This window comes from Streptomyces sp. NBC_01257 (assembly GCF_035917255.1).
Lineage (GTDB): Bacteria > Actinomycetota > Actinomycetes > Streptomycetales > Streptomycetaceae > Streptomyces.
Window position 1 is genome coordinate 7,131,827 of the sequence record NZ_CP108472.1, and the last position, 457,250, is coordinate 7,589,076.

Annotated in this window: 407 protein-coding genes and 8 pseudogenes (1 of these 415 cut by a window edge); 231 read left to right on the plus strand and 184 right to left on the minus strand. The window is 71.7% G+C overall.

Annotated elements, in window-relative coordinates; all coding sequences use genetic code 11:
- Positions 1-205 precede the first annotated feature (205 nt).
- The gene (locus OG408_RS31090; RefSeq protein WP_285566279.1) at positions 206-952 is read right to left on the minus strand and encodes a peptidyl-tRNA hydrolase; all 747 of its coding nucleotides are present in this window, start codon (positions 950-952) and stop codon (positions 206-208) included.
- A 71-nt stretch (positions 953-1,023) separates the two neighbouring features.
- Here OG408_RS31090 and OG408_RS31095 point away from each other — a divergent pair, with 71 nt between their 5' ends.
- Genes OG408_RS31095 through OG408_RS31110 form a run of 4 tightly spaced genes read left to right on the plus strand, consistent with a single transcriptional unit; the run spans position 1,024 to position 3,465 of the window.
- The gene (locus OG408_RS31095; protein ID WP_266784137.1) at positions 1,024-1,701 is read left to right on the plus strand and encodes an AIM24 family protein; all 678 of its coding nucleotides are present in this window, start codon (positions 1,024-1,026) and stop codon (positions 1,699-1,701) included.
- Between the two features lie 11 nt (positions 1,702-1,712).
- Positions 1,713-2,570: an ABC transporter ATP-binding protein gene (locus OG408_RS31100; protein ID WP_326674622.1), complete on the plus strand. Its 858-nt coding sequence runs from the start codon at positions 1,713-1,715 to the stop codon at positions 2,568-2,570.
- Complete coding sequence (locus OG408_RS31105; protein WP_266784139.1) at positions 2,567-3,238, plus strand: ABC transporter; 672 nt, start codon at positions 2,567-2,569, stop codon at positions 3,236-3,238. Before OG408_RS31100 ends, OG408_RS31105 begins: the two co-directional genes overlap by 4 nt.
- Positions 3,239-3,252: 14 nt before the next feature.
- A complete protein-coding gene (locus OG408_RS31110; protein ID WP_266784141.1) occupies positions 3,253-3,465 on the plus strand; it encodes a hypothetical protein in 213 nt (70 codons plus the stop codon).
- A gap of 7 nt (positions 3,466-3,472) precedes the next feature.
- Here the strand turns inward: OG408_RS31110 and OG408_RS31115 are convergent, their stop codons facing one another.
- The 8 genes from OG408_RS31115 to OG408_RS31150 form a co-directional block, all read right to left on the minus strand.
- The gene (locus OG408_RS31115; protein ID WP_326674623.1) at positions 3,473-4,348 is read right to left on the minus strand and encodes a polysaccharide deacetylase family protein; all 876 of its coding nucleotides are present in this window, start codon (positions 4,346-4,348) and stop codon (positions 3,473-3,475) included.
- Positions 4,349-4,445: 97 nt separating this feature from the next.
- Positions 4,446-5,294, minus strand: a complete 849-nt coding sequence (locus OG408_RS31120) for an NAD-dependent epimerase/dehydratase family protein (RefSeq protein WP_326673180.1) — start codon at positions 5,292-5,294, stop codon at positions 4,446-4,448.
- A gap of 9 nt (positions 5,295-5,303) precedes the next feature.
- A complete protein-coding gene (locus OG408_RS31125; protein ID WP_285566283.1) occupies positions 5,304-7,526 on the minus strand; it encodes an FAD-dependent oxidoreductase in 2,223 nt (740 codons plus the stop codon).
- Between the two features lie 13 nt (positions 7,527-7,539).
- Entirely contained in the window at positions 7,540-9,834 is a 2,295-nt protein-coding gene (locus tag OG408_RS31130; protein ID WP_326673182.1) for a hypothetical protein, read from the minus strand.
- Between the two features lie 56 nt (positions 9,835-9,890).
- A complete protein-coding gene (locus OG408_RS31135) occupies positions 9,891-10,769 on the minus strand; it encodes a carbohydrate ABC transporter permease (RefSeq protein WP_266784149.1) in 879 nt (292 codons plus the stop codon).
- Complete coding sequence (locus OG408_RS31140) at positions 10,766-11,722, minus strand: carbohydrate ABC transporter permease (RefSeq protein ID WP_285566287.1); 957 nt, start codon at positions 11,720-11,722, stop codon at positions 10,766-10,768. Before OG408_RS31140 ends, OG408_RS31135 begins: the two co-directional genes overlap by 4 nt.
- Before the next feature lie 6 nt (positions 11,723-11,728).
- The gene (locus OG408_RS31145; protein WP_266784153.1) at positions 11,729-13,108 is read right to left on the minus strand and encodes an ABC transporter substrate-binding protein; all 1,380 of its coding nucleotides are present in this window, start codon (positions 13,106-13,108) and stop codon (positions 11,729-11,731) included.
- 91 nt (positions 13,109-13,199) lie between these two features.
- On the minus strand, positions 13,200-14,183 hold the full coding sequence (locus OG408_RS31150) for a LacI family DNA-binding transcriptional regulator (protein ID WP_266784155.1): 984 nt from the start codon (positions 14,181-14,183) through the stop codon (positions 13,200-13,202).
- Positions 14,184-14,372: 189 nt separating this feature from the next.
- On the opposite strand from OG408_RS31150, the gene OG408_RS31155 reads away from it, so the two are divergent.
- Positions 14,373-15,515, plus strand: a complete 1,143-nt coding sequence (locus tag OG408_RS31155; RefSeq protein ID WP_266784157.1) for a mandelate racemase/muconate lactonizing enzyme family protein — start codon at positions 14,373-14,375, stop codon at positions 15,513-15,515.
- 54 nt (positions 15,516-15,569) lie between these two features.
- Here the strand turns inward: OG408_RS31155 and OG408_RS31160 are convergent, their stop codons facing one another.
- From OG408_RS31160 to zapE, 3 genes are all read right to left on the minus strand, one after another.
- Positions 15,570-16,943 carry an alkaline phosphatase PhoX gene (locus tag OG408_RS31160; RefSeq protein ID WP_266784159.1) on the minus strand — a complete coding sequence of 458 codons (1,374 nt, stop codon included), beginning with the start codon at positions 16,941-16,943 and terminating at the stop codon, positions 15,570-15,572.
- A gap of 266 nt (positions 16,944-17,209) precedes the next feature.
- Entirely contained in the window at positions 17,210-17,635 is a 426-nt protein-coding gene (locus tag OG408_RS31165; protein ID WP_266784161.1) for an OsmC family protein, read from the minus strand.
- Positions 17,636-17,719: 84 nt separating this feature from the next.
- Entirely contained in the window at positions 17,720-18,814 is a 1,095-nt protein-coding gene (gene zapE, locus OG408_RS31170; protein ID WP_285566292.1) for a cell division protein ZapE, read from the minus strand.
- 36 nt (positions 18,815-18,850) lie between these two features.
- On the opposite strand from zapE, the gene OG408_RS31175 reads away from it, so the two are divergent.
- From OG408_RS31175 to msrB, 4 genes are all read left to right on the plus strand, one after another.
- A complete protein-coding gene (locus OG408_RS31175; protein WP_326673184.1) occupies positions 18,851-19,615 on the plus strand; it encodes a pyrimidine reductase family protein in 765 nt (254 codons plus the stop codon).
- 149 nt (positions 19,616-19,764) lie between these two features.
- Positions 19,765-20,217 carry an indole-3-glycerol phosphate synthase gene (locus tag OG408_RS31180; RefSeq protein WP_266784167.1) on the plus strand — a complete coding sequence of 151 codons (453 nt, stop codon included), beginning with the start codon at positions 19,765-19,767 and terminating at the stop codon, positions 20,215-20,217.
- 40 nt (positions 20,218-20,257) lie between these two features.
- Positions 20,258-21,652, plus strand: coding sequence for a UDP-N-acetylmuramate--L-alanine ligase (gene murC, locus OG408_RS31185; RefSeq protein WP_285566297.1), 1,395 nt, complete (start codon positions 20,258-20,260; stop codon positions 21,650-21,652).
- A gap of 10 nt (positions 21,653-21,662) precedes the next feature.
- Positions 21,663-22,067 (plus strand): peptide-methionine (R)-S-oxide reductase MsrB, encoded by a 405-nt coding sequence (gene msrB, locus OG408_RS31190; protein ID WP_285566299.1) that lies wholly within the window; start codon positions 21,663-21,665, stop codon positions 22,065-22,067.
- 33 nt (positions 22,068-22,100) lie between these two features.
- On the opposite strand, the gene OG408_RS31195 is transcribed toward msrB, so the two are convergent.
- The 5 genes from OG408_RS31195 to OG408_RS31215 all read right to left on the minus strand — a co-directional run bounded on the left by OG408_RS31195 (position 22,101) and on the right by OG408_RS31215 (position 28,326).
- On the minus strand, positions 22,101-22,562 hold the full coding sequence (locus tag OG408_RS31195; RefSeq protein WP_266784173.1) for a hypothetical protein: 462 nt from the start codon (positions 22,560-22,562) through the stop codon (positions 22,101-22,103).
- 116 nt (positions 22,563-22,678) lie between these two features.
- Complete coding sequence (locus OG408_RS31200; protein WP_326673186.1) at positions 22,679-25,126, minus strand: GTPase-associated protein 1-related protein; 2,448 nt, start codon at positions 25,124-25,126, stop codon at positions 22,679-22,681.
- 223 nt (positions 25,127-25,349) lie between these two features.
- On the minus strand, positions 25,350-26,723 hold the full coding sequence (locus OG408_RS31205) for a hypothetical protein (protein WP_326673188.1): 1,374 nt from the start codon (positions 26,721-26,723) through the stop codon (positions 25,350-25,352).
- Between the two features lie 71 nt (positions 26,724-26,794).
- Positions 26,795-27,736: a hypothetical protein gene (locus OG408_RS31210; protein ID WP_326673190.1), complete on the minus strand. Its 942-nt coding sequence runs from the start codon at positions 27,734-27,736 to the stop codon at positions 26,795-26,797.
- Between the two features lie 44 nt (positions 27,737-27,780).
- Positions 27,781-28,326 carry a hypothetical protein gene (locus OG408_RS31215; protein ID WP_326673192.1) on the minus strand — a complete coding sequence of 182 codons (546 nt, stop codon included), beginning with the start codon at positions 28,324-28,326 and terminating at the stop codon, positions 27,781-27,783.
- Positions 28,327-28,807: 481 nt separating this feature from the next.
- Between OG408_RS31215 and OG408_RS31220 the strand changes: the two genes are divergently transcribed.
- A complete protein-coding gene (locus OG408_RS31220; RefSeq protein WP_266784183.1) occupies positions 28,808-30,022 on the plus strand; it encodes an RCC1-like domain-containing protein in 1,215 nt (404 codons plus the stop codon).
- Between the two features lie 23 nt (positions 30,023-30,045).
- Positions 30,046-31,221 carry an RCC1 domain-containing protein gene (locus OG408_RS31225; protein WP_326673194.1) on the plus strand — a complete coding sequence of 392 codons (1,176 nt, stop codon included), beginning with the start codon at positions 30,046-30,048 and terminating at the stop codon, positions 31,219-31,221.
- Between the two features lie 164 nt (positions 31,222-31,385).
- Here the strand turns inward: OG408_RS31225 and OG408_RS31230 are convergent, their stop codons facing one another.
- On the minus strand, positions 31,386-32,006 hold the full coding sequence (locus OG408_RS31230) for an L-threonylcarbamoyladenylate synthase (RefSeq protein WP_266784189.1): 621 nt from the start codon (positions 32,004-32,006) through the stop codon (positions 31,386-31,388).
- Between the two features lie 291 nt (positions 32,007-32,297).
- On the opposite strand from OG408_RS31230, the gene OG408_RS31235 reads away from it, so the two are divergent.
- The 8 genes from OG408_RS31235 to OG408_RS31270 all read left to right on the plus strand — a co-directional run bounded on the left by OG408_RS31235 (position 32,298) and on the right by OG408_RS31270 (position 42,368).
- Positions 32,298-32,744: a MarR family winged helix-turn-helix transcriptional regulator gene (locus tag OG408_RS31235; protein WP_266784191.1), complete on the plus strand. Its 447-nt coding sequence runs from the start codon at positions 32,298-32,300 to the stop codon at positions 32,742-32,744.
- Positions 32,745-32,960: 216 nt separating this feature from the next.
- Positions 32,961-33,737 (plus strand): hypothetical protein, encoded by a 777-nt coding sequence (locus OG408_RS31240; protein WP_326673197.1) that lies wholly within the window; start codon positions 32,961-32,963, stop codon positions 33,735-33,737.
- Positions 33,738-33,753: 16 nt separating this feature from the next.
- Positions 33,754-35,907 carry a bifunctional serine/threonine-protein kinase/ABC transporter substrate-binding protein gene (locus tag OG408_RS31245; protein ID WP_326673199.1) on the plus strand — a complete coding sequence of 718 codons (2,154 nt, stop codon included), beginning with the start codon at positions 33,754-33,756 and terminating at the stop codon, positions 35,905-35,907.
- 6 nt (positions 35,908-35,913) lie between these two features.
- Positions 35,914-38,016, plus strand: coding sequence for a bifunctional serine/threonine-protein kinase/ABC transporter substrate-binding protein (locus OG408_RS31250; RefSeq protein WP_326673201.1), 2,103 nt, complete (start codon positions 35,914-35,916; stop codon positions 38,014-38,016).
- Positions 38,017-38,036: 20 nt separating this feature from the next.
- Positions 38,037-38,873, plus strand: a complete 837-nt coding sequence (locus OG408_RS31255; protein ID WP_266784199.1) for an alpha/beta fold hydrolase — start codon at positions 38,037-38,039, stop codon at positions 38,871-38,873.
- Between the two features lie 271 nt (positions 38,874-39,144).
- Positions 39,145-40,173 (plus strand): L-threonine 3-dehydrogenase, encoded by a 1,029-nt coding sequence (gene tdh / locus OG408_RS31260; RefSeq protein ID WP_285566324.1) that lies wholly within the window; start codon positions 39,145-39,147, stop codon positions 40,171-40,173.
- Between the two features lie 38 nt (positions 40,174-40,211).
- Positions 40,212-41,405, plus strand: coding sequence for a glycine C-acetyltransferase (locus tag OG408_RS31265; protein WP_285566325.1), 1,194 nt, complete (start codon positions 40,212-40,214; stop codon positions 41,403-41,405).
- Positions 41,406-41,447: 42 nt separating this feature from the next.
- On the plus strand, positions 41,448-42,368 hold the full coding sequence (locus OG408_RS31270) for a LysR family transcriptional regulator (protein WP_266784205.1): 921 nt from the start codon (positions 41,448-41,450) through the stop codon (positions 42,366-42,368).
- Positions 42,369-42,553: 185 nt separating this feature from the next.
- Here the strand turns inward: OG408_RS31270 and OG408_RS31275 are convergent, their stop codons facing one another.
- Entirely contained in the window at positions 42,554-42,949 is a 396-nt protein-coding gene (locus OG408_RS31275; protein WP_266784207.1) for a VOC family protein, read from the minus strand.
- Between the two features lie 81 nt (positions 42,950-43,030).
- On the opposite strand from OG408_RS31275, the gene OG408_RS31280 reads away from it, so the two are divergent.
- Positions 43,031-43,672, plus strand: a complete 642-nt coding sequence (locus tag OG408_RS31280; RefSeq protein WP_326673206.1) for a nucleoside/nucleotide kinase family protein — start codon at positions 43,031-43,033, stop codon at positions 43,670-43,672.
- Positions 43,673-43,740: 68 nt separating this feature from the next.
- On the plus strand, positions 43,741-44,871 hold the full coding sequence (locus OG408_RS31285; protein WP_326673208.1) for an aminopeptidase P family protein: 1,131 nt from the start codon (positions 43,741-43,743) through the stop codon (positions 44,869-44,871).
- Positions 44,872-44,885: 14 nt separating this feature from the next.
- Here OG408_RS31285 and OG408_RS31290 read toward each other — a convergent pair whose 3' ends face one another.
- Entirely contained in the window at positions 44,886-45,755 is an 870-nt protein-coding gene (locus tag OG408_RS31290) for a GNAT family N-acetyltransferase (protein ID WP_266784213.1), read from the minus strand.
- Positions 45,756-45,818: 63 nt separating this feature from the next.
- A complete protein-coding gene (gene treZ, locus OG408_RS31295) occupies positions 45,819-47,579 on the minus strand; it encodes a malto-oligosyltrehalose trehalohydrolase (protein ID WP_326673210.1) in 1,761 nt (586 codons plus the stop codon).
- A gap of 164 nt (positions 47,580-47,743) precedes the next feature.
- On the opposite strand from treZ, the gene OG408_RS31300 reads away from it, so the two are divergent.
- Entirely contained in the window at positions 47,744-49,099 is a 1,356-nt protein-coding gene (locus tag OG408_RS31300; protein ID WP_326673212.1) for a GH1 family beta-glucosidase, read from the plus strand.
- A 15-nt stretch (positions 49,100-49,114) separates the two neighbouring features.
- Here OG408_RS31300 and OG408_RS31305 read toward each other — a convergent pair whose 3' ends face one another.
- Positions 49,115-50,071 carry a GNAT family N-acetyltransferase gene (locus OG408_RS31305; protein WP_285566333.1) on the minus strand — a complete coding sequence of 319 codons (957 nt, stop codon included), beginning with the start codon at positions 50,069-50,071 and terminating at the stop codon, positions 49,115-49,117.
- 176 nt (positions 50,072-50,247) lie between these two features.
- Here OG408_RS31305 and OG408_RS31310 point away from each other — a divergent pair, with 176 nt between their 5' ends.
- Positions 50,248-50,814 (plus strand): DUF1707 and FHA domain-containing protein, encoded by a 567-nt coding sequence (locus tag OG408_RS31310; protein ID WP_266784221.1) that lies wholly within the window; start codon positions 50,248-50,250, stop codon positions 50,812-50,814.
- 29 nt (positions 50,815-50,843) lie between these two features.
- On the opposite strand, the gene lpdA is transcribed toward OG408_RS31310, so the two are convergent.
- Positions 50,844-52,283 (minus strand): dihydrolipoyl dehydrogenase, encoded by a 1,440-nt coding sequence (gene lpdA, locus OG408_RS31315; RefSeq protein WP_266784223.1) that lies wholly within the window; start codon positions 52,281-52,283, stop codon positions 50,844-50,846.
- Between the two features lie 96 nt (positions 52,284-52,379).
- Between lpdA and OG408_RS31320 the strand changes: the two genes are divergently transcribed.
- Both OG408_RS31320 and OG408_RS31325 read left to right on the plus strand, forming a co-directional pair.
- Positions 52,380-53,291: a LysR family transcriptional regulator gene (locus OG408_RS31320; protein WP_326673216.1), complete on the plus strand. Its 912-nt coding sequence runs from the start codon at positions 52,380-52,382 to the stop codon at positions 53,289-53,291.
- 110 nt (positions 53,292-53,401) lie between these two features.
- Complete coding sequence (locus tag OG408_RS31325) at positions 53,402-54,421, plus strand: cytochrome P450 (RefSeq protein ID WP_285566341.1); 1,020 nt, start codon at positions 53,402-53,404, stop codon at positions 54,419-54,421.
- Here OG408_RS31325 and treY read toward each other — a convergent pair.
- Both treY and glgX read right to left on the minus strand, forming a co-directional pair.
- Positions 54,381-56,774, minus strand: a complete 2,394-nt coding sequence (treY, locus tag OG408_RS31330; protein ID WP_285566344.1) for a malto-oligosyltrehalose synthase — start codon at positions 56,772-56,774, stop codon at positions 54,381-54,383. The genes OG408_RS31325 and treY overlap by 41 nt on opposite strands.
- 77 nt (positions 56,775-56,851) lie before the next feature.
- Positions 56,852-59,014 (minus strand): glycogen debranching protein GlgX, encoded by a 2,163-nt coding sequence (gene glgX, locus OG408_RS31335; RefSeq protein ID WP_285566346.1) that lies wholly within the window; start codon positions 59,012-59,014, stop codon positions 56,852-56,854.
- Between the two features lie 390 nt (positions 59,015-59,404).
- Between glgX and OG408_RS31340 the strand changes: the two genes are divergently transcribed.
- Positions 59,405-60,637, plus strand: coding sequence for an SAV2148 family HEPN domain-containing protein (locus OG408_RS31340; RefSeq protein WP_266784233.1), 1,233 nt, complete (start codon positions 59,405-59,407; stop codon positions 60,635-60,637).
- A gap of 78 nt (positions 60,638-60,715) precedes the next feature.
- On the plus strand, positions 60,716-61,462 hold the full coding sequence (locus tag OG408_RS31345; protein WP_326673221.1) for a 3'-5' exonuclease: 747 nt from the start codon (positions 60,716-60,718) through the stop codon (positions 61,460-61,462).
- Between the two features lie 11 nt (positions 61,463-61,473).
- Here OG408_RS31345 and OG408_RS31350 read toward each other — a convergent pair whose 3' ends face one another.
- On the minus strand, positions 61,474-62,340 hold the full coding sequence (locus OG408_RS31350) for a phosphotransferase enzyme family protein (RefSeq protein ID WP_266784237.1): 867 nt from the start codon (positions 62,338-62,340) through the stop codon (positions 61,474-61,476).
- 126 nt (positions 62,341-62,466) lie between these two features.
- Here OG408_RS31350 and OG408_RS31355 point away from each other — a divergent pair, with 126 nt between their 5' ends.
- Genes OG408_RS31355 through OG408_RS31365 form a run of 3 tightly spaced genes read left to right on the plus strand, consistent with a single transcriptional unit; the run spans position 62,467 to position 65,545 of the window.
- Positions 62,467-63,417, plus strand: coding sequence for a carbohydrate ABC transporter permease (locus tag OG408_RS31355; protein ID WP_266784239.1), 951 nt, complete (start codon positions 62,467-62,469; stop codon positions 63,415-63,417).
- Positions 63,414-64,253: a carbohydrate ABC transporter permease gene (locus tag OG408_RS31360; protein ID WP_266784241.1), complete on the plus strand. Its 840-nt coding sequence runs from the start codon at positions 63,414-63,416 to the stop codon at positions 64,251-64,253. The genes OG408_RS31355 and OG408_RS31360 overlap by 4 nt, the downstream gene beginning before the upstream one ends.
- Positions 64,253-65,545: an ABC transporter substrate-binding protein gene (locus tag OG408_RS31365; RefSeq protein ID WP_326673224.1), complete on the plus strand. Its 1,293-nt coding sequence runs from the start codon at positions 64,253-64,255 to the stop codon at positions 65,543-65,545. The genes OG408_RS31360 and OG408_RS31365 overlap by 1 nt, the downstream gene beginning before the upstream one ends.
- A 57-nt stretch (positions 65,546-65,602) precedes the next feature.
- Here OG408_RS31365 and OG408_RS31370 read toward each other — a convergent pair whose 3' ends face one another.
- Positions 65,603-67,918: an MMPL family transporter gene (locus tag OG408_RS31370; protein WP_326673226.1), complete on the minus strand. Its 2,316-nt coding sequence runs from the start codon at positions 67,916-67,918 to the stop codon at positions 65,603-65,605.
- Positions 67,919-68,285: 367 nt separating this feature from the next.
- On the opposite strand from OG408_RS31370, the gene OG408_RS31375 reads away from it, so the two are divergent.
- Positions 68,286-69,488: a S8 family peptidase gene (locus OG408_RS31375; protein ID WP_266784247.1), complete on the plus strand. Its 1,203-nt coding sequence runs from the start codon at positions 68,286-68,288 to the stop codon at positions 69,486-69,488.
- Positions 69,489-69,691: 203 nt separating this feature from the next.
- Positions 69,692-70,075 (plus strand): nuclear transport factor 2 family protein, encoded by a 384-nt coding sequence (locus OG408_RS31380; RefSeq protein WP_266784249.1) that lies wholly within the window; start codon positions 69,692-69,694, stop codon positions 70,073-70,075.
- Between the two features lie 7 nt (positions 70,076-70,082).
- Here OG408_RS31380 and OG408_RS31385 read toward each other — a convergent pair whose 3' ends face one another.
- Positions 70,083-70,904: an ABC transporter ATP-binding protein gene (locus tag OG408_RS31385; protein WP_405407093.1), complete on the minus strand. Its 822-nt coding sequence runs from the start codon at positions 70,902-70,904 to the stop codon at positions 70,083-70,085.
- 31 nt (positions 70,905-70,935) lie between these two features.
- Entirely contained in the window at positions 70,936-71,466 is a 531-nt protein-coding gene (locus tag OG408_RS31390) for an aldo/keto reductase (RefSeq protein WP_326673230.1), read from the minus strand.
- Positions 71,467-71,532: 66 nt separating this feature from the next.
- Between OG408_RS31390 and OG408_RS31395 the strand changes: the two genes are divergently transcribed.
- Together OG408_RS31395 and OG408_RS31400 are read left to right on the plus strand one after the other, a co-directional pair.
- Complete coding sequence (locus OG408_RS31395) at positions 71,533-72,117, plus strand: TIGR03086 family metal-binding protein (protein ID WP_266784253.1); 585 nt, start codon at positions 71,533-71,535, stop codon at positions 72,115-72,117.
- Positions 72,118-72,185: 68 nt separating this feature from the next.
- Positions 72,186-72,818 (plus strand): mycothiol-dependent nitroreductase Rv2466c family protein, encoded by a 633-nt coding sequence (locus tag OG408_RS31400; protein WP_285566365.1) that lies wholly within the window; start codon positions 72,186-72,188, stop codon positions 72,816-72,818.
- 32 nt (positions 72,819-72,850) lie between these two features.
- Here OG408_RS31400 and OG408_RS31405 read toward each other — a convergent pair whose 3' ends face one another.
- The 14 genes from OG408_RS31405 to OG408_RS31470 all read right to left on the minus strand — a co-directional run bounded on the left by OG408_RS31405 (position 72,851) and on the right by OG408_RS31470 (position 86,414).
- Complete coding sequence (locus OG408_RS31405) at positions 72,851-73,621, minus strand: sirohydrochlorin chelatase (protein ID WP_285566366.1); 771 nt, start codon at positions 73,619-73,621, stop codon at positions 72,851-72,853.
- Positions 73,622-73,630: 9 nt separating this feature from the next.
- Positions 73,631-74,554, minus strand: coding sequence for an ABC transporter permease (locus OG408_RS31410; protein ID WP_266784259.1), 924 nt, complete (start codon positions 74,552-74,554; stop codon positions 73,631-73,633).
- Positions 74,541-75,329: an ABC transporter ATP-binding protein gene (locus tag OG408_RS31415; RefSeq protein WP_266784261.1), complete on the minus strand. Its 789-nt coding sequence runs from the start codon at positions 75,327-75,329 to the stop codon at positions 74,541-74,543. The genes OG408_RS31410 and OG408_RS31415 overlap by 14 nt, the downstream gene beginning before the upstream one ends.
- A 33-nt stretch (positions 75,330-75,362) precedes the next feature.
- Complete coding sequence (locus OG408_RS31420; protein ID WP_266784262.1) at positions 75,363-76,478, minus strand: aliphatic sulfonate ABC transporter substrate-binding protein; 1,116 nt, start codon at positions 76,476-76,478, stop codon at positions 75,363-75,365.
- 243 nt (positions 76,479-76,721) lie between these two features.
- Positions 76,722-78,065 (minus strand): sulfate adenylyltransferase subunit 1, encoded by a 1,344-nt coding sequence (locus OG408_RS31425; protein ID WP_266784263.1) that lies wholly within the window; start codon positions 78,063-78,065, stop codon positions 76,722-76,724.
- Position 78,066: 1 nt separating this feature from the next.
- Complete coding sequence (gene cysD, locus OG408_RS31430; protein ID WP_266784265.1) at positions 78,067-79,002, minus strand: sulfate adenylyltransferase subunit CysD; 936 nt, start codon at positions 79,000-79,002, stop codon at positions 78,067-78,069.
- The gene (gene cysC / locus OG408_RS31435) at positions 78,999-79,568 is read right to left on the minus strand and encodes an adenylyl-sulfate kinase (RefSeq protein WP_266784267.1); all 570 of its coding nucleotides are present in this window, start codon (positions 79,566-79,568) and stop codon (positions 78,999-79,001) included. The genes cysD and cysC overlap by 4 nt, the downstream gene beginning before the upstream one ends.
- Positions 79,568-80,284 carry a phosphoadenylyl-sulfate reductase gene (locus tag OG408_RS31440; RefSeq protein ID WP_266784269.1) on the minus strand — a complete coding sequence of 239 codons (717 nt, stop codon included), beginning with the start codon at positions 80,282-80,284 and terminating at the stop codon, positions 79,568-79,570. Before OG408_RS31440 ends, cysC begins: the two co-directional genes overlap by 1 nt.
- The gene (locus OG408_RS31445) at positions 80,281-80,460 is read right to left on the minus strand and encodes a hypothetical protein (protein WP_266784271.1); all 180 of its coding nucleotides are present in this window, start codon (positions 80,458-80,460) and stop codon (positions 80,281-80,283) included. Before OG408_RS31445 ends, OG408_RS31440 begins: the two co-directional genes overlap by 4 nt.
- Positions 80,457-82,154: a nitrite/sulfite reductase gene (locus OG408_RS31450; protein WP_266784273.1), complete on the minus strand. Its 1,698-nt coding sequence runs from the start codon at positions 82,152-82,154 to the stop codon at positions 80,457-80,459. The genes OG408_RS31445 and OG408_RS31450 overlap by 4 nt, the downstream gene beginning before the upstream one ends.
- 114 nt (positions 82,155-82,268) lie before the next feature.
- Positions 82,269-82,352 carry a putative leader peptide gene (locus tag OG408_RS31455; protein ID WP_309486338.1) on the minus strand — a complete coding sequence of 28 codons (84 nt, stop codon included), beginning with the start codon at positions 82,350-82,352 and terminating at the stop codon, positions 82,269-82,271.
- Between the two features lie 170 nt (positions 82,353-82,522).
- Positions 82,523-83,131: a GNAT family N-acetyltransferase gene (locus tag OG408_RS31460; protein ID WP_266784275.1), complete on the minus strand. Its 609-nt coding sequence runs from the start codon at positions 83,129-83,131 to the stop codon at positions 82,523-82,525.
- 102 nt (positions 83,132-83,233) lie between these two features.
- The gene (locus OG408_RS31465) at positions 83,234-84,490 is read right to left on the minus strand and encodes a helix-turn-helix domain-containing protein (RefSeq protein WP_326674624.1); all 1,257 of its coding nucleotides are present in this window, start codon (positions 84,488-84,490) and stop codon (positions 83,234-83,236) included.
- A gap of 286 nt (positions 84,491-84,776) precedes the next feature.
- Complete coding sequence (locus OG408_RS31470) at positions 84,777-86,414, minus strand: acyl-CoA dehydrogenase family protein (RefSeq protein WP_326673237.1); 1,638 nt, start codon at positions 86,412-86,414, stop codon at positions 84,777-84,779.
- Between the two features lie 74 nt (positions 86,415-86,488).
- Here OG408_RS31470 and OG408_RS31475 point away from each other — a divergent pair, with 74 nt between their 5' ends.
- The gene (locus OG408_RS31475; RefSeq protein ID WP_266786528.1) at positions 86,489-87,592 is read left to right on the plus strand and encodes a YihY/virulence factor BrkB family protein; all 1,104 of its coding nucleotides are present in this window, start codon (positions 86,489-86,491) and stop codon (positions 87,590-87,592) included.
- 55 nt (positions 87,593-87,647) lie between these two features.
- Positions 87,648-88,349 carry a helix-turn-helix domain-containing protein gene (locus tag OG408_RS31480; protein ID WP_442806082.1) on the plus strand — a complete coding sequence of 234 codons (702 nt, stop codon included), beginning with the start codon at positions 87,648-87,650 and terminating at the stop codon, positions 88,347-88,349.
- A gap of 8 nt (positions 88,350-88,357) precedes the next feature.
- Here OG408_RS31480 and OG408_RS31485 read toward each other — a convergent pair whose 3' ends face one another.
- The 4 genes from OG408_RS31485 to OG408_RS31500 all read right to left on the minus strand — a co-directional run bounded on the left by OG408_RS31485 (position 88,358) and on the right by OG408_RS31500 (position 92,227).
- On the minus strand, positions 88,358-88,750 hold the full coding sequence (locus OG408_RS31485; RefSeq protein ID WP_285566377.1) for a VOC family protein: 393 nt from the start codon (positions 88,748-88,750) through the stop codon (positions 88,358-88,360).
- 66 nt (positions 88,751-88,816) lie between these two features.
- Positions 88,817-90,385 carry a 3-hydroxyacyl-CoA dehydrogenase gene (locus OG408_RS31490; protein WP_326673239.1) on the minus strand — a complete coding sequence of 523 codons (1,569 nt, stop codon included), beginning with the start codon at positions 90,383-90,385 and terminating at the stop codon, positions 88,817-88,819.
- 91 nt (positions 90,386-90,476) lie between these two features.
- Entirely contained in the window at positions 90,477-91,253 is a 777-nt protein-coding gene (locus OG408_RS31495; RefSeq protein WP_266784283.1) for a CoA-transferase subunit beta, read from the minus strand.
- Positions 91,254-91,309: 56 nt separating this feature from the next.
- A complete protein-coding gene (locus OG408_RS31500; protein WP_285566418.1) occupies positions 91,310-92,227 on the minus strand; it encodes a CoA transferase subunit A in 918 nt (305 codons plus the stop codon).
- A gap of 192 nt (positions 92,228-92,419) precedes the next feature.
- Between OG408_RS31500 and OG408_RS31505 the strand changes: the two genes are divergently transcribed.
- The 4 genes from OG408_RS31505 (at position 92,420) to OG408_RS31520 (ending at position 96,772) form a co-directional block, all read left to right on the plus strand.
- Entirely contained in the window at positions 92,420-93,322 is a 903-nt protein-coding gene (locus tag OG408_RS31505) for a LysR family transcriptional regulator (RefSeq protein ID WP_266784285.1), read from the plus strand.
- A 114-nt stretch (positions 93,323-93,436) separates the two neighbouring features.
- On the plus strand, positions 93,437-94,663 hold the full coding sequence (locus OG408_RS31510; protein WP_326673244.1) for an acetyl-CoA C-acetyltransferase: 1,227 nt from the start codon (positions 93,437-93,439) through the stop codon (positions 94,661-94,663).
- Positions 94,664-94,932: 269 nt separating this feature from the next.
- Positions 94,933-96,276: an MFS transporter gene (locus OG408_RS31515; RefSeq protein ID WP_326673245.1), complete on the plus strand. Its 1,344-nt coding sequence runs from the start codon at positions 94,933-94,935 to the stop codon at positions 96,274-96,276.
- A 37-nt stretch (positions 96,277-96,313) separates the two neighbouring features.
- Positions 96,314-96,772 carry a MaoC family dehydratase gene (locus OG408_RS31520; protein WP_326673247.1) on the plus strand — a complete coding sequence of 153 codons (459 nt, stop codon included), beginning with the start codon at positions 96,314-96,316 and terminating at the stop codon, positions 96,770-96,772.
- Here OG408_RS31520 and OG408_RS31525 read toward each other — a convergent pair.
- The 5 genes from OG408_RS31525 to OG408_RS31545 form a co-directional block, all read right to left on the minus strand.
- The gene (locus OG408_RS31525) at positions 96,763-97,527 is read right to left on the minus strand and encodes an SAM-dependent methyltransferase (RefSeq protein WP_326673249.1); all 765 of its coding nucleotides are present in this window, start codon (positions 97,525-97,527) and stop codon (positions 96,763-96,765) included. The two genes, OG408_RS31520 and OG408_RS31525, sit on opposite strands and share 10 nt — an antisense overlap.
- 40 nt (positions 97,528-97,567) lie before the next feature.
- The gene (locus tag OG408_RS31530) at positions 97,568-99,022 is read right to left on the minus strand and encodes a sialate:H+ symport family MFS transporter (protein WP_266784295.1); all 1,455 of its coding nucleotides are present in this window, start codon (positions 99,020-99,022) and stop codon (positions 97,568-97,570) included.
- Positions 99,023-99,085: 63 nt separating this feature from the next.
- Positions 99,086-99,766 (minus strand): N-acetylmannosamine-6-phosphate 2-epimerase, encoded by a 681-nt coding sequence (locus OG408_RS31535; RefSeq protein WP_266784297.1) that lies wholly within the window; start codon positions 99,764-99,766, stop codon positions 99,086-99,088.
- Positions 99,763-100,728 (minus strand): ROK family protein, encoded by a 966-nt coding sequence (locus OG408_RS31540; RefSeq protein WP_326673252.1) that lies wholly within the window; start codon positions 100,726-100,728, stop codon positions 99,763-99,765. Before OG408_RS31540 ends, OG408_RS31535 begins: the two co-directional genes overlap by 4 nt.
- Complete coding sequence (locus OG408_RS31545; RefSeq protein WP_326673254.1) at positions 100,725-101,684, minus strand: dihydrodipicolinate synthase family protein; 960 nt, start codon at positions 101,682-101,684, stop codon at positions 100,725-100,727. The genes OG408_RS31540 and OG408_RS31545 overlap by 4 nt, the downstream gene beginning before the upstream one ends.
- Positions 101,685-101,836: 152 nt before the next feature.
- Here OG408_RS31545 and OG408_RS31550 point away from each other — a divergent pair, with 152 nt between their 5' ends.
- Positions 101,837-102,544, plus strand: coding sequence for a FadR/GntR family transcriptional regulator (locus OG408_RS31550; RefSeq protein WP_266784303.1), 708 nt, complete (start codon positions 101,837-101,839; stop codon positions 102,542-102,544).
- Between the two features lie 16 nt (positions 102,545-102,560).
- Here the strand turns inward: OG408_RS31550 and OG408_RS31555 are convergent, their stop codons facing one another.
- The 5 genes from OG408_RS31555 to OG408_RS31575 form a co-directional block, all read right to left on the minus strand.
- Positions 102,561-103,781: an FAD-dependent monooxygenase gene (locus OG408_RS31555; protein ID WP_326673256.1), complete on the minus strand. Its 1,221-nt coding sequence runs from the start codon at positions 103,779-103,781 to the stop codon at positions 102,561-102,563.
- Positions 103,782-103,849: 68 nt separating this feature from the next.
- Positions 103,850-105,289 (minus strand): exo-alpha-sialidase, encoded by a 1,440-nt coding sequence (locus OG408_RS31560; protein WP_326673258.1) that lies wholly within the window; start codon positions 105,287-105,289, stop codon positions 103,850-103,852.
- A 70-nt stretch (positions 105,290-105,359) separates the two neighbouring features.
- Complete coding sequence (locus OG408_RS31565) at positions 105,360-106,643, minus strand: GDSL-type esterase/lipase family protein (protein ID WP_326673260.1); 1,284 nt, start codon at positions 106,641-106,643, stop codon at positions 105,360-105,362.
- A gap of 30 nt (positions 106,644-106,673) precedes the next feature.
- On the minus strand, positions 106,674-107,675 hold the full coding sequence (locus OG408_RS31570; protein WP_326673262.1) for an acetylxylan esterase: 1,002 nt from the start codon (positions 107,673-107,675) through the stop codon (positions 106,674-106,676).
- Between the two features lie 212 nt (positions 107,676-107,887).
- On the minus strand, positions 107,888-108,607 hold the full coding sequence (locus tag OG408_RS31575) for a FadR/GntR family transcriptional regulator (RefSeq protein ID WP_266784313.1): 720 nt from the start codon (positions 108,605-108,607) through the stop codon (positions 107,888-107,890).
- A 169-nt stretch (positions 108,608-108,776) separates the two neighbouring features.
- On the opposite strand from OG408_RS31575, the gene OG408_RS31580 reads away from it, so the two are divergent.
- From OG408_RS31580 to OG408_RS31600, 5 genes are all read left to right on the plus strand, one after another.
- On the plus strand, positions 108,777-110,372 hold the full coding sequence (locus OG408_RS31580; protein ID WP_326673264.1) for an ABC transporter substrate-binding protein: 1,596 nt from the start codon (positions 108,777-108,779) through the stop codon (positions 110,370-110,372).
- Between the two features lie 168 nt (positions 110,373-110,540).
- Positions 110,541-111,491 (plus strand): ABC transporter permease, encoded by a 951-nt coding sequence (locus OG408_RS31585; protein ID WP_285566404.1) that lies wholly within the window; start codon positions 110,541-110,543, stop codon positions 111,489-111,491.
- Position 111,492: 1 nt separating this feature from the next.
- Positions 111,493-113,466: a dipeptide/oligopeptide/nickel ABC transporter permease/ATP-binding protein gene (locus OG408_RS31590; RefSeq protein ID WP_326673266.1), complete on the plus strand. Its 1,974-nt coding sequence runs from the start codon at positions 111,493-111,495 to the stop codon at positions 113,464-113,466.
- Entirely contained in the window at positions 113,463-114,470 is a 1,008-nt protein-coding gene (locus OG408_RS31595) for an oligopeptide/dipeptide ABC transporter ATP-binding protein (protein WP_266784321.1), read from the plus strand. Before OG408_RS31590 ends, OG408_RS31595 begins: the two co-directional genes overlap by 4 nt.
- On the plus strand, positions 114,467-115,402 hold the full coding sequence (locus OG408_RS31600; RefSeq protein ID WP_326673269.1) for a dihydrodipicolinate synthase family protein: 936 nt from the start codon (positions 114,467-114,469) through the stop codon (positions 115,400-115,402). Before OG408_RS31595 ends, OG408_RS31600 begins: the two co-directional genes overlap by 4 nt.
- 85 nt (positions 115,403-115,487) lie before the next feature.
- Here the strand turns inward: OG408_RS31600 and OG408_RS31605 are convergent, their stop codons facing one another.
- Positions 115,488-116,375 carry a chaplin gene (locus tag OG408_RS31605; protein WP_326673271.1) on the minus strand — a complete coding sequence of 296 codons (888 nt, stop codon included), beginning with the start codon at positions 116,373-116,375 and terminating at the stop codon, positions 115,488-115,490.
- 359 nt (positions 116,376-116,734) lie between these two features.
- On the opposite strand from OG408_RS31605, the gene OG408_RS31610 reads away from it, so the two are divergent.
- From OG408_RS31610 to OG408_RS31635, 6 genes are all read left to right on the plus strand, one after another.
- Positions 116,735-117,136, plus strand: coding sequence for a rodlin (locus OG408_RS31610; RefSeq protein ID WP_266784325.1), 402 nt, complete (start codon positions 116,735-116,737; stop codon positions 117,134-117,136).
- Between the two features lie 256 nt (positions 117,137-117,392).
- Positions 117,393-117,626, plus strand: coding sequence for a chaplin (locus tag OG408_RS31615; protein WP_405406054.1), 234 nt, complete (start codon positions 117,393-117,395; stop codon positions 117,624-117,626).
- Between the two features lie 451 nt (positions 117,627-118,077).
- Entirely contained in the window at positions 118,078-118,368 is a 291-nt protein-coding gene (locus tag OG408_RS31620) for a hypothetical protein (protein ID WP_266784327.1), read from the plus strand.
- 189 nt (positions 118,369-118,557) lie between these two features.
- Entirely contained in the window at positions 118,558-118,968 is a 411-nt protein-coding gene (locus OG408_RS31625) for a rodlin (protein WP_326673273.1), read from the plus strand.
- Positions 118,969-119,169: 201 nt separating this feature from the next.
- On the plus strand, positions 119,170-119,361 hold the full coding sequence (locus tag OG408_RS31630) for a hypothetical protein (protein WP_266784331.1): 192 nt from the start codon (positions 119,170-119,172) through the stop codon (positions 119,359-119,361).
- 119 nt (positions 119,362-119,480) lie between these two features.
- Positions 119,481-119,891 carry a rodlin gene (locus OG408_RS31635; protein WP_285565916.1) on the plus strand — a complete coding sequence of 137 codons (411 nt, stop codon included), beginning with the start codon at positions 119,481-119,483 and terminating at the stop codon, positions 119,889-119,891.
- 142 nt (positions 119,892-120,033) lie between these two features.
- Here the strand turns inward: OG408_RS31635 and OG408_RS31640 are convergent, their stop codons facing one another.
- Complete coding sequence (locus OG408_RS31640; protein WP_266784335.1) at positions 120,034-120,534, minus strand: DUF5949 family protein; 501 nt, start codon at positions 120,532-120,534, stop codon at positions 120,034-120,036.
- Between the two features lie 383 nt (positions 120,535-120,917).
- Between OG408_RS31640 and rsgA the strand changes: the two genes are divergently transcribed.
- Both rsgA and OG408_RS31650 read left to right on the plus strand, forming a co-directional pair.
- A complete protein-coding gene (rsgA, locus tag OG408_RS31645) occupies positions 120,918-122,102 on the plus strand; it encodes a ribosome small subunit-dependent GTPase A (RefSeq protein ID WP_326673277.1) in 1,185 nt (394 codons plus the stop codon).
- Positions 122,103-122,174: 72 nt separating this feature from the next.
- Positions 122,175-123,542, plus strand: coding sequence for a DNA-3-methyladenine glycosylase 2 family protein (locus OG408_RS31650; RefSeq protein ID WP_326673279.1), 1,368 nt, complete (start codon positions 122,175-122,177; stop codon positions 123,540-123,542).
- A gap of 3 nt (positions 123,543-123,545) precedes the next feature.
- On the opposite strand, the gene OG408_RS31655 is transcribed toward OG408_RS31650, so the two are convergent.
- The 3 genes from OG408_RS31655 to OG408_RS31665 all read right to left on the minus strand — a co-directional run bounded on the left by OG408_RS31655 (position 123,546) and on the right by OG408_RS31665 (position 127,662).
- Entirely contained in the window at positions 123,546-125,921 is a 2,376-nt protein-coding gene (locus OG408_RS31655; RefSeq protein ID WP_326673281.1) for a glycosyl hydrolase family 95 catalytic domain-containing protein, read from the minus strand.
- A gap of 165 nt (positions 125,922-126,086) precedes the next feature.
- Entirely contained in the window at positions 126,087-126,569 is a 483-nt protein-coding gene (locus OG408_RS31660; RefSeq protein WP_266784341.1) for a DUF456 domain-containing protein, read from the minus strand.
- 103 nt (positions 126,570-126,672) lie between these two features.
- Positions 126,673-127,662 carry a helix-turn-helix transcriptional regulator gene (locus tag OG408_RS31665; protein ID WP_285565911.1) on the minus strand — a complete coding sequence of 330 codons (990 nt, stop codon included), beginning with the start codon at positions 127,660-127,662 and terminating at the stop codon, positions 126,673-126,675.
- A 209-nt stretch (positions 127,663-127,871) separates the two neighbouring features.
- Here OG408_RS31665 and OG408_RS31670 point away from each other — a divergent pair, with 209 nt between their 5' ends.
- The 3 genes from OG408_RS31670 to OG408_RS31680 all read left to right on the plus strand — a co-directional run bounded on the left by OG408_RS31670 (position 127,872) and on the right by OG408_RS31680 (position 135,249).
- On the plus strand, positions 127,872-131,639 hold the full coding sequence (locus OG408_RS31670) for a S8 family serine peptidase (RefSeq protein ID WP_326673283.1): 3,768 nt from the start codon (positions 127,872-127,874) through the stop codon (positions 131,637-131,639).
- Positions 131,640-131,779: 140 nt separating this feature from the next.
- Positions 131,780-133,393 carry a protein phosphatase 2C domain-containing protein gene (locus tag OG408_RS31675; protein WP_326673284.1) on the plus strand — a complete coding sequence of 538 codons (1,614 nt, stop codon included), beginning with the start codon at positions 131,780-131,782 and terminating at the stop codon, positions 133,391-133,393.
- A 113-nt stretch (positions 133,394-133,506) separates the two neighbouring features.
- Positions 133,507-135,249 (plus strand): pyruvate dehydrogenase, encoded by a 1,743-nt coding sequence (locus OG408_RS31680; RefSeq protein ID WP_266784349.1) that lies wholly within the window; start codon positions 133,507-133,509, stop codon positions 135,247-135,249.
- A gap of 41 nt (positions 135,250-135,290) precedes the next feature.
- On the opposite strand, the gene OG408_RS31685 is transcribed toward OG408_RS31680, so the two are convergent.
- Positions 135,291-138,404 carry an alpha-mannosidase gene (locus tag OG408_RS31685; protein WP_326673285.1) on the minus strand — a complete coding sequence of 1,038 codons (3,114 nt, stop codon included), beginning with the start codon at positions 138,402-138,404 and terminating at the stop codon, positions 135,291-135,293.
- 195 nt (positions 138,405-138,599) lie between these two features.
- On the opposite strand from OG408_RS31685, the gene OG408_RS31690 reads away from it, so the two are divergent.
- The 7 genes from OG408_RS31690 (at position 138,600) to OG408_RS31720 (ending at position 147,149) form a co-directional block, all read left to right on the plus strand.
- Positions 138,600-139,802, plus strand: coding sequence for an NAD(P)/FAD-dependent oxidoreductase (locus OG408_RS31690; RefSeq protein WP_326673287.1), 1,203 nt, complete (start codon positions 138,600-138,602; stop codon positions 139,800-139,802).
- A gap of 12 nt (positions 139,803-139,814) precedes the next feature.
- A complete protein-coding gene (locus OG408_RS31695) occupies positions 139,815-140,153 on the plus strand; it encodes a (2Fe-2S)-binding protein (RefSeq protein WP_326673289.1) in 339 nt (112 codons plus the stop codon).
- Entirely contained in the window at positions 140,134-141,663 is a 1,530-nt protein-coding gene (locus OG408_RS31700) for an NAD(P)/FAD-dependent oxidoreductase (RefSeq protein ID WP_326673291.1), read from the plus strand. Before OG408_RS31695 ends, OG408_RS31700 begins: the two co-directional genes overlap by 20 nt.
- A gap of 73 nt (positions 141,664-141,736) precedes the next feature.
- On the plus strand, positions 141,737-142,648 hold the full coding sequence (locus OG408_RS31705; RefSeq protein WP_266784359.1) for a dihydrodipicolinate synthase family protein: 912 nt from the start codon (positions 141,737-141,739) through the stop codon (positions 142,646-142,648).
- Positions 142,649-142,747: 99 nt separating this feature from the next.
- Positions 142,748-143,749 carry a proline racemase family protein gene (locus OG408_RS31710; protein WP_266784361.1) on the plus strand — a complete coding sequence of 334 codons (1,002 nt, stop codon included), beginning with the start codon at positions 142,748-142,750 and terminating at the stop codon, positions 143,747-143,749.
- A gap of 69 nt (positions 143,750-143,818) precedes the next feature.
- Positions 143,819-144,484 carry a GntR family transcriptional regulator gene (locus OG408_RS31715; RefSeq protein ID WP_266784363.1) on the plus strand — a complete coding sequence of 222 codons (666 nt, stop codon included), beginning with the start codon at positions 143,819-143,821 and terminating at the stop codon, positions 144,482-144,484.
- A gap of 292 nt (positions 144,485-144,776) precedes the next feature.
- Positions 144,777-147,149 (plus strand): M9 family metallopeptidase, encoded by a 2,373-nt coding sequence (locus tag OG408_RS31720; protein WP_326673294.1) that lies wholly within the window; start codon positions 144,777-144,779, stop codon positions 147,147-147,149.
- Between the two features lie 42 nt (positions 147,150-147,191).
- On the opposite strand, the gene OG408_RS31725 is transcribed toward OG408_RS31720, so the two are convergent.
- Together OG408_RS31725 and OG408_RS31730 are read right to left on the minus strand one after the other, a co-directional pair.
- Positions 147,192-147,581, minus strand: coding sequence for a barstar family protein (locus OG408_RS31725; protein ID WP_326673295.1), 390 nt, complete (start codon positions 147,579-147,581; stop codon positions 147,192-147,194).
- An 80-nt stretch (positions 147,582-147,661) separates the two neighbouring features.
- Positions 147,662-148,054: a ribonuclease domain-containing protein gene (locus tag OG408_RS31730; RefSeq protein WP_266784369.1), complete on the minus strand. Its 393-nt coding sequence runs from the start codon at positions 148,052-148,054 to the stop codon at positions 147,662-147,664.
- A gap of 235 nt (positions 148,055-148,289) precedes the next feature.
- Between OG408_RS31730 and OG408_RS31735 the strand changes: the two genes are divergently transcribed.
- A complete protein-coding gene (locus tag OG408_RS31735) occupies positions 148,290-148,688 on the plus strand; it encodes an ATP-binding protein (protein WP_326673297.1) in 399 nt (132 codons plus the stop codon).
- Between the two features lie 51 nt (positions 148,689-148,739).
- Here OG408_RS31735 and OG408_RS31740 read toward each other — a convergent pair whose 3' ends face one another.
- Together OG408_RS31740 and OG408_RS31745 are read right to left on the minus strand one after the other, a co-directional pair.
- The gene (locus OG408_RS31740; RefSeq protein ID WP_326673299.1) at positions 148,740-149,822 is read right to left on the minus strand and encodes a DUF2637 domain-containing protein; all 1,083 of its coding nucleotides are present in this window, start codon (positions 149,820-149,822) and stop codon (positions 148,740-148,742) included.
- Between the two features lie 252 nt (positions 149,823-150,074).
- Entirely contained in the window at positions 150,075-150,923 is an 849-nt protein-coding gene (locus OG408_RS31745; protein WP_266784375.1) for a (2Fe-2S)-binding protein, read from the minus strand.
- Positions 150,924-151,069: 146 nt separating this feature from the next.
- On the opposite strand from OG408_RS31745, the gene OG408_RS31750 reads away from it, so the two are divergent.
- The gene (locus OG408_RS31750; protein ID WP_266784377.1) at positions 151,070-151,831 is read left to right on the plus strand and encodes a GntR family transcriptional regulator; all 762 of its coding nucleotides are present in this window, start codon (positions 151,070-151,072) and stop codon (positions 151,829-151,831) included.
- A 49-nt stretch (positions 151,832-151,880) separates the two neighbouring features.
- On the opposite strand, the gene OG408_RS31755 is transcribed toward OG408_RS31750, so the two are convergent.
- Positions 151,881-152,666, minus strand: coding sequence for a hypothetical protein (locus OG408_RS31755; RefSeq protein WP_266784379.1), 786 nt, complete (start codon positions 152,664-152,666; stop codon positions 151,881-151,883).
- Between the two features lie 197 nt (positions 152,667-152,863).
- Positions 152,864-154,588: a PucR family transcriptional regulator gene (locus OG408_RS31760; protein WP_266784382.1), complete on the minus strand. Its 1,725-nt coding sequence runs from the start codon at positions 154,586-154,588 to the stop codon at positions 152,864-152,866.
- A gap of 260 nt (positions 154,589-154,848) precedes the next feature.
- On the opposite strand from OG408_RS31760, the gene OG408_RS31765 reads away from it, so the two are divergent.
- The 12 genes from OG408_RS31765 (at position 154,849) to OG408_RS31820 (ending at position 170,325) form a co-directional block, all read left to right on the plus strand.
- Complete coding sequence (locus tag OG408_RS31765) at positions 154,849-155,739, plus strand: FAD binding domain-containing protein (RefSeq protein WP_266784384.1); 891 nt, start codon at positions 154,849-154,851, stop codon at positions 155,737-155,739.
- Between the two features lie 2 nt (positions 155,740-155,741).
- Positions 155,742-156,335, plus strand: a complete 594-nt coding sequence (locus OG408_RS31770) for a (2Fe-2S)-binding protein (RefSeq protein ID WP_266784386.1) — start codon at positions 155,742-155,744, stop codon at positions 156,333-156,335.
- 3 nt (positions 156,336-156,338) lie between these two features.
- On the plus strand, positions 156,339-158,723 hold the full coding sequence (locus tag OG408_RS31775; protein ID WP_285565884.1) for a xanthine dehydrogenase family protein molybdopterin-binding subunit: 2,385 nt from the start codon (positions 156,339-156,341) through the stop codon (positions 158,721-158,723).
- A gap of 261 nt (positions 158,724-158,984) precedes the next feature.
- Positions 158,985-160,442, plus strand: coding sequence for an NCS2 family permease (locus tag OG408_RS31780; RefSeq protein ID WP_266784390.1), 1,458 nt, complete (start codon positions 158,985-158,987; stop codon positions 160,440-160,442).
- A gap of 38 nt (positions 160,443-160,480) precedes the next feature.
- Positions 160,481-161,632: an XdhC/CoxI family protein gene (locus OG408_RS31785; RefSeq protein ID WP_326673304.1), complete on the plus strand. Its 1,152-nt coding sequence runs from the start codon at positions 160,481-160,483 to the stop codon at positions 161,630-161,632.
- Between the two features lie 222 nt (positions 161,633-161,854).
- The gene (locus tag OG408_RS31790) at positions 161,855-165,607 is read left to right on the plus strand and encodes a S8 family serine peptidase (RefSeq protein ID WP_326673306.1); all 3,753 of its coding nucleotides are present in this window, start codon (positions 161,855-161,857) and stop codon (positions 165,605-165,607) included.
- 252 nt (positions 165,608-165,859) lie between these two features.
- A complete protein-coding gene (locus OG408_RS31795) occupies positions 165,860-166,162 on the plus strand; it encodes an urease subunit gamma (protein ID WP_266784396.1) in 303 nt (100 codons plus the stop codon).
- Positions 166,159-166,488 carry an urease subunit beta gene (gene ureB, locus OG408_RS31800; protein ID WP_326673309.1) on the plus strand — a complete coding sequence of 110 codons (330 nt, stop codon included), beginning with the start codon at positions 166,159-166,161 and terminating at the stop codon, positions 166,486-166,488. Before OG408_RS31795 ends, ureB begins: the two co-directional genes overlap by 4 nt.
- A gap of 1 nt (position 166,489) precedes the next feature.
- The gene (locus tag OG408_RS31805) at positions 166,490-168,193 is read left to right on the plus strand and encodes an urease subunit alpha (RefSeq protein WP_326673311.1); all 1,704 of its coding nucleotides are present in this window, start codon (positions 166,490-166,492) and stop codon (positions 168,191-168,193) included.
- The gene (locus OG408_RS31810) at positions 168,193-168,858 is read left to right on the plus strand and encodes an urease accessory protein UreF (RefSeq protein WP_285565872.1); all 666 of its coding nucleotides are present in this window, start codon (positions 168,193-168,195) and stop codon (positions 168,856-168,858) included. Before OG408_RS31805 ends, OG408_RS31810 begins: the two co-directional genes overlap by 1 nt.
- Before the next feature lie 97 nt (positions 168,859-168,955).
- Complete coding sequence (ureG, locus tag OG408_RS31815) at positions 168,956-169,612, plus strand: urease accessory protein UreG (protein WP_266786535.1); 657 nt, start codon at positions 168,956-168,958, stop codon at positions 169,610-169,612.
- Positions 169,609-170,325 carry an urease accessory protein UreD gene (locus tag OG408_RS31820; RefSeq protein ID WP_266784404.1) on the plus strand — a complete coding sequence of 239 codons (717 nt, stop codon included), beginning with the start codon at positions 169,609-169,611 and terminating at the stop codon, positions 170,323-170,325. Before ureG ends, OG408_RS31820 begins: the two co-directional genes overlap by 4 nt.
- Positions 170,326-170,350: 25 nt before the next feature.
- On the opposite strand, the gene OG408_RS31825 is transcribed toward OG408_RS31820, so the two are convergent.
- Entirely contained in the window at positions 170,351-171,622 is a 1,272-nt protein-coding gene (locus OG408_RS31825; protein WP_285565868.1) for an MFS transporter, read from the minus strand.
- A gap of 135 nt (positions 171,623-171,757) precedes the next feature.
- Positions 171,758-172,828 (minus strand): hypothetical protein, encoded by a 1,071-nt coding sequence (locus OG408_RS31830; protein WP_326673315.1) that lies wholly within the window; start codon positions 172,826-172,828, stop codon positions 171,758-171,760.
- A gap of 181 nt (positions 172,829-173,009) precedes the next feature.
- Between OG408_RS31830 and OG408_RS31835 the strand changes: the two genes are divergently transcribed.
- Together OG408_RS31835 and OG408_RS31840 are read left to right on the plus strand one after the other, a co-directional pair.
- Entirely contained in the window at positions 173,010-173,588 is a 579-nt protein-coding gene (locus OG408_RS31835) for a dihydrofolate reductase family protein (RefSeq protein WP_266784410.1), read from the plus strand.
- A 49-nt stretch (positions 173,589-173,637) separates the two neighbouring features.
- The gene (locus OG408_RS31840) at positions 173,638-174,042 is read left to right on the plus strand and encodes a nuclear transport factor 2 family protein (protein ID WP_266784412.1); all 405 of its coding nucleotides are present in this window, start codon (positions 173,638-173,640) and stop codon (positions 174,040-174,042) included.
- A 46-nt stretch (positions 174,043-174,088) separates the two neighbouring features.
- Here OG408_RS31840 and OG408_RS31845 read toward each other — a convergent pair whose 3' ends face one another.
- The 3 genes from OG408_RS31845 to OG408_RS31855 form a co-directional block, all read right to left on the minus strand.
- Positions 174,089-175,642, minus strand: coding sequence for a peptidoglycan-binding protein (locus OG408_RS31845; RefSeq protein WP_326673317.1), 1,554 nt, complete (start codon positions 175,640-175,642; stop codon positions 174,089-174,091).
- Positions 175,643-175,862: 220 nt separating this feature from the next.
- Positions 175,863-176,591, minus strand: coding sequence for a nitroreductase family protein (locus OG408_RS31850; protein ID WP_285565861.1), 729 nt, complete (start codon positions 176,589-176,591; stop codon positions 175,863-175,865).
- 47 nt (positions 176,592-176,638) lie between these two features.
- The gene (locus OG408_RS31855) at positions 176,639-177,100 is read right to left on the minus strand and encodes a nitroreductase family deazaflavin-dependent oxidoreductase (RefSeq protein WP_266784418.1); all 462 of its coding nucleotides are present in this window, start codon (positions 177,098-177,100) and stop codon (positions 176,639-176,641) included.
- Positions 177,101-177,326: 226 nt separating this feature from the next.
- Here OG408_RS31855 and OG408_RS31860 point away from each other — a divergent pair, with 226 nt between their 5' ends.
- Genes OG408_RS31860 through OG408_RS31870 form a run of 3 tightly spaced genes read left to right on the plus strand, consistent with a single transcriptional unit; the run spans position 177,327 to position 179,752 of the window.
- Positions 177,327-177,560: an acyl carrier protein gene (locus OG408_RS31860; protein WP_266784420.1), complete on the plus strand. Its 234-nt coding sequence runs from the start codon at positions 177,327-177,329 to the stop codon at positions 177,558-177,560.
- Entirely contained in the window at positions 177,557-178,804 is a 1,248-nt protein-coding gene (locus OG408_RS31865; RefSeq protein ID WP_326673320.1) for a beta-ketoacyl-[acyl-carrier-protein] synthase family protein, read from the plus strand. The genes OG408_RS31860 and OG408_RS31865 overlap by 4 nt, the downstream gene beginning before the upstream one ends.
- 27 nt (positions 178,805-178,831) lie before the next feature.
- Positions 178,832-179,752 (plus strand): alpha/beta fold hydrolase, encoded by a 921-nt coding sequence (locus OG408_RS31870; protein ID WP_266784424.1) that lies wholly within the window; start codon positions 178,832-178,834, stop codon positions 179,750-179,752.
- Between the two features lie 34 nt (positions 179,753-179,786).
- Here OG408_RS31870 and OG408_RS31875 read toward each other — a convergent pair whose 3' ends face one another.
- On the minus strand, positions 179,787-182,195 hold the full coding sequence (locus tag OG408_RS31875) for an endonuclease/exonuclease/phosphatase family protein (protein WP_326673322.1): 2,409 nt from the start codon (positions 182,193-182,195) through the stop codon (positions 179,787-179,789).
- A gap of 562 nt (positions 182,196-182,757) precedes the next feature.
- Between OG408_RS31875 and OG408_RS31880 the strand changes: the two genes are divergently transcribed.
- The 8 genes from OG408_RS31880 (at position 182,758) to OG408_RS31915 (ending at position 193,910) form a co-directional block, all read left to right on the plus strand.
- Complete coding sequence (locus OG408_RS31880; RefSeq protein WP_326673324.1) at positions 182,758-184,026, plus strand: ROK family transcriptional regulator; 1,269 nt, start codon at positions 182,758-182,760, stop codon at positions 184,024-184,026.
- 326 nt (positions 184,027-184,352) lie between these two features.
- Positions 184,353-184,886, plus strand: coding sequence for a flavin reductase family protein (locus OG408_RS31885; RefSeq protein ID WP_405406092.1), 534 nt, complete (start codon positions 184,353-184,355; stop codon positions 184,884-184,886).
- Between the two features lie 39 nt (positions 184,887-184,925).
- The gene (locus OG408_RS31890; protein WP_326673326.1) at positions 184,926-185,993 is read left to right on the plus strand and encodes an ABC transporter substrate-binding protein; all 1,068 of its coding nucleotides are present in this window, start codon (positions 184,926-184,928) and stop codon (positions 185,991-185,993) included.
- Positions 185,990-186,892 (plus strand): ABC transporter permease, encoded by a 903-nt coding sequence (locus OG408_RS31895; RefSeq protein ID WP_266784432.1) that lies wholly within the window; start codon positions 185,990-185,992, stop codon positions 186,890-186,892. The genes OG408_RS31890 and OG408_RS31895 overlap by 4 nt, the downstream gene beginning before the upstream one ends.
- Positions 186,868-187,674, plus strand: coding sequence for an ABC transporter ATP-binding protein (locus OG408_RS31900; protein ID WP_266784434.1), 807 nt, complete (start codon positions 186,868-186,870; stop codon positions 187,672-187,674). The genes OG408_RS31895 and OG408_RS31900 overlap by 25 nt, the downstream gene beginning before the upstream one ends.
- On the plus strand, positions 187,658-189,043 hold the full coding sequence (locus OG408_RS31905; RefSeq protein WP_266784436.1) for an LLM class flavin-dependent oxidoreductase: 1,386 nt from the start codon (positions 187,658-187,660) through the stop codon (positions 189,041-189,043). Before OG408_RS31900 ends, OG408_RS31905 begins: the two co-directional genes overlap by 17 nt.
- Entirely contained in the window at positions 189,040-192,873 is a 3,834-nt protein-coding gene (locus tag OG408_RS31910) for an ABC transporter ATP-binding protein (protein WP_326673329.1), read from the plus strand. Before OG408_RS31905 ends, OG408_RS31910 begins: the two co-directional genes overlap by 4 nt.
- On the plus strand, positions 192,870-193,910 hold the full coding sequence (locus tag OG408_RS31915; RefSeq protein ID WP_266784440.1) for an aldo/keto reductase: 1,041 nt from the start codon (positions 192,870-192,872) through the stop codon (positions 193,908-193,910). The genes OG408_RS31910 and OG408_RS31915 overlap by 4 nt, the downstream gene beginning before the upstream one ends.
- A 1-nt stretch (position 193,911) precedes the next feature.
- Here the strand turns inward: OG408_RS31915 and OG408_RS31920 are convergent, their stop codons facing one another.
- Positions 193,912-194,283 carry a nuclear transport factor 2 family protein gene (locus tag OG408_RS31920; RefSeq protein WP_266784442.1) on the minus strand — a complete coding sequence of 124 codons (372 nt, stop codon included), beginning with the start codon at positions 194,281-194,283 and terminating at the stop codon, positions 193,912-193,914.
- 123 nt (positions 194,284-194,406) lie between these two features.
- Positions 194,407-194,859: a DUF5709 domain-containing protein gene (locus OG408_RS31925; protein ID WP_266784444.1), complete on the minus strand. Its 453-nt coding sequence runs from the start codon at positions 194,857-194,859 to the stop codon at positions 194,407-194,409.
- Positions 194,860-195,133: 274 nt separating this feature from the next.
- Here OG408_RS31925 and OG408_RS31930 point away from each other — a divergent pair, with 274 nt between their 5' ends.
- Positions 195,134-195,364 (plus strand): DUF6296 family protein, encoded by a 231-nt coding sequence (locus tag OG408_RS31930; protein WP_266784446.1) that lies wholly within the window; start codon positions 195,134-195,136, stop codon positions 195,362-195,364.
- A 222-nt stretch (positions 195,365-195,586) separates the two neighbouring features.
- Positions 195,587-196,171 carry a TerD family protein gene (locus OG408_RS31935; protein ID WP_266784448.1) on the plus strand — a complete coding sequence of 195 codons (585 nt, stop codon included), beginning with the start codon at positions 195,587-195,589 and terminating at the stop codon, positions 196,169-196,171.
- A 90-nt stretch (positions 196,172-196,261) separates the two neighbouring features.
- Here the strand turns inward: OG408_RS31935 and OG408_RS31940 are convergent, their stop codons facing one another.
- Complete coding sequence (locus tag OG408_RS31940) at positions 196,262-197,143, minus strand: DMT family transporter (protein ID WP_266784450.1); 882 nt, start codon at positions 197,141-197,143, stop codon at positions 196,262-196,264.
- Positions 197,144-197,274: 131 nt separating this feature from the next.
- Between OG408_RS31940 and OG408_RS31945 the strand changes: the two genes are divergently transcribed.
- Positions 197,275-198,426, plus strand: coding sequence for a winged helix DNA-binding domain-containing protein (locus tag OG408_RS31945; protein WP_326673333.1), 1,152 nt, complete (start codon positions 197,275-197,277; stop codon positions 198,424-198,426).
- A gap of 71 nt (positions 198,427-198,497) precedes the next feature.
- On the opposite strand, the gene OG408_RS31950 is transcribed toward OG408_RS31945, so the two are convergent.
- Complete coding sequence (locus tag OG408_RS31950; RefSeq protein ID WP_266784453.1) at positions 198,498-199,340, minus strand: response regulator transcription factor; 843 nt, start codon at positions 199,338-199,340, stop codon at positions 198,498-198,500.
- A 130-nt stretch (positions 199,341-199,470) separates the two neighbouring features.
- Here OG408_RS31950 and OG408_RS31955 point away from each other — a divergent pair, with 130 nt between their 5' ends.
- Complete coding sequence (locus OG408_RS31955; RefSeq protein WP_285565836.1) at positions 199,471-201,147, plus strand: AMP-binding protein; 1,677 nt, start codon at positions 199,471-199,473, stop codon at positions 201,145-201,147.
- Positions 201,144-202,751, plus strand: coding sequence for an AMP-binding protein (locus tag OG408_RS31960; RefSeq protein ID WP_285565835.1), 1,608 nt, complete (start codon positions 201,144-201,146; stop codon positions 202,749-202,751). The genes OG408_RS31955 and OG408_RS31960 overlap by 4 nt, the downstream gene beginning before the upstream one ends.
- 70 nt (positions 202,752-202,821) lie before the next feature.
- Here OG408_RS31960 and OG408_RS31965 read toward each other — a convergent pair whose 3' ends face one another.
- From OG408_RS31965 to OG408_RS31975, 3 genes are all read right to left on the minus strand, one after another.
- Entirely contained in the window at positions 202,822-203,043 is a 222-nt protein-coding gene (locus OG408_RS31965; RefSeq protein ID WP_405406105.1) for a hypothetical protein, read from the minus strand.
- A gap of 115 nt (positions 203,044-203,158) precedes the next feature.
- Positions 203,159-203,695 carry a GNAT family N-acetyltransferase gene (locus OG408_RS31970; protein WP_266784459.1) on the minus strand — a complete coding sequence of 179 codons (537 nt, stop codon included), beginning with the start codon at positions 203,693-203,695 and terminating at the stop codon, positions 203,159-203,161.
- 46 nt (positions 203,696-203,741) lie between these two features.
- The gene (locus tag OG408_RS31975; RefSeq protein WP_266784461.1) at positions 203,742-204,464 is read right to left on the minus strand and encodes a hypothetical protein; all 723 of its coding nucleotides are present in this window, start codon (positions 204,462-204,464) and stop codon (positions 203,742-203,744) included.
- Between the two features lie 295 nt (positions 204,465-204,759).
- Between OG408_RS31975 and gcl the strand changes: the two genes are divergently transcribed.
- Positions 204,760-206,535, plus strand: coding sequence for a glyoxylate carboligase (gene gcl, locus OG408_RS31980; protein WP_266784463.1), 1,776 nt, complete (start codon positions 204,760-204,762; stop codon positions 206,533-206,535).
- Between the two features lie 530 nt (positions 206,536-207,065).
- On the opposite strand, the gene OG408_RS31985 is transcribed toward gcl, so the two are convergent.
- The 8 genes from OG408_RS31985 to OG408_RS32020 all read right to left on the minus strand — a co-directional run bounded on the left by OG408_RS31985 (position 207,066) and on the right by OG408_RS32020 (position 216,985).
- A complete protein-coding gene (locus tag OG408_RS31985) occupies positions 207,066-208,523 on the minus strand; it encodes a catalase (RefSeq protein WP_266784465.1) in 1,458 nt (485 codons plus the stop codon).
- Positions 208,524-208,792: 269 nt separating this feature from the next.
- Positions 208,793-209,692: a 2-hydroxy-3-oxopropionate reductase gene (locus tag OG408_RS31990; protein ID WP_266784467.1), complete on the minus strand. Its 900-nt coding sequence runs from the start codon at positions 209,690-209,692 to the stop codon at positions 208,793-208,795.
- Between the two features lie 44 nt (positions 209,693-209,736).
- On the minus strand, positions 209,737-210,579 hold the full coding sequence (locus OG408_RS31995) for a TIM barrel protein (RefSeq protein ID WP_326673334.1): 843 nt from the start codon (positions 210,577-210,579) through the stop codon (positions 209,737-209,739).
- Positions 210,580-210,749: 170 nt separating this feature from the next.
- The gene (locus OG408_RS32000) at positions 210,750-212,192 is read right to left on the minus strand and encodes a cellulose binding domain-containing protein (protein WP_326673335.1); all 1,443 of its coding nucleotides are present in this window, start codon (positions 212,190-212,192) and stop codon (positions 210,750-210,752) included.
- 40 nt (positions 212,193-212,232) lie between these two features.
- Positions 212,233-213,825 (minus strand): beta-N-acetylhexosaminidase, encoded by a 1,593-nt coding sequence (locus OG408_RS32005; protein ID WP_285565822.1) that lies wholly within the window; start codon positions 213,823-213,825, stop codon positions 212,233-212,235.
- A gap of 30 nt (positions 213,826-213,855) precedes the next feature.
- Positions 213,856-214,695 (minus strand): carbohydrate ABC transporter permease, encoded by an 840-nt coding sequence (locus OG408_RS32010; protein ID WP_266784475.1) that lies wholly within the window; start codon positions 214,693-214,695, stop codon positions 213,856-213,858.
- Complete coding sequence (locus tag OG408_RS32015) at positions 214,695-215,675, minus strand: carbohydrate ABC transporter permease (protein ID WP_285565819.1); 981 nt, start codon at positions 215,673-215,675, stop codon at positions 214,695-214,697. The genes OG408_RS32010 and OG408_RS32015 overlap by 1 nt, the downstream gene beginning before the upstream one ends.
- A 41-nt stretch (positions 215,676-215,716) precedes the next feature.
- Positions 215,717-216,985, minus strand: coding sequence for an extracellular solute-binding protein (locus tag OG408_RS32020; RefSeq protein WP_266784479.1), 1,269 nt, complete (start codon positions 216,983-216,985; stop codon positions 215,717-215,719).
- 258 nt (positions 216,986-217,243) lie between these two features.
- On the opposite strand from OG408_RS32020, the gene OG408_RS32025 reads away from it, so the two are divergent.
- From OG408_RS32025 to OG408_RS32070, 10 genes are all read left to right on the plus strand, one after another.
- Positions 217,244-218,083 carry a GntR family transcriptional regulator gene (locus OG408_RS32025; protein ID WP_266784481.1) on the plus strand — a complete coding sequence of 280 codons (840 nt, stop codon included), beginning with the start codon at positions 217,244-217,246 and terminating at the stop codon, positions 218,081-218,083.
- A gap of 155 nt (positions 218,084-218,238) precedes the next feature.
- Positions 218,239-219,411: a lactonase family protein gene (locus OG408_RS32030; protein ID WP_326673336.1), complete on the plus strand. Its 1,173-nt coding sequence runs from the start codon at positions 218,239-218,241 to the stop codon at positions 219,409-219,411.
- 72 nt (positions 219,412-219,483) lie between these two features.
- A complete protein-coding gene (locus OG408_RS32035) occupies positions 219,484-219,735 on the plus strand; it encodes a hypothetical protein (protein WP_266784485.1) in 252 nt (83 codons plus the stop codon).
- Entirely contained in the window at positions 219,732-220,109 is a 378-nt protein-coding gene (locus OG408_RS32040) for a helix-turn-helix domain-containing protein (RefSeq protein ID WP_266784487.1), read from the plus strand. Before OG408_RS32035 ends, OG408_RS32040 begins: the two co-directional genes overlap by 4 nt.
- Positions 220,110-220,285: 176 nt before the next feature.
- Positions 220,286-220,795: a 2-oxo-4-hydroxy-4-carboxy-5-ureidoimidazoline decarboxylase gene (gene uraD / locus OG408_RS32045; RefSeq protein ID WP_266784489.1), complete on the plus strand. Its 510-nt coding sequence runs from the start codon at positions 220,286-220,288 to the stop codon at positions 220,793-220,795.
- Between the two features lie 29 nt (positions 220,796-220,824).
- Positions 220,825-221,217, plus strand: coding sequence for a hydroxyisourate hydrolase (gene uraH / locus OG408_RS32050; RefSeq protein WP_326673337.1), 393 nt, complete (start codon positions 220,825-220,827; stop codon positions 221,215-221,217).
- Between the two features lie 7 nt (positions 221,218-221,224).
- A complete protein-coding gene (gene pucL / locus OG408_RS32055) occupies positions 221,225-222,148 on the plus strand; it encodes a factor-independent urate hydroxylase (RefSeq protein WP_266784493.1) in 924 nt (307 codons plus the stop codon).
- Between the two features lie 67 nt (positions 222,149-222,215).
- Positions 222,216-223,613: a nucleobase:cation symporter-2 family protein gene (locus OG408_RS32060; protein ID WP_326673338.1), complete on the plus strand. Its 1,398-nt coding sequence runs from the start codon at positions 222,216-222,218 to the stop codon at positions 223,611-223,613.
- 42 nt (positions 223,614-223,655) lie between these two features.
- A complete protein-coding gene (locus OG408_RS32065) occupies positions 223,656-225,053 on the plus strand; it encodes an 8-oxoguanine deaminase (RefSeq protein ID WP_266784496.1) in 1,398 nt (465 codons plus the stop codon).
- Between the two features lie 227 nt (positions 225,054-225,280).
- Entirely contained in the window at positions 225,281-226,729 is a 1,449-nt protein-coding gene (locus tag OG408_RS32070) for a nucleobase:cation symporter-2 family protein (protein WP_266784497.1), read from the plus strand.
- Between the two features lie 84 nt (positions 226,730-226,813).
- On the opposite strand, the gene OG408_RS32075 is transcribed toward OG408_RS32070, so the two are convergent.
- The 3 genes from OG408_RS32075 to OG408_RS32085 form a co-directional block, all read right to left on the minus strand.
- The gene (locus tag OG408_RS32075) at positions 226,814-227,677 is read right to left on the minus strand and encodes a chitosanase (RefSeq protein WP_266784498.1); all 864 of its coding nucleotides are present in this window, start codon (positions 227,675-227,677) and stop codon (positions 226,814-226,816) included.
- Between the two features lie 172 nt (positions 227,678-227,849).
- Positions 227,850-228,161 carry an SH3 domain-containing protein gene (locus tag OG408_RS32080; RefSeq protein WP_266784500.1) on the minus strand — a complete coding sequence of 104 codons (312 nt, stop codon included), beginning with the start codon at positions 228,159-228,161 and terminating at the stop codon, positions 227,850-227,852.
- A 188-nt stretch (positions 228,162-228,349) separates the two neighbouring features.
- Entirely contained in the window at positions 228,350-229,195 is an 846-nt protein-coding gene (locus OG408_RS32085) for a chitosanase (protein ID WP_326673339.1), read from the minus strand.
- Between the two features lie 60 nt (positions 229,196-229,255).
- Between OG408_RS32085 and OG408_RS32090 the strand changes: the two genes are divergently transcribed.
- Positions 229,256-229,939, plus strand: a complete 684-nt coding sequence (locus OG408_RS32090; RefSeq protein WP_266784502.1) for an alpha/beta fold hydrolase — start codon at positions 229,256-229,258, stop codon at positions 229,937-229,939.
- 19 nt (positions 229,940-229,958) lie between these two features.
- Here the strand turns inward: OG408_RS32090 and OG408_RS32095 are convergent, their stop codons facing one another.
- Both OG408_RS32095 and OG408_RS32100 read right to left on the minus strand, forming a co-directional pair.
- Complete coding sequence (locus OG408_RS32095; protein ID WP_266784504.1) at positions 229,959-230,564, minus strand: TIGR03086 family metal-binding protein; 606 nt, start codon at positions 230,562-230,564, stop codon at positions 229,959-229,961.
- Positions 230,565-230,601: 37 nt separating this feature from the next.
- Positions 230,602-231,663, minus strand: coding sequence for an amidohydrolase family protein (locus tag OG408_RS32100; RefSeq protein WP_326673340.1), 1,062 nt, complete (start codon positions 231,661-231,663; stop codon positions 230,602-230,604).
- Positions 231,664-231,792: 129 nt separating this feature from the next.
- Here OG408_RS32100 and OG408_RS32105 point away from each other — a divergent pair, with 129 nt between their 5' ends.
- Together OG408_RS32105 and OG408_RS32110 are read left to right on the plus strand one after the other, a co-directional pair.
- Positions 231,793-232,785, plus strand: a complete 993-nt coding sequence (locus OG408_RS32105) for a fibronectin type III domain-containing protein (protein ID WP_266784507.1) — start codon at positions 231,793-231,795, stop codon at positions 232,783-232,785.
- Between the two features lie 174 nt (positions 232,786-232,959).
- Positions 232,960-235,248: a glycosyl hydrolase family 18 protein gene (locus OG408_RS32110; RefSeq protein ID WP_326673341.1), complete on the plus strand. Its 2,289-nt coding sequence runs from the start codon at positions 232,960-232,962 to the stop codon at positions 235,246-235,248.
- A 64-nt stretch (positions 235,249-235,312) separates the two neighbouring features.
- Here OG408_RS32110 and aceB read toward each other — a convergent pair whose 3' ends face one another.
- Genes aceB through OG408_RS32125 form a run of 3 tightly spaced genes read right to left on the minus strand, consistent with a single transcriptional unit; the run spans position 235,313 to position 237,799 of the window.
- Positions 235,313-236,932 carry a malate synthase A gene (aceB, locus tag OG408_RS32115; RefSeq protein WP_326673342.1) on the minus strand — a complete coding sequence of 540 codons (1,620 nt, stop codon included), beginning with the start codon at positions 236,930-236,932 and terminating at the stop codon, positions 235,313-235,315.
- 38 nt (positions 236,933-236,970) lie between these two features.
- Positions 236,971-237,174 carry a hypothetical protein gene (locus OG408_RS32120; protein WP_266784521.1) on the minus strand — a complete coding sequence of 68 codons (204 nt, stop codon included), beginning with the start codon at positions 237,172-237,174 and terminating at the stop codon, positions 236,971-236,973.
- Positions 237,167-237,799: a nucleotidyltransferase family protein gene (locus OG408_RS32125; RefSeq protein WP_266784523.1), complete on the minus strand. Its 633-nt coding sequence runs from the start codon at positions 237,797-237,799 to the stop codon at positions 237,167-237,169. The genes OG408_RS32120 and OG408_RS32125 overlap by 8 nt, the downstream gene beginning before the upstream one ends.
- 218 nt (positions 237,800-238,017) lie before the next feature.
- On the opposite strand from OG408_RS32125, the gene OG408_RS32130 reads away from it, so the two are divergent.
- Positions 238,018-238,320 carry a DUF5955 family protein gene (locus OG408_RS32130; RefSeq protein WP_266786543.1) on the plus strand — a complete coding sequence of 101 codons (303 nt, stop codon included), beginning with the start codon at positions 238,018-238,020 and terminating at the stop codon, positions 238,318-238,320.
- Between the two features lie 18 nt (positions 238,321-238,338).
- Here the strand turns inward: OG408_RS32130 and OG408_RS32135 are convergent, their stop codons facing one another.
- Both OG408_RS32135 and OG408_RS32140 read right to left on the minus strand, forming a co-directional pair.
- The gene (locus OG408_RS32135) at positions 238,339-238,983 is read right to left on the minus strand and encodes a response regulator (RefSeq protein WP_266784525.1); all 645 of its coding nucleotides are present in this window, start codon (positions 238,981-238,983) and stop codon (positions 238,339-238,341) included.
- Complete coding sequence (locus OG408_RS32140; RefSeq protein WP_326673343.1) at positions 238,980-240,194, minus strand: sensor histidine kinase; 1,215 nt, start codon at positions 240,192-240,194, stop codon at positions 238,980-238,982. The genes OG408_RS32135 and OG408_RS32140 overlap by 4 nt, the downstream gene beginning before the upstream one ends.
- Before the next feature lie 110 nt (positions 240,195-240,304).
- On the opposite strand from OG408_RS32140, the gene OG408_RS32145 reads away from it, so the two are divergent.
- A complete protein-coding gene (locus OG408_RS32145; protein ID WP_266784529.1) occupies positions 240,305-241,396 on the plus strand; it encodes an ABC transporter permease in 1,092 nt (363 codons plus the stop codon).
- On the plus strand, positions 241,393-242,073 hold the full coding sequence (locus OG408_RS32150) for an ABC transporter ATP-binding protein (protein WP_285565789.1): 681 nt from the start codon (positions 241,393-241,395) through the stop codon (positions 242,071-242,073). The genes OG408_RS32145 and OG408_RS32150 overlap by 4 nt, the downstream gene beginning before the upstream one ends.
- 78 nt (positions 242,074-242,151) lie before the next feature.
- On the opposite strand, the gene OG408_RS32155 is transcribed toward OG408_RS32150, so the two are convergent.
- Positions 242,152-242,952 (minus strand): IclR family transcriptional regulator, encoded by an 801-nt coding sequence (locus OG408_RS32155; RefSeq protein ID WP_266784533.1) that lies wholly within the window; start codon positions 242,950-242,952, stop codon positions 242,152-242,154.
- Positions 242,953-243,278: 326 nt separating this feature from the next.
- On the opposite strand from OG408_RS32155, the gene allB reads away from it, so the two are divergent.
- From allB to OG408_RS32170, 3 genes are all read left to right on the plus strand, one after another.
- Positions 243,279-244,628: an allantoinase AllB gene (allB, locus tag OG408_RS32160; protein ID WP_266786545.1), complete on the plus strand. Its 1,350-nt coding sequence runs from the start codon at positions 243,279-243,281 to the stop codon at positions 244,626-244,628.
- Complete coding sequence (gene alc / locus OG408_RS32165) at positions 244,625-245,740, plus strand: allantoicase (RefSeq protein WP_266784535.1); 1,116 nt, start codon at positions 244,625-244,627, stop codon at positions 245,738-245,740. Before allB ends, alc begins: the two co-directional genes overlap by 4 nt.
- Positions 245,741-245,833: 93 nt before the next feature.
- Positions 245,834-246,163 (plus strand): putative quinol monooxygenase, encoded by a 330-nt coding sequence (locus tag OG408_RS32170; protein WP_326673344.1) that lies wholly within the window; start codon positions 245,834-245,836, stop codon positions 246,161-246,163.
- Positions 246,164-246,194: 31 nt separating this feature from the next.
- Here OG408_RS32170 and OG408_RS32175 read toward each other — a convergent pair whose 3' ends face one another.
- From OG408_RS32175 to OG408_RS32185, 3 genes are all read right to left on the minus strand, one after another.
- Complete coding sequence (locus OG408_RS32175; protein ID WP_266784539.1) at positions 246,195-247,025, minus strand: aldo/keto reductase; 831 nt, start codon at positions 247,023-247,025, stop codon at positions 246,195-246,197.
- A 61-nt stretch (positions 247,026-247,086) separates the two neighbouring features.
- Positions 247,087-247,326, minus strand: a complete 240-nt coding sequence (locus OG408_RS32180) for a hypothetical protein (RefSeq protein WP_285564547.1) — start codon at positions 247,324-247,326, stop codon at positions 247,087-247,089.
- A 53-nt stretch (positions 247,327-247,379) separates the two neighbouring features.
- Positions 247,380-248,126: an SDR family NAD(P)-dependent oxidoreductase gene (locus tag OG408_RS32185; RefSeq protein WP_326673345.1), complete on the minus strand. Its 747-nt coding sequence runs from the start codon at positions 248,124-248,126 to the stop codon at positions 247,380-247,382.
- Between the two features lie 186 nt (positions 248,127-248,312).
- Between OG408_RS32185 and OG408_RS32190 the strand changes: the two genes are divergently transcribed.
- Positions 248,313-248,936: a dihydrofolate reductase family protein gene (locus tag OG408_RS32190; RefSeq protein ID WP_326673346.1), complete on the plus strand. Its 624-nt coding sequence runs from the start codon at positions 248,313-248,315 to the stop codon at positions 248,934-248,936.
- A 25-nt stretch (positions 248,937-248,961) separates the two neighbouring features.
- Here the strand turns inward: OG408_RS32190 and OG408_RS32195 are convergent, their stop codons facing one another.
- The 3 genes from OG408_RS32195 to OG408_RS32205 all read right to left on the minus strand — a co-directional run bounded on the left by OG408_RS32195 (position 248,962) and on the right by OG408_RS32205 (position 250,819).
- Positions 248,962-249,564: a TIGR03086 family metal-binding protein gene (locus OG408_RS32195; RefSeq protein ID WP_326673347.1), complete on the minus strand. Its 603-nt coding sequence runs from the start codon at positions 249,562-249,564 to the stop codon at positions 248,962-248,964.
- Positions 249,565-249,614: 50 nt separating this feature from the next.
- Positions 249,615-250,052: a hypothetical protein gene (locus OG408_RS32200; protein ID WP_326673348.1), complete on the minus strand. Its 438-nt coding sequence runs from the start codon at positions 250,050-250,052 to the stop codon at positions 249,615-249,617.
- Positions 250,053-250,174: 122 nt separating this feature from the next.
- Positions 250,175-250,819, minus strand: coding sequence for a TetR/AcrR family transcriptional regulator (locus OG408_RS32205; protein WP_266784551.1), 645 nt, complete (start codon positions 250,817-250,819; stop codon positions 250,175-250,177).
- 151 nt (positions 250,820-250,970) lie between these two features.
- Here OG408_RS32205 and OG408_RS32210 point away from each other — a divergent pair, with 151 nt between their 5' ends.
- Positions 250,971-251,888, plus strand: a complete 918-nt coding sequence (locus OG408_RS32210) for a DMT family transporter (RefSeq protein WP_266784553.1) — start codon at positions 250,971-250,973, stop codon at positions 251,886-251,888.
- A 5-nt stretch (positions 251,889-251,893) separates the two neighbouring features.
- Here OG408_RS32210 and OG408_RS32215 read toward each other — a convergent pair whose 3' ends face one another.
- A complete protein-coding gene (locus tag OG408_RS32215) occupies positions 251,894-252,097 on the minus strand; it encodes a hypothetical protein (RefSeq protein WP_266784555.1) in 204 nt (67 codons plus the stop codon).
- A 146-nt stretch (positions 252,098-252,243) separates the two neighbouring features.
- Between OG408_RS32215 and OG408_RS32220 the strand changes: the two genes are divergently transcribed.
- From OG408_RS32220 to OG408_RS32235, 4 genes are all read left to right on the plus strand, one after another.
- Positions 252,244-253,467: a sensor histidine kinase gene (locus OG408_RS32220; RefSeq protein WP_266784557.1), complete on the plus strand. Its 1,224-nt coding sequence runs from the start codon at positions 252,244-252,246 to the stop codon at positions 253,465-253,467.
- Positions 253,464-254,195 (plus strand): response regulator, encoded by a 732-nt coding sequence (locus tag OG408_RS32225; protein WP_285564554.1) that lies wholly within the window; start codon positions 253,464-253,466, stop codon positions 254,193-254,195. The genes OG408_RS32220 and OG408_RS32225 overlap by 4 nt, the downstream gene beginning before the upstream one ends.
- Before the next feature lie 86 nt (positions 254,196-254,281).
- A complete protein-coding gene (locus OG408_RS32230) occupies positions 254,282-255,460 on the plus strand; it encodes a cytochrome P450 family protein (protein ID WP_326673349.1) in 1,179 nt (392 codons plus the stop codon).
- 88 nt (positions 255,461-255,548) lie between these two features.
- Complete coding sequence (locus OG408_RS32235) at positions 255,549-255,947, plus strand: PaaI family thioesterase (protein WP_405407094.1); 399 nt, start codon at positions 255,549-255,551, stop codon at positions 255,945-255,947.
- 9 nt (positions 255,948-255,956) lie between these two features.
- Here the strand turns inward: OG408_RS32235 and OG408_RS32240 are convergent, their stop codons facing one another.
- On the minus strand, positions 255,957-256,961 hold the full coding sequence (locus OG408_RS32240) for a Gfo/Idh/MocA family protein (RefSeq protein WP_266784565.1): 1,005 nt from the start codon (positions 256,959-256,961) through the stop codon (positions 255,957-255,959).
- 151 nt (positions 256,962-257,112) lie between these two features.
- Here OG408_RS32240 and OG408_RS32245 point away from each other — a divergent pair, with 151 nt between their 5' ends.
- From OG408_RS32245 to OG408_RS32300, 12 genes are all read left to right on the plus strand, one after another.
- Positions 257,113-257,871, plus strand: coding sequence for a GntR family transcriptional regulator (locus tag OG408_RS32245; protein ID WP_285564558.1), 759 nt, complete (start codon positions 257,113-257,115; stop codon positions 257,869-257,871).
- 231 nt (positions 257,872-258,102) lie between these two features.
- Positions 258,103-259,116 carry a substrate-binding domain-containing protein gene (locus OG408_RS32250; protein WP_442806083.1) on the plus strand — a complete coding sequence of 338 codons (1,014 nt, stop codon included), beginning with the start codon at positions 258,103-258,105 and terminating at the stop codon, positions 259,114-259,116.
- The gene (locus tag OG408_RS32255) at positions 259,113-260,162 is read left to right on the plus strand and encodes an ABC transporter permease (RefSeq protein ID WP_266784571.1); all 1,050 of its coding nucleotides are present in this window, start codon (positions 259,113-259,115) and stop codon (positions 260,160-260,162) included. The genes OG408_RS32250 and OG408_RS32255 overlap by 4 nt, the downstream gene beginning before the upstream one ends.
- Positions 260,159-261,028, plus strand: a complete 870-nt coding sequence (locus OG408_RS32260; protein WP_285564559.1) for an ATP-binding cassette domain-containing protein — start codon at positions 260,159-260,161, stop codon at positions 261,026-261,028. The genes OG408_RS32255 and OG408_RS32260 overlap by 4 nt, the downstream gene beginning before the upstream one ends.
- A gap of 175 nt (positions 261,029-261,203) precedes the next feature.
- Positions 261,204-262,367, plus strand: a complete 1,164-nt coding sequence (locus OG408_RS32265) for an ROK family glucokinase (RefSeq protein ID WP_266784575.1) — start codon at positions 261,204-261,206, stop codon at positions 262,365-262,367.
- Positions 262,368-262,381: 14 nt separating this feature from the next.
- Entirely contained in the window at positions 262,382-262,972 is a 591-nt protein-coding gene (locus tag OG408_RS32270) for a hypothetical protein (RefSeq protein ID WP_266784577.1), read from the plus strand.
- 704 nt (positions 262,973-263,676) lie between these two features.
- Positions 263,677-264,381: a class I SAM-dependent methyltransferase gene (locus tag OG408_RS32275; protein WP_266784579.1), complete on the plus strand. Its 705-nt coding sequence runs from the start codon at positions 263,677-263,679 to the stop codon at positions 264,379-264,381.
- Positions 264,382-264,412: 31 nt separating this feature from the next.
- A complete protein-coding gene (locus OG408_RS32280) occupies positions 264,413-266,146 on the plus strand; it encodes a thiamine pyrophosphate-binding protein (RefSeq protein ID WP_266784581.1) in 1,734 nt (577 codons plus the stop codon).
- 57 nt (positions 266,147-266,203) lie between these two features.
- Positions 266,204-267,244 carry a saccharopine dehydrogenase gene (locus tag OG408_RS32285; RefSeq protein WP_266784583.1) on the plus strand — a complete coding sequence of 347 codons (1,041 nt, stop codon included), beginning with the start codon at positions 266,204-266,206 and terminating at the stop codon, positions 267,242-267,244.
- 6 nt (positions 267,245-267,250) lie between these two features.
- Positions 267,251-268,411 carry a saccharopine dehydrogenase family protein gene (locus OG408_RS32290; RefSeq protein ID WP_266784585.1) on the plus strand — a complete coding sequence of 387 codons (1,161 nt, stop codon included), beginning with the start codon at positions 267,251-267,253 and terminating at the stop codon, positions 268,409-268,411.
- 54 nt (positions 268,412-268,465) lie between these two features.
- Positions 268,466-269,473, plus strand: coding sequence for a DMT family transporter (locus OG408_RS32295; RefSeq protein WP_326673350.1), 1,008 nt, complete (start codon positions 268,466-268,468; stop codon positions 269,471-269,473).
- Complete coding sequence (locus OG408_RS32300) at positions 269,470-270,693, plus strand: ATP-grasp domain-containing protein (protein WP_285564563.1); 1,224 nt, start codon at positions 269,470-269,472, stop codon at positions 270,691-270,693. Before OG408_RS32295 ends, OG408_RS32300 begins: the two co-directional genes overlap by 4 nt.
- A 79-nt stretch (positions 270,694-270,772) precedes the next feature.
- Here OG408_RS32300 and OG408_RS32305 read toward each other — a convergent pair whose 3' ends face one another.
- The 3 genes from OG408_RS32305 to OG408_RS32315 form a co-directional block, all read right to left on the minus strand.
- Positions 270,773-271,078 (minus strand): DUF1330 domain-containing protein, encoded by a 306-nt coding sequence (locus tag OG408_RS32305; RefSeq protein WP_266784591.1) that lies wholly within the window; start codon positions 271,076-271,078, stop codon positions 270,773-270,775.
- Between the two features lie 77 nt (positions 271,079-271,155).
- Positions 271,156-272,502: an MFS transporter gene (locus OG408_RS32310; protein ID WP_326673351.1), complete on the minus strand. Its 1,347-nt coding sequence runs from the start codon at positions 272,500-272,502 to the stop codon at positions 271,156-271,158.
- The gene (locus OG408_RS32315; protein ID WP_326673352.1) at positions 272,499-273,773 is read right to left on the minus strand and encodes an ATP-grasp domain-containing protein; all 1,275 of its coding nucleotides are present in this window, start codon (positions 273,771-273,773) and stop codon (positions 272,499-272,501) included. The genes OG408_RS32310 and OG408_RS32315 overlap by 4 nt, the downstream gene beginning before the upstream one ends.
- Before the next feature lie 573 nt (positions 273,774-274,346).
- Between OG408_RS32315 and OG408_RS32320 the strand changes: the two genes are divergently transcribed.
- From OG408_RS32320 to solA, 11 genes are all read left to right on the plus strand, one after another.
- Positions 274,347-275,546, plus strand: coding sequence for a GNAT family N-acetyltransferase (locus OG408_RS32320; RefSeq protein WP_326673353.1), 1,200 nt, complete (start codon positions 274,347-274,349; stop codon positions 275,544-275,546).
- A 29-nt stretch (positions 275,547-275,575) separates the two neighbouring features.
- Positions 275,576-276,790 (plus strand): ATP-grasp domain-containing protein, encoded by a 1,215-nt coding sequence (locus OG408_RS32325; protein WP_326673354.1) that lies wholly within the window; start codon positions 275,576-275,578, stop codon positions 276,788-276,790.
- Positions 276,787-277,605: a PIG-L deacetylase family protein gene (locus OG408_RS32330; protein ID WP_285564566.1), complete on the plus strand. Its 819-nt coding sequence runs from the start codon at positions 276,787-276,789 to the stop codon at positions 277,603-277,605. Before OG408_RS32325 ends, OG408_RS32330 begins: the two co-directional genes overlap by 4 nt.
- Before the next feature lie 49 nt (positions 277,606-277,654).
- Positions 277,655-278,569: a 4-hydroxy-tetrahydrodipicolinate synthase gene (gene dapA, locus OG408_RS32335; protein WP_266786547.1), complete on the plus strand. Its 915-nt coding sequence runs from the start codon at positions 277,655-277,657 to the stop codon at positions 278,567-278,569.
- Positions 278,566-279,222 carry a cytidylyltransferase domain-containing protein gene (locus OG408_RS32340; RefSeq protein WP_266784603.1) on the plus strand — a complete coding sequence of 219 codons (657 nt, stop codon included), beginning with the start codon at positions 278,566-278,568 and terminating at the stop codon, positions 279,220-279,222. Before dapA ends, OG408_RS32340 begins: the two co-directional genes overlap by 4 nt.
- A 129-nt stretch (positions 279,223-279,351) precedes the next feature.
- Positions 279,352-280,533 (plus strand): M20 family metallopeptidase, encoded by a 1,182-nt coding sequence (locus tag OG408_RS32345; RefSeq protein ID WP_266784605.1) that lies wholly within the window; start codon positions 279,352-279,354, stop codon positions 280,531-280,533.
- Positions 280,534-280,629: 96 nt separating this feature from the next.
- Entirely contained in the window at positions 280,630-281,409 is a 780-nt protein-coding gene (locus OG408_RS32350; RefSeq protein WP_285564568.1) for a helix-turn-helix domain-containing protein, read from the plus strand.
- Between the two features lie 247 nt (positions 281,410-281,656).
- Positions 281,657-282,556 carry a TauD/TfdA dioxygenase family protein gene (locus OG408_RS32355; protein WP_326673355.1) on the plus strand — a complete coding sequence of 300 codons (900 nt, stop codon included), beginning with the start codon at positions 281,657-281,659 and terminating at the stop codon, positions 282,554-282,556.
- A 118-nt stretch (positions 282,557-282,674) separates the two neighbouring features.
- Positions 282,675-283,523 (plus strand): pyrroline-5-carboxylate reductase, encoded by an 849-nt coding sequence (proC, locus tag OG408_RS32360; RefSeq protein WP_326673356.1) that lies wholly within the window; start codon positions 282,675-282,677, stop codon positions 283,521-283,523.
- A 5-nt stretch (positions 283,524-283,528) separates the two neighbouring features.
- A complete protein-coding gene (locus OG408_RS32365) occupies positions 283,529-284,461 on the plus strand; it encodes a class I SAM-dependent methyltransferase (RefSeq protein WP_326673357.1) in 933 nt (310 codons plus the stop codon).
- On the plus strand, positions 284,458-285,630 hold the full coding sequence (gene solA / locus OG408_RS32370) for an N-methyl-L-tryptophan oxidase (RefSeq protein ID WP_326673358.1): 1,173 nt from the start codon (positions 284,458-284,460) through the stop codon (positions 285,628-285,630). Before OG408_RS32365 ends, solA begins: the two co-directional genes overlap by 4 nt.
- Positions 285,631-285,703: 73 nt before the next feature.
- Here solA and ssuE read toward each other — a convergent pair whose 3' ends face one another.
- From ssuE to ispH, 8 genes are all read right to left on the minus strand, one after another.
- Complete coding sequence (gene ssuE, locus OG408_RS32375; protein ID WP_266784617.1) at positions 285,704-286,255, minus strand: NADPH-dependent FMN reductase; 552 nt, start codon at positions 286,253-286,255, stop codon at positions 285,704-285,706.
- An 81-nt stretch (positions 286,256-286,336) separates the two neighbouring features.
- Complete coding sequence (locus OG408_RS32380) at positions 286,337-287,662, minus strand: NtaA/DmoA family FMN-dependent monooxygenase (protein WP_285564573.1); 1,326 nt, start codon at positions 287,660-287,662, stop codon at positions 286,337-286,339.
- Positions 287,659-289,329: an ABC transporter ATP-binding protein gene (locus OG408_RS32385; RefSeq protein ID WP_326673359.1), complete on the minus strand. Its 1,671-nt coding sequence runs from the start codon at positions 289,327-289,329 to the stop codon at positions 287,659-287,661. Before OG408_RS32385 ends, OG408_RS32380 begins: the two co-directional genes overlap by 4 nt.
- Positions 289,326-290,177: an ABC transporter permease gene (locus tag OG408_RS32390; RefSeq protein WP_326673360.1), complete on the minus strand. Its 852-nt coding sequence runs from the start codon at positions 290,175-290,177 to the stop codon at positions 289,326-289,328. The genes OG408_RS32385 and OG408_RS32390 overlap by 4 nt, the downstream gene beginning before the upstream one ends.
- Positions 290,174-291,214, minus strand: a complete 1,041-nt coding sequence (locus OG408_RS32395) for an ABC transporter permease (protein ID WP_326673361.1) — start codon at positions 291,212-291,214, stop codon at positions 290,174-290,176. Before OG408_RS32395 ends, OG408_RS32390 begins: the two co-directional genes overlap by 4 nt.
- Positions 291,211-292,770, minus strand: a complete 1,560-nt coding sequence (locus tag OG408_RS32400) for an ABC transporter substrate-binding protein (RefSeq protein ID WP_266784627.1) — start codon at positions 292,768-292,770, stop codon at positions 291,211-291,213. Before OG408_RS32400 ends, OG408_RS32395 begins: the two co-directional genes overlap by 4 nt.
- Positions 292,771-292,906: 136 nt before the next feature.
- A complete protein-coding gene (locus OG408_RS32405; protein ID WP_266784629.1) occupies positions 292,907-294,151 on the minus strand; it encodes a cytochrome P450 in 1,245 nt (414 codons plus the stop codon).
- Positions 294,152-294,221: 70 nt separating this feature from the next.
- Positions 294,222-295,565, minus strand: a complete 1,344-nt coding sequence (ispH, locus tag OG408_RS32410; protein ID WP_326673363.1) for a 4-hydroxy-3-methylbut-2-enyl diphosphate reductase — start codon at positions 295,563-295,565, stop codon at positions 294,222-294,224.
- 194 nt (positions 295,566-295,759) lie between these two features.
- Between ispH and dxs the strand changes: the two genes are divergently transcribed.
- Complete coding sequence (gene dxs / locus OG408_RS32415; protein ID WP_266784633.1) at positions 295,760-297,721, plus strand: 1-deoxy-D-xylulose-5-phosphate synthase; 1,962 nt, start codon at positions 295,760-295,762, stop codon at positions 297,719-297,721.
- Positions 297,718-298,875, plus strand: a complete 1,158-nt coding sequence (gene ispG / locus OG408_RS32420; RefSeq protein WP_266784635.1) for a flavodoxin-dependent (E)-4-hydroxy-3-methylbut-2-enyl-diphosphate synthase — start codon at positions 297,718-297,720, stop codon at positions 298,873-298,875. The genes dxs and ispG overlap by 4 nt, the downstream gene beginning before the upstream one ends.
- Before the next feature lie 17 nt (positions 298,876-298,892).
- Here the strand turns inward: ispG and OG408_RS32425 are convergent, their stop codons facing one another.
- The 3 genes from OG408_RS32425 to OG408_RS32435 form a co-directional block, all read right to left on the minus strand.
- Complete coding sequence (locus OG408_RS32425) at positions 298,893-299,594, minus strand: IclR family transcriptional regulator (RefSeq protein ID WP_266784637.1); 702 nt, start codon at positions 299,592-299,594, stop codon at positions 298,893-298,895.
- 147 nt (positions 299,595-299,741) lie between these two features.
- The gene (locus OG408_RS32430; RefSeq protein WP_326673366.1) at positions 299,742-300,800 is read right to left on the minus strand and encodes a polyprenyl synthetase family protein; all 1,059 of its coding nucleotides are present in this window, start codon (positions 300,798-300,800) and stop codon (positions 299,742-299,744) included.
- A 566-nt stretch (positions 300,801-301,366) separates the two neighbouring features.
- On the minus strand, positions 301,367-302,803 hold the full coding sequence (locus OG408_RS32435; RefSeq protein ID WP_326673368.1) for an MFS transporter: 1,437 nt from the start codon (positions 302,801-302,803) through the stop codon (positions 301,367-301,369).
- Between the two features lie 269 nt (positions 302,804-303,072).
- On the opposite strand from OG408_RS32435, the gene OG408_RS32440 reads away from it, so the two are divergent.
- The gene (locus OG408_RS32440; protein ID WP_266784641.1) at positions 303,073-303,483 is read left to right on the plus strand and encodes a winged helix-turn-helix transcriptional regulator; all 411 of its coding nucleotides are present in this window, start codon (positions 303,073-303,075) and stop codon (positions 303,481-303,483) included.
- Between the two features lie 2 nt (positions 303,484-303,485).
- On the opposite strand, the gene OG408_RS32445 is transcribed toward OG408_RS32440, so the two are convergent.
- Together OG408_RS32445 and OG408_RS32450 are read right to left on the minus strand one after the other, a co-directional pair.
- Complete coding sequence (locus tag OG408_RS32445) at positions 303,486-304,874, minus strand: serine/threonine-protein kinase (RefSeq protein ID WP_326673370.1); 1,389 nt, start codon at positions 304,872-304,874, stop codon at positions 303,486-303,488.
- A gap of 404 nt (positions 304,875-305,278) precedes the next feature.
- A complete protein-coding gene (locus tag OG408_RS32450; RefSeq protein WP_326673372.1) occupies positions 305,279-305,947 on the minus strand; it encodes a TetR/AcrR family transcriptional regulator in 669 nt (222 codons plus the stop codon).
- A 57-nt stretch (positions 305,948-306,004) separates the two neighbouring features.
- Between OG408_RS32450 and OG408_RS32455 the strand changes: the two genes are divergently transcribed.
- Both OG408_RS32455 and OG408_RS32460 read left to right on the plus strand, forming a co-directional pair.
- Positions 306,005-307,453, plus strand: coding sequence for an MFS transporter (locus tag OG408_RS32455; RefSeq protein ID WP_326673374.1), 1,449 nt, complete (start codon positions 306,005-306,007; stop codon positions 307,451-307,453).
- On the plus strand, positions 307,450-307,845 hold the full coding sequence (locus tag OG408_RS32460) for a cupin (RefSeq protein WP_266784647.1): 396 nt from the start codon (positions 307,450-307,452) through the stop codon (positions 307,843-307,845). The genes OG408_RS32455 and OG408_RS32460 overlap by 4 nt, the downstream gene beginning before the upstream one ends.
- Positions 307,846-307,909: 64 nt before the next feature.
- Here the strand turns inward: OG408_RS32460 and OG408_RS32465 are convergent, their stop codons facing one another.
- The 5 genes from OG408_RS32465 to OG408_RS32485 all read right to left on the minus strand — a co-directional run bounded on the left by OG408_RS32465 (position 307,910) and on the right by OG408_RS32485 (position 316,271).
- Positions 307,910-308,665 (minus strand): SDR family NAD(P)-dependent oxidoreductase, encoded by a 756-nt coding sequence (locus tag OG408_RS32465; protein WP_326673377.1) that lies wholly within the window; start codon positions 308,663-308,665, stop codon positions 307,910-307,912.
- A 63-nt stretch (positions 308,666-308,728) separates the two neighbouring features.
- Positions 308,729-312,391, minus strand: coding sequence for a glycoside hydrolase family 2 protein (locus tag OG408_RS32470; RefSeq protein ID WP_326673379.1), 3,663 nt, complete (start codon positions 312,389-312,391; stop codon positions 308,729-308,731).
- Positions 312,392-312,550: 159 nt separating this feature from the next.
- Entirely contained in the window at positions 312,551-313,585 is a 1,035-nt protein-coding gene (locus OG408_RS32475; RefSeq protein ID WP_326673381.1) for an ABC transporter permease, read from the minus strand.
- Positions 313,582-315,177 (minus strand): sugar ABC transporter ATP-binding protein, encoded by a 1,596-nt coding sequence (locus tag OG408_RS32480; RefSeq protein ID WP_326673383.1) that lies wholly within the window; start codon positions 315,175-315,177, stop codon positions 313,582-313,584. The genes OG408_RS32475 and OG408_RS32480 overlap by 4 nt, the downstream gene beginning before the upstream one ends.
- Before the next feature lie 53 nt (positions 315,178-315,230).
- A complete protein-coding gene (locus tag OG408_RS32485) occupies positions 315,231-316,271 on the minus strand; it encodes a substrate-binding domain-containing protein (RefSeq protein ID WP_326673385.1) in 1,041 nt (346 codons plus the stop codon).
- A gap of 340 nt (positions 316,272-316,611) precedes the next feature.
- Here OG408_RS32485 and OG408_RS32490 point away from each other — a divergent pair, with 340 nt between their 5' ends.
- The 5 genes from OG408_RS32490 to OG408_RS32510 are packed head-to-tail and all read left to right on the plus strand — an operon-like array spanning position 316,612 to position 321,761.
- Positions 316,612-318,390, plus strand: coding sequence for an IlvD/Edd family dehydratase (locus tag OG408_RS32490; RefSeq protein WP_442806084.1), 1,779 nt, complete (start codon positions 316,612-316,614; stop codon positions 318,388-318,390).
- Between the two features lie 9 nt (positions 318,391-318,399).
- Positions 318,400-319,344 carry a dihydrodipicolinate synthase family protein gene (locus OG408_RS32495; protein ID WP_326673389.1) on the plus strand — a complete coding sequence of 315 codons (945 nt, stop codon included), beginning with the start codon at positions 318,400-318,402 and terminating at the stop codon, positions 319,342-319,344.
- Complete coding sequence (locus tag OG408_RS32500) at positions 319,341-320,294, plus strand: sugar kinase (protein WP_326673391.1); 954 nt, start codon at positions 319,341-319,343, stop codon at positions 320,292-320,294. Before OG408_RS32495 ends, OG408_RS32500 begins: the two co-directional genes overlap by 4 nt.
- A 56-nt stretch (positions 320,295-320,350) precedes the next feature.
- Complete coding sequence (locus OG408_RS32505; protein ID WP_326673393.1) at positions 320,351-320,971, plus strand: bifunctional 4-hydroxy-2-oxoglutarate aldolase/2-dehydro-3-deoxy-phosphogluconate aldolase; 621 nt, start codon at positions 320,351-320,353, stop codon at positions 320,969-320,971.
- A gap of 58 nt (positions 320,972-321,029) precedes the next feature.
- Positions 321,030-321,761: a FadR/GntR family transcriptional regulator gene (locus tag OG408_RS32510; RefSeq protein ID WP_326673394.1), complete on the plus strand. Its 732-nt coding sequence runs from the start codon at positions 321,030-321,032 to the stop codon at positions 321,759-321,761.
- 93 nt (positions 321,762-321,854) lie between these two features.
- Here the strand turns inward: OG408_RS32510 and OG408_RS32515 are convergent, their stop codons facing one another.
- The 7 genes and pseudogenes from OG408_RS32515 to OG408_RS32540 all read right to left on the minus strand — a co-directional run.
- Positions 321,855-321,998 carry an NPCBM/NEW2 domain-containing protein gene (locus tag OG408_RS32515; protein ID WP_326673396.1) on the minus strand — a complete coding sequence of 48 codons (144 nt, stop codon included), beginning with the start codon at positions 321,996-321,998 and terminating at the stop codon, positions 321,855-321,857.
- 10 nt (positions 321,999-322,008) lie between these two features.
- A pseudogene (locus OG408_RS32520) lies at positions 322,009-322,293 on the minus strand (extracellular solute-binding protein); the annotation flags it as partial.
- A gap of 124 nt (positions 322,294-322,417) precedes the next feature.
- A complete protein-coding gene (locus OG408_RS32525) occupies positions 322,418-323,551 on the minus strand; it encodes a ricin-type beta-trefoil lectin domain protein (protein ID WP_326673398.1) in 1,134 nt (377 codons plus the stop codon).
- Between the two features lie 47 nt (positions 323,552-323,598).
- Positions 323,599-325,002 carry a glycoside hydrolase family 76 protein gene (locus OG408_RS32530; protein ID WP_326673399.1) on the minus strand — a complete coding sequence of 468 codons (1,404 nt, stop codon included), beginning with the start codon at positions 325,000-325,002 and terminating at the stop codon, positions 323,599-323,601.
- Between the two features lie 253 nt (positions 325,003-325,255).
- Positions 325,256-325,654: a ricin-type beta-trefoil lectin domain protein gene (locus tag OG408_RS40215; protein ID WP_442806085.1), complete on the minus strand. Its 399-nt coding sequence runs from the start codon at positions 325,652-325,654 to the stop codon at positions 325,256-325,258.
- Positions 325,655-325,804: 150 nt separating this feature from the next.
- A pseudogene (locus OG408_RS40220) lies at positions 325,805-326,083 on the minus strand (glycoside hydrolase domain-containing protein); the annotation flags it as partial.
- A 70-nt stretch (positions 326,084-326,153) separates the two neighbouring features.
- A pseudogene (locus OG408_RS32540) lies at positions 326,154-328,247 on the minus strand (GH92 family glycosyl hydrolase); the annotation flags it as partial.
- Between the two features lie 315 nt (positions 328,248-328,562).
- Here OG408_RS32540 and OG408_RS32545 point away from each other — a divergent pair.
- The 3 genes from OG408_RS32545 (at position 328,563) to OG408_RS32555 (ending at position 332,476) form a co-directional block, all read left to right on the plus strand.
- Complete coding sequence (locus OG408_RS32545) at positions 328,563-330,911, plus strand: ricin-type beta-trefoil lectin domain protein (RefSeq protein ID WP_326673400.1); 2,349 nt, start codon at positions 328,563-328,565, stop codon at positions 330,909-330,911.
- 399 nt (positions 330,912-331,310) lie between these two features.
- Complete coding sequence (locus OG408_RS32550; RefSeq protein WP_326673402.1) at positions 331,311-331,877, plus strand: hypothetical protein; 567 nt, start codon at positions 331,311-331,313, stop codon at positions 331,875-331,877.
- A gap of 209 nt (positions 331,878-332,086) precedes the next feature.
- Positions 332,087-332,476 carry a hypothetical protein gene (locus tag OG408_RS32555; RefSeq protein WP_326673404.1) on the plus strand — a complete coding sequence of 130 codons (390 nt, stop codon included), beginning with the start codon at positions 332,087-332,089 and terminating at the stop codon, positions 332,474-332,476.
- Between the two features lie 19 nt (positions 332,477-332,495).
- Here OG408_RS32555 and OG408_RS32560 read toward each other — a convergent pair.
- Positions 332,496-332,828 (minus strand): annotated as a pseudogene (locus tag OG408_RS32560) (transposase); the annotation flags it as partial.
- A gap of 252 nt (positions 332,829-333,080) precedes the next feature.
- Here OG408_RS32560 and OG408_RS32565 point away from each other — a divergent pair.
- A complete protein-coding gene (locus tag OG408_RS32565; RefSeq protein WP_326673406.1) occupies positions 333,081-333,533 on the plus strand; it encodes a hypothetical protein in 453 nt (150 codons plus the stop codon).
- Positions 333,534-334,046: 513 nt separating this feature from the next.
- Here the strand turns inward: OG408_RS32565 and OG408_RS32570 are convergent.
- The 4 genes from OG408_RS32570 to OG408_RS32585 form a co-directional block, all read right to left on the minus strand.
- Positions 334,047-335,156, minus strand: coding sequence for an RES family NAD+ phosphorylase (locus OG408_RS32570; RefSeq protein WP_326673408.1), 1,110 nt, complete (start codon positions 335,154-335,156; stop codon positions 334,047-334,049).
- Entirely contained in the window at positions 335,153-336,643 is a 1,491-nt protein-coding gene (locus OG408_RS32575) for an alpha/beta fold hydrolase (protein ID WP_326673409.1), read from the minus strand. The genes OG408_RS32570 and OG408_RS32575 overlap by 4 nt, the downstream gene beginning before the upstream one ends.
- 146 nt (positions 336,644-336,789) lie before the next feature.
- Entirely contained in the window at positions 336,790-337,641 is an 852-nt protein-coding gene (locus OG408_RS32580; RefSeq protein WP_326673411.1) for a hypothetical protein, read from the minus strand.
- A 696-nt stretch (positions 337,642-338,337) separates the two neighbouring features.
- Entirely contained in the window at positions 338,338-339,360 is a 1,023-nt protein-coding gene (locus tag OG408_RS32585; RefSeq protein ID WP_285573916.1) for a glycosyltransferase 87 family protein, read from the minus strand.
- Positions 339,361-339,932: 572 nt separating this feature from the next.
- Here OG408_RS32585 and OG408_RS32590 point away from each other — a divergent pair.
- Positions 339,933-342,278 carry a helix-turn-helix transcriptional regulator gene (locus tag OG408_RS32590; protein WP_326673414.1) on the plus strand — a complete coding sequence of 782 codons (2,346 nt, stop codon included), beginning with the start codon at positions 339,933-339,935 and terminating at the stop codon, positions 342,276-342,278.
- 145 nt (positions 342,279-342,423) lie between these two features.
- Here the strand turns inward: OG408_RS32590 and OG408_RS32595 are convergent, their stop codons facing one another.
- Complete coding sequence (locus OG408_RS32595; protein WP_285573910.1) at positions 342,424-342,837, minus strand: YcxB family protein; 414 nt, start codon at positions 342,835-342,837, stop codon at positions 342,424-342,426.
- 720 nt (positions 342,838-343,557) lie between these two features.
- On the opposite strand from OG408_RS32595, the gene OG408_RS32600 reads away from it, so the two are divergent.
- From OG408_RS32600 to OG408_RS32630, 7 genes are all read left to right on the plus strand, one after another.
- A complete protein-coding gene (locus OG408_RS32600; protein ID WP_326673417.1) occupies positions 343,558-344,757 on the plus strand; it encodes an ATP-binding protein in 1,200 nt (399 codons plus the stop codon).
- Complete coding sequence (locus OG408_RS32605; RefSeq protein WP_219567465.1) at positions 344,754-345,152, plus strand: roadblock/LC7 domain-containing protein; 399 nt, start codon at positions 344,754-344,756, stop codon at positions 345,150-345,152. Before OG408_RS32600 ends, OG408_RS32605 begins: the two co-directional genes overlap by 4 nt.
- Positions 345,149-345,544, plus strand: a complete 396-nt coding sequence (locus OG408_RS32610; RefSeq protein ID WP_266784672.1) for a DUF742 domain-containing protein — start codon at positions 345,149-345,151, stop codon at positions 345,542-345,544. Before OG408_RS32605 ends, OG408_RS32610 begins: the two co-directional genes overlap by 4 nt.
- Positions 345,519-346,124 (plus strand): GTP-binding protein, encoded by a 606-nt coding sequence (locus OG408_RS32615; protein ID WP_266784674.1) that lies wholly within the window; start codon positions 345,519-345,521, stop codon positions 346,122-346,124. The genes OG408_RS32610 and OG408_RS32615 overlap by 26 nt, the downstream gene beginning before the upstream one ends.
- Complete coding sequence (locus OG408_RS32620) at positions 346,121-347,467, plus strand: cytochrome P450 (RefSeq protein ID WP_266784676.1); 1,347 nt, start codon at positions 346,121-346,123, stop codon at positions 347,465-347,467. The genes OG408_RS32615 and OG408_RS32620 overlap by 4 nt, the downstream gene beginning before the upstream one ends.
- A 352-nt stretch (positions 347,468-347,819) precedes the next feature.
- Positions 347,820-349,076, plus strand: a complete 1,257-nt coding sequence (locus OG408_RS32625) for a tryptophan dimethylallyltransferase family protein (protein WP_326673420.1) — start codon at positions 347,820-347,822, stop codon at positions 349,074-349,076.
- Complete coding sequence (locus tag OG408_RS32630; RefSeq protein ID WP_266784680.1) at positions 349,049-350,425, plus strand: tryptophanase; 1,377 nt, start codon at positions 349,049-349,051, stop codon at positions 350,423-350,425. Before OG408_RS32625 ends, OG408_RS32630 begins: the two co-directional genes overlap by 28 nt.
- A gap of 350 nt (positions 350,426-350,775) precedes the next feature.
- Here the strand turns inward: OG408_RS32630 and OG408_RS32635 are convergent.
- Positions 350,776-351,113: pseudogene (locus OG408_RS32635) on the minus strand (NUDIX domain-containing protein); the annotation flags it as partial.
- A 268-nt stretch (positions 351,114-351,381) separates the two neighbouring features.
- Here OG408_RS32635 and OG408_RS32640 point away from each other — a divergent pair.
- From OG408_RS32640 to OG408_RS32650, 3 genes are read left to right on the plus strand one after another with little or no spacing between them, the layout of a single operon-like run.
- Positions 351,382-352,191: an ABC transporter ATP-binding protein gene (locus tag OG408_RS32640; RefSeq protein ID WP_326674626.1), complete on the plus strand. Its 810-nt coding sequence runs from the start codon at positions 351,382-351,384 to the stop codon at positions 352,189-352,191.
- The gene (locus OG408_RS32645) at positions 352,188-352,949 is read left to right on the plus strand and encodes an ABC transporter permease (protein ID WP_326673423.1); all 762 of its coding nucleotides are present in this window, start codon (positions 352,188-352,190) and stop codon (positions 352,947-352,949) included. The genes OG408_RS32640 and OG408_RS32645 overlap by 4 nt, the downstream gene beginning before the upstream one ends.
- Positions 352,950-352,964: 15 nt before the next feature.
- Entirely contained in the window at positions 352,965-353,759 is a 795-nt protein-coding gene (locus OG408_RS32650; RefSeq protein ID WP_326673425.1) for a MerR family transcriptional regulator, read from the plus strand.
- Between the two features lie 797 nt (positions 353,760-354,556).
- Here the strand turns inward: OG408_RS32650 and OG408_RS32655 are convergent.
- Positions 354,557-354,972: pseudogene (locus OG408_RS32655) on the minus strand (IS21 family transposase); the annotation flags it as partial.
- Positions 354,973-355,113: 141 nt separating this feature from the next.
- On the minus strand, positions 355,114-355,413 hold the full coding sequence (locus tag OG408_RS32660) for a putative quinol monooxygenase (RefSeq protein WP_326673427.1): 300 nt from the start codon (positions 355,411-355,413) through the stop codon (positions 355,114-355,116).
- A gap of 167 nt (positions 355,414-355,580) precedes the next feature.
- Here OG408_RS32660 and OG408_RS32665 point away from each other — a divergent pair, with 167 nt between their 5' ends.
- The 3 genes from OG408_RS32665 to OG408_RS32675 all read left to right on the plus strand — a co-directional run bounded on the left by OG408_RS32665 (position 355,581) and on the right by OG408_RS32675 (position 357,736).
- Positions 355,581-356,456 (plus strand): helix-turn-helix domain-containing protein, encoded by an 876-nt coding sequence (locus OG408_RS32665; protein ID WP_326673429.1) that lies wholly within the window; start codon positions 355,581-355,583, stop codon positions 356,454-356,456.
- 324 nt (positions 356,457-356,780) lie between these two features.
- Positions 356,781-357,155, plus strand: coding sequence for a transposase (locus tag OG408_RS32670; RefSeq protein WP_326673431.1), 375 nt, complete (start codon positions 356,781-356,783; stop codon positions 357,153-357,155).
- Positions 357,156-357,385: 230 nt separating this feature from the next.
- Positions 357,386-357,736, plus strand: coding sequence for a PRC-barrel domain containing protein (locus OG408_RS32675; protein WP_442806148.1), 351 nt, complete (start codon positions 357,386-357,388; stop codon positions 357,734-357,736).
- Between the two features lie 48 nt (positions 357,737-357,784).
- Here OG408_RS32675 and OG408_RS32680 read toward each other — a convergent pair.
- Both OG408_RS32680 and OG408_RS32685 read right to left on the minus strand, forming a co-directional pair.
- A pseudogene (locus OG408_RS32680) lies at positions 357,785-358,066 on the minus strand (STAS domain-containing protein); the annotation flags it as partial.
- A gap of 182 nt (positions 358,067-358,248) precedes the next feature.
- Positions 358,249-358,419: pseudogene (locus OG408_RS32685) on the minus strand (ATP-binding protein); the annotation flags it as partial.
- A 98-nt stretch (positions 358,420-358,517) separates the two neighbouring features.
- Here OG408_RS32685 and OG408_RS32690 point away from each other — a divergent pair.
- The 4 genes from OG408_RS32690 to OG408_RS32705 all read left to right on the plus strand — a co-directional run bounded on the left by OG408_RS32690 (position 358,518) and on the right by OG408_RS32705 (position 362,150).
- Complete coding sequence (locus tag OG408_RS32690) at positions 358,518-359,177, plus strand: hypothetical protein (protein WP_326673433.1); 660 nt, start codon at positions 358,518-358,520, stop codon at positions 359,175-359,177.
- Positions 359,178-359,350: 173 nt separating this feature from the next.
- On the plus strand, positions 359,351-360,646 hold the full coding sequence (gene pcaDC, locus OG408_RS32695; RefSeq protein ID WP_326673435.1) for a bifunctional 3-oxoadipate enol-lactonase/4-carboxymuconolactone decarboxylase PcaDC: 1,296 nt from the start codon (positions 359,351-359,353) through the stop codon (positions 360,644-360,646).
- A 13-nt stretch (positions 360,647-360,659) separates the two neighbouring features.
- Positions 360,660-361,322 (plus strand): MBL fold metallo-hydrolase, encoded by a 663-nt coding sequence (locus OG408_RS32700; RefSeq protein WP_266784766.1) that lies wholly within the window; start codon positions 360,660-360,662, stop codon positions 361,320-361,322.
- Between the two features lie 48 nt (positions 361,323-361,370).
- Complete coding sequence (locus tag OG408_RS32705) at positions 361,371-362,150, plus strand: exodeoxyribonuclease III (RefSeq protein WP_266784768.1); 780 nt, start codon at positions 361,371-361,373, stop codon at positions 362,148-362,150.
- Positions 362,151-362,163: 13 nt separating this feature from the next.
- On the opposite strand, the gene OG408_RS32710 is transcribed toward OG408_RS32705, so the two are convergent.
- Positions 362,164-363,345 carry a Cmx/CmrA family chloramphenicol efflux MFS transporter gene (locus tag OG408_RS32710; RefSeq protein WP_285565158.1) on the minus strand — a complete coding sequence of 394 codons (1,182 nt, stop codon included), beginning with the start codon at positions 363,343-363,345 and terminating at the stop codon, positions 362,164-362,166.
- A 482-nt stretch (positions 363,346-363,827) separates the two neighbouring features.
- Here OG408_RS32710 and OG408_RS32715 point away from each other — a divergent pair, with 482 nt between their 5' ends.
- The 5 genes from OG408_RS32715 (at position 363,828) to OG408_RS32735 (ending at position 367,603) form a co-directional block, all read left to right on the plus strand.
- On the plus strand, positions 363,828-364,268 hold the full coding sequence (locus OG408_RS32715; protein ID WP_266784772.1) for a DUF6278 family protein: 441 nt from the start codon (positions 363,828-363,830) through the stop codon (positions 364,266-364,268).
- Positions 364,269-364,402: 134 nt separating this feature from the next.
- Positions 364,403-365,146: an amino acid ABC transporter ATP-binding protein gene (locus OG408_RS32720; protein ID WP_266784774.1), complete on the plus strand. Its 744-nt coding sequence runs from the start codon at positions 364,403-364,405 to the stop codon at positions 365,144-365,146.
- A 14-nt stretch (positions 365,147-365,160) separates the two neighbouring features.
- On the plus strand, positions 365,161-366,072 hold the full coding sequence (locus OG408_RS32725; RefSeq protein ID WP_266784776.1) for a glutamate ABC transporter substrate-binding protein: 912 nt from the start codon (positions 365,161-365,163) through the stop codon (positions 366,070-366,072).
- 17 nt (positions 366,073-366,089) lie between these two features.
- Positions 366,090-366,734 (plus strand): amino acid ABC transporter permease, encoded by a 645-nt coding sequence (locus OG408_RS32730; protein ID WP_266784778.1) that lies wholly within the window; start codon positions 366,090-366,092, stop codon positions 366,732-366,734.
- On the plus strand, positions 366,731-367,603 hold the full coding sequence (locus OG408_RS32735) for an amino acid ABC transporter permease (RefSeq protein ID WP_266784780.1): 873 nt from the start codon (positions 366,731-366,733) through the stop codon (positions 367,601-367,603). The genes OG408_RS32730 and OG408_RS32735 overlap by 4 nt, the downstream gene beginning before the upstream one ends.
- Before the next feature lie 138 nt (positions 367,604-367,741).
- On the opposite strand, the gene OG408_RS32740 is transcribed toward OG408_RS32735, so the two are convergent.
- Complete coding sequence (locus tag OG408_RS32740) at positions 367,742-368,968, minus strand: Ig-like domain-containing protein (protein ID WP_442806149.1); 1,227 nt, start codon at positions 368,966-368,968, stop codon at positions 367,742-367,744.
- Between the two features lie 255 nt (positions 368,969-369,223).
- Between OG408_RS32740 and OG408_RS32745 the strand changes: the two genes are divergently transcribed.
- The 5 genes from OG408_RS32745 (at position 369,224) to OG408_RS32765 (ending at position 374,800) form a co-directional block, all read left to right on the plus strand.
- Positions 369,224-370,393, plus strand: coding sequence for a lipid II:glycine glycyltransferase FemX (locus OG408_RS32745; protein WP_326673440.1), 1,170 nt, complete (start codon positions 369,224-369,226; stop codon positions 370,391-370,393).
- On the plus strand, positions 370,390-372,081 hold the full coding sequence (murJ, locus tag OG408_RS32750) for a murein biosynthesis integral membrane protein MurJ (RefSeq protein ID WP_326673442.1): 1,692 nt from the start codon (positions 370,390-370,392) through the stop codon (positions 372,079-372,081). The genes OG408_RS32745 and murJ overlap by 4 nt, the downstream gene beginning before the upstream one ends.
- A gap of 63 nt (positions 372,082-372,144) precedes the next feature.
- Positions 372,145-372,828: a response regulator transcription factor gene (locus OG408_RS32755; protein ID WP_266784786.1), complete on the plus strand. Its 684-nt coding sequence runs from the start codon at positions 372,145-372,147 to the stop codon at positions 372,826-372,828.
- Positions 372,825-374,261, plus strand: a complete 1,437-nt coding sequence (locus tag OG408_RS32760; protein WP_266784788.1) for an ATP-binding protein — start codon at positions 372,825-372,827, stop codon at positions 374,259-374,261. The genes OG408_RS32755 and OG408_RS32760 overlap by 4 nt, the downstream gene beginning before the upstream one ends.
- Positions 374,258-374,800 (plus strand): hypothetical protein, encoded by a 543-nt coding sequence (locus OG408_RS32765; protein ID WP_285565154.1) that lies wholly within the window; start codon positions 374,258-374,260, stop codon positions 374,798-374,800. Before OG408_RS32760 ends, OG408_RS32765 begins: the two co-directional genes overlap by 4 nt.
- A 22-nt stretch (positions 374,801-374,822) precedes the next feature.
- On the opposite strand, the gene OG408_RS32770 is transcribed toward OG408_RS32765, so the two are convergent.
- Positions 374,823-375,143: a plasmid stabilization protein gene (locus OG408_RS32770; protein ID WP_266784792.1), complete on the minus strand. Its 321-nt coding sequence runs from the start codon at positions 375,141-375,143 to the stop codon at positions 374,823-374,825.
- Positions 375,144-375,622: 479 nt separating this feature from the next.
- Between OG408_RS32770 and OG408_RS32775 the strand changes: the two genes are divergently transcribed.
- From OG408_RS32775 to OG408_RS32785, 3 genes are read left to right on the plus strand one after another with little or no spacing between them, the layout of a single operon-like run.
- The gene (locus OG408_RS32775; protein ID WP_285565153.1) at positions 375,623-376,327 is read left to right on the plus strand and encodes a HemK2/MTQ2 family protein methyltransferase; all 705 of its coding nucleotides are present in this window, start codon (positions 375,623-375,625) and stop codon (positions 376,325-376,327) included.
- On the plus strand, positions 376,311-376,667 hold the full coding sequence (locus OG408_RS32780) for a CDGSH iron-sulfur domain-containing protein (RefSeq protein WP_326673447.1): 357 nt from the start codon (positions 376,311-376,313) through the stop codon (positions 376,665-376,667). Before OG408_RS32775 ends, OG408_RS32780 begins: the two co-directional genes overlap by 17 nt.
- Positions 376,664-377,695 (plus strand): iron-containing redox enzyme family protein, encoded by a 1,032-nt coding sequence (locus tag OG408_RS32785; RefSeq protein WP_285565151.1) that lies wholly within the window; start codon positions 376,664-376,666, stop codon positions 377,693-377,695. Before OG408_RS32780 ends, OG408_RS32785 begins: the two co-directional genes overlap by 4 nt.
- Positions 377,696-377,776: 81 nt before the next feature.
- Here OG408_RS32785 and OG408_RS32790 read toward each other — a convergent pair whose 3' ends face one another.
- Positions 377,777-378,526, minus strand: coding sequence for a hypothetical protein (locus tag OG408_RS32790; protein WP_326673449.1), 750 nt, complete (start codon positions 378,524-378,526; stop codon positions 377,777-377,779).
- A gap of 104 nt (positions 378,527-378,630) precedes the next feature.
- On the opposite strand from OG408_RS32790, the gene ggt reads away from it, so the two are divergent.
- Together ggt and OG408_RS32800 are read left to right on the plus strand one after the other, a co-directional pair.
- Positions 378,631-380,439, plus strand: coding sequence for a gamma-glutamyltransferase (ggt, locus tag OG408_RS32795; RefSeq protein WP_285565150.1), 1,809 nt, complete (start codon positions 378,631-378,633; stop codon positions 380,437-380,439).
- 150 nt (positions 380,440-380,589) lie between these two features.
- Positions 380,590-381,441, plus strand: coding sequence for a glycoside hydrolase family 75 protein (locus OG408_RS32800; RefSeq protein ID WP_326673451.1), 852 nt, complete (start codon positions 380,590-380,592; stop codon positions 381,439-381,441).
- Between the two features lie 18 nt (positions 381,442-381,459).
- On the opposite strand, the gene map is transcribed toward OG408_RS32800, so the two are convergent.
- Complete coding sequence (gene map, locus OG408_RS32805; protein WP_326673453.1) at positions 381,460-382,227, minus strand: type I methionyl aminopeptidase; 768 nt, start codon at positions 382,225-382,227, stop codon at positions 381,460-381,462.
- A gap of 41 nt (positions 382,228-382,268) precedes the next feature.
- Here map and OG408_RS32810 point away from each other — a divergent pair, with 41 nt between their 5' ends.
- The 5 genes from OG408_RS32810 to OG408_RS32830 all read left to right on the plus strand — a co-directional run bounded on the left by OG408_RS32810 (position 382,269) and on the right by OG408_RS32830 (position 386,729).
- A complete protein-coding gene (locus OG408_RS32810) occupies positions 382,269-382,538 on the plus strand; it encodes a helix-turn-helix domain-containing protein (RefSeq protein WP_326673455.1) in 270 nt (89 codons plus the stop codon).
- Positions 382,539-382,597: 59 nt separating this feature from the next.
- Entirely contained in the window at positions 382,598-382,978 is a 381-nt protein-coding gene (locus OG408_RS32815; protein WP_285565147.1) for a PPOX class F420-dependent oxidoreductase, read from the plus strand.
- Between the two features lie 148 nt (positions 382,979-383,126).
- Positions 383,127-384,428: a hypothetical protein gene (locus tag OG408_RS32820; protein ID WP_266784812.1), complete on the plus strand. Its 1,302-nt coding sequence runs from the start codon at positions 383,127-383,129 to the stop codon at positions 384,426-384,428.
- Between the two features lie 178 nt (positions 384,429-384,606).
- On the plus strand, positions 384,607-385,449 hold the full coding sequence (locus tag OG408_RS32825; protein ID WP_266784814.1) for a nitrilase-related carbon-nitrogen hydrolase: 843 nt from the start codon (positions 384,607-384,609) through the stop codon (positions 385,447-385,449).
- Entirely contained in the window at positions 385,446-386,729 is a 1,284-nt protein-coding gene (locus tag OG408_RS32830) for an aspartate aminotransferase family protein (protein ID WP_326673459.1), read from the plus strand. Before OG408_RS32825 ends, OG408_RS32830 begins: the two co-directional genes overlap by 4 nt.
- A 70-nt stretch (positions 386,730-386,799) precedes the next feature.
- Here OG408_RS32830 and OG408_RS32835 read toward each other — a convergent pair whose 3' ends face one another.
- On the minus strand, positions 386,800-388,680 hold the full coding sequence (locus tag OG408_RS32835; protein ID WP_326673461.1) for an alkaline phosphatase family protein: 1,881 nt from the start codon (positions 388,678-388,680) through the stop codon (positions 386,800-386,802).
- 216 nt (positions 388,681-388,896) lie between these two features.
- On the minus strand, positions 388,897-389,844 hold the full coding sequence (locus OG408_RS32840; protein WP_326673463.1) for a hypothetical protein: 948 nt from the start codon (positions 389,842-389,844) through the stop codon (positions 388,897-388,899).
- A 237-nt stretch (positions 389,845-390,081) separates the two neighbouring features.
- On the opposite strand from OG408_RS32840, the gene hydA reads away from it, so the two are divergent.
- A complete protein-coding gene (gene hydA / locus OG408_RS32845; protein WP_285565144.1) occupies positions 390,082-391,482 on the plus strand; it encodes a dihydropyrimidinase in 1,401 nt (466 codons plus the stop codon).
- 115 nt (positions 391,483-391,597) lie between these two features.
- Here hydA and OG408_RS32850 read toward each other — a convergent pair whose 3' ends face one another.
- From OG408_RS32850 to OG408_RS32875, 6 genes are read right to left on the minus strand one after another with little or no spacing between them, the layout of a single operon-like run.
- Complete coding sequence (locus OG408_RS32850; protein ID WP_266784824.1) at positions 391,598-392,035, minus strand: hypothetical protein; 438 nt, start codon at positions 392,033-392,035, stop codon at positions 391,598-391,600.
- A 47-nt stretch (positions 392,036-392,082) separates the two neighbouring features.
- The gene (locus OG408_RS32855; RefSeq protein WP_266784826.1) at positions 392,083-392,514 is read right to left on the minus strand and encodes a peptidase M23; all 432 of its coding nucleotides are present in this window, start codon (positions 392,512-392,514) and stop codon (positions 392,083-392,085) included.
- A 36-nt stretch (positions 392,515-392,550) separates the two neighbouring features.
- Positions 392,551-393,438 carry a hypothetical protein gene (locus OG408_RS32860; protein ID WP_285565143.1) on the minus strand — a complete coding sequence of 296 codons (888 nt, stop codon included), beginning with the start codon at positions 393,436-393,438 and terminating at the stop codon, positions 392,551-392,553.
- A 35-nt stretch (positions 393,439-393,473) separates the two neighbouring features.
- A complete protein-coding gene (locus tag OG408_RS32865; protein ID WP_442806150.1) occupies positions 393,474-394,712 on the minus strand; it encodes an ABC transporter permease in 1,239 nt (412 codons plus the stop codon).
- A 2-nt stretch (positions 394,713-394,714) separates the two neighbouring features.
- Positions 394,715-395,416, minus strand: a complete 702-nt coding sequence (locus OG408_RS32870; protein ID WP_266784832.1) for an ABC transporter ATP-binding protein — start codon at positions 395,414-395,416, stop codon at positions 394,715-394,717.
- Positions 395,413-396,768 (minus strand): peptidoglycan-binding protein, encoded by a 1,356-nt coding sequence (locus OG408_RS32875; protein WP_326673468.1) that lies wholly within the window; start codon positions 396,766-396,768, stop codon positions 395,413-395,415. The genes OG408_RS32870 and OG408_RS32875 overlap by 4 nt, the downstream gene beginning before the upstream one ends.
- Before the next feature lie 656 nt (positions 396,769-397,424).
- On the opposite strand from OG408_RS32875, the gene OG408_RS32880 reads away from it, so the two are divergent.
- Positions 397,425-398,426: a TIGR03842 family LLM class F420-dependent oxidoreductase gene (locus OG408_RS32880; RefSeq protein ID WP_326673470.1), complete on the plus strand. Its 1,002-nt coding sequence runs from the start codon at positions 397,425-397,427 to the stop codon at positions 398,424-398,426.
- Between the two features lie 81 nt (positions 398,427-398,507).
- Positions 398,508-400,058, plus strand: coding sequence for an NCS1 family nucleobase:cation symporter-1 (locus tag OG408_RS32885; RefSeq protein ID WP_326673472.1), 1,551 nt, complete (start codon positions 398,508-398,510; stop codon positions 400,056-400,058).
- Here the strand turns inward: OG408_RS32885 and OG408_RS32890 are convergent.
- Positions 400,021-400,794 (minus strand): hypothetical protein, encoded by a 774-nt coding sequence (locus tag OG408_RS32890; protein WP_266784840.1) that lies wholly within the window; start codon positions 400,792-400,794, stop codon positions 400,021-400,023. The two genes, OG408_RS32885 and OG408_RS32890, sit on opposite strands and share 38 nt — an antisense overlap.
- Positions 400,795-400,997: 203 nt before the next feature.
- On the opposite strand from OG408_RS32890, the gene OG408_RS32895 reads away from it, so the two are divergent.
- Positions 400,998-401,360 (plus strand): hypothetical protein, encoded by a 363-nt coding sequence (locus OG408_RS32895; RefSeq protein WP_326673474.1) that lies wholly within the window; start codon positions 400,998-401,000, stop codon positions 401,358-401,360.
- Between the two features lie 84 nt (positions 401,361-401,444).
- Here the strand turns inward: OG408_RS32895 and OG408_RS32900 are convergent, their stop codons facing one another.
- A complete protein-coding gene (locus tag OG408_RS32900; RefSeq protein ID WP_326673477.1) occupies positions 401,445-402,167 on the minus strand; it encodes a hypothetical protein in 723 nt (240 codons plus the stop codon).
- A 241-nt stretch (positions 402,168-402,408) separates the two neighbouring features.
- Between OG408_RS32900 and OG408_RS32905 the strand changes: the two genes are divergently transcribed.
- Positions 402,409-403,842, plus strand: a complete 1,434-nt coding sequence (locus tag OG408_RS32905; protein WP_266784845.1) for an amidase — start codon at positions 402,409-402,411, stop codon at positions 403,840-403,842.
- Between the two features lie 6 nt (positions 403,843-403,848).
- On the opposite strand, the gene OG408_RS32910 is transcribed toward OG408_RS32905, so the two are convergent.
- Both OG408_RS32910 and OG408_RS32915 read right to left on the minus strand, forming a co-directional pair.
- Positions 403,849-404,655: a class I SAM-dependent methyltransferase gene (locus OG408_RS32910; RefSeq protein ID WP_326673479.1), complete on the minus strand. Its 807-nt coding sequence runs from the start codon at positions 404,653-404,655 to the stop codon at positions 403,849-403,851.
- Complete coding sequence (locus OG408_RS32915) at positions 404,652-405,635, minus strand: carboxymuconolactone decarboxylase family protein (RefSeq protein ID WP_326673481.1); 984 nt, start codon at positions 405,633-405,635, stop codon at positions 404,652-404,654. The genes OG408_RS32910 and OG408_RS32915 overlap by 4 nt, the downstream gene beginning before the upstream one ends.
- A 169-nt stretch (positions 405,636-405,804) precedes the next feature.
- On the opposite strand from OG408_RS32915, the gene OG408_RS32920 reads away from it, so the two are divergent.
- Both OG408_RS32920 and OG408_RS32925 read left to right on the plus strand, forming a co-directional pair.
- A complete protein-coding gene (locus OG408_RS32920; RefSeq protein WP_266784851.1) occupies positions 405,805-406,953 on the plus strand; it encodes a sensor histidine kinase in 1,149 nt (382 codons plus the stop codon).
- Between the two features lie 53 nt (positions 406,954-407,006).
- On the plus strand, positions 407,007-407,633 hold the full coding sequence (locus tag OG408_RS32925; RefSeq protein WP_442806151.1) for a response regulator: 627 nt from the start codon (positions 407,007-407,009) through the stop codon (positions 407,631-407,633).
- On the opposite strand, the gene OG408_RS32930 is transcribed toward OG408_RS32925, so the two are convergent.
- Entirely contained in the window at positions 407,597-408,079 is a 483-nt protein-coding gene (locus OG408_RS32930; RefSeq protein ID WP_266784855.1) for a MarR family winged helix-turn-helix transcriptional regulator, read from the minus strand. The genes OG408_RS32925 and OG408_RS32930 overlap by 37 nt on opposite strands.
- A gap of 135 nt (positions 408,080-408,214) precedes the next feature.
- Between OG408_RS32930 and OG408_RS32935 the strand changes: the two genes are divergently transcribed.
- Positions 408,215-409,174, plus strand: a complete 960-nt coding sequence (locus OG408_RS32935; RefSeq protein WP_326673484.1) for a quinone oxidoreductase family protein — start codon at positions 408,215-408,217, stop codon at positions 409,172-409,174.
- 23 nt (positions 409,175-409,197) lie between these two features.
- Here OG408_RS32935 and OG408_RS32940 read toward each other — a convergent pair whose 3' ends face one another.
- Positions 409,198-410,262 (minus strand): lipoate--protein ligase family protein, encoded by a 1,065-nt coding sequence (locus OG408_RS32940; RefSeq protein ID WP_326674629.1) that lies wholly within the window; start codon positions 410,260-410,262, stop codon positions 409,198-409,200.
- Between the two features lie 508 nt (positions 410,263-410,770).
- On the opposite strand from OG408_RS32940, the gene OG408_RS32945 reads away from it, so the two are divergent.
- The 11 genes from OG408_RS32945 to OG408_RS32995 all read left to right on the plus strand — a co-directional run bounded on the left by OG408_RS32945 (position 410,771) and on the right by OG408_RS32995 (position 425,727).
- The gene (locus OG408_RS32945; RefSeq protein WP_326673486.1) at positions 410,771-412,054 is read left to right on the plus strand and encodes a ricin-type beta-trefoil lectin domain protein; all 1,284 of its coding nucleotides are present in this window, start codon (positions 410,771-410,773) and stop codon (positions 412,052-412,054) included.
- Entirely contained in the window at positions 412,054-413,451 is a 1,398-nt protein-coding gene (locus OG408_RS32950) for a ricin-type beta-trefoil lectin domain protein (RefSeq protein WP_266784861.1), read from the plus strand. The genes OG408_RS32945 and OG408_RS32950 overlap by 1 nt, the downstream gene beginning before the upstream one ends.
- A gap of 126 nt (positions 413,452-413,577) precedes the next feature.
- Positions 413,578-415,758, plus strand: coding sequence for an RICIN domain-containing protein (locus OG408_RS32955; RefSeq protein WP_442806152.1), 2,181 nt, complete (start codon positions 413,578-413,580; stop codon positions 415,756-415,758).
- Between the two features lie 91 nt (positions 415,759-415,849).
- Positions 415,850-417,157: a ThuA domain-containing protein gene (locus OG408_RS32960; protein WP_326673489.1), complete on the plus strand. Its 1,308-nt coding sequence runs from the start codon at positions 415,850-415,852 to the stop codon at positions 417,155-417,157.
- Positions 417,158-417,343: 186 nt separating this feature from the next.
- Positions 417,344-418,927, plus strand: a complete 1,584-nt coding sequence (locus OG408_RS32965; protein WP_266784865.1) for an ABC transporter substrate-binding protein — start codon at positions 417,344-417,346, stop codon at positions 418,925-418,927.
- The gene (locus OG408_RS32970; protein WP_326673491.1) at positions 418,924-419,877 is read left to right on the plus strand and encodes an ABC transporter permease; all 954 of its coding nucleotides are present in this window, start codon (positions 418,924-418,926) and stop codon (positions 419,875-419,877) included. Before OG408_RS32965 ends, OG408_RS32970 begins: the two co-directional genes overlap by 4 nt.
- Entirely contained in the window at positions 419,874-420,764 is an 891-nt protein-coding gene (locus OG408_RS32975; RefSeq protein WP_442806087.1) for an ABC transporter permease, read from the plus strand. Before OG408_RS32970 ends, OG408_RS32975 begins: the two co-directional genes overlap by 4 nt.
- A complete protein-coding gene (locus OG408_RS32980) occupies positions 420,761-421,846 on the plus strand; it encodes an ABC transporter ATP-binding protein (protein WP_326673493.1) in 1,086 nt (361 codons plus the stop codon). The genes OG408_RS32975 and OG408_RS32980 overlap by 4 nt, the downstream gene beginning before the upstream one ends.
- 83 nt (positions 421,847-421,929) lie before the next feature.
- The gene (locus tag OG408_RS32985; protein ID WP_285565162.1) at positions 421,930-422,886 is read left to right on the plus strand and encodes an ABC transporter ATP-binding protein; all 957 of its coding nucleotides are present in this window, start codon (positions 421,930-421,932) and stop codon (positions 422,884-422,886) included.
- 103 nt (positions 422,887-422,989) lie between these two features.
- Complete coding sequence (locus tag OG408_RS32990; RefSeq protein WP_285565130.1) at positions 422,990-424,825, plus strand: gamma-glutamyltransferase family protein; 1,836 nt, start codon at positions 422,990-422,992, stop codon at positions 424,823-424,825.
- A gap of 74 nt (positions 424,826-424,899) precedes the next feature.
- A complete protein-coding gene (locus OG408_RS32995; protein ID WP_266784873.1) occupies positions 424,900-425,727 on the plus strand; it encodes an inositol monophosphatase family protein in 828 nt (275 codons plus the stop codon).
- Positions 425,728-425,739: 12 nt separating this feature from the next.
- Here OG408_RS32995 and OG408_RS33000 read toward each other — a convergent pair whose 3' ends face one another.
- A complete protein-coding gene (locus tag OG408_RS33000) occupies positions 425,740-426,594 on the minus strand; it encodes an SDR family NAD(P)-dependent oxidoreductase (protein ID WP_285565129.1) in 855 nt (284 codons plus the stop codon).
- 108 nt (positions 426,595-426,702) lie between these two features.
- Here OG408_RS33000 and OG408_RS33005 point away from each other — a divergent pair, with 108 nt between their 5' ends.
- Positions 426,703-427,134, plus strand: a complete 432-nt coding sequence (locus OG408_RS33005) for a MarR family winged helix-turn-helix transcriptional regulator (RefSeq protein ID WP_266784877.1) — start codon at positions 426,703-426,705, stop codon at positions 427,132-427,134.
- Positions 427,135-427,162: 28 nt separating this feature from the next.
- Here OG408_RS33005 and OG408_RS33010 read toward each other — a convergent pair whose 3' ends face one another.
- Together OG408_RS33010 and OG408_RS33015 are read right to left on the minus strand one after the other, a co-directional pair.
- Positions 427,163-427,558, minus strand: coding sequence for a VOC family protein (locus OG408_RS33010; protein WP_326673498.1), 396 nt, complete (start codon positions 427,556-427,558; stop codon positions 427,163-427,165).
- A 94-nt stretch (positions 427,559-427,652) separates the two neighbouring features.
- Positions 427,653-428,438: a nucleotidyltransferase domain-containing protein gene (locus tag OG408_RS33015; protein ID WP_266786569.1), complete on the minus strand. Its 786-nt coding sequence runs from the start codon at positions 428,436-428,438 to the stop codon at positions 427,653-427,655.
- Between the two features lie 185 nt (positions 428,439-428,623).
- On the opposite strand from OG408_RS33015, the gene OG408_RS33020 reads away from it, so the two are divergent.
- Both OG408_RS33020 and OG408_RS33025 read left to right on the plus strand, forming a co-directional pair.
- Complete coding sequence (locus OG408_RS33020) at positions 428,624-430,057, plus strand: phytoene desaturase family protein (protein ID WP_326673500.1); 1,434 nt, start codon at positions 428,624-428,626, stop codon at positions 430,055-430,057.
- A gap of 58 nt (positions 430,058-430,115) precedes the next feature.
- On the plus strand, positions 430,116-430,652 hold the full coding sequence (locus OG408_RS33025) for an O-acetyl-ADP-ribose deacetylase (protein WP_285565127.1): 537 nt from the start codon (positions 430,116-430,118) through the stop codon (positions 430,650-430,652).
- A gap of 16 nt (positions 430,653-430,668) precedes the next feature.
- On the opposite strand, the gene OG408_RS33030 is transcribed toward OG408_RS33025, so the two are convergent.
- Positions 430,669-430,977: a UBP-type zinc finger domain-containing protein gene (locus tag OG408_RS33030; RefSeq protein WP_266784885.1), complete on the minus strand. Its 309-nt coding sequence runs from the start codon at positions 430,975-430,977 to the stop codon at positions 430,669-430,671.
- Positions 430,978-431,156: 179 nt separating this feature from the next.
- Here OG408_RS33030 and OG408_RS33035 point away from each other — a divergent pair, with 179 nt between their 5' ends.
- Both OG408_RS33035 and OG408_RS33040 read left to right on the plus strand, forming a co-directional pair.
- Complete coding sequence (locus tag OG408_RS33035) at positions 431,157-432,644, plus strand: AlkA N-terminal domain-containing protein (RefSeq protein ID WP_326673503.1); 1,488 nt, start codon at positions 431,157-431,159, stop codon at positions 432,642-432,644.
- 5 nt (positions 432,645-432,649) lie between these two features.
- Positions 432,650-433,174 (plus strand): methylated-DNA--[protein]-cysteine S-methyltransferase, encoded by a 525-nt coding sequence (locus tag OG408_RS33040; RefSeq protein WP_266786571.1) that lies wholly within the window; start codon positions 432,650-432,652, stop codon positions 433,172-433,174.
- Positions 433,175-433,251: 77 nt separating this feature from the next.
- On the opposite strand, the gene OG408_RS33045 is transcribed toward OG408_RS33040, so the two are convergent.
- Positions 433,252-433,836, minus strand: coding sequence for a TMEM165/GDT1 family protein (locus OG408_RS33045; RefSeq protein WP_266784888.1), 585 nt, complete (start codon positions 433,834-433,836; stop codon positions 433,252-433,254).
- A gap of 236 nt (positions 433,837-434,072) precedes the next feature.
- The gene (locus OG408_RS33050) at positions 434,073-435,017 is read right to left on the minus strand and encodes an alpha/beta fold hydrolase (RefSeq protein WP_326673504.1); all 945 of its coding nucleotides are present in this window, start codon (positions 435,015-435,017) and stop codon (positions 434,073-434,075) included.
- Between the two features lie 86 nt (positions 435,018-435,103).
- On the opposite strand from OG408_RS33050, the gene OG408_RS33055 reads away from it, so the two are divergent.
- Positions 435,104-435,697 carry a CGNR zinc finger domain-containing protein gene (locus OG408_RS33055; protein WP_326673505.1) on the plus strand — a complete coding sequence of 198 codons (594 nt, stop codon included), beginning with the start codon at positions 435,104-435,106 and terminating at the stop codon, positions 435,695-435,697.
- Positions 435,698-435,735: 38 nt separating this feature from the next.
- On the opposite strand, the gene OG408_RS33060 is transcribed toward OG408_RS33055, so the two are convergent.
- On the minus strand, positions 435,736-436,227 hold the full coding sequence (locus OG408_RS33060; protein ID WP_326673506.1) for an NUDIX hydrolase: 492 nt from the start codon (positions 436,225-436,227) through the stop codon (positions 435,736-435,738).
- 140 nt (positions 436,228-436,367) lie between these two features.
- On the opposite strand from OG408_RS33060, the gene OG408_RS33065 reads away from it, so the two are divergent.
- Complete coding sequence (locus OG408_RS33065) at positions 436,368-437,483, plus strand: glycerate kinase (protein ID WP_266784895.1); 1,116 nt, start codon at positions 436,368-436,370, stop codon at positions 437,481-437,483.
- Positions 437,484-437,542: 59 nt separating this feature from the next.
- Here OG408_RS33065 and OG408_RS33070 read toward each other — a convergent pair whose 3' ends face one another.
- Entirely contained in the window at positions 437,543-438,268 is a 726-nt protein-coding gene (locus OG408_RS33070; protein WP_285565125.1) for a PucR family transcriptional regulator, read from the minus strand.
- A gap of 346 nt (positions 438,269-438,614) precedes the next feature.
- Between OG408_RS33070 and OG408_RS33075 the strand changes: the two genes are divergently transcribed.
- From OG408_RS33075 to OG408_RS33095, 5 genes are read left to right on the plus strand one after another with little or no spacing between them, the layout of a single operon-like run.
- Positions 438,615-439,412, plus strand: a complete 798-nt coding sequence (locus OG408_RS33075) for an ABC transporter ATP-binding protein (protein WP_326673507.1) — start codon at positions 438,615-438,617, stop codon at positions 439,410-439,412.
- Positions 439,409-440,212: an ABC transporter ATP-binding protein gene (locus OG408_RS33080; protein ID WP_266784901.1), complete on the plus strand. Its 804-nt coding sequence runs from the start codon at positions 439,409-439,411 to the stop codon at positions 440,210-440,212. Before OG408_RS33075 ends, OG408_RS33080 begins: the two co-directional genes overlap by 4 nt.
- Positions 440,209-441,099, plus strand: coding sequence for a branched-chain amino acid ABC transporter permease (locus tag OG408_RS33085; protein ID WP_285565123.1), 891 nt, complete (start codon positions 440,209-440,211; stop codon positions 441,097-441,099). The genes OG408_RS33080 and OG408_RS33085 overlap by 4 nt, the downstream gene beginning before the upstream one ends.
- Positions 441,092-442,192, plus strand: a complete 1,101-nt coding sequence (locus tag OG408_RS33090) for a branched-chain amino acid ABC transporter permease (protein WP_266784905.1) — start codon at positions 441,092-441,094, stop codon at positions 442,190-442,192. The genes OG408_RS33085 and OG408_RS33090 overlap by 8 nt, the downstream gene beginning before the upstream one ends.
- Entirely contained in the window at positions 442,189-443,439 is a 1,251-nt protein-coding gene (locus OG408_RS33095) for an ABC transporter substrate-binding protein (protein WP_266784907.1), read from the plus strand. The genes OG408_RS33090 and OG408_RS33095 overlap by 4 nt, the downstream gene beginning before the upstream one ends.
- A 73-nt stretch (positions 443,440-443,512) precedes the next feature.
- On the opposite strand, the gene OG408_RS33100 is transcribed toward OG408_RS33095, so the two are convergent.
- The gene (locus OG408_RS33100; RefSeq protein ID WP_266784909.1) at positions 443,513-445,885 is read right to left on the minus strand and encodes a discoidin domain-containing protein; all 2,373 of its coding nucleotides are present in this window, start codon (positions 445,883-445,885) and stop codon (positions 443,513-443,515) included.
- Positions 445,886-446,112: 227 nt separating this feature from the next.
- Positions 446,113-447,132, minus strand: a complete 1,020-nt coding sequence (locus OG408_RS33105; protein ID WP_326673508.1) for an ABC transporter substrate-binding protein — start codon at positions 447,130-447,132, stop codon at positions 446,113-446,115.
- Positions 447,133-447,479: 347 nt separating this feature from the next.
- Here OG408_RS33105 and OG408_RS33110 point away from each other — a divergent pair, with 347 nt between their 5' ends.
- From OG408_RS33110 to OG408_RS33120, 3 genes are read left to right on the plus strand one after another with little or no spacing between them, the layout of a single operon-like run.
- Positions 447,480-447,902 (plus strand): hypothetical protein, encoded by a 423-nt coding sequence (locus OG408_RS33110; protein ID WP_266784914.1) that lies wholly within the window; start codon positions 447,480-447,482, stop codon positions 447,900-447,902.
- Positions 447,902-448,597, plus strand: coding sequence for a DUF6338 family protein (locus OG408_RS33115; protein WP_326673509.1), 696 nt, complete (start codon positions 447,902-447,904; stop codon positions 448,595-448,597). The genes OG408_RS33110 and OG408_RS33115 overlap by 1 nt, the downstream gene beginning before the upstream one ends.
- Positions 448,594-448,827: a hypothetical protein gene (locus OG408_RS33120; RefSeq protein WP_266784918.1), complete on the plus strand. Its 234-nt coding sequence runs from the start codon at positions 448,594-448,596 to the stop codon at positions 448,825-448,827. The genes OG408_RS33115 and OG408_RS33120 overlap by 4 nt, the downstream gene beginning before the upstream one ends.
- Before the next feature lie 20 nt (positions 448,828-448,847).
- On the opposite strand, the gene OG408_RS33125 is transcribed toward OG408_RS33120, so the two are convergent.
- The 7 genes from OG408_RS33125 to OG408_RS33155 all read right to left on the minus strand — a co-directional run.
- Entirely contained in the window at positions 448,848-451,712 is a 2,865-nt protein-coding gene (locus OG408_RS33125; RefSeq protein WP_326673510.1) for a CHAT domain-containing protein, read from the minus strand.
- Between the two features lie 181 nt (positions 451,713-451,893).
- Entirely contained in the window at positions 451,894-452,712 is an 819-nt protein-coding gene (pssA, locus tag OG408_RS33130) for a CDP-diacylglycerol--serine O-phosphatidyltransferase (protein ID WP_266786573.1), read from the minus strand.
- Between the two features lie 22 nt (positions 452,713-452,734).
- The gene (locus OG408_RS33135; RefSeq protein ID WP_266784922.1) at positions 452,735-453,382 is read right to left on the minus strand and encodes a phosphatidylserine decarboxylase; all 648 of its coding nucleotides are present in this window, start codon (positions 453,380-453,382) and stop codon (positions 452,735-452,737) included.
- A gap of 180 nt (positions 453,383-453,562) precedes the next feature.
- Positions 453,563-454,768 (minus strand): acyl-CoA dehydrogenase family protein, encoded by a 1,206-nt coding sequence (locus tag OG408_RS33140; protein ID WP_266784924.1) that lies wholly within the window; start codon positions 454,766-454,768, stop codon positions 453,563-453,565.
- Between the two features lie 2 nt (positions 454,769-454,770).
- On the minus strand, positions 454,771-455,298 hold the full coding sequence (locus tag OG408_RS33145; RefSeq protein WP_266784926.1) for a MaoC family dehydratase: 528 nt from the start codon (positions 455,296-455,298) through the stop codon (positions 454,771-454,773).
- A gap of 2 nt (positions 455,299-455,300) precedes the next feature.
- Positions 455,301-456,266 (minus strand): HpcH/HpaI aldolase/citrate lyase family protein, encoded by a 966-nt coding sequence (locus tag OG408_RS33150; RefSeq protein WP_219569937.1) that lies wholly within the window; start codon positions 456,264-456,266, stop codon positions 455,301-455,303.
- On the minus strand, positions 456,263-457,250 hold the final stretch of the coding sequence (locus OG408_RS33155) for a protein meaA (RefSeq protein WP_266784929.1). The gene runs 1,025 nt beyond the window's last position; only the last 988 of its 2,013 coding nucleotides appear in the window; its start codon lies off the right edge, out of view; its stop codon occupies positions 456,263-456,265. The genes OG408_RS33150 and OG408_RS33155 overlap by 4 nt, the downstream gene beginning before the upstream one ends.

A 457,250-nucleotide genomic window follows, 5' to 3' on the forward strand; every position in this document is an offset into this window, starting at 1 on the left:
GGCGTCCAAGCAACCGCCGGTCGGAGCGGCCGGGGACTGACCGGCCGTGCGACCTACCGGGCAGTATTGCCAGTGCGGCGGCGTCAGGGGATACGTATCGGCGCACCGGACCGTTCAGCGGACCGGACCGAAACCTGTGTACGGGTGGGACGGCTGAGCACCTGTGTGCGGGTGGGACGGCTCGGCACCGGACGGGTGGGACGGCTCAGCGGCGCAGCGCCGGGTGGTCGGCGACCACCGTGCACGAGCCCGGCGCGATCTCGGTGAACCCGGCGTCCCGCACCACGGGCAGCCCGCTCACCGTGAGTTCCCGCCAGCGGGCCGCGTCCGGGGTGGCGACCGAGAGCGGGAAGCCCGCCTCGCGCCACGCCTTGCGCTCCGTCTCCGACAGCTCCCACCAGGCGAGCTGGGCGCCGTGCCCGGCCTGGGCCATCTCCTTGCCGGCGGACATGCCGAGCTCCGGGTTCAGCCAGAGGACCGGGCCGGTGAGGTCGGGGGCGGCCGGGGGCTCGGGGTCGTCCAGGTCCGTCCCGGAGACCTGGAGCTTCGCCAGCTCCTTGGGCCAGCCGTCGAGCGGCACCGGCGGGTAGACCCGCACCTCGGCCTCCTCGCCAGTGACCGTGATCCCGGGCAGCGCGCAGGCCTTGCGCCACTCCGCGCCGCGAGCCCGCCGCACCACCTTGCGGATCCGGGCGTCCTGCCAGTCCCGCATCACCTGCGCCCACTCGCCCTCGCCCACCGACCGCTCGTCGGACAGCATCACCAGCACCGCCCGGGCTGCCGTGCGCAGCGCGTCGGTACGGGCCGGGGGCGCCGTCTTCTCGATGTGCACCACCAACGGGAGGACGTACTGAGGTGCTTCGTCCCGGTTCGTCCGCTCGGAACGGAAGGGGCTGTCCGCCGGAAGGGCGGCGGGAACGGACGGGGACTCGGGGATGTCGTTGCTGCTCACCCGTCCAGTCTGCCAGCCGCCCCGGCTCACCTTCTTGGCGGAATGAAACCCTCCGGGTGAGGATGCACCGCATGAAGAGCGATCTCTTTTCCAGCGAGCACATGGCACAGCAGGCGACGGCCCCCGGCATGACCCTGCAGAACGCCAAATCCATCAAGTACGCGGTGAACGGCGAGATGCACGCCAGGCAGGGATCGATGGTCGCCTTCCGCGGTGATCTCCAGTTCGAGCGCAAGGGGCAGGGCCTCGGCGGCATGCTCAAGCGCGCCGTGACCGGTGAGGGGCTGCCGCTGATGGCGGTGCGCGGTCAGGGCGAGGCCTGGTTCGCGCACGAGGCGGCCAACTGTTTCATCGTGGAGATGGAGCAGGGCGACGTCCTCACCATCAACGGCCGCAACGTCCTGTGTTTCGACGCCACGCTCGCCTACGAGATCAAGACCGTGAAGGGCGCGGGCATGACCGGCGGCGGCCTCTTCAACAGCGTCTTCACCGGCTACGGCAAGCTCGGCCTGATGTGCGAGGGACACCCCATAGTGATCCCCGTCACCCCGCAGCAGCCGGTCTGTGTCGACACGGACGCGGTCGTCGGCTGGAGCGCCCACCTGAACACGTCGCTGCACCGCTCGCAGAGCGTCGGCTCGATGCTGCGCGGCGGCTCGGGGGAGGCGGTGCAGCTGCGTCTGGACGGCGAGGGGTTCGTGATCGTCCGTCCCAGCGAGCTCAAGACCGAGAAGGCGTCGTCCAACTGAGCACCGAGATCCTGCGGTTGCGCGGGGTGGGGCGGCGGTACGGCCTCGCCGGGCCCTGGGTGCTGCGCGGGGTGGACCTCGGTCTGCCCGCGCGCACCCTCGTCCGCGTCGAAGGTGCCAACGGCACCGGCAAGTCCACCCTGTTGCGCCTCCTCGCCGGGACCGACGCCCCCACCGAGGGCCGGATCACCGGCAGCCGGCCGCGCACGGCGTACGTCCCCGAGCGGTTCCCGGCGGCCCTGCCCTTCACGGCCGCCGGCTATCTCGTCCACCTCGGCCGGATCCACGGGCTGCGCCGGGCCGAGGCGGCCGCGCGGGCGGACGAGTGGCTGACCCGCTTCGGGGCTGCCGGGCACGCCCGCACCCCGCTGGCGGAACTCTCCAAGGGCACCAGCCAGAAGGTCGCCGTCGCCCAGGCGCTCCTGGCCGAGCCGGAGTTGCTGGTACTGGACGAGGCCTGGACCGGCCTGGACACCGCGGCCCGGGACGAGCTGGACCGGGCCGTCGCCGCCCGGGTCGCCGCCGGATCCACCGTCGTCTTCGTCGACCACGACCCGCGCCGGCTCGCGGGCGCCGCCGGCTCCGTCCTGCGCGTCGAGGCGACCGGAGTCGTCGCGGCGTCCCTCGCCCCGTCCGGGACCGCGACCGGGCCCAGGGTGCGGATCGAGGTGTCCGGCCCGCCCGGCACCCCGCTCCCCGACGCCCTGCCCGGCGCCCCCGTGTGCGGCGCCGCCGAGGACGGAACCCTGCGGCTCACCGTCGCGGCCGCCCACTCCGACGCTTTGCTGAGCGCCCTGCTCACGGCCCGCCCGCCCTGGCACATCACCCGGCTGACGGCGCTGTCCCGCACCCCCGACGAGACGCCATGACCGCCCTGATCCGCTATCAGACCGCCCTGCTGCTGCGCTCCCAGCGCTGGCTCGCGCCCGTCCTGCTGTACGTGGCCTTCCTCGGCGTCGGCGTGCGCTCGGGACAGCCCGTCCTGGACTCGCTCGGCTACGCCGCGGCCGGGCTGCTGCCCGTCACCGCCTGGCTCGTACAGGTCTGCGCCACCCAGGAGCCGCCCGCCGCCCGGACGGTCGTCGCCGCGGCGGCGGGCGGCCGGCCACGGGCCCATCTGGCGGCCCTGCTCACGGCGCTGGGGTGCGCCGGGCTGCTGGGCGCTGCCGCCACCGCCGTCGTCCTGCTGATCAGCGAGCCGGCCAGCACCGGTCACACCGTCCGCGTTCCTCTGCCGTCCGCCGGGCTCGCCGGGCTGCTCGCCACCGCCTGCTGCGTCCTGCTCGGGGCGGCGGTGGGGGCGCTGTGCACCCGGCCGCTGCTGCACCGGCGCGGCTGGTCCATCGCGGCGACCGTGCTCGGGGCCCTGCTGGCCCTGGTGACCACCGGCTCGCCCGCGAAGTACGCGGTGACGGGCCTGGTCACCGGCTCCCTGACCGGCACGGTCCATGTGCCGCTCCTCCCGCTGCTCGGTGCGGCGGCCGTGGCGACGGCGGCCGGCGCAGTCGCCTGCGGACTCACCGCGGTACGGGCCTGAGTAGGCTCGTACCCATGGATGAGCGCACGGACGAGGGCGGCGACGCGCCCGGGAGCGAGACCTGTTGCGAGACACCGGCCGCGTCCCCGGACCGGGCCGCCGGGCCCCCGTACGCCGAGTGCGTCCTGTGCCGGAAGCCGACCGAGTACGCGGAGTCGGTCAAGGGCATCACGCTCTGCCCGGTCTGCGAGTGGCAGGAGGCCCAGCGCACGGCCTGTTCGGGCTGAGCGGCGGTCAGGTCCGCCCGGGCCGGCCGGCCATCAGCTGCGACACCCGCACGAAGCGGTATCCGCGCTTGCGCAGCTCCGGGACCACCTGGCGCACCGCCTCACCGGTGACCGGTGCGGCGCTGCGGGTGCAGTGCATGACGACCAGCGACCCGGGCTTCACCCCGTCCAGCACCTGCTGCGCCACCGCGTCCGCGTCCGTCGCGAACGCGTCCCCGCTGACGACGTCCCACTGCACGGCCGTCACCTTCTCCGGCGCGATCGCGCGCAGGGCGGCCTTGTCGTAGCAGCCGCCGGGGAAGCGGAAGTACGGCACCACATGGCGGGCGCCGGCTTTCCGGATCGCGTCGAACGCCCGCTCCACCTCGCCGCGCATCGCGTCCTCCTCCACGGCCGGCAGCCCGTAGCAGGGCGAGGTGAAGGCGTAGTGGCTGTAGGAGTGGCTGGCGATCTCGAAGAGCGGGTCCGTGCCGATGGAACGGGCCTGCCCGGGGTACTCCTCGGCCCACCGGCCGGTCATGAACACCGTCGCCGGCACCTTCAGCCGGCGCAGCAGGGCGATCAGTTCCGGATTGTCGAAGTGCTCGCCCGCGGCCGCGCGCGGTCCCTCGTCCGCCGTCATGTCGGCGTCGAAGGTGAGGGCCACGACCTTGTCCGTGCGGCTCGGCCCGCGCTCCAGGACGGGGGTCAGGCCGCCGGGCCCGGGCGCCAGGACCGGCGGCTTCCCGGCGGCCGGTGAGGCGGTGGCCGAAGGGGAGGCGGCCGACGGGGAGTGGGCCGGGGCGTGCGCGGCGGCCGGGGCGTGGCCGGGAGAGTCCCCCGAACTCCCGCAGCCGACGAGGGCAGCTCCGAGCACCGCCCCCAGAACGGTCATCGCCGTCAGTTTCCGTACAGAGTTGGTCACTCGCGGAAACTAACCGATCATTCGGCGGCGTCGTGCCCACGGCACTCCTGTGCCGGGAAGCGGCCCCCGGATTCACTCACTCGTCGAGCAGATGCTCCGCCGTGAAACCGAACAGCCGCTCGGCCGCCGTGGTGTCCACCGGCGCGGCGCGTCCGGGCAGCGGACGCAGCAGCGGCGTCGCCGGGTGGTAGCGGCGCAGCAGTTCCTCCGTCGGGAACGGGACGAGGGTCTCGGGCGCGCACACATGGACGGAGTGCGCGCCCGGGCCCGGCACGCCGAGAGCCAGCAGGGCGGCCCGCGCCGCGTCCCGCACCTCCAGATACGTCCACAGGTCCCGGGCCCCCGCCGCCGGCTCCGCGGTGAGCCGCGCCGCGTGCGTCCGCAGCCGTTCGTCGAATCCGCCGACGAACGGATAGCGCAGACAGACCACGCTCATCCCGTGCCGCCGCGCCATCGCCGCGGCCGTCAGCTCGTCGACCTGTTTGGACAGCCCGTACGGGTCCGCCACCTGCGAAGGCATCGCCTCGTCGACCGGAACGTAGGCGGGGTGCGGAGACGGATCCGCCGTCCACGGCAGACCCGTGATCCCCCAGGAACTGGCGACCGCGGCCTGTCGCACCCCGGCCAGCCCCGCCTCCTCCAGGACCGTGAACGTGGCCAGGGTGTTCACCGCGAAGAGCTCCTGCGCGGGGGTGCGCTCCGGCGTGGGGATCGCCGCCAGATGGATCACCCCGTCGGCGCCGGCCAGTGCCGCCCGGACCGCCGTCGCGTCGGCGGCGTCCCCGGCGACGACCAGCCGGGCCGGGAGATCGCCCGGATCCTCCAGGACGAGGGCGTTCGCCTCGACGGACCGTTCGGCGAGCAGCGCGAGGACCGCCCGGCCGATCCGTCCCGCCGCCCCCGTGACCAGGACTCGTGTGACCACCTGCTGCTCCTATGCGTAGGCGCGCACCGCGACGACGTGCGCCGACGCGGCCCCGTTGGTTGCCTCGACGACGATTCTCAACGCTGCCGTGGTGACCGGCCCGTCCAGGGTGTGCACCTGTCGCCGGCGCCGGTTGTCCGACGTACGCGCGACGACGTTCCAGCTGCCGTCCGGCTCGCGCGCCTCGACCCGGTAGTCGCGCAGGAGGGTGGGGAGCGTGTCGAACGGGGTCCGGTGGTGGTGCAGATTGATCAGGTCCTCGTTGACGTCGTCGTCGGCGAGCACGTCGATCCGCGACAGCGTGACCGGCCGGGGCCAGGACAGCTCCAGCCACTCCTCCCCGTCCTCCCGCAGCGGCTCCGAGACCCACATGTGCGGTCCCGCGTACGGGCGGGCGTACCCGTCCACGGCCTTGGCCGGGGCGTACGCCGAGGTCGCTCCCGTGCGCAGGCAGAACGTGCGGCGCTGGAGTCCCGCGTCGGTCCACTCCCGAAGGGGCTGCGGAGACTCGTCCTGCGGTCGCAGCGGCACCCGGGTGAGGGCCAGGACTCCCGGGGCCGGTTCGGCGGCGCTGTACAGGGCGAGGTCCTCGTTGGCCCGTACGACGACGAACGCGTTGCGGGAGGTCTCCGGCGACCAGCGCAGCCCGGTGCGCACCCACTGCTTCGGCCCGGCGGCGACCGGGACGGTGACGGAGGTGACGAGGCGGCGCGGGACGTAGTTCTGTCCCAGCTCCGGGTCGTACAGCTCGACCACGAGGTCCGTGTCCCGGCCGGCGTCGACGAGCAGCTCCAGCGCGGTCAGCTCCGGGTCGACGGGCAGTACGAGACCCGCGTCGGCGGTCAGCGGCCAGCGTTCCCCGGGCGTCGGCGCGTCCGGCCCGGCCAGGGCCGACGAGGCCGTGGCCACGGCGGTCAGCGCCAGGTCGTCCGGGTCCGTGGAGCCCAGGCCGATCACCGAGGCGTCCTCGTGCAGCAGCGTCCGCTGCAACGCGGCGGCGGCGAGCTCACGCGGCGCGAGACCGCCCTCGGCGCACAGCGCGGCTGCCGTGCCCGCGGCCTGGCCGATGGTGGCGCAGGTCGCCATGACCCGGGTCGAGCCGAAGGCGACATGACTGGCGGAGATGTTGCGCCCGGCGAACAGCAGATTCGTCGTGTTCACCGAGTAGAGACTGCGGTACGGAATGTGGTAAATGCCGTCCGCGTACCGCTGCCTGGCCCCGTCCTCGGTGGCGTACACCCCCTTCGGCGGGTGCAGGTCGATGGACCAGCCGCCGAACGCCACCCGGTCGGCGAACTCGCTCTGGCCGAGGATGTCGCCCTGGTGGAGGACGTAGTCGCCGAGGAAGCGCCGGTACTCGCGCTTGCCGGGCACCGAACCCACCCACTCCAGCGTCATGTTCGCGGAGTCGAACTCGCCGGAGTTCTTGATGTGGTCCCAGATGCCGTGGATGACCGCCCACAGTTCGTCGCGGATGCGCTCGTTGTCGTGCACCGTGTCGAGCTCGCCGCCGAACTCGATCCACCAGTAGGCGCAGCCGTTGTCACCGGACTTGATGATGCGGCGCTGCGGGATGGTGGTCTCGGCGATGTTCCGGGCGAAGTCCGGCGCGACGAACTTGACGGGGTGCCCGGCGTCCTTGGTGTAGAAGAGCAGCGTCGAGCCGAGCGTGAGGGCGTCGGCCGTCCCCGGGGCCCACGGCTCGTCGTACTCGGCCCGGGACTCCCGCCCGATGCGGTGCCGGGCGCCGGCGAGGTGCCCGATGAGCCCGTCTCCCGAGCAGTCCAGGAACACGTCGCTCTCGAAGCGGATCCGCCGCTCGGACCCCATCATCCAGCCGGTGACGGCGGTGATGCGCCGGGCGTCCTCGGGGCCCCCGGCGTCCACCTCGCGCACATCGGTGTTGAGGTAGAGCGTGATGCCCGGTTCGGCGCGGACCGCGTCCAGCACCACGGCGTCCCAGTAGTACGGGTTGCCTTCGGGGTTGCGGAACTGGTTCTCGACGAACAGTTCGCCCATGATGCCGCCCTCGCGGGCGTAGTGGTTCCTCCCGTGCCCGGTCGCGCCGCACACCCAGACGCGGACCTCGCTGCTCGAATTCCCGCCGAGGACGGGCCTGTTGTTGATCAGGGCGACGGTGCGGCCGAGCCGGGCGGCGGCGATGGCCGCACTCACCCCGGCCAGGCCGCCACCGACGACGGTGATGTCGTGACGTGCGGTTTCGTTCCTCATGGCCCGCGGGCTCCTACTTCCAGTCGGGGTTGGCGGCGAGTCCGTAGAAGATGCGCGGGCCGCCGTCGAGCGTGAGGGTGACCTTTCCGCCGGCGGCGGTGAGCGTGCTCTCCTGCCCGATGCAGTTCAGTACGGTCACGGTGCCCGCGACCGCGCCGGAGTGGGCGACGACCTCGGTCTTCGTCGTCCAGGTCTCGGTCCAGGGATCGGGGGACGCGTACCAGGCGTCGTCGCCGTGGTCGGCGTTGAGGACGTAGCCGTCCTTGCGGCTCCACAGGAACGACACCGGGCCGCGGTCCGGCGTGGTGAAGAGGAGGCCCTTGACGTCGGGGTCCGCGAAGACGAGCGGGCGGACGTAGGTGGCCCGGTCCAGGACGCGGGCGGCGGTCGCGTACGCGAGCAGCGAGGGCTTGGCACTGGTGTCGCGGTTCATCAGGCCGGTGTGGTACTCGACGTTGGTGGGGTCGGCCGACTGCGGGTGGCTGATGACGGAGTCGTGCAGCTGGTACCAGTTGACGCCGCGCACCCCTTCGGACTTGGCCAGTGCGAGCGAGAGCAGCACGTTCTCGGCGGCGTGCCGGTAGGTGTCGTGCCACCAGGAGTTGGGCTTCGTGGGCGCGTACGCCTCGCTGAGCCACAACTCCTTGTTCCCGCCGTACGTGTCGACGATCTCCCTGGCCTTGCGCACCGCCCCGAGGAAGTTCCAGTACGAACCGGTCGACCCCAGCGTCCACTCCTCCACCGGCGGGGCGTAGTCGGCGGTGAAGTTGCCGCGGCCCGGGTGGATGGCGAAGGCGTCGATGAGGTCCCAGCCGCCGGCTGCGTGGAAGTTCGTGGTCCAGACGTGGTCCATGCCGCCGAGGCCGGCGTTCATGACCTTCATCGTCGAACCGGCGGCGGTCAGCCGGTCGGTGACCTGGCGCAGACCGTCCCTGACGTACACATCGGCGCCCCGGCCCGACATCCAGGGGGTGTTGACCTCGTTGGCGACCTCGAAGTACGGGGCCTTCGAGTCGATGGCCTTGGCGACGTTGGTGTCGGCCCAGGCCGCGATCTGCTCGGCGGTGCCGCCGAGGGGGATGGAGCTGAGCTCGACGTTGTGCCCGATGCCGTGGGCGTCGAGGGTCGCGATGTCGATGCCGGGCGCACCGGCGTAGGCGTTGCGGACCCGCTTGATGCCCAGCGTCTTCATCAGCCCGAGGACCGCGTCCTGGCTCGGCTTCAGCAGCCAGGGGTAGTTGGCGATGCCGAACATCGACTCCTCGCCCGCCTGGTAGGCGAAGTCCGGCAGGACGGTGAGGTTGGTGCGGGCGAACGCCGTGTCGCTGCCCGCCACGGCCTCCACCTCCGTGAAGACGATGCCCTGCGACGGGGAGGTGACCGTGAAGGCGGCGTCCCACGCCGTCCCGGCGGCCACCGTACGGGAGACCGTGCCGCCGGCGATCCGGGTGCCGGCGAAGTCGCGCGCCCACCAGTTCAGGGTCACCGCCCGGTCGGCGGCCGCCCCGTTGACCACCTGCGTCTTGAGCGTCATGGTCTGCCCGGCGGCCTTGTACAGGTTGAACGGCTGGTCGGTCCAGACCTCGATGCCCAGGGGCCGGCGCTTCGCGAGGGCCCCCGCACCGCGCGGCCGCATGGTGCCGAGCACGATGTCGGCCTCGGTGACGGCGGTGGTCGTGCCGGTCGGGGTGCCGGGGGCGTGCACCCAGGTGGCGTTGGTGTAGGAGGGGGTGGTGGCGGACAGGCAGACGAAGGCGGTGGCGTCCGGCCAGGTGTCGGTGTAGACGGCGCCCGCGTTGACCTCGTACGGGATGCCGCCCCGCGGGTCCTTCTCCCAGGTGGTCAGTGCTTCGTACGACTCCGTCGCGCCGGTGCCCTGGGCGGCGCGGGCGAACAGGAAGCCGGTCGGTGTCAGCGTGGTGGAGCCGCCGACCTCCCACTTCAGGTGCGCCTTGTGCGCGGTGACGTCGAAGGTGCCGGTCACGGTGATGCCGGGGGCGCCGCCGCCCAGGACGTACGTGATCCGCAGGGCGGGGCGCCCGTCGGGCAGCGTGATCCGCGCCGGGGTGCCGCCGAAGGTGCGCTGCTGGCCCAGCACACTGTCCTTGATCATGAAATGGGTGAGCAGCAGGCGGTCGGTGCCGGCGGCGTCCTGGAGCAGCACACTCCCGTCGCTCCGGCCGACGAGCGTGATGCCCTCGGCGGTGAGGGTGACGGGGTCCGCGGCGTACGCGGCCCCCGCCGGGATGAGGGCCGTGCCCGCGGCGACGGCTGTGCCCTGCAGGAATCTGCGGCGTGCGACTGACATGGCAGTGCCTTTCTCTTGTCCCGAAGAGGAAGTGCAGTGAGAGGGCGGGCTGGGAGTCAGCCCTTGACGCCGGTGAAGCCCAGTCCGGCGACGATGTACTTCTGGCAGACGGCGAAGACGATGACGGGCGGCGCGACGGCGAGCACCATCGCGGCGATGAGCTGGTCCTGCGGCGCCTGGGTGGCGAGCTGCGCGAGCGCGACGCTGATCGGCTGCTTCTCGGGGTCCGTGATCGCGACCAGCGGCCAGATGAAGTCCTTCCAGCTGTGCATGACCGCCAGCAGGCTGATCACGGCGAGCACCGGCCGGCTCATCGGCAGCACGATCTTCGTCAGCAGCTGGCGGGTGCTGACGCCGTCCACCCGGGCCGCGTCGAAGAGCTCCCGGGGCAGCGCGTCGAAGAACTGCTTGGCGAGCAGCACCGTGAAGGCGTTCGTCCCCGCGGGCAGCCAGATCGCCCAGTAGGTGTCACCGAGGTTGAGGTGGAGGAACGGCACGTCGATCACGGTCATGAAGAGGCTGACCATGTTCACGGTGTACGGCACGAACATCGTCGCGAGGATCGCCCCGTAGACCACCTTCCCGAACCGGGGCCGCAGCACCGACAGCGCGAAGCCGGCGGTGGCCGAGACGAACAGCTGGACCAGCCATGAACCGCCCACCACCAGGAGGGTGTTCATCAGGTAGTGACCGACCCCGAGGTCCTTGTACGCGGTGGTGAAGTTGCCCGGCAGCGGCCGGTCAGGCCACAGGGCGAGGGGGTGCGTCGTCAGCTCGGTCGGCGGCGACACCGCGCCCTTGACCATCCAGTAGAGCGGTCCGATGCCGATGAGCAGCAGCAGGAGGAGCGTGAGGACCTGGATAGAGCGCACGGCCGCCCGGGCGCCGGGCCGCTGCCGGTCGTTGACGGAGACGAAGGTGGTGAGGGAGGTCATGACTTGCTCCAGCTGCGGGTGGCCCGCAGATAGACCGCGGAGAGCAGGGCGAGGGCGAGCACCATCAGGAAGGAGAGCGCGGCCGCCTGGCCGTACGCGCCGTCCTGGAAGGCGTACCGGAAGATCAGCAGCAGCACGGTCAGGGTGGAGTTCTCCGGGCCGCCGCCGGTGAAGACGTACGGCTCGGTGAAGACCTGCACCGTGTTGATCAGCTGCACGAGCAGCAGCAGACCGATGACCGGACGCAGTTGCGGAAGCATGATGTGCCAGAGCCGCCGCCGGATCCCGGCCCCGTCCATCTCGGCGGCCTCGTACAGCTCACCCGGGATGCCGACCATGGCCGCGAGATAGATCAGCACGGCGCCGCCCATGCCCGCCCACGTGGCCTCCAGGACCAGGGACAGCATCGCGCTGTCGGAGGACTCCAGCCAGGAGTACGGGCCGAGGCCGATGGTCCCCAGGGCGCTGTTGAAGAGCCCGCTGCCCGGGTCGTAGAACCACTTCCACAGCAGGATCGCCACCACCGGCGGAATGACCACGGGCAGATAGACGAGGAAGCGGAACACTCCGGCGCCGCGCCGCACCGTCGACATGACGGCGGCCAGGAAGAGGGGCGCGGGGAAGCCGATCAGCAGGCCGAGGCCGACGAAGAGCAGGGTGTTGCCGACGGCGGTCCCCAGCAGCGGATCGTCGAAGACCGCCCGGAAGTTGTCGAGGCCCACCCAGACGGCGGGGTCGACGAGATTGGTCCGCTGGAAGCTGATCAGCAGGCTGCGGACGATCGGCCACCAGGCGAAGAGCCCGAAGACCAGCAGCGTCGGGACCAGGAACAGCCAGGCGGTGAACTGCTTGCGCAGCGCCCCGCCGCGCGGGCCGGTCCGCCGGTCCGCGTCCGGTGGCCGCGGCTCCTTGTGTACGGCGGCGGTGCGCCGGGAAGGGGTGAGCAGGCTCATGGCGGGCTACTTCTGGCCGGCGGAGAGCTTGGTGTTGACGTCCTTCTCGGCCGCGGCCAGAAGGGCGTCGACATCGGCGCCGCGCTTGGTGAGCACCGACTGGACGACCGAGTCGAGCGCCGTGTAGAGCTGCTGCGCCTGGTACGGCGGCTCGGGCTTGAGGTCGAGCTTCGCCAGCCCTTCGGTGTACGGCCGGAAGTTCTCCTGCTTCACGTTGGCGTACGGCCTGACCGCCGCGTCGATCTGCTTCTGCCGCCCTGCGTCGAAGACCGGCAGGGTCGGCACGCCGACCGCGGACTTGGGGTCGGCGGCCAGCGCCTTGGCCTGCTGCGCGGCGATCTCGGTGCTGTACTGCGGCTGGGCGTACGCGAACGTCAGCCACTTGACCGCGGCGGCCGCGTGCTTCTTGTCGGCCGACTTCGGGACCATGTAGATGTCGCCGCCGGTCAGCGTGGCGTTGCCGCCGGACTGCGGCATGGCGCCGACCCCGAAGGCGTCGGGATTCTCCATGCCGAACTGCATCTTGGCGAGCCGGAACGTTCCCGGGCTCCCCATGAACATCCCGACCTGCCCGGCCGCGAACTGCTTGACGACGTCGTTCTGGTTGTTGAGCAGGTTCCGGCCGAGCGAGTCGTCCTTCCAGCGCATGTCCTTCAGCAGGCTGAGCGCCTTCTTCGTCTCCGGGCCGGTGAGGGTCGCGGTGTACGTGCCGCCCTGCTGCTTCTCCAGCTCGCCGCCGAAGGCGTACGCCAGCATGGTCAGCTGCCAGCCGCCCTGGTTGTCCTTCGACTCGTGGACGAAGCCCGCCTTGCCGGTCTTCTCGCTGATCCTCTTCGCGGCCGCCCGGACCTCCTCCCACGTCGTCGGCGGCTTGTCGGGATCGAGACCGGCCTTCTCGAAGAGGTCCCGGTTGTAGACGAGGCCCTGGGCGTACGGATTCTGCGGTACGCCGAAGACGTCGCCGGAGCTGTCGCTGACGGGCTGGAGGACCTGCGGGTTGAACTCCTTGAAGTGGTCCCAGGTCTGGAGCTGCCCGGTGATCGGCTGCACCTGCTTCTGCTGGATGAGCCGCTGGGGCTCGGTCAGCGGCACCTTGATGACGTCCTCCACGCTGCCGCCGGACAGTTTGGCGGAGAAGGTCAGCGGGTCGAAGACGGTGGTGGACCCCTTGACCTTGATCCCCGGGTTGGCCTTCTCGAAGTCGGCGACCTGCTGCTTGAACAGGGCCAGGCCCGGCTTGTCGGTGGCCGGGGGCATGCCCTGGACGCGCAGGACGAGGTCTCCGCCCGAGCCGGCCCTGCCCGGGGTGACGGAGGAACAGCCGGTGAGGGTCACGGCCACTGCTATGCAGCCGAGTACGGCCGCACGTCGGGAGGTTCTGGACATTTCTGCTCCAAGGAAGGCAGGAGAGGGTAGGGAGAGGGCTCGGGAGGAGCTCGGGGAACGCGGAGAGGTCCGTACGCGCGGGGGCGGCGGCTCAGTGCGTGGGTGCGGGGCCCGTGGAGGCGCGCGGGACCAGGCGGGAGCCGATCTCCACGCAGGGCGCTTCGCCGCCGCCCGGGCGGCCGGCGATCGTCTCGATGAGCAGGTCGCCGGCCCGGGTGGCGATCTCCTCGGGGTCGATCCTGATGGTGGTCAGGCCCGGGGTGGAGACGGAGGCCAGCAGGGTGTCGTCGATCCCGACGACGCTGACGTCCCCCGGCACGCTGATGCCCAGGTTCGACAACTGGTGCAGCACGCCGAGGGCGACCAGGTCGTTGTGGGCGATCACCGCCGTGGCGCCGTGCGCGCCGACGAGCGTGGCCGCGTGCACCCCGGTCTCGAACCGCGGTTCGTACGGGCCGAGTTCGACCAGTGAGAGGTCCAGGGCCTCGAAGGACTCCTGGATGGACTTGCCGCGGCTGAGCTCGGCGCGCGAGGCGTTGATGAACACGCAGCGGCGGTGGCCGTAGGCGCGCAGATGCTCGACGGTCTGCGCGATTCCGGCCGACAGGGAGATCCGTACCTCGGGAATGCCGGGCACATGGCGGTTCACGACCACCACCGGCATCCGGTCCGACAGCTCCCGCAGCCGGTCCTCGGTGAGCGTGGAGGCCCACAGCACCAGGCCGTCGACCCGCTTGGACACCGCCGCGATCGCCTCCAGCTCATCGGCCTCGCGCTCGTCGCTGTCGGCGACCAGCACCGTGTACCCCAGCCGCCGGGCGCGGGCCTGCATCGCCTTGACGATCGGCGGGAAGAACGGGTTGGCGATGTCCGGGACGATCAGCCCGAGCGTCCCCGTGCCGCCGCCCCGCAGGCTGCGCGCCGCCGGGTTGGGGGAGTAGCCCAGCCTGGCCGCGGCGTCCAGGATGCGCTGCCGCGTCTTCGGCTGGACCTGGTCGGGTGCGGTGAACGCACGGGACACCGTCGACACCGAGACGCCCGCGGCGCTCGCCACCTCCCGGATTGTGACTGCCACAGCCGGCCTCCTCGCCTGATCCCTGCTGGATGCGGTGGATCCTTGCGAACGTTCCCGGACGTGTCAAGAGTGTTTCCACCAGGAAAATCTGCTGTGCGCAAGGGGCTTGTGCCCGGGCGGCATCGATGCCGATGATGCGTTTTCATCAACAGCCATGAAATTGCGGGAACGTTTTCATCGAGGAGTGGCATGAAGATCACCGGCCTGGAAGTGCTGACGCTGCCCGACCACGGCGACAGCATGATGCTCGTGGTGGTCGACACCGACGAAGGCATCCACGGCCTGGGCGAGGTCGGCATCAGATCCCGGCAGCAGGCGGTCGCGGGCGGGCTCGCCCACCTGGCCGAGCTGATCACCGGTGAGGATCCGCGGCGCATCGAGCACTTGTGGCAGGTGATGTTCCGCCGCGGCTTCTTCCCCGCCGACCGGATACTCGGCGCCGCCATCGCCGCCGTGGACGTGGCCCTGTGGGACATCCGGGGCAAGGCGCTCGGCGTACCGGTGCACGAACTCCTCGGCGGCCGGGTCCGCGACCACGTACCCGCCTATGTGCACGTCGGCGACGGGTACCACGACCGGGAGTGGTTCCTCGACCGCTGCCGCGACCTCGTCCGGTCCGGCTGGCGCCATCTGCGCTTCGCCGCACCGCACGACGCCGACGACGTGCTGGACGCCCGCCGCTGCCTGCGCGACACCGTCGAACTCTTCCACCAGGTCCGGGACGCGGTGGGCCACGAGGTGGAGCTCATCCTGGACGTCCACACCCGGCTCGACCCGCCCGAGGCGCTGACCCTGTGCCGGGAGATCGAGGCGGCCCGCCCGTACTTCGTGGAGGACCCGCTGCGCTGCGAGAACCCCGACAGCTACCGGATGCTGCGGGCGCGCACCGGCGTCCCGCTGGCCGCGGGTGAACAGTACGGATCCAAATGGGAGTTCAGGCCCCTGATCGAGGGCGAGCTCATCGACTACGCCCGGGTCGACGTGGGCGTCGCCGCCGGTCTGACCGAGGCGAGGAAGATCGCGGCCATGGCGGAGGCCCACCACATCAAGCTCGCCACCCACAACCCGCTCGGCCCGGTCACCGCGGCCTCCTCGCTCCAGCTCAACCTGGCCTGCCCGAACGTGGCGGTCCAGGAGCACCAGACCGACCCCGAACCGGACATCGCCGCGCTCTTCACCCACCGCCCGGTGGTCGTGCCCGGACGGATCGAGCTCAGCGAACTGCCGGGCATCGGGGTCGACATCGACCGCGACGAGGCTCGCGCGTACCGGGCGACCGCGGCCGAGCGCCCCCATCTGCGCACGTCGGACGGGGCGTTCACCAACTGGTAGGGGGCGCCGGGGCGGTGACGGCCGGACCGTCCGCCGCCCCGGTCGCTCAGCCGGTCAGCGCCAGGGGCCCGTCACCGCGAACGTCGTCCCCGGCGTGTAGCAGTTGACGAACATCGTCCCCTGGTCCGGCGCGAACGTGACCCCGGCGAACTCACCCCACTCCGGCTCCTCGTCCGTCCCGGTGTTCTGCCGGCCGCGCGCCATCGCGTACACCTCGCCGCGCCGCGTCAGACCGAACACGTGCTGTGCCCCGCCGCCGTCCTCGCACACCATGAGCCCGCCGTCGGAGGCCAGACAGATGTTGTCCGGGGACTCGCCGGGAAGCTGGATGTCCGTGTCCGGACCGAAGGCGATGACCAGCGTCAGCCGGCGCCGCTTCGGCTCGTAGCGCCACACCTGTCCGAAGTGGTCGGCCGCCGACCCCTCCGCGCTGTGCGCGAAGCTGGAGACGAAGTACACCGAGGAGCCGCCCCAGTAGCAGCCCTCCAGCTTCTGGCCGTGGGTGACGCCCTTCGGCCCGAAGTCCTGGAAGCGGATGGCCGTTCCGGCGGCCAGCGGATCCGGTACGGGGACCCACTCGATTCCCTCGAAGACCGTTCCGGTCTCCTGGACCGCGGAGAGGTCGGGCACACCCGGCACCCGCATGGCCTCCAGCCGGCCGCCGGCCCGCAGCGAGCCCGTGCCGCCGAGCGGCTTCTCGGGCAGGAAGCGGTAGAAGAGCCCGAACGGCTTCTCGAACGCGTCCTCCGTCTCGTACACGACGCCGCTGCGCGGGTCGATCGCGATCGCCTCGTGCTGGAAGCGGCCCATCGCGGTCAGCGGCACCGCGCCGGTGCGGTGCGGATCGGCGCCGTCCACCTCGAAGATGAAGCCGTGGTCCTTGGTGTAGCCGTTGGTGCCGGCCTTGTCCTCGGTCTCCTCGCAGGTCAGCCAGGTGTCCCAAGGGGTGCGCCCACCGGCGCAGTTGACCGCGGTCCCGGCGATGGCGACGCGTTCGCCGAGGACCTTGTTGCGGCCGTCGAGCTCCAGGGCCGTACAGCCGCCCTTGCCCATCGGGTCGTAGGTGAGCCCCTCGACGGTCGGTACGGGGATCGCGGCGTCGACCCGGTTCTCGTGGTTGCGTACCAGCCGGACGTGGCCGCGCCGGCCCGCGAAGGCGGCCATGCCGTCGCAGTGGCTGGGCACCGGGCCCTCGCCGGAGCGGAGCGGGTCGCCCTCCCGGGACAGCACCCGGTAGCGGAAGCCCTTGGGGAGGTCGAGGAGCCCGTCCGGGTCGGGCACCAGCGGGCCGTAGCCCGCGTGGCCCCGGGCGGCGGCGGTGCCCGCGAAGAGTTCGGAGAAGGCCCCGGTGAAGGCGATCGAGACGGCGGCGCCGCCCGTGGCCAGGACTTGTCGGCGTGTCGCGGAACGTCGAGGTGCGGTTGACATGAGCAACTCCCTGTTGGCGGACAGGTGACATGGCTTCGTCAAAAGCAGGCCTGCCCGTTCGAGGCCTCCGGTGAACGTTGTCACGCCGGAGTGTCCGGTCCCGGCCCGACGCTCCGGGGCGGAGGCGGACGCTGCGCGGACCCCGGGACGGGGAGTGCATCCCCGGGCGCCGGACCGGGACCGGACGGCCGGAGCGGCCGCAGCGGACAGCACTGTCCCCGGGCGGGCAGGTGCCGGCCCGGGGACAGTGGGTGAGCGCGGAACGATCAGGCGAGCGAGGCGCTGAGCGTGATCGTCGTGCCCGTCAGCGCCTGGCTGACCGGGCAGTTCGCCTTCGCGTCCTCGGCCGCCTTGACGAAGCCCGCCTCGTCGAGACCGGGCACCTCGCCCTCGACGGTGAGGTGGATCCCGGTGATGCCGGTGCCCGGCTGGAAGGTGACCTCGGCCTGGGTGTTCAGCCGGGTGGGCGGGGTGCCGGCCGTGGCGAGACCGTTGGAGAGCGCCATCGAGAAGCAGCTGGAGTGTGCCGCGGCGATGAGCTCCTCCGGGCTGGTCTTGCCGTTCGCCTTCTCCGCGCGGGACGGCCAGGAGACCGGGTACTCCCCGATCCCGGAGGAGTCGAGGGTGACGACACCCTTGCCCTCGAGCAGGTTGCCTTCCCAGACCGTGTGCGCCTGACGCGTGGTAGCCATGCTGGTTCCCTTCAAACGGAATGCGCGGTTCTACGGGGGAGGCGGGCCACTTCGTCGTGTCCCGCCGGTGGTACGTCCCCGAACCTACTGCGCCACCAGTCCCTTTGCGTCGCGCGCCAGCGCCGTCAGCCGGGAGATTGCCCGGAAGTACTTCTTCCGGTACCCGCCGTTCAGCATCTCCTCGCTGAACAGCCGGTCGAACGGCATCCCGGAGGCGAGCACCGGCACCTCCCGGTCGTACAGCCGGTCCGCGAGCACCACGAGCCGCAGCGCGGTCGACTGGTCGGGCACCGGCTGCACCTCGGTCAGGCACACCGCCCGGACGCCGTCCGTCAGCGCGCCGTACCGGCTCGGGTGGACGCGGGCCAGGTGCTCCAGGAGCGCGGGGAAGTCGTCCAGGCTCGCGCCCTCGGTCGCGTACGCGGCCCTGGTGACCTGCTCGTCGGAGTACGGCGGCGGGGCGTCGGGCAGCCCGCGGTGGCGGTAGTCCTCGCCGTCGATGCGCAGCGGGCGGAAGTGCGAGGACAGCCCCTGGATCTCCCGGAGGAAGTCGGCCGCGGCGAACCGGCCCTCACCGAGCTTGCCGGGCAGCGTGTTGGAGGTCGCGGCGAGCGCCACGCCCGCCTCGACCAGCCGGCTCAGCAGCGAGGAGACCAGCACGGTGTCGCCCGGGTCGTCGAGCTCGAACTCGTCGATGCACAGCAGCCGGTGCCCGCTCAGCGTCTGCACGGTCTGCTGGAAGCCCAGCGCGCCCACCAGGTTCGTCAGCTCCACGAAGGTGCCGAACGCCTTCAGCGAGGGCGCGGCGGGCGTGGCGTGCCAGAGCGAGGCCAGGAGATGGGTCTTGCCGACGCCGTAGCCGCCGTCGAGATAGACGCCGCGCGGGCCGCTGGGTGCCGCGGGCTTCTTGCCGCCGAACCACTTGCGCTTGCCCGTCCCCGTCGCGTGCGCCCCGCCGAGCCCGGCCGCGAAGGCGTCGAGCACCTTGACGGCCTCGATCTGGCTCGGCTGGGCGGGGTCGGGGACGTAGGTGTCGAAACGCACCGAGTCGAAGCGCGGCGGCGGCACCATCTCGGCGACCAGCCGGTCGGCGGGGACGCGCGGCTCGAGGGCGCACAGGGACAGCGGGGCCGTTTCGGCTATGGGGCGGGACCCCGGCACGGCGGTGGAGGAGGACACAACTGTCTAGCTTACGGCCGTGCCAGACTGCCTGACATGCGACGCCTGTTCCCTGTGACCGACCTGACAGCGGCCGACGACCGTGGCGAGTGGAGTCTGGACGCCCTCGCCGAGGCCTACGCCTATCCCGAGACGGGCGGCCCGTGGCTGCGCGCCAACATGGTGTCGACCCTGGACGGCGCGGCCCAGCACGACGGACGCTCGCAGCCGATCTCCTGCGAGAGCGACATGCGGATCTTCGGGACGCTGCGCGGGCTGGCCGACGTGGTGATCGCGGGCGCGGAGACGGTACGTCTGGAGGGCTACCGGCCCGCGCGCGCCCGGGAGGCCTTCGCCGCCCGGCGGGAGGCCGCCGGACAGGGGCCCGCGCCGGCGATCGCCGTGGTGAGCGGCAGCCTGGACCTGGACTTCTCGCTCCCGCTGTTCACCTCGCCGCTGGTCCCGACCCTGGTCCTGACCGGCGCGGGCGCGCCGCCCGACCGGATCGCGACCGCCCGGAAGGCGGGTGCCGAGGTGGTGATCGCGGGGGAGGGGTCCCGGGTGGATCCCGCCCGGGCGGTGCGGGAGCTGGCCGGACGCGGGCACCGGCGGCTGCTGACGGAGGGCGGGCCCCGGTTGCTCGGCCAGTTCGTGGCGGCGGGGGTGCTGGACGAGATGTGCCTGACCCTGGCGCCCGTGCTGACGGCGGGCGACGCGCAGCGGATCGCGGGGGGCCCTTCGGTCGCCGTGCCGGAACGATTCGCCCTGGCCTCGCTGCTGGAGGAGGCCGGGTTCCTCTTCTCTCGGTACCGTCGGATCTGACAATCGGCGGAATATTCCGTTCCGGTTAGCGTTCGGTGGGCAGAATGGATCTCGCAGACCCCGTGCGAGCACGGGGAAGGATGGTTTCAGCAGCGACCGGTGACGGTCACTGAAGCAGAAGGGCGCCTGTGGTGTTCACCAGCGTTTTGATGATCGAGAAGCCCCTCACTTCCGAGGACGTCGAGTTCGTCACCACCCTGCACGGGGAGGAGCAGATCTCCTTCGTCGTGCTGATGCAGCCGCGTGGTGACCAGGCGGATGTGCTGTTGCGGGCCATCGACGACCTGGCGATGGGCGAACTGAAGGAAGCGGCCCGCGAGAGCGAGGAGCCCGAGGGCAAGAACGCCAGACAGTCCGCCGAACTCGCGCTGGAGGTGTCCCTGGAGGCGCTGCGCCAGGCGGGCTCCGAAGCCGTCGGACAGGTGATCGAGGACCACCCCCTGGACAAGCTCACGTCCGTCGTCGAGGAGGCGGAGGCCGACGAGGTCATCGTCCTGACCGCCCCGCACTACGTCGAGGAGTTCTTCCACCGCGACTGGGCGTCCCGCGCCCGGCACAAGGTCGGCGTACCGGTGCTCAAGCTCTTCGCGCACAGCGAATAGGCTGGGAGCCCCTACCCGTACCACCCTGGGAGACACACGCATGGCACCCGGTATTCCTGCCGCCATGGAACGGCCGCACTTCATCGGCATCGGCGGCGCCGGAATGTCGGGCATCGCGAAGATCCTCACCCAGCGCGGTGCGAAGGTCGCGGGCAGTGACTCCAAGGAGTCCGCCACGGCCGGGGCGCTGCGTGCGCTGGGCGCGACCGTCCACATCGGACACGCCGCCGGACACCTCGCCGACGACGCCACCTGCGTGGTCGTCTCCAGCGCCATCCGCGGCGACAATCCGGAGCTGGTGCGCGCCGGGGAGCTCTCGGTCCCCGTCGTGCACCGCTCCGACGCCCTCGCCTCCCTGATGCGGGGACTGCGCTCCATCGCCGTCGCGGGCACCCACGGCAAGACGACCACCACGTCGATGCTGGCCGTCGCCCTGACCGAGCTGGGCCTCGACCCCTCGTACGCGATCGGCGGCGACCTGGCGGGCCCCGGCACCAACGCCACGCACGGCGAGGGCGCGATCTTCGTCGCCGAGGCCGACGAGAGCGACCGGAGCTTCCAGAAGTACGACCCCGAGGTCGCGATCGTCCTCAACGTCGAGCTGGACCACCACGCGAACTACGCCTCGATGGACGAGATCTACGACTCCTTCGAGACCTTCACCGGCAAGATCGTCCCCGACGGCACCCTGGTGATCTCCGCCGACCAGTCCGGCGCCGTCGAGCTGACCCGCCGGGTGCGCGACCTGTCCACGCTCAAGATCGTCACCTACGGCGAGTCCGAGGACGCGGACGTCCGCGTCCACAAGATCACCCCGCGCGGTCTGACCAGCGAGGTCACCGTCGTACTGAACGGGAAGTACCTCACCTTCACCGTCTCGGTCCCCGGCCGCCACTACGCGCTGAACGCGGTGGCCGCCCTCGCCGCGGGCGTCGCCCTCGGCATCCCCGCCCACAACCTCGCCTCCGCCCTCGGCAAGTACACCGGGGTCAAGCGCCGCCTCCAGCTCAAGGGCGAGGCCGCGGGCGTCCAGGTCATCGACAGCTACGCCCACCACCCCACCGAGATGACCGCCGATCTCGAAGCGATGCGCGGGGCCGCGAGCGACGCCCGGATCCTGGTCGTCTTCCAGCCCCACCTCTTCTCCCGCACCCAGGAGCTCGGCACCGAGATGGGCCAGGCCCTCGCGCTGGCCGACGCCTCCGTGGTCCTGGACATCTACCCGGCCCGCGAGGACCCGATCCCCGGCATCACCAGCACCCTGATCATCGACGCCGCGCGGACCGCGGGCGCCGACGTCACCGCCGTGCACGACAAGGCGACGGTGCCCGAGGTCATCGCGGGAATGGCGAAGCCCGGCGATCTCGTTCTCACCATGGGGGCGGGCGACGTCACGGACCTCGGCCCGCAGATCCTGGACCACCTGTCGAGCTGAGGGAGCCACCGTGCCGTACGACATCGAGAAGCCGGACGAGCAGTGGCGGGAGGAACTGTCCCCCGCCGAGTACGCGGTCCTGCGCAAGGCCGGCACCGAGCCCGCCTTCGTCGGCGAGTACACCGACACCAAGACCACGGGCGTCTACTCCTGCCGCGCCTGTGACGCGGAGCTGTTCCGCTCCGACACCAAGTTCGAGTCGCACTGCGGCTGGCCGTCCTTCTACGACCCGAAGGACACCGACGCGGTCGAACTGATCCAGGACCGCAGCCACGGCATGGTCCGCACCGAGGTCCGCTGCGCACGCTGCGGCTCGCACCTGGGCCACGTCTTCGAGGGCGAGGGCTACCCGACCCCGACGGACCAGCGGTACTGCATCAACTCGATCTCGCTGCGGCTGACCCCCGAGGCCTGAGAACCGGCCCCCGAAGAGGACTGACGCGCCGCGTCAGTCCTCTTCCGGCGTCTCGGGCTTCAGCAGCGGGTGCACCACACCGGGGAAGACCCGGGCCCGCACGACCGACTCGGCCGAACCGCCCTGGATCACGGTCTCCGCGACACCCCAGGGCCGCCCCGCGAGCTCCACGGTCAGCGTGTACGCGGCGGAGCAGCCGGTGCACTCGTAGCGGTCCACCCACGTCTCCACCTCGGTGGTGCTCCCCGGGTACCGCGCCACGTGCCGGTGCCGGGCGTGGCACCGCCCGCACGTCTCGCCGGGCTCGCAGGTGCCGCCACAGGGGCACGGCACGTCGAAGGATTCCGCCGGGCGCCAGCGCTGCGTGAGGACGGCCTCACGCGTGGCACCCATGTCCTTCATCGCCTTGAGATTGCGGGCGGCCACGTTGTACGACTCACCGGTCGCCGCCATCCGGTCGCGGATCACGTCCTTGCGGCCGCGGTTCGTCGTCATCTGTCGTTCCTCCTGGGTGTCACGCAGCCCGCCAGGAGGCCCACGAGATCAGTAGACACCAAAGGTACCCGGCACACCGCACCACCGACGACACGCACGGGAGGGCCCGCGGCCGTTCAGATCCGGCGCACCCGGCCCGCGATCCGCCGGCCCAGCCGCCCCAGGGTGCCCTGGCCCCGGCGGTTCCAGTCGCGGAATGCCTCCGCCCGGCCACTGCTGCCCGAGCGCCCCACGGCCTCCTCCACCGCCGCGACCTCGTCGGCGGAGAACGTCCGCACCGCGGGGCGCAGCACCTCCGTCAGCAGGGCGGCGGACGTCCTGCTCCACTCCGCACCCGCGTGCGGATGGGCGGTCCAGACGGCGAAGCAGTCCGCGGCGTAGGCCGGCTCGGCCGCCAGCCTGGACCGGACACCGGGGCCGCGCGCCGCCCGGTCGTACGCAGCCACGAGATCCGGGTCACCGCTGTGCACGAGGGCGTACAGCTCGGCCTCCGGCCGGTCCGGTGCGAGCAGCCGCTCGGCGAGGGCCCCGAAGGCGTGCCCGAGCACGTCCGGTTCCACCGGCTCGGCGTCCTTGCGCAGCGCCCGGGCCCGTTCCGCCCACTCCGGGGCCGCCGCGTCGGTGCGTATCTCGCGCGCGAAGTCCAGCAGCAGCAGCGCCGCGCGCTCCCGCCCGCCGATCTGCTGCGGGAATCCCCGCAGCAGGTCGTGCGCCAGCGCGGGTGCGTCCTCGTCGCCGGCGGGGGCGCCGAGCGCCGCGGCGACCAGGTACGACCAGGTGCCGGCCGTCCGGTGGGCGTCCGAGGTGGCGGCCTCCAGCAGCATCCGGGCCTCGGCCGCCGTCATCCCGCCCTCCTCCCACACCAGCCCCACGGCCGTCCGCAGCACCAGCGGCTCCGCGAACGGCGACATCCCGGCGGCCCGCAGCACCCGGTGCACCGCGCCCACCCGGTCCTGGCCGCACCCGGCCTTGGCCTCCGGCGCCTCGGCGCACATCCGCAGGTGCGGCAGCAGCTGAGTGCCGGTGAACGGCAGCGGCACCCGCCCCAGCAGCCGCTCCACCCCCGCCGGGTCCTGCGGAGCGATGGCGTCCAGCGCACCGAGCAGAGCCGTACGGACGTCGAACTGCTCGTCCATCAGCTCCAGCAGCGCGGGCGCCCAGCGGGGCTCGCCGTCGGCGTCCGCCAGCAGAGCGGGCGCGAGCCGGCGCACGACCGAGGGCAGCAGTTCCGCACAGTCCACGTCGAGCAGCCGGGCCACCCGCAGCAGCTGCACCGTCCGGGCCACGTCCTGGCCGGCGCCCGCGCCGCTCAGCTCGGTGACGGTCTCCGGACCGAGGACCGCGGCGACGGCCGCGCCCTCCGGACCGCTGAACGCGGTGCGGCCCGGCAGTTCCACGGAGCCGTTGCCGCCGCGCACCGCCTCGGTGACCAGCATCGCGGCCAGCGGCGCCGTGGTCGCCGCGGGGGAGCGGCCGTCGAGTGCGGCGAACAGCCGCCCCGCGGCGTCGAACTCGGGCCCGGTGCGGTCGTCGACCCCGGGCGCGGTCAGCGCCTCGACCAGCTGCCGGGTCCGCTTGGCGTCCAGCGCGTAGGGCCGCTCGGCGGCCCAGCCGGCCGCGGCGGCACGCTCGTTCGGCCCCAGGGCGACGCCCGCGCACAGCGCCGTGACCGCCAGCGGGCCCGCGGCGAGCGGCTCCCCCGGCAGGTCGGCGGCCTCCCGGAACAGCTCGGGGGCCCGGCTCCGCCATATCCGGGCGGCCGTCTCGGCCCAGGCGTCGTCCACGGTCCCTTCGGGGCGCGGACCGGTGCAGGTGTGCACACGGAAAGCGGGGTCCGTCAGCTCGGGCGCGTCCTGCGACAGCACTCCGATGATCTGCTGCGGGGCCCGCTCCGGGTGGCGGGTGTAGGTGGTGAACGTCAGCCGCTCGGCCGACTCGGCGGGGAGGGCGACGCACGCCAGCGCGATCCACCGGGCCACGTCGTCGCTCTGCCGCTCGACGAGCACGACCCGGCCGGAGGCGTCCGCCCCGCTCAGCCGGCGCAGATCGGCCAGGACCCCCGCGAGCCAGGGGCCGCGGGAGACGGCGAAGTCGTTGAGCCCCTCGCGGTCGCGGGCATGGCCGGTGGCGGGAAGCGCGGCCAGCGGGCCGGGCGTCGTACGGTCCGGGGTGGCGGCGGCCCAGCGGGCGGAGCGGCAGGCGGTGACGGGGAGCGCACCGCCGGGCAGCCGGTTTCCGGCCGGGATGTGGACCGCGTGCGCGTGGAAGCCGATGGAGGAGTCCGGGGCGGGGCGGACCGCGACGGTCCGGGCCAGCAGATGACTGCCGTCGGAGAGCACACTGAAGCTGAAGGCCTCGGGCAGGGCGCGCAGCGCGGCGTCCGAGAGCCGGGACGCGGTGCCGGCCGGGGGTTCGTACGCCAGGAGCGGTCCGGCCTCGGTGAGGACGGACGCGGGTATCGCGGCGTCAACTGCGCTGAAACGGCCCCGTATCGGTTCCGCCTCGCCGGTGTCGGGAACGTCCCCGTCGGTTGCGGAGGTGTAGTGCAACTGCGCGAGGCTCATGCGTCGGCTCTCTTCGTCCCTGCCGTGAATGTCCCCCTGCCACCCGCGCTTGCCGTCCCGTGGTGGCAGCGCCGTCCCGGCAGAGCGACGACCCCGGCGGGGAGAGTTCCGCAGTCGCTGGGGCGACGCTATCAAGGACCGGCCCACCGCTGCGGCGAGAAGCCCGAGGGCGGACGAGGAGGGCCGGGGCGGCAGCGCGCCCCGGCCCTCGGTGCGGCAGGGGTCAGTCCAGCGTGCGCACCCCCGGTGCGGTCGGCTGGGGGATGTCCTCCATCCCCTTGTCCGCCGAGCCTGCCGGGGCGTCGGCGCCCACCGGAGTGGTGGTCATCGGCCGGGCGGCGCCGCAACGCTGCTTCTCCGACTCGGACATGGGGCCGGTGCGCTGGAGAATGCGGTCCGGGACCGCGCGCGAGGGGCCGTCGATCACCGCGTGCAGCCGGTAGTCGTCCTTGTTGCTCAGGAACCAGCCCTCGACCCGCTCGCGGCTCGGCTGCAGCTCCACCCAGCTGACCTCGCCGGGCTGGATCCGCTCCACGATCTCCCGCCGGTCGCTGCTGAACCACTGCCATGGCCGCTGCTGGCCCTTCTCGTGGGCGAGGGCGAACTGAGCGGCCATCGGACGCTCCTTGGCGCGCTTCCTGTCCTCCTCGCGGTCCCCGGTGGTGGGCAGCCGTGCCACCTCGGCGAGCGCGAGTCCGGCGTCGGCGTAGGTCTGCGCGATGCTGTCGTGACTGCGCTCCGCGTAGTCGATCACCCGGGTGTGCTCCAGCGGGTTGCGGGTGCAGTTGATGAACGCCTCGCCGACGACCCGCGCCCGGTCGTAGTAGCGGAAGGACATCCGGGCGTCGGGCCGGAAGGTGCAGGCGTTCTCGCCGTTGCAGGCGGCGGCCGCGTTGTGCAGGGTCTTCTCCCGTTCGTTGCCCTTGTACGCCTCCGAGCGCTCCAGGGCGGACTTGTCGACCGTCTTGTCCGGCGCGGTCGGCACCTCCACCGCCCGGACCCTCGCGACCATCGGTGAACAGGTCACGTGCGTACGGGAGTCGGTGACCTTCGAGGTGAAGGTGAGCAGCGGCTCGTTCTCGGACGCGGTGAACTCGTAACTCCGCCCCGTCCAACGGCCGGACCCCGCCTTGCCCTTGACCCGGTCCGGATCACCGGCCGTGGTGATGTCGCGGACCGCGCCCCCGGTGGCCTCCACGGTGTACGGCTGGCCGCCCGCCACCTGCTCGGGGGTGCACTCCTTGGAGACCGCCGGGCTGTCCTCGTAACTGACCGTCACCTTCGCGCCGGTACGGACACCGCGCAGCCGCTGCTGGAGGGTGTTGCCGTCCTTCTGGAGCGCGACGGCGTGGGCACCGTCCGTGCGGCCCGCCGCGGACGGGGAGTAGCGCTGGTTGGCGCCGGTCCAGTGGTCGATGAGGACGGTCGTGGGGCCGTCGCCCCGCACGGCGGGATCGGCGAAGTCGCCGTTGAGCACGGGAACGGTCTGGGCGGCCGCCGCCGCCGCGCCGGCCGGGGTGGCTCCCAGGGCGGCGGGCAGCGCGAGCCCGGCGACGCCGAGCGCGGCCAGGGTGCGGAGTCGGACGGGACGGGGCATGGGCGGGCTCCAGGACGGGGTTCGGGACGGGACCGGGCAGGGGACAGCAGACTTGTGGCGGGTGGCGGAGGTCAGCCCCGGGAGGGCAGGAGGGATTCCTCGCGCTTGGGGAGTGCGCCGGGCGGTACGAGGCCCTGGGACGGGACCTCCTGCGTCCGGCCGGTCGACGCGGGCTTGTTGTCGCCGTCGTCCGCGGTGCCGGGGGCGGGCCGGGTACGGCCGCAGAGGTTGTCCGGGACGGCGTACGTCTGCGCCACGAAGGTGCTGCTGTTGACCATGGACGGGCTGTCGACGGCGATGCCGCTGACCGTGCCGCCCTGGCCGGTGGAGAGCGTGCCGACGACCCGGCGCATCGCCGAACTCGCGCCGAACACCAGCATGTCGTACGGCTTCACGACCGTCTTGTAGGTCGTGGCCTCGGTGTTGTCGACCGTCCACGACTTGGAGTACGTGGCCTTGAACGCGGCCTCGAAGGCCAGCTTGGCGCTCATCGAGCCGGACGCCTTCGCCCCGCCGGAGACATTGGTCTTGTTGCCGTTCTCCGAGGTCGGACCGTCCTTCAGATTCGGCGTCTTGTTGCTCATGCTCGTCTCGTTGCTGAGGTTGGTGGTGACCTCACCACTGGCCGAGACGGTGCCCTCGGCGGTGACCTTGCCGGAGATCTCGCCGCCGATGTTGTCGGTGCTGGAGGTGCGCAGCGTCACCGTGCGGTCCACCGACATCGGGTCCACCGTGCAGTTGACGACCGCGTTCCCGAGCGACTTGACGGCCGTCGCGTACTCACGGGTCTTCGCCGGGTCGATGGAGAACGTGCAGGCGGTCCGCCGGGCACCGCACTGCTTCAGGACGTCCTCGACCTTCGCCGGACGCCTCTCGGCGGTGAACGCGCGGGCGGTGGGCGTCTCCCCGGGGCCCTCCCCGGAGTCGGCGAGCGCGGGTGCCAGGGGCGCGGCCAGACCGAGAGCGAGCAGGGGGAGGAGGAGCGTGCTGCGGCGGAGTGTGCGCTTGGGCATCGTGAATCCCTTCGGGGGTGCGGGGTGACGGGCGGGTGCGGGATTCAGGAACCCAGCAGGGAGCACAGCCGGGACACGGGGAAGGCGGACTGCCCGTCGTTCGCGCCGCCCGGCACGGAGGCCGGGAAGTCGGTGCAGGTGGACTCGACGGCGGAGGCGGCGTTGTCGGACGGGTCCGGCGCGAACGAGTCGATGGTCCCGTCCATGTCCGAGATGCCGCTCTCCTCCCGCTCGCCCTTGCCGGTCAGCTTCTCCATGCAGGAGGCGGAGCCGGGCGGGCACTCCTTCAGCCTCTCGCCCGCCGCCTTGATGTCCTTGTCGGCCTGACCGGCCGCGGCCTGGGTCTTCTCCTGCTCCTTCGCGATCTCGGCGGCCTCCTTGTCGTTGGCCTCGCGGTCCTTGCAGGCCTGGTCGTCCGGCTCGCATTCGGCGGTGGGCAGGAGACGGACGCCGGCGGCGTGCGCGGCGGGGGACTGGGCGTACGCGGCGGAGAGGCAGCCGCTCGCCGGCAGGGCGGCGGCGAGGGCGAAGGCGGACAGGACGGTGGCGGCGCGCAGGGCGGCGCGGCGGGCGGTCGGCAGGGGACGCACGGGGGCTCCAGGCAGCTGTGGGGGCAGGGGAGGGCGGCGCGCGGGACGGGGCGGACCGGGAGACGAGGTGCCGCCACCAAGATCATCAAGCGCAGTGAGAACGTACATAAACCGGACCCGTGGCGGTCCGGGACACACGGGGCCCGCGCCCCGGACGGCAAGCTCACCGCATCGGCGTAGCGCCGCTCAACTCCCCCGTCCGGCAAGGCTCCAGACGGCCCGGGGCCGTGCCGCAACTGGCCTCGCGCCCGGTCGGCGGCGGCCGTCCGCGTGGCCCCGTACCCCGGACGGCGGCCGGTCGCACGGGTGGAAAGACGGCTCTCGGCTCGCGTTAACGATCTTGGACGGTAAGTCTTCGGGAGAGCGCGGCGGCCGTGACCCGGTCCGCCGGGCAGTGCCGCGGGCACCCACACCCGCCGGCCCGTCATGCCCCGGACCCGCCGCCCGCCTCAGTCCCCTTCCCCCACGTCTAAGGACGCCGATGTCCCGTACATCCCGCAGTTCCGCACGCCTGCGCACCCTCGCGGCCGTCGCGGCGACGACTGCAGCCCTGGCCGCCGCACCGGCCCTCGCACCCGCCGCCCACGCGGACGAGGGCAACCCGACCGTGCTCGCCTGGGGCGCCGGCCGCACCGGTCAGCTCGGCAACGGCACCACCACCGACAGCCTCAGCCCGGCCTCCGTCACCAGCCTCTTCCGCGGTGACGTGGACCAGATCTCGGCGGGCGGCACCTCCTCGTCCGACTCGTTCGTGCTCGCCCGTACCGCCAAGACGGTCAAGTCCTGGGGCAACAACTCCATGGGCCAGCTCGGCAACGGCGGCTCCACCAACCAGCCGGTGCCCACCACCGTGCCGCGCCTGACCGACATCAAGGACGTCGCGGCGGGCGGCGGCCACGCCCTCGCCCTCGACACCAGCGGCCAGGTCTACTCCTGGGGCGACAACTCCTACGGCCAGCTCGGCAACAACCGCACGGGCGACTACCGCACGGTCCCCGACCGGGTCCAGGGCATGCCCAAGGTCAAGCAGATTTCGGCCGGCTGCGACTTCAGCCTCGCGCTGCTGGAGAACGGCAAGGTGTACGCCTGGGGCCGCGGGGTCTACGGCCAGCTCGGCAACGGCAGCCGTGCCGTCTCCTCCGTGCCCCGGCAGGTCACCGGCCTGGAGAACATCACCCAGGTCGACGCGGGCTGCCACCACGCGCTCGCCCTGACCGCCGACAGCACGGTCAAGTCGTGGGGCTACAACCTCTACGGCCAGCTCGGCAACTCCTCGACGAAGTCCGCCGTCACCCCGGTCGACGTGGACTGGCTGGAGGACGTCGCGGAGATCGACGCGGGAGCGCACCACAACTACGTGATCACCAGCGACAGCCACGTCTGGGGCTGGGGCAACAACCAGTACGGCCAGCTGCTGGAGTCCGACGAGGCGTACGACTACAACGTCTCGCGCACCAACCGCACCGCGCCCGTCGAGATCCCGCGCCTGGAAGGCGTCCAGCACATCGCGGCCGGGGCGCGCCACGGCGTCGCCGTCACCGCCGACGACGTCTACACCTGGGGCCACAACGGCGAGGGGCAGCTCGGCAACGGCACCACCGTCGCCCGCTACGAGTCCGTGAAGATCCTCGACGAGGGCTCCGCGGTCAAGGACGTCGCCGCCTCCCTGGGCGGCAACACGACGTACGCGTACTGACCGCCCCCGCTCAAGGAGACCCCATGCCCACCCTGCGTACCACTCTCACCGCGGCACTCACCCTCGCCGCCCTGACCACCCCCTGCCTCCCGGCCCACGCCGCCTCCAGCGACCCCTGGGTGCGCGGCTGGGGCAACAACAACCTCGGTCAGCTCGGCAACGGCAGCCTCGTCCTCCAGCCGACCCCGGGCGACGTCCAGGGCCTCGCCCGAGACGACGTGAAGGAGCTGTCCGGCGGCGGCGACATCGACAAGAACACCTTCGCCGTCGCGCTCCTCAAGGACGGCACGGTCAAGTCCTGGGGCGCCAACGTCACCGGCCAGCTCGGCAACGGCACTCTCACCGCCCAGCCGTTCCCCGCGACCGTGGCCGGACTCTCCGGCGTCAGCGCGGTCTCGGCGGGCGGCACCCACGCCCTCGCGGTGCGCGGCGGCCGCGTCCTCTCCTGGGGCAGCAACGCCAAGGGCCAGCTCGGCAACGGCCTGACGGCGGCGGACCCGGGCGGGGTGCAGAAGACCCCCGTCGAGGTGCAGAGCCTCAACAAGGTCAAGGACGTCGGCGCCGGCTGCGACTTCAGCGCGGCCCTGCGCCAGGACGGCACCGTCTGGACCTGGGGCGAGGGCGCCAACGGCCGCCTGGGCACCGGCGACAACACCGTCCGCAACACACCCCAGAAGGTCCGGGACGTCGCCGACATCGTGTCCATCTCCGTCGGCTGCAACCACGTGCTCGCCCTCACCGCGGACGGCATGGTCAAGTCCTGGGGCAAGAACACGGAGGGCGAGTTGGGCAACGACTCGGTCACCGACAGCAATGTCGCGGTCGACGTCGCCCATCTGGACGGCGTGGCCCGCATCTCCGCCAACCAGTACACCAACTTCGCCCTCCTGGACGACGGGAGCGTGAGCGCCTGGGGCTGGAACGCGTTCGGTCAGCTCGGTGACACCACCACCGTCAACCGCACCACACCCGTCCCGGTGGACGCCCTCCAGGGCGTCACGGACATCGTGGGCGGATACGACTACACGGTGGCGTCCCTGGACGACGGCTCGGTCGTCAGCTGGGGCAACAACGCCACCTTCCAGCTCGGCGACGGCACGGTGACGCCGTCGGCCAGGCCCGTGCAGGTCCTTCCGCCCGGCAGCGGCATCGCCCATGTCGCGACGGCGAAGACGGGCCGGTCCAGCTTCGCGTACTGACCCCCGGCGGGCCCTGCCCGCTTGACCCCCGTCCACCCGGCACCGGGTTGCTCCGGTGCCGGGTGCCGGGTGCCGGGTGCCGGGTGCCGGGTGGCGGTGAGGCCGTGAGGCCGTGAGGCCGGCGGCCGGGGAAAGGAAGGCGTTCCGCGCCGCCCGCGCCCCGGCTACTCGAAGCGGGAAGGGTCGCCGGCTCCCCGGCGTACGATCTCCAGCTCGCCGCTGGAGAAGTCGATGACGGTGGTCGGCTCCGTGCCGCAGTCGCCGGAGTCGACGACGACGTCCACCTCGTGGTCGAGGCGCTCCTTGATCTCCCAGCCCTGGGTCATGGGTTCGTCCTCGTCGGGCAGGAGCAGCGTGCTGGAGAGCAGCGGTTCGCCGAGCTCGGACAGCAGGGCCTGGACCACCGCGTGGTCGGGGATGCGGACCCCGACGGTCTTCTTCTTCGGGTGCAGCAGCTGGCGCGGCACCTCCTTCGTCGCCGGAAGGATGAAGGTGTACTGGCCGGGGGTGGCGGCCTTGATCGCGCGGAACACGTCGTTGTCGATCTGCACGAACTGCCCGAGCTGGGCGAAGTTCTGGCACATGAGCGTGAAGTGATGGCGGTCGTCGAGGTTGCGGATCGCGCGGATGCGGGAGATGCCGTCACGGCTGCCGAGCTGACACCCGAGCGCGTAGCAGGAGTCCGTCGGATACGCGACGAGCGACCCTGAGCGGATGCTTTCGGCCACGTTGGTGATGGTGCGCCGCTGGGGATTTTCGGGATGTACGTCGAAATACTTCGCCATCCGGCGAGTCTACGGCCGTGGCGGCAAGCGGTTCGAGGGAAAAGCGGGTTGTCCTGCCCCGCGGAGGGACAGGACAACCTTTTCGGGTGGCGGGCGCGGCTCAAACCTTTTCGGCCATGTCCGGCCTTGGTCCCGGCGATCTCGGGCTCAGGGGACGTCGCGCCTAATGTGCATCATGCATGAGAAGTGCGTGATACACATCGCGTGCATGGTGCATATCTGTGGTATATATGTGCAAAAGAGGTCGCCCGCCCCGCGGGGAGGCGAGCCCGGCAGTCGAAGGAGCCCCGCGTGGACATGCCTGTGGACCGGATCGAGTTCGAGACGATGCTTCTCGGGCGGCACATGAGTCTGCTGACCTCGCGGGGCGGCGGGCGGCTCGACCGGAGCGCCTACATCCTCCTCAGCCGCATCCGGGCCCAGGGTCCGATGTCCATCGGCCAGTTGCGCGACGCCTTCGGCCTCGACACCTCCACGCTGAACCGGCAGACCGCAGCGATGCTCCGCGTCGGAGTCGTCGAGCGCATCCCCGACCCGGACGGCGGGATCGCCCGGAAGTTCGCCATCACGGCCGAGGGCGAACACCGGCTCGACAAGGACCGGGCCGAGAACCGGGAAGGCCTGCAGCGGGTCCTGGCCGAGTGGACCCCGGAGGAGGCGGCCCTGTTCGCGGACGGCCTCGCCCGCCTGAACCGGGACATCGAACGCCTCGACGGGCGGCCCTGGCCGCGGGACTGACCGGACTGGAGGCCGCCCGCGGCGTCACCGGCCAAGGCCCTTCCACCGCAGGGGAGTTGGCGTCACGGAAGGTCGCCGCGACGTCCTGATGACGCAACAGTTTCGCCTCCTCCCGCCTCCCGGACGGCCCGCGATCATAGGATCGGGGCGATCTTCCGGGAGACGGGGTGACCGATCGTGGCGTGCGGCGGGGCGATACGCAGATACGGAATGGTGATGCTGGCACCCCTGGTGCTGGTGGCCTGTTCCGGCGGTGGCGGGAGTCCGGACGGCGCGGGGGAGAGCGCCTCGGCGAGCGGCAGCGCCCGTGCGGAACCCGGCCCCGGACCCGGCCCCGAGGACACCGGCGACATCGACGCGGACCCGGCCAAACTTCCCGCGTCCCGCAAGGAGGCGCTCGACCTCATCGGCCGGGTCATCGCCGAGCCCGCCGCCTTCGGCCCCGGCGTGGTCAAGCGGAGCCCGTACGAGAGCGATCCGGCCACCTGGCCGGTCCTCGGCACCGACTGCGTCTGGCAGCAGAAGAAACCGGCGGCCGGCGTGCTCGCCACCCGCAGCCGCTCCTTCGAGGTGCCCGCGGCGGACGGCAAGGGGCCGATGCGGCTCTCCGCCGTCGTCACCGTGCACCGCACCCGCGACGACGCCCGGTGGGAGATGGCCGAATCGGTGGAGGAGACGATGCGCTGCCCCACCCAGCAACTGCGGCAGGGCGAACTGATCGGGTCGATGATCGCGTCCTCCCTGGGGCAGGGGGAAGCCGGCCAGGTCAGCGCCGAGGACACCCTGCTCGAGTCGGGCCAGTACCGGAACGCCGAGCTCGGCGGCGGTCCCTACCCGTACTCCTGGTACCAGTCGCAGAGCCTTCAGTTCACCGTGGCGGTGACCGGCAAGGGGGCCAGGGGCTGGAGCCAGCAGGAGATCGACGTGCTGACGGACCGGGCGCATTCCGCCATGCTGCTGCGGATCAAGGCCGCGGTCGAGAAGAAGAGCTGAGAGAGCGGAGAGCGTGATGGAGAAGCTGCGCCCCTCCGACCCCCCGCGGATCGGCGGACACCGGCTGCTCGGGCGGCTCGGTGCCGGCGGCATGGGAGTCGTCTACCTCGGCCGCACGGACACCGGCGCCCTGGCCGCGATCAAGGTGATCCTGCCCGAGTACGCCGCCGACGACGACTTCCGGACCCGGTTCAGGCGCGAGGTCGAGGCCGCCCGCCGGGTGGAGAGCCCCTGGGCCGTGCCGGTCACCGGCGCCGAGACGGAGGGCGAACACCCCTGGCTGGCCACCGCGTTCGTGCCCGGCCCCGCGCTGGCGGAGGCCGTCGCCCGCTGCGGCCCGCTGCCCGCGCGCAGCGTCCGGGTGCTCGGGCGGCTGCTCGCCCGCGCCCTGACCGCCGTGCACGCGGCGGGCCTCGTCCACCGCGACGTCAAGCCCGGCAACGTCCTGCTGACCGTCGACGGGCCGCGCCTGATCGACTTCGGCATCGCCCGGGCCGCCGACGCCACCGCGCTCACCGCCACCGGCCTCGTGGTCGGGACCCCGGGCTTCCTCTCGCCGGAACAGGCCACCGGGGACGGCACGGCCGCCGGACCCGCGAGCGACGTCTTCTCCCTCGGCTGCCTCCTGGCGTACGCCGCGACCGGAAGGCCCCCCTACGGCAGCGGGGCCGTCGAGGCACTGCTCTACCGGACCGTCCACGACGAGCCCGATCTCGCGGGGGTCGACGACCCCGGACTCCACGCGCTGCTCACCGCCCTGCTGGCCAAGGACCCCGGCGCACGGCCCACCGCGGCGGAGCTCGACACCCGGATCACCGAGGACGCGCCCCACGGCACCGTCGACTGGCTGCCCGAGGACGTCGTGGCGCTCATCGCCGACCGGTCCGCCGCCATGCTGGAGCTGCCCGGCGTCGACCCCACGCTCGCGGCGGAAGGAACGGCCGCGCCCGCCAACGGTCCCAGCCGGCGCGGGGTCCTGCTGTTCGCCGGCGCCGCGGCGGTGGCGGTGACGGGCGCCGCGTTCGCCGTCCGGGAGTGGCTGGTCGAGGACACGGACATCCACGCCATCGCCAAACCCGGCGAGCGGGCCTGGACCATCGGTGTGCAGGCCGATCTGACGGGGCCGCGGAAAGCCGCGGGACAGGCCCAGGAGCGCGGGGTCCGGCTGGCCGTCGAGCAGTTCAACGCCCGCAAGGACAAACCCTTCACACTCTCCGTCAAGGCGCTCGACGACGGGGGCGACACCGCCCGCGCGGTGAAGGCCGCCGGGCAGTTCGCCCGCGACCGCGATGTGCTCGCCGTCGTCGGCCCGACCGGTGACGCCGCGACGGAGGCCGTCCTCGGCACGTACGACGAGGCGATGCTGCCCCTCATCACCGTGTCCTCGCTCCAGCTCACCTACGCCGCCCGGTCCAGGAAGTCGTTCTTCCAGGCGGCGCCATCCGAAGCGGTCCTGGCCCAGCCGGTCATCAGACGGCTCGTGCTGCGGCCCGATGTCGAACGGCTCGGCGTGCTGCTCGACCGGGCCGGCGGCCAGTCCGCCTACCAGGTCGGCTACCTGACCAATCTGATGACCGGCCAGATCACCACCGGGACCACCTATCCGCGGGTCATCCCGGCCGGCACGCGGGACCTGGCACCCGTGGTCGATGACATGCTCGCGCACGCCAGCGACGCCCTCTTCTACGCCGGGGACACCGCCGGCGCCGCCCGCACCGCACGCGCACTGGCGGCCACCGGCTTCAAGGGCCCCCGGATGGCCATGCACACGGCGATGGACGCACGCTTCCTCGCGGACGCCGGACAGGCCGCCGAGAACTGGGAGTTCACCGCGCCCTACCTCGACGCGACGACACCCGCGGCCGGGGAGTTCGCCGCGGCCCACCGCGCCGCCCACGACACCGCGCCCGCGCACTGGGCCGCCGAGGCGTACGACGCGGCCGGGATCGTGATCGCCGCCGTGACCGCCCTCGCCAAAGGACCGGCAGGTCCGAAGCGCCCGGCCCGCAGCGCGATCGTCACGAGGATCGCCGCATCCTCGTACCGGGGCGTCTCGCGCACGTACGCCTTCGACGAGGACCACCGGCTCAAGGGCGACGACGCCTACCTCTACGGCGTGCGGGACGGGCGCTACGTGTACCTCGGCGCCGCGCCGAAGGCCACGGCCTGATCCGGCATGAAGCCGCTCACCTCGCAGGACCCGCGCACCGTCGGTGAGTTCCGCACCCTCGTCCGGCTCGGCGCCGGCGGCATGGGCGTGGTCTACCTGGCGCGCTCGGCCGGCGGGGCGCTCGCCGCCGTGAAGGTGATCCGCGCCGAGCACGCCGCCGACCCCGGATTCCGGGCCCGGTTCCGGCGCGAGGCCGAGGCCGCGGGCCGGGTCACCGGACCGTGGGTGGTCCCGGTGACCGGAACCGACCCCGAGGCCCGTGAACCCTGGCTGGCCACCGCCTTCGTCCCCGGCCCCTCGCTCGGCGAGGCCGTCGAGGCGCGCGGACCCCTGCCCGTCGCCACGGTCGGGGCGCTCGGCGCCCGCCTCGCCGAGGCGCTCGCCGCCGTCCACGACGCGGGCCTCGTGCACCGCGACGTCAAGCCCGGCAACGTCCTCCTCGCGCTCGACGGCCCCCGCCTCATCGACTTCGGCATCGCCCGCCACGAGGGCGCCACCGCCCTCACCGCCACCGGTGCGGTGATCGGCACCCCCGGCTTCCTGGCCCCGGAACAGGCGTCGGCGGGACCGCTCGGACCCGCCTGCGACGTGTTCTCGCTGGGCTGCGTCCTCGTGTACGCGGCCACCGGGCGGCGGCCGTTCGGAGCCGGCACCCCCGCCGGACTGCTCTTCCGCACCGTCCACGAGGAGCCGGACCTGTCGGCGGTGCCGGCCGGGCTGCTGCCCCTCCTCGCGGACTGTCTGGCCAAGGACCCCGCGGACCGGCCGACGCCCCGGGAGGTCGCGGACCGGCTCACGGGAGGCGGCGCGCACTGGGAGGTGCCGGGGCTGGCCACCGCCGTCGCCGAACGCTCCGCCGCCGCCCTCGCCCTCCCCGACCCCGAACCGCCCACCGTCGTCCAGCAACCCGGACCGCCGCGCCCGACCCGCAGGCGCCTGCTCACCGCGGGAGCCGCCGGCGCCGTCCTCCTCACCGGCGGGGGAGCCGCCGCCTGGGTGACGGCCGCCCGCGGCGACGGCACGGGAGCCGCCCCCCGGGCGCTTCCCGCGTACCGGATCGCCCTGCACGCGGACCTGACAGGACCGGGAAAGGCCGTCGGTCTCGCCCATCAGCGAGGGGCCCGGCTCGCGGTCGACGACCACAACGCCCGCAAGGACAAGGCGTTCACGCTCGTCCTGCACACCGAGGACGACGCGGGTGACGCCGCCCGCGCCAGCCGGGTCGCCGACCGGATCACCGCCGACCCCCGGATGCTCGCCGTCATCGGCCCCACCGGCCCCGTCGCCACCGAGGCCGTCGTCAGCCGCTACGCGAAGGCCGGTCTGGCCCAGGCCGTCGTCGCGGCCGGCTCCACCACGGCGGAGACGTCGACGGCCAAGTCCCTCTTCGTGCTGCGGCCGTTCGACGTATCACTGGCCCTGGGAGTGACCCGCCACCTGGCGTACATCGAGCCCGTCGAGCACGTCGCCGTCATCGAGGACCTCGCGGACCCGGAGGGCAGCTGGGCCATCCGGGACCGGCTGCCGAAGACCCTGAAGGGCACCACGATCACCGTGCACACCGTCGCGGCCACCGCCCGCACCTTCGCCCCGGCAGCCCGGGCCGCGGTCGCCGACGGAGCCGGCGCGGTCGTCTACGCCGGCACGTCCGCCGCCCGGGCCGCCCGCTGCGCCAAGGACCTCGCCGCCGCCGGCTTCACCGGAACCGGCCTGTCCACCGGCCCCGTCCTCACCCCGGCCTTCCTCCGGGACGCCGGCAGGGCCGCCGAGGGCTGGGTCTTCGCCGAGGCGTACACCGACCCGTCGGCCCTGGCGCCGGCGAAGGCCTTCACCGCGGCACACCGCGAACGGTTCGGCTCGCCGCCCGCCACCTGGGCCGCCGAGACGTACGACGCGGTGGGCCTGATCGCGAGGGCCGGCCGCTCCGCTGACCCCGACGCCGCCGCGCGCGACGGGATGGCCGCACGCATCCTCCGTACCGACTACCGGGGCATCACCCGGCGGCTGTCCTTCTACGCGTTCCACCAGGTGCGGTACGAGGACGGCATCTTTCTCTACCGGGTGGACGGCGGACGGGCCCGTTTCCTGGGACCGTACACATCGGTGTGATCGTCGAAGAGGAGTACCGAATGGCCGAGTTGGAGCTTTCCGCGGGCGTCGTGGAGTACGAGGACACCGGCGGTGACGGGCCGGTCGTGGTCCTGCTGCACGGCGTGGCGATGGACGGCTCGCTGTGGCGGCACGTCGTCGCGGATCTGCGGGACGGCCACCGGTGCATCGTGCCGACGCTGCCGCTCGGCGGCCACCGCCGGCCGATGCGGCCGGACGCGGACCTGTCGGTCCTCGGTGTCGCACGGCTGGTCGCGGAGTTCCTCGAAGCGCTCGGTCTCACCGACGTCACCCTGGTCATGAACGACTGGGGCGGCGCCCAGGCCCTGGTCGCGGACGGCCGCGACCAGCGGATCGGCAAGCTGGTCATCACCTCCTGCGAGGCCTTCGACAACTTTCCGCCCGGACTGCCCGGCAGCAATCTCTACGCCTCCGCCCGGATGCCCGGCGGCCTGAAGCTGGCCTTCACCCTGCTGAAGCTCAAGCCGGTGCGGCGGCTGCCGATGACCTGGGGCCGGATGACCAAGCGGCCGGTGCCCGACGCGGTGATGGACGGCTGGTTCCGGCCGCTGTGGACCTCCCGGGAGATCCGCCGGGACCTGCGGAAGTACGTCCTGGGCGTGCCGCCGAAGGCCGAGCTGCTGCGCTGGGCGGAGGCCCTGCGCACCTTCGACCGCCCGGCGCTCGTCGCCTGGGCGTCGGAGGACCGGGTCATGCCGCCGGAACACGGACGCCGGCTGGCCGGACTGCTGCCCCGGGGCGAGCTGGTGGAGATCGCGGACAGCTACACCCTGATCCCGGAGGACCGGCCGGACGTGCTGGCCCGCCACCTCAGGGAGTTCCTGCGGAAGGGGTGACGGGCCGGCGCGTCCCCCGGATGGAGCAGGCGCCCGCGGGGCCCGTACGGCACGGCGTGAAGCCAAGCTGCGGGCGCGCTTAAGAAAACCTCGATGGACCTGGGGCGCGGGGTACGGCAGATTTCTCCGTGACGGCGGAGGATGGTGCGCGGCAGCCGGTCGAGCGCGCTGCCACGCAGTCCCTCTCATACTTCCCCGGGCCGCAGGCTTCCTCTGGCATGCCCCCGGCCCGGGGACATCAACGCCGCACCAGGTACAGGGAGCCGCAGCCGTGAAGGCACTCGTGAAGCAGAAGGCCGAGCCGGGACTCTGGCTGATGGACGTGCCCGAGCCGGAGACCGGCCCCTCGGACGTGCTGATCAAGGTGCTCCGCACCGGCATCTGCGGCACCGACCTGCACATCCGCAACTACGACGGCTGGGCGCAGCAGGCCGTGAGGACGCCGCTCGTCCTCGGCCACGAGTTCGTCGGAGAGGTCGCCGCGATCGGCGCGGACGTCGTCGACATCGCCGTCGGCGACCTGGTCAGCGGCGAGGGCCACCTGGTGTGCGGCAAGTGCCGCAACTGTCTGGCCGGCCGCCGTCACCTCTGCCGCTCCACCGTGGGGCTCGGCGTCGGCCGCGACGGGGCCTTCGCCGAGTACGTCGCGCTGCCCGCGTCCAACGTCTGGGTGCACCGCGTCCCCGTGGACCTGGACGTCGCCGCGATCTTCGACCCGTTCGGCAACGCCGTGCACACCGCACTGTCGTTCCCGCTGGTCGGCGAGGACGTCCTGATCACCGGCGCCGGCCCGATCGGCATCATGGCCGCCGCCGTCGCCAAGCACGCCGGAGCCCGCAACGTCATGATCACCGACGTCAGCGAGGCCCGTCTCGACCTGGCCCGCAAGGTCGGCGTCAGCCTCGCGCTCAACGTCGGTGAGCAGACCATCGCCGACGGCCAGCAGAAGCTGGGCCTGCGCGAGGGCTTCGACATCGGCCTGGAGATGTCCGGCCGCCCCGAGGCGATGCGCGACATGATCGCGAACATGACGCACGGCGGCCGGATCGCGATGCTCGGACTGCCGTCCGACGAGTTCGCCGTCGACTGGTCCCGGATCGTCACCTCCATGATCACGATCAAGGGCATCTACGGCCGCGAGATGTACGAGACCTGGTACGCCATGTCCGTCCTGCTGGAGGGCGGTCTCGACCTCGCCCCCGTGATCACCGGCAGGTACGGCTACCGCGACTTCGAGGCGGCCTTCGACGACGCGGCGAGCGGACGCGGCGGCAAGGTCATCCTCGACTGGACCGTCTGACCTCCTACCGCCTCCGCACCCAGCCGGGAGATTCCCTCATGTTCGACTCCGTACGCGACGACATGCGCACCACCCTCGAAGAGATCGAGGCAGCCGGGCTGCACAAGCCCGAGCGCGTCATCGGCACCCCGCAGTCCGCGACCGTGGCCGTCACCGCCGGTGGCCGCCCCGGCGAGGTGCTGAACTTCTGCGCCAACAACTACCTGGGCCTGGCCGACCACCCCGACGTGATCGCCGCCGCGCACGAGGCGCTGGACCGCTGGGGCTACGGCATGGCTTCGGTCCGTTTCATCTGCGGCACCCAGGAGGTCCACAAGGAGCTGGAGCAGCGGCTCTCCTCCTTCCTGGGCCAGGAGGACACGATCCTCTACTCGTCCTGCTTCGACGCCAACGGCGGAGTCTTCGAGACCGTCCTCGGCCCGGAGGACGCGGTCATCTCCGACGCCCTCAACCACGCCTCGATCATCGACGGCATCCGGCTGTGCAAGGCCAAGCGCTTCCGCTACGCCAACCGCGACATGGCCGACCTGGAGAAGCAGCTCAAGGAGGCGTCCGGGGCCCGGCGCCGGCTCGTCGTCACCGACGGCGTGTTCTCCATGGACGGGTACGTCGCCCCGCTGCGCGAGATCTGCGACCTGGCCGAGCGCTACGACGCCATGGTCATGGTCGACGACTCGCACGCGGTCGGCTTCGTCGGCCCCGGCGGCCGCGGCACTCCCGAACTGCACGACGTGATGGACCGCGTCGACATCATCACCGGCACGCTCGGCAAGGCGCTCGGCGGCGCCTCCGGCGGTTACGTGGCCGCCCGCGCCGAGATCGTCTCCCTGCTGCGCCAGCGCTCGCGCCCGTACCTCTTCTCCAACTCGCTCGCCCCGGTCATCGCGGCGGCCTCGCTGAAGGTCATCGGCCTCCTGGAGTCCGCCGGCGACCTGCGCGAGCAGCTCAACGCCAACACCGCGCTCTTCCGCACCCGGATGACCGAGGAAGGCTTCGACGTCCTGCCCGGCGACCACGCCATCGCCCCCGTGATGATCGGGGACGCGGCGAAGGCAGGCCGGATGGCGGAGCTGCTCCTGGAGCGCGGTGTGTACGTGATCGGGTTCTCGTACCCGGTCGTCCCGCAGGGCGCGGCCCGCATCCGCGTCCAGCTCTCCGCGGCCCACTCCACGGCGGACGTGAACCGCGCGGTCGACGCGTTCGTCGACGCGCGGGCGGCCCTGGAGGCGTAGCCGCGACGGGGGAGCCCTCCGCGACCTGGGACAATAGGGCACATGATCGATGCACGGCGGCTGCGCATCCTGCGGGCGGTGGCGGACCACCGCACGGTGACCGCCGCGGCCGCCGCGCTGTATCTGACCCCGTCCGCCGTCTCCCAGCAGCTCGCCGCGCTGGAGCAGGAGACGGGACACCGGCTGGTCGAGCGGGGCGCGCGCGGCGCCCGGCTCACCCCCGCAGGAGAGATCCTGCTGACCCACACCAACGCGGTCCTGGCCCAGCTGGAGCGGGCGGAGGCCGAGCTCGCCGCCTACGGCGCGGGCGACGCCGGCACGGTCACCGTCGCCGCGTTCGCCACCGGCATCGGCCTGGTCCTCGCCCCCGCGATCGCCGCCCTCGGCCGGACCGCCCCCGGCATCAAGGTCCGGGTGCAGGACGCCGAGGGCGACGCCAGCGTCCCGATGGTCCTGGACCGGCAGGCCGATGTGGCGGTCGCCGTCGAGTACCGGGGCGCACCGGGCGAGGACGACCGGCGGCTGACCCGGGTCGCGCTGTACTCGGAACCCTTCGACGCGGTGCTCCCGGTCGGACACCGGCTGGCGGACCAGGAACAGGTCGCGGTCGCCGACCTCGCCAAGGACGCCTGGATCGGCCCCTACCCGGGCAACCCGTGCCACGACGTGGTCGTGCTGGCCTGCGAGTACGCCGGCTTCGCCCCGAACCTCGAACACTCGTCGGACGACTTCCATGCGGTGGTCGCCCTGGCCGGCGCCGGCGCCGGGGTGGCGCTCGTCCCGCGGTCCGCGCTGCGCGGGATGGCACTGACCGGTGTGGTGGTCCGGCCGGTACGGGGAAGCGCCCCGACACGCCGCGTCTTCGCCGCCGTGCGCCGCGGCGCGGAGGCGCATCCGCTGATCGCCCCGGTGCTGGAGGCACTGGCGGGGGCGGCGGGGGACGACGTCCTCAGGGCGGGCTGAGCCCCTGGACGCACCGCGCTCACGACCCCGCGTCCACCACCGGGGTCTCCGGGGCGAACCCCCCGTCCCGCCGCCGCCGAACAGGGTGACGGCCGTCCACGTACACCGGGGACGTTCCGCTCGCCGGCATGGCCGGATCATGGCAAGGTCCGACGGCCCCCGGGAAGGGCCGGAGTCGTGCGGGGCTACGCCGTCGGCGCGGGCTGGAGCAGGTCCCAGCGGTTGCCGTAGAGATCCTCGAAGACCGCGACCGAGCCGTAGACCTCGTGCCGCGGCTCCTCCAGGAACCGCACCCCGGCCGCCAGCATGCGCGCGTGGTCGCCCGCGAAGTCCTCGGTGTGCAGGAAGAAGCCGACCCGTCCGCCGGTCTGCGCCCCGACGCTCGCCGACTGCGCGCCGTCCTTGGCGCGGGCCAGCAGCAGACCCGTGCCCTGCCCGCCGCGCGGCCGCACCACGACCCAGCGGGAGCCGTCGCCCCGGTCGGTGTCCTCGACCAGTTCGAAGCCGAGGGCCTCGGTGTAGAAGTCACGGGCCTCGTCGTACTCGCGGACGACCAGGGTGACCAGGGCGATGTGGGACATGGGGGATCCTCGGTGCTCGGGGCGGGCGGGGGAGGGGTACGGCCCGGAGGCCGCCGGGCCCGTAGCGGGACACTATCCGGCATGGACACCAAGGACCTCACCGGCCTGACGGCCCGCGCCCGCCGCCTCGCCGCTGCCGGGGACCGCCGCATCCTCGGTATCGCCGGGCCGCCCGGCGCCGGGAAGTCGACCCTGGCCCATCAGCTCGTCGACGCGCTCGGACCGCTCGCCGTCCTCGTCCCGATGGACGGCTTCCACCTGGCCCAGGCCGAACTGGAGCGGCTCGGCCGGGCGGACCGCAAGGGCGCGCCCGACACGTTCGACGCCGCCGGATACGCGGCCCTGCTCCGGCGACTGCGGACCCCCGAACCCGGGACCGTCGTCTACGCCCCCGCCTTAGACCGGTCCCTGGAGGAACCGGTCGCCGGCTCCGTGCCCGTACCGCCGCACGTCCCGCTCGTCGTCACCGAGGGAAACTACCTCCTGTACGGGGAGGGGCCGTGGGCGCCGGTGCGCGGACTGCTGGACGAGGCGTGGTTCCTGGAGCTCGACGACGAGGTGCGCGTCCGCCGGCTCGTCGACCGGCATGTGCGGTACGGAAAGCCGCGGGCCTTCGCGGAACGCTGGGTCGCGGGGTCCGACGAGGCCAACGCGCGGCTCGTCGCCCCGGGCCGCGACCGCGCCGACCTCGTCGTACGGGCGGCGGACGGCACGCCGTCCTGACCACTCGCGGTCCGGAGCCCGGACGGGCAGGATGCAGAGAGCCGTTCCGCGCCGCCAGGAGGTCCCGCATGTCCAGCCCGAACCAGCCCGTGCCGTTCACCGCCGACGACTACCGGGCCCGGATGACGCGCGCCGCCGAGAGCGCCGCGGCCGCCGGACTCGCGGGCGTCCTGGTCGCACCGGGACCCGACCTCGTCCACCTGACCGGCTACCAGCCCACCGCCATCACCGAACGCCTCACGGTCCTCGTCCTGACCGCCGGTCAGGACCCGGTCCTGGTCGTGCCGACGCTGGAGGCCGCCGACGCGGAGAAGGCCGTCGGGGCACCCGCCCTGACCCTGCGCGACTGGACCGACGGCAAGGACCCGTACGCCGTCACCGCGCCGCTGCTCGACGCGAAGGGCCGGTTCGGGATCAGCGACAACGCCTGGGCGATGCATCTGCTCGGCCTCCAGCAGCTGTTGCCCGGCACCTCGTACGCCTCGCTCACCGAGGTCCTGCCGATGCTGCGCGCCGTCAAGGACAGCCATGAGCTGGACCGGCTCGCCGCCGCCGGGGCCGCCGCCGACGCCACGTACGAGGAGATCCTGAAGGTCCGGTTCTCCGGCCGCAGGGAGACCGACGTGGCCGCCGACCTGGCCCGGCTGCTCACCGAGTCCGGCCACTCCCAGGTCGACTTCACCGTGGTCGGCTCCGGACCGAACGGCGCCAACCCGCACCACGAGGCGGGTGACCGCACCATCGAGCGGGGCGACATGGTCGTGCTCGACTTCGGCGGCCTCAAGCACGGTTACGGCTCCGACACCTCCCGTACGGTCCACGTCGGCGAGCCCACGCCCGAGGAACAGCGGGTCCACGACATCGTGCGGGAGGCTCAGGAGGCGGGCTGCAAGGCCGTGCGGCCCGGCGTCGCCTGCCAGGAGATCGACCGGGCGGCCCGCGCCGTCATCACCGAGTTCGGCTACGGGGAACGCTTCATCCACCGCACCGGCCACGGCATCGGTGTCACCACCCACGAACCCCCGTACATGATCGAGGGCGAGGAGCTGCCGCTCGTGCCCGGCATGTGCTTCTCCGTGGAGCCCGGCATCTATCTGCCGGGCCGCTTCGGCGTCCGGATCGAGGACATCGTGACCGTCACCGAGGACGGCGGCCGGCGCCTCAACGCCACCGCGCGCGAACTGGCGATCGTCGAGTAGCACCGCCCCCGCCCCTACGCCTCCCGGCAGCGGTCCCGGACCTCGGGGCGCCGCCGGAAGCCCGCCGCCTCGTAGGTGGCGACGGCGCCCGGGTTGGCGGTGGGGGTGCACACGAGCGCGCTGGACGAGCCCAGTTCCCTGAGCGCGGCGGCCGCGGCGACGGTGATCGCCTCACCGTGGCCGCGGCGGCGGTGGTCCCGGTGCACGCCCATCGGTTCGAGCAGCCCGGGCCTGCCCGGCCCCGCCGACCACACCGTCACCGCCGCCACCGCGTCGCCCCGGCCGTCGTACGCGACCAGGGACCTGGCCTCCGCGTACGGCAGTCCGGCCGCCATCGCGTGCCAGCTCTCGTCCGTGCACCGCGAACCGGCGAAGGCCGCCCGGTGCACCGCGGTGTACACGTGGGCCCGCTCCGGCCCGGTCACCTCGATCCGCACACCCGGGTCGCGCACCGGCTCGGTGAGGTCGCGGCTCAGCGGCGTCCACGGCTCGTCGGTGCCCCAGCCCTCCCCGGCCAGCAGCTCCTGGACCAGCGCATCCGCCGGCGCCTCGATGTTCGCCCTCCCCGCGGGCAGCACACCGCGCGCCGGATCGGTCGCGTCCGCGACCACCTGCCGTGCCAGTGCCTCGTCCTGGCGGGCGTCCGGCGCGATCGTGAGCCGCAGGAGACCGGGGCCGTCCAGCAGCCCGACGGCGAGGATCCGGCCGTCCCCGCTCCACGTCCGGACCGCCGCGGCGGTCGCCTCCGGCCCGGCCCGCCAGAACCAGCCCAGGTCCCCCGGATGCAGTTGCATCGGCGCCCCGTCGTCCTGCCACTCCCGCAGCACGCCCACGGCCTCGGCCAGCCGGCCGGCTCCCGGCGCGTCCGGCATCGTCGTCACCATCCCCCGATGACACACCACGGCGGCTCCCGGCCGCACCTGATTTGCGGGCGAGGGCGCGGGCGGTCAGTCGTCGGCCAGCACCACGCACGACTCCGGCGGCAGATGCAGCGCCCCGTCCGCACCGGGCGGGTCGACGGGCAGCCAGGCGGCCAGCACCCGGCCCCCGCCGCCGCGGTGCCGGCCGCCGCCGAGCGGGATCGTGGCCGGCTTCTCGTCGAGGTTGACCGCGACCCGCAGATCGCCCCGGCGGAACGCCAGCCAGCGTGCCCCGTCGTCGAACGCCGTCCGCACCGTCGCCAGATCCGGGTCGCAGAGGTCGGGCAGCGCGTGGCGCAGGGCGATCAGTTCGCGGTACCAGGCGTGCAGACGGGCGTGCGGTTCGCGCTCGGGCTCGCTCCAGTCCAGACAGGAACGGTCCCGGGTGGCCGGGTCCTGCGGGTCCGGGATGTCCTCCTCGGCCCAGCCGTGCGCCCCGAACTCCCGCCGTCTGCCCGTGCGGACGGCCTCGGCGAGCTCCGGATCGGTGTGGTCGGTGAAGAACTGCCAGGGGGTCCGTGCGCCCCACTCCTCGCCCATGAACAGCATCGGGGTGAACGGGCCGGTCAGCACGAGCGCCGCCGCACAGGCCAGCAGACCGGGGGAGAGGGAGCCGGCCAGCCGGTCGCCGAGCGCCCGGTTGCCGATCTGGTCATGGGTCTGGGCGTAGCCGACGAAGCGGTGGGCGGCGCTGCGGGTGACGTCGACCGGCCGGCCGTGCGTACGGCCCCGGAAGCTGGAGTACGTGCCGTCGTGGAAGAAGGCGCTGGTCATGGTCTTGGCGAGACCGGCCAGCGGGGCGGCCGCGAAGTCCGCGTAGTAACCCTGGGACTCGCCGGTCAGCGCGGTGTGCAGACAGTGGTGGAAGTCGTCGTTCCACTGGGCGTGCAGACCGATGCCGCCGGACTCGCGCGGAGTGGTCGTGCGCGGGTCGCAGAGATCGGACTCGGCGATGAGGGAGAGCGGGCGGCCCAGCTCCGCCGAGAGCGCGTCGGCCGCGGTCGACAGCTCCTCCAGGAAGGTGAGCGCCCGGGTGTCGGCCAGGGCGTGGACCGCGTCGAGCCGCAGTCCGTCCAGCCGGTAGTCGCGCAGCCAGGCGAGCGCGCTGCCCAGCAGGAAGGCCCGCACCTCGTCCGAGCCGGGCGCGTCCAGATTGACGGCCGCACCCCACGGCGTGTGGTGGGTCTCGGTGAAGTACGGGCCGAAGGCGGGGAGGTAATTGCCGGACGGGCCCAGGTGGTTGTGGACCACGTCCAGGACCACGGCGAGCCCGAGCCCGTGCGCCGCGTCGACGAAGCGCTTCAGCCCCTCCGGCCCGCCGTACGGTTCGTGCACCGCCCACAGCGACACCCCCTCGTACCCCCAGCCGTGGACGCCGGGGAAGGGGCAGACGGGCATCAGCGACACATGGGTGACGCCCAGCTCGGCGAGGTGCCCCAGCCGCGCCGCCGCCGCGTCGAAGGTGCCGTCGGCGGTGTACGTACCGATGTGGAGCTCGTACAGGATGGCGCCCGGCAGACCGCGCCCCGTCCAGTCGCTCCGCCACGCGTACCCGCCGTGGTCGACCACCGCGCTCTCGCCGTCCGGACCGTCCGGCTGGCGGCGGGAGCGCGGATCGGGGCGCACCGGTCCGCCGTCGAGGGCGAAGCCGTAACGGTCGCCGTCCGCGGCGTCGGCCTCCGCGGTCCACCAGCCCGCCCGGCCCGGATCACGCTCCATGGTCCGCGGCTCACCCGACAGCCGCAGCACGGCCGATTCCGCATCCGGTGCCCATACCTCGAACAACATGTGGCGCTCCCTCGTCTCCGTGTACCGGCCCATGGTCGGCAGAAGGCGCGATCTTCGACCCGCGACACTGGATCGAGCCCGTTACTGGCCATTAGGTCTGGTCCTGATCATTCCCCTGTCAGGTTCTGTCCTACGCACTCCCTCTTACGGCTGTGGAGGCCGAGATGACCGTGCCGCCCTTCCCGCCCGGTTTCCTCTGGGGAGCCTCCGCCTCCGCCTTCCAGACCGAGGGCGCCGCCGACACCGACGGGAAGGGGCCCTCCGGCTGGGACGCGTTCGCCGCGCAGCCCGGGCGCATCAAGGACGGCACGGACACCACCCGCGGCACCGGCTTCCACCGGCACTACCGCGAGGACGTCGCCCTGCTGGCCGGGCTCGGCGCCGACGCCTTCCGGTTCTCGGTGAGCTGGCCCCGCGTCGTCCCCGGCGGCAGCGGACCGGTCAACCCGCAGGGGCTCGACTTCTACGACCGGCTCGTCGACGAACTCTGCGCCCACGGCATCACCCCGGCCCCCACCCTCTACCACTGGGACACCCCGCTCCCGCTGGACGAGGCGGGCGGCTGGCTCAACCGGGACACGGCCTACCGCTTCGCCGAGTACGCGGGCATCGTCGCGGAACGGCTCGCCGACCGCGTACCCATGTGGATCACCCTCAACGAACCCGCCGAAGTGACCATGCTCGGCTACGCGCTCGGCGAGCACGCGCCGGGCCGCGCCCTCCTCTTCGACGCGCTGCCCGCCGCCCACCACCAGCTCCTGGCCCACGGTCTCGCCGTGCGCGCGCTGCGGGCCGCCGGCGCCGGCAGCATCGGCATCGCGCTGTCGCACACCCCGGTCTGGACCGCCGGTGAGTCCGACGAGGACCGCTTCGCCGCCGAGGTGTACGACACCCTCACCAACTGGCTGTTCGCCGACCCGCTCCTCACCGGCCGCTACCCCGACGAGAACTTCGCCGCACTGATGCCCGGCCCGGTCGAGGACGACCTGCGGACCATCTCGGCCCCGCTCGACTGGTACGGGGTCAACTACTACAACCCCACACTCGTCGGCGCCCCCGGGGCCGACGCCGCCGACAGCTTCGCCGGGTTCGGGATGCCCGCCGAACTCCCCTTCGGGATAAGGGAGATCCAGGGCTACGAGACGACCGACTTCGGCTGGCCGGTCGTCCCCGACGGGCTGCGCGAGACCCTCGTCCAGCTGCGCGACCGCTACGGCGACCGGCTGCCCCCGCTCTACATCACCGAGAACGGCTGCGCCGTCGACGAACCCACCGCGGACACCCGCAGGATCGCCTACCTCGACGGCCACCTCCGGGCGCTGCGGCAGGCCATGGACGCGGGCGTCGACGTACGCGGCTACTTCACCTGGTCGCTCACCGACAACGTCGAGTGGACCGAGGGGGTCAGCAAGCGCTTCGGCCTGGTCCACATCGACTACGAGACGCTGCGCCGCACGCCCAAGGACTCCTACGCCTGGTACCGCGACGTCATCCGGGCGCAGCGCGCCGGCGGGCGCTGACGCGGGGCGGCTCCGTCAGGCGTCCCACACCATGTCGAAGGCGCGCTCGAAGTTGACGTACCCCAGACGCGCGAAGGACTTCGCCATCGGCACGTTGCCGAGGTCCGTCGCGGCCCGGATGCGCTCCACGCCCTCCTGCCCGGCGAGCACCCGGGTGCCCTCGGCGAGGAGTTCGTCGATGTAGCCGTGACCGCGGTGCGCGGGCACCACGCCGATGTACGCGATGATCGGGTTGTAGCTGTTGCGGGCCGGGATCACGAAGCCGGCCGGCTCGCCGTCCGGGAGTTCGGCGACGCGCCACCACTCCTGCGGCGTCGAGTAGTGGGCGAGCTCCTCGTCGTAGTGCTTCTCCGCCGCCTCGCGCGCCGAGAGCCCGGACGCCAGGTCCTGCTGACCGTGGGCGTCGAGGGTGCCCTCCATCACCGGCGTCATCAGGGCGAGGAGATCCTCCCGCCCGGCGACCGGCCGGAACCGCAGCCGTCCGCTGCCGGCGGGCACGGGAGTGCCCGCACGCCACTCCAGGCGCAGCCGCTCCACGAGCAGCCGGGCGCCGGTGCGTTCCATGACCCGGATGCGGGCCTCGACGACGTCACGGGCCACCGGGTCCTCACGCCAGTCCGGCGGGACGTAACGCCCGTACTCGGGACGCGGGGCGCCGGCCGGGACGACCGCCGCGGTCGCCGCCTCCAGCAGCCGCAGCCCGGCCTCGCCGCGTTCGGGCTCGGGCAGGGTGTCGTCCAGGTCGAAGAAGTCGAGGAAGAGCGGCTCCTTGCCGTCCTTGCTCCACCAGGCGATCCGCGCCAGCACCCGGTCGCCCCGCAGCGCCACCCACATCCACTCCGGACGGCGGCGGCCCGTCGCGAGGTCGTCGGCGAGCTCGTGGTCGAGGACGTAGGACAGCCGGCAGAAGAGATCGAGCTCCTCCGGGCCGGTGATCGGGCGGACGGTCGTTTCGAGTGGTGCGCCGGGCACGGATCCCCCACAGGTATACGGGCTCGTCCCGGCGGTCGCCTGGACGGCACGGCCGCCGACAGTAGCAACGACCCGGGCACGCCGCCTGCGGGTATTCCGGGGCCGTGCAGGTCAGCAGGGGCGGAAAACGGGGTTGTTCTGGACACCCCGGGGCCGTCGGCCCGACAATTGGCCGTGTGACGTCCTCCTCCGAGTTCCACACGTATCCCGCGCGGCTCTCCGACGCCCAGCGCGACCGTGTTCTCGGTGTGCTCAGGGAGGGCGCGGCACAGGGCAGGCTCTCGCACGACACCTTCATGCGGCGCATGGAACTGGCCCTGACCGCGAACCGCTCCGAGCAACTGGAGGCGCTCACCGCCGACCTGGAGAGCGAGGGCCGCTGGTCGCGGCAGCTGTTCCGGGTGGTCAGCGGGGTCTCCGGATTCCCCGAGCGGGTACGCAGGGCGTGGCGGTCCGAGCGGCTGCCCAAGCTGCTGCTGCCGGCACCGAGCCCGCACCCCCTGCGCATCGGCCGCGACCCGGGCAACGGACTCCGCCTCAGCCACGAGACGGTCTCCCGGATGCACGCCGAACTCACCGCGCACGCGGGCCGATGGGTGCTGCGCGATCTCGGCTCCACCAACGGCACCTGCGTCAACGGCCAGCGCGTCACCGGCACGGTCTCGGTGCGCGAGGGCGACCAGGTGAGCTTCGGCCGGATGACCTTCCGGCTCTCCGCACCCACGCTCCGGCCGCCCGCCTAGGGGCTGTCCCGTCCGGATCGGGAAGGCGTTCACGCCCGCTGGTGCAGGCCGCGGCCCGCCAGGGTGAGGAAGGCCTCGCCGACCGCCTCCGAGAGCGTCGGGTGCGCGTGGATGTGCCGGGCCACGTCGGACGGTTCGGCGTCCCAGCCGACGATCAGCTGGCTCTCGGCGATCATCTCCGAGACGTGCGGCCCGACCAGGTGCACACCGAGGACCCGGCCGCCCCGCTCCGTGACGACCTTCACCATGCCGCCCTGCCCGTGCACCATCCCCTTGGCGACGGCCGTCAGCGGCATCGTGCCGACCGCGACCTCGTGCCCGGCGTCGCGGGCCTGCGCCTCGGTCAGACCCACCGACGCTGTCTGCGGGGCGGAGTACGTGACCCGGGGCACCGCGGCGTAGTCCACCGGCGCCGGACGGAGGCCGGCCAGCGTCTCGGCCACCAGCAGCCCCTCGGCGAAGGACGCGTGGGCCAGCCCGAGGGACGGCGGCGGGAGCAGGTCCCCGACCACATGGATGCCCGGCACCGCCGTCTCCAGCCGTGACCAGTCCGCCGGCGCCACGTATCCGCGCCGGTCGGGGGCGAGGCCCGCGGCCGCCAGCCCCAGCCCGTCCGTCACCGGGACCCGGCCCACCGCGACGAGCAGCCGTTCCGCCTCCACCGTGCGGACCTCGCCGCGCGGGGTGCGGACCGTGGCGCGGACCCCGCCCCCGAGCACCGTGGCCTCCACCAGCCGGGCCCCTGTCCGCACGTCGATCCCGCGCTTCTTCAGACCCCTGGTCAGATGACGGGACACATCCGCGTCCTCCAGCGGGACGAGCCGGTCGGCGGCCTCCACCAGCGTGACCCGCGCCCCCATCGACCGGTGCAGCGAGGCGTACTCCACCCCGATCGCCCCGCCGCCCAGCACCAGGACCGAGTCCGGCAGCCCGGGTGCGAACAGGGCGTCGTCACTGGTGACCACGCGCGTGCCGTCGGCCGCGAGACCGGGCAGCATCCGCGGTCGTGACCCGGTCGCGAGCACGATGCCGCGCCGGGCGGTGACGTCTCCGTACCCGTCGATCCGGACACTGCGCGGGCCGGTCAACTCCGCACTGCCGTGCACCACTTCGACCGCCGCGTGGGCCAGATGACCCTCCACGCCCCGGTGGTTGCGGGCCACGATGTCGTCGCGGGTGGCGACGAGGGCCTGCCAGTCCACCGACTCCAGGCTCGCCTTCACGCCCCACCGCTCCCGTGCCTCCGCGATGCCGTCGACCAGCTCGGCGGCGTGCAGCATCGCCTTGCTGGGGATGCAGCCCCGGTGCAGACAGGTGCCGCCCACCTTGTCGCGCTCGGCGAGGACCACCTCCAGCCCGAGCGCCGCCGCCCGCAGCGCGGTCGAATAGCCGCCCGTACCGCCGCCGATGATCACGACATCGGTCTCGTCGATGTGTTCCGCCCGGCCCTTGACCTGTGTCTGTGTCATGTCCTCAGCCTCCGCCCAGCCCTTGTCATGAGTCCAAGGCAATGTTTGTGTGGGTTCGATGCACGATGTTCATGGCAGCGAGCGGAAGGCGGAGCGATGAGCCTGCGTCAGATGGAGTACTTCCTCACGGTCGTCGAGGAGGCCTCCTTCACCCGGGCCGCCGAACGCCTCCACGTCACCCAGCCCGCGCTGTCCCACCAGATCAAGGCCCTGGAGCGGGAAACCGGCGGCGCCCTGCTCGAACGGCTGCCGCGCGGTGCCCGGCTGACCCCGATGGGCCGGGCGTTCCTGCCGCACGCCGAACGGTCCGTGCGCAGCGCCGCCCAGGCCCGACGGGCGGCGCGCGCGGCGGCGGGTGCGGAGGGAGGCGAACTGCACATCGCCACCGTGCACGCGATCGCCGTCGGCATCCTCCCCGACGTCTTCGCCCGCTGGCGCGGCACGCACCCCGGGGTCGGTCTCGTCCTGCACGAGTACGCCACCACCGACGCCCTGGAGGAACAGATCGAGCGCGGCACCGCCGACCTCGCCGTCGGGCCGCCGCCCCGGCACTGGCCGGGACCGGTCGTCCCGATCGGTGCGGAGGACATCGTCCTGGTCGTCCCGTTCGACGACCCGCTGGCCGGACGGTCCTCCGTACGTCTCCACGAGCTCGCCGACCGGCCCTGGGTGCGGTGTGCGATGGAGGCGGTCGTGGAGGGCCGCCCGTTCCTGGACTGGGCCTGCGCCCGGGCCGGATTCGAACCCCGCACCGCCGTGCGCACCGAGCACACCTCGACCGCGGTACGGATGGCGGCCGCCGGGGTCGGAGTCGCCACGGCCCCCGCGCACGTCGTCCGCGGAGCGGTCGGCGAGGACTGCGCGGTGCTGACCGCCGACCCGCCGTGGGTCCGGGAGCTCGCCGTGTTCTCCCGCGTCGAGCTGACCGGCGCGGCCGCCGCCTTCACGGCGCTGCTCAGCGCCTCCAGGCCACCCGGCGACCGGGACCGGGACCGCGGCGCACGGTGACCGCGCTGTCACCCGGACGGCCGCACGCCGACTGCGAGGGGCCCGTTCAGGTGATCCCCTGAGGGGGAGAGCGCCGCACACCGGCGCACCTGATGCCCCGGGGGTACGTCATGCAGGCAGACGCGCCCGGTGAGATACCGGCCCCGATGTCCTCGCCCGAACGCCGCACCGTCCGCTCCCCGGCCGCGCGCCGCCGCGCCCGGGCCCGGGCCGGCGGCGGCCCCAGCCTCCTCGCGCCGGGCGCCGCCCACGACCCGTACCGGCTCTACCGGGTGCTCCGCGAGGAGTACCCGCTCAGCTACGACGCGCCGCTGGGCGCCTGGCTGGTCAGCCGGTACGACGACGTGGCCACCGCGCTCACCGACCCGAGGTTCGCCGGCTTCCCTCACGACGGCGCGCCCCGCGGCGGGCCCGCCCCGCTCGGACTCTGCCACGGCAACGCCCGCTGCCTGCCCCGCGACCGGTACGCGGTGGAGACCGGCCGGGTGCCCCCGCACCTGGCCGAGCGCGTCGAGCGCACCGCCTTTGTGCTGGCGCGGCGCCTCGCCGGACGTCCGCAGGCCGACCTCGTCGAGGAGTTCTGCCGCTGGCTGCCCGCCGGTTCGGGCACCGGCGCGGGCACCCGCACCGCGGCCGACGGTCCCTGCACCCGGCACACCGGGCTGCGCGAGACCGCGCTCGCCTCGTTCCTCGCCAACCTGCTGGACGACGCCGACCTGATGGCCGCCCTGCGCATCGAGCCCGCGCTCGCCGGCCGCGCCTGGACGGAGTCGCTGCGCCGCGACCCGCCCGTCCAGATCGTGCTGCGCCGCACCCGCACCGAGGTCACCCTCAGCGGCGGCACCCTCCCGGCGCGGGCGCCCGTCGCCTGCCTGATCGGCTCGGCAGGCCGCGATCCGGAACGGTTCGCCGCACCGGACGTCTTCGACCCCTTCCGCCGCGACCAGGACCGCGACACGCCCGGCCCTGCGGGCTGCCCCGCCGTGGCGCTCGGCCGGCTGGAGGCCGAACAGGGCCTGCGCGCCCTGCTCGACGCGATGCCCGCCCTCCGCTGGGCGGACGGCTTCCGCCCGGCCGCCACCGGCCTGCTCACACGGGGCCCGCGCTCCCTTCTCGTCCGGCCCGGATGAGCAGGGCCACCGGCCGCTCGGCGAACAGCTCCGCCACCGGCACAGCGCCGCCGGAGAACTTCCGGCCCGGCGTCAGCAGATCGCGCCACACCCCGTCGTCCGGCAGCGTCAGCTCCGTACCGCGCCAGCCGCCCGACTCCGCCAGCCGCAACGACAGCCGGGTCACCGCGGTGACGGCCTCACCGGACCGGGAGAAGGCCAGACAGTGCGCCGCCGCCGGACCGGAGACGGCCAGCGGGGCGTACGTACCCGACTCGCCGAACACCTCGGGCCGCTCCCGCCGCAGCCGCAGCGCCGCCACCGTGAGGTCGCCCTTCGCGTCGGCGGGCGCGTCGTCGGCGGGCGGGGCGAACGGCCGCCGGTTGTCCGGGTCGACCAGCGCCAGATACTCCCGCTCCGTGCCCTGGTAGAGATCCGGCACCCCCGGCATCGTCAGCTGCACCAGCGCCGCCCCCAGCACATTGGCCCGCACATGCGGGGCCAGCCCCGCGGCGAAGGCGTCCAGCAGCTCCCGCACCGGACCGGCGCCGGCGGCCGGGCCCGCGGTCACGAAGCCCGTCGCCACCCGCTCGTACACCGGATCGGGTTCGGTCCAGCTCGTGAACAGGCCCGACTCGCGGACCGCCTTCAGCAGCGCCGGCTCCAGCCGGGCGGCCTGCTCCCCGGACGGGAAGCCCACACAGCCGAGCGCGGTCTGCCACGCCTCCCAGGCGAGCTGCGGATCGGGGGCGGCCGGAGCCGCCCGCGTCAGCTCCCCGACCAGCTCCGACCACGGGCCGGGGCACTCGGACAGCACCGCGATGCCCGCCCGGACGTCGGCGCTGCGCTTGGTGTCATGAGTCGTCAGCGCCGTCCCGGTGGCGGGCCAGTCGCGGGCGAGCCGTGCGCAGAAGAGGTGGAACTCCTCCGGGGCCACCGCAGGCCGCCCCGGATCGCCGCCCACCTCGTTCGCCGAGATCAGCGGAACGTACCGGTAGTACGCCGTGTCCTCGACCGCCTTGGCCCGCAGCGCGGACGCGGTCTGGGCGAACCGGGCGCTGAACGCCGCCCGGTCACCGCCCGCGCCGAGCCGCCCCAGCGCCAGCTCCCGCACCACGTCGACCGCCGACGCCTCCTCCCACACCGTGAAAGCCGCCTTGGCGTCGCTGACCGCGACCGCGTCCAGCGTCGCCTCGGCCGTCGCGGAGCAGGGGCTGCCCGCCGTCACGTACGGGCGGTAGACCGGCACCCGGACCAGCAGTTCGCGCACGGCCGTGCGCAGGGCCCAGGGGGCGTGGTCGCGCAGCGCGGGGTCCTCGGCGCAGACCCGGGACGCCAGCCTGGTCAGCAGCTCGGTCTCGGCGGCCAGCTCATGGGTGACCACGCGGTACGCGGCCCGGCGCACGGTCGCCGCCCAGTAGCCGCCGCGGTCGCCGCTCGGGGAGGCGGACTCCCGGTAGTGGCCCAGCAGTTCGGCCGCGCCCGCCGGGTCGACGAAGAGCCCGTCGATCCGGTGCAGCGCGTCGTACCCCGTCGTCCCGGCCACGGCCCAGCCGGCCGGCAGCGGCTCGGGGCCGGTGAGGATCTTCTCCACCACCGTCCACACCCCGCCGCTCGCCGCGGACAGCCGCTCCAGATAGCCGGCCGGGTCGGCGAGCCCGTCCGGATGGTCGATCCGAAGCCCGTCCACGACCCCGTCCCGCACCAGCTCCAGGATCTTCGCGTGGGAGGCCGCGAACACCTCGGGGTCCTCCACCCGCACTCCGATCAGCTCCGAGATGGTGAAGAACCGCCGGTAGTTCAGCTCGGTGCGGGCCAGCCGCCACCAGCCCAGCCGGTAGTGCTGGGCGTCCAGCAGCTCCGGGAGGTCCAGGTGGCCGGTGCCGGCCCGGAGCGGGAACTCCTGCTCGCCGTAGCGCAGCACGTCCCCGTCGACCCGCAGCCGGCCGATCTCCTCGCCCAGCCGCCCGGCGAGCACGGGCAGCAGGACCCGGCCGTCGCCCGCCGCCCAGTCGATGTCGAACCAGCGGGCGTACGGGGAGCCGGGGCCCTCGCGCAGGACCTCCCGCAGGGCGTGGTTGTGCCGGGGATCGGCCGCCATGTGGTTCGGCACGATGTCCAGCACCAGCCCGAGCCCGTGCTCCCGCGCGGTGCGCGCCAGCCGGCGCAGCCCCTCCTCGCCGCCCAGCTCGGCGCGGACCCGGCTGTGGTCGACGACGTCGTAGCCGTGCCGGGAGCCGGGCACGGCTTCCAGCACGGGGGAGAGGTGCAGATGGGAGACGCCGAGCGAGGCGAGGTACGGGACGGCGTCCTCGGCGGCCGAGAACGGGAACTCCGGCTGGAGCTGGAGCCGGTACGTGGCGGAAGGCGTCATGGATACGTTCGTACCCACATCCGGGCCGCCTGTGTCACCCGGCCACGGACGAGTGCCAGCCCCCCGGCCGTCTTCACCTACGCGGGCCGCTGCAGCACCACCATGCTCCGCCCCACCAGCGTCACCCGATCGCCCGCCGCCACCTTCGGCCCCGCACCCGTCAGGACGCCGTCCGGCCGGGCCGTGTCGACCACGGCCAGCCACTGGCGCCCGTGATTGACCGGTACGGCGAATTCCAGCGTCTCGGCGCTCGCGTTGAACATCAGCAGGAACGAGTCGTCGGAGATCCGCTCCCCGCGCGGACCCGGCTCCGAGATCGCGTGTCCGTTCAGAAAGACCGTCAGGGCCTTGGCGTGGGCCGCCTGCCAGTCCCGCTGCGTCATCTCCTCGCCCTCGGGTGTGAACCAGGCGATGTCCGAGAGCTCGTCGTGGGTGCCCTCCACCGGGCGCCCGTGGAAGAACCGGCGGCGCCGGAAGACCGGATGGTCCCGGCGCAGCCACACCATCGCCCGGGTGAACTCCAGCAGACTGCTGCCGAGGCCGCCGTCCTGGGGGTCCGGCTCGCCCTCCTCGTCCCCCGCCGCCCCGGCCGGGTCGGGCCAGTGCACCCAGGACAGTTCGCTGTCCTGGCAGTAGCCGTTGTTGTTGCCCCGCTGGGTACGGCCGAACTCGTCGCCGTGACTCAGCATCGGCACACCCTGCGAGAGCATCAGCGTGGCGATGAAGTTCCGCATCTGCCGCTCGCGCAGCTCCAGCACCTCGGGCCGGTCCGTCTCGCCCTCGACACCGCAGTTCCAGGACCGGTTGTGGCTCTCGCCGTCCCGGTTGCCCTCGCCGTTGGCCTCGTTGTGCTTGTCGTTGTACGAGACCAGGTCGTGCAGGGTGAAACCGTCGTGGCAGGTGGTGAAGTTGATCGAGGCGAGCGGCCGCCGGCCGTCGTCCTGGTACAGGTCCGACGACCCCGTCAGCCGGCCCGCGAACTCGGCCAGCGTGCGCGGCTCGCCGCGCCACAGGTCGCGCACCGTGTCCCGGTACTTCCCGTTCCACTCGGTCCACAGCGGCGGGAAGTTCCCCACCTGGTAGCCGCCCTCGCCCACGTCCCACGGCTCGGCGATCAGCTTCACCTGGCTGACCACCGGGTCCTGCTGCACCAGGTCGAAGAACGACGACAGCCGGTCCACCTCGTGGAACTGGCGGGCCAGCGTGGCCGCCAGGTCGAAGCGGAAGCCGTCCACGTGCATCTCGGTCACCCAGTAGCGCAGCGAGTCCATGATCAGCTGGAGCACGTGCGGGGAGCGCATCAGCAGGGAGTTCCCGGTCCCCGTGGTGTCCATGTAGTAGCGCTGGTCGTCGGCGAGCCGGTAGTACGAGGCGTTGTCCAGCCCCCGGAAGGAGAGCGTGGGGCCCAGGTGGTTGCCCTCCGCCGTGTGGTTGTAGACCACGTCGAGGATCACCTCGATGCCGGCCTGGTGCAGGGCGCGCACGGCCTGCTTGAACTCCAGCACCTGCTCGCCCCGGTCGCCCCAGGAGGCGTAGGCGTTGTGCGGGGCGAAGAAACCGATGGTGTTGTAGCCCCAGTAGTTGGCGAGCCCCGCGTCCGCCAGCCGGTGGTCCTGGACGAACTGGTGCACCGGCATTAATTCGATCGCCGTGACACCGAGCTCCGTCAGGTGCGCGATGACCTCCGGATGCGCCAGCCCGGCATACGTGCCGCGCAGCTCCTTCGGCAGCCCCGGATGGAGCATCGTCAGGCCCTTCACATGGGCCTCGTAGATCACCGTGCGGTGGTAGTCCGTACGGGGGCGCCGGTCGTCGCCCCAGTCGAAGTACGGGTTGACCACCACCGAGCTCATGGTGTGCGGCGCCGAGTCCAGGTCGTTGCGCGTGTCGGGCCGGCCGAACGGATAGCCGTACACCGCCTCGCCCCACTGGATCTGCCCGGCGACCGCCCGCGCGTACGGGTCGAGCAGCAGCTTGGCGGAGTTGCAGCGGGCGCCGCGCTGCGGCTCGTACGGGCCGTGCACCCGGAACCCGTACCGCTGACCGGGCATCACCCCGGGCAGATACGCGTGCCGGACGAAGGCGTCGGTCTCCCTCAGCTCCACCGCCGTCTCGGAACCGTCGTCGTGCAGCAGGCACAACTCGATTCTGTGGGCGGCCTCCGAGAAGACCGCGAAGTTGGTCCCGGCGCCGTCGTACGTGGCACCGAGGGGGTACGCCTGTCCCGGCCAGACCTGCATAGATTCGACTCTTCCACTTCTGATGCGGTTGCCTGGGGATTGCGGGCTCCCTGGGGACAGATCTTCCCCGAAAGAGCGGCCCTTACCTAGGACCGGGCAGGACGTGGCTCGGTCCGCTCGACATCGGGCCCCGGTCCGGTCAACATCGGGCCCCTCCGTGTCGCCCGCAACCGGAATCCGGCGGGGCCACCCGGTGGGCTGTCCGGTATGCGGCTTCGGGTGGGGTGTTTAATCACTATGAATCCGCTCACTCCGGCAGATCTCGCCGCAGGGAACGAGCCTGTCCCATAGGGGAGTTGGGAAAGCAGCCTGTGCATCCGGCTGCACCGGCTCCCGCTCCCGGAGTACCCTTCCTTGATCGTTGGTGGGGGAGTGGAAGGCGGTGCGCGGGTGAGCTCGGGAGGATTCGAGCTGCCCCCAGGTGACACGGGTCACGAGGGGGACGTGGCCGATGTCCCGCCCGGGGCGGTCTCGCTGGCGCAGCCCCTGGAGATCGGTGCGGAACTGGACTGGGGCGCGGACGCCTGGAGCGAGGTGCGCACCCGCGCCCAGCGGGCCGGGCGCGCCTATATCTGGCTGAATCTCGTCGAGCAGCGGCTGCGCGCCGTCGTGGCGGCGGTGCTCCGGCCGATCTACGAACCGGTGCACGGCGAGGACTGGGTGGTGGCCGCGGCCGGCCCCGCCGGCCAGGAGTGGGTGCAGCGGGCCGTCGCGGTGCGCGAGGTCTCCCGCCGCAAGGGCTATCTCCTCGACCCGGCCGACGACAACGTGCTGAGCTTCCTCACGCTGCCGCAGCTGCGTGAGCTGATGGTCCAGCACTGGCCCTGCTTCGAGCCCTACTTCGACGACCGCCGCGACGTCGAGCTGGCGCTGGACGAGCTGGAGGTCGCGCGCAACGTGGTCTCCCGCAACCGCGCGCTGAACGAGGCGGTGCTCGCCCAGGCCGAGCGGGCCTCGGCACGGCTGCTGGAGATCCTGGGCAGCGGGGCCGCCGTCCCGTCCGCCGACCGGCTCCCGGTCGACGCCGTGGAGGAACTCGTCGGCGACCGGTACGCGGACGTGGTCTCCGTCCACCCCGACCGGGTGCGGCTCCAGCGCCAGCTGCCCGCCGAGGACCTGTTCGGCGGTTCGCGCCGGCTGGACGCGATCGGGATAGGCCTCAATCTGCTCGTGCAGAACTTCTCCGGCCGCCGGCTGATCCGGCTCGCCGAGTCGGGCTGCCGGGTCCGGCTGCTCTTCATCAACCCGGCGAGCAGCGCGGTCAAGCGCCGGGAGCGGGAGCTCGGCCTGAAGAAGGGCGAGCTGAGCCGATCGGTGGAGATGAACATCCTCCACATGCGCCGGGTCCGCTCCAAGCTCCGCGATCCGGGCGCCTTCGAGATCCACGTCTTCGACGAGACGCCGCGTTTCACGGCCTATCTGGTGGACGGCGACGGGGCGAACGCGGTGGGCGTCGTCCAGACGTATCTGCGCCGGGCACGCGGCATGGAGGCCCCGGTGCTGGTGCTGCGGGGCGGCGGGCGGGCCGTGGTCCGGGCCGGCCAGGACACCGAGCACGGCCTGTTCGAGACGTACCGCGAGGAGTTCGAGTCCGTGTGGACGGACTCCCGGCCGGTCTCCTGAGGGACCGTCCCCCGGCGTTGTCAGTGGCCCGTGCGAGGGTGGTCGTCATCTGGGGGAGCACCACGAAGGAGGTACGGGATGAGCTGGCACCGGCAGGCGCTGGTCGGCTTCGACCTGGAGACGACGGGTACGGAACCGCTGGAGGCCAGGATCGTGACGGCCGCGGTCGTCCGCGTCGACGGCAGCGAGGGGGAACCGGCGAGCCGGCGCACCTGGCTGGCCGATCCGGGGATCAGGATCCCCGCACAGGCCTCCGCGATCCACGGCATCAGCAGCGAGCGGGCGGCGGCGGAGGGCCGGCCGGTGCGCGAGGTGGCCGACGAGATCGCCGGCGCCCTGGCCGGGTACTGGCGCCGGGGCATCCCGGTGGTGGCGTACAACGCGGCCTTCGACCTGACCCTGCTGACGGCCGAGCTGCACCGCCACGGACTGCCGTCGCTCACCGACCGGCTGGACGGGGCGGGCATCGGCCCGGTGGTCGACCCGTACACGATCGACCGGGCCGTCGACCGCTACCGCAAGGGCAAGCGCAACCTGGAAGCGGTCTGCGTGGAGTACGGCGTGGTCCACGGGGGAGCGCACGACGCGGCGGCGGACGCGCTGGCCGCGGTGCGGGTGGCGTACGCGATAGCCGCGCGGCACCCCTCGGTGGCCGCACTGCCGGCGCCGGAGCTCCACGAGCGCCAGATCGGCTGGTACGCCCAGTGGGCCGCCGACTTCCAGCAGTTCCTGCGCCGCAAGGGCGAGGCGGACGCGGTCATCGACGGCCACTGGCCGGTGCGTGAACTGGCGCTCCAGGTGGAATCGAGCCCATCGGGCGATTGAGGACGAAGCGGTCAGAAGGGGTACCAGCGCACCGACGTGTCCCCGTCGCGCAGCGACGCCACACGGCGGCGGAACTCGGCGAGTGCCTTCGGGTTGGCCGGCGCGTGCTGGGCGACCCAGGCGCAGCTCGCCGTCTCCCGCGCCCCGCGCAGCACCGCGCAGCCGTCCCATGCGCGTACGTCCCAGCCGTACGCCGAGGTGAACGCGTCATAGGCCTCGGCCGGCAGCCCGTACCGGTCACGGGACAGGGCGAGCACCACGAGGTCGTGCTCGCGCAGATCCGTGGAGAAGGTCTCCAGGTCCACCAGGACCGGCCCGTCCGGGCCGACATGGACGTTGCGCGCGAGCGCGTCGCCGTGGATCGGGCCCGGCGGAAGATGGGGGACCAGTGCGGCGGCGGCCGCCGCGAAGCCGTCGCGGCGCTCGCGCAGATATGCGGCGTCGGCCGGATCGACCGCCTCGCCGGCCAGGCCGAGCCACCGCTCGACGCCGCCCAGCAGCTCCCGCCGGGGCAGGGTGAGGCCCTCCGGGGCGGGCAGTGCGTGGACCGCGGTGAGCAGCGGCGCCAGGTCCCTGGGCTCGGCGGGCCGCACCGCGTCCGGCAGCCGGTGCCACAGTGTCACCGGATGGCCCTCGACCAGCCGCGCCCCGGGCTCGGCGGCCCGCACGGCGGGGACGCCGGACGCGGCGAGCCACTGGGCGACGGCCACTTCGCGTTCCGCCCGCTCCCGCAGCTCCGGGCTGCGCACGGCGTCCCGGCCGATCTTGACGACCAGGTCGCCCACGGCGAACACCGCGTTCTCGCCCAGCGCGATCAGCTCCGCGTCCCCGGACAGCCCGGCAGCGGTCAGTACCTCGCGCGCTCGCATCTCGTTCATGGATCCGATTTTCGCATCCGTGCAGGTTGCCTTGACGAACGGACGGGCCGTCAGCACGATGGCGTAGGCCACCTGAGCGGCCAGAACGGTATAAAGCCGGTCGAATGACGCAAGGGGGTCGCATCCATGACATTGGCGAGTGCAACCGTGCAGTCCGGGCGGCACGGCCCCCCGGGCGGCCCCCGCGGCAAGGGGTCCGGAGGCATCAACCGGAACGCCGGGACCTGGTTCCTGGTGCTGCCCGCCCTGATCCCGATCCTGATCCTCAGCGTCGGACCGCTGCTCTACGGCATCGCGCTGGCCTTCACCGACGCCCAGTCCGGCCGCACCCGCTCCACCCAGTGGGTCGGGGTGCTCAACTTCCAGGACCTCCTCCACGACGGACTGTTCTGGGAGTCCTTCCGGATCGGTCTGGTGTGGGCGGTCGGCGTCACCGTCCCGCAGTTCGTGCTGGCCCTCGGCCTGGCCCTGCTGCTCAACGAGAACCTGCGGATGCGCTGGCTGGCCCGCGCCCTGGCGATCATCCCGTGGGCGATGCCCGAGGTCGTCGTCGGCATCATGTGGCGCCTCGTCTACAACCCGGACGCCGGCATCCTCAACGAGACCATCCGCGACCTCGGCCTCGGCGACGGCCGGGACTGGCTGACCGGCCTCGCCACCGCACTGCCCGCGGTGATCCTGGTCGGGGTCTGGGCCGGCATGCCGCAGACCACGGTCGCGCTGCTCGCCGGGCTGCAGAACACCCCGCACGAACTCCACGAGGCCGCCGCCCTGGACGGCGCGGGCGCCTGGCGCCGCTTCCGTACGGTCACCTGGCCCGCGCTGCGCCCGGTCGCCCTCTCGATCACCGCGCTCAACTTCATCTGGAACTTCAACGCCTTCGCCCTGGTCTACGTGCTGACCAACGGCGGACCCGGCGGCCGTACCCGGCTGCCGATGCTCTTCGCCTACGAAGAGGCCTTCCGGTACGGGCAGTTCGGCTACGCCGCCGCGATGGGCTGCGTGATGGTCGCGGTGATCTCCGTGATCCTCGCCGTGTACCTCGCCGGACGGCTGAGGGGAGGCGAGGACCGATGAGTCCGCGCATCAGCAGGCCCGCACGCGCCGGACAGTACGCCGCGCTGTTCTGCTACCTGGTCTTCCTGGCCTTCCCGTTCCTGTGGCTGATCTCCACCGCCTTCAAACCCGCGCCCGAACTGGGCTCGCTGCACCCCACCTGGATCCCCGAGCACCCCACGCTGGACAACTTCCGGCAGGCCTTCGACGAACAGCCGCTGCTCCGGGCCGCGGGCAACTCACTGATCGCCGCGCTCTCGGCCGGTGTCATCGCCGTCGTCATCGCGACCCCGATGGCCTATGTGATGGCCCGCCACCGCTCCCGGCTCTCCGCGGCCGCCACCGGCTGGGTCGTGGTCAGCCAGGCGTTCCCCTTCGTCCTGCTGATCATTCCGCTCTTCCTGGTCCTCAAGCACCTGCATCTGATCAACACCCTGTGGGGGCTGATCATGGTGTACGTGGTCTGGGCGCTGCCCTTCGCGCTGTGGATGCTCGTCGGGTACGTCCGGGCCGTGCCGCCCGAGCTGGAGGAGGCCGCGGCGGTCGACGGTGCCGGCCGGCTGCGGACACTGGTCTCGGTCACCGCCCCGCTGCTGGCCCCCGGGATCGTCGCCACCGCGCTCTTCGCGTTCATCACCGCCTGGAACGAGTTCTTCTTCGCGCTCGTCCTGCTCAAGACACCGGAGAAGCAGACGTTGCCCGTCGTCCTCACGCACTTCATCGGCGCGGAGGGTGCCAGCGACCTCGGACCCCTCGCCGCCGCCGCGTTCCTCGCCACCCTCCCCTCCCTCCTGCTCTTCGCCGTCATCCAGCGGCGGATCACGGGCGGCATGCTCGCCGGGGCGGTGAAGAGCTGATGCGCGCACTCGTACGCACGGCGGCCGCCACGGCGACCGCGCTCGCCCTGCTGCTCACCGGCTGCGGCGGGGACGGCGACGGCGGGACGGACGGGAAGATCAAGCTCCGCTTCCAGTCGCTCGCCTGGCAGAAGGAGTCCGTCGACATCAACAAGCGGCTGGTGAAGGAGTGGAACGCGAGCCATCCCGACGTCGAGGTGCAGTACGTGCAGGGCTCCTGGGACAGTGTCCACGACCAGCTGCTCACCTCCTTCGAGGGGGACGAGGCACCGGACGTCATCCACGACGCGTCCGACGACCTCGCGGACTTCGCGTACGGCGGCTACCTCGCCGATCTGCGCACGCTCCTCCCGGACCGGCTGACCGCCGACATCCCCGCGCAGAGCTGGCAGTCCGCCACCTTCGACGGCGGGATCTACGGCGTGCCCTTCCTCCAGGAGCCGCGGGTCCTGATCGCCAACACCAGGCTGCTCGAGGAGTCCGGGGTCCGCATCCCGACCCCGCGGAAGCCGTGGAGCTGGCCGGAGTTCCGCCAGGTCACCAAGAAGCTCACCGGCAAGGGCCGTTACGGGATCGCGTGGCCGCTCAAGGAACCGGTCTCCGTCACCCTGAACCTGGGCCTGTCGGCGGGCGGCGAGCTGTTCCACCGGGGCGCCGACGGAAAGGTGACCGTCGCCATGGACAAGGGCGACCAGGTCGTGCCGGGCACCATCCACGACCAGGTCAACACCGACCACAGCGCCGCCCGCACCGCGCTCGGCATGGGCGGCGGCGACACCCTGCCCGGCCTCTTCGGCGGCAAGTACGCCATGGTGCCGCTCGGGTTCTCCTACCGCCAGCAGGTGGTCGAACAGGCTCCGAAGGGCTTCGAGTGGACCGTGCTGCCCGCCCCGGCCGGCAGCGGGGGCCTGGCCCAGGGAGTGAGTCCGCAGACCCTGTCCGTCGCCGAGGACAGCCCGCACAAGAAGGAGGCCGTGGAGTTCATCGACTTCCTGCTGCGGCCCGCCAACATGGTGCGCCTGGCCAAGGGCGACTGGATGCTGCCGACCGGCACGGCCGCCCTGGCGGACCCCTCGCTGCACACCGCGGACAAGGGCTGGGCGACCGGCGCCGCCCTCGCGACCGCGTTGCGCCCGGCGCCCGCCCAGTCCGTGCGCGGCTACCCCGAGTGGAAGGACAAGGTCGCCACCCCCGCGCTCCAGGAGTACTACAGCGGTGCGATCGACGCTGACGAGCTGAGGAAGCGTCTGGTGGTGGACGGCAACCGGGTCCTGGCCCGCTACCAGCGCTGACGCGCCCGCCCTCCCCGTGGCGGGAAGGCCGGGGGAGGGCGGGCGCGGCGGGCCGGATCAGACGCCGACCCGCTCCGGCTCGTCGTCCCCGCGCCGCGCGTCCACCGGACTCCCGGCGGCCACCGGGACCGGCACGTCGTCGTACGTCTCGTCGTGGGTCAGATCGGGCAGCCACCGCAGCCACCGGGGGAAGTACCAGTTGCGCTCGTCCAGCAGGGCCATGACGGCCGGGAGCAGGATGCCGCGGATGATCGTCGCGTCGATCAGCACGGCGGCCGCGAGGCCCACCCCCATCTGCTTCATGGACTGCATCGACAGCGTGCCGAAGATCGCGAACACGGCGACCATGATCACGGCCGCGCTGGTCACCACGCCCGCCGTCGTCACCACCCCGTGCGCGATGGCGTCCCGGGTGGTGCGGCCCTGGAGGCGGGCCTCACGGATCCGGGAGACCACGAACACGTGGTAGTCCATCGAGAGTCCGAACAGGATCACGAAGAGGAACAGCGGCAGCCAGGAGATGATCGCGCCGACTCCCTCCGCGCCGACCAGCGAGGCCCCCCAGCCGTGCTGGAAGATCGCGGTGAGGATGCCGTAGGCGGCGGCCACCGACAGCAGGTTGAGCATGATGGAGGTGATCGCGATCGTCAGCGACCGGAAGCAGAGCAGCATCAGCAGGAAGGCGAAGACGACCACGAAGGCGAAGACCGGCACGACCGCGCCGACGATCTGGTCGTTGAAGTCCTTCGACCCCGCGACCTGACCGGTGACCGGCGCCTCGACGCCCTCGACCTTGCCGAGCGTCGCCGGACGGACCGTGTCGCGCAGCAGCTCCAGGCTCTTGACCGCCCGGTCCTGGTCCGAGCCGCCGACCAGGGGCACGTCGATGACCGCGATGTTCTCCGCGTCGTGCGTCACCATGTCGACCGGGCCCTTCGATGCGCCCGATGCGACGGCCTGGCGGCGGAAATCGGCGAGCGCCTGCCGGACCGGCCCGGAGCCGATGTCGTCGGCCCTGACCACCACCTGTGCCGGGTCGGCCCCGCCGGGGAAGGCCTCGTTGAGCCGGTCGTAGGTCCGCACGATCGGCAGCGAGTCGCCGAACTCCTGGTCCAGGGTGAGGTTCTGGGTGTGCATGCCCAGCGCGGGCAGCGCGATCGCGGCCAGTGCGCCGGCGGCGACGAGCAGGGCGGTCCAGGGGCGGCGCAGCACCGAGCCGAGCACGGCCCGCCACACCCTGCTCTCGCCGTCCGCGCCGCCGCGCTCCGAGCGCTTCAGCCGGTTGAGGAAGGGCACCCGGCCCTTCTCGACCCGCTCACCGAGCAGCGAGAGCAGGGCGGGCAGCACGGTGACCGAGCCGACCATGGCGACCGCGACCACCATGAGCGAGGCCAGCCCCATCGCCTGGAACTCGGCGAGGCCGGTGAAGAGCATGCCCGCCATCGCCACACAGACCGTCACACCGGAGACCACGATCGCCCGTCCGCTGGTCGCCGCCGCGATCATCAGCGCGGTGCGCGCGTCGCGCCCCTTGGCCCGCTCCTCGCGCTCGCGGCGCAGATAGAACAGGCAGTAGTCGACGCCGACGGCCAGACCGACCAGCAGCATCACGGAGTCGGCCGTCTCGCTCATCGGCTGGAAGTGGCTGACGAGGCCCATCAGCCCCATGGTCGCGATGATCGCGGTGAGGGCGAGGGCGACCGGCAGCAGCGCGGCGACGAGCGCCCCGAAGGCGATCAGCAGGATGCCGAGCGCGACGGGTACCGCGGAGAGTTCGGCCCGCTGGAAGTCCTTGCCGAAGGCGTCGTCGAAGGTCTTGCCCATGCTGGCGCCGCCGATCTCCTCGATCAGCAGCCCCTCGTGCTCGCCGTCCACCTTCGCCACGGCCTTCAGCACCGGCTCGACGCGCTCGCCCGCCGTCTCGGGGTCACCCCTCATCTCGAACTGCACCAGCGCGCTGTGCCCGTCCGCGGAGATCGTCTTCGTCGTGTACGGCGAACTGACCGCCGTGACCTCGCCGGTGGCCTGGACCGCCTTCATCACGGAGCCGACCGCGGACCGGAAAGCGGGCGAGGTGGCCGTCAGCGAGGCCGCGTCCGGACCCTCGGACTGGATGAGCACGGTCTCGCCCGCCGGGTCCTTGAGCCCCGCGTCCTCGATGATCCGGACGGCCCGTCCCACCTCGCCGGACATCTGGTCGCTCTCCTGCACGTCGACCCGGCCGGCCGCGGAGCCGAGCCCCATGGCCAGGACGACGAACAGCACCCAGACGGTCACCGCCGCCCAGCGGTGCCGGGCACTCCAGCCGCCCGCCCGGGCGGCGATGCCGCGCACCCGTGGCGTCCCCGTGCGCGCCGAATCCACTTTCCCCATGACGGGCTTGCCCCCTCGTGACCCACGCCGGCCCACCGCCGCCGCCTCATTTCCGAAGGTAGGGGCGGAATCAAGCCTTCTCGTCGTGCTTCCTGCCGAGCGGACGGGGCACCTTCTCCGCCTTGCGACGCAGGTGCGTCCCCGAGAAGGACGATCGAAGCCCCTTACACGTAAAGGATGTTGAGGTCAGACGCCCGACTTGGGTACTGCTGGCCGGTTTCTTATTACGAAACCTTGTTGAGTAAGTCACAGGTACATGAAGGTCTTGATCTGAGCGCGTCAATCGGTAAGGGTTCGAGCCAGCCCCCGGAGATCTTCCGGCCGAGGGCCAATCCCCCCACAAAGAATGACGAGGAGACCCCTCTTCATGGCAATTCACAAGCGCGCACGCCGGTTCAAGCTGACCGCCGCCATCACCGCAGTGGCCGCCGCAGCCGGAGTCACCCTGCTGGGCAGCCCCTTCGCCGGAGCGGCACCCGCCCCCGCGACGGGCAAGATCTACGGCGCCGACGCGGCGACCGCCGTGTCCGGCAGCTACATCGTGATGCTGGACCAGAAGGCCGACAAGGCGAAGCTCGCCAAGGAGTACGGCGGCAAGCTGAAGCGCAACTACAGCTCCGCCATCAACGGCTTCTCCGCCAGCGGCCTTTCGCAGACCGAGGCCAAGCGCCTCGCCGCCGACCCGTCCGTCTCCAAGGTCGTCCAGAACAAGAAGTTCCACATCAGCGCCACCCAGGACAACCCGCCGTCGTGGGGCCTTGACCGCATCGACCAGGCGGAGACCGCCGGGGACAACGCGTACACCTACCCGGACAGCGCGGGCGAGGGTGTCACCGCGTACGTCATCGACACCGGTGTCCGCACCACGCACCAGGAGTTCGAGGGCCGGGCCAGCTCGGGCTTCGACGCCGTCGACAACGACGACAGCGCCGACGACGGCAACGGCCACGGCACGCACGTGGCCGGCACCATAGCCGGGGCGACGTACGGCGTCGCCAAGAAGGCCAAGATCGTCGCCGTCCGGGTCCTCGACGACTCCGGCTCGGGCACCACCGAGCAGGTCGTCGCCGGAATCGACTGGGTCACCGAGAACCACGAGGGCCCGTCCGTCGCCAACATGAGCCTGGGCGGCGGCGCGGACGAGGCGCTCGACGCGGCGGTCCAGAAGGCCATCGCCTCCGGGGTCACCTTCGCGGTCGCCGCGGGCAACGAGTCGAGCGACGCGGGCGAGGGGTCGCCCTCGCGCGTCCCCGAGGCGATCACGGTCGCCTCGTCCACGGTGGACGACGAGCAGTCGTCGTTCTCCAACTTCGGCCCGGTCGTGGACATCTACGCCCCGGGTTCGGACATCACCTCGTCGTGGAACGACAGCGACGACGCGTCCAACACCATCTCCGGTACGTCCATGGCGACCCCGCACGTCGTCGGTGCCGCCGCCGTCTACCTGGCGGGACACCCGGACGCCACCCCGGCGGAGGTCTCCACGGCACTGACCGAGGGAGCCACCCCGGACGCCATCGGCAATGCCACCGAGGGCACGGCGAACAAGCTGCTGAAGGTCGTTGAGTAGCACCCGCACCACCTGACCGGCGGCCACCGCGCTCTCCCCCACGGGGCGCGGCGGCCGCACGGCTCGGGAAGATCGTCCTATGGTGTGCCCATGATGATGTGTGCGGCGCGGGTGCCCGCGACCGGCCGGAGCGGTCACCGGCGGCCCGCAGCCCGGTCCCGCCCGCTGCCCGACGGACCCGCGCGGACGGACGGAGGCGGCGCATGAGTGAACCGCCCCCCGGAGTGGCCGCGGCCGTCGAGGGCGAACTCCGCCTCCTCGACCCGGTGGTGCGTGCCTCCACCGAACTCCTCGTCCAGGTCCTGCACCCCGACTTCCACGAGGTCGACACGACCGGCCGGCGCTGGGACCGCGCGATGGTCATCACCTCGCTGATCTCCGACACGGCCCCGCGGCCCGGCCAGCTCACCGCCTCACGGATGCACGGGGTCCAGCTCGCCGATGAGCTCGTCCACATCACCTTCGACACCGAGGCCAAGGGGAAGCGGGCCCACCGCAGTTCGCTGTGGCGGCTCACCGAGTCCGGATGGCTGCTCTACTACCACCAGGCCACCCCGTTCGTCCCCGTGGAGCCCGCCGGCGGATGAGACGCCGTCAGGTACGGGTCACCCGCCGGGCCCGCGCCGTCCACCGGCCGTCCGTACGGGAGATCCGCACCGGATGCCCGAAGCAGTCACTGACCTGATCCGTGGTCAGCACCTCGTCGGCGGGACCCGAGGCGACGCACCGCCCGCCCCGCAGCAGCATCGCGTGCGTGGTGGACGCGGGCAGCTCCTCCAGATGGTGCGTGACCAGCACCGTCGCCAGCTCCGGATGCTCCTCGCGCAACGCGTCCAGGCTGTCCAGCAACTGCTCCCGGGCGGCCAGGTCGAGACCGGTGGCCGGCTCGTCGAGCAGCAGCAGCCGGGGCTCCGGCATCAGTGCGCGGGCGATGAGCGTACGGCCGCGCTCACCCTGCGAGAGCGCCGGCCAGCGCGACCCCGTCTTGCCGCCCATGCCCAGCATCTTCAGCAGCCGCTCCGCCCGGTCGCGCTGCTCCGCCCCGGGCGACCAGCGCGGCACCGGCTCGACGGAGTTCGTCAGACCCGTCAGCACCACCTCGCTCACCGTCAGCGGGGAGCGCAGCGGATGGCGCGGATTGACATGCCCCAGCAGCGTCCGCAGCTCCCGCAGATCGACCCGGCCCAGGGTGCGCCCCAGTACCTCCACCGAACCCCGGGTGGGATGGGTGACCGCGCCCAGGAGCCCGAGCAGGGTGCTCTTGCCCGCCCCGTTGGCGCCGAGCAGCGCCCAGTGCTCCCCGCCGCGCACGGTCAGCGAGACCGAGTCGAGCAGCAGGTTCCCGTCCCGGACGAGCGCGACACGGTCGGCCCGGATCACCGGCACCGGGGCCGTGGGGGCGGGCTGGGCGGGGATGGCGGTGGTACTCACGGGCGGGTGCTCTCCTTCATGCGGATGCGAGCGCCTCCAGGCGGCTCATGTCCTCGGTCGTCAGCTCGATCTCCCGCGCCCCCAGGTTCTCCGCCGGATGGGCGGGCGAACCGGTGCCCGGGGTCGGGCACAGCACGGGGGAGCGGTGCAGCAGCCAGGCGAGGGCGATCTGCCCGCGGGTGGCACCGCGGCTCTCCGCCACGGCGTCGAGCGCGGTGGCCGTGGCGCCGGTCAGGGCGCCGCCGGCCGGCGGGAACCGGGGGAGGAAGGCCGGCCCATGGGCTTCCCACACCTTCAGCACCGCGTCCGACGCGCGGTCGATGAGGTTGAAGCGGTTCTGCACCGAGGCGATCCCGGTCAGGGAGAGCGCCTGCTCCAGCTGCTCGGCGGTGAGGGTGTCCAGGCCGATGTACCGGATCTTACCTTCCCGCCGCAACGCATCCAGAGCGCCCGGCTGGTCGGCCACCGGCATCCGCGGATCCAGCCGGTGCAGCTGGTGCAGATCGGTCCGGTCGGTCCGCAGCCGGCCCAGACTCGCCTCGCGCATCGCCCGGCCGGGCGCTGTCGCGTTTCTTCAAGACCGGTGGCGGCGTCCGCTCCTAGAGTGCCGTGCATGAAGACCGAGCACGCCCACATGACCGAATGCGCCGCCGAGGCGGCCCGGGTGGCCCGCGCCGTCCCGGCCGACCGGCTCGACGCACCCACCACCCCCTGCGCGGGCTGGGACGCCCGCACCCTCATCAACCACTGGGTGCTCTACACCTCCCACGGCATGGAGCACCGCGCCCTGCGCACGGAGCTGCCCGAGGAGCTCGTCGCCCGTGACTTCACCGCCGACGCCGACTGGGCCGAGCAGTACGCCGCCCAGCTGGACCGCGCCGTAGCCGCCTGGTCCGACCCGGCCGCCTGGGAGGGCACCATCGGCACCGGGGCCTCCGCCTCCCCGGCCGCGGACACCGCCGCGATGCTCATCGAGGAGACGGCGCTGCACGGCTGGGACGTGGCCCGGGCCACCGGCCAGGAGTTCCGGCTCTCCGACGCGGCGGCCGCCCACGTCCTGGCCATCGTCGAGAAGACCGCCGCGCTCTACCGGCAGTACGAGGGCTTCGCCGACGAGATCACCGTCGACGCGGGGGCGTCCGACTTCACCCGTGCCCTGGCCCTGAGCGGCCGCGACCCGCAGTGGACCGCCGGGTAGAAGTGGCCCAGTCCCGCGGGTGCCGAATGGCCCGTGGGGGTGAGCCACCGGCTGGTTAGGCTCATTTCATGACCACTCACCGCAGCCCGGGCACGGGCCGGGCCGTCGTCGACTTCTACTTCGACCCGGCCTGCCCGTTCGCCTGGATCACCTCACGCTGGATGCTGGAGGTGGAGCAGCAGCGCGACATCGAGCTCCGCTTCCACGCGATGAGCCTCTACCTGCACAACACGGGCAACGAGCTTCCCGACTGGTACCGCACCCTGGTCGACAAGTCGATCGGACCGGTGCGCGTCGCGGTCGCCGCGGCGGCCCTGCGCGGCGAGGGCGTCCTGCGCGAGCTGTACACGGCCTTCGGGACCCGCATCCACCAGCAGAAGAACGAGGACTTCGACGAGGTGATCGCCCAGGCCCTCGACGAACTCGGCCTGCCCGCCGAACTGGCCGCGGCCGCCCACGACCCGGAGTACGACGAGGCGGTACGGCGCAGCCATGACGCAGGCCGGGACCCGGCGGCCGGGGGTTACGTGGGCACGCCCACCCTGCACGTCGACGGAACGGCCTGGTTCGGCCCCGTCCTGCGGGCGGTGCCGCGCGGCGAGGAGGCGGCGCGGCTGTTCGACAGCTTCCGGGTGCTCGCCGGGTACGACGACTTCTTCGAGCTCAAGCGCACCCGCACGGGCGGTCTGGACGTCGGCTGAGCGAGAGCCCGCAGGATCCGGCCGGAGGGGCTCTACGCGCTGACCCGGGCGGGCCGGACCGCCGGGACGCGGGACTCGTCGTACCGGTCCAGCAGCAGCCGGGCCAGTTCCGGTGACGGCCCCAGCACACCGGCCAGCACGTCCGCCCCGGCCTCGGCCGCCCCCGCCGCGATGCGGTCCGGCAGGCGGCCGGGAGCGATCACGTACGGGGCGACCGCCACCCGGCGCACACCGTCGGCCCGCAGGGCCCGTACCGCGTCCTCGGTACGGGGGATGCCCCCGGGAGTAACAGCGGAGGCGAACGCAGGCCGCACGGAACACCAACCGGTGTGCCGCAGCTCCCGCGCGATTTCAGCGATCACTGCGATCGCCTCCGGGTCTGTGGAGCCCGCCGAGGCCAGGACGAGCCCGGTCGAGCTTCGGTCGCCGGGGCGGACCCCGGCCTCGTGCAGCCGCCGCTCGAGAGCGGAGTTCAGCAGCGGCGAGGGGCCCAGTACCTCGGCCTGCCGCACCCGCAGCCGCGGCAGCCGGGTCCGGGCCTCCCGCAGTACCGCCGGGATGTCGGACTTGGCGTGGAAGGCGTGGGTGAGGAGCAGCGGAAGCGCCACCACCTCACCCGCGCCCTCGGCGTCCAGCCGTTCCAGGACCCGCGGCACCGACGGTGCGTTGAAGTCCAGGAACCCGGTCTCCACCCGCAGCCCGGGCCGCAGCGCCCGGACCCGCGCGGTGAGCGCGTGCACGGTCGCGGCGTGCCGCGGATCGCGGCTGCCGTGGGCGATGACGAGAAGGACCGGAGATGTCATGGCAGTGGCTCAGTTCTTGACGAGGAGACCGCGGCTGCGCAGCACCCACCGCTCCAGGGGACTGAAGATCAGCAGATCGATCGCGATGCCGACGAACAGGATCAGGATGATGGCGAGGAAGATCCCCGGCATGTCCGCGTTGTTGCGGCCGTTCTCCAGCAACTGCCCCAGACCCAGTCCGAGTTCCGGCGACGAGGCGATGATCTCGGCCGCCATCAGCGAGCGCCAGGAGAAGGCCCAGCCCTGCTTCAGACCCGCCAGATAGCCCGGCAGGGCGGCCGGCATGACGATGAACCAGGTACCGCGCAGCCCGGTCGCGCCGAGGGTCCGGCCCGCCCGGAGGAAGAGCGGCGGGACCTGGTCGACGCCGGAGACCAGACCGTTGGCGATCGAGGGCACCGCGCCCAGCAGGATCACCGCGAACATCATCGAGTCGTTCAGGCCGAGCCAGATCACGGCCGGCGCCACCCAGGCGACGGACGGCAGGGACTGCAGCCCGGAGAGGATCGGCCCGATCGCGGCCCGGACGAACTTCACCCGGGCGACCAGCAGACCCAGCGGTGTGCCGATGGCGACCGAGAACACGAAGCCCAGCAGGCCGCGCGAGACGCTGGTCCACACCACCTCCAGCAGGGTCCCCTGGCGCCACATGTCGCCGACGCTGTCCCAGACCGCGGACGGCGAGGGCAGCTTGTAGTCGTCGGTCACCTTGGCCCAGACGAGCACCTGCCACACGACGACGACCAGGGCCACCGCCAGCACCGGCGGCAGCACCTTGCGCACCAGGACCTCGCGCACCGGGGTGCGGTGCACCTGTACGGCGTCCAGCGCGTCCAGACCGGCCTCCAGCCCGGCGAGGTCGTCCGGCTTCACCGCGTCGGGCCCGATCCCGCCGGACCCCGGTGCGTCCGACTTGATATCAGTGCTGGCCATGTCGGCGGATCTCCCCACGCAGTTGTTCGGTGATCTCGACGGACAGCTCCGCCACGGCGGTGTCCTCGATACGGCGCGGCTGCTCGATGTCGACCGTCCACTCGCGGGCGATCCGGCCGGGCCGGGACGAGAGCAGCACCACGCGCTCGGCGAGCCGTACCGCCTCGCGCACGTTGTGTGTGACGAACAGGACCGAGACGTTCGTCTCGCGCCAGATCCGGGTCAGCTCGTCGTGCAGCACGTCCCGGGTGATGGCGTCGAGGGCGGCGAACGGCTCGTCCATCAGCAGCAGTTGACTGTCCTGGGCGAGCGCGCGGGCCATCGCCACCCGCTGCCGCATGCCGCCCGAGAGCTCGTGCACCCGCTTGCCGTACGCCCCGTTCAGGCGCACCAGCTCCAGCAGGCGCTCCGCCTCCGTACGGCGTTCCGCCTTCGGCACGCCGCGCAGCCGCAGCGCCAGTTCGATGTTCTTGCCCGCGGTCAGCCACGGGAACAGGGCGTGCTCCTGGAACATCAGGGCCGGCCGCCCGCCGGGGGTCTCGATGGTCCCCCCGGTCGGGCGGTCGAGTCCGGCCACCAGGTTGAGCAGCGTCGACTTACCGCACCCGGAGGCTCCCAGGAGGGTGACGAACTCGCCCGGGGCGACGTCGAGGGTGATGTCGTCCAGGACCAGCTGCGCTCCCGTGGGTCCGGCGAAGGACTTCGAGACATGTGCGAGACGGGCGGCGTGCCCGACCTCGACACGGTCCTCGGCCTTGGTGAGGGTGTTCGCCATGGTCGTCACCTCCTGGGGTCTTCGAGCGGCTGGTTACTTGACGCCGAGACCGGCGTCGGCGACCTCGGGCTTGCCCGCGGCCTTGAGGATCTTGTTCAGCGGCTTCAGGTCGTAGATGCCCGCGAGGTCGGGCTGCTCCAGCAGACCGGCCTTCACCGCGTGCTCGGCCTGCGCGTCGAGCGTGGCGGCCAGCGGGTCGTCGGTGATCTGGATCGACTTCCAGGCCGGGTCGATGATCTCGGCGGGCAGGTCCTTGCCGGTGAGCTTCTTCAGGGCGGCGTTGGCGGAGGCCTTCGCCTTGTCCGGGTTGGCGTTGATCCACGCGTTGGTGTTCACCGAGCCGCGCAGCACCGCCTCGACGACGTCCGGGTGGTCCTTGAGGAACTTCTGCGACACGATGATGTTCGTGATCACGAACTTGTCGTCGGGCCACAGCGTCGACTCGTTCAGGAGCTCCTTGGCGCCCTCGGCGACCAGCTTGGAGGCGGTCGGCTCGGGGACCCAGGCGCCGTCGATGGAGCCGGACTTGTAGGCGTCCGGGGTCACCTTGTTGTCGGTGCGGACGACGGAGACGTCACCCTTGCCGCTCTGGGCGTCGACCTTCCAGCCCTTCTCGGAGATCCAGTTGAGGAAGGCCACGTCCTGGGTGTTGCCGAGCTGCGGGGTGGCGATCTTCTTGCCCTTGAGGTCGTCCAGGGTCTTGATCTTCTTCGGGTTGACGACGAGCTTCACGCCGCCGGAGGCCGAACCGCCGATGATCCGGAGGTTCTTGCCCTTGGACTTGGTGTAGCCGTTGATCGACGGCGAGGGGCCGATGAAGCCGATGTCGATCGAGTCGGCGTTGAGCGCCTCGATCTCGGACGGGCCCGCGTTGAACGTCGAGGTCTTGAGCTGGGTGCCGCCGAGCTCCTTCTGGAACAGACCCTCCTGGTCGCCCACGAGCGCGGTGGCGTGCGTGAGGTTCGGGAAGTACCCGATCCGCACGGTGTCGGCGGAGAGCTTCTTTCCGTCGGCGGCGGCGTTCGCCTTCTTGGCGTCGTCGTCCTTCGCGTCGGAGCCGTAGCCGCAGGCGGTGAGAGCCACGGCGAGCAGCGGCAGGGCGGCGGCAGCGGCGAGGCTGCGGCGAAGCGTGGTACGGGGGGCAGACACGGGAGGTCTTCCTCTCGGAGGCCCGGTTGTCACGTCCCTCGGTGATCCGGGGGCGCGGCCGGGAGGTCGGCAGGTCTTCGTCTGAACTGGCGGTGCAGGCGGTGCGGTTGGTGCTGCCGGGCGCGCAGGCAGTGCGCGTACGTCATCACGCACATCGCCCGACCCCGCCCTGGCCGCTGCCGAGGGCGCCGCTGCCGACGCGGCCGCCCTCCTTCGCGAAGGTCGAGAAGATGTCGATGCTCATCAGAAGTCCCACTCGGCGTCGTCGTCCGCCGGAACCTCGGCCTGCGTCACGGCGGCGAACGAGGCGCCCGCCATGCCGGCCGAGAGGGTGGTGCCGTCCGCCGGGTCGATCAGCAGGAAGGAACCGGTGCGGCGCGAGTCGGCGTACGCGTCGAGCGCGAGCGGCTCGGCGGTCCGGACCACGACCCGGCCGATGTCGTTGGCGACGAGCTGCCCGGGGGCCGGGTGCTGCGACAGGTCGTCCAGCGTCAGCCGGGACGGGATGTCCTTGACGATCGCCTTGACGGTACGGGTGGTGTGCTTGATCAGCACCCGCTGGCCCACGGTGAGCGGCCGGTCGGCGACGTGGCAGACGGTCGCCTCGACGTCCTGGGTGACCGCGGGCGCGTCGTCGGAGGGCGCGATCAGGTCGCCGCGCGAGACGTCGACGTCGTCGGCGAGCCGGACGGTCACCGACTGCGGGGCCCAGGCGATGTCCACGCTGTCGCCGAGCAGGTCGATCCCGGCGATCGTCGTCGTGCGGCCCGAGGGAAGGACGGTGACGGGCTCGCCGACCCGGAACACACCGGCGGCGATCTGGCCCGCGTAGCCGCGGTAGTCGGGGTGCTCGGCGGTCTGCGGCCGGATCACGTACTGCACGGGGAAGCGGGCGTGGCAGGCGGTGAGGTCGTGGCTGACCGGGACCGTCTCCAGGTGCTCCAGGACGGTCGGGCCGCCGTACCAGTCCATGTTCGCGGAGGGTTCCACGACGTTGTCGCCTGCCAGCGCGGAGATCGGGATCGCGGTGATCTCCGGGACGCCCAGGGAGGCCGCGTACGCGGTGAACTCCTCGGCTATGGCGGCGAACACCGGCTCCGCGTACTCGACCAGGTCCATCTTGTTCACGGCCAGCACCACGTGCGGCACGCGCAGCAGGGCGGCGACGGCGGCGTGCCGGCGGGTCTGCTCGACGACACCGTTGCGCGCGTCGACCAGGACCACGGCCAGCTCGGCCGTGGAGGCGCCCGTCACCATGTTGCGGGTGTACTGCACATGGCCCGGGGTGTCGGCCAGGATGAACCGGCGCCGGGTGGTGGCGAAGTAGCGGTAGGCGACATCGATGGTGATGCCCTGCTCGCGCTCGGCGCGCAGCCCGTCGGTCAGCAGCGCCAGGTCCGGCGCCTCCTGGCCGCGGTTGCGCGACGCGTGCTCGACGGCCTCCAGCTGGTCGGTGAGGACCGACTTGGAGTCGTGGAGCAGCCGGCCCACGAGGGTGGACTTGCCGTCGTCGACGGAGCCCGCGGTGGCGAAGCGCAGCAGGGTGGTGGTCGACAGCTGGTCGGCCAGCTGGGTCGGTGTGGTCATGTTAGAAGTACCCCTCGCGCTTGCGGTCTTCCATCGCGGCCTCGGACATCTTGTCGTCGGCGCGGGTCGCGCCCCGCTCGGTGAGCCGGGAGGCGGCGATCTCGGTGATCACGGCGTCCAGCGTGGTGGCGTCGGAGTCGACGGCGCCGGTGCAGGACATGTCGCCGACCGTGCGGTAGCGCACCTGGCGGGTCTCGACCCGCTCGTGCTCCTTGGGGCCGCCCCAGTCACCCGCGGTCAGCCACATGCCCGAGCGGTTGAAGACCTCGCGCTCATGGGCGAAGTAGATCTCCGGGAGCTCGATGCCCTCGCGCTCGATGTACTGCCACACGTCGAGCTCGGTCCAGTTGGAGATCGGGAAGACCCGGACGTGCTCACCTGCGGCGTGCCGGCCGTTGTACAGCTGCCACAGCTCGGGGCGCTGGCGGCGCGGGTCCCACTGGGAGAACTCGTCGCGCAGCGAGAAGACCCGCTCCTTGGCGCGCGCCTTCTCCTCGTCGCGCCGCCCGCCGCCGAACACCGCGTCGAAGCGGTGCTGCTGGATCGCCTCGGTCAGCGGCACGGTCTGCAGCGGGTTGCGGGTGCCGTCGGGGCGCTCGCGGAGCTTCCCGGCGTCGATGTACTCCTGCACGGAGGCGACGTGGAGGCGCAGCCCGTGCTCGGCGACCGTGCGGTCGCGGTACTCCAGGACCTCGGGGAAGTTGTGCCCGGTGTCCACGTGCAGCAGCGTGAACGGCACCGGCGCGGGCGCGAACGCCTTGAGCGCCAGGTGCAGCATCAGGATCGAGTCCTTGCCGCCGGAGAAAAGGATCACCGGCCGCTCGAACTCCCCCGCCACCTCACGGAAGATGTGCACCGCCTCGGACTCCAGGGAGTCCAGGTGGCTGAGTGCGTACGGATTGGCGGTGCCTTCCGACACAGTCGCGACGGTCGTCACGCTGCACCCCTCTCGCTCAGCAGCGCGTACAGCTCCGCCGCGGACTCCTGCACGGTCTGCCGGTGCGACTCGATCCGCAGATCGGGCGACTCGGGGGCCTCGTAGGGGTCGTCCACCCCGGTCAGCCCGCTGATCTCGCCCGCCGCCTGCCTGGCGTAGAGCCCCTTCACATCGCGTACCGAGCACACCTCGACCGGAGTGGCGACATGCACCTCCAGATAGGCGGTGCCCTCGGCCTGGTGGCGCTTGCGGACCGCGTCGCGGCTGTCCGCGTACGGGGCGATGACCGGGACCAGCACCTTCACGCCGTTGGCCGCCAGCAGTTCGGCGACGAAGCCGATCCGCTGGACGTTGGTGTGCCGGTCCTCGCGCGAGAAGCCGAGGCCCGCGGAGAGGAACTCCCGGATCTCGTCGCCGTCCAGCACCTCCACCCGGTGGCCCTCGCCGCGCAGCCGCCCGGCGAGTTCGTACGCGATGGTGGTCTTGCCCGCGCTCGGCAGACCGGTCAGCCAGACGGTGGCTCCCGTCTCCGTCACGCTCATCGAAGTCTCCTGATCAGTCGTCATCAGTCGTGCAGCCCGCATTCGGTCTTGCCGCGCCCGGCCCAGCGTCCGGCCCGCGCGTCCTCGCCCTCCAGCACCCGCCGGGTGCAGGGGGCGCAGCCCACGGAGGCGTAACCGTCCATCAGCAGCGGGTTGGTGAGCACCCCGTGCTCCGCGACGTACGCGTCGACGTCGTCCTGGGTCCAGCGGGCGATCGGCGAGATCTTGACCTTCTGCCGCTTCTCGTCCCAGCCGACCACCGGGGTGTTCGCCCGGGTGGGGGACTCGTCGCGGCGCAGCCCGGTGGCCCAGGCGGTGTACGAGGTCAGTCCCTCCTGGAGGGGAGTGACCTTGCGCAGCTTGCAGCACAGGTCCGGGTCGCGGTCGTGCAGCTTCGGGCCGTGCTCGGCGTCCTGTTCGGCCACGGTCCGGCGCGGGGTCAGCGTGATGACGTTGACGTCCATCACCGCCTCCACCGCGTCACGGGTCCCGATCGTCTCGGGGAAGTGGTAGCCGGTGTCGAGGAAGACCACGTCCACGCCGGGCAGCGCCCGGGAGGCGAGGTGGGCGACGACGGCGTCCTCCATCGACGACGTCACGCAGAACCGCGGGCCGAAGGTGCGGGTGGCCCACTGGAGGATCTCCAGCGCGGAGGCGTCCTCCAGCTCACGGCCCGCGCGCTCGGCCAGCTCCCGGAGTTCCGCGGCGGTGAGTTCTCCGGTCTGCAGGGTGTCCGTCATATCCCGTCCCCTTCAACGTCGTTGCGCTGCAGTCCCCGGGTCAGCAGACCCAGGAACTTCAGCTGGAACGCCCGGTTGCAGGAGGCGCATTCCCAGGCCCCGTGCCCCGTCTCGTGCGGGCGCAGGTCCTCGTCGCCGCAGTAGGGGCAGTGGAACGGTGCCGCGCGCTCGCTCATGACAGCGACTCCGCACTGGCCCGGGCCGCCCAGGTCGCGAAGCGCTCGTCGCCCTCGCGCTCCTTCTGGAAGTTCCCGAGGACCCGCTCGACGTAGTCGGGCAGTTCGGCCGAAGTGACCTTCAGGCCACGGACCTTGCGGCCGAAGCCGGCCTCCAGGCCGAGCGCGCCGCCCAGGTGCACCTGGTAGCCCTCCACCTGGTTGCCCTCGCCGTCCAGCATGAGCTGGCCCTTGAGGCCGATGTCGGCGGTCTGGATACGGGCGCAGGCGTTGGGGCAGCCGTTGATGTTGATGGTGAGCGGCTCGTCGAACTCCGGCATGCGGCGCTCCAGTTCGTCGATGAGCGAGGCGCCGCGCGCCTTGGTCTCGACGATCGCCAGCTTGCAGTACTCGATGCCGGTGCAGGCCATCGTGCCGCGGCGGAACGGGGACGGCTTCACCTGGAAGCCGAGCTCCTCGAGGCCGGCCACCAGGGAGTCGACCTGGTCCGGCTCCACGTCGAGGATCAGCATCTTCTGCTCGACGGTGGTGCGCAGCCGGTCCGATCCGTGCGCGGCGGCCAGATCGGCGATCTTGGTCAGGGTAGGGCCGTCGACCCGGCCGACGCGGGGCGCGAAGCCGACGTAGAGGCGGCCGTCCTGCTGCTCGTGGACGCCCACGTGATCGCGCCAGCGGCTGCTGGGCTGCTCGGGTGCGGGGCCGTCGAGCAGCGGGCGCTTGAGGTACTCGTCCTCCAGCACCTGACGGAACTTGGCGGGGCCCCAGTCGGCCATCAGGAACTTCAGCCGGGCACGGGTGCGCAGCCGCCGGTAGCCGTAGTCCCGGAAGATCCCGACCACGCCGGCCCAGACATCGGAGACCTCGTGCAACGGGACCCAGGCACCGAGGCGTTCGGCGAGCCGCGGGTTGGTCGAGAGGCCGCCGCCGACCCAGAGGTCGAAGCCGGGGCCGTGTTCGGGGTGGACGACGCCGACGAAGGCGATGTCGTTGATCTCGTGGACCACGTCCTGCACGGGCGAGCCGGAGATCGCGGTCTTGAACTTGCGCGGCAGGTTGGAGAACTCCTTGCTGCCGATGTAACGGTCGTGGATCTCGTCGACCGCCGGGGTCCCGTCGATGATCTCGTCGGCGGCGATCCCCGCCACCGGGGAGCCGATGATCACTCGGGGGCAGTCGCCGCAGGCCTCCGTTGTGGACAGGCCGACGGCCTCCAGCTTCTGCCAGATGGCCGGGACGTCCTCGATGCGGATCCAGTGCAGCTGGATGTTCTGCCGGTCGGTGACGTCGGCGGTGCCCCGCGCGTAGTCCCGGGAGACCTCACCGATCGCCCGCAGCTGCGCGGCGGTCAGCCGGCCGCCGTCGATCCGGACCCGCAGCATGAAGTAGCGGTCGTCCAGCTCCTCCGGCTCCAGCACGGCGGTCTTGCCGCCGTCGATGCCGGGCTTGCGCTGGGTGTACAGCCCCCACCAGCGCATGCGTCCGCGAAGGTCGTTGGGGTCGATCGAGTCGAAGCCGCGCTTGGAGTAGATCGTCTCAATGCGCGTCCGCACGTTGAGACTGTCGTCGTCCTTCTTGAACTGCTCATTGCCGTTGAGTGGGGTGTAGTGCCCCAGGGCCCACTGACCTTCGCCACGGTGGCGTCCTGCCTTGCGGCGGGGCGTGGCGGGCGCAGGCTGTTCCGGGGTAGCGGCCATGACAGTACGTCCTTCGGGACTGCAGGAGGGCGGCTCTGAACTGCACACTCGCGTCGAGGCGCGGCGGTGCGCAGGATTTGCAGAGAAAGGGGGATCGCGGCGGTGCTGGAACTCTCAGCTCGCCGGACAGATGGCGCTGGACATGCGGCCGAGGTCGACGTGGCGTCGACTCACCAAGGCAATTCCAGTTCCAGACATGACGGAAGCGTGTCACGCGGATCTCGGGGCAGTCCACCACTATCCATGATGTGGACGAGACTGTCCCGACAGATGAGACGATGTGGCACCCGTCACGTCGTCGACGGGTGCCGGGTTCCCCGGAAAACCGGACAACCACGTGCATTTCCAGTGCGGGATGTCCCGGATGCCTACGGAAGGAGCGTGCGTCCTGATCCGGGCCACGGACCCGGGGTGGCGACCTCGGACTCCAGCTCCGTGCGGGTGTCGAAGAGCCGGAAGCCGCGGCGCAGATAGTTGTCCATGGCGTGCGGCCCGTCCTTGGAGCAGGTGTGCACCCACACCCGCTTCGTCTCGGGCCGTTCCGGCCACCGCTCCGCCAGGTCCCAGGCGCGGGCCGTCCCGTGGGAGAGGAGATGTCCGCCGATCCGCTGTCCCCGGAAGGCCGGGATGAGGCCGAAGTACATGATCTCGACGACGCCGTCGTCCTGCGGGTCCAGCTCGATGTAGCCGGCCGGCGTCCCGTTCGCGTACGCCACCCAGGTCTCCGCACCCGGCCGGTCCAGCGCCTCCTGCCACTGCGCGTACGTCATCGGCAGCCGGTCCGTCCACTGGATGTCGCCGCCGACGGCCGTATAGAGGAACCGGCTGAACTCGGGCAGCGGCACCTCCGACCGGACGATCCGCACGTCCCGGTCCGGTACGGCCGAGGGGCGCAGCTCGTCGGGGGAGGTCTGCTCCAGGGACCAGACGGTCACCTCGGCGGCGGTCGGGTCGGCGGGGCGCTCGGGGTTGCTCATGGCTGCCAGAAAACCATGCCCCGCTGCCCCGGCCCAACCCGGGACCGCCGAGCCGACGCCCAGGACCTGCGGGAACACCGCGGGGGAGGCGCTGCACACCGCTCAGGAGGCGTTGCGCGCCGCCACCACCACCGGGGCCTTCGACCGCGGCAGCAGATCTCCCGGGTGCTCGGGCCGGATGACCTCCACCTCGACGCCGTCGCCGAAGCGGTACGGGCGGTGCGCCAGCACCTCGGCGAGATGGCGCCGCAGCCGCGAGATCTCGGCCCGGACCGTCACCGTCCTGGTCGGGTCGCCGAACAGGTCCTCCGCCAGCTCGGACGCCGTACGCCCCTCGCGGTGCAGGGCCAGCGCGTACAACAGCTCGGCGTGGCGGGGCGAGAGGCGCTGCGTCCACGTGCCCACCGGGCTGACCACGTTCACCGCGAGGCCGCGCGGCAGGCTCAGATCGAGCACCACCCGGCGCGGCGGGCTGTCCAGCGCACCGTCGGCCACCTGCACCAGCCAGCCGCCCGGCAGCGGCTCCACCCGGCACATCCCGAGCGAGGGCAGCCAGATCCGGCCCGGCTGCACGGACTTCGGCAGCGGCAGCCGGTCCACCGGCGGCATCCCGGTGACGGCGGCCAGCCAGCCGTTGCCGTCCACGGCCAGCGTGCGGCCGCCCAGCCTGCACAGCATCGGCGCCGCCACCGAGCGCAGCCGGTCGATGGACTGCAGATGCCGGTTGCGGATCTCGCTCTCCGCCAGCCGGGCCACCGACCCGACCAGGGCGAGCGTCGTCGGATGGAACGTGTTCGCCGGACCGCTGATGTCGACGATCCCCATCAGCCGGCCGTCCCGCGGATCGCGCACCGGGGCCGCCGCGCACGTCCAGCCGTGGAGGCTGCGCACGAAGTGCTCCGCGGAGTGGACCTGCACCGCGGCGCGGGAGGCGAGCGCCGTACCGATCGCGTTGGTGCCGGTGATCTCCTCCGACCAGGCGGCGCCCTCGGACAGACAGATGTCGTCGGCCCTGCGCAGCACGCCCGTGTTGCCCTGGCGCCACAGCACCCGGCCGTCCACATCGGTGACGACCATGATCTGCTGCGAGGCGTCCGCGATGCTCACCAGACCGTCGCTGAGCAGCGGCATGATCTCGCCCAGCGTGGAACTCCGGCGCCGGTGCTCGATCTCCTCCAGCTCCAGCAGGACGCTCTCGGTGGACTGCTCGGGATCGATGCCGCGGCGCAGCACCCGGTCCCACGAGGCCCCGATCTCGGCCCGCGGCCTGACCGGCATCCGGTCGCCGGCCATCCTCGCCTCCCGGGCCCGGTGGAGGCGGTGCGCGGCCCGCTCGGACCCCTGGTCCGACAGCCGCATCACATCGACAGGACTTGTCTCCACGCCGGATTCCCCCTAGATGCCAGTGCCGGGCCCGTGCCAAGGGTCACCGGACCCATCCTGCCGCCGCCGAAGCCGCGGCACCGCAACTCCACACAATGGTTGCAACCCTCTGCAACTCTGGCGACAGCCCCCCGACCGTACAAGAGTGGCGCTACACCGCACGGCGGGGTTTCGGCCCCGAAGTCCGGTGTGTACAGCATGGGGGGTGGTGCCGTGTCGGCGCAGCACCACCCCCTGTTGCTGTTTCCCCCGCCGCTGCCGGTCAGCGCTCCACGGGCCGGGCCCGTGCCACGACCGATGCCAGGTCCAGGGTGTGCGGCAGCGTCCCGAAGGCCGAACCCCAGTCCCCGCCCAGCCGTGACGCGCAGAACGCGTCGGCCACCTCCGGCGGTGCCCAGCGCACCAGCAGCGAACCCTGGAGCACCAGCGCCATCCGCTCCACGAGCCGGCGGGCCCGTGCCTCGATCCCCTCCAGATCGGCGAGCTCGGTGAGCAGGTCCCTGATCGCCCGGTCGAGCCGGTGGTCGGCGCCGCGCGCCCGGCCCACCTCCTGGAGGAACGCGTTGAGCGCGAGCGGCTCGCGCTGCAGCGCCCGCAGCACGTCGAGCGCCTGGACGTTCCCCGAGCCCTCCCAGATCGAGTTGAGCGGCGCCTCGCGCAGCAGCCGCGGCATGCCCGACTCCTCCACGTAGCCGTTGCCGCCCAGGCATTCGAGCGCCTCGCCCACCAGCGGCGTGCACCGCTTCGTCACCCAGTACTTCGCCGTGGGCACCGCGATGCGCAGGAACGCCGCCTCGTTCTCGGTCCCGGCGTCGTACGCCGCCGCGAGCCGCATCGCCAGCACCGTCGCCGCCTCCGACTCCAGCGCCAGATCGGCCAGCACGTTGCGCATCAGCGGCTTGTCGGCCAGCACCCCGCCGAACGCGCTGCGGTACGTGGCGTGGTGGACCGCCTGGGCCACCGCCTGCCGCATCAGCGCCGCCGAGCCCGTCACGCAGTCCAGCCGGGTCGCCGCCACCATGCCGATGACGGTGCGCACCCCGCGCCCCTCCTCACCGATGCGCCGCACCCACGTACCGTCGAACTCGACCTCGGCCGAGGCGTTGGACCGGTTGCCCAGCTTGTCCTTGAGCCGCTGGATCGCGAACACGTTGCGCGTGCCGTCCGGCAGCACCCGGGGCAGCAGGAAGCACGTCAGCCCGCCGGGGGCCTGCGCCAGCACCAGGAACCCGTCGGACATCGGCGCCGAGCAGAACCACTTGTGCCCGGTGAGCAGGTACTCGCCCTCGGCGGCCAGCGGTTCGGCCCGTGTCGTGCCGGCCCGCAGGTCCGATCCGCCCTGCTTCTCCGTCATGCCCATCCCGAGAAGGGCCCCGGCCTTCTCCGCGACCGGCCGCAGCCCCTCCTCGTACGCGTGCGAGGTCAGCAGCGGCTCCCACTCGGCGGCCACGGCCGGATCGGTGCGCAGCGCGGGCACCGCCGCGTGGGTCATCGAGAGCGGGCAGCCGTGGCCCGCCTCGGCCTGTGTCCACACCAGGAAGCCGGCGGCCCGGCGCACATGGCCGCCCGGCCGGTCCCAGGCGTCGGTCAGCCCCGCGGTGACCCCGTGGCCGAGCAGCCGGTGCCAGGCCGGATGGAACTCCACCTCGTCGACGCGGTTCCCGTAGCGGTCGTGGCTGCGCAGCTTCGGCGGATTCCCGTCGGCCTGCGCCGCCCACTGGGCGGCCTGGGCGGAACCGGCGGACCGGCCGAGCTCGCCGAGCCCGTCCCGCGCCTCGTCGAGGAGGTCCGCCGGGAGGTGTCTCGCCACGGCTTCGGTGAGCACCGCGTCCGCTGCGAACACGTCGTAGCCGAGGAGCGGAGGGGCCTGGTTGGACACGGTGTGGGTGCTGGCTGCCATGCCGATACGGTAAGGACGTGCAGGCAGCAAATGAAACACCCGAGCGGCCACCGGGCCGGCTCCACCGGGCCCGAGTGCTCTACCGCAACGTGTCCAAGCGGCAGCTGGCCTGGCAGTTGCTGAAGGACACCGTCAACTCGTGCATGGAGTACCGCATTCTGGGACTCGCCGCCGAGGCGGCGTTCTTCACCCTGCTGTCCCTGCCGCCGCTCCTGCTCGGACTGATCGGCCTGCTCGGGTACGTCGACGAGTGGACCAGCACCACCACGGTCGCCTCCATCGAGCGCAACATCCTCAGCGCCGCGCAGACGGTGCTCTCCGAGCGGGGCGTCAACGACTTCGCCAAACCGCTCCTGGCGGACGTGACCACCGGGGCCCGGCCCGACGTCATCTCCATCGGTTTCGCGATCGCCCTCTGGTCCGGCTCGCGCGCGGTGAACGTCTTCATCGACACGATCACCGTGATGTACGGGCTCGACGGCCACCGCGGCATCGTGAAGACCAGGATGCTCGCGTTCCTCCTGTACGTGGTGGCGCTGCTGCTGGGTGCGGTCGTGCTGCCGCTGCTGGTCGTCGGCCCCGACCGGGTGGTGGAGTTCATCCCGTGGGGCACCGAGGTCATAAGCGTTCTGTACTGGCCGCTGGTGATCGTGCTGTCGATCGCCTTCCTGACGACGCTCTACCACGTGTCCGTCCCCGTCCGCTCGCCCTGGATCGAGGACATGCCGGGCGCGCTGATGGCGATCGCGATATGGGTGCTCGGCAGTTTCCTGCTGCGGATCTACCTCACCAGTACGGTCGAGGGGCCCACGATCTACGGATCACTGGCCGCCCCCATCGCGGTGCTGCTGTGGATCGGCATCTCCGCGTTCGCGGTGCTGGTGGGCGCCGCGGTCAACGCCGCCATCGACCGGGTGTGGCCCTCGGTGGCGACGGCCGCGGCGCGGGCGGCCACCGACCGGGTGCGCGCGGTCCAGGCGGCCGAGTTCGTGGCCCGCACCCAGGCGGAGGGCCGGTACGACGGTCCGGACGACGACATGGACGAGGGGGACAGCCCCTACATGCCGTCCGAGTTCCCGGAGCGTTGGTCGCGCTTCCTGCCGCCCGACGACGTGAAGTCCCGGCTCCAGCCGAGCCGCGAGAAGGAGACGGACAGGACGCAGCCGCCCCCCGAGTGAGGACGGCCGCCGGGTGAGGACGGCAGCGCCTTCGGCCCTCGGCGAGACTGGTGTCATGGGCGACAGGTACGAGGAACGCACCTCACGGATCGACGGTGCGAAGGTCTGGTCCCTGACCGTGGACCCGGGGTCGGTCCACCCGGTGCTGCCCGACGGCTGCATGGATCTGCTCTGGATCGGCGGCAGGCTGCTCGTCGCGGGCCCGGACACCCACGCGGAACCCCCGTCCGGACCGGGCGGCGGCGGCACGTACACGGGCATCCGCTTCGCCCCCGGCACGGCGCCCGCCCTGCTGGGCGTACCGGCGCACGAGCTGCGGGACCGCCGGGTCGCCCTGGCCGATCTGTGGCCGGCTCCGCTGGTCCGGGAGCTCACCGAACGCGTCGCCGGGTCCGCCGACCCTGGCGCGGCGCTGGAGGACATCGCCGCGCGCCGGGCCGCGGACGTGGAACCGCCCGACCAGGCGATGCGGGCCGTCGCCGCCCAGCTGGACAGCGGCCGCTCCGTCGAGCGGACCGCGCACACGGTCGGCCTCGGCGCACGCCAGCTGCACCGCCGCTCGCTGGCCGCCTTCGGCTACGGCCCCAAGACGCTCGCCCGGGTGCTGCGGCTCCAGCGGGCGCTGGCGCTCGTACGGTCAGGGATGCCGTACGCCGAGGCGGCGCTCGCGGCGGGCTGCGCCGACCAGGCACATCTCGCGCGCGAGATGCGGGACCTGGCGGGCACCACCCTGACCGCGTACTTCGCCGCCCCCTGAGAGCGGCCTCAGCCGGCCGGTGCGAACAGCGAGACCGCGCAGCCGTCCGGGTCGACGACCACGGCGTACCGCTGCCCCCACACCGCGTCCCACGGCTTCAGATGGCCCCGGTACCCGGCGCCGGTCAGCTCGTCGTAGACGGCGTCGACCTCCGCCGGGCCGTCGCAGAGGAAGGCCAGCCCGAGCCGCTCCCCGCCGTTCGCCGGGGTCCACTCCGGGTCGAAGGAGCGGACGACGGCCTCGGTGTCCCAGAGCAGGCGCTGCCCGCCGGGGAGCGCCACCTCCACATGGGGGGCGGACTCCGCACCCTCGGGGATGTCGAGGCCGAGCCGCCGGTAGAAGGCGAGCGAGGCGGGCAGATCCGCCGTCGTGATCGAGATTGCGTCCATGCGTGGAGTCATGTCACGACCGTAGGCCGGGGGCGGGCCGCCGGTCTTGAACGAATCGGTCGTGTCACCCGGCGCCGCTCACACCGCGCCGTCCCCGTCACCGTCCAGACAGTCCCCCGGCGACGTGCCCGGGTCCGTCAGGGCCAGGCCGAGCGCGGCGCGCTCGGTGACCCAGCGGGTCGGGCGGTGGCGCGGGTCGCCCGTCGTGGCGTGCAGCGCCCGCTGCAGCTCCAGCATCCGGGCCGCACCGATCCGGTCGCCCCAGGCCAGTGGGCCGACCGGATAGCCGAGCCCGGTCGTGACCGCCAGGTCGATGTCGGCCGGGGCCGCCAGTCCGTGTTCCGCGATCGACGCCGAGACCGACACGATCGACGCGAGCAGCCGCTGGGCGACCGAGCCCGCGGTGTCGCGCACCACCGACACCGCGAACGGCTCACCGCCGTCCGCCGCCCTGGCCAGCACGGCGCGGGCGTCCCGCGCCGCCGACGGCTCCGCGGCCGGGGTCACGGCCAGCACCCGGCGGCGCCCGGCCGCCGGCAGCGGGTCCACCCCGAAGGTGCGCCCGGCGGGCAGCCCGTGAGCGGCGACCGCAGAGGCGACCGTGGTGCCCCAGACCGGAACCAGCACCAGAGCCCCGGCCGACGGCCGCGCCCCGGCCTCGACCGTGGCGCCCGCCGCCGTCAGCGCCTCCCGCAGCGCGGCGGCGTCGTCGTTCCCGGCCGGGGTCGCGGCGAGGACGTGCACCGGCCGGTCCGGGTCGCCGGTGACCGGGGCCTCCGGCGCGGGGCCTGCCGCCTCGGGGCCGTACCCGAACCAGCCGCGTCCCGTCTTGCGCCCGTGCAGCCCGGCGGCCACCCGGTTCGGTGTCAGGTAGGAGGGGCGGAGCCGCTCCTCGTGGCGGAAGCCCGTCCAGATCGAGTCGATGACCGCGGCGGTCACATCGAGCCCGGTGAGGTCCATCAGCTCGAACGGGCCCATGCGCAGGCCCAGTACGTCCCGGGCGATCCGGTCGATGTCCGCCGGGTCGCCGACCGTCTCCTCCAGCAGGGCGAGCGCCTCCGTCACCAGTCCGCGCCCGGCGTGGTTGACGAGGAAGCCGGGGGTGTCGGCGACCGTGACCGCGCGGTGCCCGCAGCTCTCCACGAGCGCGGTCAGCAGCGGCGGGATCTCCGGGCGGGTGGCCGCGCCGGGCACCACCTCGACGATCCGCATCAGCGGGACCGGGTTGAAGAAGTGCAGCCCGGCCAGGCGCGTCGGGTCCTTCAGCCCGGCGGCGATCCGGGTCACCGACAGCGAGGAGGTGTTGGTCGCGAAGACGGCGGTGGCGGGCAGCGCGGCCTCCAGCCGGCCGAAGACCTCCGTCTTGGTGCCGAGGTCCTCGCGCACGGCCTCGACGACCAGCTCCACGTCCGGGCCCTCGGCCCACGGGTCGTCCAGCGCGATCAGCCGGTCCCCGGCGGCGGCCGCGTCGCCGGCGGACATCCGGCCCTTCTGCACGGCCCGCTCCAGCATGGAGCGTACGAAGCCGGCCGCCTCCGTCACCGCTTCCGTCCGTACGTCGCCGAGCTCGACGGTGTGTCCGGCGGCGGCCGCCCACTGGGCGATTCCGCGGCCCATGGCTCCGGCTCCGACGATCCTGATACGCATGGCAGTTACGGCCCTTTCGAGGTGGTGGACGGACGGGTCCGGCGGACCCCGCGGACCCGGCGGACCCTGTGGTCCGTACGGATCGTGCGGGTCAGCGGAGGTACACGCGGTCCGGGTCGACATCCTCGCGCAGCAGCCGCAGTTCGTCCTCCGTCGGCGGCGGCACCTCGTCGACCGTGCCGGCGACCCGCAGGTCCCAGCCGGTGGCGGCCCGCACCTGATCGACGGTGACGCCGGGCTGGACGGCGACCAGCCGCAGCTCCTCGCCGACGCCCGCGCGGGCCATGATGCCGAGTTCGGTGATGACCCTGGTGACTCCGGCGCCCAGCGGGCGGATTCCCTCGGCGAGCGCACGGTCGGGGCCCGGGGTGGTGCAGAAGTCGAGCTCGGCGGTGAAGGAGCGCGGGTTGTGCCGGCGCATCACCACGAAGACCTCGCGGGAGTTGGCCATCACCTCGACGCCGCCGCCCGAACCGGGCAGCCGCACCGCCGGACTGTCCCAGTCACCGATGACCGAGGTGTTGAGGTTGCCCCAGCGGTCGATCTGCGCGGCGCCGAGGAAGCCGACGTCGATGTGACCGCCCTGGAGCACACAGCCGAAGAGCATCGGCATCGGGATCACCGCCTCCGCACCCGTGATCAGGACCGCGTCGGCGATGGTCTCGGGCAGCTGCGAGGGATGGGCACCGCAGACCCCGGACTCGTAGACCACCTCGATGTCGGGGGCGACCGTCAGATGGGCCAGTTCGGTGGCGAGCGTCGGCAGCCCGATCCCGGCGAACACGGTCCGGCGTGCGGCGAGTTCGCGGGAGGCGACGACGGAGAGCAGTTCGGACGAGGTGATCGTGCCCGGTGCGGTGAGGGTCATGAACCGTTCCTTCTCGTGTCCCGTGTGCGGATCGGCCGTGCGGAGCGGGGCGGAGCTCACAGCCGCCGCCCGTAGTTCACCGGCTCGCTGAGCGCCTCGCCGACGGCGAGCCCCGCCCAGAACTCCTCGCCGAGCCTGTCGACGTACTCCGCGTGGTCCGCCGTCCCCCGCACCCACTCGTCCAGCCAGTCCTGGAGCCGCTGAGGATCCTTGCTGATGTGCGACCAGGCCCGGTAGAAGGCGTTGTCCCGGTCGTAGTACCCCTGGGCGAAGGACGGATGCGCCCCGCGGGGGCAGCAGACGACCGCGTCGACCGCGTGGGCGGGGACGAGCGTGCGGTTGGGGTCGGAGCGGACCACCTCGTCGTCGACGATCTCCTCCACGACGACGACCGCCTTCTCGGCCGCGTACACCGCCTCGGCCTGGACGCCGGTCAGCCCCCACATCTGGGTGTTGCCGCTGCGGTCGGCACGCTGCGCGTGGATGATCGTCACGTCCGGATTGACGGGCGGTACGACGTAGATCTGCTCCGGTTCGCCGTCCGGGCCCGGATACGGCGAAGTGACCTTGCGCAGGTCGCTGTTGACGGACGGCAGATCGCTTCCGCCGTAGGAGCGCAGCGGGTAGAAGGGCAGCCGCTGCGAACCGGCGAGATAGCGGCAGATCATCCCGTAGTGGCTGTACTCCTCGAAGGCCAGGGGCGCGGGGTCGGCGTTCTCCACCCGGCGGCGGAGCTCCCCGAGCGAACCGGCCGATGAGTTGCCGACGAAGGAGGACACCAGCCGCGTCACACAGCCCGCGGCGATCATCTGGTCCACGACGATGTCCGCGGTCATGCGGACGACCGTGAGGTCGCGGCGGCCCTGGCGGATGATCTCGTGGCCGGCGGCGGTCGGGATGAGATGGGTGAAGCCCTCGAGGCAGACGGTGGCGCCGTCGTGGACGAAGGCGGCGATCGCCGCCTTCATCGACATCGTCTTGTCTTTCCGGTTGTCGTTCCGGTCCGTCGTGGCCACGGTGCTCCTCTGCGTGTGCGTGCGCGTCGCCCCACCGTGCCAGCGGCCATTGATTGCTGTCCAATACCAAATTAAGGTCGGATCGAGACGTCTGATTAATCAATGCTGTGACGGTGCCGTTGAAGTGCCGTTGAGAGAGAGGGGACGGGCGTGGAGCTGCGTCATCTGTCCGCGTTCGTCGCCGTGGCCGAGGAGCTGCACTTCGGCCGGGCCGCCAAGCGGCTGCAGATGGCCCAGCCGCCGCTGAGCCAGCAGATCCGCCAGCTGGAGAAGGAGCTGGGAGTCCAGCTCTTCGAACGCAACACCCGCTCGGTGCGGATGACCAGTGCGGGGGAGTCGTTCCTCCAGCCGGTCAGGACCGTGCTCGACGACCTGGACACCGCCGTGCGCGCCGCGAAGGCGGCCGGCCGCGGTGAGTACGGGCGGGTCAGCATCGGCTTCGCGGGTGCCTCCAGCCACGAGACACTGCCCCTGCTCACCCGGGCGGTGCGCGCCGCCCACCCCGCGATCGAGCTCGTCATGACGGGCCAGACCTACGCGAACGTCGCGCTCGCCCGGGTCGCGGACGGTTCGATGGACCTCGGGTTCGTCCGGCTGCCCGTGACGCAGCCGGGCGTGAGCCACCGGGTGATCGACGAGGAGGAGCTGGTGTGCGCGCTGCCCTCCGACCATCCGCTCGCCACCCGGGAGAGCGTCCCGATCGAGGTGCTGGCGGGGGAGCCGTTCGTCTCCTTTCCCGCGAACACCGGCTCCACCGTGCGGGACGCGATGGTCGGCGCCTGCGAGGCGGCCGGGTTCAATCCGCGGGTGGTGCAGGAGGCGCCCGACTCGTACACCATCCTGGCGCTGGTCGCCGCGGGTGTCGGGGTGACGCTGACCGTCACCTCCGTCCAGCACATCCAGCAGAACGGCCTCGTCTACCGGCCCCTCGCCGGACCGCCGATCAGACGGCAGGCGGCGCTCGCCTGGCGCGCCGACAACCCCTCGGCCGCCCTGCGCGCGGTCCTCGCCGTGGCGGAGGACGCGCTGCCGACGCCCCGTCCGAGGGATTGAGACGCACCACGTCTTGAATCAGGGAGAACTGGATATTGGACCGACTCAGTCGGCGGGTGCGAGGGTCGACCCACACCCTTGTCCCCTTCTGCCCTCTCCCGGAAAGGCCCCGCCGTGCCCGACCAGAACGATGTCGTGATCTGCGAACCGCTGCGCACCCCCATCGGCCGCTTCGGCGGAGCGCTCGCCGGGCAGACGCCGGCCTCCCTCGCCGCCCGCGTCATCGCCGAGATCGTCGCCCGCACGGGAATCGAGCCGGACCGGGTGGACGAGGTGATCCTCGGGCAGGCCTACCCCTCCTCCGACGCCCCCGCCATCGGCCGGGTCGCCGCGCTGGACGCCGGGCTCCCGCAGTCCGTCACCGGTGCCCAGATCGACCGTCGCTGCGGCTCCGGACTCCAGGCCGTCCTCGACGCGGCGATGCAGATCAGGGCCGGGTTCAGCGAGGTCGTGATCGCCGGCGGTGTCGACGTGATGAGCGCCGCCCCCTACTACACGCACGAGGGCCGCTGGGGCATCAAGGGCCCGGGCCTCCAGCTCCACGACGCGCTCGCCCGGGGCCGCGTCACCGCCGGCGGCGTCAACCACCCGGTCCCCGGCGGCATGATCGAGACCGCCGAGAACCTCCGCCGCGAGTACGGCATCAGCCGCGCCGACCAGGACGCCCTGGCCCTGCGCTCGCAGCAGCGCGCCGGCCGGGCCGTCGCCGAGGGGCGGTACGAGGCCGAGACCGTCCCCGTCACCGTGCGCACCCGCAAGGGCGAGACGGTGGTCACCGCGGACGAGCACCCCCGTCCCGACACCACCGCCGAACAACTCGCCGCGCTCCGCCCGGTCATGGGCAAGTCCGATCCGGACGCCACGGTCACCGCGGGCAACGCCAGCGGCCAGAACGACGCGGCCGCCGCCTGCCTGGTGACCAGCGCCGCCACCGCCGAGCGCCTCGGTCTCACCCCGCTGGTCCGCCTCGTCTCCTTCGCCCGCGCCGGCGTGCCCGCCGCCACCATGGGCATCGGCCCCGTCCCCGCCACCCGTGCCGCGCTCGCCCGCGCCGGGCTGACGCTCTCCGACCTCGACCTGATCGAGCTCAACGAGGCCTTCGCCGCCCAGGTGCTGGCCTGCACCCGCGAACTGGGTCTCGGCGAGAAGGACCACGAGGAGCGGATCAACGTGAACGGCTCCGGCGTCTCCCTCGGCCACCCGGTCGGCGCCACCGGCGCCCGTATCCTCGCCACCCTCACCAGGGAACTGCACCGCCGCGAGGCCCGCTACGGCCTGGAGACCATGTGCATCGGCGGCGGTCAGGGCCTCGCCGCCGTCTTCGAGCGCATCGCTCCCTGAGCCCGGCCCACATTCGCCCGGAAGTCCAGCGGCGCCGCCACAGGGCGGCGCCGCCATGGGCGTATCCGGCCGCATCCTCGCCCATTGAGACGCAGAGCCTCTCACTGCACCAGTAATTCGGTATTGGACCGTTCAAGGTTCCGGCTGGCACCGTAACGCCATCAGCACCGCCGCCGTCCCCCTTCCCCACGCGGCGTGCCGGGCGTCCCGGGCGACGCCCCTCGCAGTTCCTGCCATCCGCCTGATCAACGACGTTCACGGGAGCCACCATGAGTGCGTCCACCGCCACCGCACGAGAGCGCACCAAAGCCGCCAACCGGGCCGGATTCGGAGCCTTCATCGGCTCGACGATCGAGTGGTTCGACTTCTACATCTACGGCACCGCGGCCGCGCTCGTCTTCGACAAGGTGTTCTTCCCGGAACTCGAAGGCCCCGTGGGCACCCTGGTCGCGTTCGCGACGTTCTGGGTCGGCTTCCTCGCCCGCCCCATCGGCGGCATCATCTTCGGTCACTACGGCGACCGCCTCGGCCGCAAGAAGACGCTCGTCATCACGCTGCTGATGATGGGCGTCTCCACCACGGCGATCGGTCTGCTGCCGAGCTACGCCTCCATCGGAATCGCCGCCCCGATCCTGCTGGTCGCGATCCGCATGGTGCAGGGCATCGGCCTCGGCGGCGAGTGGGGCGGATCGGTCCTGATCGCCTCCGAGCACGCCCCCAAGGGCAAGTCGGTGCTGTACGGGGCGTTCGCCCAGCAGGGCTCGCCCGTCGGCAACACCCTGTCCACCCTGAGCTTCCTCGCCATCAGCCAGCTGCCCGACGCCGCGTTCGTCTCCTGGGGCTGGCGGCTGCCGTTCCTCTTCTCGGCCGCCCTCGTCATCGTCGGCCTCATCGTCCGGCTCAAGGTCGCCGAGTCCCCGGCCATGGCCGCCCTGATCAGCAAGAAGAAGGTCGTCAAGCTCCCGCTGACCGAGGTCCTGCGCACCCAGCCGATGCTCATCGTCCTCGGCATCGGCGCCTGCACCATCGGCCTGTCGGCCACCTACTTCAAGTCGACGTTCGCCCTGTCCTGGGCCACGTCCGCGCTGAGTTTCGACCGCAGTTCGTTCCTGACGATCATTCTGGTCGCCAACATCACCCAGATCGTCGTCCAGCCCTTCGGGGCCCTCATCGCCACCAGGATGAAGAGCTGGTCCCGCGCGGTCACCGTGATGCTGCTGCCGGAACTGATCCTGATGCCGGCGATGTTCCTGCTGATCCGCACCGAGAACTACGGCCTCGCGATGGTCGGCGTCGCCGTCGCGACCATCCCGCACTGCCTCTACTACGCGGCCCTCGCCGGCATGCTCGCCAGCCGCTTCCCGGCCCACCTGCGCTACACCGGCATCTCGCTGTGCTACCAGCTCTGCGGCACGCTCCTGGGCGGTACGACCCCGATCATCGGCCAGTTCCTGCTGAACCGGACCGGCTCCATCACCGCTGTCATCGCCTACGCGATCTTCCAGGTCGTCCTGACCCTGGGCTGCATGCTGCTCCTGCTCCGCCGGCCCGACCACGACGAGCAGGCGGCCGGACCGGTCGCCGCACCCCGTACCGCCCCCGTCACCGCCTGACACGTTCCCGCACACCACGACAGAAGGGCCGGCCCCCATGCCGCTGACCGTGCACGGCATCCCGGAGATCCTCGCGCTGAACGGGCGCGACCTGGGGCACTCCGACTGGAAGGAGATCACCCAGGAACTCATCGACGCGTACGCCGCCGTCTCCGGGGACCGCCAGTGGATCCACACCGACGTGGAGCGCGCCGCCGCCGGCCCGTACGGACGCACCATCGCGCACGGCTACATGGTGCTGAGCTGGGGCATCCCGATGTTCGGTGAGCTGCTCCAGGTGCGCGGCGTGGGCCGGGCCCTCAACTACGGCGTCAACCGGGTCCGCTACCCGGCGCCCGTCCCCGTCGGCAGCCGGGTCCGGCTGCACGCCTCCGTCACCGGAGTCACCGGGGTCGCCCACGGCGGGGTGCGGATGGACCGGTCCTTCACCTTCGAGCTGGAGGGGTCGCCGAAGCCCGCCTGCGTGGCCGAGTCGCTGACCCACTTCTACCCGTGACCCGGGGGTCGGCGCCGCATCAGGGCGAACACACCCCAGCCCAGGTACTCGCGCTGGTAGCGCACGTGCCGTGCCGGCCCTTCGGTCAGCTCCGCCCGCAGCTCGCCGGCCAGTTCGTCGCCGGGGTTCGCGTCCAGCCAGCGCCGGATGTTCAGCCACTGCGCGGCGACGTACCGGTCCCAGCCCCGCTGGTCGGCGAGCACCATCTCGACCACGTCCCAGCCCAGCCCCCCGAAGTGTTCGAGCAGTTCGGGCAGGGCGAAGTAGTCGTCCCGCGCGGTCGCGTGACAGGCCTCGACGGCCGTGAGGTCCGGCGGCTCGCGGCGCCAGTACGGCTCACCGACCAGCAGCAGGCCGCCGGGCCGCACGGAGCGCTCCAGCAGCTCGACCGTGCCCGCCACACCGCCGCCGATCCAGGTGGCGCCGACGCACGCGGCGACGTCGACGGGTGCGCCGGCGACATGACCGGACGCGTCGCCGTGCACGAAGCCGACCCGGTCCGCCACCCCCAGCTCCGCCGCCCGCTCCCGGGCGGCCGCGAGGAAGACGGTGCTGATGTCGACGCCGGTCCCGGTCGTGCCGTGATCGCGCGCCCAGGTGCAGAGCAGCTCACCGCTGCCGCAGGCCAGATCGAGGATCCGGGACCCCGGAGCCAGGCGCAGCGCCCGGCCCAGGGTGGCCAGATCCTCCTCGGTGAACGGGTTGTGCACACGGTGGCCGCTCTCGCGGACGGTGAAGTTTCGGGGAAGGTCCACGCCGGGAAGCTAGGCCGCCCGGACCCGCCCGTCCACCGGATTAACGCTCCACGGCGACGCGCTCGCCGGGCGGCGGCGCCGCCAGGTGGTCGAGCTCGCCGTCCGGGTCCGTCAGCCGGTTCAGCCGCGCCGGTACGTCGAAGCCGACCAGCAGCACCACGATCACCGTGCCCGCGAACGTCAGCACGGCGAGCGCCCGGCCCAGGTCCATCCCGGAGGCGAGATGCGCCCCGAGCACCGGGGCGACCGCCCCGCCGAGCGCGCCCACGTTGTACGTGAAGCCGAGCGCCGCACCCCGGCTCGCGGTCGGGAAGTGCCCGCCGATGTAGCGGGGGAGCAGTCCGGAGATGCCGAAGCTCGTCGCCTGGAGGAGGAAGAGCAGGATGCCCAGCAGCATCAGGTTGTTCCGCACGGCGAAGACCGGATAGACGAAGGCGAGCGAGGCCAGCAGCGTCAGCGCGTACGCCTTCTTCGTGCCGATCCGGTCGCCGAGGAACCCGGCGGTCCAGCAGCCCACCATGGTGCCGAAGCCCGCGAAGTACAGGACGTCGGTGACCTGGCCGGTGCTGTAGCCCAGCTCCGTCTTCAGATACGTGGGCAGCAGGGCCTGGATCGGCCACGAGTACAGGAACGCGAAGAACAGCGTCACGATCATCGACAGGTACAGCACCCAGCCGCGCTTCCCGCCCAGCTGCACGGCGAACGCGGCCAGCGTGAGACCGGCGATCACCGAGAGCACCGGCACCATGCCGGCGCCGCCCGGGGTGAAGACCAGGAACAGCGAGACGGTGGCGACCACGACGAGGACCGTGTTGACGGTGGCCCGGGCGCGGGTGAGGAACAGCGGCCGGAACGGATTGGGCCTGGCGCCCTTGTCCGCCACGGACTCCGTCCACTCCTCGGCCTCCGGCAGCGCGCGCCGCATCCACAGCGCGATGGCGATGGGGATGAGGCCCAGGTAGAACATCCAGCGCCAGCCGAGCGAGGGCACCACCCAGTCGTAGACCTGCGCGGCGAGCACCGAGCCGACCGAGAAGCCGGAGATCAGGAAGCCGCTGGCCCGGTTGCGCAGACCGGCGGGCCAGCTCTCCATCACGTACGTGGAACTGGCGCTGTACTCGCCGGCCATGCCCATTCCGATGGCCAGCCGGGCGGCGAACAGGCTGTGGTAGTCCCATGCGAAACCGCAGGCGAACGTACCCGCGGAGTACAGCAGGATGCTCAGCACCATGGAGAGCTTGCGGCCGTACCGGTCGCCGATGGCGCCGAGCACGGCCCCGCCCAGCCAGCGGGTGATGAACGCGCCGGAGATCAGGCTGGCCGCCTGCACCGTGCTGAGCCCGAAGTCGTCACTGATCTCGGTCAGCACGAGGGTGATCAGCACGAAGTCGAAGCCGTCGAGGACATAGCCGATCCAGGCGGCGAAGAACGACTTCCACTGGGTGCGGCTCACCTGGCGGTACCAGGGGAGCGTGGGGGGTGTTGTGGTCTGCACGGTGACTCCAGGATGCGGGACGGCGCTCGTCCTTGAACAGCCGTCCCGCGTGGTGGGGGCAGGTCAGGTCCGGGTGATGCGCGCGACGAACCGGGCAGTCAGGGCCGTGGGGGCGGTGATGGCGGTGCCGACGACGACGCTGTGGGCGCCGCGGGCCAGGGCCTCGGCCGCTTCCTCGGGGGTGTTGATACGGCCTTCGGCGACCACCGGCACGTCGATCGCGGCGGCGAGTTCCGAGACCAGACCGAGATCGGGGCCGGTCTGCTCCGGTGTGCCGGGCACGTAGCCGGACAGCGTCGTGGAGACGAAGTCCGCCCCGAGCCCGGCCGCCGTGACGCCCTCGGCGAGGGTGGAGACGTCGGCCATGACGAGGGCGCCGGCCGCGTGGACCGCCTCGACGAGCTCGGCGAACGTCGAGCCGTCGGGGCGCGGCCGGTCGGTGGCGTCCGCGGCGACGACCGCGGCGCCCGCCGCGGCCACGGCCAGGGCGTGCCGGACGGTCGGCGTGATGTAGACCCCGGTGTCGCCGTCCTTCCACAGCCCGATGACCGGCAGGCCGACGGCGGCGGTGATCGCGGCGACGACCTCGGGTTCGTTGGCCCGGATCGCGGCGCCGCCCCCGGCGACCGCCGAGAGCGCGAGCCGGACCAGCGTGGACGTCTCGCGCATGGGATCACCCGGAGGTGCCTGACAGGACACGATCAGCTTGCCCTGGAGTGCGGTGGCCAGTTCCTGCGCGCTCATCGGAGAGCTCCCGGGTGGTGGAGGGGAAGGGTGGTGGTGAGGGCGGCCGCGCCGAGCACGGCCGCGTCGTGGCCGAGCAGCGGCGGCCGGGGGACGAGCCCGCGCAGCGGACCCATCAGTTCGGCGGCGAAGGCGGCCCGCAGGGCGTCCTCGTACAGCGGGCCGATGCGCGGGACCCCGCCGCCGACGACGACCCGGTCCGGGCCGAGCGCGTTGGCGAGCCCGCCGAGCACGTGCCCGGCGGCGGCCGCACCCGTGGTGATGGCGGCGACGGCGTGGGAGTCGCCCTGCGCGGCGCGCGCGGCGACGGTCTCCAGCCGGTCCACGGGGGCCCCGGTCAGCCGTTCGTAGTGGGCGGCGATCCCGGGCCCGGACGCGATGACCTCCAGATGACCGGTGGACCCGCAGGTGCAGGGCAGCCCGGCCGCCTCGGGGCTGGGCACATGGCCCAGGTGCCCGGCGATCCCTGCCGAGCCGTGCAGCATCCGTCCGTCGGCGGCGAGCGCGCCGCCGACTCCGGTGCCGATGGCCGCGAAGAGCAGCGAGCCGTGGCCGCCGGTCGACGCGTTCAGTGCGGCCAGTTCCGGTCCGGCGGTGGCGCGGACGTCGTTGTCGCAGGCCACCGCGTATCCGGTCCGGTCGGCGAGGCCGGCGCCCAGCCGGGTGCCCGCCCAGCCGCTGAGGGAGTCGGTGGCGCTGGTGACCATGCCGCTGCGGGGGTCGATCACCCCGGCCGCCGCGATGCCGAGCAGGGCGGCGGCGCGGTCCGGGTCGACCGCGGCGGCGGCCGCGGCGAGCGCGTCGAGGACCGCCGCCGCGCCCTCCCGGGCCGGTGTGGGACGGCTGTGCCGGGCCAGGACCGTACCGTCCGCCGCGAGCAGGGCGGCGGCGATCTTCGTGCCGCCGAGGTCGAGGCCGACGACGGGCCGCCCGGCCGGCGCCGGCGTTGCCGCGGTGGTCATCGGACCGGCGGCAGACCGGCGTCGCGCAGCCGTCCGGAGACGAGCGCGACGGATTCGGCGGAGAGCTGGATCTGCGGGAACGCGGTGTCGCCGCACTCGATGACGCCGAGCAGCCGGAGCGCCGCCTTGAACGAGCCGAGCGCCGATGAGCTGCGGCCCATGTCCGCCTCCGGGCCGGCGTCGACCATGGCGAACAGCTCGATGAGCCGCTCCTGCTCCTTCGCGGCGAGGGTCCAGTCGCCGGCGCGCGCGGCCTCGTAGAGCCGGACGTAGGCGGCCGGGTCCACGTTGCCGATGCCGGGGACGACACCGTCGGCGCCGGCCAGCAGGGCCGCGTCCACGGTCAGTTCGGAGCCGGTGAGGATGCTGAAGTCCGGGACCGGACCGTGCGCGCGGCCCTCGCGGCCGCCGAGCTCGACGACGAGCCGGCGCAGCCCGCCCTCGTCGCCGCTGCTGTCCTTGAGCCCGGCCAGGGTGCCGTCCTCGGCGAGCTCGCGGACCAGGGCGCCGGAGAGCTTGCTGTGCACGGCGACCGGGATGTCGTACGCGAACAGCGGCAGCTCCACCTCGGCGCGCAGCCGGCGGAAGTGCCCGGCGATCTCCCTGGCGTGGGTGCGGGTGTAGAACGGCGCGGTCGCGACCAGCGCGTCGGCGCCCAGCTCGGCGGCCGACCTGGCGTGCTCGACGACCCGGGCCGTGGTGGTGTCGATGACACCGGCCAGGACGGGGACGCGGCCGTCGGTCGCGTTGACGACGGTCTCCAGGACCGTGGCGCGCTGCTCGTCGGTGAGGTAGGCGACCTCACTGGTGGACCCGAGCGCGAAGAGCCCGTGCACGCCCCCGCCGATGAGGTGCTCGACGAGCCGGACGAGGGAAGCGGTGTCGACCTCGCCGCGCGGGTCGAGCGGAGTGCAGACCGGCGGGACGACGCCGTGCAGGGGTGCGGTCAGAGACATGGTGAAGGGCTCCAGCTGATCGGGACACCGATCCGTGGCCTGAGCGGCTACCCGGATCGAGACGTGAGACGTAAGATGTCCTATGTCTGGCTTCACCTTAAACAGATGCTCCTGCGAACGGTCAAGGGGCAACGGCACCTCAGGAGGACGTTGTGGCGCGGCCCACCATGGCTCAGGACATCGAGCGCCGGATCAAGGAACTGATCCTGGAACGACGGCTGGCACCGGGCGACGCCCTGCCCACCGAGACCGAGCTGATGGACCTCTTCGAGTCCGGCCGGGTGTCGGTCCGCGAGGCCCTCAAATCGCTCCAGGCGGTCAACGTCGTCGAGATCCGCCGGGGGTACGGCACCTTCGTCGGCTCGCTCTCGCTGTCACCGTTCGCCGAGGGCCTCGCCTTCCGCGCGGCCGTCCGCCACCGCCAGGGCCTGCCCGGGCTCGCGGAGCTGATGAAGGTGCGGGAGGCGCTGGAGGCGGGGCTCGTCGGTGCCGTCGTGGCCGGCGTCCCGGACGAGGACCTCGACGTGCTGCACGCCCTGGTCGCCACGATGGAGGAGGAGGCCGGGACCGGCCGGGTGGCCCGCGCCACCGACCGGGCCTTCCACCTCGCGCTCTACGCCTCGCTCGACAACCACCTGCTCAGCGAGGTGCTCGACGCGTTCTGGGCCGCCATGGACCGGGTGCGCGAGGACTTCGACGACGGCCACCAGGACCCGGCCGTCACCTGCGCCCAGCACCGCGAGATCGTCGAGGCGGTCGCGGCGGGGGACGGCGAGCGCGCGGTACGGGCGATGCGCACCCACTTCGACGGCATCCGCACCCGGCTGGCCCAGGAGGGCTCCGCCGCGTACGCCCACTGACCCGCGGCCGGGCCCGTCAGCGCCGCGTGCCCCCGTACAGATAACTGGCGGCGCCGTCCAGGGTGGCCCGGCACCAGGACTCCACCTCCGGGGCGTCCATCGCCGCCCAGTCCGGGGTCCGCTCCACCATGGCGTGCCCCAGCCGGCGGCCCAGGGCGACCAGCCGGGCGCCCTCGGCCGACCGTTCGTCGGCGTACCGGCCGAGCGCCTCGTCCGCGGACGACGACGCGCGCAGCACCCGCTCCAGACAGAGCGCGTCCTGCAAGGCCTTCGTCGCGCCGCTCGCGGTGTGCGGACGGGTGATGCTCGCCGCGTCGCCCGCCAGCAGGAAGGGCGGCTCCGCGACCCGGGGCACCTGGACGTCGGCGACGTCGTGGCAGGCCAGGGAGGTGTGCTCGCCCCGGCCGACGATGCCGGCCCAGTCCGCCGGGAAGTGCTCATCGGCGATGCGGCGCACGTACTCCTCGCGCGGGCCGGTCCACGACGCCGGGGGCGGCGGAGCGTAGACGGCGTAGGCCAGCAGCCGGGACCCCGGCGCCGCCCCCGGAATCAGGTAGAACACCCCGTGCCCGCCCCGGAACCCCAGCGTGATCCAGGAGGAGCGCACCAGTTCCAGCTGGTGCGGGCTGCCCGCGAACGCGTCGAGCGGGAGGGTGCCGCGCCACACCGCGTATCCCGCCGGAACCGGCAGCGCCCCCGGCGCGACGGCCGCCCTGGTGACCGAGCGCGGGCCGTCCGCCCCGACGACGATGTCGTACCGCTCCTGCGAGTCCGCCGTACGGATCACCGCGCCGCCCTCCGGATGGCGCAGCACCTCGGTGACGGGCCGCCCCCGGTGATAGCGCGCGGCGCCGGCGTTGGCCCGCAGCGTGCGCCACAGCAGACCCCAGTGACAGGGCGTCACCGCGCTCTCCTGCCGCGCCAGTTCCCGCGCCCGGTGCTGCCCGGGCCGGCGGGTGAGCCAGACCCGCGAGGACACCGGGGCCGTCTCCATGCCGGCGTCCAGATAGCCGGCCGCGACCAGTTCCCGGTGCAGGGGCGGCGGGATGACGATGCCGAACCCCCGGTCCTCCAGCGCCGCTTCGCTCCGCTCGTGGACCGTGACCTCGGCCCCGGCCCTGATTCCGGCGATCGCCATGGCGCAGCCGGCGACACTCCCGCCGACCACCCCGATGCGTAAGCCCGCTCCCGCCACGTCCGCCCCCGCCCTCGCCAAGCCCAGTGTGCGTCGCCCCATTGAACGGTCGCGCGACGGCGTACGTCCAACCGCCGGGCGGCGGTTGGACGCAACACCCCTCGAACCGGTTACGGGGTGACGGTCACCGTCGTGCTGCCCGATGCCTGTTTGCCGTCCGCCCGGTAGACGGCGGTGAGCGCGGCGCTCCCCGACGCGCCCGCGGGCACGGTGACCGGGACCCTGACGTTGGCGCCCTCACCGGGCTTCATCGCGGGGATCGCGGTCCGCGTGGCCGTCCAGCCGCTCGGCACGGTGAGATCGACGGTGCCCGCGCTGCGGCGCACGTCCATCCGGTTGACGACCCGGACGGTGACCTCGGCGCTCGTCCCCGCCCTGAGCGTCGCGGGCGGGGTGAGGGTGACGTCGGCGCAGGTGCCGCCGAGCCACTTCAAGTCGAACGAGGAGTACGTGATGTGCGTGTAGTCGGCGCGCTCGTACAGCAGGCCGAGCCGGCCGTCCGGCAGCCGGGTGAGCGTCGAGTAGGCCGCGGCGCCCGCGTCCACGACCTTCCTGATCGGCCAGGTCCTCCCGTTGTCGCAGGACATCTTGACGGTGAGGTTGCGGCGTGACGCGGTGTCCTCGGTGTTGCTGAACAGCAGCCAGGAGGACTGCGGGTTCGAGGCCGGGGCGTCCGGGGCGTAGCGCATGACCGAGGCGTTGTTCGCCGGGTCGGGCAGCTCGGTGTCCTGGACGAACGGGGTGTAGGTGACCCCGCCGTCCGTGGAGTACGCGATCGTCCGGTACGGCGCCGAGCGGTTGTTGAGCATGACCGTGCCGTCGTTCAGCTCCACGGTCTTGTTCTCGTCGCCGCCGGGTCCGACCGGTGTGCCCGTCTTCCAGGTCGCGCCGTGGTCGTCGCTGTAGGCGCTGACCGCGTAGTTGGCCCCGTTGTCGCGGATGGCGTACTGCTGGATCAGCCGGCCCTTGTGCGCCCCGTTGCGCAGCTGGATGCCCTCACCGGACGCCGCGAACATGCCGCCCCAGGCGGGGTTCTTGATCTGCTTCGTGATCCGGCGGTGGGTCCAGGTCAGCCCGTCGTCGTCGGAGTAGCTGTAGTCGGCCTGAAGGACGTTCGGGTCGGACTCGTCGTTGCCGGTGGCCGAGCCGAAGAAGCCCTGGTTCACCCCGGCCGCGTAGAACAGGAAGATCCGGCCGGTCGTCCGGTCGACGAGCAGGCTCGGGTCGCCGTACCCCTGCGGCGCGGCGTCCTTGCGGACCACCTGCTGCGCCTGCCAGGTCGTACCGCCGTCGGTGCTGCGGCGCAGCACGATGCCGATGTTGGAGGGCAGGTCGGCCAGGGTGGGGCGGGCGTCGAAGGCGGCCAGCACGGTGCCCCTGACCGAGGTGGTCAGGGCCGGGATGCGGTAGTGCGGGGAGCCTGCCCCGTCGACCGTCAGGTCCTGGGAGGTGAGCGTGCCGGGGGCGGGTGCCGCCGCCTGCGCGGTGCCGGTGGTGGCGACCACCAGCAGGGCGGCGCCGAGCAGGGCGACAGGGACTGTTCGCTGCATGGACGATCTCTCTTCTCGGAAGGGGGTGGGTGCTTCGCGAAGGGTGGGAGACAGGGGGGAGGGGCCGGGGCTACGGGATGCGCAGGGAGCAGACCCGGCTGCTCGCGTCGAAGATCCGCAGATCCTTGATCATTCTGAGGACGATGCGGTGATGCCCGTGCTGGTCGGGGTGGAGCCCGTCGCTGAGCAGGGTCAGCGGGACCTGGCCGCCGTTTCCGGCCAGCCAGTCGTTGTAGTGGTCGACGAAGACGGCGTTCTCCTGCGCCGCGACCTCGCCCATGACCCGCGCGTACTGCGAGAGGTTGACCCGGCCCGGCCACTTCGCCGGGTCGACCGGATTGGGTGACTGGAGCACCGGCACGGGGGAGCCGGGCAGGGCCCGTACCGAGCGCACGAGGGAGACCAGGTTGGCGCGGTAGACGTCGGGGCCGAGCCCGGACGTCGCGATGTCGTTCGTACCGATCATGAGCGAGACGACGTCCGGCGAGAACGCGGTGACGCGCTCGCCGAACCGCGCGACGAGTTCGGCGCTGGTCGCACCGCTCACCCCGGAATCGACCACGAAATCGCGGTTCTTCGGCTTGCCCAGCTCCCAGCGGACCCGCTCCGTCCAGTGCTCCGGGTAGCTGCGCCAGCCGTTGGTGTGCAGGGCGCCGTGCGTGATGCTGTCGCCGGTGACGACCCAGGTCGCCGGAGTGCCGCTGTTCAGGACCGTGGAGATCCGGCCCAGGTCGGCGAGGTCGGGGCGGGGGCTCTGCGCGACCAGTTCGGCCTCGCTCAGCACCCGGTCCCAGACCGCGGCCCGCTCGATGGTGCCGGTGCAGAACCACTCACCCCCCGGATGGTCGCTGTCGGTGTTGCGCCCCAGGGCGAGCGCGGCCGGCCTGGAGACACTGCCGAAGAAGGCGTGCTGCGCCGTCTCGAAGACCGTGCGCCCGCCGGCGTGCAGCCTGGTCCCCGAGGCGTCGACGGTGACGGCGACGGTGTGCCGCAGCCCGTCGTCGTAGCGTGTCCGGGTCATGACATTGATGAGGACCGCGCCGTTCTCCCGTACGGAGAACTGAAGGGCGCCGCCGCTCAGGTTCAGGGTGATGTTGGAGGAGGGGACGGCGGGGTCCGAGGCGCTGATCAGCGTCATCGCCTCGTTGTGACTGGTGGTGCGGAAGGTGACGACGATGGTTCCCGCGGTGAGCGGGGCGAGTAGGCCGGCCCGGTCCGACAGGTCGACGTACTCGGTGCCGTCCAGGTCCACGGGGGTGTCGTGGTCCAGGACGGGGCCGCTGCCCGGCGCGGCTGCGAAGGCGGGGCCGCCGAGCCGGGTGCTCAGCGCTGCCGCGCCTGCGGCAAGAAGCATGGATCGTCTGCGCACGGAAGGTGCCTCCGGTCAGGAGTGGCCGGCCTGCCCCGACGGCAGGCCTGCGAACAGGGAGTGCACCCAGGTCAGTTGCTCCCGCTGCTGGTACTCGGCGCCGCCCTCGTGCCCGTTGAACGCGTAGACCGTGACGTCCTTGGGCCCGGCGTAGCCGTTGTAGGCGGTGAAGCAGGTGGAGGGCGGGCAGATGTCGTCCATCATCGCGATGGAGAACAGTGCGGGAGCCGTGGCCCGGGTGGCGTGCAGCGCCGCGTCGAAGTACGCCAGCGTGGCGAAGACGGACTCCGTGCGGTCGCGGTGGAGGTTGAGGTACGCGGCGATCTCGGTGAACGGCGGACGGCCCGAGATCTCGGCCCCGCGGCGGAAGTTGCAGAGGAACGGCACATCCGGCATCACGCCGGCCAGCCCGGGGACCAGCCCCGAGACCGCCAGCGCGATCCCGCCGCCCTGGCTGACACCGGTCACCACGATCCGGTCCGGATCGATCTCAGGGTGGCTGCGCGCGGCGTCGACGCACCGCACCGCGTCGGTGAACAGCCGCCGGTAGTAGTACGTTTCGGGGCTCTCGATGCCCCGGGTGAGGAAGCCCGGTACGACTCCGGGCGCGCCGCCGTCCGGATCGGCGGTGTCGCCGCCGGCCGCCGACCAGCCCTGCCCGCGGGTGTCCATCAGCAGGTGCGCGTACCCGGCCGACGCCCAGAGCAGGTTCTCGTGCGCCAGACCCCGGCCGCGGCCGTACCCCAGGAACTCCACGACACAGCCGAGCGGCCGGTCCGCCCCGGCCGGCGTCCGCAGCCAGCCGCGCACCGGCTGCCCGCCGAAGCCGGGAACCGTCACGTCGTACGTACGGATCCGGGCGAGCCCGTTCTCCACCGCGGTGAACACGGGCTTGTCCGACGCGCAGGACCGGGCCTCGTCCAGGGTCCGCGACCAGAACACGTCGAAGTCCGCGGGAACGGGCAGCGTCGGCCGGTAGTCGCGGCAGTCCGCGAGCGAGAGGTCCGTCAACGGCATGGAGGTGCCCTCCTGGGGGCGCGGCGGGAAGTGCCGGGTGCGAGGTGACGCACCGGTCAGCGGGATGCACCGGGCATCGAGGTGATGCACCGGTCATCAGACGGATGACGTCAGATGTCCTGTCGGCACACGGACCCTAGGCACCCCTGGCGGGGGCCGTCAAGGGTCCGCCGGGCCGGTTCCGCCGCTCCCGGGCGGCCGGGGCGGGAGGTTCAGCCCCGGGCGCGGGCCTCGGAGATCCGCCGCCTGACCGGGGCGTAGTGCTCGCCGAGCGCCTTGATGAACCCGGCGATGTCGTCGGCCCGGGCGGCGTCCACGATGTTCTGGTGGGCCGCGATCGTCGCCGTCTCGTCGGCGTGCGTGAATCCGTCCAGGTGCGGCGCGACGATCGCGTACACGTCCCAGAACGCCATCGACAGCTGGCCGATGAGGTCGTTGCCGAGCGGGGCGACGAGCAGGGCGTGGAAGGCGCGGTCCGCGTCGACGAAACCGTGGCCCTCCTGGGCCCCGGTCTCGCGCATGGTGGCCACCAGGCCGTCCAGGGCGTCCAGCTGGTCCGGGGTGAGCGTCGAGACGATCCGGTCGGCCATCCCGCGCTCGAAGAGCTCGCGCACGTCGACCAGGTCGGCCATCACCTGGAAGTCGTCGTCGGGGGAGAGCAGCCCGCGGAAGGTGAGGCTCTCCACCAGCGCGGACAGGCTCAGCCGGCCCACGTAGGTGCCGTGTCCGTGACGGACCTCGACGATGTCCAGCGCGTTGAGGATCTTGACGGCCTCGCGGACGCTGGAACGGCTGGCGCCCAGTGCCTCGCACAGGGCGGGCTCGGTGGGCAGCGGGTCACCGGGACGAAGCCGTTCCTCGAGGATGTACCGCTTGATGCCGTCGACGACTTCCTGCCGGAGCAGCTGCCGGCCGGGCCTCGTTCCGGACATATGTGAACTCCCCACCTCTTGACCCCTCTCGATTGTCAAGCTACGTTCCCACGCTATCAAGGCATCAGACATCTGACGTCTGATGCTTCAGGTTCCGCGGTTCCCGTGAATCTGAGCCAAACCCCCCGGTTTTACCCACGACGCCCCACCTCAAGTCCCTGGAGGACCCGTGCCCGAGCTGAGATCAGCCGGTGTCGAGCGCCGCACCTTCCTGCGTTACACCAGTGCCGTCGGTGCAGCGGCCGCCATCACCGCGGGCCTCTCCGCGTGCGGCGGACCGTCCTCGACCACCAACGGCTCGACGGACAAGGGCGGCGACAGCGGTCTCATCGAGGCCGGCCTGTCCTACCCGCTGTCGACCGGCTTCGACCCGATGATCACCTCGGGCGCGACCCCGTACGCCGCCAATATGCACATCTTCGAGGGGCTGGTGGATCTCGATCCGGCAACACTCGTGGCGCGGCCCGCGCTCGCCACCGGGATGCCGGAGAAGATCAACGCCACGACGTACCGTGCCACGCTGCGCAAGGGCGCGACCTTCCACGACGGATCCGCCGTCACCGCCGACGACGTCGTGTTCAGCTTCGAACGCATCCTGGCCCCTGAGAACGCCTCCCTGATGGCACAGTTCGTGCCCTTCATCGACACCGTGAAGGCCGTCGACGCCGGCACGGTGGAGTTCAAGCTCAAGTACCCCTTCGCGCTCTTCCCGTCCCGCATCGCCGTGGCCCGGATCGTGCCGAAGAAGATCGTCGAGGCGGACGTCAAGGGATTCGACGCCAGGCCCGTCGGCTCCGGACCGTACAAGTTCGTCTCAGCGACCCGCGAGGACAAGATCGTCTTCGAGAAGTGGGACAAGTACAACGGCGCGCACCCCGCCAAGGCCAAGCAGATGATCTGGCGCCTGATATCGGACCAGTCGGCCCGCGTCAGCGCCATGCAGTCCGGCCGCGTCCAGGCCATCGAGGACGTCCCGTACATCGATGTGAAGGGGCTCTCCGGCACGGCGAAGACCGAGTCCGTGCAGTCCTTCGGCCTGCTCTTCCTGATGTTCAACACCGCCGACAAGCGGTTCGCCGACAAGCGGGTCCGCCAGGCGCTGCACTACGCGCTGGACACCGAGAAGATCATCAAGACCGCCATGGTCGGGAACGCGACGGCCGCCACCGGTTACGTCCCCCCGACGCACCCCGACTACCACAAGGCCGCCACCGTCTACACCCACGACGTGGCCAAGGCGAAGCAGCTGCTCGCCGAAGCGGGCGTGCGGAACCTCAGGTTCACCGTCCTGACGACCGACACCGGCTGGGTCAAGGACATCGCCCCGCTCATCAAGGAGAGCTGGGCCGCCGCCGGCATCGAGGCCACCCTCGGCATCGCCCAGTCCGCCGCCCAGTACGCCAAGGTCGACAGCGGGGACTTCGAGGTCCTCGTCGCCCCCGGCGACCCCTCCGTCTTCGGCAACGACGTGGACCTGCTGATGCGCTGGTTCTACTACGGCTTCTGGCCGGAGAAGCGCTACGGCTGGTCCGGGTCCGCCGAGTACAAGCAGGTCAAGCAGCTGCTCGACAAGGCAGCCCGGGCCGGCGACGAGGCGGCCCGCAAGGAACTGTGGGGACGGATCACCGACCTCGTCGCCGACGAGGTCCCGCTCTACCCGATCCTCCACCGCAAGCTGCCCACCGCCTGGAACGAGAAGGGCCTGACCGGCTTCAAGCCGCTGCCCACCACCGGCCTGTCCTTCCTCGACGTCAGCCGCGCCTGACCGGACCGTGGGCAGCCGCCCGCACCGGCCGCCCACGGCCAGGCCGCGACCCGGCCGCCCCGGTCCCCGCACCGGAGCCCCCGCCGCGCGCCCGACAACCCGGTCCGGGACACCGCACACCCCGGGTGCCCCGGACCGGACGACCGCCCAACCGCAAGGAACCCGACGATGGTTGCTTTTCTCCGGCTCGCGCTGCGCCGCGTCGCGATGATGCCGGTGATGATCCTCGGTATCGCGCTGCTCGTCTTCGTGGTGCTGCAGTTCTCGCCGGTCGACCCGGCCTTCAACGCGCTCGGGGACAGCGCGACACCTGAAGCACGGGAGGCCTTCGCGGAGGCCAACGGGCTCAACGACCCGCTGCCCGTCCGCTACTTCCACTTCCTCGGCCGGCTGCTCCACTTCGATCTCGGGTCGACCGTGCCGCCGAGCCAGCCCGTGACCGACCGGATCACCGCCGCCTTCCCGCTCACCCTTCAGCTCACCGTCCTCGGGCTCGTCATCGCCATCGTCCTCGCCGTCATCGGCGGCGTCCTCGGCGCGATGTACCGCGACCGCTGGCCCGACCAGCTCTTCCGGGTGCTCTCCATGGCCGGGGTCGCCGTCCCGTCGTTCTGGCTCGGCGTCCTGCTCATCCAGCAGTTCGCACTGAACACCCAGCTCTTCCCGACCGGCGGCTACACCAACATCGCCGACTCGTTCAGCGGCTGGCTCCGCACGATGATCCTGCCCGCGGTGTCCCTCGCGGTGCCCGTCGCCGCGTCACTCGCCCGCCTCATCCGCACCGCGATGGTCACCGAACTCGACCGGGACTACGTCCGCACCGCCCAGGGCAACGGCCTGCCCGTCCTCCTGGTCATCCGCTCGGTACTGCGCAACGCACTCGTCACCCCGCTCACCGTGCTCGGGGTCAAGGTCGGCTACCTGCTCAGCGGCGCCGTCGTCATCGAAGCGATCTTCGACCTGCCCGGCATGGGCAAGCTCATCCTCGAAGGTGTCACCGGAGGCGACGTCGCCCTGGTCCAGGGCACCGTACTGACCATCGCCATCGCGTTCCTGGTGGTCAACGTCATCGTCGACCTGCTCTACCTGCTGGTCAACCCGCGCATCAGGACGGTGTGACATGTTCGCCACGGGCCGTCTGGCCACCAAACTCTCCCGACCGGGCGTCGCCTTCCGCGCCCTCCCGGCAACCTCCCGCGTCGCCCTCGGCGTCCTGATCGTCGTCGTCCTCGGCGCCGTACTCGCCCCGCTGCTCACCCAGGACCCGCTCGCCACCGGCAACCCCGTACAGGCCCCGAGCGGCGCGCACTGGTTCGGCACCGACCGCGCGGGCCGCGACGTGTTCGCCCGCGTCGTGCACGGCTCGCGCTACTCGCTGGTCATCGGCCTCGGCGCCACCGCCTGCGCCCTGGTCGCCGGGTCCCTGCTCGGCTCGCTCGCCGCCACCTCGCGCAAACTCGGCGACGAGTCCGTCATGCGCACCCTCGACGTCGTCATGTCGTTCCCGCCGATCGCGCTCGCGGCCGTCCTCGTCGCCGTGTTCGGCACCAGCCTCCCGGTGATCATCTTCACCATCGCCTTCGTGTACACCCCCTCGCTGGCCCGCGTCGTGCGCGCCAACGTGCTCTCGCAGTACGGAGAGGACTACGTCGCCGCCGAGAAGGTCATCGGCGCGCGGCGCGGCTACATCGTGCTCCGGCACGTCGCCGTCAACTGCATGGCCCCGGTCATGGTCTTCGCGACCGTCATGGTCGCCGAGGCCATCATCTTCGAGGCCAGCCTCTCCTTCATCGGCGCCGGTGTGCAGGACCCCGACCCCAGCTGGGGCAGCGTGCTCGCCTACGGCCGGCAGATCCTCCTGGCGGGCGGCTGGTGGGCGACCTTCTTCCCCGGTCTCGCCCTGCTGATCACGGTCCTCGCGCTCAACATCCTCTCCGAAGGCCTCACCGACGCCTCCGCTGCGCCCAGGAACCCCCGAGCCGCGGCCGGTCCCGCGACCGCCACCGCACCGGATCCGGTCGAGGCCGCCGCCACCGTCGACATCGACGCGGCCCTCTCCCGGCTCGCCGCGCACATCAACGCCACCGAGCCCGCCATCACCCCGGTCCGCGCCGACGCCGGCGAACTCCTCGTCGTCCGCGACCTGGCCATCCGCTTCCCCGACCGCTACGGCGACATCCCCGTCGTGGACCGGCTGAACCTCACCGTCCGCGAGGGCGAGACCCTCGGCCTGGTCGGCGAGTCCGGCTGCGGCAAGTCCATCACCAGCCTCGCCGTCATGGGCCTCCTCGCCCGCAACGCCGAGGTCAGCGGCGAGATCCTCTACCGCGGCCGGGACCTGCTGAAGCTGCCGCCCAAGGAACGCCGCGCCCTGATGGGCCCCGAGATCGCGATGGTCTACCAGGACGCGCTCTCCTCCCTCAACCCCTCCGTGCTCGTCGGCACCCAGCTCAGGCAGCTCACCTCGCGCGGCGGTACGAAGACGCCGGCCGAACTCCTGGAACTGGTCGGCCTCGCACCCGAACGCACCCTGCGCAGCTACCCGCACGAGCTCTCCGGCGGCCAGCGCCAGCGCGTGCTCATCGCGATGGCCCTGTCCCGCAGCCCCCGCCTGCTCATCGCGGACGAGCCGACCACCGCACTCGACGTCACCGTCCAGGCCCAGGTCGTCGAACTCCTCATCGGGCTCCGCGACGAACTCGGCTTCGCCATGGTGCTGGTCTCGCACGACCTCGCCCTGGTCGGCGACCTCTCGCACCGGGTCGCCGTCATGTACGCGGGACGGCTCGCCGAGGCCGGCGACACCCGGGAGGTCCTCACCGACCCCGCCCACCACTACAGCCGCGGACTCCTCGGCTCCGTCGTCTCCCTGGAGGCCGGCGCCCAGCGGCTCCACCAGATCCGCGGCGTCGTCCCCGCTCCCCAGGGCTTCGGCGCCGGATGCCGGTTCGCGGGCCGCTGCGGCGCGGCGACCGAGCTCTGCCGCACCACCACCCCCGCACTCACCGGGCGCGGCAGCGCGTCGGATCACGGCTTCGCCTGCCACCACCCGGCCGGTGCCGCCGCGAAGAAGCTGGAAGGGAGTGCCCTGTGATCAGGCTCAACGGCGTGCACGTACGCCACAAGGCACGCAGCGGAGGCCTGTTCAGGCGCGACGCCGTCCACGCGCTCACCGACGCCACGCTGGAGGTCGGGCGCGGCGAGATCGTCGGTCTGGTCGGCGAGTCGGGCTGCGGCAAGTCGACCCTGGCCCGGGTGCTGACCGGACTGCAGAAGCCCACCGAGGGCGAGGTCCTCTTCCACGGGCGCGACCTGTGGGGGATGACGGGCGCCGAGCGGCGCGGCGGCTTCGGCTCCGCCGTCGGCGTCGTCTTCCAGGACCCGTCCACCGCGCTCAACCCGAGGCTCACGGTCCGCCAGATCCTGCGCGACCCGCTCGACGTGCACCGCCGCGGCACCCGGGAGGAGCGCGAGGCCCGGGTCGAGGAACTCCTCGACCTGGTCGGCCTCCCCGGCCACACCCTGGCCGCACTGCCCGGACAGCTCTCCGGCGGCCAGCGCCAGCGCGTCGCCATCGCCCGTGCCCTGGCCCTCGAACCGGAGCTGATCGTCGCCGACGAACCCACCTCCGCGCTCGACGTCTCGGTCCGCGCCCAGGTGCTGAACCTCCTCGTCGACCTGCGCGAACGCCTCGGCCTCGGGATGGTGTTCATCTCGCACGACATCCAGACCGTGCGCTACCTCGCCGACCGCATCGCCGTCCTCTACCTCGGCCGCATCGTCGAGGAAGGGCGCGCGGCCGACGTCGCGGGCGCCCCCTCGCACCCGTACACCGAGGCACTGCTCTCCGCGACGCCCAGCCTGATGGAGACGACCCGGCGCATCGTGCTCACCGGCCCGGTGCCCTCCGCCACCGAGCCGCCGCCCGGCTGCCCGTTCAGCACCCGCTGCTGGAAGGCCGACGCCGAGTGCTCCACGGTCTTCCCCGCGGAGACCATCGGGTCCGGCGAGCACCGCTGGCACTGCGTCCACCCCCAGACCACCGCGTCCCCCTCCGGGGACCCGACCCCCGTACCGTCCGCAAGGAGCACCGCATGACCGCCCGAACCCCCCGCTACTCGGGAGTGATCCCGCCCGTCGTCACTCCGCTCACCGCGGACGGCGAGCTCGACCGCCCGTCCCTGGAGCGGGTCGTGGGGCATCTTCTCGACGGCGGTGTCAGCGGGCTCTTCGCCCTCGGCAGCTCCGGCGAGACCGCCTATCTGACGCCGGGACAGCAGGACGACGTCATCGAGGTCATCACGGCCGCGGCCGCCGGCCAGGTGCCGGTCCTCGTCGGCGCGATCGAGACCACCACCAACCGGGCCGTCGAGCGCGCGAACCGGGCCGCCGAACTCGGCGCGGACGCCGTCGTCGTCACGGCGCCCTTCTACACCCGCACCCACGACCTGGAGATCGACCGGCACTTCAGGGACATCGCCGCCGCCGTGGACCTGCCGCTGCTGGCGTACGACGTGCCGGTCTGCGTGCACAGCAAGCTCGACCCGGAACTGCTGTTGCCGCTCGCCGCCGACGGTGTGCTGGCCGGTGTGAAGGACTCCAGCGGCGACGACGGATCGTTCCGCCGGCTGGTCATCGGCGCCCGGGAGCTGCCGGACTTCTCCGTCCTCACCGGCCATGAGCTGGTCGTCGACGCGATGATGCTGGGCGGCGCCGACGGATCGGTCCCGGGTCTCGGGAACGTCGACCCGCACGGGTACGTACGCCTGCACGAGGCGGCGGTGCGCGGTGACTGGGCGGCGGCCAGGGCCGAACAGGACCGTCTCGTCGCGCTCTTCGACATCATCCGCGCCGCCCGCCCCGGCACCGCGTCCGCCACTGCGGCCGGACTCGGCGCGTTCAAGACCGCCCTGATGCTGCGCGGGCTCATCACCACCAACGTGATGAGCCCGCCGATGCGCCGGCTGGACGCGGCGGAGACCGCGGCCGTCGCCGGCTGCCTGGAGCGCGCCGGGCTCTCCACCGTCTGAGCGGCGCGGACACCGCGCAACGAGAAGGTCCGGCCGGACAGCCTGGGGCTGTCCGGCCGGACCTTCCTGCGCGTGGGGGGGAGCGTCAGCTCTGGGAGGCGCGGCTGCGGCGCATCAGCAGACCGCCACCGAGGACCAGGGCGGCGCTGGCGCCACCGGCGATGCCGAGGTTGTCATTGGCACCGGTGTGCGCCATCTGCGGCGGCTTGTGGTGCTTCGACGGCGTGTGGTGCCAGGTGTGCGTCGGGGGGTTGTGCGGGTGCCAGGTGTGGGTCGGCGGGTTGTGCGGGTGCCAGGTGTGCGTCGGCGGGTTGTGCGTGGGCGGGTTGTGGGTCGGGGGGTTGTGGGTGGGCGGGTTGTGGTGGTGGCTGGGCGGGCAGTTGTGGTCGTGGTGGTGCTTCGGGGGCTTCGGCGGCTTCGGCGGGTTGTGGTGGTGCCCGGGCGGGCACGCGCACTCGTGCTCGTGCTCGTGGTGGTGCTTCGGCGGCTTGTGCGTCTTCGGCGGCTTGTGGTGGTGCGGGGGCTTCGGGGTGTCAACACCACCCGACTCGTTCTCGCACTCGTTGCCGAACGCCGGGTTCAGCGCACCGACCACGTTGACCGTGTTGCCACAGACGTTGACCGGGACGTCGACCGGCGCCTGGATCAGGTTGCCCGACAGCACGCCGGGGGAGTTGGCGGCGACACCGTCGGCGTCCGCGCCCTGGGCGTCGCCGGCCGCGGCGTCACCGCCCTCGTTCTCGCACTCGTTGCCGAACGCCGGGTTCAGCGCACCGATCACGTTGACCGTGTTGCCGCACAGGTTGACGGGAATGTGCACCGGGACCTGGACGGCGTTGCCCGAACCCACCCCGGGCGAACCGACAGCTGCACCGTCGGCCGAGGCGTCGGCGAACGCGTAACCGCCGGAGGCGGTCAGGATGCCTGACGCCGCCGCCATGACGAGCACGCTTTTACTCAAGGCTTTTCGCATGGGTTGCCCTTTCCTAGGACATTTCGCGCGGGCGGTGTTGACCCGCAGTTCATTCATCAGGCGGTGCAGTAACCGGCGGGTCTGCCGGCGCATGTGGCGGCGTCCCGTCGGGGCGAGCTTGACGAACCCATAACGACGCCCGCGTGGGAGGGAAACGTGAAACCAGTGAATTTCCTGTGACCACCCGGACGGACTACGCAAATGCGTTCGCCCGGTGCCTCCGTACGGTATTCCGCGGCCTCTTTCGCACGGCTGTCCGCGCATCCGCGGCATTCGGGTGAATGGAGATAACCAAACGTCCGGAAGCGAGTTGGTCAGTGCGCTCCGGTACGGGGCATCCAGTACGAGAAGGGTTCATCGTGATCAAGAAGGTCCTGGCTACGGGTGCCGTTGCCGCCTCCATCCTCGGTCTCGGCGCCACGCAGGCGATGGCCATCGGCAACGACGGCGGCACGACCTCCGTCAACGGCAACGGTGCTTCGCAGTCGTTCGGCAACGCCGAGACGCACGGCGACGGCAGCCCGCAGTTCGGTCTGGTCCAGGGTTCGCTGAACAAGCCCTGCATCGGCCTGCCGGCCAAGGCCAACGTCGGTTCGCTGATCGGTCTCATCCCGATCGCGGTCCAGGACGTCAACGTCCTGTCCTCCCCGCAGAACCAGCAGTGCACCGAGAACTCCACCCAGGCCAAGGGTGACGAGCCGCTGTCGCACATCCTGGACGGCATTCCGGTTCTCTCCGGTAACGGTGCCGGCAACAGCTGATCCAGCTGTCACCAGGCCCGGGCCGCCGGCGTTCCTCCTCCGTGCGGCCCGGGCCTGCTGCTGTCCTCGGCAGTGACGCCGGGTGACCCGAACTGCATCATTCGGGCGGATTCCCGGAGATCTCTTCGTTGAAGAGTTTCGCTTACCGCCCGAAATCGTTACGAATTACAGCGGCGGAGTTACGAGTGATCAGGACCGCGCTCGTGCGGCACGAAAGTCGTGGCCGCTCCGGACTCCGTCGAAGAAAGGGTTGAACGTGAAGTACACCAAGATCGCCGCCGTCGCCGCCGGAACCCTCATGGCGATGGGTGCCGCTGTCCCGGCCTTCGCCGACTCCGGCGCCGAGGGCGCTGCCCTGAACTCCCCGGGCGTGCTGTCCGGCAACCTCGTCCAGGTCCCGGTCCACGTTCCGGTCAACGTCTGCGGCAACACCGTGAACGTCATCGGCCTGCTGAACCCGGCCTTCGGCAACACCTGCGTCAACGCCTGATTCGCGCGCGCCGAATCCGTTCGGCACCGGTCTGCCCCGGATCGCTTCATGCGATCCGGGGCTTTCCTCTTTCCTGTGTTCCGTTCCGGGAGTTCGCAGCCCTCCTCGATGCGGCGGAGCGTGGAGACGCATTCCACCGGCCCGGGGCGCGGTGCGCCGGCGGCTGGGGGCAGACATCCGGGCGGGCGCGCGGAACGGAGTAACGACAGTGCACCACCGGATGACGCCCGCTGTCCCCCCTCTTACCCGAACCAGTGATTAGTCATGCAATCTTCCGTAGTCACGGGAAGTGGCCGGGGCAGGCGGTCCCGAGAAAAGCGGAACGGCGCAGTTGCCCGGCCGCAATCGGCTCGTTGTCCAAGGTGAAAGCGGCAGAAGTCACAGCTAAAGAAGGCTGGTGCGGCGCGGGGACGCGACCGAAACGGATGCCGCTGCAGAAGGGAACCCGAAAGTGAAGTACGCGAAGACAGCTGCGTTTGTCGCCGGTTCCGTGGTTGCTCTCGGAACGGCTGCTCCCGCCTTCGCCGTTACCAACGCCACGGCCCCCAGCTTCAGCCTCGACGGCGGTGTCAACCAGGTGGTTGCCGCGGCCCCGCAGGCCGTCGACCCGGTCGTCGACACCGTGGGCGGTGCCGCCGAATCGCTGCAGAAGGAGGGCACCGTCACCAAGGTCGCCGGTCAGGCGACCGGTGCGGCCAAGGGTGCGGCCCCGCTCGTGGGCGGCCTTCCGCTCGGCGGCTGATCCGGCCGCCACGGCGGTTCCCGTCCCTCCCCGGGACATGCGCATTTCTCCGGTGCCGCGTCATTCCGTAAGTGCACGGATCGCGAAAGCACCGTTCGAGTGAAGCGCCACAACCATTTCCGTCACCGAGAGTTGATCAGGTCGCTCCGGACAGGCGGGCATACAGAAATCCCCAGAAGGGCTTTTTTCATGATCAAGAAGATTATGGCCTCGGCGACCGTCGCCGCTTCCCTCGTCGGCGTCTCCGCCGCTGTCGCCCCCGCGGCCATGGCGATCGGGAACGACCAGGGCACCACCTCGGTCAACGGCAACGGCGCCGTGCAGTCCTACGGCAACTCCGCCACCCACGGCGACTGGAGCCCGCAGTTCGCGCTCATCCAGGGCTCGCTCAACAAGCCCTGCATCGCCCTGCCGGCCAAGGCCAACATCGGTTCGCTGATCGGTGCCGTCCCGATCGCGGTCCAGGACATCAACGTCCTGTCGTCGCCGCAGAACCAGCAGTGCACCGAGAACTCCACCCAGGCCAAGGGCGACGAGGCCCTCTCGCACATCCTGGACGACATCCCGGTCCTGTCCGGCAACGGTGTCGCCAACGACTAGTCGTACCCGTAGCCCGCAGTTCCTGGATCGCCCGTGGGGCCGACCCGTCCTCGTGGCAGCCGGATTTCCGGCCGCCCGGACGCGTCGGCCCCGCGTCGTGTCCGGGGACGCGGCCGGTGGCTCCCCCGGACGGGCGGCCCCGTTGCGCCGGTTGCCGTAGTGGCGGCAGGGGCTTCCACCCGCACCGGGTAAGGGCTTCTCATGGACCAGTACGACAGTCAGCGACGGCGGGACCCGCACCGGCACCCGCAGGACGGCACACCGATCTACGACCGGCTCCTCGCGGAGTGGCGGGCGGCCCGCGACGACGCCGTACCGGACGAGCCCGCGCCGCCCGCCGCCGGCGGACTCGTCCCCGGAGCGCGCACCTCGGGCGAGAGCGGCCGGGGTTGACGGCGAGACGTCGAACTTACGCCGGATCGAACCCATTTGAGTGGAACCGCGGAACCGAAGCCTCGGTATGAGGTTGATCAGTACGTTCCAGAACGGAACGCTCCGAAAGGTGAAGCGTGATGAAGAAGATGATGGCCGGCGCGGCATTTGCCGTGTCCCTGGTCGGCCTGTCCGCCGCCGCGGCCCCCTCGGCCATGGCGATCGGCAACGACGAGGGAACCACGTCGGTCAACGGCAACGGTGCCGTGGACTCGTTCGGCAACAGCGTGACCCGGGGCGACGGCAGCCCGCAGGTGCAGCTCGTCCAGGGCTCGCTGAACAAGCTCTGCGTCGGCGCCCCGGTCAAGGCCAACGCCGGTTCGCTCGTGGGCATCCTGGTGCCCGTCGCGGTCCAGGACATCAACGTCCTGCACTCGCCGCAGAACCAGCAGTGCGCCGACAACTCCACCCAGGCCAAGGGCGACGAGGCCCTCTCGCACCTGGTCGAGGACATCCCGGTCCTCTCCGGGAACGGCATCGGCAACAACTGAACCGGCGCACACGCCGAGTCAGCACACACCGCGGGCGGTCCGGGAAGCCCCGGGCCGCCCGCGGCGCGTGGCCGGAGCGGCCGGACGCACGGATGCCCACCGCTCCGCGGGGGAGCGGTGGGCATCCGTGCGCCGTGGCTCCTCAGCCCAGGCTGCGTACCGGAAGGACGCAGTGGGCGGAGGTCGCGATGACGTCCGGGTCGCCCGCGAACGCCCGCAGGGTGTCCTCGTCGACCGGGAGCCCCGGGGCGCCCTGCGGCCACGGGCGGGTGGCGAACATGACGTGCACCTCACCCTGCGCGGTGGCGGCGGCCAGCCACTCGGGGGGCACGGGGTACTGCGCCGAGAAGTGAGGGACGGTCAGCACGGCCTGGCCTGCCTGGACGAGGAGCTTCACCGGCAGACCCGGCGTCTCGTCGGCGCGCACCGGGCCGCCGCTGACGGGGAGTCCGCAGCGCTCCAGGGCGATGTGCATGGCGCTCTCGCCGGTCGCCGGTCCTTCCGAGCCGTCGCCCAGTGAGTAGACGAGCAGGAAGGCGACGTCCTCCCCGTTGTGGGGGTGTTCGCCGCTCCAGCCGATGAGGGTGAGCGTGCCCAACTGGGCCCGGGTGTACGTGCCGGAGGCTGTCTGGGGGGAGGTCATGTCCGGCACCCTAACCGTCCGCGACCGGTCGATCTCCATGCGTATCACCCGATCGGGGGAGACTCGTGATATCCCGGGCCCATGAGAGGGCCGATGCCCGGCCCACATCCCTGCGCCGCACCGGAACGGACGGCCGGAATTAATCGGTTGACGCCACCGGGCCACCGCGAGCTATCGTGTGCGGCGAGACGGACGGCGGAACAGACCGCCGGTGCCGGACCGTGCGTGAACCCGGAGGTGAGGACATTGATGACTGTCGCCGCGATGGGCGCTGCCCACAAGCCGAAGAGCATCGATTCCACCCCCGTGGCCGCCGGCTGACCGACCTCAGTACCTCCGCGCCGCAGTGCGCACTGCCGGGGCCACCCTGTGAAGGGTTTCCCTTGTCTGTCCCGTCCTCCTCTTCCCCCACTTCTCTCTCCACCACTCTTCAGAGCTCCTCGACGTCGCACCCCCTGTCCGCCTACGGCTGGGACGACGCCTGGGCCGCCGAGTTCGCCCCGTACGCCGAACAGGGGCTGCTGCCGGGACGCGTGGTGCGCGTCGACCGCGGACAGTGCGACATCGTCACCCCGCACGGCACGGTCCGCGCGGACACCGCGTTCGTCGTCCCCCGTGACCCGATGCGGATCGTCTGCACCGGCGACTGGGCGGCCGTCGACCCCGACGGCGACCCGCAGTTCGTCCGTACGCTGCTGCCGCGGCGCACGGCCTTCGTCCGCTCCACCTCGTCCAAGCGCTCCGAGGGCCAGGTACTCGCCACCAACGTCGACCACATCGCCATCTGTGTCTCCCTGGCGGTCGAACTCGACCTGGGGCGGGTGGAGCGCTTCCTGGCGCTGGCCATGTCCAGCACCGGCGGTGACGCGCTGCTCCGCGACGGGGCGGCGGACGGTGACGGGGCCGCAGAGACCCTCGTCGTCCTGACCAAGGCCGACCTGGTCCCTGACCCCGCCACCCTCGCCCACCTCGTCGAGGACATCGAACGGCTCGCGCCCGGGGTGCAGGTGCTGCCCGTCAGCTCCGCCACCGGGGAGGGAGTCGACGTGTTCGCCGCCATCGTCTCCGGCGGTACGAGCGTGCTCCTCGGCGCGTCCGGCGCGGGCAAGTCCACCCTCGCCAACACCCTTCTCGGCCACGACGCGATGGAGGTGCAGGCCGCCCGTGACGTCGACGGGAAGGGCCGGCACACCACCACGACCCGCAACCTCCTCGTCCTGCCGTCCGGCGGGGTCCTCATCGACACCCCGGGACTGCGCGGGGTCGGCCTGTGGGACGCGGAGACGGGCGTGGGCCAGGTCTTCTCGGAGATCGAGGAACTGGCCGGCCGGTGCCGGTTCCACGACTGTGCCCACGAGGCCGAACCGGGCTGCGCGGTCCTCGCCGCGATCGAGGACGGATCGCTGCCCGAGCGGCGCTTCGACAGCTACCGCAAGCTGCTGCGCGAGAACCAGCGCATCGTCGCCAAGACCGATGCCCGGGTCCGCTCGGAGATCCTCCGCGACTGGAAGCGCAAGGGCGCCGAGGGCCGGGCCGCCATGGACGCGAAGCGCGGCCGGGCCCGGTAGCCGCGGACCCCGTGGTCGGCGTCCGAAAACCGCGAGTCCCGCAGTGCGCGAAGGCGCACACTGGACGATGTGATGGACGAAGAGACCAGGTACGAGGCGGTGAGCAGCCGCGACGCGCGTTTCGACGGGGAGTTCTTCTTCGCCGTCGAGACGACCGGCATCTACTGCCGGCCGAGCTGCCCCGCCGTCACCCCCAAGCGGAAGAACGTCCGCTTCTACCCGACCGCGGCCGCCGCCCAGGGCAACGGCTTCCGGGCGTGCCGACGCTGCCGCCCGGACGCCGTGCCCGGCTCCGCGGACTGGAACATCCGGGCCGACGTCGTCGGCCGCGCCATGCGCATGATCGGCGACGGGGTGGTGGACCGGGAAGGCGTCCCCGGCCTCGCCCACCGGCTCGGCTACAGCACACGGCAGGTCCAGCGGCAGCTCAACGCCGAGCTGGGCGCCGGACCCGTCGCCCTGGCCCGCGCCCAGCGCGCGCACACGGCACGGGTCCTGCTCCAGACCACCGCGCTGCCCGTCACCGAAATTGCCTTCGCGGCCGGATTCGCCAGCCTCAGGCAGTTCAACGACACGGTGCGCCAGATCTACGCCCGCACCCCGAGCGCGCTGCGGACCGAGGCGGGTACCGGGCTCGGCGCGGCGGTGCGGGAGGCGCGCACCACGGGCATCCCGCTCCGGCTCGCGCACCGGGGGCCGTACGCCGCCCGCGAGGTCTTCGACCTGCTGGCGGCCGAGACGGTCGACCGGATCGAGGAGGTCAGCGGGGAGCCCGGCGGCCGGACCTACCGCCGCACCCTGCGCCTGCCGCACGGCACCGGCATCGCCGCGGTGGACGAGCGCTCCGCCGGCGCCTGGCTGGAGGCCCGTATCCACCTCACCGACCTGCGCGATCTGACGACCGCGGTGCAACGGCTGCGCCGGCTGTTCGACCTGGACGCCGATCCGTACGCCGTGGACGAGCTGCTGGCGGCCGATCCGCTGCTCGCACCCGGCGTCGCCGCCCGCCCCGGGCTGCGCTCGCCCGGCACGGCCGACCCCGAGGAGTTCGCCGTCCGGGCGCTGCTGGGCCCGGTGGCGGCCGGCGAGCTGGTCGAGGAGTACGGGAAGGTGCTCGACGTGCCCTGCGGCGGGCTCACCCATGTGTTCCCCGAGCCGGGCGTCCTGGCCGGTGCGGTGTCGGACCCCCGGCTGCGGGCCCTCGCCGCCGCGCTCGCCGACGGTGCCGTACGGCTGGACGCGGGCGCCGACCGGGACGAGGCCGGACAGGCGCTGCTGCGGAGGCCCGGCCTCGCCCCCGCCACGGCGGCGCTGATCCGGATGCGGGCCCTGGGCGACCCCGATGTGGACCCGTACGGCACGCCCGGATCGGACCGGTGGCGGCCCTGGCGCTCCTACGGTGTGCGCCGTGCGGAGCTCCTGGGCAAGGCGTCGGTCTGAGCCTCAGGCGGGCAGGCCCCAGCTCGGCGCGGGCGCGTTCGCGGCGACCGGGCGGACGGTGAGGTCGGGGCGGTCGCCCGCCGCGGTGATCAGCGCCGATTCGCCCTTGCGCAGCCGGATGCGTACCGCACCGCCGGTCAGCTCCTCGTGCGCGAGGGGACGGCCGCGGCCGTCCCGCACCTCGACGCGGCCCTCGATGCCGTGCCGTACGACGCAGGGCGCGCCCGCCTCGCTGCTCAGACGCACCCAGCGGGTCCGGCCGCCCTCCCGCACCGCGCTCAGCAGGAAGGCTCCCTGGGTCCTGAAGTCGTGGACGGTCAGGTCCTGCCAGGCGGCGGGCAGTGCCGGGAAGACCCTGATGGTGTCGCCCCAGGACTGGCAGACCATGTCGTGGAGCGACTGGGCGGCCGACAGCGGGGTCTCGATGACCGGGCCGGACTCCTTGTACATGGTGTTGGCCTGGATGAACCGGCTCATCAGCTGTCCCAGGTACCCGAGCGCGTCCTCGCCCTTGCCGAGGAGCGCGGACATCGAGGCGGCGCCCGTGAAGGTGTAGCCCTGCAGTGCGCCCTCGAAGCCGACCCAGTGGGCGAGGGACTTCTCGATCAGGGCGCGTTCGGTGTCCGTCGCGCCGGTGACCTCGTACAGCGGGTAGACGGCGAGCATGTGCGAGTAGTGGCGGTGGGACTGCGCGAACGGCACCCCGGCACCGATCATGTAGCCGTTCTCGTCGACCGGGTAGGGGGCCAGCCGGGCCAGCACCTCCTGCCAGCGGGCGGTCAGCGGGTCGTGGACGCCCAGTTCCGCGGCCGATTCGAGCAGCGTGCGGCAGCCCCAGCGCAGCAGCATCAGGTCGTAGTTGCAGTCGGGGGCGTTGACGCCGTACTCGGGCGAGAAGGTCGCCGGGAGGTGCAGCTTTCCGTCGGCGCCCGGGGCGAGGAAGTGCAGGTAGTAGTTGACGGCCTTGCGCAGCAGCGGGAACAGCGTGTCGCGCAGGACGGACCGGTCCATCGTGTGGCGGTAGGAGAGCCAGACGTTGTGCAGGGCCCAGGTCAGGTTGCCGACCTCGGGGGTGGGCGGGTCCTGGCCGGGGATGCCGACGCCGTAGCCGCCGTCGGCGACCGCGGCGCCGTTGACCAGCTGCGGGTCGGTGGTGCGGGGGATGCCCGCGGAGTCGGCCCGGTAGGGGGCGGCGACCTCGCGGGAGAGCTGGTCGCGGAACTCGCTCAGGGCCCGGGTGACGGCGTCGAGCTCCAGGTGGTTGGAGCCGTGGATCAGCCAGTACTCCAGCTGCACGTTGAGGTTCCACCAGGTGTTGGGCCACGGGGTGGGCTCCAGCCAGGGGCCCGACGTGGCCATCACGGGGGCGTCCTTGCGCGCCGCCGAAGCGGTCTTGTAGAGCTGGATCCAGTAGAAGCGCTGCAGCCGGGCGTCGGGCAGCGACAGGAAGCTCTTGCGGTAGAAGCGGTCCCACCAGACGCGGTGCGGGGCGGCCAGCAGCGTGTACGGGAGGGCCGAGGCGGCGGTGACCGTACGCAGGGCGCGGTCGCGGGCGGTGTTCTTCGGGTGGGAGTGCGCGACCGTCACGTACAGGGTGCGGGCGGCGCCCCGTGACCGTTCGCGCCAGGCGGTGACGTGCTGCCCGCCGCCCAGCAGCGACTGCACGGCCGCGGACGTGCCGCCGTGCTCCTCGACGGCGGCCGGGGGATTGCCCGTGTAGCCGTCCGGCAGCGGCTTGAAGGCGGCCCGGGGGCTGATCGCCTCCGCCGGATGGAAGACCCAGCGGGCGTCCTTCTCACCGGCGCTCGGGGTCACCTCGACGGCGAGCACGTCGCCGGTGGACTGCACGAAGGCGCGGAGCGCGAGGGTGCCCGCGGTGGTGGTGACGGTGCCCGTCAGCTCGGCGGTGTGCAGCCGCATCCGCCAGTCGACGCCGGTGATCGACCCGGCCGGTTCGAGGGTGAAGTGGCCGATCGGGAGGCGGGCGAGGCCGAAGAGCGAGCCGTACTCGGGGCGGTGGTCCTGGACCTCGGAGTGCTGGACGTTGAAGCGGATCGCGCTGGTCTCGGCGCCGGGCTCCGCGTAGATCCCGGAGCCGAGCCGGCCGTTGCCCAGATAGGGGCCCTCGTACCAGGTCCTCGGCAGCTTCTGCCAGTGCAGGTCGGCGTCGTCGAGGACGGTGTTCCAGCTGTCCGCGGGGGTGTGCACGGCCACGGGGGCGGTGGCGGGCGCGGCGGCCGCCTGGGCGGGGACCGCCGCGCCGCCCGCCACGAGGGCGCCGCCGATGGCGGTCCCGGTGGCGAGAACGGTTCTGCGGGAAGGGGCGGGCGACGAGGGATCGGTCCGGGGTGAGGAGAGGGGATCCGGTGCTGTGGGCAAGGAAACTCCTGGCGACTCGTACGCAAGCGGGCGCATTGATTCATCCGAGCTATCTCCTCACGGAACGTAGACTTGAGCCTTCTGTGCGTCAATAGACCGTGAGAGATCCGATGTGTTTCCCGCTATGTGATCGGGCTCCGCCCATGTGACAGCTGCGGGGCGGTGTCAGCCCCAGATCACGGCGCCCAGCCACGCCCCCGTCACCAGCAGACAGGCGAACAGTTCGACGAGCACGGAGTAGCCGGTCGCCCGCATCACCGAGCGGACGGACGCCCAGCCCGCCCCGCGGCTCCCCAGCCGCAGCCGCTCCGCCCCGTAGATCACGCCCACGTACCCGGCGATCGCGCCGACCACCGGAACCACGAAGAACCCCGCGATCGCGCCGGCCCCGCCGAGCATCAGCGTCCGCCGTGGCGCCCCGGACTCACGCGGCCGGCGCGGCGGCAGGAGCGGTTTCAGTGCCTGGTTCAGGAGCAGCAGCGCCGTCGAGCCGATGAGGACGCCCCAGGCGGCCGGTGTCATGTCCGTCAGCGCCCACCACAGGACGGCCGCCCAGACGATCGCCTGTCCGGGCACACCGGGCACCAGCACACCGATCAGGCCGAGCAGCATGACCAGTCCGACGGCGACGAGCTGCCACACACTCATCTGACCAGCCTGCCGGAGTCCGGCCGGTCCCGCCCGTCGTCACCCCTCACCACCGGAGCCGTCGGCGCAGCTCAGGGGCGTGACGGAGGCGATGCGGGACCGCTCAGGGGCGCGCCTGGCGGGACACCCAGCCCCGTTCGTACGCATGCCAGCCCAGCTGGAGCCGGGTCGACACCCCGGTGAGCTCCATCAGGCCCTTCACGCGGCGCTGCACCGTCCGCAGCCCGAGCTCCAGCTGCTTCGCCACACTGGCGTCGGTCAGCCCGGCCAGCAGCAGGGAGAGGATCTCCAGATCCGTCGGGTCGGGCCCGGTCGTCGCCTCCTGCACCCAGCCGCTCTCGCCGAGCCGCAGCGGCATCGCCTCCCGCCACACCGCCTCGAAGAGGCCCATCAGCGACTCCAGCAGCCCCGACGCGTGCACCACCAGGGCCGCCGGCTCGGCGCCGCGGCCGGTCAGCGGCACCATCGCCAGCGCTCCGTCGGCGACGACCAGCTTCGTCGGGACGCGGTCCACGACCCGGCACTGCTCGTTGCGGCTCAGTGCGGCCGACAGCTCCAGAATCCCCGACGGCAGGCCCAGCACCTCGCGCTCGACCACCACCCGGAACAGCACCCCGCGGGTCGCGGCCTGCTCCTCCGACTCGTTGTCCAGCCCGCTCACCGCGATCGGCTTCCCGGTGACCAGGGCGCACACCTCGCTCGTCGCGCCCAGCTGCAGCTGATGGAAACGGTGCGCCACGGCGCTCGCCCCGGTGACCACCTCGACCAGATCGTGCACGGCGGGCTCGTCGGCGTCGATGCGGTACTCCTCGGCCAGCAGTACCGCCGCCAGCTCCGCCTGCTCCAGCTCGTGGCGCTGCTGCGTCAGCAGCGCCCCCAGCGCGACACCCGGCGGGGCCGCCACCCACCGCCCCGTACGCGCCGACGACTGGGCGGCGAGCCCGTGCTGCTCCAGTCGTCGCAGCGCCCGCTCGGTGTCGCGTTCGGGAAGCGCCAGCCGGTGCGCGAGGTCGGAGACCTCCGCGGCTCCCAGCGCCACGAGCGCGCGGTAGGCCGCCTCCTGTCTCTCGTCGAGACCTATGGCTCCCAGCATCCCCGGACCCCTCCCGGACGCAGTGCTTCGCTGTCCTGCCCCATGGCGTGGCGACCGGCCGTGGCGGAAAGCGGCCACGGCGTAAACCCGCCGTGGCCCATCATCCCTGTACCGCCCGTCACTCTGCCAATGTGGCGCCACCGCAGCACCAACAACCTCCGGAATACGGGCCTTTGCGCCTGTCCATCCGGTTTTACTTGGGGAGAGCGATGCGTCCGATATCGCGTACGGCACTGGGGGCGGCCACCGCCGCCGTCCTCGCCGTCACGGTGATCGCACCGTCCGTGGCAGCGCCACAGGGCGACACGACCGCGAAGAGACCGCTGACCGGCAGCGCGGCAGCCGCCGCCGGGGCGAACAAGCCGGTCACCGTCACCCTGGTCACCGGCGACAAGGTCCTGGTGAGCACCGACGGTTCGGGGAACGCCTCGGCCACCGCGGCGGCGCGCGAGGACGGCCAAGTGCCCCTCGTGCAGACCCGCCGCTCGGGCAAGGACCTGTACGTCTACCCGGACACCGCCGTGAAGGCGCTCGCCGCGGGCACCGTCGACGAGGAGCTCTTCAACGTCACGGGACTGATCCGCCAGGGCTACGACGACGCGCACACGGACTCCGTCCCGCTGATCGCGACCTACGCCGAGGACACCGCCCGCAGCGCGCCCGTCACCCCGCGCGGCGCCGAGCGCGGACTCGCGCTCCCGGCCATCGACGGTGTGGCGCTCAAGGCCGACAAGAAGCGGACCGCCGGTTTCTGGTCCGACGTCACCGGCCCCCGGTCCCGCTCCGCCGCCGGACTGAAGAAGCTCTGGCTGGACCGCAAGGTCGAGGCCAGCCTCGACCGGTCCACCAAGCAGATCGGCGCCGACCTCGCCTGGGCCGCCGGCTACGACGGCAAGGGCACCAAGGTCGCCGTCCTGGACACCGGCGCCGACGCCGAACACCCCGACCTCAAGGGCCGGATCACCGAGTCGGAGAACTTCACCGACTCCGACACCACCGACGACCGCCAGGGCCACGGCACCCACACGCTCTCCACCGTGGGCGGCTCGGGCGCGGCGAGCGACGGGAAGAAGAAGGGCGTCGCCCCCGGCGCCGACCTGCTCGTCGGCAAGGTGCTCAACGACAGCGGCTCCGGCGACTCCTCCTGGATCATCGCGGGCATGCAGTGGGCCGTCGACCGGAAGGCCGACGTCGTCTCCATGAGCCTCGGCAGCCAGACCCCCACCGACTGCACCGACCCCATGAGCCTTGCAGCCGAGGAGCTCGGCAAGAGCAAGGACACCCTGTTCGTCATCGCGGCCGGCAACTCGGGCCCGACGCTCAACACCGTCTCCTCGCCCGGCTGCGCTCCCAGCGTGCTGACCGTCGGCGCCGTCGACCGCGACGACTCCACCGCCCAGTTCTCCAGCCGCGGTCCGGCGATCGGGGCGCACACCCTCAAGCCCGAGATCGCGGCCCCCGGCGTCAACATCTCCGCCGCCGCGGCAGGCGGCCGAGGCGTCTACGCCTACCAGTCGATGTCCGGTACGTCGATGGCCACCCCGCACGTCGCGGGCGCCGCCGCCATCGTCAAGGAACGCCACCCCGACTGGACGGCCCAGCAGGTCAAGGCGGCCCTCGTGTCGTCCGCGAAGAGCGACATCCCCGGGGACGTACGCGAGACCGGCGGCGGCCGGCTCGACGTCAAGGCCGCCATCGACACCAAGGTGACCGGCGCGCCCGCCGTCCAGGGCGGCACCTTCAACTGGCCGCAGGACAAGTCGGACCGCACCACCGTGCAGATCCCGTACACCAACACCGGCGACAAGGCCGTGAAGCTGTCGCTCAAGGTCCAGGGCGTCACCGGCAACAACGGCTCGGCCGTCGGCTCCTCCGTCGCCGCCCTCGGGTCGAAGAGCGTCACCGTGCCGGCCGGCGCGACCGTCCAGGTCCCGCTGAGGATCGACCCGACCGCGCACCTCGAGGCGGCCCAGTACGGCGACGTCACCGGCCGGGTCCTCGCGACCGCGCCCGGCGGTGTCAAGGTCTCCACCCCGTTCTCGCTGTACGTCGGGGCCGAGACCGTCACCCTGCGGGTCAAGCTGATCGACGGCAACGGCAGGCCCGCCGCGGGCTCGTCCTCGCTCGACGTCATCGGCACCGACACCGCCACCGGCGAGCGCCGCTTCAACGACGGCTCGGCCGACCAGGTCTACGAGGTGCGCCCCGGCGCCTACTTCGTCTCCAGCTTCGTCGTCTCGGCCGACCCCGAGGACGCCACCGGCACCCTCGCCGAGTCGGTCGGCTACCTGGCCAGGCCACAGCTGAACGTCACCAAGGACACCGTCCTGGTGCTCGACGCACGCAAGGCACACCGGATCAAGCTCAAGACCGAGGACCGGGTCAGCGAGACCCGCAGCGCCACCCTCGCCTTCGGACGCACCTGGGACGGCAACTGGCTGCACTCGGGGTCCATCGCCGGTGGCACCGTCATCAAGGACTACCTGGTCGACATCCGGGGCAAGGCCGGTGACGGCGACTTCGAGTTCGACAGCTTCTGGCGTGCGTACGCCCCGCAGATCGAGAAGCTCTCGGTCGTCGGCGGCGCCACCCTCCACCCCACGCCCGCGTCCAACGGCTCCGTCAACCTCGACGGCACCGGCAGGGCCGCACTCGTCGACGCCGGCAGCGGCAGCCCCGAGGAGCTGAAGGCCGCCGGAGTTTCCGGCAGGATCGCCCTGGTCGCGGTTCCGGACACCGGCACCGTCGTCACCCAGGCGCGTGACGCCAAGGCCGCCGGAGCCGTGGCGATCATCACGCACCGCCCGTCCGCCGGCCCGTGGAAGCCGTCCGTCGGATACGGCTCGGCGCCCCTGCCCGCGCTCGGCATCCAGGCCGACGAGGCGAAGGCCCTGACCGAGGCACTGGCCGCCGGACCGGTGAAGCTGAGCTGGAAGGCCACCGCCGTCAGCCCGTTCGTCTACAACCTGGCCTTCTCCGAGACGGGCGACGTCACCTCGGACCGCACCTACCAGGTCAGGGACAAGGCGCTCGGCGCGGTCGAGTCCACCTACGAGTCGATGGGCGTCAGGACCGACTTCGTCGACACGCTGCTCGTGACCCGCCCCTACGGCGCCACCTTCGGCATCGGCGGGTTCGACACCGTCGCCGCACCGGGCAAGCGCACCGAGTACTACTCGGCGGGCGACACCGCCTGGCAGCAGGCGCTCTCCTCCAGCTTCCCCTGGGGCGAGTTCATGATCGACAAGTACCGTACCTACAAGCCGGGTTCGAAGCGCACCTCGGAGTGGTACCGGGGCGTCGTCGTCCCGTCCGCACCCCGCGACGACGACGGTGTGGAGCAGCTCGCCGCCGAACGGCAGGACAACCTGATCGGCGTCGCCCCGGGCTTCTGGAGCGACAGCGAACACGGGTGCATCCAGGGTTCCTTCGGTGACATGGGCAACATGCGGCTCACCAGCGGTGGCACGGTGCTCGGTGAGTCCGGCTGGCCGTCCGGGGTGTTCACGGTCCCGGCCGGGGACGCCGCCTACGAACTCACCATGATGACGATGAAGTCGGGGCAGCCGGCGGCCGTGTGGAAGCGGTCCACCATGACCGAGACCACCTGGAAGTTCCGTTCGCACCGGGACGAGAACGTCTACTCGCAGGGCATCCCGCTGCTCTTCCCGGGCTACGACCTGCCGTCGGACGGCATGAAGACCCTCGCGGCGAGGGACGGTCAGCGGATCGGACTGAGCGTCACGGGTCACGCCGGCTACACGCCCGGCAAGGTGACCGCCGCGAAGGTCTCCTACTCGTACGACGGCGGCAAGAGCTGGACCGACGCCACCACCGCACAGCGGGGCGGCCGTTGGACCGCGACCGTGAACCACGCGGACGCGGCCGGCAAGCCGGTCACCCTGCGCACCGAACTGACGGACTCCAACGGCAACTCCGTCGTCCAGACCGTGACCGACGCCTACGCCGTGCGCTGACGCCGGATCACCCGACCGGTCCGCCGGGCGTCCTTCCCGTGGGGGGTGGGGCCGCCCGGCGGACCCATTCCGTGACGGGCCTCGGCCACTATTTCCGGATGCCCCGTTTTCGCACGCCCTTCGCGGTGGACAATAAGGGCATGAGTCAGCAGGGGGAGAGGCCCGCCGCCCACGAGGACGACTGGTGGCGCAGGCTGTACGACGAATCCGCCCCGGACGCCGGGGCGAGCCAGGCGGCCGACAGTCTCGACGACCGCTTCGACTCGGCGTCGGGAGCCGTGGGGGCCGTTGGCGGTGAGGCGTACGAGGCCGCCGCAGCGGTGCCCGAACCAAGGGTGGCGACGTCCGCCGTCACCCGGACGGCGGACACCCCGCCGGACGCGCTGCCCGAGGTGAGCACGCGCGCCCCGTGGGAGCCACCGTCCGGCCCACCACGCCCCCGCACCTTCACGACCCCGACGCCGGCATCCACCCCTACGCCGGCACCTGCGCCTCTGCCGCCTGCGCCGCCCGCACCGGTCGTGCCGCCCGAACCCGTCCTGCCGCCCGAGCCGCCGGCGCCCCCGCGCCCCGGCGCCGATCCCCGCATCGCCCAGAGCCTCCCGCCCGCACCGGCCGCCGCACCATCGGCCGCACCGGACGGCGTGGTGCCCCCGCTGCCCCGGCGGCCGGTCGTCGAGCAGCCGCAGGCCGGGCCCTCCGACGACGTCGCTCCCGCCGGTCCGGCGCCCGCCGCCGACCCACCGCCCGCCGCCGGGGAGGCCGCGCCGCGTCCCCCCGTCGGCCATGTGGGCGCCCGGCCGCCCACGTACGACGCCGAACCCACCGCGCTGCCCGCGTGCGACCCGTACGCACTGGACGGCCTCGCCGCCGACACCGTGCTCGACGGCGCCCGGTACGGCACGTACACCCTGCGGGCCGCGTCCGTGCGCGGCGACTCCGCCCGGTTCCGGGGCGAGCCGCGGCGCGACGCGCTGCTCACCGTCCGGTTCGGGACCGGGGAGAGCGCCCTCGTCCTGGTCGCCGTCGCCGGCGGCGCCCGGTCGTCCGAGAGCGCGCACCTGGCCGCGGCCGACGCCTGCCGCTGGATCGGCGAAGCCGTCGGACGCAGCCACGCGCGCCTCTCCGACGACATAAGGGCGGGCCGCCGCGGCGACCTCAAATCGGGGCTGCACCGGCTCGCCGACCGCAGCTACGGCAAGCTGCGCGCCCGCGCCGCCGAACTCGGGCTGGAACCCCACGCGTACACGGCGGGGCTGCGCTGCCTCCTGCTGTCCGCCGACCCCGCCTGCCGCACCCGGGTCTTCTTCGGAGTGGGCGGCGGCGGGCTCTTCCGGCTGCGCGACGGCCACTGGCAGGACCTCGAACCGCTGCTGCCGCAGACCGACGCGCTCACCGGTGAACCCGTGGTCGGCTTCGGTTCCTCCGTACCCGAGAGCGGGCCGGACGACGAGCGGCTGACCATGGACCTGGGGATCACCACCGCCCCGGCCCCGTACATCGAGGCTCCCGTCCCGCCGCCCGCCGAGCCGTTCCGCTTCCGGGCCTCGGTCGCCCGGCCGGGCGACACCCTGCTGCTGTGCAGCACGGGTCTGGCCGAGCCGCTGCGCGGCGAGCCGGCGCTCGCCGGGGAGCTGGCCGAGCGCTGGGCACCCGCCGAGGCACCCGGCCTCGGCGCGTTCCTCGCCGACACCCAGCTCAGGGTGGCCGGATACGCCGACGACCGGACGGCGGTCGGCGTCTGGGAGGCGTAACCCCGCGCGCCATGGGTTGATGGACTCCGGAGAACCCGTCCGGCCGGGGTTTCGCGCCCCGGCATCGGGACAGCCGGACGTGCACGGAGCACAGGCAGAGGGAGCGCGCACCCATGGCCAAGCAGAACGTGTCGGAGCAGTTCGTCGACATCCTCGCCCGGGCGGGCGTCAAACGCCTGTACGGGGTGGTCGGCGACAGCCTCAACCCGGTGGTCGACGCCATCCGGCGCAACCCGGACGTCGACTGGATCCAGGTCAGACACGAGGAGACGGCCGCGTTCGCCGCCGGAGCCGAGGCACAGGTCACCGGCGAGCTGGCGGCCTGCGCCGGCTCGTGCGGCCCCGGCAATCTGCACCTCATCAACGGCCTCTACGACGCGCACCGGTCCATGGCCCCCGTGCTGGCCCTCGCCTCGCACATCCCGTCGAGCGAGATCGGCCTCGGCTACTTCCAGGAGACCCATCCGGAGCTGCTCTTCCAGGAGTGCAGCCACTACAACGAGATGATCTCCAACCCGCAGCAGATGCCGCGGCTGCTCCAGACGGCCATTCAGCACGCGATCGGCCGGGGCGGGGTCGCGGTCGTCTCGATGCCCGGCGACGTGGCCTCGCAGCCCGCACCGGAGAAGTCCGTCGAGCACGCCCTGGTCACCTCGCGGCCCTCGGTGCGGCCCGGTGACGCGGAGATCGAGAAGCTCTGCCGGATGGTCGACGAGGCCAAACGGGTGACGCTGTTCTGCGGCAGTGGCACGGCCGGCGCGCACGCCGAGGTCATGGAGTTCGCCGAGCGGGTGAAGGCCCCCGTCGGCCACGCGCTGCGCGGCAAGGAGTGGATCCAGTACGACAACCCGTACGACGTCGGCATGAGCGGGCTGCTTGGCTACGGCGCCGCGTACGAGGCCACCAACGAGTGCGATCTGCTGATCCTGCTCGGCACGGACTTCCCGTACAACGCCTTCCTGCCCACCGACGTGAAGATCGTCCAGGTCGATGTGCGCCCCGAACACCTGGGCCGCCGCTCCAAGCTCGATCTGGCGGTCTGGGGCGATGTCCGCGAGACCCTGCGCTGTCTCACCCCGCGGGTGAAGGCCAAGAGCGACCGCAAGTTCCTCGACCGGATGCTGAAGAAGCACGCGGACGCGCTGGAGGGTGTGATCAGCGCGTACACCCGCAAGGTCGACAAGCACGTCCCGATCCACCCGGAGTACGTGGCGTCGGTCCTGGACGACATCGCGGACGACGACGCGGTGTTCACCGTCGACACCGGCATGTGCAACGTGTGGGCGGCCCGCTATCTGACACCGAACGGCAAACGCCGGGTGATCGGTTCGTTCAGCCACGGCTCGATGGCGAACGCGCTGCCGCAGGCCATCGGCGCCCAGTTCACCGACCGGAACCGCCAGGTCGTGTCGATGTCCGGGGACGGCGGATTCACCATGCTGATGGGGGACTTCCTGACCCTCGTCCAGTACGACCTGCCGGTGAAGGTCGTCCTGTTCAACAACTCCTCGCTGGGCATGGTCGAGCTGGAGATGCTGGTGGCGGGGCTGCCCTCGTTCGGGACGACCAACAAGAACCCGGACTTCGCCGCCGTCGCGCGGGCCTCGGGGGCGTACGGCGTGCGGGTCGAGAAGCCCAAGCAGCTGGAGAGCGCCCTGAAGGACGCCTTCAAGCACAAGGGTCCGGCCCTCGTCGACATCGTCACCGACCCGAACGCGCTCTCCATCCCGCCGCGGATCAGCGCGGACATGGTGACCGGCTTCGCGCTCTCCGCCAGCAAGATCGTGCTGGACGGCGGCGTGGGCCGGATGGTGCAGATGGCCCGGTCCAACCTGCGCAACGTGCCCCGCCCGTAGGGCCTTTGCCTGCTCCGGGCGGGGCGGGGTGCGGTGCCCGCCTAGGCCGGGGTGAGCCGCAGCGTCAGGATCTGGAACGGCCGCAGCGTCAGGACGAGTCCGTGCGCATCGGTCGTCGCCGCGTGCAGCGGCCGTTCCAGCAGGTCGGTGATCTGCGCCGCCACGACGGGGAACGAGACCCGGAGCGTCGTGTCCGCGCGGCCGCCCGCCGACTCGTAGAGCCGGACGATCACATCGCCGCCGCCGTCCTCGGCGAGCTTCACCGACTCCACGGTGACCGCCGGATGCCCCGTCGCCACCAGTGACGGGACCACGGGGGCGACCGCCGCCCGCAGCGGCAGATTGAGCGCCAGGCCCTCGCGCACCGCATCGGTGATCTCCGCGCCGGGCGCGAGCGCGTAGCTGAAGCGGTGCGTGCCGAGGTCCGTCTCCGGGTCCGGGCTGTGCGGGGCGCGCAGCAGCGTCAGCCGTACGGTGGTGCCGAGACCGGCCTCGTGCGGGGTGCGGGTCACCTCGTGCCCGTACGTCGAGTCGTTCAGCAGCGCGACGCCGTACCCCGGCTCCGCGACCCGCAGCCAGCGGTGTGCGCAGATCTCGAAGCGGGCCGCGTCCCAGCCGGTGTTGTCATGGGTGGCCCGGTGGACGTGGCCGAACTGGATCTCGGCCGTGGACCGTTCGGCGTGCACATCGAGCGGGAATGTCGCCTTCAGGACCTTCTCCGACTCCTGCCAGTCCACCTCGGTCTCGATGTCGACCTGCCGGCTGCCCGCCGCCAGCCGGATCTCCTGCACGAGCCGGGACGAGCCGAACACCCGCACCACCCGCACGGCCGCGCGCAGCGGCCCGTCCTCCACCGTCTCGACCGACTCCGCCGCCGTCAGGTCGGTCCGGGAGCGGCGGTAGTGGCGGTCGATGTCCCAGGCGTCCCAGTTGTTGGGGTGGTCCGGGTGCAGCTGGAGGAGGTTGGCCCGGTGCCCGGGGGCCAGCACCTCGCGGCCGGCCGTCAGATCGCGGACCGAGCCGATCAGCCCGTCCCGGTCGACGGTGACGCGCAGCAGGCCGTTGTCGAGCACGGTCCCGCCGTCCCCCGCCCCGTCGACGGTCACCTCCCGCTCCGGAGCCGCCGCACCGTCCAGCAGTCCCGCGCCGAGACCCGGCGACACCGCCAGCACCGCCGTGCGTCCCTCGCCCAGCTGCTGCACCCGCGCCCCGGACGGCAGCACGCCGCTCGCCTCCGCGTCCAGCTCGATCACCTGACTGCGGTCGTACGGAGCCGAGTTGAGGGCGACCAGACCCTGTGCGGCGCCCAGTGCCGTGACCGCGCCCGCCACCAGATCGGCGAGCTCCGCACGGACCTGCTCGTAGGTGTCGCGGGCCTCGCGGTGGACCCAGGCGATCGACGAACCCGGCAGGATGTCGTGGAACTGGTGGAGCAGCACCGTCTTCCAGATCCGGTCCAGCGCCTCGTACGGATAGCGGTAGCCGGGCGCCCTGAGGGCAGCCGTCGTCGCCCACAACTCCGCCTCGCGGAGCAGGTGTTCACTGCGCCGGTTGCCCTGCTTCGTCTTGGCCTGGGTGGTGTACGTGGCCCGGTGCAGCTCCAGGTAGAGCTCACCCGACCAGACCGGTGCCTGGGATCCGTACTCCTCCTCGGCCGCGGCGAAGAACGCGGACGGCCTCTCGATCTCGACCCGCGGCGACCCCTCCAGGTCGGCCAGCCTGCGGGCCTTCTCCAGCATCTCCCGGGTCGGCCCCCCGCCGCCGTCGCCCCAGCCGAACGGCACCAGGGAGCGGGTGGCCCGCCCCTTGTCGCGGAAGTTCCGTTCCGCATGGGCGAGTTCACGGGCGTGGAAGTGTGCGTTGTAGGTGTCGACGGGCGGGAAGTGGGTGAAGACGCGGGTGCCGTCGATCCCCTCCCACCAGAAGGTGTGGTGCGGCATCTCGTTCGTCTGGTTCCACGACAGCTTCTGCGTCAGGAACCACCGGATGCCCGCCAGCCGTGCCAGCTGGGGGAACGCGGCGGTGTAGCCGAAGGAGTCCGGCAGCCAGATCTCCTCGGTCTCCACCCCCAGCTCCTGCTCGAAGAACCGCTTCCCGTGCACGATCTGCCGGGCCAGCGCCTCGCCGCCCGGCATGTTGGCATCGGACTCCACCCACATCGAGCCCACGGGCTCCCACTGGCCGTCCGCCACCGCCCGCACGATCCGCTCCCAGATGTGCGGCTGGTGCTCCTTCACCCAGGCGTACTGCTGGGCCTGCGAACAGGCGAAGACCAGCTCCGGGTAGTCGCGGGCCAGCGCGGTCACGTTGGCGAAGGTGCGCGAGGCCTTGCGCACCGTCTCGCGCAGCGGCCACAGCCACGCCGAATCGATGTGGGCGTGCCCGGCGGCCGAGATCCGGTGCGCGCTCGCCGACGCCGGGCGCGACAGGGCCTCGGCCAGCTCGGCCCGGCCGGCGGCCGCGGTGCCGGACACGTCGTGCAGGTCCAGGGCGTCGAGCATGCGCTCCAGCGCCCGCAGGATCTCGTGGCGCCGCGACCGGTCGGCGGGCAGCTCCCGCATCAGCTCGGACAGCACCTCGATGTCCAGGACCAGGTGCCACACCTCCTCGTCCAGCACCGCGAGGTCCGCGGACGCGAACCGGTACAGCGGTGCGTCGCCCGCCGTGAGGACGTCCCCGAGCGGCGTCGGCACGAAGCCGTGTTCCAGGACGGCGGGGTTGGCCGCCGCCTCCAGCAGCAGGGCGACGGGCTCGCCGCCCGCGGCGGGAGCGCCGACCGTCAGGTGCCGGTTGCGCGGGTGGATCCCCTTGAGCGGCACGCCCTCGGCGTCGTACAGCATCCCCTCCGCCTGGAAGCCGGGCGCCTGACCGGAGAAGCCGGGGTCGACGACCACCTCGACCCGGCGGCCGGCCCACTCGCCGGGCACCGTCCCCTCCAGCCGGAACCAGCTGGTGGACCACGGACCTCCCCACTCCGTGCCCGCGGTGAACGGCTCGTACCGCGCGGCCAGCGCCTCCGTCACCGGAACGGGCTCGCCCGGCGCGTGCCAGACGGTCAGGGCGAGCGGGGTCCGCGCCGCGTACTCGGCGGGGCGGATGAACTGGCGCAGGGCCCGCTCCAGCCGGCCCTCCACCAGTGCGCTGTCGTCGTGCATCGCTGCTCCTCGGGTCGGCACTTGCGCATGGTCAAGGGCTTGCCTTCCCCAGCGGTCCGCGTCCACCCCTCACCGACCGCCGACGACAACCCCGTCGGCCCTGTTCGAAGCGTTGGCGGTGGACGTGACGCATCGTCATATCAATGGTCCGGACGACCTCTTGGCGCCATCAGAGCCATGTGACATATTACTGACGTGTTCACGAAACAGCCTTGGGACGTGGTCGTCGTCGGGGCCGGGGTGGTCGGCGCGGCCTGTGCCCATGACGCCGCCCGGTCCGGACTCTCGGTCGCGGTGGTGGACCGGGGACCGGTCGCCGGCGGCACCACGGGGGCGGGGGAGGGGAACCTCCTGGTCTCCGACAAGCTGCCGGGACCGGAGCTCGACCTGGCTCTCCTCTCCGCCGCGCTCTGGCGCGAGCTGGCCGAACTGCTCCCGACAGCAGTGGAGTTCGAGCAGAAGGGTGGCCTGGTCGTCGCGGCCGGACCCGAGTCGCTGGCCGGACTGACCGCGACCGCGGCCCGTCAGGCGGCGGCAGGGGTGCAGGCCTCGGCGGTCGCTCCGCACGAGCTGCCCGCACTCGAACCGCATCTGGCTCCCGGACTGGCCGGCGGCTTCCTCTACCCGCAGGACGCCCAGGTCCAGCCGGCCCTGGCTGCGGCGCACCTGCTCCGCGCGGCCCGCGACGCCGGCGCGAGCCTGCACCTGGGCCATGCGGTCACCGCCGTGCTGACGGGGCCGAACGGGGCGGTGCGCGGGGTGCGGACCGGTGCGGGCGACCTGCTCGCCCCGGCCGTGGTCAACGCGACGGGCGTCAGGGGCGGGGAACTGGCCGCACTGGCGGGCGTGGAGCTGCCGGTCCTGCCCCGGCGCGGCTTCGTCCTGGTCACCGAGCCGCTGCCGCCCCTGATCAGGCACAAGGTGTACGCCGCGGAGTACGTGGCCGATGTGTCGAGCGCGTCCGCCGCCCTGCAGACCTCGCCCGTGGTGGAGGGCACGCCGTCCGGCCCGGTCCTCATCGGCGCCAGCCGCGAACGGGTCGGATTCGACCGCACGGTGTCCGTCCCGGTGATCAGCCGGCTCGCCGCGGCGGCGGCCGCGCTCTTCCCGGTCCTCGCGGACACCAGCGTCCTGCGGGCGTACCACGGCTTCCGCCCCTATCTGCCCGACCACCTCCCCGCGATCGGCCCCGACCGCCGGGTGCCGGGCCTCTTCCACGCGTGCGGCCACGAGGGCGCGGGGATCGGGCTCGCACCGGCGACGGCGGCGCTGATCACCGCGGCGATCCGCGGGGAGAAGCCCGAGGTCGACCCCGAACCCTTCCGGCCGGACCGCTTCGACGCGGATTTCCGGTCGTCCCCCCGCCCGCAGCCTCCGAACCCTCCGACCGCCGACTGAGCAGGAGTTCCGGTGAGACGTCTCCGCACCCGTACCACCGCACGCACCCCGGCCGGCCTGGCCGGCGCCGAGCCCGGCCCCGGTTTCGAGATCACCTTCGACGGCCGTCCCGTCCGCGCCCTCCCGGGCCAGAGCATCGCGGCCGCACTCTGGGCCGCCTCCATCCTGACCTGGCGCACCACCCGCGTGAACGGGCGGCCGCGCGGCGCCTTCTGCGGGATCGGGTCCTGCTTCGACTGCCTGGCCACGGTCAACGGACGCCCCGGTCAGCGCGCCTGCCTGCTGCCGGCCCGTCCCGGGGACGCCGTCACGACGCAGGAGGGGGACGGGCATGCCGGACTCCACCGCTGAGACACCCGAGACAGCCAGGACAGCCGGGGTATCCGGAACAGGTGAGATCGCCGAGGCCGCAGAGGCTGTTGACGCGGCCGCCCCACACCCCGTCGCCGGGCTCGCCGTGGTGGGAGCCGGCCCCGCCGGGCTGGCAGCGGCCGTCACCGCGGCCGACGCCGGACTCGACGTGCTCCTCCTCGACGCGGCGGACGCACCCGGCGGTCAGTACTACCGCGCTCCCGCCGCCGGCCTCGGCGCCACCCGGCCCGAGGCGCTGCACCACGGCTGGGCCGCGTTCGCCGGACTCACCGCCCGGCTCGGCCGGCACCGCGCGACAGGCCGGATCCGCCACCTCGCCGGACACCAGGTCTGGACCGTCGTACGGACCGGAACGGACTGGACCCTGCACGCCGTCACCGGTACCGAAGGGCGGACAGGGGCCGCACTCCGTGCGCGCCGGCTGCTGATCGCGACCGGTGCCACCGAACGCCAGCTCCCCTTCCCCGGCTGGACCCTGCCGGGAGTCGTCGGCGCGGCCGGGGCGCAGGCCATGCTGAAGTCGGGGCTGGTGCTGCCGGGCCGGCGCGTCGTCGTCGCGGGCAGCGGACCGCTGCTGCAGGCGGTCGCGGTCTCCCTGGCCAGGGCGGGCGCCCGGGTGCCCGCCCTGGTGGAGGCTTCCGGCTATCCGGCCTACGCACGCGCACCTCTGGTGCTCGCCGCCAACCCCGGGCGGCTCCGGGAAGGGCTGCGGCACGGTGCGGCGCTGGCCAGGCACCGGGTGCGGCCGCTGACGCACCGGGCGGTCACCGCCGTCCACGGCACCGACCGGGTGGAAGGTGTCACGGTCAGCCGGCTCGACCGCGACTGGCGTCCGCTGCCGGGGACCGGTCGCCGCATCGACTGCGACACCCTGGCCGTGGGCCACGGCCTGGTGCCCCAGCTCGACCTCGCCGTCGGTCTCGGCTGCGCGACCCGCGGCGGTGCTGACGGCTCGCCCGCGCTGGAGCTCGACGCGGAACTGCGCACCACCGTGCCCGGCGTCTGGGCGGCAGGTGAGACCGGCGGCATCGGAGGGGTTCATCTCGCGTTGATCGAGGGTGAGTTGGCCGCCCTCTCGGTGATCGAGGAGGTCCGGGGTATCCGTGGCGGCCGGGGTGCGGACCGTACGGGCGCGTTGCGCCGGTCCCGGCGCCGGATGCGTGCGTTCGCCGAGCTGATGGGGGCGGTGCACCGGCCGGGACCCGGCTGGACCGCCTGGGCGGACGCGGACACCGAGGTCTGCCGCTGCGAGGAGGTCACCGCCGGTGCGATCCGCACGGCGGTCGGTGAGCTGGGCGCCGGGGACCACCGCACCGTCAAGCTCCTCACCCGCGCCGGGATGGGCTGGTGCCAGGGCCGGACGTGCGGCTTCGCCGTACGGGAACTCGCAGGCGGCGGGAGCGGGTCCGACACCCCGGACCGCCGCGCGCTCGCCTGCCCGGTCCCCCTGTCCGTACTCGCCCGGGCCGCGGACCCCGAGAACACCTGAACACACCCGCCACGTCCCTTTCCACCAGCCCTTTTCTGCTTCCCCTTCCCCTGCCATATCCGAAGGAGCCCTCATGACGACGACGAACGACGCGGTACGCATCAGCCCCTGGCGGGGCGTCATGGTCGCCACCCCGCTGACCCTGCGCGAGGACCGGACGATCGACTTCGACGCGTACGCCGCCCATGTGCGCGACCTGATCGCGGCGGGCTGCGACGGGGTGGTGCCCAACGGCTCGCTGGGGGAGTACCAGACCCTCACGGACCAGGAGCGCGACCAGATCGTACGGGTGGCCGTCGAGGCGGCCGGGGACGGTGCCAGGGTGATGCCCGGCGTCTCCTCGTACGACAGCGCGCAGTCGCGGCGCCGCGCCGAGCAGGCCGCCGAGGCCGGCGCCGGGTCCGTCCTGCTGCTGCCGCCCAACGGATACCCCTGCGAGGACGAGGCGGTTCGCGCGCACTACGCCGAGGTCGCCTCGGTGGGGCTGCCGGTCGTCGCGTACAACAACCCCTTCGACACCAAGGTCGACCTGACGCCGCGGCTGCTGGCCCGGCTCCACGCCGACGGTTCCGTGGTCGCCGTCAAGGAGTTCAGCGGTGACGTCCGCAGGGCCTACGAGATCGCCGAGGAGGCGCCGGGCCTCGACCTGCTCGTCGGGGCCGACGACGTCCTGCTGGAGCTTGCCCTGGCCGGGGCCGTCGGCTGGATCGCCGGCTGCCCCAACATGCTGCCCGCCGGCTGCGTCGCGCTCTACCGGGCCGCCGTGTCCGGCGACATGGACACGGCCCTGCCGCTGTACCGGCGGCTGCACCCGCTGCTGCGCTGGGACTCCAGGCCCGAGTTCGTCCAGGCCATCAAGGCGTCGATGGACATCGTCGGCCGGCACGGCGGGCCCACCCGGCCGCCCCGTCTGCCGCTCGGCGCGGACGCCCTGGCCGCCGTGCGCGCCGCCACCGAGAAGGCGCTCGCCGAAGGACTGGACTGAACCGCCTGCCGTACCGGCCCTGCCCTTGGGCCCTGACCGCACCAGAGACCCGCCGGACGGGATGTCGTCCCGTACCGGCAGGACGACCGAGGGGGACACTTGCGCACGCGTCACATCTTCCACGCCGTCGACTCGCACACCGAGGGCATGCCCACCCGGGTGATCACCGGCGGCATCGGCACGCTCCCCGGGGCCACCATGGCCGAGCGCCGCACGTACTTCATGGCGCACCGGGACGCGGTGCGCACCCTGCTGATGTACGAGCCGCGCGGCCACTCCGCGATGAGCGGGGCCGTCCTGCAGCCGCCCACCCGCCCCGACGCCGACTTCGGGGTCCTGTTCATGGAGGTCTCCGGCTGCCTGCCGATGTGCGGGCACGGCACCATCGGGGTGGCCACCGTCCTGGTGGAGACCGGCATGGTGGAGGTCACCGAACCCGTCACCACGGTGCGGCTGGACACCCCGGCCGGACTGGTGAGCGTCGACGTCCGGGTCGAGGACGGCGCCGCCACCTCCGTCACCCTCACCAACGTCCCCGCATTCAGCGCCGGACTCGGCCTCACGGCGAAGGTTCCCGGCCACGGCCTCGTGCCGTACGACCTCGCGTACGGCGGCAACTTCTACGCGATGGTCCAACTGGACGATCTGGGGCTGCCGTTCGACCGGTCCCGCAAGGACGAGCTGCTGGCCGCCGGACTCGCGCTGATGGACGCCGTCAACGCCACCGACCGCCCGGTACACCCGCTCGACCCCGCGATCCACGGGCTCAAGCACGTCCAGCTGATCGCCCCCGGCTCCGACGCGGTCCGCTCCCGGCACGCCATGGCCATCCACCCCGGCTGGTTCGACCGCTCCCCGTGCGGCACCGGCACCTCCGCGCGCATGGCACAGCTCCACGCCCGGGGCGAACTCGCCCTGGACACCGACTTCGTCAACGAGTCCTTCATCGGCACGGAGTTCACCGGCCGGCTGGTCGCCGAGACCACCGTGGGGCCGCTGCCCGCCGTCGTCCCCACCGTCACCGGCCGCGCCTGGATCACCGGGACCGCACAGTACTTCCTCGACCCGGCGGACCCGTTCCCCGAGGGATTCCTGCTGTGACCCGGGGCCTGCGTCACGGGCAACGTCACATTGTATTCTTGGGCTCCGCACGGTCCTGGAGGAACAGACATGGCCCGCCTGACGTCCCTCAACGTGATCTCGGCGCAGGAGCATCTGCGTGACCAGGTGGCGCACGCGCTGCGGGCCGCACTGATCTCCGGCGAGCTGAAGCCCGGGACCGTCTACTCCGCACCGGCGCTGGCCTCCGAGTTCGGTGTCTCCGCGACACCCGTCCGCGAGGCCATGCTCGACCTGGCCCGGGAGGGCCTGGTCGAGGCGGTCCGTAACAAGGGCTTCCGGATCACCGAGCTGACCGAACAGGACCTCGACGACTTCACCGAACTCCGCGCCATGATCGAGGTCCCCACCGTCGGCAGGATCGCGCGGATGGGTCTCACCCACGAGCTGGAGGCGCTGCGGCCCGTGGCGCTCGAGATCGTCGAGGCGGCGCGCCGGCAGGACATCCTGGGCTATCTGGAGGCGGACCGCCGCTTCCACCTCGCCCTGCTGGCGCTGGCCGGCAACCGCAGGCTGGTCGAGGAGGTCGGCGAACTGCGCAAGCGCTCCCGGTTGTTCGGCCTGAACAGGCTGGCCGAGTCGGGGCAGTTGGTCGCCTCGGCGCAGGAGCACGTACAGCTGCTGGATCTGGTGGTGGCCGGTGACGCCCCCGGGGCAGAGGCCTGCATGCTGGCCCACATGTCCCACGTCCGGTCCCTGTGGGCCGACCGCGCCTGAGACCGGCAGCCGCACAACGGCGCAGGCCGCCGCCCCGCTCGGGGTGGCGGCCTGCGCCGTTGTGACGTCATGTCATCCAGCCGTTGTGGCGTCACCCCATCCGCACCGAAACCTGAATGTGCGCACAGCGCCTTCCTAAGGACATGTGACATGTGCCATTGTACTGACGGTCGCGATTGAGGTCGTGCTCATGTCATGAGCGGTACGCGGATCACCCCGCCCGCCTGCCTCGGCCGCGCCATCCCCCACGCCGCGCAACGTCGCGCGGCACCACACCGCTGGGAGGCGGCACGTGAAGAACCGATCGGTTCGACAGAGATTCACCGGGCTATCCACCGTGGTCCTGGCGGCCTGCCTGGGCGTCGGCCTACTCGCCGCACCGGCCGGGGCCGCCGAACCCCGGCCCACCGCACCGGCGAGCGCATCCGCAAATACCGGAGCCAGTAAGTCCGTTGACACAGGAGGGCCCGCCGCACAGGCCCTCACCGCACCCGTCCAGGACGCCCAGCACATAGGCGGCGCGTCCCGGGACCCCGCCGACCGGGCGCCGCGCACCGCGTCGAAGGACGCGCTGAAGCGCGACTACGACGACCCGGCCTCCGCCGCACCGAGCCACCCGGCCCCCTCGATGAAGGCCAAGGCCCGCTCGGCAGCGAAGGCCGCCGGAATCGCCCCGGCCGCCGCCTGCTCCGTCGCCGACTTCACCAGCCGCACCGGCAGCGCCCTGGTCCAGCAGATCAAGTCCTCGACGACGGACTGCGTCAACACCCTCTTCACGGTCAAGGGCAACGACGGCTACCTCGCCTTCCGCGAGGCCCAGATGGTCTCCGTCGCCGACGCCCTGCGTGCCGGATCGGCCGCGTACCCGGGTGACAGCAGCACCGGAATGCCGCAACTGGTGCTGTTCCTCAGGGCCGGCTACTACGTGCAGTACTACGACCCCGCCACCGTCGGCGACTACGGCGACGCACTCCGCACCGCCATCCAGGGCGGGCTCGACGCCTTCTTCGCCTCCGCTCACGCCTACGACGTCACGGACGCCAACGGGGAAACCCTCTCCGAAGCCGTCATCCTCATCGACAGCGCCGTGCAGAACGCCCGCTACCTGAACGTCGTCAAGCGCCTGCTCGCCGACTACGACTCCTCGTACGACAGCTCCTGGTACATGCTCAACGCCGTCAACAGCGTCTACACGGTGACTTTCCGGGGCCATCAAGTACCCGAGTTCATCAGCGCAGTCGAGGCCGACCCGAGCCTGCTCGACGCGCTCGCCGGCTTCGCCCGCGACCACCTCGGGCTGCTGGGCACGGACCGTTCCTACCTCGCCTCCAACGCCGGACGCGAACTCGGACGCTTCCTCCAGGAGGAGTCGCTGCGGCCCCACGCCCGCCCGCTCGTCGTCGACCTCCTCGGCCGGAGCTCACTGACCGGACCGACCGCACCGCTCTGGGTCGGGCTCGCGGAGATGGCCGACTACTACGACCGGGCCGACTGTGCCACGTACGCCACCTGCGACCTCGCCGCACGGATCAAGAGCGCCGTGCTGCCCGTCACGTACACCTGCAGTGACAGCATCCGCATCCTCGCCCAGCAGATGTCGTCGTCCGACCTCGCGGCGGCCTGCACCAGCCTGAAGGGCCAGGACGCCTACTTCCACGAGGTGGCCCGGGACGGCGGACCCGTCGCCGACGACCACAACACCACCATCGAGGTGGTCGTCTTCGACTCCAGCACCGACTACCAGACGTACGCCGGAGCCATCTACGGCATCGACACCAACAACGGCGGCATGTACCTGGAGGGGGACCCCTCGGCGGCCGGCAACCAGCCGCGGTTCATCGCCTACGAGGCCGAGTGGGTGCGCCCCGAGTTCCAGATCTGGAACCTCAACCACGAGTACACGCACTACCTCGACGGCCGGTTCGACATGGCGGGCGATTTCGAGGACGGCCTCACCACACCGACCATCTGGTGGGTCGAGGGCTTCGCGGAGTTCGTCTCCTACTCCTATCGGGACGTCACCTACGACGACGCCGTCACCCAGGCCGCCGCGCACACCTACACCCTGAGCTCCCTGTTCGACACCACCTACGAGAACGCCGACCAGACCCGCATCTACAACTGGGGCTATCTGGCCGTCCGTTACATGCTCCAGTCGCACCGCGCCGATGTGGACACCCTGCTGGGTCTCTACCGCTCGGGCGACTGGAACGGTGCCCGCACCCTGCTCACCTCGACGATCGGCAGCCGCTACGACGCCGACTGGAACACCTGGCTGACGGCGTGCGCGGCCGGCAGCTGCGGCACCACCACCACCGAGCCGACCGAGCCGTCCGCGGAGTGCACCGCCGCCGACATCCGTGAACTCGGCCAGGACTGCGCCCGCAGCGGACGGACGGCCACCCGGGGCAACTACTCCTACCTGTACATCGACGTCCCCGCCGGAACCGCCCGGCTCACCATCACCACCAGCGGCGGCACGGGCGACGCCGACCTCTACTACAACGCCGACAGCTGGGCCACCACCGGTTCCTACACCGCCAGGGCCACGGGCAGCGGAACCGCCCACACGCTCACGATCGACAACCCGGCGGCAGGGTTCCACTACATCAGTCTGTACGCCGTGCAGGACTTCGGCGGCGCGAAGGTCTCCGTCCGGTACTGACCGGAAGCGGGCCACGGATGCGGCCGACCGCGTCCGTGGCCCTCACAGCAGGCGCAGCGTGCCCGGGTCGGTCTCCTCCCGGACGATCTCCAGCAGCCGGTCGAAGAGCGTCGGCCCCCGGCCCTCCTCCGCCCGGGCCAGCTCCTCGCGGAGCCGCGGCAGACTGCTGACATGGGCACGGGGGAACAGGCCGCGGAGGTAGCGCGCGGTCTCCTCGTGTCCGAGTGCCCGCGCCGACATCTCGTGGTCGCGCCACTCGATGACGAAGTCGTCGTCGTCCGGCGTGCCCATTCCGCCCCGCAGACAGTCCGCGAAGGCGTCGAGCCCCCGGCCGAAGTAGCCGCCGGGCCCGTTCACCGCCTCGCCGATCACGACCCAGAAACTGTCCAGGCCGGTGACCCCGGAGCCGTCGATCACATAGGTCACGGTCATGGGGCGAGCGTACAAGCCGCCGGTCCGGTGATCCGCGCCGCAGGTGGGGGGCTGCGGCGCGGACCGGACCGGGGGGCGGTTCAGCAGCCGTGGTCGACGAGGTCGAACGTCTCGTAGTGGTCGGCGGTGTAGTAGTCCTCCTGGCTCTCCTCACCCGTGACGATGCGCCGCGCACCACGGGTCGGGGAGCCGGGGGTGATCACGGTGTACTCGTGGTAGTAGCCGGTGCTCTGCCCCGGCAGCACACCTTCACGGTTCTGGAAGACGGTGCCGTCCTGGTCGTACGGGAACGGCCCGCCGGCCTCGATGAGATCGAGGGTGTCGTGCGCCTGGGACGGCAGCGCGGAGTAACAGATGCTGCCGACCGAGGTGGTGGCGGCGGTCGCGGTCGCCGCGACGGGGCCGCCGACGAAGAGGACGGACAGGAGGGCGGCGATGCCGCCGAGCGTGGTGATCCGTGGGGGGATTCGCATGCCCACCATGATGACGCGCGTAGATGCGGCCCCGTCAACGCCAAGTCGCAGGAATTTTCGTGAAGTTCACCGGATCGGCGCAGTGCCCGGGTCCCGTGTGGCGGAACGGCCCCCATAGGGGAGGTTTCGCGCTTATTGATGCGTCCGCAAGCGTGACGGGCTGTGGGGTGGGGCATGCATTGCGTGAGGAAGTCCGAGCAGAAGGGGGCGATTCACTGTGTGGGCGGGGGAGACGATGGAGCGTCAGGAACTGGCCAGACTGCATCGCAGACTCGGCCGTGCCGATCTGGCGGCGGTCGCCGAAGTGCGATGTGCGATGCGGGAGTTACTCCGGTACCGATGGAAGGAGGAGCCCGCACAGGTGGCCGAGCTGCTGCTCAGTGAGCTGGTGACCAACGCGCTGGTGCACACGGAGGACGGCGCGGTCGTCGCCGTGAGCGTGGCCCCGCGCAGGCTGCGGGTGGAGGTGCGGGACTTCGTCCCGGGTATGCCCGTGTCGCACGTACCGAACGCCGACGACGGTACGCACGGCCGGGGGCTGATCCTGGTGGAGAGCCTCGCGGACTCCTGGGGGGTCAGCGCGCACGGTCTGGGCAAGGTGGTCTGGTTCGAGCTGGACGGCGAACGGCCCTGACGGTCGGTCTGACCGTCAGGGCCGTATCCCGCAGGATCGTGTGACGATCCATCAGCCGAACTGCTGCTCCAGGTCCTTCAGCTTCTGCTCCAGCGAGTCGAGCCGGGGCAGTGCCTGGGTGTCGTCGTCGTGAGTGAGGTCGACTGCTCTCGGATCAGTCGAGCTCAGCTCCGGAACGTCCCTGGATTTCGGGCCGTTCACGGCTTGCAGGGATGGCCGGGGTCGCAGGGGCAGCTGACCCGGCTCGGATATGGCGGGCTCCGCGACGGACTGTGCGGAGCCCGTCGCGGGGGAGATGGCCTGGACGTCCACCTGGGCGCCGCCCCGGCCGACGCGTCCCCAGGCCCGGTTCTGCCGGTTCAGGGCCTTGATGTGCGCCCGGTCCAGCTTCTCCTGGTCCTTCCTGCGGAGACGGTTCTGCTCCTTCTCCCGGCGGTCCTCGCGAACCTCGTCGACCGCCTCGTCCAGCGTGCGTACGCCTTCCAGGAGCATCAGCGACCAGGCGCCGAAGGTCTCCCGGGGTGCGCGCAGCCAACGCACGATCCGGATCTGCGGCAACGGACGGGGCACCAGGCCCTGTTCGCGCAGCGCGGCCACCCGGGTCTGCTTCAGGGCCCGGTCGAAGAGCACGGCCGCCGAGAGCGACATCCCCGCGAAGAAGTGCGGAGCGCCCGCGTGGTTGAGGCCGCGCGGTGCGTGCACCCAGTTGAACCAGGCGGCGGCCCCGGCGAAGGTCCACACCAGCAGGCGTGAGCCGAGCGCCGCGTCCCCGTGGCTGGCCTCCCGCACCGCCAGGACGGAGCAGAACATCGCGGCCCCGTCGAGGCCGAACGGCACCAGATACTCCCAGCCGTTGGAGAGGCCGAGATTCTGCTGCCCGAAGCCGACGAGCCCGTGGAAGGAGAGGGCGGCGGCGACCGCGGCACAGCAGAACAGCAGAATGTACGAAGCGGTGGCGTAGAGCCCTTCCTTGCGTCTACGCCGTTCCTCGCTGCGTTCCCAGGAGTCGTCGGCTGCCGCGGATGTGTCAGCAGCGCGCTTGCCGCGTGCGACCACCGCCACCGCCGCCATGACCCCCGCGAGCAGCACGGCGGCCGGAAGCAGCCAGTCAAGCGATATGTCGGTCAGTCTCATGCGCGGTCCCTTGCGTCGCGATAGGGCGTTTCGGCCGCCATCGTGCCGGGAATCGGAACACGTCCAGGCCGTTTCGGGGCAAGAGAACGCCAATGGGGTGGCAGAGCCGCCGGATAACCGCGATCTGGTCGAATGCCCGTATGTCGCAGGGGAGTTGTGTTCGATTCGCGCCACTCGTGCGAGCGGCCTCGGTTCTGCGCCGGAGCCAGGGCTGTCCCGCCAGGAATTGTGGGACAGCCCTCAGGGCGCGGGCTACGGCGCGGGCGTCAGCTTCCGGACCCGGTCCGCGTCGCAGGTGCGCGGGCAGGTGACACAGGTGTCCTCGGGCCGCAGCGTGTAGAACATGCAGCAGCTCGCACGGTCGCGGGTGGGCAGTGACTCGCCGTCCGGGCCGGTCAGCTCCCGGAAGCCCGCCGTCCCGACGTACGGCTTCGTGGTGCCCGGCAGGAGCGCCTCCAGCTCCGCCATCGCGCGCCGCTCCTCACCGAGGAGATGGGCGACGTACCAGAGGCCCTCGACGATCTCGTCCGTCGCCATGCCCCACAGGGCCCGCTTGCCGCGCCGCATCCGCGGGCGGAAGCCGTCGAGCACCGGGCCGAGGTGTTCGGCCACGGACGCGAGCACCTCGGCGCGCAGCGCGGCCTCGTCGGCCACCACCCGCGCGCCCGGCAGCCCGGCCGCCGGATCGTCCGGCAGGCAGGCGAATTCCCGCACCCGCACGGTCAGATGGCCCAGTGCCCGCTGGAACGCGACGTCCTCGACCGGGATCCGGGGCACCCGCCGGTGCAGGAACCACGGCACGGTCACCAGCAGGCAGGCCGGCCAGGCGTAGCGGTGCAGTCCGAAGCCGGCGATCACATCGGGCCTGGCCTGCTGCCCGTAGTCCCGGAGCACCTGCGCCTCGTCCCAGGAGAGGAAGGTGTCCAGCGCGCTGCCGCCGGCCGCGAGCTCGTGCGCGCCCACCCAGCCGGAGCCGTCGGGGGAGGGCTCGCCGTCGTCGAGCACCTCGGCACGCAGGCCGGGAAAGACCTCGGCGAGGCGCGCGTACGCGTCGGTGACCGCCGAGGTCGTGGCGCCGGGAAGCAGTGTGGGCAGGGTCATGCAGGGACCACCGAATCGCGATCGTTTGCAGGTAAGCCTTACCTTACCCGAACGGATCGATGTTTGAACTGCAGCCCTGTCCGCCTATCGTGCACACGGGGCGCGGTACTCGCGAGCCGCGCCCGCGACCGGTCGAGGAGGTATCCGTGGAGCAGGGCAGAGCGCGTGAGAGCGCGTGGGCACCGTACGGGCCCGCCGCATCCGTGACCCCCTCCTCGTCCGTCCGGGTGCCCGAACAGGCCCGTGGAGAGCACACCCACAGCGAGCCGCCCGCCCCCCGGGCCCCGGTGCAGCGGCACTCCGTGCGCGGCCAGATCCTGGACGCCCTGCGCGCCGCCCTCGTCGACGGCGAGCTGGTTCCCGGACAGGTCTACTCCGCACCGGCGCTCGGCGCCCGCTTCGGCGTCTCGGCCACCCCGGTGCGCGAGGCGATGCAGCAGCTGGCCGTCGAGGGGGCCGTGGAGGTCGTGCCGAACCGCGGTTTCCGGGTCGCCGAGCGCGGCGCCGGTGAACTGGCGGAGCTGGCCGAGGTGCGGGCACTGATCGAGGTCCCCGTCATGCTGCGGCTCGCCCGCACCGTCCCGCCGGCCGGCTGGTGCGCCCTGCGCCCGCTGGCCGACGCCACCGTCGCCGCGGCCGCCGTGGGGGACCGGGCGAGCTACGCCGAGGCCGACCGGGCCTTCCACGGTGCGGTGCTGGCCCTCGCCGGCAACGCCCAGCTGGTGCTGGTCGCCGACGAGCTGCACCGCCGCTCCCAGTGGCCGCTGGAGGGCAACCCCGTCACCCGGCGCGCCGACCTGCTGGCGGACGCCTCCGAGCACACGGCACTGCTGGACGCGCTGATCGCCCAGGACGTCACCGTCGTCCAGTCACTCGTCCGGGAGCACTTCGCCGGTTCCGGGGGCTGACACCCGGCCCGGGGCCGCCCCCCCCAGGCGCCCCCAGGCCGTCGTCGTCTCAGTTCGCCTCGGCCGTCTCCGGACCCGGCGGGTCCAGGTGCGGTGCCAGCCAGGTCGGCACACCGCCGAGCAGCCGGAACAGCCGGCCCGCCTCGGCCCGCAGCCGGGTCGCCGCCTCCGGCTCGGGCTCCGCGTCGGCCAGGGCGATGAGCGCCGGGGCCGTACCCACCAGGTAGCCGAGCTCCTCCCTTATCCGCAGGGACTCCGCGAAGCCGTGCCGGGCCTCGGCGAGCTCGCCCTCGCGCAGCGCGATCAGGGCCAGGTGGCGCCAGGTGGAGGAGAGCAGCAGCGCGTCGCCCTGGGCGGTCGCGCCCGCGTGGGCCCTGCGGTACGCGGCCCGGGCGGCCTGCGGCGAGTCGGCGATGTTCTGCGCGATCAGGCCCCGCCGGAAGTCCAGCAGCGGACGGCCCGCCGCGGCCGGGGAGAGGAGGGCCGCGGCCCGGCTCAGCGCCACCCGGGCCTCGTCGGCCCGGTCCCGTACCCCGAGCAGCGTCGACGCGTAGGCCAGATAGCCGCGCTCGCAGGCGGCGGCCCCGCGCTCGGCGTCGTCGTGGGCCATGGCCTCGGCGGTGCGCAGCGCGTCCTCCGCCTCCGTCCAGCCCTGTCCGGTGTAGAGACAGCGCTCCGTCAGCAGGGCCGTCCGCTGGAGCGCGGCGGCCGGATCGGTGGCGGCGTCGTGTTCGAGCAGAGCCGCGGCGTCCGTCCAGCAGGCGCGTGAGCGCAACCGCCATACGGCTGTCTGGAGCGGCGGATCGTCATCTGCTGTCGTTCCGGAACCAGACATGGCGGTATACGCCACATTGCCCTCCCCGAGCGCGCCATCGAGCTGTGGAGAGTGTCCGGCCGTCGAGAGGGCGGACGCTCTGAGTCTGGCCGCATCACAGCACGGAATGGCACGCCGGGCCAAGAGGTCGAGACAATGTCAGGTGAAACTTTTCACAATCGACCGGGACCCGCGGGGACGGCCGGGACCCCCGGGAGTCAGCTCATCCGCAGGGCGAGGAAGAAGTCGAGCTTGTCCTCGAGCCGCGAAAGGTCACGCCCCGTCAACTGCTCGATTCGCCCGACCCGGTAGCGCAGCGTGTTGACGTGGAGATGCAGCCGGGCCGCGCAGCGGGTCCAGGAACCGTCGCAGTCCAGGAACGACTCCAGGGTCGGGATCAGCTCCGCGCGGTGCCGCCGGTCGTAGTCCCGCAGCGGGTCGAGCAGGCGTGCGGTGAACGCGCGGCGCACGTCGTCGGGGACGAACGGCAGCAGCAGGACGTGCGAGGCCAGTTCGTGGTGACCGGCCGCGCAGACCCTCCCCGGCCGGGCCGCAGCCACCCGCCGGGCGTGCCGGGCCTCCTCCAGGGCGCCGCGCAGCCCCTCGGGCGAATGCACCGAAGCACTGACACCCAGTGTCAGGCGGCCGTCGTCGGCGAGACCCGCGGAGAGCGGGGTGCGGACTGCGGCCAGCAGGGCGTCGGCGTGCAGCGCGGGATCGTCGGCCCCGGCGTCGTCGGCGGCGCCGTCGTCCGCGTCCGCCGGCGGCGCCGGCGCGGCGGGCAGCGGCACGAGCGCGATGGCCTCGTCACCCGTATGGGCGACCGCGATCCGGTCGGCCGAATCCGGCCCGGTCACGGCCGGGTCGACCAGGATCTCCTCCAGCAGCGCCTGGGCGACCGGGCCGCCCGCGATCCCGGAACCGCTGCCGCCGGGCGCGCCGTCCTCGTCCCACTCGACCCGGGCCACCACGACCTGCCAGTGCGGAGCGGTGCCGAGACCCGGCAGCAGCACCGGGGCGGCGACCCGCAGCCGGGCGGCGATCTCGGCGGGCGGGGCACCGGCCTGGACCAGCTCCAGGACCTCCTGGGCGAGCCTGCGGCGCACCGTACGGGCCGCGTCGCGCCGGTCCCGCTCGACCGCGATCAGCTGGGTGACCCCCTGGAGGAGGTCGAGCCGGGCCGCCGGCCAGTCGCCCGCGTCGGCCTCGACGGCCAGCAGCCAGTCGGAGAGCACCGACTCCCGGACATCACGGGAGGCCGGCACGGCTCCCCGGCCGTTGTTCCGGATCGGGAAGAGCGAATACGTCACCCCGCCGATCGTCGCCCGGTGCGGGGCGCGGCGGCCGGAGCGGACCGCGGCCAGGTGCAGCCCGGCCAGTTCCGCACCCAGCGGGCCGGGCAGCGGCGCGCCGGCGCCCGCGATCTGCCGGCCGGTGGGCGAGAGCACCCAGGCGTGCAGGTCCAGGTCGGAGCCGAGCAGATCGAGGACGACTTCCGGCCCGCCGCCCGCCGGACCCGAGGTCATCAGCCTGCGGTGCCGGTCGACGACCGCCGCCAGGTCACCGGCCCGCTCGCCGGACACCTGCCGCACCACATGCTCGGTGATCGTTGCGAACGCGACGGTCTCATGGACGGCGAAGAGCGGCAGCCGGTGGTGGCGGCACGCCTCCACCAGATCGTCCGGAATGGCACCGAGCTCCGCCTCGCCCGCCGCGAGCCCGGCCACCCCGGCGCCGGAGAGGATTCGTACGAACGGCTCCGAGTCCGTCGCGTCCCGGTGCCAGGCCAGGCCGGTCAGGACCAGCTCACCGCCCGTGAGGTAGCGGCTGGGGTCCCGCAGGTCGGTGGTCATCACGCCACGGACCGTCCGGTCCAACTCCTCGTCGTCGCCGAGCAGCCGCAGGCCCAGCGCGTCGGTCTCCAGCAGTGCGCGCAGCCGCATCTCGTCGCCGCCGTTCTCTTTCGTTGGTGCGGGGGAAAACTGGGTATTGCGGCGAGGTAACCGTTCCCCGCCATTCGTTCGAATCTACAAGACGAGGGCGAAGACCAGCCAACTCCTTCATGGTTTCGGTGACTGCACCAGGTGGAGCAGGGCTTGTGTACTGGGCCACACACCGCGTTAACAACACATGAACGACCAGTCGAGGGCCGGCCGTCTCCAGCCCCCAGTGAACGACCCGATTGAGAAGAAGAGAGCCACTCATGGACTTCCTTCGCCCCGCCAGCTGGGAGGAGGCGCTCGCCGCCAAGGCCGAGCACCCTACGGCTGTGCCCATCGCGGGCGGCACCGATGTGATGGTCGAGATCAATTTCGACCACCGGCGGCCCGAGTACCTCCTGGACCTGAACCGCATCGGTGACCTGTCCGAGTGGGAGGTGGGCCAGGAGAGCGTACGGCTCGGCGCCTCTGTCCCGTACAGCGCCATCATGGAGCACCTGCGCACCGAGCTGCCCGGACTGGCGCTCGCCTCGCACACCGTCGCCTCGCCGCAGATCCGCAACCGCGGCGGCGTCGGCGGCAACCTCGGCACCGCGTCACCCGCCGGTGACGCCCACCCGGCCCTGCTCGCCGCGGGCGCCGAGGTCGAGGCCGAGTCCGTCCGCGGCATCCGGATGATCCCCATCGACGCCTTCTACACCGGCGTCAAGCGCAACGCCCTGGAGCCGGACGAGCTGATCCGGGCCGTGCACATCAAGAAGGCCGACGGGCCGCAGCAGTACTCCAAGGTCGGCACCCGCAACGCGATGGTCATCGCCGTCTGCGCCTTCGGCCTGGCACTGCACCCGGAGACCCGCACCGTCCGCACCGGCATCGGATCCGCCGCCCCGACACCCGTACGGGCGAAGGAGGCGGAGGAGTTCCTGAACGCCGCGCTGGAAGAGGGCGGGTTCTGGGACAGCCGCACGATCATCACGCCGTCCGTCGCCAAGCAGTTCGCCACGCTCGCCGCGGCCGCCTGCAACCCGATCGACGACGTGCGCGGCACCGCGAGCTACCGCCGGCACGCGGTCGGGATCATGGCCCGCCGGACCCTCGGCTGGACCTGGGAGTCGTACCGCGGCAACGGCCGCAGCACCGAAGGAGCTGCCTGATCATGCGCGTCAATTTCACGGTCAACGGCCGACGTCACGAGGCCGACGACGTCTGGGAGGGCGAGTCCCTCCTGTACGTCCTGCGTGAGCGGATGGGCCTGCCCGGCTCCAAGAACGCCTGCGAGCAGGGCGAGTGCGGCTCCTGCACGGTCCGCCTCGACGGGGTCCCGGTCTGTTCCTGTCTGGTCGCGGCCGGCCAGGTCGAGGGCCGCGACGTCGTCACCGTCGAAGGCCTCGCCGACTTCGCCGCCCACCGCACCGAGGCCCACCCCGGCACCGGCTGCGCGTCGGGCGCCTGCGGCACCACGGTCGACAAGGCACAGCGGTGGAAGGCCAAGCCGTCCGCCGAGGAGACCCGCGACACCGGTGAACTCTCCCCGATCCAGCAGGCGTTCATCGACGCCGGAGCCGTCCAGTGCGGTTTCTGCACCCCCGGACTGCTGGTCGCCGCCGACGAGCTGCTCGAGCGCACCCCGGAGCCGTCCGACGCGGACATCCGCGAGGCGCTCTCCGGCAACCTCTGCCGCTGCACCGGCTACGAGAAGATCCTCGACGCGGTCCGCCTCGCGGCCGCCCGCGCGGAAGAAACGGTCTAGACGATGGGCGTTACCGGTTCCCCCACCAATATCAACCAGGGCACCCGCACCAAGGGCGGCATCGGCGAGTCCACGCTGCGCCCGGACGGAATCCTGAAGGTCACCGGCGAGTTCGCGTACTCCTCGGACATGTGGCACGAGGACATGCTCTGGGGCCACACCCTGCGCTCCACCGTCGCGCACGCCGAGATCGTCTCGATCGACACCTCCGAGGCGCTCGCCACCTCGGGCGTCTACGCCGTGCTCACCTACGACGACCTGCCGACCGCGGTGAAGAACTACGGCCTGGAGTACCAGGACACCCCCGTCCTCGCCAACGGCAGGGTCCGCCACCACGGCGAGCCGGTGGCGATCGTCGCCGCCGACCACCCGGAGACGGCCCGCCGGGCCGCGGCGAAGATCAGGATCGACTACCGCGAGCTCCCGGTCATCACCGACGAGGCCTCCGCGACCGCCCCCGACGCGATCGTCCTCCACGAGGGCCGCGACGACCACCACGCCGGCGAGGTGCCGCACCCCAACATCGTGCACCGGCAGCCGATCGTCCGCGGCGACGCGGAGGCCGCGAAGGCCCGTGCCGACGTCGTGGTCAGCGGCGAGTACGTCTTCGGCATGCAGGACCAGGCCTTCCTCGGCCCCGAGTCCGGTCTCGCCGTGCCCTCCGAGGACGGCGGCGTCGACCTGTACGTCGCCACCCAGTGGCTGCACTCCGACCTCCGCCAGATCGCCCCCGTCCTCGGCCTGCCCGAGGACAAGGTCCGCATGACGCTCTCCGGCGTCGGCGGTGCCTTCGGCGGCCGCGAGGACCTGTCGATGCAGATCCACGCCTGCCTGCTGGCGCTGCGCACCGGCAAGCCGGTCAAGATCGTCTACAACCGTTTCGAGTCCTTCTTCGGGCACGTCCACCGCCACCCCGCCAAGCTCTGGTACGAGCACGGCGCCACCCGTGACGGCAAGCTCACCCACATGAAGTGCCGCATCGTGCTGGACGGCGGGGCCTACGCCTCCGCCTCCCCGGCCGTCGTCGGCAACGCCTCCTCGCTGGCGGTCGGCCCGTACGTCATCGAGGACGTCGACATCGAGGCGCTCGCGCTCTACACCAACAACCCGCCGTGCGGGGCGATGCGTGGCTTCGGCGCCGTCCAGGCCTGCTTCGCCTACGAGGCGCAGATGGACAAGGTCGCCGCCGAACTCGGCATGGACCCCGTCGAGTTCAGGCAGCTCAACGCCATGGAGCAGGGCACCCTGCTGCCGACCGGCCAGGTGGTCGACTCGCCCGCCCCGGTCGCCGAGCTGCTGCGCCGGGTCAAGGCCAGGCCGCTGCCGCCCGAGCGCCAGTGGGAGACCGCCGGCGAGCACGCCGACGTCCGCGCGCTGCCCGGCGGACTCTCCAACACCACCCACGGCGAGGGCGTCGTGCGCGGTGTCGGCTACGCGGTCGGCCTGAAGAACGTCGGCTTCTCCGAGGGCTTCGACGACTACTCCACCGCCCGGGTGCGCATGGAGGTCATCGGCGGCGAACCCGTCGCGACCGTGCACACCGCGATGGCGGAGGTCGGCCAGGGCGGCGTCACCGTGCACGCCCAGATCGCCCGGACCGAACTCGGCGTCTCCCAGGTCACCATCCACCCGGCCGACACCCGCGTCGGCTCGGCGGGCTCCACCTCGGCCTCCCGGCAGACGTACGTCACCGGCGGCGCCGTGAAGAACTCCTGCGAGGCCGTCCGGGAACAGGTCCTGGAGATCGGCCGCCGCAAGTTCGGTACGTACCACCCCGCCTGGGCCACCGCCGAACTCCTCCTGGAGGGCGGCAAGGTCGTCACCGACGGCGGCGAGGTGCTGGCCGATCTGGTCGACGTACTGGAGGAGGAGGCGGTCGACGTCGAGCTGGAGTGGCGCCACCGGCCCACCGAGGCCTTCGACCTGCGCACCGGACAGGGCAACGGCCACGTCCAGTACTCCTTCGCCGCGCACCGCGCGGTCGTCGAGGTCGACACCGAACTCGGCCTGGTCAAGGTCATCGAACTGGCCTGCGCCCAGGACGTCGGGAAGGCGCTCAACCCGCTCTCCGTCCTCGGCCAGATCCAGGGCGGCACCCTCCAGGGCATGGGCGTCGCCGTGATGGAGGAGATCATCGTCGACCCGAAGACCGCGAAGGTGCGCAACCCGTCCTTCACGGACTACCTGCTGCCCACCATCCTCGACACCCCGACCATCCCGGTCGACGTGCTCGAACTCGCCGACGAACACGCCCCGTACGGGCTCCGTGGCATCGGCGAGGCCCCCACCCTGTCGTCCACCCCGGCCGTCCTCGCGGCGATCCGGAACGCGACGGGACTGGAGCTCAACAGGACGCCGGTACGACCCGAGCACCTCACCGGCACCTGACCGGAGCTCCTCCACAGCTCTCCGGGCGGTGCGCGCCTCCAGGGAACGTCACACTTCCTCCGCCCGCACCGCCCGGAGAACCCAAGTTCCGCACCGCTCGCGGCCCTTGAACAGTCCCACCGCTGTACCCGTTCTCTCCACTCCGCATGAACAGTTCGTCTCGGGCCGTCCCCCGGGTCGTGCCGCCAGCGCAGTCATCCCAAATCCCGCATTTCGATTCTCCATCGCGGGTGCCCCTGTGAACCTTGGGAGTCAGGCATCATGACCCAGCAGTCAGTGGAACCGAAGACCGGCGCGGAGGACGCGGGCCCCGGCTCGCGCGTCCCCGCCGGAAGATCTTGGCTCGACCGGTACTTTCACATATCCGAGCGCGGATCCACCGTCGCGACCGAAGTGCGCGGCGGCGTCACGACCTTCATGGCCATGGCGTACATCCTCCTGCTCAACCCGCTGATCCTCGGCGGCAAGGACGTCGACGGCAACCTCCTCAGCCAGCCCGGGCTGATCACCGCCACCGCGCTCGCGGCCGCGGCGACCACCCTGCTGATGGGATTCGTCGGCAAGGTCCCCCTCGCGCTCGCCGCGGGACTCAGCGTCTCCGGCGTCCTGTCCTCACAGGTCGCCCCGGAGATGTCCTGGCCGCAGGCCATGGGCATGTGCGTGATGTACGGCCTGGTGATCTGCCTCCTGGTGGTCACCGGTCTGCGTGAGCTGATCATGAACGCGATCCCGCTCCCGCTGAAGCACGGCATCACCATGGGCATCGGGCTCTTCATCGCCCTGATCGGCCTCTACAAGGCCGGGTTCGTGGGGAAGGGCACCGCCACTCCGGTGTCCCTCGGCCCCACCGGTGAGCTGGCCGGCTGGCCCGTTCTCGTCTTCGCGGTGACCCTGCTGCTGATCTTCATGCTGCAGGCCCGCAACATCCCCGGCGCGATCCTCATCGGCATCGTGGTCGGCACCGTCGTCGCCGTGGTGATCAACAAGGTCGCCGACGTCGACCCGAAGATCTGGAGCAGCGGCCCGCCCGAGCTCAGCGGCTCGGCGGTCTCGTCACCCGACTTCTCGCTCTTCGGGGACGTCGAGTTCGGCGGCTGGGGCGACGTCGGCGCGATGACCGTCGGCTTCATCGTCTTCACCCTGGTGCTGGCCGGCTTCTTCGACGCGATGGCCACCATCATCGGTGTCGGTACCGAGGCCAAGCTGGCCGACGACAAGGGCCGCATGCCCGGCCTGTCCAAGGCGCTGTTCATCGACGGCGCGGGCGGTGCGATCGGCGGTGTCGCCGGCGGCTCCGGCCAGACGGTCTTCGTCGAGTCCGCGACCGGCGTCGGGGAGGGGGCCCGGACCGGGCTCGCCTCCGTCGTCACCGGGCTCTTCTTCGCAGCCTGTCTCTTCTTCACCCCGCTCACGGCGATCGTGCCGGCCGAGGTGGCCTCCGCCGCCCTGGTCGTCATCGGCGCCATGATGATGCAGAACGCCCGGCACGTGGACTGGAGCGACCGCGCGGTCGCCATCCCGGTCTTCCTGACCGTGGTCCTGATGCCGTTCACCTACACCATCACCACCGGTGTGGCGGCAGGTGTCATCTCCTGGGTCGCGATCAAGGTCGCCCAGGGCCGGGCCCGCGAGGTCGGGGCCTTCATGTGGGGGCTGACGGTGATCTTCGTCGTCTACTTCGCCCTCCACCCGATCGAGAGCTGGCTGGGCGTCAGCTGACGCACACCCCTCCACACACATCCGTCAAGGAGACCGAGATGCTGGACATCGCCGAGGAGCTCGACCGATGGGCCGGGCAGGGACGCGACTTCGCCGTGGCCACCGTCGTCGCCGTCGGCGGCAGCGCGCCCCGGCAGCCGGGTGCCGCGCTGGCCGTCGACCGTGACGGAACGGCGATCGGCTCGGTCTCCGGCGGGTGTGTGGAGGGCGCGGTGTACGAGCTGTGCCAACAGGCCCTCGAAGACGGCACGACCGTACGGGAGCGGTTCGGCTACAGCGACGAGACGGCCTTCGCGGTCGGTCTCACCTGCGGCGGCGTCATCGACATCCTGGTGACGCCGGTCCGGGCGGACGACCCCGCCCGCCCGGTGTTCGCCGCCGCGCTCGCCGCCGCGGCGCGGGGGGAGGCGGCGGCGGTCGCCCGGATCACGGAGGGTCCCGCCGACCTCCTCGGCCGGCCCCTGCTGGTCCGTCCCGACGGCAGTTACGAGGGCGGGCTCGGCGGGCACCCGGAGCTGGACCGCACCGCGGCGGCCGAGACCCGCGCGATGCTCGACGCGGGCCGCACCGGCACCCTCACCATCGGCGCGGACGGCTCGCAGTGCGGACAGCCGCTCACCCTGCTCGTCGAGTCCAGCGTCCCGCCGCCCCGGATGATCGTGTTCGGGGCCATCGACTTCGCCGCCGCGCTGGTACGGGCCGGGAAGTTCCTCGGCTACCACGTCACGGTGTGCGACGCCCGGCCCGTCTTCGCCACGAGGACGCGGTTCCCGGAAGCCGACGAACTCGTCGTCGACTGGCCGCACCGCTACCTGGCCGGGGCCGAGGTCGACGCCCGCAGCGTCCTGTGCGTCCTCACGCACGACGCCAAGTTCGACGTCCCCCTGCTGGAGGCGGCGCTGAAGCTGCCCGTCGCCTACGTCGGCGCGATGGGCTCGCGCCGCACGCACCTGGAGCGCAACGACCGGCTGCGCGAAGCCGGCGTCACCGAACTCGAACTGGCCAGGCTGCACTCGCCGATCGGCCTCGACCTCGGAGCCCGTACCCCCGAGGAGACGGCCCTGTCGATCGCCGCCGAGATAGTCGCCGACCGACGCGGCGGCAGCGGGGTCCCGCTGACCGGCGCACACACCCCGATCCACCCCAGCCGCGCCCTGGAACCGGCCGGGCGGATCGGCTCCGTGGCCTGACCGGGCTTCATCAATACGGCCCGAAGCAGCCCCCCCCCGCCGACCGGGAACGGGCGGTCCCGCACCCCTCCGGCAAGGGGTGCGGGACCGGCCTTCCGCCGTCTCCGGGCGTTGTGGCGCAGGACGTCATCCGCCCTGATCAGACGGCGGTTCTCCGCCGCGGCGGCTTTCCGCCACCGATAGTCCATGACGAACCGGTGCGTTAACCGGTAGATCAGCTGCATGACATCCACACCCTCCACCGCCGCACGCCGGGCGAGACCCGCCCGCGCGCGGCGCCGAGCCCTCCTCATAGCGACCTCCGTCGCCCTGGTGAGCGGCGCGCTGCTGCCCGTCACGGGTTCCGCCACCGCCGCCGAGGGGCCCGCCCCGGCCGGGGGCCGGAGCAATCCGGTCCACCAGTACGACATCACCCTGGTCACCGGGGACGTGGTCCACTACGCCGACGGCGCCGGCAACCAGGACACCGTCACGGTGGACCGCCCCGACGGTGCGACGGGCGGGGTCCACGTCCAGCAGGCCGGGGACGACATCTACGTCCTGCCCGACGAGGCCGGCAGCCTGATCGCCGCCGGCAGGCTGGACCGCCGCCTGTTCAACATCTCCGCGCTCGCGAAGATGGGGTACGACGACGCGAAGTCCGCCGGCATCCCGCTGATCGCCACCTATCCGGCGGGCAAGGCCCGTTCGCTGCCCGCGGCCCCGCGCGGCAGCCGGACCGTCCGCGCGCTGGAGTCCATCCACGGCGTGGCGCTGAAGGCGGGCAAGGACACCGCGCGGGCGTTCTGGGACGACATCGCGAAGACGCCCGCCGCCCGTTCGCTGGACGACGGCATCGCGAAGCTGTGGCTCGACGGCCGGGTCGAGGCGGCGCTCAAGGACTCCGTCCCGCAAATCAACGCCCCGCAGGCCTGGGCCGACGGCTTCGACGGCAAGGGCACCAAGGTCGCCGTCCTGGACACCGGCATCGACGCCGACCACCCGGACGTCAAGGACCGCGTCCTGGAGTCCAGGAGCTTCGTGCCGGGCCAGGAGGTCGACGACAAGAACGGCCACGGCACGCACGTCGCGTCCACCATCGCGGGCTCCGGTGCCGCGTCGGACGGCGTCAACAAGGGCGTCGCCCCGGCCGCGGACCTGATCATCGGCAAGGTCCTCAGCGACGAGGGCTCCGGCGCGGACTCGGGCATCATCGAGGCGATGGAGTGGGCGAAGGCGGAGGGCGCCGACGTCGTCTCCATGAGCCTCGGCTCCAGCATCCCGGACGACGGTTCCGATCCGATGGCCCAGGCCGTCGACGCCCTTTCGGCGGACGGCGGTCCGCTCTTCGTGATCGCCGCGGGCAACGCGTACGGCGCCGGCACGATCGGCTCGCCCGGCTCCGCCGACAAGGCGCTCACGATCGCCGCCGTCGACAAGCAGGACGGCCGGGCCGACTTCTCCTCCATGGGCCCGCTGACCCGCTCGTACGGCCTGAAGCCGGACCTCTCCGCCCCGGGCGTCGACATCAACGCGGCCGCATCGCAGTCGGTCCCCGGCATCGAGGGCATGTACCAGTCGATGTCGGGTACGTCGATGGCGACCCCGCACGTCGCGGGTGCCGCTGCCATCCTGAAGGAGCGTCACCCCGACTGGTCCGGTCAGCGCATCAAGGACGCGCTGATGACCTCGTCGAAGGTGCTCCCCGCCTACACCCCGTACGAGCAGGGCACCGGCCGGGTCGACGTGAAGGCCGCCATCGACACGAAGATCGAGGCCACGGGCTCCGTCGCGGTCGCTTCGTACGACTGGCCGCACAGCGCGTCCGATCCGGTGGCCGAGCGGACGATCACGTACCGCAACACCGGTACCGAGGACGTGACGCTGGATCTGGCGACGGACAGCGACGCGGACGCGTACACGCTGTCGGCGAAGCAGCTGACCGTGCCGGCCGGTTCGACCGCCGAGGCCGTCCTCTCGCTCGACCCGTCGAAGGTCCCGGTCAACACCACGTTCTCCGGGCAGGTGATCGCCAAGGACGCCTCGGGCGCCACCGTCGCGCACACCGGGTTCGCGCTGAACAAGGAGCAGGAGCTCTACGACCTGAAGCTCCAGCTGCGCGGCCGTGACGGGAAGCCGATGGACGGCCAGGTCGTCATCGCCGCCCTCGGCGACGAGAACCTGGGCGTCGTCGGCGTGGCCGGCGACACCACCCTGCGGCTGCCCCCGGGCAACTACACCGCCTGGGCCGCCGCTGACATCAAGGGCGACACGGCCGACTCCAGGGCCCTCGCCTTCCTGGCCGCACCGGAGATCATCCTCGACAGGCCGAAGACCGTGTCGCTCGACGCCTCCGAGGCCCACAAGGTCGCCGTGAAGACGCCGCAGGAGACGGAGACCCGTCAGCTGCGCTACGACATGGCACGCACAGCGCCGGACGGCACCGTCCAGCGCGACGCCTACCAGATCCCGCTGACGTACGACCAGTTGTGGGCCAGTCCCACGAAGAAGGTCACCCAGGGCAGCTTCTCCTTCCTGACCCGCTGGCGGCAGGGCGAGAAGCTGGTCGACCTGACGGCCGACGGCCGCGACGTGCCGGTCACCGTGCAGGGCGGTTCGCCCGTCGCCGAGGACAGCCGGAAGCGGCTCGACACGGTCTTCGCGGGCAACGGTGCCACCGCCGACTACCGGGGCCTGAACGCCAGGGGCAAGGCGGTCGTGATCCGCAGCAGTGACACGGTGGCACCCGCCGACCGGGCCGCTGCCGCGATCGCCGCCGGCGCCAAGGCGCTGTTCGTCGTCAACAGCGGCGACGGCGTGCTGATGGAGTCCTACGCCGACTACGGCACCACGCTCCCCATCCCGGTCGCCTCCGTCCGGCGCCTCGCCGGCGAGGATCTCGTCAGGGCCGCCCGGCGCGGCAGCAAGGTGACCGTCGAGGAGCGGAAGTTCACGCGGTACGTGTACGACCTGGTCGACCGTCACGACGGCACCATCCCGGACCGTTCGCTGGCCTTCGCCCCGTCCACCCGTCAGCTGGCGAAGGTGGAGAACACCTTCTACGGCGACCGGGCCCGGCTCGGCGGCGGCTACCGCTACGACATCCCCGACTACGGCTTCGGCATCGGCTTCGCCGAGTACGAGAAGTACCCCGCCGTCCGCACCGAGTGGGTCAACCCGCTGCCGGGCGACTCGTTCTGGTACGAGGACCACTCGGTGTACAACGAGGCCGGTACGGACACCTCGCTGGAGCAGCGCGGCACCGACATGGACTACCGGGCCGGCAGCACCACCAGGGCGGACTGGTTCGCGCCGGTCAGCCGGCCGCGTCTGGGCACCGGCTACTGGGGCCCGTTCCGGTCGGCGTACGGCGACATCCAGTACAACCTCACGCCGTGGACGGACGCGGGCGCCGGTCACTCCGGCTCCATGCCGGACAAGGAGTACGACACCGGCACGGTCGCCGTCTACCAGGGCGACACGCTGATCGACGAGGGACCGGGCCGGGCGGGTTACGTGGGGGACCTCGCACCCGAGAAGCTTCCGTACCGACTGGTCCTCGACGCCTCGCGCGACGCGGAGACCTGGAAGTCCTCGGTCCGGACGCACACCGAGTGGAACTTCGTCTCGGGCGCCCTCGACCCGCAAGGGCCGGCGCAGGCCGATATCCCGCTCCTCCAGCTGGACTACGCGGTCGACACCGACCTGGCCGGTGACGTGAAGGCCGGGAAGTGGACCGAGATCGGTCTCTCGTCCGCCACGCAGGAGTGGCTGGCGGGCGCCGTGAAGGCGTCGAAGGCCTCGCTGTCGGTCAGCTACGACGACGGGAAGTCCTGGAGCGCGGTCCAGCTGAAGAAGGACTCGGCCGGTTCGTGGACCGCCCGGTTCAAGACCCCGGAGAGGGGCGCCACGGCCGTGTCGCTCAAGGCGCACACGGAGGCCGGTGGCGGTCTCGCCGTGGACCAGGAGATCATCAGGGCCTTCGGTCTGAAGTGACCTGCTGAGCGTCGCGACCCAGGCGGCCGCGCACCCCGTTCCCGGGGTGCGCGGCCGCTTTCGCGTGTCCGCCGCGTCCTTCTTCGATCATCAAAATTTGTCTGCTTTGCCCGTATATGGCAGGTGATAACGGCAGAAAGGGACTTTTTGCGGTGCGACGGAAGTTGCCACGGCGCCGCCCGGAGGTTTATAAGAGGAACGTGGCCGAGGCGATTCCGGGAATTCCGGGGACTGCCGCCATGGAGGTTTCCCATGTTTCTGACTCCGTCCGACACGGAGAAATTGCTGCTGAGTGTTGCCGGAATGGTTGCCCGTGACCGCCGGGCGCGGGGCGTCCGCCTCAACTACCCGGAGGCCGTCGCGCTGCTCGCCTGCTGGGCGATGGAACGGGCCCGCGAAGGCGCCCGCGTCGCCGATCTCATGACCGCGGGCCGATCCGTCCTCACCCGTGCTGACGTGCTGGAAGGCGTCCCCGAGATGCTGCACGACGTCCAGGTCGAGGCCACCTTCCCCGACGGGCGCAAGCTCGTCACGATCACCGCGCCGATCCCGTGATCCCCGGCGAGGTGCGGACCGGATCCGGCATCGTGGACATCAATTCCGGCCGCCCGAAGATTCAGCTCACGGTGGTGAACGACGGGGACCGGCCCATTCAGATCGGCTCCCATTTCCATTTCTCCGACGTGAATCCCTCGCTTTCCTTCGACCGCCCGTCGGCAAAGGGATTCCGGCTCGATATTCCCTCCGGTACGTCGCTGCGCTTCGAGCCCGGCGTCGGCGCGGAGATCACCCTCGTCGCACTCGGCGGACGCGGAACGGTGCCCGGCATCGTCGTCCCCGCCGCGCCGGGGGCCGGCACCGGCGCAGAGGAGGCCGACTGACATGGCACAACTGACCCGCGCCGCGTACGCGGCGCTCTACGGACCCACCACCGGCGACCGCATCAGGCTCGCCGACACCGACCTCTGGATCGAGGTCGAGGAGGACCGCTGCTTCGGCGGCGAGGAGGCCGTCTTCGGCGGCGGCAAGTCGATCCGCGAATCCATGGGCCAGGCCACCGCCTCGCGGGCCGAGGGCGCCCTCGACCTCGTCATCACCAACGTGGTGGTCCTCGACCACTGGGGCATCGTCAAGACGGACATCGGCATCCGGGCCGGCCGGATCGTCGCCCTCGGCCGCTCAGGCAACCCCGACATCGCCGACGGCGTCCACCCGGACCTCGTCATCGGGCCCGGCACCGACGTCGTCTCCGGCGAGGGCCGCGTCCTCACCGCCGGGGCCGTCGACACCCACGTCCACTTCCTCATGCCGGAGACCCTCCACGAGGCGCTGGCCACCGGCACCACGACCGTCATCGGCGGCGGCACCGGAGCCACCGAGGGATCCAAGGCCACCACGGTCACCCCCGGCGCCTGGAACCTCGCGATGATGCACCGGTCCCTGGACCACGTCCCCCTCAACATCATGCTGTTCGGCAAGGGCTCCACCGTCGGCGAGGAGGGGCTGCGCGAGGCCGCGCTCGGCGGCGCCGGCGGCTACAAGGTCCACGAGGACTGGGGCGCCACGCCCGCCGCCATCGACGCCGCCCTGAAGGCGGCCGACGCCTACGGACTCCAGGTCGCCCTGCACGGCGACAGCCTCAACGAGGCCGGGTACGTCGAGGGGACCCTCGACGCCATCGCCGGACGCGGCATCCACGTCTTCCACGCCGAAGGCGCCGGCGGCGGCCACGCACCCGACATCATCACCGTCGCCTCCCACCCCCACATCCTTCCGGCGTCCACCAACCCGACGCTCCCGCACACCGTCAACACCGTCGACGAACACCTCGACATGCTGATGGTCTGTCACCACCTCAACCCGCGCGTCCCCGAGGACCTGGCCTTCGCCGAGTCCCGCATCCGCGCCACCACCATCGCGGCCGAGGACGTCCTCCACGACATCGGCGCCCTCTCCATCACCTCGTCCGACGCCCAGGCGATGGGCCGGATCGGTGAGGTCGTCTGCCGCACCTGGCAGGTCGCCCACGTCATGAAGCAGCGCTTCGGGGACCGCGGCAGCGCCCTGCCCGCCGACAACGAACGGGCCCGCCGCTACGTCGCCAAGTACACGATCTGCCCCGCCGTCGCCCACGGCATCGACCACGTCGTCGGCTCCGTCGAGCCGGGCAAGCTCGCCGACCTGGTGCTCTGGGACCCCGCGTTCTTCGGCATCCGCCCCGCAGCCGTCATCAAGGGCGGCATGGTCGTGTACGCACCCCTCGGCGACGCCAACGCCGCGATCCCCACCACCCAGCCCGTGCTGCTGCGCCCCACCGCCGCCGCCGGAGCCGCCCCGCACCTCTCCGTCAGCTTCGTCGCCCCGGCCGCCCTCGCCGACGGTCTCGCCGAACGCCTCGGACTCGACCGCGAACTGGTCGCCGTGCGCCCCACCCGCCACCTGACCAAGGCCGATCTGCCGAACAACACCGCGCTCCCGGCCATCGACGTCGACCCGGAGACCTTCGCCATCCGCATCGACGGGGAGCTCGTCGAGCCGTCGCCCGCCACCGAACTGCCGCTGACCCAGCGGTACTCCATGTTCTGATGGCGTCCCTGGCCTCGCTCCTGCTCGGCGACGGACGGCTCCCGGTCGGCGCGTACACCTACAGCGCGGGACTGGAGCCGGCCGTCGCCGCGGGCCTCACCCGCGACCGGATCCCCGCGCTCCTCAGGTCCCGGCTGCACACCACCGCCGTCACCGAGGCGGCCGCCGCCGTCCTCGCCCTGCGGGCCGCCGGGCGGGACCCGGCCGACTACCGGCCCGTGCAGGACGCGCTCGCCGCCCGGACGCCCGCCGCCCCGCAGCGGGAGGCGTCGGCGACACTCGGCCGGGGCGTGCGGCGGCTCGCCCGGCGGCTGGCCCCGGACCATCCGGCGGTCGCCGCACTCGCGGCCCTGGACTCCCGTCCCCTGCGGCCGGTCGCACTCGGCGCCCTCGGAGCCGTACTCCGGGTCACCGATGAGGAACTGGCGCACGCCGTCGTCTACGACGAGCTCCAGACCATCGCGTCGGCCGCACTGAAACTCCTGCCCGGCGACCCGCTCGACTCGGCCGCCTGGATCCTCGCCGCCGCACCCGACGCGGCCCGGGCGGTGACCACCGCCCTCGCCGTACGGAGCCCGGACCGGCTGCCCGCCCGTACGGCCCCGCTCACCGAACAGTGGGCGCTCGAACACGCACGACGCGAACGGAGACTCTTCCTTGCCTGACAACTCCCTGCCCCACAACTCCTCGCCCGACAACGGCACCACCCCCGCCCCGCAGCCCAACCCCCACTTCCACGAGCCGCTCAACCAGCCCCGCGCCCTGCGCCTCGGTGTCGCGGGACCGGTCGGCACCGGCAAGAGCTCCATCCTGGCCACCCTGTGCCGCGAGCTCGCCGGCGAACTGTCCATGGCCGTCGTCACCAACGACATCTACACCGACGAGGACGCCCGCTTCCTGCGCTCGGCGGGCGTCCTGCCCACCGAACGCATCCGCGCGGTCGAGACCGGCGCCTGCCCGCACACCGCGATCCGCGACGACGTCAGCGCCAACCTGGACGCCGTCGAGGACCTGGAGGAGGCGTACGGGCCGCTGGACCTGGTCCTCGTCGAGAGCGGCGGCGACAACCTCACCGCCACCTTCAGCCCCGCCCTCGCCGACGCGCAGCTGTTCTGCATCGATGTCGCGGGCGGCGGCGACGTCGCCCGCAAGGGCGGACCCGGCATCGCCCGCGCCGACCTCCTGATCATCAACAAGACGGACCTCGCGCCCTATGTGGAGGTGGACGTGGCCGCCATGGTCGCCGACGCCGGGGCGGCCCGCGGCGGGCTCCCCGTCCTCGCCCTGTCCAGGAAGGACCCGGCCTCCGTCGCCGAACTCGCCGACTGGGTGCGGGCCCTGCTCGCCCGCCACCGTTCGGGCAGCCATGTCCCCACCGATCCCGGCCCGATGGCGCCCCACAGCCACAGCCACTCGTGAACGAACCGGTGGCCGTCGGCGTCGAGCGCGACGCCACGGGCCGTCATCTGGCGCGCGAACTGCGGCCCGGTGCCTTCCTCGCCCCGCGCCCGCTGCTGCCGGCGGCCGACCGGATCCGGATCGCCCTCGTCGGCACCCGGGCCGGACTGCTCGCGGGCGACGAGCTCGGGCTGCGGATCTCGGTCGGCCCCGGCGCCCGCCTGGAGCTCGTCGAACCGGCCGGGCTCGTCGCCTACGACCACCGGGGCGGCAGCTCCCGCTGGCAGGCCCGGGTGGATGTCGCCGAGGGCGGCGAACTCCTGTGGTGCGGACTGCCGTTCGTGGTCTCCGCCGGGGCGGACGTCGAGCGCGACATGGACGTCCGGCTCGCCGCCGGCGCCCGGATGCTGTGGCGCGACACCCTGGTGCTCGGCCGCTCCGGCGAACGCGGCGGAAGCGTGCGGGCGACGACCCGGGTGACGTACGACGGCCGGGAACTCCTCGTCGAGGACCTCGACCTGACCGACCCGGAACTGCGCGAACTGCCCGGCGTTCTCGGCCCCCACCGCGTCATCGGCGCCGTCACCGCACTCGGCAGGACTCCGCCGGGGCCGCCGCACCCCTACCGCACCGACCTGGCGGGCCCCGGCGCACAGGTCCGGCTGCTGGACACGGTCGCCCCGGCCGTGGACGCGGAACTGACCGCGGTCTGGGAGTCCTGGGCCGGCGGCTGAGACGCGGAGCCCCGGCGCGGCCCGGTCAGACTCCGCCCACCGCGTCCGGGGCCTTTGATCCCGAGGGCTTCGCGGTCCGGCGGCGGCGGGCACCGCCCCGGGCCACCGCCGCCGCGCACAGCAGTGCCGGAGCCGCCGCCAGGGCGAAGCACAGGGCGAGCGGCAGCCGGTCGACCAGCAGACCGACCGCGGCGGTGCCGCCCGCCGACCCGGCGTTGAACGCGGTGTTCACCCAGGCGCCCGCCTGGGTGCGCCGGGCCGCGTCCACCGACTCGTCGGCGATCAGATACGCGGTCGTGAGCGCGGGCGCGACGAAGAGCCCGGCGACCGCGACCAGCGCGGCCAGCACGTACAGATGCGGTGACATCCCGGCCGCCAGCAGCGCCGCGCCCAGCGCGGCGGCCACCACCGGCAGCCGTGCCCGGCTCGACGACCGCCACCGGACCGCCCCGTAGGCCAGCCCGCCGACGGCGCTTCCGGCCGAGAGCGCGGCCAGCACCCAGGACACGGCCGCCGCCTGGTGGAGCCGCTCGGTGAACGCCACCACCAGCAGATCGAGCGCGCCGAGGCAGAGCCCCACGCCGGCCGTCACCAGTACCGCGTTCCGCAGGTCGACGATGCCGTGCAGGCGCAGCCGGGGCGCGCCGGGTGCGCCGGCCCGGGGCTGTCCGGTGCGCGCACGGGGCACCGCCGGGGACGTCGCCAGCCCCGCCGCGCCCACGAACACGAGCACCGCACCGGCCAGCACCCCGGCCGCCGGCACGGTGAACGTCACCACGATCCCCACCAGCAACGGGGCGGTGACGTACATCAGTTCCTCGGCGACCCCGTCCAGGCTGTACGCGCGCTGCAACAGCTCCCGGTCGGGGACGAGGCTGCTCCACAGCGCCCGCATGACCGGACCGAGCGGCGGGGTGCAGGCGCCCGCCGCCGTGCTGAGCCCGCCCAGGAGGAGCGCCGGGGCGCCGGGATTCCAGGTGGCCAGGGCGATCACGGCGAGCAGCGCCGCGTACAGCCCCGCCATGGGCGGCAGGACCCGGCGCGGCCCGTACCGGTCGATCAGGGCCGCACGGGCGGGCGAGAGGGAGACGCTCGCGACGCCGAACAGGGCCATGGCGCCGCCGGCCACGGAGTACGAACCCGTGGCGGCCTTGAGCGCGAGCAGGAGGGAGAGAGGGGCGATGCCGTACGACAGCCGCCCCAGCAGGGCGGCGGCGAAGGGGCGCGCGGCGTGGGGGGTTCGGAGCACGGCGGCGTACGAGGGCGCGCGCGAAGGCGCGGGAGAAGACGTGAGCACGATGACATTCCTCGTGAGGGCAGCGCGGAGAACCTGCGCTGCGGGCATGCGGGGACACCGGAGTGCCGCACCCGTGGCAACGGGTGCGGTCGGCGCGGGGTCCTACGCACGAGGAGATGACATGCGGGCAAATTATCAGAGCGGGAGCCGCGGCGGCAGTGGGCGCTGTCCGGCGATGTCCGGGTTGGCCGCCAGAACGTTCTCCACGGCCTCGTCCAGCCGAGGCAGGAACCGGAGGACCTCGTCGCGCCGCTCCAGCAGACCGGCGGTACCGGTGATCCCGGTCAGGTCGGCCACCGCCGCCCGGAACGCCGGGAGCCGTTCGGCGTGCAGCGCGGGGTCGTCCACGGCCAGCACCGTGTGGCAGCGGGCGAGGGTCGCGACGATCCAGAAGACGGCCTCGCGGTGCTCGCCCCGGCCGATCAGCTCCAGACTGCCGTCGACCGCGATGGGCCGGGCCTGCTCGGTGAGGTCGCTGCTGAAGAAGAACGGCGTGCGCGCCACCGGGACCGTGGCGTCGAACGTCCGGGTCAGCTCGCCCGCATGGTGCCGCACCAGCTCCGCGGACACGTCGGCGCAGCCGAGCAGCTCCAGCAGTTCCCGGTACAGGTGAGGCTGCCCGTACGCGGTGAGGACGTCGCGCGCGGCCCGGTACCGCAGCCGGACGGTGGGGTTGCGCAACGCCGCGACCAGCAGGACGTGGGTGGTGACCCCGGTGGGGAACATCCAGGCCGGCACCTGCTCGTGAAAGGGGACGGTCCCGTCGAACGCGGCGAGGCGGCCCTCGACGCGCCGGCGGGCGTCCAGGCAGCGCCGCCGGACCCAGTCCGGCTCGGCGAACCGGGGCGCGACGGCCGCGTACAGGGCACGCAGCCCGCCGGTGGGGTCGTCGATGACGGTGTCGACCCGGAAACTGCCCGCCAGATGGTACGAGGAGAGCACCGTCCCGGCGTCGCGCAGCTCCGCCCACGGCACGTAGGTGATCTCCAGCAGGGCGCCCTCGTAACGGAGTTTGCCGGGCTTCGCGGGCGGGTCGTCCTCCTCCGTGACGACCACGACGTCGACGTCCGACGACGGCGCCAGCCGGGCGTCGTCCGCCCGGCCGACCGTCGACCCGCTGAAGTACGCCCCGCGGTATCCGGGGGCCGAGCGGGCGTGGCCGGCCACCCAGCGGACCGCGGCGGCGCGTGCCGCTCCGACTCTCACGTGCGCAACTCCTCGGGGACGGTGGCGGGCGGCTCCGGGCACCGCGCCTTCCCCGACTCCTACGGGGTGCGCCCGCCGTTCGTCAAGGCCTTCCCCGAGTTCCCGTGTCCGTGCGCCGCTGCCGGGTATGGTCGGTTTCGTTCCGCAGACCCGTCCCTGACGCTCCATGGTGAGGTTCGCGATGAGGAAGATCATCTACTCCATGTCCATGTCCCTCGACGGCTTCATCGAGGGTCCGGACCGGGACATCAGCTGGCACCTGGTCGACGAGGAACTGCACCGCTACTTCAACGAACGGATCGCCGCGATGGGCGGGTTCCTGGACGGCCGGGTCGTCCACGAACTGATGGCGGACTTCTGGCCCACCGCCGACCAGGACCCCGCCAACGCCGGGCCGATGGCCGATTTCGCCGTCATCTGGCGGAACATGCCGAAGTACGTCTACTCCCGGACACTGGAGCGGGCGGACTGGAACACCACGGTCGTCCACGAGGTCGTGCGCGAAGAGGTCATGGCGCTGAAGGAACAGCCCGGCGGAGACCTGTCGGTCGGCGGCGCCGGCCTCGCCGCGTCCTTCGCGGAGCTCGACCTGATCGACGAGTACTGGGTCTACGTCCACCCGGTCCTCATCGGCCGCGGCAAGCCCATGTTCCCCTCGGCGGACACCCTGACCGCGCTGCGGCTCACGGGGACCCGGACCTTCGGCAACGGGGTGGTGGAGCTGCGGTACGAACGCGCCGGAACGCCGTCGCGGGACTGAGCGCCGCGGGCGTACCGTCGGGGCCGTCCGTACCGGCGAAGGGAAGCACATGGCACTGGAGACCGATGACCGCCTGGCGGTCATGGAACTGATCGCCCTGCACGGGCACCTGGTCGACGACGGTGAACTCCACCGGCTGGAGGAGCTGTTCACCGACGACGTCGTCTACGACATCACGGACCTCGGGCACGGTTCACTGATCGGCGTGGACGCCTTCCGGGACGCGGCGCTCGCCATGGGCGCGCTCAACCCGGTCGGGCACCACGTCACGAACATCGTGCTCACCGACCTCGGCGACGGCCGGGTGGCCGCCCGCTCCAAGGGCATCGGCGTCAACGCCGACGGCACCAGCGGCAGCGTCACCTACGAGGACCTGGTCGTGCGGGGCGAGCGCGGCTGGCGCATCAGCTACCGCAAGGTCATCGCCCGGCGCACGCCGCTCAGCGCCTCGTGAGGCGCCCGCCGGGCGGCGGGGCGCCTCACGAGGGGCGTTCAGGCCGTCAGCGGCCCGCCTGAAGCGCCGCCCAGGTGTCCGGCCCCGCGATCCCGTCGGCCGTCAGCCCCCGCCCCGTCTGGTAGCCGCGCAGCGCGGTCGCCGTCGCGGGTCCGAAGCTCCCGTCCACGCCGACCGTCGAGCCGAGCGCCGCGGTCAGCGCCCGCTGGAGCCGCTTCACACCGTCGCCCGACGCGCCCTCGGCGAGGGTGGAGGTGTCTCCGGCCGACAGCAGCGCGGTCCAGGTCCTGGCGCCCACGACGCCGTCGGACTCCAGCCCGTGCGCCGCCTGGAACGCCGTCACCGCCGCCTGGGTGGCGGGGCCGAAGCTGCCGTCCGCCTCGCCCGCCGGGTAGCCCTGCGCGTTCAGCAGCGTCTGGACGGCCGTGACCTGGGTGTTCGTCGAACCGCTGCGCTGGGTGCCGTACGCGGCGAAGCTCAGCCCGTCCGCGCCGGGGGAGCCGCCGGTGCTCCCGGCGACCAGCTCCATGTAGCGGGTCCAGTCCCAGTACGGGCCGGGGTCGGTGTGGTCGTTGCCCGGCGCCTCGCTGTGCCCGATGATGTGCGCCCGGTCCTTCGGGATGCCGTACCGCCCGCACAGGTACGCGGTCAGGGCGGCCGAGGACCGGTACATCGAGTCGGTGAACCAGGACGGGTCGTCGATGAACCCCTCGTGCTCGATGCCGAGCGCCGAGGCGTTGGCGCTCCGCGCGTGGTACGCGGTGTCGCTGTCGCGCACCATCTGGGTGATCTGGCCGTCCGACGAGCGCACCACGTAGTGGGAGCTGACCTCGGACGCCGGGTCCTGGAACCAGCTGATCGAGCCCGCGTACGAGCCCTGCGTGACATGGATGACCACCTTGTCGATGGCCGCCGTGCGCCCCGTGGCGAAGTTGTTCGGATCGGCCGGGACCCACAGGGCCGAGGGGTAGTCGGCGCTCCGGGTGCTCGTGTCCGCCGCGGTGAGCGCGCCCTTGTGCGGGGACACCGGACGTCCCGTCACCGAGACGTGCTCGCCGTCCGGGGTGACGGCGTCGAGCCCGTCCGCCAGGAAGGTGTAGACGGTGTCGGCGTAGAGGGCGGCGGCCGGTCCCTCGCTGCCGCCGTACCGGGCGACGGCCGGGTACCAGGCGCCGAGGTCGTCGCGGTCCCGGGCGTCGAGCCCGAGCTTGTCCGCGTAACCGCGCAGCACCGCGGCCCCGCCCAGGATGTTGGCCGCGGTGTCGGTGCGGAGCGCGGCAAGGGGTTCGCCGGTGAGGCCGGCGGCCCGCTCCAGCGTGCGGTTCTCGGGGTTGCTGACCAGGTGCATCACGCCGAAGCCGTTGGCCTGGCTGGGGCGCCCGGAGTGGCCGTCGAGCCGGGTCTCGCCGTAGCCGACGGCGGCGAGCAGATCGCGCGGCACGTCGTACTGCGCGGCGGCCCGTTCGAACGCCCGGTTCATCGGGTGCCCGGGGTCCGTCGAGGCGAGGGCCGGGGTGCCGGTCGCGGCCAGGACGGTGGCGGTGAGGGCCGCCAGCACGGAGGCGCGGGCCTTGGTGTGGGCGGCGGCGCGTGTGGGCATACCTGCTCCTGCTCTGTGGGGGAGAAGAACGGCCCCCGGGCCCGGGTGGGGTGGGCGCAGGGGTCGCGAAGCCCGCTCAGGGTAACCATCTGTTCAGGGCATGACAATGAACGCCCCGCGTGTCGAACTCCCTTTCACTCCAATGGAGTTGAGCTCGGAACGGGAGAGGCGTCGGACCGTCCGGACCCCGCCGCGCCGGGCGGGGTCCGGACGGCGGGTGCTACCAGCGGTCGCGGTGGATGACCTCGGCCACCGGGCGGCGGCGGATCGGTCCGAAGTTGCCCTGCGGCCATCCGACGGGAATCGCGGCGAAGGTCTCCATGTCCTCGGGGATGCCCAGCGCCTCCTTCCACTCCTGCTCCAGCATCAGGTGCCAGATGGTGACGTTCGCCGCGAGGCCCAGCGCGCGGGCGGCGAGCAGGATGTTCTGGACACCGGGATACACGCAGGAGCCCTCGGCGAGCGCCTGGAAGCGGGTCTGCGTGCTCATCATGTGCTCGACACCCGCAGGACCGAGCGCCTGCGCGTACGCGGCCAGGCCCTCCTCCTCCATCCGGGGCTCAGGGAACCGGTAGCAGGGCACGATCAGCGCCGGCGTGTCGGCGAAGTGGTCGCGCTGGTACTCGATGGCGGCGACCATCCGGCCGTACGCCGCGTCGTCCATACCCTTGGGCGCGTACTTCCCGGTCGTCGCCAGATAGGCGTCCACGCACCGCTTCCACAGCGGCGCCAGACGCGCCATCACCTCGCGGTCGGTCACCACCACGTACTCGTAACACTGCATGTTGCCGCCGCTGGGACCCCAGACGGCGGCCTGTATCAGCTGCTCGATCGTCTCGTCCGGCACGGGCTCCGGCTTGAGGCGGCGCATCGCGCGCATCGTGGACATGGTGGAGAACAGGGCCTCGGCCTCGGCGGTCATGCCGGCCTGAGTCGTTTCGATCGTCATGATCTTGGAGTTTACGGGCGGACCGGCGCCGTGGGGAGGCCCGTTGATCAGCTCTCGGCCGACGGGGTCCGGCGCAGCCGGACCACCGGGATGTCGCGGTCGGTGCCGGCCCGGTACTGCGCGTACCGGGGGAAGACCTCGACCAGATGCGGCCACACCCGCTCCTTCTCGTCGGAGGTCAGCGTCTGTGCGACCGCCGGGAACCGTTCGGTGCCGACCCGCAGTTCGACCGAAGGGTTCGCGAGCAGGTTCAGATACCAGAGCGGGTGACTGTCCGAGCCCCCGTTCGAGCCCACGATCAGGTAGTCGTCGCCGTCGCGGCCGTACATCAGCACCGTGCGCCGCAGCGCGCCGCTGCGCCGGCCGACGTAGTCCAGCAGCAGGCAGGGGACCCCGAGCTGCGTGGTGCCCTTGGTGCCGCCCGACGACTCGTACAGCTCGGCCTGCTTCGCCACCCAGGCGCTCGGGCTGACCTGCGCGGGTCCCTCGTTGCCGTTCTCCACTGCCATCCCGGATTCTCCCTCTCTCGTACCGTGCGCCCCATCGTCGCACCCCGGCGTGCGCACCAGCGGATTCGCACACCTGGACAACCCCCCACCGCACGGGGGAACGCGGACCGGACCCGCGGCCGGCAGGGCGTATAAAAGGTTCCTCCGGACCAGCCGGCGTCCCCCGACGGCACTCACACCTTCACGCGGCAAGGCGTCACCGCGTACGACAGCGGAGGAGTGCCCCATGAGCACGGCAGACGAGATCAGCACCTTGCTGGTGGTGAACTTCGGGACCGATCCGGTGGCGATCCGCCCCGAGGCGTCGCTCCGTCAGCTCCGGCTCGATTCCCTGGCCCTGGAGGAACTGCGGCTCCTCATCGAGGACCGCATGGGCGTCGACCTCGAAGACGTCCAGCTGACCTCGCGCGACACCGTCGGGCAGCTGGTCGACGCCGTGCACCGCAAGGCCGCGGCATGACGGCCCGGTACCGCCCCGAGCCGTTCGCCGCCGCCGTCACCGGGATCGGGCTCGTCACCGCGGCGGGCGTGGGCACCGCCGCCACCTGGCGCGGGGTGTCCGAGGCCGCCGACGCGCCCTCCGTCCCGCACCGGCCCGAACTCCAGGGCCTGCCCTGCGACTTCATGTACACCGTCACCGGCCTCGACACGCGGACCGTGCTCGGGGTCGCCACCCAGCGGCTCATGGACCGCTTCTCGCAGCTCGCCGTCATCGCCGCCCGCGAGGCCGTCGCCGACGCCGGGCTCGACCCCGCCGTCTGGGACAGCGGCCGCGTCGCCGTCGTCATCGGCTCCGCCCACGGCGGACTGCCCTTCTACGACGAGCAGCACACCGCCCTCACCGAGCGCGGCGCCCGCCGGGTCTCCCCGAAGCTCGCCCCGCTCACCGTCGTCAACGGCGCCGCCAGCAGCGTCGCCACGGACCTCGGCGCGCACGGCCCCAGCCAGGCCGTCTCCACCGCCTGCTCCTCCGGCACCGTCGCCATCGGCACCGCCCACCAGATGCTGCGCACCGGCGCCTGCGACATCGTCGTCGCGGGCGGCGCCGAGTCCGTCTGCTCCCGGCTGCTGATCGCCAGCGCCTGCCAGCTGAAGGCCGTCTCCACCCGGCGTGACGACCCCGCGGCGGCCTGCCGCCCGTTCGACACCCACCGCGACGGCTTCGTCGTCGGCGAGGGAGCCGGACTCCTCGTCATAGAACGCCCCGAACACGCGGCGGCCCGCGGCGCCACCGTCCGCGCCCACGTCGCCGGCTACGGCGCCTCCAGCGACGCGTACTCCGCCGTCGCCCCGGACCCCGACGGGCGCGGCATCGAACGGGCCCTGCGCACCGCCCTCGCCGACGCCGGGGTGTCCGCGGCCGACATCGGCCACGTCAACGCCCACGGCACCTCGACCGTGTCCAACGACCTGATCGAGGCGACGATGCTCCGCCGCGTCCTGGGCGACCACCCCCTCGTCACCTCGACGAAGGCCATGACCGGGCACACGCTCGGCGCCGCGGGCGGCATCGAGACCGCGCTGACCGTGCTCGCCCTCCAGCACCAGCTCGTCCCGCCCACCGTCAACCTCGACGCCCCCGACCCGGAGATCCCGGTCGACGTGGTGAGCAAGGAGGCCCGGCCGGGCGTGTTCGACGCGGCCGTCAAGACCTCGCTCGGCTTCGGCGGGCACAACGCCGCCCTCGTCCTCACCCGGGCCTGACCGCAGCGGACACAAGGACCGATGACCATGCCCGACGAGATCGTCCGGAACCTGACGGTGCAGGGACTGCGCTACAGCTACCGCCTCCTGCCGCAGCCGGCGCCCCGCACCGAACCGGTCGTCGTCATCGGCGGCGCGCTCCAGGGGATGTACGGCTGGCCGCAGATGGACGAGCACCTGGGCCCGCACGCCCAGGTCGTCACCGCCGACCTGCCCGGCATGGGCGGCGCCGACCCGCTGCCGCCCGGCACCGGCGACGAGGTCCTGCACACCGCCGTCACCCGGATCATCGACGACCTCGGCGCGGACCGGGTCAACCTCTTCGGGTTCTCCTACGGCACGGCGATCGCGTTCGGCTGCGCCCGCCGGAACCCCGGCCGGATCGCCCGGCTGGTCCTCGGGGGCGTGCCGGCGCACATCAGTGAGGCCCAGCGCACCCAGTGGGGCGGCGCGGTCGACCGGCTGGGGACCGGCGACATGGAGGGACTCGCCACCATCACCGCCGAGGCGCTGCTGTGCCTGGACCCGCGGCGCCGGGTCCACCGCAGGGAGCTCGCCCGCCGCTACGTCCGGCGGTCGTTCGTCCACGCGCTCACCCATTCCCCGCACGCGGCGCAGTCGCTGCGCCGGGCACTGGGCCACCGGCCGGACTTCTCCGGCGGGCTGAGCGGGGTGCCCGCGCTCGTCTTCGCGGGCGAGCACGACACCGTGACCTCGCCGGAACGGCAGCGCGCCTTCGCGGCGACGATCGAGGGCAGCCGGTTCCTGACGATCGGGGACTCCGACCACTGGGTGGTGCTGGAGCGGCCCGACGACGTGGCGGACCTGGTCGCCCGCTTCTTCACCGACCGCCCCCTGGAGGCCGCGCCCGCCCTGCGGCCGCTCGCCTCGCTGCCGCGCCCGCGGGCGGGCGCGGCAGGTCCGGTCCTGCCACGGCCGGGCAGCTGAGACCCCTCGAAGGAGCGCTGCCCGGCCGGCCGGATCAGTGCCGGCCGTCGACCCGGACCCGCACGATCTGCGGGTCGTGGTCGCTCGCCTGGTCGGCGAACTCGGCGTTGATGTGCACCACGTCGTAGTCGAACCGGCGGATGCCGGGGCTCGTCAGGATGTGGTCCAGCGTCTGCGAGTTGCCCTCGTACACATAGCTGTACTGCTCGTTCGCCGGCAGGGTGGTGATGAGCGGCTTGAGCGCCTTCCCCGCGGTCAGCGCGGACATCGTCGGCGAGAACGCGAAGTCGTTGAGGTCGCCGAGCGTGACCACCCGCGCCGACTTGTCCGCCGCCAGCAGCGACTTGACGAAGGTGTTGACCTCCGCCGCCTGCTGGATCCGCTTCGTCTCCGAACTGCGCGTCGGCTCCTGGTAGCGGCCGTGCAGCGGCTGGTCGCCGCCCTTGGACGCGAAGTGGTTGCCGATGACGAACACCGGCTTCCCGTGGAAGCGGAACTCGCCGACCAGCGGCTTGCGGCTGTCCGACCAGGCCTCACTGGCCGGGTCGATCCGGCCGGGAGACACCGACAGGGTGACGCCCTTGCGCGTCGGCACCGCCGTCACCGCGGTCGTCGCGTCGCCGCCCGCCCGGTCCACGAAGGAGACCCGGTGCGGGTTGAACAGGAAGACGTTGCGGATGTTGCCGCCGGGCTCGCCGCCGTCCTTGCCGTCCTGCGGGGCGACATAGCGCCACGCGTACCGGGGGCCGCCCGCCGCGACGATCGCGTCGGTGAACCGCTTCAGTGTCGCCTCGGAGCCGACCGTGCCGTCGCTGACCGCGCCGTTGTCGTCCTGGATCTCCTCCAGCGAGACGATGTCGGGGGAGGAGAGGCTGACCGCGACACCCTTGGCGAGCGTGTCGAACTTGGCCTGCTCGTCCAGCGCGTCGAGGTTCTCCACGTTGTACGTGGCGACGGCGAGTTCGCCGCCCTTCTGCCTCCTGGTGACCTCACGCTTCAGGTGCCGGTCGGTGAGCGTGCCGAGCCGGGTGGCCTGGAGGCTATAGCCGCCGAAGGAGTCGTAGTCCAGCACGCCGGTGGTGGTGCCGGACAGCACGTCGCCGACGTCTGCCACCGGGACGGGACGGGTGGTGTCGAGCGACATCACCTTGATCCGGCCGGTGTTCTGGTCCCGGTAGGAGGAGTACAGGGTGCCGCCGCGGCGCGTCGGGTTCTGCTTCGGCTCGACGGTCACCCAGACCTCGCCGTACGAGGTCGTGGCACCGGTGACCCGGGTGTCGGACGTCTGGACCCGGGTGCCTTCGAGCGACTCGTAGAGGTCGAGCGCGTACCTCGCCGGCTCCAGGGGCAGCGGGTCGATCGATCCGCCGTCCGCCGAGGGGAGGTAGCCGCGGGGCACCGAGGCCGCGTCGACCGTCACCGGCGCGGGCAGCGCGTTGCCCGACGAGAGGACCGTGATCCTGGGGGCGGTGATCTCGGTGACCGACTGCGTGGTGGCCGACGGGTAGTACTCGTCCACCGTGCCGCTCACCAGCACCGAGTCGCCGACCGCGACCGTCGGGGCGGTGGAGCCGGTGTACACGAGGACGCCTTCGGACGTCCGGGGGTCCGCGTCCGGCGAGGGGTCCTGGATCCAGAAGCCGCGCGAACCCGTGGTGCGGACCGCGGTGACGATGCCGGGTACCCCGGTCACCGCCTTGCCGTCCAGCGGGGAGACCCGGGTGGTGCCCTGGACGTCGTGCACGCGCACGGTGCCGGGCTCGGTCGGGTTGCCCGGGTCGCCGGGGTCCTCGCCGCCGCCGGACGTCTCGCCGGCCGCGTTGACCGGGGTGGCGGCCGCGGCGGTGAGGTCCGCGGCGTTGTCGTCGGTGTCGGCGAGGGAGGCCGCGCGCGCCACGGAGGCGGTGGCGGAGGCGCCCGTGGCCGGTCCGGTGCCTTCCCGGACGACCGCGGAGCCGTAACCCACCAGGTCCACGATGCGGGTGTCGGCGGCGCAGTCCGCCGCCGTCCTGCAGGTCAGCGGCGTGGTTCCGGAGACGAGGGCGACGGTGCCGCTCGCGGCGGACATGGCGACGGTGCCGGTGGCGTCCGGGGCGGGCAGCGCCACGGTGCCGCCGGTGCCCGCGGCCTGGGCGACCAGATAGCGGCCGCCGGGCGCGACGGAGCCGGTCAGCGCCGAGACCTGCCACAGCGACCCCGCGGACGGGGCCCCGGGAAGGTACTGGACGCTGAATCCGGACAGGTCGTACGCGGCGGAGCCGGCGTTCGCCAGCTCGATGAAGTCGCGGGTGAGCGTCGCTCCCGAGTTCCCGCCGCCCCCGTACACCTCGGAGATCACTGCGGTCGACGACGGGACGGCGAAGGCGGCGGGCAGCGCGGTCGCCGAGAGGGTCACGGCGACCGCGCCGGCCAGCAGGACGGAACGGGGTCTGGATATGCGCACGGAGACTGCCCCTCAGAGTGTGGTGAGGGAGCACAAGCTATGCGCGTAGAACCGGCGATGACAAGGCATCAGAGGTTAATTCCAGAAAACGCCCGGCCGTCCGGGGAGGGTCCCGCCGCCGGCCCCGCCCGTGCCCGCCGCGCCGCCCGGCCCCCGGCCCCTGTTCACATGCCCGCCGTACGCCCGCCATGCCGCCGCAATACGGGGGCAACACCCGTACCGCACAAGGGTGTCCATGATGCGGCAATGGTTTGACCGGCTTGCGCCGGTCCGGCTACGTTGCGCGGCATGCAGCGATCCGCACACCTGACGACGCGAGGTCATATCGACCTGAAGCGCGTGTGCTCCGCCGTGTGTCACCGGGCCTGAGAGCACCACGCCCGCGCCGACCCGGCCGCAGGGGCCGCACCCGCCCCGCACCACCGTCCCGGTTCCTCGCAGGGTGTCTCTCCACGGGAGAGGCAGCGCCGCTTCGGCCGTACGCCGGCGGCGGTCTGCCCCGCGCTCCGCACCCGGAGCACGCACCGCGTCAACCGCTGCCACCGAGGACCTGGAAGACACTGTGAAGAGTCTGTCCGCACCCGTCCGCCGCCCGTCCGGGCCCCACCCCACCCCGCTGCGCCGCTCCGACATCCCCGCCGCGAGGCCGGGCCGCCGGCCCGCGGGCACCGGCGCCGTCTTCGGGGCGATCCTCGACCACGGTCCGGTGGCCCGCTCCACCGTCGCCCGCCTCACCGGCCTCTCGCCCGCCTCCGTGAGCGGACACGTCGGCCAGCTGCTCGCCCGCGGTCTCGTCCGGGAGAGCGCGGAGACGGCGGGGCCCAAGGGGCTCGGCCGGCCGCACATCCCCGTCGAGATCGACACCGGCCGCTTCCTCGTGGCCGGGGCGCACATCGCCGTCGCCCACTCCACCGTCTCCCTGATGGATCTGCGCGGCCGGATCATCGCCGAGGACCGGCAGCCGCACCGCACCACCGAACCCCGCCGGATGCTCACCGAACTCGCCGGCCGGCTGCCCCGGCTGGTGGCCGCGCACGCGGGCGGGCGGACCGTGCTCGCCCTGGGCCTGGCCACCGGACACCGGGTCGACCCCGACACCGGTGTGGTCGTGGCTCACCCGCACCTCGGCTGGCGGGACGTGCCGGCCCGCGACATCCTCTCCGCCGCGACCGGACTGCCGGTCCACGTGGACAGCCACTCCCGGGCGCTGGCCCGGGCGGAGCAACTGTTCGGCGAGGAGTCGACCCGCAGCAGCACCGTCCTGCTGTTCGTCGGCGCCGTCGTGGACGCGGCGTTCGCCACCGAGGGGGCCATGCACCGGGGCCCGCGCTCCGGCGCCGGCAGCGTGGCGCACCTCCCGCTCGGCGCCGGCGGCACGGGTGGGGCAGAGCCCTGTTCCTGCGGACGGACCGGCTGCCTCCAGTCGGAGGTGTCCGAGCGTGCCATGGTGCGGCGTGCCGCCGCGCAGGGGCTGGTCGTCGGCTCGTTCCCGGAACTCCTGGAACAGGCGCTGGCCGGGGAGGCGCGGGCGGTGGCGCTGTTCCGCCGGCGGGCCCGGCTGGTCGGCCGGGCCGCCGCCCTGCTGCTGGACATGTTCGACCCCGAGGTGCTCGTGGTCGTCGAGCCGGGGGCGGGCCGGATTCCGGAGTGTCTGGCCGATCTGCGTGCGGAGGTGGCGGAGCGCTCCTGGGTCTGCGACGACCCGGAGCGGGCCGTGGTGCCGAGCAGCTTCACCGGCTCGGTGCTGGCCACCGCGGGGGGTGCGGTGGCGCTCGGTGCGCTGTACGTGGACCCGCTCGGCCCCTGGCCGGCGCTGCCCGCGGTCTCCTGACGCCGTTTCGGCACCCGCGCCCATCCCCGTACCGGACTTAATTCAGGCAGTTGCATTGTTGACCGGGCGCGAAGCGGAACGGGATGATGGATTCATGACCAGCCGACAGCGGAATTCAGGGAGCGCGTCCTCGGCGACGCGCACCTTCCGCGCGGCCGCGCCGGTCCGCGATTTCGCCCGGCGCCTGTGTTGTCGCCCCTGTCCGGGCTGCCGGTAAACACCCGCTGAATTCCGGCGAGAGCTCCGCTCCGCCGTGCGCCCCGCCCTGCCCGCGTGCGCACCCGCCGCATTTCCCTTTTCCCCTGCCCTTTTTCCGACTTTCCATCATGGGAGAGACGTTGACCGTCACCGTGCCCTCATACCCGGCGCAGGCCGCGCCCGCCGCCGGAGGCATAGCCCCGGACCGCTTCAGGCAGGCGTTCCGCCGCCACCCCGCCGGAGTCGTCGTCGTCACCGCCGACGCGGGCCACGGCCCGATCGGCTTCACCGCGACCTCGCTCAGCTCCCTCTCCCTCGACCCGCCGCTGGTCTCGTTCGGCATCGGGACCGGCACCTCGTCCTGGCCGCACATCGAACGGGCCGGTTCGGCCGTCGTGAACTTCCTCGGCGCCGGACAGCGGGACGTGGCCACCACCTTCGCCACCAGCGGCATCGACCGGTTCGCCGCCCCCACCCGCTGGCGCCGCCTGCCGGAGGGCGAGCCGGTGCTCGACGGCGTGGCCGGCTGGCTGCGGCTGGAGACCGAGCAGATCGTCCCGGCCGGCGACCACCGCATCGTCATCGCCCGGGTGGTGGACGCCCGGCTCGACGAGGGACACCGCCCGCTGCTCTTCCACGACGGCGCCTACCACACCCTCTGAGCGCCGCCCCTCCCCATGACTACGGATCAGGAACCCACCATGGCACACCACGACACGTACCGGACCGTCGGCCGCAGGTCCTTCCTCGCCCTCGCGGGCGGAACGCTCATCGGCACGCTCGCCGCCTGCTCGCCCCAGGCGAAGACCGCGGCGAGCGCCGAGCCCGCCGGGAAACTCCCCTCGGGAGCGCCGCCGCCGGGGACGAAACTCTCCATAGCCGTCCGCACCACCCGGCTCCAGCTGAAACCCGCGGGACTGGAGAAGGACCTTTCCTTCGACGTTTCGCAATGGCCCAACCTGAACGCGGGTCCCGATATCATCCAGGGATTCCGGGCCCATTCCATCGATCTCGCGGTCAATGCCGGAATTCCGCCGATCCAGGCCCACGCCATCGGCGTCGGAGCGAAGATCGTCGCCGTGCAGGTGCGGAACCATCCCTCGTACGTCTTCGCCACCGCGCCCGGCTCCGACATCAGGTCCGTGGCCGACTTCCGCGGCAAGAAGATCGGCTTCTCCCAGGGGCAGGCCCAGGGCGTCGTCGTCCTGCGCGCCCTGAAGCAGGCCGGCCTCGCCAACGACGACGTCGAACTGGTCGCCCTGCCCAGCACCCAGTTCCTCACCGCCCTGCAGTCCAAGCAGGTCGACGTGGCGCCGCTGGGCGAACCGACCGTCACCAAGTACCTCACCCAGTACGGCAAGGACGGGGCGCGCGGGCTGAAGACGGACGTCGTGGACCTGCTCTCCGTCCTCTGGGCGCCCAACGAGGTGCTCAACGACCCGGCCAAGGCCGCCGCCGTCCGCAGCTTCATCCCGCTCTGGGCCCGCGGTCTGACCTGGGCCTGGGAGAACACCGACGAGTGGATCGACACGTACTACGTCAAGGACCAGGGCGTCTCCGCCGAGGACGGCAAGCGCATCGTCGCCTCGCTCCACAAGCCGCAGTTCCCGGCCAACTGGGACAAGGCGATCGCATGGGAGCAGGAGACCGCGGACCTGATGGCCGAGGGCGGCTTCGTACCGAAGCAGGACGTCTCCGGCCTGTTCGACCGCCGATTCGAGGGGCTCGCCGCCAAGGCCGTGGCCGCTCAGTACCGGGAGACGTCATGACCGAGCTGCTGACGAACACCCGCACCCCGGGCCGGCCGAAGACGGCCGTCGCGCCCGGCGGGAGCGGCGAACCGGCGGACGGGGCGTCGCCGGCCACCGAGTCCGCCGCACCCCGTACCACCCGCAGGCGGCTCGGCCCCGGCCGCGCCCTGCCCTTCGGACGGCTGATCGGCCCGGTGCTGGTCATCGCCCTGTGGTGGTTCGCCTCCGCCATCGGCTACCTCGACCCGCGGATCCTGTCCGGACCCGGCACGGTCCTGTCCACCGCGTCCGACCTCGTCGCCAGCGGCCGGCTCCAGGACAACGTCCTCATCTCGCTCCAGCGCGCCGGACTCGGCCTGTTCTTCGGCGTGACCTCCGGGGTCCTCCTCGCCATCGCCGCCGGGCTCAGCCGCACCGGCGAATACCTCCTGGACGGGCCGCTCCAGATCAAGCGCGCCATCCCCTCCCTGGCCATGCTCCCGCTGCTGATCCTCTGGCTCGGCATCGGCGAACAGATGAAGGTCACCGTCATCGCGCTCGGCGTCGCGGTGAACATGTACATCAACACGTACGCCTCGCTCACCGGCATCGACAGCCGCTACGTCGAGCTGGCCGAGGGACTCGACCTGAGCCGGGCGCAGTTCGTCCGCAAGGTCGTCGTCCCCGGTTCGCTGCCCGGTTTCTTCGTCGGACTGCGCCTGGGCGTCACCGCCTCCTGGCTCGGCCTGATCGTCGTCGAGCAGATCAACGCCACCAGCGGCATCGGCTACATGATGTTCCAGGCCCAGCAGTACGCCCAGTCCGACGTGATCATCGTGGGCCTGGTGGCCTACGGGATCTTCGGCTTCGCATCGGACGCGGCGGTCCGCGCCGTCGAGAGGAAGGTCCTGTCATGGCGACGCACTCTGGCGGGCTGAACCCCGCCCACCGGCCCGGCACGACGGCCGTGGCGGAACGCCCCGCCATCCGCACCCGGAAACTGGTCCGGCGCTTCGGCGACCGGGACGTGCTCAAGGAACTCGATCTCACCGTCGCACCCGGCGAGTTCACCGCACTGCTCGGCCGCAGCGGCTCCGGCAAGTCCACCCTGCTGCGGGCCGTCGCCCGCCTCGACCACACCGTCGACGGTTCCGGTGAACTCACCGTCCCCGACCGGGTGTCGCTCTCCTTCCAGGACTCCCGGCTGCTGCCCTGGCTCCGGATCATCGACAACGTGATCCTCGGCCTGCGCGGCCCGGGTGCCCGCGAACGCGGCCTCACCGCACTGGCCGAGGTCGGCCTGGAGGGCCGCGACCGGTCCTGGCCGCACGAGCTGTCCGGCGGTGAGCAGCAGCGCGCCGCCCTGGCCCGCGCACTGGTCCGCGACCCCGAACTGCTCCTCGCCGACGAACCGTTCGGCGCCCTGGACGCCCTCACCCGGATCAAGATGCACGGCCTGCTGCGCGAGCTCTACGAGCGCCACCGCCCCGCGGTCCTGCTCGTCACCCACGACGTCGACGAGGCCGTCGAACTCGCCGACCGGGTGCTCGTCCTGGAGGACGGCCGGATCTCCGTCGACCTCACCGTCGACCTGCCCACCCCGCGCTCCCGCCGCGACCCCCGCTTCCAGGAGTACCGCGACACGCTGCTCACCGCGCTCGGCGTGGCGCAGACCCCGCCCCCCTCCCAGCAGAAGGAAACCCATGTCCCGCACGCCTGACCGCAAGCAGCTCCACCTCAACGCCTTCCTCATGTCCACCGGTCACCACGAGGCGTCCTGGCGGCTGCCCGGCAGCCCGGCCGAGGCCAACTCCGACATCGAGCACTACAAGAACCTGGCCCGGATAGCGGAGCGCGGCCGGCTGGACTCGCTGTTCCTCGCGGACAGCCCCGTCCTGATGGGCGACCCCGGCCGGCGGCCCGCCGCCAAGCTGGAGCCCACCGTCCTGCTCACCGCGCTCGCCGGGGCCACCCACCACATCGGCCTGATCGCCACCGCGTCGACCAGCTACAACGAGCCGTACAACCTGGCCCGCAGGTTCGCCTCGCTCGACCATGTCTCGGGCGGCCGGGCGGGCTGGAACATCGTCACCACCGCGGGCGCCGACGCGGCCCGCAACTTCGGCCTTGACGACACCCCGCTGCACCACGAGCGCTACCGGCGCGCCGGTGAGTTCGTCGAGGTGTCCACCAAGCTCTGGGACAGCTGGGCGGACGACGCGGTGATCGCCGACAAGGAGCGCGGCGTCCACGCCCTGGCCGAACGCGTACGCAGGATCGGGCACGACGGCGAGTTCTTCCGCGTCGACGGGCCGCTGAACGTACAACGCCCGCCGCAGGGGTATCCCTTGCTCGTACAGGCCGGGTCGAGCGAGGACGGCAAGGACTTCGCCGCCCGGTACGCGGAGGCGGTGTTCACCGCCCAGCAGACCCTGGAGGAGGGCATCGCCTTCTACAAGGACGTCAAGCAGCGCGCGGAGGCCCTCGGACGCAACCCCGACGGCATCAAGATCCTGCCCGGCATCGTGCCCGTCATCGGCGACACCGAGGCCGAGGCGCTGGCCCTGGACGCCGAACTGGAGAGCCTCATCGTCCCCGAGTACGCCAAGCGGCAGCTCGCCCAGCGGCTGAGGATCGCCCCCGACGACCTGGACCTCGACGCCCAGCTCCCCGAGGACATCCCGACCGAGGACGAGATCGAGGGCGCCAAGAGCCGCTACACCCTCATCGTGGAGCTCGCCAGGCGGGAGAAGCTGACCGTGCGCCAGCTCATCGGGCGGCTCGGCGGCGGACGCGGCCACCGCACCTTCGCCGGCACCGCCGAGCAGGTCGCCGACACCATCGAGCACTGGTACGACAGCGGGGCCGCCGACGGCTTCAACATCATGCCCGCCGTCCTGCCCTCCGGACTGGAGGTCTTCGTGGACCGGGTGGTGCCGATCCTCCAGGAACGCGGCCTGTTCCGCACCGAGTACACCGCGCGCACCCTGCGCGGGCACTACGGTCTGCCGCGCCCCGCCAACCGGCTCTTCGAGGAAGTCGACCGCAGCGAGGGCCACTTCGGCATCGGTCTGGCGGAGGCCCGGTGACGGACTGTCCGAACCCGGAAACCGGTACGCCCCGGCAGCCGCCGCCCGGATGGGCGCGGCGGCTGCTGGGCTACTGCCTGCGGCACCGCACCGACCTGCTCATGGCCTTCGGTGCCGCCGTGGTCGCCGCCGTCGCCACCGCCACCCTGCCGCTCGTGCTGCGGCACGTGGTGGACGGGGTGGCGGCCGGTACCACCGCGTCGCTCGCCCCCTGGACCGTCCTGCTCGCCGCGCTCGGCGCCGTCCGCTTCGGCGCGAGCTTCACCCGGCGCTACCGCTCGGGCCGGCTCTCCCTCGGGGTCCAGTACGACCTGCGCAACGACGCCTTCGCCGCCCTGCTCCGGCTCGGCGGCGCCCAGCAGGACGACCTGCGCACCGGACAGGTGGTGAGCCGGTCCATCTCCGACATCACCCTCATCCAGACCCTGCTGCAGTTCCTGCCCAACCTCACCGGCAACGCGCTGATGTTCCTGTTCTCGCTGGTCTTCATGGCGGTGCTGTCACCCCTGCTGACCGTCGTGGCCCTGGTCGTCGGCCCGCTGCTCTGGCTGATCGCGCTGCGCAGCCGCCGCGACCTCTTCCCCGCCAACTGGCACGCCCAGCAGGAGGCCGCCGAGGTCGCCTCCACCGTCGAGGCGACCGTCACCGGGGTCCGCGTGGTCAAGGGCTTCGGCCAGGAGCAGCGGGAGCTGGCCGGACTCGAACAGCGCGCCCGCCATCTCTTCGCCTCCCGGCTGCGCGTCGTCCGCTTCACCAGCCGCTACAACCCGGCACTCCAGGCCGTCCCCGCGCTCGGCCAGGTCGCCGTCCTCGCCCTCGGCGGCTGGATGGCCCTGCACGGCCGGATCTCGCTCGGCACCTTCCTCGCCTTCACCACCTACCTCGGCTCGTTCGTCACCCCGGTCCGCCAGGTGGCGACCCTGCTCACCGTCTGGCAGCAGGCCCGGGCCGGCGCCGAACGCGTCCTGGAGGTCGTGGACGAGGCCCCGGTGATCACGGACGCGCCCGGGGCCCGCGCACTGCCGGACGAGCCCCCGGCGATCGGCTGGCACGACGTCACCTTCGGGTACGGCGACGGCGCACCCCTCCTGAACGGCTTCACCCTCGACATCCGCCCCGGCGAGACCCTCGCCCTGATCGGCCCGGCCGGCTCCGGCAAGTCCACCGCCGCGGCTCTGCTGCCCCGGTTCTACGACGTACCGTCCGGCTCGGTCCGGGTGGGCGGCAGCGACGTCCGCGACCTCACCCTCGCCTCCCTGCGCTCCCGCATCGGCTACGTCTTCGAGGAGAGCCTGCTGCTCTCCGACACCGTGCGCGCCAACATCGCCTACGGGGTACCGGACGCCACCGACGAACAGGTCCGGGCGGCCGCCCGCATCGCCCGTGCCGACGAGTTCATCGAACGGCTCCCGCAGGGGTACGACACCGTCGTCGGCGAACAGGGACTCACCCTCTCCGGCGGCCAGCGCCAGCGCATGGCCCTGGCCCGCGCCCTGATCGGCGACCCGGCCGTGCTCGTCCTGGACGACGCCACCTCGGCCATCGACGCCCGGGTGGAGGCGGAGATCCACCACCGGCTCCGGGAGGACGACCGCCGCCGCACCACACTGATCGTCGCCCACCGCAGATCGACGCTGGAACTCGCCGACCGCGTCGCGATCCTCGACGGCGGCCGGATCACGGACACCGGGACCCCGGCCGAACTCGGCGCCAGGTCCGCCCTGTTCCGCAGCCTCCTGTCGGCGGAACAGGACGCCGCCCCGGGCGTCACGACCGGCCCGGCCCCCGCCACGGCCGCCGGCTGCCCCACCCCGCACCTGTGGCTGCGCCCCGAAGGAAGCGACGACGAACAACTGGAGGGCACCGCCGTGCGGGCCGCCCAGGCGCTCGCCGAGGCGGCCGCCACCTCGGGACCCGGCCGCGCGGGCCCCGGCGGCGGGGTGCTCGGCTCCGCCCCGCCGAGTCCCGAACTCATCGCCGCACTGGCCCGGATCCCGCTGCCCGCCGCCGACCCCGAGGTGCCCACCGGCCAGGCCGTCGCCGCCGAGGCGGACTTCGGACTCGCCGCCCTGCTGCGGCCCTTCCGGCTGCCGCTCCTCCTCGGTCTGCTGCTCGTCGCCCTCGACGCCGCCGCCCAGATCACCGTCCCGGTGCTGGTCCGGCACGGCGTGGACCAAGGGGTGGCCCACCACGCCGGGCACGTCCTGCTCGCCGCGGCGGCCGCCGCCGCGCTGGTGGTCGCCGCGAACTGGCTGATCGGCGTCGCCCAGGTCCGCACCACCGGACGCACCGGCGAACGCCTCCTCTACACCCTGCGCGTGAAAACGTTCGCCCAGCTCCAGCGCCTCGGCCTCGACTACTACGAACGCGAGCTCGGCGGCCGGATCATGACCCGGATGACCACCGACGTCGACGCCCTGTCGAACTTCCTGCAGACCGGCCTGATCACCGCCGTGGTGAGCCTGCTGACGGTCCTCGGCGTCCTGGTCAGCCTGCTGGTGATCGACGCGGAACTGGCCCTGGTGCTCCTCGCCGCCCTTCCGCTGCTGGTCGTGGCCACCGCCGTGTTCCGTCACTACTCCGTGCCCGCGTACCGCGAGGCCCGGGAACGGATCAGCGCCGTCAACGCCTGCCTCCAGGAGAACGTCACCGCGATCCGGGTCACCCAGGCCTTCCGCCGGGAGTCCCGCAACGCCGCCGACTTCGCGGAACTGGCCTGGTCCTTCCGGGACTCCCGGCTGCGCGCCCAGCGCTACATGGGCACGTTCTTCCCGTTCGTCGAGTTCCTCGGCACGCTCTCCTCAGCGGCCGTGCTCACCGTCGGCGCCGGACAGGTCCGCTCGGGCGAGCTGAGCGCGGGAACGCTCATCGCGTTCCTCCTCTACGTCGAGCTGTTCTTCTCGCCGATCCAGCAGCTCTCCCAGGTCTTCGACGGCTATCAGCAGGCCGTCGTCGGCCTCGGCCGGCTCCGCGGCCTGATGCGCACCCCCACGGGCACCCCGCCCGCGAAGGACGCCCGCCCGGTCCCCGCCCTGCGCGGCGAGGTCGAGTTCGACTCGGTCTCCTTCGGCTACGCGGGAGGCGGCGGCCAGGAGGTCCTGCACGGGGTCTCCCTGCGCATCGCGCCGGGCGAGACCGTCGCCCTGGTCGGCGCGACCGGGGCGGGCAAGTCGACCGTCGTGAAACTCCTCGCCCGCTTCTACGACCCGTCCGCGGGCGCGGTCCGGGTGGACGGGCACGATCTGCGCGAGCTCGACCTGCCCGGATTCCGCCGCAGACTGGGCGTGGTCCCGCAGGAGGCCCATCTGTTCAGCGGTACGGTCCGCGACGCCATCGCCTACGGCCGCCCCGACGCCACCGACGCCGAGGTGGAGCAGGCCGCCCGCGCCGTCGGGGCGCACGAGATGGTCGCCGGGCTGCGGCTCGGCTACCTCCAGCCGGTGGGGGAGCGGGGCCGCAACCTCTCCGCCGGACAGCGCCAGCTGCTCGCCCTGGCCCGCGCCGAACTCGTCGACCCGGACGTGCTGCTGCTCGACGAGGCCACCGCGTCCCTGGACCTCGCGACCGAACGCCGGGTGGCCGCGGCGACCGAGGTGCTCGCCCGAAGGCGTACGACCGTCGTCGTCGCCCACCGGCTCACCACGGCCGTCCGCGCCGACCGGGTGGTGGTGCTCGACGCGGGAACCGTCGTCGAGACCGGCACCCACACCGAACTGCTCGCCGCCCACGGCCCCTACCGCCGGCTGTGGGACGCCTTCCGGGAGACCGGCCATGCCGCGCCGGTCGACCATCTGCACGCAAGTGAACTCGTCAAGGAGACCGCAGGATGACGGAGTACCGCGATTTCGGCCGCACGGGCGTCAAGGTCAGCCCCTTGTGCCTCGGCACCATGATGTTCGGCGCCCGGGGCAACCCGGACCACGACGACAGCATCCGGATCATCCACCACGCCCTGGACGCGGGCATCAACTTCGTCGACACCGCCGACGTCTACTCCGCCGGCGAGTCCGAGACCATCGTCGGCAAGGCGCTGGCCGGCGGGCGCCGCGACGACGTCGTGCTCGCCACCAAGTTCCACGGAAGCCTCGGCAGCGACCCCAACGAGCAGGGCAACTCCCGCCGTTGGATCATCCGGGAGGTGGAGAACAGCCTGCGCCGCCTCGGCACCGACTGGATCGACCTCTACCAGGTGCACCGCCCCGAACCCGGCACCGACTTCGACGAGACCCTCGGCGCGCTCTCCGACCTGGTGCACCAGGGCAAGATCCGCTACATCGGCACGTCGACGTTCGAACCGTCGGCCATCGTCGAGGGCCAGTGGACCGCGGAGCGCCGCGGCCGCGAACGCGTCGTCGCCGAGCAGCCCCCGTACTCGATCCTCGCCCGCGGCATCGAGCGCGAGGTCCTGCCCACGGCCCGGCGGTACGGACTCGGGGTCCTCTCCTGGAGCCCGCTGGCCGGCGGCTGGCTGTCCGGCCGCTACCGCAAGGGAGCCGATCAGCCCGCCTCCAGCCGTGCCGAGCGGCAGGCCGAGCGGTTCGACATCGGAGCCGCCGAGAACGCCGCCAAGCTCGACGCCGCCGAGGCGCTCGCCCAGCTCGCCGACGAGGCCGGGCTGACCCTCGTCCAACTGGCCCTGGCCTTCGTGCTGGAGCACCCGGCGGTCACGTCCGCGATCATCGGGCCGCGGACCCTCGAACAGCTGACGAGCCAGCTCGGCGCGGACCGGGTGCGGCTGAGCCAGGACGTGCTGGACCGGATCGACAAGATCGTCCCGCCGGGCACCAACCTCTCGTCCCGGGACGCCGGTTACCAGCCGCCGTCGCTCACCGACCCCGCGCTGCGCCGCCGTTCGCAGCCCGCGTAGATCAGGACGACGCCGGTACGCGGTCCAGGAAACCGCTGACCGAGCTGATCCGGCCGTCGCCGGCGAGGGCGATCACGTCCGAACCGGCGACGGGCGCCGATCCGTCGGCGGCGGCGACCAGTTCCCAGCCGAACCGGGCGAGGGAGTGGTGCCCGTCCACCGCCCCGGCCGGCCGGAAGGCGAATCCGGGGAACTGCTGCTGCGCACCGCTGATCGCGGCGGCCAGCGCCTCGTGCCCCCGTACGTCGGCCAGCGGGTCGGTGTACGTGGCGTCCTCGGTGAACGCCGCGGCGACGGCCTCGGCCAGCTCCTCGGGAGTGGCGGCGTTCCAGGCGGCGAAGTAGCGCTGGACGGCCTCGTCGTATGCGGTCATCGTGCGGTCCTCTCGTCGGCTCCGGCCGGTGGGCCGGGAGCGCTGTGCTCGTGAGGAACACGATGTCCGACGCGGCGGAAGGCGTCGATTACCTCCGGGGTAAGGACGCGATCACCCGGGGCCTCACCCCTGGGCGTCGGGAATGACGTGCATGGCCGCTTCCTCGGCGGACGCCGCCGCGCCGTCGATGCCGACGTCCTCGCCCGCCATGCTGTCCGGCTCGTTCAGATCCAGCTCCCGGGTCAGCCGGCCGGCCCGGACGTCCCCGACCTCCCCGTCCAGGGGCTCGCCGTCCCCGTCCGACACGTCACCCACGCCGTCGCCGGGCGGACCGGCGTGCTCGGGCAGCTCCCGGGCCAGCCTGCCGTCCAGCGTCTCCCCGCTCAGCTGCTCGGACGCCGTGGTGCCCCGGTCCTCCACGGCCCACGGCCGCTCGGGAGGGGAGTACCCCTCGTCGAGTACGTCGGTGAGATCCCGGTCGTCGAGGGTGTCCGCCGTGTCGAGCTGTTCGACAGGATCGGACGCCTCCGGCTGCTGGGGCTGGTAGACATCGTCGCCCCGGTCGGCACCTTCCATGACGATTCCCTTCCGGTGTCGGGGATCCCGGTCATGCCTGCCGTACGACGCGGGAGCGAGGGGCTCGGCGGCCCGGTCGCCTTCGGACTTCCCGTACCCCTTCAGGATAGGCGGCAGGGGCCGGGGGCCGCACCGTGCGGGCCTGCGACGGGCGGGGACGGCCCGGCTGCGAGACGATGGAGGGTGCAGGCCGGAACGGGTGCGCCCCGCACCCGAGCGCTCGCGGAGACCGGCCCGCGCAGGCCGTAGGGAAGGCCGTCGTGGAGAGGCCGTCATGGATTATCCGGAGAGCTACCAGCTGGTGTTTCAGTCGTCCGCCGTGGAGGACGACACGGTGACCGTCCGGCGGACCGCACGGTCCGGGGCGGGCGGATACCCGGTCTACGAGGACGAGACCGGGATCGTCCGTGCGGAGATCAGCGAACGCGGAGAGGTGCGCATGCTCGCCAGCGGCGGGCACCAGCTCCTCGGGACGCCGCTGGTCGTACCGGAGCCGGCCGGCTGAGGAACCGTGGGCCGGCACGCCGGCCGCCCGCCCCGCTCCCGTGGTCACCACCGCGGGAGCTTTTCCGTATCACGGGGCCGGCACCTTCGCCATCCTGCCGGCGCAGGACAATTCGGTCCGAGCCGTCAAACACTTGGTCGAAATTTTGCCCCTGACGGGCTGCACGGGGAGGACACCAGGCACACTCAACCTGTAGGAATCTCGCCACGAAGAGGATCACGCATGATCACGTTGAAGAAGGAAGACGGCCCGGCGGATCTGGACGGGGTCACCCACCTGTCCATCGGGGTGTCCTGGGACCCCACGGTCGGCGCCAGTGGCGGGCTGATGGGGAAGCTCCGTCAGAAGAAGGGCACCGACCTCGACCTCATCGCCATCGCGATGCAGGGTGCGGAGCCGGTGCGGCTGGCCGGCCTGGACTCCCTGGACCCGCTGGGCAACGGCTCGCTGCAGCACAGCGGCGACAACCAGACCGGGCACGGCGACGGTGACGACGAGACCGTGACCGTCGACTTCGCCCGGGTACCGGCCAACATCACCTCGATCGTCTTCATCGCCGCCGCGTACAAGAAGCACAGCTCCTTCCAGAGCGCGCGCAACATCAGCTTCAAGGTGTACGACGCGACGGGCGGCAGCAGCCAGCAGGTCGCCGACATCTGGCCGAGCCTGCTCAGCAACGACAACGGCTGCGCCGTGGCCAAGGCCATGCGGGCCGGTGCGAGCTGGAAGCTCGAGGTGATCAACGAGACGGGGAAGATCAAGCAGGGCGACGAGCAGGCCCTCATGCGCTTCGCGGTCAGCAAGTAGTACGCAGACGGCGGCCACCGGCCACGAACAGGCGGCAGGCAGCAGCGGCACGGTGCGAGTGCATCCGCCCCGGCCCGTACGCGCGGCGTTTCAGTCGACCCGCCGCGTACGGCCCGGGGCCGTCGCGTTCCCGGACGCCAGCGGCGAACGCGCCAGCTCCACGCACCCCACGGCGATCAGCCCGAGCGCCAGCAGTTCGGGGAGCAGCCACCAGCCGGTGCGCAGACCCTCGCCGAACAGGGTCACCCCGTACAGGACGCTGATCAGCGCGTCGCCCAGGGTCAGACAGGGCTGGACCGCGACCAGCGTGCCTGCCTGGAGGGCGTTCTGAAGGAGGAACAGGGCGCCGACGCCCGCCGCCGCGGTGGCGTACAGCTGCCAGGACGTGAAGAGCGCCACCACACCGTGGCCGTCGCTCAGCCGGGCCATCGCGTCCTTCATCAGGGCGGCCGTGAGCGCGTACGCGCAGGCCGCCGCGAGCCCCAGCAGCGCCGCACGCGGATTGCCGCGGGTGGCCAGCGCGCCCGCGATCAGGGCCGCCTCGAACAGGGCCGTCAGGATCAGGGCCGGAATCCACGCCGCCCCCCGCACCATGTCGCTGCCGCCGCCCGGCGCGGCCGAAGCCATCCCGAGGGCCAGGCCGGCCGTCACCGCGGCCACCCCGAACCAGACCGGCCGCGGCAGCCGCACCCGCATCACGAACCCGGCCATCAGCAACGTCGCCGGAAGCTCGATGACGAAGATCGGCTGCACCACGGCGATCGGCCCGGTGGCCAGCGCCACGGCCTGGCAGACGGCCGCGACGATCACCAGGCCGATCCCGGCCAGCCACACCTTCTGGCGCAGCAGATGAGCGATCAGTGACGGCCGCATCGCCTTGCTGTCGGGCACGGTGAGGGCCGCGCGGCGCTGGAGGACGGAGGCGGCGCCGTTGCTGAGAGCGGTCAGGACGGCGAACAGGACGCTGATCACCGGTCCATGATGCGGGCGGCCGGTGCGTAGTCCCGGGTCCCGCCGCCCGACGGCATGGCGTCGGCGGACGGGCCGCGGCAATCGTCCCGTCAGGATCGATGCCGGCCGCACGGCCGCGTAGCGTGCCGTCCATGGCCGTGAAGAAGAAGACCTCCGCCGCCGCACCGCCGGCCGTGCTCTCGCCGCGCGCACTGGGCCGCGCGACCCTGGAGCGCCAACTCCTGCTCCGCCGCGCGGAGATGAGCGCCGGGGACGCCGTCAGGCACCTCGTCGGCCTCCAGGCGCAGAACACCAAGCCGCCGTACTACCAGCTCCTCGCGCGGCTGGAGGGCTTCGAACCGGCCGAGCTCGCCGGGCTGATGGAGTCGCGCGAGGTCGTCCGCATCGTCACCCTGCGCTCCACGATCCACACCCACACGGCGGACGACGCCCTCACCCTGCGCCCCCTCGTCCAGGAGGCCCGCGACCGGGAACTCAGGATCTTCCGCAAGGGCCTCGTGGGCGTGGACCTGGACCGGCTCAGGGACGTCAGCAGGGCGTACGTCGAGGAGGAGCCCCGCACCCCGAAGGAGATCCGCGAACGGCTGCTCACCGAATGGCCCGACGCGGACCCGCAGGCGCTGGGCACGGCCGCCCGCTGTCTGCTGCCGCTGGTCCAGGTCACCCCGCGCGGCGTGTGGGGACGGAGCGGCCAGGTCGCGCTGACCACCGCGGAGCACTGGCTCGGCAGACCCTCGGCGCAGGTCCCCGCACCCGACGCGACGGTGCTGCGCTACCTCGCCGCCTTCGGCCCCGCGTCGGTCAAGGACCTTCAGGCGTGGGCCGGGCTGACCCGGATGCGGGAGGTCTTCGACCGGCTGCGCCCGCGGCTGCTCACCTTCCGCGACGAGAACGGCGTCGAGCTCTTCGACCTGCCCGACGCCCCGCGCCCCGACGAGGACACCCCCGCACCGCCGCGCTTCCTGCCCGAGTTCGACAACGTCCTGCTCGGCCACGCGGACCGCACCCGGGTCATCCCGCCACGGTTCAAGGGGCGCAACGGGGTGGGCAACCAGGCGTACGGATCCGTCCTGGTCGACGGATTCCTCGCCGCGGTCTGGCGGCTGGAGACCGCGCGCGGCGGCGGCCCGACGACGGTCACCGTGCAGGGGCTGCGCCCGCTCATCCGGGCGGAGCGGGACGCGGTGACGGACGAGGCGTCGGCCCTGCTCGCCGTGATGACGGAGGAGGCCGCCGACGGCCACGACGTCAGGTTCGCCGCGTTCATCGACTTCGACAGCTGAAGGGCCCGCACGCCCCGGAAGGGCCGGGTACGGGTACGCCCCACCCGTGACCCGTGACCCGTGACCCGCGACTACGGCAGCAGCCCCGCCCGCCGGGCCGCGACGACGGCCTCCAGCCGGGTGTGGGCACCGAGCTTGCGCATCGCGGAGCGCAGATAGCCCTTCACGGTCTCCGGCCGCAGCCCCAGCCGGTCCGCCGCCACCGCGTTCGTGGCGCCCGCCGCCACACACGCGAGGACGTCCAGCTCACGCGGGGCGAGCTGGACCCCGCGGTCCCGGGGCACCCGCGCACCGGCCGCCGCGGCGAGCCGCCCGCACACCGCGAGCAGCTCGTCGCGCAACGCCGGATCGACGACCTTCGGCGCCAGGGCGCGCAGCTCGCGGTGCGCCTCCCGGACGTCCTCCCACGCCCCGGGCACGGCCCGGGGGTCGGTGACCTCCTCCCGGGTCACGGCGAGCAGTTGCTGCACCTCGTCCCGGACGGCCAGGGCCTGCTCCACGTCCCGGGCCGCGGCGACCGCCGCGTCGAACGTGCGGTCCCCGAGCGTGAGCGGCTCCCGCAGCGCCCCGTACAGCACGCCCCGGACCTTGCGGCGGACGACGACGGGCACGGCGACCACCGAGCGCAGGCCCTCCGCCGCCACGGCCGTGTCGTACTCGTGGCTGATGTGGCGCGAGGAGTGGTAGTCGGTCACCGCGCACGGCCGGGACAGGGCGATCGACTTGCCGCCGAGACCGCTGCCGGCCGAGATCACGAGGCCGCGCAGGGCCGTGGTGTGCGCCCCGTTCAGCTCGGCGATCCTGGCGTGCCGGGTGTCGGAGAGCAGTCCCCCGAACGCCACGGGCAGCCCGCTCGTCCGGCGCAGCCGCAGCAGCGCCGCTTGCATCTCGACCGCATCGACCGATTCCGGCACGCTGACGCCTCTCCGCCCGGCTCCGCGGAACACGGCATTCCCCGCATCACCCCCGTTCGGGGGTGGTGAGAGCTGGGTCACTGTTTACATCATGTTAAGAGACCGGTCCGGTCCGCAATGAGGAGGGCACATGTCGGCATCCAGTGCGACGGAGACGTTCCGGGCCGCCCGGGACTTCCTGCTGCAGCACCGCGAGGACTACACCGCGGCCTACGAGGGCTTCCGCTGGCCCCGGAGCGCCCACTTCAACTGGGCGCTCGACTGGTTCGACGTCATCGCGGAGAACAACGACCGCACCGCCCTGCACATCGTGGAGGAGGACGGCGGGCGCACCGAGGTGTCCTTCGCCCGGATGTCCGCCCGCTCGAACCAGGCCGCGAACTGGCTCCGCGCCCAGGGCGTACGGGAGGGCGACCGCATCCTCGTGATGCTCGGCAACCAGACCGAGCTCTGGGAGACCGCCCTGGCCGCGATGAAACTGCGGGCCGTCGTCATCCCCGCGACCCCGCTGCTGGGCCCCGCCGACCTGCGGGACCGGGTCGAGCGCGGCCGGGTCCGGCACGTCCTGGTCCGGGACACCGACACCGCCAAGTTCGACGAGGTGCCCGGCCGCTACACCCGGATCTCGGTCGGCGCCGAGACCGACGGCTGGCTCTCCTACTCCGGGGCCGACGAGCAGCCGGAGACCTTCACCGCGGACCGTGAGACCGACGCCGACGAACCCCTGATGCTCTACTTCACCTCGGGCACCACCGCCAGCCCGAAGCTCGTCGAGCACACCCATGTCTCCTACCCCGTGGGCCACTTGTCGACGATGTACTGGATCGGGCTCAAGCCCGGCGACGTCCACCTCAACATCTCGTCGCCCGGCTGGGCCAAGCACGCCTGGTCCAACCTCTTCGCCCCGTGGAGCGCCGAGGCGACGGTCTTCATCTTCAACTACACCCGCTTCGACGCCGGCCGGCTCATGACCGAGATGGAGCGCTCGGGCATCACCAGCTTCTGCGCCCCGCCCACCGTGTGGCGCATGCTCATCCAGGCAGACCTGTCCCAGCTGAAGACCCCGCCGCGCGAGGTCGTCGCGGCCGGCGAACCGCTCAACCCCGAGGTCATCGAGACCGTCAGGCGCGCCTGGGGCGTCACCATCCGCGACGGCTTCGGCCAGACGGAGACCGCCGTGCAGGTCGCGAACACCCCCGGCCAGGTGCTGAAGACCGGTTCGATGGGCCGCCCCAGCCCCGGCTTCCAGGTGGTCCTGCTGGACCCCGTCAGCGGCGAGCCCGGCGCGGTCGAGGGCGAGATCTCGCTCGACCTGTCCGGCCACCCGGTCGGTCTGATGACCGGCTACCACGGCGATCCGGAACGCACCGCCGAGGCCATGGCGGGCGGCTACTACCGCACCGGCGACATCGGATCCCTCGACGAGGACGGCTACATCACCTACGTCGGCCGCGCCGACGACGTCTTCAAGGCCTCCGACTACAAGATCTCGCCCTTCGAGCTGGAGAGCGCCCTGCTGGAGCACGAGGCCGTCGCCGAGGCGGCGGTCGTGCCGGCCCCCGACCCGGTGCGGCTCGCCGTCCCGAAGGCGTACATCGTGCTCGCCGAGGGCTGGGAGCCGGGACCGGACACCGCGAAGGTGCTCTTCGCCCACTCCCGGGCCGTGCTCGCCCCGTACAAGCGGGTCCGCAGGCTGGAGTTCGCCGAGCTGCCCAAGACCGTCTCGGGGAAGATCCGCCGCATCGAGCTCCGCGAGCGCACCGCCCGGGGCACCGGCACCGAGTACAGCGAGGGGGACCTGACATGACCGAGCCGTCCTACGCCCACGGCACCGGCACCACCCCGCTCCTCGGCGACACCATCGGCCGCAACCTCGACCGGGCGGTCCAGGCGTACCCGGACCGCGAGGCGCTCGTCGACGTGCCGTCCGGGCGGCGCTGGACGTACGCGGAGTTCGGCGCGGACGTCGGGGAACTGGCCCGCGCGCTGATGGCATCGGGCGTGGCCAAGGGCGACCGGGTCGGCATCTGGGCGGTCAACTGCCCCGAGTGGGTGCTCGTCCAGTACGCCACGGCGCGCATCGGCGCCGTGATGGTCAACATCAACCCCGCCTACCGGGCGCACGAGCTGGAGTACGTGCTCAAGCAGGCCGGGATCTCGCTGCTGGTCGCCTCGCTCGCGCACCGCACCAGCGACTACCGCGCCCTGGTCGACCAGGTCCGGGCCGACTGCCCCGCCCTGCGGGCCGTCCACTACATCGGCGACCGCTCCTGGGACGAGCTGCTCGCCGCCGCCGGACCGGTGACCGCCGCCGAACTCGACGCCCGCGAGGCCGGGTTGTCCTGCGACGACCCGATCAACATCCAGTACACCTCCGGCACCACCGGCTTCCCCAAGGGAGCCACCCTCTCCCACCACAACATCCTCAACAACGGCTACTTCGTGGGCGAGCTGGTCGCGTACACGGAACAGGACCGGGTCTGCCTGCCGGTGCCCTTCTACCACTGCTTCGGCATGGTCATGGGCAACCTCGGCATCACCTCGCACGGCGCCTGCATCGTGATCCCGGCCCCCGCCTTCGAACCCGCCGCGGTGCTCGCCGCCGTCCAGCGGGAACGCTGCACCTCGCTGTACGGCGTCCCCACCATGTTCATCGCGGAGCTGAACCTCCCCGCCTTCGCCTCGTACGACCTGTCCTCGCTGCGCACCGGCATCATGGCCGGATCACCCTGCCCGGTCGAGGTGATGAAGCGGGTCGTCGCCGAGATGCACATGGACGAGGTGTCCATCTGCTACGGCATGACGGAGACCTCACCCGTCTCCACCCAGACCCGCCGCGACGACGACCTGGAGCGCCGTACCGGCACCGCCGGCCGGGTGCTTCCGCACCTGGAGGTCAAGGTCGTCGACCCGGCGACGGGGGTGACGCTGGAGCGCGGCACCTCGGGCGAACTGTGCACCCGTGGCTACAGCGTGATGCTCGGTTACTGGGACCAGCCGGAGCGGACCGCGGAGGTCATCGACGCGGGGCGCTGGATGCACACCGGGGACCTCGCGGTGATGCGCGAGGACGGCTACGTGCAGATCGTCGGCCGGATCAAGGACGTGATCATCCGCGGTGGCGAGAACGTGTACCCGCGGGAGGTCGAGGAGTTCCTCTACCGGCACCCCAAGATCGCGGACGTGCAGGTGGTGGGGGTGGCGGACGAGCGGTACGGCGAGGAGATCCTGGCCTGCGTCATCCCGGCCGACCCCGCGGACCCGCCGAGCCTGGAGGAGGTCCGGGCGTTCTGCCACGAGCAGCTCGCGCACTACAAGGTCCCGCGCCTGCTGCGGATCATGGAGACGTTCCCGATGACGGTCAGCGGCAAGGTCCGGAAGATCGAACTGCGGGAGACCTACGCCCGGTAGGCGAAGATCCCCCGCGGGGAACGAGCGAAGAGGTCCGGCGAGGACGAAGGAGACGGGCGCCGGGGCGCTGTCAGGCGGCTTCGATGATGTCGCCGGCGGTGCCCTGGGTCGCGGCCGCCCACTCGATCAGCAGGACCTCGTACGCGGCGGACTCGGTCGGGGACCAGTCCTGGCCGGCGCGCGCGTCCACGAGTGCGCGGATGGCCTCGTTCGCCGAGACGGCCGCGGGGTGGGCCGGCTGGGCGGGAATGCTGTGCGACGCGGAGACGGTCGCGGATGCTGCGGGTGCCACAGGTGTCGGGGGTGGAGAAAGCCGTGGAGTTAAGACCATGCGCCCCACTCTAGGCCCCGCCACTGACAAGGGACCGAACATCTGTGGCCCCTGGCTCGAACGTGACCGATACCACTCACTGTGGCCGGACGGTTTCTGTGAGGTGCGGCACGTCGCGGCGCATACAGACCCGCGGCCACCGGTCCAGGCCGTGCTGCGCCTCCTCGGCGCGAATCCTGCGCAGCCCGTCGGTGAGCCCTGAATCCGTCAGCACCTGGAAGCCGAGCCGGGTGTAGTACGGGGCGTTCCACGGGACCTGCGAGAACGTCGTCAGGGTCAGCGAGGTCAGCCCTTCGCGCGCGGCCCAGCGGTCTACGTGGTCGATGAGCGCGCTGCCCAGTCCGCGCCGGGCAGCCGACGGATGGACGGAGACCTGCTCGATGTGGGCGGCGCCGTCGACCGGATCGGCGATCAGATAGCCGAGCGGCCGGTCGTCGGGGCCGGCGGCCACCCAGGCCCGGCCGGCCCCGCGGTAGCCGTCCAGGAGCTCCAGGGGCGGTGGGTCGTCGTCGGCCACGCAGTTCATGCCGAGGGTGCGGAAGGGTTCGCCTGCGGCGCGCTCGATGTCCTGGAGCAGCGGAAGATCCGAGCGGCGGGCGGGACGGATACGCATAGCTCAGTATGCCGCGCTCCGCCCGTCCCGGGGCGGGCCGGTGGGGTCAGGCGCCGGTGCTGATCAGCTCGTTCGCCGGGCTGTTCACCGGCTGCGGGGTGCCGGTGAGGTCCATGACGAACAGCGGGATGCCGAGTCCGTCGGCCCGCTCCCTGGCGTCCCGCGCGTAGCCCGCGAGCGAGAAGAACACGCTCGCCACCGAGGCGCTGAGCGCGTTGAGCCACAGGCATTCGACGTCGCGCAGGCTGGTCGGGCGGGTGGTGGAGTCGACCTGGGCGATCAGCCCGGCCGCCCGCAGGTCGATCCGGGACGCGGGGCGTTCGGCGGGCTGCACGACCTCGCGGTAGCCCAGCCACTTCAGGTAGAGGGCGGCGGCGGCGACCGCGTCGCGCGCGGTGCGGATCGTCAGCGGCCGGAACGCCGGCCGCGGCACCGCCGCGGTCCGCGGCAGCGGTATGTGCGCCGGGCGCACCGGCCGGGACGCCGGTCCGGCCGCGCGGCCGGACGCCGTCACGGGGCGGACCGGGATGCGCAGCACGGCCCCGCACGGGCAGCACAGCTCGGGCTGCGGCCACTGGTCGTGCCGGCCGCAGCCGCGGCAGCGCACGGTCACCCAGTCGTCGTTCCAGGTGCGGTGGGTGATCGGCACGACCGGGGCGCCGCGCAGCAGCGGCGGGGCCGTCGGGGCGCCGCAGGGGCACGGGTAGACGGGCGTGACGTACGCGTGGTCGCGGCGGCAGGCCGGGCACCGTACCGGCACTGACTCCACCTCGGACTCCTTCCGGCCCACCGGGATGCGGCCGCCCCTGTTCACCGGGCCGACTCCGCTCCGTACCCCCATGCTCCACCAAGAGCGAGGCCAGGGGGAGCGACTTGGGGTACTTCGGGGTTTCCCCTCCGCTTGTTCCGCCCCCGGGACCGCCTCTCTTGACGGCTGTCCGGCCGCACTTTAGATTTGCTTCCGTATAGCAGAATCAATTTTCCGCAATACGGAATTGGTGCTCTCAGGTGGCGCGACAGAGCCCGACTCCTCCAGGTTCGAGCAGGAGCACTCAATGCCTCGTATGACCGCTGCCCGAGCGGCAGTTGAGATCCTCAAGCGCGAAGGCGTCAGCAACGCGTTCGGTGTGCCGGGCGCGGCGATCAACCCCTTCTACGCGGCCCTCAAGGCCGCCGGCGGGGTTCATCACACGCTCGCCCGCCACGTCGAGGGCGCCTCCCACATGGCGGAGGGCTACACCCGGGCCACCCCCGGGAACATCGGCGTCTGCATCGGTACGTCCGGCCCGGCCGGCACCGACATGATCACCGGCCTGTACTCGGCCATCGCGGACTCGATCCCGATCCTGTGCATCACCGGCCAGGCGCCCACCGCGGCCCTCCACAAGGAGGACTTCCAGGCCGTCGACATCTCGTCGATCGCCAAGCCGGTCACCAAGGCGGCCACCACCGTGCTGGAGGCCGCGCAGGTCCCCGGCGTCTTCCAGCAGGCCTTCCACCTGATGCGCACCGGCCGTCCCGGCCCGGTCCTCATCGACCTGCCGATCGACGTGCAGCTCACCGAGATCGAGTTCGACCCGGAGCTGTACGAGCCGCTGCCGGTGCACAAGCCCGCCGCGAGCCGCAAGCAGATCGAACGCGCCGTGGAGATGCTGAACGCCTCCGAGCGGCCGCTGCTGGTCGCGGGCGGCGGCATCCTCAACGCCGACGCCTCGGACCTCCTGGTGGAGTTCGCCGAGCTGACCGGCGTCCCGGTCGTCCCGACCCTGATGGGCTGGGGCATCATCGCCGACGACCACGAGCTGAACGCCGGCATGGTGGGCCTGCAGACCTCGCACCGCTACGGCAACGCGACGTTCCTGGAGTCCGACTTCGTCCTCGGCATCGGCAACCGCTGGGCCAACCGTCACACCGGCAAGCTCGACGTCTACACCCAGGGCCGTAAGTTCGTCCACGTCGACATCGAGCCCACACAGCTGGGCAAGATCTTCGCCCCCGACCTCGGCATCGCCTCCGACGCCAAGGCCGCGCTGGAGCTGTTCGTCGAGGTGGCGCGCGAGCTGAAGGACGCCGGCAAGCTGAAGGACCGCTCGCAGTGGGCCGCGTCCGCGCAGGAGCGCAAGGCGAAGCTCCAGCGCCGTACGCACTTCGACAACGTGCCGCTGAAGCCGCAGCGGGTGTACGAGGAGATGAACCGGGCGTTCGGCCCGGAGACCCGCTACGTCACCACGATCGGCCTCTCCCAGATCGCGGGCGCGCAGATGCTGCACGTCTACCGGCCGCGCCACTGGATCAACGCCGGTCAGGCGGGCCCGCTCGGCTGGACCATCCCGGCCGCGCTGGGTGTCGCCACGGCCGACCCCGAGGGCTCGGTCGTCGCCCTGTCCGGCGACTACGACTTCCAGTTCATGCTGGAGGAGCTCGCGGTCGGTGCGCAGCACCGCATCCCGTACGTGCACGTCCTGGTGAACAACTCCTACCTGGGGCTGATCCGCCAGGCGCAGCGCAACTTCGACATCGACTTCCAGGTCAACCTGGAGTTCGAGAACATCAACTCCCCGGAGCTGGGCGTCTACGGCGTGGACCACGTCAAGGTCGTCGAGGGCCTGGGCTGCAAGGCGATCCGGGTCACCGAGCCGGACCAGCTGCTGCCGGCCTTCGAGGAGGCCAAGAAGCTGGCGGCGGAGTTCCGGGTGCCGGTGGTGGTCGAGGCGATCCTGGAGCGGGTCACGAACATCTCGATGAGCGGTTCGGACATCGCGTCGGTCAACGAGTTCGAGGACATCGCCTCGGACCCGTCCCACGCCCCGACGGCGATCCGCCCGTTCACGTCGGCCTGACCCCCCGGGCCCACGGCCCCGGCCCCCGTCTCCCGTTCAACGGGGGGCGGGGGCCGGGTCGTTGTGCGTCAGGGTGTGCCGAGGTGAGGGCGTCCTCAATCGCCGGACGGGCTCGGATGTGCGCCCGCCCTGGCAACCCCAGCCCGTCCGGCGTTTGAGGACGGAACCCTCAGGGTGGGGGTCCGGAACCGGGAAGGGCCGGCTTCGGGCAATCCCAGCCCGTCCGGCGTTTGAGGACGGAAGCGGGCGCCCCGGACATCCGCGCACGCGAAAGGGCGTGGAGTACGGGACCGTAATCCGTACTCCACGCCCGGTTCGGGGAAAGACAGGGAAGAAAGACAGGGGCCGCGGCGAGGCGCGAAGGGGGCGGCAGGTGCGGGCTCCTTCAGGTCAGGAACCGGCACCGCCACCCACACCACCGCACTGGCATCACGCCACCGCCACGGCCTCGTCCTGCCCGCGCCCCGCGCAACCCCTCATCCGGGTGGGCGCGACGGCGCGGGCAGGGCTTGGGGGCCCAACGGGAGGGGTCAGTCCTCGCGCAGGGCGCGGACGGCCTCCTCCACGCGCTTGCCGTACTCGGCGTCCGCGGCGTGGAAGTGGGCGAGGTTCTTCTCGATCACGTCGTCCCGGGTGACCTGCGACAGGCCGCCCGCGATGTTGGCGATCAGCCGGCCCTGCTCGTCGTCCGACATCAGCCGGTACAGCTCACCGGCCTGGAAGAAGTCGTCGTCCTTGGTGTGGGCGGGCGCCTCGTGCGTGCCGGTCCAGCCCTGGACGGCGATCGGCGCGGAGAACGCGGCGTCCGTCTGGGCCGGTCCCGCGTACGAGTTGGGCTCGTAGTTCTTGTCGTGGCGGGCGCCGTTGCGCGTGGCGTGCAGCCCGTCGCGGCCGTAGTTGTCGACGACGGCGGTGCGCGGCGCGTTCACCGGCAGGTGGGTGTGGTTGACGCCCAGCCGGTAGCGGTGCGCGTCCGCGTAGGCGAACAGCCGGCCCTGGAGCATCTTGTCCGGGGACGGACCGATGCCGGGCACGAAGTTGTTCGGGGAGAACGCGGCCTGCTCCACCTCGGCGAAGACGTTGTCCGGGTTGCGGTCCAGGACGAGCCGGCCGACCCGCTGGAGCGGGTAGTCGCTGTGCGGCCACACCTTGGTGAGGTCGAACGGGTTGAAGCGGTAGTCCGCGGCCTCGGCGGCCGGCATGACCTGCACGTACAGCGTCCAGGAAGGGTTCACCCCGCGCTCGATCGCCTGGAGCAGGTCCGTCTGGTGGGAGCTGGCGTCCTTGCCGACGAGCTCGGCGGCCTGCTCGGCGGAGAGGGAGCGCACGCCCTGGTTCGTCTTGAAGTGGTACTTGACGAAGAAGGCCTCGCCGGCGGCGTTCGTCCACTGGTAGGTGTGCGAGCCGTAGCCGTTCATGTGACGGTACGAGGCGGGGATGCCGCGGTCGCCCATCAGCCAGGTCACCTGGTGCGTCGCCTCGGGCGCGTGCGCCCAGAAGTCCCAGACGTTGTCCGCTTCCTGACGGCCCGTGAACGGGTCGCGCTTCTGGGAGTGGATGAAGTCGGGGAACTTGATCGGGTCCTTGATGAAGAACACCGGGGTGTTGTTGCCGACGAGGTCGTAATTGCCGTCGTTCGTGTAGAACTTGAGCGCGAAGCCGCGCGGGTCGCGCACCGCGTCCGCACCGCCGAGCGAGTCGGCGACCGTGGAGAACCGGATGAACGTTTCGGTGCGGCGGCCGACCTCGGAGAGGAAGTCGGCGCGGGTGAAGCCGGTGACGTCGTCGGTCACCTCGAAGTAGCCGTACGCGCCGGAGCCCCGTGCGTGCACCACGCGCTCCGGGATGCGCTCCCGGTTGAAGCGGGCGAGCTTCTCCAGGAGGTGACCGTCCTGGAGGAGGATCGGGCCGCCGGCGCCGGCGGTGGCGGAGTTCTGGTTGTCGGCGACCGGGGCGCCGGACTCGGTCGTAAGCACGCGCTGCGTCATGGTGTCGGGGCGACCTTCCGTACGGGAGCTGCTGAACTGCGACGGCCTGGGGGCTCCAGGAGCGTAAGTACGCTCCGAACCTGACGTCAACAGTTTGTTGAAATTCTTGGCGAAGGTGGTGCGTGAAGGGGTGTTCCGGACGGCGCCGGCGCCTGGGCGCGACAGGACAGGTGTCAGCGCCGACGCCGCCCGGAAGTCTGTGGGGCCGGGGGATACGCACCCGGCGGGGTGGTGCCGGCCGGGCCCTGGACGGGGCCCGGCCGCGTCGGTCAGTCCTGGACGGGCTGACCGGAGAGACGCTCGACCGAGCGCAGCAGCGCCGAGTGGTCCAGGCCGCCGTCGCCCTGGGCGCGCAGCGAGGCGACGAGCTGGGCGACGACACCGCCGACGGGCAGTGCGGCACCGACGTTGCGGGCGGCGTCCGTGACGATGCCCATGTCCTTGTGGTGCAGATCGATCCGGAAGCCGGGAGCGAAGTTCCGGTTCAGGAAGTTGTCCTTCTTGCGGGTCAGCACGGTCGAGCCGGCCAGTCCGCCGTTGAGGACGTCGAGCGCGGCGGCGAGGTCCACCCCGGACTTCTCCAGGAAGACGACGGCCTCGGCGCAGGCCTGGATGTTGACGGCGACGATCAGCTGGTTGGCCGCCTTCACCGTCTGGCCCGAGCCGTGCGGACCGCAGAGCACGATGGTCTTGCCCAGCGCGTCGAGCACCGGCTTGGCGGCGTCGAAGTCGGCCCGCTCGCCACCGACCATGATCGACAGCACGGCCTCGATGGCGCCCGCCTCACCGCCGGACACGGGGGCGTCCAGGACGCGGATGCCCTTCTCGGCGGCGTTCTTCGCGAGGTCCACGGAGGTCTGCGGGGTGATCGAGGACATGTCGATCAGCAGCGCGCCGCGCTTCGCGTTCTCCAGGATGCCCTCGGAGCCGTACGCGATCGCCTCGACCTGCGGGGAGGCGGGCACCATCGTGATGACCACGTCCGCGTCCTTGACCGCTTCGGCGATCGAGGAGGCGCCGGTGCCGCCGGCCGCGGCCAGCCGGTCGACCTTGTCCTGCTCCAGGGTGTAACCGGTGACGTCGTAACCGGCCTTGATCAGGTTCTCGGACATGGGCGAACCCATGATGCCGAGCCCGATCCACGCAACCTTGGGGAGGTTGTTGCTCATGAGGGTGCCTTCCGATAAACGTGTGTGCGAGTGACGGTCCGCCGCTACCGGCGGGCGGCCCGTGCGGTGGCCGGGAGCCACTCGAAGGACTCGGCGCTCGGCCGGTCGCCCGGCTTGTACTCCAGGCCGACCCAGCCGTCGTAACCGGCCTTCGTCAGCTCGTCGAGGAGCTGCTCCAGCGGGAGCGAGCCGGTGCCGGGTGCGCCGCGGCCCGGGTTGTCCGCGATCTGGACGTGACCGGTCCTGTCGGCGTAGGCGCCGATGACCTGGCTGAGGTCCTCGCCGTTCATCGACAGGTGGTACAGGTCCAGCAGGAACTTCGCGTTGCCGAGGCCCGTCGCCGCGTTGATCCGGTCGACGACCTCGATCCCGGCCGGTGCGCTCACCAGCGGGTAGCGCGGGGACTCCGGCGCGTTCAGGGTCTCGATCAGCAGGACCGCCCCGATCCGGTCGGCCGCGTGGGCGGCGGTGACCAGGTTCTCCAGGGCGAGTGCGTCCTGCTCGGCGGGGTCGGCACCGTCGACCCGGTTGCCGTAGAGCGCGTTGAGCGCCCTGCAGCCGACCGAGGCGGCGAAGCCGGCCGCCACCTCGATGTTGGCCCGGAAGCGGTCCGACTCCGTGCCGGGCACGGAGAGCGCGCCGCGGTCGGGGCCGGGCAGCTGTCCGGCGTAGAAGTTCAGCCCCACCAACTGGGTGCCCGCGTCGTCGAGCGCCTTCTTCAGCGCGTCGAGTTCGGCCTGCGGAGGGGTGGGGGTCTCGATCCATGGCCACCACAGCTCGACCGCCGTGAAGCCCGCCGCGGCGGCTGCCGCGGGTCGCTCCAGGAGCGGGAGTTCCGTGAAGAGGATCGAAAGGTTCACATCGAAGCGCTGGTCCGGGTAGCCCATGAGGGTTTCGGCGCTCCTTCCGTATTGCGGAAGTTAGTTTCTGCTTAACGGAAGATTGCCCGGAGGGTGGGGGCGATGTCAAGGGGGTGCCCGGAAATCGGACCCCGGACATGACGAAGGCGGGGCGGAGGGCCATCGCCCTCCGCCCCGCCCGCCGTACCGCTACCGGCTCACCCGGCAGGAACCGTGTCCTGGAACGTCGTCCCCGCCGTGCGGAACGCGCTCACCTTGGCGCTGACCTGCGCCGGGGTGAGAACCTGGTCCTTCACGTGCAGGACGTAGTCCACCTGCTGGTCGTACGAGCGCGGCGTCGTGCTCGTCTGGCCGGCCAGGTCGATCAGCCACTGGTTGAAGTTGATCGACGTGCCCCGCTCCGGCAGATACGCCGCCCCGTGGGTGCCGAACAGCTGACCGTCGATGTAGTAGGTGATCGCGCTGCCGTCGATCGTCACGACCAGGTCGTGCCAGCCCGCGTAGCTCTGCCGGGACTCGGTGTGCGCGTTGACCGCCTCCCAGGGGTCGGGCCGGTAGGTCTCCCACGAGGTCGTGTAGAGGATGTTGCCGCTCTCGCCCCAGCCGCCGTTCGGCAGGTACTCGAAGTCGTACTCCGCGTAGTCGTCCGCCATCGGCGCCTTGAGGTCGTTGATGGTGAAGAACGTCTGGACGAGGTGGTCGCCGTCGGGGCCGGAGACCGGCGCGTCGTTGAACTTCACCCGGGCCGCATAGGTGCCGTTGCGGAACTTCATCGACTGGGTCAGGATCTCGGTCTGCTTCGTCGACTCACCGCTGCCCGCGGTCGACGTCTCCAGGTTCATCACCGAGTTCCCGCTCTGGGCGGCGAACGTCACGTTCTCCGGTGCCCAGGTGGCGCCGGGCACCCCCGGTCCGCCGGAGTTCGAGCGGACGCTCCAGCCGTGCGCGGCGATCTGCGGGTCGGTGTGCCCGCTGTAGTTGAAGTCGTCGAAGAGCGTGGGCGCGCCCTCCGGCGGATCGGTCGGATCCGTCGGATCGGTCGGATCCGTGGGGTCGGTCGGGTCATTGCCCTCCGGGGCCCGGCCCCAGACCGTGGCGCCGCCGAGCTGCGCGGTCACCTTCGACCAGTCTCCGTACGCCGTCCGGCCCGCGTCGAAGGAGTAGTCGTCGCTCTGCAGCAGCGTCTGCCAGCTCGACCGGTAGAAGCGCAGCTGCATGTCTCCGGTGTCGGCCCCCGGTGCGAGCGATCCCGCGCCGGCCGTGAAGCCGATCTCCAGATAGCGGTCGGCGGTGGCGGTCGGGGAGGCGAGCGTGCCGAACGTCCCGGTGATGTTCCCGCAGCCCTTCACCGCCCAGGAGCAGGCGAACCGGTAGGCATCGCCCGCCGCCTCGCCCTTGAAGTAGTAGCGGACCTTGACGGCACTGAGCTGCACGGCCGCGCTGCCCGTGTTGCGCACCTTCAGCCAGGGCTCGCTCTGGTCGGCCGTGGCCCCGGACGCACTGGTGCGGTACTGCACGGCGAGCGGTCCGTCGGCGGCGCTCGCCGATGACGGGACGGCGGCCAGTGCCGTACAGCCCAGTGCCAGGGTGGCAGCGGCCGAGGCCGCCGCACGGATCCGGGTCTTCGTGATCGACTTCATGAACCTGTTCCTCTCCGGAACGGTCGTGGGGGAGTGGTTCCTACCGAGGTGGCGCTGTTCCTGGGGCAGCGGTCTGGAGCGACCGCGGGTTCAGGGGGCGGTAGCCGACGCCGAGGGCGTCGAGCCGTGCCGTGTGCCGGCCGAGGCGGCTCAGGAAGCCGGGCCAGTCGCTGCGCCCGCCCGACCAGGCACGGTCAGCGAGGGCGCACAGCCGCGGATACGTCAGGTACTCGATCTGCTCCGGCGTGCTCGCGTACTCGGTCCACAGCTGGGCCTGGGTGCCCAGCACCCGGCCCGCGTCCGCCGCCTCCCAGCCGTCCGGTACCGGCCGGTTGCCGTGGACGGCCCGCAGACCGACGGGCGGTCCCGGCTGCGCGGCCGGTTCGCCGGGATCGGCGGACTGGGCGTAGTCGAGGTACGTGGCCCGGTGGTGCGCGGTGACCACCTGGTGGCCGCGGCGGGCGGCGGCGAGCGCGTGGGCCGGGTCGCGCCAGGTCATCACCGTGAATTCGGGAGGCAGTTCGGTGCCCGTCTCGGCCCAGCCGACCGGACGCCTGCCCTGCTCGGCGAGGAACGACCCGATCCGGCCCATGAACCAGCCGTGCAGTGCCCGGGCGTCGGGCAGCCCCTCGGCCGCGGCCCGCGCCAGCGCCGCCGGGCTCGTCTCCCACTCGGTGGTCGGGCACTCCTCGCCGCCGATGTGGATGTACGGGGACGGGAAGACGTCCATGACCTCCTCCAGCACCGTCCGGCAGAAGTCGAAGACCTCCTCGTGGACGCCGAACACGGTGTCGCAGACACCCCAGCGGGTCCACACGTCCAGCCGCCGCGACGGATCGTTGCCCAGCTCGGGGTGGGCGGCCAGGGCCGCCCGCACATGGCCCGGCATCTCGATCTCCGGCATCACCCGCACCCCGCGCGCCGCCGCGTACCGGACCAGGTCCCGCAGTTCCTGCCGGGTGTACGCCCCCGAGTGCGCGATCCCGTCATAGGTCTCGTCGCCGCGCCCGGGCGGGCCGGACATCGACTGCCGGCGATGACCGCCGATCCCGGTCAGCCGGGGATAGGCGGCGACGGGCATCCGCCATCCCTGGTCGTCCGTGAGGTGGAGGTGGAGCGTGTTGAGTTTGTGCAGCGCCATCAGGTCCACGTACCGGCGCAGGTACGACACCGGCTGGAAGTGCCGGGCGACATCCAGCATCGAGCCGCGCCACGGGTACGCGGGCACGTCGCTGATCTCGACACAGGGCAGCATCCAGGGCGCGGCCCGCTGCGCCGTGCCCGAAAGGGCCTCCGCGGGCAGCAGCTGACGGATCGTCTGGACGCCCCTGAGCAGGCCCGGCAGCCGCGCGGCCCGCAGCAGCAGGGCGTCCGGGCCGATGGTCAGCCCGTACCCCTCCTCGCCGAGGCCGCCCAGCTGCGGGTCGAGGGCCAGCACGATGCGGCCTTCGGCGGAGAGGGCCAGGGGCAGGCCCGTGGCGGGTGCGAGCAGGGTGCGCAGCAGGTCGGCGGCGCCCTCCGCTCCGGGATAGGCCCGCACCGAGGTGTCCTGGTCGAGGGTGAACCGGCCGGGGCGGGCCGAGACCTTGCGGGGGCGGGGGACGAGGGACTGTTCGGGGCGTGATGCGGGCACGAGGAGCCTCCGGGTTCGGATCTCGGGCGGTCAGCCCTTGACGGCGCCGGCCGCGAAGCCGGAGGTGACATGGCGCTGGAGCAGCAGGAAGACGACCAGCGCGGGCAGGGCGAAGAGGGTCGAGGCGGCCATGGTGGCGCCCCAGTCGGTGCCGAAGGTGTTCTGGAACGACGACAGCCAGACCGGCAGCGTGCGGCTGTCCTGGTGCTTGATGATCAGGAAGTTGGCGTACGCGAACTCGTTCCAGGCGGTGATGAAGCCGAACAGCGAGGTCGCCATCAGCCCCGGTGCGAGCAGCGGCAGCGCCACCCGCCGGAAGGCACCGGTCCTGGTGCAGCCGTCGACCTGCGCGGCCTCCTCCAGCTCCGGCGGGATGGTGGCGATGAAGCCGCGCAGCACCACGATCGAGAACGGCAGCGTGACCATGAAGTAGACGAGCGTGAGCGTCGGCAGCCGGTCGAGCATGTCCGTGTCGCGGGAGATGATGTAGATCGGGATGATCAGCGACTCCCAGGGCGCCATCTGCGCGACGAAGACCATGAGCATGAACTGCCGGCGCCCCTTCCAGCGCATCCGGGCCACCGCGTAGGCGGAGCCGATGGCGACGAGCAGGGCCAGCAGGATCGAGCTGAGCGTCACCAGGATGCTGTTGCGCCAGAACAGTTCGAAGCCGTCGGCCTGCACGGCCGTGCGGAAGTGGTCGAGCGTCCAGGTGTGCGGGAAGAGCTTCGGGTCGGCGGACTGGATGTCCCGCGACGGTTTGAACGCGGTCGAGATCATCCAGTAGACGGGGAACAGACAGACCAGGACGGTCAGTACGGCGGCGGCGTTCAGCGGGAGCCGCCGGGCTCTCGGGCGCAGCAGGGTCATCAGGACTCGTCCTCCTGTCGGAACATCTGGCGGAAGTAGAGGACGAGGACCCCGGACATCAGGACCACGGTGAGCATCGAGGCGGCCGAGCCCAGGTCGTAGCGCTGCCCGGCGAGCGCCTTCTGCACCGCGTACACCGGCAGGATCGTCGTGGCGTCGCCCGGGCCCCCGCGGGTCATCACCCAGATCTGGACGAACGCCTTGAACGTCCAGATCACTTCGAGCGAGAACACCAGCAGGAAGATCGGCCGGAGCATCGGGAAGGTGACGGAGCGGAAGATCCGGGAGCCGGACGCCCCGTCCAGCCGAGCCGACTCGTAGAGCTCCGCCGGGACCGTGGTGAGCGCCGAGTAGAGCGTGATCGCCGCGAACGGCACCGACTGCCAGACGATCAGCAGGACCAGGATCGAGAAGGCCGCGGTGCCGTGCGCGAACCACGGGTAGCGGTCGAAGGAGGAGAAGCCCGCCTCGGTCAGCAGCCGGTTGACGATGCCGAACTCGGAGTGGAACAGCCACTGGAAGACCGTGGTGGCCGCGACCACCGGCATCGCCCACGCCAGCACCAGCGAACTGAGCACCGCCGCGCGGCCGAACCGGCCCAGCCGCTCGGTCATCAGCGCGACCAGGGTGGCGATCACCATGATCAGGACCACGTTGACCGCCATGAACAGGAAGGTGCGCCGCACCACCTCCCAGAACCGCGGGTCGGACAGCAGCGTCCGGTAGTTGCGCAGTCCGACGAACTCCGCGTCGCCCACGATCAGCTGGCGCAGCCTGAAGTCCTGGAGCGAGATGAGCACGGCCCGCAGGAGCGGGTAGAGCAGCAGGTAGATCATCCCGCCGACTGCGGGTGCGATCAGGACGTACGGCCACAGGCCGCGCGGCTCCCCGGACCGCCGCCGGCGCGGCGGTGCCGGCGTGCCGGCCGCCGGGCGGCGCAGGCGGCTGGGGGGTGCGGTCCGTTCCCGGATGACCGACACGGCACGCCTCCTCTCGGTGTTCGGGCGGATGGACGGAGGGATCAGGACGTGGTGTTCATGGCCCGGGTGATGTCGGCGGAGGCCTTGGCGGCCTCCTTCGCCGGGTCGCCGCCGGTCAGGACGGCCGCCATGTAGTCCTTGATCGGGTTCTCCGCCTCGACGGCCGCCCAGCCGGGCGTGTTGGGCGTCGCGTGCCCGTTCGCCGCGCCGACCGCCATCGCGGCCGCCCCCGGATCGCCCGCCACCGCAGAGGCGAGCGACGTCCGGTTCGGTACGTAGCTCATGGCCACGGCCAGCTTCTTCTGCCAGGCGTCACCGGTGAGCTCCTTGATGAAGGTCAGTGCCGCCTCCTGCTTGCCGGACGCGGTGGGGATGACCAGGTCGGAGCCGCCGGTGAAGACGGCGCCCGGGGTGTCCGCGCTCTTGCCCGGGATCGCGAAGAAGCCGAGCTTCCCCTTCAGCTCCGGGTTCTTCTCCATGACGACGTTGGCGCCGCCCGGGGTGGAGATCACCTGGGCCACCTTCCCCTGGGCCATCACGTCGGCCTGGGGAGGGGAGTCCTCGTCGGAGTCCTTCGGCCCCTTGCCGAGCGCCTGGAGCTTTCCGTAGAACTCCAGCCCGCGCAGTGCCTCCGGGGTGTCCAGCGCGCCCTTCCACTTCCCGCCCGACTCGGTGGCGAGGTCGCCGCCCTCGTCCCAGACGAAGCCGGCCAGCGCGTACCACATCTGCCCGGGCAGGTAGATGCCCTGCGTGCCCCCCTTGTTGAGCTTGCCGGTGGCCTCGATCCACTGGTCGCGCGTCTTGATCGCGGACGCGTCGACCCCCGCCTTCTTGAACAGGTCGGTGCGGTAGATGACGACACGGTTGGCCGCGTAGTACGGGATGCCGTACTGCTTCCCCTCGTACGCCCCCGGCTCGGCGAGGCCCTTCAGCCAGTCCTTGCCGTTCAGCTCGTCGACCTTGTCGCTGAGGTCGAGCAGGCCGCCGCTCTGTGCGAACTGGGCGACCTGGGTGTTGCCGCTCTCGATCACGTCCGGGGCGTCGTTGCTGGCCAGCGCGGCGGTGATCTTCTCGCCGATGCCGTCCCACTCCTGGATCTGCACCCGGACCCCGATCTTGGGGTGGGCGGCCTCGAAGCCCTTCACGAACTCCTTCTGGAACTCGGCGGAGACGCTGTCGCGCATCAGCCACACGTCGATGTCCGTCCGCCCGTCGCCGGACGTGCCGGCCGAGTCGGGGGAGGAGCTGCAAGCACTGAGAACGGCGGCCATCACGAGCGCGGACCCACCGGCAAGCAAGCGGTACTTCACGGTTCACCTCTGGGAGACAGGACCTGACCACCTGACCAGTGAAGCCCACTGGACAGCTCACCTCTTGATGGTGGATGAAGGTGGCATAGACCAATGAGGCCGTCAACCCCCTTGGTGATTACGGGTTTTAGTGATCTCACGGAAATGTGGACCGGGATGTTTGTCTGGAGTGCGGTTACACTTCCCTTGACCAGTAGCCGAGTTGGTTCCACTGGTTGCTCAACTGGTAAGTCAGGGAAAGGTCGGGAGGGGCAGCGCATGGACGCCGACGCATCGGGGACGGTGCTCAAACGGGAACGGGCCCGCGACGCCGTACTGGAGCTGATCGAGTCGCGCCGCCCGGGTGACGCCATCCCGTCGGAGCGCGCCCTGTGCGCCACCCTCGGCGTCTCCCGGCCCACGCTGCGCGCCGCGATCGACGAGCTGGTGGCCGCGGGCCTCCTGGTGCGCGAGCACGGCCGCGGCATGTTCGTCGCACCCGCGAAGATCACCCAGGAGCTGGTCTCGGCCGACCTCGCCCTGTCGGTCCCGCAGGCGGCGGGGGCCTGGTCGAGCCGGCTGCTGGAGTTCACCACCCTCCAGGCCGGCGCCCGGGTCGGCCGCAAGCTGCGCATGTCACCGGCGGCGGAGATCGTGTACGTCGCCCGGCTGCGGCTCGTCGACGGCGCCCCGATGGCCATCGAGCACCTGCACATCAGGGCCGAGCTGGTGCCCGGCCTGTCGGCCCAGGAGCTGGAGAGCGGTGACCTGTACGAGCATCTGCGCGAGCGCCACGACGTCCACGTCCACGAGGCGGTCCAGGCGATCGAGCCCACCGTCGTGACCCGCGCCGAGGCCCGCCTGCTCGACGTCCCGGAGCTCTCCCCGGCCCTGCTCTTCGAGCGGCTGACCTCGGACACCACCGGCTGTCCCGTGGAGTACGTGCACTCGCTCTACCGCGGCGACCGCTACCGGATCGTCTCCCGGCTGGCCCTCGGTCCGGCTGCCGCCGTGGAGCCCGTCGAGGGCGGCCACCACCCCGGCATCCCGCCCGGGGACTTCGCCCACCGGGACCCGATCACCTCCTCCACCCGCGGCGACATCCAGTCCGGCGGCTGACCGCCGGTGCCGCGGCCCCGCACGGAACCCGCCCCGCGCAGCGCTTCGCCGCCGTTGCGCCCTGCGCAATGGCCGGTGCGTCTCTTGCGCGGGTCATCGGGGAAGGCCACTGTGGCTGACACATCCGACGTCACCGACCCCACGAGGTGCCTCGCATGACCACCCCCACCAGCCGCCGCACCGTCCTCGGCGCCCTCCTGGCGGGCGGCGCGCTCGCCGCCGCCCCCGGCCTGCCCCGGGCCGGACGCCGCGCCGCCCCGGCGCCGCACCCCGGGACCCACGGGGCGCTCCGGACCGGGACGCTCTTCCTGGGCACGTACACCTCGACCAGTCCGGGCGGCACCGGCATCGGCGTCGCCGCGTACGACCCGGTGGCGGGGAGCATCACCGCCCGCACGGTCGTCACCGGCGTCGAGAACCCCTCGTACCTCGCGCTGCACCCCACCGGCAGCACGCTGTACGCGGTCGACGAGCAGAGCGACGGCGGGGTCACGGCCGTCGCGCTCGCCGACGACGGCACCTTCCGGGTGCTGGGGACACGGTCCACCGGGGGCGCCGGTCCCTGCCACCTCTCGGTCCACCCGGGCGGACAGTGGCTGCTCAGCGCCAACTACACCTCCGGCAGCGTCGCCGTGCACCCCCTGGCCGCCGACGGTTCGGTGGGGGAGCGAACGGACCTGGTCGCCCACACCGCGCCCGCTCCCGGACCGGGCCAGGACGGCCCGCACGCCCACCAGATCATCACCGCCCCCGGCGGCGGACACGTCCTCGCCGTCGACCTGGGCAACGACACGGTGTACACGTACCGGCTCGACGAGGACCGCGGCACCCTGGAGCAGCTCTCGTACGCCGCACTGCGCCCCGGTGCGGGCCCGCGCCACCTCACCTTCCATCCGGACGGCCGCCACGCCTACCTCGCCTGCGAGCTCGACAACACCGTCGTCGTCTGCGGTTACGACCCCGCCACCGGCGTCCTGACCCCCGGCACCCCGCAGTCCACCGGGACCGGCGAGGGCACCAGCTACCCCGCCCAGCTCCTGGTCACCGGGGACGGCCGCTTCGCCTACCTGGCCAACCGGGGGCACAACAGCCTCACCCGGTACGCCGTCGAGGACGGCGGGGCCGCGCTGCGGCTGCTGGACACCGTGCCGGTCGGCGGTGACTTCCCCCGGCACACCGCCTTCTCCCCGGACGGCTCGCTGCTCTTCGCCGCCAACCAGCGGTCCGGGACCGTCACGGTCTTCCGGGCCGACGCGGAGACCGGCGCCCTGAGCGCGGCCGGGACCCCCTTCGCCGCCCCGGCGGCGGTCTGCGTGCTGCCGCTGTAGAGCGCGCGCGGGTTAGGGTCGTGCCCGAGCCGCGGGTCGCCCCGGACGCGGTGCGAGCATGAGGGAGAGACAGTGCGCCTGAGAGTGGAGTTCACCACCGAGCCCTTCGATCTCGACGAGGCACCGGCCCACGCGGTCGTGGCCCGCGAGGTCATCCAGTCCGCGGAACTGGACGCGGTCGACGTCGGCCCCTTCGGCAACACGGCGGAGGGCGGGGCCGACGAGGTGCTCACCGCGGTGGACTCCCTGCTGCGCAAGGCCCTGGCATCCGGTGCCACCCGGGTCTCGCTCCAGGTCAACGTCATCGGGGAGGACCCGAAGTGACCGCTCCCGCGGACCACCCGCTGGTCACCGCCGTCAAGCCGCTCGTCGACGCCATGGGCGCCGAGCTGCTCGGACCCGACCAGGCGCAGGCCGACGACGTCGTCCTGGCCTGGGAGGGCGAGGACGTCATAGCGGTCCGTCTGCCGCAGCTCTCGGACTCGCTGGACCACATCCTGGCCGCGATGGAGCGCCGGCACGGCAAACCGCTCGCCGAGCTGGACCGCAAGGCCAAACAGGAGGCGGTGCGGCTGCTGGAGGCACGCGGTGCCTTCTCGGTGCGGCACGGCGTCGAGACGGTGGCGGGGGCCCTGGGGGTCAGCCGGTTCACCGTCTACAACTACCTGAACAGGGAAAACGGCGCCAAGGGCGAGTAGTTGGACCCATGGGTAGATGTAAACGGCACATGAACGTGCGAGCCGTCGTCCGGATCACCGGGCGACGGCTTTTTACATGAACGGAATTTCAACAAAGTGTTGACGTGGTGTTGTGGAGGGCGTTAGCTATCCGCAGCCCGACCAACGCACAGCGAAAAACAGCCACGGAGGCTCCCGTGACTTCGAGCTCCACGCCGGGCCTCGCCCGGTTCAACACCCTGGCGGACGACGAGGCGGCCACCGCGCTGCACGAGGTCTGTGCCAGTGCGGCCTGGGGAAGAGCGATCCTCTCCCGTCGCCCGTACGCCACCGCGGACGCCCTGTTCTCCGCGAGCGACACCGCCACGGCGGCGCTCGACGCGCAGGACCTGGCCGAAGCGATGGCCGGTCACCCGCCGATCGGCCGCCCGAAGCCCGGGGACCCGACCTCCTCCCGCGAACAGCGGGGGATGGCCGGCGCCACCGAGGAGCTCAAGGCCGAGATGCTCGAACTCAACCTGGCCTACCAGGAGCGGTTCGGACACGTCTTCCTGATCTGCGCCACCGGTGCCACCGGTGAACAGATGCGCGACGCGGTGAAGTCCCGGACCGGGAACACGCCCGAGCAGGAGCGCGCCATCGTGCGCACCGAACTGGGCAAGATCAACCGCATCCGTCTCACCCGTCTCGTCACGGACGACTCGTAAGAACTCGTCACAGAAGGAGAGTGAAGGTCTTGAGCACCTTCGCCACCGCATCGGTGTCCACCCACATCCTGGACACCAGCATCGGCCGCCCCGCCGCAGCCGTCGCCATCTCGCTCGCCGCCCGCTCCGGCGGCGACGCGCCGTGGGTGACGCTCGGCGGATCCGTGACCGATGCGGACGGGCGCTGCAAGGACCTGCCGGCCCTGCCGGAAGGCACCACCCACGTACGGCTCGACTTCGAGACCGAGCAGTACTTCACAGCCAAGAAGCAAGCCGAGGCGCAGCAGGACGCCCCCCGCGTAAGGGACAGCGGTGCGTTTTTCCCCGAGGTGACGATCACGTTCGCCGTCACCCCGGGCGAGCACTATCACGTACCGCTGCTGCTCAACCCGTTCGGCTACTCCGTATACCGAGGGAGCTAGCAGACACATGCCCACGATTCTCGGCCAGAACCAGTACGGCAAAGCAGAGAACCGCGTCGTCAAGATCACGCGGGACGGCGACACCCACCACATCAAGGACCTGAACGTCTCGGTCGCGCTCTCCGGCGACATGGACGACGTCCACTACTCCGGCTCCAACGCGAACGTCCTGCCCACGGACACCACCAAGAACACGGTGTTCGCGTTCGCCAAGGAGTACGGCATCGAGTCCGCCGAGCAGTTCGGCATCCACCTCGCCCGCCACTTCGTGACGACGCAGGAGCCGATCAAGGTCGCCCGCATCCGCATCCAGGAGTACTCCTGGGAGCGCATCGCGACCTCGGACAACAGCTCCAGGTTCATCGGATCGGACGAGGTCAACCACTCCTTCGCCCGCAAGGGCCAGGAACTGCGCACCACGCAGATCACCTACGACGGTGAGAAGTGGGAGATCATCTCCGGCCTGAAGGACCTCACGGTCATGAACTCCACCAACTCGGAGTTCTGGGGCTACGTCAAGGACAAGTACACGACGCTCAAGGAGGCGTACGACCGCATCCTGTGCACCGACGTCGCCGCCGCCTGGCGCTACAACTGGACCAGCGACGACGACCGGATGCCCAACTGGGAGAAGTCGTACGAGCAGGCCAAGAAGCACATCCTCCAGGCCTTCGCCGAGACGTACTCGCTCTCGCTCCAGCAGACCCTCTACCAGATGGGTTCGCGGGTCATCAACAGCCGCAGCGAGATCGACGAGATCCGCTTCTCGCTCCCGAACAACCACCACTTCCTGGTGGACCTGGAGCCGTTCGGCCTCAAGAACGACAACGAGGTCTACTTCGCGGCCGACCGTCCGTACGGGCTCATCGAGGCCACCGTACTGCGCGACGGCATCGAGCCGCAGATCCCGGTCGACATGACCAACCTCTGACGCGGCGCCGCGCCGGTTCCCGTCCGTCCACAGCGGACGGGGGCCGGCCGGACCGGAGGGAACTTCCATGGCACAGCCTGCACTCGGGCCGGCAGAAGCAGAAGGCCCCTGTTCCACCCCGCCGGCCGGTTCGGTCCATCCGGTGGACGAGAAGCTCGCCCCTTCGCGGCTCCTGCCCGCCGCGCTCCAGCACATCGCCGCCATGTACGCGGGGGTCGTCACCCCTCCGCTCATCATCGGGCAGGCCGTAGGCCTCGACCAGGCCGGCATGACCCGCCTGATCGCGGCAAGCCTGCTGATCGCCGGCTGTGCCACCATCCTCCAGACCCTCGGGATCGGCGGCTTCGCCGGCAACCGGCTGCCGTTCGTCAACGCCGCCTCGTCCGCGGGCATCGCCCCCATGCTCGCCATCGCCGAGACCAGCGCCCCCGGCCACCAACTGCCCGCGATCTACGGGGCGGTGCTCGTCGCCGGAGTGTTCTGCCTGGCCGTCGGACCGTTCTTCGGCCGGCTGCTGCGCTTCTTCCCGCCGCTCGTCACCGGCGTCGTCATCACCCTCATCGGCGTCACCCTGATGCCGGTCCCGGTCTCCTGGGCGCAGGGCGGTGACCGGACGGCAGCCGACTTCGGTGCGATGAAGTACCTGGCGCTGGCCGCCTTCACCCTGGCCGTCATTCTGACCGTCCAGCGCTTCGGACGCGGCTTCCTCAGGCAAGTGGCACTGCTCATCGGCCTGTTGGTCGGCACGCTGGCCGCTGTCCCGTTCGGGCTCGCCGACTTCTCCGCCCTGCGCTCCGCGCCCGTCGCCGCGCTCCCCGCCCCCTTCGCCTTCGGTGCCCCGGAGTTCCAGCCCGCCGCGATCCTCTCGCTCTGCATCGTGATGCTCGTCCTGATGACCGAGTCGTCAGCCGGCATGCTCGCGCTCGGCGAGATCTGCGACCGGCGCACGGACGGCCGGACCATCACCCGCGGACTGCGCACCGACGGCATCGCGACCCTCATCGGACCGGTCTTCGGCGGATTCCCCACCAGCGCCTTCGCACAGAACGTCGGCGTGGTCTCGCTGACGAAGGTCCGCAGCCGGTACGTCGTCGCCGCCGCGGGCGGCGCCCTGATCATCCTCGGCGTCTTCCCGGTCCTCGGCGCGGTCGTCTCGCTCGTCCCGATGCCCGTGCTCGGCGGCGCCGGCATCGTCCTGTTCGGCTCGATCGCGGTCAGCGGCATCCGTACGCTCTCCGAGGCCGGGCTCGACGACAGCTCCAACATCATCCTGGTCGCCGTGGCGCTCGGCGCGGGCATCATCCCGCTCGCCGCGCCCGGCTTCTACGCGGGATTCCCGTCCTGGGCCCAGACCGTCCTGGGCTCCGGCATCAGTGCCGGAGCGCTCGTCGCGGTCCTGCTCAACCTGTTCTTCCACCATCTCGGCACCCACGGCCGCACGGCCGTGGCACTCAAATCCTCCTAGGGTCCTGCCGTGCCCACATCGCAGATGAGAGAAGGAAGCACCATGGCAGCACCGGCAGCGCACGACCGAGTGGAACGCATCGTCATCGAGAACTGTTCGATCGCGACCGTCGACGCCGACGACACCGAGTACGCCTCGGGTCACGTCGTCGTCGCGGGCAACCGCATCGAGTCCGTCGGCGCCGGCCGGGCACCGGAGGGTCTGGACAACGTCGTACGCCGGATCGACGGCACCGGGCACCTCGTCACGCCCGGTCTGATCAACACGCACCACCACTTCTACCAGTGGATCACCCGCGGCCTGGCCACGGACCACAACCTCTTCGAGTGGCTGGTCGCGCTGTACCCGACCTGGGCGCGCATCGACGAGCCGATGGCCCGTGCCGCCGCACAGGGCTCGCTCGCCATGCTGGCCCGCGGCGGAGTCACCACCGCCATGGACCACCACTACGTCTTCCCGCAGGGCTCCGGCGACCTGTCCGGCGCCATCATCGGCGCCGCCGCCGACATGGGCGTACGGTTCACCCTCGCCCGCGGCTCCATGGACCGCAGCGAGAAGGACGGCGGGCTGCCCCCGGACTTCGCCGTGGAGACCCTCGAAGGCGCCCTCGCCGCCACCGAGGCGACCATCGACGCGCACCACGACGCCTCCTTCGACGCGATGACCCAGATCGCCGTCGCGCCCTGCTCCCCCTTCTCCGTGTCCACCGAACTGATGCGGCAGGGCGCCGAGCTGGCGCGCCGGCGCGGAGTGCGGCTGCACACCCACGGCTCGGAGACCGTGGAGGAGGAGAAGTTCTGCCACGAGCTGTTCGGCATGGGCCCGACCGACTACTTCGAGTCGACCGGCTGGCTCGGTGACGACGTGTGGATGGCGCACTGCGTCCACATGAACGACTCCGACATCGCCGCCTTCGCCCGCACCGGAACCGGTGTCGCGCACTGCCCGTCCTCCAACGCCCGCCTCGCCGCCGGCATCGCCCGGGTCCCGGACATGCTCGCCGCCGGCGTCCCGGTCGGTCTCGGCGTCGACGGCACCGCGTCCAACGAGTCCGGCGAACTCCACACCGAACTGCGCAACGCCCTCCTCATCAACCGCCTCGGCCCGCACCGCGAACGCGCCCTGAACGCCCGTCAGGCCCTGCGCCTGGGTACGTACGGCGGCGCCCAGGTACTCGGCCGCGCGGACCAGATCGGCTCCCTGGAGCCGGGCAAGCTCGCCGACCTCGTGCTCTGGAAGCTGGACACCCTCGCCCACGCCTCCATCGCCGACCCGGTGACCGCCCTGGTCTTCGGCGCCGCCGCCCCCGTCACCCTCTCGCTCGTCAACGGCAAGCCCGTCGTCGAGTCCAGCCGCCTGATCACCGTGGACGAGGACGCCATCGCCCGCGCCACCCGCGACGAGGCCCGCCGCCTCGCGCAGATCGCCGCCGGGGCCTGACGCCCGGCACCCCCCGATACCGGCCGGCCGAGGGGGACGGCCCTCGACCGGCCGCCGTGGACCCGAGCGGGGTCCACGGCAACCGGTGCGGGAAGCGCGTACCTCTGCGTACGTGCCTCCCGCACCGGCGAACCGAGCTGCCCGCACCAGCTGCACGACCTGAACCAACGCACCACCTCCATGACACCCACGTCACCGCAGATGTGTACCCGACCGGAGGAACCGCCGTGGCAGCTACGCCCAGGTTTCGCAATGACGCAGTCGCAGCACCCGACCCCGGCACCGAGCCGGCCCCGTCCGACCGGAGCCATCCGGTCGACGAGACCCTCCCCCCACTGAAGATGTTCACCAGCGGCCTCCAGCACGTGGCCGCGATGTACGCGGGCGTGGTGGCCCCGCCCATGATCGTGGGTCCCGCTGTGGGACTCACCCCCAAGGAGACCGCCTTCCTCATGGGGGCGAGTCTGTTCACCGCGGGGATAGCCACCCTGCTCCAGACCCTCGGGTTCTGGCGAATAGGCGCCAGGCTGCCCTTCGTCAACGGCGTCTCGTTCGCCGGTGTGACGCCCATGGTGGCCATCGGCAAGGACCGCGGACACGACGGCATCGCCGTCATCTTCGGCGCGATCATCGTCGCGAGCCTCCTCGGCTTCGTCCTCGCCCCCTACTTCTGCAAACTGGTCCGCTTCTTCCCGCCCGTCGTCACCGGCACGGTCATCACGCTGATCGGTGTCTCCCTGCTGCCGGTGGCCTTCAACTGGTCCCAGGGCGGCAACGCCACGGCGGACGACTACGGTTCGACCACCAACATCACGATGGCGGCGGTCACCCTGGTGATCGTCCTCGCGCTGCGCAAACTCCTGCGCGGCTTCCTCCAGCAGATCGCGATCCTGCTCGGACTCGTCGTCGGCACACTCATCGCGATCCCGGTCGGCATCACCGACTTCGGCGCCATCAAGGACGCCGACGTGGTCGGCTTCCCCACCCCGTTCCACTTCGGGGCGCCGCAGTTCGAGATCGCCGCCATCGTCTCGATGTGCATCGTGATGCTGGTCTGCATGACCGAGTCGACCGCGGACATGCTGGCCCTCGGCAAGATCGTCGACCGGCCGGCCGACGAGCGGACCATCGAGGGCGGACTGCGCGCCGACACCCTGGGCAGCGCGATCAGCCCGCTGTTCAACGGCTTCATGTGCAGCGCCTTCGCCCAGAACATCGGGCTGGTCGCGATGACCAAGGTGCGCAGCCGCTTCGTCGTCGCCGCGGGCGGCGGCATCCTCATCCTGCTCGGCCTGTGCCCGGTGGCCGCCTCGGTCATCGCGCTGGTTCCGCTGCCGGTGCTCGGCGGCGCGGGCATCGTGCTCTTCGGCTCGGTCGCCGCGAGCGGCATCCAGACGCTGGCGAGCGCGGCCCTGGAGAAGGGCGAGAACGCGCTGATCGTGGCCGCCGCGGTCGGCATCGGCCTCATCCCGATCGCCGCGCCGGAGTTCTACCACGCGTTCCCCAAGGACCTGCTCGTGGTCCTGGACTCCGGGATCTCCACCGGATGCGTCGTGGCGATCGTCCTCAACCTGGCCTTCAACCACCTGGGCCGCAAGCCGGACCCCGACACCGGTGTGGATGCGGAGCCGGAGACCGGTGAACCGGTCAAGGCCGCTGCTGTGGGCGCACACTGACACTCCGTCACAGCACTGTGGCGCGTACGGCTCCGCCCGCGAGGGCGGCCGTACGCGCCACAGCCGTGTCCGGCCCGGAGGGCGTCAGCCGATGTGGAAGCTGTCGCCGTAGACCTTCCAGTCGAGCGGCGGATCCAGGTTCAGATTGCCCTCGTTCAGGAAGACCCGCTGGGCGGTGTCCACCCGGCTGGTGTCGGAGTGGGCCTCCTCCTGCTTCATCGCCCAGACCCGCGCGTCCAGGAAGGCGTTGAGGTAGGTGACCTCGTCGCCGCCCTGGGCCGGCGGCTTCGCCTGCGCGAGGGCCCGCTGCCGGATGGATCCGAAGCTCGTGCTGTCGCCGCCGTCGCCGTGCATCACGATGGCGTCGTAGTACGCGAACTGGCCGAGTGTGCCCAGTCCGTCGCTCTTGCCCCGGCCGACCGCCGGGTCGAAGTACACCCGGTCGCGCTCGTCGTTCTGCGCCTGCTGGAACGCCGGATCGCCGGCCGCCGTCTCCCAGGCCTCGCTGAAGCCCGGGTCGAGGCCGTCGTGCGAGTCGGTGCCGTCCACCTCGCGCAGGGCGGGCAGGTACTCCGCGAGCGGATTGCCCGGCTCCCGCTGGGTGTACAGCTCCACCAGGTCGAGCATGTCGCCGGTGCCGGAGCAGAAGCCGATGATGCCCGCCGTGTAGCCGCGGCCGTCACCTATGTCCTCGATGTATCCGTACTGCGCCTTCCAGTCCAGCGAGGAGTTCTCCGCGCTGGAGACCAGTTGCATGGCGATGTCCTTCTTCGCCGGATCGTCGAGCCCGCTCGCGGCTGCCTCCTGCTGATGGACCGCCGTGGGGGCGGGCGCGGTACCGGCGAAGGCCGTGGCCGGTATCGCCGTGATGGTCAGACCGAGCGCGACGAGGGCGACGCGCACGGATCGGGTGTTGCGACGTGCGGTGCGCTTGTGGGGAGCGTGCACCAGTCCTCCAAGGGAGTTCGTCGTTCCGATGGTTCTGTTAGGAAGCTTTCCTATCAGAGTCGAACGAATGTCGTACACCCCTGTGACGCATGCGAGTTGGCCGCGGCCGGGAATCGCGAAGGCCCCGCACCGGGCGCCGGGGCGCTCGGTGCGGGGCCGTGGTGCGGCCGGTTCAGCAGTCCAGGTAGGCCACGTGGATCCAGACGCCGGTGGGGCCGCCCCACAGGTCACCCATCACCCAACTGCCCTCCTGGCCGCGTGCGTCGAGGTTCTGGCCCCGGTTCACCTGGCCCAGCACCGGGTAGTCCGTGCCCGGCCCGCCACGGAAGTTGACCCCGTTGTCGTTGACCGTGCAGACCAGGGCCGGGGCCGCCTCGACACGGTGCGCGGCGACCGTGCCCGGGGCGGCCTGGGCGGCGGGCGAGACGGCCAGGCCGAGACCTGCGGTCAGCATGGCGGCGGCCAGCAGAATCTTCTTGATCATGTCGCGTGCTCCTCGGTAATCCGGCCCGCGACGTGCGGGCCGTCCGTCCGCCTCAACGGACCGGCAGAGCCTCGGGACACGGCCGGGAACCCGCTGTCACGCGGGAGTGAAAGCGCAGGTCACATGCGGTGCGCACCGGCGCACCCGGGCGTTGCGGTGAACGCCGCGCGCGCCTGTCGATCACGGGTTTACGAACCCCCGGAACCCTTGATCAGATAGCTGTCGCCGTACACCTTCCACCGCAGCGGAGTGTCCAGGCCGAAGTTCCCCTCGCGCACGAACACCCGCTGGGCGGTCTCGACCCGGCTGGTGTCCCGGTGCGAGGGCTCCTCGCGGATCGCCGCGACCCGGGCGTCGAGGAACGCGTCGAGGTACTCCGCCTCGTCGCCGCCCTCCGCCGGGGGCCGGGCCTCGGCCAGGGCCCGGCGGCGCATCGTACGGAAGCCGACGTTGCCGTCCGTGTCGCCGGCCCCGTGCATCACGTACGCGTCGTAGTAGATGAACTGGCCCAGCGCGCCCAGCCCGTCCTCCTTCCCCTGCCCGACCGCAGGGTCGAAGTAGGACCGGTCCCGCTCGGCGTCCTGCGCCGAGCGGAACGCGCTGTCGCCCGCCGCCTTCACCCAGGCCCCGGTGAACGGGCGGCCGAGTCCCGTGTGCGCGTCGGTCCCCTTCACCGCGCGCAGCGCCGGCAGGAACCGTTCCAGGGGATTTCCGGGCCGGGCCTTCGTGTACCGCTCGACCACGCTCAGCATGTCGCCGGTGCCGGAGCAGAAGCCGATGATGCCCGCGGTGTAGCCGCGGCCGTCGCCGATGTCCTGGATGTACGCGTACTGCGCCTTCCAGTCCAGCGAGGAGTTCTCGGCGCTGGAGACCAGCTGCATGGCGATGTCCTTCTTCGCCGGGGCGTCCAGCCCGGGCCCGGAGGAACCCTTGCCGGAGGAGGAGCCGTCGGCCCCCGCGCACCCGGACAGCACGGCGACGGCCAGGACGAGAGCGGTGAGGGAGGTGACCAGGGAACGCGGGGTGAGCTTCACCTCTCCACCCTGCCAGGCCGTGGGAGTGATCTTCGCTCATTCGGCTGTAGCGTCAGGGGTATGGATGATCAGTCTGTTGTGGATGTCGGCGACGTACGACTGGCGTACCGGACCTGGGGCGACCCGTTCGGCTCGCCCGTCGTGCTGCTGCACGGCCTCGGCGGGTCCGCCGCGAGCTGGGAGGCGGCCGGGAGTCTGCTCGGTCAGGAATGGCGGGTGTACGCCCTGGACCTGCGGGGGCACGGCGAGAGCGACTGGCCCGACGCGTACGACTTCGAGGCGATGCGGGACGACGTCCTCGGCTTCCTCGACGAGTGCGAGCTCGACCGGGTCGGCCTGGTGGGCCACGACCTGGGCGGCGTCGTCGCCCACCTCCTCGCCCAGGAGCACGCGGACCGGGTGGAGCGGCTGGTGCTGGTGGAGACCCCGCCGCCGTTCCCCGGCGCCGCTGGCCCGGTGGCCGGCCCCGAAGGGCCGGTCGACTACGACGAGGCCGTGATCGCGGCCGTACGCACCCAGCTCGCCGACCCCGACCCGGCGTGGGAGGAGGGCCTCGGCGAGATCGTCGCCCCGACGCTGATCCTGGCCGGCGGCCCGGCGAGCACCATGCCGCAGGCCCGGCTCCAGGACATGGCCTCCCTGATCCCGGACTGCCACCTCCTCACGATCGGCGGCGGCCACCGGCTCCACGAGGTGCACGCCGACCAGGTCGCCCAGCAGATCACGGAGTTCTTCACCAGCTGACGGGCGGTGGTGCGGCGGCTCAGCTCGACGGCCGCCAGTCCGGGCGCCGGCCGCTGCGTGCGACCGCCCGGTCCAGCAGCGGTGCGTCGTCCGGGACGGGGACCGGCGGGCCGAACGGGGAGTCGGGCGACGGCTCGTCGCCCGCGTCGGCCAGCAGCGCCAGCGTGTTCCTCAGATGCGCCTCCTCGGCCCCGTACGGCTGCCCCGTGGACCGCGCCAGGTCCCATCCGTGCAGCACCAGCTCGTTGAGCGCGACCATCCCCGCCACCTCGCCCGGCAGGTCCACGCTGCCGGCCCTGGTCATCCCGGCCCAGGCGTCCGGGGAGCGCCAGGCGGCCACCATCTCGTCGAGCGCCACGGGCAGCGTGGAGCGCCAGCCGTCGGCGAGCACCCCCGACTCCACGGAGGGCGCCGTGTCGGTCGTCGCCCCCAGCTTCTTGCCCGCGGCGTCCCGGAAGGCCACCGCCAGCCCTTCGACGTGCGCGAGCAGGGCGCCCACGGTCACATCCGGACAGGGGGTCGGGCCGGCCAGCCGGCCGTCGTCGATGGTGTCGAGCATTCCGGTGATCCGCCGGGCCGCGGGTCCGAGGTCGAGGAGGGGCGCAGGGTTCGTCTGGGTGTCCATACCTGTGCAGACTGCCCGAGCGCCCCGGAATCATCGCTCAGCGCACCACGCGTCCCCGGAGAATGATCCGGCTCGGGTGACCGAGGGCCGCGGGATCGGCCGTCGGATCGGTGGCGTAGGCGACGAGGTCGGCGGGGGCGCCGTCGACCAGACCCGGCAGCCCCAGCCAGGCCCGCGCCGTCCAGGACGCCGCGCCCAGGGCGGCCTCGGCGGACAGCCCCGCCCGCACCAGCCAGGCGGCCTCGCCCGCGACCGTTCCGCAGGGGAACGAGTCGGTGCCGGCCAGCACCGTGACCCCCGCCTCATGGGCGGCCCGCACGTTGCCGAACATGGTGTCCCACCCGGCCAGCCACAGATCGCGCCGCAGCCCGGGCTCCCGCGCCCGCATCGCGTCGGACTTCGCACCGAAGACGCCCAGGGTCGGCACGAACGCCGTGCCCTGCGAGGCCATCCGGTCCAGCAGCGCGGGATCCAGATGCATGCCGTGTTCCAGGCTGTCGGCGCCCGCCAGCACCGCGTTGCGCGTGCCCTCGGCCGTCTGGCAGTGCACCGCCACCTTGCCGCCCGCCCCGTGCACGGCGGCCACCACCGCGGTCAGCAGGGCGAGCGGTACCGCCGGCTCGTCCGCGCGCCAGTCGCCGATGACCTTGCACCACCCCGAAGAGGCGGCCGCCTCCTCCAGCGCCGCCCGGACGAGCTCGTCCTCGCCGACGTCCCGGCCGAAGCCGGGGAAGAACCTGCCGGGCGTCGCGAGCCAGCGCCCCGCCGACGTGACCCGCGGCAGCTCCGGATCAGCGTCCACCCACGCGGGCATCCGCGCGGCGGTCCCCGGGGTGCGTACCGCGAGCACCCCGGCGTCCCGGTGCTCGGCCAGCTGTTCGCGCAGCAGCTTCTCGTCGAAGGGTGTGCCGGGGTCCGTTGACCCCGGATGCGTGTGCACGTCGACGAGGCCGGGCAGCAGCCAGCCACCGTCCACGACCGTCCGGGCGCCCCGGCCCGCGCGGCCGCCCGGCGGCGCCCCGGCCCGGAGCACCTCTCCGTCGGTCCAGAACGAGCGCTCCTCGCGCTCCGGCAGCACCACGCCTCGTATGCACAGCATCCGCCGACGGTACGTCAGGCGGCGCAGCGCACCCCCGGTGCACACCGGCACATTGCGGAAGGTTCGGCTCCGGCCCCTTGTCGGCGGCCCCCACACCATGCGATACAGGTCTGGACCAATTGCTGTCGGATGGAAGGCAACACCGTGCAACGCCCCCACGCAACCGCCGCGTTGGCCTGCTCCGCCGCCCTGCTCCTCGCCACGCTCACCGCCTGCGGCTCCGAAGCCGAGGCGGACACCAGGAAACCGACCGCGCCGCACGGAGTGACCGCCCAGGCGAGCAGTGCCACCTCCGCGCACGTCATGTGGGAACCGGCCACCGACGACAAGGCCGTCACCGGGTACGAGGTCTACCGCCAGGGCAGGAAGGTGAAGTCCGTGCCCGCGGCCAAGGTGATGATCGACGTCGACGGGCTGGCCGCCTCGACCGCGTACACCTTCACCGTCCGCGCCCGGGACGCCGCCGGGAATCTCTCCACGCCGAGCGCCGCCGCGGCCGTGACCACCCCGGCGCCGACCCCGGCCGATCACGAGGCCCCGACCCGGCCGGTGAAACTGCGCGGCAAGGCCGACGGCGGCCGGGCCGCGACGCTGTCCTGGGGCGGCTCCACGGACGACATCGGTGTCACCTCGTACGACATCTACCAGGAGGGCTCCCGCATCCACAGCGTGCCCGGTACGCGGACCACGGCCCGGCTGACGGGGCTGCGGCCCGGCACCGTCTACACCTTCACCGTCCGCGCCCGCGACGCGGCCGACACCTCGTCGGCCGACAGCAACACCTTCGACCTCACCACCGCGACCGCCCCCGGCGCGCCCGCGAGCACCGCCCCCACCGACCTGCGGGTCACGAGCACCGCCCAGGGCCGGGAGTACGCCGTGGACCTGGACTGGAAGCAGCCGGAGACCGGCGGCGAGATCCCCGCGTACCAGCTCTACCTCGACGGCCGGCTGACCACCACGATCGTCTGGGGCGGCGAGCCGCCCGCGGGCCGGGCGAGCTACCGGCTGACGGTCACCGACCCGCGCGGCACCCGCTACTCGATGAAGATCCGCGCCAAGCTCCCGGACGGGAAGTGGGGCGACTTCTCGGCGGCGCGCACCGTCGTGCTCGGCGGCTGAGCGGTGAGATCCGGGGCTCCTCGTGATGCGGGCGGGGAGCCCCGACGGCCTCAAGTGGTCTGTACCTATTGACGACTTGGTCCAGACCAATTAGCTTCCCCTGTGCTCCATGGAACGACATGAACCCGCTCCCCCCGAGGACCGCCTCACCGGTCCCAGCCGCAAGGGAGAACCATGTTCGAGCACACGCCCCTCAGACGGAGAACGGCGACCGCCCTCCTCGCCGTTCTCGCGCTCCTTCTCGCCCTGCTGTCCCTGCAGACGGCCCCCGCGCACGCCGCGGGCAAGCTGACGGCGACCTTCACCTCGGCCGACAACGGCCCGTGGTGGAAGGGCACCTACGTCCTGCGCAACGACACCGACACGGCCGTCACCGGCTGGAGCCTCGAGTTCGACCTGCCGGCCGGGGTCGCGCTCAGCTCCTCGTACAACGGCACCGTCACCGCCCGGGGCAGCCACATCACCGCGGTCAACGCCCACTACAACGGTACGGTCGCCGCGCACAGCACCACCGAGCCGTACAGCTACTGGTTCGTCGCCACCGGCCCGATCACCGCACCGACCGGCTGCCGGATCAACGGCGACAAGTGCGACGGCTCCGCCGACGCCCCGCCCGGCGCACCCGGCGGGCTCAAGCGGACCGATGTGACCGCCCGCACCGCCTCGCTGTCGTGGACGGCCGCCGCCGCGGGGGACTTCCCGGTGGCCTCGTACGACATCCTGGCGGGCGGCAAGGTGGTCGGCTCGGCGACCGCGGCGACCTCCGCCACCGTCACCGGTCTCACCCCCGCCACCGCCTACGCCTTCACCGTCCGGGCCAAGGACACCCGCGGCAACACCTCCGCCGAGAGCGCCCCCCTGACCGTCACCACGGTCGACCCGGCCACCGACACCTCCCCGCCGACGGCCCCCGGCGCCCTGCACGCCACCGCGACCGACTCCTCGTCCGTCACGCTGTCCTGGACCGCCGCGACGGACAACCAGCGGGTCGCCGCGTACGACATCCACCGCGGCTCCGCCCTCGCCACGACGGTCTCCGGCACCACGACCACCGCCACCATCGGCGGCCTGTCCCCCTCGACCTCGTACACCTTCACCGTCAGGGCGCGTGACGCGGCCGACAACGCCTCGCCGGCGAGCAGCACCCTCACCGTGAAGACCGACGACATCGTCGGCGCGGGCAACTACGCGAAGGTCGGCTACTTCGTCCAGTGGGGGATCTACGGCCGCCAGTACTTCGTCAAGAACCTCCACGACTCCGGCGCCGCCGGCAAGCTCGACATCGTCAACTACGCCTTCGCCAACATCGATCCCGCCAACCTCACCTGCCTGAACGGCGTCACCAAGGGCACCACCGCCGACCCGCAGGACCCCGAGCAGGGCACCGGTGCGGGCGACGCGGACGCCGACTACGCCCGCCCGTTCAGCGCCGCCCAGTCCGTGGACGGCGTCGCGGACGACGGCTGGGGCAAACTGCGCGGAAACTTCAACCAGTTGAAGAAGCTGAAGCAGCTCCACCCGGACCTCAAGATCGTGGTCTCGCTCGGCGGCTGGACGTACTCGAAGTACTTCTCCGACGTCGCCGCCACCGACGCCGCGCGCAAGAAGTTCGTCTCCTCCTGCATCGACATGTACATCAAGGGCAATCTGCCCGCGTACGGCGGCGCGGGCGGCCCCGGCACCGCGGCCGGCATCTTCGACGGCTTCGACATCGACTGGGAGTGGCCCGGCACCGGCACCGGACACCCCGGCAACCACTACTCACCCGACGACAAGGGCAACCTCACCCTGCTGCTCGCCGAGTTCCGCAAGCAGTTGGACGCCCTCGGCGGCGGCCACCGCCTGCTGACCGCCTTCACTCCCGCCGACCCGCAGAAGATCGGTGAGGGCTGGGACCTGTCCAAGGTCTTCGACTCGCTGGACGTCGCCAACGTCCAGGGCTACGACTTCCACGGCTCCGGCAGCGACAACTCCTGGGAACCGAACCGCACCGGCCACCAGGCCAACCTCTACCCGGACGCCCAGGACCCGTACGGCTTCCACTTCAGCGCGGACGCCGCCATCAAGGCGTACACGGACGCGGGCGTCGAGCCCCGCAAACTGACCCTCGGCATCCCGTTCTACGGCCGCGGCTGGCAGAACGTCACCGACGGCGGCGCGGCGGGCGAATGGCAGCCGGCGGGCGGCGCGGCCCCCGGCCAGTTCGCCGAGGAGGCCGGCACCCGGGGGTACTCCAACCTCATCGGCGCGTACCCCACGATGGCGGTCCGTCACGACGAACAGTCCGTATCGACTTACGGATACACCGGCAACCAGTGGTGGTCCTTCGACGACACCTGGTCCATCGGGAAGAAGACGGCGTACGTGAAGGACAAGGGCCTGCTGGGCGTCATGGTCTGGGAGATGTCGGGTGACACCCCGCAGGGGACGCTGATGGGCGCGCTCGACTCCGGGCTGAAGTAGCCGCGGACACGCCTCCGCCCCCGGTGCTGTGCGGTACCGGGGGCGGAGGCGCACGCGAGTCGCGTCAGCGCAGCTGCTCGTACGCGGGCAGCGTCAGGAAGTCCGCGTAGTCCTGGTCCAGGGAGACCTGGAGCAGGAGGTCGTGGGCCTGCTGCCACTTGCCGGCCGCGAAGGCCTCGTCGCCGACCTCGGTGCGGATCGCGGCGAGTTCCTCGGCCGCGACCTTGCGGGCCAGGTCCGCCGTGGCGTGCTCGCCGTTCTCGAAGACGACGTCCGCGTTGATCCACTGCCAGATCTGCGAGCGCGAGATCTCGGCGGTGGCCGCGTCCTCCATCAGGTTGAAGATGGCGACCGCGCCCATGCCGCGCAGCCACGCCTCGATGTAGCGGATGCCGACCGCGACGGCGTTGCGCAGACCGTCGTACGTGGGCTTGGCGTGCAGGGTGTCGATGGCGATCAGGTCGCCGGCCGCCACCGAGACGTCCTCGCGCAGGCGCTCCTTCTGGTTCGGCTTCTCGCCGAGGACCGCGTCGAAGGAGGCCATGGCGATCGGGACCAGGTCGGGGTGGGCGACCCAGGAGCCGTCGAAGCCGTCGCCGGCCTCGCGGTCCTTGTCGGCCTTGACCTTCTCGAAGGCGACCTTGTTGACCTCGGCGTCGCGGCGCGAGGGGATGAAGGCCGCCATGCCGCCGATCGCGTGGGCGCCGCGCTTGTGGCAGGTGCGGACGAGGAGTTCGGTGTACGCCCGCATGAACGGCGCGGTCATCGTCACCGCGTTGCGGTCCGGCAGGACGAACTTGGAGCCGCCGTCACGGAAGTTCTTGACGATGGAGAAGAGGTAGTCCCAGCGGCCCGCGTTCAGCCCGGAGGCGTGGTCGCGGAGCTCGTAGAGGATCTCCTCCATCTCGTACGCGGCGGTGATCGTCTCGATCAGGACCGTGGCGCGGACGGTGCCCTGCGGGATGTCGTTGTAGTCCTGGGCGAAGACGAAGATGTCGTTCCAGAGGCGTGCCTCCAGGTGCGACTCCGTCTTCGGCAGGTAGAAGTACGGGCCCTTGCCGAGGTCGATCAGGCGCTGGGCGTTGTGGAAGAAGTAGAGGCCGAAGTCGACCAGCGCGCCGGGCACCGGGGTGCCGTCGAGCGTGAGGTGACGCTCGTCCAGGTGCCAGCCGCGGGGGCGGGTGACGACGGTGGCGAGCTCGTCGGCGGGCTTCAGGGCGTACGACTTGCCGGACTTCGGGTCGGTGAAGTCGATGGCGCGGTTGTACGCGTCGATGAGGTTGAGCTGGCCGAGGACGACGTTCTCCCACGTGGGGGCGGACGCGTCCTCGAAGTCGGCGAGCCAGACCTTCGCGCCCGAGTTCAGGGCGTTGATGGTCATCTTGCGGTCGGTCGGACCGGTGATCTCCACCCGGCGGTCGTTCAGCGCCGCCGGCGCCGGTGCGACCTTCCAGGAGTCGTCCGCGCGGATCGCGGCGGTCTCCGGGAGGAAGTCCAGCGTGGAGGTGCGGGCGATCTCGGCGCGGCGCTCACCGCGCCGGGCGAGCAGCTCGTCGCGCCGGGGCGTGAACCGGCGGTGCAGCTCGGCCACGAACGCGAGGGCCGCGGGGGTGAGGACCTCGTCCTGCCGGGGCAGGGGCTCGGCATCGACGATGGCCAGCGAGGACGGCGCTGGTGCGGACATGAGCTGTCACTCCTTCAGCGGGCGGTGCGGGCGGCGTCTCACGGCCGCCGGGTCGCCTGGAACGGCACGGCGTGCCATGGCTCCGGGATACGGCCGTGGTCGCCGTCTGAGGTGCAGAGGGCTTCTGACCAGTGGATAGTAGTTTCCTCATGGTGGAAGTTCAATGGTTTGTTGATGTCGAGATTCTCCGGGTCGACAGAAAAGGGCGGTTGCTGGCGCAGCGTGCCAGTGCGTTCACTCAAGGTGCGCCAGGTCCTCCGCCGTGTCGATGTCGTACGCCTGAGCCACATCGGAACACTCGACGAGCGTGATCGCATCGCGGTGCGCCCGCAGGTACGCCCGGGCGCCCTGGTCTCCCACCGCCCCCGCCGCGATCTCTGCCCACAGGTCGGCCCCGAACAGCACCGGATGGCCGCGTTCCCCCTCGTACGAGGCCGCTGCCAGACTCGTCCGCGAGCGGTACGCCGACCGCACCCGCGCCACCGCCGCGGCGGTGATCCCGGGCTGGTCCACCAGGAGGACGAGCACCGCGTCCGCGCCCGCCCCGGCGAGGGAGGCGAGACCCGCCCGCAGCGAGGACCCCATGCCCTCGGTCCACTCCGGGTTGACGGTCACCGTGACGTCCGAGAGGTCCGCACGCGCCCGCACCTCGTCGGCCGCCGCACCCAGCACCGCGTGGACCGGTCCGCAGCCGCCCTCCCGGAGGGTGTTCACCGCGTGGTCGGCCAGCAGGCCGCCCCGGTGCTCCAGCAGGGCCTTCGGACGGCCGCCCAGCCTGCGTCCGCCGCCCGCCGCGAGGAGCAGTCCGGCGATCACGGGGGAGGTGGAAGGGACAGGTGAGGAGGGAGCGTGCGGTGTGCTTGTCATTCCGCCTGGATACCCCAGACGGGCGGTTCGCGCACGGACCGGGCCGCGCCGCCCGTACGCGTCAACGCCCGGGACACTCCGAGTTCCGTCCGCGGAGTGGCGCACGACACCTGTCATGGCGTTAACTTGCCCGCATCCCCGGACACTTGACCACGGTCCGGGGCCTGGTCGAAACACCGGCACAAAGATGTGCGAGGGGGAGTGCTTTGTTGAAGAGCGTGGGGCAGGCGCGGGTGACCAGCAGCGGTGAGGACCCGAGAGTGACGGAGCTGCGTGCGGCCGTCTCCCGGCTCCGCAGGGAGCTGGCCGGACATCCCGCGGAGTTCCCGGACCGCGCGATCGCCGAGGACGAGCTGGCGGCGCTGGACGCGATGGCGGCCGGCGGCGGTCCCGAGATTCCCCGGCTCCGCAGGTCGCTGCTGCTGATCGCGGGGGCGGTCGGTTCGGTGAGCGCCCTGGCGTCGGCACTCAGGGACGTACGGATCGCGGTCGATCTCTTCGGCGAGCCGCCGCGCCGCTAAGCCACCGGGGGGCGTGCGTCAGCGGCGGATGAGCCTGCGGGCCGTCGCCGCTGCCACGGCCGCGGTGCGCGAGTCCACGCCCAGCTTGGCGTAGATGTGCACCAGGTGGGACTTGACCGTCGCCTGGCTGAGGAACAGCTTCTTGCTGATCCGGAGGTTCGACAGTCCCTCGCCGACCAGTTGCAGGACCTCCAGCTCGCGCTTGGTGAGCGCCTGCGCCGGGGTCCGCATCCGGTCCATCAGCCGGTGCGCGACGGCCGGTGCGAGGGCGGAGCGGCCCGCCGCGGCCGTACGGACCGCTGCGGCCAGCTCCTCCGGCGGTGCGTCCTTGAGCAGATAGCCGGCCGCACCCGCCTCGACCGCCGCCAGGATGTCCGCGTCGGTGTCGTACGTCGTCAGGATCAGCACCCGGGGCGCGTCCGGCGCCGCGGTGATCGCCGCGGTGGCCTCCGAGCCGTGCAGCCCCGCACCGAACTGCAGGTCCATCAGGACGACGTCGAACGCACCGGTCGCGGCCAGGGCGACCGCCCGTTCGGCGGTCGGTGCCTCGGCGACGACGCGGAAGTCCGGCTCGGTGTCGAGGACGGCCCGCAGGCCCGCCCGTACCACCGGATGGTCGTCGGCGAGCAGCAGCCGGATCGGATCGGGCGGCGGCGCGCTCATGCGGCGTCCTGTCCGGTACGGGCGGCGGTGAGCGGCAGCGGCAGGGTGAGGGCGACGGCCGTGCCCTGCTCGGGCGCCGACTCCACGCTCAGCGTGCCGCCCAGCGAACGGGCCCGGGACCGCATGGCCGGCAGACCGAACCCGCTCGTCCCGGTGGCCGGGCCGGTACCGGCCCGGGTGCCTTCCGCGAAACCGCGGCCGTCGTCGACCACGTCAAGCGACACCGAGGTGTCCATGAAGCTCAGGGTGATCTCGGCCCGCCGCGCCCCGGCGTGCTGCACCGTGTTGGCCAGTGCCGACTGAGCGGTACGCAGCAGCGCCACCTCGTACGGTGTGGGCAGCTCCACCGGGGTGCCGCTGACGGCGAACTGCACCGTGAGCGCGGGCGTGGTGGTCCGGGCCGTGAGCCGTTCCAGGGCGGCCGCCAGTGAGCCGTTCTCCAGATCGGGCGGGGTCAGGGCGCGCACGAAGCGGCGGGCCTCCGCGAGATTGTCCTGGGCGGCCTCGCGGGCCCGTCGGACGTGGGCCGTGGCCGGTGCGTCCGCCGGCAGGGTGCGCTCGGCGGCGCGCAGCAGCAGCTGGATGCTGGAGAGCCCCTGTGCGAGCGTGTCGTGGATCTCCCGGGCCAGCCGCTCGCGCTCGGCGAGCGTCCCGGCGGCGCGCTCCGCGTCGGCCAGTTCCGCACGCGTAGAGACGAGCTCCTCGATGAGCTCCCGGCGCCGCTCGCTCTCGCGGAACAGCGCGTCGTAGCCGACGACCGTCGCGACGGCGACCGCCGCGCCCAGCAGCGGGCCGATGAACGTGCCGGGGGTGACCTCGGCGCCGTGCAGCAGGAAGCTGGCGATGGCGGCCGCCGCCGTCGCCGCCACGGCCGGCAGGCCCCAGCGCATCGGCAGCAGGTGCAGCTGGAGGAAGTAGAGCGGGAAGGCCACCCACAGCGCGTCCGGCGACAGCAGCAGCAGCACCAGCCAGAGCGCCCCCAGCACCGCCAGCCAGAGCGCCCCGGCCCGGGTCCGCGGCTGCACGGCGGGGGCCAGCGCCCCGGCCGCGTACACCGCGGCCAGCACGCAGGAGGCCGCGACGACGGCGCCGGCGCGCGGCTCCCCGCCGCTGACCGCCTTGACGGCGGCGAGCGCCAGCAGGCCCAGCAGCAGGGCGTGCAGACACAGCCGCAGTGCGGCGGCGACCGGGGGATGGACACGCGTTTCCATGATTCGTCCAGCGTAGACGCGGGGCGCGCGGGGCCGGTCAATCGAAAGGTTGATGTCGGGACCGGCCCGCGGGCGATGTCCCGGCGGCCGGGAAACACGAGCCTGGAGTCATGTTCGTCGCATGGAGAGATCTTCGGTTCGCCAAGGGCCGGTTCGCGCTCATGGGCACGGTCGTGGTGCTGATCACGCTGCTCGTGGGTCTGCTGTCCGGCCTCACCGCCGGGCTGGCCCGGGAGAACACCTCGGCCGTCACCGGGCTGGACGCCGACCACCTGGCGTTCGCCGCCCCGCCCGACGGCCGGTCGGTGTCCTTCACCGATTCGGCCGTCCGGGAGCCCGCCTGGCGGAGCTGGGCGAAGCGGCCGGGGGTCGAGTCGGCGCAGCCGCTCGGGATCCGCACGCTGAACGCCGCCGCGGTGGCGGGGGAGCGGACGGCGGCCGTCTCGGCCTTCGGCGTCGAGCCCGGCAGCGGCCTCGCGCCCCGGGGCGCCCCGGTCGGACCCGGCGAGGTCGTGCTCTCCGGGCAGGCCGCCGAGGACCTGGCGGCCGGTACCGGTGACCGGCTGCGGATCGGCGGCGCCGAGGTGACCGTCGCGGCGGTCGCGGGCGACGCCTCGTACAGCCACACGCCCGTCGTGTGGACCGCGCTCGCCGACTGGCAGCGCTTCGGGGGCGACGGCGCGGACGGTGCCGCGCACGCCACCGTGATCGCGCTGACCACCACCGGCGGCGCCGATCTCGCCGCCGGTGACCGGGCGGCGGGCACCAGCACGCTCACGCTCGACGACTCCCTCACCGCCATCGGCTCCTACCAGGCCGAGAACGGCTCCCTCCAGCTGATGCGCGGTTTCCTCTTCGCCATCTCCGCCCTGGTCATCGGCGCCTTCTTCACCGTCTGGACGATCCAGCGCAGCGGCGATGTGGCCGTTCTCAAGGCACTCGGTGCCTCCACGCCGTATCTGCTGCGGGACGCACTGGGCCAGGCCGTGGTGATGCTCGCCATCGGCACCGCACTGGGGACGGCACTCGCCTCCGGCATCGGTGCGCTCGTCAGCGGCGGGGCGGTGCCCTTCGTCCTCGACACGGCGACCGTCCTCGTCCCGGCGGCCGTGATGATCGCCCTCGGCGGCGTCGGGGCGGCCCTGTCCATCCGGCGGATCACCGCCGTCGATCCGCTCACCGCGCTGGGAAGTGCCCGATGACCCTCACCCTCACTGATGTCACCCTCACCTACCCCGACGGCGACGGACGCCTCACCGCCCTGGACCGGGTCGCGCTCGACGTGCCCGCGGGCACGCTCACCGCGGTCGTCGGCCCGTCCGGCTCCGGCAAGTCGAGCCTGCTCGCCGTGGCCGCCACCCTGGTCACCCCGGACGAAGGGGCCGTCGTCGTCGCCGGCACGGACACGGCGGGGCTCGGCGGCGCGGACAAGGCGGCGCTGCGCCGCGAGCGGATCGGCATCGTCTTCCAGCAGCCGAACCTGCTGCCGTCGCTGACCGCAGCCGAACAGCTCCAGGTCATGCGGCACCTGTCGGGAGGCGCGGCCCGGGCCGCGCGGGCCCGGGCGCTGGAACTGCTCGACGCCGTCGGTCTCGCCGACAAGGCCGACCGCCGCCCGCACCAGCTCTCGGGCGGGCAGCGCCAGCGGATCAACATCGCGCGTGCCCTGATGAACGACCCGGCGGTCCTGCTCGTCGACGAACCGACCAGCGCACTGGACCACGAGCGGGGCGCGGCGGTCCTCGATCTGCTGGTCTCGCTGACCCGGCAGCGTTCCACGGCCACGGTCCTGGTCACCCACGACCGGACCCATCTGGACCGGATGGACCGGACCGTCACCATGCAGGACGGCAGGCTGACCGCCCCGGCCCTGGCCTGAGTGCGGAGGGGCGGATACGGGGAGGGGGCGGCCCGGAGCACCTGCGCTCCGGGCCGCCCCCTCCCCGTATCCGTCGGGTCAGCCGGCCGAACCGCTGCTGGCCAGCACCTCGGAGAGTTCCTTCGCGGCCTGCTGGAGGATCGGCACGATCCGCTCGGTGGCGGCCTCGGTCACCCGGCCGGCCGGGCCGGAGATCGAGATCGCGGCGGAGGTCGGGGAGTTGGGGACGGAGACCGCCAGGCAGCGGACCCCTATCTCCTGCTCGTTGTCGTCCACCGCGTAGCCGACCCGGCGGACCTGCTCCAGGGCGTCCAGGAAACCGTCCGGCGTGGTGATCGTCTTCTCGGTGGCGGCCGGCATCCCGGTCCGCGCGAGCAGGGCCCGCACCTCGTCCGGCGGGGTGTGCGCCAGCAGCGCCTTGCCGACGCCGGTGGAGTGCGGCAGCACCCGGCGGCCGACCTCGGTGAACATGCGCATCGAGTGCTTGGAGGGCACCTGCGCCACGTACACGATCTCGTCGCCGTCGAGCAGCGCCATGTTGGCCGTCTCGCCGGTCTCCTCGACCAGCCGGGCCAGATACGGGCGGGCCCAGGTGCCGAGCAGCCGGGCGGCGGACTCGCCGAGGCGGATCAGGCGCGGGCCGAGCGCGTACCGGCGGTTGGGCTGCTGGCGCACGTATCCGCAGACCACCAGCGTGCGCATCAGCCGGTGAATGGTGGGCAGCGGGAGTCCGCTGCTCGCGGAGAGCTCGCTCAGACCGACCTCGCCCCCGGCATCGGCCATCCGCTCCAGCAGATCGAAGGCGCGCTCAAGGGACTGCACACCGCCGCTGGAACCGGCGGGCTTGGAGTCGGAAGTGCTGGCGTGGGACGGCGGCACGTCAACGGTCCTTTCGAAGCGGAAGAGCAAGGCAGCAGCCTACCGGGCACTTCCCGATCGGCCCACTGTCGCAGGGGCACCGTCCTGGCCGGTCAGGGCTCGTTTGTCCGGGTGTCCGGTGCTGGGCCGCCGGTCGGTGGGGCGCCGCGTATGGCCCATTCTACGTTCCGCCCTGCGAAATTAGACTTTTACTTTGTGGAAATCTCCAGTCGGCCTCCCGCGTGGTCGGCTGGACGGCCGGAGCGGAGGATGGGGTCTTGACGGGTCGCATTCCCGAGTGAAGACTCCTTCAACAGTTCGTTGAATTCATGAAGTGGGGAGCACGGGTGTCCGGTACGGACGTGAAGCTGGTACTGCGCTCGACGCGCGTCGTCACACCGGGGGGAACACGCCCCGCCGCGGTGCACATCGCGGGCGGGACGATCGACGCCGTCCTGCCGTACGACGCCGAGGTGCCGCAGGGCGCCCGGGTGGAGGACTTCGGCGACGACGTCCTGCTGCCCGGACTCGTGGACACGCACGTCCATGTGAACGACCCCGGCCGCACCGAGTGGGAAGGCTTCTACACGGCCACCCGCGCCGCCGCGGCCGGCGGGATCACCACCCTGCTCGACATGCCGCTCAACTCCCTCCCGCCGACCACGACCGTCGAGAACCTGCGCGTCAAGCAGCAGGTGGCCGCCCCCAAGGCGCACATCGACACCGGCTTCTGGGGCGGTGCGATCCCCTCGAACGTGAAGGACCTGCGCCCGCTGTACGAGGCCGGGGTCTTCGGGTTCAAGTGCTTCCTCTCGCCCTCCGGCGTCGAGGAGTTCCCCGAGCTGGACCAGGAGCAGCTGGCCCGGTCGATGGCGGAGATCGCCGGCTTCGGCGGGCTGCTCATCGTCCACGCGGAGGACCCGCACCACCTGGCGGCCGCCCCGCAGCGCAGCGGCGCGAAGTACGCCGACTTCCTCGCCTCCCGGCCGCGCGACGCCGAGAACACCGCGATCGAGGGGCTGATCGCCCACGCGAAGCGGCTGAACGCCCGCGTCCACGTACTGCACCTGTCCTCCAGCGACGCGCTGCCGCTGATCGCCGCCGCCAAGGCCGAGGGCGTCCGGGTCACCGTCGAGTCCTGCCCGCACTTCCTCACCCTGACCGCCGAGGAAGTCCCGGACGGCGCCACCGAGTTCAAGTGCTGCCCGCCCATCCGTGAGGCCGCCAACCAGGACGCGCTGTGGCAGGGGCTCGCCGACGGCACGATCGACTGCATCGTCTCCGACCACTCGCCCTGCACCACCGACCTCAAGACGCCGGACTTCGCGTCCGCCTGGGGCGGCATCTCCTCCCTCCAGCTCGGCCTGCCCGCCATCTGGACCGAGGCCCGCAGGCGCGGCCACTCCCTCGACGACGTCGCCCGCTGGATGTCGGCCGCCCCCGCCGCACTGGCGGGACTGACCGCGAAGGGCGCGATCGAGGCCGGCCGCGACGCCGACTTCGCCGTCCTGGCACCCGACGCGACCTTCACCGTCGACCCGGCCGAGCTCTTCCACCGCAACCAGGTCACCGCCTACGCCGGCCGGACCCTGCACGGCGTCGTGCGGTCGACCTGGCTGCGCGGTGTGCGGATCGCCGCCGAAGGCACCCTCGCCGAGCCCACCGGCCGGCTCCTCGAAAGGAACACCTCACGATGACGGCGACCACGCACTTCACCGGCGACGCGAACCCCTACGGCGGCGGCGACCCGTACGCCGACTACCGCACCGCCGACTTCCCCTTCACCCACCTCGTCGACCTCGCCGACCGGCGGCTCGGCGCGGGCGTGACCGCCGCCAACGACGAGTTCTTCGCGGAGCGCGAGAACCTGCTGAAGCCGGAACCCGCCCACTTCGACCCCGAGCACTTCGGGCACAAGGGCAAGATCATGGACGGCTGGGAGACCCGTCGCCGGCGCGGCGTGAGCGCCGCTCAGCCCCACCCCACGGCCGATGACCACGACTGGGCCCTGGTCCGCCTCGGTGCGCCCGGCGTCGTGCGCGGCATCGTCGTCGACACCGCCCACTTCCGCGGCAACTACCCGCAGGCGGTCTCCGTCGAGGCCGTCGCCCTGCCCGGCTCGCCGTCGCCCGAGGACCTCCTCGCGCCCGACGTGAAGTGGACGACGCTCGTGCCGCGTACGGCCGTCGGCGGTCACGCGGCCAACGGATTCACCGTCGACGCCCCGCAGCGCTTCACCCACCTGCGGGTCAACCAGCACCCCGACGGCGGCATAGCCAGGCTCCGGGTCCACGGCGAAGTCGCCCCGGACCCCGCCTGGCTGACGGCGCTCGGCACCTTCGACCTCGTCGCGCTGGAGAACGGCGGCCGGGTCGAGGACGCGTCCGACCGCTTCTACTCCCCGGCGACGAACACCATCCAGCCCGGCAGGTCCCGCAAGATGGACGACGGCTGGGAGACCCGGCGCCGGCGCGACCGGGGCAACGACTGGATCCACTACCACCTCGTCGAGGAGGCGGAGATCCGCGCAGTCGAGATCGACACCGCCTACCTCAAGGGCAACTCGGCCGGCTGGGCGAGCCTTTCGGCACGCGGGACGGACGGCGGCGACTGGTCCGAGGTACTGCCCCGCACCCGGCTGCAGCCCGACACCAGCCACCGCTTCGTCCTGCCGGAGGCCGTGCGGGCCGGCCAGGTCCGGATCGACATCTTCCCGGACGGCGGCATCTCCCGCCTGCGCCTCTTCGGCTCGCTGACCGAACAGGGCGCCGCGCGGCTGACCGCCCGCCACATCGAGCTGGGCGGCTGAACCGGCCCAGCCACCGGACTGTCCGTATTCGATGGATACGGCAGGGATGTGGGAGCCTTCCGGGGTTGCCGTACGCCCCGACCAGGAGTTGCCATGATCTTCATCGCCGTCAGGTTCACCGTCTGCAGCGCCGAGCGCGACAACTGGCTCCCGGCCGTCGAGGACTTCACCCTCGCCACCCGCCAGGAGCCCGGCAACGTGTTCTTCGACTGGTCCTACAGCGTGGAGAACCCGGACCAGTTCGTGCTGCTGGAGGCGTTCGCGTCCGCCGAGGCCGGTGCCGCCCACGTGCAGTCGGCGCACTTCGCGGCGGCGATGGAGACGATGGCGGACCTGGTCGCGGAGGTGCCCGAGATCATCAACGTCGAGGTGCCCGGCGAGGGCTGGTCCCGCATGGCCGAGGTGCAGCCCCGCACCGGCTGAGACCGGCGGGCGGCGTGCGGCCGCCCGCCCCTCAGAACTCCTCGTGCACCTCGGGGTCCCCGCCGAACCGCTGCTGCGGACCGGCCGAGATGCGGGCCAGCTCGTCCGGCGTCAGGACGAAGCCGAACAGATCGAGGTTCTCCCGCTGCCGCCCCGGATCGGCGGACTTCGGGATCGGCACGGCACCCAGCTGGGTGTGCCAGCGCAGCACCGCCTGACCGGGCGTCACCCCGTGCGCCGCGGCGATCGCCACGAGCTCCGGATCGGCCAGCAGATCGCGGCCGCGCCCCAGCGGGCTCCAGCTCTCCGTGACGATGCCCTTGGCCGCGTGCACGGCCCGCAGTTCCTCCTGAGGCAGCCGCGGATGCATCTCGATCTGGTTGACGGCGGGCAGCACGCCCGTCTCCTCCTCCAGCCGCGCCAGGTGCTCCGCGGTGAAGTTGGAGACCCCGATCGACCGCACGAGCCCGTCGTCGCGCAACGTGATCAGAGCCCGCCAGGTGTCCACGTAGAGATCGACGCGGGGCAGCGGCCAGTGGATGAGGTACAGGTCCACCTGGTCGAGGCCGAGGTTGCGCCGGGACTCCTCGAACGAGGCGAGGGTCTTCTCGTAACCCTGGTGCCGGCCCGGCACCTTGGTGGTGACGAAGACGTCATCCCGCGGCACGCCGCTGCGGGCGATGCCACGCCCGGTGCCGGTCTCGTTGCCGTAGTTCAGCGCGGTGTCGACGAGCCGGTAGCCGCGCCCCAGTGCTCCGGCGACGGCCTCCTCGGCCGCGTCGTCGTCCAGGGGCCAGGTGCCGAGCCCCACCGCGGGGAGCGAACGGCCGTCGTTGAGGGTGTGCACCGGGGTCGCGGGCATGATCGTCCCTTCCGTTGGATCACTGCCCGGCCAGCCTAGGGCGTGATCGGGACGGCAGCTCTCAGGGCTGCCCGCGCCGCCCCGACGCCTCCCGGTGCAACCGGGTGATCACCTCGTCGACCCCGCCCCGCTCGTAGCCGCGGCGGACCAGCTCGAAGGCGACCGTCCGGTCGGGCGGGGCGCCCCCGAGGAGCCGGGTGAGGTAGGCCTCGACCTGGTCGCGGTCGTATCCGCGCCGGGCGATCCGGAGTCCGAAACGTTCGTACAGCGGGCGGTCGTCCTCGTCACCCGGTGCGGACATGAGGCCTCCTCGGAACGGAACCCAACGGGGTCGTTCCCCTCACCCTGCCACGCTCAGGCCGCGTGGCCACCGTCCACGGCCAGTTCCGTACCCGTGATGTACGCCGCCTCGTCACTGGCCAAGTAGGCGATGAGCGCGGCCACTTCGGCGGCCGTACCGAACCGGTCCAGTGCGGTCGCGGCGCGCTGTCCGGCGGCGAACGGGCCGTCGGCGGGGTTCAGATCGGTGTCCACCGCACCGGGCTGGACCAGATTGACCGTGATGCCGCGCGGGCCGAGCTCGCGGGCGAGCGGCTTGGTCAGTCCGGACAGCGCCGACTTGCTCATCGCGTAGAGCGTGCCGCCCGGGCCGCCGGCGTACCGGCTGAGTGCCGTGCCGACGGAGATGATGCGGCCCCCGCGCTCCAGGACCCCGGCCGCCGCCCGGCAGGCCAGGAAGACCGCCCGTACGTTGACGGCGAGCACCCGGTCGACATCGGCGTCGGTGAGTCCCTCGATCGGGCCGAGGACGCCGATGCCCGCGTTGTTGACCAGGATGTCGAGCCGGCCGAAGATCTCCGCCGCCCGGTGCACGGCCGCGGGGACCGCCTCCGGGTCGGCGGAGTCCGCGCGCAGGGCGACGGCGCGGCGGCCGCCCGCCTCGATCTTGCGCACGACCTCGTGGGCGGCGTCCTCGTCCCGGACGTAGGTCAGCGCCACATCGGCGCCGTCCCGGGCGAGCCGCAGCGCGGTCGCGGCGCCGATGCCGCGGCTGCCGCCGGTGACGAGTGCGGTGCGGTTCGTGCTGACGGTGCTGTTCATCAGGGGTTCCTGTCCGTTGCCGGTCGTGCTGACAGGACCAAGCAAAGCCCTCGGCCGCACCGGATACCGGCGGGAAACGGACGCCCACTCCGGTTCGGCGGCGGGCCGGGACCGATGAGTTCCGGGCGGCGGCGGGGTCGGAACATGTGCACGCCCGACCGGCGGGTGTTCCGAAGGAGCAGGACCATGGCACAGCTGACGCTCACCACCTTTCTGACCCTCGACGGCGTCATGCAGGCCCCCGGCGGGCCCGAGGAGGACCCGAGCGGCGGGTTCGCGTACGGCGGCTGGGTCGCGCCGTTCCTGGACGAGGGCATGGGGCAGTTCATGACCGAGGTGTTCGACCGTGCGGCGGCGTTCCTGCTGGGCCGGTGCACGTACGACATCTTCGCCGCGTACTGGCCGGGAGTCACCGACCCCGACGATCCGATCGCCTCCCGCCTCAACGCCCTTCCCAAGTACGTCGTCTCGACCACGCTGGAGAAGGCCGGCTGGGAGAACACCACAGTGATCTCCGCCGAAGCCGCCGCTGAGGTGGCCCGGCTCAAGGAGGCCACGCAGGGCGGCGAACTGCAGATCCACGGCAGCGGCGTGCTCGCGCAGTCCCTGATGGCGCACGACCTGATCGACGCGTACAACCTGCTGGTGTACCCGGTCGTGCTCGGCCGCGGACGCCGGCTCTTCCCCGACGGCGGGCTGCCGACCGCGTTCGAGCTGACCGGCTCCCGGACGACGACCAGCGGCATCGCGATCCAGACCTACCGGCCGACCGGACGCGCCGCCTTCGGCTCGGTCCCGGACGGCACCTGAGCGGGCCGGACCGCGGCTCCGCGGGTCAACTGCCTTGCGGAGGGCTCCAGTCCGCCGACCGGCCGAGCGCCGACAGGACGAGGCGCAGGGTGTCGTCCCCCGGGGCGGGATCCAGTGCGGGCCGGAACGCCGCCCCCGGCAGCTCGCGCCGCGCCCCGCCCGGCACGCGCAAGGCGACGGGCAGCGCGGCATCGAGCACGGCCGCCGGGAATGCCGTACGCACCCCGAGCGAGGCCGCCACGTCCCAGGAGTGCACCACGTAGTCGATGAAGTGGAACCCGATCGCGGTGCTCGCGGCGAACGTCGCCTCGGCGTCGATCTCCGGGAGCGCGAACCTCCGCTCCAGAAGACCCGGTTGGGCGAACGCGTCCAGGACGGCGTGGGCCGTCCCGCGGTACCACCCGGCCGGGTCGTCACCGGACGGACGGGGTTCCCAGACGGCCGGATCGGCCCCTTCGCCCCGCGCCGCGGCGGCGAAGCCGCGGTGCTGGACGCCCATGTGCTCCACGAGGAGCCGCAGCGTCCAGCGGTCGCAGGGGGTGGGCCGGTCCCAGTCGCCGGGGTCCGCCAGTTCCACGACGCGGACCGACTCCCGTACTGCGGTGCGGTCGAGTTGCACGATGTCCATCGTCCGGATTCCTTTCGTGGGTCGTGCCGAGCGGGTGTGGCCGGGCCGGTTCAGGAGGTTGCCCCGGGCCACGGGTCCGCGCCCGTGAGCAGGCGCCGGGCGGACGCGTGCAGGGCGCCGCGGCCGGTGAACCGGGCGTCCCAGGTGGCCGAGCGCAGGGTGCCCCGGTCCCGGTAGGCGTCGACGATCCGCCGGTGGTCGGGGCGCGCGACGAACCCCAGCAGGTGTTCGCGGGCGGTCCAGACCGTGATCGATCCCGTGCGGTTCATCCGGGGGCCGATCTCCGCCCACAGCCACATGCCGACCGCGCCGGGCGTGCGCGGCCAGGTGCGGCGCAGCCGCACACCGGCCGCTCCGACGGAGAGGGTGGTCCAGGGGCGGTGCGTGACGAACTCGGTGACGGAGACGACTACTTCGGTGCCGCGGCCGGGCGGCCCGGCGGCCGGGCCGGCCTGCCAGGCCGTGCTCCAGAGGGTGTTGTGCGGCACGAGTGACCCCTTCCGTGGCGCGGCACGGCCGTCCGCGCCGGATACCACCACCCTACAACTAGACGAACGATCGTGCTGTTTGTTTCGCGCGATGTGTCAGCGGTCTTCCCAAGCGGCCCGCGTCAGGGTGCGGCCGGCAGCGACGAGGCGTCCACCGCCACCGCCCGCAGCCGTCCCAGGATCGCGCGCGCCGCCCTCGGGTAGCTCTCGGGGCTGTCGCGGAGCACGGAATCGCCGTTGGCCAGTTCCAGGAAGGCGATGATCTCGAAGGCGAGCTGGGCGGCGTCGCAGTCCTCGCGGATCTCGCCCAGCGTCCGCGCCTCCTCGATCCGCCTCTCCACGAAGGTGACCCAGCCGGCCTGCGCGGCCACCAGCGCGTCGTGCACGGCACCCTCGCGGGCGTCGAACTCGGCGAGGGCCGCGTAGAAGAAGCAGCCACCCGGGAAGACCCGCTCCCGCGAGTACGCGATCCAGGACTCGTACATCCGCAGAATGCGCCCCAGCCCGGCAGGCGCCGCGCGGGTCGGCCGGACCACGTGTTCGTCGTAGACGGCGACGGCGGTCCGCACGGTCGCCAGCTGGAGCTCCTCCTTGGAGCCGAACAGCGCGAAGACGCCGCTCTTGCTCAGCCGCAGGTCCGTGGCCAGCCGGCCGAGGGACAGGCCGTCGAGGCCCTCGACCGACGCGACCGCGGCGGCCCGGGCGAGGACCAGCTGACGGGTGCGATTGCCCCGTTCGACCCTTCCGTCCCGGCGTTCTCCGGCCATCTGGCGACTCCGTGCTCCATAGGTGCGGGCGGCTGCCGTCGGGGCCGGTCCCGGGGCTCGCCATTGTAGGAGGACGCCCGGTAGCGTGATCGCTCCGCGTGCGAGCCAGTGAGGTCTCCACACCAGTCCTGTGGAGAACCAGGAGATCCGGGTGTCCTCTGTCGCCGTGCCCTCCCTCGCCCCGCCGCGCCGGGCGTGGCTGACCGATCTGCCTGTGCTGCTCGTCGCGGTGGTGTGGGGGTCCAGCTATCTCGCCGCCAAGGGCATCACCACTCCGCAGACCGTCATCGCCGTCCTCGTGCTGCGGTTCGCCGTCGTGCTGCCCGTCCTGGTGATCGCCGGACGGTCCCGGCTGCGGGCGCTGAGCGCGGCCCAGTGGCGGGGCGCGGGGCTGCTGGGCCTGGTGCTCAGCGGGATCTTCCTGGTGGAGACGTACGGCATCGTGCACACCTCGGCGACCAACGCCGGGCTCATCATCAGCCTCACCATGATCTTCACCCCGCTCGCCGAGGCCGTCGTGACGCGGACCCGGCCCACCGGGACCTTCCTCTCGGCCGCCGGACTCTCCGTCGCCGGAGTGGTGCTCCTGACCCAGGGCGGCGGATTCACCAGCCCCTCGGCGGGTGATCTGCTGATGCTGGTCGCCGCGCTCGCCCGTACCCTCCACGTGCTCCTGATGGCACGCATCAGGTCCGTGCAGTCGGCGGACTCGCTGTCGCTGACGACCGTCCAGCTCGGCAGCGCGGTCGCCGTGTTCGCCCTGCTCGCCGCCGCCCCCGGCACCGGGGATTCCCCGTGGTCGGTCGCCGCCGGGTTCGGGGTGCGGGAATGGGGCGGGCTGCTGTTCCTGTCGGTCTTCTGCACGCTCTTCGCGTTCTTCGTGCAGATGTGGTCCGTACGCCGCACCTCACCGTCCCGGGTCAGCCTGCTGCTCGGTACGGAACCGCTCTGGGCCGCGGCCGTCGGCATCGCGATCGGCGGCGAACGGCTGGGCGTGCTCGGGGCGGCGGGCGCGGTGCTGGTGCTCGCCGGCACGGCGTGGGGGCGCCGCAGCGCGGACGCCCCCTGACCGCCTCACTCCTTGACCGCGTCCGAGGCGATCATGATCGCGACCCCGGTCACCACCAGCACGATGCAGGCGAACAACGCGTGATCGCCGAGGAACGGCAGCCGCCGCACCAGACCGAAGAAGCTGAACCAGTCGAGCCATTCGTGCAGCAGCCCCGCGGCGCCCTGCACGAAGACCAGGAAGCCGACCGTCTCACAGAGTTTCTTCATGGGGACGAGCCTGGCGGGCCGCGCACGGGTGCCGCGTCGGCCGGTGGTCTGCGCGGCCGGTCCGAAAGTCTCCGCTTCCACGACTTTGGTCGCTCCGCGGACCGCAACGCCCAAAAGCGGCCTCCGGGCCGCATAGCTTTGTCGATATGACGCGTACGGAGTACCCCTGGCTGCTGCCCTCGGCGATGGCCGACCCCGAGCTGCCCGGGGACCGGGGCGGCAGATCGCGCCGCACCGTGCGGGACTGGGCCGTCGACATCACGGCCTTCCTCTGCGCGGCGGCCATCGGGATGGCGGCCGTCTCCGCGATCGAGGCGGACGACACCACCCCCGAGGTCTTCGTCCTCGTGGACTCGCTCGTCGGAGCCGCGGCCTGCTGCTCGCTGTGGGTGCGGCGGCGCTGGCCGGTCGGGGTCGCGGTCGGCCTGACGTTGCTGTCCACCGTGGAGCCCGCCGCGGCGGGAGCCCTGATGGTGGCCCTGTTCAGCGTGGCCGTGCACCGGCCGTTCAGGCCCGTGGCCCTCGTCGGCGCGGGAGCCCTGCTCGTCGCCCCCGTACAGCCGTACCTGCGCCCCGACCCGTCCACCTCGTTCATGGCATCCACCGTCATCGGGGTCCTGCTGGTCCTCCTCGTCATCAGCTGGGGCATGGTCGTGCGCTCCCGGCGCCAGCTCGTCGTCACCCTGCGCGAACGCGCCCGGCGTGCGGAGACCGAGGCAGGGCTGCGGGCCGAACAGGCCCAGCGGCTGGCCCGGGAGGACATCGCCCGCGAGATGCACGACGTCCTCGCCCACCGGCTGACCCTGCTCAGCGTCCACGCGGGGGCACTGGAGTTCCGGCCGGACGCGCCCCCGGCCGAGGTCGCCCGGGCCGCCGGCGTCATCCGGGACAGCGCCCACGAAGCACTCCAGGACCTCCGCGAGATCATCGGCGTGCTGCGCAGCCCCCGGGACGGCGACGCCGACGGCAACCGGCCGCAGCCGACCCTCGCCTCGCTGGACGGCCTCGTCGCCGAGTCCCGGCAGGCCGGCATGAAGGTCGCCCTCGACAACCACATCGCCGAGCCGTCCGCCGCGCCCGCCGCCACCGGCCGCACGGTCTACCGCATCGCCCAGGAGGGCCTGACCAACGCCCGCAAGCACGCGCCCGGGTCCGAGGTCACCGTCACGGTCAGCGGCGGGCCGGGGCAGGGGATCACCGTGGAGGTGCGCAATCCGGCCCCCACCGAACCCTTCGAGCAGGTGCCGGGCTCCGGCCAGGGACTGATCGGCCTGACCGAACGGGCCACCCTCGCCGGGGGCCGCCTCGACCACGGACCGGAGCCTGACGGCGGGTTCGGGGTGCGGGCCTGGCTACCGTGGTCCTCATGACCACCCCGGCGCCCACCCCCTCCACGCCCCCCGAGTCCCGGCCCGTCCGGCTGCTCATCGTCGACGACGACCCGCTCGTCCGGGCGGGGCTCACCCTCATGCTCGGCGGGGCCGACGGCATCGACATCGTGGGGGAGGGGGCAGACGGCAGCGAGGCGGGCGGACTCGTCGACCGGCTCCGGCCGGACGTGGTGCTGATGGACATCCGGATGCCCGTCATGGACGGGCTGACGGCCACCGAACTGCTGCGCGCCCGCCCGGACGCGCCCGAGGTCGTCGTCCTCACGACGTTCCACGCCGACGAGCAGGTGCTCCGTGCCATCCGGGCCGGAGCCGCGGGCTTCGTCCTCAAGGACACCCCGCCCGCGCAGATCGTCGACTCCGTACGACGCGTCGCGGCGGGTGACCCCGTCCTGTCGCCCGCGGTCACCCGTCAGCTGATGGCCCGTGCCGCGGGCTCCGGACAGGAGGAACGGGCGGACCGGGCCGAACGGGCGCGGCAGCGGATCGCATCGCTGGCGGACCGGGAGCGCGAGGTCGCGGTCGCCGTCGGACAGGGCCGCTCCAACGCGGAGATCGCCTCGGCGCTGTATCTGAGCGTGGCCACGGTGAAGACCCAGGTGTCACGCATTCTCGCCAAGTTCGGCTTCAACAACCGGGTCCAGATCGCGCTGCTGGTCCACGACGCGGGGCTCCTCGGCGACGACGGTGACGCGGATCCGGCCTGAACCACTCGGCCGCGCGGGAGCGGGCCGCCTAGGCTGACCGTTGCCGGTCCTGGCGGCCGGCGCGACCAGACCGGGAGGGCGGGCCCATGTCCGATGTCGACGCCGATCTGCGCGGAGCAGCCGACTTCGTCGCGAATCCGTACCCCTACTACGCCACGATGCGCGCCAAGGGTCCGGTGCACACCGTGCGCACCGACGACTTCGACCGGGTCTGGCTCGTCGTCGGATACGACGAGGGCCGCGCCGTCCTGGCCGACCAGCGCTTCGGCAAGGACTGGCGGAAACTGCCCGGGCAGACGGCCACCGGCGACCCGATCAACGCCAACATGCTGGAGATGGACGCCCCGGACCACACCCGGCTGCGCAAGCTGGTCGCCCGGGAGTTCACCCCGCGCCGCATCGAGGCGCTGCGCCCCCGCGTGCAGGAGATCACCGACCAGCTGCTCGACGCGATGCTGCCCGCCGGGCACGCGGACCTCATCGACGCGCTGGCCTTCCCGCTGCCGATGACCGTCATCTGTGAACTCATCGGAGTGCCCGACCTCGACCGGGCCGGGTTCCGCACGATGTCCAACGCCGTGGTCTCCCCGGCCGGTGCGCAGGAGGAGGGGGACGCGGTCCGCACGATGGGCGCCTATCTCGCCGAGCTGATCGAGGACAAGCGCTGCGCGCCGGGCGACGACCTGCTGAGCGCGCTGATCGCCGCACGGTACGACGACGATGACACGCTGTCGTCCGACGAACTGGTCGGCATGGCCTTCCTGCTCCTGGTCGCCGGCCACGAGACGACGGTCAACCTGATCTCCAACGGGGTGCGCGCCCTGCTCACCCACCCGGGTCAACTCGCTGATCTGCGGGCGGACTTCGGTCTTCTCGACGGGGCGGTCGAGGAGATGCTCCGGCACGAGGGCCCGGTGGAGACCGCCACCTTCCGCTTCGCCCGGGAGGCCGTCGAGATCGGGTCCCGGACGATCGGGGCCGGCGACCCGGTCCTGGTCTCCCTGGCCGGCGCCGACCGGGACCCGGCACGCTATCCCGGGCCCGACCGCTTCGACATCCACCGCGAAGCCCAGGGGCACCTGGCCTTCGGGCACGGAGCCCACTTCTGCATGGGGGCGCCGCTGGCCCGGATGGAGGGCCGCATCGCGATCCGTACGCTGCTGGAGCGCTGCCCCGGGCTCGTGCTCGACCCCGGCGCGGGGGAGCCCGACTGGCTGCCGGGCATGCTGATCCGGGGGACGCGCCGGCTCCCGGTGCGCTGGTGAGACAGACTCGGCGGCAGAACTCGCCGACAGGGTGCGGCGGGAGAACCGGATACAGGGAGGAGCCGTCGTGTCAGGACTCGACCTGGGGATGGCACAGAAGGTGCTCGACAGCCAGCCGTTCAGCAGCCTCGTCGGTGCCCGGATCACCGCCTTCGGCGACGGCGCGGCCACGCTGGAGATCGACAGCCGCGCGGAGCTGCACCAGCAGAACGGATTCCTGCACGGAGGCGTGCTCGCGTACGCCGCCGACAACGCACTGACGTTCGCGGCCGGCACGACCCTCGGCCCGGCCGTGCTGACCGGCGGCTTCTCCATCCAGTACCTGCGTCCCGCCACCGGCACCGCACTCGTGGCGCGCGCCGAGGTCGTGCACTCCGGACGCCGGCAGGCCGTGGCGCGCTGCGATCTGTTCGCGGTGGGGGAGGACGGTGCCGAGACCCTCTGCGCCGTCGCCCAGGGCACCGTGCTGAACGCCAACCCGTCCTGAGGGCTGCCCTCAGACGGCCGGGATCTCCGTCAGCTCCACCGGGCGCCCCTCCCGCCGCGACACCTCGCACGCCTCCGCGATCCGCAGGGCGTGCAGCGCCTCGCGGCCGTCGCAAGGATTGGCCGCCTCGCCCCGCACCAGGCGGACGAAGGCGTCGAGTTCGGCCTCGTACGCCGGGGCGAACCGCTCCAGGAACCCGGGCCAGGGCTTGGCGGGGGCGCCGGGGCCCTGCGGCTCGGCGGAGGTGAGCGGTGTGCGGTCGTCCAGGCCGACCGCGAGCTGGTCGTCCTCGCCCGCGAGCTCCATCCGCACGTCGTACCCGGCGCCGTTGCAGCGGGTCGCCGTCGCGGTGACCAGGGTGCCGTCGTCGAGGGTCAGCAGCGCCGCGGCCGTGTCGACGTCACCGGCGGCGCGGAACATCGCAGGACCGGCGTCCGACCCGGTGGCGTACACCCGTGTCACCTCACGGCCCGTCACCCAGCGCACCATGTCGAAGTCGTGGATCAGACAGTCCCGGAACAGGCCGCCGGAGAGCGGGAGGTACGCGGCGGGCGGCGGCGCCGGATCGGAGGTCACCGTCCGCACGGTGTGCAGCCGGCCGAGTGCCCCGCCGCGCACCGCCGCACGGGCCGCCGCGTATCCGGCGTCGAACCGGCGCATGAAACCGAGTTGGAGGACGCTGTGCGCCCGCTCCGCCTCGCGCAGCGCGCCGAGCGTGCCCGCCAGATCCAGGGCGACGGGCTTCTCGCAGAAGGCCGGCAGTCCGGCGCGCGCGGCCCGGCCGATCAGTTCGGCGTGCGCGGAGGTGGCCGAGGCGATCACCACCGCGTCCACGCCCGCGTCGAACACCTCCGCCGCCGTGGCCACGGCGCGCGCCCCGGTCCGGCCGGCGACGGCGGCCGCGCGGACCGGGTCGGTGTCCGTCACCACCAGGGCATCCACCGCGGGATGGCGGGCGAGGACGCCCGCGTGGAAGGAGCCGATCCGGCCGGTGCCGAGGAGTCCGATGCGCATGGACCCAACGTGCCGTCCGCCGGGAACGGTGTCAACTAAATGTCATGACAAATGCGGTTCCGTTCCCGCGAGTCGGTCCCGGGTCATGCTGTCCGGACAACAGGACGACCGGACTACCGGAGATTCGGACGTGCGGGATACGCTCCCCGGCGTGCCGAACCCCACCGCCGACACCGCCGCGCTCGACCTGGACGTGGACCGTGCCAGCCCGGTCCCGCTCTACCACCAGCTCGCCCAGCAGCTGGAGGCGGCCATCGAGCAGGGCCGGCTCGCCCCCGGCGGACTCCTCGGCAACGAGATCGGGCTCGCCGCCCGGCTCGGACTCTCCCGGCCCACCGTCCGCCAGGCCATCCAGTGCCTCGTCGACAAGGGCCTGCTGGTCCGCCGCCGCGGCGTCGGCACCCAGGTGGTGCACAACCGGGTCAGGCGCCCGGTCGAGATCAGCAGCCTGTACGACGACCTGGAGGCCGCCGGCCGGCACCCCACGACCACCGTCCTCGTCCGCACCACCCGGCCCGCGACCATCGCGGTCGCCGCGGCGCTCGGCGTCCCGGAGGGCGCGGAGGTGAGTTACGTCGAGCGGCTCAGGTACGCGGACGGCGAGCCCCTCGCCCTGCTGCGCAACCACCTGCCCGCCGGACTCCTCGACCTCTCCGGGGATCGGCCCGCGGCCACCGGCCTCTACCGGATGATGCGCGGCGCGGGCATCACCCTGCACAGCGCCCGCCAGACCGTGGGCGCCCGCCCCGCCACCGCCGAGGAGGCCGGACGGCTCGCCGAGAGCGAGGGCGCCGCCCTGCTCACGATGGAGCGCACCACCTTCGACGACACCGGCCGGGCCGTCGAGCACGGCACCCACCTCTACCGGGCCTCGCGCCACGCCTTCGATTTCCAGCTCCTCGCCCGGTGACACCGGCGCCCGGCTCTCGTACGGTGACACAGGCTTCCCGGCTACCCGTACGGTGACGACGGCCGCACCCCGGCCGTCCCCGGCGCCGTACACGCCCCGGTCCGACACACGCGCCGCGCCCCTCCGGGCGACGGCGGCACGGGCTCGGGGATACTTGCCCAGCCGGGCCGGGACCGTATGGCCCCGGCTCCACCAGCAGCACAGCGAGCAGCACAAGAAGGGCACGGCGTCGTGGCAAGGGTTCGGACAGGGGTACGTGCGATGGGCGCCGTGCTTGCGGCGGTGCTCGGCGCTTCCCTCATGGGATGCAGCAGCACCGGCGGCAAGCGGGCGGAGGAGCGTGCGGCGCAGGCCGCATCCGAGGGCCGGTCCGCGGTGAACACACCCCGCTGGACCTTCGCCATGGTCACCCACTCGGGCGACGGCGACACCTTCTGGGACATCGTCCAGAAGGGTGCCGACATGGCGGCCAAGAAGGACAACATCAACTTCCTGTACTCGCACAACGACGAGGCGCAGCAGCAGGCCCAGCTCGTCCAGGCCGCCATCGACAAGAAGGTCGACGGGCTGATCGTCACGCTCGCCAAGCCCGACGCCATGAAGGCCGTCGTCGCCAAGGCCGTCAAGGCCGGCATCCCGGTCATCACGGTGAACTCCGGCTCGGCCGAGTCCAAGCGGTACGGCGCGCTCACGCACATCGGCCAGGACGAGTCGATCGCGGGCGAGGCCGTCGGCGACGAGCTCAACGCGCGCGGCCGCAAGAAGGCGCTGTGCATCCTGCACGAGCAGGGCAACGTCGGTCACGAGCAGCGGTGCGCCGGCGCGAAGAAGACCTTCGACGGCGAGATGCAGAACCTGTACGTCGAGGGCACCAACATGCCCGACGTGCAGGCCTCCATCGAGGCGAAGCTCCAGGCGGACAAGGACATCGACGCGGTCGTCACCCTCGGCGCGCCGTTCGCGGACGCCGCCGTCCAGGCGAAGAAGACCGCCGGCAGCAAGGCCGAGATCGACACCTTCGACCTGAACGCCAAGGTCGCAGCCGAGCTCCAGGCCAAGACCCTCGGCTTCGCCGTCGACCAGCAGCCCTACCTCCAGGGGTACGAGGCCGTCGACCTGCTCTGGCTCTACCGCTACAACCGCAACGTGCTCGGCGGCGGACGCCCGGTCCTGACCGGCCCGCAGGTCATCACGTCCGACGACGCCGCGCAGCTGGCCGAGTACGCGGACCGGGGAACCCGATGACCGCGGGGCCCGGTACGTCCTCCGCCGTGGCCGACGAGCGGCTGCTGCGCACCTCGCCGCTGCGCAAGCTGCTCGGCCGCCCCGAGCTCGGCTCGGTCGTCGGCGCGCTCGCCGTCTTCCTCTTCTTCGCGATCGTCGCCGACAGCTTCCTGCGCGCCACCAGCTTCGGCACGGTGCTGTACGCCGCCTCCACCATCGGGATCATGGCGGCGCCGGTGGCGCTGCTGATGATCGGCGGCGAGTTCGACCTCTCCGCGGGTGTGATGGTCACCAGCTCCGCGCTGATCTCGTCGATGTTCAGCTACCAGATGACGGCCAACGTCTGGGTCGGCGTCTTCGTGTCCCTGCTGGTCACGCTCGCCATCGGCGCGTTCAACGGCTTCATGCTGACCCGCACGAAACTGCCGAGCTTCATCATCACGCTCGGCACGTTCCTCATGCTGACCGGACTCAACCTCGGCTTCACCAAGCTGATCAGCGGGACCGTGTCGACGAAGACCATCGGCAACATGGAGGGCTTCCCCTCCGCCCGCAAGCTCTTCGCCTCGTACTGGACCGTCGGCGGCGTCGAGCTGAAGGTCACCATCCTGTGGTGGGCCGTCCTCGTCGCGATCGCCACCTGGATCCTGCTCCGCACCCGCTTCGGCAACTGGATCTACGCCGTCGGCGGCGGCGCCGACGCGGCCCGCGCGGTCGGCGTCCCGGTGATCCGGACCAAGATCGGGCTCTACCTCGGCGTGGCCTTCGCCGCCTGGGTCTCCGGCCAGCACCTGCTGTTCAGCTATGACGTGGTGCAGTCCGGCGAGGGCGTCGGCAACGAGCTGATCTACATCATCGCGGCCGTCATCGGCGGCTGTCTGATCACCGGCGGATACGGTTCCGCGATCGGCTCGGCGGTCGGTGCCTTCATCTTCGGCATGACCAGCAAGGGCATCGTGTACGCGGAGTGGAACCCGGACTGGTTCAAGTTCTTCCTCGGAGCCATGCTGCTCCTGGCCACCCTGCTCAACGCATGGGTACGCAAGCGCGCGGAGGCGACGAAATGACGGCCCCCCAGGCATCGAGCGGGCCGGCGGACACCGACCGGCAGGCGCTGGTCGAGCTGGACCACGTCAGCAAGTTCTACGGCAACATCAAGGCGCTCCAGGACGTCTCGCTGGAGGTCCACGCGGGCGAGATCTCCTGCGTCCTCGGGGACAACGGCGCCGGCAAGTCCACCCTGATCAAGATCATCGCGGGGCTGCACCGGCACGACGCCGGGCACTTCCTCATCGACGGCGAGGAGACCACGCTCGCCAATCCGCGCGACGCCCTGGACCGCGGCATCGCCACGGTCTACCAGGACCTCGCCGTGGTCCCCCTGATGCCGGTCTGGCGGAACTTCTTCCTCGGCTCCGAGCCGACGACCGGCAAGGGCCCCTTCAAGCGCCTCGACGTCCGGCTGATGCGGGAGACGACCCGCTCCGCGCTGCTGCGGATGGGCATCGACCTGCGTGACGTCGACCAGCCCATCGGCACCCTCTCCGGCGGCGAGCGCCAGTGCGTCGCCATCGCCCGGGCCGTCCACTTCGGCGCCAAGGTGCTCGTCCTGGACGAGCCGACCGCCGCGCTCGGCGTCAAGCAGTCCGGGGTCGTCCTCAAGTACGTCGCCGCCGCCCGCGACGCCGGCCTCGGCGTGGTCCTCATCACGCACAACCCGCACCACGCCTACCTCGTCGGCGACCGCTTCGTCCTGCTCAAGCGGGGTGCGATGGCGGGCAGCCACACCAAGGACGGCGTCACGCTGGACGAGCTGACCCGCCAGATGGCGGGCGGCAGCGAGCTGGAGGAGCTCAGCCACGAGCTGGAGCGGGCCACCCCCGGCCCGGGTCCCGCCGACGGCCGCCCGGACAAGGGCGACACCTCCGGGTGACGGTGTCCGCAGCACTCCCCGCACGCCCGCCGGGCCCGCTCTCCGCACCCGGCGGGCGCCCTGCCGGGGACCGGATGCCGCACGGACCCCGCCCGGCAGTGGCAGAATCGACTGCGGCGGGCACCGTCCGCCGCCGGCAGCACCACCGGCCGGCCCCCCAGACCCCGCAGGGACGATGAGCACGTACCGCGACTTCGCACACCGCGGCTCCGCCCGCGCCACCGTCCTGCGGACCGTCGGCACCAGGGAGCGGCGCTCGCACCTCACCGCGCCGCGGGTCCCCACCGTCGGCATCGACATCGGGGGGACGAAGGTGATGGCCGGCGTCGTGGACGCCGACGGCAACATCCTGGAGACCCTGCGCACCGAGACGCCCGACAAGTCCAAGAGCCCCAAGGTCGTCGAGGACACCATCGTCGAGCTGGTGCTGGACCTCTCGGACCGCCACGACGTGCACGCGGTGGGCATCGGGGCGGCCGGCTGGGTCGACGCGGACCGCTCCAAGGTGCTGTTCGCCCCGCACCTGGCCTGGCGCGACGAACCCCTGCGCGACGCCCTCGCCTCCCGGCTCGTCGTCCCCGTCATGGTGGACAACGACGCCAACACCGCCGCCTGGGCCGAATGGCGCTTCGGCGCCGGCCGCGGCGAGGACCACCTCGTCATGATCACGCTGGGCACCGGCATCGGCGGCGCGATCCTGGAGGACGGTCAGGTCAAGCGCGGCAAGTACGGCGTCGCCGGTGAGTTCGGCCACATGCAGGTGGTGCCCGGCGGCCACCGCTGCCCCTGCGGCAACCGCGGCTGCTGGGAGCAGTACAGCTCAGGGAACGCCCTGGTCCGGGAGGCCAGGGAACTGGCCGCCGCCGACTCCCCGGTGGCCCACGGGATCATCGAGCGCGTCAAGGGCAACATCCCCGACATCACCGGACCGCTCATCACCGAACTGGCCCGCGAGGGCGATGCGATGTGCATCGAGCTCCTCCAGGACATCGGCCAGTGGCTCGGCGTCGGCATCGCCAATCTCGCCGCCGCGCTCGACCCCTCCTGCTTCGTCATCGGAGGCGGTGTCAGCGCCGCCGACGACCTGCTGATCGGACCGGCCAGGGACGCCTTCAAACGCCACCTCACGGGCCGGGGCTACCGCCCCGAGGCCCGGATCGCGAAGGCGCAGCTCGGCCCCGAGGCGGGTATGGTCGGCGCGGCCGACCTCGCACGGCTGGTGGCCCGCCGCTTCCGGCGCACCAACCGCCGCAGGGTCGAGCGGTACGAGCGGTACGCCCAGATCTACGACCAGGCCGCGAGCACCATCCGTAACACGCGCAACACCCGCACTTCCTAGGGAACACCGCACCCATGACCGCAGCCGAGCACCCCGTCGTGCCGCGTCAGTCCCCGCCGCCCGGCGAGGGACCGCCGCCCGAGGACCGCCGCCGGACGATCCGCCGGCGCCTGATCACGGCGACCATCATCGTGCTGCTCATCGGGGTCCCGGCCGGGTATCTGCTGATCTCCGCGGGCCAGAGCCGCCGCTCCGGCCAGGACAAGGCCGCCGAGGCGGCGGCGCAGGGACTGCGCGAGGGCTGGCCGTCGCGGATGCTCCGCCGGATCTTCGAGGTGCCGATCCCGCGGGACGCCGTCGAGGTCCAGTACTACGAGACCAACAACTGGAAGGCCAGCCGGATGTACGTGCAGTTCCGTACGACGTCCAACGGCCTCGACCGGTTCCTGACCCAGGTGGGCACCGGCCGCGCGGCCCTGGAGGCCGGTGACGTCACCGTCGGCGAGCGCGACACGAAGATCGCCGGCTGGTACTTCGGCGACGGCGTCGCATGGGCCGGCACCACGCACCGCAACAAGGACCCGCGTCCCACCCAGGACATCACCGTCGACATGACCGACCCGATGTCACCGGTCGTCTACGTCGTCTCCGCGGCGACCCCCTGAGCGCTTTCCAGCCGGCTTCCCGCCGCTGACTGGCGGCTCAACGGCCGCTTCCGTGCGTGGAGTTGAGTCGTGCCGGGGTGTGCGGACGCGGGATTTCCGTGCATGCAACTGCGTGATCGGCGCCGGCTTCGCGAGGAACCGCTCATCGAGTGAAGGGCCCCGGCCCGGCACGGTCCTTCACCGTGCCGCACGAATCGTCCATATGGCGGACGTGTGATCCAGGTCACTATTACGGTGTGCTGCGGCCCCGTACGGTGCAATTCGGGCCCAACCGACTTCTTTCCCGGTGGCGTCGACGACTCTTGGTGAACGCCGATTTCCGGTGGCGGCTGAATTATGGCCCCGATGGCTTGATCCCGCCTTTTGTATCCTTGACGTTCCAATCGCGTGAAGGGCAGTCTGACCGTAGCGCAGCCGAAACGACCTCGGTAATTCGCGCCCATCGGCACCGACGCGGCTTCCACGATCAAGCCCGTCGATGACCGGTCCACTTCACATGGGGCTGGACCCTTCCTGTGTCCAGCCGCAAGGTCATGTCCGGATCGATCCGCCCGTCGAAGTGCGGCGTCATCCGCGGTGCGGTCTTTCGGGCCCGCATTTCCCGATTCGCAGTTCACACACTGTTGTATTGCCGTCGTCGTGCCCCGGCCTGCCCGAAAACGCGCAGGCACGGGTTATGGGCATGTGATTTCCGTGGGGGAGCAATGGAAAGCATCGAGGCAAAGAACCGCAGTAACCTGATCAACTTCTATACGGCCGACGGCCCGGACAGCCCGAGCATCTTCGAGGTGTGGGAGAACGGCGGCAGCCGCAACGACTCGGTCACCCCGTCCACGTACAGCCCGGAGTACCGGGACTTCATGAGCGACCGGCTGATCGCCGAGCTGGAGCGCAACGGGGGCGGTCTGCTCAGCCTGGGCTGCGGAAACGCCGCCGTCGAGGCATGCGTGGCGGAGCGCGGCTTCCGGGTCCTGGCCGTCGACGCGATGGAGGACGCGGTGACGCTGGCCCGCGCGAAGGGGCTGGACGCGATCTGCGCCGACATCTACCGATGGGAACCGGACGAGCCGTTCTCGGTGATCTACATCGACGGCGTGCTGGGGCACCTCCTGGACGAACAGGACGGCCTGAACCCGATCCTCAAGCGCATTCGCGGCTGGCTGGCCCCGCAGCCGGATTCCCTTTCCGGCCGTGCCGCGCTCGTCGCGTCGAACGACGCGCCCGGAGAGGACCGTGCGTTCGAGAAGGCCCCGAAGGTCAACGGATTCCACTGGCTCTCCGCCGACTACATGAAGGATCAGGCCATCGCGGCCGGATTCGAAACAGCCGAGACCGCGGAGTTCCGCTACGTCCGGCCGATCTCCGGCGAGCGCGTCAGGGCCATCATGACGGGATATGTGACGCGTTGATCAGCGCAGTGGAACGGAAGAGGACAGCGGCATGACAAACGGTGCTGAACTTCTGGTGAACGCGCTGATCCGGAATGGCGTCGACACGATATTCGGGTACCCCGGGGACACCAGCATCGCCTTCTACGACGTGCTCGGCCGGCGGACCGACGAAATCCGCCACGTCCTGGCGCGCGACGAGCGGCATGCCGGATTCATGGCCGACTCCTACACCCGCACGACGCGGCGGCTCGGCGTCTGCGAGGCGTCCAGCGGGGCGGGAGCGGTGTACCTGGCGAGCGGACTCGCGGAGGCCTTCGCCTCCAGCATCCCGGTGCTCGTGATCACCACGGACAACAACCGGCGCAGCATGGGCACCGCCCCGATCAGCGAAGTCGATCAGGAGCAGCTGTTCGCCGCGTGCACGAAGTGGCGCCGCAGCGCCGGCTCCACCGACGAGATCCCGGCCCTGGTGGAGGAAGCGGTCGCCGCCGCCACCTCGGGCAGGCCCGGCCCCGTCGCGCTGATCCTGCCCGAGGACGTCCTGGAAGGGCCCGCGGCGCACACGGCGGACGCCCTGGACGGCCCGGCGCCGCACGGAAGCACCGTGCCCGGCGTCCGGCCGGCGGCGCCCGCCGACGCGGCGGAGGAAGCCGCGGCCCTGCTCGCCGCCGCCGAGCGGCCGGTCATCGTGGCCGGGGGCGGTGCCCACCTGTCCGGGGCGGGCGGGGAACTGGTGCGACTCGCCGAGCACGCGGCCGTGCCGGTCGCCACCTCCATCCACGGCAAGGGCGTCATCGACGAGTCCCATCCGCTCGCCCTGGGCGTGGTGGGCGGCAACGGGGCCCGCCCCTACGCCAACGCGTGGGTCGCGCAGAGCGACGCCGTCGTCTTCGTCGGCACCCGGGCCAACGCCACGGACACCCTCGGGTTCACCGTGCCCGACCGCGACGGACCGGCCCGGATCGTGCACATCGAGAGCGACACCGAGCGGGCCGGGCGCAACTACCCGGGCAGCACGGCCCTGGTGGGCGACGCCAGGACCGTGATCGAGCAGCTGCGGACACGGCTGCCCCGCGCCGCCGGGGCCGTACGCGCCGACCGTGACGCGCAGCTGGCGGCGGCGCGCGAGGTGTGGGCCCGGCAGGAGGAGGAGCGCCGGCCCGGGCTGCGGCCCGGTGTCCTCGACCCGCGGGAGATCGTGCGGGCGCTGCGGGACGCGTTCGGCCGGGACACCTGGGTCGTCGCCGACGCCGGCACGCCGACGCCGTACCTCTCCTGTCACTGGGAGGCCCCCGGTGACGGCTGGCGGGTGGTGATCCCGCGGGGACACGGGCCCATGGGGTTCGCCGTCCCGGCCTCCATCGGGACGGCGATCGGCCACCCCGGCGAGCGCGTTCTCTGCCTGACCACGGAGAACAGCATCGCGATGGCCGTCGGGGAGTGGGAGACCGCCGTACGCCTCGCCCTGCCCGTCACCTATGTGGTGCTCGACAACACATCGATGGCCTGGATCAAGATGATCCAGCACCTCTACGCCGGCGGACGGTACTTCGCGGTCGACCCCGGCCCGCTCGACCCCGTCACCCTCGGACTCGGCATGGGGATCGAGGGCAGCCGCGCCCACACGCAGGAGGAGTTCGCGGCCCTGGCCAAACTGGCCGCCGACTCCGCGGGGCCCTCCCTCATCCACGCGATGGTCCCCGAACACACGGAGGTCCTGCCGCCCGTTCCCGTGTGGCAGGCGGCGATCGCCGACGGCTCCGCCACCCGGCCCATCCACTGACGAGCGACCGCAGGCAACCGAACCGGAACAGCCCAGGCACAGGAGAGATTCGCGAACATGCCGACCAGTGAAGGCATCTGGCTGCGACGCGAGGTCGCGCCCAACGAACAGCGCACCCCGCTCGTCCCCGCCGACGCGGCGAAACTGATCGCCGAGGGCATCCCCGTCACCGTCGAGGAGTCCCCGCACCGGGCGTTCCCCGCCGACGCGTACGCGGCGGTGGGCTGCACCGTGGTGCCGGGGGACACCTGGCCCGACGCCCCGCCCACCGACGTCGTTCTCGGTCTGAAGGAACCCTCCACCGCGGCAGTGGAGCTGACCCATCGTCATGTGCTGTTCGGGCACGCGTACAAGGGCCAGGTGGGCGGGCCGCCCCTGCTGCGGCGCTTCGGTTCCGGCGGCGGGACACTGCTCGATCTGGAGTACCTCACCGACGGAGCCGGCCGGCGGGTGGTGGCCTTCGGCCACTGGGCCGGCTACGTGGGCGCCGGACTCGCCGCGCTGCGGCACGGCGGTCTCCTGGAGGCCCCGCTGCGGTCATGGACCCTCGAAGGGTTCGACGCGCTGCTGAAGGAGTCCCGCGCCGGAGCGCGCGCCCTGGTCATCGGCGCACGGGGCAGGTCCGGACGCGGCGCCGTCGCCGCGCTGGGAGTCGCCGGGGCGACGGTCACCGCCTGGGACATCGAGGAGACGGGCAACCTCGACCGGGCCGCGCTGCTCGGCCACGACATCCTCGTCAACACCGTCTTCGCCACCGAGCCGGGCACGCCCTTCCTCGGCCCGGACGACCTGGCGGACCCCGGCCGGCGGCTGTCCGTCGTCTCGGACGTCACCTGCGACGTGACGTCCGAGTGCAACCGGCTGCCCGTCTACGACCGGGTCACCGAATGGTCCGAGCCGGTGCGCCGGCTCCACGACGCACCGCCCCTCGACCTGATCGCCATCGACAACCTGCCCTCGCTGCTCCCGAGGGAGTCCAGCACGGCGTTCTCCGAGGGCCTGCTGCCCCACCTGGCCACCGTGCACCGGGGCGACGGGATCTGGGGCCGTTGCGAGGAGCACTACCACCATGCCCGCCGCGCCACGAAGGACAAGTGAGCACCCATGACCACTGCTGAGTTGATCGCCCCGAGCGGACGGGTGCACTGGGTCGGTACCGGGATGTCCACCGGCAGCGGACTGGCCCTGGTGTGCGACGGCGCGTCGACGACCCTGTGGGGACGTACCGCGGCCAAGGCCGATGCGTGCCTGGCCCGGCTCGGGCTGGAGGGCCGGGCGGTGTCCCGCGCCTACGACCCGGACGCGCTGGCCGGCGAACTCGGCGCCGGTGACGTCGTCGTGTCGATGCTCCCCGCACCCCACCACCCCGAACTGGTGCGGATCGCGCTCGAACACGACGCGCACTTCGTCTGCTCCAGCTACGTCAGCCCGCAGATCCAGGAACAGGCCGACGCCGCCCGCGCGCGCGGGGTCGTCCTGCTCACGGAGATCGGGCTCGACCCCGGCATCGACCACCTGCTCGCCCACGAACTGGTGCGCAGGGCGGTGGAGTTCACCGGCGACCGGCCGGCGACGGCCCACTTCACCTCGTACTGCGGCAGCAACCCGGCCGTACCGAACGACTTCCGCTACCGGTTCAGCTGGGCACCGCGCGGGGTGCTCACCGCGCTGCTCAGCCCCGCCCGGCTGATCACCGAAGGGCAGCGCACGGACGTCGCGCGCCCCTGGGAGGCGGTGCGCACCGAGGAGGCCGGTGACGAGGCCTTCGAGGTCTATCCCAACCGCGACAGCATCCCCTTCGTCGACACCTACGCCATCCCCGCCGCCTGGGACCTGCGCACCTTCGTCCGCGGAACACTGCGGCTGGCCGGCTGGAGCGAGGCCTGGAAGCCGGTCTTCGCCGAACTCCCCGACGCGTCGGAGTCGAGGATCACCGAACTCGCGGCGGAACTCGCCGCCCGCTACCCGACCACCGCCGCCGACCACGACCGGGTGGTGATGGCGGTCAGGCTCCAGGTGCGCGCGGACACCGGCGAGAGCTGGTGGGGTGAGTACGTGCTCGACGTGGCCGGCGACGAGCGGGAGAGCGCGACGCCCCGGCTGGTCTCCGTCCCGCTGGCGTGCGGCATCCTCGACGTGGTCGCGGGCCGGGTGGCACCCGGCCTCCACCAGGCGACCGGCGAACCGGACGACTCCGCGCGCCTGCTGGACCTGCTCGGCTCGCACGGCATCACCACGACGTACCGCGAAGGCCGGGAGGCGTGAGCGCCGCGCGCCGGGCGGCGCACCCGGAGCGGGCCACCGGCGGCGGAGAACGCCATGAGTGAGGCGGCCGCGCCGGCGTCCGCCCTGCGCCGCGGGGTGATGCCGCTGCTGGCGTACGCCGTGCTCACCGCCGCCATGGACGTGTACGCGGGCAACCGCTTCGAGGTGGTCAGCCCGGCGAGCCTGGCCGCCGTGTCGTTCACGCTCACCATGCTGTTCTTCCTCGCCGTGGAGGCGCGGCGCGGCGGCGTCCGCCCCCGCGCCGCGGTCATCACCCACCGCCGCGACATCGTGGCCATCAACATCACCACCGCGGTGACCTGGCTGTCGACGTTCTACGCCCTGGAATACCTCGAACCGGCCATCGTCAACGTCATCGGTCTCGCACTCGGACCGATGATCATGACGCTGGCGGGGCCGCTGCTGCGCCAGCACAGCCGGGTGATGGGCGCCGAGATCGTCGTCTCCGTCGCCATCGGCATGCTGCTGGCCGCGCTCATGTGGGCCTCGTTCAGCGGCAGGAGCGGCCTGGGGGACCTGTCCACGTCGGACGCCGTGCTGGGCCTGCTCTTCTCGCTGACCTGCGCGGCCGGTTCGGCGGTCAACATCATCTACATGAAGCGGCTCAGCGACGCGGGCTGCGAACCCGGGCTGGTCCTGGCCACCCGGTTCTTCCTGATGAGTCTGGTCGCGTGGATCCTGGTCGCCTTCGAGGACGGGCCCGACCTGACGGCGGCGCTCGTGCCCGGCGCCGTCGTCGCCGTCATCGGCGTGGGCCTGCCGATCTTCGTCCTGCAGATCGGTATCCGCCACACGGAGCCGATCACCACGTCCCTGCTGGTCTGCCTCTCGCCGCTGTTCGCCTTCGCCCTGCAACTCGCTGACGGCCGACTGCGGTTCTCCCTGTTCACGCTCGGCGGGGTGATCGGTGTGGTCGTCCTCGTCGCCGTGGGCGTGCTCGTACGGGACCGAGAACCCGCTCCCGGGGAGCCGGCGGCCGCCGGGCGCCCGGCAGCACCCGAACCCCTGGTAAGCGACGAGCACGGAGGCCCACGACCATGACCACAGCGATCGTCGACGCGTACGGCGCGGGACGCCTCCTGCCCGGGGCGCTCAGGCAGCGGGGCGTGGACGTCGTCCACGTGCGCTCCCCGTTCCCGGACACCCGACTCGCCTACCGCCCCGAGGACTTCGCGGTGGACATCCAGCACACCGGCGATCTCGTCCGCACCGTCCGCGCCCTCACCGACCTGAACGTGCGCGCGGTCGTCGCCGCCGCGGAGTCCGGAGTGTTCCTGGCCGACGAGCTCTCCTTCGCCCTCGGTGTCGCCGGCAACGACCCGCACCGCTCCGCCGCACGGCGGGACAAGGCCGCCATGCAGCTCGCCGTCCGTGCCGCCGGCCTGGCCGCGGCACAGGATCTGTGCTCCGCCTCGCTGACGGAGATCACGGACTGGGTCACGGGCCGGGACCAGTGGCCCGTGGTGCTGAAGCCGGTCCTGAGCGCGGGCACCGACAACGTCTTCATCTGCCGGACCGTCGAGGAGGTGACCGCCGCCCACACCGCGATCATGGCGTCGGCCGACCGCTACGGGCAGCACAACACCGTGGTGCTGGCCCAGGAGTACCTCGCGGGCTCCGAGCACTACGTCAACAGCGTCAGCCGGGACGGTGTGCACCGCGTCATCGAGGTGTGGCGGTACCACAAGCGCCTGGTGGACGGCCGTTCCGTGTACGACTACGAGGACCTGCTGGCCCTCGACGAGCCCGGCGTGCCGGAGACGATCCGCTACGTGCGGTCGGTGCTCGACGCCCTGGGCATCCGCAACGGCGCCGCCCACACGGAGATCATGCTCACCGCGAACGGCCCGGTGCTGATCGAGAGCGGGGCGCGGCTCGGCGGCGGCCAGATGCCGGACCTGCTGACGCGCTGCGTCGGGGACGACCAGGTCAGCAGTCTCGCCTTCTCCCTCGCGGACGCGGGCAGCTTCCTGGCGGAGGCCGAGGCCCCCTACCGGCTCAAGAGCCGGCTGCGGTGCGTGAACCTGATCTCGCCGCGGGCGGGCACCGTCCCCGCCGAGGACGGCTGGGCGGCGGTCAGGGCGCTGCCGTCCTTCGCGAGCATGACGGTGAACCTCCCCCCGCACAGCCCCGTGACCCGCACCGTGGACATGGCCACCTGCCCGGGCACCGTCTACCTGACCAGCGGCGACCCGGCCGCCCTGGAGGACGACTACCGCACGCTGCGCGCGCTGGAACGGGACGGTCTGTACGACGCCTGATCCCGGGGCCGGGGCGGCGGACGGGCCGCCCCGGCGTACGGCGAGGGCGCGTACGGGTGGAGTCGCCCCGTACGCGGGTTCAGACGACCGGGCCGGTGACCCCGTCGACGAACAGGATGCGGCGTCCTTCGAGGTCGGAGCGGGTCGCCCTGGCCTCGGTGTACTCGGGCGAGGTGTACCAGGCCTTGGCCTGTTCGAGGCTGGGGAACTCGATGACGACCATGCGGTGGTCCTCGCCCCACGTGCCCTCCATCGCCTCGGGCAGAGCGCCGCGAGCCAGATAGCGGCCGCCGTGCCGGGCGATGGAGGCCTGCGCGACCTCGCGGTACGCGCGTACCTCCGGCGAGTCCGCGTGCCGGGATTCAGCAATCACATAGGCCGTCATACGTACATGATGGCACGCGGTCCGTCGCGTCGGCGGGGTATCGAAGACGTAGGCGGGATCGGTCAACCCGTCTGAATTCAGGCGTGGTTGGTGGACGCCGAAGGCTCGGCGGCGGGCGGGGAGTCTCCCTGCCCGCCGCCGGTGCCGCTGTCCGTTGCCACGGCGGTGTCCGTGGTGGTGTCCGCCCCCTCCGGTCCGGAGCCGGCCCGCGAGGCCGCGAGGTGGCCCGCCACCGGGCGTACCAGGACCGTGGCGACGCAGAAGAGCCCGCCCAGCGCGAGCCAGCCCCAGCCGCCCAGGGCGATCACGCCCCCAGCGAGCAGCACCGGCCCGACGATCTCCTGGACGCTGAAGCCGAGATTGAAGGTCGAGAGGTACTCGGTGCGCCGGTCTGCGGGGGCATGACGGTACGACAGCTCCCAGGCCCCGGCGGACTGGAGGATCTCGCCCAGCGTCAGGGCCACCGTCGCCGCGACGAGCAGCGCCACCGCGGGCCAGCGGGTCACCGATCCCGTCCCGGCCAGGGCGAGCGCGCAGACGGCCAGGGCGAGTCCGGAACCGATCAGGCAGCGCACCGCGCCGGCCTCGTGCTCGGCCCGCCGCGACAGCGGCACCTGGAGGAGCACGGCCAGGACCGTGTTCACGGCGAGGAGCACGGCGACGACGCCCACGGGGGCCTCGGTCCGGGCCACCACCCACAGGGGGATGCCGACCGACAGCAGGGTCATATGGAGGACGAGCACGCTGTTGAGCGCGGTGAGCTGGAGGTACGGGAGGTCCCGCAGCCCCTTGAGGCGCATGAGCGCCCCGCTCCCGGCCGTGGGCGCCGGCGCGTGGGCGACGAGCCGGAGGCGGGCCAGGACGAGCGCGGCGATCACGAACGAGACGCCGTTGGCCAGCACCGTCGAGCGGAAGGCCCAGGCCGTGCCCACCGTGAGCAGCGGCGTCGCCGCCAGCGCCCCGACGGAGAACCCGGCGTTGCGCAGGGTCCTGAGGATGGCCATGGTGCGGACCCGCTGGTCGTCCCCGACGGCCGAGGCGACGACGACCTGGGTCAGCGGGGAGACCGCCGCTTCGGCCAAGGCCAGACAGCAGACGATGACGACGAAGGTGGAGAGGTTCCAGGCGAAGGCCAGCGCCGAGAACCAGACGGCACGCCACAGTTGCAGGGTCACCAGCAGCCGGCGCGGTCCGATGCGGTCGCCGAGTCGGCCCAGGGGGACGCCCACGATCAGTCCGACCAGCCCGGCCGCCGACATGGCCCAGCCGAACTGCGAGGTGTCGAGGCCGATATGGCGTACGGCGAAGACGGCGGAGCTGGCCAGGAAGAGGCCGGTGCCGACCGAGTCGATGAAGGAGATCAGGGCCAGCCGGCGGCCGGTGGGCCCCGGGGGGACGTAGTCGCGGAGCCATCGGACGGTCATGAGGCGGCCTCCACGGTGATCCGGACGAGACCGGCGGCGTCCACGGCGCGCGCGGCGGCTTCCGCGGGGTCGTCCCCCACGGCGATCACGTGCCCGAGCCGGTCCCAGGAACTGGTCACCGCTCCCACCGCGGTGCCCGCCTCGACGTCGACCTCGCACTCCACGACGCCGGGGGCCCGGGCAGCTTCGGCGGCGCCCTCGACGGCGGTGACGAGTCCGGGCCCGGAGGCCAGGAAGCGGATGGCCGAGGCCCGTCGGGCCGGCGCGCGGTCGACCGGGGCCTGCCCTTCGAGGAGGTGCAGGTAGTCCTCGGTCAGATTGCAGGCGTAGCTGAGGTTGATCAGCTGGTCGATGCTGTCGCCCGGCAGTCTTCCGGCACATTCGACGAGGTGCGGCCGGTCCTCGTGCAGGATCCACTCCGCGTGCACGACGCCGGTGCGGAATCCCGTGGCCTTCATCAGCCGGCGGGTGGCCGACAGCAGCGACTCCGCTGTCCGGGACGGGAGTTCGGCAGGGACCACGTGGCCCATCTCGACCGGAACGGCGGTGTGCTGGACGGACTTGGCCGTGACGTTGGCGAACCGCACCTCGCCCTCCTGCACCAAGGCCTCCACGCTGAACTCAGGTCCTTCCAGCCGCTGTTCGACCAAGTACTTCGGCGGCAGCGCGTACCGCGCACGCATGCGGGTCTCGTCGGCGGCCGCGGTCTCGGCCCACAGGGCCGCACTGTCCGATCCGCGGTCGAGCAGCCGGACACCGAGGCTCGCCTGCCGGTTGGCCGGTTTCACCACACAGCGACCGCCGAAGCGACCGCGGAAGAGGTCCACGCCGTCGGGCCCCTCGACGACCTCCCAGGCGGGCTGATCGATCCCGAGCCGCTGCGACGCCTCCCGGAGCAGTGCCTTGTCCCTCAGTAGCCGGGCGGCCTCCGTGCCGGCGCCCGGGGCGCCCCAGGCGTCCGCGAGCGCGGCCGCGGCGACGACGCCGTACTCCAGCGCAGGTATCACCGCCTTCAGCCGGGGCGGGCGGGCCACCAGTCCGCCGAGGAGTCCGGCCCCGGCCTCGTCCTGGGTGGGTGCCTCGACGAGCCCCGCCACGCAGCTGAACGCGGCGGCGCGTGCGCGGCCGTCGCGCGCCTTTATGGTGTCGGGCTCGTCGAGCACGAGAACGCTGCGGGCGGGCAGCAATGGCTCAAGATCCGCCAAAAGTGCCACGCTCAGACCCACGGCGACGTGCGTGACCTGGCTGACGTCCAAGGGAGTCTCCGGCATGGTTCCTCCGACCGCCTTTGCGGAAAATCGATAGCGAGCGAGGTGACCGCAAAGAATGGCAGACCCGGTGCCTCTTCTTTCGGCCACTCTTTAGGTCAGGGGAAATAACGGGCCACGACAGGGAAGCGGAATTCCCGAAAGCGGGCATCCCGCACGTGTCCGACAGGTGGCGGAACAGGCGCCCCGTCCGGATTGGACGCAGATTGTCCCGGGTGGACCGTGCCCCCTCCGGTGCGTAGCCACGGGAATCCTGCGTCGGCATGCGTATCGTAGCGGCAGCAAAAGATCTTCCCATGTGATCCTCGTCACATTTTCGCCCCTTGCTCTCCGGTGATCGGAGCGTGCAAAATCGGCTGGCGCAACATCCTGTTAATGATGTTTCTCCCTTTCGGCCGCCGTAGATTCTCCGCCCGCATGAGGCTTCAGCGACGTTTTCCACACCGCCGTGGTGCGTCCGCAAAAAATCATCCGAATCCCGCACGGGTAATCCGGCGCTCTGCGAATGTGTTCCTGCTCAGCCTGCCTGCGCCCTGTGCGTCGTAAAGCCACGTCCGAAGTCCCGGGGGGAATGTGATGAGTGCGGAAAACATTCGTACGGCCGCGCTGCCGCCCCCGGACTGGGACGACCTGACGGGTACGTCACCGCTCTATCTCGGGTCGGGCTGGATGCGGTTCGTCGACTCCGGGGGCGGAGCCGATCCCCGCTACACGACGCTGACCCGCGGCGGGCGGGCCGTGGCCGCGCTGGCCGCGCACTGGAACCCCGACGAGGGCCATGCCGACTACCGGGCGCAGTCCGTCCTCGGCGGCTCCCCGCACCCCGCGCCGCCCCGGCTCACCCTCGGCGGCCGGCGCGGATTCTCCTCGGGGCTGCTCAAGGAGCCGTCGGCCGGTCCCCGAAGGGCGGCAGCCGACCTGGCGGCACTCCTCACCGACACACTCGCCAACACCCCCCACTCCGCAGGCAGATGGTGGTGGCCCTACCTGACGTCGGACGACGCGGACATCGTGACCGAGGCGGCCCGCCTGGCCGCACCCGGCCCCGGGGACGCCGGCGTGCAGCTCCGGCTGCTCGGCGCCGACTGCGTCATGGACCTCACCGGCGACAGCGTCGACGCCTTCACCGCCGCCTTGCCCACGAAGCAGCGACGCACCAACTTCCGCGGAGAGCAGCGCCGTTACGCCGAGAGCGGCCTGCGCACGGCGCAGCTGAAACTGTCGGACGTCTGGGAGGAGGGGGCCGGACTCCTCGCCCAGGTGCAGAGCAAGTACGGCCACGACGCGCCCGTCGACTACCTCAAGGACTTCCTCCGCCGCCAGGTGGACCAACTGGACGACCGTTCCGTCGTGTTCGCCGCCTACCGCGGTGACGACCTGATCGGATTCACCCTCTGCTTCGTCGCCGGCGACGAACTCGTGGTGCGTCTCAACGGCTTCGACTACGCCCGCCTCACGGGCTGCGGTGAGTACGCCCACCTCACCGTGCACGAACCGCTGCGCCACTGCTACGCCAACGGGCTGCGCCGGCTGCACCTGGGCATGGACTCCTACGACGCCAAGTGCCGCCGCGGCGCCCGCGTCCGCCCGCTGTGGGCGGTCGTGGGCAAGGACCCCGGCAGGGACACCACCTCCACCGAGTGCCTGAACGACCTGCTGCCCCGGATGCCCGCCCGCGAGGCCGCGGCGTTCCGGGCCGAGGTCGCCCGGCGGCTCACCCTGCCGGACGACGCGACGCACAGGACCGGACAGCCGGTTCCGGCATCGCGTCCCTGAACTCACGCACGAACCGAAGGAGTCCCTCCGTGACGCCGCACGTCCTGGTCCTGTGTTCCCGCCGCCGCGCCATGCCGGCGCGCCTGTTCGACGCCCCCGGAATGGAGCGCGTCACGGTGATCGCCGAGACCGGCCATCCGCACCGCTTCCCCGACTCCGTCGAGACCGTCGAGGTCGGTGACATCCAGGACCCGGGAGAGGTGTACGCCGCGGCCCTGTCCATCGCCCGCCGCGCCCCGTTCGGTCACGTCGTGGCCCCCGTCGAGTTCAGCCAGGCCGCCGCGGGCTACATCCGCTCCACCCTGGGACTGCCCGGACTGGGATACGAGTCCGCCCTCGGCTTCTCCCACAAGTACCTGATGAAGCAGCGCCTGCGGGACGCCGGACTGCCCGTCACCGACTTCGCCCAGGTCCTCGCCCTCGACGACGTGCCTGACGCCGCCGACCGCGTCGGCTGGCCCTGCGTGGTCAAGCCCGTGTTCGGCGGCGGCTGCCTCGACGTCGTCACGTTCACCTCCCGCAAGGAGTTCGACGACTTCGCGGCGTCCCCGCGCGCCGACTCGCTGCGCGGCACCCGCATCCCCCTGATCGTGGAGCGCTTCGTCCCCATGGACGCCGAACTCCACTGCGACGGCGTGGTGCACGACGGAGAGGTTCGATTCGCCGCGGCCGCACGGTACTTCACCCCCCTGCTCGGCCAGATCGACAACTTCAGCGGCTCCTACTTCCTCCCCGGGGACCACCCCGACCTCGCCCCGGCACTCGACCTGCACGCCCGTGTCGTCCGCGCCCTCGGCATGCGGTCCGGCGTCACCCACCTGGAGCTCTTCAAGACGCCCGACGGACTCCTCGTCGGCGAGGTGGCCTGCCGCCCGGCCGGCGGCGGCATCCCCGAAGCGCTCCGGCTGCAGTACGGCATCGACATCTGGCAGGCGTTCCTCGACACCTCGATCGGCCGCGACCCGCGCTGCGAGCCGCGGCACCGGGACAACGTCGTGGTCAACGCCGACTTCCCGACCAGGCCAGGACGCATCACCCGGCTCGTCCCCGAGGCGGACCTGGCGGTCCTCCCCGGGGTGATCGGCACCCGGATGACCATGGCCGTCGGTGATGTGATCCCCGCCGACCTCACGTCCTCCACCAGCCCCGGACTCGTCTTCTACGAAGCCGGTGACGAGGGCGAGGTCCTCTCCCGCCTGGAGAACATCCGCGAGGCCTACTTCCTGGAGACGAGCGCCCCGTGAGACCCACCGACCCCGGCACCGCCGCACTCCTGCCGCTGCCGCGTGCCTTCCACCGGGTGCTGGTGATCGCCGCCCATCCGGACGACGCCGAGTTCGCCTTCGGGGCGACCGTCGCCCGTCTCACGGACGAGGGCGCCCAGGTCGTCTACGTGGTGGTGAGCGACGGCGCCCAGGGCGGGGAGGACCCCGACGAGCCCACGGCGGAACTGGTCGCGACGCGGTACGCGGAACAGCGCGAGGCGGCCGGCACGCTGGGGGTGAGCGAGGTCGTGTTCCTCGGCCTCCCCGACGGCACGCTCGCCGACACCCCCGCGCTCCGGCTGGCCCTGACCCGGGAGATCCGCAGGCACCGCCCCGAACTCGTGCTCACCCACCAGCCGCTCCGCTCCCTCCAATTCCCGGTCGGCGCCTCGCACCCCGACCACCTGGCCGTGGGGGAGGCGGCGCTGAACGCCGTCTACCCCTTCGCCCGCAACCCGCGCGCCTTCCCCGAACTCCTGGCGGAGGGGCTGCCCGCCCACCGCGTCGCGGAGGTGTGGGTCCCGGGCCACGAGCACGCCGACCTGTTCGTCGACGTCAGCCGGTCCGCCGAGCGCAAGGTCGCCGCCGTCCTCACCCACCGCAGCCAGTTCCGTACGTCCAAGGACCCACGGGCGGACGTCCAGTGGGTGACCGACCGGATGCGCGGGAACGGCGCGTCGGCCGGCTGTGCCCACGCCGACGCGTTCAAGCGGATCGTCACGGACGCCGCGGGAGCCGCCGGCCCGCCGCCCGCCCGGCAGCGGACCGACACCCCCGGCGACGGTGCGCCATGAAAGGCCGATGTCCGACTAGCCATCCAGAGCCAGAGGTTGTGACGTGACGATGGATCATCCGCGCCCGGGCGGCGTGTACCTCCCGCTGGTGACCCCCTTCCTCGACGGCGAGGTCGACCACGCGTCGGTCAAACAACTCCTGGCCCGCTACCGGGATTCGGGCATCGCGGGGATCGTGCTGCTCGGCACGACCGGTGAGTCCCCGGTGCTCGACGCCGACGAGGCCGAGCGCATCGTCGAGCTGGTGGCCTCCTGCGTACAGGGATCGCTCCCGCTCTACCTCGGGGTGAGCGGCAACGACACCCGGCACGTGGCGGCCTCGGTGCGGCGCAGCGGCAGGCTGCCCGTCGACGGGTACCTGGTCACCGCCCCGTACTACAACCGTCCCTCGCAGAGCGGACTGATCGCCCACTTCGACGCCGTCGTGTCGGAGACCGACCGCGACGTCATCGTCTACAACATCCCGTACCGCACCGGGGTGAACCTCCACAACGACTCGCTGTTCACGCTCGCCGACCGGCACCCGCACATCGTCGGCGTGAAGGACTCCTCCGGCGACATCAAGCAGTCCCTGGAGCTGCTGCGCGAGGGCAGCGACCGGCTGGCCGTCCTCACCGGCGAGGACCACCTGTTCTTCGCCTCGGTCGCGCTGGGCGGAGCCGGCGGAATCCTCGCCGCCGCGCACATCGAACCCGAGTCGTTCGTCCGGGTCTTCGACGAGCTGCGCGGCGGGAACGCGGCCGCGGCCCTGGAGCACTGGAACGCGCTCAGCTCCTGGATCCCGCTGCTGTTCGGCGAGCCCAACCCCGCCCCCCTCAAGGTCTGGCTGGCGGACCAGGGGCTCGTGCAGTCGCCCGAGTGCCGGCTTCCCCTCAGCGCGGTCTCCGAACAACTGGTGACGGAACTCCGGCACCGGCTTCCCCAGGAAAAGGACTCCCTCCGGGGAGACAGGAGCGGATCATGAAGTTCGTCATCCCCGCCAAGCGCTCCTCGACCCGGGTGCCCGACAAGAACTACCGCGACTTCGCGCGCGGAAAGTCGCTGCTGGGCATCCTCACCGAGAAGCTGACCCGCATCGCCGAGCCGGGCGAGGTGTACATCTCGTCCGAGGACGAGTCGACCCGCGCCCTGGCCGAGGAGTACGGGGCCACGTTCCTGCCGCGGGCCGCACACCTCACCGACAACTCCTATCCGTTCCAGTCGGTGGTCAACGAGGTCTGCAAGCAGCTCCCGGACGACGACGACGTCATGTGGTGCCACGCGACCGACCCGTTCTTCGACGAGCACGAGGCGGTCGTCAAGAGCTGGAACTCCAGGGACACCTCGGCGGCCGACTCGATCACCGTCGTCTACCCGATGCGGGACTACCTCCTGGACGGGAACTTCAACCCCATGGGCTTCGGGTTCGGTTCCTGGCACCGGCCCTCGCAGGAACTGCCGACGTTCTACCAGCTCGGCTTCACCTGCTCGATCATGACGCGGCACGTCGCCACGACGCTCGGCCTCGTCAGCGGCCGGCCGATGTGGCACACCGCCACCAACCTCACCATCGACATCGACACCCAGGCCCAGTTCGACCTGGCGGCCCGGCTGTACGAACTCGGTGACGCTTCCTGACAGCACCGGCCCGACCGGGCCGCAGCAGGACCGTCCGGCCGGCGCAGTCCGGCGGTCCACCGTCCGCGGGAAGGGCCCGGAGATCCGGGCCCTCCTGTCACAACCTGGGGGACACGTGGTGATCACGTCATGTACGTAGGCGCGCGGACGCTGGCGGAGGAAGTGGCCGGACTGGTCAGGATCCCCAGCGTCAACCCGCTCCACGCGGGACCGCGCGCCGAGGAGTACGGCCCGGTCGGCGAGGGCGCGATCGCGGCCCGGCTCGCCGCCCGGTGCGAGGCGGCGGGGGCGCGGGAAGTCGTGCTGGACGAGGTGCTGCCCGGCCGGCCGAATGTGTACGGGCTCTTCAGGGGCCGGTCCGACCGGCTCGTCGTGGTGGACGTCCACACCGACACCGTGACCGTGGAGAGCATGACCGACCCGCCCTTCGACGGGCGCATCGAGCACGGCAGCGTCTGGGGCCGGGGGGCGCTGGACACCAAGGCCACCCTCGGCGTCCTGCTCGCCCTCCTGGACTCCTGGCACCGTGCCGGTCTGCGCCCCGAGCACGGCCTCCTGCTCGTCGGCTCGGTCGGCGAGGAAGCCGGCGGGCTGGTCGGCGCGACCCGGTTCAGACCGTGGGCCGAACAGCGCGGCCTGCGCATCGACCGGATGCTGGTGGCCGAACCGACCGAATTCCGCCCGGTCCACGGCCTCAAGGGCCTCGTCCTCGTCGAGGTGACCGCGCACGGCACCGCGAGCCACTCGGCCCGCCCCGACCTGGGGGCGAACGCCGTCGAGGCGATGGCACCGGTGATCGCCGCCTTCGTCGCGGAACAGGAGCGGCTCGGAGCCCTGCCCGCCGCCACCGAACTGGGCAACGGCACCGTGTCCGTCACCCAGATCTCCGGCGGCACCGGCAGCAACGTGATCCCCGAGCGCTGCTCGGTCACCGTGGGCCGGCGCATCGTCCCCGGCGAGGACCCCGACGACGTCCTGGCCCGGCTGGCGGACATCGCCCGAGCCGCCTGCCCCGTCCCCTGCAAGGTGACCTCGCTCCTGCCGCGGACCCCCGACGGCCGGGCCGGATCGCCCGCGTTCTACCAGCCGCCGGACAGCGATTTCGTCCAGTACCTGGCACGGGCCGCCGGAACCGCCCCCGCCGTCGCACCGTTCGGAGCGAACGCGCTGCGCTACTCCGGCCTGGCCGACGAGCTCGTCGTCTTCGGCCCCGGCTCGATCGAGGACGCCCACCAGGACACCGAGCGGGTCGCCGTCGCGGACCTGGTCCGCCTCGCCGGCATCCTCACCGGCTGGCTCGCCCCGGGCTGAACCGAACGGACCGCCGCGCACACCGCACCGGAGAACCGTGCCGCCCGCTGCCCCGCCGGAGGCGGGCGACGACGAACAGCAACAGGAGAGGAAGAGATGGCGAGCGCCTCAGCCACGGAGACGATCGAACGGGTGAAGGAGCCGATCCAGGGGTTCAGCCGCGCCTGGATGCTCGCGGACTCCACCAATGCCTACGGCGTGGAGCTGGGCTTCAAGTCCGGCAGCCAGTTCTGGGTCGTCGGCCGCGCCGGCGTACTCGGTGGCTGCCCGGCCGAAGTCGCGGCCGCGGCCATCGCGTTCGAGCCGCTCGACGAAGTGCGCGCGGCCTGGTCCGGCGTTCCCGAGGGACTGACGCACTACGAGGTGTCGCTCCGCTACCGGGACGTGATCACCGGCTGGGGGACCCGGGTCCTCGCGGGCTCCGACCCCGCGACGCTCGGGGCCGTCGATGTACTGGGCCGCCGGATCATCGATGCGGCCCCGGCCGCACTCGGCACCCTCTTCGCCGGGTGGCGGCAGCTCCCCGTCCCCGATTCCCCGCCCGCGCGAGCGGCGCTGACCCTGCATCTGCTGAGGGAGCTGCGGGGCGCCGCGCACATCGCCGCGATCCTGGCGCACGGCCTGACCCCGCTCGACGCGATCCTCGCCGCGACCCACGCACCCCCGCGCACCGGACCCGGCTATGCCGAACGGATGGGGTACAGGGGCCCCTTCCGCGATCCCGCCGAGGTGCGGGAGCGGCGCGTCGAGGCCGAGGCCCTCACCGGGGAGATCATCGTGCCCTGCTTCTCGGCCCTGACACCGGAGGAGCGCGCGCGGTTCGGCGATGCCGTCGAGCGGACGTGCGCCGATGCCGCCGCGCACACCGGCCCCTGAAGAATTCCATTGAACGAGTAAAGGAAAACCGCTTCCAGGTAAAGCTGACGCATTTATCGAACCGTCGTGTTCTGTAGTCGGAGCGTGGATCCGGCGGCTCCGTATTCGGTCGCGCAGTGCAATGCCTACCGCACCGTACGCTTTCTCTTGCATCTTTCAGGGAGCGCTACCCCGAAAGGGAAGTGCGTGGTAGCGTAAACCCGGCTTTACAGCGTCGGTATGACATTCTGATTCCCAGGAGATGTACATGGCGATCTCGCTCGAGTCCCTCCATTCCTCTTTCGCCTGCAATGTGACGGGAGTCGATCTCGCCCGCCCCCTCGCGGACGGCGTGTTCGCCGAGATCGATGCGGCCTTCAAGCGCCACGCGGTGCTCGTATTCCCTGGTCAGGAGCTCACCGACGAGCAGCAGATCACCTTCAGCCAGAACTTCGGCCCCCTTGAGGAGGCGCCGAACTACGCGGGCAAGGCGCTGCGGCTCCGCAATGAGTTCACCGATATATCCAACCTCGATTCCGAGGGTAGGCTGCTGGACCCCGAGGACCGGCTCACGAAATACAATCTGGGAAACCAGATGTGGCATACGGACAGCTCTTTCAAGGCGATCCGGTCGAAATGCTCGCTCCTCTCCGCGCGCGAAGTGACGCAGGTCGGCGGAGAAACGCAGTACGCGGATCTGAGGGCCGCTTACGACGCATTGCCGGACGTGCGGAAGAAGGAACTCTCAGGTCTTCTCGCCGAGCACAGCATCGCGCATTCGCGGAGCAAGTCCGGCTTCGACGGATTCAACAGCGAGATCGCCACCATGCTGCCGCCCGTGCCGCAGCGGATCGTCGACTTCTACCCCGCCTCGGGCCGCACGAGCCTCTTCCTCGCCTCGCACGCCTCGCACGTGATCGGCCGGCCCGTCGACGAGGGCCGGGCACTCCTTGAGGAACTGGTCGAGTTCGCCACGCAGGAACGGTTCGTCTACACCCATCGCTGGAGCGTCGGCGACCTGGTGGTGTGGGACAACCGCTGCACCATGCACCGCGGCCGCCCCTACGACCTGACGCAGCGTCGCGTCCTGCACCGTACGACGGTCTCCGATGTCGAGACGCCGTTCCACAAGGAGCCGGCGCCGGTCCCGGCCGGGCAGAGCGTCTAACGGCCGCCCGGCCGATCCGAGGACCTGCTCACGTGCAACCAACAGACATGCCGTCATTCGGGACGTCTGCTCGACCAGTTCGCGGCACCCCGGAACTACGTCACCAAGGGGCTCAGTCATGACCACCGCCACGCGTCCGTCCGACGCCACGTGTCCGGCCACCGTCACGCGCCTGATCATCGTGGGATGCGGACACATGGGACTCGCGATCGCCCGCGGCCTCCTCGGCGGACCGCCCGGTCCCGAGATCGTCGTCGTCGACACCGACGCCGAGCGGCGCAAGGCGCTCGCGGAGTACGACGGCCTGACGGTGACCGGCGAACTGGACATCGCCGAGGGCGACTTCGTCACCCTCGCCGTACCACCGCAGGTCTTCGCCGACTTCGCGGACGCCGAGCGCCACCGGTTCACCCCACGGACACCGGTGCTGTCCGTGATGGCGGGACTCACCTCCCGCTCCATCGCCGCGGCGCTGAACACCTCCCAGGTCGTCCGGTCGATCCCCAACACCCCGTCCGAGGTGTTCGAGGGGATGTCCGTCTACTTCGCGGACGCCGAGGTGTCCGCGGACACGGTCGCCCGGGCCGAGGCGCTGCTCGGCGTCATCGGCAAGGTGCTGCGCGTCGACGCCGAGGAACTCGTCGACGACGCCACGGCGCTCTGCGGCGGCGGCCCGGCCTTCGTCAGCTACATCGTCGACGCCTTCTGCCGCTTCGCCGTCTCACGCGGCTTCAGCGAGGAGGCGAGCCGCGAGATGACCGTCCAGGTGTTCGCCGGCACCGCGGCCCTGATCGAGGAGAGCGGCAAGCCGCCCATGCAGCTGTGCCACGAGGTGATGACACCGAACGGGACGACCGAACGGGGCATCGCCGCCTTCGACGCGGCCGACCTGGGCGGCTCCGTCGTGGCCGCGCTCGCGGCGTCCGCCCGGCGCTCGCGAGAGCTCGCCTCCGTCATGAGCCGGTGACGGCGATGGTGACGGAGGACGGACCGCACGAAACCGACGACTCCGGGGCCCGGCCCGAACGGCCCGACGACACGTACGACGTGTGCTTCGAGCAGGGCCACCGCTTCCGCCTCTTCCACCGCGACGAGACGTTCCACGTCAGCCGGGCGGGTCTGGAACTCGGCAACCACCTCGTCCGCAACCTGACCCCGGGCGAACTCTCCGGCCGGATCCTCGAACTCGGCACCGGAAGCGGCGCGATCGCCCTACTGTTGCGCAGCCTGGGCGCCACGTCGGTCACCGCCACCGACATCTGCGCCTCGGCCGTGACGACCGCCCGGCAGAACGAGCTCCGGAACTTCGGCGACTCCGTCATCGACTTCTGGCACGGCGACCTCTTCGCCGGACCCGAGACCGGCCGGGAACAGCTCTTCGACCTCATCGTCTTCAACCCGCCGGGATGGCGTGCCCCGTCCGACGTCCTCAAGGCGCAGCTGGGGGAGCGGCGCAGCTCGCTCAACCTGGAGGCGATGTTCTACGGGGACAGCGTGCTGCTGCGGTTCCTCCAGCAGCTCCCACAGCACCTGGCCGAGAACGGCCGCGCCGTCCTCGGCCTCAACTCCCTGCTCGGCATCGCCGACATCTTCGACTCCTCACGCTCCACGCACCGGCCGCCGGGCGGCCTGGCCCTGCACTCCCAGCTTCTCGAACGCGTCGAGTTCCCCTTGTTGTTCTATACGGACGAGTGGCTCGAAATGCGCCACTCCCTGCTGGACCAGTTCGAACAGGGGCGCAGGGACTACGCCGCGACGTACCGCGCCAAGGGCGAGACCATTCACTGGTTCTACGAGATCACCGAGGTCACCGTGAAGGCACTGGCCCCCCTGCCGCTCGAACCGCAGGACCTGGAGACGCCGCCCATGGAGCCGCAGCCCCTCGAACCCTCGCAGCTCGCATGAGCACCGCCACGGCGGACGACACCACATGGGGCACCTACGACGTCGTGGTCGTCGGGCTGGGCATCATGGGGGCGTCGGCCCTCGCCCGGCTCAGCCGGCTGGGCGTGAAGGCCCTCGGGATCGAGGCGCACGGGCCGGTGCACGGGATGGGCTCCTCGCACGGCGAGACCCGGATCTTCCGCCGGGCGTACTGGGAGGGCGAGCAGTACGCCCCGCTCCTGCAGCGGTCCTACGACGGCTGGGCGGAGCTCGGCGAGGCGACGTCCGACACCATCGCCCTGAAGACCGGGGGACTCTTCATCGGTTCCCGCGACTCGACCCTGGTCCAGGGCTCGCGCGAGACCGCCCAACGCTGCGGCATCGAGCACGAGTTCCTCGACGCGCGGGAGATCACCGACCGGTTCCCCGCGTTCCGCGTCCCCGAGGACGCGGTGGCCGTCCACGAACCGGACGCGCTGATGCTCTTCGCCGAGCGGGCCCGGCTCGGGTATGTGACACAGGCGGTCCAGCACGGAGCGCACCTCGCCTACGGCCGGACGGTACGCGCACTGCACCGCACGTCGGGCGGCTCCACGACCGTGTCCGGCGACGGGTGGCAGGTGAGCTGCGGCGCGGTCGTCCTGACGACGGGCGGCTGGATCGACCGCTTCCTGCCCGGCGAGACGGGCCACCTGGTCACACCGATGCGGATCCCCGTCTACGAACTCGACGTGGCGGAGACCGACGGGCGCGCGCACGAGCCCGGGCGGTTCCCGGTCTTCCTCCACGAGGAAACGGACGGCGCGCTCGTCTACGGACTGCCGCGGTGGCGAGCCGACGGCGGACTGAAACTCGGCTTCCACAACCGGCAGTTGACGCCCCTGGACGTCGACAAGGCCAGACGCCCGCCCTCCGAGGCGGAACGGCACGAGCTGTGGTCGGCGATCCGCGGGCTGCTGCCCGGCGTGCGCAGCACGGGACGCGCGACGTCCTGCGTCTACACGATGTCGCGCGACGAGAGCTTCCTCATCGGACGGTCCGGGGAACGGGAGGGTGTCGTCTACGCGAGCGCCTGCTCCGGGCACGGCTTCAAGTTCGCCCCGGGCATCGGGGAGGCACTCGCCCAACTCGCCCTGGGGCAGCCGACCACCGTGGACCTGTCGGCGTTCGCGCCCGGCCGGTTCCGGTGACCGGCTCCGCCTCCCGCCTCTCCCGAGGCCCCCGCCGCGGTCGACGAGGGCCTCGTAGGGGCGAAGCGACGTCTCACCCCGTCGGGAGCGGCTCGGACTCCACCTGTTCCAGCCGCAACTCCAGTGAACCCAGGCACCTCTGGAGGCGCGCCGCTGCGGAAGGGGCCAGCGGCTGCTCGGCCCCGGCGGCCACGTCCGAGTCGGCGAAGAAGGCGCCCCTGGCGATGTGCGAAGCACCCAGCGACATCAGGACCGGACGCAGCGCGTAGTCCACCACCAGTGAGTGGGCCAGGGTGCCGCCGGTGGCGAGCGGCAGGACCGAGCGGCCCGCGAAGGCCTCCTGGGGCAGCAGGTCGAGCCAGCACTTGAGCAGTCCCGAGTAGCCGGCCTTGTACACCGGAGTGCCGATGATCAGCACCTCCGCCCACTGGACCCGTTCGGCCGCCTCGCGCAGCCCGGGGGCGCCCGGGTCCGCTCCCGTCAGCGCGGCGGCGGGCAGGTCGCGTACGCGGAGCAGTTCGGTCCGGTGCCCGGCCCGGGCCAGTGCGGCGGCCGCGGCCTCGACCACTGCCGACGTACGGGAGTGCGCGGTCGGGCTGCCGGCGACGGCAAGGACACGAGCCATGTGATTTCTCTCCGATCGACATTCGGTGCTGTGAGCTGGGTGGTGCGCGCCGCGTGGTGCGCCCCGTGCGATGCGGTTCGGTCAGCGGATCGCCGCGTCGCGGCTGGCCGGGAACTCCAGGCCGTAGTGGTCGCGCATGGTCGATCCGCGGTACTCGGTGCGGAAGAGGCCGCGGCGCTGCAGGACCGGCACGACGTGGTCGACGAAGGCCGGCAGCCCGTCGTCCATCACGTCGGGCATCACGTTGAAGCCGTCGGCCGCGCCGCTGGTGAACCACTGCTCGATGATGTCGGCGATCTGCTCCGGCGATCCGGCGGCCACCAGGTGCCCGCTGCCGCCGCCCCGGCGCAGGATGTCGCGTACCGTCAGGCCGTCGTGCGCGAGCTGCGAGATCTTCCTGTGGTGTCCGTGCACGGGGTTGTAGGCGCCGGTGAGCAGTGTCTCCGGAACGGGCTTGTCCAGTTCCAGTTCGCGCGGGTCGACCGTGAGCTGGGCGGCGAGCCGCCGCAGTTGATCGCTGCGGTCCTCCAGCTCGTCCAGCTGCTCGCGCCGTTCGAGGGCCTCGCGTTCGGTGCCGCCGACCGAGGTGGTGAGCCCGGGCAGGATCACGATCGAGTCGGCGTTCCGTCCCGCCGCGGTGACCCGGCCGCGGATGTCCGCCCGGTCGGCCCGCGCCGCCTCGATGTCGAGGGCGCCGGAGAACACCGCGTCGGCGGTGGCGGCCGCCAGGTTCCGGCCCTCGTGCGAGCCGCCGGCCTGGAGGATCACCGGGTGGCCCTGCTCCGACGGCGGCAGGCAGAGCGGCCCCTCGACGTTGAAGTACGTTCCCTCGTGGTTGATCGGCCGGATGCGAGAGGTCTCCGCGTAGTGCCCGGTCTTCACATCTGCCGGTATCGCCCCCGGCTCCCAGCTGGTCCACAACTGGCGTACCACGTCGACGAATTCGGTCGCCCTGGTGTAGCGCGCCTCCCGGTCGGGCGGGGTCGGCACGAAGTTCCTGGCCACGTTGGGCGCGTACGTGGTGACGGCGTTCCACGCGGTGCGGCCGTGGCTGATCAGATCCAGGGCCTGGAGCCGGCGGGCCAGGTTGTAGGGCTCGTTGTAGCTGGTGGACGCCGTGGCGATGAGCCCGATGTGCTCGGTGGCCTGGGCGATCGCGGTGAGGATCAGGGTGGGTTCCAGGGCGTTGAACTGGGGGTGGGTCGTGATGTTCTCGACCAGGCCCGGGATGTCGCCGAGGAAGACGGCGTCGAGAAGCCCGCGTTCGGCGATGCGCGCGGAGGCGACGTACCGCTCCACGTTGATGAAGGTGAGCGGGTCGGAGCCGGGCCAGCGCCAGGAACCGTGGTGGGTACCCGTGCCCAACAGGTTGACATTGAGGTGGAGTTCACGGGGGTGGGCGTTCACAGTCTCTCCTTCGGACGGGGCACGGTCTGCTGCGGTGCGGCGTGCAGCAGGGCCCTGGTGTGTTCGTGCTGCGGGCTGGTGAAGAGGCGTTCGGTCCGGCCGGACTCCACGATCCGGCCGTCCTTCAGGACCAGGACCTCGTCCGCGATCTGCCGTACGACAGCCAGGTCATGGGTGATGAAGAGGTACGCGATGCCGAGCTCCGCCTGGAGCTCTTCGAGGAGGGCCAGGATGCGGGCCTGCACCGACACGTCGAGCGCCGAGAGGGGCTCGTCGCAGACCACGAGGCGCGGTTCGAGCGCCAGAGCGCGGGCGATGGCGACGCGCTGCCGCTGTCCTCCCGAGAGCGCGGCCGGGCGCCGTTCGTGCAGGTGGGCGGGGAGCGCCACCCGGTCGAGCAGGGCGCGGACCCGGGCCCGGCGCGCGGTGCGGCCCTCGGTGCCGAAGACCCTGAGGGGCTCCTCGACGATCCGCTCGACGGTGAGCCGCGGATCGAGTGCGGCGTACGGGTTCTGGTGGACCAGCTGGGCGCCGCGGCGCAGTGCGCGCAGCTCGCGCTCGGGCGCCGCGGTGATGTCCCGGCCGTCGAACTCGATGCGCCCCGCGGAGGGCTTGAGCAGGCGCAGTGCGAGCCGGGCCGCGGTGGACTTGCCGGATCCGGACTCCCCGACGAGGGCGACCGTGCGTCCGGCGGGGACGGTGAAGCCGACCCCGTCCAGGGCCCGCAGCGTACGTCCGCCGCTGCCGCCGGTGCGTGGCAGCGGATAGTCCATGACGAGGTCCTCGGCGACCAGGAGCGGGCGCGGCCCGTCGGCGGCCGCTTCACGCTCACGGACCTCCGCGCGCCGCCGGCTCGGCGCGCCCGGTACGGCGTCGAGCAGCACCCGGGTGTACTCGTGCCGGGGCTCCGTCATCACCTGCTCGGCCGGACCCGCCTCCACGACCTCGCCGCCGCGCATCACGATGATGCGGTCGGCGCGTGCGGCGGCGACGGCCAGGTCGTGGCTGATCAGCAGCACGGCCGTGCCCGATTCCCGGCTGAGTTTCTGCAGGTGGTCGAGGATCCGCTGCTGGACGGTCGTGTCCAGGGCGCTCGTCGGCTCGTCCGCGACGATCAGCCGCGGCCGGCCGGCCAGGGCGATGGCGATGAGGGCGCGCTGCCGCATGCCGCCGGAGAGCTGGTGCGGGAAGTTCCGCGCGCGTACGGCCGGATCGGGCATCCCGGCGAGTTCGAGGATGCCGGTCGCGGCCGCGGCGGCTTCCTTCCGCCCGGCCAGACCGTGGATGAGCAGCACCTCGGCGACCTGGTCGCCGACCCGCTGCACCGGGTTGAGGGAGACCGCCGGATCCTGTGGGACCAGGGCGATGCCGCGGCCGCGCACCTCGCGCAGCCGCCGGTCGCCCAGGGCCGTCAGGTCCTCGCCGTCGAAGCGGACGGTGCCCGCCGTGATGCGGCCCCCGGCCGGCAGCAGCCCGAGCAGCGCGTGTGCGGTGGTCGACTTGCCCGACCCGGACTCCCCGACGACGGCCACGGTCTCGCCGGCCGCGATGGTCAGGTCGACGCCCGACACCGCCCGGGTCGTGCGGCCCCTGGAACGGTAGGTGACGCACAGGCCCCGCACGTCCAGCAGCGGGACGCACCCGCCGTCCTCGTTCTGCGCGGTCACTTCGCCTCCCCGATCTCCCCGTCCAGGGCCCGCGCCACCCGGTTGGCGGCCAGCGCCACGAGTGCGACACAGAGTCCCGGCAGGGTGGTCAGCCACCAGGCGTCCGCCAGGTGGTCACGGCCCTGGGCCACCAGGGACCCCCATTCGGGGGCCGGCGGCGGTGCTCCGTAACCGAGGAAGCTCAGGGCCGACACCGCCAGCACGGATGTCCCCAGGCTCAGTGCGGCGAGTGCGAGCACCGGGCCCCGGGCGTTCGGCAGCACGTGCAGGGCCAGCACTCGGTGGCGCTTGGCGCCGTACGAGCGGGCCGCCTCGACGAACAGCGAGCCGCGCACCCGGAGCACTTCGGAGCGCATCACGCGGGCGAAGACGGGGACGTTCCCGAACCCCACCGCGAGCGCGGTGTTCACCGTGCCGTAGCCGAGGACGGTGACCAGGGTCAGCGACAGGAGCAGGCCCGGAATGGCGAGGAGCACGTCCACACCGCGCATGATCAGCCCGTCCACGGCGCCGCCGCCGAAGCCGGACACGGCGCCGAGCAGACCGCCGACGACGACCCCCACCACCACCGCGATCAGCGCGGCCTGGAGGGACGGCGCGGCTCCGTGGACCATCCGGGAGAGCATGTCGCGGCCCAGCTGGTCGGTGCCGAGCAGATGCCCGCCACCGGGCGGGAGCAGCCGGTCGGCGGGGGCCACTTCGAGCGGGTCGCGCCCGGTGAACAGGCTGGGAAGCACGGCGGCGAGGGCCGCGACCAAGAGGACGGCGGCCGACCAGAGGAGGCCGGGGCGCAGGCGTCGGCGAGAGGTCGTGGCGAGATTCGTGCCGCGCAGGGAGAGAAGCGTCATGACGCGGCCACCTTCGCCAGGCCGGGGCTCGGATCGGTGTCCGCACCCGGGCGGGAGCCGGGGCCCGCACCCGGGGCGGAGCCCGCGCCCGGGCCGGAGTTCACCCGGCCCGCGGCCCGCGGGTCGAGCACCGGGTGGATCAGGTCGACCAGCAGGTTCACCGTCACCACGACCAGCGCTGTCAGGACCACCACGGCCTGCACCACGGGAATGTCCTTGGCCCCCACCGCGGTCACCGTGACCCGGCCGAGCCCGGCCCGCGAGAACACCGTCTCCACGACGACCGCGTTGGTGAGCAGTTCTCCCGTCAGCAGACCGACCACGGTCAGCGCGGGCAGCGACGCGTTGCGCGTGGCGTGGCGCAGATGCACCCGGGCCCGGCTCGCACCCTTGGCCAGGGCGGTGGTGATGTACGGCTCGGAGAGCGTCCCCCGCAGGCTGCGGGCGAGCACCTGGGCGATGGCGGCGGCCGCGGGCAGCGCGATGGTGACGGCCGGCAGGACCAGGCTCGCCGCGCCCTCGTCGCCGGTGGCGGGAAACAGCCGCAGCCTGAAGGAGAACAGCTGGATGAGGAGCAGACCGACCCAGAACGCCGGCACCGACACCCCGAACGGCGGAGCCGAGAGCAGCAGCGCGCTCAGCCGGCGGTTGCGCGTGTACGTCGCCGCCAGGGCGAGGCCGGCGCCGGCCAGCACCGCCAGGGGCAGCGCGACCAGCATGAGCTGCGCGGTCGGCGGCACGGCGGCGCCGATGATCCCGGACACCGGCGTGCCCGAGGCCACCGACTGACCGAAGTCACCGTGCACCACGGCGAGCAGCTGATTCACGTACTGCTCGGCGAGCGGCTTGTCCAGGCCGTAGCTCGCCCGCAGTTCGGCGATGCGCGCCGGGTCCACCGTGCTCTGCCCGGCCCCGCCGCCCGCCATGATCTCGACGGGGTCGCCCGGCAGCAGATAGAGCAGCGCGAACGACAGGGTGAACGCCGCCCACAGCACCATGACGGCCTGCAGCAAGCGGCGCGCGAGGTAGTGCCTCACTTCGCCACCCAGGCATCGTGCAGCAGGAGCTGGGCGCCGGCGTCCAGCCGGAGGTCGTGCACGTGCGGGGCGAGGCCGACGACCGTGGCGTACTCGAACACGGGCAGCGAGTAGGCGTCCCGCACGATGATCTGCTGTGTCCGCTCGATCTGCCCGGTGCGGAGCTTGGCATCGCCCTGCACGGCCTGTGCGTCGAGCAGACCGGGCAGCGGGCCGTCGGTGACGCGTACGGCGTTGAGGGCCTTCGGCGAGTAGTAGGCGCGCAGGATGTCCGGGTCGGGGCTGGTCGCGTTGGACCAGGACAGGTCGTAGTCACCGGACCGGTAGGCCTGCTGGCCTTGGCCGATGCCGAACTCCTTCAGCTTCAGCTCGACGCCCGCCTTCTTGAACTGCTGCTGGATCAGCTCCAGTGCCGTCCGTCCGGGCGTGAACCCGGTGAAGAAGTTGACCGTGAGGGTGAGCCGCTTGCCGTCCTTGGTGCGGATTCCGTCGCCTTCGGCCCGCCAGCCCGCGCCGTCCAGGAGCTTGCGGGCGCCCGGCAGGTCGGTGGTCAGATCCGCGCTCAGATCCGTGAAGTCGGCGGTGGAGCCCGCCAGAATGCTCTTGGCCGGCTTGAAGGAGGGGCTGAGGACGGTGTCCACCACCTCGCGGCGGTCGATGATCTTCTGCAGCGCTCGCCGTACGGCGACGTCCTTGGTGAACGGCCGGGACACGTTGACGCCGAAGCTGTAGACGATGCCGGGGTTGCTGCGGGAGAGCACGGTGAAGCCGCTCTGCTTCAGGACCGGTTCCTCCTGGGCCGAGACCCCGAACGTGCCGTCGATCTGTCCTGAGGTGAGGCTCCCGGACCGTACGCCCTGCTCCGGAACGATCTTCAGGGTGACCTTGTCGAGGCGGGCCGCACCCTTGGCCGACCAGGCCGCCGAACCCCAGGCGTATCCGGCCCGCTTCTTCAGGACCACCTCCTGGTTGGGCGTGTACCGGTCGAGGGTGAACGGTCCCGAGCCGGTCACGGCCGCGCACCGCTGCCCCTGGCCGGCGGTGAGACCGGAGGGCGCGAGGATGCCGAGGGTGGTGGTCGAAGTGGCGTGCAGGAACTGGGCGTTGGGCCGGTCGAACTCCACACGCGCGGTGTGCTGGTCGACCACGGTCGTACGCCGGTAGCCGGACAGGTAGTTGTTGCCGAGGATGGCCTTCGCGCCCAGCTTCACCACATCGTCGAAGTTGGCCTTGACGGCCTGCGCGTCGACGGGCTTGCCGTCCGAGAAGGTGGCGTCGGAGCGCAGGTGGAAGGTGAACTGCCGGGCGTCGGGCCGTGCTTCCCAGGATGTGGCCAGCCACGGCAGGGTCTTGCCGGTCTTGGGGTCCTGCCCGGTGAGCGAGTCGACGATCTGACGGGCCGCGGACAGCCCGTCGCTGTTGCCGACCTGGTGCGGGTCGAGGCATTTGGGGTCGGAGCCGAGGGCCAGCACCAGGCTGCCGCCGGACCGGGGCTGGGTGTCCGACGTCCGGCCGTTGGCTGCCGGGTCGGCTGTACAGGCGGTCAGCGCGGCCATCAGCAGTGCTGCCGATACGATTGCGGGGCGGGCGTACCTACGAGTGCTGACGGCAGTGCTCCTTGTCTGGAAAAGCTGTGGATGAGCGCCCGTCGCCGAACCCCGGCAGGAGTCCGACGACAGGTTCCTGCGGTGGTCAGGGCCGGGTGAGCGGAAGCTCCGACAGTGCGTGGAAGATGAATCCGCCCGGCAGGTACTCCGGCTCGAAGCCGTCCCGGAGCCGCAGATCGGGCGCCAGCTCGACCAGCGTCTCCACGGCGATCCTGGCCTCCAGCCGGGCCAGCGCCGCGCCCGCGCAGAAGTGCATGCCCTGGCCGAAACTCAGGTGCTGGGGCAGCCCCGGGCGGTCCAGGCGGAAGACATCGGGGTCGTCGACCCAGTCCGGATCCATCCCGGCGGCGGCGAACATCACCCGCAGCCGGGCCCCGGCCGGGAGCTTCGTGGCGCCGACCGTGACGTCCTCGGTGGTGACCCTCAGCGCGCCCTGGACCGACGAGTCGATCCGCAGCGTCTCCTCCACGGCGGCGCCGATCAGCGTCGGATCGGCGACGACCGACTCCCACAACTCCCGGTTCTTCAGGAGCTGGTGGACGGTGTTGGCGATGAGGTTGGTGGTCGTCTCATGACCTGCGGCGATCATGAAGCGGAGCGCCACCACGGCCTGGTCCTCGGTGCAGACCGGATCCTCGGACCGGCTCGCCCGGGCGAGCCCGGTGGCCAGGTCGTCCGTGGGCTGCTCGACGCGCTGCGCCAGCAGATCGCGCAGATACGCCTCGTAGACGGGCACGGTCTGCGCCGCCTGCAACTGCTGCTCCGGCTCCATCGGCACGACCTGGAGGCCCAGCCAGGTGTCGTTCCACAGCTTGACGGTGTCCCGGTCCTCGGCGGGGATGCCGATCAGATCGCAGATCACCGTGTACGGCAGCGGATACGCCAGCTGCTGGAGCAGGTCACCGTGGCCGGCGCCGGCGAGCTCGCCGGCCAGCCGCCGGGAGATCTCCCGGATGCTCGGCTCCAGCCGCCGCAGGCTGCGCGGCGTGAAGTACTCGCTGATCAGATTGCGGAAACGGGTGTGGGCGGGCGGCTCGACGTTGTAGATGGCGTTCTGGAAGAACAGCGAACCGTCCAGGACCTTCTGGCTCTCAGGGCTGAAGGGGTACGACCCCTCCAGGTTGTGCCTGCTGGTGAAGCGGCCGGGATCGCGCAGCACGGCGTCCAGCTCTTCGCGCCCGGTGACGATCCACTCGTCGAAGCCCTCGTGGTGTGCGACGGGCATGTCACGGCGCCCCACCTCGTAGGCGGCATAGGGGCACTTGCGGTACTCGGCCGAGCCCGGGTCGAATATCTCGTGGACCGGGGGGTGCAGCGCTGGCTCCGTCATGCGGTGACTCTCTTTCCCAAGTGCTTGTATTCCGTACGGGGGAGTGGTGGGGCGAGGCAGGGCGGGTGCGTCAGGCCGTGGACTCGCCGAGGCCGCTGGGCAGACCGAAGGTGACCGTCTCCGTCGCGACCCGAACCTCCTGGGTACGGACCGGACCCAGGGCCCGCAGGCCCGCGACGATCTCCTCGACCAGGGCGGGCGCGGCGGACGCGCCCGCCGTGACGCCGACGGTGCCGGCGCCCGCGAGGAGGCCGAGCGGTACATCGCCGAGGTCCTCGACCAGCCGCGCCTTCGTGCCCTCCGCCTCCGAACGTTCCACCAGACGAACCGAGTTGGAGGAGTTCGCGGAGCCGACCACCAGGACGAGGTCGGCCTGGGCGGCCACTTCGCGCACGGCGTTCTGACGGTTGGTCGTGGCGTAGCAGATGTCGTCGGAACCCGGACCCCGGATGCCGGGGAAGCGGTCGTGGAGCGCGGCGGCGACCGAGTCCGCCTCATCGGCTCCCAGGGTGGTCTGCATGACGTAGGAGGCGTTCCCCTCGTCGTCGGGGAGCGCCGCCACATCGTCGGCGGTCTGCACCAGCACGGTCTGCTCGGGCGCCTCGCCGATGGTGCCTTCGCTCTCCTCGTGCCCCGCGTGCCCGATGAGGTAGATCCGGTCACCGCGGGCGGCGTACCGGCGGACCTCCGCGTGCACCTTGGAGACCAACGGGCAGGTGGCGTCGTAGACATCGAGGCCGCGCAGCTCCGCGTCCCGGCGCACCGCGGGCGAGACACCGTGCGCGGAGAAGACGACCGTGGCGCCCTGCGGCACCTCGTCGAGCTCCTCCACGAACACCGCGCCCCGGGCCGCGAGATCCCGCACCACATGGGTGTTGTGCACGATCTCCTTGCGTACGTACACGGGGTGCGGACCGCGGTCGAGCAGTCGCTCCACGATCTCGATGGCCCGGTCGACCCCGGCGCAGAACGACCGCGGCTCGGCCAGCAGGACGGCACGCGGGCCGAGCGCCGCGCGCCAGGCCCCGATCGCGCGGCCGACCGCTCCGTCGGGATCCGCGTCGTCATCGGCGTTCCCGTCGGCGGACCCCGCCGTCAGGACCACCGCGGTCGGCCGGTCGGGCCGCGCGGCACGGAGCGCCGCCGCCACCACCGGCTCGTCCAGCGGGACACCGAGGTCCGCGAGTGTTCCGGCCCGCACCCTGCGGCCGGCCCTGCGCAGCTCACCGGTGAGCAGCGGGGCGGACGCACAGGTCACCGCGGAGAACTCGGTGGCCACCAGCACGTCACCCGGCCGCACATCGGGGTGCGACGACGCGACCGTACCGGTCACCACCAGCGGCGCGGCGGCGGAACCGGCCGCCGTCCGCGCCGTCACGTCCTTCGTCTCGTCGTTCGCCACGTCCTTCGTCACGGAAACCGCCTCCTGTCTCGTGCTCGCATCGGATCGGGACGCGGCACACATTAGGCAGCGCCGCGCGGACCCGTCATCGGACCGTCCCGCCCGGCGGGACGGCCATTCGCCAACGACCCGGCCGAGGACCTGCAATGCCTCTACGCGCCGCGGCCGGCGCAGTTCCGCCCGGCGGAAGGAGCGGAAGGAACCCCATGACTGTCCTGGAGAACATCCACGGTCCGCACGACCTTCGAGCGCTGTCCCCGAACGCCCTGCGCCGTCTCGGCGCGGAGATACGCGAACTTCTCATCGAGTCGGTGAGCAGCACCGGCGGCCACCTCGGCCCCAACCTCGGCGTCGTCGAGCTGACCATCGCCCTGCACTGCGAGTTCGACTCGCCCCATGACCGCATCGTCTTCGACACCGGCCATCAGACCTACGTCCACAAGATCCTGACCGGACGCGCGGGCGGCTTCGACCGGCTGCGTCGCCGCGGCGGGCTGTCCGGCTACCCGGCCCGCGAGGAGTCGCCGCACGACCTGGTGGAGAACTCCCACGCCTCCACGGCGGTCAGCTACGCGGACGGCCTGAGCAAGGCCCACATGCTGAACGGCGAATCCGACCGCCAGGCCGTGGCGGTGATCGGCGACGGGGCCCTGACCGGCGGCATGGCCTGGGAGGCGCTCAACAGCGTCGCCGCGGGCAACCGGCCGAACGTGGTCGTCGTCGTCAACGACAACGGCCGCTCCTACGCCCCGACCGTCGGCGGTCTCGCCGAGCACCTCGACGTGCTGCGCACGGCCTCGACGTACGACAACATCCTCGAACAGGGCGGCCGGATCCTGCGCGGCATCCCCGCCATCGGCGACCTCGCCTACCGCGGGCTGCACGGCGCGAAGGCCGGGCTGAAGGACTTCACCACACCGCAGTCGCTGTTCACCGGACTCGGCCTGAAGTACCTCGGCCCCGTCGACGGGCACGACCTGGCGGCGGTACGGCGTGCGCTGCGCAACGCCCGCAGGTACCAGGGCCCCGTCCTGGTGCACGTCGTGACGCGCAAGGGTGCCGGATACGCCCCGGCCGAGAGCGACGAGGCGGACCGCTTCCACGGCATCGGCGTGCACGACCCGAAGACCGGCCGGCCGCTGCCCGCCCCGGCCAAGGTGTCGTGGACCTCGGTGTTCGGCGAGGAACTGGCCCGGGCGGGCGAGGAGCGCGAGGAGATCGTGGCGATCACCGCCGCGATGCTCAGGCCGACCGGCCTCGACCGGTTCGCCGCGGCACACCCGGACCGGGTCTTCGACGTCGGTATCGCCGAACAGCACGCCGTCACCTCGGCCGTGGGCCTCGCCATGGGCGGGAAGCACCCGGTGGTCGCCGTGTACGCCACGTTCCTGAACCGGGCCTTCGACCAACTGCTCCTGGACGCGGCGCTGCACGGCGCGGGCGTCACGATCGCCCTGGACCGGGCCGGCGTCACCGGCGACGACGGACCGTCCCACAACGGCGTATGGGATCTTGCCGTGCTCCAGGTGGTGCCGGGGCTGCGGATCGCGGCGCCGCGCGACGCCGCGACACTCCGTGCCGAACTGCGGGAGGCGCTCGACGTCGCGGACGCGCCGACCGTGGTCCGCTTCCCCAAGGGCGCGGTACCGGCGGACATTCCGGCGGTCGGGCGGCGCGGCGGGACGGACATCCTGGCCGAACCGGCCGCCGCACGCACCGACTCCACCGACTCCGGCGAGTCCGCAGCGCGCCTCCACGACGTCCTGCTCGTCGCGGTCGGTGCCATGGCGCCTCTCTGCCTCGCGGCGGCCGGGCTGCTCACCGAGGTGGGCCTCACCGTGACCGTGGCCGACCCGCGCTGGGTCAAACCGGTCGACAGCTCCCTGGTGTCCCTCGCCGCCGAGCACCGGCTGGTGGCCACGGTCGAGGACGGCAGCAGGGCCGGGGGAGTCGGTTCCGCCATCGCCCAGGCGCTGCGCGACGCCGACGTGGACGTACCGCTGCGGGACTTCGGAACGCCGGCCCGCTTCCTGAACCACGGAACACGCCAGGAGGTCCTGGAGGAGTCGGGACTCACGGCCGAACAGCTCGCCGCCGCGGTGGAGAAGGCCTGCCGACGGCTTCCGGCCGACGCACCGCACCTCACGGAACGGAGTTCGCACTCATGACGGTCGCCCTCGGCCTGCCCTCACTGCCGCCCCAGCCCCTCGCCGCCCGCCGCCGCTCCCGGCAGATCATGGTCGGGAAGGTCCCGGTGGGCGGCGACGCACCCGTATCGGTGCAGTCGATGACCACCACCCTGACCTCCGACATCAACGCCACCCTCCAGCAGATCGCCGAACTGACCGCGGCGGGCTGCCAGATCGTCCGGGTCGCCTGCCCGTCCCAGGACGACGCGGACGCCCTGCCCGCCATCGCGCGCAAGTCGCAGATCCCGGTGATCGCCGACATCCACTTCCAGCCGAAGTACGTCTTCGCGGCGATCGACGCCGGCTGCGCCGCGGTGCGGGTGAACCCCGGCAACATCCGGCAGTTCGACGACAAGGTGCGCGAGATCGCACGGGCCGCGTCGGGTGCGGGTGTCCCGATCCGGATCGGTGTCAACGCCGGTTCGCTGGACCGGCGGCTGCTCGCCAAGTACGGCAAGGCCACCCCCGAGGCGCTGGTGGAGTCCGCGCTGTGGGAGTGCTCGCTCTTCGAGGAGCACGGCTTCGGCGACATCAAGATCTCGGTGAAGCACAACGACCCGGTGGTGATGGTCAACGCCTACCGGCAGCTCGCCGCCGTCTGTGACTATCCGCTGCACCTGGGGGTGACCGAGGCCGGTCCCGCGTTCCAGGGCACCATCAAGTCCGCCGTCGCCTTCGGGGCCCTGCTGAGCGAGGGCATCGGGGACACCATCCGGGTCTCCCTGAGCGCGCCGCCCGCCGAGGAGGTCAAGGTCGGGACCCAGATCCTGCAGTCCCTCGGTCTGCGGCAGCGCGCTCTGGAGATCGTCTCGTGCCCGTCCTGCGGCCGGGCCCAGGTGGACGTCTACAAGCTGGCCGACCAGGTCACCGCCGGCCTGGACGGCATGAAGGTACCCCTGCGGGTCGCGGTGATGGGCTGTGTGGTCAACGGCCCCGGTGAGGCGCGGGAGGCCGATCTGGGAGTGGCGTCGGGCAACGGCAAGGGACAGATCTTCGTCAGGGGCGAGATCATCAGGACCGTCCCCGAGTCGAAGATCGTGGAGACCCTGATCGAGGAGGCCATGAAACTCGCCGAACAGCTGGAGGAGGACGGCGCGGAGCCCGGCGAACCGACGGTCTTCGCCGGGGCCTGAGGGCTGTCCCGCCGCCCTCACCGGCAGACGGGACCGATGACCCCACCGGCCGCCAGCTCCCGGGCCGCGGCGTGCGCGGCCCGGCGGAGCTGGCGCGAAGCCGCCTGTACGTCGACGGTGTGCGAGGGACCGGCGACGGCGATGACCGCGGCCACGGTGCGCGCGGAGTCCCAGACCGGGATGGCGAGACTGGTCACGTTCCGGGCGGGGCCGCCGAGATTGACGGCGATCCCGTCGCGTCGTATGCGTGCCAGTTCGGCGCGCAGCCGCGCGGGCAGCTCGTCACCGGTCTCGTCCGAGTGGGCGGCCAGGACCTTGCCCATCGCCGTCGTGTGGCGCGGGAGCACCGAGCCGGTCCTGATCGGGAGCGGCAACCCCCGGTGCCCGTGCAGGTGTTCGAGGCAGAGCACCCCGTGTTCGTGCTCCACTCCGAGGTGGACGGCGAGCCCGGTGGCCTGGAAGAGGTCGAGGAGATGCGGCAGCAGGAGGTCCCTGAGTGCCAGGGCCCGGCCGCCGGACGCCTGGCGGGCGAGGTTCAGCATGCGCGGGCCGAGCCGGTATCCGGCGGCCTGCCGGTCCGCGAGCCGTAGGTCGGCCAGGACGCCGAGGAGCCGGTGCACCGTCGACTTCGGCAGCCCGGTGTTCCGCGCCACCTCCGACGCACCGATCCAGTCGCCGTCCACGGGGAGCGCGCCGAGGACGAGGTAGGACTTCTCCACCACGTTCCTCGCCGCCGCCGGCTCCTGCTGTGCCGCTTTCCGCCCCGCTTCGGGGCAGCGGGGTCCGGCCCCGGCTTTTCGTATGGTCGTCGCAGTACCACGGTCGAACATGTGAATCCCCCTGTTATGTGCTGTGTGTACGGCGTCTCAGTGCGAGCGGTCGGCGACGAACCGTGCCAGGCCCGTCAGTTCGGCCGCGGCGGTGAGGTCCACTGCCGCGGCCCCGATGACCTCCAGGGCCTGTCGCAGATGCCCGTCGGACTGCTCCGCGCCGAAGGCCCGGCCGCCGGCGCGGGCGATCAGGTCGGCGGCACGCCGCAGGTCGAGGTCCCGCTCCGGTGCGTCGGGCGCGGTGTCCAGGAGGCGCCCGAGGAGTTCCGCGTGTGTCCCGTTCTCGACGGTGGCCGCGAAGACCACCGGCAGCGACTTCTTGCGCCGCCGCAGATCGCTGAAGACCGGCTTCCCGGTGACCGAAGGGTCGCCCCAGATGCCGAGCAGATCGTCGATCGCCTGGAAGGCCAGGCCCAGGTGCCTGCCCGCCGTGGACATCGCGGCGGCGGCATCGGATCCGCCGCCGCCGAGCAGGGCGCCGAGTCCGGCGGCGCAGGCGAGCAGGGACCCGGTCTTGTCGGCGGCCATCGCGGTGTACTCGTCCACGGTCACCGCGTGCGGGCCCGCCCACGGGCGGCCCTCGAAGGAGATGTCGGCCGCCTGCCCCTCGACCAGTTCGACCAGCGCGGCGGACAGCATGGCCGTCGCACCCTCGGCCGTGGACCCGATGGTGCCGAGGGCGAGTGCCAGCAGTGCGTCGCCCGCCAGGACCGCGGGCCCCACACCGAACGCCTTCCACAAGGTGTCCTGGTGCCGTCTGCGCTCGTCGCCGTCCATGATGTCGTCGTGCACCAGCGAGAAGGCGTGCACGAGTTCGACCGCGACCGCCCCGGCCACCGCGTCCGCGGCGGATCCTCCGACGGCCTCGGCACAGAGCACCGCGAGGGCGGGCCGCAGCCCCTTGCCACCGCCCCCGCCCCGGCGCACACCGTCGACGTCGCACCAGCCGAACGCGAACGACGCCATCCGCCCCACGCTCGGGTGCAACCGGCCGACCGCGTCGTGCAGTGCGGGCTGCACGAGGTCGCGGCATCTCTCCAGGGACTCCAGCGCGTCAGGCAGGGCTGGCCCCGTCAGGCGCATCTGATCCGCCATGGCGTACGGGGCCCCCTTCATGCTGTGCGGGACGGCGCGAGGCCGGCCCGGACGGAGATCTGTCGCCCGGCGAGATCCATTCGAATCCAGCCATTCGAAGTGATTCCGTTCCGTGGGGACTTCGAGGGGTAGGCGGAGGGGAGCAGTCGCGGGAACTCGGGGTAGAACAGGAAACGGGAATATGGTGACATGACCAGCCTTCCTCGATCGCACAACCCTTCGAATGTTCCGTCACTGAACAGGTCAGGGTCAATGACTTCCGGACGGGTTGGCCTATACCGGCAACGTGACGAGAGAGACATTAAAGAGTTCGCAAAACAGCGCTGATTTCACCCGTTAATGGTCTCACCTTCCTCACCTCGGACGATTGATGATTCGGCCGACGCGACCCGCGTCGGGAACGAGGCAGTGTCTATGTGGCAGAAATTTATGTTGCAAGCGCGAAACATTTGATTCATGTGGGCCGAAAAAGTTGCAGCACGTTTCGGCCATTTACTTTTCCGCCTGGAAACACAAAAAGGCCCGACAGCTCAGCTGTCGGGCCTTTTTGTGTTCCTACTGTGAAGCTATGCGCGCGGCTTCGTCTTGATCAGTGTGGCCACCAGGATCAAAGCCACCACGACGAATCCACTGCCGACGAGGAGCGCGTTCCCGATTCCGTCGGCCATCGCGGTCGTGGCCGCCGGACCGGTCGTGGCGTCATCGGCCCTGGCGCCGTACACGGTGACGAGCACGGCGAGCCCGAGGGCGCCGCCGATCTGCTGCATCGTCTGCAGGATGCCGGCCGCCACGCCGGAGTCGCGCGGTGCGACTCCGCCGAGGATCAGCGCGGTCAGCGGCATGAGGAAGGTGCCGATACCGACGCCGACCAGGACCAACGGCAGCAGCAGCCCGGCCGCGTACGAGGTGCCGGCGTCGAGCGAGGAGAGCCAGAGCACCCCGGCGAGGATCAGTACGAGCCCGGCGAGGATGAGCCGGCGGGGGCCGAACTTGGGGAGCAGCTTCGGGGTGGCCCGGGACATGGCGAACATGGCCAGACCCATCGGGAGGAACCCGAGTCCCGCCTTCAGCGCACTGAATCCGAGAACTTCCTGAAGGAATTGCGGAACGAAATAGAACACACTGAAATTGCAGGCGAGCACCAACAGCATGACCGCATATCCGGCACCACGGAGACGACTGGCAAGCAGCCGCATCGGCATGATGGGATTCTTGATGCGGAACTGTGTGACGAGGAAGCCGGCCAGGAGGACGAAAGCGGTCACGAGCGACCCGATGGCCACCGCGTCGGACCAACCCTCGGACTCGCCCCGGATCAGTCCGTACACGAGTGCGGTGAGACCCACGGTCGCGGTGAATGCCCCCACCACGTCGACACGCCCGGGGTGCTTGGCGGGCGAAGTGATGAATTTCGGTGTGAGGACGACCGCTGCGATACCGATCGGCACATTGATGAAGAGGACCCAGCGCCAGGAAGCCCATTCGGTCAGGATGCCGCTGAGGATCATTCCCAGCGCCATGCCGAGGCCCGCCAGGGTCGAATAGACGGCAAGAGCCTTGTTCCGCGCGTTTCCCTCTTCGAAGTTCGTGATGAGCAGGGACATCGCACCTGGCGCCGCGAATGCCGCACCGACGCCCTGCACCGCCCGGGCGGCGAGCAGCTGCCAGTCGTTCACGGCGAACCCGCCGAGCAGCGAGCAGACGGTGAACAGGAGTACGCCCGCCACGAAGGTGTTGCGGCGCCCGAAGATGTCACCGAGCCGGCCGCCGAAGAGCAGCAGGCCTCCGTAGGCGAGCACGTAGGCGTTGAGGACCCAGGAGAGACCGGTGGCCGAGAAGCCCAGGTCGGCCTGGATCTGCGGGAGTGCGACGGTCATGGCGGTGGTGTCGACGACCACCATCATCTGACAGGACACGATGATGGCGAGGATGATGCCGGGGTGCCGCGCCACCTGCCCGGCGGCACCCGCCACCGCAGTGGAGGGAGTCGTGGAGGAAGTCAACTCTGTTTCCTATTCGGTCTGTTGCGCTCCGAGTGACGGTGCGGACGGGGTCAGGATCCACCGCCACCCTCGTGCACCGTAGATCTCTACTGGTTGGCTACGAACCAAAAGAGAGTAACACTTGAACGGGGAGCTGTGGGGGGTGTGGTGCGGAGTGGCCCGGACTCGTCGCGGCGGGGGAGCGCTCCGCCGCCGGAACCCGCGGAAGAGTTACTCTCTTCGAGTACGTGCAGACTCGGCAGCGTGCGGGACACCCGGAGGTGAGAGGCATGGCGGCCATGGCCACGGCGCGACAGAGCGCCAAGGAGGGCGCGGCGGACGACGCCTTCGTGAAGGACTGTCCGACCGGTCAGCTGCTCGCGCGGGTCAGTGACAAATGGGTCAATCTGGTGGTCAACGCGCTCGGTGAGCAGTCACCGATGCGCTACAGCGATCTGGGCCGCAAGATCCCCGGCGTGAGCCAGAAGATGCTCACCCAGACCCTGCGCTCACTGGAGCGCGACGGCATCGTGACGCGCACGGTCACGCCGTCGGTCCCGGTGCGCGTCGACTACGAGCTCACCGGGCTGGGTCACAGTCTGTGCTGTCTGCTCGCCGCCGTGAAGAACTGGGCGTCGAGTCACGTCGACGAGGTCGAAGGGGCCAGGGAGCGGTTCGACCTGGCGCAAGAGGCCCTCTGAGTTCATCCCTCGCTCACCCGGATGCGCTGCCACTTCGCGAACGCGTGCACAGCGGGCGCCAGTTGGGGAGCGGTGCCGAGCGGGGCAAGCCTGCGCGCGCGAACGACGACCGTGTCTCGGTAGGTGCTGTCGACCCAGGCAGGGTACGTGAAACCGATGGGTGTCTGTGGCACGGCATCAAGGTGGACGGTCAGGTCCGTCCATTCGGTGTGGTGTGTCAGTTCCAGAGCCCGGATCTCGTGCCAGGGCATGACCACGAGGTTCTTCGGCGTACCCAGTCCGATTCCGCGGCTGTTGAGGGTGAGGCTGTCCTTCGCCGTGCCGAGCAGTCCCAGGACCCTGAGGGCGACCGCGAGGGCGGCGATCGCGAGGGTCACCGCCACCACGCCGAGCTCGGGGGCGTACATGCCGGTCAGTACGGTTCCGGCGACGAGGCCGGCCGCGACGAGCGCGTTGCGCAGGATCTGCAGGAGCCAGACGCGCCTGCCGACGAGGTACACGGCAAGGGGAGGCGAGGGGCTCTCCGCCGCCGCTGCCGGTGTACGTGGCCGCGGTGGAGCCGCGGGAGGGGGCGGCCCGTCGTCCGTCACCGTGGCGTCGTGCGCCGTTCCGGCCCCCTCCTGCGCCCTGCACAGGTCGAGCAGTTCGCGTGGGGCAGGGCGCCGGAGAGGATCCTTGCGGAGGCAGGCGAGGACCAGGGGCCGAAGTGGGGGCGGCACCGCGGAGACGTCGGGGTCCTCGTGCACCACCCGATACATCAGCCCCGCGGGCGAGCCGTGGCCGAACGCGCTGCCGCCGGACGCCGCGACGAGCACCGAACCGAGAGCGAACACGTCGCTCGCTCCCGTGACCGCGTGTCCGAGAGCCTGCTCCGGCGAGTGGTACCCCGCCGTGCCGACCACCGCGCCGTCGGTCGTCAGCCTGGACTCCGCCACGGCCCGGGCGACCCCGAAGTCCAGGACGCGGGGGACGTCGGACGCCAGGACGATGTTGGCGGGCTTCAGATCGCGGTGTACGAGGCCGTGGCCGTGGATCGCCCGGAGCGCCTCGGCCAGCACGGCGGCGAGCTGCCACAGCTCCGCTTCGGCGAGTTGCCCGCGCCGGGCGATCTCCGCCTGCAGCGTCGGTCCCTCGACATACGCGCTGGCCATCCACGGCTGCGGGGCGTCGGGATCGGCGTCCACCACCGCCGCCGTATGGAAGCCGCCGACCGTACGGGCGGCCTCGACCTCCTGGCGGAAGCGTTCTCTGAAGCGGGGGTCGGCGGCGTACTCGGGCCGGACGACCTTGATGGCCACGAGCCTTCCGGACAGCGAGCGGGCCAGGTAGACGGAGCCCATGCCGCCGCTGCCCAGCAGGCGCAGGACCGTGTACTCGCCGATCTGCTCCACGGCCGCCCAACCCCTGCTTCGTCTCGCGCCGCACAAGCCCCGGCGGACCGCACCCGGCATGAGCGCACACGCGAGTGCCCACCCGTGCGTCTCCACGTCCTGCGCCATGATCGGGAACCCCGCGCCGTCTGTCGAGCCCCGATCCGGTCAATGTGGCCGGGAGAGGCGCTCCGGCCCGTTCCTGCTCCTCGACACGGACAAGTGCCGGGTGAAGTGACGGGTTTCGAGAAGCGCGACGCGACCCGGGCCACCGTCAAGTGCGACATCCGCCGGCAGGCGCTGACATGATCGAGCCGCGGCCGGAAAGGTTCGCCTCCTCCGGCGGCCGCAGTCCGGTTCACCTTGAATGGGGGGCAATGGGCGGCTGACCGAGGGGGCGGTTCGCCGTCGGCGGCGGAGAGCCGTCAGCGGGCGGCGAGCAGGCCGTCCACCAGCGCTCGGAGCCCGTCCAGGTAGGTGTCCTCGCCGGTCAGGGCGGCCCAGCGGTCCGCGACCTGTGCCAGCCGGGGCAGCGCGCCCGGATCGAGACTGCCGAAGACCTGTTCCCGGTAGGTCCCCCGGTCGTCGTCCGCGCGCCGCCGGGCCGCCGTCGCCCGGACCACGATCTCGCCGGCGGTGTAGTACCAGATCGCGCGGTAGCCGTGCACGGCCCGCTCGGGGGACAGCCCGCACTCGACGAGGCCGTCGACGATCTCCTCGACGAACCACAGCGCGGACGCCGACATCAGGTCATCGGCCGTCAGCACCTCCACGATCCAGGGGCAGGCGGCGAGCGCTTCGTGGATCGCGGCGGCGGCGCCGACGACCCGCTCACGAGGGTTAGCGGGCGGCTCGGGCCGGCGCAGCGCCTGCGCGGCGTAGTCGTTCAGCAGCAGGACGAGCAGTTCTTCCTTGTTGCCGACGTGGTGGTACAGCGCCATCGGCGTACTGCCGATCTCCTTGGCCAGCCGCCGCATGGTCAGCCGGTCCACACCTTCCTCGGTCACGATCCGGCGGGCCGTCCCGATGACCTCCTCGCGGGAGATACGGGGAGGTCGGCCAGGGGTCTTGCGCGGTGCGGATGGCTGCGGCATGTCCCCATCATTCCCCAGCTCTCGACAACGGCGACCCTCCGGCGCTAATTTCTATACATGTATAAAAACTCACGGGGCAGACCGGGAGTGGTGCTGGCGGCCGCTGCCGTCGCCCAGTTCGTCTTCGCCCTGGACATGTCGGTGGTCAACGTCGCGCTGCCCGCGATCCGCACCGCCCTGGGATTCGCGCCGCTCGACCTGTCGTGGGTGGTGCACGTCTACGCGCTCACCTTCGGCGGACTCCTGCTCCTGGGAGGCCGCGCCTGTGACCTGTACGGTCACCGCCGGCTCTTCGTGGGGGGCCTGGCCGTCTTCGGGCTCTGCTCGCTGGCGGGCGGGCTGGCCCAGGAGCCCTGGCAGCTGGTCGCCGCCCGCGCCGGCCAGGGGCTGGGTGCCGCCGCGGCCGCCCCGGCCGCGCTGGGCATGCTCACGACGACGTTCTCCGAGGGGCCGCGGCGTGTCCGGGCGCTCGGCGTGTGGAGTGCGGTGAACGCCGCCGGGGGAGCGCTGGGCGTACTGGCAGGTGGCCTCCTGACCGAGTACGCGGGGTGGCGCTGGGTCATGCTGGTCAACCTGCCCATCGTGGCCGCGGCCCTCGCGCTGGTGCCGGCAGGCGTGACCGCCGCGGCACAGCCCGGCGGGCGCGCGAGGCCGGACGTGCTCGGCGCCGTCCTGGCGACCGGCGGAGTCGGGCTGCTGGTGTTCGGCGTCGTCCGCACCGACGCCCGGGGCTGGGGATCCCCGGCCACCCTGGCGACCCTCGCCGCCGCGGCCGCGCTCCTGGCCGCCTTCACGTTCACCGAATCCAGGGCCTCCTCGCCGCTGCTGCGCCTGGGCCTGTTGCGCAGCCGCTGGGTGGCCGGGGCCAACGTGCTGGTCTTCCTGGCCGCGGCAGGCCAGTTCACGGCGTTCTACTTCGTGTCCCTGTACATGCAGCAGGTCCTGGGCATGAGTGCCGCCGCCACCGGCGCCGCGTTCCTGCCGTTCTCGGTGAGCCTGGTCACGGGCACCGTCATCGCGACCCGCGTCACCACGGCACGCAGCCCCCGGGCCGCCCTGGTGCCCGGCGCCCTGCTGGCCGCCGCCGGCCTGGGCTGGCTGGCCCTCATCAGCCCCGGCGGCAGCTTCCTCACCGACGTGCTCGGCCCCTGCGTCGTCTCCGGCGTCGGCGTCGGACTGGTCCTGGCCCCGGTCGCGGCCGCCGCGACCACCGGTGTCGCCTCCCGCGAGGCCGGCATGGCCTCCGGCCTCTTCAACAGCTCCCGCCAACTCGGCGGCTGCGTCGGCCTGGCCGCCCTGGCCACCGTCGCCGCACTCCGTACCGGCACGGCCACCGGCCCCGCCGCCCTCAACGACGGCTACGCCCTGGGCCTCGCCGTCACGGCCGGCCTCTTCGTGCTCGCCGCAGCCGTGGCGATCGTGGTCCTGCCCCGGCACCGGCCCGCCCCGCCCGGCCCGCAGCCGGCCGCCCCCGCACAGAACCGACTGGAAGGAACCCCTTCATGACGACGATCCCCATCGACCTGTTCGCCTCCGCGCTACAGTTCCGCCCCGACGGCGGTGTCCGGGCCGCCGGCCGGCAGATGACGAGCAGCGACCCCGGCACCTGGCAGATCGCGACCTTCCACGTGGAGACCGACGCCGACGTCCACGCCGACCACTGGGAGATGCACCCGGAGGCCGAGGAAGCGGTGTGCTGCCTGACCGGCGCAGCGCGCATCCACTTCCGTGCCACCACGCCCGGCGGTGCCGAGGACATGGTGCGGTTACTGCCGGGCAGCGCGGTGATCGTCCCCCGCGGCCGCTGGCACCGCCTGGAGCTGGACGCCCCCAGCGACCTGATGTCGGTCACCCTGCGCCACGGCACCCGCCTCGAAAAGCGCACCGACACGCACTGAAGCGGTGGTGGCCCGGCAGATCCGCTGCCGGGCCACCACGCATGCCCTGACGCGAGAGGCGACGTCAGGCGAACCGGGCCGACACGCCTCCGTCGACGGCCCAGTCCGCGCCGGTCACGAAGCCCGCCGCGTCGGACAGCAGGAAGGCGACCACGGACGCGACCTGTTCCGGGGTGCCGAGGCGGCCGAGTATGTGCTTGGCCACCGCCTCCTGGCGTACGTGCGGTTGCTCCTGGGCGAAGTACTCGGCCAGGAGATCGGTCTCGATGTAGCCGGGGCTGACGGCGTTGACCCGGACACCCTGCGGCCCGACCTCCAGGGCCATGCTGCGGGTCAGGCCGACCAGACCGGCCTTCGCCGAGGCGTAGGGGAACATGCCGGGGCAGGTCATCGTGGCGTGCAGGGAGGCGATGTTCACGATCGAGCCCCGTCGCCGGGCGGTCATGCCGGGCAGCACGGCCCGCGACATGAGCCATGCGCCCTTGAGGTCGACCCCGAACACCTCGTCCCACTGCTGGGTGGTCATGGAGACGACGTCGGCGTAGGAGTTCCGGCCGGCGTTGTTCACCAGGCCCGACGCGGTGCCCAGTTCCTCCCGCAACGCCGTCACGGCGTCATGGACCTGCTCCTCGCTGGTGATGTCGCACTGCGCCCAGCCCGCTGCCGCACCGATGCGCCTCGCGGTCTCCCGTACGCCGTCCCTGTCGATGTCCAGCAGGCCGACCCGGGCTCCGGTGGCCGCCACCGCTGCTGCGACGGCCGCACCGATGCCGCGGGCCGCGCCGGTGACCAGTACTACGTCGTCGGTCGGATCAGTCATAGGGTCCTCCGTTCCGCGCGGGCGCGGGATGTCGTTCGAGTGAAGTGGCGGCCGGGCCGGCTGTCAGGGCAGCAGCCGAAGCCGTGCGGTGCCGCTCCAGCCGGCGGGCAGCGTTATGGCGGGATCGATGTAGTTGCCCCACGCGAGATCCGGGTAGTTGACGCGGGCGCTGACGATCAGGCCGACGCCGGGGGCCCGGGCGGGGAACGCGTCGCTCGTGACGGCCTCGAACGCGTCGAGCACCACATGCGCGTCGGTGGCCGCGGCGTTCTTCCTCCCGGTCACGCGGACGGTGACGGTGTGTTCGCCCTCGGCCAGCCCGGTACGTTCGAACACCCGCTGCTGGAACTGCTTGCCGGCGGCGTGGAGGTCCACCTGCGTGGCCGGCCCTCCGTCGACCGCGATCTCCGCGATGCCCTCGTTGGGACCCTTGGGGGAGACGACGCGGACACCCGTGCCCCAGAACGTGGCCGTCGCGGTGTCCCCCGCGACGTTGCTGAACGACTCGGTACGTCCGAGGTCGCCGCTCGTCCACGCCGCCGACGAGTCCGCGTGGGTCCACGACCCGGCGTACACGACGCGCGCGGAGGCGTCGTCGATGACCGGGTTCACCACCTGGAATGCGTCGACGAGTGCGTGGGTGCCCTTGGATTCGGCGTTCTTGGTGCCGGTGCACTCCACCGTGACGGTGTGCCGGCCGTACGCCAGTTCCGTGCTCCGGAACACGAGTTGGGCCGGAACCTTCCCCGGGCCGTACAGGTCCACCGTCTTCACCGGCTCGCCGTCCAGGGAGATCCTGATGATGCCGAGGTTGTCCGCCCTGGCGGAGTAGAGGCCGACGCCGGTCCCCGTGAACGTCAGCTCCGCCTTCGCGCCGGCGGCTGTGGTGAACGACTCGGTGCCGAACAGGTCGCCCGCCGTGTAGCCGGCGCTCGCGTCAGCGTGGGTCCAGTCACCGGTGTAGACGACCTCGGAGGACGCGTCGTCGATGAGATCCGGCTCCATGGGCGCCAGCCGTACCGAGTCGGTGCCGTCGGACTCGACCTGCACGCCCGGCCCTTCCGCGCCCGCCGTGGCCCTGGCGATCCTGACCTGTGCCTTGGTGCTGCGGAAGTCGTTGGTCCAGTGGGCGGCGCTGTCCTTGCCGAACAGGAAGTAGCTGTGGGTGTCCTGCGCCCAGGGCCAGTCCGGCCGGGTGCGGTACCCGTCGGTTCCGGAGCTGCGCAACCGTGTCGCGGTGCCTGCGGCCCGTCCGATGTGGTCGTCGGGGTACGCGGTCCACTGGGCGTCGCGCTGCCAGCTCAGGGTGTCGGTCCGGTCGGCGAGGACGTAGCGGACGCCGACGTCGCTGACCTGTCCGGGGGGCGGATTGCTGATCGTGTAGGCCGTGGTCAGCCGTCCGCGCGGGCTCACCGTCACGGTGAACGTGGTGTCGATGGTGCCGAAGCGGCCCTTGAGGGTGACGACCGCCTGGCCGTCCGCCGTGGCCGCCGTCGCCGATGTGCCGGCCCACTGGCCGGGAACCGAGCGGGAGATCACCAGGTCGGGGCCGCTGGTGATGACCGCGGCTCCGTCGGCCGATGCCTCGGTGAGCCGGGCGGTGCGCTTGTCGAAGACGACCGTGAAGGGGGCGTCGACCCCCGTGACGGTGATCGTGCCGGCCGTCTCGCTCACGGTGGGCGCCGTGCCGCCGTCCGGCGGGAACGAAGGTGTGGCACGGGAGTTGAGCCACAGACGGTACTCGTCCACGAGAGCCGTGCCGCGCCGGAAGGTGAGGCGGAGGACGTCACCCTGCGACCAGGCGCCGGCCGGGACCGTCAGGGTGCCGCTGTGCCGCGGAGGGATGTCGATCCCCTGGAGAGTTCCCGATCTGCCGCCGATCTGCCAGCCGACGTTCAGCTCACCGATGTTGCTGTGGTCGTGCCAGTTCCTGACGGGCACCGCGATGGCCCCGCCGGGGGTGAGGCCGGTGAGGACCCCGTCGTCGATCTGCACCGGGGAGAAGGCCTTCTGGGTGAGCCAGAACTCGGGCTTGCGCCGTCGCCACAGGTCGATGATGCCCCATTCGCCGTAGCCGACCGGCCCGTTGGGGAGGTGGAAGACCTCGTCGATGGCGGCCCAGATGGCGCCGCCCACGACGCCGTCCGTGCTGCGGAACTTCGCCGCGAGCTTGGCGATGCTGTGTCCCCAGAAGTCGCGTACCCCGGGGTCGGCCTGCAGCGTTCCGGTGTTGTAGCACGGTACGTGGGCGAACTCGCCGTACTGAACCGGCTGGCCGGTATTGCCGCTGGCGTTCTGCAGGTTGGGGTAGTGGCCGCTGTAGACGTCGGTCTGGTCACCCCCGTTGTGCTGCTGCATGTCCTCGAAGACGGTCGGCCGCGACGGGTCGGTCCCGTGGGCGTAGGTGTTCTCCGATGCGAAGTTCCGCCCCATACCGCTTTCGTTGCCGACGGACCACTCGACCACGCACGCATGGCTGCGGTCGCGCTCGATCATCTCGGCGAACTGCGTCATGTACTGCTCGGTGTAGGCGGGGTCGTCGACGGTGGCCTGCTGGAAGCAGACCGGGGCCTCGACCTCCACGTACAGCCCGAGACGGTCGGCCCAGTCCAGCAGCGCCGGTGTCGGCGGGTAGTGCGAGGTGCGGATGAAGTTGCAGTTCGCCTCCTTGTAGAGACGGGCGGCCTGTTCCTCCATGGCCGGGTTCGTCGAACGCCCCTGCTTCTCGGTGATGCTGTGATGGCAGACCCCCAGCAGATGGACCGGCTTGCCGTTGACCACCAGCTGGTTGCCCTCGACCCGGACCTGGCGGAACCCGACTCTGCGCGTCACCGTCTCCGTCACACCGTCGGCGCTGAAGACAGCCGTCAGGGTGTACAGGTTGGGGTGTTCCGCGTCCCACTTGAGCGGGGCGCTGACCGGGATCACGGCCTGCTGCTGCGGACCGTCGCCGGTCAGGGTGATCTTCGACGGCGAGATCCCGACCGGCCGGCCGGCGGGATCGGTGAGGGTGAGGTCGGCCGTGCCGCTCCGGCCCGCCCGGAACACCGCGGCCGCGGTCACGGTCAGGGTGGCGTCCTCGTAGGCGCTGTCGAAGGCCGTGTCCACGTGCAGCCTCGTCAGGTACGAGGCGGGCAGGGCCACGAGCGTCACCTCGCGCAGGATGCCGCCGATGGTGTGGTGGGCGTAGTTGGACTGGCCCGCGATGCTGGTGGACCGGTCGGTGACACCGAGCGTGACGACGGCCTCGCGGCCGGGCGTGACGAGGGATGTGATGTCGGCGTACCAGGTGGTGAAGCCCCCGTCGTGGGTGCGTACGGCGGTGCCGTCGACCCAGAGCCGGGCGTAGCTGTAGACGCCGTCGAAGCGGAGCATCACGCACTTGCCGGCGAAGTCGGCCGGGACGGTGAGCTTCACCGCGTACGCGCACTCGGTGTCGGCGGGCACGGTCTCGCTCTGAAGCGCCGGCTCACCCGGCACGTCGAGCGGGTGCCATGACGAGGTGTCGGTGCCGGCCGTCCAGAACGACGACGGTGGGCTGGACGTCCAGCGCCAACCGGACGTCACGGGAACGAGCGGGGCGCGCACCCCCGAGACGGATTCGGGCAGCGGTGGCAGGACGGGGGGTGCCGTGGCGGCATGGGCGGGCGCGGCGAGGAAGACGTCGCCTGCGACGGCGAGGAATCCGGCTGCCGCCAGACCCTTCAGAGCGCTGCGACGGGACAACGCGCCTTCCGGCGATGCTGTGTGGGGTCGATCCGAGGGGGTGCGGCGGTGGGGGAACGTCACGTCAGACCTTTCCTGGCAACTGGGCTGCTGAGCAGATACAGGACTGTTCGATACGGCCGGCCTTGTACGGGGCGGCGGAACCGCGGCCGTCGGCCGTCAGTGGGGAAGCCCGACCGCCCGCTCGCCGTTGCGGCGCTGCTGGATGACGACGGCTACGACGAGGAGGGCGCCCTGGGCGACGTTCTGCCAGAAGGAGTTGATGCCCTGCACGGTGAGGCCGTTCTCCAGGGCGCCGAGGAGGGCGACGGCGAGGAGCGTGCCGCCGATGCCGCCCTTGCCGCCCTTGAGCGCCGCGCCGCCGAGCGCGGCGGCGGTGATGGCCTTGAGTTCGAGGCCCTCGCTGCCGGAGGTGGGCTGGCCGGAACCGGTCCGGGCGGTGAGGAGGATGCCGGCGATCGCGGCGACGACGCCGATGAGGGCGTAGACGAAGATCAGGTACTTGTTGATGTTGATGCCGGCGAGGCGGGCCGCGGTGTCATTACCGCCGATGGCGTAGATGTTGCGGCCGATGTCGGTGTAACGCAGCAGGACGTGGACGGCCACGGCGACCACGATGAGGATCCACACCATGACGGGCAGCCCGGCGATCTTTCCGCGGCCGAGGAAGATGAAGACGTCGTCGTTGAGGACGTAGCCCTGCGCCCGTCCGTCGGACAGCAGTTGGGCGAGTCCCTTGTAGGCGGCGAGGCCGGCCAGGGTGGCGATGGTGGGATTGACCCGGCCGTAGACGATGACCAGGCCGTTGAGGACGCCGATGAGCAGACCGGCCCCGACGGCGGCTGCCATGCCGAGCAGGGCGTTGGTCCCGGTGCTGGTGAAGACCATGGCGCTGACGACGGAGGCCACGCCGGCCTGTGAGCCGACGGAGATGTCGAGCCCGCCGCAGATGATGACGACGGTCTGCACGATGGCGAGCAGGCCGGTGATGGTGGCCGCTTCGGCGATCACCTGCATGTTGGACAGGCTGAGGTAGTTGTCGTTCAGCACGCCGAACAGTACGAGCACGAGGACGAGTGCGCCGACGAGGCTGATGTTTTGCCCGCTGACACGGGCAGGCAGCTTCGGCCGGAAGGAGGAGGGACCGTCCGACGGTTCCTCGACTGCCGGGGACGGGGGGCTGGTGATGGTCATGAGGTGGCTCCGGGGGTGCTGGCGCCGGCGATGTCGTCGGCCATCGCGAGGGCGAGGATGGACTCTTCGGTTGCCTCGTCGTGGCCGAGTTCGCCGGTGATACGGCCCTGCTGCATGACGACGATCCGGTCCGCGAGACCGAGGAGTTCGGTGAGTTCGGAGGAGATGACCAGCAGCGCGACACCCTCCGCCGCCAGGTCCGCGATGATGCGGTAGATCTCGGCCTTGGCGCCGACGTCGATGCCGCGGGTCGGTTCGTCGAGGATCAGCACCTTCGGCCGGCGCGCCAGCCACCGGGCGAGGACGACCTTCTGCTGGTTTCCGCCGGACAGCTTGCGCACCTCGTGGTCGACCGACGGTGTGCGGACCCTGAGCCGGTCGGTGTAGTGCCGGGCGAGATCCCGCTCGGCGGTCCGGCGTACGAAGCGGAAGCGCCGCAGCCGGTCGAGAACGACCAGCGAGATGTTGGCCCGGACGGACTGGTGCAGGAACAGGGCCTGGGCCTTGCGTTCCTCGGGTGCGAGGCCCAGACCGGCCCTGATCACCGCGCCGGGCCGCCCACTGGGCAGGGGGACGCCGTCGAGGGTGGCGCCGCCGCTGCGGACGGGCTGGTCCCCGGCCAGGGTCAGGGCCAGTTCGGAGCGTCCTGCCCCGATGAGGCCCGCCAGTCCGACGACCTCACCGGCGTGGATCCGCAGGGAGATGTCGTGCACGTCGTCGGTGGTGAGGTGCTCGACGTCGAGGACGAGCCGGTCGGTGGCGACGCGCTGTCGTACGAACATGGCGGACAGGTCCCGCCCCACCATGAGACGCACCAGCTCCGCCTCGTTCGTCGTGTCCGCCTGCTGCACGCCGACCAGGCTGCCGTCCCGCAGCACGGCGATGCGGTCGGCGAGCTGGAAGATCTCCTGCATGCGGTGCGAGACGTAGACGATCGCGATGCCCTGGTCACGCAGTCGCCGGATGAGGGTGAACAGGGCGTCCACCTCGTGCTCGGACAGCGAGGAGGTCGGCTCGTCGAACGCGAGCAGGCGGGGCGCCGTGCTGCCGGTCAGGGCCCGCATGATCTCGACCAGTTGCCGCTGTGCGGGTGTGAGTTCGGAGCCGAGGAGGCCGGGGTCGAGGACGTCGGCGAAGCCGAGCCGGGTCAGGTCGGCCCGGATGCGGCGTCGCAGGCCGGCCCGGTCGAAGCGCCGGCCGCGCTTACGGGGGAGCGCGCCGGCGTAGACGTTCTCGGCGACGGAGACGTGCGGGATGATCTCCGGCTCCTGGGGGATGATCCGGATTCCGGCCGCGCGTGCCCGGGCGGGGGAGTCGAGGATGACGCTCTCGCCGCCGAGGACGACGTGTCCCCCGGTCGGCCGGTGGTCCCCGGTGAGGATCTTGAGCAGGGTCGACTTTCCCGCACCGTTCTCGCCCATCAGAGCGGTGACCTGGCCGCGCGGGAAGTCGAGTGTGACGCCGCTGAGCGCCTGCACCGGACCGAACCGTTTGGTGACGTCTGATATGCCGACGGACCCGGGACGGGGCACGGCGTCGGGCTGTTCGCCGGCGGGCTCCGGTCCGGCGGCCGGGTGGGGCGCTGAGGGCATGTGTCGGTTCACCTCGAAGACATGGCGCGCTGTGTGGTCGGGAACTGGGCGGATCAGCCGCAGGCGAGGCCGGACTTCTTCCAGGTGGACCGGTCGACCATGCTGGTGGGCGCGAAGGCCTCCCTGGGGAAGTCCTTGCCGTTCTTGAGCTTGTCGTACATGGTCTGGACGGCCAGCGCGCCGACGTCCTTGCCGTTGATGAAGAGGGCGGCCTTCATGCCGCTCTTCTTGTCGGACTGCCATTCCTTGCAGGCGAGATAGGCGCCGAGCCCGACGCCGATGACGTGGTCGGGGCCGATGCCGGCGTTCTGCAGCGCGGTGACCCCGCCCATGGCGTTCTCGTCGTTGCAGCCCCAGACGACCCAGTTCTTGACGTGGGCGTTGGCGGTGATCGTCGCGGCGATCCTGTCCTGCGCACCGGTGGGGGTGTTGTCGGTGGGCACGTTGATGGTCTTCACGCCCGGCACCACGGCGTCGAAGGCCTTCTTCGCGGCCCTCACCCGGTCGCCGCACACGGTGACGTCCTGCTTCCACGCCGATATGACGCGGGTGTCGGCGGCCTTCCAGCCCGCCTTCCCGTACTCCTCGGCGGCGCGCTTGCCGACCTCCCCGCCCATCTGGGCACCGCTGAAGCCTATGCGCGGCACCAGATCGTCCTGCCCGCAGGCGGCGGGGTCGGGTCCGGTGGTGCAGATCTGGTCGTCGGAGGTCAGCAGCGCGACCTTGCCGTCCTTCGCGGTCTGGACGACCTGTGGTCCGACGGCCGGGTCCGGGACGACGATGATCACGCCCTTGGACTTCTGGGCCACCGCGGACTGCACCTCACTGACCGTCTTGTTGGCGTCGTTGCCCAGGTTGACGACCTTGAGGCCGATGCCGAGCTCCTTGGCCTTCGCCCTGGCGCCGGCCGCCTCGCCCACGAAGTACTCCTGGTCGCCCTGCTTCTGCAGATAGGTGAGGGAGATCTTGCCGTCCACCTTGCCGACCGAGTCCTCCCCGGATGTCTCCTTGCCCGAAGAGCACGCCGTGCTCAGACAGAGGGTGAGCAGCAGACCGGTCGCGGCGGCGGCGTGCCGACGGGATGTAGCGGGCATGGAGGGCTCCTTCGAGCGGGTGGCGGCCGCCGCGCATCGCGCCGCGGAGGGTCGGGTGGCGAGGGTTCGGACTGGTCGGCCACAGGGCGGACGGATGGTGGCCGTCGACGGGGGAGCGCCCCGCGCGGGACCGGAGAGCAACCGGGCGCATTCCGTTTCGGGTGGTTCTCCCGGCTTGTCAGGGCTCAACGGGCCTTCTCCTGTGGGCTGTTCGTAGATCGTCACGCTATCGTCATTTGATAGCATCATTAAATTCGCCAGCAAGGCAAGACCCCGCACGGTCACAGGGCGATCTCGAGCGGCCCGCTCACCGAGTCCGCACCGCGTCGAAGGGACACACATGGCAGAGCCGGCAGCACCGTCAGCCGCAGGTCTCGCAGTTCCGGTGGCTTCCACCGTTCCCGTCGTGCCGCTGCGCAGCCGCGCGTGGTTCGGCGACGGGGGCAAGAACGGCTTCATCGCCCGCCATCACCTGAGGGCGATGGGGCGCGGCGGTCACAACTTCGACGGCCGCCCGGTCATCGGGATCTGCAACACCTTCTCCGAACTGACCCCGTGCAACGGTCATCTGCGGATCCTCGCCGACGCCGTGCAGCGCGGGGTGCTCCAGGCAGGCGGCTTCCCGCTGGAATTCCCCGCGATGTCGCTCGGTGAACCGTTCATGCGGCCGACGTCGATGCTCTACCGCAACCTCGCCGCGATGGAGATCGAGGAGCAGATCCGGGCCAACCCGATCGACGCCGTCGTGCTGCTGACCGGCTGCGACAAGACCACACCGGCCGCGCTGATGGGCGCGGCCAGCGCGGGCGTACCCGCGATCGTCCTCACCGGCGGCCCCATGCTCAACGGCAGGTTCAGGGGACGGGACGTGGGCTCGGGAACCGACATCTGGCGGATGACGGAGGAACTGCGGGCCGGGACGGTGTCGCAGGAGGAGTTCACCGAGTTCGAGTCGTCACTGAACCGGTCCGCCGGGCACTGCATGACCATGGGCACGGCCTCCACCATGGCCTGCCTGACGGAGGCCCTGGGTATGATGCTGCCCGGCGGCTCCGGGCTGCCGGCCGTGGACGCCCGGCGCGGCACGCTCGCCGAGGAGACCGGCGCACGCGCCGTGGCACTCGCGGGGAGCGACCTCACCCCGCAGCGGATCATGACGCGGCACGCCTTCGAGAACGCGATCCGGGTCAACACGGCGATCGGCGGGTCCACCAACGCGGTCGTCCACCTGCTCGCCGTCGCCGGCCGGCTGGGAGTGCCGCTGGAACTCGACGACTTCGACCGCCTCGGCGCCGAACTGCCCCTGCTCATCGACCTGATGCCCTCGGGGCGCTTCCTGATGGAGGAGTTCGCCTACGCCGGCGGACTGCCCGCGCTCATCGACGACCTGCGGGACAGGCTGCACCCGGACACCATGACGGTCACCGGCCGTTCGCTGCTGGACAACTGCGCGGGGACCGAGGTGTACGACCGCGAGGTCATCCGGGCATTCGGCAACCCCGTGCAGCCGGCCGGGAGCGGCACGGCCGTCGTGCGCGGCAACCTCGCTCCGGACGGCGCGGTCATCAAACAGTCCGCGGCCGCCCCCCACCTCCTCGAACACACCGGCCCCGCCCTCGTCTTCGACACGCTGGAGGACTATCTCGCCGTCGTCGAGGACCCCGGACTCGAGGTCAGCGCCGAGACGGTGCTCATCGTGCGCAACACGGGCCCCCGGGGCTATCCGGGCATGCCCGAGGTGGGCAACCTGCCGCTGCCGAAGAAGCTGCTCGACGCCGGGGTGCGCGACATGGTGCGCATCTCCGACGCCCGGATGTCCGGCACCGCCTTCGGGACGTGTGTGCTGCACGTGGCACCCGAGGCCGCGGTCGGAGGCCCGCTGGCGTTCGTCCGCACCGGCGATCCGGTCCGGCTCGACGTGCCCGGCAGACGGCTCGACATGCTGGTCGAGGACGAGGAGATCGAGCGGCGGCGGGCGGTCTGGGAACAGCCGAAGCCACCCGCCACCCGCGGCTGGACCCGCCTCTACACGGAACACGTCACACAGGCGGACACCGGCGCCGACCTCGACTTCCTCGTCGGCGCGACCGACTCGACCCCACCCCGCCAGGCGTTCTGAGGAGCAGGCATGGCCACGCACATCGACAAGGACCCCGGCACACTGGTCCGGGGCGTCTCTCCCGTGCTGGAGGTGCCCTTCCACAGCGACGGGGCACTCGACCCGGACGGCTTCACCACGGTGGTGGACCGCGTCCTGGCCACCGGCGTCGGATCGGTGATGTTCCCCGGCTTCGCCGGCGAGTTCCACAAGCTCGACGCCGGCGAGAGGGAACTGCTCACCGGCCTCCTGCTCGACCGGACAAGGCAGCGTGCCGACGTCGCCGCGATCATCTCCGTGCCCGACCACGCCACCCGCCACGCGATCGGCCAGGCACTCAGAGCCGCCGAACTCGGGGCCGACGCCGTCAACCTGCTGCCGCCCCACTTCCTCGCCCCCTCCGCGGCCGCCGTCCGGGACCATCTGCACGAGGTGCTCGCGGCCGTCGCCCCCCTGCCCGTCGTGGTGCAGTACGCCCCGGCGCAGACCGGAACGGCACTGGACGCACCCGCCCTGCACCGGCTCGCCGCCGAGCACCCCAACCTGCGCTGGGTCAAGGTCGAGTCCGCCCCGCCGGGAAGGCTGATCGCGGCCCTGGCCGCCGGCCCCCGCCCGCTGCCCTCGCTGGTCGGCCACGCCGGACTCCAACTCCCCGACGCCCTGCGACGAGGGGCGGTGGGGGTCCAGCCCGGCTGCTCCTTCACCGAGCTGTACGTCGCACTCTGGGACGCCTGGGAGCGTGGCGAGGAGGCCGGGGCCATCACCCTGCACACCCGGATGCTGCCCTTCCTCTCGTACTGGATGCAGAACGTGGAGCTGATCATCGCGGTGGAGAAGGAGATCTCCGTGCGCCGCGGATGGTTCGCGTCCGCCCACTGCCGTGCGCCCGGATATGTGCTGGACGACGAGGAGCGGAAGATGATCGACCGCTTCTGCGCGGAGTTCGCCCCGCTGATACCGGAGCTCGTCCGATGAGCGCCGAAGCCGTCGTCTGCGGCGAGGCGATGCTGCTGATGCTGGCCGAACCGGGCATCCCGCTGGAGCATGCCCGGTCCTTCCGCCGCTCCATCGCCGGCGCCGAGAGCAATGTCGCCGCGGGCCTCGCACGGCTGGGGCATTCGGTCCGCTGGCTGGGCCGGGTCGGCGACGATCCGGCGGGACGGACCGTGCTGGCGCAACTGCGCGCCGAGGGCGTCGACTGTGCGTACGCGGTGACGGACCCGGGAGCTCCGACCGGGGTGCTCATACGCGACAGCCACCCGGCACGCGCGATCGATGTGCAGTACCTGCGCACGGGATCGGCCGCGTCCCGACTGTCGCCGGACGAACTGACCCCCGCCATGTTCGAGGGAGCACGACTCGTCCACATCACCGGGATCACCCCGATGCTGTCGGAGTCCGCACGGCGGGCCACCCTCTGCCTGTTCGCACGGGCGCGGGCCGCCGGGGCACGCCTGTCGTTCGACCCGAACATCCGGCACAAGCTCGGACCGCCGGACCGCTGGCGCGAGGTCGTCGGCCCTCTACTGGTCGGCGCGGACGTGGTGCTGGCCGGCGAGGACGAGCTGGAACTCCTCGGCGTCACGAGTCCGGCCGCCCTGCTGGAGTCCGGGCCCGGCACCGTCGTCGTCAAACACCGCGACAAGTCGGCCAGCTGCCTCACCCGCGGGGCCCCCGACTGCCGGCAGCCCGCCTTCGAGGTGCCGGTCGCCGACCCCGTGGGCGCCGGGGACGCCTTCGCCGCGGGCTTCCTCTCCGGTCTGCTGCACGGCTCGGACCCCGCCCAGTGCCTGCGCCGGGCCGCCGCCGTCGCGGCCCTGGTCGTCCAGTGCCCCACGGACACGGACGGACTGCCCGACCGGGCCGGCCTCGACCGCGCCCTCGCCGCCCGCACGGATGCCGGCGCCGAAGCCGTCATCCGGTGACACCACCACCCACCGGGGCCGCACCGGCACGCCCGGAGAAGGAGAGTACGAGCGTCATGTACCGATGGGAGACGGTCCGGGCCGTCACCGCGCAACGCGTCTTCGCCGTCATTCGCACCGCCGGGCCCGAGGAGGCCGTCGCTGCGGCGGACGCCGTGCTGGAAGCGGGACTCCAGGCCGTGGAGATCGCGCTCACGACCCCGCGCGCGCTCACCGCGCTCGCCCGGCTCACCGAGACCCACCCCGGTGCGCTGCTCGGCGCGGGTACCGTCATCGACGCCACGGCGGCCCGTGCCGCCGTCGAAGCGGGCGCCCGCTTCCTGGTGTCGCCCAGCCTCGACCCGGAGGTGATACGCACGGGCCATCGCTACGGGGTTCCGGTGTTTCCCGGCGTGGCCACCCCGACCGAGATGGTGCGAGCCCTGGAGGAGGGTGCCGACGCACTGAAGCTCTTCCCCGCGTCCGCGGTCTCCCCGGCCTGGCTGCGCGACGTGCGCGCGGCACTTCCCCAGGCACCCGTCCTGCCCACGGGAGGGGTGACCCCCGACAACGCCCCGGAGTGGATAGCGGCAGGCGCGGTGGCCTGCGGCATGGGCGCGGCCCTGACCTCCGGCGGCCCCCGGAACGCCGGTCAGCGGGTCCGTACCCTCCTGAGTCGGCTCGCCGAGGCCCGATGACTCCCGCGGGACGGCAGAATTGACCCCCGACGGCGATGTTCGAGCGGCAGGGAGAGGCGTGGAACTACACGGACTACACGGGCAGGTACTGAGCCGGATCGGGGAATCCCTGGCCGCGGAGGAGATCCGCGCGGGCGAGGTGCTGCGCCTGGAGGACCTGCAGGACCGGTACGGGGTCTCCCGTACCGTGGCACGCGAGGCGGTCCGCGTCCTGGAGTCGAAGCGGGTCGTCACCAGCCGGCCCCGGGTGGGCATCACCGTGCGCCCGATGGACGAGTGGAACCTGTACGACCCCCAGGTCATCCGGTGGCGGCTCGCTTCCCCCTCCCGGAGCGTCCAGCTGCGCGAACTCGCCGAGTTGCGCGCCGCCGTGGAACCGTCGGCCGCGGCCCTCGCCGCAGCCGGTTCGTCCCCCGGGACCCGTGCCTCGCTCGTCGATCTCGCCCGGGCGATGGCGAGCGTCGCCCAGGACGACATCCAGGGCTTCATAGCGGCCGACCTGGCCTTCCACCGAGCCCTGCTGAACGCCTCAGGAAACGGCATGTTCGCCCAGCTCTCCGAGGTCACCGAGGAACTGCTCGTCGCCCGCCGCGACCTGCCCCTGATGCCGGATCACGTGGACGCGGACGCCGTGCAGCGCCACCTGGAAGTGGCCCAGGCCGTCGCCGAGGGACGCCAGGAGGACGCGGCACGGTGCGTCCGGGTGATCGTGAACGCCGCCCAACGCGAGGTGGAACAGCTGCTGGACGGTGGCAGGCACTGCGCACTCGGCGGCCCGGCAGGCGTATGAGCGAACGGGCCGGTCGGCGCCGCCGCTCCGCACGACAGGGCCGACGGGCGGGCGGCCCGGCCGGAACGCCGTCGTGGCGTCCCGGCCGGGCCGTCAGGGAACGGGCCCGGCGAAGGGCCGGGCCGTCAGGGCGTCACGTGCGCGGCGCAGCGCGGCGTCGCCCCAGTCCGAGTGGTCCTTCGCGTCGCCGTCGCCCGAATCGGTGACGCGAAGGGGCAGCCGCTCCGCACCGGTCACGTCGGCGGTGACTCCTGCTGTGGAAGGCGACCCAGGGGTGGTTGTAGAGCGGGACGAGGTAGTGGTGGCCGTCCAGTCCGGTGGAGAGTGTCCTGGCGACCTTGTCGAAGTTGCCGCCGATCTTCTCCCAGACGTCGTCGATCGGCTGGGCCAGTCCCTGGGCGGCGAAGTACTGCATCCGGTATCCGGCGAACCAGGTGAACAGGTCGTCCGAGCTGCCTTGCAGATAGCTGGTGATGTTCTGCTGGAAGGTGTTGTGGTCGACGGTGTTGATCTTGATCTTCGCCTTGGCCGACGCCAGCGGCCGAGGAACCGGCATGGTGCCTCCAAGGGCGTGGGTGGGTAGCGGCCGGGGACGGCCCGATCGATCGCGCGACGGCACATCTCACCGTCGCCGGGGACAACGCGGCGCCACGCGGTCAGACGGCCGTCCACTTCTGGTTGGGGCCGCCGTTGCAGTCCCACAGCACCAGCCGCGTGCCGTCGGTGGTGGAGGCTGCCGGGTCATCGAGGCAGCGCCCGGATGCCGGGTTCCGGTAGCCGCCGTTGTAGGCCTCCCAGACCTGATTGGTTCCGCCGTTGCAGTCCCAGAGCTCCACCTCGGTGCCGTTGGCGGTGCCGAGGCCTGTGGCGTCCAGGCACTTGCCCAGTGCCCGCAGCGTTCCGTTGGACCCTGCCGTCCACCACTGCGCGTCGGTGTTGTTGCAGGACCACAGCTGAACGGGGGTGCCGTTCGCGGAACTGCCGCCGTTGACGTCCATGCACTTGCCGGCGATCGCGGATCTCACCTGACCGCCGGTGCGGACAGGTTCGCCGATCCAGCCGGCGTCGTCCGCGGCCCGGATGCCGGTGTCGAAGGCGTCGGCCATCTTCCGGTAGCCGGCGTCATTGGGGTGCAGCCCGTCGGCCAGGTCGCCGGTGGTCAGAGCGCCCATGTCGACGTAGCGGACATGTTTGCCCGCTGCCTGCTTCGCCTGGACCATCCCCGGGATCCGCTGGTTGAACGTGCCCCTGTTCGCCTCGATCGTGGGGTTCGTGGAGACGGTCAGCGACGCGACCAGTACGGTCGCGTCCGGGGCGTCGGCCACCACCTGGTCGATCAGGGAATTGAGCCGGTCCGGCGCGGTGGGCACCTGGTAGTTCTGCCCCAGGTCGTTGGTGCCGATCATCAGGGTCACGACGTTGGGCCGGTAGCGGGACAACGAGGCGTCCGCGATGGAGGCGATCTGGTCGATCCGCCAGCCGGAGTGGCCTTCGTTGTCGGGGTCCCCCATGGAGCCGGCCCGGGACGTGCCGACGAAGTCCAGCGAGTAGCCCTTGGAGCTCAACTCGTCCCAGAGCGGGCCTCGATAGCCGTTTCCGGTACTGCTCCCGAGGCCGTCAGTGATCGAGTCACCCAGGGGCATGACACGTAACGCGGAGGCCGCGGCGACAGACTGCTCGCCCGGTGCCGCGGCCCGCGCCGCCGCCGCAGCGGGCAGCGTGCCGCCCCAGAGCATCCCGGTTGCGGTAGCCGAAATCAGGGCGAGAGTTGCGAAGGATCTCTTCTTCATGGCCAGTCCTCATCAGATGGAGTGTGGATGTCTCAGAGCGGGCCTTCTCAGCCCGTGGCGGCGTTGAGGAGGTCGAGGACGCTCTGCTGGCAGCCGTAGTCGCTGGTGCCGTTGCCGCCGCTCCAGTGCGGGCCGTACTGGTCGAGCGGGTTGCGGTCGTGGTCGTAGGCGCTGTTCGCCCAGCGGGTGAGGGCCGGGGCGTAGGGGTGGTCGGACAGTTGGCGGTTGAGCGTGCCGAGGCCGCGTACGTAGGCGCCCTTGAAGCTGGGGCCGTCTCCCGTGCAGCTGTCGCCCTCGCCGGGTTCGCGCAGGACGCCGTCCGTCTCGAGCCGCGTGGTGGAGGCGTCGGCCAGGTTCCGTGCCGTCGTCAGGAGGCCGGAGTCCCCGGTGGCTTTGTGGAACTCGGTCAACGCACCGAGGATGACGCCCTGGTTGTAGGTCCAGGTGGGCTGGCCGTTGTTGGCGCAGGCGTCGGTGAGACCGTCGTTGATCATGCGGTCGCCGTTGATCATGCCGCTGTTCCGGAACCAGTTCCACTCGCTCCTGGCCCGGTCCAGATACGTGGTGTCGCCCGGGATGCGGTTGTGCAGGGCCGAGTTGAGCTGGAGGAACAGCTCGTTGGTGATGGCGTTCTTGTAGTTCCCGTTCGTGCTCCAGCGGACCCCGCCGCCACAGGTGTCGTTCCAGTTCGCCTGCATGTGGTCCGCGTCCGCCCGCGCGGTCTCCAGGTACCGGCTGTCGCCGGTCACGTCGTACGCGTCGACCCAGGCCAGCCCCCACCACCCGGTGTCGTCGAGGTACTCGTTGCGGAACTGGCCGCCCTGCGCGCCGATGTTCTTGTCGTACGTCTCGGCGATGGCGTAGGTGTAGCTCCCCATCCCGCTGATACGGCTGTTGTCGATGACCGCGGTCAGGGCGTTGGCCGCGGTCCACCAGCCGTTGCCGCCGAAGAGCTTGCTGCTGCGGTCGAACGACATCATGAGCGCGGTGGCCGCCGCGGTGCTCCGGCTGCCCGCGTTCCAGGTGGTGCGCGCCCAGGGCGTGCACGCGATGGCCCCGCCGGCGGGCTGCCCGCACGCCCGCAGGGCCCCGACGCCCCGGGTGTTCCAGTCGTCCACGTTGTACATCTGAGTGCGCCAGCCGGTCCCTCCGGACGGCACGGCGGTGTCGCCGAGCCGGCTGCCGGAGGCCCAGGTGCGGCCGCCGTCCATGGACCGGTCCAGCCACACGTGGTCACCGGAGCCGCCGTTGTCGATGGAAGCCCAGCCCATCGCGTCGGTGTCGTCGAAGTGCAGCGCGATCGACCTCCCGGCCACCGAGGCGGTGACGGGGACGCGGTCCTGGGTGCTTGACGCCGGGTCCCGCGCGTCGCAGTACGTGTTGCACACGGCAGCGGGCGCCGCGGCGGCGGGCGATGTTCCGCCGACCGAAAGGGAGGACAGCGTGGCCATAAGCACGAACAGAGCTACCGAGGTGGACCTCTGTGACTTCTGTGACCTCTGTGACTTCATGGACTCCCAAAACCTCTCGTCACGGCAGAGGCGCTCCATCAAGGGAGGAGAGCGCTCTCTGGCTTGTGTGTCGTATGGCCCGCGCCGACGTTCGGCACGCGGACTGCTCGCGGTGGTCATGTGATCGGTGTCCTGGATGGCACACCCGTGTGCACGGGTGTGCCATCGCGCGGGGCGGGGGAGCGCCCCGGTTTCAGGAGGGCAGGCTCCATTTCTGGTTGTTCCCGCCGTGGCAGTCCCAGATCTCCAGTTGGGTGCCGTCGGCGGTGCTCGCGTTGGGTACGTCGAGGCAGCGGCCGGACTGGGGGTTGACCAGTGCGCCGGTGGAGGCCTTGTAGGTCCACTTCTGGTTGTTGCCGCCGTTGCAGTCCCACAGCTCGATCAGCGTGCCGTTGGCGGCCCCGCCGTTACCCGTGACCTCCACGCACTTGCCCAGCACGCGAAGGGACCCGTCCGCGGTCACCGTGACCTGCTGAGCGGCGGAGTTGTTGCAGGTCCAGATCTGGATCCTGTTGCCGTTCGTGGTCGACCCGGTGTCGTCGTCCAGGCACTTGCCGCCGTTCGCCGACGTCACAGGACCCGAGGGCGCCACAGGCGGCCCCGGGGGCTTGGCACCGCCGTCGCCGTTGTACGAGGGCGGTGCGGAGGACGCCCCGGTGGCCCATCCGGTGTTGGCGCCGGTGCCCAGTGCGAGGTCGAGTGTCCCGCCGCCGGTGGCGAAGTCGGCGGGCAGGTAGGCGTTGTTCCAGTTGGCGCCGTTGAGGGTGGCGCTCTGGACGTAGGGGGCGTTGTCGGCTGCCTGTGGAGCGTTGACGACCATGTGCCGGCCGTTGCCCAGCGTCACGTCCACGTGGGTGAACAGCGGGCTGCCCAGGGCGAGGTCGGAGGTGCCGGGGGTCTCGGGGTAGAAGCCCATCGCGGACCAGACGTACCAGGCGCTCATGGTGCCCAGGTCGTCGTTTCCGACACCCCACTTCGCCGGGTCGTTCGGCCACAGCCGGTCCTGGACCTGCCGGACGATCCTCTGGGTCTTCCCAGGGCTGGCCCACGTAGTCGTACTCCCACGGCAGCTCGATGGACGGTTCGTTGCCCAGGTCCGCGTGCGATCCGCCGGATCCGTTGAACTCGGACAGCACGCTGTCGAGGTAGTTCACGTACTTGCTGTTGCCGCCCATGGCATCGGCCAGCCCGCGGATGTTGTGCGGCACCGCCCCGGTGTACTGCCAGGACGTCCCCTCCACGAACTGGTCACTGCTGGTCGGGTCGAATCCCGGCTTCCAGGAGCCGTTGAGCTGCTTGGGCTGCATGAAGCCGGTGGAGGCGTTGAAGGTGTTCTTCCAGTCCTGTGCGCGGTTGGCGAACTGCGACTGGGTGGTGGTGTCTCCCAGGGCGCCCGCGAAGGCGGAGGTCGCGAAGTCCTGTGCGCTGTACTCCAGGAGCGTGGCCACGGAACCGTAGAAGTCCCGTGGGTAGGAGCCGTCGGACGGCAGGTAGCCGTACTTGGTCTGCAGGTCCAAACCCATCCGGATCGGGTTGGTGGTGGTGCCTTCCTTGACCATGTCCGCCTTGGCGGTCGCGGTGTCGAAGTTCCGCGCGCCGAAGGCGTAGTAGTCGGCGATGATCGCCGGGCCGGGATCGCCGTTCATGACCTGGGTCTCGGCGGAGTTCAGTGACCACTTCGGGAAGAATCCGGCCTGCGCGTAGTCGTTCACCAGCGACTGGGCGCTGTCACTGGCCTGCTCGGGGGCGACCAGGGCTTCCAGCTGCGCCTGGGTGCGGTAGATGTCCCAGCCGGAGTAGGTGCCGTACTGGGCCTTCTGGCCTCCGGACACCGTGTGGACCTTCTTGTCGAAGCCCCAGTACCTCCCGTCGCTGTCGCTGAGCAGGTTCGGGTGCAGCAGCGAGTGGTAGAGCGAGGTGTAGAAGACCTGTTGCTGGTCGGACGAGCCGCCGGTGACAGCGATCTTGCCGAGCACGTCGTTCCATGCGTGGTGCGCGGCGGTCCGGGTTCCGCCGAAGTCCCAGGCCGGGTTCTCCGACTGACGGTTGGCCGTGGCACCCGCGATCGAGACGTATGACAGGCCGACCTTGGCCTGCACCGTGCGGTTGCCGGTCGTGTCGAAGGTGACCGAATTGCCCCCGTCGAACGTGCCGGTGCCGGTGAACGGCCGGTCGAAGACCATGTCGAAGTACGCGGTGTAGGACGGGGCCGACGCGCAGAAGAGGCCGGCGTCCACGGAGCCGCTGACCTCGGTGCTGCTCACCTTGTTGAAGTGCAGATTGGTGGCCTTGTCGGCGTTCAGCTTGAACAGGAGGTTGGCCTGAGTGGTCGACGGGAACGTGAAGCGCGCCATGCCGGAGCGCGCGGTCGTGGTCAGTTCGGTGCTGACCCCGTTGTCGAGGTTGACCGAGTACGCGCCGGCGCTCGCCGTCTCGTTGCCGTGCGAGAAGCCGACGGTCGCGTTCCCGTCGATGCCGCCGGTGGTGGGCAGGACCGGGATGTCGCCCATCGCGCCGCAGCCGGGTCCGGAGATGTGGTTGAGACTGAAACCTGTGACAACGTTGTCAGAGTATGCGTAGTTGCCGCCGGGTGGACGGGAGTTCGTGTCGGGGCTCCACGAGACCATGCCGAACGGGGTGTCGGCTCCGGGGAAGGTGTTGCCCCCGTTGGAGGTACCCAGCAGCGGATTGACCAGGGAGGCAGGATCGGCGGCCGCGGCCGGGGCGGCCTGCGCGGCGGTGGTCGGTGCGGCGAGTCCCAGGAAGAGCAGGCAGGTTGCGAGGAAGGTGCGCCATCGTTTCATCGTTGCGGCTCCAGGTACGGACAGCTCGGCTGTCACCGGACCGGTGGGGGTGAATCCCCGAAAGCAAAGGGCAGGGTCGCGACACTTGTCAACGCAATCGACCGAAATCGCGAACAGAGACCAACAGACGTCGGAGCAAAGGGTGTTGGCTTTCCGGCGGGCGACGGCCGCCGGCTCCGGAAGCCCGGACATCGCCCCCCGTGCCCGTGCGGCACCGGTCATCGAGACCCGTAGCGAGGTGGCGGGTGATGGAATCCGGCACTCCCGCCGCTCGGGGGCCGCCGACCCGGCCGGCGCGAGGATGTGCTGCCGCCGGGAGCCATGGGTCAGGGAAGGCTTCCGATTGATCCGACCACATGTCCAGACCGTTGACGCGGTCATGCTGGCTGGCTAGCTTCAGAGAGCGCTCTCCCCGGCTGCCCATGCATACCCCTGCATCCTGGGCAGGACTCTCGGGAGTCCCCATGAAGGCTGCACCGAGACGGATCGACTCCAATTAGACAACGTTGTCAGTCGGGATGCGTGGCACGGCTCGAACCGCCCGCGCCGGCGGAGGTCCTGGTCGCCGCCCTGTTCACGTCCGCATGCCGGTCGAGGGCGTGGGCCCGGAAACGAATACCGCACCGCGTTGACCGAAGTCCTCCCGGAAGAAGGATGTCGATGATGAAGCGACTACGGAGACTCGCCCCCTTATGGGTGCTGACCCTCCTCGCTGCCGTGCTGGCGGTGAGCGCCGCCCCCGCACAGGCCGCGACCACGTCCATCGGTGTGGACGGAGCCCACAGCGGCCGGACCTTCGACGGCATCGGCGCCATCAGCGGCGGTGGCGGCAACTCCCGTCTGCTGACGGATTATCCGGCCGCGCAACGGTCCCAGATCCTGGACTACATGTTCAAGCCGGGTTACGGCGCCAACCTCCAGCTCCTGAAACTGGAGATCGGCGGCGACGCGAACTCCACCGACGGATCGGAGCCGTCGATCGAGCACTCGCGCGGCACCATCAACTGCAATGCCGGTTACGAGTTCTGGCTCGCCGAGCAGGCCAAGGCCCGTAACCCCGACATCGGCCTGTACGGGCTCGCCTGGGCCGCACCCGGCTGGATCAGCGGCGGCTTCTGGTCCACCGACACCATCAACTACCTGATCTCCTGGCTCAACTGCGCCAAGCAGCATAACCTGGACATCAAGTACCTCGGCGGCTGGAACGAACGCGGCCACGACGTCAACTGGTTCATCCAGCTGCGCTCGGCACTGAACAACGCCGGGTACTCCGGCGTCCAGCTCGTCGCCGACGACAGCGGCTGGGGCGTGGCCGACGACATGGCGAACAACCAGGCGTTCAACGACGCCGTCTCGATCATCGGCGCCCACTACTCCTGCAACGGGGGCGACGGCGGCGACGCCAGGACCTGCTCCAGCAGCACCGCGGCGAAGAACAACGGCAAGCCACTGTGGGACAGCGAAAACGGCTCGCAGGACATGAACACGGGCGCCCCGGCACTGATCCGCGCGATCACCCGCGGCTACACCGACGCAAGGATGACCAGCTACTTCAACTGGCCGCTGATGGCCGCGATCTACCCGAACCTCCCCTACAACACGGTAGGTCTCGCCACCGCGAACTCACCCTGGTCGGGCAACTACCAGATCGGCGCGAGCACCTGGGCCACCGCCCAGGTCACCCAGTTCACCAAGCCCGGATGGAAGTTCATCGACTCCGCCTCGGGCTACCTGGGCGGCGACGAGAACAACGGCACCTACGTCACCGTCAAGTCGAACACTGGCCCCGACTACTCCACGATCCTGGAAACCACGACGTCCAACGGGTCCCAGACAGCCAACTTCACCGTCCGGGGCGGCCTGTCGACCGGCACCGTGCACGTGTGGGCGACCAACGTCAACAACCCCGGCGAAGCGACGTCCTTCATCCACACCCAGGACATCACACCGAACAACGGCTCCTACTCGCTGACGATGCAGCCCGGTTACGTGTACACGGTCAGCACCCTCGGCGGACAGGGAAAGGGCACCGCGACGGCCCCGGCAGCGCACTCGCTCGCGCTGCCGTACAGCGACAACTTCGACAGCTACGCCGACAACGTTCAGGCCATGTACATGTCCGACATGCAGGGCTCGTTCGAGGTCCAGCCCTGCGCGGCCGGCCGTGCGGGCAAGTGTGTGCAGCAGATGGCTCCGGTCAAGCCGATCGAGTGGCAGGACGACTCCGACTCGTACACCTTGATCGGCGATCCGAGCTGGTCGAACTACACCGTCAGCTCCGACGTGTTCCTGCGCGGTGCGGGCACCACCGAGCTTCTGGGCCGGGCCAACACTCAGCTGCGTCCGCAGTCACACATGAATGCCTACTACCTCCGCATCCGTGACACCGGCCAGTGGTGGATCGAGAAGATGCTGACGGACGGTTCGAACCACACCCTGGCCACCGGTACCACCACCGCCCTGGGAACGGGCACGTGGCACAACCTGTCGCTCACCTTCCAGGGCTCGCAGATCACCGCGAAGCTGGACGGCAACCAATTCGGGTCGGTCAGCGACGGCTCCTTCCAGACAGGACAGGCGGGCCTGGGTATCCAGGGCTACCGCACCGACCAGTTCGACAACCTGTCCATCACCCCCGGCACGGGCAATCCCCCCAACGGCGGCGCGGGACAGATCAGCTCGGTCCTCAACGGCAACAAGTGCCTGGACGACTTCACCGCGTCGACCACCGCAGGTGCCGTCGTGGACATCTGGGACTGCAACGGCTCTCCAGCACAGCAATGGACCGTGGGCAACGGCTCCGTCAGGACCGGCGGACTCTGCCTCGACGTGGTCGGCAACGGCACCGCCAACGGCTCCCTGGTGAACCTCTGGACCTGCAACGGCGCCGCGAACCAGCAGTGGAACGTGAGCAACGGGACCCTCGTCAACCCCCAGTCCGGCCGGTGCCTCGACATCCCCGCACTCAACACGGCCAACGGCACCCAGCTCGACATATGGGACTGCAACAACGGACCGAACCAGAAGTGGAATCTCCCTTCCTGAGCCGGCCCTGTGCCGCCCTGTCCGCCCCGCGTGCCGACCTGCCCCCCCCACCGAAGGCTGTCCGGCTCCCGGCGCTCTTTCGCTCCGGGTTCGTGATCCATCATCGCGAGAGGTACATGATGTCGAGACTTGTCCGCAGGCTCCGTCCGCGACCGCGACAGCACGGGTTCCAGCTGTCTGCCGGAGCGGTCGCGCTGGTCCTGGCCGCAGCCGCCCTCACCGGCACGGGGGCGTCGGCCGGGAGGGCGGCCGCCGCGAGTGGTGGCCTCGCCCGACGCCGGCCTTCGCCGACGCCGCGACCCAGGCGAAGCTCGGCCCGGCCTACAGCAAGGCGCTGACGAACCTGCTCCACACCAAACCGTCACCTACGATCCGGCGGTCTACAACTCCTCCGGGCTGATGACCGACAATCCGCGGCAGTTCGTCAGGGCGGGCGGCGGCTACGACCAGCCGTGGACCCGGGACGCGGCGGTGAACACCTGGAAGGCGGCCAGGCTGCTGGAGCCGAAGCAGGCCGCGAACACCCTGTGGGCGGCGGTGGTCAAGCAGCCCGACGAGAAGTTGATCGTGCAGCAGGACAACCAGCAGTGGGACCAGGTCATCTGGATGACCGGCGCCTGGAACCACTACCTGGCCACCGGCGACCGGAGCTTCCTCAGCAACGCCTACCAGGTGGCCGTCAACACGCTCGACGTCCGCAGAAGGCAGAACTTCAACAGCGGCTTCGGCCTGTTCCAGGGGCCGTCCTTCTTCAACGACGGCATCGCGGGCTACCCGGCGCCGCCGGCCGACAGCACGGAGAGCCACGGCGGGTTCGTCGGGGACTACTCGGGCACCTCGTCGATCATGGCGCTCAGCACGAACGCGGTGTACTACTCCGCCTACCGCAGTGCCGCGCTGATGGCCGCGGCCCTGGCAGGCCCGGCAGCGAGGCCGACGCGCTCAGCTCCGCCGCCGACACGCTGAAGGCGAGGATCAACCAGCACCTCTGGATCCCCGGCAAGGGCCTGTACGGCTACTTCGTCCACGGCAGCGGCAGCCTGGCGGGTCAGGTCGACCGGACCGAGGAGGGCACCGGGCTGTCCTTCGCCGTGCTCTTCGGTATCGCCGACGCAAGCCAGGCCCAATCGATCATGAGCAACGCGCACCTTCAGCGGCTCTGCGACGATTGCTGGGTGAGCAAGCAGGAGTGGGACGCATTGACCAAGTCTGAAGAAGCATTCATGGTCAATTCCTACGAGATCGACATCCTGCCTGGTGTCTGGGGCGATCTCGACGAACCTGACCAGTCTCGACCGGTCAACGAGCTGGCGGGAATCTTGCTCGCTCTCATCGATCGTGGGTGGATCGAGGTCCGCCGACTCGCGCCGTGGACCTCCCCCGCCGGGGAGAACGGCGTCCAGCCCGGTGACCTGGTGCCTCGTGATCAGCTTCCGGCGATTCTCGAAGACGCGGCCAACTGGGAGTATCCCGAAGATGGGAACTGGATTGGCGCGTTGACCCTGGTCGAGACCGAAGCGGGAAAGAAGATCACTCGTCTTCCTCCCGAGGAGATGGCCGAATAGGCCGTCATGGCGGGAAATCTCAGCCCGCGGCCAACGGCCCACCGCCCCAGCGGAGACCCTTCTCGCTGCGGATGCGGGCTCGTTCGCGGCGTTGGGCGGCCAGGAGGTCGGGGTGACGGGCTTTGGTATTGCGCCAGCGCAGATGGCGGTGCAGCTCGTGGGGCTGAACGGTGTGGTTGGGGTGGTTCGAGTTGGCCAGGGTGACCTGCCGCAGTGGACCGAAGTGCGCGTCGATCGGATTGGCTCAGGAGGCGTTCGTCGGGGTGAAGCACAGCGCGACCTTGGTCTTCCACGCCCACCGGCGGATCTTGGCGCCTTTGTGGGCGAAGAGGTTGTCCATGATCACGTAGATCGAAGGTCTCAAGGTCGAAGGTGCAGGATTCTCGTCGGATTGCACTCTCTGGGAACTCGACGACAGCGGAACCGTCCGCCCAGGAGAAGCCTGTTTGCCAGGTCGTTGCGAAATGATCGGTCTCTTGAACGATGCGGCAGGAGACGGGCTCCGAGGAGCCCTGAGGGAAGAATCCGCCAACCAACACATCGGCCGTTGGCTGCGTTGCGAAAATTGGAAGACGGATCCCGTCCCTGCCAGCAGACTTCCTGCATGTCTACCGATTTCAGCGGGATGGTTGAGTGCAACCCGGGGGCACATCTCTGGGGTTCTGATGACGAGGACTCCGTGTGGCAGTCCGCCATCGACGTCTGGCTCCTCAACTCCGGCAATGCCTACGACGCCCTGGCCTGTCTTTTCGGCGTCCGCAACTATTTCGGCTTCCGTCCGCTGGCGGAGGACCGCGGCCTGCCGGAGGATTCGTCCAACGGAGTCCGCGCCATGTTCGCCGCGGCCGGCGGACCCGATGATGTCTACGGCACTACGTGGATCACCTGGGCGGAGCTGACCTCGGCCGACTGGCAGGAGACCAACAGCTCAGGTTCGCTCAGCCGACAGGACGTGGCAGGAGACACGACCCATTGGGGTCCGGTCTGGGCAGTGATGCACACCCTTGCCAAGCTCTATGGCCCCGAGAACGTCCGGCTCGTCGTCTGGTTCCACTGACGAGTAAGGGTTTACAACACCGCTTCGACGGCCAACTTGAGCGCTCAGAGGCCCACTCAAACGCTGCTTACCTTGTTGGCGGGTCGATTCCGATCCTTCGTACGATCGAGAGACCCTGGGGCCTGGGTGTGGGCACGGCTCCTGCGCACCATCGGCACGACATCAGTCACCCAGTTGGCCGGCTCGACGCTGACAACGTTCACTGGCAGTCAGTCACAGCTGCCGACTCAGCGGGTCTCCTGGAGCCCCATTCCTTCGTCCGAGCGAGGCCGGAACTGGCTGTGGGCCCTCCAAGGACCGTGCTGCGGCAGCGCCTCCGGGCCGGGCTGTCCGCCTGAACCACCGGGTGCCGGCCCGGGGAGACCAAGAACGCCGGCTGGCCGGACGGGCGGTGACGACCGTGGAAGTTGCTCGCGTTCGGCGCGCCCAGCGCCGTGATCAGTAAGAAGGGAACGAATGTTGGGGAACAGCGGGCTCGGCGGCCATGAGTCAGAGCGGCTCGCAAGCGACCTGCTAGACGCTCGAACGCTCGACAACTCGTTCGGTGCCCTGCTGAAGGCGAAGCATCGCTTGAGCAGTTTCGGCTCCGGGGTCAACGCAGCCTTCGGGACCCGTAAACAGTACGTAGTTGACACCACCGTTGTGTGCCGAGCGGAAGCTGATCCCGTCCACGCTGAGTGGTGAGAGGTAGCGGAGGTACTCAGTCAGTACCTGGGTGGGGACGTAGGCGAGGTGCTCGTGCCCGTCCCGGGCCACCGGACGGCTCAGGTCGTCCGAAAAGGACCGGATGAACTCAACTGGGCCGGTCATGGTTCCTCGGTCGGGGTCGAACCAGCTCGGTACGGAGGGTACGACCGCCAGGTCGACCACGGAGACCGGACGGATCAGCTCGAATGCTGCCACGGCTGCGTAGGGCCTGAGATCGTGTGCCGATATCTCCGCGAGGACGGTTTCCACGTTCGCAGATCCGTAGAACATTGAGACGCCTGCGGGGCTCATCCGGTTGGCGGTGGCCCGTGCGGGCGGCGTCGAGCCGATGTCTGCCGCGGCATAGTTCGGTGGGGCCGCGTCGGCGCGCATGCGGCCGCGCCACACCTGGTGTCCGGCGGGCAGCGTGCGAACGAGTCCCACCCGGTCGACGACCGCGGACACCTCGTCCAGCATGGCCAGGGGCGAAGGCGCATCATGCCGTCCGGTTCCGGTGAGCAGGGTGAATCGTCTCTGGTGACTGACCTGCTGGCGAAAGCCGGTCCAGTGGGCGTAAGCGGCGTGCTGTCGTGGAACTTCCCGCAGCTTCCACGACGCGGGTTCGGCCCACTTCCGTATGAGGAGCGTCACGCGGGGCTCGACGGCGCCTCGGCAGACCTCTTCGACAGCGGCCGCAGTGCTGATGCCCCCCTCGGGCGCATGCGTGTGCTCGTACTTGTCCTGGACTGCGTCGAGGACACGGCGCGCAAGGAGGTGGATGCCGACGGCCACGGGTCCGTCTCGAAGCGAGTGCGTAGTGCAGAAGGAGCAGTGAGAGGCGGTCATCATCGGGCTGAGGTGGCGGCGCAGATGTGTGTCGCTGATGTGGTTCATACAGACCGCATCATGCGGAGACAGGATTTCCGGCAGGGTCACCCGCGCTCCTGGGCGATCTGCTCGTAGGCGCGCTTCTTGGCGCGAAGCCTCTCGTGGAGCAGGTCGAAGATCGTCTTTCGGCGGGTGGTGAAGTGGATGCTCCAGCTGGGGTCTTCGGCGAGTTCGCTCATCAGCGGTTCCCAGATCAACTCGAAGCTCTCCGAGACGCTCATCCCCCCGCGTCCTGCCCCGAAGAGAGGAAAGCAGATGGATGAGAGAGCGAGGCCCTGCTCGTCACGTTCCTGACGGGCCAGGTCGAAGATGTTGTGCACGGCTCTGGGGATCGACTGAGGGTCGATGCCGTAACTGTTCGTTCCCGAAATGGGGGCGGCGATGGCTGCGTGATAGATACGCTGCACGTTTCGTTTCGACAGTGCACCCGCAGGTGTCGGCGCAACGGTTCCGCCGGTTACGGGGAGTCCGAGGCTGCCGTGGCTGCGAAGCCACGCAGCGAGGTGATCACCGGCCACGTCCTCGAGGATTTGTCCCCCGCCGCTCTTCTCCGCCGCTGCCCGTCGCAGACTGCCGGATGTCGACGGCTTGAAGAACTGGGACATCTGGAGATAGGTGTTCTCCGATGACACCAGGATATCCACGTTCCTGAGTTGCTCCACCGGGCCGCCGTGCAGGTAGAGCGCGGTCACATGTCCACCGGGCGCACCGGTTGGTATGTTGATCGGTCCAGCCATTTCGCGTTCCGTGAGCACGTCGGCTGCAAAGTGCGCCGGCCTGCGTCGATGAGGGATGTCGGCCTCGGGGTGCGCCTCGACGGGGAAGGGTTCCGCGAGGGCCCGTGCGAGCTCCTTGCCTACGGCGTGGACAAGCCGGCTGTTCGGACCTCCGGGCTTGATGACCGAGAAGTGGTCGCCTGGCAGCACCCCCGTCTCGGGGAAGAACCCTGCGGCCGAGGAGGGGACTACCACGTTGTCGCTCTCGCCTGCGTAGGCCACGATCGGGATCGGACAACTGGCGTCTGCGACTTCCGAGGCACGGACGATTCCGTCGATCACCCTGCGCTGAGTTTCGAGTACCGAGGTCTGAAGCGGTTTGAGCTCGCGCTCCTGGCTGTTCCTGGTCATGGGGATCAGTCCCCTGCGGGCCAGCAGGAACAGGTCGGACCCGTTGTTGGGGCAGGCGAACATCACCAGCCGTCGTATCTTGGCGAGTTCCCGCCCGCGACCCGCCAACAGCATGCGGGAAAAATACCGTTGGGCGACTAACCCGCCTTGGCTGTGCGTGATCAGGGCTACCCGTTCGTACCCGGTGGTGAGGTCCCCGATGAATCCACGGAGGCTCTCCGCGATCGTGTCGAGATCCGGCATCCGCCGCAACGGATTCCAGGTCACGGGTCGCGTCGCGTACTCGAAGAACAGGAAGTCGTACTCGTCCGATACTGCAGGGATCTCCGACATCTCCTGCTGCAAGGGGGTCCAGGTGGTCGGCGATGAGAAGAGACCGTGCACGAAGACGATGGCGGCCTGATGCAAGTCTCCCCCTGGAGCCGAGGCGCTGTGCGACGCCGTTCGCATGCATCGTACGGAGATCTACGGCGCTACCGCAGGGAGTCCGGCGAGCCGTACGAGGACTGTCGCCCCAGTGCTCCGGGGAAGCATCTGAGCTGCTGCCCCATGCATCACGCCGCGCAGTTGCGGCGAGGCGGAGAACTCGACCGTTCAAGGTCTCTGGGCTGAGTGCCCGGCGGCGCTGTGAAGCTGGCTGCGCGGGCCGCAGCGACGAAGTCCTTCCGGTGGGATTCGACCTGCTCGATGAGGGGGTCCCGAACCCATCCACCGATCAGTTGGTCCCACATGGATGGGCAGCGGTCGACCAGACGGAGAGTCTGAGTTACCTGCATGTCGGTGAGGGTGGCGCTGTCGCGGAGGCAGTAGTCCAGAAGACCCCGGTCATTCCTTCGTTCGTCCTCGCCCTTGCGTGCCCAATCGACGATCAATTCCCAGGCTACGTACGCCGTGCCATGACTGTCGTTGGTGCAGTCTTCCGGGTCGCCGGGGCACCAACCTGCCTCCAGCGCGCTGATCGTCGTGCGTAATACCGCGCGATCGAGAGCGCAGCGTTCCAGGAGGCGGCATTGCGAGAGAAGGCATTCTGCCGCTGCAAGGAGAGCGGGAGGTGCGAGTAGCTCCAGTGAGGCGTAGCGCGTTTCCACCGGGACGGCGTGCTTGGCCACGAGTGCTTGGCGTTCGTTGCTATCGAGATTCGGGAGTCGCTTTACGACACCCACCAGGGCGTCGGAGACGCTCAGGAACTCCAGGCACGCGCTGCCGAGCGCAATGTGCCGTTGCTGATCCCGGTCGAGGAAGCTCTGGGTCTGCACCGCTGCGATGGCGGCATCCGCCTGGATGCGCCCGGCGAGGAGTGCAGCAGAAGTTGCGCCTTGTGCGCTGCGCTTGGTCCACCATGCCGCAACTACGGCAGTGGGAACGGAGAGAAGGGCTGCGACCGCACCCAAGTCGACCATGTCCATGGTCCAATGCTGGGCGAAGAGAAGGTGTCCTGCGGGAGTTTCGGAGCAGATCAGTCAGCCCGGACATACGTTCCCGTTCGCTTGCTGTCGAGACGGTCCGTTTCTATGAGACGCCGGCAGTGTGTCGTGGGGGTGGTTGCTGAACCCGCGCTGGACACGGCGACAGTGCATCGAGCAGGGGCGGCGGTCGCCTGACTGTGCCGCTGGGCCCTCGGAGAGGAGCGTCCGAGAGGATACGGCCGGGGTGTACCCGACCCGCGGACACCGTGGAAGGAGGTCAGGCCGCGGCTATGGCTGGGCGGGCACTTCTGGGCCCGCCCTGACGGTGAGGGGCAGGCTGTGGTGGTCGGCGCTGAATTCGATCTGGTCATCAGCTTGTTCGCCCGGCCGGGCCACGGACCGAACCCGGGCATCGACCATCTGATCAGTGAGATCCCAGACGGCCCGCCCACGGCTGAACAGCTCCACTCCACCTGGACCCAACACCCAACCCACAACAGGAGATCCGAAGACTGCGCCTGATCGGCGGGCGCGTGCGTTAGCGATCTCCCGCATCTCGTGGGCGCCCCCCCGTGGCCGCTGACCGAGCGGTGTCGGTCCTTCCGCACGGTGATCATCAGCTTCCGCCCCGCCACCACACCATCAGGCGACAGCAAGACCACTCAAAGCCGCACGAACCGCCCACTCGGAGCCGCTCTACGGCCGGGGCAGCACTGGACTGCTGGCGCCCAGGTCCGGTGTCGGTTCCGGGGCGGGCTGTGGCCTGGCCAGGGTGGTGCAGCGGGCCCAGATCAGAAGGGTGAGGGGGTAGACGGCGTAGCCGATGCGGGTCGCCGGAGACAGCAGGATGGCGATGGTGAGGCCGAGCGCGAGCCGATGGGCGGCGGCCGCCGTGGTCTTCGGCGGCTGAACGATGAGCGACATGGCTACGGCAATGGCACCGATGCCTATCAGAGCCACGGCGATGGTCTTTCCGTGGGGCAGCACGGCAGACAGGAGGGCGCCCAGGAGCGGGCTGGCGGCGGTCGAGGCGGTATCGCTCAGTCCGAAGGGGTAGAGCACCGCGTTGTCGACGAAGGCATGTGGATCGGTCAGGAGCGGCGGCACGACCGCCAACGCCGCCACTGCGACCGCCACCGCAGCCGCGGTCCTGGCCGCGCGTGATCCCTTGGTCGCGGCCAGGAGGACGACGATGACCGGTATGGCCGGCCACGCGGTCCACTTGAGAATGGCTGCCGCTCCCAGTGCCAGACCCGCACCCATGGAACGGCCCCGGTGTGCGTATGCCAAGGCCAGAAGAACGAAGGCCACGACCACGGGATCAACTCCGCCTATGGCCAGCGGCAGTGCCACCACGGGGCAGGCCGCTATCCACGCCGCCCCCGTCACCGCCGTGCGTCGGGCCTGCGGCCGGCCCTTGACCAGTACGGCCACGGCAGCGGCCAGCGCGGCAACGAACCCGGCCAGGCTCCACAGGCGGGCGCTGGAGAACATTCCTGCGCCGAACAGCGCGTGGGGGAGCCCGAAGAGGGCCATGCCGGGCAGGTAGGGGTTGAAGTCACGTACCGCGACCGGATGCGAGAGGTAGGGGGTGCCGGTCTCCAGGAAGTGCTGGGCGGACCGCTCGACGACGCCGACCTCCATCTGCTGCAGGCCCACGGCGGTCAGCCATACCAGCGGAACGGCCAGCGCGCCGACGACGCCGATCAGGGCCACCACGCGAGACCACTGGACACGGGAACCCAGTGACACCAGTGCGGCACAGGCATAGGCGACAGCAGCGGCAAGTCCCCACCGGTGCTGCGATGTGTTCGATGCGGAGGCAAGTCCCACACCCAGGGCCGTCAAGGAGCTCGCTGCCAATGCCCACAGGTCCCATCGGCGGACAGCCGTGCTGGAGCGGCGACCCGGACGTTCACCGGAAGCATCTGAGAATCGTGATATGTGCATGTAAAGGGGCCTTGGCTAGGAAGTCGTCTGCACAAGTGAACAGACGCGCGGCGACCGGGTGGATGCGCCGGCGAACCGGGCGCCCGCTGTCGGGTGGCCGGGCTGGCGCCCTGTGCAACGTGACGCGCGTTTCAGCGCATGCTGATCCGCGCCCTGGCGTCTTTCCCCTGTACGAGAAGCGCACAGGACCGCGCCCGACACACCTCATCCAATCCAGTGCAGGTCGGGGGGGACCAGGAAGTTCGACCGGTGGTTGGAGCGGCCCGCATACTTCTGCCGGTGAGTACTACCAGTAGGTACGCCGTTCCGGCCGGGCCTCGCGGACCAGGAGGACCACAGCTGTGAGCGACAACAAGTTCGGCGAGCTGCTGCACGCACTGCGCACGGGAGCGGGCATCAGCCAGGAGCGGCTGGCGCAGCGGGCGGGCGTCAGTGTGCGGGCGCTGTCGGATATGGAGCGCGGGCGGACGCGAGGGCCGCGGCAGCGCACGGTGGAGGCTTTGGTGGCGGCCTTGGGAGTGGATGGCGTTGTGGGCCATGAGCTCGAGGAAGCCGCCCGTTCGGGTCGTCCGCGGACCGTGGGCGGGGCGGGGCCCAGGTCGGCGGCCGGGAGAGGGTCAGGGGCGGGGTCGGCGGCTGTGCACGGGCTGGCGTTGCCGCGTGATCTTTGTGACTTCACCGCCCGCGGCCCTGCCCTGGCCGGGCTGCGGGGCCTGGCCGAGGACCTCGATCCCGCCCGACCGCCGGTCGCCGTGATCTGCGGGCAACCCGGGCTGGGCAAGACCGCCTTCGCCGTGCACGCCGCCCATACTCTGGCGCCGAGTTTCCCGGACGGGCAGTACGCCGTCGATCTGCGCGGCATGGACCCGAAGCCCACACCGCCGCGCGAGGTGCTCGCCCGGCTCCTTTACGCGCTCGGTGTGGCCGAGACCGCTGTCCCGGCCGCCACCGACGAGCGCAGCGGTCTGCTGCGCTCGGTGCTGCGCGAGCGCCGGGTGCTGCTCCTTCTGGACAACGCCGCCGACGAGGACCAGGTCCGCCCCCTGCTGCCCGGCCACGGCGCCTGTCTGACCCTGGTCACCAGCCGCCGCTCGCTGGCCGGCCTGGAAGCCGTCCACCGCACGGAGCTGTCGCTGCTGCGCCGGGAGGAAGCGGTCGAACTGCTCACCCGCGTCATCGGGCCGGAGCGGGTCGAGCGGGAGGCACAGGCCGCCCGCGACCTCGCGGAACTCTGCGGGTACCTGCCCTTGGCCATGCGCATCGCCGCCCAGCGCCTGGCCTCCCGGCCCGGCGAGACCCTGGCCAAACTCGTTACCCAGCTCACCGCTCACGGGGACCGCCTGGACACCCTGCGGGCAGGCTCCCTGCAGATACGGTCCGCCTTCACCTTGTCCTACGCTCAGCTCAGCCCGGCCGCCCGCACCGTCTTCCGCCGCGCCTCACTTGCCTGCGGCCCCGACTTCAGCCCCACCACCGCAGCCCTCCTGGCAGGCATACCCCCACGCCAGGCCGCGCGCTGCATCGAACGGCTGGCCGACGCCGGACTGCTCCAGCCCCACTCCACCGCCGACCGCTACAGCTTCCACGACCTCCTGCGCCTGTTCGCCGCCGAGCAACTGGTCGAGGATGACGATCCCACCGAGATCGCCGCTGCCCAGGACCGGGCCGCCCGCTGGATCCTGCGCCGGGCCACCGCCGCCGCACTGCGCTTCGATGCCGACCGCCACCAGGACGCGCCCGAAGGCGACCCCGACCTGGCCACCGCGCCCACCGGCCACGAGCAGGCCCGGATCTGGCTGGAAGCCGAGCGGCCCCAGTGGCTCGCGGCCCTGGGTCAGGCCCAGGCGGCAGGCCGGCACCAGCAGGTCATCGACGCCGCCGAAGCGATGCACTGGTTTTCCGACATCACCGCGCACTGGGAGCTGTGGGCGGAGGTGTTCCAGCGGGCCGTCGACTCAGCCCGCGCGCTCGGCAGCAGGCGCGACGAGGCCGTCCACCTCAACTACCTCGCCTGGACCTACAACTTCTGTCTCAACGACTACCCCGCCGCCCTGGCCGCCGCACAAGCCGCCCTGGCCGCGGCATACGAGGCCGCAGACCGGCTCCAAACGGGATGGGCCCTGGGCTACGCGGCAGGAGCACTCCGTCGGCTCGGACGGATCGACGAATCCATTGTCCGGCTGCACGAAGCAGCCGCTCACCTCAGGAACCACACAGATCCGCAAGTCCGCCTCGCCGAACTCACCATTCTCAATACCCTGGGCCAGCACCTGCGCTACGCCAACCGTACGGACGAGGCCCTGGTCATCCACCGGCGCAGCGAAGCCCTCTGCCTCGCCGGCGTGCCGGGGAAGCCGCACGACCTCATCGCCACATATCTGGCGCAGACCCGCCATAACCTCGGCAGTGACCTCATGGCCCTGGGGCGATGGGTCCAGGCCGAATCCCCTTTGCGTGCCGCCTTGGCCCACTTCGAGGCAGGCCGGATGCCTGCCTGGAGCGAACCCGTCCGCCTCGACCTCGGCATTACCCTGCGCCACCTCAACCGCCACCACGAGGCCCGCGCGACGTTGACCACGGCCCACCGCACCCTCGTCGGGCTGAACAACCCCCGCCGGCGCGAAGCCGCCGACGAACTGTGCCAAGTCACCGCAGGGTTCGCCATCGCCGGCCAGACGACGGGCTGAGACGCCTCGTTCCTCCAGCGGCTTCCGCCCGGCCTTGCACTGCACGCCCGGCGGGGGACCCCTTTCGGTGCCCCTCCCGACCAAGCGAAGCCGTGGCCGTAAACGTCCCTGCGAGGACCGGCTTCCGCCGGACGGACACTCGTTGTCACCTGGTGGGGAGGTGGCCGAGGTGGGCGGTGATCAGCTCCCGCAGCCGGTCCGAGTCCTGCGGTGAGGCCAGACCGCGTTTGGGCAGGATCATCACGCCGGACCGTGACGCGTCAGGAGTGAGGAGAACGAATACCCGCCGGCCTTCGACGCAGCGTCCGTAGAACTGCCAGCCGGTCTCTTGCGTATGCCGCTCGGTCTCGATCCTGATGCCGGATGCGTCGACGGTCACGCGGTGTTCGCCCAGGTGCCGGGCGTAGCCCAGCAGGCCCAGAGCGGTCAGTCGGCGGACGGCCACCAACAGGATGCAGGTGATCAGGAGACATGCCCACGTGCTCGCGTTCACAGCAGCGATGCCCCGGGCCTGCACGGTGGCCGCGACGGCGAAGGCGAAGAACGCACCCAGCGGCACTGTGACGTTGGAAACCGACCAGGGGAGGCTTGCCCCAACGGGCGCGATCACCGCCGCGGGCCGTACTGTCCCGTCCGAAGCGTTCGGCTCCAGCGGGTGGACCGCAGCGGACCTGACGGCGACGTGCGAGGTGCTCCGGCCGGCCGAGCTGCCGAAGCTGTCGGCTTGCCGGGGAGCGCCGTCTTCCCCTTCTCGTCGTTCGCGTCGTCGTGTTCTGGACAGGCTGCCGGCGACAAGGAAGCCCAGACCGTGAGGCTGCGGGCACATGCGCTGAGTCCGCAGCTCGCGTCGCTGTCCGTAGCCCGCTCTCGAATCGGCCATCGTGTGCCCTGGGAACGGTTGTGGGTCGGATGGCACTTGCCCTGCTCTGTGTCGCAGCGTCAGCCCGCTATGAGGCGAGATGCGGCACAGAGCTGCAAGAACCCAGGTACCACACCACAGAGCGGCGTAGTGCGCGCTCCGCCACTGGGCCTCCACCCTGCGGGCACACCTTCCTCACTGACATGAACATGCGTTTCTCGCCAACGGGGCAACTGCGTGGCGGACTTGACAGAGTCTCATGATCGTCCGGTGATAAGCTCGCGTGCACATGCCACGTGAGCATTCACCTTGGCATGGCTACAGCCAGGGGGCTCTCCGGGCGGTGACGTCTGCCCACAGCCGAGGGTCCGCTTGGACAGATTTCGAGAGCTGGAATCCAGCCGCTCAATAGAGAGTCACATGACGAATTTTTGGCAGGATCCGACAGTCTGGGCGCTTGCCGTCGGCGTCGCTGTCGCCGCCACGGTAATCACTCGCCAGCGAAAAAAGATCAAGGCGCTACGTCGTCAGAAGCAGGGCCTTCAGGGCGAGCTGACCGCATCGCAGGGCAGGGCCGTCGACCTCGGGTCCACCGTCACCGAGCTGCGCAGCGGCTACGACGAGGTGGTCCGCCAGGCCAAGGAAGAGGCGGATGAGGCCACAAACACCGTACTGAAGTCGGCCATGCGGACCCTTCAAGGCCTCGCCGCGGAGCAGCAGCGGGCCATCTCCGGGCTGCAGAAGAAGTACGGCGACTCGGCCGTGCTGCGGGACATGCTGGACATCGACCACATGAACTCGCAATTCAACCGGCGTGCGCAGTCCATTGCTGTGCTGTGCGGCGGGTGGCTCGGCCGGCAGCGGGAGGCCGCATCGGTCTATGACGTGATCCGCGGAGCGCAGGGCCGTATCCGGCACTACCAGCGTATCGAGATCGCCTCACGGGTCGATTTCGCGGTGACCAGCCGTGCCGTCGAACCGATCGCGCTGACGGTGGCCGAGCTGCTCGACAACGCGGCCAGCTATTCCGAGCCGTCCACCATGGTCGAGGTCGAGGTGCGGACGGTACCCCGGGGTATCTGCATCGTGATCGACGACGCCGGTGTCGGCATGAGCGAGGAAGAACGGACGAACGCCACCGCTCTGCTGTCCAGCGGGTCCGCGGTGAGCGTTGCGGAGCTCGGTAACCCTCCCGCGTTCGGTTTCGCGGTGATCGGTGCCCTGTGCGCGCGGTTCGGGTTCACGGTCGCCATCGACAGCACCTCTCCCTACGGCGGCGTCCGCGCGGTGGTGATGGTGCCGAAGGAGTTGTTGACCGAGATGCCCGAGCCCAAGACGCCCACGACCACGCAAGAAGTCAATGCCGCTGCCGAGAGCCGCGATTCGGCTCCTGCGGCGGCAGAGGGCGGGCTGCCCAGGCGACGGAACAAGCGCGGCATGGCGCTCGTGCCGGACAGCGGCCGCAGATCTGATGAAGCGCCGCCGGCCAGGTCAGCAGAGGCAAGGGTGGCGGCCATGGGCGCGTTTCAGCGCGGCACTCTGAGCGGCCGAGGTGCGGGGGTACCGGCCGCCGAAGGTGATACCACTGCCGATTCACACGAAGGATTCGATGCCCCGTGAGCGACGACCTGTCCTGGATGCTTGAGGACGCGCTGCAGATTCCGCATGCTCTCCACGCGGTCCTGATTTCCGCCGACGGCCTCCAGATGTCCCGTACCGCGGAGTTCGACAGGGGCGATGCCGACAAGGTGGCCGCAGCCGTCTCCGGCCTGCAGTCGCTCAGCCGGGCCGTCAGCTTCTTCTGCGGTGAGCACGGAGCGAACTGGCGCCAGACCCTCATCGAGTTCGACGGGGGCTGGGTGTTCCTGAACGCTGCGGGCGGCGGCAGCTACCTCGCCGTGGCGGCGTCGGCCGAGGTCGACATGCAGGACATCACGTACCGGATGCAGCAGCTGGTCAGCCGACTGGGCAAGGCGATGTCGACCGGCCTTCGCGGCGACACGGTCACCTCATGACGGAACCCGCCCGTCCCGAGCCCGAGCCCGAGTTCGTGTCCGAGGCCGGAGAATTAGTCCGTCCCTACGTCATCACCCGTGGCCGTGACCTGCCCGATGAGAGCGAGTTCGCCCTCATCTCTCTCGTTACGACGGCCACCGACGAGCAGCAGCGCCCCCAACGGCTCTCGCCCGAGGAGGAACAGATCCTGGAGATGTGCTCCAGGGGCTACCTCTCGGTCGCTGAGATCGCCGCGCACTCCCAGCTGCCGCTCGGGGTGGTCAAGGCGCTGCTCAGTTCCCTCGCCGAGGGGGGCTATCTCGTGACCCGGGCGCCGGTGCCCTCGGCCCGTCCCACCAACAAGGCCCTGCTCAAGGAGGTGCTCGATGGCCTCAAGGCTCTCTCTGTCTGAGGATGCCTACGTGCCCAGCGGCGCACAGCAGACTGCAGTGAAAATCCTGGTCGTCGGGCATTTCGCCGTCGGCAAGACCACCCTGATCAGCTCACTTTCCGAGATCGCGCCGCTGTCCACCGAGGAGCGGATGACAACGCTCTCGGAGCGCGTCGACGACCTCAAAGGGGTTCAGGGAAAGACCACCACCACCGTTGCCCTGGACTTTGGCCGGCTGACGCTGAGCGAGCGCATCGTTCTGTACCTGTTCGGCTCCCCCGGACAGCAGCGCTTCGTGAGTCTCTGGGACGACACGGCCCGCGGGGCTCTGGGCGCCCTGGTCCTGGTGGACCCCGAGCGCCTGGCCGACTCCTTCGACATCATGGATCTGGTCGAGAGTTACGGCCTCGATTTCGCCGTGGCCATCAATCACTTCGACGGCAGTACGGTCCACACCCCGGAGGAAGTCCGGGAGGCACTCGACCTGCTGCCCGACACCCCCGTCGTCACCATCGACGCACGCGACGAGAAGTCGTCCGTCGACGCCCTGATCACCTTGGTCCGCTATCTGCACGAGCGCGCCGACCTGGAGCACGCATGACAACCCCCTCTGTACCTCCGCCCGGCTGCCCCGCACACGGCAGCGGGCAGCGCATACCCCTGGACAGCGCTGAGTTCGCTGCCAATCCGCACGCGTACTACCGCTACATGCGCGAGCTCGGCCCCACCGCTCCGGTCACCATCGCCCCCGGCGTGGAGGCGACGCTGGTGACCGATTACAACGCGGCTCTGGAACTGCTGCAGGATTCGACGACCTTTCGCAAGGACTCACGCCGCTGGCGTGCCCTGGCTGAGGGCTGCATCCGCCCCGACAGCCCGGTCCTGCCGCTGCTGGCCTACCGGCCGAACGCGATGTTCACCGACGGCGCCGAGCATGTGCGGCTGCGCCAGGCCATCACCGGCTCCTTCGCCCGCGTCAGCAACAAGCGGCTGAGCCGGATCGTCGGCCAGGCGGCCCAGTTCCTCATCAACCAGTTCAGCGCCCGCGGCAGCGCCGACCTGCTCCGCGACTACGCCCAGCAGCTCCCGCTGTACGTGTTCAACGAGCTGTTCGGCTGCCCGGCAGAGATCGGTGACCGGGTGCTGTTCGGCATCTCCGGCATGTTCGACGGAGTCAACGCCGAAGCGGCCAGCCAGGTTCTGCTCGGAGCGGTCAGCGAGCTGGTGGCGCTCAAGCGCGCCCAGCCCGGGGAGGACATCACGTCCTACCTGATGCAGCATCCGGCGCAGCTGAACGACGAGGAACTGGCGCACACGCTGGTGTTGCTCCTCGGTGCGGGCGGCGAGCCGGAGGGCAACCTGATCGGCAACGCCTTCTACACGATGCTGACCAACGAGGAGTTCGCGCGCCTGGGGCAGTTCGACAAGGCGGTGGACGACACTCTGTGGCGCAATGCGCCGATGTCCAACTATGCGCCCCATTACCCGGTGGTCGACACGGACGTGGCCGGCGACAAGCTGCGCGCCGGTGACCTGGTGCTGGTGTCCTTCGGCGCCGCCAACACGGCGCTCGCGGACCGCGGTGCCGACACCCGCGGTCACCTCGCCTGGAGCGCCGGCCCGCACGCCTGCCCGTCGAAGGAGCCGGCCAGGCTGATCGCCCTGACGGGCCTGGAGACGCTGTTCAACGCCCTGCCCGACGTGGAACTCGCCGTCCCCGCGGACAGCCTCGCCTGGCGGCCCGGTCCCTTCAACCGGGCCCTGGCCTCCCTGCCCGTCCGGTTCAGCGCAGTCACCCCGCGCGCCGCGGCCGCACCGGAGCCGACGGCCGTGCCCCGCTACCAGGCACCCCCCGTCGCGGCCGCACCCGCGCCGGCTGCGCCGAAGCCCACCGGCAAAGCGGGGCGCTGGAGCAGCTTCACGAAGTGGCTGACGGGCCAGTAGCCCACACCCCCTGTGATGCATGTGACACAGGCAGTTGACGTAGCCTGCATGAAAGATCAACTTCCTGGGTAGGACGGCGCGGAGTGTCTGGAGTGACACAAGATGAAGGAGAGGCAGTGGACCTCGCAAGCATCTCCGCGCCCCCATCCGCGAGCGCCCGACCGGGCCAACGGCGCACCACCCCCAGCAGACGGAACCCGTGCGGGGGCGACGACCCCGACCAGCCGCAGGACCGAATACCCGCTGCTTCCGGCAGCGGATCGGCCCTCGTCTCCTCCCTTGCCGGCGGAGCGCATCCCCGTACTCCCGCACCGTCCAGACGCGTTACGCGCCACGACGTGCGAGGGGCACGATGACCTCCCGCCCGGGGCCCGGCATACCGGCAGCCAGCCCCGGTGAGACGACGCTCGGCGACCACGTACTCGGTCAACTGCGGCGCCTGGGCGCCACGGTGGGCCTGAGCGAGGCGGACACCGAGCTGTACGGACAGGTCCTGATCGCCTCCCTCGCAGGCGCCGCCCACCGGCCGCTGTCCCTGCCGCCGGCCTCGCCCACCTTCCTCTCCGATGACCACACCCCCGTCGAGTTCTCCCTCGCCAGCACTCCGGACGCCGCCCCGGCCCTGCGCGTGCTCGTGGAGCCCGGGTGGGTCCACAGCGACATGGCCGACAGCGGCCGCGCCGGGCTTGCGGCCATCCGCGCAATGGGCGCCCGCTGGGGCTTCGCCACCGACCAGCTCGACGCCCTCGCCGACCTGTTCTTCCCCGCTGCAGCCCAGGGCCCCCTGGCCCTGTGGTACGCGCTCGATCTGCGCGCCGGAGGGGTCCCAGGGGTCAAGGTCTACCTGAACCCCTCCGCCTCCGGCCCGGAAGGCGCGGCCCGCACCGTGCACGAGGCGCTGCGGCGGCTCGGCTACGGCCAGGCCTTCGAGCAACTGCCCCCGGCGGCCGGCTATCCGTTCCTCGCTCTGGACCTGGGCGCCTGGCCGTCCCCCCGCGTCAAGGTCTACGTGAGCCACCCGCGCATGTCAGCCGATGACGCCTGCGCGCTCAGCCGTACCTCCGGAGCCACAGCGGCCGACATCCGCTACTTCTTCCACGCGGCCGCGGGATCCCTCACGCCGTCCGAGCGCGGCGGAAACGGCCCCCTGCGCCTGGTGCGGCGGCCGGCGCTCACCTGCCACTCCTTCACCGGAGGCGACAGCGACCCGAGCGGCTTCACGCTCCACATTCCCGTTCGCGACTACGTGCGCGATGACGAAGAGGCCCTCGCCCGCGCCACAGCCCTGCTGACCAGGGCCGGCATGGACCCCACCGTCCTGAACCGAAGTCTGGGAGCGCTGACCCAGCGAACCCTCGCCGACGGCGTGGGGCTGATCGCCTACCTGGCCCTGGTGTACGAGCGCAACCGGCCGCCCCGGCTCACCGCCTACCTGAGTTCCGAGGCCCACCGCGTCCGGCCGCCGCAGGAGCAGTACCCGCGGGGCACCTGGATGCCTGCGCAACTCACCCAGAGCGTCCTGGACCTCGGGCACCAGGCCGTCGGCCACATCAGCCCGCCCACCGCACAGAAGGAAGTCACGTGGAGCCCTACCGCATCAAGGTCGTAGAACCTCTTGCCTTCACCACCCGGGAGGAGCGCGAGGCCGCGCTGAAGCGGGTTTCCTACAACCCCTTCGATCTGCGGGCCGACGAAGTCACCATCGACCTGCTGAGCGACTCCGGGACCGGTGCCATCTCCGCAGACCAGCTCGCCGCAGGAATGCAGGGCGACGAGTCCTACGCCGGCAGCCGCTCCTTCTACCGGTGGCACGAGGTCGTCTCCGAACTCACCGGCTACCCCCACATCCTGCCGGCCCACCAAGGCCGCGCGGCCGAGCGCATCCTCTTCTCCTCGCTGCTGCGGCCTGGCACGAGTGTGCTGTCCAACACGCACTTCGACACCACCCGCGCCAACGTCGAACTGACTGGCTGCACGGCGTACGACCTGCCCTGCGCCGAGGCGAAGGACCTCGACAGCGACTTTCCGTTCAAGGGCAACATCGACCTGATCGCCCTCGAACAGGCCCTGGAGAACGCGGACCAGACGCCCGTTGGGGCCGTGCTGATGACCATCACCAACAACGGTGGCGGGGGCCAGCCGGTCAGCATGGACAACCTGCACCGCACCGCCGAACTGTGCCGCCGGCACAACGTGCCGATGATCCTCGACGCGGCCCGGTTCGCGGAGAACGCGTGGCTGGTGACCCAGCGCGAACCCGGCTACGCCGACCGCACCCCGCGCCAGGTCGCCGAGGAAGCCTTCCGCCTCGCCGACGGCTGCGTCATGAGCGCGAAGAAGGACGGGATCGTCCACATTGGCGGCTTCATCGGCCTGAAGGACGCCGAACTCGCCGAGCGGTGCGGGGGTCTGCTCATCGCCACCGAAGGATTCACCACCTACGGCGGTCTGTCCGGACGCGACCTCGACATGATGGCCCGCGGCCTCCTCGAAGTGACCGAGCCGGCCTACCTCGCCGAGCGTGCCGACATAGCCGCCCATCTCGCCGCACGCATCCGCGAGGCCGGCGTCGACATCGTGGAACCCGCCGGTCTGCACGCCCTCTACGTCAACGCCGGGCGCCTCCTGCCCCACATCCCCCCGCACCAGTACCCCGGCACCGCACTCGTCTGCGAGCTCTACCTGCGCGGAGGCATCCGCTCGGCGGAGCTGGGGTCGCTGTACCTCGGTGAAGAGGACGAGCACGGCAACCCTGTCAAGACGGCGCCCTACGAACTTGTACGGCTGGCTCTCCCCCGACGGGTCTACACCCGCAGCCACTACGACCACGTTGCCGCCACCCTGGCGGATATCGCGAAGAATCCTGAATCGGTCCGTGGCTACCGGGTTACGGGCCAGTCCCCGATCCTCCGACACTTCAGCATCAAACTGGAGCCCGTGAGTCCGTCCGGCGACTGATCAGCACTCTTCGTTCGTTACGACGCGAGCCCAGCCATCAGAATCCTGAAACAGTGCAGATCTTTCGGCTCTACCGGTCCAGCGACAGTGCGGCGGCCACGGGAAGGCCCTGCCCTGGTGGGCGAATTCGAGGAGTCGTTGCAACACTGCTGGTCAACTGGCCGGGTCCAGTGGCTTAGCGAGGCGCTCGGCTGGGGTTTCCCAGTCGAGCGTTTTGCGTGGGCGGCTGTTGATGTGAGCGCCTTCAGGGCACCTGAACCGCACTCCCACCACGACCGAGCGCCTCGCCCAGCCACAGTTCGCCCCCCGGCGTCCAGCAGGCCGTCCACCGGCTTCGAGGGCTGTGAGCCGTGAGCGAAGGGGGTGAAGTGTGCGGGTGCGTGGTCGATGGTCAGGTCGGCACGCCGGGCGGTGAGGATCTGGGCGCTGCATACGAACAGACCGTCAGGAAGTTGATCGAGTGGGTGCCACCCCCATTCGCCGACGCGCTCGTTCGGCTGAGTGGCCGGCTGCCCTCGCCAGACGTGTACGACCGCTCCGACAGTGACCGCAGAACTCCTTCGACGTGGTCGACGAGCGTGCCCAGGAGCTGCACGTCTTCGGGACGCGCGGTCAGACCGGTTTCCTCACCGAGTTCGCGGACCACGGCGGTGTCGAAGGACTCCCCGGGCTCGACGGTGCCGCCGGGAGAAGCAGGCGGGTTCGTGGATTTCTGGCTGCTGAGTCGCAGGAACCGACGTGTGAGTGGTTCACCGACAGCTATGAGTATGGCGGGTTCGCGGCCGAACGAGCTCGGGGCGAACGGCCCGTCATCGCTGCGGTGCGTCTGGCCGGTCGGCGATCTGAGTGCCGTGGTCGGAACGAGCTTGACCTTGACGCTGGGTCAACCCTCCATCCTTCCGGGAGGAGCTTCCGGGCAGTAGCCGGGAACAGCTCCGCGAAGGAGGCAGATGACCATGACAGCCCAATCGATCGCCGGTCCGGCGATTCGCGTGCAAGGTCTCAAGAAGTCGTACGGGAAGCTCGAAGTGCTGCGCGGTGTTGACTTCGACGTGGTGCCGGGCAGCATCTTTGCCCTGCTCGGTTCCAACGGGGCGGGCAAGACCACGACCGTGAGGATCCTCGCCACGCTCCTGAAGGCCGACGCGGGGGCGGCGAGCGTCAATGGCTTCGACGTTGCCACGCAACCGGCGAACGTGCGGGAGTCCATCAGTCTCACCGGGCAGTTCGCGGCCGTCGACGAGATCCTCAGCGGGCGGGAGAACCTCGCTCTCGTCGCCAGGCTGCGCCACCTCAAGGACCCGGGCGCGATCGCGGATGACCTGCTGAGGCGCTTTTCGCTGAGCGAGGCGGGCGCGCGGAGAGTGTCCACGTATTCGGGTGGGATGCGCCGCCGGCTGGACATCGCGATGAGCCTCATCGGGAATTCGCCGGTGATTTTCCTGGACGAGCCGACGGCCGGTCTTGATCCCGAGGCGCGCATTGAGGTGTGGGAGGCGGTCAAGGAGCTCGCCGGCCATGGAACGACGGTGCTGCTGACCACGCAGTATCTGGACGAGGCCGAGCAGCTGGCCGACCGGATCGCGATCCTCCACCAGGGTCGGATCATCGTGAACGGCACCCTCGCCGAGCTCAAGCAGCTCTTCCCGCCCGCCAAGGTCGAGTACGTCGAGAAGCAGCCGTCTCTCGAAGAGATCTTCCTCGCGGTCATCGGCGGCGGCGACAAGAGCGACGTCACTGGCACGACAACTGGGGGACGAGGATGACCGCGTACTTCTTCAACGACACTGCCGCACTCACGGGGCGGACCCTGCGCCATGTGACACGCAGCATGGACACCATCATCACGACCGCCATCACACCGGTCGCCATGATGTTGATGTTCGTCTACGTGTTCGGCGGCGCCATCGATACCGGGACGGTTCCATACGTGAACTACATGCTGCCCGGCATCCTGCTCATGACCATCGCCTCAGGCATCTCCTACACCGCGTACCGGCTGTTCACCGACGTGAAGAGCGGGATCTTCGAACGGTTCCAGTCCATGCCGATCGCGCGGTCAGGTGTGCTGTGGGCCCACGTCGTCACCTCTCTGGTCGCCAACCTGATCGCGCTCGTGCTCGTCGTGGGCGTCGCTGTCCTCATGGGCTTCCGCTCGGGGGCAGGAGTGTCGGCATGGCTCGCGGTCGCCGGCATCCTGCTCCTGTTCACTCTGGCGCTGACCTGGCTCGCCGTGATCCCCGGGCTCTCTGCGTCGTCGGTCGAGGGAGCGGGCGCGTTCGCCTACCCCCTCATCTTCCTGCCGTTTGTCAGTTCGGCGTTCGTGCCCACAAGGACGATGCCCGGACCGGTGCGCTGGTTCGCCGAACATCAGCCGGTGACGTCGATCGTCAACACGATCCGAAACCTGTTCGCCCAGCAGCCGGTCGGCGACGACATCTGGACCGCCCTCGCCTGGTGCATCGGCATCCTCGTCGTGGCGTACATCTTCGCGATGGCCGCCTATCGCCGGAAGATCGCCTGAGGCAGGCTGAGACCCATGCTCACCATCAGCCAGCTTGCGGCGTACGCCGGGGTGACGGTGCGGGCCGTACGCCACTACCACCGGATCGGGTTGCTGCCGGAACCCGATCGCGACGGGTCCGGATACCGGACCTACGACGCTGCCGCGGTCGTGCGACTGATCCGGATCCGCACCCTCGCAGACGCCGGCGTGCCGCTGGCCCGGGTACAGGAACTCCTCGCCGCCGGCCCGGAGGACTTCGCCGGCGGCGTCCAGGAGATCGACAAGACCCTGCGCGTCGAGATCCGGCGTCTGCAGAACACCCGCAGCCGACTCGCCAGGCTCGCCGCCGGAGAGCACCTGGCGCTCCCGCAGAGCGTCGTGGACTACCTCGACCGGCTGCGCGGTCTCGGCGTTGAGGAGCGGTACATCGAGATGGAGCGGGACGCCTGGATCATGATCGCCGCCCAGGTGCCAGACTCGATCGACTCCGTGATCACCAGGAAGCACGAGGAGCTGGACGACCCCGACACGGTCAAGCTCTACAGCCTTCTCAGCGGGGCACTCGACTGGCCGGCCAACGATCCGCGGATCGTCGAGGTCGCCGACATCATGGAGCGCTTGATGGTTCGCGCTGTGGAGGCCGGCCATGTGGGTGCCGACGACGGCATCGACGACAAGTTCGTCGACCTGCTGGACTCAACCGCGGCCAACTCCTCACCGGTCGCCGAGCGGCTGTTGGAGATCCTGGAGGAGCGGGGCTGGAGGGGCTGGACCCGCATCGAGCGAGTGCCTGCCGAGAGACTCAACACTGAGCTGCCGTCATCGTGAAAGCAGGTCAGGGTCCTTCCGAAGACACGGACGAGGTGGACGGGATCTTCGGACTCGCGGGCTTCGTCCAGGACTCTGTCGGCGCGAACTGCGCGCAGAGTCAGAGCGGTGGGATCGAAGCGCCTGAACACGTAGTCCGCGGAGACAGGATCGGTCGCGCTGGCGGTCTGTTGAGTGACTAGAAGATGCGCGTTGACGGTGCGTGGCCGACGGCGAACGGACGAGCCGCCCGCAATGCGTCCACCGACGCGCTGACGGTCGCCTGCTGGTGTCCGTACGGGTGGAATCCGGGGCCCTTGCCCAGACCGAGGTAGTCCGGGGCGGACACCGTACGGCCAGTCGAGGCGAACAGTAGCGCCGTGGCCCGGTCGGCGGACCCACACGCCGTAGCGGACCTGCGCCACGCCGATACCTGTCTTCGTCAGGCGGGCCTTGACGTCCTTGGCACTCAGGTCCGCCACCTGGGTCACGGAGACCACCGAACCGCGGGCTGTGGTGGACGGCGCGGCGGGCGAGGAGCCGTCTTGTTCGGAGCTCTGCTCGCCGCATCCGGTTGCCATCAGTGCGGTCACCGCACACGCCAAGGCCAGCGCACCGGGCTTGACCGATCTTCCAAGTACCTGCGAAATCTTCATGGTTGGACTCTGCCGCGCCCGCCATACCCGGCACATTGGGACAGGCACCCCGTTCGGCAGGGGGATGCCCCAACCCATGATCAGGGGGCGGCGGACTCCTTGCCTCCGAACGGAGCGGCCGAGCCTCCCCGGAAACCGCCGCTCCACCCGCCACCCGGTATTGCGGATGGTCGTGCCGTAGTGGCGGGCAATCTCGACGATCTCCGCGTTGCGGACTGCGATGTTCGCGATGTGTCCGGTCGTCACGGTCTTCTCGTTGTCGGTCGGCACATAGGCCGGCACCCCGCCGATCTGCCGCAGCGTGGCATCCAGGCAAGCCGCGATGGTGGGCAGCGTCTTGTCGAAGACGGGGATCACGACCCGGAACCGGGACCAGGACAGCCACGCGCACCACAGCAACGTGCGGCGCCCGTTGAGACGTGGGCCCTCGCCCCAGTCGAACTGCAGCCAGAGCGCCGGCTCCGGGAGCCACGGGCCACCGTCTGGTGATCGCAGCTGGCCAGCTCGGCTGCCGCCCGATAGCTGCCGGTGAGGTCGTACGCCTCCAGAATATCCATGATCTGCTTGCTGCTCTTCACTCTGATGAACGGTCTCCGCGGCCCCGCCTCTCGTCCTCGCCCTGCTCCTGGCCCCGCCGGCCCCACAACCCACGAGGCCGTGCTCTCATGACGTTCGCGAGAGTACGGACCCGGCGGGCGGCTCGCTGGTGCGGCGGTGTCTCAAGCGGGGACGTCGGTCAGACGACGCAGGGTGAACGGCTCGGCGAGGACCTCGTCCAGGACCTGGGCGACGTGCTTGAAGTGCGGCAGCGAGAAGTGGTGGTCCAGGGCCGCACTGCTGACCCATTCCTCAACGATGACCATGCGGTCGGCGCGGCTGGGGTCGGCGAACGGCTGGTAGCCGATGCAGCCCTCCTCCGCCAAGGACGGCGCGATCATCGCGTCCAGCTCGTCGCGCAGACGCTTCTCCTGGCCCGGCTTGGCGGTGAAGCTGGCAACGATCGTGAGCGTGTTCAGCATGGGATAACTCCTGGTCCGGTGCGATGGGTGACGTTGTTCGCTGGCGAACAAGGTCCATCCTGCGCAGCCGATCCCAGAGCACCCAGAGCTCCGCGCAACCCAGGGTCGCCCTGCCTGGGTCTGCCAGGACCAGGCAGACCCGCACGGCCGTGCTCGACACTGGGACCATGGATCGTGCCCAACAGCTCAACGAGTTCCTCAAGACCCGACGCGCCCGTCTGCGCCCCGAGGACGTCGGCGCGGGCAACTTCGGCGGCCGGCGGCGCGTGCCGGGCCTACGTCGAGAGGAACTGGCCCTGCTGGCCGGGGTGAGCGTCGACTACTACACCCGCCTGGAACAGGGCCGGGCCCGCAACGTGTCCCCCGACGTCCTGGACGCCGTTGCCAGTGCGCTCCGCCTCGACGCCGACGAGCGCACCCACCTGCACAATCTCGCCAAACCCACCAGTATCCGCAGACGTCCCGGCCGCCCGCAGCGGGTCGGCCCCGAGATGCGCCAGGCTCTGCAGTCCCTCGCCACCATTCCCGCCTACATCATCGGCCGACGTCTGGACATCCTGGCCTGGAACGACCTGGCCCGGACCCTGATCGCCGACTTCCCCGCCCTGCCCGCAGCCGAGCGGAACATGGCCCGGCTGGTCTTCCTCGACGACGCCTCCAAGGACCTCTACCCCGACTGGGAGAGCAAAGCCCGCGACACCGTCTCCAACCTCCGCCTGGATGCCGGCCGCCACCCCGACGACCCGCAGCTGGCCACCCTGGTCGGTGAACTCTCCCTGGGCAGCGTTGACTTCCGTCGCCTGTGGGCCGACCACAACGTCCACGGCAAGACCCGCGGCCGCAAGCGGTTCAACCACCCCCAGCTCGGCGAACTCGCCCTCGACTACGTCGCCATGCGGGCCCCCGACGACCCCGACATGACCATGATGATTTACAGCACACCACCCGGATCCGAGGCCGCCACCGCCCTCCAGCTCCTGGCCAGCCTCACCACACCACCCGTTCCCGACACCGCTGACCCCCCGGTGGAAAGCACGCTCTGAACTGAGCGCACCATCCACGCACCGCGAAGGCGCAACAGGAAGTGGTCCACGAGATGCTTGCCCAAGGCCACTCACGCCGGGCGATCGCCCGGCACCTGGGCTGGGGCCTCAACACCGTGCTCCGGTACACGGCCGCCGCACACTGGCAGGACACCATCCGCGAGAACCGGCCCCGGCCCAGCAGACTGGCCCCCTACAAGCCTTACCTGGAGCGGCGATTCGCCGAGGGATGCACAAGTGTCACCCGACCGCACAGCGAGCTGGTTGCCGAGCACGCTCGGGGCTCCGTCCGCCGCACCGCCCCGGCCACTGACGGTGCGGCAGGTGACCGGCTGGCTCACCCGTCACCCCGCGACCCTGACCGAGGAAGACCGGGTCGGCCTGAAGGAGGTCCTGGCCCGCTGCCCCGAACTGGACACGGCGGCCGGACACGTCCGCGACTTCGGCGAGATACTCACCGACCGGCTCGGTTCCACACTCCCCACCTGGATCGACGCAGTCGACGCCAGCCAGCTCCCCGGCCGCACAGGCTTCGCACTCCATTTGCTCCGAGACCTCGACGCCGTGACCGCCGGGCTCACCCTGGACTGGAGCTCCGGCAGCATCGAGGGCGCCGTCAACCGCATCAAGAAGATCAAGCGACCGCTCTACGGCCGAGCCGGATTCGAACTGCTCCGCGAGATGATCCTGCTCCAGTAACACTCCGAGGCGCCCCCCAAGATCTGTGCCAGAACCCGGAAACTCGGCAACATTCTCTCGCCCGTCGAGCGCTGAATGCCGCTCAAAGCCATCGCCAACTGCTGTCACATGCAGTCGACGAAGCCAAATGCCTGATTGCTCGGCACGCGGCAGGGAAGGAAGAGAGCGTCGTAAGAGAGCAGGCCACCGACCGCGGTTGGCCGGGACGAAGGGCAGGGCCTGTGAGCAGTATGTGGATGTACGCGCAGGACAGCGGTCATACGTACGGCCAGTCGATGGTGGGCTTCACCGTGGAGACCGCGGATGGGAGCATCGGCCACGTAGACCGGCAGCAGGACCAGCCCGGCATGCAGCACCTGGTCGTCGACACCGGTGTGTGGAAGTTCGGCAGGAGCGTGCTGATCCCGGCCGGTGCCGTCATTGCCATCGACACCAGGGCGCAGACGGTGAAGGTCGCACCGTCCCGGGAGGAGATCAAAGCCGCTCCCCGATTCACCACCGACAGCGAGACAGGTGCTCCCGAATACCTGTTGGCGGTCGGTGACTACTACCTTTCTCTCCGCACCGCGCCCCTTCGCTGAACCTGGGCGCAGTCTGCGGGTCCACCTACCAGGGAAACTGAACAGGCGCGTGAGCCAGGGAGAAGGGCTGACAATGCGCAGGTCGGTCTGCTGATGGGTGGTGAGGATCAGCACGAGGAACATCGAATCGGCGAACGTGATGCCGCTGGCGTCCAGAATCACTGCCCCGCTGGCCGCGACGGCAGATTCGATCTGCGTTCGCAGGGACGGCAGAGACTCGAAGTCGAATTCTCCGCGAGGGGCGATCACCGGCAGCGGCTCGGAGCCAGAGCGCCGGGGGACGGATGGCGTCATGAGGTGAGTATCGTTCCCCGTAGCCCCTCGCGTCATGAATCAGAGTGCCAAGTGGAGTCCGCGCAGCCGCTTTGCTCGGCCGCGAGTGATCGCAGCTTTGTCGCCGCACACGCCCCGTCTGCACCTCGGAAAGACCCCAGTCGCTTCCATGTTCAGTCCTTCGAGCTTGCGCTGCTCTGCGGTGATCCGGACCGGAGGTCTTGCTGTCCGTGGCAGTGTCAGCGGGAGAGGAAGGCCGTGACGGTCTTGCCTCCGGCTGCACAGCGGATGACCGCGGTCGTGCGGGCCAGGCGGTTGACCATGGGCCAGCCGAAGCCGCCGCCGGAACCGATCAAGTCAGGGGTCCGCATGCGCGGCCATCGCGGACTCGTGTCGCCGACAGCGACCTCGCGCCGTCTACAGCTACACCATGACTCTGGCGCGTCTTCGGGGAATGCTCGGGCACATCCGGCTCCAGGACCTTGCCGAGGACGATGTCTAGGAGTGGATGAAGTGGGCGCTGCGCGAGGGGCGGGTGCGAGGCGGTAAGGCGGGCACCGGTTTGGGGGTGGCCTCGGTCGAGATGTCGCTGGCGCGGTTGAAGGAGGCGCTCGACCGGGCCGTTGCCCGGCGCCTTGTCGAGGTGCATGTTGCCCGGGAGGTGGAGGTCCCTCGCAACCATCGGAAGGCGGAGCGGCGGGCGAGGACCGTGATCCCGCCCTGGAACCTTGAGGAGGTGCGCGCCTTCGTGGATGCGGTCATGGACGACCGTTTGTACGCCGCTTTCCTCGTGTCCCTGATGGGATTGCGGCCGGCGGAGATCTGCGGCATGCGGTGGGCCTACGTCGGCCTGGACAGGGCCACTCTGACCGTCCACCGGACCCGGACCCTGATGGGCAACAAGGGCGTGGTCGAGAAGGACACGAAGTCCCTTGCCGGGGAGCGCCGGCTTCCCCTTCCCGACCTGGTGGGCGACGCACTCGCCGACTTCAAGGCCACACAGATCACCGAGAAGCTTGCGGCGGGGGAGAGGTACGAGGACAACGAGTACGTGCTCGGCAGGGCGCTCAACGGGCGCCAGCTGCGTGAGCGGGCATACAACGTCATGGCCGAGAATTCGCTGCGCCGGGTGCGTTTGTACGACGCCCGTGCGAGTTGCTTCACGTAGCTGGCGAACAGAGGGGTGCCGGACCGTCTTCTTGCCCGCTGGGCCGGGCACAGCGACGTCCGCACGTCCAAGCGCTGGTATGTGAAGCCGGATGTGGAGGATCTACGGTCGGTGGCGGATACGTGGGGAGGTCTGGCGAGTGCCCCGGCCCCCGCTCACGGAGCGAATGCGAGATGTGGGAGCGTGAGCGGGTGAGCGAGAAGAACGTGGAAACCCTGCAATACCGCTTCGACGGGCCCGAAGACGCACCGGTCCTCGTCATAGGCCCCTCCCTCGGTACCACATGGCACATGTGGGACCGGCAGATACCCGAGCTCACCCAGCACTGGAGAGTGTTCCGCTACGACCTCCCGGGGCACGGCGGTGCGCCCGCCCACCCCGCCACCGCGGTCGCCGAGCTCGCCGACCGGGTCGTGGCCACCCTCGACAGCCTCGGCGTCCAGCGCTTCGGGTACGCGGGCTGTTCCATCGGTGGTGCGATCGGCGCGGATCTCGCGCTGCGGCACCCGCACCGGGTCGCCACGCTGGCCCTGGTGGCCTCCTCGCCCCGGTTCGGGAGTGCCGACGAGTTCCGGCAGCGCGGGGTGATCGTCCGGACGAACGGGCTGGAGCCGATGGCCCGCACCGCGCCGGAGCGCTGGTTCACCCCGGGTTTCGCCGCCGCGCAGCCGGCCATCGTCGAGTGGGCCGTCCAGATGGTCCGCACCACCGACCCCGGCTGCTACATCGCGGCCTGCGAGGCCCTCGCCGCCTTCGACATCCGCGCCGAACTCGGGCGGATCGGCGTTCCCACGCTCGTCCTCGTCGGTGCCGAGGACCAGGTCACCGGCCCCGGTGACGCCCGGACCCTGGTGGCGGGCATACCCGACGCCCGGCTCGCCCTCGTGCCCGGCGCCTCCCACCTCGCCCCGGTCGAGCAGCCGGGTGCGGTCACGGACCTGCTGCTCACCCATTTCTCCACGGCCTGGCAGGACACCATGGCCGCCATCCCCGTGCTCCCGTCCGCTCCCCGGCTCTCCGCCCCGGTGCTGCCCGTCGCGGAGCTCACCGCCGCCACCGCACAGCCCGAGGCGGCCGCCGGCGGGCGGCCCGATCCGTACGGGCCGGGCATGAAGATCCGCCGCGAGGTCCTCGGTGACGCCCACGTCGACGGCGTCATGGCCGCCGCCGACGACTTCACCAGTGGCTTCGAGGAGTTCGTCACCCGCTACGCCTGGGGTGAGGTGTGGGGGCGGGAAGGGCTGGACCGGCGGATGCGCAGCAGCGTCACGCTCACCGCGCTGGTCGCCTCGGGACGTATGGAGGGACTGGCCGCGCACGTCACGGCCGCCCTGCGCAACGGGCTCACCCCGGCCGAGATCAGGGAAGTATTGCTGCAGACCGCCGTGTACTGCGGGATTCCGGCCGCGAGCGCCGCTTTCACGATCGCGCAGTCGGTGATTCAGGCGGAAACGACACCTCCCGCGTAGCAGGATGGTCCGCATGAACGCCCAGACTCCCGAGCCGCTCCCGCTCACACTGACCAAACAGTCCCACTCATGTGTCCGTCTGGAGAAGGGCGGGCGCACGCTCGTCATCGACCCGGGAGGGTTCTCGGAGCGGGACGCCGCGATCGGCGCCGAGGCGATCCTGGTGACGCACGAGCATCCCGACCACTTCGACGAGGAGCGGCTGCGGGCCGGTCTGGAGGCCGACCCGGCCGCCGAGATCTGGACGCTGCGCAGCGTGGCCGACAAGCTCGCGGCGGCGTTCCCGGGGCGCGTCCACACCGTCGGACACGGCGACACCTTCTCGGCCGCCGGGTTCGACGTCCAGGTGCACGGCGAACTCCACGCCGTGATCCACCCGGACCTTCCGCGCGTCACGAACGTGGGCTTCCTGGTCGACGGGTCCCTCTTCCACCCGGGGGACGCCCTCACCGTGCCCGACCACCCGGTCGACACGCTGATGCTTCCGGTGATGGCCCCCTGGAGCAAGATCTCCGAGGTCATCGACTACGTGCGCGAGGTCGGACCGCGCCGGGCCATCGACGTCCACGACGCGCTGCTCACCGATCTCGCCCGCCCCGTCTACGACGCCCACATCGGCAACCTGGGCCGCGCGGACCACGAGCGGCTGGCCCCGGGGGAATCGAGGAGCCTCTGACGGGCGCCGCCCCGGCCACTGTCAGTGGGAGCCGCTAGGTTTACGTACATGCGCATCGCGACCTGGAACGTCAATTCGATCACCGCCCGACTGCCGAGGCTGCTGGCCTGGCTGGAGAGCACCGGCACGGACGTGCTGTGCATCCAGGAGACCAAGTGCACGGCCGAGCAGTTCCCGGCCGAGGCGCTCCGTGAGCTGGGCTACGAGTCCGCGGTCAACGCCACGGGCCGGTGGAACGGGGTGGCGCTGGTCTCCCGCGTGGGGCTGGCCGACGTCGTGACGGGGCTGCCCGGCGGTCCGGAGTACGACGGAGTGCAGGAGCCCCGGGCGATCAGCGCGACCTGCGGGCCGGTCCGCCTCTGGTCGGTGTACGTGCCCAACGGCCGCGAGGTCGAGCACGAGCACTACGCGTACAAGCTGCGCTGGTTCGAGGCGCTGCAGAAGGCGGTGGCCGGGGACGCCGCGGGGGCGCAGCCGTTCGCCGTGCTCGGTGACTTCAACGTGGCCCCGACCGACGAGGACGTCTGGGACCCGGCGCTGTTCGAGGGCGCCACCCATGTCACCCCGGCCGAGCGGGCCGCCCTCGCCACCCTGCGCGAGGAGGGCCTCGCCGACGTCATGCCCCGCCCCCTGAAGTACGACCGGCCGTACACCTTCTGGGACTACCGCGAGCTGCGCTTCCCGAAGAACAAGGGCATGCGCATCGACCTCGTCTACGGCAACGCCCCCTTCACCGCCGCCGTCAAGGACAGTTACGTGGACCGCGAGGAGCGCAAGGGGAAGGGCGCGTCCGACCACGCCCCCGTCGTCGTCGACCTGGAGCTCTGAGCGGTTGCCGTGCTCAGGCGTCCGCCCGCCGCGGCGCCTGAGCCTCCACGGCGGACTCACGCGTGGCAGCGGCCGCTCCCGCCGTGCCGAGCGCCAGGACCATGAGCAGCGCGCTCACCCACAGCGGTGAGCGGAAGCCGAACCCGGCGCCGATCGCCAGTCCGCCGAGCCACGGTCCGAGCGCCCCGCCCACGTTGAACGCGGCGGTGGAGAACGAACCGGCCAGGGTCGGCGCACCGCCCGCCAGCCGGAACACCTGCGAGATCAGCGCGGTCCCGGTGCCGAACGCGAGCATGCCCTGGACGAGCACGAGCGCGACCACCGCCACCGCGCTGCCCGCCGCCGAGGCGAACAGCGCCCAGCCCAGGGTGAGCGCCACCAGGCCCGCCGCCGTCAGCGCGAGTGGCCGGGAATCGATGATCCGGCCGCAGACCGCGACGCCGACGAACGAACCGACACCGAACAGCGCGAGTAGGACGGGCACCCACGCGGCACCGAGCCCGGTGACGTGCCGGGCGACCGGCTCCAGGTAGGAGAACGCGCAGAAGGTCGCACCCTGCACGAGCGCGCTCGTCAGCAGGGCCAGCAGCAGACGGGGCGAGGCCAGGGTCCGCAGTTCGGTGTACGCGCTCGGCAGCGCGGCCGCGGGCCGCCCCGCCGGGATCGTCGCCGCGATCACGGCGAGCGCCGGCAGTGAGACGAGGGCCACCGCCCAGAACGCCGCGCGCCACCCCCACTCCCCGCCCAGCCACGCCCCGGCGGGCACCCCCGCCACACAGGCCACGGTGACACCCCCGACCACCACGGACGTGGCCCGCGCACGTGCCGCCGGACCGGCCAGGGCGACCGCGGTCACCAAGGCGACGGCCCAGAATCCGGCGTTGGCCACCGCGGCGACGACCCGCGTCGCGAGCAGCACCCCGTAACTGGAGGTGACCGCGCCGACGACGTGGACGGCGGCGAATACACCCAGGAAGAACAGCAGGGCGCGGCGGCGCGGCCAGTTGCGGCCCAGGAGCGCCATCAGCGGCGCCCCGACCACCATCCCGACGGCGAACGCCGAGGTCAGCAGACCCGCGGCGGGAAGGGAGACGTGCAGATCTCCCGAGATGCCCGACAGCAGGCCGGACAGCATGAACTCGGACGTGCCCTGGGCGAAGACGGCGAGCCCGAGGGCGTAGACGGAAAACGGCATGAAGAACCCCATGGACGGCTGATGGACGGAACCGGTCGGGGATGCGGGCCGCACCCGCCCGTCGGTGACGAGCGGCGACACGGCGGATCGGCCGCCGCGCTCGCGGCCGTGACACGGCACGGCGCGGCGCGGCAAGGCGCGGGGGCGTGGAGGGTGAGGAAGCAGTGCCCGTACGTACACGCCGGGGCGGGACCCGCATCACATGGGTCCGGAGGGCGGCGGAGCGACAGCCGTGACGACGGACAGGAGCCGGTCAGGCGTGGACGCGGGAAGCCACCGGGGGACCGGTGGCTAGCGTCTGTCGGACTCGGGGCTGCTCATGAAGGGGGAACCTACCAGCCGGCCGCCCGGCTCCTCCACCTGTATTCCGGGCCGGGAGCGTGTACGGGTGAACGCGGGGCGTACACGTGGTGTTCAGCACTCGAACGACAGGCCGCGCGCCCTGTGGTGCGGATCCGGGCCGGGATGGGACCCTGAGCGGTATGAACATCCCTTTCTTGGACAACTGGCGTAAGCGTCACGACGGAACGCGGGAGGCGGGGCTCGCGGCCGCCGTCGAAGCCGATCCGGGAGGCGTGGCAGAACTGCTCGCCGAATGTGAGCTGCTGCGCGTCCGGGTGGGGGAGCGGGGACTCGAACTCGACGACAGCCCGGCCTCGTTGGCCGCGCTCGACCAGCTGCCGCCGCGCTGGCGCGACGACCCGGAGGAACTGCCCTGGCTGGGCAACGACGCGGGCCTCTATCTGGGGACCGTCCTGGTGCGCAACGTCGCCGGTGCGCACTGGCACATCTGGCCGAGCGGCCAGCCCGTGGTGCGGCTCGCCTCGGGGCGCGAGATCGATGTCGTCGAGGCCGGTCTGGACTGGGCGATGACGGGCAGTCCGGAGCTGTCGCAGGTGTACTCGGAGTCGGCCGAGGGGTGAGGGAGCGCCGCCCCCCACCGCGCGGCGCGATAAAACGCCTTATGCCCCATTGACGCGTGTCGGGTGTGAAGTCCCTTTCCGGGGTGGATAGTTTGCGCTGACCTCGACATAGCGATAAGTGGGTAGGGCAGCGTATGGCCGTCGATCCGTTGATCGAGCTGCGTGACGTCAATAAGTTCTACGGAAAGTTGCACGTACTGCAGGACATCAATCTCACCGTCGGCCGCGGGGAGGTGGTGGTGGTCATCGGCCCCTCCGGCTCCGGCAAGTCAACGCTCTGCCGCACCATCAACCGGCTGGAGACGATCGAGTCCGGCCACATCACCCTCGACGGCAGACCCCTCCCCGAGGAGGGCAAGGGACTGGCGCAGCTGAGGGCCGAAGTCGGCATGGTCTTCCAGTCGTTCAACCTGTTCGCGCACAAGACCGTGCTGGCCAACGTCTCGCTGGCCCAGCTCAAGGTCCGCAGGCGGAAGAAGGACGAGGCCGACCGGCGGTCCCGGGAGCTCCTGGAGCGGGTGGGGCTCGCCTCGCAGGCCGACAAGTTCCCCGCCCAGCTCTCCGGCGGGCAGCAGCAGCGCGTGGCCATCGCCCGCGCCCTCGCCATGGACCCCAAGGCGCTCCTCTTCGACGAGCCCACCTCGGCCCTCGACCCGGAGATGATCAACGAGGTGCTGGAAGTGATGCAGCAGCTCGCCCGCGAGGGCATGACCATGGTCGTCGTCACGCACGAGATGGGCTTCGCCCGCTCCGCCGCCAACCGGGTCGTCTTCATGGCCGACGGCCGCATCGTCGAGGACCGCACCCCGGAGGACTTCTTCACCGCGCCGGAGAGCGACCGCGCCAAGGACTTCCTGTCCAAGATCCTCAAGCACTGACGGGGGGCCCTGTGTTGCGTACGAGAAAAGTACTGGCGGCCTGTGCCGGCCTCCTGCTGGCCGTCCTCGCCGCGGGCTGCGGCAAGGAGGGCAGCCCGCCGGTGAAGGGGCCGCAGCCCGGTGCGCTGCCGGTCTACAAGGTCGACACCGGCTTCCGGCTCCCGGACTCCAGGACGTGGACGAAGGCGAAGAAGCGCGGCTATCTGCGGGTGGGCGCCAAGGAGGACCAGCCCTATCTGGGCGAGAAGGACCCGGCCACCGGGGTCTACTCCGGTTTCGACATCGAGATCGCCCGGATGATGGCGGCCTCACTGGGCTTCGACCCCAAGACGATCCGGTTCAAGACGATCGCCTCCGCCAACCGCGAGACCGCCCTGCAGAACGGGCAGATCGACTACTACGTCGGCACCTACACCATCAACGACATGCGCAAGAAGCTCGTCGGGTTCGCCGGCCCCTACTACATGGCCGGTCAGGGGCTGCTGGTCCGCACCGACGAGAACGACATCCACGGCCCGCAGGACCTGGCCGGCAAGACGGTCTGTTCGGCGGCCGGCTCGACCCCGTACCAGCGGATCGCCGCCGACTACCCGAAGGCCGACCTGGTCGCCTACGACACGTACTCGATCTGCGTCGACAACCTGCTGACGTACCAGGTCGACGTCGTCACCACCGACGACGCGATCCTGCTGGGCTTCGCCGCCAAGGCGCCCGACGAGATGAAGGTCGTCGGCAAGCCCTTCTCCGAGGAGCCGTACGGCATCGGGGTGCCGCGCAGCGACAACGCGCTGCGGTTCGCGCTCGACGACGCACTGGAGGCCAACGAGAAGAACGGCAACTGGAAGAAGGCCTTCGAGGCGACGCTCGGTCTCTCCGGGGTGCCCGCGCCGAAGCCGCCGCCCATCGACCGCTACCCGGCGAACTGAGAGGACGGCCACGACACATGGACGTACTCACCGACAACTTCTCGCTCTACGGCAAGGGCTTCCTCGGGACCGTCGAACTGACCTTCTACGCCTCGATCCTGGCGCTGGTCCTCGGTTTCGTCATGGCCTCCTGCCGGGTGGCGCCCGTCGGCTCGTTCCGGGTGATCGGCACGGTCTGGGTGGCCGTGCTGCGCAACACCCCGCTGACCCTGCTCTTCTTCGCCGTGCTGCTCGGCCTGCCGCGCTTCGGCCTGGTGCTGCCGTTCAACGTCTTCGCGATCCTCGCGCTCGGCTGCTACACCTCGGCGTTCATCTGCGAGGTGCTGCGCTCCGGCATCAACACCGTGCCCACCGGGCAGGGCGAGGCGGCCCGCAGTCTGGGCATGACCTTCGGCCAGACGCTCGGCAACGTGGTGCTGCCCCAGGCGTTCCGCTCGGTGATCCCGCCGATCGGCTCGACGCTCATCGCGCTCGCCAAGAACTCCGCGATCGCCGGGGCGTTCAGCGTCACCGAACTCCTCGGCACCTACAAGACGCTCAACGAGCTGGGATACAGCATCATCTGGACCTTCGTCTGGATCGCCGTCGGGTACCTGATCATCACCCTGACCATCAGCGCGATCTTCAACCTGATGGAAAAGCGCTGGGGAGTTGCCCGATGACCGCCCACTCCGCCCCCAGCGCCACCGCGCTGTACGACATCCCCGGCCCGCTGACCCGCAAGCGGCACCTCGTCTACGGGATCGTCTCGACGATCCTGATCGTCGCCCTGGTCGGCTGGGTCATCTACCTGCTCTTCGACACCGACCAGTTCACCAGCGCCAAATGGTCGCCCTTCGAGTACAAGGGCATCCAGGAGCTGCTGCTGCGCGGACTCGGCAACACCCTCAAGGCGTTCGCGTACGCCGCGGTGCTCTCGCTGGCGCTCGGGGCCGTCCTCGCGGTGGGGCGGCTCTCCGACCACCGGCCGGTGCGCTGGGTGGCGACCGTCCTGGTCGAGTTCTTCCGCGCCATGCCCGTCCTGGTGATGATCTTCTTCATCTTCGTCGCCCTGAAGGTGCAGCCGCTGCCCGCCCTGGTCGCCGGACTCACCCTGTACAACGGCTCCGTGCTCGCCGAGGTGTTCCGTACCGGCATCCTCTCGGTGGAACGCGGCCAGGGCGAGGCGGCGTTCGCCCTGGGCATGCGCAAGACGCAGGTCACGACCTTCGTCCTGGCCCCGCAGGCGGTGCGCGCGATGCTGCCCACCATCATCAGCCAGCTGGTCGTGGCACTGAAGGACACCTCGCTGGGCTATCTGATCACCTACGAGGAATTCCTCCACGCGGGGAAGCTCATCGCCTCCAACCTCGACTACGATCTGCCCTTCATCCCCGTGGTGATGGTGATCTCGCCGATCTACATCGGGATGTGCATGCTGCTCTCCTGGTTCGCCACCTGGGTGGCGAAGCGGCAGCGGCGCAATCCGAAGACGGAGGCGGCGGGCGTCGCTCCGGCCGGGCCGGGGACGTTGATGCCGGGAGCGCAGTAGCCGGGGCCGCCGCGACGCGGCCCCGGGGAGCGGTGTCCGTCCGGCAGCAGCCGGTGATCACTTCTCGCAGCACGGCACGGACGGGTACCACGGTCCGTGCCGGGCGGGGAGAAGGTCAGCTGCGTGCCGGCCGGGCCGTCAGCCCAGAGCGCTCTTGGTCCGCCAGCCGGCCCAGGAGACGTTCCAGGCCCCGTAGCCGTTGCCCTCCGCGACCGTGCCCTTCGCGTCCGCGCCGGTGATCTCGAACGGGTCACCGACGCGGGCCTGCCGGTAGAGGGAAGCGGCGTCGGCGTCGCTCATCCCCACACAGCCCGAACTGTGGTTGGCCACCCCGAAGTACGCGGCGTTCCACGGCGCCGCGTGGGCGTACATCCCCGACCAGGTCAGCCGCATCGAGAAGTCGACCATCTTGTCGTAGGCGTCGCCGAGGCCCACCGTCTCGGAGCGCATGTTGATCGTGCCCTCCTTCGCCATCAGCACGGCCGTGCCCCGCCAGGACGCCTTGTCGCCGCCCGGAGTGCCCGCCGACATGGGCACGTCCAGCACGGTCCGGCCGTCCCGCTTCAGCGCCAGCCGGTGACGGTCCAGGTCGACCTTGACCACCTGACTGCTGCCGACGGTGAACGTCGTCGCGTAGTCGCGTACGAACCAGCCGCCCGACGGCCCCGAGTCGATGCCGTTGAGATCCGCGTCGAGCGTGATGCGCGTGCCGGACTTCCAGTACTCCCTGGGCCGCCAGTCGACGCGGTCGCGGCCCGAGTAGTCGCGCAGCCAGCCCCAGGAGCCCTCGGTGTGGTTGGAGGTGGAGACCTTGAGCGCCCTCTCGACCGCCGCCCTGTTCCTCACCGGGTGGTCGAACACGATGGACAGCGGCTGGGCGATGCCGACCGTGGTGTTCTTGCCGGGGGCGATGGTCAGCTTGTTCACCTTGTCCGCCGCGGCGGTGGTGAACCCGGCCGAGTCGCTGCCGCCGCCGGTGTCCTCGGCCTCGACGCGGTACGTGGTGCCGGGCGCGGCGGGCCGGTCGGACGTCCACGTCCTGGCGTCGGGGGACAGCTGACCGGCCAGGGCGTCGCCGCCCCGCGCCGAGACCGTGACCTCGCGCAGCTTCCCGGCGGCCAGCGTCACCGTGACCGGCTTGCCCGCGGCGGCCGCGGTGCCGCGCAGGCTGACCGAGATCCTGGTCTCCGGAGCCGGGGACGAACCGGCGCCGTGCCCCGCGCCGGCGTCCTTGCCCGAGGCCGCCGCGCCGCCGGAGCAGGCCGTGAGCGCGGTTCCGAGCACCGCGGTGGAGGCGATCAGGGCGAGCCGGACGGGCGGCGCGGAACGGGCCGTGCGCCGCAGGGCGGATATCGCGGATATCAAAGGGGCGGGGACCACACGGGCGGGAATCAACGGAAAAACCTCCAGGGCCTTGCTCTGTCGTCGGTGAAGAGGCATTCACCGGAGCCTAAGTTCCGTAATTCCCCGGGAAAGAGGGAAAGGGGCGTGTGACAAGAAACGCAGCGCAACGGTCATCGACCGGTCACATCCGGCGCGCGGCGCGGTCACGGTCCGCTGTGAGCATCCTGTGCAGCCCTGCGGAACCGACGGCGGGGCCCACGAGGGAGGGCCACGGAGATGTCAGCGCTGCTCGCGACCGGAGACCGCAGCCGTGACCAGGGACTACGGATACGCGGTCTGACCGCGGCCGAGCACCGGACGCAGCTGGCCACGCACGCGGACGCGAGCTTTCTGCAGTACCCGTCCTGGGCCGGTGTGAAGGACGGCTGGGCCTCGGAGACGGTCGGCTGGCACGGCGACGGCGGTGAATTGGCCGGCAGTGCGCTGATCCTCTACCGGCAATTCCCGGGCACCCGGAAATACTTCGCCTATATTCCGGAAGGGCCGGTGGCCGACTGGGCCGACCCCGGAATCGACCGGTGGCTCCGGCCGCTCGTGACCCATCTGCGGGCCGCCGGGGCGTTCGCCGTACGCATCGGCCCTTCCCCCGCCTACCGCCGCTGGGACACCGCCCGCCTCAAGGCCGCCACCGGCCCCGGCCGCACCGTCGGCGACGTCCTGGCGAGCGAGGTCGACCCGCTCGGTGCCGCCGTGGCCGACCGGCTGCGGGCCCGCGGCTGGCGGCGCTGCGGCGGTGACGGCGAGAACGGTGACACAGACGCCCAGCCCCGGTACGTCTTCCGGGTCCCCCTCGCCGGACGCACCCCCGACGACCTGTGGGCGGGGCTCAACCAGGAGTGGCGCCGCAACATCCGCCGGGCCGGGAAGGCGGGCGTACGCGTGGTCACGGGCAGCGCCGCCGAACTGCCCGAGTTCCACCGCCTGCTGCGGATAACCGAGGAGCGCGACGGCTTCCGCCTCGGCCGCTCCCTCGCCTACTACGAGCGCCAGTACGCCGCGCTCAACGCCGAACAGCCCGGCCGGATGAAGCTCCTCCTCGCCGTGTACGAGGGCGAGGTCCTGGCCGCGCACACGATGATCAGCACCGGCCGCCGGGTCTGGTACCAGACCGGTGCCTCCGCCGACCACCGCCGCGAGGTCCGCCCCAGCAACGCCCTGCAGTGGCACATGATGTGCGAGGCCCAGGCACAGGGGGCCGAGGTGTACGACATGCGCGGGGTATCCTCCACCCTCGATCCCGACGACCGCCCCTTCGGGCTGCTGCGCTGGAAGTTCGGCACCGGCGGGCAGGTCGTGGAAACCCTCGGAGAGTGGGAGACGTCCATGGGCGGAGCCGCCAACACCGCGCTGTACCGGGCGTTCCAGGCGTACCTGGCGCACCGGTGACGGCCGCGGACGCGACCACCGGCACGGTCGCCCCCGAAGAGAGCGAGCGGAAGGCCTCCGCCTCGGTGCTGCGCAGCGGCGCCGTCATGGCCGCCGGTTCCGTCGTCTCGCGGGCGACGGGGTTCATACGCTCGGCGGTCGTCGTCGCCGCGCTCGGCACCGGACTGCGGGCCGACGGCTACACGGTCGCCAACACCGTCCCCAACATCCTGTACATGCTGCTGATCGGCGGCGCGCTCAACGCCGTCTTCGTCCCGGAACTGGTCCGGGCCGCCCGCGAGCACGCCGACGGCGGCGCCGCCTACACCGACCGGCTGCTGACCCTCTGCACCGCGGGACTGCTCGCCCTCACCGCACTCGCCGTCGCCGGCGCCCCGCTGATCATCTCGGTGTACGCCCCGACGTACCACGGCGAACAGGCCGAACTCACCATCGCCCTGGCCCGCTACTGCCTGCCGCAGATCCTGCTCTACGGCCTGTTCACCCTGCTCGGGCAGGTACTCAACGCCCGCAACCGGTTCGGGGCGATGATGTGGACCCCCGTCCTCAACAACCTCGTGATCATCGCGGTGTTCGGGCTCTTCCTGTGGACCGCGGCCGGCTCGGACGGCGACCTGACCGCAGCCCAGGCCCAGTGGCTCGGCTGGGGGACCACCGCCGGGATCGCCGTACAGACCCTCGCCCTGGTGCCCGCGCTGCGTGCCGCGAGGTTCCGCTGGCGGCCGCGGTTCGACTGGCGCGGCAGCGGGCTCACCCGGCCGCTGCGGGCGGCAGGCTGGCTCGTCATGCTGGTGCTCACCAACCAGGCCGCCTACTGGGTGGTGACCCGGCTCTCCACCGCGACCGGCCAGCACGCGGCGGAGCAGCACCTGGCGGGCGGCGCGGGCTACACCGCGTACAGCTACGCCTATCAACTGTGGGTGGTGCCGCAGGGCATCGTGACCGTCAGCCTCGTCACCGCGCTGATGCCGCGGATGAGCCGGTCCGCCGCCGACGGCGACCTGGCGGGCGTGCGGCGGGACGTCTCGTACGCGCTGCGGACCTCCGCCGCCGTCGTGATCCCGGCCGCCGCCGCCCTGCTCGCCCTCGCCCCCTGGATCATGGGCTCCGTGTTCGGCTACGGACAGACCGGCCCGGCGGACGTCACCGTGATGGCGGGCATGATGGCCGCCTTCGCGCCGGGACTCATCGCCTTCTCCGGGCAGTACGTGCTCTCCCGCGCCTTCTACGCGATGAGTGACACCCGCACGCCGTTCCTCCTCAACCTGGTCATCGCCGCGCTCAACGCCGGCCTCTCGGTCGCCGCCTATCTGCTGCTGCCCGCGCGCTGGGCGGTGACGGGGATGGCCGGGGCGTACTCCGTGGCCCTGTTCGCCGGATTCGCCGTCACCGCGTACGTACTGCACCGCAGGGTCTCCGCGGCCGGGACGGAACGGCCCTCGCTGCTGCGCTCGCCGGGGGTGTGGGCGCATGCGCGGCTGGTGGCCGCGTGCGTGCCCGCCGGGCTGCTGGCGTACGCGGCGGCCCGCACCGTCGACACGGACGGTTCCGGACTCGGGGACTTCGCCGCCGCCGGAGCCGGAGTCGTCGTCCTCGCCCTGGTGGTGGCCGTGCTGGCCCGCCCGCTGCGGCTGACCGAGGTCAGCTCCGCGCTGACCGCCGTCCGGAGCCGGCTGCGCCGCACCTGAGCCCCGGCGCCCGGCCCGCTCACCCTTTCGAATCCACTCCCTCACCGCTGGGATACTGACGCCATGCCTCGCGTGCTGCTGATCGAAGACGACCCCTCCGTACGCGAAGGGGTCGAGCTGGGGCTGCGCCGGCGCGGGCACGAGATGCGGACCGTCGGGACGGGCGAGGCGGGACTGGCCGCACTGGCGGAATTCCGGCCCGATCTGGTCCTGCTCGATCTGATGCTGCCCGGAATGAACGGCGTCCAGGTCTGCCGCCGCATCCGCGAGACCAGCCAGCTGCCGATCATCATGCTCACCGCACGCGGCGACGACTTCGACGTGGTCGTGGGGCTGGAGGCCGGTGCGGACGACTACATCATCAAGCCCGCCCGTACCGAGGTCATCGAGGCGAGGATCCGTGCGGTGCTGCGGCGGCTCGCCGAACCCGCCGGACGCGGCGGGATCGAGAACCACGGCGCGCTGACCGTCGACCGCGTCGGCCTCGCCGTCGCCAAGGCGGGGGAGCGGCTGCTGCTCGCCCCGTCCGAACTGAAGCTGCTCCTGCACCTGTCGGCCTCGCCCGAACAGGTCTTCAGCCGGCAGCAGCTGCTCGAATACGTGTGGGAGCACAGCTACCACGGCGACGCCCGGCTGGTCGACGCCTGTGTGCGCAGGCTGCGGCAGAAGGTCGAGGACGTGGCGGGAAGCCCCCGCTACATCCAGACCGTCCGCGGCTTCGGCTACCGCTTCGGACCGCTCGGATGAAGCTGTTCGCCGCCCGGTTCGGCCTGCGCACCCGCCTCGTCGCCGCGTTCCTCTTCGTCGCCGCCGTCAGCGCCGCCACCACCGCGACGCTCACCTACCGCGAGGCCCGCTCAGCGATCCTCCAGCAGGCGCAGGACACCGCCGTCTCCCAGTTCCGCGACCGGGTGAGCGCGCAGGGCGTCAACCTCCCGCTGGACCGGGTCTGGCTGCGGGACATGTGCCTCTCGCTGGCCCGCGCCGGCAAATCGCACACCTGGACCGTCTTCGCCGAGTACGGGGACCTGCGGGTCTCCTCATCGGACCGGCCGTCCTCCACCGTGATCACCCCCGGCCTCCGGGCCGCGGCGCGGAGCAACACCCACGGCTCGTTCCAGCGGGTCGTCAAGGACGGCAAGCCCTGGCTGACCGTCGGCATGCCGACCCTCTTCGACCGCGGCGACGGCCGGCAGCCCACCGGGCTCGTCCTCTACGCCGTGATGCCGCTCGCCACCGAGGAGGCGAACGTCGACGCCATGGTCACCGCGGCCCGCGACGGGGCCCTGCCCGCCCTGCTCATCGCCCTGGTGCCCGCCCTGCTCGCCGCCCGCAGCGTGCTGCGCCCGGTACGTGACCTGCGCCGGGCCGCGGCCGGCATCGGCCGGGGCGAGCTGCACACCAGGATCACGGTCCGCGGGTCCGACGAACTCGCCGAACTGGCCTGGACGTTCAACGAGTCCTCGACCAAGCTCCAGGAGTCCGTCGCGGAACTCCGCCGGGCCGAGGAGCGGGCCCGGCGCTTCGCCTCGGACGTCTCGCACGAACTGCGCACCCCGCTCGCCGGAATGCTCGCCGTCACCGAGGTGCTCGACGAGGACGCCGACGGCCTTCGCCCCGACACGGCCGCCGCCGTCCGGCTGATCAGTGCGGAGACCGGGAAACTCGCCACGCTCGTCGAGGACCTGATGGAGATCTCCCGCTTCGACGCCCGGGCCGCCGACCTCAACGGCGACGAGGTCGACGTGGCCGAGACCATCCGCAAGACGCTCCAGGCCCGGCACTGGGAGGACCGCGTCCGCACCGAACTCCCGGACGGCATACGGGCGGTGCTCGACCCGCGCCGCTTCGACGTGATCGTCGCCAACCTGGTCGGCAACGCCCTGCGGCACGGGGCGGAGCCCGTCACCGTACGGATACGGACCGGGCGGCGGGACGGGGCGGCGCGACTGGTGACGGAGGTCGAGGACGGCGGGTCCGGGATCGACGCCGCCGTGCTCCCGCACATCTTCGACCGCTTCTACAAGGCCGAAGCGGCGCGCACCCGGTCGGCGGGGAGCGGTCTCGGCCTCGCGATCACCCTGGAGAACGTCCGGCTGCACGGCGGCACGGTCCTGGCCGCCAACCGGCCTTCCGGCGGTGTGGTGTTCACCGTCGAACTGCCCCTGGAGGGACGATGAGTGCCGCACGCACACGCGGCGCGCTGCCGTCCGTGACGCTGCTCGTGCTGCTGGCCGCCGGCTGCGGCATCCGGGGCACGGATGTCGTCGAGGCCGGTGAACCGGCGCTCGTGGAGGTGGTCCCGGCCGGACAGCTGGGCGCGGTCCTGTACTTCGTGTCCTCGTCGTCGGCGTCCCGGCTGATGCCCGTCGTGCGGTACGCCGACTCGTCCGGCGGGAGCAGCGGCTCGGGAACCGGCTCGGGGAGCCCCTCCCTCGCGGCCGCCAGAGCCCTCGACCTGCTCTTCGACGGCCCGACCGGAGCGGAGAGCGAGGCGGGCCTCCGGTCCGAACTGCCCGGTGAACACGTGAAGACGGTCGTCGAGCTGAGCGCGGAGGGTGTCCAGGTCACTCTGGACACCCGGGTCACCGGACTCTCCGCGTCCGCCCGCCAGCAGCTCCTGTGTACCGCCGCCCAGGCCCGGACCGCCGACCGGGGCGAGCCGGTTACCGTGACCGGCACGGACGGCGTCATCGGCCCGGCCCGGTGCGGCATCTGACCGGGCGGCCTCCGCACGGGGGTCAGCGGCCGAGGGCCTTGCTCAGCTCGGCCTTGGTCATGGTGGAGCGGCCGTCGATGTCCTGCTTCTTGGCCTCTTCGTAGAGCTCTGCCTTGGTGGGGCCCTGCGAGCGGCTGCGGGGTGCTTCGTCGCCCGGTGCGGACTTCCGGTCCTGCGCCGCTGTCCCCCCGGCTCGCGCGGCGTCGCCGGAGCGGGCGCTCTGCCTGTTGACGGCCCGCGCCGCGACCTCCCGGGCGCGCTGCTCGGAGACGCCGTGTTCCTCGGCGTTCTCCTTGATCTGCTCGTACTGACGCTCACGCTTCTCGCTCGAACCGGCAGACACGATGCCTCCTACCCTTTGCGATCCGGGCCGGCGGGGAGCCGCCCGGCTTCGTCCGACACCTGCCCGCCGGGGCCGGGACCATGTTCCGGTTCCCGCCCGGACGGCCGGGGCCGCTCCTGAGGGGCGCAACCGGCGGCCGGGACCGGCACGGACTGCGGGGCCGGACGGCATGCGGGACAATAAGAGGGGTACTCGCTCCAGTCCGGCGCCGTTTCGGGACCGAAGGCCGCTTCACGGTCCACTCACTCCGGAGCGTCGCCGGAACGAATTGTGCGGACGAGCACGAGCCCCCTGACCCCGGGTCCTGTTTTCGCACCGTGGATTGCCGACATCCGGCAGACACCCATCGGTCGTACCCGAGGAGGAGGACCCATGTCCTTGCTTGTCCGAGAACACTTCCGCCGCTACTTCCACCGCGATGCGCTCAACGACCTCCACGCCGTCCGAACCGTTGCGGCGCCGCCGCGGGTGGGGGCGTGATGACCACCTCGGCGACGAGCGTGCCCGGGACCCTGGACCAAGCCTTGTGGCCGGGCAGGATCGTGCGCCTGCCCGGCGTGTACGGACCGCAGGAGGACAGCTTCATGCTGGCCGCAGCGATGAGCCGGGAGGACATCGGCCCCGGCACCGAGCTCCTCGACCTCTGCACCGGCAGCGGAGCCCTCGCCCTTCACGCGGCCCGGCTCGGTGCGCGGGTGACCGCGGTGGACATCAGCCGGCGCGCGGTGGCGTCGGCACGATTGAACGCCGCCATGGCCCGGCTGCCCCTCGCGGTGCACCGGGGGGATCTGATGTCGGGGATGGCCGGCCGGTCGTTCGACGTCATCGTGAGCAACCCTCCGTACGTGCCCGCCCCCGCCGTGCCGTGGCCACGGCGGCGCTCGGGCCTCGCCTGGGACGCCGGGTCCGACGGCCGCAGTCTGCTGGACGTGATCTGCGAGGCCGCTCCCGCGGCGTTGCGCCCCGGCGGCCTGCTCCTGCTGGTCCACTCGGAGCTCAGCCGCCCCGAAGAGACCGTGCGCCGCCTCGGCCGGGCCGGCCTCCAGGCGTCGGTCAGCGACCGCATGACCATTCCGTTCGGGCCGGTGACGCGTGAACGCCTGCCCTGGCTGCGCGACCGCGGCCTCCTGCCGTCGGGCAGGGACAGGGAGGAACTGGTGATCATCCGTGCCCGCAGGATCTGAACGGCCGCGCCGGATCACGCTGGACCGTGACGGGCCGCTGCTCGTCGAGGGGCCGGTGGAGGTGACCACCGCCGACGGGGAGGTACACGTCTCCGAGCGGTTCGTCGTCGCTCTCTGCGTCTGCCGCCGCAGTGGCACCTATCCCTGGTGCGACACGAGCCACCGCGTCCGGGAAGGCACTCCCGCCGCGGCCGCTGCCCGCAGAAGGGCGCGCACCGGCCACGAAACGGCGGCCCCGCCGCACCGGGCGAACGACGACGCGGACAACAGCGTCCAGGACAACAGCGCTCCGGACAACAGCTCCCCGGACACAGCGGAAGGCGAGGACACCCCATCGTGACCACCCACTCGACCGACGCCCGCCCCTCCCGTCCCGCCCCGGGGCCGAGGCTCCCGAAGGCACGCGGGCCCCTGTCGGCGAGCGTCATCGCCACCCTGGAGGGACACCGCCCCGAACTGCCGGGCGGAGAGGAGATCGGCCGGGCCGATCCGTACGGCGAGGACCTCCAGCTTCTTCTGTACGTGCTGTACGAGCTCCACTACCGCGGCTTCGAAGGCGTGGACGAGAGCTTGGAATGGGATCCCGCGCTGCTCCGGGTGCGGGCCGACGCGGAGGCGGCCTTCCTGCGCGTGCTGCGCGACGCCACGTCCGGTGGGCAGGACGTGCCCGAAGCCATCGGCGCGCTGCTCGTGGAGCCGGCCGGTGACGACGGGCACAGCGTGAGCCACTTCCTTCGTGCCGAGGGCGATCTGCGGCAACTCGCCGAGTACGCGGCGCTGCGCTCCCTCTACCACCTGAAGGAGGCGGACCCCCACATCTGGGTGGTGCCGAGGCTCCGGGGCCGGGCGAAGGCCGCCATGGTGGCCATCGAGTACGACGAGTTCGGAGCCGGCAGGGCGGAGAACATCCACGCGCGGCTGTTCGCCGACCTGATGGCCGATCTCGGTCTCGACCCCGCGTACGGCGGCTATCTGGAGATGGCTCCGGCCCAGGTGCTGGCCACGGTGAACCTGATGTCCCTGTTCGGGCTCCACCGTTCCCTGCGCGGCGCGCTGGTCGGTCACTTCGCCGCGGTGGAGGTCACCTCGTCCCCGGGCTCGCGGCGGATGTCCCAGGCCTTGGGCCGCGCGGGAGCGGGTGCCGCGGCGCAGCGGTTCTACGACGAGCACGTCGAGGCCGACGCGGTCCACGAACAGGTGGTCCGCCGCGACGTGATAGGCGGGCTGCTGGAGGACGAGCCGCACCTCGCGGCCGATGTGGTGCTGGGCGTGGAAGCGACCGGGCACCTGGAGGAACGCCTGTCCTCGTACCTGCTGTCGGCCTGGCGCGCCGGACGTACGGCACTTCGGCCGGCCGCACGGTCCTGAGGGGCACGGAGCCCGGGGCCACGAAGCGGCACCGCTGCCGCTCCGTCCGACTGTGCCCCGCAGCGCGCCGCGCCCCGCGGGTCAGCCGGAGGCGCGGTGGGAGGTCCGGGGCGCGGGGGTGGGCGCGGGGGCCTGCGCGGCGCGGGTCACGTCCGAGACCAGTTCGACCACATCGGGGCCGTAGGCCTGGGAGTTGACCACCTTCAGCAGCAGGCAGAAGGTGTTGTTGCCGTGCTTGCGGGCCAGCCGTTCGTGGTTGCGGGCCAGATAACGGGACGCCGCCTGGTTGGTGATGGCCTGCTGCCCGCAGAACAGGAAGACCGGGCGCGCCTCCTGACCGGCCGTCAGGCGCGCCAGCAGTACGTACTCGGCGACACCCTTCTCCACCCGGTAGCGCTCGGAGCCGATCTGGAAGGCGTTGCGGTCCGGGCCCGGTTCGGCATCGGTGTTGACTCTCACCCCGGGCAGCAGGGAATGCAGGTGAGCGGCCATCCGGCGGTTCGAGACCGGACCTCCGACGCAGAACTCGGTCCGTTCGCCGAACCCCTGCTGGGCGACGTCGTGCGACAGGATCTGCGCATGCGCCGAGCAGTCCTTGATCAGCGCCGAGAGTTCCAGCAGTGCGAAGACGTCGTGCCGGTGGACGGCGCCGTCCCCGCCCGCGTCGCGGTTGACGACGAGCAGGCACTCCGAGTTCCCCGGCAGGCCGAAGAACGACTGCTTGCGGCGGAGCTTCCGGCGCCAGAAATAGGTGCGCGCGAGCCAGCCGAGGGCGGCGGTGATGCCGGCGGCTATCACGCCCAGCACGATGTTGCGTACGTCGTCAGTCATGGGCGGGCATGTTAGCGGGCATTCGGCCTCAAGTTCGAGGCGGTCCTGACGGGGCGGCCGGGGCGGCGTTACCCTGCGCGGACAGTCCTTCACTGGAGGTGCGCATGAGGCGTTCCGTTGCGCGGAATGTGTCGTTGTTAGGAGTTCTCGCCGCCGTGGTGACCGTCGGGGCAGCCGCCCCGTCCTCCTCCGCGCCACCGGCCCCGCCGACTCCCAAGTCGCCGGTGGCGGTGGGCTACGGGGGAGCGGTCTCCAGCGTCGACGCCGACGCGACCGCCGCGGGCATCGAGGTGCTGCGCAAGGGCGGCAACGCGGTGGACGCCGCCGTCGCGACAGCGGCGGCCCTCGGGGTCACCGAGCCGTACTCGGCGGGTCTGGGCGGTGGCGGCTACTTCGTCCACTACGACGCCCGCACCCGGACCGTGCAGACGATCGACGGGCGCGAGACCGCGCCGCGCAGCGCGGACTCCTCGCTCTTCCTGGAGAACGGGGCGCCGATCGCCTTCGACGCCGCCGTCACCAGCGGTCTGGGAGTCGGCACCCCCGGCACCCCCGCCACCTGGGACGCCGCGCTCGACGCCTGGGGCAGCAAGTCCCTGCGGCAGGTCCTGAAGCCGGCCGAGCGCCTGGCCCGGGACGGATTCGTCGTCGACGACACGTTCCGCTCGCAGACGGAGGGCAACCGGGCCAGGTTCGCCGACTTCCCCGCGACCCGGAAGCTCTTCCTGCCGGGAGGCCAACTCCCCGTGGTCGGCTCGGTCTTCAAGAACCCCGACCTGGCGCGTACGTACGACGAGGTCGGCCGCAAGGGGGTCGACGAGCTCTACCGCGGCAAGCTGGCCCAGGACATCGTGCGGACCGTACGCAATCCGCCCGTCGATCCCGCGGCCACCCGCGAGGTGCGCCCGGGCGACCTCACGGCCAAGGACCTGCGTTCCTACCGGGCGTTGCGGCAGGCACCCACGAAGACCGGCTACCGCGGTCTCGACGTGTACGGCATGGCGCCGTCCTCCTCGGGCGGTACGACGGTCGCCGAGGCCCTCAACATCCTTGAGTCCACCGACCTTTCGAAGGCGAGCGAGGCGCAGTACCTGCACCGCTACATCGAGGCGAGCCGCATCGCCTTCGCGGACCGCGGGCGCTGGGTCGGCGATCCGGCGTTCGAGGACGTGCCGACGAAGGAGCTGCTCGGGCAGCGGTTCGCCGACTCGCGGGAGTGCCTGATCAAGGACGACGCGGTGCTGACCAGCCCGCTCGCCCCGGGGGACCCCCGCCACCCCGGTGACTGCACCACGGGCGGGACGGCCGCCCCGACGACGTACGAGGGTGAGAACACCACCCATCTGACGGCCGCCGACAAGTGGGGCAACGTCGTCGCGTACACCCTCACGATCGAGCAGACCGGCGGCAGCGGCATCACGGTGCCGGGGCGCGGCTTCCTGCTCAACAACGAGCTGACGGACTTCTCGTTCGCGCCGGCCAGCCCCGCCGTGCACGACCCGAACCTGCCGGGTCCGGGCAAGCGCCCGCGGTCGTCGATCTCGCCGACCATCGTGCTGAAGCACGGACAGCCGGTGCTGGCCCTGGGATCACCGGGCGGCGCCACGATCATCACGACCGTGCTCCAGACCCTGACCGGCAAGCTCGACCGTGGTCTGCCACTGGTGGATGCCATCGCGGCGCCCCGCGCCAGCCAGCGCAACGCCGCGACGACGGAGCTCGAACCGGGACTGTGGAACAGCCCGGTCCGGGCACGACTCGAGGCGCTGGGACACGTCTTCAAGCTCAACCCGGAGATCGGGGCGGCGACGGGCGTGCAACGGCTGCCGGACGGGCGTTGGCTCGCGGCCGCCGAGACGGAGCGCCGGGGCGGCGGCTCGGCCATGGTGGTGAGGCCGGCCGGGCAGAGGTGATGGTGCGTCAGTAGTCCGCAGGGCGGGGTCGGTCGGTCGCGTGCAGCGCGGCGGACCGGCCCCGCGGCCTCGACGGGGGCACGCAGGGGGGCGTCTTGGCTGATGTCAGCAAGGGAAGACTCCTCACAGAAGGGCACCCCCACGGTGCGCATGCGAACGCTTGCCCTCGCCACGGTCTCCGGAGCCGCTCTCCTCGCGGCCGGATCCCTGACGCCCGCCGCACGTGACGGCTCCGCCTTCCGGCCCGACGCGTACGCGCCGGTGCGGAAGGCGGAACTGGGCGCCGTGCATCTCACACCCGCCGCCTACGCCCGCCCGGCGCCCGACGACGCCCCGGCCGACAGCGACAGCGACAGCGGCACCGACACCGGCACCGGGACGGCGTCAGACGGCGGCCCCGGCCGGGGTGCCGGCGACGATTCGCCCTCCGCCGCCGATCTGCTGGCCGCCGTCTCCTCCTGCGACCGGATCTCGAACGGCATCTACCGCACGGACGCGAGCGCTCCGCCCTCCGTCCCGGTGTGCGGCAAGAAGGATGCCGTGTTCTGGACGGCCGACCTGGACATCGACTGTGACGGCCAGGTGACCACGGCCTGCAACACGGAGACCGACCCGGGGTTCCAGGGCGACACCGCGTTCCACACCTCCGGCGATCGGCCGCTGAACGCGCGGGACCTCCCGTACGTCGTGGTGCCGAGCCGCAGCTCCGTGTGGGATTTCGGCAAGTCCGGGATCGCGGGCGGGAGCGTCGTCGCCGTCATTCACGCCGGCCGGGTGGAGTACGCCGTCGTCGGTGACACCGGGCCCGCCGGGATCATCGGCGAGGCCTCGTACGCCACGGCGAAGGCGCTCGGGATCGACCCGGACCCGAAGGGCGGGGGAGCCGCCTCCGGCGTCACGTACATCCTGTTCAAGGACTCCGTCGTGTCGCCGATCGAGGACCACCGGGCGGCCGTGGCCGCGGGGGAGACCCTCGCCAGGGAGTTCCTGCGGAACAACTGACCCGCGTGGCCCGCCCGTTCAGAGGGCGGTCAGGATGCGGGGACCGGCGTCCGTGATGGCCACCGTGTGCTCGGCGTGCGCGGCCCGGCTGCCGTCGTCCGTCCGCAGCGTCCAGCCGTCCCGGTCCGGGTGGTACCCGTCCCCGCCGCCGCCGATCAGCATCGGTTCGATGGCCAGCACCATGCCGTGCCGCAACGGCATCCCGCGGCCCGGCCGTCCCTCGTTGGGGACGCCCGGGTCCTCGTGCATGGACCGGCCGATGCCGTGGCCGCCGAATCCCTCCGGGATCCCGTAGCCGGCCGTGCGGCAGACCGTGCCGATCGCATGCGCGATGTCGCCGATCCGGTTGCCGACGACGGCCGCCGCGATGCCCGCGTCCAGGGCCGCGAACGCGGTCTCGACGAGCCGGGTGTCCGCGGGCCTTGCGGTTCCGACGGTGAAGCTGATCGCCGAGTCCCCGGCCCAGCCGTCGAGCGTCGCGCCCGCGTCGATGCTCACCAGGTCGCCGTCGCGCAGCCGCAGGCCGTTCGGGATGCCGTGCACGATGGCGTCGTTCACGGACGCGCAGATGACGCCGGGGAACGGGGTCGGCGCGAAGTGCGGCCGGTAGTTCAGGAACGGCGATCCGGCGCCGGCCTCGCGCAGGACCCCGCGGGCCACCTCGTCGAGTTCGAGCAGTGAGACGCCGACCGCGGCCGCGTCCCGCACGGCCGCCAGCAGCTGCGCCACGACCCGGCCGGACGCGCGCATGGCTTCGATATGTGTGTGTGTCTTGAGTTGCACCATGCCAATTACTATACCGGTCCGAGCGGTATTAGAATGACGGCATGGTACGAACCCCTCTCACCCCCGAAGAGCGCCTGCGCGGCGAACGGCTCGGCCGGCTGCTCCGCGAGGCGCGCGGCCCCCGCAGCATGACCGACATCGCGGGGTGCGCCGGCGTCTCGGCCGAGACGCTGCGCAAGATCGAGACCGGCCGCGCGCCCACGCCCGCGTTCTTCACCGTCGCGGCACTCGCCGGGGCGCTCGGCATCTCCATGGACGAACTGCTCCTGAGGTGCGCCCCGGAGCCCGACACCGTCCCGCTCGCAGGCTGACGGGAGGGGTGCGGTTGGGCGCCGCGCGGGTGGTGCGCGCCCCTGCGTAGGGTTGTGCCATGAGCCTCCAGGACTTCGCCCGCAGCGAGTACGTCAGCCTCACCACGTACCGGAAGGACGGCACCCCCGTCGCCACCCCGGTGTGGGCGGCCGTCGACGGCGGCGAGCTGTTCGTCTGGACCAAGACCGACTCGTGGAAGGTCAAGCGGCTGCGCAACGACAGCCGCGTCCGCGTCACGGTCTGTGACGTGCGCGGACGGATCGCCGAGGGCGCCCCGTCCGCCGACGGGACCGGCAGGCTGCTCGACGAGCGGGGCACGGCCCGGGTGCGCCGGGTCATCGGCCGCAAGTACACCTGGAAGTACTGGCTGCTCGACTACCCGGCGATGATCGCCCGGCTCGGCAAGCGGCCGCACACCGGGATCGCCATCACCTTCTGAGCCCCGGCCGGCTGCCGGGGGCGCTCGCGCTCCCGGCCGTGCGCCTCTTTGACCCGTGCCGAAAAGTGCGCGTAGCCGTCCCGTAACACGGCTGCGGTCGAATGCCTGCGGACTGGAAGGTTCCAGCCGACGGCGGCCGAGGGCGACGATGACGGTGCATCAGCATGCGGTGTCCATAGGGGAGTTCGCGCGCTATCTGCGGGAGATGGCGGCGCTGCTCGATCCCGTGCGGGGGTGGTACGGGGTCTTCTGCCGACGCGATCCGGAAGGGATGCGGGCCTGTCTGGCGGGCGCCGAGATACCGCCCTGGGACGTCGTGGAGTCGCTCTTCACGGACCTGGCGTCGGTGCGGGGCGCCGCGTTCGCGGAGTACGAGTCGGTGCGCGCGGCGGAGCTGTACGCGGCCTCCGCCGTCGCCCACGACCGGCGCCCCGGCGGGCGGCAGCAGCTCGCGGAGCGGCTGGAGCTGATGCTGCGGGAACAGGCGAACGCGGCCCAGCGGCTGCGCGCGGCCCGGGCGGGCGGTGACGCGGACCCGGAGGCGGTCGCCTGGGCCCGCGACGACCACGAGCGGGCGTCGGCGCGCTGCACGGAGCTGCGCAGGAGGCTGGCGGCGGTGGCGGTGCCGGCGGGCTGGTTCCGCACGGAGCCGGAGCCCGCTGCCGGGCCCGTGGCGGAGCCCGCGGCCGTGTCGGAGTCCGTGCCCGCGCCCCGGTCGCCGGAGCCGTCGCCCGCCCCGGCGCGCAAGAAGCCCAGGGGTGCGCGGTTCGCCGGGCTGGAGATCGAGGACGAGAGCCCGGTGGCTGTCGCGCCCGTGCTGCCCGTCCCGCCCGCGGCGGCCGCCGTGCCGCGCGGAGCCCGCTTCGGCGGCGGCCCGGGCCGGGACGACGGCCCCGCCGGACGTGTCGCGGCGCCCCCGGACCCTGCCGCCCTGCAGTCCGCGCGGGGCACCGTCGCGACGCTGGTCAGGCTCCGTACCGAGGGCCGGAGCGGCGAGGCGCACGGCGTGCTCTGCGAGGCGGCGGGCCGCCCGCCCGAACTCCTGCCGGTGCTCGCCGACGAGCTCCACCGGGCCGGTCTGGACGCCGACTGGTCGACCCTGCTGTGGGAGGTGTCCTCGCTGCCGCCTGCCGACCTCGCCGCCGCGGCGGACGCGCTCGCCGCCGCCGGACGCCCGGAGGACTGCGGGCAGCTGCTGCGCCAGGGCGTGGCGCGGCCGGCCGCCGAGATCGCCGACGCGGTGGTCGCCCTGGACCGGGCCGGCCGGAGCCCCCAGGCGCAGGCGCTGCTGGGCGCCTTCGTCCGGGTACGGACCCCGCAGGACGCGGCCAGCATCGCGGAGCGCGACCCCCGCCACCTGGTCCCACAGCTGCTGGCGGCGGCCCGTACGGTCTCCGAGGCCCGGGAGCGGGACGTGGAGCACGCGCTGCGGGTGTCCGGGATCGGATAGCGCCATCCGGCCGAGCCCCGGCACTGGACCGCACGGGTGTGAAACATGATCGACTCCGCTGGTTCACGGCGATGGTCTTGCCCCGTCGTGTGACGGGGCTTACGTTCTCCCCTACGCACGTGTCTACGGGCGTAGAAACGCGAAGAGGCTCTCTGACGCCGCGTCGAAGGAGCAGCTCATGTCCCACGTCGTACGCGCCGCACTCGTCCAGGCGACCTGGACCGGCGACACCGAATCCATGATCGCCAAGCACGAGGAACACGCTCGTGAGGCCGCCCGCCAGGGGGCGAAGATCATCGGCTTCCAGGAGGTGTTCAACGCCCCCTACTTCTGCCAGGTGCAGGAGCCCGAGCACTACCGCTGGGCCGAGGCCGTGCCCGAGGGCCCGACCGTGCAGCGGATGCGGGAACTGGCCCGCGAGACCGGCATGGTGATCGTCGTGCCGGTCTTCGAGGTCGAGCAGTCCGGCTTCTACTACAACACCGCAGCGGTCATCGACGCCGACGGCTCGTACCTCGGCAAGTACCGCAAGCACCACATCCCGCAGGTCAAGGGCTTCTGGGAGAAGTACTACTTCAAGCCCGGCAACGCCGGCTGGCCCGTCTTCGACACCGCTGTCGGCAAGGTCGGCGTCTACATCTGCTACGACCGGCACTTCCCCGAGGGATGGCGGCAACTGGGACTCAACGGAGCCCAGTTGGTGTACAACCCGTCCGCGACCTCGCGCGGCCTGTCCGGCCACCTCTGGCAGCTGGAGCAGCCGGCGTCCGCGGTCGCCAACGAGTACTTCATCGCCGCGATCAACCGCGTCGGCCAGGAGGAGTACGGCGACAACGACTTCTACGGCACCAGCTACTTCGTCGACCCGCGCGGCCAGTTCGTCGGTGACGTGGCCAGCGACAAGGAGGAAGAACTCCTCGTCCGGGACCTGGACTTCGGCCTGATCGAGGAGGTCAGGCAGCAGTGGGCCTTCTACCGGGACCGCCGCCCCGACGCGTACGAGGGACTGGTGGAGCCGTGAGCAGCCTGCACCACCGCCACCTCGCCGTCAGCCCCGAATGGCTGGCGCTCTACTACCGGCACCCGCTGGAGATCACCCACGGCGAGGGCCGTCACGTCTGGGACGCGGACGGCAACCGCTACCTCGACTTCTTCGGCGGCATCCTCACCACGATGACCGCCCACGCGCTGCCCGAGGTCACCAAGGCGGTCAGCGAGCAGGCCGGGCGAATCATCCACTCGTCCACGCTCTATCTGAACCGGCCGATGGTCGAACTCGCCGAGCGCGTCGCCACCCTCTCCGGCATCCCGGATGCCCGGGTCTTCTTCACGACGTCCGGCACGGAGGCCAACGACACGGCCCTGCTGCTCGCCACCACGTACCGCGGGTCGAACCAGATCCTCGCGATGCGCAACAGCTACCACGGCAGGTCCTTCTCCACGGTCTCCATCACCGGCAACAACGCCTGGTCTCCCACCGGGCTCTCGCCGCTCCAGACGCTGTACGTGCACGGCGGCGTCCGTACCCGGGGGCCCTACGCGCACCTGGGCGACGGGGAGTTCATCGCCGCCTGCGTCGCGGACCTGGAGGACCTGCTCGGCCACACCCGGTCGCCCGCCGCGCTGATCGCCGAACCCATCCAGGGCGTGGGCGGCTTCACCTCACCGCCCGACGGCCTGTACGCGGCGTTCCGCGAAGTGCTGGACCGGCACGGAACCCTGTGGATCTCCGACGAGGTGCAGACCGGCTGGGGGCGCTCCGGCGAACACTTCTGGGGCTGGCAGGCGCACGGGCGCAACGGGCCGCCGGACATCCTCACGTTCGCCAAGGGCATCGGCAACGGCATGTCCATCGGCGGCGTCGTCGCCCGGGCCGAGGTCATGAACTGCCTGGACGCCAACTCCATTTCGACTTTCGGCGGCTCCCCGGTCACGATGGCCGCGGGCCTCGCCAACCTCTCGTACCTCCTCGAACACGACCTGCAGGGCAACGCCCGGCGCGTCGGCGGCCTGCTCATCGAGCGGCTGCGGGCGGTCGGTGCGGCGTCGGAGTGCGTACGGGAGGTGCGCGGGCGCGGACTGATGATCGGGATCGAACTGGTCAAGCCCGGTACGGACGAGGCGAATCCGGAGGCGGCGGCCGCCGTACTCGAAGCGGCCCGCGAGGGCGGGCTGCTCCTGGGCAAGGGCGGTGGCCACGACACCAGCGTGCTGCGCATCGCCCCACCCCTCTCGCTGTCCATTCCGGAGGCGGAGGAGGGTGCGGCGATCCTCGCGGACGCGCTGCGCACGGTGGGCTGAGGACGAGGACTGAGGGCTGAGGGCTGAGGGCGGGGGTGCGGCGGCCGGCCGTCGCACCCCCGCCGCCCGGTCAGCCGCGGTGGCCGGACGGACGGGTGAGGTCCAGGGCGCGGACCGGGTCGAGCTCGCCGTAGTACGCGAGTCCCCGCAAGCCGACGGAGGTGACCTTCAGCGTCGCCCGGTCGGCGCCCCGGCCGACGGTGGCCCTGAAGCGGACCGAGCCGTCCTTCTTCGTGGTGCCGGTGAGCCTGTGCACCGTGCCGCCCGCGGTCAGCTCGGCGGTGACCTTCGCGCCCTTCACCGGCTTGCCCTGAGCGGTCCGGACCACGCCGTTCGCCGTGACCTTCCACGCGGCGTCGGAGCCGGGCCGGCCGAGCAGCTTCGTGTCGGCAGTCAGAGAGGCGACGGTCAGCTGCGACGGCGGCGCGGGCTGGCCGAACGCCACTTGGTCGACGGTCCAGAACGCGCTGTTCGTGCCCGTGTAGCGGAAGCTCAGCCGGGCCGACTCCGCCCCTGCCGGGACGGCCAGCTCAAGGTGCTCGAAGGTGTTGGCGTTCGCGCGGTAGGACTTCACGAGCTGCGGGGCGCCGCCGTCGTACGAGACGTACACGTCGCCGGTCTGCGGACCGTCGATCCGGTAGTCGGTCGCGTAGGAGAGCGTCGCCCGCGCCGCTCCGTTCAGCCGGTACGCCGGGCTGACCAGGGTGGAGTCGAACTGGCTCGCGTCGTGCGCCTTGTCGTCCCACTCGTCGGAGTCGGCGACCGCGAAGACGTCGCGCGCCCGGACGTTCGTCTCGCGGCCCTGGCCGCGCTCGGCGTTGGTCCAGAACTCGTCGGTGGCGAAGGCCCAGCCGCGCCACTCCGTGACGCCGCCGGCCGGCATCCGCGAGTTGTCGACGGACCAGCCGGCGGGTGCGGTGTCCGTCCAGCCCTTGGTGCCGGCCGGGAGCCCGGTCTCGTCGACGGGGGCGCGGAGCGCGGGGCGCAGCGCGTCGAAGGCGTCCGGCTTCAGCTCGGCGAGCGCGGTGCCGTCGAGGTTCCAGGCCGGGTCGGTGGCGACGCCCTCGTGGCCCAGGACCGTGGGCGCGATATCGGTGATCTTGACGTCGTCGCGTACCGAGCCGGGCGCGATGCCGCTGCCGCGGGCGATCACGAACGTGCCGCGCTCCAGCGGGGTGTTGCCGCCGTGGCCGCCGGTCGGCGTGTGGCCGTGGTCGGCGGTGACGACGACGAGCCAGTCCTCGGCGGCGTACGTCGGCCGTGCGGCGACGGCGTCCAGGAGCCGGCCGACCTGGGCGTCGGCGGTGTTGAGGGCCTTGAGGTAGGCGTCGCTCGACGAGCCGGAGCTGTGGCCGGCGCCGTCGACCTCGTCGAGGTGGACGAACGTCGAGTCGGGGTTGCCGTGCGCGAGGTAGTCCTCGGCCTTGGCGGTGGTGCCCGCGTCGTTGCCGCCGGCTGTGCGCAGATCCGTCGTCGCACCGAAGATGATCTCGGGGACGGGGCTCCAGGTGCCGACGACGAGCGTGGACGTGGCCGGGTCGGCCGTCTCCAGCCGGGTCGCGTAGTCGGGGTACTGGCCGTAGTTCGGCGCGGTGAAGTCGTTGTCCCTCACGTTGTGCTTGTCGGGCCAGACACCCGTCGCGATGGACGACCAGCCGGCGCCGGAGACGGTCGGCGCCATGGGCTCGGCGTACAGGTTGCTCCGGGCGGTGAGCCCCTGTGCCATCAGCCGGTCCAGGTGCGGGACTTCGGCGCGCGAGAAGGCGTCGAAGGTGGCGCCGTCGATGCCGATGACCAGGGTCTTGGCTTGCTTGGTGCCGGACGGCAGGCCCTCGTACGGGGCGGCGGCCCGGCTGCCCCCGCCGTCGGCGTGGGCGGTGGACGCCAGGAACGGGAGGGCGACGACGGTGGCGGTGGCCAGCACGGTGCGCGCTGAGCGCGGAAGGGACACGTGATCCTCCGGGATCGGTCGGGGGCACCGGGCGAACGGGGGCGCCCGGTGGCGTGTCCGAGACTCCCGGCCGGTGGTGAGCGGACCACACCGCACACGGGACGGGCGCATGAACCGCACTCGACATGTGGACCAGACCCGTGATCTGTTCGTGACACATGACGGGTTGTCGGGGGCGTGAGGGGCATCGTCCGGACGCCCCCGACTCGGCGGCCGCTACCGCCCGATGCGCTCGAACGCCACGGACCCGCCGGAGTTCTCGTCGTCCGTCCCCCAGAGGCCCAGCCCCCCGGGCAGGACCGCGATGGCCTCGATCTTCCGGTTGTCCTGCCGGGTGAAGCGGCTGAGCGGGCGCAGAGCGTGCTCGGGCCTGAGCCGCAGGACCGCGTCGTGCGCCCGGTTCACGGTGAGCCGGCCGGCGTCGTAAACCGCGGAGGCGAACGGGCCGTCGTCCACATTCGGGTCCGAGGCGGACGACACCAGCACCGTGCCGTCGCCGAGCACCTTCAGATCGCTGATGTGGCGCACCTCGTCCCGGTCGGGGTAGGGCACGGAGAACTCCTGCCGCGCCGTGACCGTCCCGAACTCCGGTCCGTGCGCGCCGATGCGGACCGAGGCCGCCCGCACGACGGCCTTCTCGGCGCCCCTGCCCCGCGTCGCCCACACCGCGTTGAGCCTGCCCGACCGGTCGCGGTGCAGCGCGAAGCTCTCGTAGTTGTCGCCCTCGTGCCGCCCCGGCAGGGTCACGGGGTCGTGCCCGGCCGTCGCCCTGCCGTCCGCGACGACCACGTCGTACGCGCCGCCCCCGCTGGCCAGAGCGATGTAGTGGCCGGGGCGGCCGGGCACCGCGTCGAGCGCCTCCAGGTCGACGGGGACCACGCCCAGCCACGGGAGCTCGCTGACGGCGGGGGCCTGGCCGGGCCGCAGGCGTACGGTCGCCACCCGGCTCTCGCCGTCCCCCTTGTTGTCCCGCACGACGACGGCGTCGGCGAGACCGCGGCCCGCGGGCGCCCCCTCGACGAGCGCCAGGCCGCTCACCCCGCCCAGGATGCCCGACCCGACCCGCTGCCAGCCGTCGGGCACGGCGGCCGCGCCGGCGTTCAGCGGGGCGGCGGCGAGGGCGGCGCAGAGGGCGGCCGTGACGATGATTCCGTTTCTGATCATGGAACGAAGCTAGGCGGCCGCCCCCGGCCGCCGGGGCCGGCCGCCGCCTCCCGTCCGGCGGGTTCCCCCGCAAGGGCTCGCCGCGCTGGGCCGGTTGAGTGCCGGACGGGTGAAACACAAACGTCTTCAGCGGTTAGCGGCAGCGGTATTGCCACAGTGGGTATCCCACTTCTACGTTCTTCATCACGCACCTTGTCTACGTGCGTAGACCCATTCCGCCACAGTGAGGAGGGGTACATGAACCGCACCGTCATCCACGGCGGCCTCGTCATCACCGCGTCCGACGAGATCCACGCAGACGTGCTCGTCGAGGGCGGGCGCATCGCCGCACTCGCCGCACACGGTACCGACGCCGCGGCGGGCTGGACCGCCGAGCGGACCATCGACGCCACCGGGAAGTACGTCATCCCGGGCGGTGTCGACGCGCACACCCACATGGAGATGCCGTTCGGCGGCACGTTCGCAGCGGACACCTTCGAGACGGGCACCCGGGCCGCGGCCTGGGGCGGCACCACCACCATCGTGGACTTCGCCGTCCAGTCCGTCGGCCGCTCGCTGCGCGAGGGACTGGACGCCTGGTACGCCAAGGCGGACGGCAACTGCGCCATCGACTACGCGTTCCACATGATCCTCGCGGACGTGAACGAGTCGTCGCTCAAGGAGATGGACCTGCTGGTCGCGGAGGGCGTCACGTCCTTCAAGCTGTTCATGGCCTACCCGGGCGTCTTCTACAGCGACGACGGGCAGATCCTGCGCGCCATGCAGCGGGCCGAGTCCAACGGTGGCCTGATGATGATGCACGCGGAGAACGGCATCGCCATCGACGTCCTCGTCGAGCAGGCGCTCGCCCAGGGCCGCACCGATCCGCGCTACCACGGGGACGTGCGCAAGGTGGCGCTGGAGGCCGAGGCCACGCACCGCGCGATCCAGCTCGCCCGCGTCGCCGGTGCCCCGCTGTACATCGTGCACGTCTCCGCCGACGAGGCCGTCGCCGAGATCGCCGCGGCCCGGCACAAGGGGCTGCCCGTCTTCGGCGAGACCTGCCCGCAGTACCTCTTCCTCTCCACCGACAACCTCGCCGAGCCGGACTTCGAGGGCGCCAAGTACGTGTGCTCCACACCCCTGAGGCCCAAGGAGCATCAGGAAGCGCTCTGGCGGGGGCTGCGGAACAATGAGCTCCAGGTCGTCTCCACCGACCACTGTCCCTTCTGCTTCTCCGGCCAGAAGGAGATGGGACGCGGCGACTTCTCGAAGATCCCCAACGGCATGCCGGGCGTCGAGAACCGGATGGACCTGCTGCACCAGGCGGTCGTCGACGGCCACATCTCGCGCCGCCGCTGGATCGAGATCGCGTGTGCCTCCCCGGCCCGGATGTTCGGCCTCTACCCGAAGAAGGGCACCATCGCCCCCGGGGCCGACGCCGACATCGTCATCTACGATCCTGCGGCCGAACAGACCATCTCCGCCGAGACCCACCACATGAACGTCGACTACTCGGCGTACGAGGGCAAGCGCGTCACCGGGCGGGTCGAGACCGTGCTGTCGCGCGGGGTGCCGGTGATCGACAACCGGGCGTACGTGGGGAAGGCGGGGCACGGGGCGTATCTGGCACGGGGCATGTGCCAGTACGCGAACTGAACCGCAGTCGCCGGCCGGCGGCCGGCAGTTCGCCTTGGTTCCTCAGGGGACGAGGCCGGGTCCCTCTCCTCTCCGGAAATGACCGGAGAGGAGAGGGACCCGGCGGGTCACCCGGTCAGCGCCAGCGGAAGGACGCGTTGTTGTTGTAGGTGTTGACGAGGTTGCCCTTGTCGCGGGGCGGGGCCACGTCGGAGGCGCCGGCGTAGTTGGAGTTGAAGTACGAGACGCCGGTCCTGCTGGTGTCGCTGTTGGCGTAGGACGCGGCGTTGTTCTTCACGTGTGTGCCGACGCCGTTGGTGCCCTGGCCGCCGTCCGAGAAGTTCATCGGGTAGCCGGTGCCACCGTAGTTGTCCCAGTTGGCGACGTTCGAGACCGTGGCGGTCCAGCCGCCCTTCTGGTTGGAGTTGTACCAGAGGCAGTAGTGGCTGTCGATGACGCCGCCGCAGAGGCTGTCGGGGATGCTGTCGGCCTGTGCGGGCGCGGCGGTGACGAGCATGGCGAGGGTGCCGGCGGCGGCCAGGGCGGCGGCCACGGCGGAGTTACGGGTACGCATGAGGTTCTTCTCCTTGGGTGGTCGGGCGAACAAGGGACCCTGAGTGGTCAGCGCCAGCGGAAGGACGCGTTGTTGTTGTAGGTGTTGACGAGGTTGCCCTTGTCGCGGGGCGGGGCCACGTCGGAGGCGCCGGCGTAGTTGGAGTTGAAGTACGAGACGCCGGTCTTGCTGTCGTGGCTGTTCGCGTAGGACGCGGCGTTGTTCTTCACGGGGGTGTTCACGCCGTTCGTGCCCTGGCCGCCGTTCGAGAAGTTCCACGGATAACCGCCGTCGTTACCCCAGTTGGCGATGTTCTCGTAGGTGGCGGTCCAGCCGCCCTTCTGGTTGGAGTTGTACCAGAGGCAGTAGTCGACATCGATGACGCCGCCGCAGAGGCTGTCGGGGATGCTGTCGGCCTGTGCGGGCGCGGCGGTGACGAGCATGGCGAGGGTGCCGGCGGCGGCCAGGGCGGCGGCCACGGCGGAGTTACGGGTACGCATGATGTTCTCCTTGAACGGTGATGCCGATGGGTGTTGTCAGCCGGACTGGCCGAGTTCGACCGCGGCGCGCTTGAGCTGCTCGGTCTTCTGCCGCTCGATCCGGGCGAAGGTCTCGGGATCCTTCTCGATCTCCGTGCGCTGCAACTCGGACTCCACGTCGAACCACGCGCGGACCAGCCCGGTCTTCTTCTTGCATTCGACGTCCGCTCGGGCCGTCGAAATCTCCTTCTGGTCCGCCTTCTTGCCGGCGAAGGCCTGGTCGTCGATGGCGTCCATCGGCGAGTCGTAGCGGTAGCCCTTGGCCGTCATGCACGACGACCAGGTACGGAAGGCGGCGAGGACCCGGGGGTCCTTCTCGCTGCGGGCGTAGCTGCTCATGTTGAGCGTGCGGGCCACCTCGTCGGGACCGAACGCGTCGGCCCCGCCCGCCAGCCGCTTCTTGGCCTTGCCGATGCAGCCGCCCTCGGGATCGAGCGTGCCGTCCGCGAGGGACTCGCCGGACAAGGTGACGCGGGCCGCCTCGCTCAGCGCCTTGACGGCGCTGTTCCGCCCCACGGGCGGGGCCGGGAAGTGGTAGCCGTAGGCCTGCGCGGTGTGGCTGTTGGCGATGCCGTAGCGGCGGTCCATGACACCGATGTCCGGGGACTGGCTGTCGTCGGGCCGGTAGGCGAAGCCGGCCTCCTTCATGCAGGTCACGGCGAGGCTGCTCATGGCCCGGGTCAGCTGGGCGATCTCGGACTCCGAGAAGATGTACGCCTCCACGGGCAGGGCCAGATCCGTGGTGAGGCTGGACGACGCGGGCGCGATCGAGTTGTCCGGCTGCGGGGGCCCGGCCTTGTCGTCGGAGTCGCCGCCGCACCCCGTGAGGAGCAGGGCACCGGTGAGCAGGGCGGCCACTGCCGCCGTCGTCGTCTTTTTTCGCACAGCTCTTCCTTGCAGGCATGGAGGGGTGGGGCGGATCAGCGGCGCAGGGCCTCTGCGGGCTGGATGCGGCTGGCCCGCCAGGCGGGGTAGAGCCCCGCGAGTACCCCGGTGACCAGGCCGATCGCGGGGGCGGCCACGACGGTCGCCGGGTGGATGACGGGGGTCCAGTCGCGGACGACCGCCATGGCGACGACGGTGACCGTGCCGATGCTGGTGCCGACGAGACCGCCGAGCGCGCCCAGAGCGCCCGACTCGGCCAGGAACTGGAGGGTGATGTGGCGGCCCCGGGCGCCCAGGGCGCGGCGCAGTCCGATCTCGCCGGTGCGCTCCAGGACCGCGACCAGAGTGGTGTTGGCGATACCGACCGCGCCGATCACCAGGCAGATGCCGGCCAGCAGCATGAACAGTTCGTCCAGGTCGGAGGTGACGCTGCCGCGCAGGCCCCGCGGATCCGGCGGTGGTACCGCCTTGAAGTACTCGAGGTGTGCCGGGTCGAGAGCCAGGGGCGCCTCGGAGGCGATCTGCCGGGCCGCCCCCAGGTCGGTCGCGATGAGCATCTGCGCCCGCGCACCGCTGTCCGGGCCGCCCCAGATCCGCTCGGCGGTGGTCCGCGGCACCACGACCGACAGCAGCAGGTCGGCCTTCCGTTCGACGTCGGCGACGATGCCGATGACGGTGAAGGCATGGTCGCCCACGAAGACCGCCGGCGCGGTCTCCAGGGTGGTGATGCCCAGCCGCGCGGCCAGCCCCGAGCCGATCACCGCCACGTTCTCGCCCCGCCGGTCGTGGTAGGCGTCGAAGATCCGCCCCTGCTCCAGGTCGGGCCCGGCCGCTTCGAGGACCCCGGGGGAGGCTGCGACCACCTCGGTCCGCTCTCCCTCGTCACCGGTCCCGGGCGGCGCGGCCGACACGAGTTCCTCCGCTGTCAGCCGCACCGGCCAGTACACGCCCGCGTTCCGCACGCCGTTGAGCGCCTCGATGCGACGGTCCGCGTCGGCCGGGAAGGCGTTCGCCAGGTACTCGGGCTGCTCGCCGCCGGTGTCCTCGACGGTCACCTGGGTGGCGGTCAGCTCATTGAAACGGGAGTCGATCTGCGAGGACGTGGTGGCCGTGAGGCCGAGGACCACGACGAAGGTGCCGACGCCGAGGACGGTGCCGAGCGCGGTGAGCGCGGAGCGCGCGGGGCGTTGCAGGATGCCGGCGGCGCACTCGGATAGCAGGTCGCGCCGGCTCAGGTGGGACCGCTCGCCTCGTGGCGCCCTGGGTGGACGCAGCCTCACGCGGCCACCACCTGTTCTCTGAGCACGCCGTCCCGGATCGTGACGGTGCGCTGGCCGCGCGCCGCGACATCCGGGTCGTGCGTGATCACGAGGAGGGTCATGCCGTCGCGGTGCAGTTCGTCCAGGAGACGCAGAATCGACTCCGCGGTCGCGGTGTCGAGGTTGCCGGTCGGTTCGTCGCACAGCAGCAGCGAGGGCCGGGCGACCAGCGCGCGGGCGACGGCGACACGCTGCTGTTCACCTCCGGACAGCCTGCTGGGCAGTGCGTCGGCGCGGTGGCCGAGGCCGACACGCTCCAGCGCCTCGCGGGCCCGGCCGGCGCGGCCGCGGCGCTCGGCGGAGTTGTAGACCATGGCCAGCATCACGTTCTCCACCGCGGAGCGGTGCGGCAGCAGGTGGAAGCTCTGGAAGACGAACCCGATCCGTCGCCCGCGCAGCCAGGTGCGGTCGGCGTCGCCGAGGGCTGCGGTGTCGGTCCCGTCCAGGAGGTAGCGGCCCTCGGTGGGCGCGTCGAGCAGCCCCGCGATGTTGAGGAAGGTCGACTTGCCGGAGCCGGAAGGGCCGACGACCGTGACGTACTCGCCCCGGTGGACGGCGAGTTCGCACTCCCGCAGCGCCCGCACCTGCGGTGGCCCGGGGTAGGTGAGGCCGACGCCCCGGAACTCGACGACGGGGGGTGCGACCTGGGTGTCGCTCACCGTGCGACGCCCACGACGACCTTGTCGCCCGCAGAGAGCCGAGCGCCCCCGGCGGGAACGACCTCGGTGTAGCCGTCCCCGGAGGTGCCGGCCCGGACTTCGACGCGGTGCCGTTCTCCGGAAGCGCCCAGGACGGTGACGCTGGTGCGGGAGTCGGCCCCGGCGGAGAGGGCGGACACCGGGACGACGAGCACCTTCTTGCCCGAGGTGGCGGCCTCGATCGTCAGACGGACGTCCTGCCCGGCGAGCCGGGCGGGGAGCGGGGTGTCGGGCTTGACGACGACGGCGTAACCCTGGCTGTCCGCGGCCTCGCCCTGGTCGCCGCCCTCGGCGGCGGTGGGGGCGTCGGCCACCGAGGTGACCGTGGCGGTCACCTTTTCGCTGTAGACCTCGGACAGCAACTCGACCTTCTGGCCGGGACGGATCAGGTCCTTCTCCTGGGCGCCCAGCGACCCCTTGACCACCAGCCGCCCGGCGGAGACGGTCGCGAGCTTCTCGCCGGCCTCGCCGCCGACCTTGGCGGTCAAGGAGTCGACACGGGCCGGGAAGCCGGAGAGGAAGACCACCTCGGACGCGGGGACCATCGGGCCCGACTTCGCCTCGGCCTGGGCGAGGTGCGTCCGCGCCTCGGCCAGATCCTCGCGGGCGTAGCGGACCGCCGTGGCGTCCTGCTTCTTCCCGGGCTCGGTCCGCAGCAGCCCGTCGAGCTGACGCTGGGCCTGCTTCACACCGTCCCGGGCAGCGGCGACCGGGTCGCCTTCCGAGCCCTCGGCCATGCCCGAGGCCGGAACGGGCTCGTAGCCGATGGCGGCGTAGAGCGCGGCGACGGCCTGCTTGGTGCCGGTGCCGTAGGTGCCGGACGGGTCGGATCCGGTGGAGTGGCCCACGGACTTGAGGGCCTGCTGGAGCTGGCGTACGTCGTCGCCGTGGCTGCCGGGCTTGAGGTCGCGGTAGACGGGGAGGGCGCCGGGCAGCGCGAAGACCGGCCGGCCGGAGACCTCCAGGAGGACCCGGCCCGCCGCGAACGTCTGACCGGAGCGGACCATCACCTTGGTGACGACGGGTGCGGCCGACCCGTCCACGGTGGCGCCGGCCGGGGCGAGTTCGACCGTCTGCGAGGCGGAGACGGTACCGCGGGTGACGACGGTGTCGGCCAGGACACGCCGCTCGACCGGCGCCGTGAGCACATCGAGGGCCGGCGGTCCGGCGTCGGCGGCCGCCTGGGCGGGCGACTTGACGAAGGCCGAAGTCCACACGGCGGCACCCGAGAGCACCACAGCGCCCGCCGCCACCGCGGCCACGGCACGTTTGCGCCGGGACAGCCCGGTCCGTTCCCCGGTACTGGACAACATTCCCCCCAATGCCACTGCTGTGGAACGGAGTTGGTCACGTTCCCAGTCATGTCCGGGACGGAGTCGATCACTCGGCTCGAGAGGTTGTCAAGGAGAATTCCTGGGCACGCCTTCACCAGAGCGTGACGGGGTGTCGATATGGTCACCATTTATCCGAGGTTCCACCACTCGCTGTGCGGGTGTGGATGACCGATGGCATAAGACGGGTTGACGAGGTGTCAAGGATGGGGGACCGGCCTCGCTCCCGCCCGGCCGGCGCCCGGCGGGTCGTCCGGGGACCAGGCTGATCACCACCTCGATGTCGGAGAGCGCGGCCTCCTCCATCAGGTCATCGCGGCGCGCCGTGGGGGACCGGGGCGGATGGGCCGCCGGGTCCGCGGCCACGCGGCCGTGCCGTGCCGGCCTGCTGACACGCGATCAGTGGACGCGCGTAGAGGACCTCTTCCCAAAGCCCGTGAACAGGTCCAGAATCATCCCTCCGCGACGCGCGTTCCCGGCGGCGTCGGTGCACGGTCCGGTGCCGCCTCCTGTGGAAGGATCTGCCGGAGCCCATCGTTCGAGGCAACGCCCAGAGCCTCTGCCCGCGTGTCTCACCCGAGCGCGCCCGAGGCTCTTAAGACCGCCACCTGTCAGCACGTGGACTAGGAGCACCCGGCATGGACTTCGGACTCGTCCTCCAGACGGACCCGCCGGCCTCGGCCGTCGTCGGCCTGATGCGCCGTGCCGAGCGCAACGGCTTCCGCTACGGCTGGACCTTCGACTCGGCTGTGCTCTGGCAGGAGCCGTTCGTCATCTACAGCCGCATCCTCGAACACACCGATCGCCTCGTCGTGGGGCCGATGGTGACGAATCCGGGGACCCGCACCTGGGAGGTGACCGCCTCCACCTTCGCCACCCTCAACGACATGTACGGCAACCGGACGGTGTGCGGCATCGGCCGCGGCGACTCCGCGATGCGCGTCGCCGGACGCAGCCCCAACACCCTGGCGAGGCTGGGCGAGGCCATCGACGTCATCCGCGACCTCGCCGAGGGGCGCGAGGCCGACGTCGGTGGGCAGCCGGTGCAGATCCCCTGGGTCAAGGACGGCCGGCTGCCCGTCTGGATGGCCGCGTACGGCCCCAAGGCACTGGCGCTCGCCGGGCAGAAGGCCGACGGATTCATCCTCCAGCTCGCCGACCCGTTCCTCACCGAATGGATGATCAAGGCGGTACGGGACGCGGCGGCCGAGGCCGGACGGGACCCGGACTCCGTGACCATCTGCGTCGCCGCACCCGCCTACGTCGGCGACGACCTCGACCACGCCCGCGAGCAGTGCCGCTGGTTCGGCGGCATGGTCGGCAACCACGTCGCCGACCTGGTCGCCCGCTACGGCGAGCACTCCGGACTCGTACCCGAGGCCCTCACCGCGTACATCGCCGGACGCTCCGGGTACGACTACAGCCACCACGGCCGCGCGGGGAACCCCGACACCACCTTCGTGCCCGACGAGATCGTCGACCGCTTCTGCCTGCTGGGCCCGCCCGAGGCACACATCGAGAAGCTCAGGGCCCTGCGCGACCTGGGCGTCGACCAGTTCGCCGTCTACAACATGCACGACGCCCGCGAGGCGACCATCGACGCCTACGGGACCGAGATCATCCCGGCCCTGTCCGACTGACCGCCGCGTCCCTCCGGTCGTACGCAATACCCCGCGCCCCGCCCCGCACGGCACCGTCCCCGAGCGAAGGGTCCAGCCGCCATGACATCGACCGCACCGCCACCACCACCCAGGGACCGGATACCCGCGGCCCCCGACCGCGTCGAACTCCCCACCGGTGCCGCGCCCGACGACAACCGGTTCGTCAACGAGGACCTGCTGCCCGTCCCCCTGGAACGGCGCGACTGGACCACGTACAACTTCGCCGCCCTCTGGGTCGGCATGGCCCACAACATCCCGTCCTGGCTCCTCGCCTCCGGCCTCGTCGCCCTCGGCATGGACTGGAAGCAGGCGGTCCTCACGATCGCGCTCGCCAATCTGATCGTGCTCGGCCCCATGCTGCTGACGGGGCACGCCGGACCCAAGTACGGCATCCCCTTCCCGGTGCTTGCCCGCGCCTCGTTCGGGCTGCGCGGCGCCAACCTGCCCGCCCTGATCCGCGCCGCGGTGGCGTGCGCCTGGTTCGGCATCCAGACCTGGATCGGCGGCGTCGGCATCTTCACCCTGCTCGGGAAGATCTTCGGCGGCTGGGCGAACGCAGCCGAGATCGGCGGGCAGCCGTGGACGCTCTGGCTCTGCTTCATCCTCTTCTGGGCCCTCGAACTCGCCATCATCTACCGGGGGATGGACACCCTGCGCCGGTTCGAGAACTGGGCGGCACCGTTCGTCATCGTCGGCGCGCTGGTGCTGCTGGTCTGGGTCGCCGTGAAGGCGGGCGGCTTCGGCCCGCTGCTGGACCAGCCATCGAAGCTCGGCTGGGGCAAGGAGTTCTGGCCGGTCTTCTTCCCCTCCCTGATGGGCATGATCGCCTTCTGGGCCACGCTCTCCCTGAACATCCCCGACTTCACCCGCTTCGGAGCCGGCCAACGTGCCCAGATCCGCGGCCAGTCGCTCGGACTCCCCACCACGATGACGCTCTTCGCGCTGCTCTCGGTCCTGGTCACCTCCGGCTCGCAGGCCGTGTACGGCGAGGCGATCTGGGACCCGGTCCAGCTCGTCGCCAGGACCGACAACGTGTTCGGGCTGCTGTACGCCCTGGTGACCGTGCTGGTCGCGACCATCTCCGTGAACATCGCGGCCAACGTCGTCTCTCCCGCGTACGACCTGGCGAACCTCGCGCCGAAGCTCGTCAACTTCCGTACGGGCGCGCTGGTCACGGGCGTCGTCGGAGTCGTCATCATGCCGTGGAAGCTCACCGAGACGCCCGAGCTGTACATCTTCACCTGGCTCGGCCTCGTCGGCGGTCTGCTCGGCACGGTCGCGGGCATCCTGATCGCCGACTACTGGATCGTCCGGCGCACCGTCCTCGACCTCGCCGACCTGTACCGGCCCGGCGGCCGCTACTGGTACACCAACGGCTGGAACTGGCGGGCCGTCACCGCCTTCGCCGTCGGCGGCGTCCTGGCGGTCGGCGGCTCGCACTCGGAGCCCGGAAAGGGGCCGTTCCCGGCGGACGGCCTGATCCCGTTCCTGCGGCCACTCGCCGACTACGGCTGGGCGGTCGGGCTGGCCTCCTCGCTGGTGCTGTACGTACTGCTCACCGGGAGGGAGAACGTCACACCGGGCTCGTCGAGCGGCCCAGCAGCGCGCTGACGTCGAACGAGTCGGCCGGCGACGGCGTGGTCCTGGGCACCGGCCGGTCGAAGGCGGAGAAGCCCACGACCGCGTCCGCGCCGTTGCCCTCGATGGTGAGCCGCAGCGGATAGGGCTTGCCGGTGGCCGCCACGTCCAGCACCAGCGTCGTGTTGTCCCGCATCCTGGTCAGCGGGACGACGGACGCCTTGCCGAGCGTGGTCGTCTCGCCCTTGTTGAGTGTCCCGGTGTCGTTGTTCGCGTTGTCGCTGACGAGTTTCTGGAAGGTGTTGAGGTCGCAGGTCTTCGTCAGGGCGCTCAGCCGGGGATCGTCGGCCGAGCCCTTCATGTAGCGGTCGCCCACGATCGCGGCGAAGGCCGACCCGCCGTTGGGCACCTGGTTCTTCCAGAAGGCCGCGTCCGGCTTGATCCAGATGTCGTCCCCGCGCTTCACGATCAGCGCCGACCCCTGGCTGTCGCCCAGGTCCACCGACCCGTTGCAGTTGCCGTCCCGGTCGAGGGTGAGTTCCAGGGACATGGGGGTGCTGCCCCGGCCCAGGTCCCCGCTCGTGCTCAGGTGCATCGAGTGGGCGCTGAGCAGGGCGTCGCGGGAGCGGTCGGCGATCTGCTGGGCGGTGAGGGTGTCGATGTCCTCCGCGTGGGCCACGCCGCTGCCGATGATGCCGCTGCCGGTGACGGAGAGCACGAGCGCCGCGGCCCATGCGGCCGGGCGTGTGCCTAGGTGTGGACCGGTCACGTCGCCTCCTCGAAGGGTCGTGGCGGGACTGTTCGGGTCCGCGATCCGGTCGTTCGAGCGTACGCCGGGCGAGGGACGGCCGCCCGGCGGCGCCCTCCGCCGCCCTCCCGGTGTGTGCACAGCGTGACGTCTTGAGGCGTTTTCGGTTAAGAGGGCCGGGGGCGGTTGCCAGGCACCGAGTTCGTCACGACCGAGAGGGAAACATGAAGAAGTCCATGCGGAGTCTGTCCCGGGCCGTTCTGCGCGGCACCGCCGTCGCGGGGCTGACCGCGGCACTCGCGGTGTCCACCGGACTGGCCACGGCCGCCTCGGCGGCCGCACCGGCGGCGACCACGCCGGGCCTGTCCTGCGAGACGGGCAAGCACGCCATCGACGACTACACGGGCTACGCGCTCTGCCGGAACAACGGCTCCGCGACGCAGACCTTCTGGGTGCACCTGGTCTGCGGCTGGTCCCCGGACGTGGACGGCGAGCACGTCACGCTGAACCCGGGCCAGTCCGGCCAGTCGACCGCGCACTGCGCCGGGCTCGGTACCGGAATCGGTGAGATCACGGTCCAGCCGTAGCCGGCGGTACGCCTGTAGCGGTGCCGCCCGCGCGTGAGCGGCACCGCACAGGCGGGGGACGGGCTCCAGGCACGCCGGTGCCGGTCAGGCGACCGGCCGGGAGCGTTCCTCGATCCAGCCCGCGTCCACCGCCGGACGGTCGTCGTACACCACGAACTCCTCCTCGCACTCCAGCACATCGAGCCCGGCAGCCCCCAACGCGGCCAGCAGTGCGTCCAGTCGGGCGCGCGCACCGGGGCGCCCGACCCCGCGGCAGCGCTGGGTGACGAACCGTTCGTGGCGGCCGCGGCCCGTGGTGCGGCGGGCGTTGCGGGACAGGTGCGCGTCGTGGCGTACGGCGATGTCCCGGGCGAGGGCGACCTCCGGCTCACCGTGGAGCAGGAGCTTGACGTGGTGCTCGAAGTGGCAGACGGAGGGAAGCACCGCGGCCTCGGCGGGTGTCCGCGGCACTCCGGCGTTCCACGGGGCGGCCTCGATCTTCACCCGGACGACGGAGAAGCCCGCCGCCCGCAGCGCAGCCGACCGCAGACCCGCCGCGGCACGCAGGCCGGTGAGCGAACCCCGGCCCCGCTCGGTCAGCATCGGCTGGTCCGGGGTGGCGCCGCGGTCCAGCAGGATGCGGGTGAGCTTCAGACCGTGCTCCAGGGCCCAGCTTTCCAGCCGGGCGAACTCCTCCGAGCCGCCCGAGTCGCCCGAGTCACTCGCCTCACCCGCGGCGCGCCCGGCGCCCGCGGTCGTCCCGGGGGCGGTCCGTACCGTCAGATGTGTCTCGAACTCGCCCTCGAACTCCGCTCGCGCACGTCCCACCAGTGTTTTCGTCATTCCGCCGCCGTCCGCTCCGGTCCACATCCGCCCGCGAACGTAGCAAGCGGCACTGACACCGCCCCGGAAACGGTTGAGTGGGGACCCCCGACTCGTTACCCTCCAGTAGGTTTGTCGGGCGGACAGGCGCACGCACCTGACGGTACGAGGGAGGCGGCAGCCTGTGTTCTCAACGGACTCAACGGACTCAACGGACTCGACGGACTCAACGGATTCGGCGGATTCCGTGGGCAGCGGCATCGATGCCCCGGCCGGGCTGGCCGACAGCGCGCGGGCCCTCGCGGACGGCCGCACCACCGCCACCCGGCTCGTCACCGAGGCCCTCGCCCGGATCGAGGCGAGCCAGGGCACCCTCAACGCCTTCCGGCACCTGCGCGCCGACGCCGCGCTGGCCGAAGCCGCCGAGGCCGACCGGCGGCTCGAAGCGGGGGAGCGGCTGCCCTTGCTCGGCGTGCCCGTCGCGGTCAAGGACGACACCGACGTCGCCGGGATGCCCACCTACTTCGGCTGCGCGGGGGAGCTGCCCCCGGCGACCGCCGACAGCGAGGCCGTCCGACGGCTGCGCGCTGCCGGAGCGGTCATCGTCGGGAAGACCAACTCCTGCGAACTGGGACAGTGGCCGTTCACCGAGGGCACCGCCTTCGGCGCCACCCGCAACCCCTGGCACACCGGCCACACCCCGGGCGGCTCGTCCGGCGGTTCGGCCGCCGCCGTCGCGGCCGGGCTGGTCCCCGCCGCGCTCGGCTCCGACGGCGCCGGGTCCGTCCGCATCCCCGCAGCCTGGACCCACCTCGTCGGCATCAAGCCGCAGCGCGGCCGCATCTCCGTCCACCCGCACCGCGACGCCTTCCAGGGGCTCACCGTCAACGGCCCGCTGGCCAGGACCGTCGCGGACGCGGCCCTGCTGCTGGACGCCGTGGCCGGAGCGCACCCCGACGACCCGCACCGCCCGCCGCCCGTCGAGGCCTCGGCGGCCGCCCGCCGCGACCCCGGCAGGCTGCGCATCGCGCTGGCCTGGCGTCCCCCGCTCACCCTCACCGGCACGGCACCCCACCCCGAGGTCCGCCGCGCCGTCACCGAGATCGCCGAGGCGCTGGCCCGGCTCGGCCACCACGTCGAGGAGGCCCGGCCCCGCTACGGGCTGATCGGCCTCGGCTTCGTGCCCCGTGCCACCGCCGGCATCGCCGAACTCGCCGCCCGGCACCCCGAACCGGCGCTGCTGGACCCCCGCACCCGCAGCGCCCTGCGCACCGGCACCCGGCTCGGCGGCCGGGTGGTGCGGGCGGCCCGCGAGCGGGAGGTGCGCCAGCACCGACGGATCGGCGCCCTGTTCCACCCCTCCCGAGGCCGGTCAGGCCAGGGATTCGACGTGCTGCTCACCCCGACGACCGCCCTGCCGCCGCCCCGGATCGGCCGGTTCGACGGGCTGAGCGCGTGGCGCACCGATGTGGCGATCACCGAGGCCTGCCCGTACGCCTGGCCGTGGAACGTCCTGGGCTGGCCCGGCATCAACGTCCCCGCGGGCTTCACCCGCGACGGCCTCCCCGTCGGGGCCCAGCTGCTCGGCCCCTCCCGCAGCGAGGAGCGGCTCATCTCACTGGCCGCCCAGCTGGAGGCCGACCGGCGGTGGTACGAGCACCGCCCGCCGGCCGCACCTTAGGGGTGGCTACGGGGTGTGCGCGGTCACCACCCACACCCCCGCCCGCAGCAGCACCCCGCGCGGCGACTCGTGGGGCAGCAGGGCGTCGGTCATCGCGGCCCGCGTGGCGTCGGAGACGGCGAGGCCGGGCGTGCGGGAGACGAAGAACCCGACCGCGTCCGCCGCGTCCTTCCCCCAGCAGGTGGCGGCGCTCACGCCCGTCACCCCGATGCCCGTGAAACCCGCCGCGCCCAGGACCTCGTGGATGCGCTCGGGCTCCGAGAGCGAGGCCATCGCCGTGGCCACCGCGTGCTCGGTGGTGTGATCACGGCCCAGCAGCGAGGCCAGCAGTCCCAGCGCCTTGCGCTCCTCCCCCTCCGGCCGCGCGGGCTGCGGACAGATGAACGCCAGCCGGCCGCCCGGCCGCAGCGCTCCCGCGAGGTTCGTGAACGCGGCGACGGGGTCGGCGAAGAACATCACCCCGCCCCGGCTGATCACCAGGTCGTACCCGCCGGGCTCGAACGCGCAGGTCTGCGCGTCGGCCAGCCGGTAGGTGACGTGCGGGAAGCGTTCGCCCGGGGTGAGTTCGCGGGCCCTGGCGAGGAGCGGCTCCGAGATGTCGACCCCGGTGACCCGGCCGCCCGCCGCCCGCAGCGCGGCACCCCGGGTCGTGAGCCCGCTCCCGCAGCCGATGTCGGCCACCTGCTCCCCGGCGCTGACCGACGCCGCGTCGAACAGCGCCTCGTCGAACCCGTCCAGCATGGCGTTGTAGCGGTCCGGATGAGCGGCCCAGTGCTGCCCGAGCGGTCCGTTCCAGGCTTCGGCGACCGTCATGCGTGCTCCTTCGTCTCCAGGGTGAGCGTGGCCTCGACGCGCCCCATGGCGCAGATCGCGCCGAACGCGACCAGATGGACCATGCAGTGGTCGGTGAACGGCGGTGCGAGCCAGGCGGCCACGTCCTCGTCCGTGATCCGGTACGGGGCGCGCGCCGCGAGCAGGGCGAGCCGGGCGCCCGGCCGCTCGGTCCGGTCCGGCAGACCGGCTCCGTGCAGGGGGAGCGGGGTGACCCCGTCCCAGGCCGCCACCGATTCCCGTACGAGCGCCGCGCCCTCGTCGCTCAGCAGCCCGGCTCCGAGTTCCGCCGCGGTGCGCAGCGCGCCGTATGCCGTGCCGACGGCGGTGGCCCTCGCCCAGGCGGGCGGCTCGCCCTCCGTTTCGAGCAGCGGCAGGCTCGGCCCCGTCACCAGCTCGCGGCGCACGGTCCGGGCCAGGGAGCGGCCCGCCGCACTCCGTACGCAGCGAAGGCGCTGGAGACCACCGGGCAGCATGCTCTCGGTCAGCAGCGAGGACACGACGCGGTTGATGAAGTGGAAGGCCAGCGCGGTTCCGATGTGCTCGGGCGCGGCGGCCGGCGGGAACGGCTGCGGCGTGCTCATGTCCTTTCCCCAGGCCAGCAGGGCGCGATGGCCGGGGTCCGCCGGCTGTTCGCCGCGGGCGATCGTCTCCGCCAGCCGGTGGTCGCCGGTGGCGTGCAGCAGCACGGTGTGCGCGTCCACGCAGAACGGGCAGCGGTTGGCGAGCGACACCCCGGCCGCCACCACCTCCTTGTCCGTACGGGACACCTGCCCGGCCAGCAGTGCCTCGCGCAGCAGGGACCAGGCCGCGGTGAGGAGCGGCGGTGATGCGGACAGGACGACGAAGGTCGGGGCGCGTTCGATCCCGAAGTCGGTGGCCATCTGGGCGTACACGTCGGCGACCACCCCGGTCGCCGACTTGGGAGGTACGGGTGAGGTGTAGCGGAAAGGTCCGGTCATGGTGACGATGCTGGGCCGCGGACCGGGCCCGGGTCGTCGTACCGGCGAAGGCATTCGCCGCCGGTCCCGGCCGACCCGCGGCGGCCCGGAACTACTGCCCGGGGAGTAGTGCCCGGCCGGTCCCCAGGGCTGATGCCCCGGGTGTCGTACGGGAGTTAGGGTGCGGCACATGACGGGGGACGCGGGGGACACCGGCCGCCGCACCTGGTCGCTGGACGCGGTACTCGCGGTCGCGATCGGTGCGGCGGTCACCGTCGCGGCCTGCGCGGCCTCGGCTCCCGGGGCACTGGACCTGGTGCTCGTCGCGACCGGGTCGCTGGCCCTTGCCGGGCATCGCCGGGCACCCCGTACGGTGCTCGTCGTCACGACGCTCGCCATGTCCGGCTACGTGCTGCACGCGCACCCGGGCAGCTGGGCGGCGTTCCCCGTGCTGGCCGCCGTGCACGCGGCCGCCCGCAACGGGCACCGAGGCTGGGGCGTCGCGGCGGGCGCCCTCTTCCTCACCGGCTACTTCGCCGTCCTCGTCACCGCCTCGCCGGCCGTCGAGGGCGTCGTGGAGCGGACCCTGCTGCTGCTCGGCTGGTTCCTGTGCGCGGGGGTCACCGGGCTCATCGACAAGAACTGGCAGGCCTATCTGCGCCAGACCGAGCAGCGGGCCGTCGACGCCGAACGCACCCGGGACGAGGCCGCGTTGCGCCGGGCGGGGGAGGAGCGGCTGCGGATCGCCCGCGAACTGCACGACTCGCTCACCCACTCCATCTCGATCGTCAAACTCCAGGCGGGAGTCGCCGTCCACCTCGCCCGCAAACGCGGCACCGAGGTGGAGCCGGCCCTGCTTGCCATCCAGGAGGCGAGCGGCGAGGCGATGCGTGAACTGCGGGCCACACTGGAGGTGTTGCGCACCGACGTCGTCGAACCCGGCACCGGGCTCGACCGGATCGGTGAACTCGCCGAACGGGCCCGCAGCGCCGGCATCGCGCTCGCGCTCACCGTCAGCGGCGAGGAAAGGCCCCTCCCTGTGTCCGTGGACCATGCCGCTTACCGCATCGTGCAGGAGGCACTCACCAATGTGGCCAGGCACGCCGACCGGGCCCCGACCACCGTCCGGCTCGCCTACGGGCCGGACGCCCTGACCGTGCACGTCGACGACCACGGCCCCTGCGCCCCGGGCGACTCCGTCACCGCGGGCACCGGCCTCACCGGTATGCGGGAGCGCGTCACCGCGCTCGGCGGCACCCTGGCCGCCGCCCCGCGTCCGGCCGGCGGCTTCTCCGTCCACGCCGAACTGCCGCTGCACAGCGCCGGATCCGCCGCGTGAACGAGGAGGACGGCGCCCCGGTCCGGGTGCTCATCGTCGACGACCAGGCCCTCATGCGGGCCGGCTTCCGGGCGCTGCTCGACGCGGAGGACGGCATCGAGGTGGTCGGCGAGGCCGCGGACGGCCGCGAGGGCGTGGAGCTGGCCCGGCTGCACACCCCGGACGTCGCCCTCGTCGACGTACAGATGCCGGTGATGACGGGCATCGAGGCCACCCGGGCGATCGCCGCCGACCCGCTGCTGTGCGGGGTCCATGTGGTGATCCTGACCAACTACGGTCTGGACGAGTACGTGTTCGACGCGCTGCGCGCCGGGGCCGCGGGCTTTCTGCTCAAGGACACCGAGCCCGCCGAACTGCTGCGGGCCGTCCACGTCGCGGCCCGCGGCGACGCCCTGCTCTCGCCCGCCGTCACCCGCCGTCTGATCGGCGAGTTCGTCGCCCGGCCGCCCGACCGGGCGACCGCGCCGGGCTTCGAGACCCTGACCCGCCGGGAGCGGGAGGTCAGCGCGCTGGCGGCCCGCGGGCTGACGAACGAGGAGATCGCCGCGCACATGGTCATCAGCCCGTTCACCGCCAAGACGCACATCAGCCGCGCCATGACCAAGCTCGGTGCCCGGGACCGGGCCCAACTGGTCGTCTTCGCCTATGAGTCGGGGCTCGTCACGCCGCGCGAGCGGTGAGCCGATCCGGAGACGAGCGTGCCGGCGAGCCGGGTGAGCACCTCGCGCTCGCCGGGGGGCAGGTGCGCGGTGAGCGCGGTGACGCGGCGGCCGATCTCGTCGGCGGCCCCGGCGGTCAGCTCGGCACCGAGAGGGGTGAGCGAGACCAGCACGGCGCGGCCGTCGTGCGGGGAGGGGGAGCGCCTGACCAGGCCGCGCTTCTCGGCGCGGGCGACGAGCCCGGTCATGGAGGACTTGTCCAGGCCGAGGTGACCGCCGAGTTCGAGCATTCCGGCCTGCCGGTCGCGCAGGATGCCCAGCAGCCGGATCTGGATGACCGACAGGTCGTGCTCGCCGCCCACGGCGGTCAGGACGCGCTGGACCAGGAAGGACAGCTGCACCAGGGCATCCACCGTGTCGAGGGGCTGGTCGTCGGCGAGGCCCGCGGGGGTGGGTTCGGTGGTCATGGAGGCGAGTCTAGTTGACTTGGTACGTGGCGCAAACTACTTTTGAAAGTAGTACGTGCCGCAAACCAGATGGTGGCGGCAGTCGCACCCTCGTGCCCCGGCCCCCAGTGCCGAGGGCCGGACGGGAGAACCCTCATGCATGCCGCAGTCGTCCACTCCTTCGACGCACCGCCCCGCTACGACACCGTCCCCGACCCCGTCGCCTCCGGGGAGCACCAGGTCCTCGTCGACGTGCTGGCGGCGGGACTGCACCCCCGGGTGCGCTCGGCCGCCGACGGCAGCCACTACACCTCCGACGGCACCCTGCCGCTCGTCCCCGGCATCGACGCCGTCGGCCGCACGCCGGACGGTGAACTGCTCTACTTCGTCGCCGCGGACTCCGCGCCGGGCACCATGGCCGAGCGGGCCGTCGTCGACCGGCGCCGGGCCGTCGCCCTGCCGGCCGGAACCGACCCGGCCGCCGTCGCGGCGGCCATGAACCCCGGCATGTCCTCCTGGGTCGCGCTGCGCCGCCGGGTCTCCTTCCGCCCCGGCGGCACCGTCCTGGTCATGGGCGCCACCGGCAACGCCGGACAGCTCGCCGTCCGGATCGCCCGGCACCTCGGCGCCGCCCGCGTCATCGGTGCGGGCCGCGACCCGGGGCGGCTCGCCCTGCTGAAGGGGCTCGGGGCGGACGAGGTGGTCGCGCTCGACGGCGACGACCGGGACGTGGCCGACCGGCTCGGCCGCGCCGCCGCCGATGCCGATGTGGTGCTGGACTACCTGTGGGGTCCGCCCGCGGTCCTGGCCATGACCGCGCTGCTCACCGCCCGGAGCGACCGCGCCAAGGCCCTGGCCTGGATCCAGATCGGCTCCATGGCCGGCCAGGAGATCACCCTGCCGTCGTTCCTGCTGCGCGCGGGGAACCTGAACATCATGGGCAGCGGCCAGGGTTCGCTGACCACCGCCGGCATTCTCGCCGAACTGCCCTCCCTGGCCCAGGAGATCGCCGCCGGAACGCTGGCCGTGGACGTCCTTCCGGTGCCGCTGGACCAGGTCGAACAGGCCTGGAACACCCCGGTCGACCCGGGCCGGCGGGTGGTCCTGACGCCGTAGTGGCCCGGGGCGGACCACCGGTCCTACGGCACCCGGGCGGTCCACTCGGCCGTGCCGAACTTGGTGCGGACGAGCTCCTCGGCCAGGGCCAGCTCCTCAGGGGTCACCGCGCCGCGGCTGAGACCGTGCCGGTTGCGGAACGACTCGATCATCCGCTCGATGACGGTCCGCCGGGGAAGCCCCGTCTGCCGGCGCAGGGGGTCGACGCGCTTCTTGGCGCTCTTCGTGCCCTTGTCGGACATCTTCTCCTTGCCGATGCGCAGGACGTCGAGCATCTTGTCGGCGTCGATGTCGTACGACATCGTCACGTGGTGCAGCACCGCCCCGGGCCTCCCGTCCGGCCCCACCACACGCTTCTGCGCCGCACCGGCGATCTTCCCGACCTCGGTCGCGATGTCGTTCAGGGGCTGGTACCAGGCCTTGATGCCCATGTCGCCCAGCGCTTCCAGCACCCAGTCGTCGAGGTAGGCGTAACTGTCGGCGAAGGACAGCCCGGAGACGAGGGACTGGGGCACCGCCAGCGAGTACGTGATGGTGCTGCTCGGCTCCGCGAACATCGCGCCGCCCCCGGAGACGCGCCGCACCACCGTGACCCCGTGCCGCTCGACTCCGGCCGGGTCGACCTCGTTGCGCAGCGACTGGAAGCTGCCGATGATCACCGCGGGGGAGTCCCACTCCCACACCCGCAGCGTCGGCGGCCGACGGCCCGCGGCGACCTCGGCCGTGATGACCTCGTCGAGAGCCATGTGGAGGGCGGGGGGCTGCGGCGCGTCATGGATGAGCTGCCAGTCGTAGTCGCTCCACTCCGTGGCGTGCGCCAGCGCCCGGCGTACGGCGACGGCCACGCCCTCCGAGGTGAGACCCAGCATCACCGTCGAGGCGGGGAGGGCCGCGTCGATCCGGGCCGCCAGCCCCACCGTGTCCGTGGTGGCCGGAGCCCCCTCCAGCGCCGCGTCGATCGCGAGGATCGCCTCGTCCGGCTCCAGGAAGAAGTCGCCCGCCACCCGTACGTCCCGCAGTGCCCCGCCCCGGACATCCAGGTCCACCACGACCAGTTTGCCGCCGGGGACCTTGTACTCACCGTGCACAGCCATGCCTCCAGTTCAGCCCGGTGCCCATGCCTACGAATCGGCTCCGGCCAGTCATAACGTCACCGCCGCGACATTTAGTCCGCCGGCGGCGTGCGGAACGGGGCGTTCCGGCGGTGGCGCCGTCCCGTGGACATTCCGCGAAAGTCTGCAGGCCGGGGCGGCTCCAGCCGGTTCCGTCACTTCGACTCTTGGCCGGTGGGTCCGCCCTCCGGCCGGGTGAAACCGGAGGAGTGCGGGCGTTTTCGCACTCCGGGGGCGCATCTCGGGTGGTCGGCCAGTGGTATGTACCAAGGTCTTGACACCCGCATAGTTCACTTCTTAAATCACGTAGTGAACTAAGCGGCCTCGCCGTCGCACCACCCCGCACGCGTTACTTCACACGGCACCCCCACCTCGGTCGGCGCAGCTCTCGCACGTCCCCCGCGCCCTGTGTCTGTCATGTATGTGGATGTCATATGCATGACAGATTCCCCTTCCTCCCCCTCACGCACCGGAAGGGAGAGTCATGGACTCCCCACGCCGTACGCGGCGCCTGCTGCACTCCGTACTCTCGGTTCTCACCCTCGCCCTGGTCACGACGGCCCTCACGGGCGGCGGCGGCCCGGCTCCCGCCTCCGCTGCCCCGATGTCCGGGACGGCGGCCGCGGCCGCGGTCACGACGTTCTCGGACGAGTTCGACGGCGCCGCCGGTTCGGCGGTGAACGGCAGCAAGTGGCAGACAGAGACCGGCGACAACGTCAACAACCACGAGCGGCAGTACTACACGGCGGGCAACAGCAACGCCGCGCTGGACGGCCAGGGTCACCTGGTCATCACCGCGCGCAAGGAGAACCCGAACAACTACCAGTGCTGGTACGGAAGTTGCCAGTACACCTCGGCCCGCCTGAACACCTCGGGGAAGTTCACCCAGACCTACGGCCATGTCGAGGCGCGGATGAAGATCCCGCGTGGCCAGGGCATGTGGCCGGCGTTCTGGATGCTCGGTGACGACATCGGGCAGGTCGGCTGGCCCAACTCCGGCGAGATCGACATCATGGAGAACGTCGGCTTCGAGCCCTCCACCGTCCACGGCACCCTGCACGGACCCGGTTACTCCGGATCGGCCGGCATCGGCGCCGGATACACCCTCCCCAGCGGCCAGGCCTTCGCCGACGCCTTCCACACCTTCGCCATCGACTGGGCCCCGAACTCGGTGACCTGGTCCGTCGACGGCAACGTCTACCAGCACCGCACGCCCGCCGACACCGGCGGCAACACCTGGGCCTTCAACAAGCCCTTCTTCCTCATCCTCAACCTCGCGGTCGGCGGCTACTGGCCGGGCGACCCCGACGGCAACACCACCTTCCCCCAGCAGCTCGTCGTCGACCACGTGCGCGTCACCACCAGTGACACGCAGCAGCCCGAGACGGGTGGCCGGATCACCGGTCTGGCCGGCAAGTGCGTGGACGTCGCCGCGGCGAACAGCGCCAACGGCACCCCGGTCCAGCTCTACGACTGCAACGGCAGCAACGCCCAGAAGTGGAGCGTGAACGCGGACGGCACCATCCGGGCGCTCGGCAAGTGCCTCGACGTCGCCTCGGGCGGCACGGCGAACGGCACCACCGTCCAGCTGTGGGACTGCAACGGATCGGCGGCCCAGCGCTGGGCGGTCAGCGGCGCGCGCGACATCGTCAATCCGCAGGCGGACAAGTGCCTGGACGTCGTCGGGAACAGTTCGGCCAACGGAGCGCGGCTGCAGATCTGGACCTGCACCGGCGCCGCCAACCAGAAGTGGACGGTGAGCAACTGATGGGCAGTCACTTCGTACGCAGACACGCACCCGCCCTCCGGGGCGTGCTCGGTGCCGGGGCGGCCGCCGCCCTGCTGGCGGGCCTGACCGGATCACCCGCCCTGGGCGCCGCCGCGGCGACCGGACAGATCACCGGCCTGGCCGGCAAGTGTATGGACGTCGCCGCCGCGAGCAGTGCCAACGGCACCCCGGTGCAGCTCTACGACTGCAACGGCAGCAACGCCCAGAAGTGGGACGTGGGTTCGGACGGCAGCATCAAGGCGCTCGGCAAGTGCCTGGACGTGACCTCGGCCGGTACGGCGAACGGCAGCACGGTCCAGCTGTGGGACTGCAACGGATCGGCGGCCCAGCGCTGGACCGTCACCGCCGCGCGCGACATCGTCAATCCGCAGGCCGACAAGTGCCTGGACGCCACCGGCAACAGCTCCGCCAACGGCACCCGGCTCCAGATCTGGACCTGCACGGGAACCGCCAACCAGAAGTGGACCGCGCCCACCGGCGGGGGAGACCCGACGACGCCGCCCGCCGGGGCGATGGCCGTCGCCCCGTACCTCTACAACGGCTGGGGCAGCCCGCCCAGTCCGACCACCGTCATGAACGCCACCGGCGTCAAGTGGTTCACCCTCGCCTTCGTCCTCAGCAACGGGTACTGCAACCCGCAGTGGGACGGCGGCAGGCCGCTGGCCGGCGGCGTCGACCAGCAGACCATCAACACCGTCCGGGGCGCGGGCGGCGACGTCATCCCGTCCTTCGGCGGCTGGAGCGGCAACAAGCTGGAGAGCTCCTGCTCCAGCGCGGGTGAGCTGGCCGCCGCGTACCAGAAGGTCATCAATGCCTACGGGCTCAAGGCGATCGACATCGACATCGAGGCCGCGGCCTACGACAGTCCGGCCGTCCAGCAGCGCACGGTCGACGCGCTGAAGACGGTCAAGGCCAACAACCCGGGGATCAAGGTGTACGTCACCTTCGGCACCGGGCAGAACGGCCCCGACGACAGCCTGATCCGCAAGGCGTCCGCGTCCGGGCTGACCGTGGACAGCTGGACGATCATGCCGTTCAACTTCGGCGGTGCGGGCCAGAACATGGGCAACCTCACCGTCAGCGCGGCCGAGGGGCTGAAGAACACGGTCAAGAGCGCCTACGGCTACACGGACGACCAGGCGTACCGGCACACCGGCATCTCCTCGATGAACGGCATCACGGACAACAACGAGACCATCACGGTCGCGGACTTCCGCACCATCCTCGGGTACGCGCAGCAGCGGCACCTCGCCCGGCTGACCTTCTGGTCGGTCAACCGCGACCGACCGTGCACCGGCGGCGGCGCCGACACCTGCTCGGGCGTCGCCCAGCAGCCCTGGGACTTCACGAAGGTGTTCGCCCAGTACGCCGGCTGACCGTCCCGCCACCCACCGAGCCGTCTCACCCGCACAGGAGAACCCGTGCTCAGAACTGTCCGAAGAAGACCCAGCGGGGGCCCGTCCGGCTCCTCCCCGAGCCGCCGACGGCGGGCGCTGACCGCGGTGTTCGCGGCCGGCGCCCTCGCCGGGCCGGTCCTGGCCGCCACGCCCGCCCCGGCCGCCACCCCGGCGGCCGCGGCGGCTCCGCGCGCCGCCGCGGCCCTGCCGTCCGGCTGGGCGACCGTCGTCAACAGCGGCAGCGGCAAATGCCTGGACGCCCGGGCCGCCGCGACCGTCAACGGCACCGCCGTCCAGCAGTACACGTGCAACAGCTCCACCGCACAGCAGTGGAGCCTGACCGCCACCAGCGGCGGCTACGTCCGCATCAACAACCGCAACGATCCGGCCCAGGTCGCGGACGTCAGCAACGTGTCCACCGCCGACAGCGCCGCCGTGCACCTGTGGGCGTACGGGGGCGGCACCAACCAGCAGTGGCAGCCCGTCGACGAGGGAGGCGGCGCCTATCACTTCGTCAACCGCAACAGCGGCAAGTGCCTGGACGTGCCCGCCGCCTCCACGGCGGACAGCACCCAGCTGGTCCAGTACACGTGCAACAACTCCGCGGCCCAGCGGTTCCAGGTGACCCCGGTGAGCACCGCGCCGGGCGATGCCGACCTCGGTCCCAACGTGGTGGTCTTCGACCCGTCGATGCCGTCGGCCACCATCCAGGGCCGGCTGGACTCGATCTTCCGGCAGCAGGAGACCAACCAGTTCGGCAGTCAGCGGTACGCGGTGATGTTCAAGCCGGGCACGTACAGCAACGACGTCAACGTGGGCTTCTACACCCAGGTCCTCGGGCTCGGCCAGTCGCCCGACTCGGTGACGATCAACGGCGCCGTGCACGCCGAGGCGGACTGGTTCCCGCCGCAGAACGCCACCCAGAACTTCTGGCGCGGCGCCGAGAACCTCTCGGTGAACCCGACGGGCGGCACCGACCGCTGGGCCGTCTCGCAGGCGGCCCCGTACCGGCGCATGCACGTGCGCGGCAATCTGGCCCTGGACGACGGCGGCTGGGCCAGCGGCGGATTCATGGCCGACACCAAGATCGACGGCCAGGTCCGCTCCGGTACGCAGCAGCAGTGGATCACCCGTAACTCCACCCTCGGCAGCTGGACCGGCTCCAACTGGAACATGGTCTTCGTCGGCAGCCAGGGCGTCCCGGCCACCAGCTTCCCCAACCCGCCCTACACCACGGTGAACCAGGCGCCCGTGGTCCGCGAGAAGCCCTTCCTGTACGTGGACGGCGCCGGCGCCTACCAGGTGTTCGTGCCGTCCGTCCGCAGCAACGCCTCGGGCACCACCTGGGCCGGCGGCAACGCGGCGGGCACCTCGATCGGCATGGACAAGTTCTTCGTCGTGAAGGCGGGAGCCACGGCCGCGCAGATCAACGCCGCCCTCGCCGAGGGCAAGAACCTCCTGGTCACCCCGGGGGTCTACCACCTCGACCAGACCCTGAAGGTGACCAGGCCCGACACCGTCGTCCTGGGCCTCGGCCTCGCCACGTTCATCCCGGACAACGGCGTCACCGCGATGACGGTCGCCGACGTCGACGGGGTCAAGGTCGCGGGCATCCTCTTCGACGCCGGCACGACGAACTCGTCGACCCTGATGGAGGTCGGCCCGGCCGGCTCCGCCGCCTCGCACGCGGCGAACCCGACCTCGCTGCACGACGTGTTCTTCCGGGTCGGCGGCGCCGCCGTGGGACGGGCCACCACGAGCCTGGTGGTCAACAGCGACCACGTCATCGGCGACCACATGTGGATCTGGCGCGGCGACCACGGCAGCGGCATCGGCTGGAACAGCAACCGGGCCGACACCGGACTCGTGGTCAACGGCGACGACGTGACGATGTACGGACTGTTCGTCGAGCACTACCAGAAGCACCAGACGATCTGGAACGGCAACGGCGGACGCACGTACTTCTACCAGAACGAGATGCCGTACGACGTACCCGACCAGGCGTCCTGGATGAACGGCTCCACCCAGGGCTACGCCGCCTACAAGGTCGCCGACTCGGTCACCAGCCACCAGGCGTACGGACTCGGCAGCTACTGCTTCTTCAGCTCCAACCCGGGTGTGACCGCCGAGCACGCCTTCGAGGTCCCGGACAACCCGAACGTGCGGTTCCAGAGCATGGTGACCGTCTCGCTCGGCGGCACCGGAACCATCCGCCACGTCATCAACGGACGCGGCGGCCCCTCCAACTCCTCGTCGAACGTCGCCAACCTCGTCAGCCACCCCTGACCGGCGCGACCTCACCGGAACACACCGGGCCGGATCAGGCTTCCGCCGGATCCGGCCCGGCCCCCACCCGGTCCGGAAAGGACGGTCCCGCATGACCACGACCAGGACGGGAGCCCCCGTCGCCGGAGGCATCGGCCGGCTCTGCCGGTGGCTGCTCCTGCTGCCCGCCTTACTGCTGGGGCTCACCCCGGTCCCCGCGCACGCCGCCCCGCAGGCCCCCGCCTTCCACGTCATCGCCTTCTACAACGGCACCTGGGACGCGGCCCACATCAGCTTCGTCCAGGAGGCCAACCGCTGGTTCCCCGCCACGGCGGCGGCCAACAACTTCTCCTACACCTCCACCAACGACTGGGGACGGCTCAGCAGCATCACGCCGGACCAGTACCAGGTGGTGCTGTTCCTCGACGACGCCCCGCAGACCGCCTCCCAGCGCACCGGATTCGAGCGCTACATGCGCGCGGGCGGTGCCTGGATGGGCTTCCACGTCTCGGCGTTCACCACCGAGGCCCAGCAATGGCCCTGGTACTACGACGAGTTCCTCGGCAGCGGCAACTTCAGGTCCAACACCTGGGGGCCCACCACCGCGACCCTGCGGACCGAGGACCGCACGCACCCCTCGACCACCTCACTGCCCGCCACCTTCACCTCGTCGGTCAGCGAGTGGTACGCCTGGCAGAACAACCTCCGCGCCGACCCGGACATCAAGGTCCTGGCCTCCGTGGACCCGGTGAGCTTCCCGCTGGGGACGGATCCGAACCAGTCCTGGTACAGCGGCGACTATCCGATCCTGTGGACCAACACCCACTACCGGATGCTCTACGCCAACTTCGGCCACAACGCCATGGACTACGGCTCGGGCACGACCCTGTCCTCGACCTTCGCCAGTGAGACGCAGAACCGGTTCGTGGTGGACGGGCTGAAGTGGCTGGGCGGCGGCGGGGGAGCGCCCGACCCCGAGGACCCGGTCTCCGGCACCTCCGCGTACACGCTCGTCTCCGGGGCGAACGGGAACTGCGCCGACGCGCGCGCCGCCGCCACCGCCAACGGCACGGCGATTCAGCAGTACACCTGTAACGGCACCGCCGCCCAGCGCTACCGGTTCACGGCCACGGACGGCGGCTACGCCCGGATCTCCCCTGCGGCCGACACCCGCCAGGCCCTCGACGTGGTGGACGTGTCCACCGCCGACGGGGCCCCGGTGCAGCTGTGGGCCTACGGGGGCGGCGCGAACCAGCAGTGGAAGCCGGTACGGGAGGCCTCCGGCCGGTACCACCTCGTCGCCCGGCACAGCGGCAGGTGCCTGAGCACGCCCGCGTCCGCCGCCCCGGGCGTCCAGCTGGTGCAGCGGTCCTGTGACGGCTCGGCGGCGCAGAGTTTCGGACTCGTCGCGCAGAGCTGACCACCGGGGGTGCGGACAGGCGTCTTCACGCCTTCTGCACCCCCGTTATCCGATCGTCAGTAAAAACCGTCCGCTATGTGGGCACCCCTCTTGCCTGCGGACTGTATGCGAAATACGGTCTGCGATATCCCTTGATCACCCCCTGGCGGGAGGTAGGCCCTCGTGCGCCGAAAAGCGGTTGCCCTGGTGGCGGTTGCATTGGTGTCCCTCACCTCGGGCTGCGCGTCGCTGCAGTCCTCGGCGACCGAAGTCGGCGGTGTACGCAAAACCGACGACCGGTCCGTCCGTGACGGCGGGACACTCACCGTCGCCCTCAACTCGGACCCGGACAAACTGGACCCGACGCTCGCCCAGACCCTCGTCGGCCGCACGGTCTTCGCGGGCATGTGCGAGAAGCTCTACGACATCGACGAGGACGGCGTCGTCGTGCCGCAGCTCGCTGCCGCACTGCCCGTCACCTCGGCCGACGGCCGCACGGTCACCCTGAAGGTGCGCCACGGCCTGAAGTTCAGCGACGGCACCCGGCTCGGCGCCGCGGCCGTCGTCACCTCACTGCTGCGCCACCGCGACCTGCCCGGATCCGCCCGCGGCACCGAGCTCGCCCCGGTCACCTCCATCGAGGCCACCGGCCCCGACACGGTACGGATGCGGCTGAAGCAGCCCTACGTACCGCTGACGGGTGTCCTCGCCGACCGGGCCGGGATGGTGATGTCACCGGCCGCGCTCAAGAAGTACGGGAAGAACTTCACCAACCACCCCTCCTGTGTCGGACCCTTCCGCTTCGTCGAGCGGGTCGGCGGCGACCGGATCGTGCTGAAGAAGGACCCGAACTACTACGACGCGGACAAGGTCCACCTCGACGGGGTCGTCTACAAGCCCATCCCCGACGGCAACGTCCGGCTCGCCAACCTGCGCTCCGGCGACCTCCAGGTCGGTGACCAGATGGGCCCCGTCGACGTACAGAGCGCCCTCACCGAGCCGAAACTCCAGCTCTTCAACTCGCCGTCGCTCGGCTACCAGGGCATCGGCCTCAACGTCGGCAACGTGAAGGGCCTCGGTCAGCCGCCCGGCAAGCTCGACACCCCGATCGCCCGGGACGTCCGGGTCCGCGAGGCCTTCGAGCTCGCCATCGACCGCGACACCCTCAACAAGGTCGTCTTCCAGGGCATGTACGAACCGGCCTGCGGCCCCATCTCCCCGCAGTCCGCCATCGCCCCCGGAACCAAGCCCGAGGACTGTCCGAAGCGCGACGTCGCCAAGGCGAGGAAGCTGCTGAAGGAGGCCGGGGTGAAGACCCCGCTGAAGATCGAGCTGAAGACCTCCACCACCCCCGAACAGGGACGGGTCGGCCAGGTCCTCCAGGCCATGGTCAAGGAGGCCGGCTTCGACCTCTCACTGCGGCCCACCGAGTACGCCACCATGCTCTCCGAGACCGACGCCGGGAACTACGACGTCTTCACCAGCGGCTGGTCCGGCCGGCTCGACCCGGACGGCAACGTCTCCAACTTCCTCAAGACCGCCGGCGCCATGAACGCCTACGGCCTCGGCGACCCCGGGATCGACAGGCTCATCGCCGAGGGCCGCACCGTCGCCGACCCGGCCCGGCGCACCGAGATCTACGACGAACTCACCGAACGCGTGCAGGACGCCCACACGATGATCTACCTCTACCGGCAGAAGAACTACGTCGTCGCCACCAAGGACGTCGCGGGCATCCGCGTCTACGGCGACGGACTGGTCCGGGTCACGACTGCGGGGTACACCCGATGACGAAGTACCTCCTGACGCGGCTGCGCCAGTCCCTCATCACGCTCCTCCTGGTCTCCGTCGTGGTGTTCGCCGGCATCCGGGCACTGCCCGGCGACCCGGCGCTCGCCCTGGCCGGCGAGGAGCGCAGCCCCGAGGCGCTCGCCGCGATCCGTGAGGCGTACGGCCTCGACGACAACATCGTCGTGCAGTACGCCCGCTTCATCGGACACGCCCTCACCGGGGACCTCGGCACCTCGTCGCGTACCGGACTGCCGGTCGCCGACGCCATCGGGCAGGCCCTCCCCGTCACCCTGGAACTGGCCGCGCTCTCCCTGCTGCTGGCCGTGGTCCTCGGCATCGGCGCCGGAGTCGTCGCCGCCGTGCGGCGCGGGAAGCCCGAGGAGTGGATCGCCAACGTCATCGCGCTGATCGGGCTCTCCATCCCCACCTTCTGGCTCGGCATCGTGCTGGTCCTCGGATTCGCCATCGCCGTCCCGGTGTTCGCCGCCTCCGGCTACGTACCCTTCGGCACCGACCCGCTCGACAACCTGCGCCGCATGGTGCTCCCCGCGATCGTCCTCGGCTCCGGTCTCGCCGCCGTCGTGATGCGCCAGACCCGGGCCGCGATGCTCGACTCGCTCTCCGCCGACTACGTGCGCACCGCCCGCGCCAAGGGGCTGTCCAAGCGGTCCGTCGTCGGCGGGCACGCCCTGCGGAACTCGCTGGTCACCGTCGTCACCGTACTCGGGCTCCAGCTCGGCCACCTGATCTCCGGCGCCGTCGTCACCGAGCAGATCTTCGTCCTGCCCGGCTTCGGCAAGCTCACCATCGACGCCGTCTTCACCCGTGACTACGCGACGCTCCAGGCCGTGGTGCTCTGCACCTCCGCCGCGTACATCCTCATCAACCTGCTGGTCGACGTGGTCTATTCGGTCATCGACCCGCGCATCCGGCTCGGAGGTGCCCGGTGACCACAGCGACCCCAGCGATCCCCACCGTCCCGCAGACCGCGAAGAGGCGGACCGGCAACGGACGGCTCCGCGCCCTGCGCAGGAACCGGCTGGCCATGACCGGCGGCATCATCGCCGCCGTCTTCATCCTGGTCGCGCTCCTCGCCCCGCTGATCGCCCCGTACGACCCCTCCCGGCCGGACTTCGGGAACGTCCTGGCGGAACCGGGCGCGGCCCACTGGCTCGGCACCGACGACCTGGGACGCGACCAGCTCTCCCGCATCGTGTTCGGCGCGCGCGCCTCCATGCAGGTCGGCCTCGTCGCCGTCGTGCTGGCGTTCGTGATCGGCGTCCCGCTGGGACTGGTCGGCGGCTACTACGGGAAGTTCGCCGACGGCGCCATCTCCCGGCTCACCGACACCATGCTCGCCTTCCCGTTCCTGGTGCTCGCCGTCGGACTGGCCGCGATCCTCGGCCCGTCGCTGACCAACGCGACCATCGCCATCGGGATCTCGCAGATCCCCGCCGTCATCCGCATCACCCGGGCCGAGACGCTGCGGCTCAAGCACGTCGACTACGTCGGCGCGGCGATCGTCAACGGCGGCGGCGACGGCACCGTGCTCTTCCGGCACATCCTGCCCAACGCCACCTCCGCGCTGATCGTCCAGGCGACCGTCGGCATCCCCGCCGCCATCATCGGCGAGGCGCTCCTCAGCTTCCTCGGCCTCGGCGTCCAGCCCCCAAACCCGTCGCTCGGCGTGATGCTCTCCGGCGCCCAGTCCTTCCTGGCCCCCGCGCCCTGGCTCGCCGTCTTCCCCGGCCTGGCGATCGTCGCGGCGACCCTGGCCTTCAACCTGCTCGGCGACGGACTGCGGGACGTCCTCGACCCCCGTGGAGGGACCCGATGACCGAGACCGTGCTCGAATCCGTACGGGGACCGGTGCGCGAACCCGTCCTCAGCGTCCGCGACCTGTCGGTGTCCTTCCGCTCCGACACCCGCACCGTGCACGCCGTCGACGGCGTCTCCTGGGACCTGTACCCGGGTGAAGTCCTCGCCGTCGTGGGCGAGTCGGGCTGCGGCAAGTCCGTCACCTCGATGGCCGTCATGGGACTGCTCCCGCCCACGGCGCACATCGGCGGCTCCATCGGCCTCGGCGGACGCGAACTGGTCGGCGCACCCGAGAAGGAGCTCCAGAAGATCCGCGGCAAGGACATCGCGATGATCTTCCAGGAGCCGATGACCTCGCTGAACCCGGTCCTGACCATCGGCCGGCAGATCGGTGAGGTGCTGCGCAGGCACCAGGGGCTGAGCCGGAAGGAGGCCAGGGAGCGGTCCGTCGACCTCCTCGACCTCGTCGGAATCCCCGCCCCGCGCAGCCGCATCGACGAGTACCCGCACCAGCTCTCCGGCGGCATGCGCCAGCGCGTGATGATCGCGATCGCCGTGGCCTGCGACCCCTCCGTCCTCATAGCCGACGAACCGACCACCGCGCTCGACGTGACCGTGCAGGCCGGCATCCTGGAGGTCCTCCAGTCCCTGCGCGAACGGCTCGGCACCGCGATCGTCCTGGTCACCCACGACCTCGGCGTCGTCGCCGACGCGGCCGACCGGGTGCTGGTGATGTACGCCGGACGCTCCGTCGAACAGGCCCCCGTCCACGAGCTGTTCGCCACCGCCCGGCACCCCTACACCCGCGGCCTGCTCGGCGCCGTCCTGCGCCCCGGCGGCGAGGGCAAGCGGCGGCTCCCCGAGATCCCCGGCCTGGTGCCGAGCCTCGACAGCCAGCCCGACGCCTGCACCTTCGCACCCCGGTGCGGGCGCGCCGACGACACCTGCACCGGTGGCCGCCCCGGATTCGTCTCCGTCGACCCCGGGACGGGAACGGACGCGGCCCACCGGGCGGCGTGCTGGCACCCGTACGCCGCCGACGAGGCGTCCGACACCCCCGCGGCCCAGCCCGCGCGAGCCGACCAGGAGGCCGGAGAGTGACCGCAGCACAGACCGTCCCCGCCCCGCGCGACAGCGCCCGGGGCGCCGGGGACCCGCAGCCGCCCGTGCTGCGGATCGACTCCATGGAACGGCACTTCGCCGCCTCCGGCGGCGGCACCGTCCGCGCGGTCGACGGGGTGTCGATCACCATCGGACGCGGCGAGGTCGTCGGCCTCGTCGGCGAGTCCGGCAGCGGCAAGTCGACCGTCGGACGCTGCGCCGTCCGCCTCGACGAGCCCACCGGCGGTGCCGTCCACATCAACGGCACCGACATCACCCACCTGTCCCGCCGCGCCCTGCGCCCGCTGCGCAAGGACTTCCACCTGGTCTTCCAGGACCCCTCGTCCTCGCTCGACCCGCGCATGACGATCGGCCAGATCATCGGCGAGCCCCTCAAACTGCACGGCCGGGCCCGCGGCGCAGCCGTCCGCGAACGCGTCGAGGAACTGCTCGCCCAGGTCGGACTGCGCCCCGAGCACGCCGACCGGCACCCGCACGAGCTCTCCGGAGGCCAGCGCCAGCGCATCTCCATCGCCCGCGCACTCTCCTGCGACCCCGATCTCGTCGTCGCGGACGAGCCGACCTCGGCACTCGACGTCTCCGTGCAGGCCTCCGTCCTCAACCTGCTCGCCGACCTCCAGCGCGACCGCGGCTTCGGCTGCCTGTTCATCACCCACGACCTGGCCGCCGTCGAGTTCCTCGCCGACCGGATCGCCGTGATGTACCTCGGCCAGATCGTCGAACAGGCCCCCACCGCCGAACTGTTCGCCGCCCCCAAGCACCCCTACACCCAGGCGCTGCTCTCCGCCGCGCCCGTCCCCGACCCGGAGCAGCAGCGCTCCCGCGAACGCATCGTGCTCCACGGCGAACTGCCCAGCCCACTGGACCCGCCGCCCGGCTGCCGCTTCCACACCCGCTGCCCGCTCGCCACCGAGCGGTGCCGCACCGAGGTCCCCGTCCTGCGCGAACTGCCCGGCGGCCGGCGGGTCTCCTGCCACCTCGTCGGCGACGACGGAACGGCCCCGGACGCGGCCGCCTGACCCCTCCCGTCCCGGAGTCCGGACCCCGCCCCGGGCGCCCGGCTCCCGTACGTACGATCCACCGACGACGAACAACAGAACGCCGCAGCAAGGAGCCGCACCCGTGTTCACCACCCGGCCCACCCTCCAGGGCACCTTCGGCATGGTGTCGTCCACCCACTGGCTCGCCTCGCAGTCCGCGATGGCGGTCCTGGAGGACGGCGGCAACGCCTATGACGCCGCCGTCGCCGCCGGATTCGTCCTGCACGTCGTCGAACCGCACCTCAACGGTCCGGCCGGCGAGGTGCCGATGATCCTGGCGCCCCGCGACGGCGAGGTGCAGGTCCTCTGCGGCCAGGGCCCCGCCCCCGCCGGAGCCACGGTCGCCCACTACCGCGGACTCGGCCTCGACCTGGTCCCCGGCACCGGACCGCTCGCCGCCGCCGTGCCGGGCGCCTTCGACGCCTGGATGCTGCTCCTGCGCGACCACGGCACCAGGACCGTCGCCCAGGTGCTGAGGTACGCCATCGACTACGCCGAGGACGGGCACGCACCCGTCGAGCGCGTCGGCCAGACCGTCGAGACCGTCCGCGAGCTCTTCGAGACCGAGTGGCAGTCCTCCGCCGACGTGTACCTCCCCGGCGGAAAGTCCCCCAGGCCCGGCGAGCTCTTCCGCAACCCGGCACTGGCCGCGACCTGGCGGCGGCTGATCGCCGAGGCCGAGGAGACCGGCGGCGACGACCGCACCGCGCAGATCGAGGCCGCCCGCGCGATCTGGCGCGAGGGCTTCATCGCCGAGGCGATCGTCCGCCAGTCCGCCGTCCCCACCATGGACACCAGCGGCACCCGGCACACCGGCACCCTCACCGCCGCCGACCTGGCCGGCTGGTCCGCGGGGTACGAGGCGCCCGCCACGTACGACTGGAACGGCTGGACGCTCGCCAAGGCCGGCGGCTGGAGCCAGGGCCCCGCCTTCCTCCAGCAGCTCGCCCTGCTCCCCGCCGAACTGCCGCGGTACGGCTCCGCCGAATACGTCCACCTGCTCATCGAGGGCTGCAAGCTCGCCATGGCCGACCGCGAGGCCTGGTACGGCGACGCCGCCGACGTGCCGCTCGGCACGCTGCTCTCCGAGCCGTACAACGCCGCCCGGCGCGCCCTGATCACCGGCGAGGCCTCGCACGAGCTCCGCCCCGGCAGCCCCGACGGCCGCACCCCTGTCCTCAGCGAGCACGCCCACGCCGTCTCCGTCGGTGAGTCCGGCTTCGACGCCATGGGCATACCCGCCGCCGGTGTCGGCGAGCCGACGGTGGCGAAGGACGGTGCGGGGGAGCCGGCCGTGGCGAAGGACGGTGCCACCCGCGGTGACACCTGCCACGTCGATGTCGTGGACCGCTGGGGCAACATGGTCTCCGCGACCCCCAGCGGCGGCTGGCTCCAGTCCAACCCGGTCGTGCCGGAGCTCGGCTTCCCGCTCGGCACCCGCCTCCAGATGGCCTGGCTCGACGAGGGCCTGCCGAACTCCCTCACCCCCGGCCGGCGGCCCCGCACCACCCTCACCCCGTCCCTCGCCCTGCGCGACGGCGTCCCGGTGATGGCGTTCGGCACCCCCGGCGGCGACCAGCAGGACCAGTGGCAGCTGCACTTCTTCCTCGCCGTCGCCCTGCGCGCCGAGGTCCGCGGCGGCCTCGACCTCCAGGGCGCCATCGACGCCCCGAACTGGCACAACGACAGCTTCCCCGGCTCCTTCTTCCCGCGCGGGATGCGCCCGGGCAGCGTCACCGTCGAGGGGCGGATGGACCCGGAGGTCGTCGGGGAACTGCGCCGGCGCGGTCACGACGTCACGGTCGGCGACGCCTGGTCCGAGGGCCGGATGTGTGCGGTCGCCCGCGACCCGGAGACCGGAGTGCTGTCCGCGGCGGCGAACCCGCGTGGCATGCAGGGGTACGCGGTCGGGCGTTGAGGGCCACCGGGCCGCCACCTCCCCGTCATGACCGGGTCGTCGGCGTCCCGGCCGCCCGTGCTTAGCTGGGGGACATGATCGATGACTTCCTTGCCGGGGACCTGACCGAGGTCGAGGCGGCGGTCCGCGCAGCGGCCGCCGCCGAGATCATGCCGCGCTACCGGCAGCTCGCCGCTCACGAGATCGTCGAGAAGAACGGCCCGCACGACCTCGTCACCACCGCGGACCGGCTCGCCGAGGAACACCTCACCGCCTCCCTGAGCCGGCTGCTGCCCGGTTCCGTGGTCGTCGGCGAGGAGGCGGTCCACGCCGATCCGAAGGTGTACGACGCGCTGGGCGGCGAGGCGCCGGTGTGGATCGTCGACCCGGTCGACGGCACCCGCCAGTTCGTGCGCGGCGAGGCGGGTTTCTGCACCCTGGTCGCGCTGGCGCACCGCGGCGAACTGCTGGCCTCCTGGACGTACGCCGCCGCCCTGGACGAGATGGCCGTCGCCGTCCGCGGCCGGGGTGCCACGCTCGACGGCGCCCCGATACGGGCGGGCTCGCCCGCGCCCGACGCCGTGCTGCGGGTGGCGATGTCGCACCCCGACTACACCACCGAGGCGCAGAAGAAGGCCCTCGTCGGGCTGCGCACCGAAGGCATCGACGCCCGCCCCTGCGGTTCGGCCGGCCTGGAATACCTCGCCGTCGCCCGCGGCGACCTGGACGCCCTCGCCTTCAACTGGGAGTACGCGTGGGACCACGCGGCGGGGCTTCTCCTGGTCACCGAGGCCGGCGGCACCCAGGCCACGCTGTCCGGTGCGCCGTTCCGCATCACCGGCGGCAACGACCTGCCCTTCACGGCGGCCAGAGACCGTGCGACGGCCGAACGCATCCTGGCCGCGCTGCGCGGCGCGGTCTGACGGGACGGGTCCTCAGGCAAGCAGGGTGCGGGTCAGCGCGGCGAGACGCTCGCGGGCACGGGGGTCGTACGCCTGCTCATGGGCGGCCGTCTCCGTGAAGCGGTCGAAGTAGCGGCCGCTGACGTCCGTCAGTGCGGGGTCGGTGATCAGCCGTACCGTCGGACGGACTCCCTCCTCCACCGGAACCGCCGGAGTCAGTCCGTACGCCCGCACTCCTTCGGTGTCCATCAGATGGGCCGGGTGCAGGGCGTTGAAGGTGACCCCGCTGCCGGGCGTCTGCGCGGCGGCCAGGTCGAACGTCGACATGATCATCGCGAGTTTGCTCCGGCAGTAGGCCTCCAGCCCCTCGTACCCGCGCTCCATCATGACGTCGTCGAAGTCGACGGGCGACTGCCCCACCGAGGCCACCTGGACGACGCGCGCCGGAGCCGACGCGGTCAGCAGCGGAAGCAGCTCTCTGACCAGCAGGCAGGGTGCCAGATGGTTGACGGCGAAACGGAGTTCATGACCCTGTGCGCTCAACTCGCGGCGCAGGGGCTCGGCGCCCCCACCGGCCACCGCGTTGTTGACCAGCACGTCGAGCCGGGGTTCGGCCGCCCGGACGGCCGCGGCCAGGGACCGGACCTGGTCCAGGTCGGAGAGATCGGCGAGATAGGTGCGAACCTCCGCCCGGCCGGCCGAGACCGCCCGGACTTCGGCGGCGGCCCGGTCGAGCCGTTCCCGGTTCCGGCCGTGCAGAAGCACGGTCGCGCCGCGGCCGGCCAGATCGCGGGCGAGGTGGAGGCCGAGGCCCTGAGTGGCGCCCGTGATGAGGACGGTCCTGTCGAAGGTGGCGGGCGCGGTGCTGTGCACGTCTTGATTGTTCATTCATTGAGTTATATCAAGACCTTGATTCAAGTTCCATGCTTGTCGACTGCCCGATTCCTGATACCTGTCCGATCCCTGTCGTATGCCCGGGGCTGTACGCTCGCGAGCATGGGAATGACCGCCGGCGACCGCCTCGGCGCGGACATCAAACGTGCAGAGCAAGCCCTCATGGCAGCCAAGAGCGCCGCCCTGAAGGGGGCCGGCCTGAGCGTCGCGCAGTACGCGGCGCTGTTCGCGCTCGCCGACAACCCCGGGATGTCGGGGGCGGCCCTGGCGAGGGCCTGTCTGGTGACACCGCAGGCGATGGCGGCGGTGCTCAAGCACCTGGAGGAACGCGGGCTGATCGCCAGGTCCGTGCATCCGTGGCACCAGAAGATGCTGGAGACCCGTCTAACGGAGGCCGGTACCCAGGTGCTGCGTGAGGCCGACGAGCAGGCGGTGCGGATCGAACGCCGCATCGCGGACGAGTTCACCCCGCAGGAGCGCGACGCCCTGCGCGAGCTGCTCGCCCGCTGCGTCACGGCCATTCAGCGGGACTGAGTTTCCCCGTCGGCCGGACCGGTCCCCTTCAGGAAGGGCCGGCACCGTGCTTGACCAGGCAGAACGGATGTCCGGCCGGATCCGCGTAGATACGCCACGGGCGGTCGGTCCCGGCCCCGTCGTCCAGTGCGGTCGCGCCGGCCGCCAATACCTCCCGCCCGGCCGCGGCCAGGTCGGGCACGCCGAAGTCCAGATGGAACTGCTGGGGGTGCTCCGGATCGGGCCATCGTGGCGGCCGGTGGCCGGCCACCCGCTGGAACGCGAGCACGGGCCCGGCCGCGGTGTGCAGCGTCGCCCAGTCGTCCCCCAAGGCCCACCGGCGGTCCGCCCGGTTCACGTCCCCGCCGAGGAGCGAGCGGTAGAACTCCGCGAGACGCGACGGGTCGGGACAGTCCAGCACCACACACTGCAGTTCGGCGATCATGGCGGGATTCTAGAGCGGGACTCCGGAGCGGGATTCCAGGACGGATTCCGGGATCGCGCCCGAAGCGGAGCATGTCCAGCAGTGGCACCTGCGATCAGGCCGAGCCCTTCCGCAGGACCTCCCGCACGTCCCGTACGACGACCGAGGCCGTCTCCACCGCCGCGGCGTCCAGCCCCGCCAGCGCCTCACCGGCCCGCTCGGCGAAGTCCGCGGGAGTCTCCGGCAGGGCGGCGGCCGCGGCCAGCGCGCCCTTCTCGTTGAGGCACCAGGTGCGGTGGTGGGCGTGCAGCGACTGGGCGAGGATGCCGAACGCCCGGGACAGACAGAGCGAGACATGGAGCCGGTCGCCGGACGGTGCCGACTTGCGGGCCGAATCGACCGAGAACTCCGCCTCCCAGGCCGCGTCGGCCAGCGCCTTGCGCAGCGGCTCCGGATAGTCGGAGACCTGTTGCTGAAGGTCCGTCAACTCACCGTGCGGATCGGCGATGACACGGGCGAGGGCGACCTCGCCCGGATAGGCCGGGGACCAGAAGCCGAGGGGATGCCCGGGCTGGGTCCCCACCTCGTAGCGGCCCAGCCGGCAGTCGGACCAGACCGCCTCGACCCGGTCCAGATCGCGCAGGATCCAGTCGACGGGGACGCCGTCCACCTTCAGCCAGCCCCCGGCGTTCACCCATGGCCCCCAGCCGCCCGGACCGGTCACCTCGACCGGAGAGCCCTGGAACGCGGACGCCAGCGCGGACAGTGCGGCGACGTCGGGCGTGCCGCGGTAGTAGAGGCCCAGATCCCAGTCGGAGTCCGGACGGTGGGTGCCCCGGGCCCGGCTGCCGCCGAGGGCGACGGCGCGGATGCCGGGCACGGCGGTCAACTGCCGAGCCATCTCGTCGATCCGTCGACCCGGCCCGGAATCGTCCGGGAGCGCGGGAGTGGCGGGCGGCGGGCCGGGGTGCGGCTGCGGGGTGCCGTCGGGAGGAGTCATCGGACGGGGACCCTACCCGGGCCCGGACTGTCGGCGCCTGCGAATATCCTGGTGTTCAGACCGTCGGCTGACAAAGGAGTCCGAAGGTGCCGTCGATGCTCGATGCCGTCGTCGTGGGGGCAGGCCCCAACGGACTGACCGCCGCAGCCGAACTGGCCCGCCGTGGCTTCGCCGTGGAGGTCTTCGAAGCCGGACCGGCCGTCGGCGGCGGAGCCCGTACGGAGGAACTGACCCTGCCGGGCTTCCGGCACGACCCCTGCTCGGCGGTCCACCCGCTGGGCATCGGATCGCCCGCCTTCGACGCGATGCCGCTCGCCCGGCACGGCCTGGAGTGGCTGCAGCCGCGGCTCGCCCTGGCCCACCCCTTCCCGGACGGCTCCGCCGCCGTGCTGGCCACCTCGGTGGGGGAGACGGCGATGGCGCTCGGACCGCAGGACGCGGGGGCCTACCGCAGACTCGTCGCACCCTTCGTCGGCCACTGGGACAGCCTCGCCCAGGACTTCCTGCGCACCCCGTGGGACGGACTGCCCCGCGACCCGTACCGCTGGGTGCGCTTCGGGCTCGACGCGATCCAGCCCGCCACGCTCCTGTCCCGCCGCTTCCGGAGCGAGAAGGCGCGCGGCCTCTTCGCCGGACTGGCCGCCCACGCCATAGCCCCCACCAGCGGTCTCGCCACGGGCGGAATCGCCCTGCTCTTCGCCCTCGCCGCCCATGAGAAGGGCTGGCCGGTGCCGCGCGGCGGCTCCCAGGCCATCTCCGACGCCCTCGCCTCGTTCCTCCGGGAACAGGGCGGTGTCATCCGGACGGGTACGGAGGTCAAGCGGCTGGACGAGCTGCCGCCCGCCCGCGCCTACGTCTTCGACACCTCGCCCACCGCCCTGGCCAGGATCGCCGGGCTGGGCCACGCCTACCGGGGCTACCGGTACGGCGCCTCCTGCTTCAAGATCGACTACGCGCTGTCGGGGCCCGTCCCCTGGACCGCGGAGGAGGCCCGCCGGGCCGGCACGGTCCACATCGGCCCCACGGCCGGTGAGATCGACTCCGCCCTGCGCGCCGCCGTCACGGGCCGTGACCCGGACGTGCCGTTCCTGATCACCGCCCAGCCCAGCCTCACCGACCCCTCCCGCGCCCCCGAGGGCACGCACGTCTTCTGGGTGTACGGACACGTCCCGGCGGGCTGGGAGGGCGACGCCACCGAGGTCATCGAACGCCAACTGGAGCGCTTCGCCCCCGGGTTCCGTGACGTGGTGCTGGCCCGTGCGGTGTCGGGCCCGCCCCAACTCGCCGTGCGCAACGCGAACTACGTCGACGGCGACATCGCCTGCGGCGCGTTCTCCGGGCTGCAGACCGTGATCCGGCCCAAGCTGGCCCGGGTGCCGTACGCCACCGCTCATCCGTCGGTCTACATCTGCTCGTCGGCGACCCCGCCGGGACCCGGTGTGCACGGCATGTCCGGTCACCATGCGGCGAAGGCCGTATGGCGGCGGCTGCGGGAATCGGGGCCGTCCGGGCGCCGTTGACGCGCGCGGCGCGGGCGTTGGGCCACCCGTGGGCCGCGTGTGACGGCATGATGTCCGCATGCGCACATCTTCCGCCGTCACCGTCACCCTCGTACGGGGCGACATCACCCAGCAGTCCGTCGACGCCGTCGTCAACGCCGCGAACTCCTCTCTGCTCGGCGGCGGCGGGGTCGACGGCGCGATCCACCGCCGGGGCGGACCCGAAATCCTCGCCGCGTGCCGGGAGTTGCGTGCCTCGAAGTACGGCAAGGGACTGCGCACGGGCCAGGCCGTCGCCACCACCGCGGGGAAGCTCGACGCCCGCTGGGTCGTGCACACGGTCGGCCCGGTGTGGAGCAGCGCCGAGGACCGCTCGGCCCTGCTGGAGTCGTGTTACCGCGAAGCCCTGCGGGTGGCGAAGGAGTTGGGGGCGCGCACCATCGCGTTCCCCGCGATCTCCACCGGCATCTACGGATGGCCGATGGACGACGGCGCCCGCATCGCCGTCCGCACGGTCCTCGCCGAGGCCGCCGCGCCCGTCGAGGAGGTGCGGTTCGTGCTGTTCGACGCGCACGCGTACGTGGAGTTCGAGGAGGCGCTGGCGGCGCAGGCCTGATGCTCCGGAGGCGCGCTCAGGCCTCCCGGGCGGGGCCGGCACCGTCGACGTCGAACGTCACCTGGTCCTCGTAGCACCACCACCACGTCTCGCCCGGCTCGTAGGAGCGGATGAGGGGGTGGCCCGTGGCGTCATGGTGCGCGGTGGCGTGCCGGTTGCGGGAGGAGTCGCAGCATCCGATGTGGCCGCAGCTCGGGCACTCGCGCAGATGAACCCAGCTGTCACCCTGTGCGACACACTCCGGGCAGGAGTCGGGGCTGGCCGGGGTGACACGCCTGACCTGGTCCAGATGCGAACAGATCGGCGTGGACGACGCATCCGTCATGGCGGCTCTCCCTTGCTCTTCCCTGCCTGCCCTGCGTGGCGAGCTGTCCGGCATTCCAAGCCTCTCACCGCGGCTCCGCATGTCAACTCATGACCCGGAGCCCGCCCGGGCCCAGGCAGTGGGACGCTGATGTCGGATTTCCGCCAGCCCGGCCTCCTGCCGTGCCCCATGCTTGAACCATGCACACCGACACCGAGCGCTGCGTGCGGGCCGTCAAGTCCAAGGACTCCCGGTTCGACGGCTGGTTCTTCACGGCGGTCCTGACCACCCGGATCTACTGCCGTCCGAGCTGTCCCGTCGTGCCGCCCAAGGTCGAGAACATGACCTTCTACCCGAGCGCCGCGGCCTGTCAGCAGGCCGGCTTCCGGGCCTGCAAGCGGTGCCGGCCCGACACCAGCCCCGGATCGCCCGAGTGGAACGCGCGCGCCGACTCCGTGGCCCGCGCGATGCGCCTCATCCGGGACGGCGTCGTCGACCGGGAGGGCGTCCCGGGCCTCGCCACCCGGCTCGGGTACTCGGCCCGGCAGATCGAGCGGCAGCTGCTCGCCGAGCTGGGCGCCGGGCCCCTCGCGCTGGCCCGGGCGCAGCGGGCGCAGACCGCGCGGGTGCTCATCGAGACGACCGGGCTGCCCATGGCCGAAGTGGCGTTCGCCGCCGGGTTCTCCTCGATCCGCACCTTCAACGACACCGTGCGCGAGGTCTTCGCCCTGGCGCCGGGGGAGCTGCGCAGCCGCGCCGCCCGGTCGGCCCGGCCGCCCGCCACCCCCGGCGTGATAGCGCTGCGGCTGCCGTACCGCGCCCCGCTCAACCCCAGCAACCTCTTCGGGCACCTCGCCGCGACGGCCGTCCCGGGCGTCGAGGAGTGGCGCGACGGGGCCTACCGGCGCACGCTCGACCTGCCGCACGGGCACGGCATCGTCGCCCTCACCCCGCGCCCCGACCACATCGCCTGCCGGCTCTCGCTCACCGACCCGCGTGATCTGACCCTCGCCATCAGCCGCTGCCGCTGGCTGCTGGACCTGGACGCCGACCCGGTCGCCGTCGACGAGCAGCTGCGCTCCGATCCGCTGCTCGCCCCGCTGGTGGACAAGGCGCCGGGGCGCCGGGTGCCGAGGACGGTCGACGGTGCGGAGTTCGCCGTCCGGGCCGTGCTCGGCCAGCAGGTGTCGACCGCCGCGGCCCGGACCCACGCGGCCCGGCTGGTCACCGCCCACGGCACACCCGTCGAGGACCCCCAGGGCGGGCTGACCCATCTCTTCCCGGCCCCGGAGGCGCTGGCCGGACTCGACCCGGAACAGCTGGCCCTGCCCCGCAGCCGCCGCCGGACGCTGACCACGCTCGTCGGGGCGCTGGCGGACGGCTCGCTGCGGCTGGGCACCGACACCGACTGGGAGACGGCGCGGGCCGAACTGGACGCGCTGCCGGGATTCGGTCCCTGGACCGTCGAGGTCATCGCCATGCGGGCGCTCGGCGACCCGGACGCCTTCCTGCCGACCGACCTGGGCATCCGGCGGGCCGCCGAGCAGCTCGGCCTGCCCTCGACCCCCGCCGCGCTCACCGCACGCGCCGCGAGCTGGCGGCCCTGGCGGGCGTACGCCGTCCAGTATCTGTGGACCGTCGACGACCACCCCATCAACCACCTTCCCGCACAAGGAAGTTCCTCGTGACCACGATGCGCACCACCACAGCGGTCCAGCGGTCCCGGCAGCACACCGTGATCGACAGCCCCTACGGCCCGTTGACCCTCGTCGCCACCGACCGGGTTCTCGCCGGCCTGTACATGACCGATCAGCGGCACCGGCCGCCCGAGGAGACCTTCGGCGAGGCCGACCCGGGCCCCTTCGACGAGACCGTCGAGCAGCTGGACGCCTACTTCGCCGGTGAGCTGCGGGAGTTCGACCTCCCGTTGCATCTGGACGGCACCCCGTTCCAGCGCAGCGTCTGGGCCGAGCTCCGGCGGATTCCGTACGGCGAGACCCGTTCGTACGGGGAGCTGGCCGAGAACCTCGGCAAGCCCGGCGCCTCCCGCGCGGTGGGCCTGGCCAACGGCAAGAACCCGGTCGGCATCATCGTGCCCTGCCACCGGGTGATCGGGGCCTCGGGGAGCCTCACGGGCTACGGCGGCGGCCTCGACCGCAAGCAGCGCCTGCTGGCCTTCGAGAACGGTACGCAGGACAGCGCTCCGGCACTCTTCTAGTCGGGTACGGCGTACGGGGAAGGGCTCCGCGCAGCTGCGCGGAGCCCTTCCCCGTACGCGTTCCGATCGCGGCCGGATCAGCCGACGAAGATCTCCACGACCGTCCAGACCGCCAGCCCCAGCATGCACAGCCCGCCGATGCGCTGCACCGTCTTGAGCGGCACGCGCTTGGCGATGAAGCGTCCCGCGAGCAGCGCCAGCGCCGATACGGACATCAGGGCGGCGGCGGACCCGATCGCGGTGGACCAGGCGCCGTTGCTCGCGGCCAGGTTGGCCGTCGTGATCTGGGTGAGGTCGCCCCATTCGCTGATGAAGACGGCCATGAAGGCGGTCGAGTACACCGGCCAGAAGCCGGTCACCGTCTTGGGGCCGTCCTCGTCCTCGTCGTCGCCCGCGTCGGCCCGCAGGAGCATGAACGCGCCGAAGGCGAACAGGGCGGCGGAGACGAGCTTGACGATCCAGCCGGGCAGCAGACCGAGCAGGCCGCCCGCCCCGACCGCGATGGCGACATGGACGATGAACGCCGACGACGTGCCGAACCAGACGTAGAGCGGGCGCATGCGCGTGCCCATGGCCAGCGACGCGAACATCGTCTTGTCGGGGAGTTCCGCGAGGAAGATCAGCCCGAAAGCGGTGATGATCGCCAGGGGGTCGAGATGCATTCCGGGTGGCTTTCTGTTGGAGCCGGGCCCCGGATCTTCCGCGAAGTGCCGCTCGGGCTTTTCGGAGGACCACTCGGCCCGGCATGACGGCACCGCCCACGGGGCGTGGGCGTGTCATACCTGACCGAAGGTCTCGCCCGCCCGTCATGATCCACGAGCCCGGCCACCGGGAACCCGGAGGTTCCAGTGTGTCGACGACCGGTTTGCAGGGCTACTCCCCTTCGCAGCCGTCAACGTTACCGCACCCGGATGCCACGTGCTTCTCCGGGCCGGTCCGCCGCCGCCCAGGCGCGGTCCACGAAACCGGCGACGAGCGGTGCGATCTGCGGCAGGTGGTCCTCCAGGGCGAAGTGCCCGGTACCGAAGAGGTGCAGTTCGGCGTCCGGCAGATCGCGCAGATACGCGCGGGCGCCGGGCTCGGGGAAGAACATGTCGCCCGTGCCCCAGACGATGAGCGCCGGCGGGGTGTGGGTGCGCAGCCACTCCTGCCACCGCGGATAGAGCGCCACGTTGGAGTGGTAGTCGAAGGCCAGGTCCAGCTGCGGCTGCGTACGCCCCGGGAGGTCCAGGAAGTGCTGGTCCAGGGTCCAGCCGTCCGGCGCCACCAGCTCCGGATCGGCGGTCCCGCCCTCGTACTGGCCGCGGGTCGCCGGGAGGGTCAGCAGCGAGCGCACCGTGTCGGCGGCGCCGGGCTGCTCCGGGCGGAGGGCGATGAAGTCGCGGGCCTGCGGCGACAGCCCCTCCTCGTACGCGTTGCCGTTCTGCACCACCAGGCCGGCGATCCACTCGGGGTGGCGGGTGGCGAGCCGGAATCCGACGGGGGCGCCGAAGTCGAACACGTACATCACGAAGCGGGACAGGCCCAGCTGCCGCACGAAGCCCTCGGTGATGTCGGCGAGGCGGTCGAAGGTGTACGTGAACGGGCCGCCGGTGGTCGAGGACCCGGGGACGTCGCTGTGGCCGAAGCCCGGGTAGTCCGGGGCGACGATGCGGAAGTGGGCGCCGAGGGCGTCCATCAGGCGGCGGAACTGGTGCGAGGCCGAGGGGAAGCCGTGCAGGAGCAGCAGCACCGGGGCGTCGTCGCCCCCGACGGCCGGGAGCGACTCGCGGTAGAAGACACGGACGCCGTCGACCTCGGTGTGCCGGTGACGGATGTGCGGAACAACCACCTGAATCGCCATGTTCACATGCCTCCTTGGTGTGCTGATGCATTAGTTCTATGCCAGGGAGATCTAATGCGTCAAGGGTGTGAGTTAGCATTAGTGGCATGAATGGTCTTGAGCCCCTGACCGGTGAACCCCTCGCCCTGGACCTGCTCAACACGCTTCCGCACGCGGCGCAGGGTCCGCCGGTCGATCACCTGGCCGACCCGGCCGGCCTGCGGGCCTGGCTGGCCCTGGAGGGGGAGCGGCTGCCCGGGGCGGCCGGGGAGCAGGCGGTGACCCAGGAGGATGTGGCGGCCGTGCGGGCGGTCCGGGCGCACGCGGCACTCGCCGTCGCGGCGGCCCGCCGGGGCGAGCGCCCCCCGGCATCGGCGCTGCGCGGACTCAACGAGGCGCAGCTCGCCGCCCCCGCCGTGCGGTACGCGGAGTGGGACGGCACCGCGGTCGTGGTGACGCCCCGACGCACCGGTCCGCTCGGCGTGCGGGTGGCCGCGGCGCTCGCCGGGGACGCGGCCGGGCTGCTGGCGGACCCGGCGATCGGCAGGGTCCGCGAGTGCGAGGCGGCGGACTGCACGATGCTGTTCGTCCCCGCCCACCCGCGCCGCCGCTGGTGCTCGGCCGCACGCTGCGGCAACCGGGCACGGGTGGCCCGCTACTACCAACGCCACAAGGCGGACGGTCCGGACGCCGAGGGGTAGCTGGTCCGGCGGCCACCGGCATCAGCCGCGCCGGCGACTCAGCCGACGGGGCCGCCGTCCACCAGCTCCACCGGGCCCGCTCCGGACTCCAGGGCGCCCAGCGCCGCCCGCACCCGGCCTCCGACCGCGCCGGGCAGATGACTCTCCAGGTCCGCGGGCTCGACGAGCTTCCACGACAGGAGTTCCTCCTCCTGGATCCGGATCGCCTTCAGCTGCTCCTCGCCCAGGACCCCGCCGTCGAAGATGTACGCCACGATCGGCGGCCGTGCGCTGCCGCGCGTCCAGTCGACCGCGAGCAGCCGGCCCGGCTCCAGGTCTAGACCGATCTCCTCCAGGCACTCGCGCCGGGCGGCCTGCCGGGGGGTCTCGCCGTCCGCCGACTCGATCGTGCCGCCGGGCAGCGTCCAGCCCTCCCGGTAGTTCGGCTCGACGAGCAGCACCCGGCCCCGTCCGTCACGGAAGACGCAGGCCGCGCCGGCCAGGACCTTGGGGAGGCCCGCGATGTATGTGGCGTAGTCGTTGGTGGTCACACCGGGCAGCGTAGTTGCGAGGCGCCGCAGGTCCAGGGCACGGACACCCATGGGCAGGGAGGGGGTGCTGCGGATAGGGTCGGGGCGGCGCGACTGCCTGTTCGAAAGCAAAGGGAATCAAGGTGACGGACGGAGCAGTGATGGAGACCGCACGCGTGCTCGTCGCGGCGGACAAGTTCAAGGGCTCGCTCACGGCCGTACAGGTCGCCGAGCGGGTGACGGCCGGGCTGCGGCGCGTCGCCCCCGAGGTGCGGGTCGAGACCCTGCCGGTGGCGGACGGCGGCGACGGCACGGTGGCGGCCGCGGTGGCCGCCGGATTCGAGCGCCGCGAGGCGCGGGTGACCGGGCCGCTCGGCGACCCCGTGACCGCGGCGTACGCGGTGCGGGACACCACCGCCGTGGTCGAGATGGCCGAGGCCTCCGGCCTCCAGCATCTGCCGGCGGGCGTGTTCGCCCCGCTCACGGCCACCACGTACGGCTCCGGCGAGCTGCTGCTCGCCGCGCTGGAGGCGGGCGCCCGGACCATCGTGTTCGGCGTCGGCGGCAGCGCGACCACGGACGGCGGGGCGGGCATGCTGGCCGCGCTCGGCGCACGGTTCCTGGATGCGGACGGCAAGCCCGTCGGCCCCGGCGGCGGCGGCCTCGCCGACCTGGCCACGGCCGATCTCTCCGGGCTCGACCCGCGGCTCGGCGACATCGACCTGATCCTCGCCAGCGACGTCGACAACCCGCTGACCGGTCCCAAGGGCGCCCCCGAGGTCTACGGGCGTCAGAAGGGCGCGACCGAGGACGACATCGCGGTGCTCGACGCGGCGCTCGCCCACTACGCCTCCGTGCTGGGGCCGGAGCAGGCACAGCAGCCGGGCGCCGGGGCGGCGGGCGGCATCGGGTACGGGGCACTGGTCGCACTCGGTGCGCGGTTCCGGCCAGGGATCGAGGTGATGCTCGACGTCCTCGGCTTCGCACCCGCGCTGGCCAGGGCCACGCTCGTCATCACCGGCGAGGGGTCCCTCGACGAACAGACGCTGCACGGCAAGGCCCCGGCCGGGGTCGCCGCGGCGGCCCGTGCGGCGGGCATCGAGGTCGTCGCGGTCTGCGGCCGCCTGGCGCTGGCACCGGAGGCGCTGGGGCGCGCGGGGATCCGCCGCGCGTACGCGCTCACGGAGCTGGAGCCGGATCCCGCGGTGTGCATGGCCGAGGCGGGGCCGCTGCTGGAGCGGGTGGCGGAGTCCATCGCCCGGGACTTCCTGCGCTGAGGTGAGGTGAGGTGACGGGGCGGGGCCCTTCGGGGGCTCCGCCCCCGGACCCCCGCTCCTCACAGCGGTGCCGCCCCCGGCAGCAGCCGTACCGCGTCCAGAGCCAGCATCAGTTCCACCAGTTCGCGCGGCCGCGACAGGGACCGTGACGTCAGCTCCTCCAGCCGCCGCAACCGGTTCAGCACCGTGTTCCGGTGGCAGCACAGCCGTACCGCCGTCCGCCCCGCCGACCCCCCGCACTCCAGCCACGCGTCCAGCGTCGACACCAGCAGCGCCCGGTACGCCGGGTCGCGGGCCAGCAGCGGGCCGAAGACGTCCGTGGCCAGATAGGCCGCGAGCTCCGGCTGACCCGCCACCAGGGCCGCCGGGACCCGGCCGGCCAGGCAGACGGCCTCGTCCCCGCCCGGACCGCACGTCAGCAGCGCCGCATCGGCCAGCCGCCGGGCCGCGCCCAGCCCGGACAGCCCCTCCACCACCGGGCTGACGCCACCGGGACCCGGACCCCCGTCCCGCAGGAGCGCGGCGACCGCGGCCGGATCCGCGTCACCCAGGACCACCACCGCGATCTCCCGGTCCGGCCGCGACCGCCACAGGAACCGCATCCCCTGCGCGCCGGCGGTCCTGGGGCCGGCGCCCTCGTGCACCGGGACGACGGCCACCGCGTACCGGCCCCGCTCCGGCAGCCCCAGGACCGCGCCGGCCAGGGTGACGAGATCCGGCCCCCGCTCGTCCTCCAGCAGCGCGTCGAGCAGCGCCCACTCCCGCTCGTCCCCGCACTGCCGCATCCCCGCTCCGTTCTCCGCGCGCCCCGGGGCCGCATCCGTGCTCAGGGCCCGGGCCCGGCCCACCGGACCCGTCGTGAGGATGGCACCCGTCCGGCCCCGGGGCGAGCACACCCGGCCCGCCTCTGTGCGCGTGCACAACCAGCGGCCCTCCGCGCGGGGCACCCGCAGCGTTTCGGCCGGTGACCGTGGACGCACGGCCCGGCCCCTGCTGGTCTGTGGCCCCACAGCGCACAGGGCGGGCACAGGCAGGCACAGGCGGAGACCGTCGGCCACGGCCGGGCCGGGGACCCCTGCGCACCACGAATCGACGCGTCGATTCCATGACAAGGCGGAAGGAGGAGGACGCATGGCAACGCTAGAGATCCGCGCGCTGTCCGTGGGCTACGGCCCCGTACGGTCCCTGCGCGACGTCTCCCTCGATGTGCCGGCCGGCGCGATCACCGCCGTACTCGGCGGCAACGGGGCCGGGAAGACCACGCTGCTGCGGGCCATCTCGCGGACCCTCGGCTTCCACCGCGGGACGGGCACGGGCACCGTCAGCTTCGACGGCCGCCGCCTGGACGGGCTGCGCCCCGCCCAGGTGGTGGCCGCCGGAGTGGTCCAAGTGCCGGAAGGCCGACAGGTGTTCGCCCGGATGACGGTGGCCGACAACCTGCGGGCGGGCGCCCTCGGAGCCCGCGGCGGCCGCAAGACGGCGGCCGCCGCGCTGGCCCGCGTGCACGAACTGTTCCCCGTACTGGCGCAGCGCGCGCACCAGCGTGCCGGGCTGCTGTCGGGCGGCGAACAGCAGATGCTGGCGATGGGACGGGCCCTGATGGCCGGGCCGCGGCTGCTGCTCCTCGACGAACCGTCCCTCGGGCTGGCCCCGTTGATGGCGCAGCGCATCGCGGAGACGGTGCAGGAGATCAACGCGTCGGGCACCTCGGTCCTGCTCGTCGAGCAGAACGCCGCGATCGCGCTCAGGCTCGCCTCCACGGCGTACGTCCTGGAGGTCGGCGAGGTCACCCTGGAGGGGCCGGCCGACGAGCTCGCCGCCTCCGACGAGGTGCGCCGCCGCTATCTCGGCGTCGTCGACGAGACGGCCGCCGCCGACGCGGACCGGGCCGCAGGGTCCGTACGCACCCTGAGCAGGTGGTCCGCATGACGACGGCGCAGGAAGCACCCCGCACCGCAACCGCCCCGGCCGCGCTCGCGGTCCGTGACGTCACCGTCCGTTTCGCCGGGCTCACCGCGCTCGACGGCATCTCCTTCACCGTGGAGCCGGGCAGCGTGCACGCCGTCATCGGCCCCAACGGGGCGGGCAAGTCGACCTGCTTCAACGTGCTGTCCGGGGTCTACCGGGCGGCATCCGGCACCGTCCATCTCGGTACCACCCAGCTCACCGGACTGGCCCCGCACAAGATCGCCCAACTCGGCGTCGCCCGTACCTTCCAGAACCTCGCGCTGCCCCCGCACGCCACCGTCGCCGACAGCCTGCTGCTCGGCCGGCACCGGCTCACCCGCGCCGGGTTCCTCGCCAGCGGGCTGCGGCTGCCGTCAGCCGCCCGCGAGGCCAGGCGTCATCTGGACCGGGTCCGCGAGATCGCCGAATTCATCGGACTGGAGAAGGAACTGGACCGGCCCGCCGGGGCGCTTCCCTACGGGCAGCAGAAGCTCGTCGAGCTCGGCCGGGCGCTCTGCATGGAGCCGCAGGTCCTCCTCCTGGACGAACCCGTCGCCGGCATGACCGCCGACGAACGGCGGCGCACCGCAGCGGTCGTGGCCGGGGTGCGCGACAGCCTCGGCATCTCGATCGTGCTCGTCGAACACGACATGGGCGTGGTCATGAGGCTCGCGGACGCCGTGACCGTACTCGACTTCGGACGCAGGATCGCGGACGGCACCCCCGCCGAGGTCCAGAACGATCCGGCCGTCGTCCAGGCCTACTTGGGGGCACAGGAATGACCACCTTCATCGAACTCCTCCTCGGCGGCCTCTCCATCGGCTCGGTCTACGCGCTGATCGCGCTCGGCTTCGTCGTCATCTTCAAGGCCACCGAGGTCGTCAACTTCGCCCACGCCTCCCTGCTGCTCGCGGGCGGCTACGTGACCGCCGTGCTCCACGACGACATCGGCTTCTGGCCGGCGCTCGCCGTCGGCATCGCGGGCGCCGCCGTCGTCGGAGCGGCCATCGAGTTCCTGGTGATGCGCCGCTACCGGGGCAGCGACCACAGCGTCCTGGCCATCGTCACCATCGGCGTCGACATCCTCCTCACCACCGAACTCACCCGCCGCATGGGCACGGAGGTGCTCTCGCTCGGCGACCCCTGGGGCGACCGCGTCATCACCATCGGCGACGTCACCCTCGCCCAGACCCGGGTCGCGGCCTTCGTCGCCGCCGCCCTCCTCATCACGGTGTTCCTGCTCGCCTTCCGGTTCACCTCCTGGGGGGTGTCGATGCGGGCCGCCGCGGAGAACCCGCAGACCGCCGCCCTGATGGGGATCAAACTCGGCCGGGTCTCCCTCGCCGCGTGGGCGGTGGCCGGGGCGCTCGCCGCGGTCGCCGCGCTCTTCCTCACCGTCTTCCCCACACCCGGCCTGGAACGGGCCACCTCACTCGCCGCCCTCAAGGCCTTCCCCGCCGCCATCCTCGGCGGACTCGACTCGACGACCGGGGCCCTGGCCGGCGGACTCATCGTCGGCGTCACCGAATCGCTCGCCACCGGCTACCAGAGCGACCTCTCCTTCCTGGGCCGCGGCATCGGCGACCTCGCCCCGTACCTGGTGATGGTGATCGTGCTGCTCCTGCGGCCCGCGGGACTCTTCGGTACGAAGGAGCTCGCCCGTGTCTGAGACCACGACCGCACCGCCCGCGACGGCCGCCGCACTCGCCGCCCGGCTGCGCCACCCCCGTACCTACCTCTGGGCCGTCGGCTCGGTGCTGCTGCTCGCGTTCCCGTTCTACCTGGACCGCTTCTGGCTCCAGGCCGGACTCTTCGCCATGGCGGCCGCCATCGGCGCCATCGGCCTCAACCTCCTCACCGGCGCGACCGGCCAGCTCTCCATGGGGCACGCCTTCTTCCTCGCCGTCGGCGCGTACGGGTACTGCGTACTGGCCGGCGAGAGCAGTACGGAGAACGGGCACGAGCTCTCCGGGCTCGGCCTGCCCAGCTGGCTCGCCGCCGTCCTCGCCGTGCTCCTCGCGGGAGCCGCCGGCGGGCTGTTCAGCCCCATCGCGAGCCGGCTGCGCGGCGCCTACCTCGGCATCGCCACGCTGGCGCTGATCTTCATCGGCCAGCACGTGCTGTTCAACGCGGGCTCGCTCACCGGCGGCTTCAACGGCCGTGCCGTGCCGCCCCTTTCGCTCTTCGGCTTCGACTTCGACGACACCGAGGTGATGGTGGCCGCGGTGCCGTTCCAGTCCTCCGAGAAGCTCTGGTACGCGGCGCTGCTCGCCCTGCTCCTGAGCGGCCTGTTCGCCCGCGGAGTGCTGCGCGGGCGGCCGGGCCGGGCGCTCAACGCCATCCGCGACCACCGCATCGCGGCCGGGGTGATGGGCGTACCCGTCGCCCGCTACCGGGCTGGCGTCTTCGTCCTGTCCTCCATGTACGCGGGCCTCGCCGGCGTCCTGCTCGCGCTGGTCTTCCAGCGGACCGTGCCCGAGTACTTCGGCATGGTCCTGTCCCTCGAATACCTCGCCATGATCGTCATCGGCGGGCTCGGCACCGTGGCGGGAGCGGTCGTCGGGGCCGCGTTCGTCTCGCTGCTGCCGCAGCTGCTCACCCACTACAGCGACTCCCTGCCCCTGGTCTCCGCCCCCGGTACGGGCGGTCTGGCACCGGGCGAGGCGTCGCGCTACCTGTACGGCGCCGCGGTGGTCGCGGCTGTTCTGTTCCTGCCCGGCGGCCTGACACGTCTGATGAAGAATTCAGGGGAGAAGAAATGAAACTGCGTGTGTTCGGGGCCGTGTGCGCGGCCCTCACCCTCACCCTCGTGGGCTGCAGCGAGAAGGCCAAGTCCTCCGACGAGGGAGCCCAGGACAAGGGCGGTGTGAAGACCGGCGTGGGCGTCACCGACTCGGTGATCTCGCTGGGCGCGCTCACCGACATGACCGGGGTCTACGCCTCGCTCGGCAAGAGCGTCACCCAGGCCCAGCAGCTCTGGGTCAAGCAGACCAACGCCGCGGGCGGCATCTGCAAGCGCAAGGTCGAACTGACCGTGCGCGACCACGGATACGATCCGCAGAAGGCCATCGCCGGGTACACCGAGCTGGCGCCGAAGGTGCTGGGCTTCGTCCAGTTCATCGGCTCGCCGTTCGTGGCGGCGGTCGAGCAGCGCATCGACGGCCAGGACAAGGGGCTCGTCCTGCCGCAGGCCTGGTCGGCGAATCTGCTCGGCAGCAAGTACGTCCGCGTCATCGGTGCCACGTACGACGTCGAGACGATCAACGCGATCGACTACCTGCTCGCCGAGAAGCGCATCGCCAAGGGCGACAAGATCGGGCACGTCTACTTCGAGGGCGACTACGGCGAGAACGCGCTCGCGGGCTCGAAGTACGCGGCGCAGCAGGCGGGTCTCACCGTCGTCGAGCAGAAGATCAAGCCCACCGACAACGACATGACCGCGCAGGTCGCCGCGCTGAAGCAGGCGGGCGTCAAGGCCGTCGTCATCAGCGCCGGCCCGCGCCAGGCGGCCTCGCTCGTCGGTGTCGCCGCGGCCACCGGCTTCAAGGTCCCGGTCGTCGGCAACAACTCGGCGTACGCACCGCAGCTGCTGAAGACGCAGGCGGGACCGGCCCTGACGAAGGACTACTACGTCGCCGCGTCCACCCTCCCGATCGGTGACCCGGGCGCCGGCCCTGCGAAGCTCGCCAAGGAGTACGGGGCCGCGTACCCGAAGGACGGCCTCGACAACGGCGTCATCGCGGGCTACAACGCGGCCAGCCTGTTCGGTGAGGCGCTGAAGAAGGCCTGCACCTCCAAGGACCTCACCCGTGAGGGCATCGACAAGGCGCTGCTGACGATCACGGACTTCGGCAGCGACTTCGGGATGTCGCACAACTTCTCCGACCCGGCCGCGCCCTCCACCCGGGAGAGCGTGATCATGAAGCCGGACGCCAAGACCCCCGGCGGCCTCAAGGTCGTCCGGCCGGCCCAGGCGGCACCGGCGGCGAAGTCCTACACGCTGAAGTAGCCACGGCACGAAGGCCGAAGCCGCCGGGCGGCACGCGTCACGCGTGCCGCCCGGCGGTCGTTCGTCCGTTCCGTCAGCTGGTGTAGGCCTCCACTTCGGAGAGCTGGGCGGCGGGCCACCCGGTGTTGCCGGTGAACGTCAGCCGCAGATAGCGGGCCGAGGTACCGGGCAGGGTGACCGTCGCCCGGTTTCCGCTCGACGGATCGAAGGTGTAACCCGCCGACGCCTTGAGCGAGTTGAACGTGTTGTTGTCGGTGCTGCCCGACACGCTCAGCGTCTGCGTGCGGGTGGACCAGGCGGCCGCCGGCGGCAGCTTCAGGACCAGCCGCTTGACGGCCTTCGCGGCGCCCAGATCCACGGTGATGGTCTGCGGGAAGGCGTGGTTGGTGCTCTCCCAGTAGCTGTTCGCGTCGCCGTCCACGGCACGGGACGCGCTGTACACGTCCGCGTGACCGGATTCGGTGACGTTACGGCCCTGGGCGAGGTTGCCCGTCTCGGCGGGCGGGTCGGTCGGCGGGTCGGTCGGGTCGGTCGGCGGGTCCGTGGGCGGGTCCGTCGGGCCGCTGCCGCCGCCCGGCACACCGCCGTTGGTCCACACCGGGGTCGGCCAGGTGCCGGTGCAGGCCGGCGGGTCCGCGTACCAGCCGGAATTGCCGGATCCGCGGGTGATCTCGAAGCCGCTGCCCACGCAGTTGTGGATCGGGTTGGACTGCGCGATGTGCGTGGCCACCACGTTGTTGAAGGTGGCCTTGCCCGGCGACTGGATCTGGAGGGCGTAGGTGCCGGCGCCGTCGATCTTGATGTTGTCGAAGTGCAGCCCGTTCGTCGCACCCTCGATGAGGTGGATCGCGGCGTAGGAGCTGTCCAGGATCTCGCTGTCGGAGATGTTGATGGTGGCGTTGATCGGCTCGTTGAGTCCGCTGAACCAGATCGCTCCGACGCCGAACTGCCAGTTGTAGTCGTTGTTCCCGGTACGGATCAGGGTGTTGCGCGCCGCCGTGGTGACACCGGAGACGGCCGTGCCCTGACCGGAGTTGACGCCCGGGTAGCGGTTGGCGATGTGCAGCCCGCCGCCGTTGGAGATGGTGTCCGACATGACGTTGTCGGAGATGGTGATGTCCTTGCCGCCGTACGTGACGATGTTGTTGGCGAGGATCGGCAGGATCACGGTGTTGAACGTGAACTTGTTCTTCACGTTCGGGATGTTCTCCGCCCACATCGCCAGACCGTCGTCACCGGTGTTGCGGACGAAGGTGTTGGTGACCGTGGAGTTGGTGACTCCGTAGTGGAAGTTCACCCCGTCCGCGGTCTGGTCCAGGATGCGGCTGTTCTTGATGGTGAAGTTGTCCATCGGGCCGTCCATCCAGGCGCCGCACTTGGTGTGCTGCATCCAGACGTTGTCGACCGTCGAGTTCGACAGGGCGCCGCCGATGGCGTTGACCTGGTCGTCGTCCACGCGCTCCCGGATGTCGCCGATGATGGCGAAGTCCTTCAGCGTCACATTGCTGCTGCCGCCGTCCCGGGCGTACTTGCCGTAGACGCCGACCGCCTTGCTCCGGTTCACCGGGTCGCGTCCCGTCAGCACGGAGTACCAGGGCCCGGCGCCGCGCAGCGTCACCTTGTCCACCACGATGTGGTCGCGGACCTGGAAGGTGCCCTGCGGGATGTACACCTCCTTGCCCTGTGCCTTGCCCGCGTCCACGGCCGCCTGGATCTTGGCGGTCGAGTCGGCGGTCCCGGTCGGGTCGGCACCGAAGTCGGCGACGACGTCGAGCGCGCCCGAGGGCTTGGCGGTGGGCGCGGCCACCTGCTCGAAGTCCGCCAGGTCGATGGTGAACGACGGTGAGGCGGCGGTGGACGAGACCTGCAGCCGGACCTTCGTGCCGGCGGCGAGGGTCGACCCGAACATGGTCCGGGCCTCGTCGTAGAAGTGGTGCGGGTTGGTGTCGCCCGGGTTGTTGTTGAAGGGGTAACCGCCGTAGTACCAGCCGTACTTCGATGTGACGGGCACCGCCTTGGGCGATGCTCCGTTCACCGTCACGTCGATCGAGGCGTCCCGGCCCGATCCGGCGGCGTTGTCCGGCAGCGAGTACCGGAAGGACATGGCGTTCGCGGGTGCGGTGAGCGTGAACTCCACGTACTCACCGACCGCGTCGAGGGTCACGGCCTGCCGGCCCGAAGCCTCGGAGGGCAGCGTGCCGTACAGCCGGTTCGGGCCGATCAGGGTGCCGTTGGTGGCGGCGTACTCGGCTTCCTGCTCCTTGAACGGAACGGTCGCACCGCGACCGGGGACCGCCACGGGGGAGGGGGCGGGAACTCCCGCCGCCTGGGCGGCCGGAGCACTGGACAGGACCACGGCGGCGGCGGTGCCGAACGCGGCGACCGCCAGCGCGAGAGAGGCGGACACGGATCGTCTGAGCAGGGGGCGTCTGGGTGGTGGCGTCACGAGGATGTCGTCCTTGCGGCTCGCGGGGGGCTCTTCGGACGCCCCACAGGCTAGGAGTACCTCCGCAAGGAAGTCCACGGCGCTGCGCAAGATTCCGCTCTCGCAGCTAAAATTTGTGACGTAAACCTGTCAGGAATGCGTGAAGTGCGGGGATTGGGCGGGAAATCCGCGCGACGGACCACAGGCTCGGTGCAAGTGGTTTGCGGGTCGCGGAGAGTGACGGCCGGTCAGACCCTCCGGCCGTCCATGCCCAGAAAGCCGAACCGGCCCCGCTCCACCCGGTAGATGAACACGCCCGTCCCGGCGTACATCCCGTTCGCCGGTTCGAAGGCATAGCTCCTGGACACACCCTTGAACGTGTTGGTCCGCAGCACCGGCAGCAGGTCCTGCCGCGTCACCCGGTCCCGCCCCAGCCCTCCGGCGCACGCGGAGATCAGCCCCACCGCGTCGTACGCCTCCGCGGCGAACAGCGGCGGAGCCGCACCGAACCGCCTGCGGAACGCCGTCGCGAACCGGCGCACCGAGGGCACCGTCGCCGGATCGGCCGAGGTGGACACCACCAGCCAGCCCTCTGCCGCCGCCCCGGCCTCCCGCACGAACCGCGGATCGTGCACCGCCTGGGTGGCGATCCGGGGCCCCCGGTACCCCGCGGCCGACAGCGCCCGCGCGAACCGTGCCGCGTCCTGCCAGTCACCGCCGTGCACCACCGCCCCGGGCCGGCCCGCCGCGATCCGCGCCGCGACCGCGCCGACGTCCCGCGCGTCCGTGCGCACCGTCTCCGCGCGCACCGTACGGCCGTTGCCCCGCAACGCCTCACTCAGGAACCGGGTGGCCTGTCTGCCGTACTCCGTCCCGTTGTCCACCAGCGCGATGTCGTCCAGGCCGTGCGCGCCGAGGTACTGGGACACCGGCAGCATCTGCATCGCGTCGTTGGGACGGGCGCAGAGGAAGATCCGGCTGAGATGACCGTCCAGGTGCCGCTGCTCTCGTACGGCCGGTGCACGGCCATGCCGGCGGTCCAGTCGTCCGGTCCCAGCACCGCCCGGCGCAGTGTCCGGGCCTGCGGAGCCGACTTGGGCACCCTGGCCGGGTCGGGCGTGAAGTCGTACGCGTCCGGCAGCTCGCCGGGCTTGGTCGTCGGACCGGAACCGGGTGTGCCGGACGGCCCCGGCGACTCCTTCCCGCTCACCGGCGCGGACGTCCTCGGCGCCGGGGCGCCCTCCGTCCCGGCCTGCTTCTCCGCGCATCCCGTCAGCAGCGCGGCCGCCACCGAGATCACCGCCAACGCCCCCGTGCGCCGTCTTCCCGTCGCATGCGCCATCTCATGGACCCCCGTCCCCCGAACCGGCAAGTGCCGTGATTCCAGGAGCCGGGACGTACCGGGGGAGTGGGTACACGTACTCACTCCGTGCTCCCGGCCACCCGGTCGGTACGGAGCACGCGCCCCCTGGTCACGACCGCGCACACCGGCTCCCGTACCCGTGCTCGGTATTCACCCGAATGAGCGACCGCGATGGAGCGGTGGCACGACTAGCCTTGTCCGTAAGGCAATTGACCGCCGATCGACTACGGACAGCGGGGGGAGGCACGGATCATGCATGTTCCGGAGCAGGTGGTGTACGGGCTGGTGCTCGCGCTCGTCGTCCTGTCGCCCCTCATCGGATTCGGCCGGACCAAGTGGCTTGCCGTGTTCACGCTGCTGAACATCGGTGAGTACCGAGTGCTCCTCGGCGAGGACCCGTTCACGATGGCGGTCGCCGTGACGGCCCTGCTCGGCGCCCTGCTGCTGCTCCTGGAGATGACGGCCTCCCATGTGATGTCCGGCGTCCTCTGGATGGTCTGCGGGGTGCTGGTGGCCCTGGCCTTCGCCAACAAGGAGGTCACCGCCGACTGGATCGTGGCGGCGAGACCCTGGGTGGCGATCTCGACCGGGGTGGCGGCCGCGGTCCTGGCCGTCCGGGCTCGCCGGGCCCGGCTGATCGCGCACGATCCCTCCGAGGGGCTGCGGGGCATGTGATGGGACAGTCCCCCTCCACCGTGCTCCAGGTCATGCTGCTGGTGCTCGTCGTCCTGCCGGGCGTCACCTACCAGTTCCTCCGCGAGCGCCTTCGCGGCCCGGTCCCGGGCGAACGGGACCTGGGGGAGCGGGTGCTGCGGGCCGTGGCGGCCTCCGTCGTCCTCGACACCCTGTATCTGGTCGCGGCGGGGCCGCAGCTGGTCCGGTTCGCCCGGCACTCCGGCGCGGGCGGCTGGGAGGCCGTCGCCCGGCAGCCCCGGCCGGCCGGACTGCTCGGACTCGCCCTGTTCGTCGTCGTACCGGCCGCCGCGGCCGGGGGCGTCACCTGGTGGCAGCGCCGTCTGCGGCCCGCGCGCTACGGCTCGACGCCCACCGCGTGGGACCACCTGTTCCGCGACGCGGGACCCTGCTTCGTCCGCATGCGGATGCGGGACGGGGCCTGGGTGGGCGGCTGGTACGGGAACAGCTCGTACGCCACCTCGTATCCGCAGCCCCCCGAGATCCACCTCGAATCGGCCTGGCTGATGAGGGCGGACGGCAGCTTCGTCCGGCCCGTCCGGGACAGCGCCGGTCTGCACATACGCGCGGCGGACACCGACGTACTGGAACTTCTCCACCGGCCCGCCGCCGCACCGCCGCCCGGCACCACGACGACGGCCGTCCCGGCCGTCCGATCCGGCGAGGAGCCGACATGACCGCGTCCCGTCCCGACGAACCCGAACTCACCGCCTTCGAGAAGGCACTGGCCGCGCGGGGCGAGGGGGACCACCGGGGCTACACCCCCAGCGCCACCGTGGCCGAACCCACCCGGGGCCCCTCGGACCCGGCCGGAGTCTCCGTCCCCCGGCAGGACACCGGCCCGGCCCCCGAGCCCCCGGAACCGGCACCGCAGCCCGGGACGAGCGGCGCCGACGCCTCCGGGTAGCCCCCGGGCCCGAGCCGGCCTCAGCACCCCACGTGCAGATAGCTGGCCCAGAACTGCGGACGGTTCGGGCACAGTTCGCGGACCGCCAGGGTCGCGCGGTGCACGGCGGCCGCCGCGTCGACCGGGGCGCCGGAGCGTACCGAGCCCGCGAGTTCCGTGTAGACCCGTTCGGCGAAGACCGAGCCGACCTCGTCCCGGACCGGCCAGAGCGTGGCGACGACCTGGCGGTAGCCCGCCAGCTGGAACGCCGTGGCCAGGTGGATCGCCTCGTCCGCATGCCGGGGTGCTGTGCGTGCCGTCTCGCACGAGGACAGATACGCGAGCTCGGGATGTCCCAGGTCGAGCCCCGACACGTCCTCGACGGTCAGCGGACTCCGCAGGTGGTCGTGGAGGAGCAGCCCGCCGCGCGAGGGGACGTCGCGGTCGGCCACCGCGTGACAGGCGAAATGGGCCCAGGCGTGGTGCGGGAGTTCCCGCAGCACCCGCTCCCGCGTCGCGTCCTCGTCGGTGAGCCGCACGGTGTCCGGGAAGAGGCCGCACACCATGCGCGCCTCCGCCTCGGCGCCGGCCAGCGGCGCGGCGTCCGGAGTGCGGGACATCGTGACGGCGAGGGGCACCGGGAGGCCGACGGGGGCGGCGCGCGCGGCGCGGGCCGTGGCCAGCGACCGTACCGTCGGGGTGTAGGACGAGATCACCCGGTCCAGCAGGGAGCGCGAGCCGTCGCGATGCCCCGCCGCGTGCACCGGCAGCAGCGCGAGGGCGCCGGTCGGCACCCACCACACCCGGGGCAGCCCCGGCCCGCCGTGCGCGGCGTGCAGGTCTTTCAGCGCACCGAGCACCGGCTCGGCCACGGCGTCCCACAGCCAGCCCAGCACCTCGTGCACGGCCGCGGCCCTCTCCCCCTCGGCGGTGGAGCGCCGGCGGTCCAGCGCGGCGTCCAGGGCCCGCTGCCGGTGCCCCGCGTCGTCCGGGGTGACCCGCAGGGGGACGGACCGGATGCCGTCGGGCGCGATGATCACGGCGTCGGAGCGGTACCGGCTCACGTTCAGATAGACGACGGCCCCCTCCGCGGCCCCGGCGACCAGCCGCTGCGGGGAGGGCGGCCCCGCGAACTCCGCGAGCCCGTCGAGCGCACGGATCTCCCGCAGCAGCTCGTCCCAGCGCTCGCCCTGCGCACGGCGCCGGGAGCGGAGACCGGCGGAGGACGCGGCCGGGGACGCGGCGGGTGCGCCGGCCGGCGGCCGCCCGCCATGCCCCTCGGCCAGTGCCGCCCGCAGCTCCTCGAACTCGTCCGCCAGCCGGGGATCGCGGGCCCGCAGCTCCCGGATGTCGGCCCGCAGATCCAGTTCCCGCGACAGCAGCACGCCGCGCCCCTGTTCGAGCAGCGCGACCGCCCGCTCCGGCGCGCCCTCGGCGAGGGCACACGCCGCGGCGTCCGCCGCGATGCCGGTGTGGCGGCCGAGCCGGTCCTCCTGGTCGGCGCGGCGCAGCTCCCGGCCGGCCAGCCGCGGCAGCAGCGCGATCACGGTCTCGAACGCCGTCACCGCGTCCCGGTACCGGCCCGCCGAGGCCGCGATGTCGCTCCACAGCAGCCCGGCCCGCAGCCGCGTCGGCACGTCCGCCCGCGTGTGCAGTGCCGCCGCCCGCGCCGCGTCGAGGGCCGCGCCCAGCCTTCCGTCCCCGGCGGGCCCGCGGTCCCGGTCCGTGTCGTACCGGGCACGGTCCCGCAGGGCCAGCGCCGCGACGACCTGGAACACCGCCTGCTCGGGGGCGTCCGCCGGGGCCGTGCGCAGAGCGCGGCCGCTCAGGTCGACCGCCTCGTCCAGATCGGCCGTGGACGGCGAAGGACCGGTGCCGGACGCGCCCGGCCCCATGGCGTTGCGGGTGCGGAGTGCCAGGCCGAGATTGCTCAGGGACGTCGCGTACAGCGCCTCGCCCGGCTCGGTGCTCTCCAGCGCCTCCCGTCCCAGCTTCACGGCCCGGTCGAGGTCGCCGATGCCGCCGGTCCGCTGCCCCCGCTGCACCAGGAGATGGCACAGCGTGGCCCGGTCCGCCGCGCGCCGGTAGCCGCGCCCGTCGGCCCACTTCACCGCCGCCGACACCTGGGTCACGGCCTCCTCCAGGACGTCGAGGTCATCGGTGCGCAGGAAGTCGCTGTGCAGCGAGGCACCGAGGTGGCCGCAGGTGCCGGGGTAGTACGGGCTGCGCGGCGGGACCAGCCCGACGGCCTCCCGGCCGGCGGCGACGGCCCGGGCCAGATCGTCCGCCGCGCCGAGGTGGTCGTAGCGCAGCCGCAGAGCGGTACCGAGCTGGGAGAGCAGCCGGGCCCGGACCGCCCGTCGCGCCCTGGCCGGATCGGCCCCCTCGCCGGCGCCGACGGCCTCGTCGAGGTCCTGGATCCGGCCGAGCCGTTCGTAGCGCATCCGCAGGGCCTTGACGAGCTCGGTGACGTAACCGGGGTGGGAGCCGTGTCCCAGGCTCTTGCGGACGGCGGTGCGCAGACCGTCGACTGCGTGGTCCAGGACGGTCAGGTCGTCGGACGCGGCGTACTCCCGCAGCCGCTCCCGGCCCCGGGCCGCCTGTTCGGACGCCCCCAGCGGGTCGTGGTCCGGGTTGGCCCGCTGCTGGGGACTGCTGGGGGCCATGCGCAGCAGGGAGGCCGCGCCGGACACCGTCGCCGCCACGTAGGTCGACGGGCCGTACCAGGAGGGGGTGGCGCCGGGGAAGACCCACACGCCCTGCTCCACCAGCTGCGAGACGACGAACCCCAGCATGCCCCAGGGCATCCGGCCGCCCGCGACGGCGACGAACCGGTCACCGGCGCAGAAGTAGAACAGCATCGTCAGTGTGGAGAGCACACCGATCGCCAGTGGCCAGTCCGACATCCGCGGCGGTACCCCTCCCCGGGCCCGCCACGTCCCGGCCGGCCCCCTCGGCACCGTACCGCCGGGTCCGGCACGGCAGGGGAGAAGTTCCCGTACGGGTGGATGCGGGGAGCCGGTTCCGGACGCACGAGGGCCCGGATGCCGGGGAGCATCCGGGCCCTCGTCCTGCTGTGCTGTGCGGCTACGGCAGCTGTGCTGCCCGTGCCTCGCGCCGGTTGTCGCGGAAGCTGTTCACCCGGCGGGCGGTCGCGAAGAGCGGGATGACCGCTCCCAGGACCACCTGGAGCGCGCAGCCGGTCTGGAGGAGCAGCTGACCGCCGGGGGCGTCGAAGGCCCATCCGGCCAGCAGCCCCATCGCGGCGACGATCCAGCCGAGCATCGCCACCGCGAGGACACCTCGCGGCTTGGGGTACTCGACCCGGCTGACCATCAGCCACGCCACTCCGATGATCGCGAGCAGCGTCGGCACGAAGGGCAGCTCCAGGAGCACGATCGAGATGACCGTGAGCGCTCCGAAGGGGCTCGGCATGCCCTGGAACATGCCGTCCTTCAAGGTCACGCAGGAGAATCTCGCCAGCCTGAGGACCACCGCCAGCAGGACCACGATCGCGGCGAGCGCCGAGACCCGCTGGTGTGCGTCGTCCGCGACCATGCCGTAGACGAGCACGAAGTAGGCCGGGGCGAGCCCGAAGCTGACCAGGTCCGAGAGGTTGTCCAGCTCGGCACCCATCGGCGACGAGCGCAGCTTGCGGGCCACGAGTCCGTCGAACAGGTCGAAGATGGCGGCCATGAGCATGAGGATCACGGCGGTGGCCGCGGAGTGCCGGGCCATGCCGCTCTCGTCGCTGCCCGTCAGGTGCGGGATGAGGATTCCGGTGGTGGTGAAGTACACCGCCATGAATCCGCACGTGGCGTTACCGAGGGTGAGGGTGTCCGCTATCGACAGCCGCATGGAGAGCGGCATGTCCTCGGCGTCGTCCTCCGCCTCGGCCTCCGGCACCCAGCCGGCCTGTGTATCGGGATCAATCACGGTCAATGCGAGTCACCCCCGCGGTGGTGGCCTGGCCGACCTCGACCGCGACGTCCACACCTTCCGGAAGGTAGATGTCGACACGCGAGCCGAAGCGGATCAGACCGATGCGTTCGCCCTGCTCGACCTTCGTCCCCTGCGGAAGGTAGGGAACGATGCGGCGGGCGACGGCTCCGGCGATCTGCACCATCTCGATGTCCCCGAGCTCGGTGTCGAAGTGCCAGACAACGCGCTCGTTGTTCTCGCTCTCCTTGTTGAACGCCGGGACGAACCCACCGGGGATGTGCTCGACCGACGTCACGGTGCCGGCCAGGGGGGCGCGGTTCACGTGGACGTTCAGCGGGCTCATGAAGATCGCGACGCGGGTACGCCCGTCCTTCCACGGCATGATGCTCTGCACCACGCCGTCGGCCGGTGAGATGACGCGACCCTGGGTGATCTCGCGCTCGGGGTCGCGGAAGAACCACAGCATGCCCGCCGCGAGCGCGGTGGTGGGCACGGCTACCGCCGCCCAGCGCCCGGACCTGCGGGCCCGGGTCAGGCTGAGTGCGGCGGTGGCGACGGTCGGCAGGAGCCACGGCGAAGCTCCGCGTGCGATGCGGACCCCGCCGCGTGTGGCAGAGGTATGGCTGTCGGGCATGGATGACCTTCGTAGCGGATGAGGCCGCGCTGGCAACGGGGGACGGCGGCTTTCCGGCGATGTTATCGGTTGCGGACCGCAACTGGGCAAGCCAGCAGCCGAGTCGGACGTCTGGAAGGCACCGGATGAGGATGACAGGGTGTGATCTTCTTCGCGGTAAAATCACCCCGAAAGGGACAATCAACCCTGGAAACGGTACTCCTCAAGCAGTCGGCGCCCGATGATCATTTTCTGGATCTCGGCGGTACCTTCACCGATCAGCAGCATCGGGGCCTCGCGGTAGAGGCGCTCGATCTCGTACTCCTTGGAGAAGCCGTAACCGCCGTGGATACGGAAGGCGTCCTCGACGACTTCCTTGCAGTACTCGGAGGCGAGGTACTTCGCCATCCCTGCCTCCAGGTCGTTTCGTTCCCCGGAGTCCTTTTTGCGCGCTGCATTTACCATCATCGCATGGGCGGCCTCGACCTTGGTGGCCATTTCGGCCAGCTTGAACTGGATGGCCTGGTGCTGGGCGATCGGCTTTCCGAAGGTGTGGCGCTGCTGTGCGTAGGAAACGCCCAGTTCGAATGCACGCTGTGCGACGCCGCAGCCACGCGCAGCCACATTTACCCGGCCGACCTCCACTCCGTCCATCATTTGGTAAAACCCTCGGCCCGTGGTGCCGCCCAGGACACGATTGGCCGGAATGCGCAGTCCGTCCATGATGAGCTCGGTGGTGTCGACCCCCTTGTAGCCCATCTTGTCGATCTTCCCCGGGATGGTGAGGCCGGGCCGCACCTCGCCGAATCCGGGCTCCTTCTCCACCAGGAAGGTCGTCATCGACTTGTGCGGGGGCGTGCCCTCGGGGTGGCCTTCGTCACTCCGGCACAGCACGGCGACGAGGGTGGACGTGCCACCGTTGGTCAGCCACATCTTCTGGCCGTTCAGGACGTACTCGTCGCCGTCCTTCACGCCCTTGGAGGTGATCGCCGCGACGTCGGAGCCCAGTGCCGGCTCGGACATCGAGAACGCGCCGCGCACCTCACCCAGCGCCATCCGCGGCAGGAAGGTGTCCTTCTGCTCCTGCGTGCCGTGCTGCTTGAGCATGTACGCCACGATGAAGTGCGTGTTGATGATTCCCGACACGCTCATCCAGCCGCGGGCGATTTCCTCCACGCACAGCGCGTATGTGAGAAGCGACTCACCCAGGCCCCCGTACTCCTCGGGAATCATCAGCCCGAACAGGCCGAGTTCCTTGAGTCCCTCGACGATCTCCGCCGGGTACTCGTCGCGGTGCTCCAGCTGGGTCGCGACCGGAATGATCTCCTTGTCGACGAAATCCCGGACCGTGGAGAGGATTTCCTGCTGGACGTCGTTGAGTCCGGCCGTCTGGGCGAGTCGCGTCATGGCTACTTCTCCACGTTCTTCTGCGAAGGCTGCTTCAGCTCCGGGCGGCCGGGCTGCTCGCCGCCGCGCTGCTTGATGTACGTCTCCGTGGGGACCATGACCTTGCGGCGGAACACGCAGATCAGCGTGCCGTCCTGCTTGTAACCCTTGGTCTCCACATAAACGATTCCGCGGTCGCTCTTGGACTTTGACGGGGTCTTGTCCAGAACGGTCGTCTCGCCGTAGACGGTGTCGCCGTGGAAGGTCGGCGCCACGTGCTTCAGCGACTCGACCTCCAGGTTGGCGATCGCCTTTCCGGAGACGTCCGGCACCGACATCCCGAGCAGCAGCGAGTAGATGTAGTTGCCGACGACGACGTTCTTGCCGAAGTCGGTCGTCTTCTCCGCGTAGTTGCTGTCCATGTGCAGCGGGTGATGATTCATGGTCAGCAGGCAGAAGAGGTGGTCGTCGTATTCGGTGACGGTCTTCCCGGGCCAGTGCTTGTAGACGGCACCGATCTCGAATTCCTCGTACGTGCGTCCGAACTGCATGATCAGGCCTCCGGGGCTTCGAACTTGGAGGTGCGCTGCATGCCGGCCGCGCGCCCCTTGCCCGCGATGACCAGGGCCATCTTGCGGCTGGCCTCGTCGATCATCTCGTCGCCGAGCATCGCGGAGCCCTTCTTGCCGCCCTCCTCGGAGGTGCACCAGTCGTACGCGTCGAGGATGAGCTCGGCGTGGTCGTAGTCCTCCTGCGAGGGCGAGAACACCTCGTTGGCCGCGTCGACCTGACCGGGGTGCAGCACCCACTTGCCGTCGAAGCCGAGCGCCGCGGCACGGCCGGCGACCTCGCGGTACGCGTCCACGTCGCGGATCTGGAGGAACGGTCCGTCGATCGCCTGGAGGTCGTGCGTACGGGCCGCCATCAGGATGCGCATCAGGATGTAGTGGTACGCGTCCGCGCCGTAGCCGGGCGGCTGCTGGCCGACGACCAGGGTCTTCATGTTGATCGAGGCCATGAAGTCGGCCGGGCCGAAGATCAGGGTCTCCAGGCGCGGCGAGGCGGCCGCGATGTCGTCGATGTTGACGAGGCCCTTGGCGTTCTCGATCTGCGCCTCGATGCCGATCTTCCCGACCTCGAAGCCCATCGTCTTCTCGATCTGGGTGAGCAGCAGGTCCAGCGCGACGACCTGCTGGGCGTCCTGGACCTTCGGCAGCATGATGCAGTCGAGGTTGGGCCCCGCGCCCTCGACGACCGTGATGACGTCGCGGTACGTCCAGTGCGTCGTCCAGTCGTTGACCCGCACGACCCGGGTCTTGCCCGTCCAGTCGCCGTTGTTCAGCGCGTCGACGATGTGGTGCCGGGCGCCCTCCTTGGCGAGCGGCGCGCAGGCGTCCTCCAGGTCGAGGAAGACCTGGTCGGCCGGGAGGCCCTGGGCCTTCTCCAGGAACCGCGGGTTGGACCCGGGCACAGCCAGACAGGAGCGACGGGGACGCAGGCGGTTCACGGGCGTGGTCATGCGGGGACCTCCAGAGGGTCGAGCTTGTTCGCTTTCCGGATCTCGTCGACGATACGGCCGATGATCTCCGTGATACCGAAGTCCTTCGGGGTGAATACGGCGGCGACACCGGCCTTGATCAGGGCCTCGGCGTCGGCGGGCGGAATGATCCCGCCCGCGATCACCGGGATGTCGCCGGCGCCGGTGCGGCGCAGCCGGGTCAGTACGTCCGGGACCAGCTCGGCGTGCGAACCGGACAGGATCGACAGGCCGACGCAGTGCACGTCCTCGGCGACGGCGGCCGAGACGATCTGCTCGGGCGTCAGGCGGATGCCCTGGTAGACGACCTCGAAGCCGGCGTCGCGCGCGCGCACGGCGATCTGCTCGGCGCCGTTGGAGTGCCCGTCCAGGCCGGGCTTGCCGACCAGCAGCCGCAGCCGGCCCGCGCCCAGGTCCTCGGCGGTCCTGGCGACCTTCTCGCGGACGAGCGCCAGCGGGGTGCCCGCCTCGGCCGTCACCGCGACCGGGGCCGATGAGACCCCGGTCGGTGCCCGGAACTCGCCGAAGACGTCGCGCAGCGCCCAGGACCACTCGCCGGTGGTGACACCCGCGCGGGCGCACTCGACGGTGGCCTCCATCATGTTCTCGGTGCCCGCGGCGGCCTTCTTCAGCGCGGCCAGCGCCTCGGTGGCGCGGGGCTCGTCGCGGTTGTCGCGCCACTCGTGGAGCGCGGCGACGACCTTGGCCTCGTTCGCCGGGTCGACCGTCATGATCGCGCCGTCGAGGTCGGCCGTGAGCGGGTTGGGCTCGGTCGTCCCGTAGATGTTGACGCCGACGATCTTCTCCTCGCCGCCCTCGATCCGGGCGCGCCGGGCGGCGTGCGAGGAGACCAGCTCGGACTTCAGGTAGCCGGACTCGACGGCCGCCATCGCGCCGCCCATCTGCTCGATCCGGTCCATCTCGGCGAGCGAGTCGGTGACCAGCTCGTCGACCTTGGCCTCGATG

Bases quoted from the DNA above. Each gene is read 5' to 3' on its own strand.
- OG408_RS31095 (WP_266784137.1), top strand. From the start codon at position 1,024: ATGAAGAGCGATCTCTTTTCCAGCGAGCACATGGCACAGCAGGCGACG.
- OG408_RS31105 (WP_266784139.1), top strand. From the start codon at position 2,567: ATGACCGCCCTGATCCGCTATCAGACCGCCCTGCTGCTGCGCTCCCAG.
- OG408_RS31110 (WP_266784141.1), top strand. From the start codon at position 3,253: ATGGATGAGCGCACGGACGAGGGCGGCGACGCGCCCGGGAGCGAGACC.
- OG408_RS31125 (WP_285566283.1), bottom strand. From the start codon at position 7,526: ATGAGGAACGAAACCGCACGTCACGACATCACCGTCGTCGGTGGCGGC.
- OG408_RS31130 (WP_326673182.1), bottom strand. From the start codon at position 9,834: ATGTCAGTCGCACGCCGCAGATTCCTGCAGGGCACAGCCGTCGCCGCG.
- OG408_RS31135 (WP_266784149.1), bottom strand. From the start codon at position 10,769: ATGACCTCCCTCACCACCTTCGTCTCCGTCAACGACCGGCAGCGGCCC.
- OG408_RS31140 (WP_285566287.1), bottom strand. From the start codon at position 11,722: ATGAGCCTGCTCACCCCTTCCCGGCGCACCGCCGCCGTACACAAGGAG.
- OG408_RS31145 (WP_266784153.1), bottom strand. From the start codon at position 13,108: ATGTCCAGAACCTCCCGACGTGCGGCCGTACTCGGCTGCATAGCAGTG.
- OG408_RS31155 (WP_266784157.1), top strand. From the start codon at position 14,373: ATGAAGATCACCGGCCTGGAAGTGCTGACGCTGCCCGACCACGGCGAC.
- OG408_RS31160 (WP_266784159.1), bottom strand. From the start codon at position 16,943: ATGTCAACCGCACCTCGACGTTCCGCGACACGCCGACAAGTCCTGGCC.
- OG408_RS31165 (WP_266784161.1), bottom strand. From the start codon at position 17,635: ATGGCTACCACGCGTCAGGCGCACACGGTCTGGGAAGGCAACCTGCTC.
- OG408_RS31175 (WP_326673184.1), top strand. From the start codon at position 18,851: ATGCGACGCCTGTTCCCTGTGACCGACCTGACAGCGGCCGACGACCGT.
- OG408_RS31180 (WP_266784167.1), top strand. From the start codon at position 19,765: ATGATCGAGAAGCCCCTCACTTCCGAGGACGTCGAGTTCGTCACCACC.
- murC (WP_285566297.1), top strand. From the start codon at position 20,258: ATGGCACCCGGTATTCCTGCCGCCATGGAACGGCCGCACTTCATCGGC.
- OG408_RS31195 (WP_266784173.1), bottom strand. From the start codon at position 22,562: ATGACGACGAACCGCGGCCGCAAGGACGTGATCCGCGACCGGATGGCG.
- OG408_RS31200 (WP_326673186.1), bottom strand. From the start codon at position 25,126: ATGAGCCTCGCGCAGTTGCACTACACCTCCGCAACCGACGGGGACGTT.
- OG408_RS31205 (WP_326673188.1), bottom strand. From the start codon at position 26,723: ATGCCCCGTCCCGTCCGACTCCGCACCCTGGCCGCGCTCGGCGTCGCC.
- OG408_RS31210 (WP_326673190.1), bottom strand. From the start codon at position 27,736: ATGCCCAAGCGCACACTCCGCCGCAGCACGCTCCTCCTCCCCCTGCTC.
- OG408_RS31220 (WP_266784183.1), top strand. From the start codon at position 28,808: ATGTCCCGTACATCCCGCAGTTCCGCACGCCTGCGCACCCTCGCGGCC.
- OG408_RS31225 (WP_326673194.1), top strand. From the start codon at position 30,046: ATGCCCACCCTGCGTACCACTCTCACCGCGGCACTCACCCTCGCCGCC.
- OG408_RS31230 (WP_266784189.1), bottom strand. From the start codon at position 32,006: ATGGCGAAGTATTTCGACGTACATCCCGAAAATCCCCAGCGGCGCACC.
- OG408_RS31240 (WP_326673197.1), top strand. From the start codon at position 32,961: ATGCTGGCACCCCTGGTGCTGGTGGCCTGTTCCGGCGGTGGCGGGAGT.
- OG408_RS31245 (WP_326673199.1), top strand. From the start codon at position 33,754: ATGGAGAAGCTGCGCCCCTCCGACCCCCCGCGGATCGGCGGACACCGG.
- OG408_RS31250 (WP_326673201.1), top strand. From the start codon at position 35,914: ATGAAGCCGCTCACCTCGCAGGACCCGCGCACCGTCGGTGAGTTCCGC.
- OG408_RS31255 (WP_266784199.1), top strand. From the start codon at position 38,037: ATGGCCGAGTTGGAGCTTTCCGCGGGCGTCGTGGAGTACGAGGACACC.
- OG408_RS31265 (WP_285566325.1), top strand. From the start codon at position 40,212: ATGTTCGACTCCGTACGCGACGACATGCGCACCACCCTCGAAGAGATC.
- OG408_RS31270 (WP_266784205.1), top strand. From the start codon at position 41,448: ATGATCGATGCACGGCGGCTGCGCATCCTGCGGGCGGTGGCGGACCAC.
- OG408_RS31275 (WP_266784207.1), bottom strand. From the start codon at position 42,949: ATGTCCCACATCGCCCTGGTCACCCTGGTCGTCCGCGAGTACGACGAG.
- OG408_RS31280 (WP_326673206.1), top strand. From the start codon at position 43,031: ATGGACACCAAGGACCTCACCGGCCTGACGGCCCGCGCCCGCCGCCTC.
- OG408_RS31285 (WP_326673208.1), top strand. From the start codon at position 43,741: ATGTCCAGCCCGAACCAGCCCGTGCCGTTCACCGCCGACGACTACCGG.
- OG408_RS31290 (WP_266784213.1), bottom strand. From the start codon at position 45,755: ATGGTGACGACGATGCCGGACGCGCCGGGAGCCGGCCGGCTGGCCGAG.
- treZ (WP_326673210.1), bottom strand. From the start codon at position 47,579: ATGTTGTTCGAGGTATGGGCACCGGATGCGGAATCGGCCGTGCTGCGG.
- OG408_RS31300 (WP_326673212.1), top strand. From the start codon at position 47,744: ATGACCGTGCCGCCCTTCCCGCCCGGTTTCCTCTGGGGAGCCTCCGCC.
- lpdA (WP_266784223.1), bottom strand. From the start codon at position 52,283: ATGACACAGACACAGGTCAAGGGCCGGGCGGAACACATCGACGAGACC.
- OG408_RS31320 (WP_326673216.1), top strand. From the start codon at position 52,380: ATGAGCCTGCGTCAGATGGAGTACTTCCTCACGGTCGTCGAGGAGGCC.
- OG408_RS31325 (WP_285566341.1), top strand. From the start codon at position 53,402: ATGCAGGCAGACGCGCCCGGTGAGATACCGGCCCCGATGTCCTCGCCC.
- treY (WP_285566344.1), bottom strand. From the start codon at position 56,774: ATGACGCCTTCCGCCACGTACCGGCTCCAGCTCCAGCCGGAGTTCCCG.
- glgX (WP_285566346.1), bottom strand. From the start codon at position 59,014: ATGCAGGTCTGGCCGGGACAGGCGTACCCCCTCGGTGCCACGTACGAC.
- OG408_RS31345 (WP_326673221.1), top strand. From the start codon at position 60,716: ATGAGCTGGCACCGGCAGGCGCTGGTCGGCTTCGACCTGGAGACGACG.
- OG408_RS31350 (WP_266784237.1), bottom strand. From the start codon at position 62,340: ATGAACGAGATGCGAGCGCGCGAGGTACTGACCGCTGCCGGGCTGTCC.
- OG408_RS31355 (WP_266784239.1), top strand. From the start codon at position 62,467: ATGACATTGGCGAGTGCAACCGTGCAGTCCGGGCGGCACGGCCCCCCG.
- OG408_RS31360 (WP_266784241.1), top strand. From the start codon at position 63,414: ATGAGTCCGCGCATCAGCAGGCCCGCACGCGCCGGACAGTACGCCGCG.
- OG408_RS31365 (WP_326673224.1), top strand. From the start codon at position 64,253: ATGCGCGCACTCGTACGCACGGCGGCCGCCACGGCGACCGCGCTCGCC.
- OG408_RS31370 (WP_326673226.1), bottom strand. From the start codon at position 67,918: ATGGGGAAAGTGGATTCGGCGCGCACGGGGACGCCACGGGTGCGCGGC.
- OG408_RS31375 (WP_266784247.1), top strand. From the start codon at position 68,286: ATGGCAATTCACAAGCGCGCACGCCGGTTCAAGCTGACCGCCGCCATC.
- OG408_RS31380 (WP_266784249.1), top strand. From the start codon at position 69,692: ATGAGTGAACCGCCCCCCGGAGTGGCCGCGGCCGTCGAGGGCGAACTC.
- OG408_RS31390 (WP_326673230.1), bottom strand. From the start codon at position 71,466: ATGCGCGAGGCGAGTCTGGGCCGGCTGCGGACCGACCGGACCGATCTG.
- OG408_RS31395 (WP_266784253.1), top strand. From the start codon at position 71,533: ATGAAGACCGAGCACGCCCACATGACCGAATGCGCCGCCGAGGCGGCC.
- OG408_RS31400 (WP_285566365.1), top strand. From the start codon at position 72,186: ATGACCACTCACCGCAGCCCGGGCACGGGCCGGGCCGTCGTCGACTTC.
- OG408_RS31405 (WP_285566366.1), bottom strand. From the start codon at position 73,621: ATGACATCTCCGGTCCTTCTCGTCATCGCCCACGGCAGCCGCGATCCG.
- OG408_RS31410 (WP_266784259.1), bottom strand. From the start codon at position 74,554: ATGGCCAGCACTGATATCAAGTCGGACGCACCGGGGTCCGGCGGGATC.
- OG408_RS31415 (WP_266784261.1), bottom strand. From the start codon at position 75,329: ATGGCGAACACCCTCACCAAGGCCGAGGACCGTGTCGAGGTCGGGCAC.
- OG408_RS31425 (WP_266784263.1), bottom strand. From the start codon at position 78,065: ATGACCACACCGACCCAGCTGGCCGACCAGCTGTCGACCACCACCCTG.
- cysC (WP_266784267.1), bottom strand. From the start codon at position 79,568: ATGACGACTGATCAGGAGACTTCGATGAGCGTGACGGAGACGGGAGCC.
- OG408_RS31440 (WP_266784269.1), bottom strand. From the start codon at position 80,284: ATGACGGACACCCTGCAGACCGGAGAACTCACCGCCGCGGAACTCCGG.
- OG408_RS31445 (WP_266784271.1), bottom strand. From the start codon at position 80,460: ATGAGCGAGCGCGCGGCACCGTTCCACTGCCCCTACTGCGGCGACGAG.
- OG408_RS31450 (WP_266784273.1), bottom strand. From the start codon at position 82,154: ATGGCCGCTACCCCGGAACAGCCTGCGCCCGCCACGCCCCGCCGCAAG.
- OG408_RS31455 (WP_309486338.1), bottom strand. From the start codon at position 82,352: ATGTCTGGAACTGGAATTGCCTTGGTGAGTCGACGCCACGTCGACCTC.
- OG408_RS31460 (WP_266784275.1), bottom strand. From the start codon at position 83,131: ATGAGCAACCCCGAGCGCCCCGCCGACCCGACCGCCGCCGAGGTGACC.
- OG408_RS31465 (WP_326674624.1), bottom strand. From the start codon at position 84,490: ATGCGGCTGTCGGACCAGGGGTCCGAGCGGGCCGCGCACCGCCTCCAC.
- OG408_RS31470 (WP_326673237.1), bottom strand. From the start codon at position 86,414: ATGGCAGCCAGCACCCACACCGTGTCCAACCAGGCCCCTCCGCTCCTC.
- OG408_RS31480 (WP_442806082.1), top strand. From the start codon at position 87,648: ATGGGCGACAGGTACGAGGAACGCACCTCACGGATCGACGGTGCGAAG.
- OG408_RS31485 (WP_285566377.1), bottom strand. From the start codon at position 88,750: ATGACTCCACGCATGGACGCAATCTCGATCACGACGGCGGATCTGCCC.
- OG408_RS31490 (WP_326673239.1), bottom strand. From the start codon at position 90,385: ATGCGTATCAGGATCGTCGGAGCCGGAGCCATGGGCCGCGGAATCGCC.
- OG408_RS31495 (WP_266784283.1), bottom strand. From the start codon at position 91,253: ATGACCCTCACCGCACCGGGCACGATCACCTCGTCCGAACTGCTCTCC.
- OG408_RS31500 (WP_285566418.1), bottom strand. From the start codon at position 92,227: ATGTCGATGAAGGCGGCGATCGCCGCCTTCGTCCACGACGGCGCCACC.
- OG408_RS31515 (WP_326673245.1), top strand. From the start codon at position 94,933: ATGAGTGCGTCCACCGCCACCGCACGAGAGCGCACCAAAGCCGCCAAC.
- OG408_RS31520 (WP_326673247.1), top strand. From the start codon at position 96,314: ATGCCGCTGACCGTGCACGGCATCCCGGAGATCCTCGCGCTGAACGGG.
- OG408_RS31535 (WP_266784297.1), bottom strand. From the start codon at position 99,766: ATGAGCGCGCAGGAACTGGCCACCGCACTCCAGGGCAAGCTGATCGTG.
- OG408_RS31540 (WP_326673252.1), bottom strand. From the start codon at position 100,728: ATGACCACCGCGGCAACGCCGGCGCCGGCCGGGCGGCCCGTCGTCGGC.
- OG408_RS31545 (WP_326673254.1), bottom strand. From the start codon at position 101,684: ATGTCTCTGACCGCACCCCTGCACGGCGTCGTCCCGCCGGTCTGCACT.
- OG408_RS31555 (WP_326673256.1), bottom strand. From the start codon at position 103,781: ATGGGGCGACGCACACTGGGCTTGGCGAGGGCGGGGGCGGACGTGGCG.
- OG408_RS31560 (WP_326673258.1), bottom strand. From the start codon at position 105,289: ATGCAGCGAACAGTCCCTGTCGCCCTGCTCGGCGCCGCCCTGCTGGTG.
- OG408_RS31565 (WP_326673260.1), bottom strand. From the start codon at position 106,643: ATGCTTCTTGCCGCAGGCGCGGCAGCGCTGAGCACCCGGCTCGGCGGC.
- OG408_RS31570 (WP_326673262.1), bottom strand. From the start codon at position 107,675: ATGCCGTTGACGGACCTCTCGCTCGCGGACTGCCGCGACTACCGGCCG.
- OG408_RS31575 (WP_266784313.1), bottom strand. From the start codon at position 108,607: ATGTCCGGAACGAGGCCCGGCCGGCAGCTGCTCCGGCAGGAAGTCGTC.
- OG408_RS31585 (WP_285566404.1), top strand. From the start codon at position 110,541: ATGGTTGCTTTTCTCCGGCTCGCGCTGCGCCGCGTCGCGATGATGCCG.
- OG408_RS31590 (WP_326673266.1), top strand. From the start codon at position 111,493: ATGTTCGCCACGGGCCGTCTGGCCACCAAACTCTCCCGACCGGGCGTC.
- OG408_RS31600 (WP_326673269.1), top strand. From the start codon at position 114,467: ATGACCGCCCGAACCCCCCGCTACTCGGGAGTGATCCCGCCCGTCGTC.
- OG408_RS31605 (WP_326673271.1), bottom strand. From the start codon at position 116,375: ATGCGAAAAGCCTTGAGTAAAAGCGTGCTCGTCATGGCGGCGGCGTCA.
- OG408_RS31625 (WP_326673273.1), top strand. From the start codon at position 118,558: ATGATCAAGAAGATTATGGCCTCGGCGACCGTCGCCGCTTCCCTCGTC.
- OG408_RS31630 (WP_266784331.1), top strand. From the start codon at position 119,170: ATGGACCAGTACGACAGTCAGCGACGGCGGGACCCGCACCGGCACCCG.
- OG408_RS31635 (WP_285565916.1), top strand. From the start codon at position 119,481: ATGAAGAAGATGATGGCCGGCGCGGCATTTGCCGTGTCCCTGGTCGGC.
- OG408_RS31640 (WP_266784335.1), bottom strand. From the start codon at position 120,534: ATGACCTCCCCCCAGACAGCCTCCGGCACGTACACCCGGGCCCAGTTG.
- OG408_RS31650 (WP_326673279.1), top strand. From the start codon at position 122,175: ATGGACGAAGAGACCAGGTACGAGGCGGTGAGCAGCCGCGACGCGCGT.
- OG408_RS31660 (WP_266784341.1), bottom strand. From the start codon at position 126,569: ATGAGTGTGTGGCAGCTCGTCGCCGTCGGACTGGTCATGCTGCTCGGC.
- OG408_RS31665 (WP_285565911.1), bottom strand. From the start codon at position 127,662: ATGCTGGGAGCCATAGGTCTCGACGAGAGACAGGAGGCGGCCTACCGC.
- OG408_RS31670 (WP_326673283.1), top strand. From the start codon at position 127,872: ATGCGTCCGATATCGCGTACGGCACTGGGGGCGGCCACCGCCGCCGTC.
- OG408_RS31675 (WP_326673284.1), top strand. From the start codon at position 131,780: ATGAGTCAGCAGGGGGAGAGGCCCGCCGCCCACGAGGACGACTGGTGG.
- OG408_RS31680 (WP_266784349.1), top strand. From the start codon at position 133,507: ATGGCCAAGCAGAACGTGTCGGAGCAGTTCGTCGACATCCTCGCCCGG.
- OG408_RS31685 (WP_326673285.1), bottom strand. From the start codon at position 138,404: ATGCACGACGACAGCGCACTGGTGGAGGGCCGGCTGGAGCGGGCCCTG.
- OG408_RS31700 (WP_326673291.1), top strand. From the start codon at position 140,134: ATGCCGGACTCCACCGCTGAGACACCCGAGACAGCCAGGACAGCCGGG.
- OG408_RS31705 (WP_266784359.1), top strand. From the start codon at position 141,737: ATGACGACGACGAACGACGCGGTACGCATCAGCCCCTGGCGGGGCGTC.
- OG408_RS31715 (WP_266784363.1), top strand. From the start codon at position 143,819: ATGGCCCGCCTGACGTCCCTCAACGTGATCTCGGCGCAGGAGCATCTG.
- OG408_RS31725 (WP_326673295.1), bottom strand. From the start codon at position 147,581: ATGACCGTGACCTATGTGATCGACGGCTCCGGGGTCACCGGCCTGGAC.
- OG408_RS31730 (WP_266784369.1), bottom strand. From the start codon at position 148,054: ATGCGAATCCCCCCACGGATCACCACGCTCGGCGGCATCGCCGCCCTC.
- OG408_RS31735 (WP_326673297.1), top strand. From the start codon at position 148,290: ATGGAGCGTCAGGAACTGGCCAGACTGCATCGCAGACTCGGCCGTGCC.
- OG408_RS31740 (WP_326673299.1), bottom strand. From the start codon at position 149,822: ATGAGACTGACCGACATATCGCTTGACTGGCTGCTTCCGGCCGCCGTG.
- OG408_RS31745 (WP_266784375.1), bottom strand. From the start codon at position 150,923: ATGACCCTGCCCACACTGCTTCCCGGCGCCACGACCTCGGCGGTCACC.
- OG408_RS31755 (WP_266784379.1), bottom strand. From the start codon at position 152,666: ATGTCTGGTTCCGGAACGACAGCAGATGACGATCCGCCGCTCCAGACA.
- OG408_RS31760 (WP_266784382.1), bottom strand. From the start codon at position 154,588: ATGCGGCTGCGCGCACTGCTGGAGACCGACGCGCTGGGCCTGCGGCTG.
- OG408_RS31765 (WP_266784384.1), top strand. From the start codon at position 154,849: ATGGACTTCCTTCGCCCCGCCAGCTGGGAGGAGGCGCTCGCCGCCAAG.
- OG408_RS31770 (WP_266784386.1), top strand. From the start codon at position 155,742: ATGCGCGTCAATTTCACGGTCAACGGCCGACGTCACGAGGCCGACGAC.
- OG408_RS31775 (WP_285565884.1), top strand. From the start codon at position 156,339: ATGGGCGTTACCGGTTCCCCCACCAATATCAACCAGGGCACCCGCACC.
- OG408_RS31780 (WP_266784390.1), top strand. From the start codon at position 158,985: ATGACCCAGCAGTCAGTGGAACCGAAGACCGGCGCGGAGGACGCGGGC.
- OG408_RS31785 (WP_326673304.1), top strand. From the start codon at position 160,481: ATGCTGGACATCGCCGAGGAGCTCGACCGATGGGCCGGGCAGGGACGC.
- OG408_RS31790 (WP_326673306.1), top strand. From the start codon at position 161,855: ATGACATCCACACCCTCCACCGCCGCACGCCGGGCGAGACCCGCCCGC.
- OG408_RS31795 (WP_266784396.1), top strand. From the start codon at position 165,860: ATGTTTCTGACTCCGTCCGACACGGAGAAATTGCTGCTGAGTGTTGCC.
- OG408_RS31805 (WP_326673311.1), top strand. From the start codon at position 166,490: ATGGCACAACTGACCCGCGCCGCGTACGCGGCGCTCTACGGACCCACC.
- OG408_RS31810 (WP_285565872.1), top strand. From the start codon at position 168,193: ATGGCGTCCCTGGCCTCGCTCCTGCTCGGCGACGGACGGCTCCCGGTC.
- OG408_RS31835 (WP_266784410.1), top strand. From the start codon at position 173,010: ATGAGGAAGATCATCTACTCCATGTCCATGTCCCTCGACGGCTTCATC.
- OG408_RS31840 (WP_266784412.1), top strand. From the start codon at position 173,638: ATGGCACTGGAGACCGATGACCGCCTGGCGGTCATGGAACTGATCGCC.
- OG408_RS31845 (WP_326673317.1), bottom strand. From the start codon at position 175,642: ATGCCCACACGCGCCGCCGCCCACACCAAGGCCCGCGCCTCCGTGCTG.
- OG408_RS31850 (WP_285565861.1), bottom strand. From the start codon at position 176,591: ATGACGATCGAAACGACTCAGGCCGGCATGACCGCCGAGGCCGAGGCC.
- OG408_RS31855 (WP_266784418.1), bottom strand. From the start codon at position 177,100: ATGGCAGTGGAGAACGGCAACGAGGGACCCGCGCAGGTCAGCCCGAGC.
- OG408_RS31860 (WP_266784420.1), top strand. From the start codon at position 177,327: ATGAGCACGGCAGACGAGATCAGCACCTTGCTGGTGGTGAACTTCGGG.
- OG408_RS31865 (WP_326673320.1), top strand. From the start codon at position 177,557: ATGACGGCCCGGTACCGCCCCGAGCCGTTCGCCGCCGCCGTCACCGGG.
- OG408_RS31870 (WP_266784424.1), top strand. From the start codon at position 178,832: ATGCCCGACGAGATCGTCCGGAACCTGACGGTGCAGGGACTGCGCTAC.
- OG408_RS31885 (WP_405406092.1), top strand. From the start codon at position 184,353: ATGGGAGAGACGTTGACCGTCACCGTGCCCTCATACCCGGCGCAGGCC.
- OG408_RS31890 (WP_326673326.1), top strand. From the start codon at position 184,926: ATGGCACACCACGACACGTACCGGACCGTCGGCCGCAGGTCCTTCCTC.
- OG408_RS31895 (WP_266784432.1), top strand. From the start codon at position 185,990: ATGACCGAGCTGCTGACGAACACCCGCACCCCGGGCCGGCCGAAGACG.
- OG408_RS31900 (WP_266784434.1), top strand. From the start codon at position 186,868: ATGGCGACGCACTCTGGCGGGCTGAACCCCGCCCACCGGCCCGGCACG.
- OG408_RS31905 (WP_266784436.1), top strand. From the start codon at position 187,658: ATGTCCCGCACGCCTGACCGCAAGCAGCTCCACCTCAACGCCTTCCTC.
- OG408_RS31915 (WP_266784440.1), top strand. From the start codon at position 192,870: ATGACGGAGTACCGCGATTTCGGCCGCACGGGCGTCAAGGTCAGCCCC.
- OG408_RS31920 (WP_266784442.1), bottom strand. From the start codon at position 194,283: ATGACCGCATACGACGAGGCCGTCCAGCGCTACTTCGCCGCCTGGAAC.
- OG408_RS31925 (WP_266784444.1), bottom strand. From the start codon at position 194,859: ATGGAAGGTGCCGACCGGGGCGACGATGTCTACCAGCCCCAGCAGCCG.
- OG408_RS31930 (WP_266784446.1), top strand. From the start codon at position 195,134: ATGGATTATCCGGAGAGCTACCAGCTGGTGTTTCAGTCGTCCGCCGTG.
- OG408_RS31935 (WP_266784448.1), top strand. From the start codon at position 195,587: ATGATCACGTTGAAGAAGGAAGACGGCCCGGCGGATCTGGACGGGGTC.
- OG408_RS31945 (WP_326673333.1), top strand. From the start codon at position 197,275: ATGGCCGTGAAGAAGAAGACCTCCGCCGCCGCACCGCCGGCCGTGCTC.
- OG408_RS31955 (WP_285565836.1), top strand. From the start codon at position 199,471: ATGTCGGCATCCAGTGCGACGGAGACGTTCCGGGCCGCCCGGGACTTC.
- OG408_RS31960 (WP_285565835.1), top strand. From the start codon at position 201,144: ATGACCGAGCCGTCCTACGCCCACGGCACCGGCACCACCCCGCTCCTC.
- OG408_RS31970 (WP_266784459.1), bottom strand. From the start codon at position 203,695: ATGCGTATCCGTCCCGCCCGCCGCTCGGATCTTCCGCTGCTCCAGGAC.
- gcl (WP_266784463.1), top strand. From the start codon at position 204,760: ATGACCGCTGCCCGAGCGGCAGTTGAGATCCTCAAGCGCGAAGGCGTC.
- OG408_RS31985 (WP_266784465.1), bottom strand. From the start codon at position 208,523: ATGACGCAGCGCGTGCTTACGACCGAGTCCGGCGCCCCGGTCGCCGAC.
- OG408_RS31990 (WP_266784467.1), bottom strand. From the start codon at position 209,692: ATGAGCAACAACCTCCCCAAGGTTGCGTGGATCGGGCTCGGCATCATG.
- OG408_RS31995 (WP_326673334.1), bottom strand. From the start codon at position 210,579: ATGGGCTACCCGGACCAGCGCTTCGATGTGAACCTTTCGATCCTCTTC.
- OG408_RS32000 (WP_326673335.1), bottom strand. From the start codon at position 212,192: ATGAAGTCGATCACGAAGACCCGGATCCGTGCGGCGGCCTCGGCCGCT.
- OG408_RS32010 (WP_266784475.1), bottom strand. From the start codon at position 214,695: ATGACCCTGCTGCGCCCGAGAGCCCGGCGGCTCCCGCTGAACGCCGCC.
- OG408_RS32025 (WP_266784481.1), top strand. From the start codon at position 217,244: ATGGACGCCGACGCATCGGGGACGGTGCTCAAACGGGAACGGGCCCGC.
- OG408_RS32030 (WP_326673336.1), top strand. From the start codon at position 218,239: ATGACCACCCCCACCAGCCGCCGCACCGTCCTCGGCGCCCTCCTGGCG.
- pucL (WP_266784493.1), top strand. From the start codon at position 221,225: ATGCCCACGATTCTCGGCCAGAACCAGTACGGCAAAGCAGAGAACCGC.
- OG408_RS32060 (WP_326673338.1), top strand. From the start codon at position 222,216: ATGGCACAGCCTGCACTCGGGCCGGCAGAAGCAGAAGGCCCCTGTTCC.
- OG408_RS32065 (WP_266784496.1), top strand. From the start codon at position 223,656: ATGGCAGCACCGGCAGCGCACGACCGAGTGGAACGCATCGTCATCGAG.
- OG408_RS32080 (WP_266784500.1), bottom strand. From the start codon at position 228,161: ATGATCAAGAAGATTCTGCTGGCCGCCGCCATGCTGACCGCAGGTCTC.
- OG408_RS32090 (WP_266784502.1), top strand. From the start codon at position 229,256: ATGGATGATCAGTCTGTTGTGGATGTCGGCGACGTACGACTGGCGTAC.
- OG408_RS32095 (WP_266784504.1), bottom strand. From the start codon at position 230,564: ATGGACACCCAGACGAACCCTGCGCCCCTCCTCGACCTCGGACCCGCG.
- OG408_RS32100 (WP_326673340.1), bottom strand. From the start codon at position 231,663: ATGCTGTGCATACGAGGCGTGGTGCTGCCGGAGCGCGAGGAGCGCTCG.
- OG408_RS32105 (WP_266784507.1), top strand. From the start codon at position 231,793: ATGGAAGGCAACACCGTGCAACGCCCCCACGCAACCGCCGCGTTGGCC.
- OG408_RS32110 (WP_326673341.1), top strand. From the start codon at position 232,960: ATGTTCGAGCACACGCCCCTCAGACGGAGAACGGCGACCGCCCTCCTC.
- aceB (WP_326673342.1), bottom strand. From the start codon at position 236,932: ATGTCCGCACCAGCGCCGTCCTCGCTGGCCATCGTCGATGCCGAGCCC.
- OG408_RS32125 (WP_266784523.1), bottom strand. From the start codon at position 237,799: ATGACAAGCACACCGCACGCTCCCTCCTCACCTGTCCCTTCCACCTCC.
- OG408_RS32135 (WP_266784525.1), bottom strand. From the start codon at position 238,983: ATGAGCGCGCCGCCGCCCGATCCGATCCGGCTGCTGCTCGCCGACGAC.
- OG408_RS32140 (WP_326673343.1), bottom strand. From the start codon at position 240,194: ATGGAAACGCGTGTCCATCCCCCGGTCGCCGCCGCACTGCGGCTGTGT.
- OG408_RS32145 (WP_266784529.1), top strand. From the start codon at position 240,305: ATGTTCGTCGCATGGAGAGATCTTCGGTTCGCCAAGGGCCGGTTCGCG.
- OG408_RS32150 (WP_285565789.1), top strand. From the start codon at position 241,393: ATGACCCTCACCCTCACTGATGTCACCCTCACCTACCCCGACGGCGAC.
- alc (WP_266784535.1), top strand. From the start codon at position 244,625: ATGACGGCGACCACGCACTTCACCGGCGACGCGAACCCCTACGGCGGC.
- OG408_RS32170 (WP_326673344.1), top strand. From the start codon at position 245,834: ATGATCTTCATCGCCGTCAGGTTCACCGTCTGCAGCGCCGAGCGCGAC.
- OG408_RS32175 (WP_266784539.1), bottom strand. From the start codon at position 247,025: ATGCCCGCGACCCCGGTGCACACCCTCAACGACGGCCGTTCGCTCCCC.
- OG408_RS32180 (WP_285564547.1), bottom strand. From the start codon at position 247,326: ATGTCCGCACCGGGTGACGAGGACGACCGCCCGCTGTACGAACGTTTC.
- OG408_RS32185 (WP_326673345.1), bottom strand. From the start codon at position 248,126: ATGAACAGCACCGTCAGCACGAACCGCACCGCACTCGTCACCGGCGGC.
- OG408_RS32190 (WP_326673346.1), top strand. From the start codon at position 248,313: ATGGCACAGCTGACGCTCACCACCTTTCTGACCCTCGACGGCGTCATG.
- OG408_RS32195 (WP_326673347.1), bottom strand. From the start codon at position 249,564: ATGGACATCGTGCAACTCGACCGCACCGCAGTACGGGAGTCGGTCCGC.
- OG408_RS32205 (WP_266784551.1), bottom strand. From the start codon at position 250,819: ATGGCCGGAGAACGCCGGGACGGAAGGGTCGAACGGGGCAATCGCACC.
- OG408_RS32215 (WP_266784555.1), bottom strand. From the start codon at position 252,097: ATGAAGAAACTCTGTGAGACGGTCGGCTTCCTGGTCTTCGTGCAGGGC.
- OG408_RS32220 (WP_266784557.1), top strand. From the start codon at position 252,244: ATGACGCGTACGGAGTACCCCTGGCTGCTGCCCTCGGCGATGGCCGAC.
- OG408_RS32225 (WP_285564554.1), top strand. From the start codon at position 253,464: ATGACCACCCCGGCGCCCACCCCCTCCACGCCCCCCGAGTCCCGGCCC.
- OG408_RS32230 (WP_326673349.1), top strand. From the start codon at position 254,282: ATGTCCGATGTCGACGCCGATCTGCGCGGAGCAGCCGACTTCGTCGCG.
- OG408_RS32235 (WP_405407094.1), top strand. From the start codon at position 255,549: ATGGCACAGAAGGTGCTCGACAGCCAGCCGTTCAGCAGCCTCGTCGGT.
- OG408_RS32240 (WP_266784565.1), bottom strand. From the start codon at position 256,961: ATGCGCATCGGACTCCTCGGCACCGGCCGGATCGGCTCCTTCCACGCG.
- OG408_RS32255 (WP_266784571.1), top strand. From the start codon at position 259,113: ATGACCGCGGGGCCCGGTACGTCCTCCGCCGTGGCCGACGAGCGGCTG.
- OG408_RS32260 (WP_285564559.1), top strand. From the start codon at position 260,159: ATGACGGCCCCCCAGGCATCGAGCGGGCCGGCGGACACCGACCGGCAG.
- OG408_RS32265 (WP_266784575.1), top strand. From the start codon at position 261,204: ATGAGCACGTACCGCGACTTCGCACACCGCGGCTCCGCCCGCGCCACC.
- OG408_RS32270 (WP_266784577.1), top strand. From the start codon at position 262,382: ATGACCGCAGCCGAGCACCCCGTCGTGCCGCGTCAGTCCCCGCCGCCC.
- OG408_RS32275 (WP_266784579.1), top strand. From the start codon at position 263,677: ATGGAAAGCATCGAGGCAAAGAACCGCAGTAACCTGATCAACTTCTAT.
- OG408_RS32280 (WP_266784581.1), top strand. From the start codon at position 264,413: ATGACAAACGGTGCTGAACTTCTGGTGAACGCGCTGATCCGGAATGGC.
- OG408_RS32285 (WP_266784583.1), top strand. From the start codon at position 266,204: ATGCCGACCAGTGAAGGCATCTGGCTGCGACGCGAGGTCGCGCCCAAC.
- OG408_RS32290 (WP_266784585.1), top strand. From the start codon at position 267,251: ATGACCACTGCTGAGTTGATCGCCCCGAGCGGACGGGTGCACTGGGTC.
- OG408_RS32295 (WP_326673350.1), top strand. From the start codon at position 268,466: ATGAGTGAGGCGGCCGCGCCGGCGTCCGCCCTGCGCCGCGGGGTGATG.
- OG408_RS32300 (WP_285564563.1), top strand. From the start codon at position 269,470: ATGACCACAGCGATCGTCGACGCGTACGGCGCGGGACGCCTCCTGCCC.
- OG408_RS32305 (WP_266784591.1), bottom strand. From the start codon at position 271,078: ATGACGGCCTATGTGATTGCTGAATCCCGGCACGCGGACTCGCCGGAG.
- OG408_RS32310 (WP_326673351.1), bottom strand. From the start codon at position 272,502: ATGACCGTCCGATGGCTCCGCGACTACGTCCCCCCGGGGCCCACCGGC.
- OG408_RS32315 (WP_326673352.1), bottom strand. From the start codon at position 273,773: ATGCCGGAGACTCCCTTGGACGTCAGCCAGGTCACGCACGTCGCCGTG.
- OG408_RS32320 (WP_326673353.1), top strand. From the start codon at position 274,347: ATGAGTGCGGAAAACATTCGTACGGCCGCGCTGCCGCCCCCGGACTGG.
- dapA (WP_266786547.1), top strand. From the start codon at position 277,655: ATGGATCATCCGCGCCCGGGCGGCGTGTACCTCCCGCTGGTGACCCCC.
- OG408_RS32340 (WP_266784603.1), top strand. From the start codon at position 278,566: ATGAAGTTCGTCATCCCCGCCAAGCGCTCCTCGACCCGGGTGCCCGAC.
- OG408_RS32345 (WP_266784605.1), top strand. From the start codon at position 279,352: ATGTACGTAGGCGCGCGGACGCTGGCGGAGGAAGTGGCCGGACTGGTC.
- OG408_RS32350 (WP_285564568.1), top strand. From the start codon at position 280,630: ATGGCGAGCGCCTCAGCCACGGAGACGATCGAACGGGTGAAGGAGCCG.
- OG408_RS32355 (WP_326673355.1), top strand. From the start codon at position 281,657: ATGGCGATCTCGCTCGAGTCCCTCCATTCCTCTTTCGCCTGCAATGTG.
- proC (WP_326673356.1), top strand. From the start codon at position 282,675: ATGACCACCGCCACGCGTCCGTCCGACGCCACGTGTCCGGCCACCGTC.
- OG408_RS32365 (WP_326673357.1), top strand. From the start codon at position 283,529: ATGGTGACGGAGGACGGACCGCACGAAACCGACGACTCCGGGGCCCGG.
- solA (WP_326673358.1), top strand. From the start codon at position 284,458: ATGAGCACCGCCACGGCGGACGACACCACATGGGGCACCTACGACGTC.
- ssuE (WP_266784617.1), bottom strand. From the start codon at position 286,255: ATGGCTCGTGTCCTTGCCGTCGCCGGCAGCCCGACCGCGCACTCCCGT.
- OG408_RS32390 (WP_326673360.1), bottom strand. From the start codon at position 290,177: ATGACGCTTCTCTCCCTGCGCGGCACGAATCTCGCCACGACCTCTCGC.
- OG408_RS32400 (WP_266784627.1), bottom strand. From the start codon at position 292,770: ATGGCCGCGCTGACCGCCTGTACAGCCGACCCGGCAGCCAACGGCCGG.
- OG408_RS32405 (WP_266784629.1), bottom strand. From the start codon at position 294,151: ATGACGGAGCCAGCGCTGCACCCCCCGGTCCACGAGATATTCGACCCG.
- dxs (WP_266784633.1), top strand. From the start codon at position 295,760: ATGACTGTCCTGGAGAACATCCACGGTCCGCACGACCTTCGAGCGCTG.
- ispG (WP_266784635.1), top strand. From the start codon at position 297,718: ATGACGGTCGCCCTCGGCCTGCCCTCACTGCCGCCCCAGCCCCTCGCC.
- OG408_RS32430 (WP_326673366.1), bottom strand. From the start codon at position 300,800: ATGGCGGATCAGATGCGCCTGACGGGGCCAGCCCTGCCTGACGCGCTG.
- OG408_RS32440 (WP_266784641.1), top strand. From the start codon at position 303,073: ATGGCGGCCATGGCCACGGCGCGACAGAGCGCCAAGGAGGGCGCGGCG.
- OG408_RS32450 (WP_326673372.1), bottom strand. From the start codon at position 305,947: ATGCCGCAGCCATCCGCACCGCGCAAGACCCCTGGCCGACCTCCCCGT.
- OG408_RS32455 (WP_326673374.1), top strand. From the start codon at position 306,005: ATGTATAAAAACTCACGGGGCAGACCGGGAGTGGTGCTGGCGGCCGCT.
- OG408_RS32460 (WP_266784647.1), top strand. From the start codon at position 307,450: ATGACGACGATCCCCATCGACCTGTTCGCCTCCGCGCTACAGTTCCGC.
- OG408_RS32465 (WP_326673377.1), bottom strand. From the start codon at position 308,665: ATGACTGATCCGACCGACGACGTAGTACTGGTCACCGGCGCGGCCCGC.
- OG408_RS32475 (WP_326673381.1), bottom strand. From the start codon at position 313,585: ATGACCATCACCAGCCCCCCGTCCCCGGCAGTCGAGGAACCGTCGGAC.
- OG408_RS32480 (WP_326673383.1), bottom strand. From the start codon at position 315,177: ATGCCCTCAGCGCCCCACCCGGCCGCCGGACCGGAGCCCGCCGGCGAA.
- OG408_RS32485 (WP_326673385.1), bottom strand. From the start codon at position 316,271: ATGCCCGCTACATCCCGTCGGCACGCCGCCGCCGCGACCGGTCTGCTG.
- OG408_RS32490 (WP_442806084.1), top strand. From the start codon at position 316,612: ATGGCAGAGCCGGCAGCACCGTCAGCCGCAGGTCTCGCAGTTCCGGTG.
- OG408_RS32495 (WP_326673389.1), top strand. From the start codon at position 318,400: ATGGCCACGCACATCGACAAGGACCCCGGCACACTGGTCCGGGGCGTC.
- OG408_RS32500 (WP_326673391.1), top strand. From the start codon at position 319,341: ATGAGCGCCGAAGCCGTCGTCTGCGGCGAGGCGATGCTGCTGATGCTG.
- OG408_RS32505 (WP_326673393.1), top strand. From the start codon at position 320,351: ATGTACCGATGGGAGACGGTCCGGGCCGTCACCGCGCAACGCGTCTTC.
- OG408_RS32525 (WP_326673398.1), bottom strand. From the start codon at position 323,551: ATGAAGAAGAGATCCTTCGCAACTCTCGCCCTGATTTCGGCTACCGCA.
- OG408_RS32530 (WP_326673399.1), bottom strand. From the start codon at position 325,002: ATGGCCACGCTGTCCTCCCTTTCGGTCGGCGGAACATCGCCCGCCGCC.
- OG408_RS32550 (WP_326673402.1), top strand. From the start codon at position 331,311: ATGACCGACAATCCGCGGCAGTTCGTCAGGGCGGGCGGCGGCTACGAC.
- OG408_RS32565 (WP_326673406.1), top strand. From the start codon at position 333,081: ATGTCTACCGATTTCAGCGGGATGGTTGAGTGCAACCCGGGGGCACAT.
- OG408_RS32580 (WP_326673411.1), bottom strand. From the start codon at position 337,641: ATGGACATGGTCGACTTGGGTGCGGTCGCAGCCCTTCTCTCCGTTCCC.
- OG408_RS32600 (WP_326673417.1), top strand. From the start codon at position 343,558: ATGACGAATTTTTGGCAGGATCCGACAGTCTGGGCGCTTGCCGTCGGC.
- OG408_RS32610 (WP_266784672.1), top strand. From the start codon at position 345,149: ATGACGGAACCCGCCCGTCCCGAGCCCGAGCCCGAGTTCGTGTCCGAG.
- OG408_RS32615 (WP_266784674.1), top strand. From the start codon at position 345,519: ATGGCCTCAAGGCTCTCTCTGTCTGAGGATGCCTACGTGCCCAGCGGC.
- OG408_RS32620 (WP_266784676.1), top strand. From the start codon at position 346,121: ATGACAACCCCCTCTGTACCTCCGCCCGGCTGCCCCGCACACGGCAGC.
- OG408_RS32625 (WP_326673420.1), top strand. From the start codon at position 347,820: ATGACCTCCCGCCCGGGGCCCGGCATACCGGCAGCCAGCCCCGGTGAG.
- OG408_RS32640 (WP_326674626.1), top strand. From the start codon at position 351,382: ATGACAGCCCAATCGATCGCCGGTCCGGCGATTCGCGTGCAAGGTCTC.
- OG408_RS32645 (WP_326673423.1), top strand. From the start codon at position 352,188: ATGACCGCGTACTTCTTCAACGACACTGCCGCACTCACGGGGCGGACC.
- OG408_RS32650 (WP_326673425.1), top strand. From the start codon at position 352,965: ATGCTCACCATCAGCCAGCTTGCGGCGTACGCCGGGGTGACGGTGCGG.
- OG408_RS32660 (WP_326673427.1), bottom strand. From the start codon at position 355,413: ATGCTGAACACGCTCACGATCGTTGCCAGCTTCACCGCCAAGCCGGGC.
- OG408_RS32665 (WP_326673429.1), top strand. From the start codon at position 355,581: ATGGATCGTGCCCAACAGCTCAACGAGTTCCTCAAGACCCGACGCGCC.
- OG408_RS32675 (WP_442806148.1), top strand. From the start codon at position 357,386: ATGTGGATGTACGCGCAGGACAGCGGTCATACGTACGGCCAGTCGATG.
- OG408_RS32690 (WP_326673433.1), top strand. From the start codon at position 358,518: ATGAAGTGGGCGCTGCGCGAGGGGCGGGTGCGAGGCGGTAAGGCGGGC.
- pcaDC (WP_326673435.1), top strand. From the start codon at position 359,351: ATGTGGGAGCGTGAGCGGGTGAGCGAGAAGAACGTGGAAACCCTGCAA.
- OG408_RS32700 (WP_266784766.1), top strand. From the start codon at position 360,660: ATGAACGCCCAGACTCCCGAGCCGCTCCCGCTCACACTGACCAAACAG.
- OG408_RS32705 (WP_266784768.1), top strand. From the start codon at position 361,371: ATGCGCATCGCGACCTGGAACGTCAATTCGATCACCGCCCGACTGCCG.
- OG408_RS32710 (WP_285565158.1), bottom strand. From the start codon at position 363,345: ATGCCGTTTTCCGTCTACGCCCTCGGGCTCGCCGTCTTCGCCCAGGGC.
- OG408_RS32715 (WP_266784772.1), top strand. From the start codon at position 363,828: ATGAACATCCCTTTCTTGGACAACTGGCGTAAGCGTCACGACGGAACG.
- OG408_RS32720 (WP_266784774.1), top strand. From the start codon at position 364,403: ATGGCCGTCGATCCGTTGATCGAGCTGCGTGACGTCAATAAGTTCTAC.
- OG408_RS32730 (WP_266784778.1), top strand. From the start codon at position 366,090: ATGGACGTACTCACCGACAACTTCTCGCTCTACGGCAAGGGCTTCCTC.
- OG408_RS32735 (WP_266784780.1), top strand. From the start codon at position 366,731: ATGACCGCCCACTCCGCCCCCAGCGCCACCGCGCTGTACGACATCCCC.
- OG408_RS32745 (WP_326673440.1), top strand. From the start codon at position 369,224: ATGTCAGCGCTGCTCGCGACCGGAGACCGCAGCCGTGACCAGGGACTA.
- OG408_RS32755 (WP_266784786.1), top strand. From the start codon at position 372,145: ATGCCTCGCGTGCTGCTGATCGAAGACGACCCCTCCGTACGCGAAGGG.
- OG408_RS32760 (WP_266784788.1), top strand. From the start codon at position 372,825: ATGAAGCTGTTCGCCGCCCGGTTCGGCCTGCGCACCCGCCTCGTCGCC.
- OG408_RS32765 (WP_285565154.1), top strand. From the start codon at position 374,258: ATGAGTGCCGCACGCACACGCGGCGCGCTGCCGTCCGTGACGCTGCTC.
- OG408_RS32775 (WP_285565153.1), top strand. From the start codon at position 375,623: ATGACCACCTCGGCGACGAGCGTGCCCGGGACCCTGGACCAAGCCTTG.
- OG408_RS32790 (WP_326673449.1), bottom strand. From the start codon at position 378,526: ATGACTGACGACGTACGCAACATCGTGCTGGGCGTGATAGCCGCCGGC.
- ggt (WP_285565150.1), top strand. From the start codon at position 378,631: ATGAGGCGTTCCGTTGCGCGGAATGTGTCGTTGTTAGGAGTTCTCGCC.
- OG408_RS32800 (WP_326673451.1), top strand. From the start codon at position 380,590: ATGCGAACGCTTGCCCTCGCCACGGTCTCCGGAGCCGCTCTCCTCGCG.
- map (WP_326673453.1), bottom strand. From the start codon at position 382,227: ATGGTGCAACTCAAGACACACACACATATCGAAGCCATGCGCGCGTCC.
- OG408_RS32810 (WP_326673455.1), top strand. From the start codon at position 382,269: ATGGTACGAACCCCTCTCACCCCCGAAGAGCGCCTGCGCGGCGAACGG.
- OG408_RS32815 (WP_285565147.1), top strand. From the start codon at position 382,598: ATGAGCCTCCAGGACTTCGCCCGCAGCGAGTACGTCAGCCTCACCACG.
- OG408_RS32820 (WP_266784812.1), top strand. From the start codon at position 383,127: ATGACGGTGCATCAGCATGCGGTGTCCATAGGGGAGTTCGCGCGCTAT.
- OG408_RS32825 (WP_266784814.1), top strand. From the start codon at position 384,607: ATGTCCCACGTCGTACGCGCCGCACTCGTCCAGGCGACCTGGACCGGC.
- OG408_RS32840 (WP_326673463.1), bottom strand. From the start codon at position 389,844: ATGATCAGAAACGGAATCATCGTCACGGCCGCCCTCTGCGCCGCCCTC.
- hydA (WP_285565144.1), top strand. From the start codon at position 390,082: ATGAACCGCACCGTCATCCACGGCGGCCTCGTCATCACCGCGTCCGAC.
- OG408_RS32850 (WP_266784824.1), bottom strand. From the start codon at position 392,035: ATGCGTACCCGTAACTCCGCCGTGGCCGCCGCCCTGGCCGCCGCCGGC.
- OG408_RS32855 (WP_266784826.1), bottom strand. From the start codon at position 392,514: ATGCGTACCCGTAACTCCGCCGTGGCCGCCGCCCTGGCCGCCGCCGGC.
- OG408_RS32875 (WP_326673468.1), bottom strand. From the start codon at position 396,768: ATGTTGTCCAGTACCGGGGAACGGACCGGGCTGTCCCGGCGCAAACGT.
- OG408_RS32880 (WP_326673470.1), top strand. From the start codon at position 397,425: ATGGACTTCGGACTCGTCCTCCAGACGGACCCGCCGGCCTCGGCCGTC.
- OG408_RS32885 (WP_326673472.1), top strand. From the start codon at position 398,508: ATGACATCGACCGCACCGCCACCACCACCCAGGGACCGGATACCCGCG.
- OG408_RS32895 (WP_326673474.1), top strand. From the start codon at position 400,998: ATGAAGAAGTCCATGCGGAGTCTGTCCCGGGCCGTTCTGCGCGGCACC.
- OG408_RS32910 (WP_326673479.1), bottom strand. From the start codon at position 404,655: ATGACGGTCGCCGAAGCCTGGAACGGACCGCTCGGGCAGCACTGGGCC.
- OG408_RS32915 (WP_326673481.1), bottom strand. From the start codon at position 405,635: ATGACCGGACCTTTCCGCTACACCTCACCCGTACCTCCCAAGTCGGCG.
- OG408_RS32920 (WP_266784851.1), top strand. From the start codon at position 405,805: ATGACGGGGGACGCGGGGGACACCGGCCGCCGCACCTGGTCGCTGGAC.
- OG408_RS32925 (WP_442806151.1), top strand. From the start codon at position 407,007: ATGCGGGCCGGCTTCCGGGCGCTGCTCGACGCGGAGGACGGCATCGAG.
- OG408_RS32930 (WP_266784855.1), bottom strand. From the start codon at position 408,079: ATGACCACCGAACCCACCCCCGCGGGCCTCGCCGACGACCAGCCCCTC.
- OG408_RS32935 (WP_326673484.1), top strand. From the start codon at position 408,215: ATGCATGCCGCAGTCGTCCACTCCTTCGACGCACCGCCCCGCTACGAC.
- OG408_RS32945 (WP_326673486.1), top strand. From the start codon at position 410,771: ATGGACTCCCCACGCCGTACGCGGCGCCTGCTGCACTCCGTACTCTCG.
- OG408_RS32950 (WP_266784861.1), top strand. From the start codon at position 412,054: ATGGGCAGTCACTTCGTACGCAGACACGCACCCGCCCTCCGGGGCGTG.
- OG408_RS32960 (WP_326673489.1), top strand. From the start codon at position 415,850: ATGACCACGACCAGGACGGGAGCCCCCGTCGCCGGAGGCATCGGCCGG.
- OG408_RS32970 (WP_326673491.1), top strand. From the start codon at position 418,924: ATGACGAAGTACCTCCTGACGCGGCTGCGCCAGTCCCTCATCACGCTC.
- OG408_RS32980 (WP_326673493.1), top strand. From the start codon at position 420,761: ATGACCGAGACCGTGCTCGAATCCGTACGGGGACCGGTGCGCGAACCC.
- OG408_RS32985 (WP_285565162.1), top strand. From the start codon at position 421,930: ATGGAACGGCACTTCGCCGCCTCCGGCGGCGGCACCGTCCGCGCGGTC.
- OG408_RS32995 (WP_266784873.1), top strand. From the start codon at position 424,900: ATGATCGATGACTTCCTTGCCGGGGACCTGACCGAGGTCGAGGCGGCG.
- OG408_RS33000 (WP_285565129.1), bottom strand. From the start codon at position 426,594: ATGAACAATCAAGACGTGCACAGCACCGCGCCCGCCACCTTCGACAGG.
- OG408_RS33005 (WP_266784877.1), top strand. From the start codon at position 426,703: ATGGGAATGACCGCCGGCGACCGCCTCGGCGCGGACATCAAACGTGCA.
- OG408_RS33010 (WP_326673498.1), bottom strand. From the start codon at position 427,558: ATGATCGCCGAACTGCAGTGTGTGGTGCTGGACTGTCCCGACCCGTCG.
- OG408_RS33015 (WP_266786569.1), bottom strand. From the start codon at position 428,438: ATGGCTCGGCAGTTGACCGCCGTGCCCGGCATCCGCGCCGTCGCCCTC.
- OG408_RS33025 (WP_285565127.1), top strand. From the start codon at position 430,116: ATGCGCACATCTTCCGCCGTCACCGTCACCCTCGTACGGGGCGACATC.
- OG408_RS33030 (WP_266784885.1), bottom strand. From the start codon at position 430,977: ATGACGGATGCGTCGTCCACGCCGATCTGTTCGCATCTGGACCAGGTC.
- OG408_RS33035 (WP_326673503.1), top strand. From the start codon at position 431,157: ATGCACACCGACACCGAGCGCTGCGTGCGGGCCGTCAAGTCCAAGGAC.
- OG408_RS33040 (WP_266786571.1), top strand. From the start codon at position 432,650: ATGCGCACCACCACAGCGGTCCAGCGGTCCCGGCAGCACACCGTGATC.
- OG408_RS33045 (WP_266784888.1), bottom strand. From the start codon at position 433,836: ATGCATCTCGACCCCCTGGCGATCATCACCGCTTTCGGGCTGATCTTC.
- OG408_RS33050 (WP_326673504.1), bottom strand. From the start codon at position 435,017: ATGGCGATTCAGGTGGTTGTTCCGCACATCCGTCACCGGCACACCGAG.
- OG408_RS33055 (WP_326673505.1), top strand. From the start codon at position 435,104: ATGAATGGTCTTGAGCCCCTGACCGGTGAACCCCTCGCCCTGGACCTG.
- OG408_RS33065 (WP_266784895.1), top strand. From the start codon at position 436,368: ATGGAGACCGCACGCGTGCTCGTCGCGGCGGACAAGTTCAAGGGCTCG.
- OG408_RS33070 (WP_285565125.1), bottom strand. From the start codon at position 438,268: ATGCGGCAGTGCGGGGACGAGCGGGAGTGGGCGCTGCTCGACGCGCTG.
- OG408_RS33075 (WP_326673507.1), top strand. From the start codon at position 438,615: ATGGCAACGCTAGAGATCCGCGCGCTGTCCGTGGGCTACGGCCCCGTA.
- OG408_RS33080 (WP_266784901.1), top strand. From the start codon at position 439,409: ATGACGACGGCGCAGGAAGCACCCCGCACCGCAACCGCCCCGGCCGCG.
- OG408_RS33085 (WP_285565123.1), top strand. From the start codon at position 440,209: ATGACCACCTTCATCGAACTCCTCCTCGGCGGCCTCTCCATCGGCTCG.
- OG408_RS33095 (WP_266784907.1), top strand. From the start codon at position 442,189: ATGAAACTGCGTGTGTTCGGGGCCGTGTGCGCGGCCCTCACCCTCACC.
- OG408_RS33105 (WP_326673508.1), bottom strand. From the start codon at position 447,132: ATGCGCGGAGAAGCAGGCCGGGACGGAGGGCGCCCCGGCGCCGAGGAC.
- OG408_RS33110 (WP_266784914.1), top strand. From the start codon at position 447,480: ATGCATGTTCCGGAGCAGGTGGTGTACGGGCTGGTGCTCGCGCTCGTC.
- OG408_RS33115 (WP_326673509.1), top strand. From the start codon at position 447,902: ATGGGACAGTCCCCCTCCACCGTGCTCCAGGTCATGCTGCTGGTGCTC.
- OG408_RS33120 (WP_266784918.1), top strand. From the start codon at position 448,594: ATGACCGCGTCCCGTCCCGACGAACCCGAACTCACCGCCTTCGAGAAG.
- OG408_RS33125 (WP_326673510.1), bottom strand. From the start codon at position 451,712: ATGTCGGACTGGCCACTGGCGATCGGTGTGCTCTCCACACTGACGATG.
- OG408_RS33135 (WP_266784922.1), bottom strand. From the start codon at position 453,382: ATGCCCGACAGCCATACCTCTGCCACACGCGGCGGGGTCCGCATCGCA.
- OG408_RS33140 (WP_266784924.1), bottom strand. From the start codon at position 454,768: ATGACGCGACTCGCCCAGACGGCCGGACTCAACGACGTCCAGCAGGAA.
- OG408_RS33145 (WP_266784926.1), bottom strand. From the start codon at position 455,298: ATGCAGTTCGGACGCACGTACGAGGAATTCGAGATCGGTGCCGTCTAC.
- OG408_RS33150 (WP_219569937.1), bottom strand. From the start codon at position 456,266: ATGACCACGCCCGTGAACCGCCTGCGTCCCCGTCGCTCCTGTCTGGCT.